At 42.0% G+C, this 345,002-nt stretch carries 316 protein-coding genes and 1 rRNA gene (1 of these 317 only partly in view); 164 read left to right on the forward strand and 153 right to left on the reverse strand.

Annotated elements, in window-relative coordinates; all coding sequences use genetic code 11:
* On the reverse strand, positions 1 to 369 hold the 5' portion of the coding sequence (locus tag ACFQ1M_RS07340; protein ID WP_386406123.1) for a TMEM175 family protein. The gene continues 246 nt to the left of window position 1, outside the view; 369 of the gene's 615 nt are visible here — the first part of the coding sequence; it begins with the start codon at positions 367 to 369; its stop codon lies off the left edge, out of view.
* A gap of 144 nt (positions 370 to 513) precedes the next feature.
* On the opposite strand from ACFQ1M_RS07340, the gene ACFQ1M_RS07345 reads away from it, so the two are divergent.
* The 8 genes from ACFQ1M_RS07345 (at position 514) to ACFQ1M_RS07380 (ending at position 8,508) form a co-directional block, all read left to right on the forward strand.
* The gene (locus ACFQ1M_RS07345) at positions 514 to 1,020 is read left to right on the forward strand and encodes a hypothetical protein (RefSeq protein ID WP_386406126.1); all 507 of its coding nucleotides are present in this window, start codon (positions 514 to 516) and stop codon (positions 1,018 to 1,020) included.
* A gap of 12 nt (positions 1,021 to 1,032) precedes the next feature.
* Entirely contained in the window at positions 1,033 to 1,407 is a 375-nt protein-coding gene (locus ACFQ1M_RS07350; RefSeq protein ID WP_386406129.1) for a GerW family sporulation protein, read from the forward strand.
* Positions 1,408 to 1,549: 142 nt separating this feature from the next.
* Positions 1,550 to 2,005, forward strand: a complete 456-nt coding sequence (locus ACFQ1M_RS07355) for a GNAT family N-acetyltransferase (RefSeq protein WP_386406131.1) — start codon at positions 1,550 to 1,552, stop codon at positions 2,003 to 2,005.
* A 160-nt stretch (positions 2,006 to 2,165) separates the two neighbouring features.
* A complete protein-coding gene (locus ACFQ1M_RS07360) occupies positions 2,166 to 4,010 on the forward strand; it encodes a hypothetical protein (RefSeq protein WP_386406134.1) in 1,845 nt (614 codons plus the stop codon).
* 72 nt (positions 4,011 to 4,082) lie between these two features.
* On the forward strand, positions 4,083 to 4,709 hold the full coding sequence (locus ACFQ1M_RS07365; protein ID WP_386406137.1) for an ATP-binding cassette domain-containing protein: 627 nt from the start codon (positions 4,083 to 4,085) through the stop codon (positions 4,707 to 4,709).
* Entirely contained in the window at positions 4,706 to 5,893 is a 1,188-nt protein-coding gene (locus ACFQ1M_RS07370; protein WP_386406140.1) for an ABC transporter permease, read from the forward strand. The genes ACFQ1M_RS07365 and ACFQ1M_RS07370 overlap by 4 nt, the downstream gene beginning before the upstream one ends.
* A 72-nt stretch (positions 5,894 to 5,965) precedes the next feature.
* Complete coding sequence (locus ACFQ1M_RS07375) at positions 5,966 to 7,741, forward strand: ABC transporter ATP-binding protein (protein ID WP_386406143.1); 1,776 nt, start codon at positions 5,966 to 5,968, stop codon at positions 7,739 to 7,741.
* A 41-nt stretch (positions 7,742 to 7,782) separates the two neighbouring features.
* The gene (locus ACFQ1M_RS07380) at positions 7,783 to 8,508 is read left to right on the forward strand and encodes a hypothetical protein (protein ID WP_386406150.1); all 726 of its coding nucleotides are present in this window, start codon (positions 7,783 to 7,785) and stop codon (positions 8,506 to 8,508) included.
* A 68-nt stretch (positions 8,509 to 8,576) separates the two neighbouring features.
* Here ACFQ1M_RS07380 and ACFQ1M_RS07385 read toward each other — a convergent pair whose 3' ends face one another.
* Both ACFQ1M_RS07385 and ACFQ1M_RS07390 read right to left on the reverse strand, forming a co-directional pair.
* A complete protein-coding gene (locus tag ACFQ1M_RS07385) occupies positions 8,577 to 8,960 on the reverse strand; it encodes a DUF779 domain-containing protein (protein ID WP_386406153.1) in 384 nt (127 codons plus the stop codon).
* Positions 8,941 to 10,464 carry an aldehyde dehydrogenase family protein gene (locus ACFQ1M_RS07390; protein ID WP_386406157.1) on the reverse strand — a complete coding sequence of 508 codons (1,524 nt, stop codon included), beginning with the start codon at positions 10,462 to 10,464 and terminating at the stop codon, positions 8,941 to 8,943. Before ACFQ1M_RS07390 ends, ACFQ1M_RS07385 begins: the two co-directional genes overlap by 20 nt.
* Positions 10,465 to 10,766: 302 nt before the next feature.
* Between ACFQ1M_RS07390 and ACFQ1M_RS07395 the strand changes: the two genes are divergently transcribed.
* From ACFQ1M_RS07395 to ACFQ1M_RS07410, 4 genes are all read left to right on the forward strand, one after another.
* Positions 10,767 to 11,132, forward strand: a complete 366-nt coding sequence (locus ACFQ1M_RS07395; protein WP_386406161.1) for a cupin domain-containing protein — start codon at positions 10,767 to 10,769, stop codon at positions 11,130 to 11,132.
* A gap of 2 nt (positions 11,133 to 11,134) precedes the next feature.
* The gene (locus ACFQ1M_RS07400; RefSeq protein WP_386406164.1) at positions 11,135 to 11,899 is read left to right on the forward strand and encodes an SDR family oxidoreductase; all 765 of its coding nucleotides are present in this window, start codon (positions 11,135 to 11,137) and stop codon (positions 11,897 to 11,899) included.
* 120 nt (positions 11,900 to 12,019) lie between these two features.
* Positions 12,020 to 12,940 carry an EamA family transporter gene (locus ACFQ1M_RS07405; RefSeq protein ID WP_386406167.1) on the forward strand — a complete coding sequence of 307 codons (921 nt, stop codon included), beginning with the start codon at positions 12,020 to 12,022 and terminating at the stop codon, positions 12,938 to 12,940.
* Between the two features lie 97 nt (positions 12,941 to 13,037).
* Positions 13,038 to 13,247, forward strand: coding sequence for a dodecin (locus tag ACFQ1M_RS07410; protein WP_386406170.1), 210 nt, complete (start codon positions 13,038 to 13,040; stop codon positions 13,245 to 13,247).
* Between the two features lie 106 nt (positions 13,248 to 13,353).
* Here the strand turns inward: ACFQ1M_RS07410 and ACFQ1M_RS07415 are convergent, their stop codons facing one another.
* From ACFQ1M_RS07415 to ACFQ1M_RS07425, 3 genes are read right to left on the reverse strand one after another with little or no spacing between them, the layout of a single operon-like run.
* The gene (locus ACFQ1M_RS07415; protein ID WP_386406173.1) at positions 13,354 to 13,527 is read right to left on the reverse strand and encodes a hypothetical protein; all 174 of its coding nucleotides are present in this window, start codon (positions 13,525 to 13,527) and stop codon (positions 13,354 to 13,356) included.
* Positions 13,528 to 13,580: 53 nt separating this feature from the next.
* A complete protein-coding gene (locus ACFQ1M_RS07420) occupies positions 13,581 to 14,480 on the reverse strand; it encodes a mechanosensitive ion channel family protein (protein WP_386406176.1) in 900 nt (299 codons plus the stop codon).
* Positions 14,481 to 14,519: 39 nt separating this feature from the next.
* Complete coding sequence (locus ACFQ1M_RS07425) at positions 14,520 to 15,023, reverse strand: Dps family protein (protein ID WP_386406179.1); 504 nt, start codon at positions 15,021 to 15,023, stop codon at positions 14,520 to 14,522.
* 602 nt (positions 15,024 to 15,625) lie between these two features.
* Here ACFQ1M_RS07425 and ACFQ1M_RS07430 point away from each other — a divergent pair.
* Positions 15,626 to 15,910, forward strand: a complete 285-nt coding sequence (locus ACFQ1M_RS07430) for a hypothetical protein (protein WP_386406182.1) — start codon at positions 15,626 to 15,628, stop codon at positions 15,908 to 15,910.
* Positions 15,911 to 16,008: 98 nt separating this feature from the next.
* Here the strand turns inward: ACFQ1M_RS07430 and ACFQ1M_RS07435 are convergent, their stop codons facing one another.
* From ACFQ1M_RS07435 to ACFQ1M_RS07445, 3 genes are all read right to left on the reverse strand, one after another.
* Positions 16,009 to 16,491, reverse strand: coding sequence for a Dps family protein (locus tag ACFQ1M_RS07435; protein ID WP_386406185.1), 483 nt, complete (start codon positions 16,489 to 16,491; stop codon positions 16,009 to 16,011).
* 53 nt (positions 16,492 to 16,544) lie between these two features.
* Positions 16,545 to 17,408, reverse strand: coding sequence for a sigma-70 family RNA polymerase sigma factor (locus tag ACFQ1M_RS07440; protein ID WP_386406188.1), 864 nt, complete (start codon positions 17,406 to 17,408; stop codon positions 16,545 to 16,547).
* Positions 17,409 to 17,776: 368 nt separating this feature from the next.
* Entirely contained in the window at positions 17,777 to 17,968 is a 192-nt protein-coding gene (locus ACFQ1M_RS07445) for a hypothetical protein (RefSeq protein ID WP_386406191.1), read from the reverse strand.
* 120 nt (positions 17,969 to 18,088) lie between these two features.
* Here ACFQ1M_RS07445 and ACFQ1M_RS07450 point away from each other — a divergent pair, with 120 nt between their 5' ends.
* The gene (locus ACFQ1M_RS07450; protein WP_386406194.1) at positions 18,089 to 18,517 is read left to right on the forward strand and encodes a pyridoxamine 5'-phosphate oxidase family protein; all 429 of its coding nucleotides are present in this window, start codon (positions 18,089 to 18,091) and stop codon (positions 18,515 to 18,517) included.
* A gap of 3 nt (positions 18,518 to 18,520) precedes the next feature.
* On the opposite strand, the gene ACFQ1M_RS07455 is transcribed toward ACFQ1M_RS07450, so the two are convergent.
* Both ACFQ1M_RS07455 and corA read right to left on the reverse strand, forming a co-directional pair.
* On the reverse strand, positions 18,521 to 19,309 hold the full coding sequence (locus ACFQ1M_RS07455) for a patatin-like phospholipase family protein (protein WP_386406197.1): 789 nt from the start codon (positions 19,307 to 19,309) through the stop codon (positions 18,521 to 18,523).
* 7 nt (positions 19,310 to 19,316) lie between these two features.
* A complete protein-coding gene (corA, locus tag ACFQ1M_RS07460) occupies positions 19,317 to 20,408 on the reverse strand; it encodes a magnesium/cobalt transporter CorA (protein WP_386406200.1) in 1,092 nt (363 codons plus the stop codon).
* A 189-nt stretch (positions 20,409 to 20,597) separates the two neighbouring features.
* On the opposite strand from corA, the gene ACFQ1M_RS07465 reads away from it, so the two are divergent.
* The 10 genes from ACFQ1M_RS07465 to ACFQ1M_RS07510 all read left to right on the forward strand — a co-directional run bounded on the left by ACFQ1M_RS07465 (position 20,598) and on the right by ACFQ1M_RS07510 (position 27,706).
* Entirely contained in the window at positions 20,598 to 21,074 is a 477-nt protein-coding gene (locus ACFQ1M_RS07465; RefSeq protein WP_386406202.1) for a hypothetical protein, read from the forward strand.
* 522 nt (positions 21,075 to 21,596) lie between these two features.
* Complete coding sequence (locus ACFQ1M_RS07470) at positions 21,597 to 23,051, forward strand: arginine decarboxylase (RefSeq protein WP_386406205.1); 1,455 nt, start codon at positions 21,597 to 21,599, stop codon at positions 23,049 to 23,051.
* 19 nt (positions 23,052 to 23,070) lie between these two features.
* The gene (speB, locus tag ACFQ1M_RS07475; protein ID WP_386406208.1) at positions 23,071 to 24,012 is read left to right on the forward strand and encodes an agmatinase; all 942 of its coding nucleotides are present in this window, start codon (positions 23,071 to 23,073) and stop codon (positions 24,010 to 24,012) included.
* Positions 24,002 to 24,976, forward strand: a complete 975-nt coding sequence (locus ACFQ1M_RS07480; RefSeq protein ID WP_386406211.1) for a deoxyhypusine synthase family protein — start codon at positions 24,002 to 24,004, stop codon at positions 24,974 to 24,976. The genes speB and ACFQ1M_RS07480 overlap by 11 nt, the downstream gene beginning before the upstream one ends.
* 3 nt (positions 24,977 to 24,979) lie before the next feature.
* Positions 24,980 to 25,318, forward strand: coding sequence for a hypothetical protein (locus ACFQ1M_RS07485; RefSeq protein ID WP_386406214.1), 339 nt, complete (start codon positions 24,980 to 24,982; stop codon positions 25,316 to 25,318).
* A gap of 52 nt (positions 25,319 to 25,370) precedes the next feature.
* Positions 25,371 to 25,679, forward strand: coding sequence for a hypothetical protein (locus ACFQ1M_RS07490; protein WP_386406217.1), 309 nt, complete (start codon positions 25,371 to 25,373; stop codon positions 25,677 to 25,679).
* Between the two features lie 47 nt (positions 25,680 to 25,726).
* The gene (locus ACFQ1M_RS07495; RefSeq protein ID WP_386406220.1) at positions 25,727 to 26,143 is read left to right on the forward strand and encodes an NUDIX hydrolase; all 417 of its coding nucleotides are present in this window, start codon (positions 25,727 to 25,729) and stop codon (positions 26,141 to 26,143) included.
* An 11-nt stretch (positions 26,144 to 26,154) separates the two neighbouring features.
* A complete protein-coding gene (locus tag ACFQ1M_RS07500) occupies positions 26,155 to 26,568 on the forward strand; it encodes a VOC family protein (RefSeq protein WP_386406223.1) in 414 nt (137 codons plus the stop codon).
* 231 nt (positions 26,569 to 26,799) lie between these two features.
* Positions 26,800 to 27,192, forward strand: coding sequence for a hypothetical protein (locus ACFQ1M_RS07505; RefSeq protein ID WP_386406226.1), 393 nt, complete (start codon positions 26,800 to 26,802; stop codon positions 27,190 to 27,192).
* A 151-nt stretch (positions 27,193 to 27,343) separates the two neighbouring features.
* Positions 27,344 to 27,706: a DoxX family protein gene (locus ACFQ1M_RS07510; RefSeq protein ID WP_386406229.1), complete on the forward strand. Its 363-nt coding sequence runs from the start codon at positions 27,344 to 27,346 to the stop codon at positions 27,704 to 27,706.
* On the opposite strand, the gene ACFQ1M_RS07515 is transcribed toward ACFQ1M_RS07510, so the two are convergent.
* The gene (locus tag ACFQ1M_RS07515; RefSeq protein ID WP_386406232.1) at positions 27,703 to 28,068 is read right to left on the reverse strand and encodes a DoxX family protein; all 366 of its coding nucleotides are present in this window, start codon (positions 28,066 to 28,068) and stop codon (positions 27,703 to 27,705) included. The genes ACFQ1M_RS07510 and ACFQ1M_RS07515 overlap by 4 nt on opposite strands.
* A 298-nt stretch (positions 28,069 to 28,366) precedes the next feature.
* Between ACFQ1M_RS07515 and ACFQ1M_RS07520 the strand changes: the two genes are divergently transcribed.
* From ACFQ1M_RS07520 to ACFQ1M_RS07540, 5 genes are all read left to right on the forward strand, one after another.
* Positions 28,367 to 28,792: an ABA4-like family protein gene (locus ACFQ1M_RS07520; protein ID WP_386406235.1), complete on the forward strand. Its 426-nt coding sequence runs from the start codon at positions 28,367 to 28,369 to the stop codon at positions 28,790 to 28,792.
* Entirely contained in the window at positions 28,789 to 29,589 is an 801-nt protein-coding gene (locus ACFQ1M_RS07525) for a hypothetical protein (protein WP_386406238.1), read from the forward strand. The genes ACFQ1M_RS07520 and ACFQ1M_RS07525 overlap by 4 nt, the downstream gene beginning before the upstream one ends.
* Before the next feature lie 10 nt (positions 29,590 to 29,599).
* Positions 29,600 to 30,682, forward strand: a complete 1,083-nt coding sequence (locus ACFQ1M_RS07530; protein ID WP_386406241.1) for a sensor histidine kinase — start codon at positions 29,600 to 29,602, stop codon at positions 30,680 to 30,682.
* Positions 30,663 to 31,415 (forward strand): LytR/AlgR family response regulator transcription factor, encoded by a 753-nt coding sequence (locus ACFQ1M_RS07535; RefSeq protein ID WP_386406244.1) that lies wholly within the window; start codon positions 30,663 to 30,665, stop codon positions 31,413 to 31,415. The genes ACFQ1M_RS07530 and ACFQ1M_RS07535 overlap by 20 nt, the downstream gene beginning before the upstream one ends.
* Before the next feature lie 196 nt (positions 31,416 to 31,611).
* Complete coding sequence (locus ACFQ1M_RS07540; RefSeq protein WP_386406247.1) at positions 31,612 to 32,433, forward strand: universal stress protein; 822 nt, start codon at positions 31,612 to 31,614, stop codon at positions 32,431 to 32,433.
* An 89-nt stretch (positions 32,434 to 32,522) separates the two neighbouring features.
* On the opposite strand, the gene ACFQ1M_RS07545 is transcribed toward ACFQ1M_RS07540, so the two are convergent.
* Together ACFQ1M_RS07545 and ACFQ1M_RS07550 are read right to left on the reverse strand one after the other, a co-directional pair.
* Positions 32,523 to 34,703 (reverse strand): M3 family metallopeptidase, encoded by a 2,181-nt coding sequence (locus ACFQ1M_RS07545; RefSeq protein WP_386406250.1) that lies wholly within the window; start codon positions 34,701 to 34,703, stop codon positions 32,523 to 32,525.
* A gap of 126 nt (positions 34,704 to 34,829) precedes the next feature.
* The gene (locus ACFQ1M_RS07550; protein ID WP_386406253.1) at positions 34,830 to 35,279 is read right to left on the reverse strand and encodes a hypothetical protein; all 450 of its coding nucleotides are present in this window, start codon (positions 35,277 to 35,279) and stop codon (positions 34,830 to 34,832) included.
* Positions 35,280 to 35,407: 128 nt separating this feature from the next.
* On the opposite strand from ACFQ1M_RS07550, the gene ACFQ1M_RS07555 reads away from it, so the two are divergent.
* Together ACFQ1M_RS07555 and ACFQ1M_RS07560 are read left to right on the forward strand one after the other, a co-directional pair.
* Entirely contained in the window at positions 35,408 to 37,291 is a 1,884-nt protein-coding gene (locus tag ACFQ1M_RS07555) for a CocE/NonD family hydrolase (RefSeq protein ID WP_386406256.1), read from the forward strand.
* A gap of 218 nt (positions 37,292 to 37,509) precedes the next feature.
* Complete coding sequence (locus ACFQ1M_RS07560; RefSeq protein ID WP_386406258.1) at positions 37,510 to 39,606, forward strand: elongation factor G; 2,097 nt, start codon at positions 37,510 to 37,512, stop codon at positions 39,604 to 39,606.
* A gap of 50 nt (positions 39,607 to 39,656) precedes the next feature.
* Here the strand turns inward: ACFQ1M_RS07560 and ACFQ1M_RS07565 are convergent, their stop codons facing one another.
* Positions 39,657 to 40,964, reverse strand: coding sequence for an MFS transporter (locus tag ACFQ1M_RS07565; protein WP_386406261.1), 1,308 nt, complete (start codon positions 40,962 to 40,964; stop codon positions 39,657 to 39,659).
* Positions 40,965 to 41,198: 234 nt separating this feature from the next.
* Between ACFQ1M_RS07565 and ACFQ1M_RS07570 the strand changes: the two genes are divergently transcribed.
* From ACFQ1M_RS07570 to ACFQ1M_RS07590, 5 genes are all read left to right on the forward strand, one after another.
* Positions 41,199 to 41,870: a flavodoxin reductase gene (locus ACFQ1M_RS07570; protein WP_386406264.1), complete on the forward strand. Its 672-nt coding sequence runs from the start codon at positions 41,199 to 41,201 to the stop codon at positions 41,868 to 41,870.
* A 22-nt stretch (positions 41,871 to 41,892) separates the two neighbouring features.
* Complete coding sequence (locus ACFQ1M_RS07575) at positions 41,893 to 42,237, forward strand: DUF3140 domain-containing protein (RefSeq protein ID WP_386406267.1); 345 nt, start codon at positions 41,893 to 41,895, stop codon at positions 42,235 to 42,237.
* Positions 42,238 to 42,268: 31 nt separating this feature from the next.
* Positions 42,269 to 43,372 carry an NAD(P)-dependent alcohol dehydrogenase gene (locus ACFQ1M_RS07580; RefSeq protein ID WP_386406270.1) on the forward strand — a complete coding sequence of 368 codons (1,104 nt, stop codon included), beginning with the start codon at positions 42,269 to 42,271 and terminating at the stop codon, positions 43,370 to 43,372.
* A gap of 110 nt (positions 43,373 to 43,482) precedes the next feature.
* Positions 43,483 to 44,241 carry a protein-L-isoaspartate(D-aspartate) O-methyltransferase gene (locus ACFQ1M_RS07585; protein ID WP_386406273.1) on the forward strand — a complete coding sequence of 253 codons (759 nt, stop codon included), beginning with the start codon at positions 43,483 to 43,485 and terminating at the stop codon, positions 44,239 to 44,241.
* Between the two features lie 18 nt (positions 44,242 to 44,259).
* Positions 44,260 to 45,243 carry an ROK family protein gene (locus tag ACFQ1M_RS07590; RefSeq protein ID WP_386406276.1) on the forward strand — a complete coding sequence of 328 codons (984 nt, stop codon included), beginning with the start codon at positions 44,260 to 44,262 and terminating at the stop codon, positions 45,241 to 45,243.
* 153 nt (positions 45,244 to 45,396) lie between these two features.
* Here ACFQ1M_RS07590 and ACFQ1M_RS07595 read toward each other — a convergent pair whose 3' ends face one another.
* Positions 45,397 to 46,116, reverse strand: coding sequence for an arylesterase (locus ACFQ1M_RS07595; protein ID WP_386406279.1), 720 nt, complete (start codon positions 46,114 to 46,116; stop codon positions 45,397 to 45,399).
* A 50-nt stretch (positions 46,117 to 46,166) separates the two neighbouring features.
* On the opposite strand from ACFQ1M_RS07595, the gene ACFQ1M_RS07600 reads away from it, so the two are divergent.
* The 4 genes from ACFQ1M_RS07600 to ACFQ1M_RS07615 all read left to right on the forward strand — a co-directional run bounded on the left by ACFQ1M_RS07600 (position 46,167) and on the right by ACFQ1M_RS07615 (position 51,435).
* Positions 46,167 to 46,856 (forward strand): ABC transporter ATP-binding protein, encoded by a 690-nt coding sequence (locus ACFQ1M_RS07600; protein ID WP_386406282.1) that lies wholly within the window; start codon positions 46,167 to 46,169, stop codon positions 46,854 to 46,856.
* A 47-nt stretch (positions 46,857 to 46,903) separates the two neighbouring features.
* Positions 46,904 to 49,399 (forward strand): ABC transporter permease, encoded by a 2,496-nt coding sequence (locus ACFQ1M_RS07605; protein ID WP_386407084.1) that lies wholly within the window; start codon positions 46,904 to 46,906, stop codon positions 49,397 to 49,399.
* 268 nt (positions 49,400 to 49,667) lie between these two features.
* Positions 49,668 to 50,060, forward strand: a complete 393-nt coding sequence (locus tag ACFQ1M_RS07610; protein WP_386406285.1) for a nuclear transport factor 2 family protein — start codon at positions 49,668 to 49,670, stop codon at positions 50,058 to 50,060.
* Between the two features lie 94 nt (positions 50,061 to 50,154).
* Positions 50,155 to 51,435, forward strand: coding sequence for a protoporphyrinogen/coproporphyrinogen oxidase (locus ACFQ1M_RS07615; protein WP_386406288.1), 1,281 nt, complete (start codon positions 50,155 to 50,157; stop codon positions 51,433 to 51,435).
* Between the two features lie 55 nt (positions 51,436 to 51,490).
* On the opposite strand, the gene ACFQ1M_RS07620 is transcribed toward ACFQ1M_RS07615, so the two are convergent.
* Complete coding sequence (locus tag ACFQ1M_RS07620; RefSeq protein WP_386406291.1) at positions 51,491 to 55,111, reverse strand: G8 domain-containing protein; 3,621 nt, start codon at positions 55,109 to 55,111, stop codon at positions 51,491 to 51,493.
* Between the two features lie 154 nt (positions 55,112 to 55,265).
* On the opposite strand from ACFQ1M_RS07620, the gene ACFQ1M_RS07625 reads away from it, so the two are divergent.
* The 3 genes from ACFQ1M_RS07625 (at position 55,266) to ACFQ1M_RS07635 (ending at position 58,895) form a co-directional block, all read left to right on the forward strand.
* Entirely contained in the window at positions 55,266 to 55,397 is a 132-nt protein-coding gene (locus ACFQ1M_RS07625; RefSeq protein ID WP_386406294.1) for a hypothetical protein, read from the forward strand.
* 237 nt (positions 55,398 to 55,634) lie between these two features.
* Complete coding sequence (locus ACFQ1M_RS07630) at positions 55,635 to 58,550, forward strand: hypothetical protein (protein ID WP_386406297.1); 2,916 nt, start codon at positions 55,635 to 55,637, stop codon at positions 58,548 to 58,550.
* Between the two features lie 153 nt (positions 58,551 to 58,703).
* The gene (locus ACFQ1M_RS07635; RefSeq protein WP_386406300.1) at positions 58,704 to 58,895 is read left to right on the forward strand and encodes a cold-shock protein; all 192 of its coding nucleotides are present in this window, start codon (positions 58,704 to 58,706) and stop codon (positions 58,893 to 58,895) included.
* A 130-nt stretch (positions 58,896 to 59,025) separates the two neighbouring features.
* Here ACFQ1M_RS07635 and ACFQ1M_RS07640 read toward each other — a convergent pair whose 3' ends face one another.
* Positions 59,026 to 61,578: a LytTR family transcriptional regulator DNA-binding domain-containing protein gene (locus tag ACFQ1M_RS07640; RefSeq protein ID WP_386406303.1), complete on the reverse strand. Its 2,553-nt coding sequence runs from the start codon at positions 61,576 to 61,578 to the stop codon at positions 59,026 to 59,028.
* A 270-nt stretch (positions 61,579 to 61,848) separates the two neighbouring features.
* Here ACFQ1M_RS07640 and ACFQ1M_RS07645 point away from each other — a divergent pair, with 270 nt between their 5' ends.
* From ACFQ1M_RS07645 to ACFQ1M_RS07655, 3 genes are all read left to right on the forward strand, one after another.
* On the forward strand, positions 61,849 to 63,249 hold the full coding sequence (locus ACFQ1M_RS07645) for a cadherin repeat domain-containing protein (protein WP_386406306.1): 1,401 nt from the start codon (positions 61,849 to 61,851) through the stop codon (positions 63,247 to 63,249).
* Positions 63,250 to 63,312: 63 nt separating this feature from the next.
* A complete protein-coding gene (locus ACFQ1M_RS07650; RefSeq protein ID WP_386406309.1) occupies positions 63,313 to 63,537 on the forward strand; it encodes a hypothetical protein in 225 nt (74 codons plus the stop codon).
* 31 nt (positions 63,538 to 63,568) lie between these two features.
* Complete coding sequence (locus ACFQ1M_RS07655; protein WP_386406312.1) at positions 63,569 to 63,955, forward strand: hypothetical protein; 387 nt, start codon at positions 63,569 to 63,571, stop codon at positions 63,953 to 63,955.
* Positions 63,956 to 64,072: 117 nt separating this feature from the next.
* Here the strand turns inward: ACFQ1M_RS07655 and ACFQ1M_RS07660 are convergent, their stop codons facing one another.
* Positions 64,073 to 65,293, reverse strand: a complete 1,221-nt coding sequence (locus tag ACFQ1M_RS07660; RefSeq protein ID WP_386406315.1) for a multiheme c-type cytochrome — start codon at positions 65,291 to 65,293, stop codon at positions 64,073 to 64,075.
* A 508-nt stretch (positions 65,294 to 65,801) separates the two neighbouring features.
* Between ACFQ1M_RS07660 and ACFQ1M_RS07665 the strand changes: the two genes are divergently transcribed.
* The 4 genes from ACFQ1M_RS07665 (at position 65,802) to ACFQ1M_RS07680 (ending at position 70,152) form a co-directional block, all read left to right on the forward strand.
* Positions 65,802 to 66,755, forward strand: coding sequence for a glycoside hydrolase family 16 protein (locus ACFQ1M_RS07665; protein ID WP_386406318.1), 954 nt, complete (start codon positions 65,802 to 65,804; stop codon positions 66,753 to 66,755).
* Between the two features lie 332 nt (positions 66,756 to 67,087).
* Positions 67,088 to 67,747, forward strand: a complete 660-nt coding sequence (locus ACFQ1M_RS07670) for a response regulator (RefSeq protein ID WP_386406321.1) — start codon at positions 67,088 to 67,090, stop codon at positions 67,745 to 67,747.
* Between the two features lie 46 nt (positions 67,748 to 67,793).
* Positions 67,794 to 69,665: a tetratricopeptide repeat-containing sensor histidine kinase gene (locus tag ACFQ1M_RS07675; RefSeq protein WP_386406324.1), complete on the forward strand. Its 1,872-nt coding sequence runs from the start codon at positions 67,794 to 67,796 to the stop codon at positions 69,663 to 69,665.
* Between the two features lie 142 nt (positions 69,666 to 69,807).
* A complete protein-coding gene (locus ACFQ1M_RS07680; protein ID WP_386406327.1) occupies positions 69,808 to 70,152 on the forward strand; it encodes a hypothetical protein in 345 nt (114 codons plus the stop codon).
* A 171-nt stretch (positions 70,153 to 70,323) separates the two neighbouring features.
* Here the strand turns inward: ACFQ1M_RS07680 and ACFQ1M_RS07685 are convergent, their stop codons facing one another.
* Positions 70,324 to 71,241, reverse strand: a complete 918-nt coding sequence (locus ACFQ1M_RS07685) for a LamG-like jellyroll fold domain-containing protein (RefSeq protein ID WP_386406330.1) — start codon at positions 71,239 to 71,241, stop codon at positions 70,324 to 70,326.
* 137 nt (positions 71,242 to 71,378) lie between these two features.
* Here ACFQ1M_RS07685 and ACFQ1M_RS07690 point away from each other — a divergent pair, with 137 nt between their 5' ends.
* From ACFQ1M_RS07690 to ACFQ1M_RS07710, 5 genes are all read left to right on the forward strand, one after another.
* Positions 71,379 to 72,827, forward strand: coding sequence for an amidase (locus ACFQ1M_RS07690; RefSeq protein WP_386406333.1), 1,449 nt, complete (start codon positions 71,379 to 71,381; stop codon positions 72,825 to 72,827).
* Positions 72,828 to 73,293: 466 nt separating this feature from the next.
* A complete protein-coding gene (locus tag ACFQ1M_RS07695; RefSeq protein WP_386406336.1) occupies positions 73,294 to 74,061 on the forward strand; it encodes a 5'-methylthioadenosine/S-adenosylhomocysteine nucleosidase family protein in 768 nt (255 codons plus the stop codon).
* A 15-nt stretch (positions 74,062 to 74,076) separates the two neighbouring features.
* Complete coding sequence (locus ACFQ1M_RS07700; RefSeq protein WP_386406339.1) at positions 74,077 to 75,450, forward strand: hypothetical protein; 1,374 nt, start codon at positions 74,077 to 74,079, stop codon at positions 75,448 to 75,450.
* A gap of 3 nt (positions 75,451 to 75,453) precedes the next feature.
* On the forward strand, positions 75,454 to 77,343 hold the full coding sequence (locus ACFQ1M_RS07705; protein WP_386406342.1) for an SNF2-related protein: 1,890 nt from the start codon (positions 75,454 to 75,456) through the stop codon (positions 77,341 to 77,343).
* On the forward strand, positions 77,340 to 78,257 hold the full coding sequence (locus tag ACFQ1M_RS07710) for a DNA adenine methylase (RefSeq protein ID WP_386406345.1): 918 nt from the start codon (positions 77,340 to 77,342) through the stop codon (positions 78,255 to 78,257). Before ACFQ1M_RS07705 ends, ACFQ1M_RS07710 begins: the two co-directional genes overlap by 4 nt.
* A 225-nt stretch (positions 78,258 to 78,482) precedes the next feature.
* On the opposite strand, the gene ACFQ1M_RS07715 is transcribed toward ACFQ1M_RS07710, so the two are convergent.
* The 7 genes from ACFQ1M_RS07715 to ACFQ1M_RS07745 all read right to left on the reverse strand — a co-directional run bounded on the left by ACFQ1M_RS07715 (position 78,483) and on the right by ACFQ1M_RS07745 (position 83,851).
* On the reverse strand, positions 78,483 to 78,908 hold the full coding sequence (locus ACFQ1M_RS07715) for a hypothetical protein (protein WP_386406348.1): 426 nt from the start codon (positions 78,906 to 78,908) through the stop codon (positions 78,483 to 78,485).
* Positions 78,909 to 78,916: 8 nt separating this feature from the next.
* A complete protein-coding gene (locus ACFQ1M_RS07720) occupies positions 78,917 to 79,351 on the reverse strand; it encodes a hypothetical protein (protein ID WP_386406351.1) in 435 nt (144 codons plus the stop codon).
* 88 nt (positions 79,352 to 79,439) lie between these two features.
* Positions 79,440 to 79,580 carry a hypothetical protein gene (locus ACFQ1M_RS07725; RefSeq protein ID WP_386406354.1) on the reverse strand — a complete coding sequence of 47 codons (141 nt, stop codon included), beginning with the start codon at positions 79,578 to 79,580 and terminating at the stop codon, positions 79,440 to 79,442.
* Positions 79,570 to 81,798 carry a tetratricopeptide repeat-containing hybrid sensor histidine kinase/response regulator gene (locus ACFQ1M_RS07730; RefSeq protein ID WP_386406357.1) on the reverse strand — a complete coding sequence of 743 codons (2,229 nt, stop codon included), beginning with the start codon at positions 81,796 to 81,798 and terminating at the stop codon, positions 79,570 to 79,572. The genes ACFQ1M_RS07725 and ACFQ1M_RS07730 overlap by 11 nt, the downstream gene beginning before the upstream one ends.
* Before the next feature lie 104 nt (positions 81,799 to 81,902).
* The gene (locus tag ACFQ1M_RS07735) at positions 81,903 to 82,472 is read right to left on the reverse strand and encodes a DUF4251 domain-containing protein (protein WP_386406360.1); all 570 of its coding nucleotides are present in this window, start codon (positions 82,470 to 82,472) and stop codon (positions 81,903 to 81,905) included.
* A gap of 168 nt (positions 82,473 to 82,640) precedes the next feature.
* Positions 82,641 to 83,336 carry an OmpA family protein gene (locus ACFQ1M_RS07740; protein WP_386406363.1) on the reverse strand — a complete coding sequence of 232 codons (696 nt, stop codon included), beginning with the start codon at positions 83,334 to 83,336 and terminating at the stop codon, positions 82,641 to 82,643.
* A 32-nt stretch (positions 83,337 to 83,368) separates the two neighbouring features.
* On the reverse strand, positions 83,369 to 83,851 hold the full coding sequence (locus ACFQ1M_RS07745; protein ID WP_386406366.1) for a lipocalin-like domain-containing protein: 483 nt from the start codon (positions 83,849 to 83,851) through the stop codon (positions 83,369 to 83,371).
* Positions 83,852 to 83,999: 148 nt separating this feature from the next.
* On the opposite strand from ACFQ1M_RS07745, the gene ACFQ1M_RS07750 reads away from it, so the two are divergent.
* The gene (locus ACFQ1M_RS07750) at positions 84,000 to 85,256 is read left to right on the forward strand and encodes a mechanosensitive ion channel family protein (protein WP_386406369.1); all 1,257 of its coding nucleotides are present in this window, start codon (positions 84,000 to 84,002) and stop codon (positions 85,254 to 85,256) included.
* Between the two features lies 1 nt (position 85,257).
* Here the strand turns inward: ACFQ1M_RS07750 and ACFQ1M_RS07755 are convergent, their stop codons facing one another.
* The 3 genes from ACFQ1M_RS07755 to ACFQ1M_RS07765 all read right to left on the reverse strand — a co-directional run bounded on the left by ACFQ1M_RS07755 (position 85,258) and on the right by ACFQ1M_RS07765 (position 88,369).
* Entirely contained in the window at positions 85,258 to 86,928 is a 1,671-nt protein-coding gene (locus ACFQ1M_RS07755) for a tetratricopeptide repeat protein (RefSeq protein WP_386406372.1), read from the reverse strand.
* Positions 86,929 to 87,034: 106 nt separating this feature from the next.
* Positions 87,035 to 87,880, reverse strand: coding sequence for a dienelactone hydrolase family protein (locus ACFQ1M_RS07760; protein ID WP_386406375.1), 846 nt, complete (start codon positions 87,878 to 87,880; stop codon positions 87,035 to 87,037).
* Positions 87,881 to 87,943: 63 nt separating this feature from the next.
* A complete protein-coding gene (locus ACFQ1M_RS07765; RefSeq protein WP_386406378.1) occupies positions 87,944 to 88,369 on the reverse strand; it encodes a TerB family tellurite resistance protein in 426 nt (141 codons plus the stop codon).
* 140 nt (positions 88,370 to 88,509) lie between these two features.
* On the opposite strand from ACFQ1M_RS07765, the gene ACFQ1M_RS07770 reads away from it, so the two are divergent.
* Positions 88,510 to 88,695 carry a hypothetical protein gene (locus ACFQ1M_RS07770; protein ID WP_386406381.1) on the forward strand — a complete coding sequence of 62 codons (186 nt, stop codon included), beginning with the start codon at positions 88,510 to 88,512 and terminating at the stop codon, positions 88,693 to 88,695.
* A 23-nt stretch (positions 88,696 to 88,718) separates the two neighbouring features.
* Here the strand turns inward: ACFQ1M_RS07770 and ACFQ1M_RS07775 are convergent, their stop codons facing one another.
* The 3 genes from ACFQ1M_RS07775 to ACFQ1M_RS07785 form a co-directional block, all read right to left on the reverse strand.
* Entirely contained in the window at positions 88,719 to 88,859 is a 141-nt protein-coding gene (locus ACFQ1M_RS07775) for a nuclear transport factor 2 family protein (RefSeq protein ID WP_386406384.1), read from the reverse strand.
* 71 nt (positions 88,860 to 88,930) lie between these two features.
* Complete coding sequence (locus ACFQ1M_RS07780) at positions 88,931 to 89,797, reverse strand: acyl-CoA thioesterase (protein ID WP_386406387.1); 867 nt, start codon at positions 89,795 to 89,797, stop codon at positions 88,931 to 88,933.
* 136 nt (positions 89,798 to 89,933) lie between these two features.
* Positions 89,934 to 92,042: a M48 family metallopeptidase gene (locus ACFQ1M_RS07785; protein WP_386406390.1), complete on the reverse strand. Its 2,109-nt coding sequence runs from the start codon at positions 92,040 to 92,042 to the stop codon at positions 89,934 to 89,936.
* Positions 92,043 to 92,168: 126 nt separating this feature from the next.
* Between ACFQ1M_RS07785 and ACFQ1M_RS07790 the strand changes: the two genes are divergently transcribed.
* Genes ACFQ1M_RS07790 through ACFQ1M_RS07800 form a run of 3 tightly spaced genes read left to right on the forward strand, consistent with a single transcriptional unit; the run spans position 92,169 to position 95,936 of the window.
* Positions 92,169 to 93,740 carry a glycoside hydrolase family 32 protein gene (locus tag ACFQ1M_RS07790; protein ID WP_386406393.1) on the forward strand — a complete coding sequence of 524 codons (1,572 nt, stop codon included), beginning with the start codon at positions 92,169 to 92,171 and terminating at the stop codon, positions 93,738 to 93,740.
* Positions 93,733 to 95,043, forward strand: coding sequence for a sugar porter family MFS transporter (locus ACFQ1M_RS07795; protein WP_386406396.1), 1,311 nt, complete (start codon positions 93,733 to 93,735; stop codon positions 95,041 to 95,043). Before ACFQ1M_RS07790 ends, ACFQ1M_RS07795 begins: the two co-directional genes overlap by 8 nt.
* Positions 95,040 to 95,936, forward strand: a complete 897-nt coding sequence (locus ACFQ1M_RS07800) for a carbohydrate kinase family protein (RefSeq protein ID WP_386406399.1) — start codon at positions 95,040 to 95,042, stop codon at positions 95,934 to 95,936. Before ACFQ1M_RS07795 ends, ACFQ1M_RS07800 begins: the two co-directional genes overlap by 4 nt.
* 1 nt (position 95,937) lies before the next feature.
* On the opposite strand, the gene ACFQ1M_RS07805 is transcribed toward ACFQ1M_RS07800, so the two are convergent.
* Positions 95,938 to 96,252: a hypothetical protein gene (locus tag ACFQ1M_RS07805; RefSeq protein ID WP_386406402.1), complete on the reverse strand. Its 315-nt coding sequence runs from the start codon at positions 96,250 to 96,252 to the stop codon at positions 95,938 to 95,940.
* 189 nt (positions 96,253 to 96,441) lie between these two features.
* On the opposite strand from ACFQ1M_RS07805, the gene ACFQ1M_RS07810 reads away from it, so the two are divergent.
* Positions 96,442 to 97,020, forward strand: a complete 579-nt coding sequence (locus ACFQ1M_RS07810) for a YceI family protein (RefSeq protein ID WP_386406405.1) — start codon at positions 96,442 to 96,444, stop codon at positions 97,018 to 97,020.
* A gap of 5 nt (positions 97,021 to 97,025) precedes the next feature.
* On the opposite strand, the gene ACFQ1M_RS07815 is transcribed toward ACFQ1M_RS07810, so the two are convergent.
* From ACFQ1M_RS07815 to ACFQ1M_RS07845, 7 genes are all read right to left on the reverse strand, one after another.
* Positions 97,026 to 97,277, reverse strand: a complete 252-nt coding sequence (locus ACFQ1M_RS07815) for an acyl carrier protein (protein ID WP_386406408.1) — start codon at positions 97,275 to 97,277, stop codon at positions 97,026 to 97,028.
* A gap of 1 nt (position 97,278) precedes the next feature.
* Complete coding sequence (locus ACFQ1M_RS07820) at positions 97,279 to 98,550, reverse strand: beta-ketoacyl-[acyl-carrier-protein] synthase family protein (protein ID WP_386406411.1); 1,272 nt, start codon at positions 98,548 to 98,550, stop codon at positions 97,279 to 97,281.
* Positions 98,551 to 98,566: 16 nt separating this feature from the next.
* Positions 98,567 to 99,004 (reverse strand): 3-hydroxyacyl-ACP dehydratase FabZ family protein, encoded by a 438-nt coding sequence (locus tag ACFQ1M_RS07825; RefSeq protein WP_386406414.1) that lies wholly within the window; start codon positions 99,002 to 99,004, stop codon positions 98,567 to 98,569.
* A gap of 190 nt (positions 99,005 to 99,194) precedes the next feature.
* Entirely contained in the window at positions 99,195 to 99,980 is a 786-nt protein-coding gene (locus tag ACFQ1M_RS07830) for an enoyl-ACP reductase FabI (protein WP_386406417.1), read from the reverse strand.
* 54 nt (positions 99,981 to 100,034) lie between these two features.
* Positions 100,035 to 101,087: a type III polyketide synthase gene (locus tag ACFQ1M_RS07835; protein ID WP_386406420.1), complete on the reverse strand. Its 1,053-nt coding sequence runs from the start codon at positions 101,085 to 101,087 to the stop codon at positions 100,035 to 100,037.
* Positions 101,088 to 101,124: 37 nt separating this feature from the next.
* Positions 101,125 to 101,820 (reverse strand): methyltransferase domain-containing protein, encoded by a 696-nt coding sequence (locus tag ACFQ1M_RS07840; protein WP_386406423.1) that lies wholly within the window; start codon positions 101,818 to 101,820, stop codon positions 101,125 to 101,127.
* Positions 101,820 to 102,941, reverse strand: a complete 1,122-nt coding sequence (locus tag ACFQ1M_RS07845) for an NAD(P)/FAD-dependent oxidoreductase (protein ID WP_386406426.1) — start codon at positions 102,939 to 102,941, stop codon at positions 101,820 to 101,822. The genes ACFQ1M_RS07840 and ACFQ1M_RS07845 overlap by 1 nt, the downstream gene beginning before the upstream one ends.
* 105 nt (positions 102,942 to 103,046) lie before the next feature.
* On the opposite strand from ACFQ1M_RS07845, the gene ACFQ1M_RS07850 reads away from it, so the two are divergent.
* The 5 genes from ACFQ1M_RS07850 to ACFQ1M_RS07870 all read left to right on the forward strand — a co-directional run bounded on the left by ACFQ1M_RS07850 (position 103,047) and on the right by ACFQ1M_RS07870 (position 107,573).
* A complete protein-coding gene (locus tag ACFQ1M_RS07850; protein WP_386406428.1) occupies positions 103,047 to 103,604 on the forward strand; it encodes an ExbD/TolR family protein in 558 nt (185 codons plus the stop codon).
* Between the two features lie 342 nt (positions 103,605 to 103,946).
* Positions 103,947 to 105,236, forward strand: coding sequence for a hypothetical protein (locus ACFQ1M_RS07855; protein WP_386406431.1), 1,290 nt, complete (start codon positions 103,947 to 103,949; stop codon positions 105,234 to 105,236).
* A 3-nt stretch (positions 105,237 to 105,239) separates the two neighbouring features.
* Complete coding sequence (locus tag ACFQ1M_RS07860; RefSeq protein ID WP_386406434.1) at positions 105,240 to 105,884, forward strand: hypothetical protein; 645 nt, start codon at positions 105,240 to 105,242, stop codon at positions 105,882 to 105,884.
* A gap of 47 nt (positions 105,885 to 105,931) precedes the next feature.
* Positions 105,932 to 106,192 (forward strand): hypothetical protein, encoded by a 261-nt coding sequence (locus ACFQ1M_RS07865; RefSeq protein ID WP_386406437.1) that lies wholly within the window; start codon positions 105,932 to 105,934, stop codon positions 106,190 to 106,192.
* A gap of 469 nt (positions 106,193 to 106,661) precedes the next feature.
* On the forward strand, positions 106,662 to 107,573 hold the full coding sequence (locus ACFQ1M_RS07870; protein WP_386406440.1) for a lipase family protein: 912 nt from the start codon (positions 106,662 to 106,664) through the stop codon (positions 107,571 to 107,573).
* Between the two features lies 1 nt (position 107,574).
* On the opposite strand, the gene ACFQ1M_RS07875 is transcribed toward ACFQ1M_RS07870, so the two are convergent.
* On the reverse strand, positions 107,575 to 109,581 hold the full coding sequence (locus tag ACFQ1M_RS07875; RefSeq protein ID WP_386406443.1) for an alpha-ketoacid dehydrogenase subunit alpha/beta: 2,007 nt from the start codon (positions 109,579 to 109,581) through the stop codon (positions 107,575 to 107,577).
* 169 nt (positions 109,582 to 109,750) lie between these two features.
* Here ACFQ1M_RS07875 and ACFQ1M_RS07880 point away from each other — a divergent pair, with 169 nt between their 5' ends.
* From ACFQ1M_RS07880 to ACFQ1M_RS07910, 7 genes are all read left to right on the forward strand, one after another.
* Entirely contained in the window at positions 109,751 to 110,701 is a 951-nt protein-coding gene (locus ACFQ1M_RS07880; protein ID WP_386406446.1) for an isopenicillin N synthase family dioxygenase, read from the forward strand.
* Positions 110,702 to 110,709: 8 nt separating this feature from the next.
* Complete coding sequence (locus ACFQ1M_RS07885; RefSeq protein ID WP_386406448.1) at positions 110,710 to 111,984, forward strand: hypothetical protein; 1,275 nt, start codon at positions 110,710 to 110,712, stop codon at positions 111,982 to 111,984.
* Positions 111,985 to 111,986: 2 nt separating this feature from the next.
* Positions 111,987 to 112,313: a translation initiation factor gene (locus ACFQ1M_RS07890; RefSeq protein WP_386406451.1), complete on the forward strand. Its 327-nt coding sequence runs from the start codon at positions 111,987 to 111,989 to the stop codon at positions 112,311 to 112,313.
* Positions 112,313 to 113,248 (forward strand): DUF1835 domain-containing protein, encoded by a 936-nt coding sequence (locus tag ACFQ1M_RS07895; protein ID WP_386406454.1) that lies wholly within the window; start codon positions 112,313 to 112,315, stop codon positions 113,246 to 113,248. The genes ACFQ1M_RS07890 and ACFQ1M_RS07895 overlap by 1 nt, the downstream gene beginning before the upstream one ends.
* Positions 113,245 to 114,120, forward strand: coding sequence for a nucleoside phosphorylase (locus ACFQ1M_RS07900; protein ID WP_386406457.1), 876 nt, complete (start codon positions 113,245 to 113,247; stop codon positions 114,118 to 114,120). The genes ACFQ1M_RS07895 and ACFQ1M_RS07900 overlap by 4 nt, the downstream gene beginning before the upstream one ends.
* Before the next feature lie 32 nt (positions 114,121 to 114,152).
* Positions 114,153 to 115,007 (forward strand): substrate-binding domain-containing protein, encoded by an 855-nt coding sequence (locus ACFQ1M_RS07905; protein WP_386406460.1) that lies wholly within the window; start codon positions 114,153 to 114,155, stop codon positions 115,005 to 115,007.
* A 446-nt stretch (positions 115,008 to 115,453) separates the two neighbouring features.
* Positions 115,454 to 115,636 (forward strand): hypothetical protein, encoded by a 183-nt coding sequence (locus ACFQ1M_RS07910; RefSeq protein WP_386406463.1) that lies wholly within the window; start codon positions 115,454 to 115,456, stop codon positions 115,634 to 115,636.
* Positions 115,637 to 115,661: 25 nt separating this feature from the next.
* Here ACFQ1M_RS07910 and ung read toward each other — a convergent pair whose 3' ends face one another.
* On the reverse strand, positions 115,662 to 116,327 hold the full coding sequence (ung, locus tag ACFQ1M_RS07915; protein WP_386406466.1) for a uracil-DNA glycosylase: 666 nt from the start codon (positions 116,325 to 116,327) through the stop codon (positions 115,662 to 115,664).
* A gap of 47 nt (positions 116,328 to 116,374) precedes the next feature.
* Between ung and ACFQ1M_RS07920 the strand changes: the two genes are divergently transcribed.
* The 5 genes from ACFQ1M_RS07920 (at position 116,375) to ACFQ1M_RS07940 (ending at position 120,593) form a co-directional block, all read left to right on the forward strand.
* Positions 116,375 to 118,543 carry an endonuclease MutS2 gene (locus ACFQ1M_RS07920; protein WP_386406469.1) on the forward strand — a complete coding sequence of 723 codons (2,169 nt, stop codon included), beginning with the start codon at positions 116,375 to 116,377 and terminating at the stop codon, positions 118,541 to 118,543.
* A 61-nt stretch (positions 118,544 to 118,604) separates the two neighbouring features.
* Entirely contained in the window at positions 118,605 to 119,018 is a 414-nt protein-coding gene (locus ACFQ1M_RS07925) for a thiol-disulfide oxidoreductase DCC family protein (RefSeq protein WP_386406472.1), read from the forward strand.
* A 108-nt stretch (positions 119,019 to 119,126) separates the two neighbouring features.
* A complete protein-coding gene (locus ACFQ1M_RS07930; RefSeq protein WP_386406475.1) occupies positions 119,127 to 119,372 on the forward strand; it encodes a hypothetical protein in 246 nt (81 codons plus the stop codon).
* Between the two features lie 100 nt (positions 119,373 to 119,472).
* Positions 119,473 to 120,105 (forward strand): hypothetical protein, encoded by a 633-nt coding sequence (locus ACFQ1M_RS07935; protein WP_386406478.1) that lies wholly within the window; start codon positions 119,473 to 119,475, stop codon positions 120,103 to 120,105.
* Positions 120,102 to 120,593 (forward strand): hypothetical protein, encoded by a 492-nt coding sequence (locus ACFQ1M_RS07940; protein WP_386406481.1) that lies wholly within the window; start codon positions 120,102 to 120,104, stop codon positions 120,591 to 120,593. The genes ACFQ1M_RS07935 and ACFQ1M_RS07940 overlap by 4 nt, the downstream gene beginning before the upstream one ends.
* A gap of 48 nt (positions 120,594 to 120,641) precedes the next feature.
* Here ACFQ1M_RS07940 and ACFQ1M_RS07945 read toward each other — a convergent pair whose 3' ends face one another.
* The 14 genes from ACFQ1M_RS07945 to ACFQ1M_RS08010 form a co-directional block, all read right to left on the reverse strand.
* Positions 120,642 to 121,013 (reverse strand): VOC family protein, encoded by a 372-nt coding sequence (locus ACFQ1M_RS07945; RefSeq protein WP_386406484.1) that lies wholly within the window; start codon positions 121,011 to 121,013, stop codon positions 120,642 to 120,644.
* A 51-nt stretch (positions 121,014 to 121,064) separates the two neighbouring features.
* Positions 121,065 to 121,862 carry a YybH family protein gene (locus ACFQ1M_RS07950; RefSeq protein ID WP_386406487.1) on the reverse strand — a complete coding sequence of 266 codons (798 nt, stop codon included), beginning with the start codon at positions 121,860 to 121,862 and terminating at the stop codon, positions 121,065 to 121,067.
* Positions 121,863 to 121,983: 121 nt separating this feature from the next.
* Positions 121,984 to 122,532, reverse strand: coding sequence for a hypothetical protein (locus tag ACFQ1M_RS07955; protein ID WP_386406490.1), 549 nt, complete (start codon positions 122,530 to 122,532; stop codon positions 121,984 to 121,986).
* A gap of 139 nt (positions 122,533 to 122,671) precedes the next feature.
* Positions 122,672 to 123,487: a prohibitin family protein gene (locus ACFQ1M_RS07960; RefSeq protein ID WP_386406493.1), complete on the reverse strand. Its 816-nt coding sequence runs from the start codon at positions 123,485 to 123,487 to the stop codon at positions 122,672 to 122,674.
* A 34-nt stretch (positions 123,488 to 123,521) separates the two neighbouring features.
* Entirely contained in the window at positions 123,522 to 125,555 is a 2,034-nt protein-coding gene (locus tag ACFQ1M_RS07965; protein ID WP_386406496.1) for a vWA domain-containing protein, read from the reverse strand.
* Between the two features lie 144 nt (positions 125,556 to 125,699).
* The gene (gene fabG / locus ACFQ1M_RS07970) at positions 125,700 to 126,446 is read right to left on the reverse strand and encodes a 3-oxoacyl-[acyl-carrier-protein] reductase (protein ID WP_386406499.1); all 747 of its coding nucleotides are present in this window, start codon (positions 126,444 to 126,446) and stop codon (positions 125,700 to 125,702) included.
* Between the two features lie 131 nt (positions 126,447 to 126,577).
* Positions 126,578 to 127,450 carry a succinate--CoA ligase subunit alpha gene (gene sucD / locus ACFQ1M_RS07975; RefSeq protein ID WP_386406502.1) on the reverse strand — a complete coding sequence of 291 codons (873 nt, stop codon included), beginning with the start codon at positions 127,448 to 127,450 and terminating at the stop codon, positions 126,578 to 126,580.
* A gap of 109 nt (positions 127,451 to 127,559) precedes the next feature.
* Positions 127,560 to 127,967: a nuclear transport factor 2 family protein gene (locus tag ACFQ1M_RS07980; protein WP_386406505.1), complete on the reverse strand. Its 408-nt coding sequence runs from the start codon at positions 127,965 to 127,967 to the stop codon at positions 127,560 to 127,562.
* A complete protein-coding gene (locus ACFQ1M_RS07985) occupies positions 127,960 to 128,901 on the reverse strand; it encodes a UDP-3-O-(3-hydroxymyristoyl)glucosamine N-acyltransferase (RefSeq protein ID WP_386406508.1) in 942 nt (313 codons plus the stop codon). Before ACFQ1M_RS07985 ends, ACFQ1M_RS07980 begins: the two co-directional genes overlap by 8 nt.
* Before the next feature lie 86 nt (positions 128,902 to 128,987).
* Entirely contained in the window at positions 128,988 to 129,554 is a 567-nt protein-coding gene (efp, locus tag ACFQ1M_RS07990; protein ID WP_386406511.1) for an elongation factor P, read from the reverse strand.
* A 27-nt stretch (positions 129,555 to 129,581) separates the two neighbouring features.
* Positions 129,582 to 130,367 carry an acyl-ACP--UDP-N-acetylglucosamine O-acyltransferase gene (gene lpxA, locus ACFQ1M_RS07995; protein WP_386406514.1) on the reverse strand — a complete coding sequence of 262 codons (786 nt, stop codon included), beginning with the start codon at positions 130,365 to 130,367 and terminating at the stop codon, positions 129,582 to 129,584.
* A gap of 3 nt (positions 130,368 to 130,370) precedes the next feature.
* Positions 130,371 to 131,774 carry a bifunctional UDP-3-O-[3-hydroxymyristoyl] N-acetylglucosamine deacetylase/3-hydroxyacyl-ACP dehydratase gene (locus tag ACFQ1M_RS08000; protein WP_386406517.1) on the reverse strand — a complete coding sequence of 468 codons (1,404 nt, stop codon included), beginning with the start codon at positions 131,772 to 131,774 and terminating at the stop codon, positions 130,371 to 130,373.
* Positions 131,767 to 132,795 (reverse strand): UDP-3-O-(3-hydroxymyristoyl)glucosamine N-acyltransferase, encoded by a 1,029-nt coding sequence (lpxD, locus tag ACFQ1M_RS08005; RefSeq protein WP_386406520.1) that lies wholly within the window; start codon positions 132,793 to 132,795, stop codon positions 131,767 to 131,769. The genes ACFQ1M_RS08000 and lpxD overlap by 8 nt, the downstream gene beginning before the upstream one ends.
* 24 nt (positions 132,796 to 132,819) lie before the next feature.
* Complete coding sequence (locus ACFQ1M_RS08010; protein WP_386406523.1) at positions 132,820 to 134,049, reverse strand: HD domain-containing protein; 1,230 nt, start codon at positions 134,047 to 134,049, stop codon at positions 132,820 to 132,822.
* 38 nt (positions 134,050 to 134,087) lie between these two features.
* Here ACFQ1M_RS08010 and porX point away from each other — a divergent pair, with 38 nt between their 5' ends.
* The 6 genes from porX to ACFQ1M_RS08040 all read left to right on the forward strand — a co-directional run bounded on the left by porX (position 134,088) and on the right by ACFQ1M_RS08040 (position 139,433).
* Positions 134,088 to 135,629 carry a T9SS response regulator signal transducer PorX gene (gene porX, locus ACFQ1M_RS08015; protein ID WP_386406526.1) on the forward strand — a complete coding sequence of 514 codons (1,542 nt, stop codon included), beginning with the start codon at positions 134,088 to 134,090 and terminating at the stop codon, positions 135,627 to 135,629.
* Positions 135,630 to 135,722: 93 nt separating this feature from the next.
* Positions 135,723 to 136,133 (forward strand): tRNA (adenosine(37)-N6)-threonylcarbamoyltransferase complex ATPase subunit type 1 TsaE, encoded by a 411-nt coding sequence (gene tsaE, locus ACFQ1M_RS08020; RefSeq protein ID WP_386406529.1) that lies wholly within the window; start codon positions 135,723 to 135,725, stop codon positions 136,131 to 136,133.
* A gap of 281 nt (positions 136,134 to 136,414) precedes the next feature.
* On the forward strand, positions 136,415 to 136,927 hold the full coding sequence (locus ACFQ1M_RS08025) for a hypothetical protein (RefSeq protein ID WP_386406532.1): 513 nt from the start codon (positions 136,415 to 136,417) through the stop codon (positions 136,925 to 136,927).
* A 329-nt stretch (positions 136,928 to 137,256) separates the two neighbouring features.
* Entirely contained in the window at positions 137,257 to 137,766 is a 510-nt protein-coding gene (locus ACFQ1M_RS08030) for a hypothetical protein (RefSeq protein ID WP_386406535.1), read from the forward strand.
* Between the two features lie 57 nt (positions 137,767 to 137,823).
* The gene (locus tag ACFQ1M_RS08035) at positions 137,824 to 139,026 is read left to right on the forward strand and encodes an alanine dehydrogenase (protein ID WP_386406538.1); all 1,203 of its coding nucleotides are present in this window, start codon (positions 137,824 to 137,826) and stop codon (positions 139,024 to 139,026) included.
* Positions 139,027 to 139,058: 32 nt separating this feature from the next.
* Positions 139,059 to 139,433: a hypothetical protein gene (locus ACFQ1M_RS08040; RefSeq protein ID WP_386406541.1), complete on the forward strand. Its 375-nt coding sequence runs from the start codon at positions 139,059 to 139,061 to the stop codon at positions 139,431 to 139,433.
* Positions 139,434 to 139,479: 46 nt separating this feature from the next.
* Here the strand turns inward: ACFQ1M_RS08040 and ACFQ1M_RS08045 are convergent, their stop codons facing one another.
* Both ACFQ1M_RS08045 and ACFQ1M_RS08050 read right to left on the reverse strand, forming a co-directional pair.
* Positions 139,480 to 142,332: a M16 family metallopeptidase gene (locus tag ACFQ1M_RS08045; protein WP_386406544.1), complete on the reverse strand. Its 2,853-nt coding sequence runs from the start codon at positions 142,330 to 142,332 to the stop codon at positions 139,480 to 139,482.
* Positions 142,333 to 142,412: 80 nt separating this feature from the next.
* Positions 142,413 to 143,579 carry a proline dehydrogenase family protein gene (locus ACFQ1M_RS08050; protein ID WP_386406547.1) on the reverse strand — a complete coding sequence of 389 codons (1,167 nt, stop codon included), beginning with the start codon at positions 143,577 to 143,579 and terminating at the stop codon, positions 142,413 to 142,415.
* A 154-nt stretch (positions 143,580 to 143,733) separates the two neighbouring features.
* Here ACFQ1M_RS08050 and aroB point away from each other — a divergent pair, with 154 nt between their 5' ends.
* Both aroB and ACFQ1M_RS08060 read left to right on the forward strand, forming a co-directional pair.
* Positions 143,734 to 144,801, forward strand: coding sequence for a 3-dehydroquinate synthase (gene aroB, locus ACFQ1M_RS08055; protein WP_386406550.1), 1,068 nt, complete (start codon positions 143,734 to 143,736; stop codon positions 144,799 to 144,801).
* Between the two features lie 141 nt (positions 144,802 to 144,942).
* Entirely contained in the window at positions 144,943 to 145,227 is a 285-nt protein-coding gene (locus ACFQ1M_RS08060; protein WP_386406553.1) for a hypothetical protein, read from the forward strand.
* Positions 145,228 to 145,255: 28 nt separating this feature from the next.
* Here the strand turns inward: ACFQ1M_RS08060 and ACFQ1M_RS08065 are convergent, their stop codons facing one another.
* The 5 genes from ACFQ1M_RS08065 to ACFQ1M_RS08085 all read right to left on the reverse strand — a co-directional run bounded on the left by ACFQ1M_RS08065 (position 145,256) and on the right by ACFQ1M_RS08085 (position 150,572).
* Positions 145,256 to 145,771, reverse strand: coding sequence for a DinB family protein (locus tag ACFQ1M_RS08065; RefSeq protein WP_386406556.1), 516 nt, complete (start codon positions 145,769 to 145,771; stop codon positions 145,256 to 145,258).
* Complete coding sequence (locus ACFQ1M_RS08070) at positions 145,768 to 146,199, reverse strand: hypothetical protein (protein WP_386406559.1); 432 nt, start codon at positions 146,197 to 146,199, stop codon at positions 145,768 to 145,770. The genes ACFQ1M_RS08065 and ACFQ1M_RS08070 overlap by 4 nt, the downstream gene beginning before the upstream one ends.
* Before the next feature lie 10 nt (positions 146,200 to 146,209).
* Entirely contained in the window at positions 146,210 to 148,795 is a 2,586-nt protein-coding gene (locus ACFQ1M_RS08075; protein ID WP_386406562.1) for a phosphoenolpyruvate carboxylase, read from the reverse strand.
* Positions 148,796 to 148,886: 91 nt separating this feature from the next.
* Positions 148,887 to 149,366, reverse strand: a complete 480-nt coding sequence (locus ACFQ1M_RS08080) for an Lrp/AsnC family transcriptional regulator (protein ID WP_386407087.1) — start codon at positions 149,364 to 149,366, stop codon at positions 148,887 to 148,889.
* A gap of 66 nt (positions 149,367 to 149,432) precedes the next feature.
* Positions 149,433 to 150,572, reverse strand: coding sequence for a M14 family metallopeptidase (locus ACFQ1M_RS08085; RefSeq protein WP_386406565.1), 1,140 nt, complete (start codon positions 150,570 to 150,572; stop codon positions 149,433 to 149,435).
* Between the two features lie 310 nt (positions 150,573 to 150,882).
* On the opposite strand from ACFQ1M_RS08085, the gene ACFQ1M_RS08090 reads away from it, so the two are divergent.
* From ACFQ1M_RS08090 to ACFQ1M_RS08100, 3 genes are read left to right on the forward strand one after another with little or no spacing between them, the layout of a single operon-like run.
* Complete coding sequence (locus ACFQ1M_RS08090) at positions 150,883 to 151,347, forward strand: helix-turn-helix domain-containing protein (protein WP_386406568.1); 465 nt, start codon at positions 150,883 to 150,885, stop codon at positions 151,345 to 151,347.
* Positions 151,348 to 151,383: 36 nt separating this feature from the next.
* The gene (locus ACFQ1M_RS08095; RefSeq protein WP_386406571.1) at positions 151,384 to 151,761 is read left to right on the forward strand and encodes a DNA topoisomerase IV; all 378 of its coding nucleotides are present in this window, start codon (positions 151,384 to 151,386) and stop codon (positions 151,759 to 151,761) included.
* 2 nt (positions 151,762 to 151,763) lie between these two features.
* Positions 151,764 to 152,558, forward strand: coding sequence for a TerC family protein (locus ACFQ1M_RS08100; RefSeq protein WP_386406574.1), 795 nt, complete (start codon positions 151,764 to 151,766; stop codon positions 152,556 to 152,558).
* 45 nt (positions 152,559 to 152,603) lie between these two features.
* On the opposite strand, the gene ACFQ1M_RS08105 is transcribed toward ACFQ1M_RS08100, so the two are convergent.
* From ACFQ1M_RS08105 to ACFQ1M_RS08120, 4 genes are all read right to left on the reverse strand, one after another.
* The gene (locus ACFQ1M_RS08105) at positions 152,604 to 152,933 is read right to left on the reverse strand and encodes a hypothetical protein (RefSeq protein ID WP_386406577.1); all 330 of its coding nucleotides are present in this window, start codon (positions 152,931 to 152,933) and stop codon (positions 152,604 to 152,606) included.
* A gap of 22 nt (positions 152,934 to 152,955) precedes the next feature.
* The gene (locus ACFQ1M_RS08110; protein WP_386406580.1) at positions 152,956 to 155,589 is read right to left on the reverse strand and encodes a DNA gyrase/topoisomerase IV subunit A; all 2,634 of its coding nucleotides are present in this window, start codon (positions 155,587 to 155,589) and stop codon (positions 152,956 to 152,958) included.
* Positions 155,576 to 155,980: a hypothetical protein gene (locus ACFQ1M_RS08115; protein WP_386406583.1), complete on the reverse strand. Its 405-nt coding sequence runs from the start codon at positions 155,978 to 155,980 to the stop codon at positions 155,576 to 155,578. The genes ACFQ1M_RS08110 and ACFQ1M_RS08115 overlap by 14 nt, the downstream gene beginning before the upstream one ends.
* A 113-nt stretch (positions 155,981 to 156,093) precedes the next feature.
* Complete coding sequence (locus tag ACFQ1M_RS08120) at positions 156,094 to 157,950, reverse strand: DNA topoisomerase IV subunit B (protein WP_386406586.1); 1,857 nt, start codon at positions 157,948 to 157,950, stop codon at positions 156,094 to 156,096.
* Between the two features lie 318 nt (positions 157,951 to 158,268).
* On the opposite strand from ACFQ1M_RS08120, the gene ACFQ1M_RS08125 reads away from it, so the two are divergent.
* Entirely contained in the window at positions 158,269 to 159,123 is an 855-nt protein-coding gene (locus ACFQ1M_RS08125; RefSeq protein WP_386406589.1) for a hypothetical protein, read from the forward strand.
* Between the two features lie 188 nt (positions 159,124 to 159,311).
* Here the strand turns inward: ACFQ1M_RS08125 and ACFQ1M_RS08130 are convergent, their stop codons facing one another.
* Complete coding sequence (locus tag ACFQ1M_RS08130; RefSeq protein ID WP_386406592.1) at positions 159,312 to 160,226, reverse strand: DMT family transporter; 915 nt, start codon at positions 160,224 to 160,226, stop codon at positions 159,312 to 159,314.
* 96 nt (positions 160,227 to 160,322) lie between these two features.
* On the reverse strand, positions 160,323 to 161,414 hold the full coding sequence (gene ychF, locus ACFQ1M_RS08135) for a redox-regulated ATPase YchF (protein ID WP_386406595.1): 1,092 nt from the start codon (positions 161,412 to 161,414) through the stop codon (positions 160,323 to 160,325).
* A gap of 156 nt (positions 161,415 to 161,570) precedes the next feature.
* On the opposite strand from ychF, the gene ACFQ1M_RS08140 reads away from it, so the two are divergent.
* Positions 161,571 to 163,052, forward strand: coding sequence for a carboxypeptidase-like regulatory domain-containing protein (locus ACFQ1M_RS08140; protein ID WP_386406598.1), 1,482 nt, complete (start codon positions 161,571 to 161,573; stop codon positions 163,050 to 163,052).
* A gap of 73 nt (positions 163,053 to 163,125) precedes the next feature.
* Here the strand turns inward: ACFQ1M_RS08140 and ACFQ1M_RS08145 are convergent, their stop codons facing one another.
* Entirely contained in the window at positions 163,126 to 163,479 is a 354-nt protein-coding gene (locus ACFQ1M_RS08145; protein ID WP_386406601.1) for a 4Fe-4S dicluster domain-containing protein, read from the reverse strand.
* Positions 163,480 to 163,547: 68 nt separating this feature from the next.
* On the opposite strand from ACFQ1M_RS08145, the gene ACFQ1M_RS08150 reads away from it, so the two are divergent.
* From ACFQ1M_RS08150 to ACFQ1M_RS08170, 5 genes are all read left to right on the forward strand, one after another.
* Positions 163,548 to 164,609, forward strand: a complete 1,062-nt coding sequence (locus tag ACFQ1M_RS08150) for an acyl-CoA reductase (protein ID WP_386406604.1) — start codon at positions 163,548 to 163,550, stop codon at positions 164,607 to 164,609.
* 94 nt (positions 164,610 to 164,703) lie between these two features.
* On the forward strand, positions 164,704 to 165,768 hold the full coding sequence (serC, locus tag ACFQ1M_RS08155; protein ID WP_386406607.1) for a 3-phosphoserine/phosphohydroxythreonine transaminase: 1,065 nt from the start codon (positions 164,704 to 164,706) through the stop codon (positions 165,766 to 165,768).
* Between the two features lie 64 nt (positions 165,769 to 165,832).
* Positions 165,833 to 166,783 carry a D-2-hydroxyacid dehydrogenase gene (locus tag ACFQ1M_RS08160; protein WP_386406610.1) on the forward strand — a complete coding sequence of 317 codons (951 nt, stop codon included), beginning with the start codon at positions 165,833 to 165,835 and terminating at the stop codon, positions 166,781 to 166,783.
* A 203-nt stretch (positions 166,784 to 166,986) separates the two neighbouring features.
* The gene (locus ACFQ1M_RS08165; RefSeq protein WP_386406613.1) at positions 166,987 to 168,384 is read left to right on the forward strand and encodes a M16 family metallopeptidase; all 1,398 of its coding nucleotides are present in this window, start codon (positions 166,987 to 166,989) and stop codon (positions 168,382 to 168,384) included.
* Complete coding sequence (locus tag ACFQ1M_RS08170; protein WP_386406616.1) at positions 168,381 to 169,778, forward strand: M16 family metallopeptidase; 1,398 nt, start codon at positions 168,381 to 168,383, stop codon at positions 169,776 to 169,778. The genes ACFQ1M_RS08165 and ACFQ1M_RS08170 overlap by 4 nt, the downstream gene beginning before the upstream one ends.
* Positions 169,779 to 169,902: 124 nt before the next feature.
* Here ACFQ1M_RS08170 and ACFQ1M_RS08175 read toward each other — a convergent pair whose 3' ends face one another.
* The 4 genes from ACFQ1M_RS08175 to ACFQ1M_RS08190 form a co-directional block, all read right to left on the reverse strand.
* Positions 169,903 to 172,320, reverse strand: a complete 2,418-nt coding sequence (locus tag ACFQ1M_RS08175; RefSeq protein ID WP_386406619.1) for a tail fiber domain-containing protein — start codon at positions 172,318 to 172,320, stop codon at positions 169,903 to 169,905.
* Positions 172,321 to 172,461: 141 nt separating this feature from the next.
* On the reverse strand, positions 172,462 to 173,205 hold the full coding sequence (bla, locus tag ACFQ1M_RS08180) for a subclass B1 metallo-beta-lactamase (protein WP_386406622.1): 744 nt from the start codon (positions 173,203 to 173,205) through the stop codon (positions 172,462 to 172,464).
* Positions 173,206 to 173,303: 98 nt separating this feature from the next.
* Positions 173,304 to 174,998: an energy-dependent translational throttle protein EttA gene (gene ettA, locus ACFQ1M_RS08185; protein WP_386406625.1), complete on the reverse strand. Its 1,695-nt coding sequence runs from the start codon at positions 174,996 to 174,998 to the stop codon at positions 173,304 to 173,306.
* A 54-nt stretch (positions 174,999 to 175,052) separates the two neighbouring features.
* Complete coding sequence (locus tag ACFQ1M_RS08190) at positions 175,053 to 175,229, reverse strand: CAL67264 family membrane protein (RefSeq protein WP_386406628.1); 177 nt, start codon at positions 175,227 to 175,229, stop codon at positions 175,053 to 175,055.
* Between the two features lie 237 nt (positions 175,230 to 175,466).
* On the opposite strand from ACFQ1M_RS08190, the gene ACFQ1M_RS08195 reads away from it, so the two are divergent.
* The 4 genes from ACFQ1M_RS08195 (at position 175,467) to ACFQ1M_RS08210 (ending at position 179,660) form a co-directional block, all read left to right on the forward strand.
* Positions 175,467 to 177,110, forward strand: coding sequence for an acyl-CoA carboxylase subunit beta (locus ACFQ1M_RS08195; protein ID WP_386406631.1), 1,644 nt, complete (start codon positions 175,467 to 175,469; stop codon positions 177,108 to 177,110).
* Between the two features lie 287 nt (positions 177,111 to 177,397).
* A complete protein-coding gene (locus ACFQ1M_RS08200; protein ID WP_386406633.1) occupies positions 177,398 to 178,147 on the forward strand; it encodes a hypothetical protein in 750 nt (249 codons plus the stop codon).
* 17 nt (positions 178,148 to 178,164) lie between these two features.
* Positions 178,165 to 178,713, forward strand: coding sequence for an SdpA family antimicrobial peptide system protein (locus ACFQ1M_RS08205; RefSeq protein WP_386406636.1), 549 nt, complete (start codon positions 178,165 to 178,167; stop codon positions 178,711 to 178,713).
* Positions 178,710 to 179,660: a sporulation-delaying protein SdpB family protein gene (locus ACFQ1M_RS08210; RefSeq protein ID WP_386406639.1), complete on the forward strand. Its 951-nt coding sequence runs from the start codon at positions 178,710 to 178,712 to the stop codon at positions 179,658 to 179,660. Before ACFQ1M_RS08205 ends, ACFQ1M_RS08210 begins: the two co-directional genes overlap by 4 nt.
* Positions 179,661 to 179,738: 78 nt before the next feature.
* On the opposite strand, the gene ACFQ1M_RS08215 is transcribed toward ACFQ1M_RS08210, so the two are convergent.
* Both ACFQ1M_RS08215 and ACFQ1M_RS08220 read right to left on the reverse strand, forming a co-directional pair.
* Positions 179,739 to 181,433, reverse strand: a complete 1,695-nt coding sequence (locus tag ACFQ1M_RS08215) for a YfaP family protein (RefSeq protein WP_386406642.1) — start codon at positions 181,431 to 181,433, stop codon at positions 179,739 to 179,741.
* 229 nt (positions 181,434 to 181,662) lie between these two features.
* Positions 181,663 to 182,994 carry a M24 family metallopeptidase gene (locus ACFQ1M_RS08220; protein ID WP_386406645.1) on the reverse strand — a complete coding sequence of 444 codons (1,332 nt, stop codon included), beginning with the start codon at positions 182,992 to 182,994 and terminating at the stop codon, positions 181,663 to 181,665.
* A gap of 150 nt (positions 182,995 to 183,144) precedes the next feature.
* Here ACFQ1M_RS08220 and ACFQ1M_RS08225 point away from each other — a divergent pair, with 150 nt between their 5' ends.
* Positions 183,145 to 183,567 (forward strand): DoxX family protein, encoded by a 423-nt coding sequence (locus ACFQ1M_RS08225; protein ID WP_386406648.1) that lies wholly within the window; start codon positions 183,145 to 183,147, stop codon positions 183,565 to 183,567.
* Positions 183,568 to 183,660: 93 nt separating this feature from the next.
* Here ACFQ1M_RS08225 and ACFQ1M_RS08230 read toward each other — a convergent pair whose 3' ends face one another.
* The 4 genes from ACFQ1M_RS08230 to ACFQ1M_RS08245 form a co-directional block, all read right to left on the reverse strand.
* A complete protein-coding gene (locus tag ACFQ1M_RS08230; RefSeq protein ID WP_386406651.1) occupies positions 183,661 to 185,781 on the reverse strand; it encodes a YfbK domain-containing protein in 2,121 nt (706 codons plus the stop codon).
* 12 nt (positions 185,782 to 185,793) lie between these two features.
* Positions 185,794 to 186,324 carry a TonB-dependent receptor gene (locus ACFQ1M_RS08235; protein ID WP_386406654.1) on the reverse strand — a complete coding sequence of 177 codons (531 nt, stop codon included), beginning with the start codon at positions 186,322 to 186,324 and terminating at the stop codon, positions 185,794 to 185,796.
* A gap of 273 nt (positions 186,325 to 186,597) precedes the next feature.
* Positions 186,598 to 186,810: a hypothetical protein gene (locus ACFQ1M_RS08240; RefSeq protein ID WP_386406657.1), complete on the reverse strand. Its 213-nt coding sequence runs from the start codon at positions 186,808 to 186,810 to the stop codon at positions 186,598 to 186,600.
* A 117-nt stretch (positions 186,811 to 186,927) separates the two neighbouring features.
* Positions 186,928 to 188,625 carry a helix-turn-helix domain-containing protein gene (locus tag ACFQ1M_RS08245; protein WP_386406660.1) on the reverse strand — a complete coding sequence of 566 codons (1,698 nt, stop codon included), beginning with the start codon at positions 188,623 to 188,625 and terminating at the stop codon, positions 186,928 to 186,930.
* A 219-nt stretch (positions 188,626 to 188,844) separates the two neighbouring features.
* Between ACFQ1M_RS08245 and ACFQ1M_RS08250 the strand changes: the two genes are divergently transcribed.
* Genes ACFQ1M_RS08250 through ACFQ1M_RS08275 form a run of 6 tightly spaced genes read left to right on the forward strand, consistent with a single transcriptional unit; the run spans position 188,845 to position 195,356 of the window.
* The gene (locus tag ACFQ1M_RS08250) at positions 188,845 to 190,758 is read left to right on the forward strand and encodes a DUF294 nucleotidyltransferase-like domain-containing protein (RefSeq protein ID WP_386406663.1); all 1,914 of its coding nucleotides are present in this window, start codon (positions 188,845 to 188,847) and stop codon (positions 190,756 to 190,758) included.
* A 1-nt stretch (position 190,759) separates the two neighbouring features.
* Positions 190,760 to 191,431 carry a 3'-5' exonuclease gene (locus tag ACFQ1M_RS08255; protein ID WP_386406666.1) on the forward strand — a complete coding sequence of 224 codons (672 nt, stop codon included), beginning with the start codon at positions 190,760 to 190,762 and terminating at the stop codon, positions 191,429 to 191,431.
* A 56-nt stretch (positions 191,432 to 191,487) separates the two neighbouring features.
* Complete coding sequence (locus tag ACFQ1M_RS08260; RefSeq protein ID WP_386406669.1) at positions 191,488 to 191,973, forward strand: acetyl-CoA carboxylase biotin carboxyl carrier protein subunit; 486 nt, start codon at positions 191,488 to 191,490, stop codon at positions 191,971 to 191,973.
* Between the two features lie 8 nt (positions 191,974 to 191,981).
* The gene (accC, locus tag ACFQ1M_RS08265; protein ID WP_386406672.1) at positions 191,982 to 193,424 is read left to right on the forward strand and encodes an acetyl-CoA carboxylase biotin carboxylase subunit; all 1,443 of its coding nucleotides are present in this window, start codon (positions 191,982 to 191,984) and stop codon (positions 193,422 to 193,424) included.
* A gap of 4 nt (positions 193,425 to 193,428) precedes the next feature.
* Entirely contained in the window at positions 193,429 to 194,970 is a 1,542-nt protein-coding gene (locus tag ACFQ1M_RS08270) for an acyl-CoA carboxylase subunit beta (RefSeq protein ID WP_386406675.1), read from the forward strand.
* 26 nt (positions 194,971 to 194,996) lie between these two features.
* A complete protein-coding gene (locus tag ACFQ1M_RS08275) occupies positions 194,997 to 195,356 on the forward strand; it encodes a hypothetical protein (protein WP_386406678.1) in 360 nt (119 codons plus the stop codon).
* Positions 195,357 to 195,392: 36 nt separating this feature from the next.
* Here ACFQ1M_RS08275 and ACFQ1M_RS08280 read toward each other — a convergent pair whose 3' ends face one another.
* The 12 genes from ACFQ1M_RS08280 to ACFQ1M_RS08335 form a co-directional block, all read right to left on the reverse strand.
* Entirely contained in the window at positions 195,393 to 195,650 is a 258-nt protein-coding gene (locus tag ACFQ1M_RS08280) for a hypothetical protein (RefSeq protein WP_386406681.1), read from the reverse strand.
* A 296-nt stretch (positions 195,651 to 195,946) separates the two neighbouring features.
* Positions 195,947 to 197,641, reverse strand: a complete 1,695-nt coding sequence (locus ACFQ1M_RS08285; protein WP_386406684.1) for a helix-turn-helix transcriptional regulator — start codon at positions 197,639 to 197,641, stop codon at positions 195,947 to 195,949.
* A 128-nt stretch (positions 197,642 to 197,769) separates the two neighbouring features.
* Positions 197,770 to 199,677, reverse strand: a complete 1,908-nt coding sequence (acs, locus tag ACFQ1M_RS08290) for an acetate--CoA ligase (RefSeq protein ID WP_386406686.1) — start codon at positions 199,675 to 199,677, stop codon at positions 197,770 to 197,772.
* A gap of 322 nt (positions 199,678 to 199,999) precedes the next feature.
* Positions 200,000 to 200,362: a response regulator transcription factor gene (locus ACFQ1M_RS08295; protein WP_386406689.1), complete on the reverse strand. Its 363-nt coding sequence runs from the start codon at positions 200,360 to 200,362 to the stop codon at positions 200,000 to 200,002.
* The gene (locus ACFQ1M_RS08300; protein ID WP_386406691.1) at positions 200,359 to 203,052 is read right to left on the reverse strand and encodes an ATP-binding protein; all 2,694 of its coding nucleotides are present in this window, start codon (positions 203,050 to 203,052) and stop codon (positions 200,359 to 200,361) included. The genes ACFQ1M_RS08295 and ACFQ1M_RS08300 overlap by 4 nt, the downstream gene beginning before the upstream one ends.
* Positions 203,045 to 203,239 carry a hypothetical protein gene (locus ACFQ1M_RS08305; protein WP_386406693.1) on the reverse strand — a complete coding sequence of 65 codons (195 nt, stop codon included), beginning with the start codon at positions 203,237 to 203,239 and terminating at the stop codon, positions 203,045 to 203,047. Before ACFQ1M_RS08305 ends, ACFQ1M_RS08300 begins: the two co-directional genes overlap by 8 nt.
* 88 nt (positions 203,240 to 203,327) lie before the next feature.
* On the reverse strand, positions 203,328 to 205,103 hold the full coding sequence (locus tag ACFQ1M_RS08310) for a sodium:solute symporter family protein (protein ID WP_386406695.1): 1,776 nt from the start codon (positions 205,101 to 205,103) through the stop codon (positions 203,328 to 203,330).
* Positions 205,104 to 205,133: 30 nt separating this feature from the next.
* A complete protein-coding gene (locus ACFQ1M_RS08315; RefSeq protein WP_386406698.1) occupies positions 205,134 to 205,391 on the reverse strand; it encodes a DUF4212 domain-containing protein in 258 nt (85 codons plus the stop codon).
* Positions 205,392 to 205,403: 12 nt separating this feature from the next.
* Positions 205,404 to 206,642 (reverse strand): hypothetical protein, encoded by a 1,239-nt coding sequence (locus ACFQ1M_RS08320; protein WP_386406701.1) that lies wholly within the window; start codon positions 206,640 to 206,642, stop codon positions 205,404 to 205,406.
* A 115-nt stretch (positions 206,643 to 206,757) separates the two neighbouring features.
* Positions 206,758 to 207,177, reverse strand: a complete 420-nt coding sequence (locus ACFQ1M_RS08325; RefSeq protein ID WP_386406703.1) for an IS1/IS1595 family N-terminal zinc-binding domain-containing protein — start codon at positions 207,175 to 207,177, stop codon at positions 206,758 to 206,760.
* A gap of 122 nt (positions 207,178 to 207,299) precedes the next feature.
* Positions 207,300 to 208,250 carry a phosphoribosylaminoimidazolesuccinocarboxamide synthase gene (locus ACFQ1M_RS08330; protein WP_386406705.1) on the reverse strand — a complete coding sequence of 317 codons (951 nt, stop codon included), beginning with the start codon at positions 208,248 to 208,250 and terminating at the stop codon, positions 207,300 to 207,302.
* 69 nt (positions 208,251 to 208,319) lie between these two features.
* Complete coding sequence (locus tag ACFQ1M_RS08335) at positions 208,320 to 209,273, reverse strand: PhoH family protein (protein WP_386406707.1); 954 nt, start codon at positions 209,271 to 209,273, stop codon at positions 208,320 to 208,322.
* 116 nt (positions 209,274 to 209,389) lie between these two features.
* On the opposite strand from ACFQ1M_RS08335, the gene ACFQ1M_RS08340 reads away from it, so the two are divergent.
* The 4 genes from ACFQ1M_RS08340 (at position 209,390) to dnaN (ending at position 214,339) form a co-directional block, all read left to right on the forward strand.
* A complete protein-coding gene (locus tag ACFQ1M_RS08340; protein WP_386406709.1) occupies positions 209,390 to 210,223 on the forward strand; it encodes an SAM hydrolase/SAM-dependent halogenase family protein in 834 nt (277 codons plus the stop codon).
* A 15-nt stretch (positions 210,224 to 210,238) separates the two neighbouring features.
* The gene (locus tag ACFQ1M_RS08345; RefSeq protein WP_386406711.1) at positions 210,239 to 210,535 is read left to right on the forward strand and encodes a putative quinol monooxygenase; all 297 of its coding nucleotides are present in this window, start codon (positions 210,239 to 210,241) and stop codon (positions 210,533 to 210,535) included.
* A gap of 166 nt (positions 210,536 to 210,701) precedes the next feature.
* Complete coding sequence (gene gldG / locus ACFQ1M_RS08350; protein ID WP_386406714.1) at positions 210,702 to 213,086, forward strand: gliding motility-associated ABC transporter substrate-binding protein GldG; 2,385 nt, start codon at positions 210,702 to 210,704, stop codon at positions 213,084 to 213,086.
* A 134-nt stretch (positions 213,087 to 213,220) separates the two neighbouring features.
* Positions 213,221 to 214,339: a DNA polymerase III subunit beta gene (gene dnaN / locus ACFQ1M_RS08355; RefSeq protein WP_386406716.1), complete on the forward strand. Its 1,119-nt coding sequence runs from the start codon at positions 213,221 to 213,223 to the stop codon at positions 214,337 to 214,339.
* A gap of 83 nt (positions 214,340 to 214,422) precedes the next feature.
* On the opposite strand, the gene ACFQ1M_RS08360 is transcribed toward dnaN, so the two are convergent.
* Positions 214,423 to 214,761, reverse strand: coding sequence for a DUF4870 domain-containing protein (locus ACFQ1M_RS08360; RefSeq protein ID WP_386406719.1), 339 nt, complete (start codon positions 214,759 to 214,761; stop codon positions 214,423 to 214,425).
* A gap of 221 nt (positions 214,762 to 214,982) precedes the next feature.
* On the opposite strand from ACFQ1M_RS08360, the gene mnmE reads away from it, so the two are divergent.
* The gene (gene mnmE, locus ACFQ1M_RS08365) at positions 214,983 to 216,464 is read left to right on the forward strand and encodes a tRNA uridine-5-carboxymethylaminomethyl(34) synthesis GTPase MnmE (RefSeq protein ID WP_386406722.1); all 1,482 of its coding nucleotides are present in this window, start codon (positions 214,983 to 214,985) and stop codon (positions 216,462 to 216,464) included.
* A 237-nt stretch (positions 216,465 to 216,701) separates the two neighbouring features.
* Here the strand turns inward: mnmE and ACFQ1M_RS08370 are convergent, their stop codons facing one another.
* A complete protein-coding gene (locus tag ACFQ1M_RS08370; protein WP_386406724.1) occupies positions 216,702 to 217,304 on the reverse strand; it encodes an REP-associated tyrosine transposase in 603 nt (200 codons plus the stop codon).
* Between the two features lie 139 nt (positions 217,305 to 217,443).
* Between ACFQ1M_RS08370 and ACFQ1M_RS08375 the strand changes: the two genes are divergently transcribed.
* Complete coding sequence (locus ACFQ1M_RS08375) at positions 217,444 to 217,611, forward strand: hypothetical protein (RefSeq protein WP_386406727.1); 168 nt, start codon at positions 217,444 to 217,446, stop codon at positions 217,609 to 217,611.
* A 49-nt stretch (positions 217,612 to 217,660) separates the two neighbouring features.
* Here ACFQ1M_RS08375 and ACFQ1M_RS08380 read toward each other — a convergent pair whose 3' ends face one another.
* The 3 genes from ACFQ1M_RS08380 to ACFQ1M_RS08390 are packed head-to-tail and all read right to left on the reverse strand — an operon-like array spanning position 217,661 to position 226,332.
* Positions 217,661 to 218,410, reverse strand: coding sequence for a hypothetical protein (locus ACFQ1M_RS08380; protein WP_386406729.1), 750 nt, complete (start codon positions 218,408 to 218,410; stop codon positions 217,661 to 217,663).
* Positions 218,400 to 222,992 (reverse strand): DUF6443 domain-containing protein, encoded by a 4,593-nt coding sequence (locus ACFQ1M_RS08385; RefSeq protein ID WP_386406732.1) that lies wholly within the window; start codon positions 222,990 to 222,992, stop codon positions 218,400 to 218,402. Before ACFQ1M_RS08385 ends, ACFQ1M_RS08380 begins: the two co-directional genes overlap by 11 nt.
* A gap of 7 nt (positions 222,993 to 222,999) precedes the next feature.
* Complete coding sequence (locus tag ACFQ1M_RS08390; RefSeq protein ID WP_386406735.1) at positions 223,000 to 226,332, reverse strand: RHS repeat domain-containing protein; 3,333 nt, start codon at positions 226,330 to 226,332, stop codon at positions 223,000 to 223,002.
* Positions 226,333 to 227,118: 786 nt separating this feature from the next.
* Here ACFQ1M_RS08390 and ACFQ1M_RS08395 point away from each other — a divergent pair.
* Genes ACFQ1M_RS08395 through ACFQ1M_RS08420 form a run of 6 tightly spaced genes read left to right on the forward strand, consistent with a single transcriptional unit; the run spans position 227,119 to position 233,339 of the window.
* Positions 227,119 to 227,535 (forward strand): prepilin-type N-terminal cleavage/methylation domain-containing protein, encoded by a 417-nt coding sequence (locus ACFQ1M_RS08395; RefSeq protein WP_386406738.1) that lies wholly within the window; start codon positions 227,119 to 227,121, stop codon positions 227,533 to 227,535.
* Positions 227,532 to 228,014: a hypothetical protein gene (locus tag ACFQ1M_RS08400; protein WP_386406741.1), complete on the forward strand. Its 483-nt coding sequence runs from the start codon at positions 227,532 to 227,534 to the stop codon at positions 228,012 to 228,014. Before ACFQ1M_RS08395 ends, ACFQ1M_RS08400 begins: the two co-directional genes overlap by 4 nt.
* A gap of 5 nt (positions 228,015 to 228,019) precedes the next feature.
* Positions 228,020 to 229,432 (forward strand): GspE/PulE family protein, encoded by a 1,413-nt coding sequence (locus tag ACFQ1M_RS08405; protein WP_386406743.1) that lies wholly within the window; start codon positions 228,020 to 228,022, stop codon positions 229,430 to 229,432.
* Between the two features lie 4 nt (positions 229,433 to 229,436).
* Positions 229,437 to 231,623, forward strand: a complete 2,187-nt coding sequence (locus tag ACFQ1M_RS08410) for a type II secretion system protein GspD (protein ID WP_386406746.1) — start codon at positions 229,437 to 229,439, stop codon at positions 231,621 to 231,623.
* The gene (locus ACFQ1M_RS08415; RefSeq protein WP_386406749.1) at positions 231,623 to 232,828 is read left to right on the forward strand and encodes a hypothetical protein; all 1,206 of its coding nucleotides are present in this window, start codon (positions 231,623 to 231,625) and stop codon (positions 232,826 to 232,828) included. Before ACFQ1M_RS08410 ends, ACFQ1M_RS08415 begins: the two co-directional genes overlap by 1 nt.
* On the forward strand, positions 232,821 to 233,339 hold the full coding sequence (locus ACFQ1M_RS08420; protein WP_386406752.1) for a hypothetical protein: 519 nt from the start codon (positions 232,821 to 232,823) through the stop codon (positions 233,337 to 233,339). The genes ACFQ1M_RS08415 and ACFQ1M_RS08420 overlap by 8 nt, the downstream gene beginning before the upstream one ends.
* 198 nt (positions 233,340 to 233,537) lie before the next feature.
* On the opposite strand, the gene ACFQ1M_RS08425 is transcribed toward ACFQ1M_RS08420, so the two are convergent.
* From ACFQ1M_RS08425 to rimK, 9 genes are all read right to left on the reverse strand, one after another.
* A complete protein-coding gene (locus ACFQ1M_RS08425) occupies positions 233,538 to 234,674 on the reverse strand; it encodes a type II secretion system F family protein (protein ID WP_386406755.1) in 1,137 nt (378 codons plus the stop codon).
* Entirely contained in the window at positions 234,674 to 235,138 is a 465-nt protein-coding gene (locus tag ACFQ1M_RS08430) for a PulJ/GspJ family protein (RefSeq protein WP_386406758.1), read from the reverse strand. The genes ACFQ1M_RS08425 and ACFQ1M_RS08430 overlap by 1 nt, the downstream gene beginning before the upstream one ends.
* Complete coding sequence (locus ACFQ1M_RS08435; RefSeq protein ID WP_386406761.1) at positions 235,125 to 235,463, reverse strand: hypothetical protein; 339 nt, start codon at positions 235,461 to 235,463, stop codon at positions 235,125 to 235,127. Before ACFQ1M_RS08435 ends, ACFQ1M_RS08430 begins: the two co-directional genes overlap by 14 nt.
* The gene (locus ACFQ1M_RS08440; protein ID WP_386406764.1) at positions 235,451 to 236,695 is read right to left on the reverse strand and encodes a hypothetical protein; all 1,245 of its coding nucleotides are present in this window, start codon (positions 236,693 to 236,695) and stop codon (positions 235,451 to 235,453) included. The genes ACFQ1M_RS08435 and ACFQ1M_RS08440 overlap by 13 nt, the downstream gene beginning before the upstream one ends.
* Positions 236,695 to 237,162 (reverse strand): hypothetical protein, encoded by a 468-nt coding sequence (locus ACFQ1M_RS08445; RefSeq protein ID WP_386406767.1) that lies wholly within the window; start codon positions 237,160 to 237,162, stop codon positions 236,695 to 236,697. Before ACFQ1M_RS08445 ends, ACFQ1M_RS08440 begins: the two co-directional genes overlap by 1 nt.
* Position 237,163: 1 nt before the next feature.
* Positions 237,164 to 237,520 carry a hypothetical protein gene (locus tag ACFQ1M_RS08450; RefSeq protein ID WP_386406770.1) on the reverse strand — a complete coding sequence of 119 codons (357 nt, stop codon included), beginning with the start codon at positions 237,518 to 237,520 and terminating at the stop codon, positions 237,164 to 237,166.
* Position 237,521: 1 nt separating this feature from the next.
* Positions 237,522 to 238,250, reverse strand: coding sequence for a hypothetical protein (locus ACFQ1M_RS08455; protein WP_386406774.1), 729 nt, complete (start codon positions 238,248 to 238,250; stop codon positions 237,522 to 237,524).
* Positions 238,251 to 238,619: 369 nt separating this feature from the next.
* Positions 238,620 to 239,594 (reverse strand): succinylglutamate desuccinylase/aspartoacylase family protein, encoded by a 975-nt coding sequence (locus ACFQ1M_RS08460; protein WP_386406777.1) that lies wholly within the window; start codon positions 239,592 to 239,594, stop codon positions 238,620 to 238,622.
* Positions 239,587 to 240,459, reverse strand: a complete 873-nt coding sequence (gene rimK / locus ACFQ1M_RS08465; RefSeq protein ID WP_386406780.1) for a 30S ribosomal protein S6--L-glutamate ligase — start codon at positions 240,457 to 240,459, stop codon at positions 239,587 to 239,589. The genes ACFQ1M_RS08460 and rimK overlap by 8 nt, the downstream gene beginning before the upstream one ends.
* Positions 240,460 to 240,814: 355 nt before the next feature.
* Here rimK and ACFQ1M_RS08470 point away from each other — a divergent pair, with 355 nt between their 5' ends.
* The 6 genes from ACFQ1M_RS08470 to ACFQ1M_RS08495 all read left to right on the forward strand — a co-directional run bounded on the left by ACFQ1M_RS08470 (position 240,815) and on the right by ACFQ1M_RS08495 (position 256,089).
* Entirely contained in the window at positions 240,815 to 241,672 is an 858-nt protein-coding gene (locus tag ACFQ1M_RS08470) for a glycoside hydrolase family 16 protein (RefSeq protein ID WP_386406783.1), read from the forward strand.
* Positions 241,673 to 242,276: 604 nt separating this feature from the next.
* A complete protein-coding gene (locus ACFQ1M_RS08475) occupies positions 242,277 to 245,660 on the forward strand; it encodes a cellulase family glycosylhydrolase (RefSeq protein WP_386406786.1) in 3,384 nt (1,127 codons plus the stop codon).
* A gap of 194 nt (positions 245,661 to 245,854) precedes the next feature.
* Positions 245,855 to 247,735, forward strand: coding sequence for a polysaccharide lyase (locus tag ACFQ1M_RS08480; RefSeq protein ID WP_386406789.1), 1,881 nt, complete (start codon positions 245,855 to 245,857; stop codon positions 247,733 to 247,735).
* A gap of 24 nt (positions 247,736 to 247,759) precedes the next feature.
* Entirely contained in the window at positions 247,760 to 251,827 is a 4,068-nt protein-coding gene (locus tag ACFQ1M_RS08485) for an Ig-like domain-containing protein (RefSeq protein ID WP_386406792.1), read from the forward strand.
* A gap of 72 nt (positions 251,828 to 251,899) precedes the next feature.
* Positions 251,900 to 254,008, forward strand: coding sequence for an Ig-like domain-containing protein (locus tag ACFQ1M_RS08490; RefSeq protein WP_386406795.1), 2,109 nt, complete (start codon positions 251,900 to 251,902; stop codon positions 254,006 to 254,008).
* A gap of 218 nt (positions 254,009 to 254,226) precedes the next feature.
* Positions 254,227 to 256,089: an FG-GAP-like repeat-containing protein gene (locus ACFQ1M_RS08495; RefSeq protein ID WP_386406798.1), complete on the forward strand. Its 1,863-nt coding sequence runs from the start codon at positions 254,227 to 254,229 to the stop codon at positions 256,087 to 256,089.
* Between the two features lie 31 nt (positions 256,090 to 256,120).
* On the opposite strand, the gene ACFQ1M_RS08500 is transcribed toward ACFQ1M_RS08495, so the two are convergent.
* The 15 genes from ACFQ1M_RS08500 to ACFQ1M_RS08570 all read right to left on the reverse strand — a co-directional run bounded on the left by ACFQ1M_RS08500 (position 256,121) and on the right by ACFQ1M_RS08570 (position 271,435).
* On the reverse strand, positions 256,121 to 256,579 hold the full coding sequence (locus ACFQ1M_RS08500) for a COG2426 family protein (RefSeq protein ID WP_386406801.1): 459 nt from the start codon (positions 256,577 to 256,579) through the stop codon (positions 256,121 to 256,123).
* Positions 256,580 to 256,779: 200 nt separating this feature from the next.
* The gene (locus ACFQ1M_RS08505) at positions 256,780 to 257,868 is read right to left on the reverse strand and encodes an AMP-binding protein (protein WP_386406804.1); all 1,089 of its coding nucleotides are present in this window, start codon (positions 257,866 to 257,868) and stop codon (positions 256,780 to 256,782) included.
* 105 nt (positions 257,869 to 257,973) lie between these two features.
* A complete protein-coding gene (locus ACFQ1M_RS08510; protein WP_386406807.1) occupies positions 257,974 to 258,927 on the reverse strand; it encodes a CPBP family intramembrane glutamic endopeptidase in 954 nt (317 codons plus the stop codon).
* Between the two features lie 4 nt (positions 258,928 to 258,931).
* Complete coding sequence (gene menC / locus ACFQ1M_RS08515) at positions 258,932 to 259,969, reverse strand: o-succinylbenzoate synthase (RefSeq protein ID WP_386406810.1); 1,038 nt, start codon at positions 259,967 to 259,969, stop codon at positions 258,932 to 258,934.
* Between the two features lie 58 nt (positions 259,970 to 260,027).
* The gene (locus ACFQ1M_RS08520; RefSeq protein ID WP_386406813.1) at positions 260,028 to 260,705 is read right to left on the reverse strand and encodes a metal-dependent hydrolase; all 678 of its coding nucleotides are present in this window, start codon (positions 260,703 to 260,705) and stop codon (positions 260,028 to 260,030) included.
* Between the two features lie 103 nt (positions 260,706 to 260,808).
* The gene (locus tag ACFQ1M_RS08525; protein ID WP_386406816.1) at positions 260,809 to 262,740 is read right to left on the reverse strand and encodes a sensor histidine kinase; all 1,932 of its coding nucleotides are present in this window, start codon (positions 262,738 to 262,740) and stop codon (positions 260,809 to 260,811) included.
* 430 nt (positions 262,741 to 263,170) lie between these two features.
* On the reverse strand, positions 263,171 to 263,908 hold the full coding sequence (locus ACFQ1M_RS08530) for a LytR/AlgR family response regulator transcription factor (RefSeq protein WP_386406819.1): 738 nt from the start codon (positions 263,906 to 263,908) through the stop codon (positions 263,171 to 263,173).
* A gap of 32 nt (positions 263,909 to 263,940) precedes the next feature.
* Positions 263,941 to 264,849 carry a 1,4-dihydroxy-2-naphthoate octaprenyltransferase gene (gene menA / locus ACFQ1M_RS08535; RefSeq protein WP_386406822.1) on the reverse strand — a complete coding sequence of 303 codons (909 nt, stop codon included), beginning with the start codon at positions 264,847 to 264,849 and terminating at the stop codon, positions 263,941 to 263,943.
* Positions 264,850 to 264,952: 103 nt separating this feature from the next.
* The gene (locus tag ACFQ1M_RS08540) at positions 264,953 to 265,666 is read right to left on the reverse strand and encodes an SPOR domain-containing protein (RefSeq protein ID WP_386406825.1); all 714 of its coding nucleotides are present in this window, start codon (positions 265,664 to 265,666) and stop codon (positions 264,953 to 264,955) included.
* 45 nt (positions 265,667 to 265,711) lie between these two features.
* Positions 265,712 to 266,551 carry a 1,4-dihydroxy-2-naphthoyl-CoA synthase gene (locus ACFQ1M_RS08545; protein ID WP_386406828.1) on the reverse strand — a complete coding sequence of 280 codons (840 nt, stop codon included), beginning with the start codon at positions 266,549 to 266,551 and terminating at the stop codon, positions 265,712 to 265,714.
* Between the two features lie 81 nt (positions 266,552 to 266,632).
* Positions 266,633 to 267,469 (reverse strand): CvfB family protein, encoded by an 837-nt coding sequence (locus ACFQ1M_RS08550; protein ID WP_386406831.1) that lies wholly within the window; start codon positions 267,467 to 267,469, stop codon positions 266,633 to 266,635.
* Between the two features lie 158 nt (positions 267,470 to 267,627).
* Positions 267,628 to 267,969 (reverse strand): DUF2853 family protein, encoded by a 342-nt coding sequence (locus ACFQ1M_RS08555; RefSeq protein WP_386406834.1) that lies wholly within the window; start codon positions 267,967 to 267,969, stop codon positions 267,628 to 267,630.
* Positions 267,970 to 268,056: 87 nt separating this feature from the next.
* Complete coding sequence (menD, locus tag ACFQ1M_RS08560) at positions 268,057 to 269,841, reverse strand: 2-succinyl-5-enolpyruvyl-6-hydroxy-3-cyclohexene-1-carboxylate synthase (protein ID WP_386406837.1); 1,785 nt, start codon at positions 269,839 to 269,841, stop codon at positions 268,057 to 268,059.
* A 59-nt stretch (positions 269,842 to 269,900) separates the two neighbouring features.
* Entirely contained in the window at positions 269,901 to 271,097 is a 1,197-nt protein-coding gene (locus tag ACFQ1M_RS08565; RefSeq protein WP_386406840.1) for a chorismate-binding protein, read from the reverse strand.
* Positions 271,013 to 271,435: a PaaI family thioesterase gene (locus ACFQ1M_RS08570; RefSeq protein WP_386406843.1), complete on the reverse strand. Its 423-nt coding sequence runs from the start codon at positions 271,433 to 271,435 to the stop codon at positions 271,013 to 271,015. Before ACFQ1M_RS08570 ends, ACFQ1M_RS08565 begins: the two co-directional genes overlap by 85 nt.
* An 84-nt stretch (positions 271,436 to 271,519) precedes the next feature.
* On the opposite strand from ACFQ1M_RS08570, the gene ACFQ1M_RS08575 reads away from it, so the two are divergent.
* Genes ACFQ1M_RS08575 through ACFQ1M_RS08590 form a run of 4 tightly spaced genes read left to right on the forward strand, consistent with a single transcriptional unit; the run spans position 271,520 to position 274,159 of the window.
* The gene (locus ACFQ1M_RS08575; RefSeq protein WP_386406846.1) at positions 271,520 to 272,101 is read left to right on the forward strand and encodes a TetR/AcrR family transcriptional regulator; all 582 of its coding nucleotides are present in this window, start codon (positions 271,520 to 271,522) and stop codon (positions 272,099 to 272,101) included.
* A complete protein-coding gene (locus tag ACFQ1M_RS08580) occupies positions 272,082 to 272,927 on the forward strand; it encodes an alpha/beta hydrolase family protein (RefSeq protein ID WP_386406848.1) in 846 nt (281 codons plus the stop codon). Before ACFQ1M_RS08575 ends, ACFQ1M_RS08580 begins: the two co-directional genes overlap by 20 nt.
* A gap of 8 nt (positions 272,928 to 272,935) precedes the next feature.
* Positions 272,936 to 273,577, forward strand: a complete 642-nt coding sequence (locus tag ACFQ1M_RS08585; RefSeq protein ID WP_386406851.1) for an alpha/beta hydrolase — start codon at positions 272,936 to 272,938, stop codon at positions 273,575 to 273,577.
* Between the two features lie 12 nt (positions 273,578 to 273,589).
* Positions 273,590 to 274,159: a GNAT family N-acetyltransferase gene (locus tag ACFQ1M_RS08590; RefSeq protein WP_386406854.1), complete on the forward strand. Its 570-nt coding sequence runs from the start codon at positions 273,590 to 273,592 to the stop codon at positions 274,157 to 274,159.
* 75 nt (positions 274,160 to 274,234) lie between these two features.
* Here the strand turns inward: ACFQ1M_RS08590 and ACFQ1M_RS08595 are convergent, their stop codons facing one another.
* The gene (locus tag ACFQ1M_RS08595; RefSeq protein ID WP_386406857.1) at positions 274,235 to 275,071 is read right to left on the reverse strand and encodes a M57 family metalloprotease; all 837 of its coding nucleotides are present in this window, start codon (positions 275,069 to 275,071) and stop codon (positions 274,235 to 274,237) included.
* A 331-nt stretch (positions 275,072 to 275,402) separates the two neighbouring features.
* Here ACFQ1M_RS08595 and ACFQ1M_RS08600 point away from each other — a divergent pair, with 331 nt between their 5' ends.
* The gene (locus ACFQ1M_RS08600) at positions 275,403 to 278,255 is read left to right on the forward strand and encodes a S8 family serine peptidase (protein WP_386406860.1); all 2,853 of its coding nucleotides are present in this window, start codon (positions 275,403 to 275,405) and stop codon (positions 278,253 to 278,255) included.
* Here ACFQ1M_RS08600 and ACFQ1M_RS08605 read toward each other — a convergent pair.
* The 8 genes from ACFQ1M_RS08605 to ACFQ1M_RS08640 all read right to left on the reverse strand — a co-directional run bounded on the left by ACFQ1M_RS08605 (position 278,248) and on the right by ACFQ1M_RS08640 (position 284,923).
* Positions 278,248 to 278,523 (reverse strand): ATP-dependent Clp protease adaptor ClpS, encoded by a 276-nt coding sequence (locus ACFQ1M_RS08605; RefSeq protein WP_386406863.1) that lies wholly within the window; start codon positions 278,521 to 278,523, stop codon positions 278,248 to 278,250. The genes ACFQ1M_RS08600 and ACFQ1M_RS08605 overlap by 8 nt on opposite strands.
* 18 nt (positions 278,524 to 278,541) lie before the next feature.
* Positions 278,542 to 279,375, reverse strand: coding sequence for a 50S ribosomal protein L11 methyltransferase (gene prmA / locus ACFQ1M_RS08610; RefSeq protein WP_386406866.1), 834 nt, complete (start codon positions 279,373 to 279,375; stop codon positions 278,542 to 278,544).
* 4 nt (positions 279,376 to 279,379) lie between these two features.
* Positions 279,380 to 280,129: a triose-phosphate isomerase gene (gene tpiA, locus ACFQ1M_RS08615; RefSeq protein ID WP_386406869.1), complete on the reverse strand. Its 750-nt coding sequence runs from the start codon at positions 280,127 to 280,129 to the stop codon at positions 279,380 to 279,382.
* A gap of 48 nt (positions 280,130 to 280,177) precedes the next feature.
* A complete protein-coding gene (locus ACFQ1M_RS08620; RefSeq protein WP_386406872.1) occupies positions 280,178 to 281,845 on the reverse strand; it encodes a formate--tetrahydrofolate ligase in 1,668 nt (555 codons plus the stop codon).
* A 50-nt stretch (positions 281,846 to 281,895) separates the two neighbouring features.
* A complete protein-coding gene (locus tag ACFQ1M_RS08625) occupies positions 281,896 to 282,966 on the reverse strand; it encodes an ABC transporter permease (RefSeq protein ID WP_386406875.1) in 1,071 nt (356 codons plus the stop codon).
* An 11-nt stretch (positions 282,967 to 282,977) separates the two neighbouring features.
* Positions 282,978 to 284,072 carry a BT_3928 family protein gene (locus tag ACFQ1M_RS08630; protein ID WP_386406878.1) on the reverse strand — a complete coding sequence of 365 codons (1,095 nt, stop codon included), beginning with the start codon at positions 284,070 to 284,072 and terminating at the stop codon, positions 282,978 to 282,980.
* A 76-nt stretch (positions 284,073 to 284,148) separates the two neighbouring features.
* Complete coding sequence (locus ACFQ1M_RS08635) at positions 284,149 to 284,691, reverse strand: DUF1599 domain-containing protein (protein ID WP_386406881.1); 543 nt, start codon at positions 284,689 to 284,691, stop codon at positions 284,149 to 284,151.
* A 94-nt stretch (positions 284,692 to 284,785) separates the two neighbouring features.
* Positions 284,786 to 284,923, reverse strand: a complete 138-nt coding sequence (locus ACFQ1M_RS08640; RefSeq protein ID WP_386406883.1) for a hypothetical protein — start codon at positions 284,921 to 284,923, stop codon at positions 284,786 to 284,788.
* Positions 284,924 to 285,237: 314 nt separating this feature from the next.
* On the opposite strand from ACFQ1M_RS08640, the gene folP reads away from it, so the two are divergent.
* The 4 genes from folP to smpB all read left to right on the forward strand — a co-directional run bounded on the left by folP (position 285,238) and on the right by smpB (position 287,934).
* Positions 285,238 to 286,062: a dihydropteroate synthase gene (folP, locus tag ACFQ1M_RS08645; RefSeq protein ID WP_386406886.1), complete on the forward strand. Its 825-nt coding sequence runs from the start codon at positions 285,238 to 285,240 to the stop codon at positions 286,060 to 286,062.
* A 23-nt stretch (positions 286,063 to 286,085) separates the two neighbouring features.
* On the forward strand, positions 286,086 to 287,009 hold the full coding sequence (miaA, locus tag ACFQ1M_RS08650; RefSeq protein ID WP_386406889.1) for a tRNA (adenosine(37)-N6)-dimethylallyltransferase MiaA: 924 nt from the start codon (positions 286,086 to 286,088) through the stop codon (positions 287,007 to 287,009).
* Positions 287,010 to 287,016: 7 nt separating this feature from the next.
* On the forward strand, positions 287,017 to 287,403 hold the full coding sequence (locus tag ACFQ1M_RS08655; protein WP_386406892.1) for an acyl-CoA thioesterase: 387 nt from the start codon (positions 287,017 to 287,019) through the stop codon (positions 287,401 to 287,403).
* Between the two features lie 72 nt (positions 287,404 to 287,475).
* Entirely contained in the window at positions 287,476 to 287,934 is a 459-nt protein-coding gene (gene smpB, locus ACFQ1M_RS08660) for an SsrA-binding protein SmpB (RefSeq protein ID WP_386406895.1), read from the forward strand.
* A 4-nt stretch (positions 287,935 to 287,938) separates the two neighbouring features.
* Here the strand turns inward: smpB and ACFQ1M_RS08665 are convergent, their stop codons facing one another.
* Together ACFQ1M_RS08665 and ACFQ1M_RS08670 are read right to left on the reverse strand one after the other, a co-directional pair.
* Positions 287,939 to 289,225, reverse strand: a complete 1,287-nt coding sequence (locus ACFQ1M_RS08665) for a T9SS type A sorting domain-containing protein (protein ID WP_386406898.1) — start codon at positions 289,223 to 289,225, stop codon at positions 287,939 to 287,941.
* A gap of 14 nt (positions 289,226 to 289,239) precedes the next feature.
* On the reverse strand, positions 289,240 to 289,881 hold the full coding sequence (locus ACFQ1M_RS08670) for a protein-L-isoaspartate(D-aspartate) O-methyltransferase (protein ID WP_386406901.1): 642 nt from the start codon (positions 289,879 to 289,881) through the stop codon (positions 289,240 to 289,242).
* A gap of 103 nt (positions 289,882 to 289,984) precedes the next feature.
* Here ACFQ1M_RS08670 and ACFQ1M_RS08675 point away from each other — a divergent pair, with 103 nt between their 5' ends.
* The 5 genes from ACFQ1M_RS08675 to ACFQ1M_RS08695 all read left to right on the forward strand — a co-directional run bounded on the left by ACFQ1M_RS08675 (position 289,985) and on the right by ACFQ1M_RS08695 (position 295,130).
* The gene (locus ACFQ1M_RS08675; RefSeq protein ID WP_386406904.1) at positions 289,985 to 290,761 is read left to right on the forward strand and encodes a TIGR02757 family protein; all 777 of its coding nucleotides are present in this window, start codon (positions 289,985 to 289,987) and stop codon (positions 290,759 to 290,761) included.
* Between the two features lie 128 nt (positions 290,762 to 290,889).
* Positions 290,890 to 292,818 (forward strand): BatA domain-containing protein, encoded by a 1,929-nt coding sequence (locus ACFQ1M_RS08680; RefSeq protein WP_386406907.1) that lies wholly within the window; start codon positions 290,890 to 290,892, stop codon positions 292,816 to 292,818.
* Positions 292,815 to 294,065 (forward strand): dihydroorotase, encoded by a 1,251-nt coding sequence (locus ACFQ1M_RS08685; RefSeq protein ID WP_386406910.1) that lies wholly within the window; start codon positions 292,815 to 292,817, stop codon positions 294,063 to 294,065. Before ACFQ1M_RS08680 ends, ACFQ1M_RS08685 begins: the two co-directional genes overlap by 4 nt.
* A gap of 8 nt (positions 294,066 to 294,073) precedes the next feature.
* Positions 294,074 to 294,397, forward strand: coding sequence for a hypothetical protein (locus ACFQ1M_RS08690; RefSeq protein ID WP_386406913.1), 324 nt, complete (start codon positions 294,074 to 294,076; stop codon positions 294,395 to 294,397).
* A 79-nt stretch (positions 294,398 to 294,476) separates the two neighbouring features.
* Positions 294,477 to 295,130, forward strand: a complete 654-nt coding sequence (locus ACFQ1M_RS08695; RefSeq protein WP_386406916.1) for an alpha/beta hydrolase — start codon at positions 294,477 to 294,479, stop codon at positions 295,128 to 295,130.
* Positions 295,131 to 295,279: 149 nt separating this feature from the next.
* Here the strand turns inward: ACFQ1M_RS08695 and ACFQ1M_RS08700 are convergent, their stop codons facing one another.
* Together ACFQ1M_RS08700 and ACFQ1M_RS08705 are read right to left on the reverse strand one after the other, a co-directional pair.
* On the reverse strand, positions 295,280 to 295,774 hold the full coding sequence (locus tag ACFQ1M_RS08700) for a hydrolase (RefSeq protein WP_386406919.1): 495 nt from the start codon (positions 295,772 to 295,774) through the stop codon (positions 295,280 to 295,282).
* Positions 295,775 to 295,869: 95 nt separating this feature from the next.
* Positions 295,870 to 296,634, reverse strand: coding sequence for an MBL fold metallo-hydrolase (locus ACFQ1M_RS08705; protein ID WP_386406922.1), 765 nt, complete (start codon positions 296,632 to 296,634; stop codon positions 295,870 to 295,872).
* 158 nt (positions 296,635 to 296,792) lie between these two features.
* Between ACFQ1M_RS08705 and ACFQ1M_RS08710 the strand changes: the two genes are divergently transcribed.
* Positions 296,793 to 298,244: a TonB-dependent receptor gene (locus ACFQ1M_RS08710; RefSeq protein WP_386406925.1), complete on the forward strand. Its 1,452-nt coding sequence runs from the start codon at positions 296,793 to 296,795 to the stop codon at positions 298,242 to 298,244.
* Positions 298,245 to 298,340: 96 nt separating this feature from the next.
* Here ACFQ1M_RS08710 and bcp read toward each other — a convergent pair whose 3' ends face one another.
* Entirely contained in the window at positions 298,341 to 298,793 is a 453-nt protein-coding gene (gene bcp, locus ACFQ1M_RS08715; protein WP_386406928.1) for a thioredoxin-dependent thiol peroxidase, read from the reverse strand.
* 54 nt (positions 298,794 to 298,847) lie between these two features.
* Between bcp and ACFQ1M_RS08720 the strand changes: the two genes are divergently transcribed.
* Positions 298,848 to 299,516, forward strand: coding sequence for an endonuclease III domain-containing protein (locus ACFQ1M_RS08720; protein WP_386406931.1), 669 nt, complete (start codon positions 298,848 to 298,850; stop codon positions 299,514 to 299,516).
* A gap of 344 nt (positions 299,517 to 299,860) precedes the next feature.
* On the opposite strand, the gene ACFQ1M_RS08725 is transcribed toward ACFQ1M_RS08720, so the two are convergent.
* The gene (locus ACFQ1M_RS08725; protein ID WP_386406934.1) at positions 299,861 to 300,439 is read right to left on the reverse strand and encodes an RNA polymerase sigma factor; all 579 of its coding nucleotides are present in this window, start codon (positions 300,437 to 300,439) and stop codon (positions 299,861 to 299,863) included.
* Between the two features lie 231 nt (positions 300,440 to 300,670).
* On the opposite strand from ACFQ1M_RS08725, the gene uvrA reads away from it, so the two are divergent.
* Complete coding sequence (gene uvrA, locus ACFQ1M_RS08730) at positions 300,671 to 303,451, forward strand: excinuclease ABC subunit UvrA (protein ID WP_386407089.1); 2,781 nt, start codon at positions 300,671 to 300,673, stop codon at positions 303,449 to 303,451.
* On the opposite strand, the gene ACFQ1M_RS08735 is transcribed toward uvrA, so the two are convergent.
* Complete coding sequence (locus ACFQ1M_RS08735; protein WP_386406938.1) at positions 303,448 to 304,515, reverse strand: DUF3667 domain-containing protein; 1,068 nt, start codon at positions 304,513 to 304,515, stop codon at positions 303,448 to 303,450. The two genes, uvrA and ACFQ1M_RS08735, sit on opposite strands and share 4 nt — an antisense overlap.
* A 225-nt stretch (positions 304,516 to 304,740) precedes the next feature.
* Between ACFQ1M_RS08735 and ACFQ1M_RS08740 the strand changes: the two genes are divergently transcribed.
* Both ACFQ1M_RS08740 and ACFQ1M_RS08745 read left to right on the forward strand, forming a co-directional pair.
* Positions 304,741 to 305,406, forward strand: a complete 666-nt coding sequence (locus ACFQ1M_RS08740) for a hypothetical protein (protein ID WP_386406941.1) — start codon at positions 304,741 to 304,743, stop codon at positions 305,404 to 305,406.
* A 341-nt stretch (positions 305,407 to 305,747) separates the two neighbouring features.
* Entirely contained in the window at positions 305,748 to 306,944 is a 1,197-nt protein-coding gene (locus tag ACFQ1M_RS08745; RefSeq protein WP_386406944.1) for a hypothetical protein, read from the forward strand.
* Between the two features lie 187 nt (positions 306,945 to 307,131).
* Here the strand turns inward: ACFQ1M_RS08745 and ACFQ1M_RS08750 are convergent, their stop codons facing one another.
* From ACFQ1M_RS08750 to dapF, 5 genes are all read right to left on the reverse strand, one after another.
* Positions 307,132 to 307,794, reverse strand: a complete 663-nt coding sequence (locus ACFQ1M_RS08750) for a hypothetical protein (protein ID WP_386406947.1) — start codon at positions 307,792 to 307,794, stop codon at positions 307,132 to 307,134.
* A gap of 110 nt (positions 307,795 to 307,904) precedes the next feature.
* Positions 307,905 to 308,858, reverse strand: coding sequence for a DUF2279 domain-containing protein (locus ACFQ1M_RS08755; RefSeq protein WP_386406950.1), 954 nt, complete (start codon positions 308,856 to 308,858; stop codon positions 307,905 to 307,907).
* Complete coding sequence (mltG, locus tag ACFQ1M_RS08760; RefSeq protein ID WP_386406953.1) at positions 308,815 to 309,858, reverse strand: endolytic transglycosylase MltG; 1,044 nt, start codon at positions 309,856 to 309,858, stop codon at positions 308,815 to 308,817. The genes ACFQ1M_RS08755 and mltG overlap by 44 nt, the downstream gene beginning before the upstream one ends.
* A gap of 14 nt (positions 309,859 to 309,872) precedes the next feature.
* Positions 309,873 to 310,391, reverse strand: a complete 519-nt coding sequence (locus ACFQ1M_RS08765) for a GNAT family N-acetyltransferase (protein ID WP_386406956.1) — start codon at positions 310,389 to 310,391, stop codon at positions 309,873 to 309,875.
* Entirely contained in the window at positions 310,379 to 311,164 is a 786-nt protein-coding gene (gene dapF / locus ACFQ1M_RS08770) for a diaminopimelate epimerase (RefSeq protein ID WP_386406959.1), read from the reverse strand. Before dapF ends, ACFQ1M_RS08765 begins: the two co-directional genes overlap by 13 nt.
* A gap of 143 nt (positions 311,165 to 311,307) precedes the next feature.
* Here dapF and ACFQ1M_RS08775 point away from each other — a divergent pair, with 143 nt between their 5' ends.
* The 4 genes from ACFQ1M_RS08775 (at position 311,308) to ACFQ1M_RS08790 (ending at position 315,526) form a co-directional block, all read left to right on the forward strand.
* The gene (locus ACFQ1M_RS08775; RefSeq protein WP_386406963.1) at positions 311,308 to 312,717 is read left to right on the forward strand and encodes a S1C family serine protease; all 1,410 of its coding nucleotides are present in this window, start codon (positions 311,308 to 311,310) and stop codon (positions 312,715 to 312,717) included.
* Positions 312,718 to 312,858: 141 nt separating this feature from the next.
* Positions 312,859 to 314,307 carry a glyceraldehyde-3-phosphate dehydrogenase gene (locus ACFQ1M_RS08780; RefSeq protein WP_386406966.1) on the forward strand — a complete coding sequence of 483 codons (1,449 nt, stop codon included), beginning with the start codon at positions 312,859 to 312,861 and terminating at the stop codon, positions 314,305 to 314,307.
* A 133-nt stretch (positions 314,308 to 314,440) separates the two neighbouring features.
* Positions 314,441 to 315,052, forward strand: coding sequence for a tRNA (guanine-N1)-methyltransferase (locus tag ACFQ1M_RS08785; RefSeq protein ID WP_386406969.1), 612 nt, complete (start codon positions 314,441 to 314,443; stop codon positions 315,050 to 315,052).
* A gap of 240 nt (positions 315,053 to 315,292) precedes the next feature.
* Positions 315,293 to 315,526: a hypothetical protein gene (locus ACFQ1M_RS08790; protein WP_386406971.1), complete on the forward strand. Its 234-nt coding sequence runs from the start codon at positions 315,293 to 315,295 to the stop codon at positions 315,524 to 315,526.
* A 25-nt stretch (positions 315,527 to 315,551) separates the two neighbouring features.
* On the opposite strand, the gene wecB is transcribed toward ACFQ1M_RS08790, so the two are convergent.
* The 4 genes from wecB to ACFQ1M_RS08810 are packed head-to-tail and all read right to left on the reverse strand — an operon-like array spanning position 315,552 to position 320,678.
* Complete coding sequence (gene wecB, locus ACFQ1M_RS08795; protein ID WP_386406974.1) at positions 315,552 to 316,634, reverse strand: non-hydrolyzing UDP-N-acetylglucosamine 2-epimerase; 1,083 nt, start codon at positions 316,632 to 316,634, stop codon at positions 315,552 to 315,554.
* On the reverse strand, positions 316,631 to 317,935 hold the full coding sequence (locus ACFQ1M_RS08800) for a glycosyltransferase (RefSeq protein WP_386406977.1): 1,305 nt from the start codon (positions 317,933 to 317,935) through the stop codon (positions 316,631 to 316,633). Before ACFQ1M_RS08800 ends, wecB begins: the two co-directional genes overlap by 4 nt.
* Positions 317,935 to 320,397, reverse strand: a complete 2,463-nt coding sequence (locus ACFQ1M_RS08805) for a YfhO family protein (protein WP_386406980.1) — start codon at positions 320,395 to 320,397, stop codon at positions 317,935 to 317,937. Before ACFQ1M_RS08805 ends, ACFQ1M_RS08800 begins: the two co-directional genes overlap by 1 nt.
* Before the next feature lie 17 nt (positions 320,398 to 320,414).
* Positions 320,415 to 320,678, reverse strand: a complete 264-nt coding sequence (locus tag ACFQ1M_RS08810; RefSeq protein ID WP_386406983.1) for a DUF4834 domain-containing protein — start codon at positions 320,676 to 320,678, stop codon at positions 320,415 to 320,417.
* 104 nt (positions 320,679 to 320,782) lie between these two features.
* Here ACFQ1M_RS08810 and ACFQ1M_RS08815 point away from each other — a divergent pair, with 104 nt between their 5' ends.
* The 6 genes from ACFQ1M_RS08815 to ACFQ1M_RS08840 all read left to right on the forward strand — a co-directional run bounded on the left by ACFQ1M_RS08815 (position 320,783) and on the right by ACFQ1M_RS08840 (position 325,352).
* Positions 320,783 to 321,910: a transporter gene (locus tag ACFQ1M_RS08815; protein WP_386406986.1), complete on the forward strand. Its 1,128-nt coding sequence runs from the start codon at positions 320,783 to 320,785 to the stop codon at positions 321,908 to 321,910.
* Between the two features lie 25 nt (positions 321,911 to 321,935).
* The gene (locus tag ACFQ1M_RS08820; protein WP_386406989.1) at positions 321,936 to 323,054 is read left to right on the forward strand and encodes a GNAT family N-acetyltransferase; all 1,119 of its coding nucleotides are present in this window, start codon (positions 321,936 to 321,938) and stop codon (positions 323,052 to 323,054) included.
* Between the two features lie 127 nt (positions 323,055 to 323,181).
* Positions 323,182 to 323,625, forward strand: coding sequence for a GNAT family N-acetyltransferase (locus ACFQ1M_RS08825; RefSeq protein ID WP_386406991.1), 444 nt, complete (start codon positions 323,182 to 323,184; stop codon positions 323,623 to 323,625).
* 17 nt (positions 323,626 to 323,642) lie between these two features.
* Complete coding sequence (locus ACFQ1M_RS08830) at positions 323,643 to 324,137, forward strand: tetratricopeptide repeat protein (protein WP_386406994.1); 495 nt, start codon at positions 323,643 to 323,645, stop codon at positions 324,135 to 324,137.
* 168 nt (positions 324,138 to 324,305) lie between these two features.
* On the forward strand, positions 324,306 to 324,983 hold the full coding sequence (gene trmD, locus ACFQ1M_RS08835; RefSeq protein ID WP_386406997.1) for a tRNA (guanosine(37)-N1)-methyltransferase TrmD: 678 nt from the start codon (positions 324,306 to 324,308) through the stop codon (positions 324,981 to 324,983).
* A gap of 33 nt (positions 324,984 to 325,016) precedes the next feature.
* Complete coding sequence (locus ACFQ1M_RS08840; RefSeq protein ID WP_386407000.1) at positions 325,017 to 325,352, forward strand: hypothetical protein; 336 nt, start codon at positions 325,017 to 325,019, stop codon at positions 325,350 to 325,352.
* A gap of 20 nt (positions 325,353 to 325,372) precedes the next feature.
* Here ACFQ1M_RS08840 and ACFQ1M_RS08845 read toward each other — a convergent pair whose 3' ends face one another.
* A complete protein-coding gene (locus tag ACFQ1M_RS08845; RefSeq protein WP_386407003.1) occupies positions 325,373 to 325,750 on the reverse strand; it encodes a hypothetical protein in 378 nt (125 codons plus the stop codon).
* 196 nt (positions 325,751 to 325,946) lie between these two features.
* On the opposite strand from ACFQ1M_RS08845, the gene rplS reads away from it, so the two are divergent.
* Positions 325,947 to 326,297: a 50S ribosomal protein L19 gene (gene rplS / locus ACFQ1M_RS08850; protein WP_386407005.1), complete on the forward strand. Its 351-nt coding sequence runs from the start codon at positions 325,947 to 325,949 to the stop codon at positions 326,295 to 326,297.
* A 1,063-nt stretch (positions 326,298 to 327,360) separates the two neighbouring features.
* Positions 327,361 to 329,589: an NADP-dependent isocitrate dehydrogenase gene (locus ACFQ1M_RS08855; protein ID WP_386407008.1), complete on the forward strand. Its 2,229-nt coding sequence runs from the start codon at positions 327,361 to 327,363 to the stop codon at positions 329,587 to 329,589.
* Between the two features lie 201 nt (positions 329,590 to 329,790).
* Here ACFQ1M_RS08855 and ACFQ1M_RS08860 read toward each other — a convergent pair whose 3' ends face one another.
* Positions 329,791 to 330,189, reverse strand: coding sequence for a TerB family tellurite resistance protein (locus ACFQ1M_RS08860; RefSeq protein ID WP_386407011.1), 399 nt, complete (start codon positions 330,187 to 330,189; stop codon positions 329,791 to 329,793).
* A gap of 623 nt (positions 330,190 to 330,812) precedes the next feature.
* On the opposite strand from ACFQ1M_RS08860, the gene ACFQ1M_RS08865 reads away from it, so the two are divergent.
* The 4 genes from ACFQ1M_RS08865 (at position 330,813) to ACFQ1M_RS08880 (ending at position 338,634) form a co-directional block, all read left to right on the forward strand.
* The gene (locus tag ACFQ1M_RS08865; RefSeq protein ID WP_386407014.1) at positions 330,813 to 333,791 is read left to right on the forward strand and encodes a DNA polymerase III subunit alpha; all 2,979 of its coding nucleotides are present in this window, start codon (positions 330,813 to 330,815) and stop codon (positions 333,789 to 333,791) included.
* Complete coding sequence (dinB, locus tag ACFQ1M_RS08870; RefSeq protein ID WP_386407017.1) at positions 333,788 to 335,005, forward strand: DNA polymerase IV; 1,218 nt, start codon at positions 333,788 to 333,790, stop codon at positions 335,003 to 335,005. The genes ACFQ1M_RS08865 and dinB overlap by 4 nt, the downstream gene beginning before the upstream one ends.
* A gap of 436 nt (positions 335,006 to 335,441) precedes the next feature.
* Positions 335,442 to 337,817 (forward strand): TonB-dependent receptor, encoded by a 2,376-nt coding sequence (locus ACFQ1M_RS08875; protein ID WP_386407020.1) that lies wholly within the window; start codon positions 335,442 to 335,444, stop codon positions 337,815 to 337,817.
* Between the two features lie 4 nt (positions 337,818 to 337,821).
* On the forward strand, positions 337,822 to 338,634 hold the full coding sequence (locus tag ACFQ1M_RS08880) for a DUF4249 family protein (protein WP_386407023.1): 813 nt from the start codon (positions 337,822 to 337,824) through the stop codon (positions 338,632 to 338,634).
* Positions 338,635 to 338,641: 7 nt separating this feature from the next.
* Here the strand turns inward: ACFQ1M_RS08880 and ACFQ1M_RS08885 are convergent, their stop codons facing one another.
* Positions 338,642 to 339,775 (reverse strand): glycerate kinase, encoded by a 1,134-nt coding sequence (locus ACFQ1M_RS08885; protein WP_386407026.1) that lies wholly within the window; start codon positions 339,773 to 339,775, stop codon positions 338,642 to 338,644.
* A gap of 135 nt (positions 339,776 to 339,910) precedes the next feature.
* On the opposite strand from ACFQ1M_RS08885, the gene murQ reads away from it, so the two are divergent.
* Together murQ and ACFQ1M_RS08895 are read left to right on the forward strand one after the other, a co-directional pair.
* Complete coding sequence (gene murQ / locus ACFQ1M_RS08890) at positions 339,911 to 340,723, forward strand: N-acetylmuramic acid 6-phosphate etherase (protein WP_386407029.1); 813 nt, start codon at positions 339,911 to 339,913, stop codon at positions 340,721 to 340,723.
* Positions 340,720 to 340,962 (forward strand): DUF6095 family protein, encoded by a 243-nt coding sequence (locus tag ACFQ1M_RS08895; protein ID WP_386407032.1) that lies wholly within the window; start codon positions 340,720 to 340,722, stop codon positions 340,960 to 340,962. The genes murQ and ACFQ1M_RS08895 overlap by 4 nt, the downstream gene beginning before the upstream one ends.
* A gap of 3 nt (positions 340,963 to 340,965) precedes the next feature.
* Here the strand turns inward: ACFQ1M_RS08895 and ACFQ1M_RS08900 are convergent, their stop codons facing one another.
* The gene (locus ACFQ1M_RS08900; protein WP_386407035.1) at positions 340,966 to 341,466 is read right to left on the reverse strand and encodes a hypothetical protein; all 501 of its coding nucleotides are present in this window, start codon (positions 341,464 to 341,466) and stop codon (positions 340,966 to 340,968) included.
* Between the two features lie 118 nt (positions 341,467 to 341,584).
* Between ACFQ1M_RS08900 and ACFQ1M_RS08905 the strand changes: the two genes are divergently transcribed.
* Positions 341,585 to 342,574 carry a glycosyltransferase family 2 protein gene (locus ACFQ1M_RS08905; protein ID WP_386407038.1) on the forward strand — a complete coding sequence of 330 codons (990 nt, stop codon included), beginning with the start codon at positions 341,585 to 341,587 and terminating at the stop codon, positions 342,572 to 342,574.
* Positions 342,534 to 343,415, forward strand: coding sequence for a lysylphosphatidylglycerol synthase transmembrane domain-containing protein (locus ACFQ1M_RS08910; protein ID WP_386407041.1), 882 nt, complete (start codon positions 342,534 to 342,536; stop codon positions 343,413 to 343,415). The genes ACFQ1M_RS08905 and ACFQ1M_RS08910 overlap by 41 nt, the downstream gene beginning before the upstream one ends.
* Positions 343,416 to 343,431: 16 nt before the next feature.
* Here ACFQ1M_RS08910 and ACFQ1M_RS08915 read toward each other — a convergent pair whose 3' ends face one another.
* Positions 343,432 to 344,769, reverse strand: coding sequence for an amidohydrolase family protein (locus tag ACFQ1M_RS08915; protein WP_386407044.1), 1,338 nt, complete (start codon positions 344,767 to 344,769; stop codon positions 343,432 to 343,434).
* Between the two features lie 130 nt (positions 344,770 to 344,899).
* Positions 344,900 to 345,002, reverse strand: a 5S ribosomal RNA gene (rrf, locus tag ACFQ1M_RS08920); the annotation flags it as partial.

Genomic DNA, 345,002 nt, shown 5'->3' on the forward strand with positions numbered 1-345,002 from the left:
AAGATTTAGACTATAAAATACAAAAGGACCAGTATGAACAAAGCCACCGGAATAGAATGCAGTAGAAAAAGGCAACAAAACTACAAAAAGTAACAAGAGGATATTCAGCCAAAGTAATTTTGAAGGAATAGAGGATACGTATTTCATAAGCCTTAAGTGAGCAATCCAATAGAGTGCTATGACGAAGAAACTAACTAGGAATCCTACGAAGTTTGGGATAAGATTTGACAGTACGCTCCAAGTGCCATCGGTTTTTACTTGCCGGGCGCTAGGGATAGCAATTTCAAGCACAAGTAGAGTCATGGCTATAGAAAAGACGGCGTCGCTAAAGTTAATGACCCGGCTTTTGTCGTACTCAAAATTTTTCATAGATCCAGTTTTCTTCAAATATAAAAATAATATTATCCGTGTTTTTTAATGCTCGCCGTCCTTCAATGCAAATAATCTTTGTACAACTGACCAAAATCATTTCAGGTTCGGCATCGATCCAGTTACTTTGCAAAAAATACAAAGGTGCTTTTAGCCGTGGTTATCATCCTGGTTCTGCTGTTGGCAATCTATCTACTACTTGCCCCTATAGTTCTTTATATCGATACCGCTTCAAGCCAGTATTATATTCAACTCAAAGGACTGCTAAAAGCCAGCGTTGAAGCGCATGAAGAAGAGGTTTTGAGAATACATCTCAAAGTTGTCGTTTTTCACTTCTATCTCTACCCGTTAAAAAAGATCTGGAAGCCAAAGAAGGAGAAAAAGAATGGTGAGAAGAAACGCATCAGAGCAACAAGAAGACGTATGAGTCCTCGGACGATACTTCGACTTTTGCGGTCTTTTAAAGTAAAAGAGTTCATGCTGGATGTAGACACAGGTAATTGCATTACAAATTCAAAACTCTACCCGCTTTTTGCTTTTCTAAATTTCTATGCTGGTGGTTTCAATGTCAATTACGCAGGACGAAATCTATTGACCCTGCGCTTGCAGAATAGGTCGATAGCTATTATTAGATCATTTATTAATCATTAAAAGAACAATATTATGGAATTACACTTTGAAGAATTACTAGAAAAGATCACAGATTTTATCAAATCTGAGGCAAAGACAGAGACCGTTGTGGGTGAAAAGTTTCTACTTGGGGAATTCGAATGCGTTCCTGTGATCAAAGTAGGAATGGGATTTGGCTCTGGCGGTGGAGAAGGTGCTGACGTTAAAAGACCTGCCCGTAAAGGACAAGGTATGGGAGCTGGTGCCGGTATCGGTATCGAACCCATTGGTTTCTTAGTGACCAAGGAAGATAATATTTCGTTCCTCGAAGCTGGGAAGACACATGGATTGGCGGCAGCCTTCGAAAAAGTACCTGACCTTATCGAAAAGATCATCGATAAGAGAAATCGCGAAGAAGTAACGGCTTAGACATTCGAAGTTGCTTAAGGATCTGCCCTGCTATTTTTAGCAGGGCTTTTTTGATGCTGAGAATTGGCCGTAGTCGTTAATTTAAAAGCCAAATCGTTAAATTTATCATAGATTTCAGTTTTGTAGGTCAAAAATTTCCTAAATGATTCACATAGAGAAAACCAATTTTAAGAATGAAGACTTCAAGGCTTTAGTGGCTCAACTCGATGCAGATCTTGCCAAAAGAGATGGGGAGGAGCACAATTTTTATCACCAATTCAATGGGATAGAGGAATTAAAACACACCATCGTTTTATATGATAAGAAAAGAGCGGTAGGTTGTGGGGCTATCAAAGAATTTCGTTCAGATACCGTTGAAATAAAGCGGATGTATACGATTCCTGGGAGCAGAGGTAAAGGCTTTGCTACCCAAATTCTTAATGCATTGGAAGATTGGGCAAGTGCATTGGGTTATTCGATCTGTGTTTTAGAAACAGGCAAGCGTCAGCCAGAAGCCATTGCGCTCTATAAAAAGAATGGATATCAGATAATCCCCAATTATGAGCCATATACGCAGATGGAGAATAGTGTCTGTTTTGAGAAGCGGCTACGCAAATGATCCGACAGCATCTTCCGATCCTTATTCTTCCTTTTCTCAAACTACATGAGACTGTTTTATTTTGAAGCGCTCTAAGCGCACTATATCATTAATGAAGAGGAGAAGACAAGTGGTTTAATTTCACTAACTTAGATAACAATAACCAACCAATCTCCTCATTATGAAAGCAACCACCTTGTTGTGCACGTTCCTTCTGCTATTTGGATGTAGTCCAAATGAAAAAGAAAAGCAAAAGGAAGAATCCCAAGAAACGACCCTCGACCTTTCAGCATATAATCTTGTAAGTCCTAACACCATTATCGTCTATGACAAACTCAACTTTGGTAATGGTTATAATAGTGCCACTGGTACCGAATATTTTGGGGTGATGAATTTTGATGGGGCGATAAAATCTGCAGAGATCATGGCCAATGCCCGTGGCAATAGCGGAATCGTTACCATGCAAATCCTAGAGACCAAGGAGTCGCTAAAAAAGGCACTCGGAATCACGGCTAAAGTAGATCTGGATTTTAAGATATTTGGGGTGACCTCCGAGAACTCACTGAAGGCAAAGATGTATCGGGAGACCGAGTTCAACGACTTTCAACAAAATGCCGTCTTAAAAGCGCAATACTCCAATGAACCTTTGGTGATGATCGGTCCATCGGTAAAGGAAGATTTGATCGAGTTGGCCACAAGAGACCCTGAGACCTTTATGCGGACCTGCGGTGATATGTTTGTGAGTAGGATTTATACCGGCGGTGAAATGCATGCATTGTTCAGTTTGCACAGCAGAAATTCGAACGAAAAGAAGCAGAACGAACTCTTCTTTGAAAGTGTGAACACCTATCTAGGGAACAAATTATCGGCCAGTGTTGATGTGAAGCAGCTAGAAGAAAAACAAAAGAACACAAAGAACATTAATACCACCGTTATTACCGAAGGAGGAGGAAAAACCCCCACAACAGCTAAGCTCGAGGATTTCATTACCTATGCCAACGAATTCAAAGAACAGGTCAGTGCCGATAACAGGGCGGTTATTCTCTACGTAGAATTATCACCTTACGAATCGATAGCAGGATTTCCAAAGATCAACTTCAACGAAATACGAGTCAAGCAACGTTCTTATTTGGATCTGGCGACCTCAATGTACGATGATTTGGAAGCGTCGATAGACAATGCGGAATTCGTTCAAAAATATCCCGAGGTCTTTGAGGAGCACGATTTGAAACTTGCAGATAGTGTACGTTCATTCTTTCCAATAAAGCAAGCAGAGTTGGCAAGTCTTATCCTTCGCTGCCAGACCGATTTTTCATTATGTGATCAAGAAAATCTTGAGCCCTTCTCTTTGGTAGAACTCTTTGGTCCCGATGTAGAATTACCAGAATGGCCAGGAGAGCAAAAACCACTTCCTGTAGACCCAGATGGGTTTGTACAGGTCACAGACAATACTATGGACGGTCGTATACTCTCTATAGATGGTGATCTGGAGATCAAGCGTAACACCAAGACCAAGGCCTTTTGCAATTCCCCCAAATATGAGAGGCAAGTACAAATGTATGGACGCGAAAAGGTAAAAGAAGCCGGATGGTTCACCGATGCAGAATATCAGAATATCTATGCGGTCTACGAATACCCTTATTATTGGGTGCGATATAGAGACGTTAGCACCAATAAAATTATCAAAGAATTTGCTTGGTCTGGGAATCCACAGGAAACAGAAAAGAATGTGGTCATTGAAATCGAATTGAGACCGGGCGTACACTATCTGGTAGATGCAGCCAGAAGGCCTATTGGAACAAAGCGAGAAAAAAAATTGAAGTTCGATCGTACGCCCAGATATCCGATTGTAAGAGCTTGCCAAGGCGGAGAGCCGCCAATTGCAGTTGTCTCGCCTCTGGATGCCGAGCCCATTCCGCACAGAGTTGAAAAACGTGGACCATTGACCGCTACAATTCCTGAGGCTGATATTAAAACACCTGATGTAATTTTAAAAGATGGCGAATACTTTTATGATTTTGATTAGTGCTATTTGAATATTGATGGCGTTGCTCGAATCGTTCGATTCGAGCTATATTTGTAGAAAAGCTTTCATTTAATGATTCAAACGAAAGATCTACGATTTGCCTATCCAAATGGTCCAATTTTCAATTTTCCGGATATTACGCTAGCTAAAGATGAGGACTTGCTTATTCTAGGTCCCTCGGGAATTGGGAAGACCACCTTACTGCATCTTTTAGGGCTGTTGTTGGCACCTTTAGGTGGAAATATTGCTCACGATAGCACCGACCTAATTTCGCTCTCTGAAAAGGAAAAAGACCTATATAGAGGTCAAAACATCGGAATAATTTTTCAAAAGCCACGCTTTATCAATTCGCTGAACCTTATCGAAAATATTAAGGCAAAACTTTTTTTTGCTAAAGAAAAAGTAGCGGACGAAGCCATTGAGCAGGTCTTAGAGGAATTGCAAATAATCGAATTAAAGCACAAGAACGTGCAAAAGCTTAGCGAAGGACAAAAACAGCGATTGTCCATTGCCATTGCTATCATCAATAAGCCTATACTCATCTTGGCCGATGAACCAACCGCCAATTTGGATGATCATAACTGTGAAAAAGTGATTCAGCTTTTGAAAGAGACCGCGAGAAAAGCCCAGGCCAACCTCGTACTTATCACGCACGATCAACGGGTAAAACCCATGTTCGACAAAACCTTAGAGCTATGAATCTACTCAAGTTGAGTTACAAATATATGGTCGCTAAACCGCTCAATGCCTTCTTAAGTCTCCTCTTAGTGGGACTGAGCATTGCACTGATCTCGGTCGCCTTCCATTTGGAAAAGGCATTCTCTGAAAAGATACAAAAGAATACAAGCGGCATAGACATGGTCATAGGAGCAAAGGGTAGCCCGTTGCAATTGATTCTTTCTTCAGTATTGCATGTAGATGCCCCAACAGGGAATATCAATTATAAGAGAGCGGCCCAAGCAACCAAAAATCCACATGTAGAAAAGGCCATTCCTATCTCTTATGGTGATAATTACAATGGGTATCGTATCGTTGGAAGTACGCAAGCATTCCCAGAAATCTATGATGCAAAGATCGCCTCAGGAAGATCCTTTGAAAAATCTATGGAAGTCGTGTTTGGTTCGGAAGTGGCAGCAAAATTAGGGATATCGACAGGAGATGAGATAGTAAGTGGCCATGGATTGCTCGAAGAAGCGATTGAAGACCATGAAGACAGCCGTCTAAAAGTGGTTGGGATCTATGCGCCGACGAATACTATTCTGGATAATCTTATCACAACACCTTTAGAGACCGTTTGGGAAATTCACCAACATCACGAAGCGAATCTCGAAGATACTGAGCGCGAGGTCACAGCACTTTTGGTCAAATTCAGAAACCCGATCGCAATGGTCCAGCTACCCAGACAGATCAATGCCAACACAAAGATGCAAGCCGCGTTGACCAACTATGAGCTGGATAGACTCTTTAGCTTTACCGGAGTAGGAATTAAGGTGATCACAATGATCGCCTATGCAATTCTGCTATTCTCGGTCTTCAGTATTTTTATCAACCTCTATCGCTTGGTGAGAGATCGCCGATACGAACTGGCCTTGATGCGTACTTACGGAGCCAGTAATTGGCAGTTGGCCTTTGTCGTCTTCCTAGAAGGGTTTATCCTCTTGGTTATCGGATATGTTCTTGGGCTTTGTTTAAGTCGTTTAGGGCTTTATATTTTCTCCAATTACCTTGAGAACGAATTCAAGTATACTATTACCCAACTATCTTTTATAATCGAAGAGGCCTATGTTTTTTTGATAATTCTCCTTCTTTTGATCTCAGCAACTGTGCTGGCAACCATTCCCGTTTTCAGACTTGATGTCTCCGCAATTTTGTCGGAAGAATAATAATATGTTAAGAATGCCCAATGGGCATTATGTATATTGAAGTAAGTATAATTTGACTCAAAAATTGACCGAATGCCTAAAATAAAATTACCAGAACATCCCAAAGAATCAAAATCTAGGGGAAAAGTGACCATGGCGAAGGCCTTCAAGACCATCATCTGGCCCAGAAGGAACCTTATTTTCATAGGATTGATTCTTATCGTTATCAGTAGGCTGGCAAGTCTTGTGTTGCCTTGGAAAAGTAAAGCTTTGTTAGACGAGGTGATCCCGAGCAGGGATTTTATGGCCCTGAGGAACTTGTTGATGCTGGTAGGTGTTGCATTGTTGGTTCAAGCAATTACCTCCTTTTTACTCACCCGTATTCTTAGTGTACAGGCGCAATATTTGATATCGGAGTTCCGAGCGCAGGTACAGAAGAAAGTATTGTCATTACCGATCAGTTTCTTCGACAATACGAAATCGGGCGCTTTGGTCTCTCGAATTATGACCGATGTAGAGGGCGTTCGTAATTTGATCGGAACAGGATTGGTGCAGTTGGTAGGTGGCACGATCACCGCTGTGATCTCATTGGTACTTTTGATCAATATCAATGCCTGGATGACCTTATTTGTATTTATACCAGTCTCTATCTTTGGCATTGTCGCGCTCAAGGCATTTAAATATATACGTCCCATCTTTAGAAATAGAGGAAAGATCAATGCCGAAGTTACAGGGCGTCTTACCGAAACACTTGCAGGCGTAAGGGTCATAAAGGGATTCAATGCCGAGGCTCAGGAGAACGCCACCTTTGAAGAAGGTGTTCATCGTTTGTTCCAAAATGTGAAAAAGAGCCTTACGGCCACCGCCTTGATGACCAGCTCTTCGACCTTTTTATTAGGATTGGCCTCTTTGGGTATCATGGGCATCGGGGGCTATTATATGATGAATGACGAAATGTCCACGGGTGATTTTCTTTCCTTCACCTTGCTGCTTGGCTTTATGATTGCCCCTATTGTGCAAATGAGCAATATTGGAAGTCAGCTCACCGATGCACTCGCGGGCTTGGACCGTACCGAGGAATTGATGAATATGACTCCCGAGGAGGAACTAATGGATCGAAAAATAATACTGAACGGTATAAAAGGAGATCTTGCCTTCGAGAATATCTCGTTTTCCTATGAGGAAGGTAAACAGGTGCTACATAACATCAATTTTAAGGCTGAGGCTGGAAATGTGATCGCATTGGTGGGAAGTTCAGGTTCTGGAAAATCGACCATCGCGGGTCTATCGGCCTCTTTTCTAAATCCTGTAGAAGGGAAGGTGTATATCGATGGTATCGATCTTTCTACGGTAAAGTTGAGTAGTTATAGAAAACATTTGGGCGTTGTATTACAAGATGAGTTTCTGTTTGAAGGAACCATACGGGAGAATATTCTATTTCCAAGACCTGATGCTACCGAGGAACAACTGCTAGAAGCCGTAAAAGCGGGTTATGTCAATGAGTTCACCGACCGTTTTGAAGATGGTTTGGACACCTTGATCGGAGAGCGTGGCGTAAAACTTTCTGGCGGACAGCGACAACGCATAGCGATTGCTCGTGCTATTTTGGCGGATCCCAAGATCATTATTTTGGATGAGGCCACTTCGAACTTGGATACCGAAAGCGAAGCATTGATCCAAAAAAGTTTGGCCGAGTTGGTGAAAGATAGGACAACCATTGTCATCGCTCACCGTTTAAGTACCATAAAAAAAGCAAATAAGATATTGGTCATAGAGGCTGGGACGATTGCCGAAGAGGGTACCCACGACCAATTGATCGCCAAGGAAGGTCGGTATTATGACCTTTATACCTATCAGGCAAAGATTTAAGTATATTTGGGCCTTGTCAACATTTTTTCACAGCAGCATTCATGAAAATTTTTAGAAGACTTCGCCAAAAATGGATCAAAACTGATTTTAAAAAATACTTCCTCTATGCCATTGGCGAGATCGTTCTAGTAGTCATTGGCATCTTGATCGCTTTAGGAATCAATAATCGACAAGAAGACAAACGCCTTCAAAAGTATCATAGAGATACTGCAGCACAGGTCTTGGTGCAAGTTAAGGAAGACCTTGAGCTGATCAAGGACTTTAGAGAGAACGACATTTATGAGTTAGAGCACAATTTTTTGCGCTATTTTGATAGAGCGCACGACACCTTGCGAACAAGCCCGGAAAAAGTCGTCTCCTTGATGTTTTCAATCGCTAACTTGGAAGTCAGCGACCGGGCTACGGTGCTTATAGACAATGCCGATCTCCGTAATTCAGAATATGAAAACATCCTTATCGATATAGCGCAGACCTATAAGAAACACTTAAAACCGCTCTATGGTATGGATGAGATCTTGTTGCTCACCATCGGCGAAAACTTAGAATATCTTAGAAACCAAGTCCCTTGGTTCGAAGACTTGATGATCGATCTTCGATGTAATTATGATTGTCAGGTGTTTATTAAGACCGATCAAAGTTACCGAAATCGCATGGCCAATATGCGATTTACATATATTCATGGTTATGGAGGTATTGTAGAAAATTTTTATGACAATCTTAAAGCACGTGAGAAAGAACTCTCTGCATTTTTACATCAAAAAAACTAGGCGCCTCCTTGAGAAGCCCCTAGTTTCAATGACTGAAGAAAATGATCGTCCGTATCAGATCAAGGCGGTCATATGAGTTCTTTTAAATCCCTTTGCTCTATTTCGGTAAAGAGCCTCGATTTGGTAACAAATCGTAATCCCATTGGAATTTCCAATGAAAAACTGGCACCTCTTCCTTTGGTGACATCGATCGTGAGATGCGTATGCTTCCAATACTCATACTGGTCGCTGCTCATATAAAAGTCACAGTCGTGAATGGTTCCCAAATGCACATCCGTTTCGTTGATCAGCAGTTCGCCCTCGGGCAAACACATTGGCGAAGAGCCGTCGCAACACCCCCCGCTTTGATGAAACATGAGCGGGCCATGTGTGGACCTCAATTCATCAACGACCCGCTTTGCATCTTCTGTTATTGTTACACGTGCTACCATCTTAGAAGAATCCCATTGCATTCTTATCGTGCGATATCAACATGTTCTTGGTCTGGCGATAGTGGTTCAGCATCATTTTATGATTTTCTCTACCGATACCTGATTTTTTGTAGCCTCCAAAGGGTGCATGGGCGGGATAGAGGTGATAACAATTCACCCATACACGACCCGCTTCTACCATTCTTGATACCTGATATGCTTGGTGCGTATCTCGCGTCCAAACACCAGCTCCAAGACCGTACAATGTATCATTGGCGATCGCTATGGCATCCGCTTCATCCTTGAAGGTCGTGACACAAACTACCGGTCCAAATATCTCTTCTTGGAAAACTCGCATCTTATTGTTGCCTTTCAAAATGGTTGGTTCGATATAATATCCTCCTTCCAACCCTTCGTTGTAAGCGGCTTTTCCTCCTGCAAGCACTTCACAGCCTTCTTCTTTTCCAATATCCAAGTAGTTAAGGATCTTTTCATATTGATCATTAGAGGCCTGGGCTCCCATCATCGTTTCTGGATCCAATGGGTGGCCGAGCTTTATGGCCTTGGTACGTTCGATGACACGTTCAATGAATTTGTCATAAATGCTTTCTTGAATGAGCATCCTAGAAGGACAGGTGCAGACCTCTCCTTGGTTTAAGGCATACATTACCGCACCCTCTACACATTTATCCAAGAAAGCATCATCTCTATCCATAATACTTTCAAAGAAGATGTTGGGCGATTTTCCACCTAATTCTAAAGTGACGGGAGTAATGTTCTTTGATGCGTATTGCATGATCAATTGTCCAGTCGTAGTCTCTCCGGTGAATGCTACTTTACTGATGCGTGGACTGGAAGCCAATGGCTTACCCGCTTCAATTCCGAAGCCGTTTACCACGTTCAGCACACCGTCTGGTAGAATTCCTTCGATGAGTTCCATGAGGATCATGATTCCCACAGGTGTCTGCTCAGCAGGTTTTAATACCACACAGTTTCCTGCTGCAAGCGCCGGCGCCACCTTCCATGCGGCCATTAACAATGGGAAATTCCATGGAATGATCTGTCCGACAACCCCTAGAGGTTCTTTGATATTCATAGAGATCGTAAATTCATCGAGCTCGCTAACGCTTCCTTCCTCAGCTCTGATGACCCCAGCGAAATATCTGAAGTGATCGATGGCAAGGGGTAGGTCGGCCGCCGTGGTCTCTCGGATGGCTTTACCATTGTCCCAAGTTTCGGCACGGGCCAACGCTTCGAGGTTTTGTTCCATCACATCAGCGATCTTCAATAACATATTGCTGCGGGTGGTTGCCGAAGAGGTATTCCATGACGGAGCTGCCTTCCATGCTGCATCGATCGCAAGTTCGATATCTTCTGCTGTAGAGCGGGCGATCTTGGTAAAGCTGGTTCCATCTACTGGAGAGATATTGTCAAAGTATTGGCCCTTTGTTGGAGCTACCCATTTTCCTCCGATATAGTTTTCATATTGACTCTTAAATTGGGGGCGTTTGTAGGTCTTCTGCCCTGTAGTTTTTACGTTACCCATAATAAATAGTTTTTTGGTTATTGATTAATTACTAAAAGAAATTGGTGTCTAGTCTAGCTAGTTGGAGAGCACTCCCGAAAAATGCAATTCAGAAGATCATCGTATTCTTCTTGAAAAGCAAAAAGATGGACTGTCACATCTTTTAAAAGATACGATTTTTTAGCCTGAAAATCAAGTAAATAACATGATGACATCCAAAAATTATATGCATTTTTGAGGAGACCGACGTTTCGATGGACTGTGGACGGTACGTATTCGATTTGGTATGGATATTTCCTATATTTAAGGTTCAAAATATACGCATGATAAAAAAAGTGAATTGGGACGAGGTTCCCACCGAACAAGTGACTCCAAAGATGCAACGCAAGCTCGTTTATGGCGATAAGGTGATGGTGGCCAAAATGAGGTTCAAAGATGGTTTTTTGGTTCCTTTACATAGCCATGTCAACGAACAAGTAACACAGGTATTGTCTGGCACCATTCGATTCTGGTTTGGTGAGAACAAAGAGAAAGTGGTGGATCTGCACGCTGGTGACGTGGTGGTGATTCCAGCGAATCTCCCTCACGAGGCATTGATGATCGGAGACGTTGAGGAGATAGACACTTGGTCTCCTATTCGCGAAGATTGGTTGGATGGCACTGATGATTATCTGAGAAGTAACGATTAACGATGGATTTAGGATTAAAAGGAAAAGTTGCTTTTGTGGCAGCCTCTAGTCAAGGTTTAGGAAAAAGTGTGGCCGTGGAGTTGGCTAGGGAAGGAGCAAGCGTGATTATTTGTGGTAGAAACCAACGGCTGCTGGATGAGACCAAGCTTGAGATCGCCGTATTGAATGACGGCAAGGTGATTGCTATCAATGGCGACCTAACTTCCGCGAATGACCGCGAACGCATAGTAGAAGAAACACTGTCACATTTTAAGAAGGTCGATATTCTTGTGACCAATACGGGTGGTCCACCAGCTGGGAAGTTCGAAGAATTAAGTCAGGAAGACTGGGATGATACGTACGAACTGTTATTGGCCAGCACCGTTTCTTTGGTCAGAAGTTTTTTGCCAGGGATGAGATCGCAATCTTGGGGAAGGATCATTTCGATCACCTCTCAAGCTGTGAAACAACCAGTGGAGAATTTGATCTTGTCAAACTCGGTTAGAGCGTCGGTAGTGGGTTTGATGAAAACATTGGCCAGCGAGCTCGGACCTTATAATATCACCGTGAATAATGTGATGCCAGGATACACAGAAACCAATCGATTGAAGAAATTGATACAGGCTGATCCATCTGTTGCCAATGCTGTAGATGAAATACCTCTAAAACGCTTTGGGAAACCTGAGGAGTTTGCCGCTGCCGTCACTTTCCTGGCCAGCGAGCGGGCAAGTTATATCACCGGCACTTCTCTGGCGGTCGATGGTGGTTGGGTGAAGAGTATTTTATAGCTAATGCTATTCTCACGGACCAACTGTAAAGTTTTAATTGCAAACGTCACAAACAACATTCGTCATTTTCTTTATGCTATCTTTACTCGTCATTAGCATTTCCATCATATAAAAGAACCGATGCCAAAATCTTCGAATACGGTATTCATCATCCTTGCTTTTATTGCCATTTACGTCATTTTGGGGTCAACCTATCTTCTGAATAAGATCGCGGTGACCGAACTGCCTCCTTTTATGCTGGCTGGTATCCGATTTGTGGTTGCAGGGATTGTTATTTTTGGAATCTGCAAAATAATGAGCATCACTATCATCATAAGTTCTCGACAGCTTTTGAATACGATTTTTGCTGGTTTTTTGTTCCTGACCTTAGGAAATGGGTTGGCAGTTTGGGCGCTTCAATATATCGACAGTGGATTTGCAGCTCTAGAGATTTCTGCTCAACCACTCATTGTATTATTGCTGATGCGCCTCTTACAGGGTAAAAAAATACAAGCGATGTCGGTAGTAGGTGTGATTCTCGGAGCGATTGGCATCTATCTGCTGGTGAGTCAAAAACAATTGATCACTAAAGAGGGTTCGATCATGGGCATGTTGATGATCTTTGTATGCATGTTGAGTTGGGGATATGGTAGCCTCTTTGTTGGAAAGGCCGACCTTCCAAGTAACTACTTTGTAAATACAGCTTACCAGATGGTTTTTGGTGGGGCCATGATGCTCTTGCTAAGCCCGATGCTAGGAGAACAATGGAGTTCTCCAATTGTATGGAGTACTACAACGCTATGGGCGATGCTTTTATTGATCGTCTTTGGAAGCATCGTTGCCTTCACATCATTTAATTACTTGCTAAAGACGGTCTCGCCTGAAAAAGTAGCGACTTCCACTTATGTGAATCCAATAATAGCGCTGTTGTTGGGATGGTATTTTTTGAATGAAGAAATTACCTTACAGTCCGTGATTGCTGCGATCGTCCTACTTACAGGAGTATATTTTATCAACACTAAAAAGAAATGGGTCGCTCGACCGAGATATAGAAACCGATAATTATCTGATTTTTAAATTAATAGATAATTTATTTTTAAGAGACGAGAGGATTATTCCGTAACTTTATAAGGATTCAAAACATTTAAAACCAATTATTATGAGTGATCATGTTTATAAGTCCATTGAGATTACGGGCACGTCCCAGGAGAGTTTTGGACATGCTGTAGAGAATGCTGTTGCCAGAGCATCTAAGACCATTGATAATCTGCGGTGGTTTCAGGTTATCGACACAAGAGGATCTATCGAAGACGGTAAAATAAATCGATGGCAGGTTACCGCAAAACTCGGCTTTACCATGAAAGAATGACCGACGATAATTGATAGGAGGGAAGAAGATATTACACCATTGAAAATGCCCATGCAAATTTGTGCATGGGCATTTTCCACTAACTTAATTAGCTAGTAATAAATTCTTATTGCAGTTGCTCTTCTTGAAATTGTCTCCATGAAAAGTATGCTGTTGTTAGCACTCCGATAATCACCAGATATTGCAATACAGAATTTACAGATGGTTGCAGAATGTCTGCAAGTGTTATAAACCCTAATATTGCCGTGGCAATGAGCGCCCGTCGAATATTAGTTGTCATTATGTTATATTTTAAAATTAATAAATGTATTGAAGTAAGATCACTTCATCATATTAGTTATACACCAGCTCTTCTTTGTTGGCCTTCATCATAGCAAGTGGTGTTTCAAATTGTAAGGTTCGAATTGGGAAAGGTATATTGATATCAGCCTTGTCAAAAGCTTTCTTAATTTCAACAATAGCTTTACTTTTGGCCTTGATTCTGTCCAAACCACTTTGTCCTTCGATCCAAAATCGAGTGATAAAGTTGATTGAACTATCTCCAAATTCCGTATAGAAAAAGTCAATTTCCTTTCCAATTTTCTCTTGATCGAAATTCTCAGCAATCGTTTTTGTGGTCAATTCTTGAACGTTGTCCAAATCTGAGTCATAACCTACTCCGCATTCGATCACTACCCGCATTTGCGTGGTGAGTGAATAATTCTTGAATGGATTTTCAAGAATGGTCTTATTTGGAATCACTACGACATTGTTATCTGCCTCTTTTAGTACGAAATAATTTAAATTGATATCGGTCACCTCTCCAGCAAAGCCATTGGTCTCTATCCAGTTCCCCAATTGTATATTTTTCCGAAAGGATAATACGATACCAGAGATGGTGTTTGATAGCGTTCCTTGAAGCGCTAATCCTATGACGAGTCCAGAGATACCAGCACCTGTTAAAAGTCCAGTAAGCGTCTTTCCTAAGTTGAGTGCTCCGAGCGCCAAGAATAGGCCGGCTAGTACCACTATTACCGAAGCTGCTCTTGCTATCAACTTTGTAACCGATGTTTGTTTAATTCGCTTATATGTCAGTTTGAGCGTAATGTTATAAACCAGTTTAGATAGCAGGAAAGCTGATATAAGTACTGTTAGCGCTATGGCTAAGTTTGGAATATTTTCTATGAATAGCCCCCACCAAGCTTCCAATTTGCTTGTGATGGTCTCGGCGGGTGCTTCTAATTGTAGTTGCATGTGCTAATTTTAAGTTAATAATGTTAGTTACGTCCTATATTAGGATTTTACCATGGTGCTATTCAATTGTTGTGTAGTTTCCTTGGTCCATGCATTTAACATCCAACTAGCTTTCTCCATCTCTCTAATGTAGGCTCCTAACATATCGATGGTTCCTTCATCTCCAATCTCATTGGCACGGTCGATAATTACCTTCATTTGTGCCAGTAAAATACGATGGTCATTGATGATCGAGGTTACCATTTCTGTATCTGTTTTTAAAGGACTTTCCTCTTTTATGTCTGAGATCTCTAGATAATCACTATATCTACTTACTGGGTGATATTGCAAGGTTAAAATCCGTTCTGCAATTTCGTCGATTTTTACACGAGCATCATTGTAGAGTTCCTCAAATTGATCATGGAGGTCAAAAAAGTTTTTACCCAATATGTTCCAATGGAAATTTCTCAACTTTTGATAGTATAAGTGGTAATCAGCCAATAAGGTGTTGAGTCCTGTTACAACAGGTAATAATTGTTTGTCATTCATGTTCAAATAATTCATGATTGTTAGTTTTTAAAGATTAATATTTTGATTTTTAGCAACGCTTAAGCTGAAAAGGGAGGACCCCTAAGAGAACTCAAAAAGTAAAAAAGCCGCTGCTTTCGATAGTAATTCTGAATAATTACACTAGTAATATAAGGCTGAGAAGGCTTTTGTCAAGGCCTTTAACGAGGTTTAACCCTATTTAAGAAGTTTTAACATAATAAGTGTTAAAATTGTAAGGGTTTTGTTAACATATTTATGAAGGTGAACACACTAATTTTTCGCTGGAAGCCTTTATTTTTCCACATGTCTGTGCAAAAGCAGTCACAAAAAGATACTGTATAATGCAATCTTAAAAAAGTAAGAAATTAGTTTAACTACCTGAGTAGATCATAATATAGGACACTTATCAGAATAATATAGATGCCAAATAGTATTCTTCTGTGTTCAACAATAAAATATTCAAATTTCCTTAGCGTAATTTTTGTAAACATATATTCCCGATGTTATAGTTATCGAGAACATTTACGTAAACATGTTGATAAGGGTTTCCTTTTTATTTGAATCTTTTAGAACCATGGGCTACTTTTCTTCGTAGATATGCGTAGAGCGATGAATCTATGGAAGATACTTTATTGAAACATTTTGAAAGTGAGGCTGAAAGGATTTTTAGAAATCATTCGGACAAATACGGGCGATATGCAAAAGAATTACCATTACCTCTGAAAATGAAACAGTCCGATGATTTTTTTATAGCTACCATGAATAAAATAAGAAGGTTATCGCTCTTCTATCTGGAAAATACCACTGGAAACCAAAAAGAGGTTGCCGATTCACTAAGTAGTATAGTGATGTCTTACAACAACAAATGTCTTGAAATGAAGAGATCGATCACGGCCGCTTAATCCAAATCGCTCAAACGTAATGATGATCAGTAACACAAAACACTACTAGTAGAACGCTAATTAATTTCGAAGATTTAAATCAGGCTGACTTCGCTATATCATTTTACAAAGGAAGTGAACATCCAGTTTCTTTTCTCCAAGTCTCTAATCATATCCATCATGATCTCTTCGGTTGCCATGTCTCCTGCCTCTAGTGCGAAGTTGGCCACATTAAGGAGTGAATCATGGATAATACCGAAGTCTTTCAGCACCTCTTTGACCATTTGTAAGGAACTCAATTCCCCATCAACCTCACCCACCTCAGCCAAGGCCATAAACTGTTTCAGCGTATAACGCGGCTTAATTCCAAAAACTCGTATCCGTTCTGCAAGAATATCAATATTCTCTTTTACCTTATCATATTCAACTTCGAACTGCTGATGCAGCTCAAAGAAATCTGCTCCTTCTACATTCCAATGGAAGTTTCGCAACTTGTGATAATGCACGATATAGTTGGCCATAAGTTTATTGATCGCCACGACGATCTCGGCAGTCTCTAAATACGTAAATCCAAGTTTCTTATAGTTTTTTTGCGTTCTCATGTTTCTTCATTTTAAAATGTCCTCACCTCAGTATTGTTTTCGAAAGAAGATATCTAACCCAGATACTGTTTCAATGGCTCACTTCTAGAAGAATGTCGCAAACGTTTCACCGCTCGTTCCTTGATCTGTCTCACACGCTCGCGTGTTAAATTAACGGTCTCACCAATTTCTGAAAGGCTCATTGGTTGTGGTGTGGCTATTCCAAAGTATAGCCTTACAATACTTGCCTCTTTATCATCTAATTTGTTAAGCGCCCTATTCACATCTGTCTTTAAAGAATCTTGCATCAATGAACTATCCGGTCTGGGCGAATCGCCATGGTCGAGAACGCTGTACAACGTGGATGTTTCACCTTCTTTTAGAGGTGCATCGGTAGAAACATGTCTCCGAGAGTTCTTAAGAGATAATTTAACATCTCTGGTGGTCATGTCCAGTTCCTTTGCGATTTCTTCCTCACTTGGTGGTCGTTGTTTGCTTTGTTCCAGAAAAGAATACGCCTTATTGATCTTGCTTATGCTATTGATCTTGTTCAATGGCAATCGTACCATCCGCGAATTGTTTGCCAGCGCTTGAAGTATGGATTGTCGAATCCACCAAACGGCATAGGAGATGAACTTAAAACCTCTGGTCTCGTCAAATCGTTTCGCAGCTTTTACCAGACCGATGTTACCCTCATTGATCAAATCAGAAAGCTTCATGCCTTGATTTTGATATTGTTTTGCAACAGAAACCACAAAACGCAAATTAGCATTGACCAGTTTATTCAAAGCAGTATGGCTTCCATCGCGTATTTGTTGCGCCAATTCCACTTCCTCATCTGCGGTGATCATTGGGATCTTAGTAATATCCTGAAAATACTTATCCAAGGATTTGGACTCTCTGTTGGTGATCTGACTTGTAATTTTAAGTTGTCTCATACGTTTTTTTTGTTATGGTTATAATAAAGGTGATACACAGGACCTTGCTATTTTTAGCAAGCGTGATTTATTTATAAAGGCATTAAAATTTAATTATAACTGCTACTTTGGCTAGAAATAAGATGAAGCCGCAGCCATTTTTGGGACTTAAATCTTGACTTCTACATAAAAACCTGATAGCTCAGGTAGTGGGAGGTATGCATCTGCTGGTTTGGCTTCTAAAAATTAAGTATTCAAAACTAAAGATGTGATTAGTACTTTCTTTGAACATAGAAGGTTTGATGTATTTTGTTAATTAATTTTGAAGTGTACCTTAGAACTTATCTCATAGGGTAAAAGCGAATAGATGCAAAAGTGATTTATTGAATCTATTTCGAAATCACACAGTCTTTACAATCTTTCGTCGCACCGTAGTAGGTTTCCCGATACTTGTACAATGTTCTAATGGGAATACCAACGAGGTTTTTAGTAATGTAAGTGACATTGGTAGTGAGCATCCCCATTCTCTTACTATATCGTTTTTCCGTTTTTGTTTTTCTTTTGATTGAAATAAGTTTCATGGCAGATATTGTTTCTTGTTATATGTTAACAACTTTTTTCCTTTATCCAAGAAAATAACGTTAATGTATTGTTAAACAGCCTTGATGGTTACCACATATCATTTTGTAACTTTATAGAATATGGAACAGTCAGAATTGCATAAGGGATTCATAAAAAGTACCATCCAGAAGGTAGAAATGGCTTTGCTGGTCACGAAACTAACACATCATCCGCCATGCACAGCACTATTGAAGACACAGCAGGTGGGAGATGATGGTATCATCTGGTTCTTATGTCAAAAACAAGGTCAAGAGACTCAAAATTTGAGAATCTCAAATAAAGCGATGTTGGTCTATAACGAACCTAGCAAGGAGCTTTTTTTAAATCTTTTTGGTATTTGTTCGATTGAAGACGATGAAGAAGTACTTAACGTTATTTTTGAAGCGAACCATCCATTTGACCAAGAAAATAATCTCGTAGCGCTTCGCTTCAAAACCCTGCTTGCAACAACTTGGGATTTCATCGAACAAAAGTCCGTAACCATTTTCGAGGATGGTTTTATAGGCTAAAGTTTACAGGTCTATGGTCATGCTATTTGCACAATCGTATCCAATATCAAATAGTTTCTTTGCGTTGGATGTATCGAGAATATCATATTCGCAGAGATCCAATGGCTGAATAAAGAGATCACATTCTTTCTTATTTTTTCGGGTATTGGACTTGTCGTTTAATTGAAAGGTGCGAATGGCCACATCTATTAGATTGCTAAAGCTTTCTACCTCTTGGACAGGACTAATATCCACTCCGATAACTTTTTTGCAATTATCTCTTAAAGGTTGCACTGGCAAATTGTCAAAGAGGCCTCCATCTACATACGTATACTCGCCGATGGTCACAGGGGAGAATAGTACAGGAATAGAGGCGGAGGCCATCACGGCGGTTATCAAAGAACCAGAATTGTGATATTCGACCTTTCCAACGTTTAAGTTAGAGAGCGTTACCCAAAACGGAATTTCTAGATCATCGAAACTGTCGCTGGGCAAGTGTTCGGAAAGGAATCCTTCCAGCTTATCGAAATTGAGCAGCCCCATTTTTGGAATTTGGAAAGAGGTGAAGTCGAGAAGGTCATAGTCTTGCATCAGTTGCATCACCTCTTTTGGCGCTTTCCCCGATGCGATCATGCAGCCTACGATAGCTCCTGCACTCACACCAGAGACAGCTTCTACTTGAATGTTGGCCTCTTTCAAAGCCTGCAATACTCCAAGATGTGCAAAACCACGGGTGCCGCCACCTCCAAGCGCTACGCCTATGTCATAAGGTCTGGATTCAAAAGATTTCGATATTTTTTTGATGAGATCCATATGATTGCTATGAGAGCCACTTTTTCTTTTTGAAATAGAATAGCAGGGCGATAAAAATACTAAGCATAATACCCCACAATACATAATAACCGTATTTGTACTGTAACTCGGGCATATGCTCAAAATTCATTCCGTAGATACCCGCGATAAACGTAAGGGGTATAAAGATGGTGGCGATAATGGTAAGCACTTTCATAATGCTGTTCATCTTATTGCTTATAGTGGTCATGTACATGTCCATAAGCCCCCAGATCATTTCGCGATAGACGTCGATGTTCTCGTTGATGTGTACCACATGGTCCTGAAGGTCTCTCAAATAGTCCCGTGTCTTCTCATAGATCAGATTGCTTTCGGACTTCACCAATCGCCCGATGACCTCTCTCGATGGTAGTATGTTTCTTCGCACCCTCAGAATGTCGTGTTTTAGGGTTTGGATGTCTCTCGTGATGGTTTCTTGTACATTTTCGGTGAACAGGTCATCTTCCAGTTGCTCTACCCGTTCTCCGATGGTATCTACGATCACAAAGTAATTATCTACGATGGCATCCATCAAAGCGAATGCCAAGTAGTCCGAATCCACATTGCGCAGGCGACTTTTTTCATCTTTCAAACGTAACCGTACAGTATCGAAGAGGTCATCTTCAGATTCTTGAAAGGTGATCACATAATCCTCTCCCAAAACAATAGAGATGTGCTCTACCACAAAATCACCATTCGCATCAAAGTAAAGCATTTTGAGCACCACGAAGAGATAGGATTCATATTCATCGATCTTAGGTCGTTGTTCGGTGTTAACAATGTCTTCTAAGATCAAAGGATGAAGATTATAGTGTTTTCCAATGGCCATGATCTCATTTGCGTGGCCAAGACCGTTCACATTGATCCATGTGATGCGGTCGTTCCCCTTAAACTCAAAGATCTTTTGTATTTCATCGGTATGAAATAAGTTATATTCCGTCTTGGTATAATCATGAACCTCGAGTTTCGTCTCTTTAAATTCCTTCTCTCCAACATAGACCACCGCTCCAGGTGCCTGTCCTAAATGCTTGGAGCTCCTTTTCTTTCTCTTGGGTCTTTTAGGGTGTTTTTTATTGCTCATGAAATATCATTTTAGGCAACGCCTAGTATAGGTAATTCAAACCCTAAAGTACATACTAATTTCTCAATATAAAAAAGCTGCCAAAGTGATAACGAAAATTTTAGGAGAGGGAGGTAGGAGTTTTACCTTTTCGATTGTTCTATATAAAAGAATGACTTTAAATTTAATCATTAATCAAAACCATAAATTATGAAAACTCTGCTTTTTAGAATGCTGCTAGTTGTTTTATCTATTTCATTGATGTCCTCTACCTGTTCCTCCGATGATGATGACATCATCGATAATAGCCAGGAGATCGCCGCCGTAAAAAATACTGCTGAAGACGGTACTTGGCGTATTACAAGTTTTGTTGATTCTGGTCAAGATGAAACTAACGATTTCAATGACTATAATTTCACGTTTGCTTCAGACGGTACGCTTACGGCGACCAATGGAAGCAATACCGTTACTGGTACTTGGTCGGTCACCGATGATAGTAACAGCAGTAGCAGCAGTAGTAGTGATGATATCGACTTCAATATTGCATTTCCAGTACCTGCCACCAGTGTTTTTGAAGATTTGAATGACGACTGGGACATTGTCAGTTATAGTGCCGCTAAAATTAGCCTTATCGATATCAGTGGTGGAAATGGAGGAACAGATACTTTGGTGTTTGAAAAGAATTAGCGACCAGCCAAAGTATATTCACACCCTTTTTGCTATCCAGATCCTTAAGCGGCAACAGCGGTTTGTCAGTTAGTTAATTTGTTTGTGGAAAGCTTGTCCTTAAATCTTTCTTAGGGACAAGCTTCTTTATCGTTCCTGTCCTGTGCGCTCCTATGTCATATGCCTTTTAAACAGTTGATTTGGGTCAATGTAAATTTTTTCAAAAAAAACGCTTTCAAATTCGCTTTTTATTTACATTTGTTTTGATAATGCGTCACATTAAGTTACGCATTGCCTATACCGATGAAAACTTTTTTCATATTCGGGCTTAGGAGGATAAAGAGGTCTACTCCAAAAGCTGCCCTAGGGATTGGGAACCGAATTCAAAGGCTGACCTCTGAAACCTTTACCATTTTCCGTTTTTTAAGACGAATACCTTTCGTGCCCTACACCGTGTTCATTTTCCGTATTTGATATTGAATTGATGTTCGTTGCAACTCGCAACATATTTCATATTCATAAAAACTTTTTCAAATACGCATAATGAAAACTAAATACATCGATTTGATCGAGCAGACCTTCGATTTTCCACAAGAAGAGTTCAAGCTCGAAAACAACCAGTTATATTTTCACGGCATCGACCTTATGAAGTTGATCGCCCAATATGGAGCACCCTTAAAATTTACCTATTTGCCTAAGATCTCTGATAATATCAATCGGGCAAAGGATTGGTTTGCGCAGGCGATGACAGAAAATAATTATCAGGGCAACTATCATTATTGTTATTGTACAAAAAGCTCCCATTTTAGCCATGTGCTAAATGAAGCGCTAAAGAATGACATACATATCGAGACCTCTTCCGCTTTTGATATCGACATTGTTGAAAGACTCAAGGAAGCAGGAAAAATAAAAGATGATACCTATGTGGTCTGCAATGGTTTCAAAAGAGATCAGTATATTCAAAATATAGCACGACTTATCAACAAGGGGCATCAAAATTGTATACCGATCATCGATAACTACGAAGAGTTGTCACTATTAAGTAGTACTATTGAAGGCAACTTTGAAGTAGGCATTCGTATTGCTTCTGAAGAGGAGCCTAAGTTTGAGTTCTACACCTCACGATTGGGTATCGGATACAAAAATATCGTTCCATTCTACAATAATCAGCTTAAGGATCATCCCAGAGCGAAGCTTAAGATGTTGCATTTCTTTATCAATACGGGAATTCGCGATACGGCTTACTATTGGAACGAATTATTGAAGTGCATGAAGGTGTATATCAACCTCAAGAAAATATGCCCTTCATTGGATAGCTTAAATATCGGTGGTGGCTTTCCGATCAAGAATTCCTTGGCCTTCGACTATGATTATAGTTATATGGTGAGAGAGATCATCAATCAGATACAGCAAGCATGTGACGAGGCAGGAGTCGCTGTGCCACATATCTTTACCGAATTTGGCAGCTATACGGTTGGCGAAAGTGGCGGAGCGATCTACGAGGTATTATATCAGAAACAGCAGAATGACCGTGAAAAATGGAACATGATCAACTCTTCATTTATCACGACCATGCCAGATACGTGGGCGATAAACAAGCGCTTTATCATGCTTGCGCTCAATCGCTGGAATGAGGAATACGAACGTGTGCTTTTGGGCGGACTCACTTGTGATAGTGATGATTATTACAACTCTGAGCAACATATGAATGCCATCTATCTGCCAAAATATAAAAAGGAAAAACCGCTATACATTGGATTTTTCAATACAGGGGCGTACCAAGAAACGATAGGTGGTTTTGGCGGACTTCAGCATTGCTTGATCCCACAGCCCAAACATGTGCTCATCGACAGGGATGAGGAAGGGAAATTGACAACGAGCTTGTTTGCACCGCAACAGACGTCAGATCAATTGCTTGGAATTCTTGGATATGAAACGACTGAGAAAAGAGCATCCGAAACCACTATTAATATGGTGCCGGTCGATTCTCAAATCTAAATTAGTTAAGTAGTAACAAATGAAAACGACAAGAACATTTGCGGGAATACCTGAGGTCAATTCGAAAAACGAGACCGCCAAAGTAGTGTTGATCCCGGTACCTTTCGACGGGACAAGTACTTGGGGTAAAGGTGCTGACAAAGGCCCGGAAGCCTTTCTGGATGCCTCCGAACAACTAGAATTATATGACATCGAAACAGATAGCGAAGTATATAAGCAAGGTATCTATCTGGCGGACGCTATCACCGAAAATGAGCGGCCTGAAGATATGGTGGCTGCGGTTCATGCTATTTCGAAAAGTTACATCAAGCGTAAAAAATTTGTAACCATGGTAGGGGGAGAGCATTCTATCTCTATCGGTGCAATAAGAGCATTCAACGAATGTTTTGAAGACTTGACCGTGCTTCAGATCGATGCTCATGCCGACCTCAGAAAAGAGTATGAAGGCTCGCAATTCAATCATGCCTGTGCACTATACGAGGCCAATCAGCAGACCAATTTGGTGCAGATCGGCATTCGTAGTATGGACTCCTCGGAGAAAAGTGTGATGAATATGGAACAGGTCTTTTTTGCTCACGAGATGGTCAATGATGACTTTTGGATGGACGCTGCCATCGATCTAATGACCGATAACGTATATATTACATTCGATCTTGATGCCTTTGACCCATCCATTCTTCCTTCGACGGGAACTCCAGAGCCTGGAGGACTCTTTTGGTATGAAACACTCGAATTTTTGAAAAAGGTGTTCGAGGAAAAGAATGTGGTGGGTTTTGATATAGTTGAGTTATGCCCGAATCCAAATGAAAAGGCATCGGATTTCATCGCAGCCAAACTCTATTACAAGATGCTTTCCTATAAGTTTGAACAACAGGATATGGTGACCGAGGATGATGGCGCCTTCGAAATAGATGAAGTGAAAAGAAACAAATTAGAATTTGACGAATACGATGAGCAATAGAGGAGCAATATCCAACTTTCTTGAAAAATATTATCTGCATTTCAATGCGGCGACGCTGGTAGATGCGGCAAAGGCCTATGAAGCACAATTAGAGAAAGATGCCAAGATGTTGGTTTCTCTGGCTGGTGCCATGAGTACCGCAGAACTAGGTAAAATATTTTCCGAGATGATACGAAAGGAGAAAGTGCATATCGTTTCATGCACAGGCGCCAATTTGGAGGAAGATGTGATGAATCTGGTTGCACATAGCCATTATGTGAGGATTCCAAATTATAGAGATCTGACCCCTACAGAGGAATTCGAACTTTTAGAAAAGGGCCTCAACCGAGTTACCGATACATGTATCCCCGAAGAAGAAGCGTTCAGGAGACTGCAAAAACATATTTTCAAGCTATGGAAAGATGCCGAAAGACAGGGGAAACGTTATTTCCCGCACGAATATATGTATCAGCTATTGCTATCCGGTGTGTTGGAGGAATATTACGAGATCGATATCAAGGACTCTTGGATGTATGCTGCGGCCAAGGCAAATCTTCCGATGGTGGTCCCAGGATGGGAAGACAGTACACTTGGTAATATCTTTGCAAGTTATGTGATGAAAGGAGAACTGCAAGCCAGCACGGTTAAGTCGGGTATCGAATATATGGCATACTTGGCTGATTGGTACACTTGGAATTCAGACAAGGGTGTCGGCTTTTTTCAGATAGGAGGTGGCATTGCCGGTGATTTCCCTATCTGCGCGGTTCCCATGCTCTATCAGGACCTAGAAGAAGAGAATACCCCATTTTGGAGCTATTTCTGCCAGATAAGTGATTCTACGACTAGCTATGGCTCTTATTCTGGTGCCGTTCCAAATGAAAAGATCACTTGGGGTAAATTGGATATAGACACTCCGAAGTTTGTAATAGAATCAGATGCTACCATCGTAGCACCATTAATATTTGCGTATATATTGAAGATGTAAAAAATGAAAAAAAAGATAGATCAGAATAAAAAACGTGTGATCATAGATTTTAAGAAGCTCAACAAGGAATTGTTAGATCTTCTGGTGGAAAAGTTTCCTGAAGGATATGATGATGATGATATTATCACATTCAGAAATGCAAGCAATGAGATTCTTGAGTGCGTCGAGGTCGAAACTGATACGACCCGTTATCTGGTAAAGGTAAGTAAACGTCTCGTTCAGGTAATGGAAGATCACGACGACGATAATGATGATGACGATGACAATATCGACGATGGTGAAGATAATTTCAACAATGAGGAAATTGATGATGAGGCCAACGAAGAGGAAAATTTCGATTGAAGTTAAGACCAGCCCAGAAAAAGTATCAACCATATCAAATCTTTAATCTATAATGAAAACACTATTGATCACGCTGTTAATGTTCAACCTGGCGATAGCTCCAGGTGAGGGACAAGAGACCGTTACAGTCCTACTTAGTTTTGATGGATATGAAGAAGGTGTCTACTATTTCACTGATGAAGATGAGAATTCATATGAGTTTGAAGAGATAGAATCGAAAGCTTCTGCAAGATTTGATCTTACCGATGAGAAGTACAAGGGAAAGATATTCAAGGTAACCTATAAAGTGATGACAGAGATCGATGAACTAGAGGAAGAGTACGATTCCTATGTCATAGTCGACCTAAAACTTGCAGAATAGTATATTTGATTGGGCGGATCTCAAACAACGACCTGCCCATTACAAGAATGAAAGCCCTAAAGAACATAGAGAAGTCGCGCCTATTGCTTGTGGATGGCCAGAAACTATTGGTATTAGAAAAGTTGACCAACAAAAAGCGCTACACGCTTCCCGGCGGTATTAAGAAGAAACATGAATCGCATTTAGCGGGTCTTATCAGGGAAACCTATGAAGAGATAGGAATTTTACTAGATAAGAGTGCCTTTAGATATATTGCCACGGAAAGAGTTAAAAAAAAGAATCTTATAAAACGGAAACACTACTTTGTGGCCAATGCCACTCTCGGTGTCCCAAAGTTGATGGAGCCGCAAAAATTTAAAGCGATCCTTTGGCTACCGTGGTATGAGGTCGTAAAATTCATGGATGCTTCAGACCGCGCAGCCGTTACCTTTTATTTTGAAGAACAAAAACGTATTGCTACTTAAAAACGACTATTATGAAAGCTCAATTTCATCTCGCGCTTCCGTGTACAGACGTTAACCAAACCAGTGATTTCTACACCGATCATCTTGGTGCTAAGCTTGGAAGAAAAAGCGAAAAATGGGTGGATGTCAATTTATTCGGCAACCAACTCACCTTTACAGAAGCCGGTAATTTTTCTTTTGACTTTAAGAATTATCGCTTGGGCGATCAGGTCTTGCCTTCTTTCCATTTTGGCGTAATCGTAGAAGTTGACCTCTGGGGTAAACTATATGCCAAACTCTTTCAGGCAGAATTAGAGGTGACTACTGAAGCAGTATTCATGCAGGACAAAGTGGGAGAACACCTTTCCTTTTTTGTAAAGGACCCCAATGGCTATATGATAGAATTTAAAAGTTTTAAAGACGAGGCGGCCGTTTTCAAAGTATAAGGTAAGCGGAGCAGCTACTGTTAAAAAACTGGACAATTCCATCAAGATCAAGTATTGAAAAAATGCGATATTTAGATTCCTATAGTTGGAGTTAGAATGATGAAGAAAGCAGGCGTCTTGGGTATGAACTTAAAGAAGTATTCGACATTGTACGCCCAAAAGGTCGCACATGAAGATCCATTGAATATAATCAAATGATCACCCATCTAGGATGATCAGTGTAAGGAAAAGATGATACCTGAATCGCTCAGAAATATTGAATTTTATAAGCATTTTGCCTCTTTGCTATATGCGATCGCTAATGCAGATAGAACGATAGAAGTCATTGAAAAGCGTAAGATCGTAGAAATAGTAAAGGATATCGCAACAGACACGTTGGGGAGCTTAAACAGCGAGGATATCATCTATGAGACCTTGCGAGCGTTGATAAAGCAGCAATGCTCCTCAGAGCGGGCATTTACGACTTTTAGTGAATTCTACTACTCAAATAAAAAAGAGTTCACTACCGAGCTTAAAGCAACGCTTTTATCGACTTGTGACAAAATCGTGCATGCGTTCTCCGGCCGCAATAAATCCGAATTAATAGTGTACACAAAGCTCGTATTGTTATTCAAAGATGCATGATGTTTTAAAAGTTATAGAATGCTAATGAAAAAGAGTTCCCATTAGGGCATAAGTGACACCTGCATATCGCCTCTAGAATAAACTAAATTGGGTTCGTTCTTCTACACAATTTTTTTGTTAACTTAAGGGGATATTAAAAAACGTAAACAACATGAATTATTTTATCATCGTACTACAATGTATCGTTGCTTTAAGTATTTTAAATGTCTGGCTTGTCCAGCCAAAGAAAGCGACCCGCTGGCGTGGCGGAAATGCTACAACGATCATTGAAGAATTTAAGGTGTATGGCCTTCCTGTATGGATGTGTTATTTGGTAGGCACTTTAAAAGTACTTCTTGCATTGGGGCTTATTGCCGCCATTTGGTATCCAGAATTAAAACAACCTTCCAGTTTGGGATTGGCGGCCTTGTTATTGGGTTCCATCACGATGCATTTTAAAATAAGTGACCCGTTGATAAAGTCGTTTCCTGCGGCACTCTTCATGACGATGTGCTTATTGATCGCCTTTCTCTAGCGAATAACTTCCAGTTGCCATAGGGCATAATAGCGATAACTTAGATAGATACAGAGGATAGCAAATATCAACGCTGGCAACGATCGTAGAAAGCTATCCTTGATCTTTAATCGCACGCTATACCCAGCAAGCATAAGCAAGAAAAGTCCGCATGAAGAAAAGAAAGCGAGGAAAGGACTTCCCCAAACACCGATCAAAATACCTGTGGCTCCTATCAATTGAAGACTTCCCGTCAATACTCTTTGTTTTGCGAGTCCATATCGTATAAACTCTGATTTCATATAATGAGTGGTCAAACAAGAGATTCCAAAATAGATGAATGATACCGCTGTGAAAATGCTTATGATACTCAGAAAATCCATTTGCTAGGTAATTATTAGTGAATCTCATCTTCAACGATTCCAATGCTTCATGGGAAAGCAGCCTGAAGTTTTGACGAAATTACGACCCCAAAACGTACTTAACAAATGATATATGTAGATATCAGCAGGGCATGGATGATATTTCATGCAAACCAGGTCGACCAAAGGTATAACGGTCGAGATATCATTGGTCACAATTCGATCGATTATAAAGATGATTCAACAGAAAGTAGTTTCAATTGCTCACATACCGCTACATCTTTGACCCTAAGTTTCATAAAACATTTCAAAAGAACAGATGATGACACCAACCGAAGTTTTTTCCTTAACAAACATGATGGCGCTGCCCATGTGGATCTTAATGATCTTCTTACCTCAATGGAAATTGACCCGATTTTTGATCGATTTTAAGGTCGTTCCGTTAATACTGGCCATCGTCTATGCCATTTATATTGGTCTGTCTATCCAGTCAGGTGGCGCCATGGATTTTGGCAGCTTGGATGCTGTGATGTCCCTATTCACAAAAGAACAGGCCGTCTTAGCTGGATGGGTACATTATTTGGCCTTTGATTTACTTGTGGGCATGTGGATGTTGGACCAAAACAAAACACTTAAGATCCATCCGATTTTAATGGCTCCATGCTTAGTGGGAACCTTTATGCTGGGCCCCATTGGTTTTTTGATATTCATGATCATAAGAGGGATCAAAAAACAACAGCCATGAAGCACATAAAGCACGTTTTTAGTACGGTACGTTTAGAAAGCCCAATCCTCTATTGGATTGCCATGGCACATTTTATCACTGCAATCTTATGTATTCCTGCATTTTTTTTAGATGATAGGATGCTGATGGGCCTTAACGTATGGGTGAAACCTTTTAAATTCTTGATTTCAGGAGGCATTTATATTCTGTCCTTAGGATACCTGATCACCTATTATCCATTTTCAACGATCAAAAAACATATTATTCGAAATATCGTTTCTTGGACGCTGCTTTTCGAGATTAGCATCATTTTCTATCAGGCTGCGCGTGGCGTGCAATCGCATTATAATATATCATCAGCATTTGATGGAATGCTCTTTGCGGCCATGGGAATATTGATTGCCATCAATGTATTGGTGATGGTGTTTTTCATCATTGAGACCATTCGATTAAGACTGCATACTTCGATGCCCATACAAATCGCCATTTTACTCGGATGGATAATTATCGTAGGCGGAAGTTGGGTAGGAGGACAGATGATAGGACAAATGGCACATAATGTCGGCGTTGCCGATGGAGGCGCCGGACTGCCATTGGTTAATTGGAGTACCGTAGCGGGCGACCTGCGTATTGCACATTTTTTCGGATTGCATGGCTTGCAAATAATTCCGTTATTCGCATTAGGGCTTACGAGAAAATGGAAATCGCCCATACGAAACCAGCTGTTCGTAGTGCTTCTCTTTGGACTGTTGTATGCGTCGTGGATAGCTTTTACCTTTTATCAAGCCAAACAGGGCATGCCATTAATCAAATTATGATCTCGACTCAATGCTTTTCAATAAGAAAAAACGCATACAGTATTTAGGTTTTGACGACAAGTGGTTTATACTCATCGGTATAATCGTTCTAAGCTTTGTGACCGACTTCCTTTTTAATAATTCGTTCGCCCGTTACCCTTTTCAATATGCGGTCATCAATTGGAGCGTCTCGTTATTTTTTACCCTCTGTAATTGGTTTGTCATTAGGTCGATCATCATTCTCTTACGCAAGAGATATCCTGGCCTTGAGAACGATGTGAAAAGGACGTTGTTATTGCTGTTGTCGATTATCTGCACGGTTATATCAATCGATTTTTTGGGAAACAATCTGTTGTCGTATATTTTCGACAAGAATTATAAGCCTTTAAGCTCATCTCAGGTATTGTTGCCAGTCATCATTATTAGTACAATGACAATGGCCATCTATGAAGCTATTTACTATAACATACGACTAAAAAAATCGATCAGAGAGGAAGAACAGGCAAAACAAGCTATTGTACAAGCACAATTGGATGCATTGCGAAATCAGGCCCAACCTCATTTTCTTTTTAATACCTTAAATACACTTCGTGATATCATTGACCAAAACTCCAAAGAAGAAGCAAAAGAGTTTGTAAACAAAATTTCGGATGTCTATCGCTTCATTTTAGAGTCTGGCAGTGTTGATCTCATTTCTTTACGCAACGAGTTAAGATTCGCACGCGCTTATATCCATATACAGTCTGAACGGTTTGGAGACAACTTGAAATTACATTGGAGCATCCCGGAGTCATCAATGGAGAGGATGATAGTGCCAATGAGTTTACAACTCTTACTGGAAAATGCCATCAAGCACAATATCATTTCAAAAGCTAATCCTTTGATCATTGGGGTTTCGGTAGCCGACGACCATTTGATCGTTACCAACGACATACGGCCAAAATCAACGATCACGTCCTCTACAAAACTCGGATTGCAGAATATCGAAAGACGTTATGCGCTGATCGCTGACAGCGCGATTAAAATAGCGAATGATGGAGAACGATTTGTAGTATCCTTACCTTTATTAAAAACAAATCAACAAAAGAAAGCCTATGCAGGTACTGATCATTGAAGATGAGCCACGAGCGGCCAATCAATTACAAAGTATGCTGAAGGCCACTGGTTTTGAGTATCAATTGTTGGGAATTATAGATACGGTCGAAGATACCGTTCAGTGGATTCAGCATCACCCTTCTCCAGAATTGATATTCATGGATATCCAACTTGCTGATGGTCTCAGTTTTGAAGTATTTCAAAAAGTTGAGGTGCAAGCTCCCATCATTTTCACCACAGCCTTCGATCAATATGCCATTCAGGCATTTAAGGTAAACAGTGTAGATTATCTTTTAAAGCCCATCCAAAAAGAAGACCTGCGTGTCGCATTGAATAAATTCTCAAAAACGAAGGGTTTGAGAACTGTTGAACCCGCCATACTTAAAGAACTTCTCAATAGCATGCGAATGACCAATAGGCGTGAGGGAATTTTGGTGAAAGAGGGCAATAGTTTTGTGCAGATCAGGCTCTCAGACATGTTATATGCTTATTCCGAAGATAGCATCACTTTTGGCGTTACGAAAGAGAAAAGATATATGATCAATGAGACCATCGATCAATTGTTCAATTCCCTCGACAAGGAACGATTCTACCGAATTAATCGCGGGCAGATCATCGCGAAAAACGCCATCAAGAGGATCGCACCCTATTATAACCATCGCGTCAAATTGACCATAGGCAGCCCAAGAGACCAAGAATTTATAGTAAGTCGAGATAGGACAAGCGATTTTAAGCAATGGATGAATCGTTAACGAACTGAAATTCTTGTGAATACAATTTTGATGAGAATGATTTTGATGTTCTTAATAAAACGTTAAACGAACAATTTTTTAGGCAAATTATGCTATTTTAGAAATCGTTCACTAACAGCCGTACATTTTTTTTACAATATTGGAGTCTAGAATATGCTGCTGTTTTAGTGATGACCAACCAAAAAACAAGAAAGCTATGAATGCCCAAAAGAATGCCTACCGATTATTAGTGCTGACCGATCTCTCCGAAGCTTCAGAAAGGGCATTGAGAAATGCGGCTCAGTTGGCTAAAGTGATAAATGGCTCAGTCGAAGCCCTGCATGTCATTTCTATTGCCTTGGTGGTCGACCAGGAAAATCAGGTCATGGCCATGCGAAAGCTTCACAAGAAATATCGTAAAACCAAAGCAATGGTTCGCGAAATGGTGGAGAAGATTGCGAAAACCGAAGATGTTTCGATAAGCACGAAGATCGATTACGGAAATGTCAAGGATATTATGCTCGATTACATCAAAACGGCGGAACCTGACATTGTTGTTCTTGGACGACGCAAATCCAAAGTGGTCGATTTTATCGGTGATGGTATTACCAGTTATATCATTGATAATTGTCAATCCAACATTTTGATCAGTGGTGATACCCAGCAATTCCACTCATTTTCCGAACTTTCATTAGGAGTCTACGGCAAAGAGATTGCAGCTGAAGGCTTTGAGATCATCGATCATCTGCACCAGAAAACGAACCAACCTATGCGCTTTTTTAGCATTGGTGAAAAAGAGGAGGCAACGAAGGGAACTGAACAAGAATCGAATAATGCTCAGGATCGAGTGTCGTATGTATTCGTTAAAGGAGCTAACGCCTTAGAAGGGCTTGCCAATTATGTGAAGCATAGCGATACAAGACTCTTTTGTATTCCTCGTTTATCCAAAAGTAAAAGTATTTGGCGTAAGAAAGAAGCTGTTAATGTAAACACCATGGTGCGGCTCCTAGATATTCCCGTGCTTATTGTGAACAACTAAAATTTGAAAAGATCAATGCACTTTTTTAAAATAAAAAGCGAGCGTTCAATGACGCTCGCTTTTGTATTTTCTACCTATTTCCGATACGTTTAGCTTTTCGGTACTGGAAACCCACGATCTCGCATCAAAGCTTCGATACTGGCGTCACGGCCTCTAAATTTTCTATAGGCTTCAGCTGGGTCCATAGAATTTCTTGGCGAAAAGAGATATTGCACCAACCTATCTGCGACTTCTTTGTCATAAAATCCACCCGGTGCCTCTTTGAACGCCTCCGCAGCATCACTGGTTAACACGTCTGCCCACATATAGCCATAATAGGCCGTGGCGTATCCTTCTCCAGAAAAGACATGTCCAAAATGTGGCGTCCTGTGTCGCATCGGTAATTCTTTTGGCATCTTTAGTTCCGCTAAGGTCTCGCGCTCAAATTTGTCCACATCGATGTTGGTTGGGTCGGCCAAATGCAATTTCATATCCATAAGAGCTGAGGCCAAATATTCGGTGGTACCAAATCCTTGATTGAAGGTTGCTGCGTTCTTAATCTTGTCGACCAATGCTTTTGGCATAGGTTTTCCAGTTTCGTGATGTACCAAATAGTTGTTGATCACTTCATCGGTGGACAACCAACGCTCCAATAATTGTGATTGAAACTCGGTATAGTCGCGGACACCGCCGTTTAATGTGGGATATTTCACATTTGAAGAGAAAAAGTGCAATGCATGGCCAAATTCATGGAAAAAGGTGGTGGCATCATCCCAAGAAACAAGCAAGGGCTCGCCAGGAGCTGGTTTCACAAAGTTGGAGTTGTTAGAGGCCAACACGGTTTCTTTCCCATCAAAGGTGGTGTGACTTCTATAGGTCGTCGCCCACGCACCAGAGCGCTTACCTTGTCGCGCATAGGGATCCAAATACCACAACCCAATATGTTCGCCAGAATCCTTGTCGGTCACTTCCCAGACCTTTACATCTTCGTGAAATACTGGAACACTTCCTTCAGGCACTGGCTTAAAATCATAATTGAACAAACGACCTGCTACATAGAACATCGCCTCCTGTAGTTTATCCAATTGCAAATATTGTTTCACTTCATCACTGTCTAAGTCATATTTAGCCTGTCGCACTTTTTCGGCATAATAGCGGTAGTCCCACGGCTCGATAGTAATATTTGCACCTTCTTTATCGGCGATGGCCTGCATATCTGCCACTTCTTCCGCTACGCGTGCGATTGCGGCCGGCCAAACGGCTTCCATCAATTGCATCGCATTCTCGGGTGTTTTGGCCATTCTATCTTGCAAGCGCCACTCGGCATAATTCTTATGGCCTAGTAATTCCACACGTTCGCGACGCAACTTTAGAATTTCGGCTATAAGGTCATTATTGTCAAACTCATCGCCATTGTCGCCGCGAGCATAGTAATTGGTCCATACTTTTTTCCGCAATTCGCGCTCGTCCGAATAGGTCAAAAAAGGATCCATGGACGAACGTGTATTGGTCACCGCATATTTCCCTTCATGTCCCTTGTCTGCAGCGATCTTTGCAGCTGACTTAATATACCCATCAGACAGGCCACTTAGCTGATCTTTGGTCAAATAGGTAACGTAATTCTCCTCGTCATGTAGTACATTGTTAGAGAACTTGGTGTACAAAGTTGAAAGTTCCTTGTTTATTTCTGCGTAGCGCTTTTTCTTTCCTTCATCTAAATTGGCGCCGTTCATGGCAAAACGATCATAGGTCAATTCCAAGACGCGCTGCTGATCCGCAGGATGCGGATGTACTTGCGAAGAATCATATAATGCCTTTATACGCTTGAAGAGCTTTTCATTTTGTAGAATGGTAGATTCATACTCAGATAATTTAGGAGCTAATGCTGTCTGTATCTCCCTGAATTCGGGCGATGACATATTGGATCGTAGAATCCCATAGTAGGCAAATACCCGATCCAACTCGGCGCCAGAGCGTTCCAAAGCTACAATGGTATTCTCGAATGTTGGACTTTCTGCACTGTTCGCAATGGCTTCAATTTCGTCAAGACTCATCTCCATACCCGTCTCCACGGCCTCTTTAATGTCTTCGACCTTCATTTTATCAAATGCTGGAACTCCGCCGTAAGGCCCAGTCCATTCTTTCAATAGGATATTATCGGTCATTAATTCAGTGGATTTTTCATTGGAACTTTCTGATGAGGCAGTGGCTGCATCGTTTTTGCAACTAGAAGCGACAGCCACAAGTAAAGCGGCCAGTGCTACCCTATTTAATTTTATTGAAATTCGCATAAAATTTTTGTTGATTTAGTTTATAGTTTTAGTAGCCGAAAGGTATAAAATAATCCCGTTAAGCATTTGTTAAAATACTATGCACATCAATCCTAAAACCACGTTATAAGATAGATCGGCACAGAGCTATTTCTTTAACTCAGACCCCTTCAACTCGAGAAAAACAGCAATCGCCTCTTTTTGTTCCACCGTGATAGAAGGTCTATCCTTTATACGACCAGCCATTCCTTCAAGATTTTCTTTGGTTAGGGAAATATGCCATCTTGGTCCTTGGTCCAAATCAAAGAAAGCGATCGCCGCGGGCTTATGAGTATTGAGTGAACTCAAGTGACAACTGCCACAAGGCTTTTCCAAGGCCAGTCTCGTAATCTCTGAAACTTTTTCAAAGGAATGCGTATCAGAAAAATTAGGATTTCTCTCTTTTTCTGAAGATTCCGTTGTGACCTCTACTAAAGAGGAGGTAGGATTGGAATCTCCCGCGCATCCTCGTCCCAAGAAGGCGAGAAGTACAAAAGAACCAAAAAGAAGTATTTTATTGCGATGAAACACGGTCATGGTCTTCTTAAGGTACGACATTCTCTCTTAAACATTTATTAATTAACATTCTAGGAACGAGATACAGCTAGACTACTAAGAAACAATCGATTTGTTTAACGCGATTTTTAAGTAACTTTAGGGCACTAACTATATAATTTTTTCCAATTATGAAGCTTTTTCGCTTTATCGCTGCCATTATCTTCTTATTCAATTCACAACTATTTTTTGCACAAGAGAATGATACTATTTTCGAGGAACTCGAGAAAATCGCCATCATCGACCAAAAAATAATGATGCCTATGCGCGATGGAGTGCGCCTCGCCACCGATATTTATCGACCTAAGAACGATAAAAAAGTACCGATCATCTTTTCGCGTACTCCATATAATTTCAACTCATGGGGTGATGGCGAACGCAGAACCCGGACCGCCCAACGTGCTTACGAGGCGGTAAAAAGGGGATATGCCTACGTGGTACAGAATGAACGTGGGCGCTACTATTCGGAAGGGGAATGGGATATTCTGGGCGTACCGCTGACAGATGGCTATGATGCCTTTTCATGGATGAAGAGACAACCCTGGTCCAATGGAAAGATCGGAACTTATGGCTGCTCATCGACCGCCGAATGGCAAATGGCCGTAGCCGCCTTGGACCACCCCGCACATACCGCTATGGTTCCACAAGGATATGGAGCAGGAGTAGGTCGTGTAGGGAATATTATGGAACAAGGGAATTGGTATAGAGGAGGAGTAGAGCAGTTGCTTTTCTTCTCTTGGTTGTATGGGGTGGAACATGATAAATTCAAACCTAGGATACCAGCAGGTGCGTCTCAAGAAGACCTTATCCGGATTTCTAGGTTCTATGATCTGGCACCGGAGAATCCCCCCGTGGACATGGCCGAAGCACTAAAGCATTTGCCTATTCAGGATATACTGAAAAATATCAATGGCAAGCAAGAGATCTTTGATAAGATGGTGCGACGCAAACCGAATCATCCAGATTGGTTCACTGGCGGCCTCTATCACGATACTATGGAGATCGGAGTTCCTAGCTTTTGGTTTGCCTCTTGGTATGATGTATCTATTACGCCAAATCTAAAATTGTTCAATCACATTAGAAATAATGCAAAAGATGCGATGATTCGCGAAAATCAATACTTGGTCATTGCTCCTACCTTGCATTGTAGATACACACGTGCAACTGAAAACACCATTGTTGGTGAGCGAAGTGTGGGTGATGCACGGCTAAATTATGATGAGCAGATCTATGCCTGGTGGGACCTCTGGCTGAAGGGTGAAAATAACAATTTTAAACAAAAGACCCCTCGTGTCCAATATTATACCATGGGCAGCAACAGGTGGCAATCTGCAGACCAATGGCCTCCTGAAAAGACCAAGATGACCACCTATTTTCTGAATAGCAACGGAAACGCCAACAGTGTATACGGAGATGGAGAGCTCAGAACAACAAAGCCTTCAAAAGATAACCCAGATCGCTTTACATACGACCCGATGAATCCAGTGACCTCGTGGGGGGGAAATGTCTGTTGCACCGGCAATGCCGTAAAAGGTGGCGCGTACGATCAACAGGCGATGGAAACCAGAAATGATATTTTGGTGTACACTACCGATGTACTCAAAGAAGGGGTCGAGGTGACAGGTTTTATCGAATCGACACTTTATGTATCGTCAGATGTGAAGGACACCGATTTCACTATGAAGTTGATCGATGTATATCCCGATGGGACTGCGTACAATTTGGATGAGACCATACAACGTGCGCGATACAGAGAGGGCTATGAGAAAGAAGTCTTTATGAATGAGGGCGAGGTATATAAAATTGACTTGACACCGATGGCTACAAGCAACTATTTTAAAAAAGGACATCGTATCAGAATAGAGGTCTCTAGCAGTAATTTTCCACGTTTTGCTAGAAATTTAAATACTGGAGGAAATAATTATGATGAGTCCGTGGCGATAATAGCGCATAACAAAATCCATCATTCAAGAAAATATCCGTCTCAAATTCGATTGCCAATACGCAAAAAATAAGTAAATTATCGTGCCGATGTAAGTGCCTTTCTAATGCCCAATTTGGCTCTAGACACCTGGTCATAAGCCCCATTGCTTGCATTGCAATTATTCGTAAATGATGCGCTTAAAATATTCAATTATCAAAATTGAAATAATGACGCAAACCTAACAAAAGTCATTTATTCTGTTGTTAGCGATCTATAGTTTTAGGGGTTTAAACTCAATGACCAAAAATTATGAAAGTATATGATGACAAGCACATAAAGAATGTCGCTTTTGTTGGGGCTCATGGTGCTGGCAAGACCACCTTGGCCGAAACCATGCTCTTCGAAGCTGGGTTGATAAATAGACGCGGTACTGTAGAGAATAAGAATACGGTTTCCGATCATCACGAAATAGAACAAGAACGGGAAACATCCATTTTTGCCACACCTTTACATACCGAATGGCGTAATTATAAGATCAATATCCTCGATACTCCGGGGCTCGATGACTTTATTGGTGAGATCATTTCATCAATACGGGTAGCGGACACGATCGTAACGGTTCTCAATGCCCAACATGGATTTGAGATCGGGACAGAGATCATTTGGAATTATATCGACCGCTATAACAAACCTACGCTCTTTGTGGTCAATCAGATAGACCATTTGAATGCCGATTTTGAAGGCAGTTTCAAGAGTATTAAGGATTTTGTGGGTAATAATGCCATTAAAATTCAATACCCGATCAAATTAGATGGTGCGCAGGCCATTATCGACGTCTTAAAAATGAAATGTTATAAATTCTCTCCTGAAGGTGGCAAACCTGAAAAGCTACCCATACCAGACGATCAAAAGGAGTTGGCTGATAAATTGCACAACGAATTGGTTGAAAAGGCGGCTGAAAATGACGATTCATTGTTAGAACTATTCTTTGAAAAAGGAACCCTTAACGAAGATGAAATGCGACAAGGTATCAAGGCGGGAATGCTTAGACATGAACTTTTCCCAGTCTTTTGTGTATCGGCCCTGAAGGACATGGGAAGCGGCAGATTAATGGGATTCATTGACAATGTAGCTCCCGCTGCTGCGGATCTTCCACCTGAGCAAAGTACAGACGGAACAGAAGTGATTCGAAAAAAAGAAGCCCCCAAAGCATTGTTTGTTTTCAAAACGCTTTATCAGCCAAGTTTGGGACAGATCACCTTCTTTAAAGTGAAATCTGGTGAAGTTACGGTGAATGACAAACTTGTCAATTCTAGAAATGGAGAGACCGAAGTACTACACCAGCTATTCATCATGGATGGGAAAAAGAGAGAACCCGTCCAAAAATTAACTGCTGGCGACATAGGCGCAACACTAAAGTTAAAACATACCGAGACCAACGACACCTTGCATTCCGAAGGGCATCCAATAGCTATAAGACCGATTCAATATCCCGCAACACGGACTAGAAGGGCCATCCATGCCGCCAATCAAAGTGAAGAAGAAAAGCTAAGTGAGGCGCTTAAAAAGATCCATAGCCAGGATCCGACGGTAACCGTAGAATTTTCGAAAGAATTGAAACAACTCATTCTTGGATGTCAAGGTGAATTGCATTTAGCCATCATCGATTGGCTACTGAAAAATGTCTATGGTATTGATGCCATCATGGAAAAACCTAAAATTGCCTACAGAGAGACGATCCAACGATCTTCGACAGCCAATTATCGGCATAAGAAGCAATCGGGTGGTGCAGGCCAATTTGCCCAAGTTCAACTTAAAATAGAACCTTGGTATGAAGGGATCGAAGAACCTCAGGGCTTCAATATTCGCGGTAAAGAAGAGATCGATCTAGAATGGGGAGGTAAATTGGTATTCTATAATTGTATTGTTGGTGGGGTCATCGATGCGCGCTATCTTCCTTCGATAAAAAAGGGCATATTAGAAGTCATGGAATCAGGACCGCTTACAAGATCCTATGTCAGGGACGTTCGGGTGATGGTATATGATGGTAAGATGCACCCGGTAGATTCTAATGACATATCCTTTAAAATAGCAGGGGCACATGCGTTTAAAGAAGCGTTCTTAAATGCCAAGCCAAAACTGTTGGAACCAGTACAAGAGCTGACCATCAAAGTTCCAGAAGAATTGGTAGGGAATGTCATGACAGATCTACAATCTCGTAGGTCGAACATCATCGGAATTGATAGTATTGATAATTATCAAACGCTAAAATGTATCACACCTACAGCAGAATTGTACGGATACGCTACCGATCTAAGGTCACTAACACGTGGTAGGGCCACTTTCAAAGCCGTTTTTTCATCTTTTCAGCCAGTGCCTCATAATGTACAAGAAGCATTAGTTTAAAAATGTAAAAACAGTCAGAGAAAGAGCAAGTGATCAAGAGACGAGTCGATCTATTCAACATCGGGCAATCGATAACTTCTATAGGCGCCTAAAAGGCCAAAGAGCGATAGCACCAGAATAATACCTTCCATCGAAATTAGTGATGCTAGTGCACTGATACCTCCGGTGATCAAGAGAATTGCTCCTATCAAAGTATTGCTTACAGCAACATAATCTGTTCGTTTGTTTCCGCTGGCCATGTCTACCACATAGGTCTTTCTGCCTAAACGGACGCCGCTGTGCGCGATCCCAAGGATGAAGTAAGCTACTGGATATAGCCAGTAAGAATCACGTAAGCTCGGCACGAACATCACAACGACAAAAACAGTGATCCCTAAGAACGCGGTGATCGCTGCGGCCACAGCCATAACATTTTTACTGGATCTGTCAGCAAATTTTCCCCAGAAGGGAGCGCTCAATACAGATGCGAGACCGTTGGCGATGATGAACAATCCAAGGATATAAGCCTGTTTGCCCATCTGATTTTGAGCCAGAAGTACGTAGAAAGGAGCTGTTAAGGCAGAACAGAGCAGCAATGACCGAGCGATGATAAACTTTCGGAAGTGAGCATCAGACTTAACAATACCCATTCTATCCATCGCTTCCTTCCAGCCATTTCTACCTCCAGAAGTTTCTCCAGGGAATTCCTTGATCTGTGCATAGATGATCGCCGAGATGATCCATAAGCTACTAGCGAAGAAGATCGTATAGGCATAGAACTCAATTCCTACATCTTTTTTTGACTGATATATCATAAACAAACCAGCTGCAAGCACCAAAACTCCAGAAACAGCCACGGTATAGCCCTTGAGCTTTCCACGGCGCGTTTTTGGGATGGTTTTTCCCAACACATCTTTGGATGCTACCGAGCAAAGCCCTCTTGATAGACTAAAACTGATCAAGAATATGATGATCAACCACCCAGCCAAACTTCCATCGGTATACAGTGTCGTAAAACCAATCGCTGCAATTGATGCACTTTGTAGCATCGCGCCGATCACATATACCCATTTACGTTTCTCCTTGGTACGAATGTAGCTAGCAATGATGATCTGAGGCAACATGGAACCAGATTCTCTTATTGGTACGATAAAACTGATCAAATAGACAGGAGCATTTACCAAACTCATGATCCAAGCCAATACCGTCTTGGGATTACTCAAGGTATCCCCAAGCTTGGTCACTGTATTGCTCAACAGCAATGAAAAGTAATTCTTCGGGGCCCACTGGCAAGCATCATCGTCGATGTCCTTGCACACTCTGGCATCTTCTTCATTGTTGAGCTTATCGTAAAGTGTTTCTGCGAAATTTATTTTCATATGATCTTTAGAATAAATCAGATTTACCTCTTTTCAGCGGCATCGTTACCTCAATCAAACAATCGGTGTTTTTTATTTTATGAGTTAAAGATAGCGAAGATAGAGTTCATGCAAGGCACATCAGTTCGCTATCTTTATAGATGAATCCAGTGGCGTCTGTATAACGATCATTGACGTAATTGTCATTGGATTGAATATTCAAACACAAAAATTAATCATCATAATTTATAACCGATGGAACATCAAATACTTGTTAAAAAAATTGAATGGGTCACCCATGATGTAGTTCGTCTGCTTACGGATAAACCCAAAGAATATAATTTTATTCCCGGACAAGCCACCGAGCTGGCGATAGACAAAGACGGGCTGCGCGAGCAAAAACGACCTTTTACATTTACCAGTCTTCCAGAGAATTCCGAACTCGAATTTACCATCAAGATCTATGAATCGCATAAGGGCGTCACCGATAAGATCCAACATCTGAGGGTTGGTGACAAACTTATCATTGGAGATGCTTGGGGTGCCATTCAATACAAGGGCCCTGGAACCTTTATCGCAGGTGGAGCAGGTATCACTCCCTTCATTGCCATTCTCAAGGACCTAAACCGAAAGAACATGCTCAATGGAAATCGCCTATTCTTTGGCAACAAGACCGAAAAAGATATCATCTATAAGTCGAATCTAGAGACATGGTTGGGAGATGCCTTTTATAATATCCTTTCGGAGGAGGAAAAAGAGGAGTACGCCCAAGGACAGATCGATAAAGAATACCTCAAAAAGCATAACCTAGATGCTTCAAGTCCTGTGTACCTCTGCGGCCCACCGCCAATGATGGATGCTTTGATACCCGCACTATATGCCTTGGGAATTTCTGAGAGTCATTTGATCAAAGAAGGTTTTGAATAAATCACTAATACCAACAAAATTTATGGACATTAAGAAAGATGAAGTCTACGATGAATTCTATGATCTTGTCAATATGACCCCAAGCGAGCTTGAAGACTGGCTAGAAACCGACAAATCCAAGAGTGTTGGGTCTGATTCGGGAGACGGGGAGTCGGTTGGCCACAAGAGTGGACGAAAGATCGTCGATATCAAGAATACAAAAAAAGCGGACCTCACAGAATCACAGTTAGAACATATGAACAAAGTGGTCGGTTACATCAAACGTCATAAAGCGCAAACACCAGATTCTAATATCAAGGAATCCAATTGGCGCTACAGTTTAAAGAACTGGGGGCACGATCCTTGCAAGCAAATGGATTGTAATTGAATATTAACTTCAAAAAATATATAGAATCACAATGAAAACAAAGGTCGCTATAGTAAAAGAAAAAGAAAAAGAATTTGAAATACAAGAAGTAGAGATTGATGAGCCAAAAGCGCATGAAGTTTTGGTCAAAGTGGTTGCCACAGGGCTTTGCCATACCGATCTTTCAGTAAAAGATGGCATTCTTCCTACTAACTACCCTGTGGTATTGGGTCATGAAGGTGCTGGTATTGTCGAAAAGGTGGGAAGCCATGTAAAAGACTTGGCAAAAGGCGATCATGTGGTCTTATCTTATGGATCGTGTGGCCATTGTCGGCCCTGCATGGAAGGTGACACCACCTATTGCGTAGCATTGGAAGCGCTTAATTTTATGAACAAGCGCCAAGCTTCAGACGATAATATATTCCAAGGAAATGATAAAAAATTGAACGGTGCATTCTTCCAGCAATCATCCTTTGGTACCTATGCGCTAGCGCACGAGCGCAATACCGTAAAAGTGACAAAGGATGTGGATCTTAAACTTCTGGGGCCCTTGGGGTGCGGAATTCAAACCGGAGCAGGAACCGTTATGAACACCTTGAATCCGAGAGCAGGGACTAGCATCGCAATATTCGGTGTGGGTTCTGTCGGACTTTCGGCCATCATGGCGGCAAAGAATGCGGGTTGTGCGGAGATCATTGCGGTAGATATCAATTCCGACCGCTTGCAATTGGCAAAAAAGTTAGGAGCAATACACATTATCAATAGCGAAGAAAAAGATGCGCCAGATATGATCGAGGAAATTACTACCTTGGGCGTGGACTATGCAGTAGAAGCTACTGGGGTAAAAGCGGTAGCCGAAATGGCCTTCCGCACACTTGCAAATCGAGGAACGCTTGCTGTAGTAGGCGCCCCAAAAGGTGGAACAGAGTATGCCTTTGATGCGAACGAATTGATCAATACAGGAAAAAAGGTGGTAGGCGTTGTAGAAGGAGATAGTATCGTTAAGGTTTTTATTCCTCGATTGATAACTCTTTATCAGCAAGGACGTTTCCCATTTGATGAATTGGTAGAATACTATGCTTTTGAAGACATTAACAAAGCAGTTACGGATATGGAAGATGGAAAGGTCATCAAGCCAATTCTGGAGATGTCGTAAAATGATCGTTCATATTTCGAAGAATTTGATCTAACAGTCCTAGGGTTTATACAATCCTTGATGGTAACGCAACAATGCTTGCAATCGATGCTCTTTAGAAAAACCATCTGATGAGATATTTACCATTCAAAGCATCGTTTGTAGCTATCATTTCTGTCATATCATATATCATGAAAAGGCTCGTTGTAATCATATCTTTTATCAGTTTTATCATGGGCTGTGCCCAAGATGACTACCTCGCTAAACGACAACAGATGGTGGAAACGCAGCTTACTTCAAGAGACATCAATGATGCTGCAACATTAAGGGCGATGAGAACGGTTCCGAGGCATCTTTTCGTGCCAGAACATGCAAGACCTCTTGCTTACAACGATTACGCGCTTTCTATAGGTCATGGTCAGACCATCTCCCAACCTTATATCGTGGCCTATATGACGCAAATGCTCAATTTAAAACCCACTGATATCGTATTGGAGATCGGCACGGGTTCGGGATATCAGGCCGCTGTATTGGCCAAGATCGTCGATTCGGTATATACCATCGAAATTGTCAAGGAGCTTACACTTTCTGCAAAAGACCTTCTTTCTAAACTGGGATATGTTAACGTCAATGTAAAACATGGCGATGGGTATCATGGCTGGCCTAGCAGGGCGCCTTTTGATGCGATCATGGTCACTGCGGGAGCCGACTCGATTCCCCAACCTTTGATCGATCAATTAAAAGTAGGAGGGCGGATGATCATTCCAGTAAGTTCTGACGACGGTGGCAGTCGGTTGGTGTTGGTGAAAAAACGAAAAAACAACCTTGTTACTAGAGAATTATTACGGGTTCGTTTCGTACCTTTTACCAGAGAAAAAGAAAAGAACTAACCGCAAGACCGTTAAAACATGAGCATTTTAAAGCTTGCCGTCGGCATTGACATTGGTGGCACCAAAACAAAGGTTGGCCTAGTGAATGAACAAGGCGAAAGTCTAGTAAGGACCTTTTTCCGGACAAAAGAATATCCAGATATCGATGATTTTATAGCCCGAATCATCGAAGCCATTGGCGAGCTAAAGATACAACTTGGTCAAGAATCCAAATTGATAGGTATCGGTATTGGCGCCCCCAACGCTTCTAGCAAAAAAGGCACTATAGAGAATGCGGCCAATTTGCTTTGGAAGGGGAGTGTGCCGCTGGTGGAAAAACTAAGAGCACAAATCGACCTCCCAATAAAGATCATGAACGATGCGAGCGCCGCCGCCTTGGGAGAAATGCTGTTTGGAAATGCCAAAGGGATGAAAGACTTTTTGGTCATCACGCTGGGCACAGGTTTGGGGTCTGGGATCGTGGCCAATGGCCAACTCATCGAAGGACATCTCGGTTTTGCCGGAGAATTGGGCCATTTTGATCTGACCGTCGGTGATGGCAGATTTACGGGCTTGGGCGTAGCTGGAGGATTGGAGGCCTACGTTTCCGCTACCGGACTAAAACGCACCATCATGTATCTGTTAAGTAAATACATGGATGACAGTGTATTCAGAAACATCGCTTACAACGACCTTCACGGCGAAGACATCACAGCCGCAGCCGAGAATGGTGACCCCATTGCTATCAAAGCCTTTGAATATACCGGACGGATCCTTGGGTATGCGCTTGCTAACTTTGCGGTGTTCACACAGCCCGAAGCCATCTTTTTATTGGGCGGGTTGACGGGAAGCGGTAAATGGCTGTTCGAGCCAGCCAACAAGTATATGGAAAAACATCTATTGGAGATCTACCGCGGTAAGATAAAACTGATGCGCTCTGGAATGCATGGTAAGAATGCTGCGATCGCTGGTGCGGCTTCGCTGATATGGGTTGATCAGAAAGCACATGATGATCGTGAATAATAAACTTATCCAAATCATCATTGAGGTCCTGAGGCCTCATAGAAAAGTAATCTTTTTTAATAGAAATTCTCTTCAGACAGATTGCTTCAAGGCTTCCAGCTGTTCGTAATGACCAATGGGATAAGTTTCGTAGGGTTAAAGATCATTCGTGAATTACTTTATCACCTCTTCTAAAACATCCCATACATTATCAGCAACAATCTTCTGCCCTTCGGCCGTGGGATGGATACCATCGGCCTGATTGAGTGCTGCCACCCCGCCAACATCTTCTAAGAGAAAGGGAATAAGTTTCAAATTATTTTTTTCGGCAAGTTCGGGAAATATACTTTTAAACTCTTTGGTATATTCTGGCCCCATATTTGGAGGAAGCTGCATCCCGGCCAAGATGATGGTGGTCTTAGGATTTTTCTCTCGTACCGCATCGATGATCGCCTGTAAGTTCTGTCGTGTCTCGCCCAAAGGAATTCCCCTTAATCCATCGTTGGCACCTAATTCTAACAAAAAGACGTCAACTTCTTGATTGAGTACCCAATCGATACGGCTTCTGCCACCAGCGGTGGTTTCTCCGCTTAATCCCGAATTGATGACCGTGTAGTTCAATCCTAAAGAATCGATCCTCGACTGGAGTATGGCAGGATAGGCTTCGTTGATGTCGTCCAACCCATATCCGGCGGTCAAACTATCACCAAAACACAGCATGATCTTTGTGTCAGTATCCTCATTGGCAGTACTTTTCTTTTCGGTATTTTCTTTGGTCTCAATCGCTTCTTTTTTAGAGGTGGTTTCCCCACAAGAAAGCAATAAAGGCAAGATCAAAAAATAACAAAACTTTAAGGAAATCCGTCTGTAGCAACTGAATAAATCTGAAATCATTTGCTTATTTTTCATTTTTCGCATTTCCTTTTAAATTAATTGAAGACAACATGTCAAAGATATTAAAGATCCATGAGTTGGAGAAAACTTACAGCAGCGGTTCTAAAAAGCTAACTGTCTTACACGATATCTCATTTGAAGTGGAAAAAGGAGCCACCTTTTCTATCGTTGGTCCTTCTGGAAGCGGTAAGACCACCTTACTTGGACTTTGCGCAGGATTGGATGATCCAGACGCTGGTGTCGTAGAACTCTGCGGTCAAAACTTACAAGTGCTAGATGAGGACCAACGGGCGCAATTGCGAAATAAGGAGGTAGGCTTCATCTTTCAGGATTTTCAGTTACTACCAACCTTGACCGCCTTAGAAAATGTCATCGTACCTCTGGAATTACAAGGAGCGAAAGATGCGACCAAGATAGGCACAGAGCTGTTGAAGAAGGTCGGACTGGCAGATCGTTTTCACCATTATCCCTCACAACTTTCAGGTGGGGAACAACAACGCGTTGCCTTGGCCAGGGCCTTTTCAAATACACCTTCTATCTTGTTTGCCGATGAGCCCACTGGCAACTTGGATGAGGAGACCGGTGAAAAAGTGATACAGCTCTTGTTTGAATTAAACAAGGAGGCGGGTACCACTTTGGTGATCATCACTCACGATCTAGAGCTTGCCAATAGAACACAGCAGATCCTCAGATTAAAAGGCGGAAAGATCATGTCTAACGAGCCAACACTGTCGCATTGAACATAGATACATCAAATTCAAAGGTCAGCAGCCTGTGGCTGTTTAAAATGACATGGCGTGATGGCAAAGCTAGCATTTCCCGACTATTGCTGTTTATGGCATCGATCATTATTGGTATTGCAGCAGTAGTTTCGATTCAGTTATTCAGTAAGAACTTAGAACAGAATATCGAACGTCAATCAAAAGCACTGACCGGTGCTGATTTTATCATTGACAGCCGACAGCTTCCCAATGAAAGGGTGCAAGGCATTATCGATTCGTTAGGAGCAGACGCCTTTGAGGTAAATTTTTCGTCCATGGCGGCCTTCCCAAAAAATGGCGGCACTAAGCTCGTACAAGTACGAGGCATGGAAGGAGACTTCCCATTTTATGGAACACTGGAAACCGAACCTGCTTCTGCCGCTACCACCTATCAACGAGAAGGAAGTGCTTTGGTAGATGCTACTTTGATGTTACAATACGATATACAAGCGGGAGACTCCATCAAGTTGGGATTGCTAACGCTACCCATTGCTGGTGCGATCAATTCGATTCCAGGTTCTTCAGCAATTTCCACTTCGGTGGCACCGACCGTACTTCTTCCTTTCCGATTTATCGAGCAGACCCAACTTTTACAGCTAGGGAGCAGAAAAGAATACCAATACTTCTTCGTAGCCTCGCCTGATATGGACCTCGATCAACTCGACAAAACATTGGATCCTATCTTGGATGCCGAGAATGCAGACCTTGACACGCACAACAGTACCAGCCGACGCATAGGGCGTAGTTATGAAAATCTTGGTAAATTTTTGAACCTCGCGGCTTTTATTGCGTTATTACTTGGCTGTATAGGAATTGCCAGCTCCGTTCATATTTATATCAAGGAGAAATTGGCTGATGTAGCAGTTTTAAAATGTTTGGGCGCTTCTAGAAGGCAGACCTTCATGATCTATCTTATACAAATTGCGGCCATGGGTCTTTTTGGAGGGATTTTGGGAACCATGATTGGAATTGGACTACAGCAAGTATTTCCACTCCTCTTACAAGAATTTCTCCCTTTTGAGATTGAGATAGCCGTTTCGCCTCAACCCATCATCATGGGGTTGTTATTAGGTGTTTTGATGTCGGTGCTATTTGCATTGCTGCCCTTGCTCGGTACTTGGTATGTATCACCTCTGGAAGTACTGAGGGTTTCGGAAGAAAGCCCGGTAAAGTCCAAGAAAGCACGGTCTTTTACCTTTACAGCCATCCTGCTCTTTATCTTCTTATTTTCCTTTTGGATCTTAAAGGATTTACTATTTGCCTTGGCCTTTGTCCTCGGAATTGTAATCACCTTTGCCATACTGGCTGGTGTTTCAGCGCTTTTTATAAAAGGAATACGAAAGTATTTCCCAGCATCATGGGGATTTACGGCGCGCACTAGTTTGTTGAATCTCTTTCGTCCGAACAATCAGACCATGGTGCTCATTCTAGCTATAGGTTTAGGGACCTTTCTGATCAGTACTTTATATTTCACCAAGGATATTCTGCTGGCAAAGACCGCTTTGAAGAATGGCGCTAACGATGCCAATATGATTCTATTGGATGTGCAGCCAGAGCAGCAGGAGGCCGTAGCAGCTAGCATCACACCCACGGGTCTTGATGTCATAGATAATCTTTCGATCGTCACCATGCGGGTACATAGCATCAATGGACAATTGGCCAATGAGATTCGCAAAGATACCAGCTCTACAATCAATGAATGGGTATTGAATCATGAGTTTCGAACCACCTTCCGCGATTCGCTGATCGCTTCCGAAGAAATTTTAGAGGGAAATTGGGTGAAGGAGATCACGCCTGGAGAACCAGTGAAGATCTCTATCTCGGAAAATCTTGCTGAAAATGCCAAGCTAAAGGTAGGTGACACCCTTGTTTTTAACGTGCAAGGTGTGTTGATGGAAACCACTATTGGAAGCATCAGAAAAGTAGATTGGGCACGTATGCAAATGAATTTTATGGTCGTTTTTCCAAAAGGTGTATTGGAAAAGGCACCCCAATTTCATGTACTAACCACCTACGCTCCGGATGATTCCAGTTCAGCGGCCTTGCAACGCGATCTTATACGTAAATTCCCCAATGTCACGGTCATTGACCTGCGACAGATCTATACGGTCATCGAAGACATTCTGGATAAGATCTCTTGGGTCGTGAATTTTATGGCCTTTTTCAGCATCATCACTGGACTTATCGTGCTTATCGGATCGGTGCGCACCAGCAAATACCAACGAATCAGAGAAAGTGTTTTGCTACGTACGTTAGGAGCCAAGAGCAAGCAAATCCTTCGTATCACCGCACTTGAATATTTATTTTTAGGCATCCTGGGAAGTTTGGCTGGGATCCTATTATCACTGGTCAGTAGTCAATTATTGGCAACCTTGCTCTTCAAGGAGCCATTTGTGCCTTCTGTAATTCCATTCCTTCTGTTTTTGCCTGGAATTATCATTTTGGTCATGGCCATTGGGTTGAGCAATATCAAAAGTGTCCTGCAAAGTCCGCCTTTGGAAGTATTGAGAAAAGTAGGGTAGTACGCTTTAGTTGGTGATGAATATGAGTATAATATAATTGTCATCGCGAGATACTCTGAGAAAGGATGGACCATGCGATTTGTCTGCTGCTAACTCAAGATGCAACGGATTGCTTCGCTCCAGTGAATTCCGCTCGCAATGACCTACGATCAGCTTATTCAGAATTCTCAATCAGTTACTGACTTTCCTCATTTCACAGTTCGATTTTCAGTTGTTTATTTGATAAGGTCCCTTTGACATGCGGTACACAATAGAAAAATACAGTATCATGGAAACAACACATCCAAACATCGAAGTATTACAGAAATTTGACCCTACCAATATTGCTTCGGCGGTTAATATTTTGGCTGAAGATGCAATTTTCCATTACATCAACCCAAACCTACCACATCTAGAAGGCGATTATGTGGGCCTAAAAGGTTTTCAGACGTTCTTCAAAACGATTGGTGCTATTTCTAAGGGTACTTTTAAAGTCAATCCAATAACCGCATATCCTATAGGTGAGGAATTGGTCGTTGTACATAGCAGAAACGACATCGTCTTGGAGGACAAGCAAATGGAGGTCGATGTGGTCGTCGTATGGCGCATTGTCGATGGTAAGATTCGTGAGGTTTGGGATATTCCATCTACTCATCATGTGAATATTCGGCCTGTTGTTTGATTTTTATATTGATGAGATGAAAGCAAAGAGAAGATATAATTTTTTGCTTTACGTGTGCTTCTTTTAGACTTTACTTTTATCGTATTTTTATCATATGAAAAAGGAAGACTACAAGATACACATCATTGGTGCTGGAATAAGTGGCCTTGTCGCTGCGATTGAATTAGAAAAGGCTGGCTTTAGACCCATAATTATAGAGGCTACCGGTGAGGTGGGAGGACGTGTTAAGACCGACCAAGTAAAAGGTTATCAGTTGGATCATGGTTTTCAAGTATTGTTGGATGCATACCCAAAGGCGAAGCAATATCTTGATCTCGAGTTGCTTGCGTTGCAACAGCTTCGTCCAGGTGCTTTGATCTTTAAGAATGGAAGGTCGCAACAGATCGGTGACCCCCTTAGAGATCCTTCTTTTTTGTGGAGCACATTGACATCGAACGTAGGGTCGCTAGCCGATAAATGGAAGATATTCAAACTCAACATCGCACTGAAGAAAAAGTCGTTAGAAAGTATCTTTGAAGAACCCGAAAAGACCACGCTACACTATTTGAAAGACTTTGGATTCAGTGATCGTATCATCACAAATTTTTTCAAGCCCTTTTTTACTGGAATTTTTTTAGAGCCAGACCTGCAAACTTCGAGCAGGATGTTCTGTTTTGTATATAAAATGTTCGGTGAGGGTCATGCCACCTTGCCAAAAGCCGGTATTGGCGCTGTTGCACATCAACTTTCTAAGAAATTAAGTAATACCACATTTAGATTCAATACAAAAGTGAAAGCTGTGACAAGCAACGCCCTTACCCTTGACGATGGGACCGAACTAGAAAGCAACGCCACGATCATTGCGACAGATCCCTCATCGATGATATCCAATTTACGAAATCAGGAAATTTCTTGGAAGTCATGTGATACGTTGTATTTTGAAGTACCAAAACGTACAATAACCACACCATTGATCGGATTGGTAGCCGATAAAGAGGCCTTGATCAACAATATCTTTTATCATGATAGTATTGAAACCTTACAGCAAGGTGACAATGCACTGCTCTCAGTAACGGTAGTAAAATCGCATCAGCTAAATGAAACCGATCTGATACGACGTGTGCAAGATGATCTAAAGGATTTTTGTGGCATTGCGCACACTGTCTTTTTAAAACATTATTTTATCCCTCAGGCACTTCCTGATATCGATGCGTTGCGATATGATCTTTCACCAACAGAGAGCCTATTGAACGAACGCATCTTTCTCGCGGGAGATCAATTGCTCAATGGCTCTCTCAATGCTGCCATGTCTTCGGGAGAGGCAGCTGCAAAAGGATTACTTCATATGCTAGAAGGCGGTGTCGATCCAGAACATCTGGTAAGTGACTCGCTTTAAGTGGCAGGTTTAAATCGCTATTGTCAATTAAAATATGACATAATTATTTTTGTACCTACTTTCTAACTAGTATCTTTTTGGTGAATTGCATCGTGTCTGTGGAAATTTTCACAAAATATAAACCAGTCGATAGCGAAGATAGGGGTAAGGTGGTAATACCATTACCTACACTCTTTTCGTACACTTTCATTCCTTTAGTGTTGTATATGCTAATCACAGCAGATGGCAACTCTTTACTCAAGCTAACATACAAAGCTTCTTTTGCAGGATTTGGATAAAGAATGATCTGTTTTTCTATCGCTGTCTGTGTGCCTATAATATCAAGCGTCGCTGAGACATTGATTTCCATGATCTTTTCGGATGAAATACCGCTATTATCAGTAGCGATGGCTTTCAAAATATGCGTCCCAGAAGTCAAGTTCATCAATGGTAAATCTTCATTGTTAGCATTTGTAGTACCCCATTCGTAAGGCGCTGCGTTTTCTTGACGCACCAGCGCATCATCAAAGTACAATTGCACGTTTGCGATGCCGTTATCGACAGCTGTTGCATTATTGCCAATAGCCTCTACAACCACGCCCAGATCGTCACCTTCCACTAATTGATTGCTTAATGGACTAATGAAGTTAACTATGGGTGATGGGTCGCAATTTTCATCTAAAACCACATCTGGCCCATGGATATAGTCGATCCAGGTATGAACATTGGCAGTCGGATCAGGCGGAAAATCGAGACGTATCTTTCGTATGGTTTTATCCATCCAGTCCAAATTATTGTTCATGTCAAAGACAAGCTCTTCAAATACATTGGGCTGCTGCGGAGTCACTGTAACCGAGCGCGCGGCAGCGAAGTTAGGTTGATCGGTGGTCGTCCAAAACAACTGAAAAGAACCCACTGCCTGGGATCGAATACGCACTTTTAATTGTGGCACCTCTGATCCTTTAAAATTTAAGGCTCCTCGAACAATATATGGGTCACTCGAGTTATCTGCTCGAGTCAACCAAAAGGTCTCACTACTTGTGTTGCTCGCAATGATATTGAATCGCTCAAATGATTCGTCCGACCGATTGAACTCAAAGTTAAGGTCTCCTGCATCGTTGGGCATTCTACAATTCTGTACTTCTTCGGTATCGGAAAGTCCATCACCATCGGAGTCATCCAAGGCGGTTAATTCGTCACATGGGGGCGTCACAGGGGTGAATGCGCCCATACCGTCCCATCGCAGGTCCAAAGTAGATCTTGAATTGCCATTGGCGCGCATTTTGATATATACATCGCCATTACCATCAATAAAATAGGAATTGCTAGTTGCGGTTTCGACTGCACTGATCGAATTTAATTGGGTCAAATTATTTCCAGTTACTCTAAAATTAGCGAGCTTGCCCAAACCTTTATAGGAAGTCATAACCAGATCACCTTCTTCGCCACGATCCATGATAATGTGAATATGTCTACCAGAAGGCGGCTGTGTCAAATAATAATTATAGGTGAATCCTTGGTTGACGATCACCCCATACTTGTAGGTTTGGTTATCATCACCAACATCCCACAGGCAAACTTCGGGCGTATTTGGTTTGGTCCTGGTGACGACTAGAGGGGCAGCGTCATCCATCAACTTATGAAGCCAGATGGTCGCAAAGAAATAATCGGATCTTGCTGCGTTGACCCAAGAACTGTGTTTGTACTCATGTCCGTCCGTATTAAATGGGACGTCGCGTACCAAGGTGGTATTTGCTTTCCCTAGCAAGCCACCATCATAATCCTTGAAGAATTGATTTAATTTTTTGGGACGGGTATTGGGCGGAATGTTAACAAAACGAAACGGGAAAGGTGCTGCAAACCCTTTGGTCGATCCTCTAAAAGATGGATTCACGTTGGGTGTAGCTCCGCCACCTACAATCTGTTTGATCATATTTGAATTTGGTCGGTCCCAACCTTCAAAATGACAATCGATATGTCGGCCAGGGCCATCATAGAATCGGAAGAATTCGCGTTCCCCTTCAAAGACACCTAGATCGGTATCCACATTAAAAAGACTGTTCTGAATGGTTAAATTGGCCGCGAGCATGGTCACCGTTTTGTTGTCGCTAAAGGCACCATCTAAAAATACCACCTTAGATGAATCGCCGCCGTTCCCAAGGCCGCAGTAGATCGCCTGGTCATTGGCGTAGAACAATCCGTTGGTAATATACTGTTCGGTCTGAATGTCCCAACCCGCATTTGTTCTGATCGAGTGATCATCATTAAGCTGGTCGAACACATCAAAACCAGTCATGCAGCTGTGTGCAACGAAATTTTGAAAAAGTCCTAAGGGTTCCTTCCAGGGGATGATATTCTCAAAATATGGCATATTTCCCGATGGCGATAAGGGTCCATTGGTAGGAAATGCAAACCAAAAACCAGTGCCTTCTGTTCCTGCAGCAACATTATTTTCGAAATAGTTGTTCGGGTTGGTGATCCAAAAGGATGCCGGTGTTCTATTCTGTGGTTGGTTCATCTCATTGTCTGAGGGTGTTAGCTCTTCCCCTTGCTGCGGACGTCTCGTGACAAATACGACGCTGTTCTTAACCGTATTATAGCGTTCTCCACCATCTTCAAAGAAGATCCCGTGTCCAATGTGATCGTATGCAAAAACACCGTCTAAGGTAATATAGTCGGTCCCATGTATGGTCACTGCTCTATTGAATGATCTATGAATACTGCTATTTTTTAAATAGCTGCCCTGCGCAGCATCTTCATTGAGATGCCAGTGAAAAGGATATCTGCCCAATTTGGCCTTTTGCCCCATCTTGTAGAGCTCGACATTTTCGGCGTGAACAACAGAACCTTTCATAAACATCATATGTCCGCCAAATCCAGCTTCCTCCATGGCCGTATTCATTTGCCCTTGAATTTTGATGGAGTGGGAGAGGATCCCAACTTCAGCGGCGATATTTACCTCCCAGGTCTTACCATCCGTTGGTCGTGTGTACGACTTGGAGCCTCCGATATGCCTGTATTGTAATGGTGTGGCAAGGGTGAGTGTTCTTCCGTCCATACTGATGTTTGTTATCTGTACTTCATCCACATCTTCCCAAGCCTTGGTCTGGGATGTAGCAAGTCCGGTAGAGGTGATGGCTATTTTATCTCCAACTTCCCAGTTAACGGGTTCTTTTAATATGATCTGGGTAGCGTCTTTCTCGGCAGTGGTAGCCAAATTGGTCCAGCTTTCTTTCCTTTTACCGTGTAATTCTAGACGCCCACCATCCATTACCATGATTGCCTTTGAGTGTACGCCGGTATTGGGAATCAATTCGGAAGGATCGGTTCCTAACAAAGTAATGGTGCCACCATCAGAACTGATGTAGGGGTCAGCAGCAGTCCCTATCTCTAAGCTGCCGCTTGGTCCCATCACCATGACCCATTTTGTCTCGAGGTGAAATCCGGCATTCTGTTCTTGTCCTTTGAGTGCCTGCAGTTTTCCCATGACCCTAACACTGTTGGCAGTACAAATGTTGCGAAGTGTGATGGTGGTCCCATTGGTGATCATCACGTCATCGTTTGCTGTTGGAAGTTGATTATTTGGCCAAGTACTTGGCTCATCCCAGTCGCCCGACTGAACAGGACTGATCTGCGCGATATTGACACAAGTGATGAGAAATGCGATGATGAACGGGACGAGTGATGTAGTTTTCATAGCAATAGTGTGGTTTCGATCGGTTATACTACATTCAAATACGAAGAAACGCCTTAAAGCGGACTTTTTAAAACTTTAGATGCGAAAGAATTAACAAAAGCGATATAAATATTTATAATTTTATCACGTAGCATTTGTGTCTCATACATTGTAAATGAAGGAATTCATGTGCATCAACTATGGGAATCGCATCTCCAATGAGGACTCTCATATTTTTGAGATCCTTGATGGTCTTCGATTTAAAATTACCACATTATTCCTTAACTCTTTCCCCGCCACTGGATGAACAAAGACCCAATATTAATGGACAAATGATCTGGCTTATTCATTCAATCAACCAGAACCACTTCTTTTTAAAAGTTTATTCTTAAAAGTGAATTCCCAAAAGTGAACAGCATGCTCTTTCAATAAAAATTCTTAGAATCGCGATTATTTTTGGGATGTCCACCCGTTGTCCACATCGATGATTTGGTGTAAATCGTTGGTCGCTATAGTTTTGAAGCATACCACAAAACACACCAATATGAGATCTTCCTTATTTCGTCACCGTTTAAAATTATCATGGTCTATTTCCCTTTTCCTATTGTCTTCTAATGCCTTTTCCAACTCATTCACAGCCACACCATATAGTGATTCGATAGAGGAGACCGTGCGCCTCAAACTCAATGAACTTATCGGGAATAAGAATTATAGCTTTCAATCCTTAAAAGTGAATTCTGAAAAGAACGGTCTCACAGGTGTTGGCACCTTCTTTAAAAAACCGGGTGTCGGATTCACCGCTTCCTACGATAGTTTATCTAAGAAGACCTTCTTTGAATTGCGACTTCCTGATAATTCCAAGGTTGGCATTGGCAATAGAGATGCTTCTGACCTTATGGGAAAATCGTTAAAAGATTTGATTCCTAAAACCTTGCGGTCCAGTTTGTCCTTGAGGGTTTTCAACTTTAAATTCGATAAAGAAGACAAAAAGATTTCCGAGGTGAATCTGACTTTTGAGTCTTTGAAGGATTTGAAACTTTTAGATTTCAATGCGTTCCGGTTGAAAGGAATAAAGACCATCCTTACCATCGAACATCCGCAGGACAGCCAAAAGAAACGTACCTCCGGTATTTTGGAAGGGACGACAGGCATAGCAGGGAAGAATGTGTTATTTACTGCAAAACTTAAAAGCAACTCGGATGCTCTAGAATATATAGGGAAGGTAGAGGATGTTGATTTCTCTGGTACGCTCACCTCACTTTTGGGAGACTGGAAACTAGGAGGTTTTTCATTACCACAAAAACTATTCGACATCAAACTGGCTTCTACCGAATTGTCCATTATTCCAGCAAAAAAGTCGATAGGCCTCAGTTCGGTATCAACATTTGGAGTGATCAGCGGACATATTGCCAAGAAGGCAAAACCCAAGAAGGGCGAGAAAGATCATAGTTATCTCTTTATGATCGAGCCTCATAAGGATGCCAAACTCTCTAAGATCAGTGAACATCTCAAACTTCTGGATAACATTGACCTATCGAAACAGGTATTGGTACTATCTTCAGAGAAGAAGAGCAAATCTGAAAAGGATAAGACACCATTTAAGGATAAAATTAGCTCTGGAGTAAAAAAAGGCCTCAATATGATGGCGAGCATCGATCTTACCAAGATAAAGCTGGATCATCTTATCGGTGTCAAAGATATGATCGTCAGTGCACCCATCACTTCCAAGTTAGATAATGTGGTCTTAGAGGGGGATATCAACACCAATATCCAGATCGGCCCCAATGCCACCTTATCGAACGCGGTCTTTAGACTAACGCCCTCGCCAAAGGATTTTTCGGTATCAATATTGGGTGAAATGCATACCAATATATCTGGAGACAAGCTGTTGTTTAGAGGAGGTGTTGAGTTGGTACTTACCGATCAGACCATGAATTTTATGGCCATGATGGAAGGGCAATGGAACGATCCGCTGGGTGCTCGTGGCTTGGCTGTTAAGGATCTAGGCATACAAATGGGTGCTAGCTTTACGACCACCCCCATACCACTACCAAATGTGGCCCTGACCGGACAAGTGTTCATTGGAGATTTTGCAGGTGCCGCCTCCGTTTCTTTCGATTCGCGAAATCCTTCAAAGAATATGCTCGCATTGCAATACAACAAGATCGAACTATTGGACTTGGTAAATCTGGTGACCAGCCCAAGCATCAGGCGAAATATCAGCCCGCAACTTCAAAAAACGCTACGCGGCTTTTATTCGGAAAATGTGGTGATCGAATCTGTTCCTGCACCGATGCAGGTACTGGAAACTTATTACGAACCCGGTTTTAGAATGCAAGGGACTATTGCCATTGTTGGCGTGAAAGGGGAGGCAGGATTTGACATGGACTATGACAATGGAATGACTGCACACGGTTCGGTCGATCCCATAAAACTTGCCATATTTGAACTAAAGGGCGCCAATGGAAAGCCTAAACCTGGATTCTCTTTAAGCATAGAGCGTAATAAAAGACCAGTGGTTGCGCTCAATGGTGGGGTAAAACTTCTGGGGGTTGAAGCGGCCACGGATGTTCATTTGGTGGACAACGGCTATAATTTTATGGTCAATGGGAAGGTATTCAATCTCTTCCAAGGAGCCATTGCGGCAAGGGGACAGGATCTTTCAAAAGCGGTTGACATGCAATTGAATGTCACCATGCAAAATGATTTCCGCAACTTTATAGAGAATCAACTGAAGAACTATGTCACCAACGCCACCTCAGAATCGATCAAAAAGCTGCAGAAGGCGCAAAGCAATGTAAAAAAAGCGCAACAGACGGTAGATTCTTGGTCGGCGAATGTAGAGCAGATACGGCAACTGGTCATCAAGGATCAGGCGAAGGATCGCGCAAAAATACAAAAGGCGAGAGATGCGGTAAATGCGGCGCAGCGTAAGGTAGATGGCCTAAATAATACATTGCGAAAACTAGAGCGCGAGAAAGCTGGTTATAAAAAGCACCAATTGGTGAAATTATCAGCAGTAAATACCAAGATCGCCTCGACGAAGACAGCCAGATTCACCGCCACCAAGACCTTGAACGGTGCCAAACATGTATTGAATGGATTGACGAAATTGAACATAGACCCAGAAAAAGATGGCAGATTGATCTCTGCACGCGCTAGTCATAGATCGGCGCAATTGACGCTTGAAGGCACTCAGAAAACTATGGATGGGCTGATCTGGTCGCTGGGTAAAACTGGGAAGGCCGCAAAATTCATCGTAGAAAAGGGGTCGGATGCCGTCGTAAACATTAGAAGAGCCTCATTTGCGGGAGCTTTGGGCAAAGTGCATGGTGCCAAAGTAGATTTGGATATAGAATTGGATTGGATGAACAAACGAGAGACGCTTAGAATGAAGTTCGATTTCTATAACACGGCCGAATCCATTGCTGGTATGGGAAAATCGTTGCTGGAGAAATAGGGCAGGTCTAGGTCGAGAACAGGCGATCGATTTCGGACACCTAACGACCATATTTAGTAATAAATTGAAAATAAGTGGATTAATATGTTGGATATCCAAATAATGGCATCATCTTTGCACTTTGAAAATTATTATAAATTTAATTACATTACAATGAGTAAAGGAACAGTAAAATTCTTCAATGATGCTAAAGGATTTGGATTTATCACTGAAGAAGGTGCCAGTAAGGACCACTTTGTACACTTTTCTGGGTTGATCGACGAAATTCGCGAAGGCGACGAAGTTGAATTCGATCTTAAAGAAGGCAACAAAGGATTAAACGCAGTGAACGTAAAAGTTATCTAATACATATACTTCTAAGTTTAATGAAAAGCCCGTCAAGATGACGGGCTTTTTTGTTGCTTGATTTTGAGTGTTCGTCAATCCCAAACCGATCAATGACCGCAGTTGAAACGGATGAAGCTGTTAAGAAGTATTAAAATTGAATTTTTTCCAATTCGTTTAAATAAGTTTCACCAACCGGGATTTTATGATCTTTTATTACTACCCAATTACGTCCTTTACTCGATACTTGGTCTAGTCGAACGATATAGGAGCGATGCACTCGAAGGTATTCTAGACTATCGGGAGTGCTACTGATAAAATCGCCTATTTTGCATCGTATGGTGAATGTTTTTTTTGGTGTAACTATGTCTAAATAGTTACCTTGAGAATGAACGAATAAAATCTCGTGTGTCGGAATTTTAAAATCTTCACCATTAGCTCTGAACTTATAATACCGTTCTTTACGTTTAAGGCGTTTTATAGCTAGCCGTAAAAGCTCTCTTATAATATCCTTGTTATAGGAGAGAACACGAATCCTAAAAAATAAATAAACAAGTCCACAAAAAAGAACAGCGGTCAACAAATAAAACCACCATCTTTTCCAAAAGGGTTGAAGAATTTTAAAACTATATAAGCTTAAAAGGTCATTTTTTTCATCGTTGACCAAAGCTTTAACCTCGAAGGTATACATTCCAGGAGAAAGCGAAGGGAAACTAATAAGACGATTAGATGTTTTTGTCCACGATGTATCTATTTCTTTCAGTCTGTAGCGATATTCTATTTTATCTACATTACGATGCGAAATTGCTTCAACTTCAAAATCTATTGAGTTCTGATCATGGTTTAGTTTAACGTTGTTTACATTAGTTTTGGCTTTATTTACCAAGACACTTTTAATACTAAGAGATAAGACATTCAGGGTATCTTTTCTATCGATCAAGCCCTTATCAAAGAAGCACAACCCACGTTTTGTTGCGACCCAAATGGTATCATTTATAATTTCTACGTCATTGATATCGTTACTTAACAGACCATCAGACTTGGTAATAGTATTTACGGTAAATGTGTCGTCGGACCTAAATTCAATTCTGTTTAGACCGTTATTGGTACAAGCCCAAATGGTAGAGTCATTTTCAATATGGACTTCGTTTACTGAGTTATGAGTTAGACCATTGGTTTTATCAATACCATAAATGCTGTCACCATAAACAATGACACCATGGTCTTGAGATGCCATGTACACTTTGTTTTTTGTCTTATTTACATCAATATCATACAGTCTTGATTTAAGAAGAGGCGAGGGTTGATAGGGTTTTATTTCATTGTCTCTTTTACGATATAAGCCTGAAGGTGTAGCAATCAATATTTCGTTATTAAACATACAAATGTCCTCAGTTCTAACACCTGTATCATAAAATCCTATGGTATCATTTTCGATTATTGTAAAGACTGTTGACTTTACGGTAACTAGTGGATTTAAAACATTTTCAGGCAGCTTTCTGCCACCTTCTATGATAATAGGAGTTTGCTTTTTTGTTAGATTTTTAATAATAAAATCACTCGACGCGTAAACTTCCGATCTTTCGGAATTAAACTCGACCTGTGCTGGACGATCATTTTTACCTTTATAAAGTAATTTTGTTTCAAGATTTTTAATTCTAGTAATATCCCCGTTGTAGTATCCTGCAAAAAGTTGGTTTTTATCATCCTTTACTAAGGAATTAATATTTTCATTGGTAAAAACTTGTATTGCTGGATTCTTAATTCTAAAAACACCATCATCAAGCGTTGTAAACCAATAACTCCCTTCTGCATCAATTAAAAAACTACTCACAGATTTGTTTGGTAAAAAGGTGTTAACAATATTTCCGGAAATATCCCGAAACTCCGCACCTTGACTGTAATAACCGACCCAAAATAGCGTATCATTAATACGTTGAATTCCTGTAGGGTATTGCTCTGTATCGTAATAGGTGACGTTTTTAGATGCAGTAAATGTTGCCAATTTATTATTAATAAATACAATTGAGGTGTCATTAAGAAACTCTACAGAGATGCGCGATGTATTAGGGTGTTCTGTAGGTATAGCCAAAAGGCTATCATCTGAGTCATAATTATAAAAAAGGGAGCCAAATGCCTTATTTTGCTTTAATATCCCGAGTTTAATATGTGACTTGCGTTCCACATAGGGTAAATCCGGCTCAAAGTATTTATTATAATGCTTGTTAACTTTTCCTTGGTTTGATATCTCAACAAAGCCCTGAATACTATAGCCTCCTAAGGTTAAGTTGCTTTTATCATCCGCAAAAATTGATTTAATAATCGTTTTCGGACTGATACTTTGTCTCAATTCATCATTAAACTGATATAATTTAAATCCGTCAAATACCTCATTAAAATAGAATAAGGTTTTACTGTGAAGTTCAAAACAAAAAATACGTCCATCTCCTTGTGGAAAAAAATCCAAAATGGTATTTCCAGGCAAACCATCTTTTGATGTAAAATTTTTAAACTCATATCCATTAAATCGTGATAAACCTCTATCAGTAGCAAACCAAATGTGACCTAGTTTGTCTTGATAGACATCAAATACTTCAGAGCTTGGTAAACCATCATCTACATCAAAATGTTCGTAAATATAGGACTGGGAAATTCCCGTAAGAGGCGCAAAAATAAATGTAAAAAAAAGTAAAGCTGATTTCAATATAAAAAGATTTAAACAAATGTAATATTAATCAAAATATGACGAATCTAAGCTGATTGGTGTTCGTCACTATTTCAAAGTGTTTTGTCACAATGCTATTATCCATAGGCTTTTCAAGGCTGTCAATAACGCTTTTTGAAACTGGTTCTTATTAAAAATGACTTCATCACTTTTTAGCGTAGGTTTCATCACAAATTGATTTTTTCTTGTCGAAGATAGAAGGGTTCCATAATATTTTGCCTGCTTAAAATCTAATAAACATATTTTGACATGAAAAAAACTCTCAAATTTACAAACCTATTCATGTTAGCACTTTCGCTAATAATTTTTAGCTGTAGCGATGATGACAGTGTAGAAATCACGCTTGAAGACTTGACCGTTACCATTGACGAAAATCCTATTAGCGGTCAAATCATAGGAACTATTGAGGTCATGGGGACATCTAGTCCGGACTTTAGCATTTCTAGCCAAACACCAAACGGAGCCTTAGCTATTGATAATAGTTCTGGTGAACTAACTGTTGCAGACGCTGCATTATTCGATTTTGAAACAAATCCTGTAATAACTGCAACAGTTTCTGCTGTTGGAGCCGCAAATTCGGCAACCGTAACTATTAATCTTACCAATGTAGAGGTCACTGTACAGGATTTAACTGTTACCATCGATGAAAATCCAACAACTGGTCAAGTACTAGGTTTGGTACAATCTAGTGGAGGAGTTGATTCAAATTTTAGTGTTGTATCTCAAACTCCTTTTGGCGCCCTAAGTATAGATATGACCACAGGCGAGTTAACTGTTGCCGATGCCGCCTTATTCGATTTTGAAACAAACCCAATAATAACAGCATCAATTTCTGACAGTGAGTCGGCAAATCCAGCAACCGTAACTATTAATCTTACAAATATTAATGAAGTCGTATTTCAAACTTTTGATGAAAGCATAGACGAGAATCCTACAAATGGTCAAGTTATTGGTACCGTGCAAAGTAACGCCACTGGTAACCCCAATTATAGTATTGTATCGCAAACTCCAGCTGGTGCTATTGCCATAGACCCTAATACTGGCGTAGTTACTGTTGCTGATGCATCTTTATTTGATTATGAAATAAATCAAGGTGTAGATGCTGTAATATCAGCTGATGATGCAGACGACTCATCTGATTTTGAAATACAAATTGATAATGTTAATGAAATAGGGGATTTCAATCATGGGGGTATAATATTCTGGATAGATCCTACGAGCAATAATAGTGAAGGTTTAGTTATCTCTCTTTATAATCAAGCAGGAGGTGTTCCTTGGGGTTGCCTAGGAGTTACAACAGGAGCAACAGGAACCGCAATAGGAACTGGCGAAACAAATACAAATGCTATTATGAATTCAACATGTGCTTCAGGAAGTGCTGCGGAAATTGCCTATAATTTAAATGAAAACGGATTTGATGATTGGTTTTTGCCAAGTATGGACGAATGGAATGAGTTTTACTCAAACTTATCTATACTTGGTAATGCCATATTAGCAAATGGAGGAGATGTTATTTCAAATTCCTATTGGAGTTCAACTGAAGTTGATAGTAATAATGCGATTTGGTATAATGTAACTCAAAGTGTTAGTCTCCCAAAAGATAATACAATATTGGGTGTAAGAGCCGTACGAGCTTGGACCGATTTTTAAACACCAAAAAAGAGCTGCTTATGAATTACAATTCGTGAGTGGCTCTTTTACAACCAAGTTGTGATGGAGAACATTGGGTCAAAACTACGAAAAGGCGGTCTTCTACTTGCTGCTATGGGAATAATATCATTTGTTCTCTCTATTTTCAATTATAATCTACGGTTGCTGGCCTGGATAGATAATTGGGGAAATACCACGGGCTGGATAATTCGTATTGTTTTGATCATTGGAGGTGGTGCTCTTTTCATTCTTTTCGGTAGAGAAGAGGAGAAAGAAGATGAGGCCTAAAAAACGATAAAATTCTTGTAAAATGATGACTATGGAAAATTTGATCGAAGTAAGGAATGACTATAACACGCTAGATAAGTTACACAGCCGACTTAAAAAAGAGACCAACTATGAATGTTCTAAGACCTACGATTCTTGGGAATTAAGAACAGACCCTAACGGACATATGTCACAATGCCTAGTTCTTAAGAAAAGCGGCATGCATGCGGTCAAGGCTTATTTTATAGATGAGCACACCCTTAAAATAAACTATATCATACCCAACAAAGTATTACATGCTTACTTTGGTAAAAGTGTAAAGGCCAGGCGAGATATTATTGAAATAATTACAGGGGCAATCAAACAAGCGATACTGTCAGACTCGCAGAAAAAAGCTTTTGAGGAATTAGAGAATACTATTCGAAAAGCATCATCTTAAAAGCGATCTATGACCGTATTTCCGTCTAAATAGCATTTGATCATTTGGACCAAAATGTATGATGAAACGTTTTCGGACAGTATTGATGGCAATGTTCCTTTTTGGATGTGGAGCCGTCTATGGAAGTTCATTGCCATAGATTCCAATTTTGTGCGTTCTTACTTTAATTGAATCCGAATGGTCGTTTGAATTTAGCCCATTAAAAGTTATGGCAGATGTAGTTAAAAGCGGCATGTGACAGCTAATACAATCAAGTTTCTCTTGATGCTCCAAAGAAAATGAATGATTGCCAGCATCTTGATGACACCCTATGCATTTCTGAGAAAATGTTGCTGATTGCTGTCTTTCATTTTTATGCGGATCGTGACAAGTGGTACAGTTCAAACTTTCAGATCTTTTAAAACACTTGCTCATGGTAAGCAAGCCATATTGGTTTCCATGAACATCCAGTTTGGTCGTATCTATCGGCATATAATTAGGTATTCTAAAACTATCAAGCTTATCACCGGTCTTAAACGTGAATGGCATTTTTAAGGGTCTTCCCAAACCTGAATGACAGCGTGCGCAGGCATCTAGCTGCTGTTGTCGTGTCAGTGTTTTAATGTCCAAGATATGCTGTGCCATTTTTAATTCGGGATCATTGATATGAGCATTTACATGCTTTAAGGACGGTCCATGACAACTTTCACAATCCACACCGAATATCATTTCTTTCTTTACAAACATATTGCTGTTAAAATCGGTCGGTAAATGATTTCTGGCAAAGGTCGTATGGCATTCTAGACAATTAGGAATTACCGCGCGATCAAAGTGGATGCGATCATTTGAATAACCTGGGCTATGAATCCATTTGTTGCTTTTATTTAAATAGGAGACCGGTAATTGGTACAATCTATTGTCGTTCCAATAAAGAAAGGTTTGCCCTTTGGTCCCCGAACCAATGATAATATCAAAGGGTTCTTTCCTAACAAATCTCTCATCCTTAAAAGCAGCCTGATAAAGCTGGTCCTCATCTATCATCTTAAAAACGATATGCTCATTCAACTTTAAGATGTTATGTACTTTGAAATCACCAACAACGTTGTCATCACTTACCAACTGGGAAGTGTTGTAATGTGGTGTTTTTAAGTGTTCATTGTAGATGTTCTCATGGCAGGCTATACACCTTTGCGAACCCGCATATTTAGAACCATCATAGGCTGTAGCGACAGGCGCTATGGAAATCATGGTATCTTTAACACCCGAATTACATCTTACAAAGAATAGCAAAAAGAACAATGACCCAAAGAATAATATACTGAAGGACCTTCTCGAACAATTATGCATTCTAAAGAACATTCGTTTTAGTATTGTTTATGTTTCCGCTGAAGATAGATCTGTTGACATATCGAATTAAGATGCATAACGTTTTTCCTTGATTAAAAATCGATGATAGAGGGTACAAATTAATAAAAATAAGCTGGTGCCAACAGCGGTATCCGTGGTTTTACTCATAATAATGTATCACTATGATCACATGCTGGTGTGGCGTCTGTACAAACGGTAACGGTAAATGGGCAATGATAACTACAGTAATCCTTATTCAATACCAAATAATATATACAGCAATGAAAATCTACAAACTTCAATCTTAAGATCTGGCACTTTCCATTTTGTGAATGTCTGTTTATCAATAATTTGTATATTTATACTGCCTTACAATAACAACTGATTCCTTTCGGCTGTAATAATAATAATCTAATTCACTTCTTACACTTTTGACTGTGATAGCATTTGATATGTTCTGTAAACGTATCGAGTACTGTGACATTTTAATTCAAGTAACCAACCTTAAATTATTATTATTATGAAAAGATTATCTTTTATTGCGGTTGCACTTTGTTTCACATTTGCATCCTGCGAAAGCGAACTAACGGAACCGTTAGATGAAAAGAACATCACCATTGAAACACTTTCAGAAGAAATACCCGAGCCTGATATATCGGAGCCCGAGGTCGTAGCTGTACATGAGCGTTCTGCTAGGGTAGGTCCTTGGAGCGATATCATATCAGAAAATTTCAGCTCCAATTCTAATATAGACGATAATTGGATACGGACACATGGACGATATGATTACAATTCCGATCTGTGCTACTACGTACGATGGAGTCCTAGGCTGGAGACCTTGGACGGTAGACAATGCCTGCGATTGGCGGCATGGAAAAACGGTAACACCTATCGATCCGGCCATGTGAAATCTAGAAAGAAATTCTATCCAAGGAGAAATGAAGACATCTGGGTGGGAGCAAGCATAAAGCTATTGGCGAAAGATGGCGCTGGTTATAAGGGATTCAACGACACCTATGGCGCATGGCCCGCATTTTGGACGGTGAACGAAGACCCGGGAGTTTGGCCTACACAAGGGGAGATCGATATGATGGAAGGATACTCGTTTGGTGGAAGTGCTCGTTTTGCCAGGAATTTGTTCTATGGTACGCAAACAGGGAACAATCTATTGGATAATCGATTGGAAAGACGATATGAGGTCTCCGAAGGATGGCATACCTATTCGATGCTTTGGCGTAACAGAAATGGTGCCGTGGATTGCCACATATACCTAGATGGTCAATGGCTCGGTGTCTATTGGAGCGGCAGTGACAACGATTTGAATATGGAAGCCTTTAAAGATCATAACCTTATTCTCAACCTCAATATCGGGGATAAACACGGTATCTTCAACAACTCCCAGATCAATATATTCTCAACGATGAATATGTATGTCGATTGGGTAAGTGTGCGAAGAAGAGATAACAATTTGTAGATACGCCTACAAACTTCTATTTTTTTTGCTAACGAAGTTAAACTCCATAAAGGTTCTTAGAGCTTTTATGGGGTTTTTTATTCAAAGTATAGGAGGGAAGCACAACTTGCCTTTGCAAACTATGGGTGCCAGAATGACTACGATAGGCAGGCGAGGAGCAACACCAAGCCTACGGTAGGAAGGCGTTCCAAAATGACCTATTCACAAATTAACATCTTGCTTCCCAATATGTTAAAGTCTTTTTTTCTTTAAATTTTACGGCTAATTGTTTATATTAACAGTACCAATAACACCAGGATTCGCAATTAAAGTTTCCTAATGCCTCATTGAAAATGACCAATACAAAGCCAATTGACATCCTTGTCATTGATGACCACACCATGTTTGCAGATGGACTACGGTCTATTTTAAATTCCCATGACAATATAGGAACCCTAAAGAATGTTACCAGCGCCGAAGAAGGCTATGAACTGATCACCTCAGACTCATTTGCCTTGGTGATCACGGACATTGGCTTGCCAAAAATGAACGGGATCGAGTTGATCAAAAAGGTCAAAGCACGCAACATACAGGTTCCGTTTTTGGTATTAAGCATGCATATTGGGCGAGAATTGGTAAAAGAAATCCTACATGTAGAAGCGGAAGGATATTTGTTGAAAAAAGCTGGCAAAGCCGAGTTGCTAAAGGCAGTAGATCAGATCGTCAATGGTGGTGTGTACTATGGGAATGAGATCTCCTCGATCATGGTGGATCTTATCAACGACAAAAAACCGAATAAACTTAGGACCAATGTGGAATTGACGGCCAGAGAGCGAGAAATTCTGCAGCTGATCTGTCGCGAACTATCCAGTAAACAAATCGCCAATGAACTGAATATAGGAATTTGTACGGTAGAGACGCACCGCAGGAGTATGTTTCAAAAGACCAATTCGAAAAGTGTGATCGGACTTGTTCGTTATGCGGTAGAGAACAATCTCGCCATTTGGACATGATCAGGTAAGTATTCATTCAATAGCATTCTTGTCTAAAACAACACCGATGAAGTTAATATATCTTGCCCCTGTTTTTCTGTTGATAACTTCTGTTTCCTTTTCGCAGGTGTCCAATGATGAACTGACGAAGCTAAAACATACTGCCGATTCCCTATATGATTCCCAGGCCAGTTATCATTTATCGCTAAAGGTGTTCTTACAAATGGATTCTTTACTTAAAGATGACCGAAGTTCGGATCTCGCCTTTTACACCCGATCCAGAATTGCTAAAAATTACAATGCGGTCGATAATGCCGAAAGATCGATTGCCTATAGCATAGACAATGTATCGCGTTCCAAACAGGAAGGAAATTGGTATTACCAGACAGATGCCTTGCTAAATTTGGTTGTCAGCCATACGCTAAAGCGTGAGTTCGATACCGCCTTGGAATATTATGAGCAAGCTGAGAAAATCATTAGCGAAAATAATTCTCTCAGGCTAGAGATGGACGCGAAAAATGCATTGGCCTTTTTAAACATCGTCAATGGGGACACGGACGAAGCCATAGAAAATTATCAAAAAGCGCTAGAACTCGCCACCAAATTGAACGCCCACCGCCTTAAGAATAAGATCTATGGGAATTTGAGTTTCTGCTATATGCAAAAAAAGGAATACCAAAAGGCGATCGCCATAGGCAAGAGCGCCTTGGAGGAAAGTAGGAAGAATGGCTTTAACCCAAAATACGCTATCCCTAGCAATATAGGGGCAAACTATCAACTTCTTAAAGAATACGATTCTGCCTTGCATTATTTCAAAATGTCCAGCCAGCTGGCTCGCATTTCGGGAGTGAAACTTCATATCGCCACCGCAGATTACGATATCGGGTCCTTTTATGCTGATAGGAAGAACTACAGACAGGCCATTACCTACTATTGGAGAAGCTACCAACTTTCTGACAGCATTAAAAGTTACCCAGCGATAGCACGAGCCAGTGAACAGTTATCAAAGTCCTATGAGCAACTGGGAGATCATCGAAACGCCTTGAAATTTTTAAAGAGACATCAGGTGATCAAAGACTCGTTGGCGGAAAGATCCAAGAAAAAGAAGTTGGAAGAATTTCAAACAAAGTATGAGACCAAAGAAAAGGAAGAGCAAATATTGATCCTCGATAGGGAGAACACCTTAAAGGCGGCGGTGATCAAACAAAAGGAATATCAGAGAAATATCTTGTGGGTCATATTTATAAGCATCATGCTACTTTTGAGCTTTGGGATGTGGGCCTGGCAACGAATGAACAAGAAAAAGCTATTGTCCAAACAAGAGAACCTGCGCTATAAGAGCATTATCGAAACAGAGCAAAGAGAACGCAAGCGGATCGCGCAAGATCTCCACGATAGCCTAGGGCAGACGATCTCTGCGATCAGGATGCAGGCGACGTTATTGCCAATATCCAAGGAACAGTCAGCACCGCATGAGAAATTGATAAAGCAAGTGGATCATGCCTATGACGAACTGCGAAATATTTCCCATAATATCATGCCCGATACCCTGATCAAACTCGGGTTGGTTCCCGCAATCCGGGAATTGATCACAGAATTGACCGTAGCGAATGTGCTCACCATAGAATTACAAGCAGAGGAACCCGCTCGTGCGTTAAGTGAGGATCAGAGTGTGAACTTGTACAGGATCGTTCAAGAGCTGCTCTCAAATACGATCAAACACGCCCAGGCGACCTTGGTGAATGTGATATTAGAAAACAAGAACAAACATCTCGCCCTACGCATTACCGACAACGGGAAAGGTATGGATGTAAAGAGGGTGGACCAGTCTAGAGGCATGGGGTGGAAGAACATCGTATCGAGAGTGATGTTGATCTCTGCTACGATGGACGTGAAATCAAGACCCGGTCTTGGCACCACGGTCTCCATTCTTCTCTAACGCTCATCTCATGGTAAACCATGAGGCACAATCATCATTTACCATGATTGAAAGGGAGGTTAAATTATGATATCTTGTATCAATGGCGGAAACCGAAAAGCCAATAACCAATAGAGTAGGTCAATACCAAATAACTATGCTTATGAAAACATCCGAAATCAAATTGTTTTGCCTTAGTATTCTTACGGTCCTTTTGAGTACCGCCAGTATTAACGCGAACGACCATGAACAGGTAGCGCAGCCCGAATCTTTGGACATGATCGCTGAGAAAGTGCCGCTAACCGCAGAGAACATCTTCCATCTAGATGTAGAAGTATATGACAATCTAGATGCTAAGACATTTACCGCAGCCCTCATGACCTTTTCTTGTTATCGATGGGTGTGGAAACGCGTATGGATATGGGATGGATGGCGTCCAAGACGTGTTTGGAAATGGGTCAGAGTACCTTGTGCAGAGGGCCCTGGGACCACCATTCCACCTCACTAGGATAACAATGTAGACGAAAAATCCCTTATATATTGCTGATTCATTCGTTTACAAACTAGTTGAAAATAGTAGGGAGCGCCGTTTTATTGAAATGGCACTCCTTGAATTTTTTAATAGGATCATTCCTAAGCCAGAAAAATGAGGTTTCTGCACAGACCTTTGTCTATGGTCTCATTTCTGTATGTCTAAAACAGTATGCACCCCATTTTCTAACTCATACAGCGTGGCGATCTCGCTATCGGTCAAATTTCTATTGAAAATAGCCAAATCGTCCATAAGTCCGATATATCCCAGTCCCAAATAAATATTGGATTTGGCAAGTTCCCAAGTAAAAGGTGTATCGATATTGGCACGAGTCCCCTTGAGCTTACCATTCATATACAGCGACGCCTGTCCCTTATTCGTATTAAGATCAGAAAAGTTGATCAGAATATGGGTCCATTGACCACTGCCAAAAGGCGGATTTTTCACACCGGTAAGACGCTCGTTAAAAATGGGATTCTCATTATCAGGGCCTTCTGGGTTTGGGTTCCATACATCGCGATCGCCAATAACTCCCAATCGAAAATCGCGAGGGTTCTCTTTGGTGAAATCAACCCAAATGGCTGCATCGTTATAGCTTACATCGGTAATTTGAATAGGATCGCAATAGCCCGGTTCTAAGTCCGTAGCAGGATCCAAGCTTAACCAAAATGAAATTGCGCCACTCCAATTTTCTTTGCTATAGGCGATGTTTTTTTCGCTGGGATAATAGATATTTCCAGTGCTACGTTCGGTAAAGACCAATCCATGGCCATATTTTCCCTTTCCCGCTTGTCGGCTGATATCCAGTTTGTGCAATCCAACCTTTGCAGAATCGATCGCTTTTCTATTGGGTACGGTATACATCTGTGCATCACCTAAGGCAAAATCTGCATCGATGCCCTTATCAAAAGAAGCATAAAAGGTGAGCGCTTCTTTTAAATTGGTTTTGTTGGCATCCATAACCGTTGTTTCTTTGGGTTTTTCCTGCTGTTTACAAGAATATAGGGCAAGAGCGAAAATGGCCAGGATACCTACCGAAGTGCTTCTAATTGCTGTATTGAACATGAGGTAACGGGATATTGGTGACACCCATAAAAATACGAATTAAAAGTCAGACATTGAGCTTCTTGCGGCTCTCAGATGACATCTATCATAGGATTTTGATGCCTCCTTCTAGATATTTGGTGGACGTAAAGACCTAAATGATGTCAAGTGGTTTTATATACAAATCGGCCATAGAGCTTGCTGGACTTATCCGCTCTGGAGAGGCGAGTTCTACGGAAATAGTCCAAGCGCACATCACTCAGATCAAGCAACACAACCCTTCATTAAATGCCGTCATTATCCTGCTGGAAGACGAGGCCTTGCTCGAGGCGAAGGCTTGTGATGCTGAAGCAAAACAAGGACAATTTAGAGGCCCACTTCATGGGGTACCCATGACCATCAAAGAGCAATTTTGGTTAAAGGGCACTAGATCGACTTTAAATAGTCGTCGTTTAAAGGATTGGACCGCCCCAGAAGATGCCTTGGTCGTCACCCGTTTAAAAGAGGCAGGAGCCATCATTCTAGGCAAGACCAATATATCGAAGGAAATGATGGACTACCAAATTGATGGGGACATTTATCCTACTTGCTACAACCCATACAATAAAGCCTATTCTCCGGGAGGCAGCTCAGGGGGATCGGCCGTAGCACTGGCTGTTGGAATGACTCCTATTGAATTGGGAGGTGATATGGGCGGATCGGTGCGTATTCCTCCAAACTTTTGTGGGGTCTATGGTTTGAAGACCACAGAGAATACCATCCCAACGTATGGACTGGTCCCTAAACCAAAAAATACCAAAGGGTATCTATATGATATGGCCGTCATAGGACCGATGGCGAGAACACCAGAAGACCTGGAATTGGTATGGAATATTATGAAAGGCCCCGATAAGGGAGATCGAAGAATTACTCCAATTCATTGGAAAAAGCCTACACAAAGACAAATGAGCGATTTAAAAATTGCATGGGTCAATGGTTGGAAAGATCATACGACCAGTAGGCAAACTCAAAAAGTGATCAAAGACTTCATTCAATTGATCAGCAGTCAGGGCGGACAGACTGAACAACTTGCCCCAAAAGAAGGGCTGCACCATCAAACGCTTGAATTACATAACAGGCTGAGTATGATGATGATCATGCAGGACCTTCCATGGTTGGTGAAACCCCTTATGGTACAAGGATTGAAGAAGGGATTTTTGAAAGGTGAGGAGCACATTCATTGGAAGTTCAAAGACAGCTTTACCGATTATTCGCAACAGCTAGGGCAACGCCTACAAATCATTAAAGAATGGGAAACTTATTTTGAGGAATTCGATCTGTTGGTGTGCCCGTCTGGATTTGGACCTGCCTACAGACGCTGTAAGATCGGCACGCCTATTACCTACGATGGCACCACACTTAAATATATCGATTATGTATATCCCTACAATGCCTGCTTCAATGCGACCGGGCACCCGGCGATAGCAATACCCTTAGGTCTAGATAAAGAAGGATTACCGATTGGCGTGCAAGTGGTGGGACCGTACTGGAGCGAACCGGAGCTCTTGCATTTTGCGAAGTTGATCTCAAAGCATACCAAAGGGTTTATAAGACCCAAAGGCTATTGAACGATAGGCACGACTCATGGCGGCTGTTAATTTCCATATAAAAACTGATTGTACTTAAAGGCCAATTGTAGTTTAATAGCAATTTAAAACATCCAAAATTTAGAACCATTTTTACGGGAAAACCGTAAGGTAGAGTGGGGGAGATTGGGTAAATTACCGCTGTTTTTACAAAGCAATTTGGCTTTTGAGTTTACAAGTTTCATATAAGTGAATGCCAACTAAACAAGGAGGGACTTTCTTCGAGATCGAGGATTGGAGTAGAGGTTACCGATTGAAAATAAGTATATTATTTACTTCATCAAAATTAATAAGATTGGGTGAGATTTTCCATGGAATGGATTTGTCTAGCTAGCATCTTTACAATAAAAGATTTTTTCAAATTAAATTTGGTGTTAAAACTCTATTTTTGAATTATTTAGAAATGAAAATGCTTATATCATAATAAAACCTTTGAGGAAGAATAATTATGCCAGAAAGCTTAGGCGAACAAGAAGTAAATACTCTAACTGCCGTAATTATTACGGCCATCCCGATAGAATTCAATAGTGTCTGCGAACATTTAAGGGATATAAAAGAAGTAACATCTCCAAAAGATGGTGTTTACGACGTTGGATATTTCGATGGAGATGAAAAAATCTGGAAAGTTGGGGTCGCGGAAGTTGGAGCTGGGAATACTCAATGTTGCATTGAAACTGAAAGAGCCATAGACTTTTTCAAACCTAATGTGGTACTTTTTGTAGGCATAGCGGGAGGTTTTAAGGATGATATAACATTTGGAGATATTGTAGTAGCAGAGAGAGCGTATGGCTATGAGATGGGAAAGATTAAAGATGGTACGTTACTTACGAGACCGGATTCCGGAAAATCATCCTATGCTATGCTGCAAAGGGCAAAAGCAGTTGCGCGAAAGGATAACTGGAAAAGTAGGATAATCGGGAATGAAGATGGTACAATAAACCCTAATGCAATAGTTAAACCTATCGCTGCTGGTGAGAAAGTTGTTGCTGACTCTCGTTCAGATTTAGCAATTATGCTAAAAAAGCATTATAACGATACTGCTGCAATTGAAATGGAGGGATATGGCTTTTATAAAGCTATAGAGGTTAATGAAGGAGTCCTAGGGCTTATAGTTCGAGGAATTTCTGATATGCTCGATAATAAGGAAGATCATTTTCACGAATTGGCATCAAGAAATGCAAGTGCATTCGCTTTCGAGGTATTATCTAAGATTTAATAAATATAAAATGTTATGAACACATTCGATTATAATAAACCGAGACCGATTGTAGAATCATTGGTTAAGGAAATAAACGACAACAAAGAGGAAATTTCAGGAATGAAAAGAAGTATTTTCTTCCGTGATGATAAAAGAAAGGGTAAAGAGAGACAGGTTTATAGAATTCCCACAATTTATTTAAACTTTAGAAAAGACAATGGCCGAATAGCTTCCGATATCTTGTCATACGAAAATCAAAATGGTGAATTGATTGAGGCAACGGCGTTTGGTCAAGAGATTATTCGTCAATTTCTAATAAAGAAAGATAAGGAGGCTACGAATCAATTGAAAAGAACCATAATTGATAGGGGGCAAGATGAGCCAGCTGTAATCACTTGTGATGGCTTTCTAATAAATGGAAATAGAAGAAAGATGGCATTGGAAATGCTATCATCTGAGTTTCCTTCAGAGGCAAAATACAAAAACCTAGAAGTAGTAATTTTGCCCTGCAAGAAAAAGGATAGCGGTGATGAGACACCTCCTACTCACTATGAAATTGAGCAAATTGAAAGTGCATATCAATTTCATAATCAAGGAAAGTCCGAGTATACCAACTTTGATAAAGCAATTTCAATTAGAAGGAAATTGAATAACGGAATGTCAATTGAAGAGCAGCTTTCGTATGATGCAACATTCAATATGCTTACTCCTGCCGAAAAGAGAAAACAAATTAATCAAATAGAACAAGATTTTCTAAAGCCTTTAGAATGTATTGATAGGTATTTGGACAGGCTTGGCAGAACACAAATGTACAACACTATTGCGACTGCCAAAGGCTCTCAAAAAGGTCAATGGCAGGCATTTATAGATTATCATAAAAGTATAGATAGGTATATCCGTGATCCAAAAAAACTTCATAAACTAAATATTACAAAAAATGAACGCTCTACAGTTGAAGATATAGCGTTTAAATTAATCCGAGCACGAAAAATTGACGGAGTCGATAAAAAATCTCACGAAATTATGAGAATGATTCCTAAGTTATTGAACAACGAACAATCGAAAGCTGAGCTTTTTAAATTGAAAGAAATCAAACTGAAAGGATATGCGGAAACTACAAGTGATGTTAAAGATGCTGAGATAAAAGATTTACAATGGTATAATGAAAACAGAGAAAATATAATACATAGAGTTCGCGAGTCTAAGAATATACTTGATGGTGTAAAGGAGAGTGAAACCCCAATAACTTTATTAAAAGCCGCATTGGGCAAACTCAATCATGAGAATATGAATTTAAAGGCCATTGAGTCAGAAAATTTAAAGTCAACGCTAAAGATTACAGAAAGTATAATTAAAAAGGCTGATGAGATTAAAAAAGAACTTTACGGTATTATAAAAAAGAAATAAAATTTGCTGAATATTAGATTCAATAATGGCGCAATTATCGTGGACAACATTGAGGGTCTGACAGGAATCCAATGTGGTGGATTAGAATTGTCTGGGTTTGTTCGTTCTAATAATACCGAATATGTTCTTAAAACTCAAAATTTGGATTCAGAGTTAAGCGATTTAATTGACTATTTGAAATACGAAAATTTAAGATTTTGTCTGGATGAGTATCTTACAACGATTCAAGACAATAGCAATTATCTACAGCAACAATTCGAGGAGTTGAAAGTCGAAGCGCTAAATTTTAAAAATGGTAACTTTGAAGCAGAGGAGTATAGGGTATTTCAAAAAGGTATTTCAAACTTGATATCAAGACCTCTAAAGAATCATCAGGAAAAAGCTGCATATCATTTATATAAAATTAAGAATGGGGCGAACTTTTCGGTTCCAGGAAGTGGAAAAACATCTGTTGTTCTAAGTGTTTATGAGAAGCTAAGAAGCGAGGGGCTAGTAAATACTTTATTTGTGGTTGGACCCTTAGCAAGTTTTGGACCTTGGAAGAATGAATTTGAAATTGTTTTAGGACGAAAAGCAAATTTAAAAGTTTTAGCTGGTGGATCTCAAAGCGAAAGGAGATTGAACTATTACGATAGCAAGGAAACCAAAGCCGAAATCTATTTAACATCGTTTCAAACTTTATTGTTCGATTCTGAACAAGTAAGTCACTTATTTAAGAATGAAGGAATAGATATTTTCTTTGTTATAGATGAAGCGCACTATATCAAAAGAATTGATGGACAATGGGCGCAAGCAGTTCTAGGGCTTAGCTCTTTGTCAAAGATTCGTTGTATTCTTACTGGCACGCCTATTCCAAAAAGTTATACTGACATTTTCAATTTAATTGACTTTCTGTGGCCTAATAGTATGGCAATTGATGAAGCTTCAAGAATTAGAATAAAAAGTTTGGAGAATGCGAATGATATACATAGAGCTGCAGAATTGGTGAAGGAAAAAATCAATCCGCTTTTTTATAGAGTCAGAAAAAAAGAATTGGGGTTAAGAGAACAAATTTTTTTAGAGCCGGAAAAAGTAAAAATGAGACACTTTGAAAAGTTAATTTACAAGGCTATAGAAAATAGGATTGAAGATTATTCCAAAAAGGATTACGCCGCGAACATTAAATATGTGTCAAAGTTATATAAGGGTAGAATGATTAGATTAAGACAAGCAGTTTCTAATGTAGCCTTAATGTCCAATCCGCTAGAAAATTATAATGAGGACTTATTGTATGACAGATCCGATCTTAAAAAAATCATTGAAAACTATCATCAACTGGAGACACCAGGTAAAATATTCGCGCTGTTGGATTTAGTGAAACAAATTCGAACTAAGGGCCGGAAAGTTGTTATTTGGTCGAATTTCATTGGAACTCTAGAATTGATTAAATCACATCTTTCACAAAACGGTTTTAATTCAGAAATTATTTTTGGAGGCACTCCAATTGAGAAAGAGTATCAATCGCTTGAAAACTCTAGGGAGAAAATCAGGAATAGATTTGTAGATTCAAATAGTGGTTTAGATATATTAATTGCCAATCCAGCCGCATGTGCAGAGTCAATATCTTTACATACGACTTGTAAAGACGCAATCTACTATGATTTATCCTATAATTGTGCTCAATATCTTCAAACTCTTGATAGAATACATAGAGTAGGTGGTTCTGAAAAGGAACCATCCTATTATCATTTTTTACAATATGAAGACTCAATAGATGTAGATATAATTAGCAATTTAAATTTAAAAGCTGAAAAGATGTTTGAAATAATAGAAGAAGATTTCACCATTTATTCTTTGGACATGTACGACGATGGAGAAAGTGACTTTGATGCTTATACAAGACTTTATAAATGATTGAAGAAGAAAACAAAAAATACAAAAAAATATCACCGCCCTTTGGCTATTTTGGCTCGAAGAATAAACTGGCTATTGAGTTGTGCAAAAACCTTCCGCCGCATAATTGCTGGATAGAGGCTTTTTGTGGATCTTCAGCAGTAACATTGGCCAAACCTCCAGCTCCAATAGAAATAATTAATGACATTGATAGCGAAATAGTGAATCTCTTTAGGCAATTAAGAAACAATTCAAATATGCTATGCGAACAAATCGAACTAACTCCATATTCTGAAGAGGAATTGTTTAATGCAAGGAATAAAGTTGATGGTTTGAATGATGTGGAAAGAGCTAGACAATTTTTAATCAAATCCATGATGGCCATTAATGGTGCATTTGGAGATCGCAAAGGCGGTTTTTCTTATTCTGATTCATATTCTAGAAATAATAAAGAAGCAAGGGTTAACCGATGGAATAATTTACCTGACAGATTAAAAAAGGTGGTTTCTAGATTGAGAGACGTTAGAATCGAAAACAAAGATGCAAAAAAGTTAATTGAAAGATTCATTGATAGACCGGCCACACTAATCTATTTGGACCCTCCATATTTAGCAGAGCGAGTGAATGGTTATGAGATTGAGGCGAATGACTGTTATTTTCATTTGGACTTACTTAACCTCATTTGCAATTCAAAATCTATGATTTTTATTAGTGGCTATAGAAACGAGCTCTACAACGATTTACTCACTAAAGACAAAGGTTGGTCGGTAAAGGAAATAGAAACTACAACACAAGGATCCAATGGTAGTGCGAAAAAGAGAATTGAGGTAATCTGGATGAATGAGCACTTTACCGAAGCGTTAAAATCTGGCAGAATACCAATAGAGTTAGATGAAAAGGAAATTATTAATAAGAAATTGAATCCGAAGCGTTGAGCACTTAAGCCTGATAAAATTTAATTCATCAATGATACCAGCAAGATAAAGCGTAAATCACTTCCAACAATTTGTTATAATTGAACCATAATTTACATTATGTAAAATAGAATATTCTAAAACTCCCACTATTCGTTCACGATTGTATCCAGATGTATCATCCGCAGGATGATCACATCTGAATAGTATGTAACATAGAATATTTTGAAAGTTATGCCCTAACCATCATTCCATGATCCTATGTACCACCACATAGGTGCCGACTCTGCCCTGAGAACGATCCTCCTTTTCACAAATATCCCAATCGCCATCGCGATATTCAATCTCTATACGTACTGCTTTGATCAAACCATCTTTATCCCTAATGTGGTGTTCTAGCTGTTTCCTGCTCACAGCGCTCTCACAAAATTTTATATAATAATCCTGAATCGACCGGCGAACATACATCTCTTTAAACTGATCGTCCGTTACATGCTTTCGTATCGCGCTTTTATAGACTATTGGTGCCGATATGATCACCGTTCTACTTCCCGACGACATGTCTTCTGTTTTATTCTTTATCACTGTATTTCTCGTATTGACACAAGACATTAAGAATAAAGCCATATTCATGGTAAAGTATATATTATATGCTCTTGTTGTTCTCATCATTTACACCTTTATCGACAGATCGCTCTGCCTTTTTTCTGAATACTGATATCACTGGAAATAAACAACCCCCCATTTCGATCGGTATACAACGGAACAAATTTTGGGACGCCGTTCATGGGTTTATACGAGATACCGTTCACCCCGCCTTGACTGGTGATCTGCCAAGTGCCGTATTCTCTCCAATTAGAACGTTGTTCGTTACCCAGTACCGTTTCCTTAACACTACGCCCGTAAAGTCCATAATAGCCATTGGGACAATAATGAACTTCCAAGAAATAATAGGTGCCATAGACGACTTCACCTTGCCTGTAGGTGATCAACAATTGTTGGTTGTTAAAATATTGCTCTAATTTCTTTATTGAGGGATTTACTTGCGCCTGTAGTTGTGTGATGCTGACAAATCCAATAAAAAGAACAAGGGAAACGATCAGTTGCTTTTTCATGGGTACGGTTTTAATAACATGCATATTAGCAAGAACCTTAGCATGACGCTATAGGCAAAAACCGCAATTCTTAGGGTGATAACCCTATTTACCGCAGACGATAGGAGTTTCCATTGTAGAGCATATCGCTTCCCTCCTTCTTATTGAACGTCTCTGGTGCGTTACCGCTTGCCATGGCGACATCTTTATGATCAGATCCCACCAACGCTTCTACCAGCCTATGAGGCACCCGTATACTTGTTGATCAACAGATCCAATTGACTCTTACTAATTGGTTTGTTAAACACGTCTATCATACCGACCTTCACACAATCCTCACGGATCTTGGTCACATCGGTCGCCGTCAGTCCAATGACACTTATTTCTGAACAATAGGATTTGATTCGCTTGGTCGCCTCAAAACCATTCATCACCGGCATATTTAGATCCATCAACACCAGATCGAACGCTTCTGCCTTAACAACCTCATAAGCCTTCAATCCATTCTCTGCAATCCTACAATCGTATCCTATGAGCTTTATGAGATTGCTCGTCACCATCTGACTCATCTTATTGTCTTCGACAACGAGTATCTTCTTCAAGGCAGCTCTTTTCTTTATCTTCTTGTTGGTATCGGTCACAGGTGCTTCTCCTTTTGGCAACGTCAATGTGAACCAGAAGGTCGACCCTTTGCCTACGACACTTTCCAACTGAATATGGCTGTCCATCAATTCTAAAAGATGCTTTACCATGGGAAGCCCCAAACCAGCACCATCATAGATATTTTGCTCTTCCTTCGCTTGGTTGAAATCATCAAATACAAGTGCTAGATTGTCTTCCAAAATACCTTCGCCAGTATCGCGTACTTTAAAAGTGACCTTGTCTTCGGTTTCTAACGCCTCTGCTAATTCCACAGCAACCGTCACCGTCCCATCCTTGGTGAACTTAATGGCGTTTTCAACGAGATTGATCAAGATTTCTGAAAGCCGGACCCTGTCAAACTCATAATACTTTGAAACGGCTTTGTCTATGATCACATCGAGCTTATTGTTTCGCTCCTTCGCCTGAAACTCAAAGGCATGTATGATATTTTCTATGACAGCATGCAAATCGTTATTGGTGATGTTCAGTTGAATATTTTGATATTCGATCTGGCGAATGTTGAGGACCGTTTCTACAAGTTTTATAAGGTGTTGCCCAGAAAATTTTAAGGCATCGATGGATTGTCGATGTTTTGCAATGAGCGCACTGTCCTCTTCTAAGATCGACGTGATGCCCATAACGCCATACAAGGGTGTTCGTATCTCATGACTCACCCGCGAAATAAAATTCGACTTAAGCTTCGTAAGCCGCTCCGCATTGTTTTTCTCGATCTCCAATTTTTCATTAAGTAGTTTTAGCTCATAATTGGATTGCCGTTTTTTATAGCTATAGAACATCGACCCAAGAAGAACGAGCAACATGGCGATACTGATCGTAGTGAACATGATCGTTTTGGACTTCGACTTAGATAGCGCTGCCAGCATCCCTTTTTCTTTTTCAGAAGCTGATAATTCTCTTCTATACTGGTCAATTTCAAATTGCGATTTGATCGTTTCCAACTGATTGTTTTTTTCGATATCATAAACGATCGATTTATACGCTACCAGCTTTTCTAGATTATCAATGGTCAAACGTTCATTGCCCTGCTCCTTGTAGATCTCGTGTAGGTTCTTGTAAACTTCAAGCAGATCGATAGGCAAATGATGCTCCTCTCCTATCTCTTGCGCCTTCCGAAAATACGCGATCGCTTGTTGATTCTCATTCAGTTGTCGATGATACAGACCATGCAGGTATTCCATATTCATATGATATACCGGAACATAATTCCCATATTTAGGGATGGCATCTGCATAAAATCTATACGCCTTTCTTACTTTTTCCAAATAAGGCGCTGCTTCTTTCGGCCTATTGTTTTCCAAATACATATTGGCCAGATTCAACAAACTAACAAGTATGGCAATGGGCTGATTGGCCTCTAGGCAATACGCATAGGAGCGTTTCAAAAAATCGATCCCTTTATCGGGGTCTTTGTGATATTCGTAGTGGACATAAGACAATCCGTTCGTCGCGGAGATCAAAATATCGATATCATTTAATTCCTCACCGATGGTCAAGGCCTTCGCGAAATAGATCTCGGCATTATTGTTTTCGTTGATAGCTTGGTATACATTGCCCAAGGAGTTATAGGCCTGTGCTTGGATCGAACGGTCCTCCAGCTTTTGTGCCATCTGCACCGCTCTTGTCGAATAGTCCAAAGCACTGGTGTAATCCGTTGTTTGAATATGATCGCTAGTAAGGTATATGAGTTGCATGATGCTGTCTCTAGCACGGGAAGCGTCCTGCGTATCTTGGGCATATATTCCAAAACCAACACCAAAGAATAGTAGGTATTGAAGTATTCTCTTTAGATAAATGAATAGCGGCATACCGCATAAATCTAGTCATTTCCTACAACTTTTCAAATCGCTATCCTCTTACGTACAAATGATTAGTGAATTTTAATGGTGTTTCGTGAGGCACGGTTTACGCATTATTCATTGATTTTCTTATCCTCGTCTTCTGCTAAGGCCACTAGTTTACCCATATATCGGATATTATCACGATGTGAAGAAAATATGACGAGCTCGGCATTGCCATTCGCAAATGCAACGATGGTGACATCGTAGTTTTCCGTGGTCAAATTGGTGTCTTCGGCATTAAAGGTAATAACGACCCTTTTCTTTTTCTCATTCACAACGATCTCATAATCCTCTGGGGCCGTTTTAAAATTAATGCCCCCATCGGTATTCACACCATAGGCCCTACCCGCAAGGCGTTGCTCTCCAAAATACGGCAGGTCCGCCGCAACCTCTTCACCATTGTAATTTAAAAAGTTATTCTGCCCTTGCACATTGATCCTGGCAGCACTGTTGCCAGTATATGGTAGCATAATGGCGTTCACCACTTGGGTAGTCGCATAGGAGTTAAATGGTAGTACCGCATTGACCTCAAGCTCATAGGATCCACTGTTTATCAGCGCCACAACCTCATTGAATGATGCGTTGTCTTCCATCTTAGTACTGCTTGCTGTTGTCTTGCAACCCATGAATAATGCAGCCATAGCCGCTATTACCAACAATGATACTGACCGGTATAATACTTTTCTTTTCATCATACCTTCAAGATACCATATAAAACAAAGAAAATCAACAACATTAACAATCCATTAAAAAAAGCCACCCCTGTATGATTTGGATGGCCTTTTAAATGATGGGGCACAATTGGACGATTATCCTTTTGTTTTATTCAGCGCCTCCTTTTTCAGGGCCTCATTGGCGATAATTCCCAATTCTACGCGCCGATTCTTGGCCCTACCGCTCACCGTAGAATTATCGTATTTGGGTTGTCCTTCACCATACCAGGCGATGGTAAATCGCGAACGGTCAACTCCCTTGGAAGCGAGATAATTGACGACGGACTGCGCCCTGCGCTGCGATAGGTCTAAATTATAGGTGTCGTCGCCGGTATTGTCGGTATGGCCTTCAACGATGATATTGGTCTTAGGGTAATCCTTAAAGATTCCGGCCATTTTATCCAAGGTTTCAGATGAGGAACTGTTGACATTCGCTTTATTCGTAGCAAAATACACGCCGCTGGACTCGTCAAAGGTCACATTGATACCTTCCCCAACGCGTTTTACCTCCGCTCCTGGCAATTCTTCTTCGATTCGCTCGGCTTGCCGGTCCATACGATCCCCGATATAGGCGCCTGCAGCTCCACCAACGACACCGCCAATGATCGCTCCCAAGACAGAATTGTCCTTGTCACCAACATTGTTTCCGATGACACCTCCAATTACAGCACCACCGGCAGCACCGATGACCGCGCCTTTTTGCTTGTTGTTGGCATTTTTAACGGCCTTGCAACTGATCAGCAAGGATACTCCCAATAAGATGATCGCAAAATTTCGATATGCTAATTTCATTTGTTCTATTTTAAAAGTTATTTGATAAACGCTTAACTATTGGTTCGCTTAAATGTGTAGCTGATCTTCAAAGGATTTCCACCTACCATCACCGAATGATCTAGTACCATCGTTTCCGAATTTAAAGAGCTGATATTTAAAAGGTATCCCCCACTGCTGACGTCTTTTTTACGCTCATCCGTCAACTTGAATTGCAGTTGGGCCTTCCCTTCCTCCTTCTCGTTCACCGACCAACGGATATAGCGAATGCCACTCGCGCAATTGTTCTTGCTGCTGATGGTGTAGGTGCCAGTGCTATTGTTATTTCGGAAAAACCAATCACTTCCAACGAAACACTTGGCATCCGCGTCATTAAATAACACGGTCTCATAACGCCCGGGTTGGTCATAAGAGATATCGGTCAATGTCCAAGATCCGTTGACCGTTTGCCTTACCTCACGGGCGAACTTAGGTACAGAGCAGGACGCCGCTACCATTGAAAAGATTGCCAAATAAATTAGATGTACTTTTCTCATAAAATTCCTATTTGATTATATCCTTCCTATATACGACTTAGGATAAAGCCTTGGTTCTTTCAGGAAGTTGATAGAATGATGCGAATTCAAACGGATATCATTTCTTCTTGTTCAGGTTTATCTTAATTTCGCATAAAATAAAATGACCATGAAAGCCGGCTTAAAACATTTGTTATACGATTACCTGATCGAGATTGGAATGATGGAAAACACGGCCCGCTATGTGAATATGCTGGCCTTGTTCTTTGCAATGATCGTGCTGATATGGATCGTCGATCTTATCATGTGGAAATTGCTTAGAATCGTTTCCTCCAATATCGCTGCGAGATCCAAGACCGACTTTGATGACTTTCTGGTTGCCAACAAGACGCCGCGCTACATGGCCCATATTTTTCCATTGCTCTTGGCTTTGGAACTTATCCCCATCGTCTTCAACGACTTTCAATATGCCGAGAATGTCGCCGCAAAGGTGATCAACATCATGGGTGTCATCCTCACCTTGCGTATTGTGCGCAGTATACTGAATACATTTAGGGATTACTTTAAAACCTTGCCTCGGTTCAAGGATAAACCGATTGACAGCTATATTCAGGTCTTTATGATCTTTGCCTGGGTCATAGGTGCCATGACAGCCTTTGCGATCATTACGGGCGCCTCTGTTTGGAAGTTCGTCACTGCGCTGGGAGCGGCCTCTGCGGTATTGCTGCTCATCTTTAAAGATACCATCTTAGGTTTTGTGGCGAGTATTCAGGTATCTATCAACGATATGGTGCGTATTGGAGATTGGATCACCTTTAAAAAATACGGTGCTGATGGTGACGTGATGGAGATCAATTTGGCGACTGTCAAGGTTCGTAATTTCGATAAGACCATTACCACCATCCCAACCTATGCCCTTATCTCCGATTCTTTTCAAAATTGGCGCGGAATGGAAGAATCTGGAGGACGCCGTATCAAACGTTCCTTGATCATTAAAATGGATAGCATCAAATATCTCACTGATGAAGAGGTCGAACAGCTAAAAAAGATACAACTGATCGGTGCCTATCTCAAGGGGCGGCAAAAAAAGATCCAAACATACAATACGGAAAAGCAGATCGATAAAACCCTAGCGATCAATGGTAGGAATCTTACCAATATTGGTGTTTTTCGAAAGTATGTGGAGACCTATACCCAACAGCATACGGCCATCAACAAAGAGATGACGATCATGGCGCGTCAATTACAACCAAGTCCTCAAGGTATTCCTATAGAGATATATGCTTTTTCTAGTGACAAACGCTGGCAAAACTATGAGTATATCATGGCCGATATTTTTGACCACCTTTTGGCGGCTGTCCCTTTCTTTGGTTTAGAACTTTTTGAGTTGCCAACCAGTATCAGCCTGAAACAGGCGTCAAATTGACCTATTGCCCTTGCTGAGCGATCTTCTGCAGCATTTCCTTAGCATTTTTGCCCACACCATCGGGATCCATTTGCAGGGCCTTGTTGTAATATTCCTTGGCCTTTTCGATATTATTCGCCTTCCAATGGACTTCTGCCAAGCTATCCCATACATTGGCAGAATCGGGAAACAAGGAGGCATTCATCTGAAAGACATACATGGCTCCGTCCATCTGACCAGTACCCATCATCCTATAAGCAGCCTTATTGAACTCGCCTTCGAAATCAAAGAACTTGTATTGTGGGTCCTTGACCATTCTTGTGGCTTCAGAGGCAACCTCTTCCATCTTTCCAGCCATGAATAAATTGGTCAAATGCCGCATAGGGTCAGTGATGAAATTATCATCGGCAAAATTCAGTGCGGCCGCCAAGACAGGGTCTTCATTGTTTCGGTATTCATCAAAACTCATGTCCACAGCCAAATGCGGAGCTGTCCAATCGGCATTTTCCCATTGCGGTTTGTCTTGCCACCATGCAAAGGATAAATATACCTGCAACTTACTTTTGGGCAATGTCACTTTTCTGTTGTCTCCGTAAAAGTTGATATTCTCAGCAGAGGGTTCTCCTACGAAAATAGCGTTGGTATAATTGTCTAATTCGTTGATCAGATTTTGGCAAGCCGAAAAGGTCCTTCGGCCAATGATCACAAACAATTTCCCTACTTGGTTGATCTTCTCGGTCGCAATGATGCCAGTGATCACAGGTTTGTTCTTGTAATTGTTACCTCCGCCATTGAGGCGAACATCGATGATCAGTTTTTCCACCTCGTTCTTGTCAATAAAATCGAACACCTTCGCATAAAAACTTGGAATGTCTTCGGATGGATCGTCCTGGATCTGACTGTGACGCACATAGACCGCCTTATGCTCGGGTAGATATTCATAGTAGTAGATCCTTTCCAAATGCTTCAGATAAAATGGCACATCGGTCATATCGCGAGCACTCAGCCAAGTATCATCTTGTTTTATCACCCCATATTCTCGTGGCACTTGTCCTGCTAGAATTGGTTTGAACTTCTTTTTGAAGGTATTTCCGTTTTTTTCTAATGTCAAGGTAATGTCATCTTTTAAATTCTCGGTGACACCTTGGGCATGCAATACCTCAGGTATGGTCGAATATCCGATGCCATAAGCATTAAAGAACTGCGAATTCTCCGCTGGAATTACTGGGTAAACGGCTTTCAACACCTCGGCTATTGGCTTCCCTTCCACCGCGATGACCTTTGCTCCAAGCGTTTCTTTATAATCTTTATGAACACCCTCTATGTACAATCCATCATTGAATTGGTAGATATTCATCGGCAACTGATGGTATTTTATCGGCGCATCTCTGAATCCAACCGTGGTATGTCCGTACTTGAATGAAGAGATGATACGCGTAAACCCGACCTGTATTTCATGTGGCTGCATCGTAGGAATGGCGGCATATAGCTTCTCAACTTCGGCATCAAATTCCTCGGGAGTGGTCTTTTTGAACAGAAATGGATAATCGGTATGTATCGTCTTTTGCAAATAGCGAAGATCTTGCTGCCAGTCGGCTTGCGATATATCATCTTGAGCAATGACCGCGTAACAGAGCATGCCGAAGATTGCAATAAAAAGGTTACGTATAATTAGGAGAAAATCAGTTTTCATAAAGATTGGTTTTGATTGATTGATAAAGTACGTTGTACTTTAAAGGAGTTAAAAAGATCATGTTTGTTACACTTCTGATCAAATATCACATTCAAAAAACGAGAAATTATTTTAAAAATGTCTCCGCCAAAAGATCTTTTAGTTCCTGCCAGGATTTCTCATCCGCCACCTTATCGTATTCCAACGGGAGGCCAAACTTTTTACCATTGGCATCCGCTTCCTTGCTGGTAAATGAATGCTTCACCCCTGGATATGAAATATACTCATAGCTCGCATTGATACTGTCCATCGCAGCTTTAAAGGCGGTGACCGAAGCCGGGTCTATAAATGAGTCGTCTGCACCATTGCAGACCAACACCTTTGCCTTTAGGTCCTCGTTTGGTGGCACTGGCAATTGTACGCCACTGTGGAAAGCTGCCACCGCATCAAGGTCAGCACCTGTATTTGCCATGGTGAGGACAACGCTCCCACCAAAGCAATAACCAATAGCGGCTAAATGTTCAGCATTTACGGTCTTGTGTTGTTTTAGAAGCTCCATCGCCGCGTTGAAGCGCGCTTTGGCCGCTGGAAGATTGCTCATAACGCTCATGGCGAATTTACCCGCATCATCAGGGTGATCGGCCTGTTTGCCATCGCCATACATGTCCACTGCGATTGCCGTATACCCAAGTTCTGCCAACATATCAGCACGCTGACGGACGTAGTCGTTATGTCCCCACCACTCATGTACAACGATAACTCCGGGACGTTTGCCGTCGAGGTTCTTGTCGTAGGCGATATAGCCTCTCATTTCGGTGGAATCGGTCGCGTAGCGTACTTCTTCACCTTCGACCTTTATTGGAAGGTCTTCTTGTGCCATTTTCTCTTTGGGTCCTTCTTCGGGTTTTTGCTTGCAAGCAACCGTAGCGACAAGCGCCAATAAAATGAAGAGTAGCGATCTGAAGGTTCTCATAATGATGGGTTTTTGGTTCTCTTAAAGATAGCCAAAATTAAAAAACTCAAATCGCTTTGTCTGCTAGCTTTTCTCCAAGAAACAACTGTATTCCTCAAAATCGATATCCCCTTCGAACAGACGGATCGACCGATTGATGATGTCCTTTGCCTTAGACTCCGTAAAACCTAGGCCAATAGCATATTGGAAAAGGAGTTTTTTCTCGGAAGACTCGATCTTGTGGTCGGTATAGACAATCCTGAAGAAATCGAAAATACGCTTCAGCCGTTCATGCAATTCATTTTGCGCGGTTACGGGATAACCTTCTGGGTGCTCAAAAACTTCCTCATATTCAGAGGAGGTGATATTCAATTTTTCCGCCAAGCGCTTTATATGGGCTTCTTCTTCTTTATTGATGGAACCATCGATATTGGCGAGATTGACAATGGTCGCAAAATGTGCCAAATTGTTTCGATGTTCACTAGATTCAAATAGGTCGATAATGGACATAATGATGAATTTTTGAGGTTATTGACGCATTCAATTTGTATCTTTCATAAAGATATCTCATCTGTCGCTCCTAAATAATGACCTAAATCATTTTTTGTTCTTGTCTACTAAAGCAATTTTGTTTTTAAAATGACCAACCGATGAATACAACTACCAAAACCAAAAACTCTTCCTCCAATGCCGTCTACGGACTTGGTTTTATTGGAGCTGCCATTTATTACATCTCTACAGCGACCAGCTTCTGGATGGGTGTCTTAGGATTCTTAAAGGCCATCGTCTGGCCTGCCTTTATCGTTTATGAGGCATTGACATACTTGAATGCTTAGCAGCACAAGCGTGAGAAGAATGGCTATTTTTGCGCTCGATAAAAACTCTTATTCACGATAAACCAACGACCTTCTGTCTTTTGAAGCGTCATAAAATCGTGAAAGATCTTTTCGGCGTCTTCAATTTTTAGTCTTGTAACTGCAGTACTGCCTTCGATGACCATGCTTACAACTTTTAAAGGAATCCTAAAAAGGCCTGAAACGCCAAACACCTGAACGTTCAACTCAAAAACTTCTAAACGCTCTTGGGTCGCATCAATCCTTCTTGCGCTACAGAGGCGATCAACTTACCATCGCGCGTAAAGATATTGCCCCTGGCAAAGCCTCTGGCGCCATAGGTGCTTGGCGAATCCATGGAGAATAGCATCCAATCATTAAAGTCAAAGTCTCTATAATACCACATCGAATGGTCTAAACTTGCCATCTGCGTATTGCCAAAATGCGCGCGACTCGCATGCGGGTTCATGGCGGCCGATAGAATGTTGTAATCTGAAATATAGGTGAGCACCTGCTGCTTGGTGGCCAGATCGAGTTTGGAGGCATCTCCTTTCAATCGAAACCAGACATCTTCTTTTGGCGGCAGGTCCTTTCGATCCATCGGATTGGGCAGTTGTACTGGCTTAAAATCGATAGGGCGTTCTATGGACAAGAAGGTTTTCATGGCCTCGGGTAAGAAGGCACCGTATTGATTCACCACATCTGTCCAGCTTAGCAATTCTTCTGGCTGTTTTAGATCGGTTGGCATCGAAACTTGATGTGAGTGCCCCTCTTCTACCCTATGAAACGATGCCGCTAAGATAAAGATCGTGGTCTCTCCCTGTTTTGCAGTGACACGTCTAGTGGAGAAACTCCCCCCATCGCGGATAATACCAACATCAAAGGTGATGGGAAGTTCTAGATCTCCTGCCTCTAAAAAGTAGGCGTGCATCGAATGTAGGATCCGTTTGTTTCGAATGGTCCGATAGGCGGCATTCAGGGCTTGCGATAGCACTTGTCCGCCAAAAACGTTGGGACTACCAATGGATTTGCTAACACCATTGAATTGGTGTTCATTAAGTTCCTCAAGGATCAACACATTAAGAAGGTCGTCAACTGTTTTCATGCCTATGGTTGTTTCCTTTCAAAGATAAGCGGGTAAATTGAATTGCCTCGCCTACAGATGTAACTAAATTTTAAATCGCCTAAAAGCCATGCTTGAAGATCGATATGCAAAAAAAAAAATCAGCACCTAAATCAAATTAGTTGACCACAACCGATTCTTTCTTAAGGTCCTCTAAAGGTCGGATCAAAAACGATATCAATTTAAATATGAGTCGATTATAGTTGTTAATAAGTATATCGACATTGGCGGTCAAGGTCTGAAACTCACCATTGTTGAACGACTTTGAGTTTACTTTCTTCAATTCGTTATTGCCAAGCATGTCCAATAGTTCATCCAGCGTTTCAATGTTGGGCAAGGGTGTGAAAAGCATTTCCTTGTTTCCATCCCGTAAAGATCTAACATGATCGACCAGTCCATTTACTGTCATTGTCAGTCCCTTGATATCACTGTCTGTAACGTCCCCTTTCTCTGCTAATCGTGTAAAATGGCTGTGCACGGCATTATTCTTTCCCACAATGCTTTTAAGATCTTTTTGAAAATGGTCTAGCATCTTTATCCGTATGATCTGTACCTTTCGGTTTTCCACGTCCAAGGCCGCCAAACTCAATCGTAACATTTCTCGGTCCCAATCCGCAAAAGGCGCATGCAGTAGATCGTCGCGATCCTTGACCATGCATTCTACAGCATCATTCAGGTTTTTTTTCTTGTATTTGGTTCCTTTGTATTCAAACTCCTTTATTTTTTTGGCTCCATTGGAGATCAAAGCTAATTCTTGATACTTTTCATTGATCTCTTTGATGGGCTGCATCAATTTGGGCAATTCTTCTCGAACCAATGTTTCAAAACGATCACGTATCTCATCGGGTGAAATATCTTCTCCATTAGGCTGTATTTCTGAAAGCTCTGGCAAATTCAAATAGCGCTCATTAAAACTCCCCATATATTCTTCTCCGAAAACCTGCTCTGTGCTCTTTTCTTGAGCGATGAAAGCAGTCATTTTTTTTGTGTCAGGGATATATTCTGCTGGCTTTAGTTGCATGAAGTTCAAGTACAATTTTTGAGTGATCTCTTCTTGTATCTTTTCAGGTTCTTCAAATAATATCCATGGAGACGTCTCATCAACCGTTCCCGAAACATATGGTCGTTTTGCATTTTCTTCACGATCTTTGTTGGCCGGGTGGCTCGCATACATGTCCAAGGACGAATACGTTTCCTCCTCCTTGAATACAACGGGCACCCCGTCCTCGTCAGATTCGCGAGCATCAATTTCTTTCTGCATTGCCTCCTGTTGCTGCTCTAGCATGGTCTTTTGGTGTAAAAAAAGATTACCAGAATATATCTTTTGTGAAGCTGCAGTCCCCGTATAGGACAAAGTCGCATCCCAACTGCTAAATGCCTTCTCTAGCTTCCATAATGCATTGATTATCGCATCGCTACCACTAACGCTCACCGCCACCTTATCTGCGTGAAATTCCATCTCTCGCGATAGTGATGAATGCAGTAGATTGATCATCTTATATATCAAGAACATCAATTGGCGTACCAACCAGATAAAAGGAGTAATGATCCAAGCAATAAATGAGATACGAATATCGATCCCTCTCCACATGGCTAGAATATCGTCCCATTTGTCACGCTCGAAGATCATGTCGTGAATGATTTGATTGGCCATATAGACATAGCTGCCCACTTGCATACTAGATTGTGAGAAATGACCAAACTCGTGCGCCATTACCGCTTTGAATTCCGTTAGATTCAATCCGTTCACCAAACCTAGACCTATGAGCAAATTCTTCTTTTGTGGAAAAAATAGGCTCAGTAAGGTGCTGTTGAAGAACACACAGGCGTTCACATCATGATTGACCAAGATCTTATTGGGTATAGGCCCATTGGTATCCTTTGCAATTCTGTGAATGAACGCGTATAATTTAGGATGATTCTTTGCAGTGATCTCAACGGAGACTTTGTCTTGAAACTTATTGAATTTGAACAAGAACTTCAAAGTGAACAACACCAACATGAGTCCGCCCACGGCCCCGGCAAGTTCCCAGAGGGTTCCATCATTCATAAAGCTGTTGAACATATAATATGTGAAGTACGAAAAGCCGAAAAGCATCCCAAAATAACATAGATAGAAAAGTAGGATACCAAGGATGGCAAGGACTACCTTGCTCTTATACGAACGATGAACTTCGGTTAAATTCTCAGGGACAGCCGAGGGGTTCTCGGGATAACTATACAGCATAGATGTAAAATTTGCGGCTTGAAAAATATGTCAAATTATAAGAATTCGCAAACAAGATTTCGTTCTGCCCTATTGCTGATGCATTCTTTATCCTTAACTTAGAGCAGCTAAGCACTTTACTGATCTATGAAACGCGTTTTCCTATACCCACTGGTTTTATTATTACTTCTGAACTGTAAGAAAGAGCAAAAGGAAGATCGTCCTGAAGCCCAAATCCAAAAAATTGATTCGCCGGCCAGTATGAATGAAAAGTATCGGCCTCAATTTCATTTTACTCCAAAAGAAAAATGGATGAATGATCCCAACGGATTGGTGTATCACAACGGGATCTATCACCTTTTTTATCAACACTACCCAGAAGATATTGTGTGGGGGCCTATGCATTGGGGGCACGCTACAAGCATGGATTTGATCCACTGGAAACACCAACCTATCGCCTTATATCCAGACAAACATGGACTCATATTCTCGGGAAGCGCTGTTGTGGATAAAAAGAATACTGCTGGATTTGGCAAAAACGGGAAGACACCTTTGGTGGCCATTTTTACCTACCATTCGATGGAAGGTGAAAAAGCAGGTCGTGATGATTTTCAAACGCAAGGTATCGCCTATAGCCTCGACGATGGGCAAACATGGACCAAATATAAAGGGAATCCAGTAATTGGGAATCCAACAGGCATTCGCGATTTTAGAGACCCCAAGGTGTTCTGGCATCGAGCATCCAGACAATGGATAATGATACTGGTCGCAGGGGATCATGCAAAGTTCTACTCCTCTCCTAACCTTAAGGATTGGACGCATCTTAGTGATTTTGGCAAGGATAAAGGCGCACATGGCGGAGTATGGGAATGCCCTGATCTTTTTAAAATGAAGGTACAAGATAGTGAAGAGGAAAAGTGGGTGCTGCTCATAAGCATCAACCCTGGTGCTCCCAATGGCGGGTCGGGGACCCAATATTTTGTGGGCGACTTTGATGGCATCACATTTACCACCGATCAAAAAGAAACCAAATGGATCGACCGCGGAATGGACAACTATGCCGGTATTACTTATAATAATGCGCCCTACGATCGACGGGTCTTTATCGGCTGGATGAGCAATTGGAACTATGCAAGGGATACACCAACCAAGGTCTGGCGGTCGGCAATGACCATGCCAAGGGATCTGCGCCTTGTCAAAGAACAAGATGTCTATTTTCTAAAGAGCCAACCTATTCGTGAATTGGGTTCATATATAGGCGAGACCTTATTTAGGACAGATATCGTGGTCGATAGTAAAAAATCCTTCAGCAAAGATTTTGATGACCTGAATCGAACAGCGATCTCATTCGACACCAACCTATCCAAAGACCTTAAATTGACCTTCTCCAACAAACAAGGCGATTCTCTGGTCATAGGAGTGGATACCGAGCAGCAACAATTATTTCTCGATCGTAGTGCTTCAGGTATAGTGAATTTTGAAAAAAGTTTTGCCGAAAGGCCTCAAGTGATCCCAATTGATGTCTCGGATAAAGACGTGCCATTCGAGCTGTATTTGGATCGCTCTTCGATCGAGTTATTTGTGGAAAAAGGAAAATATGTGCTTACGGCTCAGGTATTTCCAAACGTTCCTTACACCAACATCAGTATTTCTGCTGACAAGAAGGCCGAGCTTTCCACATTTACAGTGCAACCTATAAGATCTAGCTGGGATGAATAGAAAACTACTCGCATGGTCATTGATAGCGGCGATGGCTGGATTTTTATTCGGTTTTGATACCGTTGTGATATCTGGCGCTGACAAAAAATTACAAGCATTATGGGAGTCTTCTGATGCTTTTCATGGAATCGTAGTTATGGGAACCGCCCTATTTGGAACCCTATTTGGAGCGATATTTGGAGGTTACCCCAGTAATCATCTAGGTCGAAAGAATACCTTGATCCTCATCGGAGTGCTTTATGTCTTCTCGGCCATTGGGTCTGCCCTAGCCAACGATCCCTATATTTTTGCCCTTTTCAGATTTATCGGTGGTTTGGGCGTTGGCGCTTCTACCATCGCAGCACCAGCCTATGTTTCGGAGATCGCTCCTGCAAAGGACCGTGGACGATTGGTGGCCTTATATCAATTTAACATTGTGGCAGGGATCCTGATCGCTTTTATCTCCAACTACCTGCTAAGCGATATAGGTGAAAATGCGTGGCGTTGGATGCTGGGTGTTGAGGCCGTTCCCGCAGCGATCTATACCTTACTGGCCTTTACCATACCAAAAAGCCCTCGGTGGTTGGTCACCAAAGGTCATAGAGCTTCAGCACAAGCAATTATGCAACGAATTGATCCAAACATGGATTTTGAATCACTCATTGAGGAGATGAAGAATACCGACGAGGCTAACAAGGAGAACATTTTCTTAAAAAAATACCGAAAACCTTTACTTCTTGCCTTCTTTATTGCCTTTTTTAATCAGTTTTCAGGTATCAATGCTTTTCTATATTATGCTCCGCGAATCTTTGAGGAGGCAGGTCTGGCAGAAAGCACCGCCTTGCTAAGTAGTATTGGTATTGGTCTTACCAATCTCATATTTACACTTCTGGGGGTCTTTTTGATCGATAGACTAGGCAGAAAGCAGTTGATGTATATCGGCTCTGTCGGTTATATTCTTTCCTTGACTCTGGTCGCCATGGCCTTTTTTCTAGGCTGGTCTGGAATTATGGTGCCCATATTCCTCTTCATCTTTATCGCGGCCCACGCCATTGGACAAGGTGCCGTGATATGGGTATTTATCGCCGAAATATTTCCAAACCAGCTGCGTTCCTCGGGTCAGGCTTTTGGGAGTGCCACCCACTGGTTACTCGCTTGGCTGATCCCTTCCTCAGTACCTCTCTTGTTCGGGTGGGTAGGCGCAGGAGTCGTTTTTATCTTTTTTGCTTTGATGATGGTATGGCAGCTCCTATGGGTACGATTTAAGATGCCAGAGACCAAAGGGATACCGTTGGAGGAACTAAGCGAAAAATTATTGAAATGAGCACTCCCGAACCACTTATTATTTGCTTTGGCGATATCCTTTGGGATATATTTCCCGAGTATAAAAAAGTGGGAGGTGCACCGCTGAATGTTGCGCTGAAACTTCATTCTTATGGGGCAAACACCTATCTGATCAGTGCCGTCGGAAACGATGCGCTAGGAAATGACCTTCTCGATCACCTTCACCAAAGAGGATTGCAAACACAGTTGGTACAAAGAACTAAAAAAAATCCTACCGGAAGTGTACTGGTCACTATTGACGATGATGGAAATGCGCAATATGATATAAAAAAACCTGCAGCTTGGGATAGCATCCAGTTTTCAAAAACGCTGGAGGAAGTGGTTAAGGAATCCGACGCTTTTACGTTCGTCAGTCTGGCTTTTAGAAGCAAAACATCAAAAGAGACACTCGACCGACTGCTTAAATCGGCATCGTACAAGGTTTTTGATGTAAATCTAAGAGCTCCGCATTATAACTTGGACGAGGTTATATCCTATCTACAATTGGCTGATCTTATCAAATTGAACGATGAAGAATTGACGGTCATTTGTAGGCATCGCTCCTTTACCTCGACCGATATCGAAGAACAAACTCACTTTATTGCCCAAGCTACACGGACCACCAATGTTTGTGTCACTCTTGGCGCTAAAGGCTCGCTTCTACTCAATGGGAATCAGCTCTATAGACACCAAGGCTATAAAGTCACGGTAAAAGACACTGTAGGCGCTGGAGATTCTTTTCTGGCAAGCCTGATATACAAATTATTGACCCATACGGATGCGGAAGAGGCATTGGACTACGCCTCGGCAGTGGGCGCTTTGGTCGCCTCTAAGGAAGGCGCCAATCCTATCATTACCGAAAATGATATTGCCAAAATACGGAGTGGTGAATGACCTAAGTTCTGCCGCCTCTAAGATTTGCGCGATATCGCTGTATGCGCTTTCTAAAGGCTATGATGCTATGCATGTGACTTTTTAAATGGCCAAGCCCTTGCTCCTTATGGTCTCGAAGAGATCTGATCAATTCATCATTACGCCGTCTTAAAAGCTCTACATGACGTCGATAGGTCTGCAAGCGCCTAAACAATCGATGCGTAGTTGGCTCATAATTGTGCGAGTGCAAAGCTCTTCTAATGGAATGTAGCTCCTTATCTATCTTCTCTAGACTAACAAGATACTTCTCTTCATTATCTATCCGCAATGTTTCCATGGCTATTGGTTTTTGGAGGTTGTCTTTTATATTGAAAAGCACTTTAAGTTACTGATTATTGGAAAGTTAACAAAATATATTTCTGGAAAGCTCCTTTTTTAACACGGAAATGTTAAAAAGGAATTTGGCAAAGGTGGTCCAACGAGAGCGTCATTTCGTATATTTGGCATGATACAACCGCAGCAATCGATGAAACTACTACATGTCTTTATTTTACTGGCCTTAATTACCGGCACGAGCATTCAAGGACAACGCATTGAGGTCGTCACTGAGAATGCAGAGGCTGCTTTTACCTTCGTTGCAAAAGAAGTTGAAGGCACCATTGGCGAGATCAAAGCTACCATCGTGTTGGATGACACTGATCTTGAAAATGCGTCTTTTAGCGGCACGGCAAATATAGGAACGATCAACACCTCCAATTTTCTCAGAGACAAGCATTTGATGTGGAAGAAGTACTTTTATAAAAAGATGTTCCCCGAAGTGTCATTTAAAAGCACCGCTGTTGAGAAATTGGATGATGACATGTATGCCATTATGGGAATGATGACGTTACGAGGAAGGTCTCGGGAAGTTCGCATGGAATTTACCATTAAGGAAAAAGAACTCCGCGGGTTCTCCAGCATCAATATCGCAGATTTTGGGGTCAACGTTATGAAGCAAGATAAAGACAACCGTGTCGACATCAAGTTTACATTTCCTTTAGAAAAACCGATTGGCGCGGCACAAGAAAAGCTTCCTGAAGCGGAATCCGACGAGGAAGGGCAATAGGCCCATCAATTCTCTAGACGCTGATCGATAACGCGTATGGCCCCGTCTACAGTGGTCATTTCTTCGATAGAGGCATCATCTATCTCAATATCAAAGGCATCCTCTACGTCTAACACAATATCCACTAAATTGGCAGAATTGATATTCAGTTCTTTGGTTAGATCGCTCTCAGGTCTTATATCAGCTGTTGTAACCCCCTCAGGCAAATATATCTTAATAATATTCTCTAGTTTGGCGTAAATTTCTTCTTTGGTCATATCAATTTTTAAAGCTCTTAAAAATAATACATCCGTTGACATCTCCAAAGCCAAAACTCGCTTTTGCAACATATTCCAGTTTTTTTTCAATGACGCTCCGAACGATCCTTTCTTCGGCAATGAGATCTGTGATCTCTGGATGTATATCCTCACAATTGATATTTGGAAATAAAAAACCATGGTGGAGTTGCAATACGCTGGCGACACATTCGATACTTCCCGAAGCGGCCAACGCATGACCAACCATAGATTTTAAGGAGTTGACATACGGAAAATCATCTCCGCTTCTTTCGAGGGCCATTGCCCAATTCTCAATTTCTGTTGGGTCTTTGCTGGTGGCCGTGAGGTGTCCGTTGATCGCATCGATCTGCCTTGCATGTACCTTTGCATCCTTTAAGGCTTCTCTTATACAACGCTGTACGGCGATACTATTGGGTGCCGTCATACTTCCGCCATTGGTTTGACCGCCACTATTTACATGACCTCCGGCAATTTCAGCATAGATGGTTGCTTTGCGTTCTATTGCACTCTCTAACGATTCTATGACCATCGCTCCTGCTCCACTGCCCGGCACAAAACCGCTAGCGCTAGCGCTCATTGGTCGAGAACCCTCCTCGGGTGCGTTGTTATGTTTATAGGTACACACCTTCATAGCATCAAATCCACCCCATAAATAGGGACTTGCGTCGCTACAGCTTCCTACAAGCATTCGCTTTGCCTTTCCCGCTAGAATACGCTCATATCCCAGAAGGATGCTTTCGGTACCAGTGATACAGGCTGAAGAATTGGTGCTCACTTGGTTGCCAAGGCTGAGCATACCCCCTAAATAGGCACTGACACCACTGGCCATGGTCTGCTGTACGGTGGTGCTACCTAATCGTCGTACTTTGCCTTCGTCGAGTTTATAGATCGCTTCACGAAATTTGTCCACGCCAGATGTACCTGTTCCAAAAAGGCACCCACTATCCCAATCTGCATCATCAGTATCTAGAGGTAACCCGGCGTTCTTCCAAGCATCTATACCTGCAATAATGCCATAGAGAATACCATTGCTGTTGAAACCTTTCAATTGAAGCGGTGTAAAATAGGAGGCGACCTTTTCTTCAGAAAGTACTGGTTGCCCAGCGATCTGGCAAGAAAAACCTAAGCGTTCCATCTCAGGAACGAAGCGTATTCCAGAAATCCCATTTCTTATGGCCAGAGCGAAATTATCGATTCCAACCCCGTTTGGAGATACAACTCCCAATCCTGTAATAACTACACGTTCTTTCAATCTACAACTATGATTTTCACAATTTAATTACCCCCGAAATCACTCCGCGGCACACTTCCTCGCCTGCTTCATTGCTCATGCTTACTTTACATTTCAGCTTGCCAAATCTAAAATATTGCTTATTTGAGATGACCGTCACTTTTTCATTGGGAAATACCGGTTTCAAGAATTGTACATTGGTCTCTGTCATGGCTATTTTAGAATCTTTGGTCAGGAGGTCTCCCAAAATATAAATACCCAAGCATACTACGCCTATCTGGGCCATGATCTCTGTCAATATCACCCCAGGTGTCACAGGATATCCTACAAAATGGCCTTGGAAGAATTCATGGTCCTCCGTCAATGTATAAAAACCTATGACGCCATCCTCATTGATCTCCACCAATTTCTCCACAAACAAAAAAGGCTTGGTGTAGGGAAGTTTTTTAAAGATGTTGCTATAGTCTTCCGCCATTATTTAAAAAATTGATTATTATTCGACCATCTTAGATTTTCAATCCTTTACGTCAGCAAAAAATGATATGTCGCCTTATTATTTTGTTTCATCTCCAACATTTTAGGACTCGCGAAGACGTATTTTGATATGTCTCTCATTATTCCACATTCAACATTCAGCATTCAACATACATAATTATAATCGGTATCTACCGAATATGTTCTCCTCCATCCACAGGGATCACAGTACCGTTGATCCAGGCGGCCTCTTTCTTGCATAACAAATAAACCGCATTCGCCACATCTTCAGGCATTGTAAGGCGTTTATTAGGATTTCTTTTCAAACTTTGAGCGATCAATAGTTCACTGCCAGGAATGAGGCGTAGTGATGACGTATCGGTCACTCCTGCCTGTATGCAATTTGCCTTGATACCAAAAGGAGCATATTCTAGTGCAATACTACGTGTAATGGCTTCGAGCGTGGCCTTTGCTGCCGACACAGCCGCGTAGTTCTCTATTGCACGATGACTGCCTTCGCTTGTGAACGCGATTACCCGAGCATCGGCAGCAAATAAGGCTGCTAGATGCAGCTCCTTCACCCAATCGAACAAACTAGCTCCCATGGCATCGATGGTGAGCATAAAGTCATCATGTTTCAACACCTGCGCATCTTTAGACACCATTGGCTTTAAGTTGCCCTTCGCAATGCTGTGTAGCAAGCCGTGAAGTTTGCCTTTGCCAAGGTTTTTCTTCAAACTTAAAACGACCTCATCCCGTTTTTCTGGCTTTGTAGCATCAACATTAAAGTGATGCAATTCTACCCCTGCCTTTTCGATCTCCTCAAAATTCTTCTCCACCTCTGGCATATCCGATCGACGGGTACGATGCACGATAATGATATTCATACCATGCTGAGCCAGTTTTTTTGCGGTAGCCATTCCTAGGCCAGAACTTCCTCCCAAGACCACCACATATTTTTCTTCAAATTCTTTCATGTTTTTTAAGGCGATCTTTATTCAACATTTATTTAAAGCATTTCTTCAATAAGGCTAAAACTCCAATAGCACTCGTTGTGCCGAAAATCCAGGCCCAAAACTCAGCATCAGGCCCTTTTCGCCTTTTTTTGGAGACGCCTCCATAAAACGTTCCAAAACATAAAGTACCGTGGCGCTGCTCATATTTCCATACAATCGCAATACCTCTTTGGTATGGTCGATGTTCTTTCCCAAGGCACCAAAAAGGTTCTCCACAGTTTCAACGATCTTCCTTCCACCTGGATGAAAGATCAAATGGTCGATATCGTTGATGCTCAGGTCTTGTTTCTCTAAAAATGGATGAATGATCTCTGGGAAGTGCCTAGCGATCTCCTCTGGAACTTCGACATCCAGGACCATCTGCAATCCACTGTTCTTTAGATCAAATCCCATCATGTGTGTTGCATCGTAAAAATGATACATTTCTTCCGCCAAGATGCTTGGTCCGTCATCTTTTTCATGGGAAGATAACAAGACAGTGGCCGCACCATCACCAAATATAGCAGCGCTGACCACGTTGACCATACTATAATCTTCGTGCTGGAAGGTCGCCGTGGGCGATTCCACTGCGATCACCGCAGCCCTTTTCCCGGGATTGGCCTTCAAAAAATTATTCGCGTAGATGATGCCAGACACTCCGGCGGCACATCCCATTTCGGTTACCGGTAGTCTCACCACATCTTGTCGCAGCTTTAGCTCATTGATCAAAAAAGCATCCAATGAAGGGATCATAATGCCCGTACAACTAACGGTAATGATAAAATCGATGTCCGAAGGATTCCATTGCGCCTTGTCCAGTGCTTCTTCTAAGGATCGCCGTGCCAAAACGGTCATCTCCCGTTTATACATGGCATTCTTTTCTTCGAATGAGGTCTTGTTAAAAACCTCTTCCGGACCCATGATCGAGTATCGCCGATCGACTGCCGCATTGGCAAATATCTTTTTTACCTTCCTTTTGAAGCGGTCCTCATGACCATTAAGCCAAAGGTCCAAAAAAGGGATGATCTCTTCGGTGGTTCTTGTATATTTTGGTAACTGTTTCGCTACTGATACGATCTTTGTCGGCATGTATTGAGTTAAAATAGATTATTTTTCTTTCAGCGGTCTATGTTCTAATGATCCATTGCCATCTAAAGGCCCACCGCCATCGTATTCGATAATCCGGCAAATCCAACACTTTGGAATAGTTTTCTAGATCTTCGCGCTTGAACCCTCTTAAGATAGAGGTCAACCCATCTTCCCGAGGCATATGACCTATTCTAAAAATACTGCAAATTCCTTGAAAAAGACGATATGCGAGTTTACTTCTTTGCAAGTCATTGATAACGATGCCGATACGAGCTTTCGACTTTATTGTTTTAAGGAGTTTAACGATCTGCTCGTCGCTAAAATGATGTAAGGTAAGCGTCAATAACGCAATGTCGTAGTCTAGATCTTCAAAGGGAGTCGAGAACACATCCATCGTTTTATACTGAATGGTATTTTTTTTAGAATTGTTTAGTGCACATTCTATCGTGAATGGATTTGCATCAATTCCGATCAGCTTAAAGTTCGGGTTATACTTTGATAACTTTTTCAAAACACTACCATCGCCACAACCAATATCTACAATAGTTACGGGCGAGTCAATAGGGAAATCTTCAAGTAATACTTTAACTCCATTGGTAGTCACGGTGTAACCGCCTAAGAACTGATTGATCCGTGTGATTTTCTGTAAAGCATCTTCCAATTCTTTACCTTGAATACTAAAATCATCCATGATCTCGTCTTCATTACTTCTATATGTTGTGTCTATGGCCATTAAGTAAGTATTGGATTTCCATGTGTTCTTTTGATGATACCTTGCAACGCCTTCGGGAACCAGGTCAGTCCTGTTTGAATTGGACTCGCTATGCGTTCACTTCTGAACAATTTTGCCAAGAGATTCCCTGCTTTGATACGACTAGAAAATTCCTTGTTCCAAGATAGTTGATACTGTCGTTCCATGACAGCGCGAGAAATCTTCTGCTCTAAGTGCTCACTTACGATCGCCGCACATATTTTAGCGCTATGGATGGCCATGGCCATACCGTTGCCGCATAGTGGATTAATGAGTCCGGCGGTGTCACCTATCATCAGCAAGTGATTCTCTACGGCTGGTTTTCTTTCAAAGCAGACCTGACTGATCGTCAACGGTCGCTCCCATATCATAGTTGCGTCATTAAAGAACGCCTTTAATTCTGGATTTCTAGAAAGATGCTCCCGTTGAAATGCTTCAATGTCTTCAAAAGCTTTGAATGTACCATAATTGGCCAAATAGCAAACATTTACGGCATCCGTCTCTACTTTGGAGAGCCCGCAGTATCCGCCTTCAAAATTATGAAGCGCCACAAGGTCCTCCTGAAAATCCCCACTATAATGTGCTTTTACTGCAAGCCAAGGAGATTTCTTCTGTATAAACCTACGATCGAGTTGTTTGTCCAAATTAGAGCGTTTGCCATAAGCACCAACGGCGATGGCCGTCTGCAGCTCACCTTGTTTCATTTTGACCACAAAGCTGTCGGATTGAAAAATGACCTCCTCCACCTTATCAAAAATGAATGTCACGCCTAGCTTCAATGCCCTTTTGTAAAGCAACTCATCAAAGAGGTAACGGCTAATCCCAAAACCTCCTAATGGCAGGTCTACATTGAGCATTTTTCCAGAACTAGCGGAAAAGCGAAACTTGTCGATCTGCTTGGCTCCGGCCGCCAATGGGTCTATTCCTAGGTAATTGAGAAATGGCAAGACCTCGTTGGAGACATATTCTCCACAGACTCTGTGTCGCGGATAGGTATCCTTTTCAATCACCACAGGATGATGGCCTTTCAAGGCTAGATCAACGGCTAGCGTTAATCCTGCTAGTCCACCTCCCAAGATGACGATCTCTGCTTTCTTTTCCACTGGATGAAATTACGAATTATCAAATTCAATTGGATCAAGACTTCATAAATCCTTTGGCACTGATCTTGATGTTTATGAAAACATTAACATTAAAACCATCATATTATGAGAAATTCTAGAAGAGAGTCGCCAGCTGTTCATGCGGGCTCCATGGCAGACATTGCCTTTTTGTTGCTTATTTTCTTTTTGGTCACGACCACTATTGAAAATGACAAAGGGATTCCGCGTAAGCTCCCTAGACCGTGTTTGACCATGGATTGTGTGGAAAAGGCCAAAGAGCGTGATGTATTTCGCATTGAAATTGACGCAAACAACGCCTTATTGGTAGAAAACAAATTATTACGATTGTCTGAACTTAGGGCTGCGGCAACAGCCTTTTTGGACAATGATCTTGATGGCACTTGTAGCTATTGCGAAGGAGAAAGGTCGCCAACTGCGTCGGGGCATCCATCAAAGGCGATTATTTCTGTAAGAAACGACCGGGAGATCTCTTATGACTTTTACATCGCCGTACAAAATGAGCTGGTCGGCGCCTATTTTGACCTCAGGAAGCGATACGCCAAGACCATCTTTAAAAAAGAGCTAAGTGAGCTTAACGCCGAAGAGCTTAAAGAAGCACGCCAAGCCTATCCGATGCTGATCTCAGAGGCGGAGGTAGAATGAACAATATGCCCCTTCTTTGGTAAGGAAACCGAAGAAGGGATGATTTTATTGAAATATGGATTGCCAATTATATCAATGATCGCTTTGTGATAAGACTATTTGATACAAGAAAAAACTTACCTCTATAATCAATTGAGGGGATATAAACAATCACCAAAAAGGTGATTGTTTTTTACTGTTATTTTACATTGTTTTGTAGTTAATAACTGAACTAACCAAAATTATGAAAGTTTTTACTATTAGAGCGATTACCATAATAATCACTACTGCACTAATTTTTTCATGTCAAAAGGAGCAGGTAGAGCAACCTGAACCAAAGGCAAAAGTGTAAAGTCCTACATTTTGCTTAAAGAACTTAACAATAGGCTATCTAACATGGAGGGTAAAAATGCCCGAGGGATAGCCGACATCCTTAGTCAAGTCAGAACGGAGCGCGAAGGTAGCTTCATAGCGTCCATCGACAGCGAAGAGGCCGTAGTCTATACCTACGAGAACATAATCACATATACGCTTGATGTGACTGCCAGCATAGATGAGGGGGCATCCTTTTCAAACATGATCATACAGGAGCGTGAAGGCGAGACCTATGCCCATGTCGTGCATTACTCGCCTTCCGAGGAGCATGGCATCGAGGCCAAGTTCTACCATACCAATGGTGAGGTCGTCAACGAGGGTGCATCCGAGACGTCAAAATGGGTGACGACCTGCACCTACGGACTATCCCCAATATGGGAATGTGCCGCAGGGAACCCCCACCCGCCCAGCACCTGTACCTATGGCGGAAGCCATGTGATCGGCTACGACTTCGTTCTACAAGGATGTGAGACGTCTTGGGAACCCGAGTTTGGAGGCGGCGGTGGCGGAGGCGGTTCCGACGGGTCTAACATAGGAAACCCAACCAACGGCAGCCCCGTTGGCGGCGGTGGCGGAGGAGGCGGCGGTCTGCCAAACCTGCCTACGGATTTGGACTGTCCACGAAACGCCAATGACGGAACCGACCCAACCAACCCCTGCCCGCTCAACAACAATCTAAACTTCCTTTCAAACACCATGACAGCGGAGCAGTTAGTGACGATGCTCAATGCGGAGATCGAAGGCGCCGACCCTTTCTTTGTTCTGGAGGGCGACGGCAACCTCCCTCCAAGCAATGCGCAGACGCCACAGGAATTGATCGACCTTGTATTAAGCATGCAGGGTGTGAGAGAGGCTACGGGGGAAACCATTGACGCTACCTACGACGGTATTTCGTTATTGCAGCAAACCGTTGTAAGGGACCATCATTTTGACCTTTTTGATAATGGTCTATTGCAAGACACAAAGATCAGGGTATCTGTAAAGTCGATCCTGCAAGACCCCGTGACCGAATACCAACTTGTAGATTGGCACTCGCAATTGACCAGCAATGAATGGATTGCAACATGGGAACCCGTACCTTTGACCAACCTCTACCCCGATGATCAGTATGACTACATGATATTGCAGATAGATGGGACAGCGTATCAAGGGTTAGGCTATCAAGGGCTTGGCTTAGGATGGAACCACTATGTAAGGATAAAGGCTCGCATCAATGTCAATACTGGAGACATGGGCAGCGGCTCAGAAATAGAGGTCAGCTTATACCCAATAGATTAGATTATGAAAAATAGGATAGTAACATTCATCGTCGTTTTAGGACTTACACTGCTCGCAGCGGCATGCCACAGCAAACTGTGGGGTTCACTTTATCCAAAGGAAGTTTTTAGACATTTTGATGGCCAAGAACTAGAGGACTTTCAGATGCATTACATGCCATACGACAGCCTAGTTGCCCTCACGCAAATGGAAGGTGGGAAGGCGCTACAGCAGTATGTGCCGGACACGGAGCAGCAATACCTGGACCGCATCAGCATGGAGTTCGACATATTGCGCAAGCAATGGAAGGGCTATGGCCTAGATATGCGAGAAACCTCCGAGTGGACGGGTGGCGCCACGGTTTACTTCTTGCCAGACTCCTTGGAACTTGACATTGTCAAATACTCTTTCTGGAAAGGCCGCAGGGAGTACTATGGCGAGATGGTTGTGCTTACCTCAAACCACAAGGAATCGTTGATGGTTACCATGAGTCCGCTTGGCGATAGGCGTCCCACGCACAAGGCGTCCAAGGCAGAGACGGAGGTCATCGGCTTTACCGTAGGCAGGATCCCAACCAAGGAGGAGCGGCAGAAGCAACTGGAGGAACACTTACGTAAGAAGAAGGAAAAAGAGAAGGGTAAAGAGAAAGAAAAGGAAGAAAACAAATGAGATCTTATTCGTGAACTCTTTGCAATAATTATTTAAAATCAAAGCTGATGCTTATAACTATGATTGCTGTTTCCTTAAAAACACTAATGATCACACTTATAAGTGTATTGCAAAAAAAAACAGAAAAAATCGTCAACCCCGATGGAAGTTATTATTACAGAACGACCGATTCCAATTATTTAGCAGACGCATGGGGCAATATTATTTTATCTTTTGGAATAATTGCCTTTATGCTACTTGGTCTTTGGATGCTCTATAAAGTATGCTATATACTCCACAAAGTTTCAAAAAAGGTAAAGGAATGGTAATTCTTTAATAAGAACTTGATCTCGTCAAGCTCCTCGAATAGGAACAATAAGCTCAGTGAGGAAGAATTTATAAAAGAACTCAAGGCCTGTCCTATGATCATTTCGGAGGCTGTCAGAAAAGAATTAAATAGTGTCACTGCGATTCGTCTTTGATGGAGAGGCAATCGTCTATCTTTTCGTAAGCGTTCAACAGATTTCTTCCCCTCGAAGTCTAGGGTCGGAATGACGACTTTCCAGACAGCATCTTAGAAATTAAATATCACAGAAAATAATTCTTTCACAAATCTATTGGTGATTGTACTTCCATGGTCATCAAATTGAATAATTTATTCTGCATTAAAGTATTTAACATTCAATGTCTTATTGCCCATGATATTTTTAAGCAGAAAATCCAACGAATATGTAATCAGGTATTTCTACGTTGAGACAGCTCCAATACTATCGCTACTTTTGAAGAAATGAAAAAAGTATGAAACCAACCGATATCGATGCCTGTAAATTATTATGCGCATCAGCAGCGGCCTATGCGATACCAGAGAGTGCAACGACCCACACAGTGAGCGCAGGCGATTTCAAATGTGCCATCAAAGACGACCCAAAATCCTGCGATCAATTTAGGAATATAGGCTTTGTAGATGACATTCACATCGTAAATGTTGGCATTGAAGGCTGTTTAGTGGGGAAAACGACTGCCGAGGTCGTTGTTGCCTTTAGAGGGACCATTCCGAATTCATGGTTGGATTGGTTTGAGGATGCCATGGCCGAACCGACCACCAATGTCAACCTTCCTGGAAAAGTACACTCGGGATTTCTCTTTGCCTTGATGACCATCGCGGATCAAATCAAGATAGCAATCGATACATTAGACCCCACTCATGCATTGCCACTTTACATCACCGGACATAGCAAAGGAGGCGGAATGGCACCGATCGCAGCGATGTATTTTAAAAGTGTCTACAATATAACGGCTACCAATGTCATCACCTTTGCCGGCCCAAAACCAGGCGACACCACTTTTTTTAAGAGCTATAATACTGCTTTTCCAGACGCTCTGAGATACGAGAATTATCTCGATATCGTCCCCTTGTTACCGCCATCGGATTCATTTATCGCACTGCTAGAGGAATTACCCTTACCTGCCACGATAAAAAATCTTCTGGATAAGGCAAAGACATGGGATTATGAAAGCGTAGGCCGCTTGGTATATATCAACAACAAAGGAGAGATCGCCGATGTCCCTACCCCTACACCTATTCGCGTAGCGGCTATCATCGAAAAGATGGTCACTTTAAATTTCACAGCCATCGAAGATGCGCATCATGCCTCCTGTGGGTTCCGATATATGCACGGCACCTGTCAGGGAAGTGTTTGTGGCATCTAAGCTAATAACGAAGAAGCGCTATCAGTTCTGCCGCAAAGACCTGTTTGGCGAGATATTGGTCCTCCAGCTGTTTGGCAAAGGGAATCGGCGTTTCTAAACTACCCACTCGCTTTACAGGAGCGTCCAAATATTCAAAACAGTTTTCCATGATCATTGCTGAAATATCGCTTGCAATGCCGCCAAAGACCGAGTCTTCTTGAAGGATGATACATTTGCCGGTCTTTTTTACCGAGGCATAGATGGCTTCAGTATCTATAGGCTGAAGTGTCCTAAGGTCGAGAAGATCTGCCGAAAGGTCGGTTTGATCTTTAAGCACATCCAACGCCCAATGCACGCCTTGTCCATATGAAACGATCGTCACATCATTCCCTTCTTTCAATAGTGAAGCTTTACCAAATGGAAGTGTGTAATAATCTTTTGGTACATCTTGATAAATACTTCGGTAAAGTGCTTTATGCTCGAAGAACAATATTGGATTAGGGTCATTGATCGCGGTTGCCAATAAACCCTTGGCATCGTATGGGAATGCCGGGTAAACAACCTTAAGCCCCGGTGTTTTGGTAAACCACGCCTCGTTGGTCTGACTGTGAAAAGGTCCGGCGCCGACGCCTGCACCGCAAGGCATCCGAATGACCACATCTGCCTTTTGTGCCCATCGGTAGTGCGATTTGGCCAAGTAATTAACTATTGGGTTGAAACCACTAGATACAAAATCCGCAAATTGCATTTCCATAACGGCTTTCATCCCGTTGATGGATAGGCCCATGGCCGCAGAGACGATAGCCGATTCACAAATAGGGGTGTTTCGAACGCGTTCCTTGCCAAATTGATCTACAAAACCTTCAGTGATCTTAAAGACGCCGCCGTATTCTGCAATATCCTGCCCCATGATCACCAGATTTTCATGTCGCTCCATGGACTGTCTCAATCCATTGGAAATGGCATCGACCAATCGTATGTTCTCTATTTCGGTTCCGGGCTGGAAATCCTCAAATTCATAGTCGGCGTAAACATCGCTAAGTTCCAGATGTTTGTTCGGTATGATTTCATCTTCATTAAAAGCCGTATTCAAATGTTCATTGATCTCATGGGCGATCGCTGTCTTAATTTCCACTTCCATCGCTTCGGTAAGCAGTCCCTCATCTTTAAGGTACGATTGAAAGTTCATCACAGGATCTTTCTTTGCCCAAGCATCCATCAATTCTTGCGGAACATATTTGGTGCCACTAGCCTCCTCGTGGCCTCGCATCCTAAATGTCTTGAACTCGAGCAACACTGGCCGTGGTCGCTTTCTAACATTCTTTGCGATCTTTGAGACCTTATTATATACTTCAAGAATATTATTACCATCGATAATATGCGATTCCATCCCGTACCCTATGGCGCGCTCGGCCAGATCCTTACAGCGATATTGTTCTTCGGTCGGCGTAGAAAGGCCATAGCCGTTGTTTTCGATACAAAAAAGGACTGGAAGATCCCAAACCGCGGCTACATTCAGGGCCTCGTGAAAATCTCCCTCGCTGGTACCGCCTTCACCCGTGAAAACAGCACAAACTTTGTTGTTATCTTTAAGTTTATTGGCAAGCGCAATTCCATCCGCAACCCCCAATTGTGGTCCAAGATGGGAGATCATCCCAACAATTTTATATTCTTGTGTTCCAAAATGAAAACTTCGGTCTCTTCCTTTAGTGAAACCACTAGCCTTGCCTTGCCATTGCGCAAACAAACGATTTAAGGGGATTTCTCTAGAAGTGAATACTCCTAGATTACGATGCATTGGTAGTATGTATTCACTCTTCTTCAGGGCCCTTGTAACACCCACGGCGATTGCCTCTTGTCCGATACCACTGAACCATTTAGATATCTTGCCCTGTCGCAATAAGATGAGCATCTTCTCCTCGATCATACGAGGTTTTAGCATATCTCGATAAAGCCCTAATAACTCATCTTTTTGAAGATCTTTAGGGTCATATTCAATATTTTGCAAAGTAGAAGTAGGATTTTGCATATGATAAAATTACATTCTTCCAATGTAAATGTATAACATTTGGTCAGCTCCTTGTTAGATTTTTGAGAATTGTTGATAACTACGACCCAAACAAAGCTTATTTTTTCGCTAAATTTGTCTTGACGCAGGCTAGCAGCGTTTACAGTTATTAACAATCAAATGATGACCAATGAACAGAATACCAAGTGTTGACCTAAGAGACTTCCTCTCTGAGGATCCGGCAAGAAAGCAAAAATTCATAGACGAAATAGGTAAAGCTTATGAAGAGATTGGCTTTGTAGCCTTAAAAGGGCACTTTTTGGACGAGCAGCTTGTTAAGGACCTCTATGATGAAATAAAGAAATTCTTTGACCTTCCACTTGATGTAAAATCAAAATATGAAATAGAAGGTATCGGTGGGCAACGAGGGTATACCTCGTTTGGAAAAGAACATGCCAAAGGAAAGAAAGAAGGCGACCTGAAGGAGTTTTGGCATTTTGGACAGTATGTACAGGACGACCCAAAACTCGCGGAGGAATATCCAGACAATGTGATGGTCGAAGAGCTTCCAAAATTCAATGAGGTTGGGAAAAAGACCTTTCAAATGCTAGAAAAGACGGCAAAGTATGTTCTTCGTGCTTTGGCACTGCATTTGGGACTAGAAGAAACCTATTTTGATCAATATATCAAAAATGGCAACTCTATCTTGCGTCCTATCCACTACCCGCCTATCACTTCCGAGCCAAAGAATGCCGTGCGAGCTGCAGCCCATGGTGACATCAATTTGATCACCTTGTTGATGGGAGCTCATGGAAAAGGGCTACAGGTACAGAACCACAATGGCGAATGGGTCGATGCTATTGCGGAACCGGACGAATTGATGATCAATGTGGGTGATATGCTTTCCAGACATACCAACAACAAATTAAAGTCGACCATTCACCAAGTGGTAAATCCACCTAAAGAATTCTGGGGAACCTCACGATACTCGATACCTTTCTTCATGCATCCAGTCAGTGAGATGAAATTGGATGTGTTGGAAAGCTGTATCGATGACGAGCATCCCAAGCAATTTGAGGATATCACAGCTGGTGAATTTTTACATGAGCGCTTGGTAGACCTAGGTCTTATCAAGAAGTAACTTTCTTAATGGATGCCTTTTTCAAATGGTACGGCTATGCGTTGCTGTCCATACTCTTTACCATAGTGATGCTAGGAAGCTTGAGATTTCAAGACAGAATAGCGCTTAATGATGGTAAGGGATATGATGGACAGTATTATTATGATGTGGCAGAGCAATTACAAGAAGGGACTACCATACGTACCGAGAGCCCTCAAATTTATCGCTTAGGGACCCCGTTTTTGGCATCATTATTACCTTTTCCCATTCTCGATAGCTTTTTATACGTAAATATGCTGGCATCTTTCATTGGATGCCTCTTGCTGTATTATTGGTTAAGCCTCTTCTTTAAAGACAGAGGGACGGCATTCATCTTTGTGGCGTTCTTTATGCTGCACTGGCTGGTATATCCAAGACTTATAGGGTATTACCCTGCCACTTGCGACCCAGTAGCTTTCGTTTTTATCATGTTGCTGCTCATACTTTTGAGGAAATTACATAAAAAACCAAATGCTAAACATTATGTGCTGTTTGGTATACTTGCGGCCCTCGGCGTCTTTGTCCGAGAGTTTATACTATTATTTTGTCTTGCCATCCCCTTTTTAGGAAATCCTATAGATGTAAAAAAGCCATTCTTTATCAACTTCAAAAAGGTGTTTAAAAAGCTACCGTGGTTTGCGTTCGCTTTGACCTTGGCAACAGGTGCTTTTATTGCCACACATGCCTTGGTCGATGATAGTGGTTTAAAGTACACCTTTGGGTTAGCTATCTACAGGACATTCATAGGAAAGACCATCTTCTTGTTAACTACTGCGATATTCCTAACCTATGGAGTTTCTTGGGTGTTTCTCTTATTTTTCTGGAAAGACACTAAAAAATTCTATTTGAAGTATCACTACCTTTTAGCTTTGGCCGTGTTGGGCATTGCCATCTGCTGGTTTGGAGGAGGTGATACCGAACGTTTTTTCATTTGGTTCTTCCCCGTTTTTATGCTTCCGCTTGGACGTATTTATGAGAAACACGCAAAGCAGTTGCTGCATCCACTGATCATCATCCCGGTGCTATTGACAGCGGTCCTAACGCTTCGGCTATTCTGGCCTATTGCACAACCTCTAGGTAAAGTAGACTTTCAATGGCCATTCTTTCAGTCGTTCAACAATAATTTTGAAGATCATTTTTCTTGGCACAGTGACAAAAGAATTAGTACCTTACTATTTGCTGAGTACTTTGCACTAAGTCTCTATTTATTCTTTATGATCCGACTCATCAACCATTATAACAACAGCAAACGAAAAGGCATTTAATTATGGACCTCCAAGACCAATTGAAAAATTTATTTCCAGAGCATGTTCCTGCAGACGAGCCAAATGAGGCTCCCAAAGATGATATTTGGATGCAAGAGACGCCTATCATTTGCAAATATGAAAAGCGTAAAGGAAAACCAGTCACCATTTTAGAAGGCTATACTGGTGCTGATGCCGATTTTAAGAAGCTGGCAAAAGAGTTAAAGACAAAACTAAGTGTCGGTGGTAGTTTTAAGAACGATCAAATCATCATTCAAGGAGATTATAGAGATGCTATAATGGCAATGCTAAAAGAAAAGGGGTTCAATGTAAAACGAGTTGGAGGCTAATGGAAAGAATACTACATATTACCAATGGCGATAGTCTTTCCGAGTATCTCAAAGACCTGAAGATCGAAGGGCATGTACTCACTTGGCGGGAAATGCTCTGCGAGGGGCCTACTGATTTTGAAATAGGAAGCGAGTATTTTATAAAGAAGCGCATCGACTTTTTAAAGGAGTACTACGATATTCCAATAGCGTTCTACCAACAAAAATTCGTCGAGGAACTAAAGAGCATAGAAGATATCAACAATTTTGAATCTGTTATCCTATGGTTCGAATATGACCTTTTCTGTCATATAAATATGATCGCTGCCATCAGTTGGTTGAAACAGCAAAACGCGAAGCGTCCAGTTTATTTGGTCTGCAGTGGCCGTGTACATGGTGAAGATGGATTAAAAGGGCTCACAGAATTGACCAAGGCACAATTGATGGAACACTACGCGAATAAGATAGCGCTAAAGAATGACGATCTCTTGTTGGCTGTTGATCTTTGGCGATTATATAACAGCCAAAATCATACTACCTTCAAGAAATATGTCACGCAACCCTCTTCCTTTCCTTATTTGTCCAGTTGTCTTAGCGCCCATTTGAAACGGTTTCCCTCAAACCATAACGGACTTGGCCTGTTAGAGGTTCATATCTTAAACTTGATCGACAAAGAGGTCATTAGGTCTAAAAGGCAATTGCTTGGCTACACCCTACACCGACAAGGTTACTATGGTTTGGGTGACCTTCAAATTGAAAAGATCATTAAAAAATTAACGCCTTTTTACACACACGAAGACGACCGCATCGTTTTGAATTTGAAAGGACAGCTGGCTTTGAAAAAAGAGGCAGATTTTTATGATGATATGAAAGATGGAACCATTTTTGGGCAGGCGAAAAAATACGCCGCTAAATACGACATCATTACCAGAAACCTAATAACTGTTCAATTATGAGAATTGCAGAGTCTGAACTTATCGTCAACCCAGATGGTAGTATTTACCATCTAAACCTGCTGCCGAGCGACATTGCGGATACCGTGATATTCGTTGGAGATCCGGGGCGGGTTTCGATGGTCTCCAAGTACTTCGACACCATAGAAGTGAAGAAAGAAAAAAGGGAATTTGTTACGCACACAGGAGTTTTTAATGGAAAAAGACTCTCCGTCATCTCTACAGGAATAGGTCCGGATAACATTGATATTGCGATGAATGAACTGGATGCGCTGGTAAATATCGACCTGCACAAGCGGGAAGTGAAAAAAGAGCATACCGCGCTTAATATCATAAGGATAGGAACCTCTGGTGGAACGATAGAGGCATTGGGCGTGGACAGCTTTTTACTTAGTGAATACGCCATCGGCTTTGATGGCCTATTGCACTACTATCAGAGCGAACATGTGCAAGAGAAGGCCATGCAAGAAGCTTTCATTGAACATACCGATTGGTATAAAGAACATGCGACACCCTACGTCGTCAAATATGACAAAAAATTGGGCGATAAATTGATCTCAGAAAAAGTTCATCTAGGGTTTACAGGAACCAATATCGGGTTTTATGGCCCGCAAGGAAGAACACTGCGAATACCTGTCCAAGATGAAGGATTTCATGAAAAACTCGCTTCTTTTGAATACCAAGGCAAGAGGATCACCAATTTGGAAATGGAAACTTCTACTATATATGGCATGGCGGCGCTTCTTGGACATAGCGCCTGTTCCATGAACTGTATCATCGCTAATCGAGCTTCAGGGACCTTCTCCGAAGATTATCAGAAATCGGTAGACAAGCTTATCAAATACACGTTAGAACGGCTGACCTCATGGTTATAGCCATCATTAGGTTATCTTAAATCGTATTTTGAATGAAGAACGTTAGACTTATCGGTGTGCCCGAACACTTTAACCTTCCATGGCATATGGCCATTGAAGAAGGTGCTTTTGAAGACCGAGGAATCGATCTGCAATGGACCGATGTGCCAGAAGGAACCGGTAGAATGTGTAAAATGCTTAGGGAGGATGAAGCGGATATGGCCATCATTCTTACCGAGGGCATCATCAAAGACATCACCGCTGGGAATCCTTCGAAGATCGTGCAGACCTATGTGCAATCTCCACTACTGTGGGGAATTCATGTAGCTGGTGACTCCTCCTATAAGACGATCGATGACTTAAAGGGGAGCAAGGCCGCCATCAGCAGATACGGTAGCGGAAGTCACTTAATGGCATATGTCCATGCACAAAGTATGGGCTGGGACACTTCACAACTGCGGTTTGAGCTGATCAACAATTTGGAAGGAGCTGTAAAGGCATTGACCAATAGGGAAGCAGATTATTTTATGTGGGAACATTTTACCTCCAAACCCTTGGTAGATAAGGGAATTTTCCGCAACATAAGTGACTTTCCTACCCCATGGCCTTGTTTTGTGATTGCTGCCAGGAATGATATGATTCAGGAAAATTCTGGAATCATCAAACATATCTTGGAAGTGATCAACACCTATACCACGGATTTCAAATCGATTCCGAGTATCGACCGCACTTTGGCCAATAGGTACGAACAACAGCTCGAGGACATTCAGCATTGGTTGAGTAAAACCCGCTGGTCGCAGCGGCTTATCGACAGGGATACGGTGCAAAGCATACAGAATCAGCTAATTGCACTCGCGATCATCGATAAAAAAGTGCCGTACAACGATTTGGTGGCTAAACTCGATTGAAAAATCACGTTTCAGCCATCACCAGACTATCTTCGCTTAGGTAACACTTTTAAATGAGTATTCAATTGAAAAAGAGTTGCTTGACCAGTTGATAAACCTTAATAATCGTTTATAATGTCTTATCTGGCGTTTTTGTGTGCGGTAGCGGTTTTTTTAGTGTCGCTCATATTTTTTTTGATCTTATCTGAATATTTCAAATCGAATTTCAGATAGCACTGTCATACCCAAAATGATTCTAAAGGGCGCATTGGGTAAGCTACCTCTATACTTTTTTAAATCTTTATTACTAAGCGACTTGAAGTGAAGAAAATTCTTCCAAGATTCACGACTGCTCACCATTTGAGGGGAGCAGTTGCATCGTTTAACGTTTAAAGGGTGTCGTTCATCTGAAAGATTATGTTTTGTTGAAGTGGTTATCTACATTTATTTCAAATCAATAACCTTTAATGAGACAGCTATCCTTAATTTTCGTTTTGGCGGGAATAGCAGTTTCTTTTGCATCTTGTGCCTCTAATTGTATGGGGAAGGGAGTTAACAAATACTGTGAACTCGAACAAAGACAAGAAGTGATCACTGTTTCCGCCGAGGACGTAGCATGTAATGAAGATGAAGTAATTACAGTACGTTGAACTTAACTTATGGTGCCCCAAATATTTACCATTTTATCCCTTCAGTCCCATTAGTTTCTAGCAGGTTATTACATTTACTAAAGTGTTTATTCCCAAACCAGAGTCCGCGATTTGCACTTAAGGGCGATGGATGCCCCGATGTGAGTACATGATGTTTGCTTCGATCTATTTTCGCACCTTTCTTTTTAGCATATCCTCCCCACAGTAAAAAAACAACACCTTCTTTTTTATCAGATATGCATTTGATCACCGCATCGGTAAAGACTTCCCACCCCTTCTTCTGGTGGCTTCCTGCTGCGTGCGCCCTTACCGTTAAAGTGGCATTCAACAAAAGTACACCTTGGTCTGCCCAACGTGTTAGGTCACCGCTTTTTGGGTATGGAATGCCAAGGTCCGTCTTTATTTCTTTAAAGATATTGACCAAAGAAGGTGGATGCGGAATACCATCTCTAACAGAAAAACAAAGTCCATTGGCCTGCTTTGGCCCATGGTATGGATCCTGCCCTAGGATCACCACTTTCACCTCCTCGAAAGGACAATGATCAAAGGCAGAGAAGATCTCCTTTCCAGGAGGATAGCATGTTTTGTTCGCATATTCCTGTTTTACAAACGAAGCTAGGGCTTCAAAATAGGGCTTCTCAAACTCTTCTTTTAACTTATCTTTCCAGCTGGGATGAATATTGACGTTCATTAAAATTTGGTACTTTTGTTTCCGCTATCAAAAATAGCAAAATAGCAATGAAGAAGATCGCTCAAAAGACATTAGAAGACTTAGAGTTCGCAGAAGTGCTCAATCAAGTGCTTTCACATGCGAATACTTCGCTGGGAAAGGAGAAGATACAAGCTATCATTCCTTTCTCTGAGCGCGCCTCTTTGCTGTTCGAATTGAATTTGGTCAACGAATATCTATCTTCTTTTGACAATGAAAATCGGATTCCCAACCACGGTTTTGAAACGATCGAAAAGGAAATTCATCTGCTCGGTGTGGAAAACAGCTTTTTAGAAATAGACGGATTCAAGAAAATCGCTTCAATTTCTGACACGGCCAATATCTTGATCCGTTTCCTAAAAAAGTTCCAAGAGTATTATCCCAGCATAAATGAAAGGGCGTCCAATGTTGAGGTGACCAATGATATCATCACGCAGATCAATGCTGTCATCGATCGCTTCGGAGAGGTCAAGGACGATGCTTCGGATGAACTTCGACGTATTCGAAGACAGATGAATCAGGTGCGAGGAAAGATCGGTCAAAGTTTTGGGAGTGCGCTAAGCAGATACCATAACGCCGGATACCTGGACGAGATCAGAGAAACGGTCATCGACAATCGCAGGGTCCTAGCCGTAACTGCCATGCATCGCCGAAAAGTAAAAGGTGCCATCATGGGCAATTCAAAGACTGGCAGCATTGTCTATATTGAGCCAGAAGTCACCTTGCAATATTCGAGAGAACTAAGCAATCTCGAATATGAAGAAAAGGAAGAGGTTACACGGATCTTAAAGACGTTGACCGACTTTTTACGACCATTTACCCCTTTGCTCATCGATTATCAAGAGTTATTGAGCGATATCGATGTGGTGGCAGCAAAAGCAAAATATGCTCAAGAGCTGAATGCCATACTACCAGAAATAACCGAAGAGCGTATCTTTTTTATCAGAGATGCCTATCATCCACTCCTCTATCTCAAGAATGACAGAGAAGGAAAGAAGACCTTTCCACAGACCATCAGTCTGGACAACGAAAATAGGATCATTGTGATCTCTGGGCCAAATGCCGGCGGTAAAAGTATTACCCTGAAGACGATAGGATTACTTCAACTGATGGTACAAAGCGGTATGCTGATCCCTGTTCACGAACGCAGCAAGGTCTGTTTATTTGAACGTATCTTGACCGATATAGGAGATAATCAAAGCATAGAAAATCATCTGAGCACCTATAGCTATCGCCTTAAGAATATGAATCAATTCTTGAAGAAGTGCGATGAGAAAACGCTTTTCCTGATCGATGAATTTGGAACTGGTAGCGACCCAGAATTAGGTGGTGCGCTGGCCGAAGCTTTCTTAGAAGTGTTCTATGAACGTGAAGCCTTTGGAGTGATCACCACACACTATGCGAATTTAAAATTGCTCGCAAATGAGTTGCCGCATATGGCCAACGCCAATATGCAATTCGACAATCGCACGCTAGAGCCTGTGTTCAAATTGGTCTTGGGGGAAGCAGGAAGCTCCTTCACCTTTGAGGTGGCACAAAAAAATGGGATTCCCTATAGCCTGATCAACAAGGCAAAGAAAAAGATAGAGCGAGGAAAAGTCCGTTTTGATGCGACGATCGCCAAGCTTCAAAAGCAGCGCAGTCAGATGGAAAAGACCTCCAGGTCTTTAAAAGATGAAGAGGTGCGAGCCCGCGAGGAAGGTGAGAAAATGGAAGCACTCAATGCCAGATTGAAATCCAAGCTTCAGAATTACCAAGAGTTGTTCGATCACCATCAGCGTATGATCTATCTAGGAAACAAGATCAATAGCATTGCCGAAAAATACTTTTACGATAAAAAGAAGCGCCCATTGATCTCCGAATTCTTACGCATCATCGAAACAGAGAATTCGAAGCGAAAGAAAGCTACCGCCAAAGAGCGGAAAGAGGAAAAACAGAAGAAAGCTGAGGTAGTAAAAGAGGTGGCGGAAGAGATCAAGGAAGTGCGTAAAGAAAAGGTAGAAAAGAAAAAGAAAGAAAAATTGCAGCCACCAAAGCCCAGGCCGGTCCTAAAAGTGGGAGACCGAGTACGCCTGTTGGATGGGAAGTCTGTGGGGAGCATTGATAGTATTGAAAAGAACAAGGCTGTTGTTAATTATGGTATCTTTACGACCAATGTTTCGTTAGAGCAACTGGAATTGGTGGAGGCGAAAAGATAGCCCTCACCCTACCCCTCTTCATATAGGAGATGGGCGTTTTTATTATTTGAACTTTAGAATCATGGAACTGCCAAAAGATAAAAAGATCATCTTCTTCGACGGTGTTTGCAACTTATGCAACGGCGCGGTCCAGTATGTGATCGAACGCGACAAGAAGGATGTTTTTAGGTATGCCTCACTGCAAAGTGATGTCGGGCAGCGCTTTTTAAAGGAACGCAATCTCAATGCAGAAGAATTCGACTCCATCATCCTATACGAGCCTGGAAAGCAATTTCTGCATAAATCCAAAGCAGCCTTTGCTATCATCAAAGAATTTGGAGGTCTTTGGCCACTATTTCGCATCTTTCGTTTCCTCCCTACCTCATTCAATGACTTCTTTTATGATATTGTTGCCAAGAATCGCTACCGATGGTTTGGAAAACAGGAAAGCTGTTGGATCCCGACTCCAGAATTAAAGGCGAAGTTTTTGGGATAACTAGATCAGAAGGTCTATTTACCCTGCACAGGTAAGCGGTGACTCATTCTCAATTCCTTTTTATGGATGACTTGTTTAGGTTTGAATAAACTTTAAACCACCAACGTCATGAGATTCTTACTACTCTTTGTGCTACTCAATTCCTATCATGTTTTTGGAAACGATAAAAAGCAAGCCTCAACTATTGAACAGGTCACGGTCTACCGTTCGGGAGCAGCGATCACCCGCATAGCCAACGTTCGGCTAAAAGAATGTGTCCTAAGCTGGAAGATGACCTTAGAATCCAAAAAAAATTATAGCAAGCAGTTCTCGTATAGAGTGAAATTCCCAAAAGGAAAAAAGATCAACCTTTAAACCTCTGATCTACAGGCGATAGTTTTTTACTGTCGCCTGTTCTTTAATTGACCTAAAACCAATATCTTAGTGTTTTAACAATCAAAACAACCACATATTGATGTTTACACCTTTCGAAGCATATTTTGGTCATGTGGAAAAACTTGGCGGAAATGGATGGCTGCGTGTTCGATTTGATGATGGTCTCGTTTGGCCTATCCCAGAATTTCTACGCGTAAAGGTCAACAAGACCGGGGACCGTGAAAGTTTTCAAGTATTGGAAGGTCGAATGGCAGGAAAAACGGCCACCGTGAAGAAGAAAGGCTGGGAATGGACTTCTTGGGATTGGGACCGGTCGTATTTTGAACAATCCGTTCATCTTGGCAAAGGTTGCCCACATACTGGAAGTGCTTCCGTTACCTTTTATCGGCTTACCGAACGACTCGAAGTTACCGGTCTTGGTACTTTCAATGCCATTACAGACACACGCAATCCTACACCACTTGGAAGTTTTGATCTGGAGATACCGTATGAGCCACATCCAGGAGGTGGTTATTATACAAGCGATTCCAAATATGCCAAAACATGGTTTCGGGTAGGCCACTCGGGAGATCGTTTTCTTCATCCTGGGCGTATATCTGCTGGGTGCATCACCGTAACGGACACTAGACAATGGGATAAGATCTATCAACATCTCATTGTGTCTAGAAAAGACGACCAAAGTATAGGAACTGTAAAAGTAGTTGACCGATGAGAACCATTCTTGCCTTCATCATCCTTTCCACATGGCTCTTTGCATGCAAAGAGCAACCCGAATATGTTAAAGAACCATGTACAGGTTACAAAGAGATCGACCATACGGCTACGTTGAGGATAAATGATACCCTTCCATCATTCTCCGGAGTTACGGATACCGATCGGCGCTTTAGCCTTTCGGCATTATCTCGGAAACATTTCTTTCTGTTTCTGAAGAAGAACATTAAAGAACAAAAGCCCGTGCACATAGGACTTCTTAATGAAGATGTATCCATCAATGACCTTGGCGATACGGCCGCAAATAAAGATGTGGACCTATTGATCGAGAACGACCTGAAAATTGCGGAGCTTTTTGGTCTTGGAACTAAAGACAACGGTGCGTTAAAACACAACACTCTTATTATTACCGATAAAAATAAGATCATCAAAAAGATACTGATAGATATCTGTGAGGATGAACTCAAAGACATCATGGCAGCATTATAGTGATCTATCGAATTTTCTGCTCTATTAAATCAGTTCGGCCTTTTTTTACTATATGTGCTGGTCGATCAGAATGGCATTACCATCAGGGTCCATAACTACAAGACTTGCTGGTCCTTTGGTAGTTTCATCGGCTTCAGATGTTAACTTGACCCCTTTTTGTTTTAGAGCGCGCTGTATATCTCGCACATCATCAAAGTCATCAAGCGTATTTGCATTTGCGTCCCACCCGGGATTGAAGGTAAGAATGTTATTTTCGAACATGCCTTGGAAAAGTCCGATAAGGGCATCCTGATTTTTCATGATCAGATAATTGCGTTCTAGATCCCCCGCAAACACCTTAAACCCGAGGGTCTCATAGAATTCTTTGGAGGTGTTGATATCTTTTACGCTTAGACTTATTGAAAATGCTCCTAATTTCATTTTTTATTATCGTTAGTTATTATGCAGTGTATTGTTGTTTGTCCCCTTTGATCAAATGTTGGAATCTACTAGGATTCGCCATATTCCTTGTTCGTCCCTTTGCCAAACTAGCATATATTTCCCATTGTAGGTCCCCTTACATTGCCCGATCTCATAGGCCAAATTTTCATTTACCATTTGTACGGTTATCGGGTGCAGTGTGAGTTGATAATTGGGGTCATTCATGTACTGATATTCCTGCGTGATAGATTCATGACCAATGATCACTGGCTTGTGACTGAAATAGACGGCATTCTCACTGTACAATTCACTTACCAAGCGCGCTGCATCGTGCAAATTACAAAGCACTACCCACCTGGCCCTGCGCTTGTCGATCTCAATGCTGTAGTTTTGACCTTTATCGACCTTGGCTATAAATTCGAACTCCCTGATATTGTCCGAAGATCTATTCCAGATAAGTAAATGACTATAGGTAGCATTTGCAGTAATGAACCCGCCGATCTCATAGTCAAATCTGTGACGATCATCCGCCTTCACCTTTTTGATGGTATAAATGGAATCTACCGCGAAGGGCTTCTTCTTTAGCAAGGCAATGATCGCATCAGTTCCCGCGGCCACAGTTCCAGAAGCATCAACTTTGATAGAGGTGTCCCCATAGATATGCTGTAAGGAATCATGAAAATTCGTATTCATCCAACACTTCCACTTTTCATTCGAATTCACAATATTGGATACATCTTTAAGACATTCCTCTCCTTTTGAAACTGCTGTTTTCTGCATTTTTCCTTCAGACTTGCAACCAGCAACCATGCAAAGGACAAGCATCAATGGAATAAACAGCTTTTTCATGATGTGCTATTTTAATTTCTAGGAATGATGGCATTATTCACATTTACAATGCGGAATTGAACAAAATTAAAGATACTAATTTTTTTGGGCGCTATGACCATAGGTCAAACAAGGCAATGGGTTATATAATTCGTATTCCATAAAATTGATCGGCAAGAATTAAAATCGAGCTCGATATCATTACAAAAATTGTCGTGGCCAATTGAAATTTCCAATGGAGCTTGTACTTTTTAGAAACGCCGTACACCAAAAGAAACAGGAGCGCAATCACGAGGATGGGGATGGTAAAAGTTCCCAATTCAAAAAATGTACTTATACGACCTTCGTCATTGTGTTTGATGAAATTCATAAAGCCAGCCATTAGGCGCATGTAAAACGGGATAAAGAGCAGCGGATATAGGTATTTGTTCCAGTTATTCGCTCTAAGTATGTAATAAACGATGAATGCTTGAATGATAGTGACCAAGGGGCCTGCAGCCGCAATGTACATATCGTGGATGCCAATCGGATCTTGACCTTCCATCCTAGACACCGAGTTGATCCGCATTATCGACTCATAACCGAGCAATTCGCTCACAAGCCAATGCGCAAACTCGTGAAGCAGCCAAGTAACGATCACAGCCATCATAACGGCAAGGATGTATTTGAAGGTGATGCTTTGATTGACCATACTTTACTAAACTACAACTTAAAAGGCTATTAAGTATCGTAAAGACGCATTTTTACATTGGAGGAAGGCCCAATTTCTTTTTGCAAAAAAGAAGCCCAAGGTAGTTCACCTTGGGCTTTTCATCCTATATTTTTAAATCCTATTGGTTTCCTAAAATGATTGGAAGTCCCCCATCGCCCCCACCAACAACGATCACCTTGCTGTTTGGTGATTTTGAAAGCTCTAGCGTAGCTTGTATTCCTTTTTCCTGAAGGATCTTCTCTGATAGCGATGCATTTAAGATACGGTTGGCCGCAGCCTTCCCTTCTGCATCGATCCTTTGACGCTCGGCCTCTTGCTTGGCCTTCTCTAAACGGAATTCATATTCCAATGCCTCCTGCTCCTGTTTTAGCTTCCGCTCAATGGCATCCTTGATAGTGGCAGGCAGTGTTACGTCACGCACCAAAACCTGATTTAATTGAACGTACTGGTCATCGAGGATCTTTTTGGTTTCAATAAAGATCTCCTCTTGAATGGCATCACGTTTAGTTGAGTACAATTGCTCAGGCGTATAGCGCCCAACCACGCTACGTGCTGCGGATCGAAATGCTGGTTTTATGACACGTTCTTCATAGTCCTCCCCTTTTTCTTGGTGTAATTTGCCCAAGTTTTCAGCTTGTGGCTGATACCAGGCAGTTGCATCTAGCGCAATTTCGAGGCCGTTAGACGAAAGTACTCGCATCGGCTCTGAAAGTTGTTGCTGTCTAACTTCGTATATGTAGATCTTGTTCCAAGGAAAGACAAAGTGAAAGCCTTCGCCTTTGGCCGGTTCATCTGTTACAACCCCATCTCCAAAACGCTCGTAAAGTACGCCTGCTTCACCAGATTCTATTGTTACGGCCGATTTACTGATCAATATAATTCCTACTATGACTATAAAAAGGATAGGTAATCCGATCTTGGGTAATTTGTCCATTTTGTAATTGTTATTAAGTTATATTTCTGTGTTATTAAATAAGTCCATTGTATTTCCTCAAAAACCACTCTGACGCCAAGCTTAAAGCAATAATCGCCAGCAGCCATTTCCAATCTATTAAAGGTACGACATTTTCAGTTCGTTTTTGAATCGGTGTATACCGCTGGTCAGTGAGCAGATCGTTGATCATCTGATCCTTCTGATAGGCGAAATAGTAATTTCCCGAAGTATTAGTAGCAAGTTGTTGCAGTTTTGTTACATCGGCATTTAAAAACTGTTTTTCCACATCGAATGCCAATATTGAAAAACTTCCCGAACGCGATAATTCTTCACCGACCACCTGAACCGTAAAATCATAATCCCCAGCCGGCATACTACTCAAGTCCGCTTGATAATAGTTGTTCCTTAACAACATGGGAACCACTTGCGTCTGCTGTGTTGCCTTACTCTTCATGACAATACGCAGTGTTCCTCTATTGTCAAAGATATAATTGCGATCAAAGTACTGTGCACTCACCTTCACTTCTGCATTGCCATAATAAAAGGATTCATAGGAAATATCTAGGCGCTGCTTTCGCTTGTTGGAAGCAAGATATTGAGTTATCTTTCCCAGGAAAGCATCAAAACTCTCAAAGCTTCGTGTATCTAAAAAGGTTTGCGCACGCCAGCGCCAAAGATCCTCTCCCAACAGCAAGGCGTATTTTTGTTCGTCTTTTTGGAAGGTTGTAAGCAATGGTTTCTGCGTTTCCACACTACCGATCTTTTTATATAGGAGCACATCAAACGGAATAGAGAATTTTATATCACCAAAAGAAGATCTCAACGGTGGAAAACCATCAAAGCCGATGTCTTCAGTGATGAAACTATTGTAATTGATATTCCAAATGGGCTGAACGTCTTCCACCTGTCCAGTAAGGTCGTGTGTAAAACCAAGTTCCGCGCGATTCAATAGATTCCAGCTGGTTTTAGTTCCTGCGATGATCAAGGCATTCTTCTTTTCTTTGTCCAATGCCGTGAAGAACGACGAAAAACTGAAATCTGGTTGAAAGACGACCAGTAATTGGTATTGGTTGATGTCTGCCAATGCCTTTGAAGGAGACACTATGGTGACCGAACGTTGTTTGTTGGATTCCAGCGATTTTTTCAACGCTCCTATATCTGGATGCTTCATCGAGGAAACGATGGCGATGTTGGTCTTTTCATCAATGACCTCGATAGCGAAATACTTGCTGTTGTTCTCCTTGTTTTGTTCTTCAGGAAGTGGGGTGATGGATGCTTGAAGGGTTTGGACACCCACCCTAGTTGCCGGGAGTTCGATTTGAATTACCTCTGAGGTCTTCTCCTTGGAAAAACTCACATTCTTGCGATACAAGACAGTATTCCCCGCACTGAGTCTAAATTGTGAATTAACGGCCTCCTGACCCTGATAAGTGACGATCGCCTCGATAGGAAATTTGTTATTGAGATAGGCATACTTGTTGACGTTCAGTTGCTGCAATCTCAGATCTGAATAGACGAGCGTGTCGCCTAGGATCACTGGAAAGACCTCATTGGGAAAAGTGGTGGATGTATACTGGTAATTTCTCCCGAAGGTTTGATTTCCATCGGTGATGAGCACTATTGGTGCTGTCTTATCTTTATAGACCTCTTCAAGTGAAGAAAGGGCTTTGGCTATATTCGTCTGCTTTTCGTCGAACGAAAGCGTATCTGAGGCATTCAATTCTGTCCCAAATGTATAACGGTCGATCTGAAAGCGATCTTGTAGTTCATCGTGGGTGTTGATATCCGACAACAATTGTTGGACATTCTCGGATTGTCCTAATGCTGCGATAGACGAAGAGTTGTCGACTGCGAGCACCAGTTTTGGCTTTTCAACATCATAGGATACCTGCTTGAATTGCGGATTGATGAGCAATAGAAGCACCCCAAAGAAAGTCACAAAACGCAAGAAGCCGAAAAGCACATTTCTTTTGGCACTCCCCTTCCCTTTAATGAAATAATGAAAGAAAGCTGCGAGCAACGCAGCTATTCCGGCAAGAATAATATATAAAATGGTCGTTGTCAGCATCTATTGAATTATCCTTCGAAGTTATATATTAATTCTCATTTGAGAAACCTTGATAGGATATGTTTAACAAGAAAATGAATAGCCTATAAACAAAAGAGCCTCGAGCGAACCCAAGGCAATATTTCTTTCCTCGTCAAATCTAATTTAAGTAAGCATTCCCCCATCCACATTCAGGGTCTGTCCGGTAACATAGTCTGAAAGATCGGATGCCAAGAACACACAGGCATTGGCCACATCTTCAGGTCTCCCACCGCGCTTTAAAGGAATGGCATCTCTCCAACCTTGTACAACATCCTCTGGTAGTTTGCCTGTCATTTCGGTCTCTATGAATCCAGGCGCGATGACATTGCTGCGAATATTTCTGGATCCCAATTCCAGAGCCACAGATTTAGAAAATCCTATGATCCCTGCTTTGGAGGCCGCATAGTTGGTCTGTCCGGCATTTCCCTTGACACCGACCACCGAGCTCATATTGATGATCGACCCCTTGCGTTGTTTCAGCATGGTCCGCTGTACCGCCTTCGTCATGTTAAAGACCGATTTGAGATTCACCTCGATAACGGTATCAAAATCCTCCTCAGAGATACGCATCAAAAGATTGTCTTTCGTTATTCCTGCATTATTGACCAGTACATCGATACTTCCAAATTCTTTGAGTACTTCAGCAGCCAGATCCTGTGCTTGCTGAAAATCTGCCGCATTGCTCTGATAGCCCTTCGCCTTCACGCCCATGGCATTCAATTCTTTTTCCAATTCGCTGGCAGCCTCTACCGAGGAGCTGTATGTGAATGCAACATTGGCTCCATGCTTTGCAAAAACTTCTGCTATTCCTTTACCAATTCCGCGACTGGCGCCTGTGATGATGGCCGTTTTACCTTCTAATAACTTCATGGTTGTTATGTGTAGTTAGTTTGTATAAAATGCAATTCAAATATAAGCGTTTTCCTTTGGGTAACGTAGCGCCTTGAACAGAAAAAGCCTCACTAAAATTAGCGAGGCCTTCTATTTTATCTCGATTAAGTTTATCCTAAAACTTCTGCGACTTTCTTGCCGATCTCTGCTGGAGAATCTACGACATGGATCCCGCATTCCTTCATAATAGCCTTCTTGGCCTGGGCAGTATCATCACTTCCACCAACAATGGCACCAGCGTGTCCCATCGTACGTCCGGCAGGTGCCGTTTCCCCTGCGATAAAACCGATCACAGGCTTCTTACTTCCGCTTTGTTTGTACCATTTTGCCGCATCACCTTCGAGCTGCCCGCCGATCTCTCCGATCATCACAACTGCCTCGGTTTCGGGGTCATTGATCAATAACTCTACCGCTTCCTTGGTAGTGGTACCGATAATGGGGTCACCACCAATTCCGATGGCGGTCGTTATACCTAGACCCTGCTTTACCACTTGGTCAGCAGCTTCGTAGGTCAATGTTCCCGATTTAGAGACGATGCCCACATTGCCCTTTTTGAAGACAAATCCTGGCATGATACCAACCTTAGCTTCTCCTGGTGTGATGACACCCGGACAGTTAGGACCGATCAAACGCGCCCCTTTGTCTTTGATATAATTGTTAGCCTTTACCATATCCGCAACAGGGATTCCCTCCGTGATGGCAATGATGACTTTGATGCCTGCATCCGCAGCTTCCATAATGGCATCTGCGGCAAACGCGGGAGGGACAAAAATAATCGTTGTATCCGCACCAACTTTTTCAACCGCTTCTTCAACGGTATTGAAAACCGGTTTTCCAAGGTGCTCCTGCCCTCCTTTTCCTGGAGTGACGCCTCCTACAACATTGGTCCCGTATTCGATCATTTGACCGGCATGGAACGTACCTTCACTACCGGTGAAACCTTGTACGATTATCTTAGAATCCTTATTGACTAAAACGCTCATCTATTCTTTGATTTTTGAATTTGGCTACGCAAAAATAGGGTAATGCAAAGGAAAAATAAAGGCTTTTTGAAACTTTATTGCTCCTGCATTCAGCATAGTATAGGAAGCCTTATTTTTTCCGATAGGAAGCGAGGTTCACCGGGTCGGCATCCGCAAGCTGACTAAGTTCATACCCGCGATAGAGCTTTCCGTCCTTTACTTCCCAAATGGTCATAAAATGTGCCAATGGCATTTCTTCATCAGGATTCTCTATGGTTCTTACATGATAGGTATATCTAACACAGACCTTGTCGTCTTCTCTTATCACATGGCTAATATCTGCTCTTAATGAGCGATAGGTATTCTTTAGATTTGATACTAGATTCACAAATCCATCAAAGTCCAATTTGATAAAACCATCACTACTACTCCAATGAAGTTCCACCTCAGGATGCAAAAACGACTTCATCACCTCCTCGTTCTTATAGGCATCGGAGTTGTAAAAATCTCTTACCAGTTTTTTAATTGATTTACTCATTTTTCTTTTTCAATTTTTCTATGATGCCGGGCAACTGTCTCAAAGCGGCCAATTCTTTATAGATCACCCTAAATTCTTGGGCAGGACTGCCAAAATAGCGTTTATTGCCATCCAAGGATTTGCTCACACCCGATTGTGCAGATATGACAGATTTGGCACCTATGGTCGCTCCGCTCGTTATCCCAACCTGTCCCCAAAGCGTTACTTCGTCCTCGATGATCGCACAGCCGGCAATTCCGGTCTGTGAGGCGATCAAGCATTTCTTTCCAATAACGGTATCGTGACCTACATGGACCTGGTTATCGATCTTGGTGCCTTCTTTTATGGTCGTGTCTCCCGTGACTCCTCTGTCGATCGTACATAAAGCACCGAGATCCACATGGTCCTCAATTACCACTCTTCCGCCAGATTTGAGTTTGTCGAATCCCTCGGGGCGATTTTTGTAATAAAAGGCATCGGCTCCCAATACGGTACCCGCATGAATGGTCACATTGTTTCCGATGACCGTGTCATCATAGATGCTCACGTTCGAGTGAATAACGCAATGATCTCCTATGACCACATTGTTTCCAATGAAAGCACCAGGCTGAATAACGGTATGCGCTCCAATAGTCGCACTGGAAGAGATCAATGCGTCGGATCTTTCAAAAGGTTTAAAGTATTCTGTTAGTTTGTTGAAATCCCTGAATGGATCGTCACTTATCAACAGGGCTTTCCCTTCTGGGCAATCGACTTGTTTGTTGATCAATACAATGGTGGCAGCCGATTGTAAGGCCTTCTCATAATATTTTGGATGGTCAACAAAAACGATATCTCCTGGGGAAACCACATGGATCTCATTCATGCCCAATACAGGGAAATCGTCTTTTCCAACGAATTCGGCATCGATAATGGTAGCGATCTGTTTTAATGTATGTGGTTGTGGAAAACGCATAGGCGAACAAACTTATAAAAAAAAATCCCGAATCTCCTGAAAAATGGCTCAGTCAATTCGGAATTTATGAAATTTTGAATTGTTTATTATTCTTTGACCCTTTCTTGATAGGTTCCCTTCTCGGTCTCTATCTTGATCTTATCTCCTTCATTGATGAATAAAGGAACATTGACGCGAGCCCCCGTCTCAACCGTTGCGGGCTTGGTGGCGTTGGTCGCGGTATTTCCTTTAACTCCCGGTTCTGTGTGCGTGACTTCGAGAATTACGCTTTGCGGCATCTCAACAGAAAGCGGTGCATTATCCTCGGTATTGATGATCACCGTGACGATCTCACCTTCTTTCATAAGGTCTGGCGCATCTAAGGCGTCCTTTTGAAGCGCTATCTGGGAGTAATCCTCTGTATGCATAAAATGATAGGTCTCTCCTTCGTTGTACAAGAACTGAAACTTATGCGTTTCTACACGAACGTCATCTATTTTATGACCTGCGGAAAAAGTGTTATCGATAACTTTTCCTGAGGTTACGCTCTTTAGCTTTGTACGAACAAAAGCAGGTCCCTTGCCTGGCTTTACATGCAAGAATTCGATGATCTTATAGATGTCATGATTGTATTTGATACAAAGTCCTTTTCTTATATCTGAGGTTGATGCCATGGTATTGCTATTATGATAAGTTTTGATTTATGAATTTGAGAAGTACCCTTTCATGATACCTCGTTGGGAATCCTTGATGAACTGAAGAATTTCATCCCTTTCTGATGTTGCTTCCATCTCGGCCTCAATGATCTCTGCTGCCTGAGAGTTGTTATAGTTCTTTTGATAAAGGATCCTATAGATGTTTTGTATTTCGCGTATCTTATCGGTCGAATAGCCTCTTCTTCGTAATCCTACGGAATTGATTCCCACGTACGAAAGTGGTTCACGTGCTGCCTTTACATATGGCGGCACATCTTTTCGCACCAAAGACCCTCCAGTTACAAAGGCGTGATTTCCAACCGAACAAAACTGATGCACGGCGGTCATACCTGCCAAAATAACGTAATCACCCACGTTGATATGACCCGCCAGGGTACTATTATTAGAGAAGATACAATTGTCACCAACGATACAGTCATGGGCAATATGACAATAGGCCATGATCAGACAATTATTGCCGATCTTCGTCTTCATTCGATCTGCGGTACCCTTGTTGATGGTCACGCATTCCCTGATGGTCACATTATCCCCTATTTCGGCTGTGGTTTCCTCTCCCTTATATTTTAGGTCTTGCGGAGGTGCAGAGATTACCGCACCTGGAAATATATTGCAATTCTTACCGATACGCGCTCCTTCCATTATGGTCACATTAGAGCCGATCCACGTTCCTTCACCAATGACCACATTATTGTGAATAGTGGTGAAGGGCTCTATTACCACGTTCTTCGCGATCTTAGCGCCTGGATGCACATATGCTAATGGTTGATTCATATTTTAGTCTTTCTTTTTTAAGATTTGAGCCATCAATTCGGCCTCGGTCACTAATTTCCCATTGGCATAGGCATATCCCTGCATATGGCAAATACCTCTTCTTATCGGTGAAAGTAATTCGAGCTTAAAGATCAACGTGTCACCGGGATGCACCATTTGCTTGAACTTCACCTTATCTATTTTCATGAAGAAAGTAAGATAGTTTTCAGGATCTGGCACGGTACTAAGCACTAATATACCACCCGTCTGAGCCATCGCTTCGACTTGAAGCACCCCTGGCATTACAGGAGCGCCTGGGAAGTGTCCTGCAAAAAAGGGTTCGTTCATGGTTACGTTCTTCACTCCGACCACGTGCTTGTCCGAAAGTTCCAAGATCTTATCTACCAATAAGAACGGTGGCCTGTGCGGCAGCATATTCATGATCTTGGTGACATCCATCAAAGGTTCTTTGTGCAAATCGTACGAAGGCACTTTATTTCGTTTCTCTATCTTGATGATCTTTGAGAGCTTCTTTGCAAATTGTGTGTTTACAAAATGCCCTGGTTTATTTGCAATCACTTTCCCTCTGATGCGTGTGCCAGTAAGCGCCAAGTCACCTACGACGTCTAGAAGCTTATGCCTGGCGGCCTCATTGGGATAATGCAGTGTCAAGTTATCTAATATACCGTTCGGTTTTACAGCGATGGAATCCTTTTTGAAGGCGACTTTCAGTTTTTCCATGGTGTCAGTAGACAGTTCCTTGTCTACATAGACGATCGCATTATTTAGGTCGCCACCCTTTATGAGCCCATGCTCTAAGAGCATTTCTAACTCGTGCAAGAAACTAAAAGTTCTAGCATCGGCGATCTCGTTCTTAAATTCTGAAAGATTTTTTAAGGTTGCGTTTTGGGTACCAAGCACCTTGGTGCCAAAATCTACCATCGTCGTAACCTGATAGGTCTCTGCAGGTATAACAGTGATCTCACTCCCCGTTTCTTCATCGGTATAAGAAATAACATCTCTAACGATGTATTCTTCCCTATCAGCTTCTTGATCAACAATCCCCGCTTTTTCTAGCGCTTCGACAAAATACTTCGCAGAACCATCCATGATCGGTGGTTCGGAAGCATCAAGTTCGATAAGTACGTTATCGATCTCCAAGCCGACCAAAGCCGCCAAAACGTGCTCTGATGTCTGTATCTTCACACCCTTCTTTTCTAAGTTGGTTCCCCTTTGGGTGTTGGTGACATAATTGGCATCTGCCTCGATCACTGGATTGCCTTCCAGATCTACTCTCATAAATGCATAACCGTGATTTACATCGGCTGGTTTGAATGTCATGGTCACATCTTTCCCCGTATGTAGCCCAACTCCTTTGAGGGTCACTTCTTTTGCAATGGTACGTTGCTTAGAAACCAAGTTACTCATTGTCTTTTATCTTTTTCTCTAATTGATGAATTGAATTAGCCAATTTAGGCAAGTTCTTAAAATGTACGTAAGACTTATTGTAATCACCATAATTAAGCGCTGGTGAACCTTGTAACACTTCGTTGTCCTTAATATTTCTACCAATACCAGATTGTGCTTGAATTTTTACATTATCGCCGATGGTTATATGTCCAACGATGCCCACCTGGCCGCCGATCATGCAGTTTTTCCCAATTTTAGTGGAGCCTGCGACCCCAGTCTGTGCGGCAATTACAGTATTCTCTCCAATCTCCACATTATGTGCGATCTGAATTTGATTGTCCAACTTTACACCTCTGCGTATAACAGTAGAGCCTAGAGTTGCACGGTCGATGGTAGTACCAGCACCAATGTCCACATGATCCTCTAAGATCACATTGCCGGTTTGTGGAACCTTTTGAAATTCGCCTTTCTCGTTAGGAGCAAACCCAAAGCCATCGGCACCGACCACGGCACCACTATGGATGACACAATCGTGTCCGATGATACTTTCTGAATAGATCTTTGCCCCTGCAAAGACAATGACATTGTCGGAAATAACAACATTATCTCCAATATAGACATTGGGGTATATCTTCACATTGGCCCCAATTTTCACATTTTCACCGATATAGGAAAAGGCACCTACGTAAATATTTTCGCCATAGACGGCAGACTCTGAGATAAAAACTGGCTGTTCAACACCTGTCTTATTCAACTTTACCTGATTGTAATATTCCAATAGTTTCGAAAACGACTTATAGGCATCTTCCACCTTTATCAAGGTCGTTTGTATGTCCTGTTCAGCCTCGAAGGTTTTATTTACGATGGTAATGGAAGCTTCGGTAGAATATATGAAAGAAGTATATTTTGGATTGGCTAAAAAGGTCAAAGAGCCTTTTGTACCCTCTTCGATCTTTGATAGTTTAGAGACCTCAACATCAGGATTTCCTACAACTTCGCCTTCTAAAATACCGGCTATTTGGTTTGCTGTGAACTTCATTTTGGCAAAAGTATAAAAAATGTGTTAAAGTTTTTCTTTTGGGGAACACATATAATATTTCGTCACCCTTTTAGAAAGTGCCTTCAGATTCAACTCGTCTGACGCTTTGACCACGTCGACCACTTTCCCCGTTTTCTTTAAAATACTAATTCTCTGTTTATCATTATCGTAAGCGGTATTGGAAACTTCTCCAGTAAACACGAAATAAGCGGCCTCGTCCAATGAGATGTTATATCGATCTACAAGCTTGGCCATTTCAAGCGTCACGTTTTCTTGTGATACCGGTTTGTTCTTCATCTTTATCTTCAGCAAGTCGCGATTCACGATCATTTTACAGAGATTGGAAAGAACAAAATCCTCATGATGCTGCCATTCTTTCATTGCAGAGACGATATCAACGTCATCCAGACTGCCAAAGAGTTCGAGAATGTTATCATCGAAGTCTTCAAGCGATATCTGGTTATATAAAAAGAACGACAGTGCCTTACTACAGGACAAGTTCACTTTTCTACTCACTAATTCTTTAGCGCGCTTTAGAACACGGATCAATAACATTTCTGCGACGATACTCGTTTTATGAAGATATACCTGCCAGTACATCAATCTGCGTGCTACGAGAAACTTTTCTATAGAATAAATTCCCTTTTCTTCAACGACCAACTCGTCATTGACCACATTGAGCATGGTGATCAATCGCTCTGAGTTGATATTGCCTTCTGCCACTCCTGTATAGAAACTATCTCTCTTTAGATAATCAGTTCTGTCCATATCCAGTTGGCCAGAGATCAGCTGACTCATAAAATTCCGATGGTAATTACCTTTAAAAATATCGATCGCCAATGTTAATTTCCCGTTAAACTCTTTATTCAAAACTTCCATAAAAAGCAAGGAGATCTCCTCGTGATGAACCCCATCTACGATACTGTTTTCCATGGCATGGGAGAAGGGGCCGTGACCGATATCGTGCAATAAAATAGCTATTTGAAGCGCCTCTTTTTCAGCTTCAGAAATTATAACTCCCTTAAAATTAAGGACATCTACGGCCTTCCCCATCAAATGCATGCAACCCAAAGCATGGTGAAAACGCGTATGATGTGCTCCTGGATAGACAAGATAGGAAAGTCCCATCTGAGATATTCTGCGAAGCCGCTGAAAATATTTATGTTCGATCAGATCAAAGATCAAGGCATTAGGAATTGTAATAAAGCCATAAATCGGATCGTTCAATATTTTTAGTTTGTTTCTTTTATTCAAGCTGAAAGCGTTAATTTTATTCACGCAAAGATAACCATATGGATGACATTAGAGTACTTTGGGTCGATGACGAGATCGACCTGCTTAAACCACATATAATTTTTCTTGAGAAAAAAAATTACAATGTTTCTACTTGCCAGAGCGGAACCGAGGCCATCGAGCTGCTAGAGGATGAGAATTTTGATATCGTCTTTCTCGATGAGAATATGCCAGGACTGACCGGGCTGGAAACGCTGAACGAGATCAAAGCTAAAAATGCTACCTTACCGGTGGTGATGATCACCAAAAGTGAGGAAGAATACATCATGGAGGAGGCCATCGGATCTAAAATTGCAGATTATCTCATAAAACCGGTCAACCCGAATCAGATATTACTGAGTCTAAAGAAGAATCTGGACCATTCGAGGCTGGTGTCCGAAAAGACCACCTCGAGTTACCAACAAGAATTTAGAAAGATCGCTATGGACATGGCCATGGTGAACTCTATCGAGGACTGGGTAGAACTTTATCAAAAACTGATCTATTGGGAAATAGAGCTAGAGAATATCGAAGATAGCGGGATGTTCGAGATCCTAGAATCTCAAAAGGTCGAGGCGAATAGTCAATTTGGTAAATTCATCGACAAGAATTATCCCAATTGGTTTGACGACGATGCCCCAGTAATGTCGCATACCCTATTTAGAAGGATGATCATGCCAGAAATAGAGAACCAGCCTACCCTTTTGATCGTAATAGACAATCTGAGATACGATCAATGGAAAGCGTTTGAACCAATATTGTCCAATCATTACAAAAAACAGAAAGAGGAAAGTTATATAAGCATTCTACCGACGGCCACACAATATGCGCGTAATGCCATTTTCTCTGGGTTGATGCCAGCCGATATGGAAAGATTGCATCCCAACCTATGGAAGAATGATAATGATGAAGGAGGAAAGAATATGTTCGAGGCCGAATTTTTGGACGCACAGTTCAAAAGATTGGGACTTCAATTGAAGTGGGAATACCATAAGATCTCTAGTTTGCGCGCAGGAAAGAAACTTGCTGAAAACTTCAGGTCACAAAAAGACAATGACCTGACCGTTCTAGTTTATAATTTTGTGGACATGATCTCGCACTCCAAAACAGACATGGAGGTCATTAAAGAACTAGCGAGCACTGATAAGGCATATCGCTCCTTAACACAAAGCTGGTTCAAGAACAGTCCACTGCTAGACATCATTCAACAGGCGCAACAATTAGGTTTTAAGTTGATCATCACCACCGACCATGGCACCATCAATGTAAAGAACCCTTCGAAGGTGATCGGCGATCGTGAAACCAGTTTAAATCTTAGATATAAGACAGGACGAAGCCTCACCTACGAGGAAAAGGATGTCCTAGCAGCCAGGGATCCGAAAAGCATTCACCTTCCTACGATAAATGTTAGTAGCTCGTATATTTTTGCAAAGGGCGATCTATTCTTCGCCTATCCTAACAATTACAATCACTACGTGAATTACTACAGGAACACCTACCAACATGGCGGTGTCTCCATGGAAGAGATGATCATTCCGTTCGTGGTACTTAGCCCAAAATAGTTTTCTTTTTTAGATAGTATTTGCAATTAATCTCAGCATGTGATGTCGGGTTTTTTTGATTGTGACTTATTTTTGCACAATAATTAATTGCAAATGGAGTTTACGTATCAATTGAGCGACATAGAATCGGTTGCAGACAAGGTCTTAGAAAATATTGAGCATAAGGTTGTCACACTTGAGGGCGCGATGGGTGCGGGTAAAACCACTTTGATAAAGTCGATCGCGAAGAGGCTTGGAGTCAGTACTCCGATCTCTAGCCCAACCTTTTCACTAGTGAATGAGCACGAGAGCGATAATGGAGACCTTTACCATTTTGACTTTTATAGGATCGAAGATGAAATTGAAGCGTATGACATTGGTGTTGAAGAGTATTTTTATTCGGATAACTGGTGTTTTATAGAATGGCCAGAACGCATTCGCAATCTAGTGCCAGAGGCGCATTCAACAGTAAAAATTGAGGTCTTAGAAAATGACTTCAGGAAACTGAAGATCTTAAATAATTGATAAAAAGGAAGTTACTATCGAAAAAAAGGATTAATTTTATCCTTTCTTCACTTATGTCTATATTTACTTAGACTTGCCCACAGAGCAAACTAACAAATATACAATTAAAGTATTCATTTTTAACAAGTTATTTTGTGCTAGGTTTGTAGCATAATTATCTCAAACCTATTAACCTTATAACCCTAGTAAAATGAAGACAAGAAAGTATTTATCATTAGTAGCAGTAGCGATCTTTGGAGCAACTTTATTAGTATCGTGTAACCAAGATAGCACCACAGAGGATGAAAATCTTTACGAAACAGACCCAATCGAAATCGGAGTCGACAAAAATATCAAGATCAAGCAACCTACTCACGGGTAGTCTCATTGCGATCATTCTAGTAATAACACCTTACATATTTTATTCATACGAGGGTCTTCCACACGAGGCAGTGTGGGAGACTCCGTTCTTTACCTACGAAAGTAAATTTCAAGGAGATGTCAATGTCTCGGTATGGATATATTTAGGGAAGTTCGTACCGTTGTTGCTTTTGACCATCTGGTTCTTTACCTGTAGACATTGGTGGTACCATGCCATATTGGTCCCGTTGTTCATGTATGCCTTCCAATTATTTACGGCGATCAATGATGACATCAAGAAATACGACGAGGTAGAGTTCTATTGGCTCATCCCAATAATGATGATCATTGTGCCAATCGTCTATTGGATCCGTATCCGACTTTTTGAGAAATATGTGTTGGGCATCGATCTCGAAAAAATTGAGAAGGAGCTTGAGGAAAAAGGCGAGTTATGATAAGCTTTGACTTCTGCTGCTCAAAGATCAATTATCATAAATAATTGATAAAAAGGTAGTTACATTTTAAAAAAAGAATTATTTTTATCCTTTCTTCACTTATGGCTATATTTACTTAGACTTGCCCACAGAGCAAACTAACAAATATACAATTAAAGTATTCATTTTTAACAAGTTATTTTTGGCTAGGTTTGTAGCATAATTATCTCAAACCTATTAACCTTATAACCCTAGTAAAATGAAGACAAGAAAGTATTTATCATTAGTAGCAGTAGCGATGTTTGGAGCAACTTTATTAGTATCATGTAACCAGGACAGCACTACAGAGGATGAAAATCTTTACGAAACGGACCCAATCGAAATCGGAGTCGACAAATCAAAAATGGTTAAGCCTTCTAACGGGTAGTATTGTTGCCGCTTTAGTGGCGATTACTCCGTTTATATTTTATTTATACGAAGGGGTTCCCGATGCAAAAATCTGGGAAACCCCTTTTTTTACGTACGACAGTTCCTATTATGGGAGTGCCTATATGGCATTTTGGAACATCATGTCAAAATTTGTACCCCTTTTAATTTGCAGTCTTTGGTTTACCACTTGCAGGCACTGGTGGTACCATGTGATCCTTATTCCAATCAGCATGTACTCCTTCCAGCTATTTGGCGCATTAAACGATGACATCAAATATGTTGACGAAGTTGAAATTTATTACATTATTCCAATTATGATGGTAATTATACCTCTTGTTTATTGGATACGGATAAAATTATTTGACAAGTACATTCTTGGGATTGATTTGGAAAAAATGGAAAAAGAACTTAAAGAAAAAGGAGAGTTATAAAACGCTTCATCTTTAAAGTTTAAAGTAGTTTTTGTAATTTGGCTAAAACTACCGTGCATGTCTAAACAACCGCTATCGCCCTTTACCAAGCAGCAATTACTTCCTCAAGAAGAGACCTTAGAGATCCTGAGAAAAAAGGGTGAACTCTTCATCGGTATCCCAAAAGAAACCTCCTATCAAGAGAAACGCGTATGCCTGACTCCAGACGCAGTTGCCGCCATTGTGGCGCATGGACATCGGGTGCTCATAGAATCCAAAGCGGGCAAAGGGGCCAATTTTTCGGATAAGGATTACAGCGAAGCGGGTGCGGAGATCACCAACGACACTAAAAAAGTATTCTCCTGCCCGATGATCTTAAAGGTAGAGCCACCATCAATGCAAGAGATCGAACTGATCAACCCACAGACCATCCTAATTTCGGCCATACAGCTTAAAACCCAATCAAAAAAATACTTCGAAGCCATTGCGAGCAAAAGGATCACTGCGCTCGGCTTCGAATTTATTCGTGATGAGGATGGTACCTATCCCGCCGTAAGAACGCTAAGCGAGATCGCTGGAACAGCCTCCGTGCTTATCGCTGCCGAACTCATGGCCAAATCGGGGGATGGCAATGGTCTTATGCTTGGCAACATTAGCGGTGTCCCTCCAACGGAAGTGGTCATCCTAGGTGCTGGGACCGTTGGTGAATATGCAGCAAGAGGTGCTATCGGTTTGGGAGCTAATGTGAAGGTCTTTGACAACTCTATCACTAAATTAAGAACGATCCAAACCCATTTGGGAAGACCCATTTATACTTCCACCATTCAGCCAAAGAACCTGTTAAAGGCACTAAAGCGATGCGATGTGGTCATCGGTGCGGTACGAGGCAAAAACCGATCTCCTATTTTGGTCACCGAGACCATGGTAGAACATATGAAATCTGGCGCCGTCATCATCGATGTAAGCATCGACATGGGTGGATGTTTTGAGACGAGCGAAGTTACCACACACGACCACCCAACCTTTATAAAACATAATGTGATACACTATTGTGTGCCAAATATTCCTGCTAGATATTCGAGAACGGCATCGGTCTCCTTGAGTAACATCTTCACCCCTTACCTCTTGAAGATCGCTGAGGATGGTGGTTTAGAGAATTCATTGCGTTTTGATCGCGGCCTTAAAAGTGGGCTTTACTTTTATCATGGTATCTTGACCAACAAATCGGTCGCCGACTGGTTTGATCTTTCTTATAGCGATATCAACCTATTGATCTTTTAGAATTCTTATTTTTGCATCCTTAATTGGCATTTATGAGTTTTTTACGAAGATTAGGGTTCTATCTAGGTGGTTTCTCAATAGGATTGATTTTACTGGCCTTCTTTCTCAGCGGGAAAGAAACCTCGTGCAGCTATGGCCCAAATGCCAGAGTTCTGAAGAATATCGGCCTCAAAGAACATCACTATGCCAAAGAGGTAAGTGCGCTCTTCGAAACAAATAAGATCGACACGATTGACATCTCCACTATTTTAAAAAATGGTGATGTCGATTTTTCCAGAAGCGACACTCAATTGGATTCTTGCAAGGTCTATTTGATCGAGGGACATATCAAAGAAGCTCCCGTAGAGGTCAAAGTCACCAATTGCGATAGCATCGCCACTTTTCATAGTATTAGCTTTCTAAAATAAAATGGCCCGAGAATTTTGGCGAGCTACACAAATTTCCTGATCATTCTTATAATTGAACAGCCCCAAGGCTATTCCCGTAGATGTCCAGTTCTATGGCCTCCCCTTTTCCAAACTTATTTACCATATCAAGTTGTGTCGCTTTGTCACCAACAACAAGGTAGAACATTTCATCTTCATTCAAATACCTAGCGATCACCTTTTTGAAATCCTCCAAAGACATCTCTACCAATTCTTTTTGATCGACCTCAAGATAGTTCAGCGGTTTCGAGTAGCTACTTATTTGATTTAGAATATCCAGTTTCTGCCCAAGTGATTCATAGGCCCTGGTGCTTGCCTTGAGTATTTTCTCTTTTGTCGTTTCAACATCAGCTTCCGAGAAGGTTTTGCCATAATTTCCTACTAGGTCTTCAATAATTTGCAAAGATGGAAGCGTCGCATTAGCCCGCACGCTGGTTCTTACGAGAAAGGGCGCAATCTCTTTGCTCGTCCTTATTCTAGAGCCTGCACCGTACGTATATCCCTTTTCTATTCGCAAGGTCTGAAACAGGCGGCCACTTGATCCTCCTCCAAGGATCTCATTGGCAAATCGTAGGTTGTTAGCATTCGCATCCGTTGCAGATAAAGCCAACTTACCAGCATATATGACCGATTGCTTTGCTCCAGGAACGTCGATGAAGAATATTTTTCCTGCGTGCGATTCCCTCGGCAATTGAAAAGACGGCAACTCGACCGCCTTCGGCTTCCATTTTTCAGATAAGCCACTCAACGCCTTCTCTACCCTGTCTTTTTTGACGAAACCAGCAACATGAAATGAGGCTAGCGAAGGTGAAATATAGCCTGAGTAATAATTTTTAAGGTCCTCCAAACTAATGCTTGAAACCGTTTCCAAGGTGCCAGAGGTTGGAAGGCTAAAAATATGATCATCGCCATAGATAAGCTTATCAAATGCTAGGGATGCAATGGCCGAAGGGTTGGCCTCCCTTCCCTTCAATCTGGTTTGAAGCGCTTTCTTAAGGCGTTCAAATTCTTGTTTATCCCAACGCGGTTGCAAAAGGATCTCTTCGACCAAGGCAAGGGTTGCTTCGAAATTCTTCGCTAAGCAATTACCGGCGATGACGATATTTTCTCTGCCGCTGAACATGTTAATATTAGCACCCAACAGACCGATCGCTTCTTCCAGTTCTGCCGGGGTCCTATTCGCAGTTCCCTCCATCATAAGATCGGTCATCAAATTTGCGACTCCAGACTTTTCCATGGTATCCAATTGATGCCCTCCCTGAATAGTGATATTAAAATTGACCAAGGGCACTTCATCACTAAAGATGCCATAGAGCTCCATTCCGTTGGGAAGACTGCTTGTCCATATTTCGGGGGCTTTGAACAATGGCAAATCTCCAAAATCAGGTTCCGAACGATCGATCTTTGTCTTTGTCTTTTCATAGACCGCTTCTTCACCTTGAGAGACTTCCTCGCTGGCGACATCCGCTACGATCTTTTCTTGCCAGACCGCTGCCTCGGATGCATCGGTCACTGCAAGACCGACCTGCCCTTTGGGTACAACACTGGTCATCACGAAGTGTTTTCCCTTTATATATTGATCAAACACACGCATCACATCTTCTTTAGTGACAGCATTCGTTAGCTGTGCCGCCTTAGTGATGTAGCTTGGGTCGCCGGCATATTCATTATCCTGAGCTAATTGAAACGCTTTGTTTAGAATGGTACTTACCCCATTGTAGAGGTCAGTCTCTAACTCGGCCTTGATACGCTTCAGCTCATTATCTGAAAAACGGTTGGTTTCAAATTGCTTTAACGCTTCATCTAGGGCGACCTTTACCGAATCCAGATCGCTCGATGCATTGGCCCTGACGCGGATAACGAACTCTCCTGCGAGCTCGCTACTCCTATTATAACTGCTTGCATTTGGTGCTAATTTCTTTTCTTCTACAATTGTTTTGTAAATCGGTGATCTTTTACTTCCACTTAATAACTCACCTAGAATATTCAATGCATACTCATCTTTATGATAGGATTCAACAGTAGGAAATACTAATCGTAGTTCGGGTAGCTTGGCGAAATTATCTTCGAAATAAAGCGACTTTGTCTCGGTCAATGCCACAGGCTGCGGAGATAGGCGTGATACTTCGGGGCCTTTTCTTATTTCTCCAAACCACTTCTTTACAGATTCTTTGGTCTCGGCGATATCGATATCTCCTGCAATGACCAATGTGGCATTGCCTGCACCGTAAAATTGCTCGTAAAACTCCTTTACGTCTTCGAGCGTAGCAGCTTGAAGATCTGGCAATGAACCGATCACCGTCCAATTATAGGGATGTCCCTCTGGATATAGGTGTTTTCTGATGATCTCATTGGTATATCCATAGGGTGCATTATCTACACGCTGTCGTTTCTCGTTTTTTACCACTTGTTTTTCTCTTTCTAACGCCTCCTCAGTGACGGTATTGATCATATATCCCAAACGATCGGAATCTATCCACATGATCTTTTCAAATGCATCTTTGGGAACGACCTCGTAGTAGATGGTGCCATCGCTCCAGGTGCCACCATTTCTACTTCCACCCCACTCTGGAATCACTTTTCTATTGGCACCTCGAGGTACATTTTCCGAGTCATTGAATGACATGTGCTCAAAGAAATGGGCGAAGCCCGTCCTTCCAGGCTTTTCGCGATTGGACCCTACATGGATCACTGTGGCCACGGCCACGATCGGGTCCGAACTATCTTTATGCAAAACCACCTCTAGCCCATTGTCTAGCGTGAATTTTTCATAATCTATCGCAAAGGTGTTTCCTTGTTCTGTTTTCTTTTCTGAAGAACACGAAAGAAAACAAATCCCTAGCATAATGCATGCTAAGAAAGTGAATGGCGGCTTTCTCATTGTTGATCGGTTGGTGATTAATATCATTTGAAGATACTCAGAAGCTAAAGAAAACCGCTTACAATAAGTGTTAAAAACTGTTAGATCCCACGTCGTTCCTTTTCCTTTTTTAGAAGGTCCAATTCTCTGGTAGTTTGTCCAGCGACCGAGGTGTTCTCTTGAGCTCTTCGTATTAAATAGGGCATCACATCCTTGACAGGACCAAATGGAATCAACTTTACACTATTGTAGCCTTCCGCAGCTAAATTGAAGGTGAGATGGTCGCTCATTCCCAAGAGTTGGCCAAACCAAATGCGATGATCGTTGTTTGCAATACCCAAATCGCGCATGAGCTCCATTGCTAGATAGTTACTTGCTTCATTATGCGAACCAACAAATAATGAGAAAACGTCGAGGTCATTCATTATATAGGCCATCACCTTGTTAAAGTTCTCATCGGTTGCTTGTTTACTTGCGCAGATAGGGTTCTGATATCCTTTCTCCTTGGCACGCTCTGCCTCTTTTTCCATATAGGCGCCACGCACGATCTTCAAACCGACTTTAAAACCATCGGTTTTCGCTTTTTCGTGCAATTTTTTTACATAATCCATACGATCCCATCGGTAGCATTGCACTGTATTGAAGATATAGGCTTTTTCTTCGTTGTAACGTCGCATCATCTTCTCTACCAACTCATCTGCTGCATCTTGCATCCAACTCTCTTCACCATCGATCAGCAAATACACCTCACAGGCTGCTGCGCGCTGGCAAATGGCGTCGATGCGGTTTTCAATGCGCTGCCATTCCTGTTGTTCCTTATCGGATAGATCTCCTTGCTCGGTAACCTTTTGCCAGAGGGCAAATCTTCCTAAAGCTGTGGGTTTCAGTACAGCAAAGGAGATCGCATCTTTGTTCTTTGCAAATTCGATCAGGGAGATCTTCTTTTGCATAGCGGCATCGAATTGTGACTCCTCTTCTTTTCCTTCTACAGAATAATCCAAAATAGCGCTTACGCCATAGTCATACATCCTGTCTACCAATTGAAGGCAGTCGTCCTCGGTAGTACCACCACAGAAATGGTCGAATACTGTAGCACGTATCAATCCTTCTACTGGCAGATGTGCCTTCAGCGCGAAGTTGGTTACCGCTGTACCAATGCGAACCAAAGGTTCGTTCGCAATCATCTTGAACAAAAAATAGGCTCTTTCTAATTCAGAATCTTTTTTGAGCGCAAAGGCTTTTTCGGTATTGTCAAAAATTCTATCCATTAATTGCTGATTTCGCAATGCAAATATAGTTGAAGGGCATTTATTTTTTTACCGAAAAAGGTGTTAATTTGCTCTCGAAATCAACAAGGCGGTTGTTTCTTTTATTTCATTCCTGAAAGTAGTCCCGACTGCCCTATTAACGACAACACTTTAGATGACCTCGATACGATCCAATGATTACTTCGTTCACTTTAATGAGCATAGTTATGAAGCACTGAACAAGCACTTGGCCGCTAGCAATTATTCTAAGGTGTTCATTTTGGTGGATAGTAATACGCACGAGCTTTGCTTGCCCACTTTCTTGTCGTATGTTACTACCACTTTCGAAATTGAGATCATAGAGATCGAAGCAGGCGAGCACTTCAAGAACATCGAAACTTGCGTGGGGGTGTGGAACGCCATGTCCGAATTGGATGGCGACCGAAAGGCATTGATGATCAATGTTGGTGGAGGTGTCGTTACCGACCTTGGAGGTTTTGTGGCCTCTACCTTTAAGAGAGGAATCGATTATATCAATGTGCCCACGACCTTACTCTCTATGGTAGATGCCTCGGTTGGAGGAAAAACAGGCATCGACCTTGGAACTTTGAAAAACCAGATCGGCGTGATCAACACTCCTAAAATGGTGATGATCGACACCAATTATCTCGCCACATTGCCACAGAATGAAATGAGAAGCGGTTTGGCTGAAATGTTGAAACACGGATTGATCTACGATGAGGCCTATTGGAAAAAAATGATCGACCTTGCTTCAATAACGACAGATGACCTAGACAGCCTGATCCATGAATCGGTGATGATCAAAAATCATGTGGTAACGGTAGACCCCACTGAACAGGGGTTAAGGAAGACGTTGAATTATGGACATACGCTGGGTCATGCCATCGAATCCTACTTTTTATCAAATGATGATAAGACCGATCTGTTACATGGCGAAGCCATCGCCATCGGTATGGTCTTGGCAACCTATATCTCGCACAAGCAGGAAGGCTTTCCGAAGGACAAACTAGACGAGATAAAGAACGTGATCAAGGGGCTATACGAGCCGGTTAGTTTCACAGCAAAGGACATCCAAGAGATCATCGAACTTTTGAAGTACGATAAGAAGAACTCGCATGGCAATATCAACTTTGTGTTACTTTCGGATATAGGTAAGACATTAATTGACAAAAAAGTATCTAACAATCTTATTTTGAGCGCTTTCGAGTATTATTCGAAATAATTTGGAACACATAAACTTATATCATTTTAAAATTAATCGTAATTTTATAAGGACGGGAATTCTTTTTAATACACCGACCTTTACGAAAGAGCTTTTTTTTCGAAGACTATTTAGAAATCACTAACCCTAAGAACTATTTCTATGCTTCGTAAGATCGTTGACCACAGAAAATTAACCCCTGAGATACTACAGCTACTCATGGAGAAGTATCCAGATGGATATGGGGATAATGACATTATTACCTTTGAGGACCATCACAACCACGTCATTGAGGCTGTAGAGGTCAAGACAGATGATACGGTCTATCTTGTAAAGATCCACAGCAAGCTACATTACACGATGACCAATTTCGATCAGGATACACCTATCGAGGTCATCAATGCCGATGAAAATGCTGGCATGGTAACCATCGATGATGACGAATAGAAGAACTTGCCTGTGTCCTCTGTCCTTTCTAGAGATACCTTTCCTGTATCACTTTTTGATGGTGCCTTTGATGACCAGAGATCACAAAACCCAAGGCCCTTACCGACATTTGCGTTTTATTCGCCGTTCCAATGGCGAGCAACATTTCATCGGTAAAATTTTCAAAAAGATGAATGCCCGCATTCCTAACGGCCGTATATTCCTCAATCAAACTGTGCTTGTCTCGATGCTGGGCATCGGAGGTCGCAACATAGTTGTCTTGCTCAAATCCTGGGATATCCGTCCTATCCTTTCTTGAAAAACGCAGGGCGCGATACTGAAAGACCCGTTCGGCATCGATAAGGTGCAATACTAATTGCGCAATGGTCCATTTTCCCTCGGCATAGGCATATTGCCATTTATCTTCAGGTATGGCCTCTAAAAAATTGACGAATTCGTCTCTTCCTTTCTTTAAGGCGGTTACCAAGTCCGTCTCACCCAGCGCCTCAATATATGGCGCGTAGTACGGATGGTACTCAGACGATTGTAGTTGTGATGTTTTCATAATCGAATAAAAAAATCAAAGATTCTTTCTAATATTGAACTCTTCTGTCTCGGGCCTTGATCATTGACATCCGAAATCCAAAAACCGCAGACATTACAAATAACATTGCTATCATAAATCACTCTTCCTGAAGAATATTGATCCAATCCTGCAATCTGACTTCCTTTTGAAGAACTATTATTTAGAACTTCGACCCTATCTCGTCTCAATTTGGAAGAACCACATCTAGGACAAGAATGCGTATCATCTTTCTTTTTTTTTTCTGTCAACAGGCGTTCAAGATATTCGATATTCATACCTCTTTTTTGAAACAGATAATTTTCGATTACCTCTTGAGTGGGCTTCGTATAAGACTTACTTTTATACTTATAGAAATAAGCAAGCTCTCTATGATCCAAGGAATTAAGGAAGTCGATTGTTTTGCTCATATTATATTTGTTATGCCGAATTCCTACTGGCATTGATATTTCCAAAGAGCGATCGGGTGACCATCTTCTCATAGATCTCCATCCTCTTTTTATCCGCACCTTTTTCTTTACTCATGTCTTGTACCTTTTTCAAGGCAAATTGCTGAATGGTCAATAACGGCAACACAATGCGCTCGCGCATTTGTATGGATGCCTTTGCCGCTAATTGATTCTCCATCAATTGCGAATAGCCAGTCAACTTGAGCAATAACTTCTTTGTCAGTTGATATTCTTCGTAGATCAACTTCCAGAAATCACCAAACTCCTCATCTTCTTGCATATAGGCCGTGAGCTTGAAAAACGATTTGGTGAGGCTCATCATACTGTTTTCCAATAGCGTTCTAAAGAACTTGGAATTTTCATAGAGCGACTTCACCTTATAGAACTCTCCCTTTTCTTCAAATGCCTTCAAAGCGGTGCCTACGCCATAAAAACCAGGAACGTTCTGCTTCAATTGGCTCCAGCTTCCTACGAAGGGGATGGCACGTAAGTCCGAAAAGTTCAAGGTGTCACTTTTCCCTCGTTTGGCGGGACGGCTACCGATGTTGGTCTTGGCGTAGTATTTAAGCGTACTCATGCGCTCTAGATATGGCAAGAATTTTGGGTGATTTTTAAAATCTACATAGGTCTGATAACTGATATTGGCCAATTGCTGCATGGTCTCTTTGTCCTCTCCGACAAACGCCTCTTTGGAATCATTGAATACCTCATTGGCAATACCCGAACTTAGTAATTGCTCCAAGTTATACTGGCATGACTCGGGCGTACCAAAATTAGAACTTATCGTTTGGCCTTGAACAGTTAGCTGAATTTCTTCATGTTCTACGGTACTTCCCAAGGAAGCATAGAACTTATGGGTCTTACCACCACCTCTAGCTGGTGGTCCTCCTCTACCATCGAAGAAAACGACGGTGACGTCATATTTTCTAGAAACCTCTGTCAAGGCCTCTTTCGCTTTAAAAATACTCCAGTTGGCCATCAAATATCCACCATCTTTAGTACCATCGGAAAATCCAAGCATGATCGTTTGCTTATTTCCCCTGCTTTTTAGGTGTGCAGCATAGGCTGGATTGGTATAAAGCTCCTCCATCACTTGGTGTGCTACCTGCAAATCGGGCACTGTCTCAAATAAAGGAACGATATCCGCTGTTGGTTGCTCCCAATCACATAGATGCAACATCGCGAAAACTTCCATTACATTCAGCACACTGCCATTATTACTAATGATGTAGCGATTGCATCCTCGTTCTCCATTGGTCTGCTGAATACTTTTCATCGCATGGATAGAGCCCAAGGTCGACTTGGCCATTTCGTCTTCCAAATCGTTGTACGCAATACTGCCCTTTACATTTTGAAGTACCGCTATCTGTTCTGCTTCTGAGCGTTGCTCATAGTCATCAGGGAAGATCCCAAGCTTTTGCTTTCGAGTTTCGGCTACCAGACTAAGCATTACCTTGTGGTGAATGCGTGAATCTTGGCGAATGTCTAAAGCTGCAAAGTGAAAGCCGAAGAGCTTTACCTTGTTGATCAGATCATCTACCTCGCTTAAGAATAAGGATTGATGTTTCTCTATAAGGGTTTCCTTGATCTGCTGCAGCTGTTTTTCAAATTCGTCGAGGTGAATTTGTTTTTTTGGTTTGGATAAGAAAGTATTCTCATATAGTTTGAGCTCTAGGTCCGCTATCGGTCCTTCTACCCCTTCAAAGGTCAAGCGTCTTTTGAGTTTTCGCACGTCGCGATAATAATTCTTTAAGGCGGTGCTTCGCAGGCGTGCAGCAGTCTTTAAAGTAATATCAGTGGTCACAAACGGATTTCCATCCCTGTCACCACCGGGCCAAAAACCTAAATTGATGATCTCATTCGCCGGTTGCCCTCCATCAAATATGTTTTGCTGTATATAATTGTATATCTTACTTACGGAATGATAAAATACATTTTCCAAGTACCACACAAGATTCACAGCTTCATCGAAAGGTGTGGGTTTTTGCTTCTTAAAGAATGGTGTTTTTCCCAACTGCGCCAATAGTTTTCTTATGGTTACGAGATCATCCCGCTCTATTGCCAAGGCGAGATCGGTAATGATACCTAGGACGGTTCCTGGATAAAATTGTGTGGGGTGTGCCGTTAGTACTGGCCGTACGTTGAAATGCTCTAAGTACTCCTTCAATTCTTGGGTCTTCCCTTTATCTTCAGCCTCTTCTTTGACGCTACGCAGCGTACCACGACCGTCCATATTGTTCACAATGCTAAAGGAAGCGTCTTCGATCGCATCAAATAGTACCACCTGTCTTTCTATATATTGTATAAACCTGAACAGCAAGTTCATGATCTCCTCTTCCGTTGCATCGTCGCTGTAGCGTTTAAAGAATGCCTCTATAATTTCTGTCGGGTTCAAATTGTTGCGATAGCCACGCTCACATTCTTCGCTGAACAATGGCAACAACACCCCCGTATTGGTGATCTCGTCGAATGGCAGGGTGATGAAGATAGAGTTGTATATCTGGTATTTGGCAAGCACATGTTGCTTGAAACGTTCAATTCTTGGTTTTCGTAGCATATTGGTCAATTAATTTTCGGCAATGAAATTACTAAAAAAACCCGCTAACAAATCCTTGCTAGCGGGTTTTTATAAGGATTTGTTATAAATATTACAATTCGTTAAAAATAGAGTGCATTAAACGTTTTTTATCGTTGATGCTTTCTTCGAGGGAGATCATCGTTTCCGTCCTGGAGACTCCTTCAATATCATCGATCATAAAGATGATATCTTTAGCGTGCTTGGTATCTTTTGCCCTCACTTTACAGAAAATATTGAACTTTCCTGTTGTGATATGCGCTACCGTTACATAGGGAATTTCATTGATACGCTCGAGCACAAACTTCGTTTGATGCGTCTTCTCTAAGAAGATCCCTACATATGCAATAAAGGAATATCCTAATTTTACATAATCTAGCGTTAATGAAGAACCTCTGATGATTCCTGCTTCTTCCATCTTTTTCACTCTCACATGCACGGTCCCAGCTGATATCAAAAGTTTTTTAGCAATATCTGTAAATGGAACACGAGTGTTGTCGATCAACATATCTAATATTTGATGATCGATCTCGTCTAGCTTGAATTTGGCCATATTTTTTACTCTCATAATTTTATGAATAATGCAAAGAAAAGTAAAAAAAACCAATAATTCTCTATCCTATTGGCTAATTTTTATTAACCAATCGTTAACTTCATTAAAATTCTTTAAAAGATTTAACGCACTTTTATTAACCGAAAACGTTTGCGAAAGCTCTTTTTTGTAAGATAATTCTGAATAATTAAAGGTTTTGTGCGCCTTCAAATTTTTTAAGTTTCCGATTTTCAAACATATAGGGTCGAATGTTATTTTATTGTTATCTAGCACTTCTTTGAACTGGAATATGACATCGAGCCGCTTTTTTTTGATAGGATATCCTTTAATAAGAAGGTCGTTGAAGGTCTTCTGATTCTCGGGTATATCAAAGTATGATCGATAGTGTTTACCATCGACATCATTGAAGGCAATATAGGTTACAGCACTCACCAACGATTGAAATATATACTTTCTGGTCTCCTCCCGGGAATAATCCTCCGGGAAATGCCCCGATTCAAATAGAATGGTGGGGACACCCCGTGATTGGAACTTATCGCCAACACAATTTATATTGAAGGTATCATCGTAACGGCCTATTTGCCCCGGAATAAGTCCTTGTAAGAGCGAATTCATATGTGCCACCACTTCCATGCTGCGCTTTCTTTCATCATCCACTGTTCTTTTCGCGTCCATCGCAGGCGCCAAGAAAGACACTGTTGCGGGAAGGTCACTATCCCCTACACCAAAGATGGTCCGCTGATCATGTAGGTTAAAGCAAAATTCTGGATGCACTTGCTCAAAAACACTTCTCAACACTTTAGATTCTGGTTGAGAAAGCATAGAAGCATCCCTGTTCAGATCCACCTCGTTAGCATTGACTCGTGTGTAGTCTGTAGCGCCATCGGGGTTGAGTATTGGAATTACATATAATGTACAATTAGAAAGAAGTTCGCGTATCGAATCATCATCTCGCTGAAGATACTTGAACATGTCGAGCAATGCCTTGGTCGTGGTACTTTCATTGCCATGCATCTGCGACCACATTAGAATTGATTTTGACCCAGTTCCTATGGTCACCATGTGAATCGGGTTCTTGCGAACGGAACTACCTACACGTTCTACCTTAAAGACAGGCGGTAATTTTTCCAATATCGGCTCCACCATCTTATGCGTGACATATCTATGAGTTACACTTGTTTCTTTATAGTAAGGAAAGGCTTCCATGTGAGTAATGTTAAAAAACAATGTTGACAAAAGTAAACAATCCGTAATTTACAATTGTAAAGTAGCAATTGTGACATGTGTAAACAATCTTGCTTTCTAATTTAAATAACTATTTGTTGATAATTTATTCTTGTAACCACAGTTAGTGAGCTAATTTAATAATGATGTTTAAATATTTGTATTTCAGTAGTTTATATATATTACTTAAAGTAAAAGTTTAATTATGTAGTACCACTTATTATGGGGAAATGCGGGCTTTGGTCAAAAATAGTTACAAATGTGATCTGTATTCTGGTTACATTTGTATACGATGTTAAACAATGAAGATTTCATAGATAGGCTCCGCAAGATCTTAGATTATTACGCCTTAAGCGCCTCCTCTTTTGCAGACACCATTGGGGTGCAGCGCTCTAGTATTTCGCATATCTTATCTGGAAGAAATAAACCTAGTTTGGATTTTGTGATGAAGATCCTCTCCTCTTTTGAGGAGGTCGATCTCTATTGGTTACTCAATGGTCAGGGTACTTTTCCTAAAGCATCTGTTTCGGGTGCAAATATAATCTCGGATGAAAAACCGAAGACCGACGATCTTTTTACAGCCTCAGAGGTTGTCCCACAAGAAATTGTAGCTAAGGAAAAAAAAGCGGAACATCTTTCAAATACTGCGATGGTGGAAGAGCAACCTCCGAATGTGTTTCCCAAAAAAGATGGGGCTGGTATTGAAAAAATAGTGGTCTTTTATAAAGATGGGTCTTTTAAGGTTTATGAAAACTAAATTTTTTGGTAATTTGCGCTGTCATAAAACAACTTCATGAGACACGCATATCTGGCCATTGTTTTTCTAGTTTCTTTAAACTCCTGTTACGAGAGAGAACGAAATTGCGCAGATTTTAAAAATGGGTCCTTCCAATTTGAATCTTCTATTGGGGGAGAGACCGTTACCACCACCTTTGTGCGCAACGATACACTAGAAATAGATTACTATCAAGGAAAGGCCGATAGTGCAAGTATTCGATGGATCAACGATTGTGAATATATCGTGAAGAAGATAAACCCAAAAACGATGTCGGAACGAAAGGCGATTCACATGAAGATCCTATACACCAAAGGTGATTCCTATACCTTTGAATATTCGATCGTTGGCGACGATAAGAACAAACAGCGTGGGACCGCCACAAAAATGAACTAGCTATGCTTGAACTTTTAACCACTCCCGAGGCACTAGGTGCGTTAGTAACTCTTACTTTTCTTGAGATCGTTCTTGGAATCGACAATATAATTTTTATTGCGATCGCAGCCGACAAGCTTCCGGTAAAACTTAGAAAACGTGCAACCAATATTGGCCTCATCTTGGCCATGGCCATGCGTATCATCCTTCTATTTGGTATCAGCTATCTGATCGCCATGCAAAAGCCATGGTTCAGTATCGAGCTTAGCTGGTTCGATGCACACGTTACTGGTCAAAGTCTTATCCTAATCGTTGGGGGACTCTTCCTCTTATACAAGAGTACTAAAGAAATTCATGAAAAGGTCGAAGACCGCGGGCACGACGCTCGTGAAGTGCGAGAACATCGAAGCAGTTCGCTAAGTAAGGCAATTGTACAGATCACCTTGATCAATATTGTATTCTCTTTCGATTCGATTCTTACCGCTGTTGGGATGACCAATGGTCTAGAAGGAGCCTTGACCATTATGATCATTGCGGTGGTATTATCGGTGATCATCATGATGGTCTTTGCCACGCCTGTTGGGACTTTTGTGAACAAACATCCTTCAATCCAGGTTCTGGGGCTTTCCTTCTTGATCCTTATCGGTTTCATGCTGATCGCCGAAGGTGCGCACCTGTCGCATGCGGTCATTTTTGAGCAATCGATCGGATCCGTGCCAAAGGGATACCTTTATTTTGCCATTACATTCTCATTATTCGTGGAGTTCTTGAATATGAAGATGCGGAAGAATAAAGTGGCGCCTGTGGAAAGTGAATGAAGATATTAACGAAAAAAGAGGGCTCAACAGCCCTCTTTTTTCTTTCTAAATTTCGTTCTTTCCGATATCATCGATCTCATCGACCACCAAGTTGCTTTCCTTCTGCCATCGACGTTTTAGAAAAACATATAATCCCCAAGAGCTCCCTATTCCAAACGGAATCAATAGTATCCCTAAAAGCCTTTCATTCATTGTATCCAAGGTTTCAGGAGCAACTAGCCCTAAAATAACTCCCAGGGTCAAACCAAATAATGCCAGTCCCCCATAATAAGATAGCACTCCTATTATGGCAAATCCCCATTTGCTCTTATCGTATTTTTCTGCTAACCGGTAAAAATATCGCCCGATAAAGTATATTAAAAGAATTCCTAACATCTATTTCAAAAGTTTTAAGCGATCACAATTCCATCGATACCTGTCCATCACCTTTGTCGTCCTTGTCGTCCTTGTCGTCCCCCGCTACATTTTCTTCATCGATGACCTCTATCGATTCTACCGGGACCTCCTCTGGTTCTTCATAAGGTAGCGGCTCTAATTGAATCACGTCTTTGAGCTTGTCGGTGGTCAGCTGATTGCCCAATGCTTTGATGCCTTTCACGGCAATAAAGTCCTCTAGATCCACTTGCTGGTTGGGTTTTTGTTCCTTTCCGCGTTGTTTGGCAAACACCAACTCAACCATTGGTCGCCAATCGGTGGATACCAGTTCTAATTGCGATTTTGGATGTTCGGTGATCACCACCTCTTCCTTGCTTGGACTTTCTACCAGAAAACGCTTTACGTAATAGCGCTCTTTTTCACCATCGAAATAAATGACCGAAATAGGCTTGTTGGGCTTCCATTTCTCTAAGATGATCATATCATCGCTAAAGTGTTTGGTCAATTCTGGCAGAATCGTCCTTACCAGCCCTTTTTGATCTACGATCAAGAGGCGATCACCTCCTTTGAATTCGCCCAAAAGTTCTCCACGGCCATCAACATTGAGACGCTGCACGGTGTCATCGAACCAAATTTTGCGTGGTTTGAGTGTAGACACCCCTTTCTCTTTCAGTTCGATGCGTTTCACGGAGTATTTTGTGACAATATTTCCTTTCACCCCGCGTCCTTTGATGGCGAGATCCGCAAAGTCTAAGTCCCACTTCAGCTTTTTTATACTTCCGGCCTGACGCAGATGTATTGTGATCACCTCTGCCTCTCCATTGGGATTGGCTGTGAAATAAGTGATCTCGGAGCCCTTCTTTCCTTGGGTAAGATCATAATCCTTGTCGCGTGTGACACCGGTTACATTAAAACGCTTGATATAGGAGGCGCCACCCTTACCATCTTTGTAGATCATATTATAAACGGTACGCTTATCTTTTTTCTTAAACACGGCAACATGGATGATGTTCTTTCCAACAAAGGTCTTGCTATCAACTTTCGTCACCATCATCTTCCCTTCCTTGGTGAACACGATAATATCATCGATATCGGCACAATCGGTCACATATTCGTCCCGCCTTAGTGAGGTACCCACAAATCCTTCTTCACGGTTTACATAGAGTTTGGTGTTCCTGATGACCACCTTTTTGGCATCCACATCGTCAAAGACCCTGATCTCTGTCTTGCGTTCACGGCCCTTGCCATATTTCTTCTTCAACTCTGTGAAGTAATCGACGGCATATTCAATAAGATGCTCCAAATGATGCTTCACTTGAGCAATATTATCTTCTAAGGCATCTATTTTCTGTTGTGCCTTGTCGATATCAAACTTTGAGATCCTTTTGATTCGTATTTCCGTCAATCTTACAATATCCTCCTCTACGACCGGTCTTTTTAAATGTTTGATATGCGGCTGTAGACCTTTATCGATAGCTGCGATGACGCCTTCCCAAGTTTCTTCCTCTTCAATGTTCCTATAGATACGATTTTCGATGAAGATACGCTCTAGAGAAGCAAAGTGCCATTGTTCTTCTAGCTCGTCTAACTGAATCTCCAGCTCACCCTTTAGGAGTTCTAAAGTATTATCTGTAGAACGACGCAATATTTCAGAAACACCGATAAAATTAGGTTTGTTGTCTTCGATAATACAACCTAGCGGCGAGATGGAGGTTTCGCAGGAAGTAAACGCGTACAAGGCATCGATGGTCTTGTCTGGGGAGATCCCATTGGGCAAATGCACCAGAATTTCTACTTCGGCAGCGGTGTTATCCTCAATTTTCTTGATCTTTATCTTGCCCTTGTCATTCGCCTTAAGAATAGAGTCTATAAGGCTTGACGTGTTTGTACCGAACGGTATTTGAGTGATCGTCAAGGTCGTCTTGTCTAGCTGGGATATCTTTGCGCGTACACGTACTTTGCCACCTCGCAACCCATCATTATAATTGGATACATCCATAATTCCCTGCGTGGGAAAATCGGGATATAGTGTAAACTTTTTCCCTTTTAGATGTTTGATCGATGCATCGATAAGCTCTATAAAATTGTGCGGTAGTATTTTGGTAGAGAGTCCAACGGCGATCCCTTCTGCACCTTGGGCCAGTAACAACGGGAACTTTACGGGCAGATTGACCGGCTCTTTCTTTCTTCCATCATAACTGAGTTGCCATTCAGTGATCTTTGGACTATAAACAACATCCAAGGCAAACTTGGACAAACGCGCTTCGATATACCTTGATGCGGCCGCACCGTCGCCAGTAAGGATGTTCCCCCAGTTTCCTTGGGTATCTATCAAAAGGTCCTTCTGTCCTATTTGTACCATGGCGTCTGCGATACTGGCATCACCATGAGGATGGTATTGCATGGTGTGACCAACGACATTGGCCACTTTATTATAGCGTCCGTCATCCAATTCCTTTAGTGCGTGCATTATTCTTCGCTGCACCGGTTTGAAACCATCTTCTATGGCAGGCACCGCTCGTTCGAGGATCACGTATGATGCATAATCCAAGAACCAATCCTTATACATCCCAGTAACTTTGGTAATCGTGTCCTGCGACGCCTGCTCTTCATTTAAGTGCTCTTCTTCTGACGAAAACTCGTTAGGATCTTGCATTAAGGGCTTTTTTGTTATTTCTTATTACTTTATTCAATGAACTCTTTAAAGCTTTTATCTTTTTCTTATTTAAAAAGGTAATGTTAAATCTTAGGCGTTTCACCCTATGGTTTTTGGTTTTCACGTATACGTTCAAAGTGCGATATATGACATAGTCGTTGATCTTATAATGAGACAGTTTCACTTTGGGAAATTCTGCTCTATTCTCCCTGTAATTGATAAAATTGGAGATGAACATACCTCTATTGATAAAATTAAGCACATCGCCGTCACTGTCATATTCAAAGTACTTCACGTTTTTGTAAACGAACCAGGAGAACAATACCAAAAATAGCGTTGGCATAATAAATACCAAGGCCATTCCTTTGTTATGGTCCTTTAATATTTTCATTCCAAAGAAACTCAGGCCAATCCCGAGGAAAAGTAGGAAATAGATAACGGGCATTTTCTTTTTTAGCGCTGAATTACTAAAATGCATAGGTCATGGTTAGTTACTGGTCGATATCATAGGTCTTCGACCACATCGAGCTCTACTTTGAGGTTGTTGATTATAAATTCTTGTCTGTCTGGTGTGTTCTTACCCATATAAAACTTCAATAATTCTTCAATGGACATCGCCTTATCCAGCATCACGGGGTCCAATCGTATATCATCACCGATAAAATGCTTGAACTCATCTGGTGAGATCTCCCCAAGTCCTTTAAATCGAGTGATCTCTGGATTCCCTTTGAGTTTTTTTATGGCCGCGACACGTTCTTCCTCACTATAACAATAAATGGTCTCTTTTTTGTTCCGAACCCTAAACAATGGAGTTTGTAAAATATAAAGATGTCCCTCTTTGATCAATTCTGGAAAGAATTGCAAGAAAAAAGTGATGAGCAGCAAACGGATGTGCATACCATCAACATCGGCATCTGTCGCGATAACAATATTGTTGTAACGCAAGTCCTCCATGGACTCTTCGATATTTAACGCAGCCTGAAGCAAGTTGAACTCTTCGTTCTCATAGACGATCTTCTTAGACATTCCGTAAGAGTTCAAGGGTTTTCCTCTAAGACTAAAGACCGCTTGGGTGTTGACATCCCGCGATTTGGTGATAGAACCACTTGCCGAATCTCCTTCTGTGATAAAGAGCGTGGACTCTAGACGTCTGTCCTTTTTCAAATCTCCCAAATGCACACGACAGTCTCTCAATTTTTTGTTATGTAAACTTGCCTTTTTCGCGCGCTCTTTGGCCAACTTCCTTATTCCTGAAAGCTCTTTGCGCTCCCGCTCGGCCTGCAAGATCTTGCGCTGTATCTTCTCTGCGGTCCCAGGGTTCTTATGCAGAAAATTATCGAGTTGAGTTCCTACAAAGTCATTGATATAGGTACGAACCGTAGGTAGTCCTCCTCCCATTTCGGTGCTACCAAGCTTTGTTTTCGTCTGAGACTCGAATACAGGCTCCATGACCTTTATAGAGACGGCTCCTATGATAGACTTTCGAATGTCGGAAGCATCGTAATTCTTCCCGAAGAAATCACGGATTGTTTTTACAATGGATTCTCTAAATGCTGCGAGATGCGTTCCTCCTTGTGTAGTATTCTGACCGTTTACGAAAGAATGATATTCTTCGCTATACTGAGTTTTGCTATGGGTCAATGCCACTTCGATATCTTCCCCTCTTAGGTGAATGATCGGATATAGCATGTCTGCAGCGTTCGTCGAATCTTCAAGAAGGTCTTTGAGTCCATTCTCAGAAAAATACTTCTCCCCATTGAAGACAATGGTAAGTCCAGGGTTGAGGTACACATAATTCTTAATGAGTTTGATGATGTACTCATTTCTGAATTTATAGTGCTTAAAGATGCCCTCATCTGGAATGAAGGACACTTTTGTGCCGCGTCTTTTCGATGACTCCTGCTCCTTCTCCTCATTGATCAAGGTACCCATCTCGAATTCGGCCGCCTTGGACTTCCCTTCTCTAGTCGACTCCACTCTAAAAAAAGTCGAAAGTGCATTCACCGCCTTGGTACCGACCCCATTGAGTCCAACCGATTTCTTAAACGCCCTAGAGTCGTATTTACCGCCGGTATTCATCTTAGAAACCACGTCGACAACCTTGCCCAAAGGAATGCCTCGGCCGTAGTCTCTAACATTTACCTTGTTGCCTTGAATGGATATTTCGATGGTCTTACCAGCCCCCATTACGAATTCGTCGATACAGTTGTCCAATACCTCCTTCACAAGGATGTAGATCCCGTCATCGGGAGAAGAGCCGTCACCAAGCTTTCCAATATACATTCCTGGACGCATACGGATATGCTCTTTCCAATCTAATGAACGTATGTTATCTTCGGTATACTGGGTATTCTGGGCCATAAATCAAGCTCTTTTGGTGCTGGGTTGCTAATATAACGTTTCAGCTTAAAAAATGAAATAGGTAAAATACAAAGAAATTAACAACACTATAAACAAATAACTGCATCTACGGAAATGATTGCGACCACGTTAATATATTAAAATCCCTGTCGGAAATGAGCATTTGATCATGCTCTATTGTTTTCTGCCCGACTGGTATTTCGAGGTGAAATAATCAAAATTATGATGATCATGACTAAATACATAATATGGATTACTGCCATACCATTCGAGACAAGCCAAACGTTAAATATGGAATTTGACTAAAACATTTGCAGAATGTTAGAAAAAAACATAATTTTAATAAAACTATTTGATTTTCAATACAATATGCGATTAAAAATAATTATTCTGAAAAGAATAGTGTCTTCCTCTGCTTTATGCCTGACATTCATAATACTATTATCTTGTTCGAATATCGAAGAGGAGGCTTTGGGCGATGATGATATCACTCAGAAGCGAATCGAATCGACCCTTATGCAGATGAAGTCACTTGGAGATGCTCAAGGCAAAATCGTAAAGTTCAACATGGAGCATCTGTACGAAAATAGTTATCAGAAACATTTTGAAGTCGTAGCGAACTCCAAGAAAGTGCTGGACTTTGCCGCAGGTGGTGACAGTAGTCATAGCAGACGTGAGGACAATTATACAGTAATTTGTTTCTGGGGTAATGGAGACAGCACTGTGACCGAGTGTGGTGATGACGTGGGATGTGCTGGAGCCGCCACATGGGCATGTATCCAGGATGGAGGGTGCGCAAAGGTGTGCAACGGACGTATCTCCTACGTACCAAAAACGATTTTGGCAGAGGTCACTGTCGGAGTATCTGCCATTGAGCCAATTGTTAAACAAGCTATGGCCATTGGAGAAGCGAACGATCAAGCAATAAGTTTCACCATTGCACGTCACAAAGAACAATACTGGCTCAAAGAGATTCATCAAATCGATTCAAAATCGGGACGCCCGGCTACTTTCCAATTGGATTGTTATGGCGGCGATGGCGAATTATTATGGCAGGAATGGTATAACGACACGCACTCTTTAAGCGAAGGCATCCTCTACTGTACCGACCTAGATGGCGGCTGCGCAGAAGTTTGCGAATACTATGCCCGATACTTCCCTCCATCAAAATAGGATTTTTGCATTAACAACAACGCGAGAAATAATTTTGTTTCGAATAGTGGTTGGCATATTGCTATGTTCTTCCATTACTTTCAAAAATAATAAAAATTTGAGGTTTGCTACAGGACCAATAATTTTCAGGTCTACATCTTAAGCAATGTCTACACCAATAAAGCCTTTAGTGATAAACTAGACCACCCTCACTTTATTTTACTTGTTCTGTTGCGAGAGACGAGTAAGATGCCTATGATAACCACCATCGCTCCAATCAATTGCAAAACAGTCAGCTGCTCATTCAAAAAAATAGACGCAAAAATGATGGTTGAAATAGGCCCTATCCCTGCAACAATGGCAAAATTAGAAGCATTGATCATTTTTATGGACGCCGAGACCAAGAATGACGGTATCACAGTCGCAAAAACAGCGATCAAAAGACCTAAAAGATAGACTTCCCAAGAATATTGAAAAATATCAACGTTGGCGGTAAGCGCATAATGTACAAAAACACACAGACAGGATACGATCATTGCATAGGCCGTAAAGCGCATCACTCCAAATTTGGGGATCATCCATCCGCTGCCTACCAAATAAGATGCGTAGGTTATGGCGCTGAGCAACACGAAGACCCCGCCCAAATAAGTATCTCTTCCAGAGATGGCCACCTCTTCCCAAAAGGTAATGACAACACCGAGATATGTGATGGCGATCGCCAGCGCTTGTGCTTTGCTAATTGGGATTTTAAGGAACAATCGGTTCATCAATAATACCAAGGTTGGATATACAAACAAAATGATTCGCTCCAGACTCGCCTTGATATAGCTCAGGCCAACGAAATCGAAATAACTCGCTAAATAGTAGCCCACAAAACCAAAGAAAAATACCCATAGATAATCTTTAATTTGGATCGAATGCCTTTCAAAAGAACCTTTGGGCGTGTAGATAATGGCAATCACTAGATAAAAAGGAAAGGAAAAAGCCATTCGCAATAGAAGAATGCCTATGGCATCGATCTCATATGCATAGGCCAGCTTTACCATTACTGCCTTTGACGAAAACATCACAATGCCAAGAATGCCAAGGAAAAACCCAAAGGTCAAATTGCTGATCGATCTCATATCGTAAAAATAGCCTTAGGTATATCCTTCATAGGCTAGACACATTTCAAATTACGATGATCAAAAGGGAAAGAATAACATTGAAGTGCGTGAACATCATACATTGAATCGAAAGTGCATCACATCGCCATCTTTAACGATATATTCTTTGCCTTCCACTCTCATTTTTCCAGCTTCTTTTACTTTCGCTTCGCTACCATATGAAACATAGTCCTCATATCCGATGACCTCTGCGCGGATAAACCCTTTCTCAAAGTCGGTATGGATCACGCCCGCAGCTTGCGGAGCCGTTGCACCGACTTTCACCGTCCATGCACGGACTTCCTTTTCGCCGGCCGTAAAATATGTTTGGAGGTTTAAAAGCTTGTAAGCAGCTCTGATCAGTCTGGAAACCCCAGCCTCTTCCAAGCCTAGATCCTCCAAGAACAATTGTCGCTCCTCGTAATCTTCAAGCTCTGCAATATCTGCTTCAGTGGCCACGGCAAGCGTGATGATCTCTGCGTTTTCATTTTTTACAGCTTCCTTTACTTTTTCAACATAGGCATTGCCATCCTTAGCGGAAGCTTCATCTACATTGCAAACGTATAGGATCGGTTTTGAAGTGAGCAACTGAAAATCTTTCATAAGATCGGCTTCATCTTCCGAAACCTCTACAGCACGTGCAGAGATGCCACTTTCAAGGGCAGTTTTGAACTTGTTAAGAGTTTCCTGCTCCTTCTTTGCATCCTTGTCGCCCGTCTTGGCTGCGCGATTCACTTTTTCTAATCGCTTCTCTACCGTTTCTAGGTCTTTGAGCTGCAACTCGATGTCAATGGTCTCCTTGTCCCTGATCGGATCAACGCTTCCATCTACATGGACGATATTCTCATTGTCAAAACAGCGCAACACATGGATGATGGCGTTACACTCTCTAATATTACCAAGAAACTGATTCCCTAGGCCCTCGCCCTTGCTAGCTCCACGAACAAGCCCCGCGATATCTACTATCTCTACGGTCGCTGGAAGTACGCGCTGCGGATTGACCAATTCTTCTAATTTCTCCAGCCGCTCATCAGGAACGTTCACCACCCCCAAGTTTGGCTCTATCGTACAAAATGGAAAGTTGGCGCTCTGCGCCTTTGCATTGGACAAACAATTGAACAAAGTCGATTTTCCCACGTTTGGTAATCCTACTATTCCAGCTTTCATACTATTGACAATTTGAGCGACAACCTCTTTGGGTTGTAGTTTTGCGAGTGCAAATGTAAGTATTTAGTTAAGTTCAGAAAATGAAATACAACCTAAAGTTATGGTCGTTTGTAACATTTCGCTGTCCGCATCGTCTTCATCTCAAATAACCATTTTATGAAATCGTTAATTTCAAGCCTCCTTTTCTTTGTATGTATAGTTTCGGCATCTGCTCAAAGTTTTACAGCGAAGGTTGTGGACGCCAATTTGAAAACGCCAATTCCTTATGCCACCATTCAGATAGGCCCAACCAACGGGGTGATCTCCAATGAAGAAGGCAATTTCACCATCAACACCACCGCAGAAGTAAAACGAGTGACCATATCTTGTTTAGGATATTCAACGCTAGAGGTATCATTGCAGGACATTGCCCAAAATAATCATACCGTACCTCTCTATGAGTCTGTGAATGAATTAGATGAGGTCGTTTTGAGCAACACCTTACCCAATGCATATGATATCATTTCTAAGGTACGTTCTAATTGGAACGCAAATTATAAGCAAGACCTGATTGACCATAAGATCTTCTACAGAGAGACCGGTCGGGTCGATTTCAAAAAATTGGACATGCGAATCTCAAAAGCGAGCAATTTTAAGAAGGCCCAACTCGCTATAGCAAATTCAGACCTAGATGCTTTGGCAAGCGATATTATCAATGGAGACATCGTTCATTTTACAGATTTCGCCGGTCAATATATGATTCGTGATAAGGATAGCTCAAAGTTGGGAGTAGGTAGGGCGACCGAGTTGATCGATAAGAAAAAAGACTTTTCCCTAGAACGTGTAGAACAACGCGCAAAGAATATCGTGCTGAAATACTTGGATTCAAGTATGACCTACAAGCTGAAAACAGGCCTTTTTAAAATCGAGGACTCCTTATCTTTAGGCAAAGAAATGGCCAAAGAGGCAGAGAGGAAGAATGAGTTCCGAATCACAGACTTAAAGAATCGCACACGATCTGCGGTTAATTATACCCGGTTAGAGGAACAATCCTTCTTTGGAAAACTACTCGACCCAGAGTTTTATGAATACGAACTGTCTGGCACTACTTACTTCAATGGTGACCTCATATACGTCATTTCCTTTCAACCCGACCGAGCGAAATCGAAATTTGAAGGCAAACTCTATATCGATGCAAACGATTATGCTGTTTTAAAAGGAGATTATTCCTACTCCAAGGGGAAACGAGGGCAAAAGTTCAATCTGAAATTATTACTTGGGATCAAATATATCGAGAATGTCAACCGTGGAATGATCCTTTTTAAGAAGGAGGAATCCGGACATTACACGCCTCAATATATACGACACACCGAAGGGGAGTACTTTTATATAAACAGACCTTTTAAATTTATTGAAAATAGCAGCGAAAAGAAAAACGTGGCCTTCAATTTTAAAATAGAAGGTAATTCGCTAAGCAAGAACGAAATTTTGTTCGTCAACAGTCAGCCTATCAACGAAATCACGTTTAACAAGTACCAAGAAAGAGAAACCGTCCCCTATCAACAGCTCACAAAATACGAGACTGGCATTTGGGAGAACAGCCATGTCTTAGCTCCAGATGAAGAAATGAGGACCTTTGATGCCAGAGACAACCAGTGAAGCTATAAAAAAACTATCGGAGATAGATGTATGCTTTTTCTCGGAGATCAATGCAGACCAATAAAACTTTCCACTAGTCCTCGGGATGCATAAAACTTTGCTTTTGAAGTAAGAACTCTTCGGTCTCTACAACGTCCTCATCGGGCACACAACAGTCTACAGGACAAACTGCCGCGCATTGTGGTTCCTCATGGAAACCCTTACACTCGGTGCACTTATCAGGAACAATGTAATAGATCTCATCCGAAACAGGTTCTTGGGCTTCATCTGCATTTACTGCTTTTCCACCAGGCAACACAACCTCACCCGTTAAAGAGGTACCATCGCTATAACGCCAATCATCCGCGCCCTCATATATCGCCGTGTTTGGGCATTCGGGCTCACAAGCACCACAATTGATGCATTCGTCTGTTATAATTATTGCCATTTTTCTTTTTCAGTTTATGTAACTTTGCACAGCAAAAATAAAGCCTAAAGGCTGCATAAACAAATTTGATGAACACATTAGAGGACAGAATTGTTGCATTCACAAAATTGGGAGATTTTTTAGGTCAATTTAACAATCGGTCTATTGAAAAGAATGATGAGGTTGCACATAATGCTCTGTTTTTTGATGGTTTTCGGCATCAAATCGAATTAGCCGGACAGCATAATGGTTGGTTCACCAAGGAAAATGTACTTTTTGCATGCCAAAGTTGGTCGCAAGCCTTGTCCGAGCAACATCTAAAACAATGGACCGATGCCTATAGCTTTAACGGCACTAGCAACAAAAAAGTGGCCATTGTCATGGCAGGCAATATTCCCTTGGTGGGATTCCATGATTTTATAAGCGTTTTGATGAGCGGCCATTCGGTCTTGGTCAAATTGTCTTCGAATGACAAACACTTGTTGCCCTATCTAGCAAAATATTTACAATCTGTAGCGCCATATTTTGAAGGACGTATTACGTTCACTGAGGAGAAATTAGAGGGTTTTGATGCCGTCATTGCCACTGGTAGCGATAATACCGCTCGGTATTTTGACTATTATTTTGGAGGCTACCCCAATATCATTCGAAAAAACAGAAACTCAATCGCAGTCTTAACGGGTGAAGAATCGAAAGAAGAGTTGGAGGCGCTCGGCGAAGATGTGTTTCGCTACTTCGGACTCGGTTGTCGCAATGTCTCCAAGATCTTCGTCCCTCACGATTATGACTTTAATGCCTTCTTTGGCGGTATGTATCCGAAACGGGATATCATAAATAATGCTAAGTACGCCAATAATTACGACTACAATAAGGCGGTCTATTTGATGAGTCTTTTCGAGTTTCAGGAGAACGGTTTTCTCATGTTAAAGGAAGACATCAGCTATGCCTCTCCCATTGCCTCTATCTTCTATGAGCACTATGATTCTCAGGATGCGCTCAAAAAAAAAATTGATCGGGATATCGATCATATTCAATGTATTGTGGCCAATGGTTTCTTGGAGCATGAGGTGAAATTTGGGGAAACCCAATCCCCAAAACTTTGGGATTATGCCGATGGTGTGGATACGATTAAATTCTTAACAAATTTATAGGTGAATAATTATCAATTTGATAACAGTAATTATTGCGGAAATCCTCAAATTTGTAGCTTAATTTTTTTGATACGTTTTTCAAACAACACAACCGATGAAAAAACACAATTTTAGCGCTGGCCCATGCATCTTACCCGAGAACGTTTTTAAGAAAGCTTCCGAGGCCATTATCAACTTCAATGACCTTGACCTTTCACTCTTAGAGATCTCCCATAGAAGTAAGGATTTTGTCGAAGTGATGGACAGGGCCACTTCCCTAGCCATAGAATTGCTTGGGCTACAAGGAAAAGGCTACAAGGCGTTGTTTTTGCAAGGCGGCGCTAGTCTGCAATTCTTGATGGTCGCTTACAATCTCTTAAATAAGAAAGCTGCCTATCTTAATACCGGGACTTGGAGTTCCAAAGCAATTAAGGAAGCTAAACCCTTTGGTGAACTTATAGAAGTAGCTTCTTCAAAAGACGCCAATTTCAATTATATTCCCAAAGGCTATGAGATCCCTAGCGATGCCGACTATTTTCATACCACGAGCAACAACACGATTTTCGGGACTTCCATAAAGAGTTTTCCAGAAACTGCAGTACCCATGGTATGCGATATGAGTTCTGATATCTTTTCTCGTCAAATGGATTTTTCAAAATTCGATCTCATATACGCCGGTGCACAAAAGAATATGGGACCTGCCGGGGCGACCTTGGTGGTGATCAAAGAGGATATTCTTGGGAACGTTGAAAGACAGATACCATCCATGCTAGATTATAAGATCCATATCGATAAGGAAAGTATGTTCAATACCCCTCCTGTATTCGCCGTTTATGTTTCTATGCTCACACTAGAATGGTTAAAGGATCTAGGGGGCATTTCGGCCATCGAAAAGATCAATGAGCAGAAAGCCGCACTTATCTATGATGAGATCGATCGTAATCCACTATTTAAAGGATTTGCTGCTGTTGAAGATCGTAGCTTTATGAATGCGACCTTCAATCTTGTAGATGATGCTCATGCCAGTACTTTTGACACCATGTGGAAAGAAGCTCGTATCAATGGCTTGAATGGACATAGAAGTGTTGGTGGATACCGTGCCTCTATGTACAATGCAATGCCAATAGCTAGTGTGCAGGCATTGGTCGATGTAATGCAAGAATTAGAGCGGAAGGCATAATTAATAAAAGATATCAAAGCAATAAATAGATTCCTGCCTGCGCAGGAATGACAAGGAAAAGTTTATGAAAGTATTAGCAAATGATGGCGTTTCTCAAAGCGGGATAGACGCATTAGAACAAGCAGGATTTGAAGTGCTGACCACAACGGTGGCTCAAGATCAATTGATAGATTACATCAATGAAAATAGCATTTCGGTGCTTCTGGTACGCTCTGCAACCAAGGTACGCAAGGACATCATCGATAACTGCCCTAGCCTTAAGGTCATTGGCCGTGGCGGTGTTGGCATGGACAATATTGATGTGGCTTATGCCCGCGAAAAAGGATTACATGTGATCAACACCCCTGCTGCATCCTCAAGTTCCGTGGCAGAATTAGTATTTGCCCACCTTTTTGGTGGTGTTCGTTTTTTGCACGACGCCAACAGAAACATGCCATTGGAGGGTGACAGCAAATTCAAAGCATTGAAGAAAGCGTACGCTGGAGGGATCGAACTTAGAGGGAAAACTCTTGGGGTCATCGGTTTTGGACGTATTGGACAAGCTACGGCAAAGGTCGCGCTAGGAGTTGGTATGAAAGTTGTTGCTAGCGATCCGTTCGTTGAGGAAGCGACGATCTCTTTGGACTTTTATGATGGGCAAAAAGTTGATTTTAGCATTAAGACCATCGGCTTTGATGAGGTGTTGGCACAGGCAGACTTTATCACCTTACATGTTCCTGCGCAAAAGGATTATGTGATTGGTAAAGCACAGTTTGAGAAGATGAAAAATGGTGTTGGTATCGTAAACGCAGCGCGTGGCGGTGTCATTGATGAGGTGGCCCTTGTTGCGGCTCTAGATAGCGGAAAGGTCGCTTTTGCAGGTTTGGACGTCTTTGAGAAGGAACCAACCCCAGAAGTGCAACTGTTGATGCAGCCAAAATTATCGTTAACTCCACATATAGGCGCAGCTACAGGGGAAGCTCAAGATAGGATAGGCACAGAATTAGCAGAACAGATTATTTCGATCTTGAAATAGTACCGACAGATAATAATTTAGATTCTACATAGGCGGGCTGTTGCGAACAGCTCGCCTTTTTTAGTATCTTTATATGAAATTGTTGCCAACCATCAACTACATTATCAAATTAAACACTATTCTAGTAACAGTTCATTGTCATTCGTTTATGGGAAGTATCCCAGGAATGCGCATAAATTAATTGTTAACCAATCTTTTTTTAAATGAAAGTTATTCTAAAAACTCTTTGCCTCTGCAGTTTGGCCTTATTCGTTATTAGTTGCGGTCAAGACAAGAAACCCGAGGAAACGCAAGAGACCTCACAATTTAAAGTGCCTGTAGAATATTACAAATTGGACAACGGTCTCAAAGTGATTTTGTCTAAGGATGAGACGGCACCCACCACTGTGATTGCTGTTTATTACAACATTGGTTTCAGGATCGAACCCAGAGATCGGACTGGATTTGCCCACCTATTTGAACATATGATGTTTCAAGGGTCTCAGAATCTTGGAAAGATGGAGTTTATTCAATTGGTCCAAAAAAATGGTGGCATCCTCAATGGGTCCACTCGTTTTGATTTTACCAATTATTTTGAAGTTGTACCCTCGCACAAATTGGAAACCATGCTTTGGGCAGAGGCCGATCGCATGCGTGGACTGGCAATCACCCAAGAGAATCTAACAAATCAACAAGGAGTCGTAAAGAACGAGGTGAAAGTAAACGTATTAAATCAGCCTTATGGTGGCTTTCCATGGTTGGATATGCCGCAATACGCCAACACCAATTGGTACAATGCACACAATTTCTATGGCGATCTCGAGGATCTGGACGCTGCCAATTTGGAAGATGTTGCCAACTTCTTTAAGACCTATTACGCACCTAACAATGCAGCGCTCTCTGTCGTAGGTGATTTTGATACCGCAGCGACCAAAGCGATGATCCAAAAGTATTTTGGTGATATCCCTGCATCCGAATTGCCTGAAAAACCAGATATCTCCGAACCAAGACAAGAAGAAGAGAAGCGCTTCGTAAAAGACGATAAGCTGGCCAACAAACCGGCAACCGCCATCGCCTATCACATGCCCGAACGCAATACTCCTGAATATTATGCTATGGGCTTGCTTGATCAGATTCTCGTACAAGGCGAAAACGCACTGCTGGTCCAAAAACTCGAAAAAGAGAAAGGCTACACCTCAAGTGTCAGTGGGGGCATCAACTATCTAGGTAATATGTTCAATTATAATGGTCCTATGCAATGGATGTTCAATCTTACCTATGACAACGAAACATCTGAGGCTGATGTCATCACCGCTGTGGATGAAGTCATTTCAAAGATCGAAGCAGGAGTTACCCAAGAGATGCTGGACAACGCTATTGTAAAGATGCGTTCGCAGCTTTATGACGATCTCGGTGGCTTCTTTGGACTTGGAAGGGCCGATCTTTTGTGTAGTTTTGCCCTCTTTGATGATAATCCGGATAGAATCAATACCATTGAAGACGAGTTTAGAAAAGTAACTCCAGAATTGGTGAACAAAACGATCAAGGAATATCTGAGACCTACCAATAGAACCATTTTGACCGTGAATCCCTTAGCAAAACAAGAAAACCCGCAATCATGAAGAAGTTAGCATATATATTCATAACATTTTTAATCGTTTCTTTTTCCTCAAGAGCGCAAGAAAAGGAAGTACCCCCCAAAGGTAGCGAACCAAAGGGTTTTACCCTTCCTGAGAAAGAAGTGGTGACATTGGACAATGGTCTCAATTTGGTGATGGTGCCTTATGGTGCCATTCCTAAAGCCACCATTACCATCATGGTGAAGGCTGGAAACATTCATGAGAAGGAAGACGAGACATGGCTACCAGATCTTTTGGCCGACCTGATGAAGGAAGGCAGTACAAGCATGGATGCCGAGGAAATTGCAAATCGCATGGCGGGCATGGGAGGAGATCTCAATGTTTCGGTAGGACCGCATAACACCAACTTGAATAGTTCGGTTCTCTACGAGTTCGCACCTGATGCTATAGGTATCATGGCCGATGTATTGATGAATCCATCCTTTCCTGAAAGCGAATTAGAGCGTTTGAAGAACGACATGAAGCGTAACATTAACTTGCAGCTGAGCAGACCTCAATCGCAGGCAAGAAAAGACTTTTTTGCCAAAATTTATCCGGATCATCCATATGGCAATCTTTTTTCTACCGAGGAGATCGTTGATGGATTTACTGTTGATGCGATCAAGAAATTCTATGATGAAAACTATGGTGCGAAAAGAACAACGGTCTATGTTGCAGGAAAGTTTGATAGAAAGTCAGTTGAAAAGGCAGTGAGAGATGCCTTCGCTGCTTGGAGAGAAGGTCCAGAAGACAACTATCCAACCGCCAAGGCTGTAGCTTCGGGTGACCTTGCTATTATCGATAGAGCCGGTGCGCCACAATCGACCATTATGTACGGTTTGCCTGTTGTTGACCCTTCCGATAAAGATTATATCCCCTTGATGGTTACCAACTCGATTTTGGGAGGTAGCTTCGGTTCTAGGATCACGAGCAATATTCGTGAAGACAAGGGATACACCTATTCTCCTAGAAGCCGCGTAGAAACGAACTATAAGTCAGGGGTTTGGTATGAATTTGCCGACGTTACTACCGCTTACACAGGAGCTTCTTTGGAAGAAATAAAGAAGGAGATCGTCCGACTTCAAAATGAACCACCGAGTAAGGAAGAACTTGAAGGAATTCAGAACTATGAGGCAGGCGTATTTGTTTTGAGAAATTCCACTCCTGGCGGAATCATCGGTCAACTATCCTTTTTAGAGATCCATGACCTGCCAGAGAGCGATCTACAGAATCGCGTGCAGCGAATCTATGAGGTCACTCCCGAAATGGTTCAGGAAATGACTCAGAAATACATCACCCCAGACCATATGACCTTAGTGGTCGTAGGGGACAAAAAGGTGATTGAAAAGCAGATCGAGGATTTTCAGAAGCAAGTAAAAAGTCCGAATGTAGAGTAAGGGCCACAAAATCATAAGAATAACAAACCCTGCCTATTTCGTTGCAAAACGCTTTAGGCAGGGTTTTGTATAGTAACTATTTTCAACTATTATATAAATACCTCTATTAGGAGGGCAACATTTTCTATTTATCTTTTTCCAAAGAGCTTGTCTCCTCCAAATTTAGCTGGGACATAATGATCTCTAATTTCATGTTGATACCATCTAGTTCTTCTTTCATCGCTGAAACTTTATCTTTCTCAGATAACAGCTCCGTTCTACTCTTTTCAAGCTGAGCTTTCAATTCTTTGATCGCCTCAAGCAATATAGGTGTCAAACCTGCGTAATTAACGCTCAATATGCCTTGCTCATCGGTTTGAACCAATTCGGGGTATTCTTTCTGTATCTCTTGCGCTATCACCCCAATTTGAATGGCCTCACCTCTTTTTTCAATATCTTTCCATTGATAGCTAACACCATTTAGGTTTCCAAGTTTTTCCAAACTATTCTTCAATGGTTTGATGTTTTTCTTTAAGCGTTTATCTGAATTTTGTGTCAAGGTGCCCGCCAAGGTTGCATCACCACTTCTCAGAACGACAAACGCATCGCTTCGAGAACTAGCAAACAAGCCATTGCCGATAACAAAAAGTCTGCTGGTTGGGCCTGAAGTGGTCCCATCTACTCCTGTGGTCGTATTATATTGTCCCACCGTAAATTGATTGTTGCCTTCCGAAATCGTATTTTCGCCGAATGCTGTTGCATTTACTCCGTTTGCAGCAGCTCCATTACCCATGCTAAATGAATTGAAGCCGGTGGCTGAGCCTCCAACTCCCGCAGCAAAGGCGTTGTCTCCGGAAACCAGCGTACCACTACCAAAGGCTGCGGAAAAGATACCAGTCGCACTGGTATTAGAACCAAAAGCGACAGTGGCCTCATTAGAAGCCACAGTGTTTTTTCCAAAGGAAGCACTGCTCTCGCCTGAAGCCTCTGTGTTGAATCCTGTTGAAAAAGAACGAGCACCACTCGCTGTGGTCACCACACCAAAAGCGGTAGAAGTGGCACCTGTAGCATTGGTCTGAAATCCAAATGCAGATGTATATTGTGCGCTTGCCTCAGTTTGATATCCTGTGGCAAAAGAGGTAAAGCCACTAGCCAAAACATCATAACCAGTGGCAAAAGAATCATCACCTAGATTGGTGTTATCCCAACTGGTGGTTTCGGCATGTCCAGCCCTGAATGCACCTTTGGTCTTATTAAAGAAAAACCGATTGTCATCATCGCTCGTAGATGAATTATCATCCAATTGGGAACTTCCAAAAACAAAATTGTCATCGAAGTCTCCTCCACTTACAATATTGTTGTTGATGGTAAAAATGGTGTTTCCAATGGTTGTTCTTGGCACCCATGAGGTTGTGCCATCGCCATTGGAAATAAGCACATTAGTGTCGTTACCCCTATCTGCAGGCAATGAGTATCCTGTATTATCATTAAAAAAATCCAAAGTGAGCATCCCATTGATCTCCGTATTTCCATTCTTAAGGATCACCAAGGCATCACTTTCCGAATTCAGGGCTGTAGTACCATTACCGATCACGAAAAGTCTGTCGGTAGGAACGATAGTATTAGGATCACCGAAGGATAGTGTATTTCTAATGCCCATAGAAACTTGTCCATAGGATTCTGCCGTGGTGGCCCATCCGAGTGAGGTGGCGCCAAAACCTTCAGCACTGGTCTCATAGCCCATCGCCACGGATGCCGTTCCTGAAGCTTTTGAAAGATAATTGGTGGCCTGGGCATATAATCCGCTTGCTGTCGTGCTACGCCCCAATGCCACCGCATTGGTATTGTTCGCCACTGTTAACTGACCTGCGGAGAAAGAAGCCTCGCCACTCGCAACGACACCATCACCAAGAGCTACAGAGTTGTTACCCAATGTGTTCTCGTTCCAAATATAGATATCACTAATTCCTGACTGCCCTACCCTGAAGGCCCCTTTAGACTTGTCGAAAAACATACGTCTTGTATCGGCAAAGGTAGCAGGGTCATCATCTAATTGCGTGCTTCCAAACACGAAGTCGTCTGTTGCAGTATTTCCAGGAACATTGGAGGTCACCCCATTTTCTGTAGTGAAGGCAGCTTCTACGAAATTTTCGTCACTTATAGCTCCAGCGCTCCCAGCATGAAGTGCATAGGGAACACTGACCAATTGGCTGTTCCCAACCAAGACATAGCTGCTACCGCCAGTGACATCGATCGCCACTCTTAGCCAATGGCTGTTATCTCCCCAAGCTATAGTGGAAAAATCGTCCGTTGTGGTCCCCGACCCGATCTGAAAACTGAAGACACCATTTGCATCGGTCACCACATCATGGATCTCGGTATAAACAGGAACGCCCGTGGAACTGCCAGGCAATATGGCCACTTGAACTCCAATGTTTTGCTCAGACAAGACGTTGCCATCATTATCAATGGCGGCCGCCTGGTAATTGATCAGATTCGGTGCTTGTGCAATAACAAAGCCAGAGAGGCTTAAAAAGATTAGGAAAAGAAGATTTTTCATCATGCAGTGTTAAAAGTTTTCCTAACAAAGCTACTTCTCTCACCAATGGCGTCCTACATAAACTTTGTGAACGCAAAAAAACTTTGTAAGCGTTAAATAGTACTAAGATCCTTAAATCGAACTTAGTACTGCATTCAAGATTTTCTAATCCACATTGAGGAACTTTTCTTCTGTGTAGTCTAGCAATTCTACTCCCCCAGCTTTCCCATGACCCGGAACCACATGTTCAACATCCGGGAAAGCGACTTTTATCCTTGAAACCGTTTCTGACCAGGCTTCGACATTGGCATCGCCCAGATAGCCTTTTCCCGCGCCCATGGCCTTAATGAGACAACCTCCAAAAAGCACCTTTTCGCTTGGAATATAGGCGACGATATTGTCGCTGGTGTGACCTTCACCGAAATATTGTAGAATTACCGTCTGATTCCCTATGGAAATTTCTCTGATATCATCGAAACCAACTTTAGGTATTTCCAAGCTGTCCCTTTTGGCCAATTCAATGGTGAGATTATTTGCAACAGAAAGCACGTCTCTTCTGTGAAATGCCTTTAATCCACCGAGGCAATCATCATGGAAATGAGTAGGTACTACAGCTTCTACTTTACAATCTAACTGCTTCTCTATCCATTCTATCAATTCATTGGAAACGTCATCTGTGATTGGCGTATCTAATATTATGGCCTCGCCACTACGGGCATAGACCAACCCATTGCAAGCTACTTTTCCGTAATCTTGAGTCTCCAAATAGGAAATATGGATAAAAGTATTTGGGGTAAGTTGTTGGATATTTAGAGTCGTTGAATGATAGGTTTTAGGTGATGGGTGTTGGTCTTTACAAGAAATAAAAGTTGTGGTAATAACCAGTGCTAAAAATAATCTGTATTTCACTTTTTAAAAATTTTAGTTTGCCTATACCTACTAAAATTAACCAAAAATCCCCCACATTGCTGCAAGGGATCTTCTATTTCAGATTTCGTATTTCGAGACTAACCTCGTATCAACTTCTTGTACTTGATACGTTTTGGCATTATATCGCCGCCTAGACGATTCTTTTTGTTCTCCTCGTAATCCGAGAAGCTTCCTTCAAAGAAATATACCTGACTATCGCCTTCAAAGGCGAGGATATGCGTACAGATCCTGTCCAAGAACCAACGATCGTGACTGATCACCACGGCGCAGCCCGCAAAGTTCTCCAAGCCTTCTTCCAATGCACGGAGGGTATTTACATCCAAGTCGTTCGTAGGCTCATCCAGTAGCAGCACATTCCCTTCTTCCTTTAAGGTCATGGCCAAATGCAAGCGGTTGCGTTCTCCACCCGACAAGGTAGATACCTTTTTGTTCTGCTCGCTTCCAGAGAAGTTGAAGCGTGACAGATAGGCGCGAGAATTCACCTGCTTCCCTCCCATCATCACCAACTCTTGTCCGTCCGAAAAATTCTCCCATATCGACTTCTCAGGATCGATATTACTATGCGACTGATCCACGTAGGCGATCTTTGCGGTATCGCCCACCGCAAAAGTTCCTTTGTCTGGGGTCTCTTCTCCCATGATCATCTTAAAGATGGTAGTCTTACCAGCACCGTTGGGTCCAATAATTCCAACGATACCAGCTTGTGGAAGATTAAAATTGAGATCTTCGTATAACAATTTATCTCCAAAGGCCTTACTTACGCCGTTTGCCTCGATTACATTGGTTCCCAGACGAGGGCCATTTGGAATATAGATCTCCAATTTCTCTTCGATCTTTTTCTGATCTTGATTCAGTAGTTTATCATAATTGTTCAAACGCGCTTTTTGCTTGGCTTGTCTTCCCTTCGGGGCCATACGTACCCATTCGAGCTCTCGCTCCAAGGTTTTCTGTCGTTTTGAGGCAGCTTTTTGCTCTTGCGCCAGTCGCTTGGATTTCTGGTCTAACCATGAAGAGTAATTCCCTTTCCATGGAATGCCTTCTCCTCTATCCAATTCTAGGATCCATCCTGCTACATTGTCCAAAAAATAGCGATCGTGCGTTACGGCAATCACTGTACCTTTATATTGCGCCAAGTGATGCTCTAACCAATGCACCGACTCTGCATCCAAATGGTTGGTAGGTTCATCGAGAAGCAGTACATCGGGCTGTTGCAATAACAAACGGCACAACGCTACACGTCGACGTTCTCCACCAGAAAGCACTGAGATCTTCTTATCGCTTTCAGGTGTGCGAAGCGCATCCATCGCAATCTCTAGTTTTGTGTCTAACTCCCATGCTCCACTGGCATCGATCTTATCTTGAAGTACGGCTTGCTTGTCCATAAGTTGCTGCATCTTATCAGCATCCTCATAGATCTCTGGAAGCCCAAACATATCATTGATCTTATTGTATTCGTCTAAAACGGCTACGGTATCGGCCACCCCTTCCTTTACAACTTCGAGGACAGTCTTATTTGGATCTAACTGTGGTTCTTGCTCTAAATATCCGACGGTATATCCTGGGGCAAACACGACATCACCCTGATAGTTCTTCTCTACCCCAGCGATAATGCGCAATAAGGTAGACTTACCTGAACCATTTAGTCCTAATATTCCTATTTTGGCTCCATAAAAGAAACTTAGATAAATATCTTTCAGCACCTGTTTATTGGTACTTTGATAGGTCTTGCTGACCTTATTCATCGAGAAGATGACCTTCTTATCGTCTGACATGTGTTGGTTTGAAGTTAACGTTAATGGTTTATTGTTTTATTTTTCAAAAAGGAACTACACCCGTCCTTTTAGGGCATTGAAAACCCAAGCGATGGCGAAGAATCCAATACCGACAGCACCGAAGCCATAGCCGGCAACATCGTCATATCTAAAGGCGCCAAGTCCTATTAATGCGACACCTACAAAAATCATAATAAAAGTGGCCCATGCCAGCACTGTGTTCTTGTTCATTCCCATGTTGAAAGCAATTTTTTAAGTTGGGGATTTTTTATTAACTAATATCGGGCTGCAAATATCGTATTTTTTGTCAAATTGGCTTCCCGACCGATGGTGATTAAAATTACAAAAAATAAAGTAGGGTAACGCATTAATTTTCAGCATCAATAAGAAAGCTGAAACATTTCTTTTCTTTCGGTAGAGCGATTTTACAACGTTTTAGTAACTTCGCAGGAGTCAAAAATACAGCTCATGGACCTTAACTTCAACAAGAACGAAGACCACAACAAACTACTTGTTTCAGACTTGCGTCGAAAATTCGCCAAAGTAAAACTTGGTGGTGGCCAAAAGCGCATCGACAAGCTTCATGCACAGGGTAAAATGACCGCTCGAGAGCGTATCGATTATTTATTGGACGCCAAAAGGCCGTCCATAGAAATTGGTGTATTTGCAGGTGAAGGCATGTATGAAGAACACGGTGGTTGCCCTTCTGCAGGAGTAGTTGTAAAAATTGGTTATGTGAAGGGAAAGCAGTGCATTGTTGTAGCCAATGATGCTACGGTAAAGGCTGGGGCCTGGTTTCCGATCACCGGAAAGAAGAACTTAAGAGCACAAGAGATCGCCATCGAAAATCGTCTACCGATCATCTATCTGGTGGATAGTGCTGGGGTGTATCTCCCAATGCAAGATGAGATATTTCCAGACAAGGAACATTTTGGCAGGATCTTCAGGAACAATGCCGTGATGAGCAGTATGGGAATTACCCAAATCGCTGCTGTGATGGGTAGCTGTGTCGCTGGTGGCGCCTACCTGCCTATTATGAGTGACGAGGCTTTGATCGTAGACAAGACCGGTAGTATCTTTCTCGCAGGAAGCTATCTTGTAAAAGCGGCTATCGGAGAAGAAATCGACAATGAGACGCTCGGTGGCGCAACCACCCATTGTGAAGTAAGTGGGGTTACCGACTATAAGGCCAAGGATGACAAAGATGCGCTAGACACCATTAAAAATATTGTTGACAAGATCGGGGATTTTGATAAGGCTGGTTATCATCGATCCGAAGCTATTAAGCCTAAAGAGAATCCCCAGGACATTTATGGTATTTTGCCCAAGGCTCGAAATGAGCAATATGACATGATGGAGATCATTAGGCGTTTGGTGGATGATTCTGCCTTTGACGAATACAAAGCAGGCTATGGGCAAACCTTGATCACGGGATACGCTCGTATCGACGGTTGGGCTGTTGGTATCGTGGCCAATCAGCGAAAAATTGTCAAAACCACCAAAGCAAAGACCAAACCAAGCCAGATGCAATTTGGGGGTGTGATCTACAGCGATTCTGCGGATAAAGCAACACGGTTTATAGCCAACTGCAACCAAAAGAAGATCCCATTGGTCTTCCTGCAAGATGTCACTGGCTTTATGGTAGGAAGCAAGAGTGAGCATGGAGGCATCATCAAAGATGGTGCTAAAATGGTGAATGCAGTGAGCAATTCGGTCGTACCAAAATTTACAGTGATCATCGGTAATAGTTATGGTGCTGGCAACTACGCCATGTGCGGAAAGGCTTATGACCCAAGATTGATATTTGCTTGGCCCAGTGCGGAATTGGCGGTGATGGGTGGGTCGCAGGCGGCCAAAGTATTACTTCAGATAGAGACGGCTTCTTTAAAGAAGAGAGGTGAGACCATCACTCCAGAAAAGGAAAAGGAATTATTTGATAGCATCAAATCGAGATACGACGCACAAGTGTCACCCTACTATGCGGCGGCGCGTCTTTGGACAGACGCCATTATCGACCCCTTGGATACCCGAAAATGGATCTCCATCGGGATTGAAGCAGCCAACCACGCTCCTATTGAAAAACCTTTTAATTTGGGGGTGATACAGACATAGTCTTCAAGGTCTCGTAATTATCGTTATATGCGAATCAAGTATTTCGTGAACTATGTTTCACATGCTTATAGAACGTGGACCTCTTCGATCACCTCCGTATAAATAGCCGGTCTTATTCTTCTAGCGGCCATTATTCTATATGGACGTATTTATAAATCTAGCGTTGGATTTATAAATACAACCTATCAACAATTTGAATGTCAACTTCTTACACCTAGATTTACTCTAAATGGCGGAAACCGAAAAGCCATTAATAGAGTAGGTAAATCCAATTAACTATTTAACTTATGAAAATCTTTAAAAATTTTCTGTTGCTTGCTGCATGCGGAGCACTTCTGCTTTTCAGTTGTAGTAAAGACGAACAAGGAGTCAATTTCGATTCCAATGCTTTGGATGAACTCTCTGGAAAAGAGATTTTTAAAAGCGTTTTGTTTGCTGATGGTGTTTTGACAAGTAAAATTCCCGTACTGGCTAACAATTTTGATTTTGAGTCTTATTTCGACGATGATGAATTGCAATTGTATAGAGAATTACAAGATGAAGTTCTCGGCTCTATCGATAGTCAATACCCAGAATACTTCGCGAGCTTCAAGCGAACCATGAGGTCTAACAACTTTGAGCTTATCAGACAGGCCATTACAGAGGCATCGACGATCGTAGTGAAAGCCTCGATGCAACTTCATGAAGCCGATTACGAAAAAGGCCAAGAGTTAACCAATTCTCTACTCGAAGACCAAGCGTTGAAAGGTCTAAAAATTGATGCAGAGGGTCGCAAAATTATGGACCTTAGAGCTGGGAATCTCAGACAATCCTTTTTAAACGACAATAATGCCTTTGTATTGAATGTTGTCGTGCTTATCAATGTCGCTACAGCAGTAAACGTGGTCAACGTTGCCGTAGCTGTGAATGCTGTAGCGGCAGTCGATACTGTGGTGGTCGTTACACGCGAGGAAGAAGAGCCACCAGAGGATCAACAACGAGATAGCAATAGTCTTATCTTGGATGAAATTTCCGCATCGATAATCGCAATGAATTAACTTAAGGACCTTGGCTTATGAATGTAAAATGGTTTTTTATCGGCACTTTGGGATTGACAATTTCACTGATCGCTTACACCTTAATAATCTTTATTAAAGGGAACCCCATATCGTTGCGATACAATATGGGCAACAAGATGAAGGTAAAGACATTTGTAAGCCAAGGTTTTAGTTTCTTCACTAAGGACCCTAAAACGGAGGTCTATAGGATATACAGCAAACAAAATGGATATGTCGAAGCGATCCCGCAAAGTAATTTTAGCGCGGGCAATTATTTTGGGGCAAGTAGAAAAAGAAGATTGGTAGAGGCTAAGCTAGAGATCATCTTTGGCATGCTGGATTCGACTGATTATGTGCAGCCAAAAATTGCATTGAATGAATTTCTATCATCTAGAGACTCTTTACCAACGATCGTCGTAGAGATGCAGCACGATTTCCTTTGCGAGGAATATTACATCGTTAAAAGCAAACCCGAACCATGGCCACTGTTTTCGAGAAAGGTCGAAAGTTATTACCCATACCAGATCTGCAAGTTAGTCTTTAAATGTCCTTGGCCCTCATTATGAAAGCAATCGAAAAAATCACCTCCAAGAATCAGTTCACGAACCTTTACGGTTTTACCAGAAGCCTATTGGCGTTGGGCACATTGATTACCTTGGCCTTCAACCACCCCAGACTCCTTTTCTTTTATGGTTTGAATTTTGAAACGAGGTACATCAATGAAAGCTCGCTCACGTTCTTTAGCCTTTTCCCAGATGAATACTTGATACTTGCCAAAGTAATTGCAATTATAGCCCTATTGATAGTCATAATAGGAATCTACCCTAGATATTTTGGGATTGTCCATTGGTACATAACCTTCAGCTTTTTGAAGGACTGCCCGGTGGTCGACGGAGGGGATCAAATCGCTTCAATTCTCACCCTATTATTGATCCCATTGACCTTATTGGACGCAAGAAAAAATCATTGGAATGATCCATCTAAGAAAAATGACAGTCCTTACAAGCAAATTATTGCGCATTTCATGTTTTTCCTCATACAATTACAGGTGTCGTTTATATATTTTGACGCGGCGGTCTCTAAACTTAGTGTGAAAGAATGGATGAATGGGACGGCGGTATACTATTGGTTTACAAGCCCGACATTTGGAGTACATCCATGGTTAGAGCCATTGGTCTTTCCTTTGTTAAGAAATCCCATTTCCTTGACCATGATCACCTGGGGTGCCATTTTTCTGGAACTTTTGTTGGCTGCCGCCCTTTTCATGAATTATGGTCGGCGAAAGTATCTTTTGTTTGCGGGTATTGCTTTTCATTTCCTGATCATACTAGTTCATGGTCTCCCAAGCTTCTTTTGCAGCATGACTGCTTGCCTCATATTATATCTATTGCCTTCTGATCACCGATTTAATATGGAGAAGATCAAAAGTTTAAGAATAACATTATCTAAAGCAATTAAAAAGAATATCCTGTCATTACCTAAACGGGTCAGTTCGGGCAAATTGGTCAGATAGCTATAATGCTGTCTATTGAGGAAATATTTGCAGCGCGCGGCTGAAACAATTACTTTAAAACCAATGAATCTGTAAATATCATAAGAACCTTAATTGCCCCGTGGCATTGATCTTTGCCAATTTTTGACTAAGGTTCTTTGCTGCAAGGCGATATACCTTTATCTTCTCTTCGCCACTTTTGCTATCTCGTATCGTAAGTTTAAAATAGGTTGGAAACAAGGTCTCATTTCCTTTATACGAGAGATTGATTTCCCAACTGTCTGTTAGTTGATCGATAAAAAACCGTTCAGACGAGTATCCGTAGACCTTTTCATTATTGATACGCTCGGCATTTTCAGAAATGGTATGATTCCATGTATGAAAGTATCCGTCTTGGTTAACAAAATGCAGATCAAATTGGGCATCTTGGTTATTCCATTCAACAAGGATCTCTATATCATTGGTTTCCTGATCTTCATAGACAAAGGTATATGCTTCATCTTCATTGCTAAGCTTCAACGCGGATAAATTGCGCTCGTACTTTAAAAGTTGTTTGAGTGTTGCATTCTGCTCAATGTTGTGCATCTTGAAAATGATCCCGTTATACAAGTTCTCTGAAAGCTTAAGATTGTTCAATCTCGCTTCTGCTTTAGCCAGATCACGCACACTTTGAATCGTAGGCGCCATGGTCGCTATATTCTTATAAATATCTTTGGACGCTTCAAAATAGCCGATCTCATCCAGTTTATAGGCCATTGCCCTTAATGCTTCCACATTATCGGGGAATGTATTAGCTATCCCATTCAAAATTGCTAGTGGCTTAAAGTCATCGGGGAAATTTTTACTGAAATGATCAAAGCTAGTGATGTAGAAATCCAGTAAGTGGCCATAGGTCTTTCGTTGATTTTCGTATTCGAGATAAGCACGTTCAAAATTACCAGTCATCTTATTATATTCCGAGATGTACTTTGGAGACCCTGTTTGTACGGTTTCAAATGCTACCGTAGGTTGGTCAAACTTTTCCTTATCTGTGATCTTGGCCTTGAGACCACTATCGGGGTCGACATAATTCTTAGTATTTATAATGATCACCCCTCCTGCTCCAAGGGTACCATACGGATTCAACTGAGTAAGGTTCTTTAGAAGTACCAGCTTCTCTATGAGCTGAACATCTATCCATGTGGGGATATCCCTGACGACCAAGCCATCGATATCCCATGCGACAGGAATCACAGCGTTTCTTAGCGCCCCAAATGATGTAGGGCGACGCAGCACTACCCGCGCGCTGCCACCATTACCCAAAACTCTAACACCTGGCATACTTTGAACAAGGGCTATAATATCGGGAGGGAATCTTCGGATCTCATTCTGAGTAAGCACGTCGCTGGGGGCAATGCCAGAGACCCTCCTTTTTCCAAAGGCACCAAATATTTTCTTCTTCTCCCTGGCCTTTTGCTTTTCCGAGCTGCGCTTTTTTTGCTTCGACAGTACCACTTCATCCAAATACACTTCGTCATCAACCAGCACGATCTCTAAAGGTCTTATGAACTGCGTTACCTTAAAAGTGAAATTTTTCTTTCCAACATAGGAAACTCGAATCCGCTGGCCCTGAGTTGCATTTATAGAAAATTGTCCATCTTTATCGGTAATGGTCGTAGAATTATCGTTCAGATTATATATACTGGCATTCACAATAGGTCCATTGAGCCCTTTTACTATTCCTGTGATTTGTTGTTGGCAGTATGTTATGCCATAATTGATGAGTACAATTGATGCTAGTAACTTTAACTTCATACCCTAAAAGATTAAAATAGCTTTTTACTGGCCTTACCAAACAAATAAATATATAAACATCTGGTAACCATATAAATATACTAATACGTCATCATACTTTTTTATCTTTTAGATCAACTTTACCATTTACAGCGTGCTCATCTAAATTTATCATGGAATATAAATCAGTGCAAAATGCTGAAGCATCTTTTAGTAAGGCCAGGTCTGTAACTCGTACGAAGTTTGAGGTCTACTTTGTTATATGCTGACCATCTTCAGAGATGAGTAAAAGTTTCGTTTGCCGTCCATTGACATATCTATGGCCCATATCGTCATAAAAACCAGCTTCTTCGAGCATTACCCTGATCTCTTTTTTCCATTCTTTGAGAAATACCTTGGTGTTAAGTTCTATTGCATATACGGTATTAGGGTATAATGGATAGTCCCCGTTCACCGGAACGCCTCCTTGTGAATCCCACATACCAATGGTGGGTCCCGCACTGTGTCCGTATAATCCAAGAGGGTGCGTATAAATTTGCGGTTTAAGGCCTTCTCCTTTCGCTTCACTCAACGATTTGAGCAAAATTTCATTCCCCGTTCTCCCTGTTTTAAAATTACGCGTCAATATATCCTGCAGTCGATTACCTTCCTTGAGCGCGTCTTTTAAAAATGCTGGCGCTTCTTGCTCACCAGACTTTAGTACATAGGCCAATTCTTGGCAATCGGTATTTAATCTCAAGTAAGTGATGCCAAAATCGCAATGAAGCAGATCGCCCGGCCGTATCACATCTAACTTTGGCTTATTATCAAAAGCATATAGGTCACTATTTTCCGCTCTTTGCACATCCACTGTAGGATGAAACCAGGTCTCTAAACCCAAGGACCTTACCTTATCGCGCATCCACCAGACCACATCTTCGGTCGTAGTGACGCCTGGTGTGATCACATTTGCTGAAAAGGCTTCTTCTATGATTTGATGAGTAATATGCACCAAATGACTATAAATGGCCATCTCACGTTCCGTCCTAGTTTCTATCCATCCAATGGCCAACTTCTCGGCAGAGACGACCCTTTTTTGGAATTTCTTGGGAAGTCTTGTCATGAATGCATCATGGTCGGTCTTCACTATCCCGTCGGCAATCCCAAAATGATCAGAATAGTTAAGACCGATCTTTTTTGGATTTTTTCCTATGATCAGGTCAATGAGTGCCTGCCATTGATCGGGCTGTTTTTCCTTGTTCCAAACAGATTTGATATTCTTGCCAATATCATAACGGGCGATGGCTAATTTTTCAATGGTGCTCTTTGATCTATCTCGGAAGAAGACCAAAATGGTTCTTCGCCTAGCATTTAACCAGGTGGCTGGCAGCATCGTCCTCAATACAGGGTCCTCGTTGTATTCTCTAGAGATCACGATCCACATGTCGATATCCGCTCGGTCCATCAATGTTGGCAGAAGGTCATTGAAGCGTTCTTCTAATATCTCATCTACGATCTTGGCTCGTTCTCTTTCGGGCAGTATGTGTTGCGAATAACTATAGATCGATAAAATTGAAAACAGGAAAAGTATGGTCTTTTTCATCAAAACGAAGTTGGATAATTAGTCATTATAAAGAAACTAAATATTATTCGGAGTTCCTTCTTTACAGGCGATATATTTGAATTTCTTGCTAAAAATCAGTATCTTAAAGTCCCTGTTATAGGAACCAAAACCATTAAAAAACAACCAATTATGGGAACTGTAAAAACCTTGAACAAATGGGCCAACGCACATACCTATATTCCTCTGGATATCATACGTATAGCCCTTGGTGTCTTTTTATTCATCAAAGGGACAGCCTTTGTGACCAATATCCAATCTTTGGTAGAACTGGTGCAACCACTGAAAGGATGGGGCGGCACTATGTTATTGATGCATTATATCGCACCAGCACATATGGTCGGTGGAGTAATGATCGCTTTTGGATTACTTACACGCTGGTCAACACTCTCACAGATACCCATACTTGTAGGAGCGGTGATGATCAACTTCGTAGGCGAAATGCAAACCGGTAATTTTATCACTTCGATCATTGTTTTGATGTTACTCGTCTTCTTTACAGTTTATGGGTCTGGCAAGCATTCTGCGGATTATTATTTTAAGATGCAACAATAAAAAGAAAAGTTGTCAAAAGAAAGAGCGCCCTTAGGCGCTCTTTTGCTTCTAAAAAGAAGCATCATCAAACTAACCAACCATTACCCTTCGTATCTATTCGATAGTCTTGATAAGTCGAATGAATTCTGCCCGGTACCCTTTTCGGTCTTTACCTCTACCCGACTTGGCCAAGGCTATGATGTCATTGAGTGTAGCGCCGTTATCGTATTTCGATTTACGCAATCGCATTCCTAATAAAGCCACGGCCGAAGCAAACTTGAAATCTGAAGATATCGATGCTATTTCATCTTTTTGAACATGAACCATTTCGATACTTTTGGTACCATCTGGTTTCTTGTATCTAAACTTCACTGTAAAGAGTTCATCGGAATTTGCATCATTTTGAATCGCTTGGGTGTATTTCAATTCATCAACCGATTTCAGGTATTCTGAAGATACCCCTGCTGGAATCACCTCATATAAAGCAGTCACCTTGTGCCCGCTTCCCAACTCGCCTGCATCTTTGGTGTCATCCTTGAAATCCTCGTCCGCCAATAATCGATTCTCATAGCCGATCAATCGATATGCCTGTACCTTTGTAGGATTGAATTCTACTTGAATTTTCACATCTTTGGCAATAGTATATAATGTTCCACCAAACTCAGCACCAAACACCTTTTGCGCCTCTAGCATAGTATCTATATAAGCATGATTCCCGTTGCCTTTGTCCGCAAGTGTCTCTAATTTCGAATCCTTGTAATTTCCCATTCCAAAACCCAAAACCGATAGAAACACACCACTTTCGCGTTTTTCTTCAATCAGCTCTTCCATGGCCTTATCGCTGGAAGCCCCGACGTTAAAATCCCCATCTGTAGCTAAAATGACGCGATTATTACCCCACTTCTTGAAATTCTTTTCTGCCAATCTATAAGCTAGCTTTATCCCGGCACCACCAGCTGTTGAACCACCTGCTTCGAGATTGTTAAGTGCAGCAAGTATTTCTTCTTTCTTATCACCCGATGTTGGTTTCAATACTACTCCTGCCGCTCCTGCATAGACAACGATGGACACTTTGTCCTCTGCCCGCAATTGATTTACAAGCAGTCGGAATGCTGACTTTAGCAATGGCAGTTTATTCGCTGCGCTCATCGAACCAGATACGTCTATTAAAAACGTTAGGTTCGTTGAAGGAATGGCCTTTGATTCATACTCTTTTCCTTGTAATCCTATTCGAACCAGTTTGGTGTCTTGATTCCAAGGTGTGATACCAACTTCTGTATTAATCGAAAAGGGATGTTCATCTGTGGGTTGCGGATAGGAATAGTCAAAATAATTGATCATTTCTTCGATCTTTACAGCGTCTGGAAAAATTTGCTGGCCATTATTGATCATTCGTCGTATGTTGCTATACGAGGCTTTATCAACATCGATAGAAAAAGTAGATAGCGGTGACAATGAAACTCGCTCAAAATCGTTCTCATTGATCTGTGAATAGGATTCATCATTTTCAATTCGATAATTACCTGCTCTTGTCGTTATTACAATGCAACCGTGTTTTGCGATCTTTCCAAATCTGGATCTGGCGTCAGCACCTTTATAGACATTCATTTTTTCAATTTCATTGGGGTCTATACCAGCCACAATACCATTATACAATTTTTGAATGGGCACCCCATCCACGATATACAACGGCTCTTTCCCTGGTTTTATAGCATGTTGTCCTCTAATCAGTACATTGGTTCCACTACCAGTCACACCATTATTGTTGCTTATTGACACTCCAGATACTTTACCTTTCAACTGATTTGCCAGTGTAGAATGATAGGCCTTTTGTTCTTGCCTTTTGAGCTGTGCTTTAGAAGGTTTGTGATTTCTTGCGACATAATATCCCGAAACTGCTCTGCTTCTACTTACGCCATAACCGACGACCACCACCTCGTCCAATTCACTTGATGACTGCATAGAAACGTTGATGACATTAGCTACCCCAATGGTGACTTCCTGACTATCATAACCAACATAGGCGAATACCAATATTTCTCCGAAATTTGCCGTGATCGAATAATTACCATCAAAGTCGGTTGTCGTCCCATTACTGGTACCTTTGACAATGACAGTGGCTCCAGGAAGTGGATGGCCGGAATCGTCCGAAACTGTTCCTGTAATGTTTTTCTGTTGGGCAACGGCGATCGTTCCGATCATCGTTGCGATTAAAATTGAAACAAAATTTTTCATAATGGTCAGTGTTTAATTTTTATTTCCTAAAAAATACGTTAGCGCAGCATTGTTGGGTGCTACCGTGATGCTTTCAATATCTGTGGGATTCAAGGAATTGAGCACGGAAAGGTCATAACGCACACCGTCGATGAGTAAAATGGTGTCAACTGAATTTCGCATAGAAATGACTGGCCTTCCAACAGGCAATGGCTGATCGGCAATTCGAATGCTGGGAACTTTGGCTCGTAACGCATTATAAATGTCTTGTTGCGTCACCAAATTGAATTCTTGAGAACTTATTTGATACGTAGTGAAAGGTAATTTGGCGGCCCAAGATATAGTTGGGCAACAAAGAGTAACGGTAGTTACCGGACAATGACTGTTATTTACCTGAACGAGTTGTCCATCTGTCGTAACCAAATTGACTCCAGGAGTCAACGCTTTCGGTTTATCGACTATAAATACTTTAAGCGGTGCTGTTCTTGTTTTGACCTTTTGATCTTGCCCAAATGCGCTTCCTGCCAAGAGGCATAGTATCAATAGAGAAGTAAGTCTTTTCATAGTCGGTGATTTTAAAGTATATCACGAAACTATGATACCCGTAGAAGCTATAAAACAATGAATGAGTGAACGATGCCCAGATGGCTGTCTAAAGTTACTTTTGAGTGAGGGAGTTATTATGTGGAAATAGAATCTTTAGTATAGTGATAACTAGAATAGCAGGCATTCCAATCGATGAACTCGACATGTTCCTGCTTGTTACTTTAATGCTGTTTTTACTATAAAAGAAGCACCCTTATGGCACTTAGATGATCTGTTTAACACAAATCTTTCTTACTCTTGGGTCAACTGATACGTTAGTCTAGTCCCAGTGCCTATGGTTTCTTGTGAATTACAATTCTTATCATTCACAGATCCCGTGCAGTATTCCGAATCTTGGGCTATTGTCTGAATATCACCACCCCTGATAGCAGTGGTGTCAGTTATTTTAGCGATGCGCATTTTCTTTAGACTGAGTGTGGTCTTTTTTCTTTTAGGTGATTGCATAGTGTGGAGTTATTGATTGGTCTAACTCAAATATAGCCTCTTTGACCAAAACCTCATAATATGATAAGGTGATATTTATAAATTCAACGTACTAAAAGATACATAAAAAACTGTATATCAAAATGATAGCTCTTTTTTCTTCTGAGCCAACTGTTTTAAGAAATAAGACGGATAGAGCCCAGTTTTTTTATAGAAGGCCAACCTAAAGGATTGTGCATTATTGAATCCTGCTTCCTTGGCGATAGCATCTATAGTATACGACTGTAAGGTCTTATCGTTAGCAAGACGATCTACGATTATGTCAATTCGGAGATTGTTGAAATAATTGGAAAAGTTGACTTTTTTGAAAACATTGATCACTTTGGATAGATAAGCACTATTGGTGCCAAATTCTTTTGCCAACGAATTGAGTGTATAATTCTCTGTGATCTTTTCAGATCGCTCAAAAGCTTCCAACTTCTCTAGGATGATATTGATCTGGTCTTCTGATAGGCCTATTTTCTTTGAGCGCTCCTTATCGGTCCTATCAGGAGTAAGAGATTTATTCGGTTTTGCCTTTTGGGCGAGCATTAACTTGTCAAATCTTTTTTGGTACTTTCTTGACCTTATTACAAAAAAGATGACCATGAATAGGAGAATACCGACTGCCAGATAGAGAAAGAGCATGTTCTTTTTGCTTTTGTTCAATAGGCGTTCTTTCTCGGCTAGCAAATTTGGGGTGTCATACTCCTTGGTAATATTGCTTCCAAGGTTTTGAAATTCCTCGACAATGGCCTCGTTCACAGATATCAATTTATCTATGGTCAGAAGCTTTTTTTCGTCATCTTCGGTTATCGTATAATATGTTAATAGCTTTTCGCTGGCGACCTGCATTTTTATGATCAATTCCTCTGGTGATTCTGCATACATTGAGTCCACCTTTTTGAGATAATGGATGGCCTCCAGATAATTATGTCTACCTGCGTAGACATCGCTTATTGTCAAGTAACAGCCTGCAAGCGATTTCTTGTTGTACTGCAGCATCAATGATGCCTTTTTCAAACTGTCGACCACCTCAATATCATACTCCTTATTTAGAACCTTGGTGTCCCCGTACACCAGCAAAAAATGATGGTATAAATAGGTGTTGTTACTCTTCTGACTTTCGACGATCCCTTTTCTGCATATGATGATCGCGGAGTCTAATTTCATATTGCGATTATAAGCATCGGTCAAGGCATATAAGGACTTCAGATATTGATCGTTATAGGCGATCTTATAAGATTCAATATCAAAGAACTTAAGATTTTCTCTAAAGATATTGAGAGTCTCTTCATTTTTACCATTGGTGACATTCTTAAGCAACCCTATATAATGCCTAACGACCATTTGCTGATAATCGTTGTCATTTTCCTTGGCGATAACATCTGCTCTTTTCAAGGACTCAAACGCCTCATTGTATTTGGACATGTAATAATATTGAATGCCCTTTTGCAAATGTCCAATCCCCAGATAGTCCTGATCCTGTAACTCTTTGGTAACTTGCAAAAGACTATCGATATAAGTGATCGCCAAAGGCGTGCGAGTGTGAAGTTGTGATAATATCAAGTAGGCCTCTGCAGTTTTAGTGATATCGCCCTTTGCTCTAGCTGCGCTGAGATAAGACCGCGCTTCACTCCTCTTCAGCGAATCAGAATCCAAACTCCGCAGATATTCTGTAAATGACTGATGGTCCGAATGGTATAGCGAAGTCTTAGTGCTATCTTGTGCAAAAAGAACGCTGCAAAAAATAATATTAAAAATAAGAATGATGTAATTGTTGTATTTATCACTCAAAATTCAATCGTTTATTATCCACAAAAGATACAAGATTCTGACCAATTTTATTATGCATTGTTGCTTTTCAACGGAAAATTGGCCCTTTGCAAGAATACTAGAAGAATATCTGGACTGTAAGGTGATTTTTTTGAAAACAATTTCGATTAAACCTGAAAGCTTCAAAAGAACATGATAAAACTCATATTCTATAAAGGGCGAAGTGAATAAATTCGTGCTATGAAAAATACCATTGCCGAACGCATTTATGACTTTTTAAAGGACTTTCCACCGTTCAGTTTACTCGCTACCGAAAAGTTGTTGGAAATTGCAAAAAATGTGGTTGTAATTCATCTTGTCAAAGATGAGTACATCTTTAGGCAGGGAGAGAATATCCACGATTGTTTCTATGTCGTGCAGGAAGGTGCGCTGGGTATTTTTAGCGAAGAAAATGGTATTTTGATTGATGAATGTGACGAAGGTGATATTTTTGGTTTGCGTGCACTTATACGGAAGGATAATTATATTCTAAGCGCCAAGGCCATTGAAGAAAGTATTCTCTACAGTATTTCATCCGATCTGCTCGAGAGTGTCATTCATTCCAATACAGCCGCCAACAAATTTCTAATTTCCAGTTTCGTTACAAACAGTAGAAATCCATATTCAAAAAATGACGATTCTCCCCTATTCATGCATTCACAGGTGCCAAATCGGTTTGAGCATCATTTTACAGGGGTTAGATCTGCAGAGTATTCGAAGGATCCTGTCACTTGTAATTTATCGGCCAAAATTAGTGAGGCTGCTAAAGTTATGGCCAACAAAAAAGTTGGTTCTATAGTAATCACCAAAAACAAGCTGCCCTTTGGAATAATCACTGATAAGGATTTCCGAACAAAAATCGCTACCGGTAAGTTTGGTATCGATGATTCAGTAAAAAAAATAATGTCCAGCCCCGTCATTACTTACAAGGAAGACATTTCTATCGCAGAGGCGCAAATTGGCATGCTTAAGAATGGTATCACCCATTTATGCATCACCAAGGATGGCACTCCAAATTCAGAATTGGTGGGAATTCTTTCAGAACATGATATCGTTGTCGCTCAAGGCAATAATCCTTCTGTTCTTATCAAAGAAGTAAAACGGGCAACGACGGCAGACAATCTCAGATTCATCCGAGAAAAGGCACAGCAGCTCCTTAAAGGCTATTTAGAGCAACAAGTACCAATTCAGTTTGTCACCAACGTTATTTCCTCTATAAACGATGCCATAACAAAACGAGTCATAGAGATTTCCTTGGCAGAAATGGATGCGCGCCCTCCTGTCAAATTTGGTTGGATGGCTTTAGGGAGCCAAGGACGAGGCGAACAATTACTATTGACAGATCAAGACAATGCACTGGTGTTTGATGATGTTGCCGAAGCACAGTACGAAAAGACAAAGCGTTATTTTCTGGACCTATCGGAAGCGGTGACCACAAAATTGAATACAGTCGGATTTGAATACTGCCCAGCGTTGATGATGGCCAGCAATCCAGAATGGTGCTTATCCGTCTCGCAATGGAAGGCCCAATTTGATAATTGGATCACCAAACCAGACGAGGATAAGATCATGTTGTGCACCATTTTTTTCGATTATAATTTGGTATACGGAGATAGCACATTAGTAGAGGAGATCTCCGAAAGTATCTACGAATCCATCGAACGGTATGAGATCTTTATGAATTTCCTAGGGCGTAATGCCTTGAAAAATCCACCACCGCTTAGCTTCTTTAGACAGTTTCTTGTAGAATCTAGTGGAGAGCATAAAGATCAATTCGATATCAAAGCCCGAGCCATCATGCCTTTGGTGGACGCAGCAAGATTGCTTTCCCTGTTCAACAGATTCAAGAACAACAATGGGACCATTTCCCGTTTTGAAAAGCTGATTCAAGTAGAACCACAAAACAGTGACCTTTATCTATCTTGCATCGATGCTTTTGAAGCACTGCTTCGATTTAGGACCATTCAAGGCCTAAAGAATAAAGATTCGGGAAGATTTGTAGACCTCAAGTTGTTGAGTAAGGCAGACCGGTTGGAGCTGAGAAGTTGCTTCAAACCTATTAAGGATGTACAAGAATTGATAAGCGTTCGTTTCCAGTTATCTCAAATACTCTGATATGCTGAAGCTATTTAAAAATAACAAAGTGTTTCCCGAATATTGGAATGAGTATCTTGACCATTTCGACCAGAAGAAAAACCATAACTTGCAAAACACGCGCTTTGTTGTTTTTGACACGGAGACCACTGGATTGAACACCTCTCTAGACAGAATATTATCAATAGGAGCTGTGGCCGTCTCCGGCTTTCAGATTGACGTCTCCGACAGTATTGAACTGTATGTGCGACAAGATGTCTACAATCGAGGAACCGTTTCCGTCCATGGTATACGAAAGGATGGACATGACTTTAAATTAGAAGAGGAACAAGCCATTATCGAATTTCTCAAATATGTCAAAGATGCTATATTAGTGGCCCATCATGCCTCTTTTGATGTTGCGATGATCAATATTGCCTTGCGGCGCCTAGGACTGCCAAAACTAAAGAACAAAGTACTTGATACGGATGACCTATTTAAGAAGACCAAATTTTCTACGGATAAAGAGAAACGCTACTCGCTCGATGTTTTGATGAAGCAGTTCGATGTAAAAGCACATGACAGGCATACGGCTGCGGGCGATGCCTATATTACAGCTTTGGTCTTTTTAAAAATCCTTGCTTCCCTTAGAATGATACGACCAATAACGCTAAAAGACCTTTTCTTTAGATCAAAAAGAATTGGTTTGCTGTAGCGATCTATTAACCCATAAATGGCTATTTTTATAGAACAAAAAACACCGATACACTAATGACCAACACATTCAAAGCCAATGTCAATAACAATATGGATTTTGACATTACAAAAGAAGACGTTTTGAAGATCGATGCTGTCAAAACGAGCGACTCCAAATATCATATATTAAATGAAGGAAAACCATACAATACAGAAGTCGTCCATGTCAACTTTGGAAAGAAGGAATACACTATAAAGGTCAACAACAGTACCTATGCGGTAAGAATCTCTGACGGCTTAGACCTCTTCATCAAAGAAATGGGATTCTCACTCGGTGCTTCCAAGCATGTCAATCAAATTAAAGCACCAATGCCTGGTCTTCTGCTAGACGTTCACATTAAGGAGGGACAAGAAGTGAAGGAAGATGACCCCCTTGTCATTTTAGAGGCCATGAAAATGGAAAATATCATTCTTTCACCTCGTGATGGTATCATTAAATCCATATCCGCCTCAAAAGGAGATACCGTGGACAAGGGCCAGTTATTGTTAGAATTTCAATAAATACACATATGAAAAAAATATTGGTTGCCAACAGAGGCGAGATCGCCATCCGAGTGATGAAGACCGCCCAAAAGATGGGAATTAAAACAGTGGCAGTCTATTCGACAGTCGATAGAAATGCACCTCACGTAAAATTTGCCGATGAAGCGGTATGCATTGGCGAGCCTCCCTCCAATCAGTCCTATTTGGTGGGTTCTAAGATCATCGAGGTCGCAAAAGATCTCAATGTAGATGCTATACATCCCGGCTATGGTTTCTTAAGTGAAAACGCTGATTTTGCAGAGCAGGTCGAAAAAAACAACATTATTTTTATCGGACCAAAATCAAAGGCCATCAGGGTAATGGGGAGCAAGCTAGCCGCCAAAGAGACGGTCGCCAGCTATAACATTCCGATGGTTCCTGGTATCGATGAAGCGATCACCGATGTGGAAAAAGCAAAGAAGATCGCAAAAGAGATAGGATACCCTGTGCTCATCAAAGCTTCTGCCGGTGGTGGAGGAAAGGGAATGCGCATCGTAGAACAAGAGAAGGACCTGAAATCTCAAATGGAGCGAGCGATCAGTGAAGCCACATCGGCCTTTGGTGATGGATCGGTCTTTATAGAAAAATATGTCACATCGCCACGTCACATCGAAATTCAAGTAATGGCAGACAGCCACGGCAACGTTTTACATTTTTTTGAACGCGAATGCAGCATACAACGAAGACACCAGAAAGTAGTGGAAGAAGCACCATCTTCGGTACTTTCACCAGAATTACGTGAAAAGATGGGGCAAGCGGCGATCAATGTGGCCAAGTCGTGTGATTACCTTGGCGCTGGTACCGTCGAATTTCTCCTCGATGCCGATCATAATTTTTACTTCTTAGAAATGAACACTCGCTTACAAGTCGAACATCCAGTTACCGAATTGATCAGTGGCGTGGATCTGGTAGAATTACAGATCAGAGTGGCACGAGGCGAGGCTCTTCAAATAAAACAAGACGACTTAAAGATCAAAGGGCATGCCTTGGAGCTTCGCGTCTATGCCGAAGATTCGTTGAATGACTTTTTACCTAGTGTAGGTCGCCTGGATACCTATGATTTGCCTGTTGGAGAAGGTATTCGAGTGGACAACGGATTTGAAGAAGGCATGGATGTGCCCATCTACTATGATCCCATGCTTTCAAAATTGATCACCTACGGAAAAGACCGAGACGAAGCTATACAATTGATGCTCTATGCGATCGACAACTATATTGTTGAAGGTGTGGAGACAACGCTTCCCTTCGGACGATTCGTTTGTGAGCATGAAGCCTTTAGGTCTGGAAATTTCGATACCCATTTCGTGAAAAAATATTATTCACCAGAATCGTTGAAGAAAAAGACCGAGGAAGAGGCGCGTATTGCGGCCATGGTCGCCTTGAAACGTTATTTTGAAGATCAAGAGATTGTTAGACTTCCAACCAATTAAGAATATGGATTCAAAGATAAAGACCTTAGAAGAAAAAGTTGCACTTGCCCATTTGGGAGGCGGAGAGCAACGAATTGAAAAACAACATCAAAAGAAAAAACTCACCGCCCGAGAGCGCATCGCTTATCTCTTGGATGAAGGTTCTTTTGAGGAAACCGGAGTCCTTGTCACTCATAGGACCACCGATTTTGGGATGGAAAAAGAGATCTATTACGGAGACGGTGTCGTCACCGGCTATGGAACGATCGATGGACGACTGGTCTATGTGTTCGCCCAAGACTTCACGGTGTTCGGAGGCGCTTTGTCAGAAACACATGCAGAGAAGATCTGTAAAGTAATGGACCTTGCAATGAAGGTCGGCGCCCCCATCATTGGACTTAACGATTCTGGTGGTGCACGTATCCAAGAAGGTGTGAGATCACTTGGCGGTTATGCCGATATCTTCTATCGCAACGTGATGGCCTCTGGTGTCATCCCACAATTATCAGCCATTATGGGACCTTGTGCTGGTGGAGCGGTGTATTCTCCTGCAATGACCGATTTTACATTGATGGTAGAGAATACCAGCTATATGTTTGTTACAGGACCCAATGTGGTAAAGACGGTTACCAACGAGGAGGTGACGGCGGAAGAATTAGGTGGTGCAACTACCCATGCCATGAAATCGGGTGTAGCACACGTAACCTCGGCCAACGACATCGCCTGTTTGGAAGATGTCAAGAAATTGTTGAGTTATCTACCACAGAGCAATAAAGAACAACCGAAGCATCTGCCGTATGAACTGAACGACGAGATACGTGATTCTCTTAGCAACATCGTCCCAGACGACCCTAGCAAACCTTATGATATGCACGAGGTCATCGATGGTATCATCGATGAAGATTCCTTTTATGAGATCCATAAGGATTATGCCGAAAATATCATTGTAGGTTTTGCACGTCTCGGTGGAAGAAGTGTAGGTGTCATTGCCAACCAACCGATGTTTCTGGCTGGAGTTTTGGGCGTGAAAAGCTCCAAAAAGGCTGCTCGCTTTACCCGATTCTGCGACTGCTTCAATATTCCATTGTTGGTACTGGTAGATGTTCCTGGCTTTTTACCTGGTACCGATCAAGAATGGAACGGGATTATCGTCCACGGAGCCAAGTTGTTATACGCATTAAGCGAGGCCACGGTACCCAGAGTCACCGTCATCACCCGAAAGGCCTATGGTGGCGCATATGACGTAATGAATTCAAAACACATTGGTGCCGATATGAATTTTGCCTGGCCTACTGCAGAGATCGCTGTAATGGGTGCCAAAGGCGCCAGTGAGATCATTTTCAGACGGGAGATCAAAGCTTCCGATGACCCAACAGCCAAACTTGCCGAAAAGGAATCCGAATATGCCGACAAATTTGCCAATCCGTATCGTGCGGCACAGCGTGGATTCATAGATGAAGTAATACTTCCTAAAAATACGAGACGTAAACTTTTGAAGGCATTTGCCATGCTTGAAACTAAAGAAGCAAAGCTTCCAGAAAAGAAACACGGAAATATTCCGTTATAATGTAAGAAACCCCAAATCTTACCATTATGAATCGTAGAACTTTATCTAAATATGCTATTTATAGCATCGCCGTCTTGAGCGCAGCTTTGATCAATGGCCTGGTAATCGATTACGTGAGAAGACATATCGATCAAAAAGGATATCTTTTGGTATTGATAGATATGCTGATCGTTGTGCTCATTTTTGCACCAACCTTTGCCTTGGTGGCCAAGTACACCAAAAAACTTTCCAGGGTATATATCTATTCGTCCAATAAACTTTCATCAACGAAGAATGGAAGATTTGTAGGCTTTGCTATTGCACTTATAGCCTTGTTCGTTCTCTATGCGTTGCTACGTCACAATATAGACGTGCTGGACAGACTGAAAACGATGATCAGCTCATAGATCAAAGGAACACCAATATTACGACTTGTTTAGCCATTAATTCGTCCCTAGCTCATCGGACCTGGTATCATCGTTCTTACCTAGAGTGATATAATCGGAATATTCCTTTTGGAAGAATTCATTTTTCTCTTTCAACGAATGATGGAAATCATTGAGAAATCCTAATTTTTCTCTCAATATCATATTTTCATTGGTCAATCGTTCTATTTCAAGCCTCATTGTCGCTAGCTGGTCTTCATGCACTTCGCTGGTGCTGTAATTTTTGAAAAGCTTAAATAGAAAATTCATGGTCATATGGGGCTATTGGCCATTGATTACTCAACATCGATAAAAGTATTTCCTTTTCCTTGTCGCAACTACAATTAAAAACCTCCAATTGTCGAAGGGGGAAATTGGAGGTGATTTAAAGTCAGCGTATGAAACAGATGTTCAATTCGCCATGATGAAATAGGGTTGGGGAATTACTTTTGTTTCTGAAGCTAATATATTTCAGTTTCCTTAAATATGACAAGAATTAATATGGACAATTGATGGACAAAAGAACTAAGATTCTTTCGAAATTCTAGTATTTAAGGACTCGGAACGATTTTTTAAAACTCCTTTAAAAACATGTTGAGATCTACCTCCTTGGAAAGACCGAGCTTTTTTCTTAATCGGAAACGGCTCTTATAGACGGATTGTGGACTCACATTCTGAAGCATGGCGATCTCAGGATTATCGATGTTAAGTCTAATAAGTGAACAGAGTCGTACTTCAGAGCGAGTAAGCTGTGGGAAATGCGCCCTTAACTTTTCATAGAATTCGTTGCTTAATTTTTCTACCCTATCCTTAAAATCGATAGTCCTATCCTCCACTTTGATCTTACGAGCTACGTCTTTCTCCAAAAGTTGTAGCTGTTTTCCTTTAGTACGTCCTTTACTGCCCTTGATCACAGAAATCTTTTCCAATATCTCTTTGGCCCACTCTTGATTTTGAGAGATGTTCAAGGCAAAGTCGGCAAGGTCTCGTTTTTTAAGCTCCATTTCGGAAGCCAATAATTGGTTTTTCAGCGAGGCTGTGCGTGCCTTTTCTTCAATCAAGGCGTTCTCCGTACGAACTGCCAACAGCCTTTGCCTATTTTTAGCATAGATCAAATAAAGCCCTACAACAAGGAGAAGGCAAAAGAGCAGAACAAAGCTCAATCGCTGTTCTGCACGGTCTATTTCGCTCAATCGAATCTTCTTTTCTTTTTCTAAAGAATTTTGGGTTCTTTCCAACGCTATCTTTCTAAAGAGCGTCTGATCTCCTAAGATATTCGCTTGGTCCAGTGCAGACAGACTATCCTTCATTCTTATGAGCCTATCAGAACAAATTCCCGCCTGTGTCAAGGCACCAACACCCCTGTAATAGTCACCTTGTGTTTTAATGAGCAGCAGCCGCGTCTTAATGCTATCATCATAGGGAGGGGCATTCTTAAAATACCGTTCTACTTCTTTGATCAGTTCAATGGCTTTTGTAAAATGATTCAATTTCATTTCTACATCGGCCAATTGCAGTCCAGCCCTAAACCAACGTTCATAGTCTTTAGTGCCGTTTTGGATATTCTTCCCATAAAATTCATAATTGATAGTAAAAAGTTTTTTTGCTTCCTCATACCTTTTTTCAGTCATATGAACCAATGCAATATTGTCATAGATGCTCCACTGCAAGGCGAACTTTTCTCTAGCTGAATTTGGAAATTCATACATTTTGTTGAAGTAGTATAACGCGGAATCATTATTCTTTAAATTGTCGTAAAAATGTATTCCGAAATTGTTGAGACTCCCTAGAGTATGAGCCGTTTTCGAATTTGGGAGCTTTTGGTTATGGGCGATGATCGCTCTATATGTGGCGGTAGCGCTATCATACTTTCTTAGGGCTATCTGACCAATGGCAATGTAAGAGGACAGGTGGATATACTTATCTGTATAATTTAATTTCTTGGCGTAGATAGCAGCACTTTTGGCATTGTATACCCATTCATCGAGGAACTGTCTAGCTAAGAACCATCGTAAATATTTCGAGTGAAAATCAAATTTTAATGTATCATTGGAAGCTTCTTCAATCAATTCGGTTCCTTGGTAATAGATTTCCATAGCCCGTACTGTGGACTTCTCCGGGTCACTTGAAAGAGAGGAGAACTCTTTGAGCAGCGACTCCAATTTTTTGTCGGCCTCATTGTTTTGGAGTTCAATCTGCGCCCATGATGATTGCACAAAAAGAAGGGCAATGAATAGGGACATTATGGGGGTCAATGTTTTGGTCATTCAATATTCATAAGTAAGTAAACCATCACAAAAATATGAAATTGAATATTGACAACCACAGAATCCCAGATTCGAAAAGCCCTTGAGCCATGGGAGCGAGTTCCCATCTTTTAATCTTATTTCAAAGCTTACAACGCCTCCTCCATGATCTTCTCTACCACTTCCGGATTCAATAAGGTTGAAGTGTCCCCTAGATTGGACGTGTCCTTAGAGGCGATCTTTCTTAAGATTCTTCGCATGATCTTCCCACTACGCGTTTTAGGAAGTCCTGGCACAAATTGTATCTTATCTAACTTAGCAATGGGTCCAATACGATCGGTTATCTGTTGATTGACTTCCTTACCAAGGTTATCACGATCACGAGATTCTCCTGTTTCTTTTAGTATGATAAAACCATACAAGGCATTTCCTTTGATATCGTGCGGAAAACCAACAATGGCAGATTCTGCTACTGCGGGATGCTCGTTGATCGCATCTTCGATTGGTGCCGTACCTAGGTTATGTCCAGAAACGATGATCACATCGTCTACCCTACCCGTAATTCGATAATAGCCAACCTCGTCTCGCAAGGCGCCATCTCCTGTAAAATAGTGATTAGGATAAGCCGAGAAATAGGTATCCTTATAACGCTGATGATCCCCCCAGATGGTACGCGCCATCGATGGCCATGGAAATTTTATACACAAACGACCGTCTACTTGATTTCCAGTGATCTCTTTGCCGTCCTCGTCCATCAGGGCGGGCTGCACACCAGGCATTGGCAAGGTTGCGTAAGTGGGTTTGGTAGGCGTGGCAAAAGGGATCGGTGAAATGAGTATACCACCGGTCTCGGTCTGCCACCAAGTGTCGACAATGGGGGATTTTTTGGCTCCCACATGATCGTTGTACCAATGCCAGGCCTCTTCGTTGATAGGCTCTCCCACCGTGCCGAGTACCTTAAGACTCGAAAGGTCGTGATTGGTGACATAATCTAAATTCTCCTTTGCCAAGGCTCTGATCGCCGTTGGTGCCGTATAGAATTGTGTGATCTTGTGTTTCTGAACGATGTCCCAAAAGCGGCCAAAGTCTGGATAGGATGGCACGCCTTCAAACATTACGGTAGTAGCGCCATTGGCCAATGGTCCGTAAACGATATAGGAATGTCCCGTGATCCAACCGATATCGGCTGTGCACCAATAGATATCATCCTCTCTATACTGAAAGACGTTTTTAAAGGTATAAGCCGTGTATACCATATAGCCGGCCGTGGTATGCATCATCCCTTTTGGCCGTCCTGTCGATCCCGAAGTGTAAAGAATGAACAGCGGGTCTTCAGCATCCATGATCTCTGGGTCACAGTCTTGATAGGCATTGTCTAGCAACGGCTGCAACCATTGGTCTCGGCCTTCTTTCATGTTGATTTCGACATTGATCCGTTTTACTACCAACACAGTTTCTACACACGGGCAGTGTTCCAGTGCATCATCCACGATACCTTTTAGATCGATCGTCTTGGCCCCACGATACGAACCGTCGGAGGTGATGACCATCTTTGCTTCGCAATCATTGATGCGGGTTGCCAAGGCGGTTGAAGAAAATCCTGCAAAGACGACCGAATGAATCGCTCCGATGCGGGCACAGGCCAAAACCGAAATAGCGAGTTCTGGAATCATTGGGAGATAAATGCAAACTCTATCACCCTTTTTTACGCCCTTCTCCTTTAATACATTGGCGAATTTACAAACACGCTCGTACAATTGCCTGTAGGTAATATGCTGCGTTTCTTCCTTCGGATCGTTCGGTTCGAATAAGATGGCGGTCTTGTTGCCACGTATATGCAAATGTCTGTCGATACAGTTCTCGGTGATGTTCAGTTTGGCGCCTTCAAACCATTTTATCGATGGTTTTTCAAAGTCCCAATCAAGCACCTTGTCCCAGCGCTTGCGCCATAAGAAGTGCTCTTCTGCTATCTCTTCCCAAAAACTCTGTGGGTTACGTACCGATTTTCTATAGACTTGATAATATTCTTCAAGATTCTTAATATGATAATTGCTCATTGTAGTTGGTTTTTATTGTTTGTTATTAATAGTTAATTACTTTGATCAACGTTAAACTCTTTTTTTGGACTTGAACAGCCCAAACCAGTTGGGATTAAGTACTTTCAACTTAATGAAAACCCAGATGATCACTACAAAACATAAACCCATCACAATGGAGTTCAAAGGGCTTATCGGTGTTTCGCTTTCATACTTGAAGCGAAGGTATAAGGAAGCTAAAGCGTAAATACTTATAAGAATATCGGACGCTAAGGGGTTTAATCGAAATCTCATCTTTCCTAACTTAAATTGAACAATAATTATTTATACACAAGACCCGTGATCAATTGAGGAGCTCCTCGATCTCCGAAACTAACTTCTTTACCGAAAATGGCTTTGTGAGATACTTATCAGCTCCTAGTTGCATTCCTTTTTCTATATCAGCTGCTTTGTTCTTTGCTGACAGGAAGACAACTTTGGTATTCCTTAAGGATGCATCATCCTTTATCTGCCTTAAAGTTTCATAACCGTCCACATCAGGCATCATTATATCCAACAGGATAAGGTCTGGCAAATTTTCCTTTGCGATCTGCATGGCCTCTCCTCCATCTCTTGCGATATACACTTCAAAATTCTTTTTCTTAAAGGTATATTCAAGAGACATTACAATGTTTGGTTCATCGTCAACAATTAAAATCTTCTTCATGTTTTTGTATGTGGTATGGTGAACACAAATCGCGCTCCCTTTTTATATTTTTTATCAACCCAGATCTTGCCTTTATGACTTTCGATGATCTTTTTACTAATGGACAATCCCAATCCGCTACCTAGGGGTTTCTTAATGTTTTGATGCTTGGCCTGATAGAATTTGTCAAAGACGAACTTGATGTCTTCCTTCGGTATTCCTTTACCGTTGTCTTCTATCGACACTTGTATCTTGTCTTTCTTTTTTTGAGCGTTCACTTTAATTGGGCCATCCTCTGGTTCGGTGAACTTGATCGCGTTGCTGAGCAAATTTGTGAGTACTTGGAGCATGCGGTCTTCATCATATTGCGCGTTGATCTCTTGGCCGTTTTGAAATTCTACGCATACTCCTTTCTTGGAAGCGATCTGCGAAACCCCTCTGATGGCTTTCTCAATGGTCACTTCAATTTGATTGTTACCTATTGCCAATTCTTCTCTTCCGTTGGAAAGTTTTTCAAGGTCCAAGATATTATGAATCAAGGTGACCAACCGATCAGAATCACGAGCAATATTGGTGAGAAACTTGTTCTTTAGATCTTCGGGCATCTCGTCGTCTTCGACCAATACCTCCGATGCCGCTTTAATTGATGTTATGGGTGTTTTTAATTCATGAGCAACGGTATCTAGGAACTCATCTTTTATACGGTCTTGCTCTAACAATTCTTCGTTGGCGTCTTTTAATTGGTCTGCCAGTTGTGTAAGCTCTTGCGACTTTTCTTTTAATGCCTTATTCGTTGCAATGGTCTCTTTGGATTCTTCTAAGATCTTCAAGACTTCGACAAGGCTCACAGGTTGCTCTTTTGCTACACTTGCAATAAGGATTCTGGCAGAGGCGCTGCCGATACTTCCCGTTAAGAGCTTTTCAGAAAAATTGACCAATCGTGCATCTGCCCGTTCTTCGGAATCGGATATGTTGTATTTAAGGTTGAAGATCCGCAATGCGCGTTCTGTTCTTTCCTTGCCCAAAAAACGTTTTAGCATATCTCTGATATCCGTGACGTAGGCTTCTCCCTTCCACACAAAAGCACCCTCTTGTAAATTGCTATAATTGCTGCTATTCACAAACATTTCGGCATAATTACGTTCTCTATAGTTTCCCTTGGAAAGCAACGAAAAGGTCAAAAAACTAAAAATATTGAAGAGCATGCTCCAAAAGAACGCGTGTGCTTCTTGCCCCAGAAAATCCAAACCAAAGAGCTGATAAGGTCTTAGCAGGTCTACACCGAACAATCCTTTATCAATAAAAGAAGTGTTCCCCGTTAAAACGGTGACGATCAATGGACTGATCAGGGTGTAAATGACCACTAGCATTCCAGTGACCATCCCTATTTTGGCTGCTTTTGCGGAACCGCGATTCCAGAAAAGACCGATAAAAAATGATGGTGCCAATTGTGTTATTACTACAAAAGAAATAAGCCCAATAGAATATAAGGAAAGCTCGTAGGAGAAGTTGACATAAAAAAGATAGGCCAGAATGATGAGCGAGAAGATCGAGATTCTCCGAATGTTCTTAATATAATTTGAATTCTTTTCGGGATCCCCTTTGATGAACTTAGCTAAGAACCCATAAGGAATCACCAAGTTGTTGCTCACCATGGTAGACAATGCCAATGTAGAAACTACGACCATAGAAATGACGGCAGAGAATCCACCGAAAAACACCAACATCGCCAAAAAGATATTGTCTTGCTGAAGTGGGAGCAATAACGTAAAGTAGTCGTTATTCACTTCAGTAGGTAGCCTCAATTTTCCGGCCCATGCAATGAAGATCACAAAAATATTGAACAGGAGCAGGTACAATGGAAAAAGCCAAATGGCCTTTTTTAAATATCGCTCGCGGTCATTCTCTACGACTGCAACATGAAATTGTCTCGGTAAAAGAAATATGGCAAAGAAAGATAGGGCAATGGTAAAAAGCCAGTTAAACCCGAACTCTAAGCCATTGTAGGAAGTAATACGTTCAAAGTCGCTTAAATTAGATGCCTTTTGGTATACGTCGATAGTGCCATCAAACAAATAGTAGGTAACATAGATTCCAATGACAAGAAAAAAGGCAAGCTTTAAAATGGACTCAAAGGCCACCGTAGTCATGATTCCCTTTCTCCGTTGGGAGGCATCTGTAGCCTGGGTACCAAAAAATGCAACAAAAATGGCCAATAGCACAGCTATGTAGAAGGTAGAGTCATCCAGCACAGAGGTGGAGGCATAACTGGTTTCGTCGGTAATGATCTCAAAAGTCTCGGAGATTGCCTTTAGCTGTAGAGATATATAGGGAACGATACCAAACACGCAGATGATCGTGACCAAGGCTCCAAGAGACCGATTGTTCCCATAACGAAGTGAAATAAAATCTGCAATACTAGAGATCTTGTGCTGTTTAGAAATGCGGATGATCTTCCTCATGAGAACGACCCATAAGGGCATTGCTATCACAGGGCCAAGATAAATAGCTAGAAAGTTGATTCCGGTTCGGGACGCGATTCCCACACTTCCATAATACGTCCATGCAGAACAATAAACTGCCAACGAAAGCACATAGATGTATGGGTTGTTCACCCATTTGCTCTTTGAATTGCGCTCAGCCCAAAAAGCTATTCCGAATAAACATCCCAAATAGATAATAATCACCCCTATGAGAAGATAGTTATTCATAATGCCTCTTTAGGATGAGGAATGAAACTAGGATGGCAACTGCCCAAAGTAGAAAAATAAAAAAATAGATGCTTGGAAACCCAAAGAAGCTGGCTTCTTGGTCAAATATCATCACGAGAGGGACATTCAATAGAAATAGCAAGGTCAATGATAGGACCACTAACTTTTGTTCATGCCTCTTTTTCATTTTTCAAGATTTTGGTTGGACTCTTAAAGTTAGAAAAAAAACGGTGTTGGCCATAGTGCGCAACACCGTTTATCTAACTAACGTTTTATCAATGTGAGGAAGCATCCCCTGCTCCGCTTGGGATCCTGATATGTTCAACGATCTCCTGAACATCTTCTGGTGGTGCAGCTGTTAATCTGGAAACGACAACAGAAACTACCACATTTACGATCATGGCGATCGTTCCGAAGCCTTCGGGCGATGTGCCAAACCACCACTCGCTTGCCGGACGAGCATCCATAACACCTATCAATCCTGTCTTATAACGGATCATATAGAACAGCATCAAAGTAATTCCGACGATCATCCCAGTGACGGCTCCTTGCCTATTCATTCGCTTGTCGAATATTCCTAGAATGATGGCAGGGAAGAACGAGGCCGCTGCGAGCCCAAAGGCCAGCGCCACGACCGCCGCCACAAATCCCGGCGGATAAATTCCGAAGAGACCAGCGATAATGATAGCAACAAGAATACTAATACGTGCTGCCCAAAGTTCTCCTTTTTCAGAAATATTCGGTTTGATCTGCTTTTTTATCAAATCGTGTGATATCGACGTTGAGATCACCAAAAGAAGTCCTGCGGCTGTAGAGAGAGCTGCTGCAAGTCCACCTGCGGCAACTAGTGCAATTACCCAGTTTGGTAAATTGGCAATTTCAGGATTGGCGAGTACCATGATATCACGATCAACATATAATTCATTCTTGCCATCATTGGCATTAGAGATCATTCGTTCTCCATGAGTTCCTCTTTCGGCCATGTAAACCGGTTTCTTACCATCCAAGGCACTTCCAGCTACATACTGAATCTTTCCATCGTTGTTCTTATCGGACCATGCGATAAGACCAGTATTTTCCCAATTCTTAAACCATTCTGGTACATCGGTATACGGCGTTTCACTTACTGTTTCGATGAGATTTGTTCTTGCGAATACTGCGATTGCAGGTGCGGTGGTATAAAGTATTGCAATGAATAACAATGCCAGGCCTGCAGATTTACGGGCGTCCTTTACTTTAGGGACCGTAAAGAAACGTACAATAACGTGAGGCAGCCCTGCCGTACCTACCATTAGTGCCAAGGTTATCGCAAAAACATCCCAGGTCGATTTGGTGCCATCGGTATATTCATTGAATCCGAGTTGTGTATGTAAGGTATCTAGCTTATCTAAAAGGAAAGCCCCTCCTTCCACTTTGCCACCCATTCCAATCTGAGGAATTGGGTTTCCTGTCATCTGCATCGAAATAAAGAATGCGGGCACCATAAAGGCGAAGATCAATACACAATATTGAGCAACCTGGGTGTATGTGATACCCTTCATTCCGCCTAAAAAGGCAAAAACGAGTACTACGGACATGCCAATGATCACTCCGATGTTGATATCCACCTGCAAAAATTGTGAGAATACAATTCCTACTCCCCTCATTTGACCAGCCACATAGGTGAATGACACGATCAATGCACAAATAACCGCAACGGTTCTTGCTGTATTGGAATAATATCTATCTCCTATAAAATCGGGGACGGTGAATTTTCCAAACTTTCTTAGATACGGTGCCAACAGCAACGCTAGAAGTACATAACCTCCTGTCCAGCCCATTAGGAATACCGAACCATCATATCCCATGAAGGAGATCAACCCCGCCATCGAGATAAAGGAGGCTGCACTCATCCAGTCTGCTGCTGTAGCCATTCCGTTAGCTAATGGAGAAACCCCACCACCAGCTACATAAAACTCTTTTGTAGAACCTGCTCTTGCCCATATTGCTATTCCGAAATAGAGGGCAAAAGTAATCCCAACTAAAATCCATGTCCATGCTTGAACGCTCATAATACTATTATTTTTGGTTAGTAATTAGGATTACTCGTCGTAACCATATTTTTTATCTAGTTTGTTCATCAACCTCACGTATACAAAAATGAGTATCACAAAAGTGTAGATAGAACCTTGTTGGGCAAACCAAAATCCAAGTTTGAATCCGCCGAGTCGAATGGTGTTCAAGGCGTCCTTGAACAATATTCCTGCTCCGTAGGAAACCACAAACCAAATAGCCAATAAAATGATCAGGTATTTAAGGTTCTCTTTCCAATAAGCTACCGCTCTCTCTCTGTCAGTCATAGTTTTAGGTTTTTATAGATATACCATTGCTTGCAACGTTATTACACTTACGGCATCATTGTCGCCGTACTTTAGATTACTATATTCTAAGGATAGCTTAGAATGATGTCCTGTGAAGAAGGCGTTGGCCCCTATTCCGAATCTATTGGCGTTATTGTCTATAGCATCGATAGATCGGTTGCTAAAAGACAAATACGGTTGAAAACGTGTTTTCTCCTTATCACCAGGTATAAGATATCCTACATGGGTATAGATCATATTTCCAGTTTCGTAGGTGGTTCCGAGCGTATAATCTCTTCCATAGTCATTGTTTTGAAAGGTGGCGTACGCTGTAATGGCTGAACCGTCATCTCCAATGGGAGCATCGTAAAAGGCATCAATGGCAAAGATCGACACATCTTCTCCAGACAATTCGCCCACGCCGTCAGCAACGACAGAACCACTTGGATGCAAGAAGAAACCAGCACCTACATTAAATACTTTCTTACTCCCGAGGTAGGACCCGACTTTATAGGGAAGGAAATTGGACTCTTGGTCTAAGAAATTATAGTCAAAGTATCCCGCAAAGGTCTTACCAGCATCTTTAGATCCTAGCAATCTCCGTCCTGCATAGACGGCTGGTCCAGCGGGAGTTGGAACTGCGGCCTCTTGAAGGTTGTCAGCAACGGCTTCGTTAATCGATACACGATATTGAAACTTACCAAATTTCCCTTTAAAATATACTCCGATATGACGTGCAAACTGATCTGAAAGACCGATGGTAGCCCAAGACTGTCGGTTATTGTCTAAGGTCATCATGTTCAAGGTGCTCTGGTTGTTCAAACGGGAGATCCCATTCCAATAATGGAGACCAGCCCCAATGGCATGGTCGCTGCTCAAGGCATATTCGCCCCAAAAGTCATGGAAGAACAATTGTGATGAATCTCCCTTACCCACTGGACTAATGTTTTCGCCATTGAGGCTATTAAGACCAAAATGCGTAAGGATCATGAATTTTTTGTTGAGCTGTGCAAAGGTAAGAATCCGAGCTCTTCGAATACTCAGATTGGTCTTGCTCACGTCGTCGGGAGCATTGTCGTTGTATTCTGCCCAGAACTGACCCCATGAGATGATCCTAAAATATTTAGTGCCATCTTCGTTCAATTTCACTTTAAAACCTCCCGTATATTCGGTACTGCCTTGTGCAAATAAGGTTGGTGAAAGTGAAAACAATAAGGCTATTAGAAAAGCCTTATTAAGCGATGTTTTCATAAAATAAAGTTTTGGTTAGTAATGCGTTAATGAATAGTATGGTGTGCAATACGAACTTCCAACTTTAATAAACGAAACAAAAAATTAGTATATATAAGTGTTAATTTTATATATATCACTTGCGAAAGCGTTCCCATTTAATGAGCATGAACTTATCTCCAAGTTCGGTGACCAGCATTCCTGCGCCATGCAGATTATGAGGTTGGCCGAAGAAGGTGTTCAACTCCGAGAAACTAAGTATTTTATAGGTAGGATGGTAGGAAGTGTTATAAGGTCTTTTAATATTGTATTTCTTCACCCAGTTCATCACGGACACGTGCGACACTCCGAGAATCCTTTCGATCTCTCGGTATGTAAGCCCCTCTAAATAGAGCTGCAATGCTTTGTTCACATAGTATTCGTCAATTCTTTTCCCGAGTTTGTTCACTGTAAAATAGTAGTTACAGTCCTTACACTTGAATCGCTGCCTTTCACTTACAATGCCAGCTTTGATAAATCTCGGCGAACTACAATTTGGACAGGCTTCTGGCTTCATATATATTTATTTTGCATAAATATATTAATTTAGCGAATATTTATCAAAATTTAAAGATGAAGGTCCTGTTAAAACAAAAAGCCTCATACTTGAGGCTCCATTCATAATCTTCAAGTATTGGCCTATTTAGTGAGATACGCTTTCACGTTCGCTTCAATCCTAGCTTCAATATTCGAAAGGTCTGCTTTAATAAATCGCTCGCCCGTGATATTCTCATACAGCTCGATATATCGTTCGGAGACCGTTTCGATATATTCATCACTCATATCAGGAACTTTTTGTCCATCCAATCCTTGAAAGCCGTTGCTAATTAACCATTGACGTACAAATTCTTTGGAAAGCTGCTTCTGCGGCGCTCCTTCTTCTTGCCGCTCTTGATAGCCTTCAACATAAAAATAGCGTGAAGAGTCTGGGGTATGGATCTCATCGATCAGCACGATCTTTCCATCCTTTGTCTTTCCGAATTCGTATTTGGTATCCACCAAGATCAGTCCGCGTGCTGCTGCGATCTCCGTCCCACGCTGAAACAACTTTCGCGTATAGTCTTCGAGAATGACATAATCTTCTTCAGAGACGATGCCTTTCTTTAAAATATCTTCTCTCGAAATATCTTCATCATGATCCCCTTTTTCTGCTTTGGTCGCTGGTGTAATGATGGGCTCTGGAAATTTGTCATTCTCTTTCATGCCTTCTGGCATTGGAACACCACAGATGGTGCGCTTACCAGCTTTGTATTCTCTCGCTGCGTGGCCAGATAGATAACCTCTGATCACCATCTCAACTTTAAAAGGCTCACACAAAAGACCAACGGCGACATTAGGATCTGGAGTGTCGATCAGCCAATTGGGTACAATGTCTTCGGTGGCCCTCATCATTTTGGTGGCGATCTGATTGAGGATCTGCCCCTTATAAGGAATACCCTTGGGCATGACCACATCAAATGCCGAAAGACGATCACTAGCGATCATCACCAAAAGTTCGTCATTGATATTGTATACTTCACGTACTTTTCCTTTATAGACGGACTTTTGCCCTGGAAAATTAAAGTTGGTGTCGGTAATGGTATCGCTCATTGTTCTGTTATGCTGCGTTGGTGTTGACAACTTTAAGGATAGTTTTTGAGACCCTTTTGTAGTAAATGATCAGTTGGTATGTTCAGTTTGTTTGTAGGCTTCAATAACTTGCTTCACTAACTTATGACGTATCACGTCCTTGTCATCTAAATAGATGATTCCGATACCTTTTACATCCTTTAAAATCAACAGCGCTTCTTTCAATCCTGAAATGACTCTACGTGGAAGGTCAATCTGCCCAGGGTCTCCTGTGATCATAAACTTGGCGCTTCGGCCCATACGTGTTAGAAACATTTTCATCTGCGCATGCGTTGTATTTTGCGCTTCATCCAAAATAACGAAGGCATTGTCTAAGGTACGGCCGCGCATAAAGGCCATTGGTGCTATCTGTATGACCCCATCTTCGATATACTTCACTAATTTTTCTGCAGGGATCATGTCTCGCAATGCATCATATAAAGGTTGCATATAAGGATCCAGTTTCTCTTTGAGGTCGCCAGGCAAAAAACCAAGGTTCTCCCCTGCTTCTACCGCAGGGCGTGTAAGAATGATACGTTTTACCTGTTTCTCCTTTAGCGCCTTTACCGCCAAGGCTACTCCGGTGTAGGTCTTTCCAGTACCGGCGGGACCAATGGCAAAGACCATATCGTTCTTTTGCATCAGATCCACCAATCGCTGTTGATTTGGTGTTTGTGGTTTAATGATCTTCCCACCTACACCATGTACCAGGGTGTCCGCCTTTATCGACTGTGGCTCATAGTCTTGCTGTCCATTGCTGGTAAGGATGCGCTCGATGGTATCTTCATCGAGTTTGTTAAATTTCCCGAAGTGCATAACCAGCATGTCTATACGCTTTTCAAACTCTTCTAAGATAGCTTCTTCACCAAAGGCCTTGATCTTGTTCCCTCTTGCAACGATCTTCAATTTAGGGAAATAGGTCTTCAGTACTGTGATGTTATTATTTTGCTGCCCAAAGAATTCCCTTGGGTTCACTTCGTTAAGCTCGATGACAATTTCGTTCAAAAGCGGAATATTAATAGTTAGTAGATACTTTTGTTTTATTAGTTTTGTTTAAAACAAACATAACCAATTCCAGTGCGCAAATCGTACTTTAAATTTAATAAAATATCAACAATTCTTTGACGCCGATCATTACTTTAACGACAGACTTTGGAGAGAAAGACCACTTTATTGGCGCGGTCAAGGGAGCGATCTATAATGAGTTGTCTGATGTGAGGATCGTTGATATCTCACATGGCATAAGTCCTTTTAATGTGATCGAAGCAGCTTATATCATCAAAAATGCATATAACAGCTTTCCAAAAGGCAGCATTCACATTATAGGAATTGATTCTGAACTAACCCCCGAGAATAAGCACATTGCGCTTTTACTGGATGAACACTACTTTATTTGTGCGGATAATGGCGTAATGAGCCTGATCACTTCGGAGTTGGTAGCTGAAAAACAAGTGGTCATCAACATACACGATCGAATGGAAAGCGATTTTACGGACACAGACATCTTTGTGCAGGTTGCGGCGCATGTCGCCAGAGGAGGAACGTTGGAGGTCATCGGTAAACCCATCAAAGAGATACGTCAACTTACTGGTTTTAAACCTGTGGTCAATACCGAAGGAGACCAGATCATTGGCAGCGTTATCTATATTGACAATTATGGCAATGTGGTCACCAATATTACAAAAAGGATCTTTGAGGAAGTAGGAAAAGGTCGTGCCTATGAGATTTCGGCGCGCAATTATAAGTTTAGGGCCATCTATGACCGCTATAGCGATGCCATTAACTTTGACATAGAAAGACATAGACGTGAAGAGGACGGTAAAAAGCTGGCCATCTTTAATTCTGGAGATTTTATCGAATTGGCTATTTATAAGAGTAATCCCTTGACTGTGGGTGGAGCGAGTAGCTTATTTGGTTTGCGCTTTAGGGATTCTGTAACGATCAACTTTCTTTAATTTTAAATTGACAAGATGTTCATAAGAATCGTGAAAATGAGCTTTCATCCTGATAAGATCGAGGAATTCCTCGATAATTTTCATCAGAATAAAAAGGCCATACGAAATTTTGAAGGCTGTCGTTTTTTAGAATTATATAGAGGAAAGACTGACGATAACATCTTTTTTACCTATAGTTATTGGGAGAATGAAAAAGCACTGGAAAACTATCGACAATCTGGTCTTTTTAAGAACGTTTGGGCAAAGACCAAGGTCTTGTTCAATGACAAACCAGAAGCTTGGAGCGTGGATAAGGTGACGAGTCTTGATTAATTATGAATGATGAATTTTGGATTGTGGATGATAAATTACGAAGGTTGAAGGGATCAAGTTTTATCATCTTTAATGAGAAACCCACAACTGACAACCGACAACTGACAACCGAAAACCGAAAACTGAAAACCGACAACTGAAAACTGAAAACTGAAAACTAAACAACGTGCTAGCAATTATAAAACGAGAAATAAGTACCTTTTTCGCATCATCGATCGGTTATTTGGTGATTGCCATCTTCTTGGTGCTCAACGGCCTTTTCCTATGGGTGTTTGAAAGCAATTTCAACATTTTGGATTACGGTTTTGCCGACCTCATGGTATTTTTCTCGCTAACCCCTTGGGTCTTGATCTTTTTGATACCCGCAGTTTGTATGCGCAGCTTTTCAGATGAAAAGAAGCAAGGCACCTTAGAGCTGCTGCTCACCAAACCGTTGTCGCTATGGCAAATTGTGCTCGGGAAGTACTTTGGCGCCGTGCTATTGATCTTATTGGCCCTTATCCCAACCTTTCTCTATGTCTATACTATTTGGCAATTGGGAAACCCAGCAGGCAATTTGGACATCGGTAGTGTGCTTGGCTCCTATTTTGGTTTGCTTTTTCTAATTGCAAGTTACACGGCGATCGGAATTTTTGCCTCTACCCTATCCGAGAATCAAATCGTGGCCCTGATCATCGCCATCTTTCTGTCCTTTTTATGCTATTACGGTTTCGAGGGCATCGCTGATTTCGGTTTTTTAAAGGACAACTCCCTTTTGATAGAAAATCTAGGGATGAAAGCCCATTTCGATAGTATGGGACGTGGCGTCATCGATACCAGAGACGTCTTGTATTTTCTTGTGGTGAGCTTGCTGTTTTTGTTGTTGACAAAACTGCGTCTTGAGAGCAAGTCAATTTTAAAACCAATCGGTATATTTATTGCCGCGGCCACGGTGACCATTTTAGTCGGAAACCAACTATATCAGCGCTTCGACCTCACACAAGATCAACGATATACGCTTTCAAAAGCTGCAAAAAACACCGTTGCGAATGCGGATGAAGCTATCATTGTAGATGTGCTGCTTGGCGGTAGTCTTCCTGCAGAATTTAAACGATTGCAGGTAGAGACACGACAGATGCTTGAAGAATTCGCATCGGAGAACGACAATATCATCTTTGACTTTGTGGATCCTTTAGAAGGTGAAGAGAACCCGAATAGGATCGTCAACGATCTTCAGCGATTGGGCTTGACTCCCGCCCAAGCCACCATCTCAGAAAACAACAAAGTATCACAAGAGATCGTTTTTCCGTGGGCCATTGCCAATATGGGTGAACGTTCGGTACGGATCCCATTGTTGAAGAACGAGCTCGGAGCCACTTCCGAACAACGTGTCAGCAACTCCATTCAGCAATTGGAATATGCCTTTGCAGACGGCTTTGCCAAATTGACCAACACCGATCGGAAAAAGGTGGCCATCCTCAAGGGTCATGGCGAATTGGATGATCGTTTTATAGCCGACTATGCGTCTACGCTCAATGAATATTACGATCTCGCACCTTTTGATATGAAGGCATTGAGTGACGACCATCCAAAGACCTTAGAAAATCTCAAGCGATTCGACCTGTTCATTTCTGCGAAACCACTGCAATCGTTTTCTGAAGAAGAGGTATATATCTTAGATCAATATATGATGAATGGCGGTAAGGCAATGTGGCTGGTCGATATGGTAAACATTGAAATGGACAGCCTCTATAATCCTACCGGAAAAGGGGTCGCGTTCTTACGAGATCTCAATCTAGGGAATATGTTCTTCAAGTATGGTGCAAGGGTGAATCCAGAATTGGTGAAGGACCTTTATAATGCTCCAATCGTTTTAGCTGCAGGCGAAGGCAACAATGCACAATTCAATCCGTTACCGTGGCCATATCATCCGCTCACGGTGGTAAAGAACACGCATCCCATCGTTAACAATACCGGAACGGTGAAGTTCACCTTTGCCAATACCATCGACACCGTAATGGCAGCGACCAAAAAGACCATCCTCCTCTCCTCTTCGCCACTATCTAAAACATTGGGGATTCCATCACAGATATCTTTAGAGGAAGCCACCAAATCGTTAGAGCCACAGAGTTTCAATGAACAAAATCTTCCATTGGCAGTACTTTTGGAGGGCACTTTCACTTCAGCATATAAAAACAGGGTGAAACCTTTAAAGATATCGGATGACAAGCAAGAAAGCAGCGATACCAAGATGATCCTTATCGCCGATGGTGATGTGATAAAGAATCAACTCGACCGCAATGGCAGGCCATTACAATTAGGGTTCGATAAATGGACTGGAAATACCTATGGGAACAAGGAATTCTTGCTGAATTGTGCCAATTATCTGTTGGATGACACCGGACTTATAAACATCAGATCCAAAGAAATTGCCATCGCCTTTCTAGACAAAGAAAAAGTGGCTGATGAGCGTAACTACTGGCAGGCCTTTAATATTGGGCTTCCACTATTCATCTTGGGACTTTTTGGAGTCGTGTTCAACTGGATCAGGAAACGACGATATACGCGTTAATTATGTTGATAAGTTTCTTTCCTTAAACCTTTCAATTGAAATATATTTGTATGGCAAATGGTCCTAAGGCCATTTTGTCCAATTTTTCATAGTAAAAATCCCTGTTTTCAGGAACCAAATAATAAAGTGTTTGTATGAAGTTCATCGTTTCGAGTTCTTACTTATTAAAACAACTACAAGTTTTGGGTGGCGTTATAAATAACAACAACACCCTTCCTATATTAGATAATTTCCTCTTTGAATTGAACGGCAACGCCCTAACGGTTTCGGCTTCAGATCTGGAAACGACCATGTCCTCCAAGATGGAAGTGGAATCTGAGAGTGAAGGAAATGTGGCCGTCCCTGCGAGATTGTTGTTAGATACATTAAAAACCTTTCCAGAGCAACCGTTGACCTTCGTCGTAGAAGACAACAACACCATAGAGATCAGTTCAAACCATGGTAAATACGCCTTGGCATATGCCGATGGGGCAGAGTTTCCAAAAGCAGTAGAATTGGCGGATCCTAGCACAACGACCATACTTGGCGATATTCTTGCCACAGCAATAAGCAAGACTATATTTGCCAGTGGGAATGATGACCTAAGACCTGTGATGAGCGGTGTCTTCTTTCAATTTTCTCCAGAGAATTTGACCTTCGTGGCCACCGATGCTCACAAATTGGTGAAATATCAACGTAGTGACGTGCAGGCGGCACAGACAGCAGAATTTATTATGCCCAAGAAGCCTTTGACGCTTTTGAAGGGTATTTTGGCTGGAAGTGAGAGCGAGGTCACCGTAGAATATAATGAGAGCAATGCCAAGTTCAGTTTTGACAATACCGAATTGGTATGTCGCTTGATCGATGGTAAATATCCCAATTATGAAGCGGTCATTCCTAAGGAGAATCCGAATAAGTTAAGTATCGACAGAATGCAATTTTTGAATTCTGTTCGCCGTGTGAGTATCTTCAGTAATAAGACCACCCATCAGATCCGTCTGAAAATGGCAGGTTCAGAATTAAATATCTCAGCGGAAGATATCGACTATAGTAACAAGGCAGAGGAACGTTTGACCTGCGATTATCAGGGAGATGATATGCAGATAGGTTTCAATTCCCGTTTCTTAACTGAAATGCTTAACAATCTGGACGCCGGTGAAGTTTCACTGGAAATGAGTTTGCCTAACAGAGCGGGCATCTTAACGCCAATCGATGGATTGGACGAAGGAGAGCAGATCACTATGTTAGTGATGCCAGTGATGCTCAATAACTAAGAAATTATTTTTTAAGTGTGAGGTGCCCAATGGGCATTGTATATATGAAATCCCGCTATATCAGCGGGATTTTATTTTGAATGCTATAAAATCGGTATGCTCAACGGATAGTAAGGATCTCGCCCATTGTTGGCCCTGATCGCATTTACGATCGGTAAAACAAATGAGGCTATCCCGAGCAAAACAAGTCCGACGATACCTAGACCTAGTACTAGGATCAGCGGTATGCATACGATCGTGTAAATGAAAAGACTGATCTGAAAATTGAGGATAGCGCGTCCATGCTCGTCCATCTTATAGATCTCGTTTCGCTTTACGACCCAAAGGATCAAGGGTACAACAAAACCTCCGATAACTGTGACAAACTCCAATAGCTGACTTAAATGTGTAAACATTAACAATGTTCGATCTTCTGATTGCATGATTGATGAATTTTAGTTGGTGATACTTATACGTTGTATTATCATTGATTTTGTTACAAGTCATCGTCAGAGGTTTATTATTTTTGCAGTTGTGTAGGAAGACGCCTGCCTGCCGCAGGAAGGGGTGACGGGTGACGGGTGACGGAAGACCGATGACGGAAGTCGGAAGATTAAACAAATTTTATTTTGAAGTATCAACTAATAACGAACTGATCACGGATATGCTAACACAAGATACCATAGTTGCATTGGCCACGCCTTCGGGTGCAGGAGCTATTGCCGTGATCAGAGTATCAGGCAAGGATGCGATCGGCATTGCCTCTTCCGTATTCCGGTCCGTACATGAGAAAGAACTCAGTGAACAAAAGACGCACACCATTCATTTGGGTCATATTGTCGACGAAACAAAGACCTACGACCAAGTATTGGTATCCATCTTTAAGAATCCCCATTCGTATACTGGCGAGGACGTCGTTGAAATTTCCTGTCATGGATCACCCTACATTCAACAGCAGATCATTCAGCTTTTTCTTCGGAAAGGATGTCGTATGGCAAATGCGGGGGAGTTTACGCTACGAGCATTCCTGAACGGGAAGCTGGATCTGAGTCAGGCTGAAGCCGTTGCCGACCTGATAGCCAGTGACAATGAGGCGAGTCATCAGATCGCCATGCAGCAGATGCGAGGCGGTTTTTCTAATGAGATACAAAAACTTCGCGAAGAGCTGATGAATTTTGCGTCACTCATAGAATTGGAATTGGATTTCTCAGAGGAAGATGTGGAATTTGCAGATCGAACCCAATTCAAGGAGCTTTTAGACCGGATTGAGAATGTATTGAAGCGACTTATCGACTCCTTTGCTGTTGGAAATGTCATAAAAAATGGTATCCCAGTAGCGATCGTTGGGGAACCCAATGTAGGGAAATCTACCTTGTTGAATGCGTTACTCAATGAAGAACGTGCCATTGTAAGCGATATCGCAGGAACGACCCGGGATACCATCGAGGATGAGATCGCTATCGGTGGTATTGGTTTCCGGTTTATCGATACTGCGGGAATACGTGATACCAAAGATGTGGTGGAAAGTATTGGCATTCAAAAGACCTTTGAGAAGATCGAGCAGGCGCAGGTAGTTGTTTATCTAGTTGACAGTTCGGAGTTAAAAATGGAATCCCCCTCTGTCCCGACTCGGGACATCCCTGCCTTGCCGGCAGGCAGGTCCCCCGAAAGGGGAGAATTATCTCTGATTCTTATGGAAATTCAGAAAATAAAAAATAAATATCCGCAGAAACCCTTGATCGTAGTTGCCAATAAGGTCGATCAACTGTCAAAAGAGAAGCTACAAAAGCTCGAAAAGAACCTTTTAGTCATTTTGAACGCTAGTGAGAAATCTGACCATCTTTTACTCTCTGCCAAAACCGGCCAGGGCGTGGACAAACTGCAAGAACACTTATTAAGTTTGGTCAACACTGGCGCCCTTCGGAACAATGAGACCATCGTGACCAATACCCGACACTATGATGCTTTGCTCAAGGCATTGGAAGAGGTCCGAAAAGTACAGGAAGGTTTGGCCATGGGCATTTCGGGCGATCTGTTGGCCATTGATATCCGACAAGCATTATACCATTTTGGGGAGATCACTGGGGAGATCACCAGCGATGACCTGTTAGGGAATATCTTTGCGAATTTCTGTATTGGCAAGTAAGTGAAGCAGTAAATCTATGATTTACATTGCTGAACTTACCCCAAATTCATTTTGGGGTCTTCTGGTCGTGAATTGCGACCTCTGCTCTGCGAAGTTTGCAACTTCGAAGCTTCAACTGCCCTACGATATTTTTTTGAATTGCCTTACTAAATAGGGTCTTCGTTTCTCGTGATATGGAAAATTGCATCGCCTTGGTTGACTACCAGCTCTGCGAAGTTTGCAACTTCACAGCCTTTCTTACCAAATGATGCTTTTCCAAAACTTATCATTGCCATGTACATCGATAACAGGATTGTCTGCCTTGGTAATATCAACCAGACCTTCATCATTCACATAATTGGAGGCACTTGAGTACAAATAGTGTGACGCCTTGCTAACGATACCAGTTCTAACTGGATTCAAATGAATGTAATCCAATTTGGACCAAAGGAACTTTTCTGTGACGATTTCCTCGGGATGATTGCCATATCTCCAAAGCTGAAACTCCTTATTGCGTTGGTGGGTCTTAGTGGCCTGTCTGAAAAGCTTTAACATCCACTCCCGCCTACTTTCGGGACCTTCCTTTATTTGAGATAGTATCCTTTTCGTAGTATGCTTTTTAAGATCTCTTATCAAGCCCGAAAGGTCACCATCCTCACTTTGCATGATCAGATGAATGTGGTTGCTCATGATCACATAGCCAAACAAGACCATTCCCTTATGGTCGATACAATAGTTGAGACTATCTAGGACAATGTCTTTGTAAACCTTTCTAGAAAAAACATCGATCCAGCCCACTACAGTAAACGTTACGAAGTGTGGTCTCGATTGATCTCTGATCTTGTAGCCATCGGTTTGCATAGCTACAAGATAGGAAAATTGTAATCTTATTTATGTAGCGCTGAGCGAAGTTTAAAACTTCGCTCTCTTACGCTAACTTTATCGTACTACGAAGTCACAGACTTCGCAGAGCGGGTTAGCAGAACTTTTAGATACTACTGTGGCTTATTTGGTTGGAGAAGCTGATACCAACGAGCTTTTTAAAAATGCAGATATGTTGCGTAGATTAAAAGATATTAGCGAACTGCCCGAACAGGATAGGGAAGCGATTCTTTATAATATTGATGCCTTACTTCGTGATGCCAAAACTCGTTTGGCTTATAAATAACAAAACCACCTCGTTAAAGGTGGCTCTATTACTTAATACAATATTATCTCTATCTTAAAAATTCAACATTATTCCATACTAACTTTTGCTTATTTACAATCTTAACATAATCATTTTCAAGCCTTTTATAGCTTAAATAACCATAATTCAGTTTAGGAATATTAATATTAAAAGAATTTGTGTTGGCATTATTAACTTTATATGGCATTGTATACACTTCTCTTAATTCAAGATTACTTAAAGATATATCTGATTGAACATAAACAATAACCTCAATCGAATTAATTTTCAAATCATTGTCTTTTTTAGCGATTGCTATCTTATTTTTATCAAACTTTCTCAAAGCAATTGCATTATCAAAATTGTTGTTATTTGAAGATATCGCTAATTGATATAATAACTTACTGGTTTTTCTATTATCATTTTTACTAAATTTCTCAATTGGATTATCTATAAAAACATACAATGAATCTTTAGATTTTTTAACTTCTTTTTCGATTACGTCGACATTTAAATAAGATGTACTAATCTCTTCTGGTGTAGTTAATTCTATATATCCTTCTTTATTTATTTTCCAATTTCCATAAGCAATAGTATCACAACAATCATAGCTTGGTAAGTGTTCTTGCTTATACTCATTTATATATAAAAATGATTTCTGATTTAATATGAGTTTTATATCATTATCGTCTGTCTTGCTGTAAGTGCCTTCCAAATCTCCTGACAAATACTTGTAAGAACTACAAGATATTATCAAAAAACTTAAAACTAACAGAATATATCTTTTTTTAATTTCCATTTTTCTCTCTTTTTTTCTTGTTTTTCTTATTGATTTTAAGTTGCTTAATTTGATTGCTGTACTTCCTATATAACGCTTTATATATAGGCTTTTTGCTATCATCTACCAATTGAGCTAAAAATTTCAAATCTATACCACTCATATCACTCACAGAACCAGGTAAAGAAGATGGGCTATAGCCATATTGTGCTTTATAGCCAGCAATTTCATCCAAGTAGCCATTTGCAGATAGTGCAGGTTTTAAGAAGTTCTTTGAATTAAATTGTAAACCGCTTGCTGAACTTAAAGATAAAGCAGTATGTTTTATTTCGTGAATATGAAGTGCATCTGTAGAACCTTGAATATTAATAACTCCATCACTTCCTTTTTTTACGTGATTTCTTTCATTGCTATTACTCACTAAATCATAAGTATTATTTTGGTCAGCCCCTAAAGCATCAATATCTTTTATGCTTCCATCTAAACTTTTGTCTCGTGTATCAATGTCTGCTATTCTACCTTGCAACCTTGCTTGTTTTTTAGCACTAATTCCTTTTTGTCCCAACTTGCCCTGTAATTTCGCTTTTGTTTTTGCAAGTGATGCCTTTCTGTCATTTATTTTATCTTTTAATTTTTGAGCTTCCGCTGGGTCTTTCCATATCATTCCATTTGGGTCAACAAATTTAATAGGGTTGTTTTTTGTGAAATTATAAGGAGATAGTTCATATGTTACTTCCGATAAAGGGTCTGTATTCATCCACCTTCCCAAAGAAGCATCGTAATTTCTTGCTCCGAAGTCGTGCCAATTTAGACCGAGTTCTTCGTTTTCTTCTTTCCCATTAAAAGTATAATTCTGTGCTGGATTAGTTGAAGTCACGACATTATTGTATCCTTTATGACGTAACCCAAAGGGATAGTAGTTGTTCTCCTCTCTTATTTGGATGACACCCGTTTCGTTGTCACCTGCAAAGCTGAGCCGCACGTTCCCAAGGTGGTCCTTGTACTGGTAGACGTACTTCCTATCTACCAGAATACGGTCTCCATCCCTTGTCACCACATACCCCGGCTCCATATAGCCTTCTGGTGTAGAGAAGAACCGTAGCTCCCCATTGACATAGTTATATGCCCCGGCATAGTCCGTCACTGTCACAGAACTCCCCTCGCTGACGACCTTTTTTAGCTTCGTCCCCGCGGCATCGTAAATGTACGAAATGCTTCCCACATTCGTACCGTTGTTTATTGTAACGCTTGTCGGCAGGTTCAGGTGATTGTAGGTGATGTCGGTGATGCCCTTGTTCCGGTCGATGACCATGTTGCCATTCTCGTCATAGGCATAGTCGTTGTCAGGCTCAGTGTTTCGGTCCGCATCGGAGGTGTTCCCGTCATTGAAGCCCATCGCCACGCCCGCGGTGTCATCCATGGAGTGCAGCTGGTTGCCATCGTAGTGGTAGATGAGCTGGTCCATCTGCCCGAAGGTAGTGGCCTGCTGGTCGGTATGCCCAAAGCGGCTCAGGCTCAGGATGTTCCCGTTCCTGTCATAGCCGATGCCAGAGAGGTCGTAGCGACCGTCGTTGGAGGCATTGTCATGGTCCACGTAGTGTCCACTGGTGATACGGTTCAGCGCATCGTAGCCATAGCCGTAGGAGCGCTTGGTGCCGTCATTGGCCGTCCTCCAGCTGGTCTGGCTGATGTTGCCATTGTAGAGGGCATCGATGTTGGCCATGGTGGGTAAATCATAGTCGATATTGAACCCGAAGAGGTCATCACCTAAGCTCTCCACGTCATTGATGCCCTTCAGCCACCCACGGATGTTGTAGCTATAGTCCACCTGCTGCAATGGTGCCAAGACACTGTTCCCCACCTGCTTGCTTTCCAACTGCCCCAGGACATCATACTGGTTGCTCGCGATCAGTTCCTCCGGGCCACCGTTCACTCTTTGTAGGTGCATAAGTGACCTTCCCATATGGTCATAGGTGAAATTGTCCTCGGTGACGACGGTCTCGTTGGCATCCCTATCATGTTCATTGCGGGTCTGCAGTACCTTGCCCACGAAGTCCAACTTGGTGGACATCTTGTCGGTGGTGTTCAGATGTGCGTTATGGGACTCTGAATATATCGGTCTGGACCTTTGGTCGTACAGGGTGTAGCTGGTCACCCAATCGGTCGTCCCCAATACCCGGACCCTGCTCCCGGTCGCCAGCCCCTTCACATTGCCTGCATATGGCTGTCCCATCAACGTGTTGACCACCTGAAGGTCAGTGATGCTCGCACCATGGCTGTAAAAGGAGGAGTCCCCCACCAGCTCGCCGTTGTAGAAGGTCAGGGAACTATGGAAAATGTCCCCGTTCTTTATATAGTTGATGGTACCCCCCAGACGCTCCACCTTGAAGTGGTCACCTTGCACATAAGTGCCCTTTTGGCCCAGTGAGACCCCCTCCTCATAGATGTAGACATTCCCATTGCCATGGAGATAGATGGCATGGTCAATGGTGGCATAGCTGTCGTCCTCGGCCGAGTTGACCCCTGAGAGCCCTATCATGAGCGATCTGTCCCCTGTGCCAGCCGTGAACTCCATATGGCCGTCACCTTCTATCTTTGCGGTCGTCAGGAACCCAGAGTTCCAACCATTGCTCCAGACCCTAGATACACTATTCCCGCTTTCTTGGAGAAAATTGTGTACGTAGGACAATTCATTGGAGGCCTCTATGTTGGGAAGGACGGAATCGTACCATACATAGTCGTCATAGTAGTTGATGGTGTGCAGCTCGGCGATACTGGTCGGGAATGCCACATTCCCCCAGTAAATGGATGTGCCATCGAGTGTCATAGCCGCGGTTGACCTTCCCTCAAATAGCTGGGTCTGGGCATCGACGCTGTCCTGCACTGCCAATCTCCTTGCCCGTGCATCGGGCAGCTGTGGATTCGGGTCATCGTACATCCCTGTATAGGCCACCCTGCCGAAGGCATCGTACTTGGTGAACAGCCATTGGCCCGATGCCCTCAGGTTGGCGTCCTGTGTGAGCACTGGGCGGTCCAGCCTGTCATAGACGATGTACTCCCAGCCCTTGCCGGGCAGCTTCTTCTCTACCAGTCGGTTGCGATGGTCATAGCGGTACTGGTAGCAGAGCTTCTCCAGGATGTCCGTGGTGATGGTGACATTCTCGCTGGCCAGTGGTGGCAATACGAAGGTGAGGTTGCCGAAGCGGTCGTAGACGTATTGGGTGTCGTGCGCAAGGCCTGCGTCGTAGGTTCTCTTGAGCACTACGTGGCCCTGCTTGTCCTTGAACTCCTCGGTGGTATGGTCGTTCGGGTATGTCTGGCCCGGCTGCCAGTTCTCGTCCCTGGTGACGTTCTTGTAGAGCTCCCCCTTTGCGTAGTGGTCATCCTCCATGAGTGTTGGAAGCTGGGTATCACCATTGGTGAAGTCCACCTCGAAAAGTCTCACCTCTAGGCTGTCGTTGGCATGGTAGCCGAACTTGATGGTGTGGTCGGTGTCGGCAATGGCGTCCACCGCCCATGCCGCTCCCGGTGCCCCCTGTTCTAAGGGACGGTTCAATGGCGAGGCCTCGAATCGGGTCTCGCTATAGGGGTTCGGAGCGCTCGCATCGAGGTCACTCCCGTAATTGTCCAAGTAGTAGGCCTCAAGCTCGGCAAGGGGGTCCACATAGATGTCACCCGCCTGCGTTCCCGAGGTGGCATACGGAAGATACTCCCTGGTCTGCCTCCCGAACTGGTCATATACCATATGGGTGACGATATCCTTGGCGGCAGACTCCTCCACCAATTGCGCAATGGGCAGCAGATTGTCCCCAAGGTGCTCCAAGATGGGATTGTACAAGTACTGTCTCGCATTAACATCGGTACAACCATACATGAAGCTTCGCATGCGACTCTGAGTGGTGGTGGGACCCCACTTGAAGTCGGCCCTTCCTATCACCTTGTTCCCCTCTTGGTCATATACTCCAGAAACACCAGAGTTCCCTCCCGTATAACTGTGCGGATGGATCACCCCGACCATCAGATACCAGGTATCTGCCTGTGGGAGCATGCCTTGGAAGAAGAAGGGATTGCTGACGGGTGTTCCATCAAGCTTGTGCACGTTCTGCGTACCATGGTATGTCGTCCCGTTATTGACATCACCCGTTCGCTTCACCCACACGCTGTAGCGGTAGCCTAGCTCCTTGTCGACAAAGAAGTAATCGGTCTCCCAGCCACCATCGGAATTGCTCTCAACGTCATTTCCTCCTCTCCAGACCAACTGCACCTCCCCGTTGTGGATGGTGTCATAGACCCTGGTGTTCTCACTCTCGGAGCCATACCTGTTGAAGAAGGAGGTGGAACCACTTCCAAGACTCCAATCGCTCTTCCAGTCCAGGAGGTTGATTGCATGGATGCGACCTGCGGCCCTTACCGCCACGGTCTGCTTGCCACGGCCGAGGCCGTCGAAGTAGCCGACCTGCTCTATCCTGTCATCGGCGGTCACCGCCCCGTCCGGGGTCGCTACCTGATAGGTGGTCGTCTTTACATAGTTCTCTGTGGGTGTCTGTGCCATCGCCATCGATGACATCAATAGTGTTGCAAGTGTATATAGTGATCTTCTCATGTGCTTCCTAGTTCTGTGGTTGTGCATAGTGGTACTCGTTCTTGCTCAAAAGGTTGCCCTCGGCGTCCCTGACGTGCTTCAGCCGCTGGAACTCGTCGTACTCATAGTACATGGTGTAGCCTCTGGGGTCGGTCATGCTGGTGACACCGACCAGTGGGTCGTAGGTGTAGGTGCTGACCATGGCATCGGGGAAGTTGTCCCTGAGGGCCTGCAGTGCATTCCGAAAGGCTTGCTCGGTTGGCTGGTCGACGTCGGCATCCGAGGCCAGTTTTACCGTATCGATCGCCGAAAGCTGGGCCGTCGTCATCGTATCGTAGCTGGCATGCTCGAGCTTGGCGATGGGATATTGCTCGTTGTAACCCCAGACATAGCTGATCCGTGTGCCGTCCTTGAGACTCACCTCCAAGGGATTGCTGCTGGAGTCGTATTTATGATAGGTGAGACGGGCCTGCAAGTTGTCATTGCCCTTCGCCATGCTGATGGTGTCCGGTAGGACAATGCCATTACCCCAGTCCTTGTATCGGGTATGCTGGGTGGATAGCTCCTCTTCGGTATTGTCGGGCAGCACCCTTGTCATCTTCACCTCGATTGGCGTGGCGTGGCGATGCTGGGAAATCAATGCCTGTTCCGCCGCCGTCGGACTGATAAGGTCCTCTGGATAGGTAGTTACACGCTTCAGTGTATTGCCTTCGCTGTCTGAGGTCTCGGTGCGGGTTGCAAAGTAGTGCGTGGGATAGGAGTCATAAAAGGTCCCGCTGGAAACGCTAACCGTATCTATGCTCGCACCCTCATAGTAGTAAGAATCGGTTGTGTTCCTTATGGAAAACATAGAGCTACTGTAGTTCTTGTATTTTCTGTAAAACATGAATGCTCCCATTTTGGCAACTATAACATTCTCAGAAGAAACAAGGTCTGAGCCGTAGTCGAATGCATATTCTATTCTTTCCTCATTGAGGAGTCTAAAGGTTGATGCAGGTTCCATGCTGTAATTGGCCTTCTTTAGTAGAAGACCTCTTCGATGGCCGAGATCATGATGGGGCGCACTTGGTATCTCTTCTGAATTACTCGGATTTGGGACAGGGTCACAACCACTATTACAAGCTACCGTGGCAAAATAATTGATCGCATCACCACCGATTCCCTGAGCGACCCAACTAAATGTATATTCCGTCTTTCCGGTCTGCATACTGTCGAAAGACTCGGTTACATTGGCATAGCCGACATTGAACCCTGACTCGTTGTCCAATGGCCTTATCGGATTTGAGTAAACATAGGTCGCAGTCCTTTTGCTACTATCAGCACAGAGTGGAGCATTGAAATTGATATAGACAGGTGGATGAAGTGCCTGTCCGCTTGAATGACCACTATCCGCAAAGAGCCCATACTCATATATCTTCTTCAACAATAGAGTATCATTCATATCCCTCTGAGTGATCGACTTGACTCGCAATCCACCATATTGAGCGTTCGGTGAACTCGGGTCAAGAAGTTTGCGACCTAGCAAGGTAATCTTCACGTCTACCTTGTTACCATAGTTGGCGCTATAGTTCTCAATGACGATGTTGTAGTTGCCATTATCGAAATGCAAGGATCCCGTAGAATTCGTAACTCTGGTACCATCAATCCTGACCTGTGGACAATCAAATCCATTGGTGCCGCAAACAGGTATCTCTTCGCCCAAGTGGTTATACATTTTCAGATCATAGTCAATGATACCGCTTACAGGAAAGTTGTAGTTCGTTGGGTCATCGGTATCGATGGTAAAGGGAATAGTAATCACATTACTGGGGTCGTTGAAGGTTTGTTGTGTCACAATGACCTGTTGTGAATATCGTGTCGCGGCGAAATAATCATTGTTATCGTAAACCGTATTGGACTCCATTTCATACTCCGTGGAACCAGCGGTCGGATATATGACCTTCTTTAGGCTACATGCCTTGGCATAGTTCTCATCAACCTTTCTGTCTGCTCCTATGTTTTGTACAAAGCCCGCCCAAAAAGTACCGTTTGCAACAATCAATGGTTGATACTCCACCGTGGGTATTAACGAGGCATTCGCATGTCTTCCATTATAATAGCCCCAGAAATCTCTCGCATATGAGAATCTGTCAGGTAAAATATTATCCGTGTAATATTCAAAAGCGGTCTTCTTTTCGTTGATGCTTCCTAAGTTTTCGATGATATGCTCTAGATAGAGTCGTTTCTGGCGTTGATCAAGATTTCCGTAGGTAAGGCCACTGTTGTTAGTCGATTGGAAATAGCCATGGGTCAGGTCGAAGGTCTTTATGATGGTGCCATTCGGGTCCTTGATAGATATATTCGTCAATGCCTTGTCATTGAGCAGGTCCAGTCTGTCCTGTCCGTAAAAGAATTCCATAGTTGCGGTATTTCCAATGATCTTGCTGATCCTCCTCACCTTGGAAGTGGACTCCATGAAAGTATAGGTATGGGTCGGATAGCTTGTGCACCCTTGATTGTTATAGGTAGGTAGTATTTTATGCTGACTCCCGAGACTCACATAACTTATCGTGCTCTCAGGTTCATACTCTATATATACTTGATTTCCCAGATGATCATCCATCTCCAGCAGATGCCAAGAATTAACATAATTGGTTAGGTATGGTGACGGGTCTGGAAAGCTAAAGGCCGGTGTTCCACTGATGGATGCATAGACTTTTGACGATGACCTCTCATATGCCTCTCGGGTCTCATCCTGTGACTGTCCTAGATAGAAGGTGACTCCTACCGGGCTTGTGATCACCCATTGTTTAATGGAGTTATTGGCGTCCTTCACATAGGCGATGTTGGCTGTGTTGTTGGCTGGTACCGTGTAGATTTGCCCCCCTTGGTCAAAATAGAATTTGCCACTAGTACCATCAGGCAGGCTGAAGTGATATATATCGGACTCTAGGTCCAGTTGTTGATCATTTACATCCAAAAGTCGATCATATAGGTCTGGGCTAGAGTAAAGCGTTGCAATCGAAGTCGAGGTGTTGATGTAGCCATTGGGAGAATCATCTGGAATACCCCTGACCATTCTCGTGACACTGCCGCCACCATTCAACTTCCAACCAAGACCAACGCGAGTGGCCATTTCATCCACTCTGATGCCTCCTGAGTGATATGCGAGGGATATCGGGACTGAAATGGATCCCTCTTCAAGTCCGAATATAGGAATTGATATTTGAGGGACCCCTGTAAAATAAGACACAGGTATATTATTAAATTTACCAAGTGTCGCAGCTTCTGGACTTGTCGGTGCTATTTGTGGGAGTTCGACGGCTTCCTGTCCGAACATGGCAGGGCCTACTAGCATTAATAGTAAAAGGAGTATTCTCATCTATCTATGATTGTTGATTGTTTGATTTGCTTTCTCTGTTAGCTCGTTAAAAGGATGCTGGAAGACCGACGGCATAGGCTTTGAGCCTAGACTCTTATCGATCTTGGGCTTTTTCTGTGTGTGGCAAAACTTTCTTAGGGCGACGTTCTTCAATTTTTTTTGGTATTCCATATATTGTTAAAGCCTTTCGAACAAAAACAATTTTGGCTGGATACTATCCGTTATTGATGGCTAAATGCCGTAGATCATATGTGCACAAATGAATATAAAATGGACTTAATCCGATTACGGTTTTCCCGTACTCTCGACCAAATGCCATCTTATTCGATGAAGTGAACTCTACATCCCCTCAAATGGTGAGAAGGGTCAAAAATAGTAGGAAAAATCATTGAAACACCGTTAAGTCGCTCTTTACTAGTTTGATAATTCAATTGATATTTACATTTTTCGGTTTTTCTTCGGACAAATTGCTTTTTCTCATTCTATAGAGCAAATCAATGCATAATAACAATCTCCTGCAACAAGTTGTGCTGACCATTTATAAATGACGACCTATCATTCAAGCAATAATTTCAGGTTATTTATCACTCAGAATTGATTTTTAAAAATTGAAATCTATATTTGCGACATTGATATATTTGGAAAAAAGAGAATCTATAGCATAAAATCATCCTAGATTCTTCAAAATAAAAACAGTTAATATCATAATAACGCACAGCTGAAAACGCTTCGAGCGTATATAAATATTTCAACCGTTCTCTATTTTTGAGAACCAAGCCTTTCACTATGAAAAAGACGAATAGAAGGAATAATAAGGTAAAGGCATTCAACCTTCAAGAGATGCTTATCGTTCTGGCCATCATAGGAATCCTATTATTGATCGCCATGCCCAGCCTGATGCCTTTGATCACCAAGGCAAAGAGCACCGAGGCGCAACTGCAATTGAAGGCCATCTATAATATGCAGACCACCCATCGCTATATGTATTCGAAGTACAGCATGGATTTCTATGAGATCGATTATGAAGCTCCAAAAACAGTAAAGGATAACGGGCAGGCCAACTATCGCTATGAGATCATCGAAGCGACCAACAATAGTTTTAAGGCACGTGCGGAAGCAGTGACCGACTTTGATGGAGATGGCATCTACAACGTATGGGAAATTGATCAAAATGGTAACCCAAAACAAATAGTAAAGGATTGATCATCGCATTGAAAATAGCACTCTTGGGCTGTTTGGCCCTGATCACCCTTCAAGATCTGAAAGAGCGGATGGTCCATTGGTTCTTGTTTCCCATCGCTGCTGCTTTCTTTGGTTTGTTGCACTTCCTTGAGGTAGGTAAAGTGCAGTTTCTTCTGAATCTGGGCATGAACTTGTTATTGGTCATTATAATAGTTACAATTTTGTGGTACTATGCCAAACTTAGGATGAAAAAAAACTTTAGTGACACTTTTGGATTGGGAGACGTGCTAATGTTCATTGCATTGGGATTCTCGTTTGCGACAATATCCTTTATAACTTTCTTTGTGTTCGCTATCTTCTTCGCTTTGATAGTTCATCTTGTCCTAAAAAACAGTATGAAGCAGCCAACGGTCCCGTTGGCAGGTTATGTGGCCCTCTTCTTTTCGTTCGTACTAATTGGTGTTTGGACGGGAATCACCAACAATCCCTACCTGATCTGAACCGAATGAAGCAGGAACAATTCCATATCCCGGTAGAGCTGCAACAGCTCATAAGTGCAGATGAGGCCTATCACTATCGCATCGTCCCTCTGGGTCAATCAAATGGGACCTTGTCTTTGGCGACCGATGCTCAAAACATAGCTAAGCTAAAGGGCGAACTGACCATTCTCTTAAATAGAACCATCGAACTTTCGGAGGTCTCGGAAGAGCATCTTGAAAAATACCTGGCCACCAATTATAGAAAGAAAGCGAAATCTGAATCCGAGAACTTAGGATACTCCAATGACTTTCTAGAGAAGATCCTACTCACGGCGAAGGAAATCGGAAGCAGTGACATCCATTTTGAGCCTTACGAAACGAAGTGTCGGGTGCGCTTTCGCTTGGACGGGAAGCTAAAGGAACAATATATCATCCCAATTGAAGAGTATCCCGTAATTGCCAATAGGATCAAGATCAAAGCGCAATTGGATATATCGGAAAAGCGGTTGCCACAGGATGGAAGGATCACCATCAGTGACGGATTTGACGAATTTGACATCCGCGTCTCCTCACTTCCAACACTCCATGGCGAAAAGATCGTGTTACGTATCCTGAGCAGGGATGCCAATCATATCAATTTGGACTCCTTAGGCTTTACCGATATCGAACTAAAGCGATACATTGAAGCGACAAAGAATCCCAACGGTATCATCCTTATTTCTGGACCTACCGGTTCTGGAAAGACCACAACATTGTATGCCACTTTGAAGCTGTTGAATGATAGCAAGACCAACATCCTGACCATCGAAGATCCCATCGAATACACCTTGGAAGGAATCAATCAGGTACAGCTTAGGGAAAATATTGGGCTTGACTTTCCATCGGCACTGCGTACTTTTTTGCGACAAGACCCCGATGTGATCATGGTGGGTGAGATAAGAGATGCCAAAACGGCCAATATGGCCATCAGAGCCGCCTTGACCGGTCACTTGGTACTTTCTACCATCCATACGAATTCCGCCTGGGCCACCATATCTAGATTGGTAGATATGGGGATTCCATCATTCCTTATCGCGAGTACGCTGAATGTCAGTGTTGCACAACGTTTGGTACGTAAACTCTGTGATCACTGTAAAAAAGAAGAAAAAGTTTCAACGGAGCTGCTTCCCGAGGGATTTGAAATTCCAAATAACTTCAAGACACATCATATCCCTGTGGGTTGTCAACATTGCTACCATACAGGATATCATGGGAGAAAGGCGATCTATGAGATCATTCCGATCACTAACGGTTTGGTTCACCATATAAAGAACAATGCATTGGAGATAGATCATTATTTAGAAGAGAATAAGATACGCACACTGAAAGACAATGCCATACAACTTTTGATCGAAGGAACGACTTCGATCGAAGAGGTCTATGCACTATTAACGAAATGAGAATATGAAGAGAGGATTATTAATTATAGTACTGTTATTGCAAATTGGTTTACTGACCGCTCAGGATAACGGAAGGATCTTGAAGATTCAAAATAAATTAGAGGTATTATCGGTTGATAATGCTGGACTTACCGAAAAGCTGAACATCAATATCCAAGATGCAACGCTCACCAACTTCTTGATCGCCATCTCTAAGGTGCATAAGGTGAATATGAATGTGGCCCCAGAATTACAGAGCATCAACATTGTGAACAACTTCTCGAATGTCACGGTATCTGACCTATTGCTCTTCCTTTGTAAAGAATATGCACTAGATATCGATTTTATTGGGAATATCCTTTCAATAAAGAAACATGAGGCCCCTATTGAAGAACCAAAGGAAAAGGAGATCATAGCCAACTATAATTCTACGTCCGATATGATCACGCTGGACCTGAAAAATGACCTTCTGGGTAGAACGTTCAGGAAGATCATGGATAGCACTGGCAAGAATTTGCTCTTCTCTTCTGGAATGGAAAATGAGCGCCTCACCATCTATCTAAAGGACGTTCCCTTTGACAAGGCCATGGAAAATATGGCACTTTCCAATAATTTGATCTATTCGAAATCCAGGGATGGTTTCTATCTCTTTGAGAAGGAAGTGGGAGTTGGTCAGAATTCTGCTTCTGCCACTGCGACGAACAATGGCCAAAGACCTACTAGAAGAAGGAGTTCTAACTTCTTCTTTAAAGTACTCGATACCGAAGAAAAACTTCTGGAAGTAGATTTTGTCAATACGCCCATCGAAAGCATCATCAACGATATTGGAAACGACTTGAATATCAATATATTTACTGCCACACCACTTTCCAATACCGGCACTGCCACTTTTAAGGCCAAAAAAGTGACTTTCGACGAATTGCTTGAGAAACTCTTTGAGAATAGCCAGATCGCTGGAGGTATTGATACTGGGAATAATTCTTCAACCGGTCAGAGAACGACGAATTCGAATGGGAGTCGTTTTACCTTTAAAAAGGAAAATAATGTCTACTACTTCGGAACCTTGGACCAACTTACGGTCAAAGAGGTGATGATCATCCCAATGATGCACCGCTCCATCGAGATCCTACAAGATCCCTCTGGAGGTACGAGCAGAAGTGTTGGCCGTAATCTAAGTAGCAGCTATAGCGGAAGCGATTTTGGGTCTACTTTTGGGACGAGTTCCAATTTTGGGAATCAACAAGGTTTTGGCAACCAACAAAACCCCAATAGGTTCAGCAATACTTCAACTAGTTTGAACGCACAAAGGAACATAGCGAATAGTGATAACGCCTCCTCAATTTTGGACATCGTTCCCGAAGAATTGAAGCGCGGGCTTCAGATCTCCACCGACTTTGAACAAAATACCTTTGTAGTGAATGGACCTAGCCAACAAGTAAAGCGCTTCGAGGCATTTGTAAAAAGAATAGACAAACCAGTGCCTGTTGTGCTTATCGAAGTGATGATCTTGGAGATCAGTCGCAGCGCCACTGTTGAAACCGGGATCAGTTGGGGTATCGGAGATGATGCGGTGAAGACAAAGGGAGGATTGTTTCCAACTACCGATTTTACCTTGGGCGCAGAGACCGTAAATAAAGTACTTGGCGGAATCGATGGTTTTGACTCCTTTAAGGTGGTCCCAGAGTTCTTTGCTCAGATAAAGGCGATGGAGGCCAATGGCAATCTAAAGATACGTTCAACTCCAAAATTGGCTACCCTAAATGGGCATCGGGCAACCTTCTCCAATGGTTCCACAACCTATTTTAGAATCACTCAAAGCTTTACCACTGGGGTACAAAACCCAATCATAAGTGAAAGTGTGAATTATGTCCCCATCGATGCGGAACTTGGGTTAAGCATTAAACCATTGGTCTCTGGTGATGGCAAGGTGACACTCGATATCTTCGTCATTCAATCTGATTTTAACAACGATCGCATCGATGATGAAGCTCCTCCGGGAATCGACTCGCGAGAGTTTAGCTCGATCATTAGCGTTGACGACCAAGACATGGTGGTGTTAGGTGGTCTGGAAGAAAAGGTGAAGAACGATTCAGGTACGGGAGTGCCATTGCTGGCAAGGATTCCAGTGATCAAATGGTTGTTCAGCAGCCGTAAGAGAGAGGATTCGAGAAAGAAACTCACAGTACTCATCAAACCGACCGTCATCAACTAATGTTAGACTCGTTTAAGACATACCTTCAATTCGGCCCTTCTTTTTGCGGCGTAGAACATACTTCTGTCTCGGAGGAGGGTGAGACGAATGTTTTGTTGCTAAACAAGAAAAAAGATGCTTTTGAGGTCGAAAGGGAATTCACGGTCACTTCTCTGCGGTCATTGAAGGAAGAACTTCCAAAAGGACAGCATATCTCTTTAGTGATCAACAACCAACAGGTATTGTCCAAACGGGTGGATGGTAACTCCTATGACCCTTTGAAAATTATTCATAAGGCCTTTCCGAACATCAATTTGAGGGATTTCTATTATGAGATTTCCCGTTTAGGTGGTGATCACCTCGTATCCATTTGTCGTAAGGAATACATAGATAGCCTTATCCATAAATATCAAAAAGAAGGATTCTATGTGTTGAGTTTTTCATTAGGACTTCACAGCTTTCAAACCATTGCCTCCTATATCAATGTCGCAGATGTAGCCGTCTCGAATTATAAGCTAAGTATTGAAGATGATAGTATAATTGATTTTGAGCCACAAAGTCTGTTGGATGACACCATCTATGATCTTGGTGGCATCAAACTTTATGGTAGATCCTTACTTTCCTTTGCTGCAGTGATCAAAAATTATTCAGATGGAAGTGCTACTGCTACAAATAATGAACAGCAAATTGCTACACTAAAAGAATCATTTTTCCAAAATCGTCTGTTCTCGCTACTCTTGAAAGGGGGGCTCGGGTTTTTGTTTGTCGTTCTGTTGATCAATTTTTTCATCTTTGGTCATTATAATGAAAAGGTGAATGAACTTACTCAGAGTTCTCAGGTAAGTGAAGTCCAAAAGGAGAAACTCTTAAAATTAAATGAAAAAGTTCAAGCAAAGCAACGTCTCGCCGAAGATATCTTAGCTTCAACCTCTTCTAAGAGTTCATTCTATTTGGACGAGATCGCCAGCATTTTACCATCAAGTATGGTCTTGGATGAGATCAACTATCAACCTTTGTCCAAACGTATCAAAGAAGGGCAGAAGATCACATTCCAAACTAACGAAATAATAGTCTCTGGAAAACTAAAAGACAATGAAGCGTATACCGAATGGTTCGAACAGTTGGAGCAAAAACCATGGGTAAATGCAATGGCAATACAAAGCTATGGTACATCCTCAGGGAATACGATCACCTTCACAATTTTGATCAGCATTGGCGATGAGTAGCAGAAACAAAAATATCATACTTGTCATAGGGTTGCTCTTTCTAGCCTTCCTGGGATATAGGTTTGCCATCTCGAAGACGGTGGCTGCTCGTTCCACCTATAAAAAATTGAGTAGACAGGCCATTCTATTTGAGAATCTGCCAAAACAATTTTCGGTTCTAAAACAAAAGGAACGCTACTACGATTCTTTGTTGGCTGCCTATCAGATAAAAGGAAATTCCATTCAGAGCAATTTGCTTAAAACGGTCAACACCTATGCCGACGAGCATCGATTAAAGGTCATCGCCTTTAAGGAGCCACATATCCTAGAACGAGAGAATGCAACTTTAAGTACGTATTCATTCTCGCTGGAAGGAGATTTCTCGAGCATCTTAAGGCTTATCCATCAACTAGAGCGGCGTACCAGGTATGGAGAATTGGTGAATGTCCATTTTGAAAAGAAGAAGAACTATAGAACCAGGAAGTTTTATCTTCAGGCCCACATCTTATTGCAGGTAGTTCGACAGAAATAGGGTTATACAAGTACATTCAAATCACTATCGAAGTATATATTTATGTGGTTTCAAGATACCTGCCCGCCAACAGATGGGGAATTTTCTTGCAATGATCAGTCGGATTGACAATCTAGGAGTGAAAAATATGGTTCTCGATACAATCCCGAAGATTCGGGATCACTCGAACTGACATTTTTTTATAGCATTAAACCTTTTTCATCCAAGTACATTGCTCAATTGGAACATGGGCAAATACATGGCGATCAGGATGACACCCACCACGATTCCAACAAATAGAATGATCATTGGTTCCATGATAGTAGATAGCATTTTTGAACGTTGTTGCACTTCGGTATTGTACTGCTCGTTGAGGCGTTGAAAGATAAACTCGGTCTGATTGGTCTCCTCGGCAACTCGCACCAAGGTGACCATCTTATTGTCAAAGACAGGATCATTAGCCAAACTTTCCGAAAGTTTTTTTCCCTTTAGGATCTGCCGCTCTACTTTTTCCAATGCACTTCTTAAAGGATAGAAATTGATCATCTTCTGCACTAGTTGTATACTATTTACCACAGGTACTTTGGAAGAAGTGAGTAAAGAAACGGCCTGCGTGAACTGCGCCAAGTAGACGGTCTTTGCAAACTTTCCAATGATCGGTGTCTTATAGATCAGATTGTCCACAGCTCTTTGATACCAAACTTTCTTCGTAAATAATTGTCGCAATAATAGTAATGCTATAATCCCAACTAGTAGTATCCACCCATAGCTCGAAGTTGTCTCAGAAAGGGAAACAATGAATCTGGTGATCGGTGGTAAATCTACATTATTCTGCTTGAAAATATCCTGAAACATGGGAACCACATATCGCAACATAAAGGCCACTACTAAAAGCGCCGTAGAAAAAATAATGATGGGATAGGTCAACGCACTGATCAAGTTCCTCCGTTGTTCGTTCTTTCTGGCAAAGAAACTCCCCAATTCTTTGGTCACTTGTACCAATGTGCCGGTTTCCTCTCCGATCTTTAGTGAAAAATGTTCATAATCCGTAAATTCCTTTTTGGTCTTTACGGACTCAGAAAAGGGCTGTCCAGCAACGATATCCTCCAAAATATTGGCAAATAACACTTTTTGCTGTTGTTTCTTTTGGGATTCCATGATCAAGCCGAGACCTTCCTTTAAGTTGACTCCTGCCTTTAATAGCACACTCAACTCCGTATAGAGATCTTCCTTTTTTCTATCTGAAAATGACTTGCCAAACAAGGTGATCTCCTTTTTCAAAAGGTCATTGATCCTGTCTTCACTTTTGGCCGTTCGCTTCTGCGTGGTTTTTATGTTATCTAATTGAAATCCCATTAGTTCATATAATGTGAAGCACTATTGCTCTTAAAGATAAACAATTCCTTTTGCTGAAATTCATTGGAAGTTCTAAGGCGTATCGCATCCATAGGCCCATTCGTCACCACTCGACCATCAAAAAGAAACTCCTTGTCTACGATGCTGATATTAAAGGTGTCCAATTCTCTTACCACATATTTGGCATCGAACACGTATGTTATCGTTTCAATAGGATTCTTTAAGATCAGTAATTCCTGCTTGTTGTCAAAGGAGGCGACTTGATAGCTACTGAGATCCAACCACAATCGTTGTTCTAGCTTTTCCAATTCTGCATTCACTCCTAAATTGGTCTGAATGGCAAAGAACTGTCGCTGTACCAATGTCAAAACTGAAAAAGCCAAACCTACGACAATAGCCGTGATGACAAGGACCACCATCATTTCATTGAGTGTAAAGGCTGGTATTTTACTACTTTTTTGCATCCAATCTTTTTCTAATCAGTTTTTTTTGAGTTTCTACTTGGGTAGCCTCAAATTCAATATACTTCACATTCTTCTCATCAAATTTTGTGATGTTGATGTTCCATTGATTCAAACTTTCCGTATACGGAAGCTCTAATTCTCCAGTTTGATGCAGATATTCCAACTCATTCAATCGATATTCTAAATGTCGCGTGTCATTCTTAATGGCATTGCTGAAGAGGTTGTTCATGATCAAACTCACTACCAGGAAGACGACCATGATCAATACGGTGGCTACCATGGTCTCCATGAGCGTCGCTGCTTTTATCTTCTTCAGTATAACCATTGTGCCACCGCCTTTTTGCTATTCTCAAATAAAAGTCCGGCATACTCTTCTGGGAGTGCTGGTTCTAAGATCTTCCCATTATAGATATGATTTTGATATACAGATCCGGATTGCTTTGCGATGAATCCAGCAGTATAGACGCTGCCTTCTACGGTTCCAAGAAGTTCTAAATTTTGATTGCAATGAATCTCGCCTTTAACCTTTGCATTTATCTTTAGAACGACCTGCGGTTCATAATTTCGAGTTTTGGGCTGACCCTCGTAAATAATGACTCCCTCAACACGACTTCTCTCCTGTAATACTATTTGGTTTATTTCAGTAGGTTGATCGGCTTGAATGTTCTGTGATATTCTTTCTTTGACCACCAAAGCGGAGGGATAGCGTAATTGTGAATCCTTTCCGATTTCAATATTCTTCGTAGCAATGGCCTGAAAACGACCAACGACGTTGTTTTTTACCTCAATTTTAGGAGCCATAAGGATGACATCGGTAAGCTTCGCTTCGGGATGTACGGTGATTTTTGAATTGGAAATGACGATTATGTTTCCCGTCAAGTTCGCATCGAACAAATTGATGGGTGCGGCCTGATATATATATGTTGTTTCTTTCAGGAAGGAATTTTTGAGCTGCATACTTTGCTCAAAAGGAATAGCGCTATTCAGTTGCGCGCCAGAATCGGTGATTACCGGCAATATTGAGGGAAGCTCTTCACTACTTTCTCTTGTATTGCCATAAATGAGCCGACTGCCATAGTACGAATTTCCAGAAATATTTCCCGAACGGACACCGCGTTTCGGTAAATATGCACCCCCTTCTACTCTAGTTTGCCCTACCAAAATGAGCGCCCTATTCTCATCCTTTAAAAACAACGCAGGACGTTTCATCTCCCAGCCTCCGACCATCGCGACCTTCTCAAAAGTGTATTGCTTGATAGTCGATTTAGAACTTACAATCTTAAAAGCACCCCATTGTTTCTGGCTGACGATGAGATGTTTATAGTCTTCTTCGAATATCGGTAACGAAATGGAATCATTGATCTCATGGTTCAAGCTATATTGAATACCAGTGTCGGCATTTCTTATGGTCTCAAGGAATAAATCCGAACGAACACTCAAGGTGCGATGAATGTGAATGAGCATTATAAATGCTCCCAGTATCAATGACACTACGACCCCGACAAATACCGAAAACTGAAGTGCGCCTGCTCGTATCTTTGCTCTAGGCCAGCTCATTATTCTTGAAGGGCAAAGGTTTTCTTTTCTTTTTTGAATAAAATGGTAACCACTTTAGCGTTTCCTTGAAGTAGTTTCATATCGGCGACAACTTCATTCTTCCGAATGAGGTGTTGCTGCCCCTGGATTTGTATCAGGAATACTTTTTCGGTCTTAGTAGCACCTGAGACAAAACCTTTATATGTCACCATTGGCCAGCTGACTTGCTCCGAAGGCATTGTAGGTATATTCTTTTTTATGGTGTGTTGTTGTTTTTGGAAATTTCCTAAAAAGGGATCTCGATAGTCAGCCGTTATACCAAAGGTATCTAAGGGTTTTAATTCCTTCGGTCTGAAGTCTGCCGTAAAATCTTGTTGTGCGATTGAAGGTGAATCTGGATTCAAAGCATCAAAGAACTTATATCCAACAGTCCCCCAAATACCGAGGACGATCACCAATAGGATATATGTCTTTGTTTTGCCTTTCATGCTATTGGACGATCAGATTTCTTGTGTTATATTCAGTTTGGTATGCGCTATTCAATGCTCTTATACGCCATTGGTAATCTCCAGATTCCAGTTCCTTCTGAAATTGATTGTTCATGGTGGTCGTATCCACAACAATTTCTGTGGCCTGTTCAAAAGTAGGAATCGCAATTTGCAACTGATAGGTCTCGGCGCCAGACATCGTTTCCCAAGAAAAACTTACGGTGGTGTCATCGATAGTGCTATTGTCTGCCGGGGCCAGTATGACAACCGTCTCAGCGGTGATGTCCTCTACACCAACGACATCTTCGCATGCAAATAGTAGCGTAAATCCTAATAAGAGTGAAGTATATTTTTTCATATCAAAACTTTAGAAAGTTATCTACATCCACGGCTTTTGTAGCCTCTCTGAATGTATTATTAGGACAATGGTCACCTTCCTTTACAATATCGAAAATTGACGGTTGATTGCGCTTGCCCTTTCCCCAACAAAAATACGAGAGACCGTGAGCGAATACCGTTGCTTTATCAAAACCTATCAAAGCAGATTCGGCGTTGCCATTCATCAGCTTTATCCCATAACGCTTATCACCAAGGCCAACTAAGAATACCGTTTTGGCATTATCGATTGCTTCTAAATCTGCCGATTTGAGTGCGACAGATAGCGAAGTGACCAAACGCGCATCTTTTTGACGTTCTAAATATTTCCTTACCTCGTCGTTATATAATTGCGAAAGTTCGTCCATCAACAGCACCTTGTCCATCAACTGTAATTTCACAAAAGATGGTTTTTGCTTTATGGAATCAGCGAAATTCACTTTTTGTTTATTATTCGGTGAATTTTTGGAATACGCCTTAAAAGAGCTATTATCAAAGGGTACCAATTTCACCGAAATACGTATCTCCTTTTTCAATTCTGGCAAGGCAGTGGTTTGAAAGTTCGAATGCAATAAGTTGGTCTCTTGTAGGCCGATCATTCCGAGCGACAGCTGTGAGTTTGATTTTCTTTGAACTTGGCTGTCGACGGATACTGTGCGGCAAGCTGTAAATATAATTCCCGTTATTGCAATGTATAGAATGTGCTTCATCATGCTACTCATTTCCTAAGAAGGTAAAGATATGGTTTGAATGGGAAATATGCTAAGGGTTTTTACGAATGAGGAGAAACTCTGTAAATAATCTAAGTTTGGAAAAATTAGTACAATTAGAAGCAGATCCGTCTGCCAACTCCCTTTCATTTTCCCATTCGTTTGTACCTCAATCGTTAGAAAGCACTATAAGCACTCTATTTCTTATTTCTGCATCGGCAAGTAAGTGAAGCAGTAAATCTATGATTTACATTGCTGAACTTACCCCAAATTCATTTTGGGGTCTTCTGGTCGTGAATTGCGACCTCTGCTCTGCGAAGTTTGCAACTTCGAAGCTTCAACTGCCCTACGATATTTTTTTGAATTGCCTTACTAAATAGGGTCTTCGTTTCTCGTTATATGGAAAATTGCATCGCCTTGGTTGACTATCGGGGATTGGTTGATACAAATGATGTGTCCAGAATATAATGACTTTATAGTACGCTCAAAATAGCCGAAAGGGTCGGAGATACTACCCAGAACATCGCCTTTCTTCACTTTGGCTCCCAATTCCACAAAGGGATGAAACATCCCAGAATACTTTGCCCGAACCCAACTGGACTGTTTAACGATTATCGGTTTTCTAGGTCGTTCACTTATGGATTTGAGCTCTTTGTTAAAATCTCGAATACCCAGATGTTGCATCACACGCAATGCTCCTAAGACGCCTATTTCGGTTACTTTTTCGTCAAGATATAAAGATTTACCCCCTTCAAAGAGCAATGCTTTTTTACCTAGCTTATGCAGGGCTTGTCTAAAAGATCGATCGCGGTGTCCACTTTGAATAACAAACTGTGGATTGAAGACCTTCGCAAGTCTCAAACTCTCCTCATCTTCATTTATTCGGATCTGAGGCGCATTGAAACGGCTATCGCCACCAGTATGAAAATCTATGCAGTAATCGACCAAGGGAACGATCTCTTTCATGATGTGATAGGCAAATCTACTCGCCAAAGAACCGCGAGAACTTCCCGGAAATACTCGGTTCAGGTCACGCCCGTCAGGAAATTTTCTACTTTGATTGAGAAAACCAAATACATTGACCACTGGAATGCAAATGACCATACCACATTCTGGCTTGTTGTATTTTTTGGAGATCAGCTGACGCACGATCTCAATACCATTCATTTCATTACCATGAATGCCTGCAGTGATCAATAAGGTGGGACCTTCCTTTTTTGCCCTTTCTACAATGATCGGTACCTGAATTTTAGTTCTTGTGTGTAATTTGGCGATGTCCAGATTGAGTTGAACTCCCCTCCCATTTGAAATGGCATGCCCTAGGATTTCGATCTTCTTATTATGCATGTCGCTCCACGTACTTGATAATTTGAGTGGCAATATCTTTTCCTGTCGCTACCTCGATACCTTCGAGTCCTGGTGAAGAATTGACCTCCAAGATCAATGGCCCTCTTTCCGATTGTAATATGTCCACGCCAGCGACTCCTAAGCCCATGACCCGTGCTGCCTTGATCGCCGCATTCTCCTCGTCGTCGCTTAGCTCAATGATGTTGGCAGAACCTCCTCGGTGCAGATTGGATCTGAACTCCCCTTCTTTTCCTTGCCGTTTCATAGCGCCGACGACTACGCCGTCAACAACGAATGCTCGAATATCGGCACCCTTGGCCTCTTTTATAAATTCTTGAACGATGACCCGGGCTTGCAACCCATTGAAGGCCTCTAGAATGGACTCTGCCGAGTTTCTATTTTCAGCCAATACGACACCAAGTCCCTGCGTACCTTCGAGCAGCTTAATCACCACAGGAGATCCTCCCGCCTTATCTATAATGGCTCCCACATTTCTAGAATAGTTGCTAAAAACCGTTTTTGGCAGTCCTAATCCGGCTCTAGAAAGAATTTGGAGGCTCCTTAATTTATCGCGCGAACGCATCAGTGCCTGCGACTCAACAGCGGTAAACACCTTCATCATCTCAAATTGTCGAACCACAGCGGTGCCATAAAATGTGATAGAGGACCCTATTCGCGGAATAACACCATCAACCCCAGTGATCTCTTCTCCCTTGTAGATAAGTCCAGGTTTTTTTCGTTCAATGACCAGATCGCATTTAGAGTGGTCGATGATCATTATTTGGTGTCCTTTTTTGGTTCCAGCCTCTACAAGACGCTTGGTGGAATATAGGTTTGGATTTTGTGAAAGAATGACTATTTTCATTTATGCAATTTTGTAAACAGAGCACTTCAAATTGATCAAAGATCAAGTCTGTTTAGCACTCAAAATTAATAATAAGGTTATCCCCTAAGATACATCAATATTCTGGTCTTGCTATGGCTGAAATCAAATTCGCGTAAGGTTTGAGTCAATAAAATATGCTAGCCGCATATTTTCAATGATGCCGTTGGGTAGAGCAGATTCGCGTTGGCTGTGATAAATATTTCCTAGCATCACCCACATATTTCCAAAATGCATCATCTGTGCCGAATTTGCATCATGCCTAATATTTTTTTAATGAGGTCATATTGCCAAAGACCCTAATTTTATTGATACTAACCTAAAAGAGTAATATTCTATGATCCAAAAAACAATGTATCTGCTTGGTGTCTTTGTGCTTTCTTCTTGTTCAAAGACAACTTCCAACAGCACTGACAGCAACCAAGGTCCGCAAAGCCCTGAAGCAACCGCAGAATGGCAGCTCATCTTTGAAGAGAATTTTGATGACCCTAGTTTGGCCAATTGGAATCCTTGGAATGCCGGAGCCTTTAACAATGAAATTCAATTATATCGGTCAGCGCAGCTTTCAACTGACAATGGTATCTTGACAATAGCGGCAGAACGAATGGCAATCGAAGGTCCTACGAATCCTTTCGACAATACCCCGAAAGACTTCGAATACGTCTCTGGCCGTATCGAAAGCAAATCGCTGTATGGCCCATCTAACGTCGCCGGGCACAGGAGTTATCGCTTTACGGCACGAATAAAACTACCCAAAGGGAACGGTATGTGGCCAGCATTTTGGTCTTATGGAAATGAGTGGCCTACCAATGGTGAGATCGATATTCTAGAAGCAAGAGGAAATAGACCTATGGAGTTTCAGTCAAATATCTTTTACGGCACTCAGCCTGGTGTTCCTTTGACCATGGATGCCGTTACAGCTAAATTGCATGAGATGAATGTTGATCTTACTGAAGACTACCATGAATATGAGGCCATATGGACCGAGAATCAGCTGCGTATCATCTTTGACAATGAAATTATCCATACATATCACGCCAATCCACAAAATTATATTAGGGCGCTCTTTGGAAAGAAGCATCGTATCGTTCTAAACGTAGCAGTAGGAGGTGTCTTTTTCAATAATACTAACACTAATGACTTTGCGGATGATGCGACCATGCAAATAGATTGGGTTCGGGTTTATAGGCAATGACTCGAACCCATTGAACTGCATTGTGAAGACACAACATCCCATACCCGTAAAAATTGATATATCATTGTAGAATTACAACATTCATTTTTGTCACTATTTACAATTAGAATGTTAATAATTTATTGATCATATAATATAAGCGCCTTTAAAATTAGGATATAATATTTTTTTAACTAAAAAAGTATCAAATTATTATTCTTATAAGTATTTGATAATCAGTATTTTGTATTTATTTACCCCTGTTTTCGTACTTGAGTGATATCCTTATTATCTATCTTCGAATTTATTAGACTAGCACCTCTTACTTACTTGCAAAAATATTGATTCACAACGCCTTACGTGAATGCAAACCAAATTTAACCGTATGGGATAACTACGACTTAGAAACTCCACTTATTTAAGACGTGAAAGAGCCGATCTTATATCGAAAGCTTAGACGTTGATCTTCACTTCTATAAAGAAGAAACTTACAAAAAATGAAATACAAAACATCGTTTTGTATGGATCACTTCGTATGTACAAAGTAACTGATCATTTTATTTGACGGTGACTTTAGTATATACGCAACTTAAACCGATTAACTATAACCAAACACTAAATCATTATGAAAACCTTTGGGTATTTTCTAAAAAAACGAACCCTTGGGCATCTCTTTGCCCTATTGTTCCTATCATCGCAAATCGTTGCACAGACGCCTGTAGAAAAACATGGAAGACTACGTGTAAATGGCAATAAAGTGGTAAATAAGGACAATGTACCAACCAGCTTGGCCGGTAACAGTCTCTTCTGGAGCAATGCTGGAGATACTTCTGATTTCTATAATAGCCAAACTGTTGCGCACTTAGCTTCCGATTGGAACAGTTCGATCATAAGAGTCGCTATGGGCGTCAAAGAATCCTGGGATGGAGGAACTGGCTACATCGATAGCCCAAATTTTCAAAAGACGAAGATCAGAAAGGTGATCGACGCTGCCATCGACCAAGGGATCTATGTCATCATCGACTGGCATACCCACGAAGCAGAACTATACCAAGATGAAGCCGTGGCCTTCTTTACCGAGATGGCCGAATTGTATGGCAGCTATGATAACGTCATTTACGAAGTATACAATGAACCAATTGGTCAGTCGTGGTCCCAAGTAAAATCATATGCCAATGCTGTTATAGCAGGTATTAGATCTAAAGACCCGGATAATTTGGTGATCGTTGGTTCGCCTACCTGGTCGCAAGATGTAGATGTCGCTTCTAACAGCCCCTTAAGTGATTCTAATACTGCCTATACTTTACATTTTTATGCTGGAACGCACAGAGATGGTTTACGCAACAAAGCCACGACCGCCATGAACAATGGCATTGCACTTTTCGTAACCGAGTGGGGCTCAGTGAACGCAAGCGGAAATGGGTCTTCGGATGTTGCCGAAACGAATACATGGATGGACTTCTTAAGAGACAATGACATCAGCCATGTTAACTGGGCCATTAGTGATAAAAACGAAGGGGCCTCTTCGGTAAGTAGTGGTGCTGGTGTAAGTGGCTTACAAAGCAATCAATTGACGAGTACAGGGAACCTGATCAAAGGCATCATTGAAAATTGGTCAGAATCTAGTACTGACCCTGGTCCGAGCGGCACCATCAACTGTAATACGGTGGACTGTATCTTGGATGCGATGCGAACTGCAAGTCCCGGAGATGAGATCATCGTAGCTTCAGGTACCTATACCGCACCGGATAAAGTGGTTGTTGGTGGTAAGGCCGCCCGCTTTTACTCTGATAAAAATGGAACCTCGTCAAATCCGATCACCATCAGAGCGGCCAATCCCTCTAGCCCACCCATCTTAAAAGGTCCAAGCGGCATTTATGACGGTTATGTGATGCGAATTCTTGGCGACCACTGGATCATCAAGAACTTAATTATGGAAGAAGGGTCTAAAGGACTCGTTTTTGACAACGCCAACAACGGGCTTATTGAGAATGTGACCGTAAGAAAGATCGGAGAAGAGGGCATTCACCTTAGAGATGGTTCTAGCAATAACTTGGTCAAGAATTGTAAGGTTCGAGACACAGGTATCAAAAAACCTGGTTTTGGGGAAGGTCTTTACGTAGGTTCAGATAAGAGTCAACATGATACCTATAATCGCGACTGTTTCGATAATACCTTCGATGGCTGCATCATTGGTCCTAATGTAGCGGCCGAAGGTGCCGATATCAAAGAAGGTAGTAGAAATACCATTATCCGAAACTGTACTTTTTCAGCTCAAGGAATCACCGGAGAAAATAGTGCAGATGCCTTTATCGATCTTAAGGGTGCTTATGGTTTCGTATATAACAACACCTTCAATCTTGACGGTTCTAACGTGATCAATGCTGGTGTGGATTTCCTAGATCGCGGAACTGGATATAATACTGGTTATAGAAATGCCATCTTCAACAACACCTTTAATCTAGGAAGTCGTGGTGGCGAGATACAAACAGCTCGTAAAAAGCAGGGAAGTCCTAGTGAGATCCACGTTTGGGACAATACAAGAAGTCCGAACACACCAGATTTTCCGATAAGTGACGGCACGCTGGGTTTTGTCACCCAATCCTGTCCAAGCTGGAACATCGTTCCATGTGGCGGTGGTGGAAACCAGGATCCAACGGTAAATATCACAAATCCTTCTAATGGTGCCACCTTTACGGCAGGTGCTAACATTACTATCAGAGCCAATGCTTCGGATAGTGATGGTTCTGTGACCAAAGTTGAATTCTTTAGGAATGGAAGCAAGGTCGGTGAAGATTCCTCATCTCCTTATCAATATACCTTGAACAATGTGCCTGCTGGCGCTTACACATATACTGCAAGAGCAACCGACAATGATGGAGCGAGTACTACGAGTGCTGGTGTTAGTGTTACTGTTGAAACAGCTACCAGTGGTTGTTCGGGAACTGGTGTTTCGATAGCGTCACGTATTCAAGCTGAAGATTTCTGTAATATGAATGGTATTCAGACACAAGGAACTTCAGATACTGGCGGCGGACTCAATGTTGGTTGGATACATACTGGAGATTATATGGATTACAGACTCAATATTCCCGAGACTGCAACTTATGAGGTATCTTATCGCGTTGCCAGTCTCTACAGCAGCGGGGAAGTCGATTTTAGAGTTGGTAGCAGTTCTAAGGGTAAAAAGGCCATTCCAAATACCGGAGGATGGCAAAATTGGACGACCATTACCACTGAAGTCGATCTCAACGCCGGGAATCAGACCGTTCGACTTTATGCCTCTGGACCACGATGGAATATTAATTGGTTTACTTTATCGAAAGTTGACGATAGTGGCCCAGTGGATCCCGTGGCCTGCGGTTTTGGAGCACCAACTTCTCAGAGTTTAGCCGCATTTGATGCCGCTTCCTTCAGCAATGTACATGTTCTAGGTTCGGGAGGTCCTGCTCTTGGCAACTTCAAGCGTTTTAGAATCAATTGGGACCCTACATACAACGGCTTATATCAATTTGCGATCAATACTAACAATGGCGTTCCAGATTATTATATAGATCTAAGGCCTTCTATGAGCTACAGCTTTAATACATCACAACCCGAAATGACACTCAGCGGTTCTGGATTGCCAGGTCTCGACGGAAGTTATTGGGTGACCAAGCACAATAATAATTTTGTCATGGTTGCAAAGAGTGGTGGCTATACGCTGTATTTCAGCAATTCGGGTACTCCACCAAATTGTTCTACGAGTCGTTCCTCTGTAGCTAGCAACAATATCGTTAGTGCGTTCCCTAATCCTATTGGAGGTGACGGAAATCTTACAATTTCTAATTCTACCGCCCGAGGAGGTATGAGCTTAGAGGTGGTGAGCATGCAAGGTGTAACCCTCTTTAGTCAGCAGTTTAGATCAACGACAGCAACAATAGATCTTTCTTTCTTAAAACCAGGAATATATACCGTTCTCGTAAGAGGCGAAGGTTTTTCAGAAACGAAGTTAATATCTAAGAAATAGTCATGATCAACTACCCATGAATTTGACTTGATTGATAGCTTTAGCTGCCTGCATCATTTGCGGGCAGCTATCACCTATCTAGTTTTCGGTTAATGAAGAAACAGATCAAGACACCTTCTAAAAACGATATTGCCCACCAACTAGATTCAACCCTTGTAGATTCGTTCATTAGTAATTAACCAAACCAATTAACCATGAAAACTTCTATTTTGAAGGCCGTCTTTGTCGGCTTATTACTCTATGCATTCACAAATGTACGGGCACAAAATTGCAACAGCATGCACTTGGTGCTCAGCGAGAATTTTAACAACCATTCCGGAAATGTCCAATATACGATAGCCAAAGCAAATCAGGATTTTGATGGTATTCAAGCGCGAACCGCAAGCGAGATTCGAGGTTTAGATGGAAATGGAAAAACTTGGCCTCACAAAACACGCATAATCAACAAAGAACTGCGTGCAGAATATCTGGCGAATTCTGCCAGCGGTAGGAAAGGTGGATTTCTTTTTGACAAATCTTTTGAGGATGCCGAAGAGGCTGTTTTAGAATATCGAGTGAAATTCGATAAAGATTTTGTCTGGGCTGCAGGAGGAAAGCTTCCGGGGCTAGGTGGTTCTTCTAAAACGAATCCGGGCGCCATCCCATCGGGCTGCACCCCAAATCAGGATAATCGAAAAAGTGGGTTTTCTTGTAGATTGATGTGGCGAACCAACAGAGCACATACTGCAAAACCAAAGTTGGTGGTCTACACCTATTTCCCCGATAACCTTAGCGGCTGTGGTGAGGATATTGACATTATTAGAGACATCAAAAAAGATCAATGGTATACCATTAGGCAATACATCAAATTGAACAGCCCTGGAAACAGAAATGGCATATTAAAAATGTGGGTGGATGGCAATCTGCTCGTGGACAAAAGCGATGTGCTGTATCGTTTATCTGGAAAGGGAAATGTGAAGATCAACTCTCTGATCATGAACACCTATCGCGGCGGCGGCGCAACTGACCCTGTGTGGTGGTCTCCTACCAAAGACTATACGTATTTCGATGACTTTAAGGTATGGGTAAATTGCCATGCCATCGGTTCTGGAAATTCGACTCCTTCGGTATCGTTTAACAACCCATCGGGCAATCTGACGGTACAACAAGGCTATGATCTCACTGTGACCGCACTGGCCTCGGATTCTGACGGATCGATCAGCAATCTAAAGTTGTATGTCGATAATAATTTGGTGCGACAAGAGAATTACGCACCGTACGAATGGGGGCACGACGGTTCTCCAAATCCTCAAGAGGTCAATGGGCTTTCGATAGGCACCCATACGTTTAGGGTGGTCGCAACCGACAATGACGGCGCAACGGCACAAGATACTTTCCAATTAACCGTGCAAGGGTCAGATAATGGAGGAGGTAACTCTTGTGACTTTGACACTCCCGCGTCATCAGGCATTCCTAGAATGGATAATATATCCTATTCCGAGGTACACGTTTTAGGACAAGGCGGTCCAGCCTTATCTAATTTTAAAAAGTTCTCTATCAATTGGAATCCTACCTATAACGGTTTGTACAAATTTGCCTTCAACACCAACAACGGTTCTCCAAATTGGTATGTCGATTTCTCAGACACTATGGACTTCCAACTGAAAAATACGAATCCAGAGATCACACTAAATAATACCGGCTTCAACGGATTGGATGGTTCCTATTGGGTCGCAAGAGATGGTGCCAACTTCGTCTGGGTCTCAAAAGACCGTGATTTCAGTTTGTATTTCAGTAATTCTTCGGCCGCTCCAAATTGTTCTGGTAGAACCAGTATCATTAGCGCTAATGATGATTCTCATTTGATCATTTATCCTAACCCTGTGAAGGATGTATTACTTGTATCAGGCCTATCTTCAACAATTTCTGAAATGCACATCTATGACCTGCGAGGAAAGGAAGTGCTACAAACAAAGAGGAATGCTACACAATCCAAAGAAAGCATCGATGTTCAAGGTTTAGAGGCAGGATTATATTTTATCAACATCATCACTACCGAAAACAACATTCTCAAATCAAAATTTATCAAAGAATAATTTAACCAATGACAGCCACTTATTATGAAAGCACAAAACAAACCACCGACGGTGACCTTGTTCGTCACGCTCCTATTTTCAGTCTGCCATCTCTTTGCAAATACCATCGAAGGATTAAGGGTAATAGATGAACTTGAAAATACAGATACCTATAATGATCCACCAACAGTCTCAATTACGAGCCCATCAGATAACGGCACCTATGCTGCAGGCCAGGATCTATCCGTAATGATCAATGCGAATGATAGTGATGGTAATATCACCAAACATCAGGTATATGTCAATGGTGATCTAGTAGATACCGATGGAAGCAACTATACCGATCACCCGCTACCTAATTTGAGTACAGGCGACTACACCATTAGAGTGGTTGTGACCGACAATGAAGGTAGCACAGGGCAAGACACCATATCGTTCTCTGTAACCTCTGGAAACGGCGGTGGGGATAATAATTGTGATATCTATGAAGAAAAGGACGGACTGGTTGTTATAGAAGGTGAAAATCTCTCAGCCCCAGGAAACTGGAATAAAAAGAATAGCATCTCTGGTTTTACAGGAGGCGGCTATTTGGAATGGACGGGACCAGATCATTTTAACGATCCTGGGAATGGGGTGATCACCACCAAGATCAGAATTAATTCTCCAGGAACCTACAGCTTTCAATGGAGATCAAAGGTGGGCGAAGGCGACAATCCTACCGAAGCAAACGACACCTGGTTGAAGTTTTCTGATGCCGATGATTTTTATGCACAAAAAGGAAGTGAGCGTATCTATCCAAAAGGGTCTGGGAAAACTCCAAATCCCGAAGGGGCAGGCGGCCAGGGTTATTTTAAAGTGTACTCCACGGGAACCACCAATTGGACCTGGGTCACCAAAACGAGTGATAATGATCCACACGATATCTTCGTGACGTTTAACAATCCTGGAATCTATACCATGCTGATATCGGGCCGTTCTAAACATCATATCCTAGACCGAATCACGCTGAATAAATCTAGTGTAAATGTCACTAACTTATCTCTGGAAGAGACCAAATGCGAGGAGGATGGCGGCAATAATGGCAGTGCTGGTCTTAGCGGAGAATTAAAAAAATGGCATAAGATCACTTTGACCTTTGACGGACCTAACACCTCCGAAACGGCCAATGACAACCCATTTTTGAACTATCGCTTGAATGTGACATTTACCCATCAAAGCGGTGCTCCATCCTACAAGATCCCTGGATACTATGCGGCAGATGGAAATGCTGCACAAACTTCTGCCAGCAGCGGTAATAAATGGCGCGTTCATTTTGCACCAGATAAAACTGGTGCATGGAATTACAAGGTTTCCTTTAGAAAAGGTACGAACGTCGCCGTAAATGATAACAACAATGCGGGTACCGTCGCAGGCTTTATGGATGGCGAAATGGGATCTTTCAGTATCGGAGCCTCAGATAAATCAGGCAGAGACTTCAGAGGAAAAGGCCGTTTGCAATATGTCGATGAACATTACTTACGTTTTGCAGAGACAGGCGATTATATGATAAAGCAAGGTCCAGATTCTCCCGAGAATCTCTTTGCCTACAATGATTTCGACAATACTCCGAACGCCGGCAACAGAAGAAAGACCTATCAACCGCATGTTGGCGATTGGAACTCAGGAGATCCGACTTGGAAAAATGGCAAAGGGAAAGGCCTTATCGGAGCTGTGAATTATATCGCAAGTGAAGGCTTGAATTCCATGTCTTTCTTAACCATGAACATCAATGGAGATGATAAAAATGTATATCCATATATTGCTTCCGATCAGCGCACTCGAATGGATGTATCTAAACTGGCGCAATGGGCCATTGTTGTAGAGCATATGCAGCAAAATGGCATCTTTTCACATTTCAAACTTCAAGAAACCGAAAATGAGACTCTTCTGGATAACGGGAATACGGGCACACAACGCAAACTATATTATCGCGAACTCATCGCTAGATTTGGTCATAATCTTGCACTTAATTGGAACTTAGGCGAAGAGAATGGTGGCGGACCGCAATCCTCCAATCAATCCGCTGCACAAGAAAGAGCAATGGCACAATATCTCTTTGACAATGACCCGTATCACCACCATATCGTTATCCATAATTATCCTAATGATTTTCCTGATGATTTAACGGGTGATCAATCAAAACTTACAGGGTTTTCACTGCAAACCAATAAAACAGATTTTAGCAATGTCTTCTCCAAGGTTAAAGAAGGAATCGATAAATCTAGAAATGCTGGTAGAAAATGGGCAATAGCCTGTGACGAACCTGGTGATGCGAGAAAAGCATTGCGCCCTGATAACGATGCTGGCAATTCCCATACAGACGGTAGAAAAAATGCGTTGTGGGGAACCCTCCTTGCCGGAGGATGGGGCAGCGAATGGTACTTTGGCTACGAACATGCCCATTCCGATCTTTCTCTACAAGATTTTAGAAGTCGCGACGAATGGTGGGACTATTGTCGTTACGCCATACGATTTTTTGATATCACCGACCTTCCATTGACACAAATGAGAAACAACAACGGACTATCATCCAATGCCAACGATTATTGCTATGCAAAACAAGGGGAGGTCTATGTGGTATATTTAAAGAATGGAGGAAACACCAATCTCAACTTAAATGGACAAAGTGGACAATATACGGTGAAATGGTATGACCCTCGTAATGGAGGAGATCTAAAGAATGGTTCGGTAACGACCGTCAATGGAGGTGGAAATCGATCGTTGGGAACGGCACCGAACAATGCAGGACAAGATTGGGTGATATTAGTGACCAAAAAGAGTTCTGGTGGTGGCAATGCCGCCCCTACCCTTTCATTTGCAGATCCTGCCGGAAATACCACAGTACAAGAGGGATATACCAGCTTCGAGGTGACGGTCAATGCCAATGACAGTGACGGCTCTGTGAGCAATGTGAAATTGTTCGTCGATGGAACGCTGGTCCGACAAGAGAATATTGTACCCTACGAATGGGGAATAGGAAACAATGCCAACGAACTGCTTGGACTTTCCGTTGGAAACCATACCATAAAGGCCGAAGCCACCGATGACGACGGTGCCACATCCGAAGCTACCTTCGTGCTCACCGTGGAGAGCGAGGTCTCCCCATCCGCTCCCGTGGTATCGTTCACGGCTCCCTCGGGGAATCTATCCGTGCAAGAAGGCTATGATCTGGAGGTCGTGGCAAACGTGACCGATGCCGATGGGACGATCAGCAATGTGAAACTGTTCATCGGCAATACGCTGGTAAGACAGGAGAACTTTGCGCCTTACGAATGGGGTCACGACGGTTCGCCAAACCCAGCAGAGGTGAATGGTCTTTCCGAAGGCACCTATACCTTCAAGGCCGTGGCCACCGACAATGATGGCAACACGGGCGAGAACTCCTTCGTACTGACGGTGAATGGCCAGAACAACGGGGGAGGCAATGACTGTGCATTTGGAGCGCCGACCGCTGAAGGACTGTCCTCTATCGATGCCACCTATGAGGACGTGCACGTCTTGGGTGGCAATGGCCCAAATTTCAACAACTTCAGAAAGTTCTCCATCAATTGGGATGCTGCCAACAATGGCCTGCACACCTTTGCATTCAATACCGATAACGGACAACCGGCATGGTACAACAATTATAGCGATTCGATGCAATTCCAGTTGAAGAATGCGAATCCCGAAGTGACCTTGAGCAATACCGCCTTTCCCGGGCTCGACGGGTCCTACTGGGCCGCCAGGGATGGCGACAACTTTGTGCTCGTGTCCAAAAATGGTGGTTTTACCATATACTTTAGCAATAGTCCCACTGCACCTAATTGTGCCTCTGGTCGGGTATCCAACTCGTTTACCCATCCTGTAAGCGTCTATCCAAACCCAGCAAAAGACATTTTGAAGATTTCAGATATTTCATCTCTCTCCAAAATTATCATTTATGATCAACATGGCAAGGAGGCCATCAACAAGGAAATAGATGAAAAAGATCTGGCCGATGTCCAAGTGGATGTTCACGCGCTTCAGCCTGGGATATATTTTATGAAAATATTGGCAGACGATACCGTTTATGAGGCCAAATTCATCAAGGAGTAAAGAACGCGGAATTCAATTAATAAAGATGAATGGAAACAATAATTATAAGTCTAACCTTAATAAATGACCAATATGAAAATCAACAAACTAACAGTAACCTGCATGATCATATTCTTTTTTACGGCGATATATGCAGAAGCGCAAGTTTTATGGTACGGAGATCCCGACAAGAGCATCAACGATGTCTTTAGACGATTCGATGGCGGGAACCCTGGAGACAATTGCAATAACCCGACCAGTACGCCTTCCTCAGCCACAACGGTCAATGATTCCGAATACGGTAAGGTATGGAGAATCCATAAGCCAAAAGGACGAAAAAGAGGCGAATTTGCAAGAACCAGTTACATCCCTAGTGATGGACAGACCCTTTATTATGGATGGCGGTGGAAGATCACTTCCAGTCCCTCGGTAAGTGGGGGAATCGCTGTCTGGCAATGGAAAACAGATGCAAAAAATCAGAATAACACACAGAACTATCCGCTAAATATGGGATATGGAAATGGGGTATTGACCCTTAGTGCATGGGGGCCCTATTATCCCACATGGAATTCGTATAATGGATCCATAAGCGATCGTAAAACCACTTTGTGGAGTAAAGCTATTCCTGAAGGAACATGGGTAAGCTTTGTCCTTAAAATAAGGCTATCACGCGATGAGGATATTGGCTATGTAGAGCTTTGGTACAATGGAGTGAAACAAACTTTGAGCAATTCCGATTTTAAAAACTACAAAGCCAAAATATCTTCTGATGGAAAAAGGGCATATCACAAAACCATGGATGGTGCAGAAATGTATCCCAAATGGGGGGCATATAATTCGAATGCGTGCAATTATAACACCTATACGTATTATGATGAAATGAGAATAGCAACAACCTTAGAGGCCGCAACTCCTTCATCGACCTCTTCATCCAATAACGCTCCAACTGTTTCCATCACCAGTCCTAATAAAAGCACCTATTTGAAAGGGGAAAGCGTTTCAGTGAACATTAACGCCAATGATAGTGACGGGAGCATTGTAAAACACGAAGTGTACATCAACAATACACTGGTGGATACAGATGGTAATACCTACACGCCATATATTATTCAAAATATGGCTGTGGGAAATTATAATGTAAAGGTGACGGTTACGGATAACGATGGTGCTAAGAAAAGCGCGACTAAATCATTTCAAGTAGTGGAAGAAAATGTTGACAATCCTCCTAATGTTTCCTTTAGCCAGCCTTCATCCAGCAACCTTACGCTGCAAGAAGGCTATGACCTCGAGGTAGTGGCAAATGCAACGGATACAGACGGAACGATAAGCAACGTTAAATTGTTCATCAATAATATACTGGTGCGGCAAGAGAACTACGCCCCGTATGAATGGGGTCACGACACCTCTCCAAATCCAGCAGAGTTAAATGGTCTTTCCGCAGGTACTTATACCTTCAAGGTCGTGGCGACCGACAATGGTGGAAATACCGGTCAGGATACCTTTACCCTTACGGTTTCGGGAAACGGCGGTGGAAGTAATAATTGTTCTTTCGGAACTCCTGTTGGCAGCGGTATCCCTACCATGGACAATGTCTCCTACTCCAATGTTCATATCTTGGGTAGCGGAGGGCCCAGCCTTGGTAACTTTAGAAAGTTTACTATCAATTGGGACCCCACTTATAATGGACTTTATAAGTTTGCATTCAACACCAACAACGGTTCACCTGGTTGGTATGTGAACTTTAGTGACACGATGAGCTACCAATTACAAAATGCCAGTCCAGAGATAACACTTAACAATACGGGCTTTAACGGTTTGGACGGTTCCTATTGGGTCGCTAGAGATACGAACAACTTTGTGTTGGTCTCCAAAGACAGAGACTTTACCCTGTATTTCAGCAATAGCAATACACCACCAACCTGCAACCAGGCTAAAAAGGATATTTCTACCAACGAGTTGAAAAGAATTATCGCATATCCCAATCCCACCACCGGTATATTTTATCTGGACGTACTGCCTAAATCTGTCCGTGGCTTTCAAATATTCGATAGGGATGGTAGATTGGTCCAGCAGGGAGTCGTAGAACCGCATACAGCAAAGGTTCCTATTGACCTAAAGGAATTGTCCGAGGGTATTTACTTTGTACATGTTCTTACGACGCATAGCAATGAGAAAGCAAAAATTAAAATAATAAAGGAATGATTCGCTAATGAAGCGAAAGCCTTCGCGCGTTTTCTGAACATCATTTCTATTATAAAACACTTCATAGGAAGCATCGGTAGGTAATGTAGCCATACTATCGATGCTTCTTTATTTCTGCTTTTCCTGTGAATTAGGACCTGAGTTTTTAATAATTAGACGGTTGATTTATAACACATAATCACTATTTTTATAATACTTTCAACCAACTGACCATTTTTATGAAAAAAATTACCTTTCTCTCCTTTCTTCTCCCCTATCTGTTAATGAGTCAAAATTTTGAAGAGGTCGCTATTGCGGCTGGTATCTCTCATGTATATGATCCTACTGGAACCATGGGTGGTGGAGCTACTTTCTTTGACTTTGACAATGACGGATGGGAGGATCTTTATGTCACTGGTGGTAACACTATGGATACATTATATCGAAACAATCAAGATGGTACTTTTACCGATGTTACCACATCGGCAGGTCTCACATCGACCCAAGACTTCTATACTGTCGGTGTCATAGCAGGAGATATTGATAACGACGGAGACCAAGACATTTTTATCAATACTTGGGGATTTTTCGGAAGTGAGCTTCAAAGAAATCTATTCTTTATCAACAATGGGGATGGCACTTTTTCTGAAAAAGGATTGGAAGCTGGTTTTATCAAAACTTCGTTCTCTATGACCGCCACCTTTATCGATTATAATTTGGATGGTTTTTTGGATGTCTATATCGGCAACTACGTTGAGAACCCAATGGATACCTATGATAATGAAGGAAACATCAATGGTTTTGCGCACGATTGCTTTCCTAATCTCATGTATAAGAATAATGGAGATGGTACCTTTACAGAAGTCTCGAGATTGTTAGGATTGGAGGATGTAGGATGTGCTTTGGCGGTTATGGCCACGGACTTTGACCAAGATGGTGATATGGATCTATACATTGCCAATGATTTTGGTGAATTTATAGTGCCCAACGCCATGTATAGAAATGATCATCCTGCAGAAACCTTTACAAACGTTTCTAGCAGCTGCGGGATGGATGTTGGGATCTACGGTATGGGAATCAGCAGTGCAGATCTAGATAAAGATGGAGATTTCGATTATTACGTCACCAATCTAGGTAGAAATGTGCTCCTAGAAAATGATGGAAATCAAAACTTTACCGATATCGCCACACAAGCTGGTGTAGAAAACACCTATGCTTTGGATGCCCCAGGGAATCTATTCACCACGGGATGGGGAACAGCGTTTTGCGATGTCAATAACGATTCTTGGCCCGACCTGCTGGTTTCTAACGGTACTGTACCTGCAGCGGCTTTCATTGCGACCGGCGATATCGACCCAAACAAATTATACATCAATAATACCGATAACACCTTTACCGATGCTAGCCAAAGTTGGGGAGTAGATACCCAAGAAACCTGTAGAGGAATGAGCTATTCAGATTATGATAGGGATGGAGATATCGATTTTTTTGCTGTTTCGCTTAATCCTTTTCCAACTTCTAGATCCGTGCTATACCGAAATTCACTCAATCCCTCCTCGGCCATGAACGCAAACCATTGGCTTCAAATAGCACTTGAGGGGACAACAGTGAATAGAGATGCAGTCGGAGCACGAGTCAAGGTAAGCTTGAACAATGGCGACATACTCATTCAAGAAATACATGGTGGGGGAAGTCATGCCGGACAACATTCTAGGATACTGCATTTTGGGATAGGCACACATAACGTTGATAAGGTCGAAGTGATTTGGCCGGGAGGAACAGTTGAAGATTTTGGGGCGTTCAGCACTGGCCAAAGAGTATCGTTGAAAGAAGGCGATTCGGTATTGTCCACGGCATCTATCGGCGAACATTCCATTCGTATTTTTCCAAATCCAAGTAATGAGGGTGTTATCTATATCAAAGGAAACACCATTTTTAAATCACTAGAAGTCTATGATATATTGGGGAATACTATAGATCGCTTCCTCTTGAAAAAAGATCCTGTAGAACAACTCGATCTTGGAGGGCTCCCTTCTGGCCTCTATTTCTTGAGTTTTACAGGAGATGGCCTTAGAAATACACAGAAAGTGGTCATTAACTAAAGTCGTTCGCAATCCCTTATAGAAAAGAATTTTAAGCTACACCGTTGATCGTTAGCAGCGAGGTTGCCCAGACGATGAGCGAAGAAAAGAATATACCGATAGCGTTTGCATAGAATGCCTTGCTTCTCTCAATGTTGAACAAATAGGTCGCAATGCTTCCAGCATAGACTCCCGTCCCAGGAAGAGGAATCATCACGAAGAGTATCAATCCCCAAAAACCGTATTTCTGGATTTTGGTACCAGATCCTGTTTTTGCTCGTCTTGCTACCCAGATCGCGGATTTTTTATAGGGATACCATTTTAATAGATACCCATTTATCCTATCCAAAAAGAACATCATTATCGGAAAGACCAATACGTTGGCCAAGAAGCCTAGTACGAAGACCCAATAGATGTTCACGCCATTGAACATCCCATAAGGAATACCTACCTTGGCTTCACCAAAGGGTGATAGACTCCATAATATTGTAACGATAATTTCTTTTAGCACTATTTCGTTCTAAGGATTGCAAATCTAATACAGAAATTTGTTTGCAGCGTTATTTTTAACAAGGACTTGGCATAAGATGTTGTGAATCACTCGAGTTTGTAGGTGAAAATAACTTGACCCATGGAAAACAGTCGAATATCGCTATATGATAAAGGCAAATAACAATGGTGAAAACATTTTGACACCTGAATAGCAATACTTTAAGCCATCACAGCCTTCAAGGTAGCCTTGCGTCGTATCTTACCATTGACGGTCTCTTCGAACTTTTCTTTGAAAAGAATCTCTTTAGGAGTTTCGTAGTCGTCCAAGGTTTCCAAGGTTTTGATCTTCTCAAGAAGTTTATCAATGTCTTTTTCTTTTCCTTCGATCACCAGCACCAAACGTTCTCCTAATTCTTCGTCCTTAGTACCGCAAACAAAGAAACGCTCGTGAATAATTGCTTGTAACTTATTTTCTATCTGCTCTGGAAAAAGTTTGTAGGCACCACTATTGACCACATTGTCTATTCTTCCCAACCACTCAAAAGAGGTGTCCGAGTATATCTTTACAAGATCATTAGTGATGATCCGATCAGCTCCGCGGTCTTTAGCGTCGATCACCAGGCATCCTCGATCATCTGAAGAGATCTCTACATTGGGCAGCGTTTTAAAGGTGTTCTTCTCTCCATCTTCCAACTCGAAGTGATTCAATCGTCGAGCTGCGACATGAGTGATGGTTTCGGTCATACCATAGGTCTCGAATACTTCGGTATCGACATCTTGCAACGCGGTCTTTAGATCATTGGAAACCGCTGCTCCACCAACGATCATTTTTTTAATACAGTTGATGCGGTCAAGGGAATTTCGAAGTTGTATAGGAACCATTGCGCAGAAGTCGTATTTCCTTTCTATCGCTTCCAGCGGATTTGAGGTTGGCGCTATCATATCGATCTCAAGTCCAAGGATCATAGCCCGCACCCACATCATCTTCCCTGCGATAAAGTTAGATGGCAGGCAATGCAACGCGCTATCACCTACCGAGACCTGAAAAAAATCACCTGTTGCGATCGCCGAATGAACCATGTGCTGCTTCTTAAGCCTTACCAATTTGGGTTTGCCCGTCGAACCCGAGGTATTTACGGAAATATAATCGTAATCATTGAGCCAATCGATCAAGAAATCCCCAACCGACCTTTCATAAGGATGCCCCTCCTTGATCAAGCTATAAGCTACTTCTTTTAGATCTTCGCGATCGAAATAGTGACCATTGAAACGGAATTTTAAATGGATGTTCTTATAGGTTGGTGTCATTTCTTAAGAAATATTAGTTAGCAGCACGCTGTTTTTACAAAAATAGGCAGAAAACTGATGTTTACCAGTTAATAGGTATCAAATAGACGATTCATCGATTCATGATCAATTACCCAACTCTTCCATTTCGGCAGCATGGCTGGTATCCACCACCTCGCCAAAAAGTCGTTCTTTCCAGTTGGTCCATTTATATTTTTTTGCAAACACAAATAATAGAATAGGATAGACGACCAATACTGGTATCAAAATGTCAAAGCCGGCGGCAGGATCTGAAAGGTCCTTGAAAATAGAATGCGTTTGGAAAGCGGTCCAGTCTGCTGTGACCAGCAAGGCGGAGATCAAATTATTGGCTGCGTGAAACCCAAGTGCCAATTCCAGTCCGTCATCCATCAGCGTTAAAATCCCTAAAAAAAGTCCGGTACCAATATAATAGACCATCGCAATGTCGCCGATCTTTTCTACTTCTGGATTGAAATAATGAAGGCCTCCGAAGATCACGGAAGTCATCAAAAGTGGAAACCACCTGTTCTTGGCCAATGTTCCAAAACCTTGCATCAAATACCCTCTAAAGAGATACTCCTCAAAACTGGTCTGCAGTGGAACAAAGATCACCGCTATCACTACCAAGATCAGAAATGGCACCAGTTTAAAATTCAGCAGATAGTTTTCGGGGGAGACGTAGTAATCGACCAAGGTGATGATAAGGGTCAAGGCTCCCCAAAGTCCAAAGGCGAACCACACGCGTTTCCAGTCGATCTTGGGTCTAGCGGTTGTAATAGACTTTCTGTTCTGGCCATGTACCGCTTTGAGCAAAAGGAATAAGGCCCCTAATGCAGCGGCAAACGGCAATAACAACAAGAACAAGTTAAGGTTAGGTTCTAATACAGAAAATAAGGCCGATTGATCGGTGCCTTGTGCCAAAATATCTGGACCCTCCTTAAAGATCAGGGCTACCATAAAAGGTACCTGCGCCAAGGTATGGATCAAAATGATCAATAAGGAAACGACTATATATCTCCAAAATTCGTGTCTGAATTTAAATGCTTGTGCTATAAACATATTATCAAATTAAATTAATGTTCCAATCAAGGTTTCGATTATATTTTAACGTACCGCGGGCCACTTCCAAAGGCGAGCTGATATTATTGGTGAACAATCCACCGGTCCCCAATCCCTGAGGCATATTATTCTTTAAAGTATAGGTCCATTGCGCGATGGCATTGAGACCTATATTGCTTTCCAAAGCCGAGGTGACCCACCAACCGATACCATTTTCTTCAGCCAAGTGTATCCATTCTTCCGAACCCGCATAGCCTCCGATCAAGCTTGGTTTTAGAATGATGTACTGCGGTCTTATCGTTTGTAGCATTTCTTGCTTTTCCGTTACACCAAATATCCCGATCAATTCTTCATCCAATGCAATAGGAATGGGCGTCTGCTGGCATAGCCTGGCCATTTCGGAATAGTTTCCTTGTTTTATGGGTTGCTCTATAGAATGAATGTGCAACTCGGCCAATCTTTTTAGTTTGTCCAGTGCTTCATCAAAGCCAAAGGCACCATTGGCGTCCACTCGGATTTCGATATCCTTTGATGAAAATTCTTCCCGTATCGATTTCAATAATTTGATTTCAGCATCAAAATCAATAGCCCCTATCTTCATTTTTATACAATTGAAGCCATCATGGATCTTCTGGCGGATCTGTTCCTTCATAAACATCTCATCACCCATCCAAACCAGTCCGTTAATAGGGATCTGGGCAACTCCCTTTGTAAATTCTGAAGGGAACAACAGAAATGGATCCTCACTCTTCAAGGACATCAACGCCTGTTCGAGACCAAATTGAATACTCGGAAATTCTCTTAGCTCGTGTCTTAATAAAAACGGATCCTGCATAATATGGTCACAGGTCCATTGCAGTCGTTCCTTATAATCTGAACGGTCATCTATGCTTAGACCTCGCAATACACCGCACTCCCCTATTCCGATCTTTCCCTTTTCTCTAAGCACTATGAACCAAGTTTCCTTTTGGGTAAGTATCCCGCGAGAGGTTCCGCTTGGTCGTTTAAAGTGAAGGACATACTTCTGGTAGCTTGCTTTCATAGGTAAGCCCGCTTGTAAGTTAGAAGACGCATATGATCAATGTTGATTCTTGTCAAATTCAAAGTTCGATGGTTTCCCCAATTTCTAGAAGCATTAGATCCAGACCAGCATCATAGAATGCTTTCTTTGCCGCATCGTGATCGATCTCAATATAACCGAAGGTATCAAAATGATAGCCTAGAACCTTATCGCAAGCTACGAAGTTGGCAGCATGAATGGCATCGGAGATTCCCATGGTAAAATTGTCGCCAATTGGTAAGACGGCAAGATCCAATTTGGTTTGCAAAGGAATAAGCTTCATATCTTGGGTAAGTGCGGTATCGCCAGCTATGTAAATATTCTTGCGCTCTCCTTCGATCACAAAGCCACCTGGCTGTCCGCCATAGCTACCATCGGGAAACGAGGAGGTATGAATAGCGTTCACATATTTCACTTTTCCAAAGGCAAATTCCCAGCTTCCTCCATGGTTCATAGGATGCACATTGAATCCCTTGGCCTCGTAATGCGAGGCGATCTCATAGTTGGAAATGATCGTCGCCCCTGTTCGCTTTGCGATAGATTCGGCATCAAGAATATGGTCTTGATGCGCGTGAGTAAGCAATATGAAATCCGCGGCTAATTCGTCGATATTGACATTGGATGCCTTTTGGTTTCCAGAGATGAAAGGGTCCACAATTACATCATGACCACCGATCACTAGACCTAGACATGCATGACCGTAGAATGTTATTTTCATTTGGTTCTAGTTTTGCTGAAGAGGCGATGCTACAGCAGGACCAACAAATCCTAGGTGCGGTCATTCTGTTAGACATGCTCTTGGTTGATTTAACTCGTTAAAGTTAACTAAATTCGAACCAAAATCGGGAGCCTTTCCCTGTATTTTCATAGTTGAGATTGGACTTGAGCTGATTGGCCAGTCGCTTCATTAGACGAAGGCCAATAGAAGATTTGTTCTTCTGTTCGATATCCTCGGAGATACCCACGCCATTGTCTGAATAGTCGAAATGATAGCCTTGTCCATTTTTTTGAAGATGAATTCGTATTTCGGGGGTGTTAATGCCTTCGAAGGCATATTTGTAAGAGTTTGAGACCAACTCGTTAAGGATCAACCCTAATGGGATAGCGGCGTCTACATCCAGTTCTACATTGTCTGCCTCTACCAATACTTTGACATCCTCCTTATCCAATTTGAAGACCGAACTGATACTGTTTACCAAAGAATCGATATACCCACTCATTTCGATGACAGAAAGGCCTTCGGTCTGATATAATTTTTGATGGATCAGGGCCATGGCCTTCACCCTGTTCTTTCCTTCTTGCAGGGCTGCCAGCGCCTCTTTGTTCTTGGTGTTCTTTGACTGAATGTTAAGCAAACTGGACACCATTTGGAGGTTGTTCTTCACCCTATGGTGAATCTCCTTCAATAAGGAGTCCTTTTCTATCAAAGCAGCTTCGATGATCTTCTTTTGATGCTCGATAAGTTGCTGGCTTTTTAGTTTTTTCACGTAGGCGTATGCCACAGCACCCAATCCAAGTAAGGAAAGGAATAGGATGACCATTCCGTAGTTTAGTTTTCGGTCGCGTTCCTTGATATCGTTCTGATACTTTAGGTTGGCCAACTCTTGTTTCTGTGCTTTGCTCTTTTCATTGTCTAGATCAGACTCGACCAAATATCCCATAAGTTCACGATAGCGTTTCTCTTCGAATATCGAATCTTTGGTCTTTATGTATTTGATGTAATGAAAAGAGGCGGAATCAGAAATACCTTTGGACAAATAATAATCGGCCATGAGGCGATCGAACTCAAAATTGGGAATACTGTATGCTTGGATACTGTCTAGATAAGACTTTGCCCTATCTAGATTTCGAAGTTTGATGTGACAGCGGGCGAGTTCTTTCCAGCTTACAAGTACATTGTCAATATTCAATCCGTTGTAGTAATTCTGGCTCGTCTTCACATCAAATTCAAGAAGGGGAACCGCCTCCTCGTAGCGTCCTTCTTTCATACGGGCTTCACCAATATTTCCTTTGATGAGTCCTTTAAGAAAGACCACTTCATCATAATCTGGCGCCGTCTCATCATTTTGGGTAAAGTAAAGATCCACATGAGTCAATGCGCGATTGAATTGATAAACGGCATTATAGATGAGTTTCTCACGGGTCATAAAAACTCCGATGTCATTGTAAAATTTGGCGCGGGCATGATGGTCGTCGTCCTTTATCTTATCCTTATACCTTAACATGTAGTCCGTTCTCGCCCGTTTGTGCTGTCCTAAGCTAGAATATATGTCGTAAAGGTAGATATCTTCCCCAAAGAGTTTCTTCTTCTGATTACGTATCCCCAATTGTTTTTCGAACAAACTTAACTCAGCATATCCTTTGTCTAACACCTCCAATATCATCGAAAGCTGAAATTTGTTGAGTCCAATTCTTTCATCGTACACCTCAGAGGCTAAGATCACACATTGATCAAAACTGTTCTGGTCTAGGTAAATTTGACTCAAGATCGCTTTATAAAGAAGTATGCCACGTTTGTCCTCCTTGGTTTTTGCCGCACTTAAATAGCCAGAAATTGCGCTCATCCAAACATCTGGTGCCGTGTCCTTGTAGCGATCGGTATTCTCAAAGAAGTAAACAAAGCGCTGTTCATCATCTTTCAGTTCATGAAACACTTTTAGGGCACTATCGTCCTTCCCATTGTCCGCAAATGTGGTTACAACGCAGGCGAATAGCATTAGAATGATCGAGGTCAAATTTTTAAAGCTGTTCATGCTGTTTTATCTAAGGCAATAATCGAGTGAATTTACTAAATATTATTCAACTAAGGATATGATTGACTCCATTTAACTTGTTGTCGTTTCGCCATGAATTACTGAGAATGATACATATGCCGTTTGTCTGCTAAATGTAACACTTGGTCGGCGAAAAAACCAAATGAATGTTGCAAATACCTGAAATTTAGTGGTAACAAAGTCGATACATAGGTTTTGAAGGGATTTAAAACAAAAAAAAGGCTCCAAGTAGGTAGGAGCCTTTTCAATAACTAAAGTGTATGCTTTTTAGATTTGGGGACTAAAATCATTAACACTTAATAACCAATAACCAAGGCTAATTACGGTACATTTGATGTTTTAAAAAATTAAATGTTGTCAACCGTACCAAAAATGTGGTAAGGATGGAGAAAAACGTAAGGAACGGTAGCTATTGGTTTAACGAGGAAAGGATAAAATCCCGAAACTCCTTTGAAATAGGGATCAATTCGTCTTTGATCACCACATCCTTGCTATTAAGTGCCTGAATATGGTCGATGTTGATGATATACGACTTGTGAACCCTAAAGAACTTGTTGTCCGGAAGTTTTGATATATAGTCTTTAAGCGAAGACCGCACCAGAAACTTCTTATCTACAGTATTTATCTCTAAATAGACATTGTCTGCTTTGATAAATTGAATGTCTGTAAAATAAACCCTATGGAATAGATTTTGCTTCTTGATGAAGATGGAATCATTCAATAACGAACTGGTGGAAGTTTCTTCTCCTTCTTCTTCTTTAGCTGCTGAAGGTGTGAAATTTGAAAGTGTGATCTCTATGGCAGTAAACAGGTCTCCTTGTTCAAAAGGTTTTACCACATAGTTATTAGGGCTTACCAGTTTTGCCTTTTCCACGGTGGCCTTATCGGAGTTTGAAGTGACAAATATGAAAGGAATATCATAATTTGATCTAATATATCTTCCGACGTCGATTCCAGTTTTCTCCGTTGCAAGCATGACGTCCAACAACGCCAGGTCTACCTGGTTTGATGCCAATGCCTCTATCGCTGCCTCGTAACTAATTACATTGTCTACAACTTCATACCCGATATCTTCGAGCATTTCTTGCATGTCGTCTGCAATTATCACGTTATCTTCTACAATAAGAATCTTTACTTTACCAGTCACAGAAATAGGATTTAAGGGTAATAACCACGAAACTACGAAAAAATATTAAAAATCACGGACAATAATAGCGTTATGAAAAATGTGGATAGTGCGACCACCTTTAATTCACCATCCAATTTGCTCAGGATTCTGTTTGCTCCAACTCTCTTCAAATGGAAGATCAAGGGAACAAAGGCCAAAAGTACAAGGAAGGATTTCCATCCATTTCCGACGAGATATAGAAATATTGACAAGCACAGAAAAGCTACAAGGATGAGCGCATAATGATACTTTTTTGCTCGAGCAGCGCCCATTTTAACTACCAATGTATTTTTACCTGCCCTTTTGTCCCCTTCCATATCTCTCATATTGTTCAAATTGAGAACAGCTACACTGAGCAATCCAACCGCCGACGCTAAAAGCACCAATTCCCAAAAAAAGACTTTCGCATATAAAAAATATGTTCCCAAAACACTGAGCAAACCAAAAAAAAGGAATACGAACACATCTCCCAGACCATTATAGCCATAGGCCGTGTCGCCGACAGTGTATTTGATCGCTGCTATGATCGATGCAATTCCTAGAACAATAAACAAAAGAGAGAATAGCAAATAGTTGGTCCCAAAAGAAACATAAATGAGAACGAGGGCAGATAAGAGCGTAAGTAATACCGTAACGACCATAGCAGTACGCATCTGCACTGCCGAGATGGCCCCACTTTGCAATGCTCTGACCGGGCCAATGCGTTCTTCATTGTCAGTACCCTTTACTCCATCTCCATAGTCGTTCGCAAAATTTGATAACACCTGAAAACCAATGGTCGTAAGCAAGGCGAGTATGAATATCGTACTATCAAAATATCCTTGTGAGGCAGCTACACCAGATGCAGCGATGATTCCCGAGATCGATAAAGGTAGTGTTCTTAGTCTAGCAGCAGATAGCCAAGCTTTGACGTTGGGCATAACGACTTTTTTTTTGCAAAAATAGGGCTATTCTTTATGACAGGAAACAAAAAACTCTAGATGCATTATCTAGAGTTTTCATTTCATTATATGCTATTCGCTCTTACCAAGCTTCTTCGATCTTCAATCGTTTTCCATTTTGGTAGGAGGCGATAAAAGCGTCCTTAAATCCAATTCCTACAAGTTCTCTCCTAAACTTTCTGGCTTCTGCCAATGTCTCGAAGCTACCAAAGGAGTATTTATAGAATTCGTCTTCGTAGTATTCCTTATAGTTCTTAAAAGAATCGGAATACATAGAAACCATCTTTTTGTCAAAAGCACCTACCTGTACAGCATAAAACTTCTTACCAGACAATGATGCCTTTTTACTTGTGGTTTCTTTGGTATTTGAAACGTCGTTTGAAGCTAACAAGGCGTTATCGCCATTAACTCCATCCTTTTGGTCGTCACCCGTCTCGCCGGCTTCTGAATCATCCATGGTGTCGCCAGATACTCCAGACATTCCAGCAGCATCGTACGCCTCTGCTTTGTCCCGCCATTCATTTAGATCATCAACATTGACGATCTCCAAGCCATTTTCGGCTAACATGTCGTCTTTGATAAAAGCATTGGGCTTTGCTAAATAGGTTCCAATACATCCTGCGAGAAACAGGAATAGGACTGCAGATACACCGATGAAGATGTTCCGTTGGTTTTCTACCTTCTCATTGCGTTTGTCAACTTCTTGCAAGTCGGCAAAGGCTTTTTCTAGGTCTTGATCCTTCTTTTCGATCTGGCTGTGCAAAGCGACCAGATCATGTTCTTCAATATGTGGCATAATTTAGGGCAATTATGATTGTTTGGGGCAATATATGAATTTTTCTTAAGGAATCCACTTCTTTTCAAAATTAGGCTTTCGCTTTTCTAGAAAGGCGTTCCTCCCCTCTTTGGCCTCATCCGTCATATAAGCAAGCCTGGTCGCTTCACCTGCGAACACCTGTTGCCCTACCATCCCATCATCTGTAAGATTCATGGCAAATTTGAGCATTTTGATCGATGTAGGTGATTTTGCGAGGATCTCTTGTGCCCACTCATAAGCAGTCTCTTCTAGCTGATCGTGCGGTACGACCGCATTGACCATCCCCATTTCGAAAGCCTCTTGTGCAGAATAGTTTCTGCCTAGAAAGAATATCTCTCTTGCCTTTTTCTGACCTACCATTTTTGCCAAGTATGCAGAGCCGTATCCTCCGTCAAAACTAGTCACATCAGCATCTGTTTGTTTAAAGATGGCATGCTCTTTACTGGCCAGTGTAAGATCACAAACTACATGAAGACTGTGACCACCGCCAACAGCCCAGCCCGGTACTACCGCGATGACCACCTTGGTCATGAATCTGATAAGCCGTTGTACTTCTAAGATGTTCAATCGGTGCATACCATCTTCTCCAACATAACCTTGATGCCCACGCGCTTTCTGGTCGCCGCCGCTGCAAAATGAATATACCCCATCTTTAGGCGAGGGCCCCTCACCAGTAAGTAACACCACACCAATAGAGGTGTCCTCCTGTGCGTCGTAAAAAGCCTGATAGAGTTCGCTCGTGGTCTTTGGCCTAAATGCATTTCGCACCTCAGGTCTATTGAATGCGATCCGTGCAACGCCGTTATGTTTCTTGTATGTGATGTCCTCGAATTCTCTGGCGGTCTGCCAATCTATTTTACTCATATTTCAAAATTTAAAGGATAAAAATAAGGTATCGATGTGATTGTTGAAAATAAGCAATGCCATCACTTTCTGGTCTTGAGCCTAAGAAGATCTTAGATAGACGCCATCCTCCTTGATCTCTATGAGCTTTTGTTTGTATAGGCTGCCAACGGCCTTTTTGAAACTCTTTTTGCTCATCTGAAGTTGCGATTTGATAGCTTCAGGGTCACTTTTGTCGTGAAGCGGCAAATACCCCTTGTGCTTCTCTAGCGCGGCAAGGACCCTTTGAGCGGCCGGTTCGATATTTCGATAGCCAGGTCGTTCTAGAACAACGTCGATCTTATGGTCGTCACGGATCTTCTTGATAAAACCCTTAAGTCGCTCACCGAGTCGTACCTCTCTAAAAAGTTCATCCTCATAGATCAAGCCCTTATGCTTTTGGTTGATGATGACTTCTACACCTAGATCGGTGTACCTGGATATCATAAGATCTACCTCTTCAAATGGTGCTACCGTAAGCTCCTCGTTGCTAATGAATCGGTTGGTCTTGCTTGATGCTACCAAGCGGTCGGTTTCCTCATCGAGATACATATACACCAGATACCATTTCCCCTCTTCCATCTTTCGTGCTTGTTCTTTAAAAGGCACAAAAAGATCCTTTTCCAAGCCCCAATCCAAGAAAGCGCCATAATCATTAACGGTGGTGACTCGCAACAAGGCGAATTCATCGAGTTTTATCTTTGGCTCCAGCGTAGTGGTAACGGGGCGCTCGTGGCTATCGAGATATGCGAAGACCCTAAGGTCATCACCGACCTCGAAGGTCTTGGGTTTGTATTTGTTGGGCAGTAATATCTCATTGCCATCTTCATCTCCTAAGAAAATTCCAGGCGGCGTATCTCGCAATATTTTTAGCGTGTGATGAACACCCAGTTGTATCATAATTCAAATTTGATGCAAAGATACTGTTTATCTTTCTTCTTTCAAGATACCTATAACGCTTTGATCGAATCACTTTTTACGTGATCAAAAGACACAAAAAACCATAAAAAAAACCGGACATTTAAACGTCCGGTCCTCTTTGATACATAGCGTCTCTTTTATTTATATACAGACTCTTTCTTAAAATGTTTGGTGAGCAAATAGTAGATGACAGCTCTATATTTGTTTCTATTAGAGCGTCCGTATTGATCGATAACCGCATTGATGGCATCCATTAATTGTGGACCATCCTTAAGACCTAATTTCTTAATAAGAAAATTGTTCTTCACGGTGTCCAATTCAGATTGGTCCCCACCAGATACCGTTGCCGCGTCTTTGTTATAAATAGAAGGCCCGCAACCAATGGTAACTTTAGTCAAAAGGTCCATGTCTGGAGTTACTCCACATTTTTCTTTTAAATCAGCAGCGTACTTTGTGATAAGTTCGTCTCTTTTGCTCATGATTATAGATTTATTAGTTAATGATTAATTAATGATAAGCACTACTCAAATTTAGTTGTAAGTTTTACCATACAAACAGGATCCTGTCTAAACTTGTTCGTTTTCGATTAAATGTTCGAAATAACCGATTAACGTACTGTCGTTGATGGTTCTGGGTGTAAAAACCTCTAAGAGCTTTGGACGTTGCGACGATTCAAAAAAAGTACGCAAGCTTTCAGATAGCCCTGATGCCGATTTAACATCCTGATATTCAAAATTATACATTTTAGCTAAATTTTCAGCATTTAAAGTGTGTACAGTTTCAAAATAGCTATCAAAATTATCTGAATCCTTATCCCCTGGAAGAATTCTAAAGATACCTCCACCTTGGTTATTGATTAGGATGATCCTAAAATCGTTTCGGATATACCCATTCCAAAGGGCATTGCTATCATAGAAAAAACTTAAGTCTCCTGTTACCAGAAGCGTAGGTGACTTTAACGTTAAAGCACTACCTATCGCTGTAGAGGTACTCCCATCGATACCACTTGTCCCACGATTACAAAAGTGCGCTATTGTTGGATTTTGATCAAATAATTGCACATATCGTATGGTTGAACTATTGGACAACTGCAAAGTCATATCATCTGGAATCGACGACAACAACTCTTTAAAGACGACAAGATCAGAGAATGGAATATTTTTCAAATATTCATCATGACATTTATTTCTGCGCGATTTCACCTGTTGCCAGAACGATTTATAATCACTTTCTATCGCAGAAGTACGATCAAGAAACGCCCCGAAGAAATGATTTGGAGAAGTCAAAAAATGTTTCTCTAAGCAGAAGAATGTATCGTATGCCTTTTTCTCATCGATATGCCAATGGTGTTTTGGCTGAAATTTTCGCAAGAATGCCTTTATCTTCTTAGAGACCACCATGCCGCCAAATGTCAATAGAATCTCAGGTCTTAGTTGTTCGAAGGCCGTTTCAGGCGCCTTTAACTTTTCCATGGGCGCGATGATCTTATCGATAGTTGGAAAGAACTCCCGATGATGTAAGTTTGAGGTAGATTCGGTAAGGACGATCACAGAGTCATCCTCTGCCAGCCGCTCAATGAACTTCTGTTCTATAGTATTTGGACCAAGCACCCCCACTAGAATCATCTTTCGTTTCGCTGCATTCCATTTTTTGATAAAAGGGTCGAGCATATTACTTTGAAACTTTGGCGCTGAGGCCGACAATGACACATTCTTGGGAAAAACAGAAGGTGCATCCAACGTTTCGTAAAGCGGTTCCTCAAATGGTATATTTAAATGCACTGGACCACTTTGCGCAATGGCACTATTCAATACCGTGTTAATGGCATGCTCATTTCTTTCTTGGATCTGTGCCTGAAGCTCATCTATACGTTTCGCATCGATGAACTTTGGTAGCTGATGTTTTTCTTTTGAAAGGACCTCCAATGTGGCATGGTTGATGTCTTGTTCCAAGTTTTTGGCTTGGATGATATGTCTGTTAAAAACATCATCTTGTCTTATGGTCTGACCATCACCAATATCTATTCGGTGTTTTGGCCTGTCTGCAGACAATACGATCAAAGGGATATCACTATAAAAAGCTTCCGACACTGCTGGATAGTAGTTGAGCAAGGCCGAACCCGAAGTACAGACAACCGCTGCCGGCTTCTTCGTCTGTTGGGCGATACCCAAAGCAAAAAAGGCTGCGCAACGCTCATCGACAATGCTATAACAGCTGAAAAAAGGATCTTCGGTAAAACCGATCGTCAACGGCGCATTCCGACTACCAGGAGAAATAACGATATGTTCAATCCCCTTGGTCTTACATAATGCAATGACCGTTTGGGCTAAGTGAATCTTGGGATATTTCATGCTGTGTGTAAAATTACAAAATATCCAAGCGTTGGATTTTCAAAAAAATTGAACATCGGCTACAGTACCTTTAACATCGTTTGAGATTTATTCACAGTTTCTATCCATTCGTCGGTAGCAGTCGAATCTTTGGTGATACCGCCACCTACAAAAATATGCGCGGTATCTCCTTCCAACTTCATACAGCGCAAATTCACGTATAAAGAGCTGCTTTGCTTTGGCGTTCTATACGCTCTCTGCTCCACATTTCGCTTGCTGCGATATCGTTGGATGTGCTCTTTCAAATTAAGCTCGCCCAAATAGCCCGTGTAGAATTCCCTGTCATACCCTTCGTGCTCAAGAATAAAGTCTTGGGCCATGGCAAGCGGTAGTCCGCAAACAGCCGGCGTAGGATGTAATTCAGATAGCATCTGGCTAAGCGTAATAGCTACAGGTAGCAGTCCTTGAATATCGGTTTTCAAATGCAATAAATTTCCCGCTTGATGTGTATGGACCTCAGAAACCTCCAATGAAGAAATACCCAGTTTTTTTAGTGCCGACACTATGGTACGCGTTACGATCTGCTGCTCCTCTAATTCCTTTTCTCCCCAGTCTATATCTACACTCCCCTGAAACTTTTGGGTAGCTGCCAAGGCCATCGTTTTGAACCTCTTGCGTTCTACCGTTAGCAGGACCTCGGGAGTCGCTCCTGTCCAAAGGCCGATCTTTGGGTGAAACCACAGATAACAGAACGCAGAAGGATAGCTCGCCAAGAGCTTCCGATAGATCTCAATGGGGTCAGGGTCATTGAGGCCAACACTTTGTTTCCTAGACAGAACGACCTTTTCCAATGCGCTATTCTTGATGGCATCAATACCTTTTTGAACAAGCGATTCATGGTGTTCTTTTGATGCCAAAGATGCTCGTGGATGGGAAGTCTCGGACGCGGTCACCTCTGGTAAATATAATTCGCATTCGATCTTGTCCGCAAACGGAATTAAGATCGCGTTCCTATTTTGAAGGAATGGAGCAAAGATGAATCCGCTTTCAGTAGAATTCGAAACCAAATTGATCTTGTCATCCGCTTGAAAATAGGCCACCACCCTTTCCTCGTCTGGTTTTCGGTAAACAACGAAGGGTAACGCATCGGACAAATGCTTGCGGATACGCTCAAAAAAAAGCTGCTCGGTCATCATTTTATCTTCGGGAGTGCGATGGTGGTAAGTTTTATGACAGAAACGAGCTGCTCGTTCTGATCGGTGATATTTATACTCCATAGCTGAGTGGTCCTCCCTTTATGCAAGAATTTTGCTTTGGCATAGACATAGCCCTCACTAATGCTTTTGACGTGATTCGCGGCGATCTCGATTCCACGAATGTAGAAATTCTGACTATCCAAGAAAATGAACGATGCACAACTCCCAACACTCTCGGCCAAAGCTACCGATGCGCCACCGTGTAAGACGCCATCAGGCTGGTGAACCTTTGAGGTAACAGGCATTCGTGCTGTGAGATAATCATCCCCGACATCCACAAATTGAATGTCGAGCGTCTCCATCAGTGTGTTTTTACATAAAGCATTCGCTTTTGCCAAGATCGCTTCTTTGTCAGCCATGGTATTCTAATTGATGCCATAAAAATAACGATTCTATAAATGAAAATTTCCTATATTTGATTAATTTAACGAACGTTCAATAAAATGCCAAAAATAAAAACATCAAAGCAAGAGGTATTGAATACGGTAATTCCTGTTTTTCGGCGAAAGGGAATTGCCAACAGCAGCATGAGCGAATTGGCCAGCGAATGTGGCATTCAAAAATCGCATTTTTATTATTATTTTGAAAGTAAGGATGCGCTTGTTAAAGCAGTTTTACAAGAGGTGAATAGCTATTTCGGCTACCATTTAGAAAAGATCTCCAAGGACCCAAAGCTTTCATCAGAGGAAATATATTCGCGAATCGAATCGCTTTTTGAAAAGGTCTTTCTGTCTGATGCCAAAGGATGTCTCATGGCCAACACTGCGCTAGAGATGTCGCATACCGATCCTGAATACATCTCGGAAGTGAAACTATTTTTTACAACCTTCATCAACGGTATGACGACCATGCTCCAAAACAGATATCGCTTGCCCACAGCGAAAGATCTCGCTATTCAAATAGTTCAAGATTTAGAAGGCGGTATTATTTTGATGCAGGTTTTTAAAGACCCTCAGTATCTTCAAAATGCACTAGCGAGGTTCAAAGTAATATTACTCGGTCAAGATGAAGCACATCTCAGTTAAAACCACCAAGAGCCGTTCAATAACGGCAACATACTTTGAACCGAATCATTCGAATGGTAAAACGGTGATCATCGCTGGCGGCGTTGGATTGCCGCAACGATTCTTTTTCAATTTTGCCAGTTTTTTGGCCGAAAAGGGCTGCAACGCCTATACTTTCGACTATAGGGACATCGCACTTTCTAAAACCATGAAGATCTCGAAGTCTGACAGCAATTACAAGGATTGGGCACAAGACTTCAAATCGGTCACACTCTTTGCAAAAGAATCGCATCCCAACGATACACTATTACATGTCGGGCATAGCTTTGGGGGAAATAGTCTTGGCCTAAGCGATGCATACCAACATTTTGAGTGTTCTTTGATGATCGGTTCGCAATACGGGTATTATAGGAACTTCCCGCTGAATATGCAGCTTGCCATACTTGCAGGTTTTGGCATTGTAGCACCCTTGTCGAGTTATACACTAGGCTATTTTCCAGCCAAACAGCTAGGTTTGGGAGAACCACTTCCGAAACAGATCGCGTTGGATTGGGGTACGCTCTTGTTACATAAACGCTCAATGCTCGCCATTGCAGACAAATATGAGGAAAACCATTATCACAACATTGAGAATTCCATGTTACTGATAAGTTTGGACGACGACAATTTTGCACCTAAAAAAAGTGTGGATGCCCTTGCCGACAAGGCTTTTAAAAATGCTCCTGTAGAGCGTATTCATATTTTGCCAAGCGATTATGGGTTACGGCAGATCGGACATAACGATTTTTTCCGAAAGAAAAATAAGGAGCACCTTTGGCACATCGCAACAGATTGGTTTCAACTTTAATTATGAAAATGAGCAATAACAAACAGGTCAGCTATCGCACCACCAATTCCTATTCTACGCTGAATTCTCTCATGGAGAGTACCCAGAATGTTTGGATAGCTTGTCATGGGCTAGGATACTTGAGCAAATATTTTATCAATTATTTCAAGGGTCTTGATGCAGCATCGAATTATATCATCGCACCGCAGGCGCCTTCTAAATATTATCAGAATAACGAATTTAGGCATGTTGGCGCCAGCTGGCTTACCAAAGAGGATACCCGGCAAGAGATTGAAAATGTGCTGAATTATTTGGATGCGGTGTTCGCCAACGAAAATATCCCGAAAAACAAAAGACTTATTCTCCTAGGGTATTCGCAAGGTGTAAGTATTATAACTCGCTGGCTGGCAAGTCGAAAGTTGCATTGCGACAAGCTCATCTTACATTCTGGTGGAATCCCAAAAGAACTAGAGACTGATGATTTCGAATTTTTGCGCGGTCAAACGCAGACCTATCTTGTGTATGGAAACGAGGATCAATATCTGAATGAAGAACGTGTCGCCTACGAGTGTGCCCGTGCCAATGAACTGTTCGGTAGTGAACTCCATATCCTTCCCTTTGAAGGAAAACACGAAGTGAACACCAAAATCTTAACCTCATTAGTTCAATGAAACGTTTTACCTATGACGACACTAGAAAATGATATCGTACTGCTAAAACCGCTGACGCCCGAGCATTTCGACGTATTGCTACCTATATCGAAGCAGCTCGACGTCTATAGATACAGCCCATCGGATATCTCTACAGACAAAAAGCTGAAAGTCTATTTACAAGCCGCTATCGATTTAAGAAGTGAAGGTCGGGCAATTCCCTTTCTGGTCCATGACAAGAGAACCTCAGAGGTTGCCGGGTGTACCCGCTTTGGTCATATCGACCATAAAAACAAGGTCATTCATATCGGCTGGACTTGGATAGCGCCTAAATTTCAAGGGACCGGCTTAAACACCAACATGAAGTTTCTCATGCTGTATTATGCTTTTGAGGAGTTAATGATGGAAAAGGTCGAGTTCCGGATAGACGAACGTAACACTCGTTCTCGCAAAGCAGTAGAAAAGTTGGGTGCCAAGCTCGAGGGTGTTTTGCGCAAGAGTGTTGTAGTAAAAGACGGTTTTAGGCGCAATACCTGCTGTTATGGAATGCTCAGGGAAGAATGGCCTAGGATAAAACAAAAGCTAATGTATCAGATAGCATAAAAAGCACGGCCAATGACCGTGCTTCTTTACTTATGCATGCTATAATGTTAGTTAGAACTAGTTATAGTCTTGTTATTAATAAAGGAATCGTAACGCCGTTACGTCGTTACCATTGAATTCTCCATCCACTCCACTGTTAAAGCAAGCCAACATTAAAGAAGTAGAATCGTATCCAGTAGGTGTTCCAGGAATATGAACAGCACCAACTCCGGCGGTACCTTCGTTAGTGTTTTGTCCACAGCTTTGTCTGCTGAACCAATCTGTATGACGGAAACCGATCGAGTGTCCGATCTCATGACAGATAACGTGCTCGTTCACATTGTTGCTAAATCCATCTAGACCATAAACTTGGATAAACTTGTTAGGTCTTCCTCCAGATGGGAAACCAGCAGAACCTCCGGAACCACCAGCATTAGGGTTTTGATATACTACAATGTCCTTATCTTGATAGTTCGTACCAAAAGTAAGGGTCATGCTAATGTCTAGATTTAATCTATTATAATTATTTACTGCCCATTGTAGGCCAGTTCTGTTCTTGGAAGAAAGTCCAAATCCACCACCACCGGTATAACCGATAACCGTGATATTTCCATCTGCCACTAAATTATTTGTTCGGTATTGCTCACTCGTAATACCACCGTAAAGATCCATACTTTCAATGAAGTCGGCGGAAAGGGCAATATCTCCTTCTATGACATAACGCTTCTCTGAAGTTCCATCAGGAAATACGAAATCTTCGTAGGTTACGTCATTTGGATTGAAGGCAAGTGCTGCGATCTTGTCAAGGACCTGCTGAGGTATCTCTGCAGTGACCTCTTGATCTACAACTGAATCATTCTCTTTTTCACAAGCAGTAAAAATTGCTCCCATGCCTAATACAGCTAGAAGAGCAAGTTTTTGAAGGTTTTTCATTTTTAATAGTTTTTGGTTAATGTAAATTGCTATAGCACACAATCGTAAAGCCTAAAATTAACATAAATTTAAAATTTCTTTAGCATAATGGTTAAAATATCACAAAAAAATTGATTTTTTTCATTAAAAATCACAAATAAATGATAATATGACAAAGGGGTGATACCTTATAATCCCTTGTATATCGTGCCCTGATCGATGAATTACACTATTCATAAAGAAAATATCAAGGGAATGATTTTCTTTTTATTAAAATAACATTCGATTAAAAAAAGTGTAAAGTTTTTTGTTTTTTTGTATCAACATTACAATGACCATAACCCCTTTTAACATGATTCCAGCTATTCGGTATTTGCTATTCATCTGGTTGACCTTTATCATATCTACGTTTGGTTTTGGTCAAAATGTCGTAACCGAAAAATATTCGCACATGTTGGCTGGTGAGGAATTGGTTGAAAGGAATACGAAAGAGGAGGCTTATGGTGTTTTTTTGATCGAATCCCCTCTCGAGAAATTGAGGGCCGCTTCTCATTCGTTTGACATTCTTAGAGTATTGGATAAGAGCCATGCGATCGTTCGCTTTGAAGGCCAACGAATTCCTTCAACGATTTTTAGAGCTTGGCCTGTAAATCATGAATGGAAACTTCAGGACAGACTGTACCAAAAACACCCTGAAGATAGAGAAGTTTTCGTGATTCATACTTCAAACATCGAAAAACTAAAGACGCAACTACGTCTTAATAGTATTGCCATATTGAAGTCCACCCATCGTTCAGTTTTCGCAGTTTCGTCAATCGCAACCATCAGAAAGCATCTACTTGGCTTTGATTTTGTAACATATATTGGACAAGAGTCCCTAAAGGCAACGCAAGAAAGCACGGTGACCGATCTAGACCTAAGTGTGAATGCCATCAGCACCGTACAACGACTGTTCCCTGCTTTAAAAGGTGGGGGCAGGACTGTCGGCGTAAAGGATAACCAATTTATCGCCGAAGATATCGACCTGATCCAAAAGGCGGTGAATTCGACCATCGCATCACCCACGATAGATAATCATGCTACGGATATGTCCACGATCATTGCCGGCCTTGGTAATTCTTCCATCATCGGGAAAGGAGTGGCACAAGATGCCATACTTTTTATGTCGGATTTTAACAATTTATTGCCCGATTCGCAGCAGTTGTTAGAGGATGCTCAAGTGTCCATTCAAAATCACTCTTATGGAACACAGATAGAAAACTTCTATGGTGCTCTCGCCGCCTCCTACGATCAGCAGATCTATGACAATCCATCAATGCTCCATGTCTTTTCCAGTGGAAATGAAGGTGTAACTGTTCCTGAGGATGGTATCTATGCAAATCTAGGCATGTATGCCAACCTTACGGGAAACTTTAAAATGGCCAAGAACATCCTAACGGTCGGTGCCATAGATAGAGAAAAGAATAGCGTTTCCTTTTCTTCAAAAGGACCAGCCTTTGATGGTCGAATAAAACCAGAAATAGTAGCTTACAGCAATGTTGGAACTTCTAACACTGCCGCCTTGGTCACAGGAACCTCGGTGCTCCTAGAGCAGGCATATGAGAATATTGAAACCACCTCACCTACGAGTGCTATGCTCAAGGCTGTTTTGATCAATGGGGCGGATGACATTGGCGATCGAGGGCCTGATTTTGAAACTGGATTTGGAAATTTGAATGCAAAGAACAGTATGAATATTGTCACTGGTAGCCAATATTGGGAAGATAATGTTCAGCAAAATGAGACGAAGACTTTAGAGCTTGTAATTCCAGTCAATGCAAAAAATCTTAAGGTAACGCTTGTATGGACGGATTTGGCTGCACAGCCGAATGACAATGTCGCCCTGGTGAATGATCTGGACCTTATAGTCACAGATCCCGCGAATACCAATTGGTTGCCTTGGACTTTGAATACTGAAGCTAGCACCGAGAGTATCACTGCGCCGGCAACAAGAAATGCTGACCACATAAACAATATCGAACAGGTAACCATAACTGACCTTAGCGCTGGAATTTATACCGTAGAAGTCAATGGTTTTAGCATTGCCACTGATAATCAACCATTTGCGCTGGCATACTCTTGGGAAACGGCGAACGTCTTTGATTGGAACTTTCCCAGGGCGAACGACAATTATCCTTATGATGGGGAATCTATCGGTTATCTTAGATGGCAACAGACCTATCCTGAGAATACATTTGGTGCGCTTTCTGTAAGTTTTGACAATGGAACAACTTGGGAAGAGATCGATGCTACCGCTGATCTTGCGGCAGGTTTTTATCAATGGGAACAGCCAGAAAATATCAATACCAACGCCAGGCTAAGAATGCAGATCAATGGTAATGATCATTTTTCCGAAAATTTTACTGTTTCTACAGCGATCAACCCAAGAGTAAGCTTGGATTGTGAGGAAGCCATAGAGTTGAGATGGAACAAAAAAGAAGGGGCTACTTCGTATAATATTTACAATCTGCAAGGCCGTGAAATGGCCTTGGTACAGCAAGTGACGGACACGACCTACGCCTTTGATAAAGACCAATATCTCCTACCCTACTTTTCGGTACAAGCAAGATTGGATCCTGGAAATGCCGGAGTACGGGGTAAAACGATCAACTATGAATCCTTCGGAGGAAACTGTTATTTCAATTCGGTATTCGCAGATATAACCGAAGATGGCACTGCCATACAGGTCTTCACCGATATTGGAAGCCTGTATCAGGTAGCGCAAGTTGAGGTCGTTAGAATAGACAGCGCCAATAACAGAACCGTCATTGAAACACTTACAAATTTAGATACGATCACTCCTGAAATTTTTGATGAGCAGCCAAAGGCAGGACAAAACAAATATCAATTGGTATTGACGACCATAAATGGAGAAGAATATCGCTCTGATGTTGTGGATGCCTTCTTTTTCGATGACCAAGAGCCCTTTTTGATATTTCCAAACCCAGTGTCTTCGTCAGGCGGAATTAACGTGTATTCGGGCAACGAAGGGGACAATCAGCTGTTCTTTGATCTTTATAGTTTTGATGGGAGAAAAGTACTCACCAAGAAATTAAGCTCGGACCGAGCCTTCATCTCAATGAATGGTTTAGACGCTGGCGTTTATATTTACAACATTACCTCTTCGGACGGAAGAAAGATGTCCAAAAAGTTGGTGATCAAATGATCTCGGCACTAAGACCAGCTTCTAGCAACATGCTACAACGCGGTTCCAGGTCATCATAGGAACCGGTCTTCACGGTACATTTACCCTTATAGTGAACGATGATAGAACATTGCTCGGCTTGTTCTGCGGTATGGTCGCAGGCATAGATCAGTGTTTCGATGACATGATCAAAAGTATTGACATCGTCGTTGTAAAGGACGATCTCATTCTCTTTCAGGGTCTCCTCTTTTAGGAGAACATCTTCTAAAACTTTTTCTTTGATACTCATATCCCTAAAATTGTAATACTAATTTACGTATTTTACTGCAACCCAGTGATTCCGTTCTAAATTTTCCACAAAATGCAATGAGAATTTAGCACATTCCTCGCTGATCACCGAAAGGTCCTCCTTATAGAATCCGCTAAGATATAATTCGCCACCCTCATTAAGGCACTTTGCATAACTAGCGAGATCGTTTAAGAGGATGTTCCTATTGATATTGGCGATGATCACGTCATACTTCCTACTGTTGAGCAAGCTGGCATCACCTTCATATGCCTGGATATGCTTACAATGATTACGATCTATATTTTCTAACGTATTAAGATAGCACCAATTGTCGATATCGATAGCATCCAGCTTGGTCGCTCCTTTCATTTCGGCCAAAATAGCTAGCACGCCGGTTCCACATCCCATATCTAACACGGACTTTCCTTCAAAATCGTTTTTCAGGATGTGTTGGATCATCATATGTGTCGTTTCGTGATGGCCAGTTCCAAATGACATCTTTGGTTCGATGACAATGTCATATTTCACATCGGTCTTGGGATGAAAAGGTGCTCTCACCGCACAGACCCCATCAACCTCTATAGGTTGAAAGTTCTTTTCCCATTCTTCATTCCAATTCACCTGCGCGATCTCTTCGACTTCGTGGGTGACGACAAATTCTTCAGAATAAAGTATCTGAACGTTTTTCAAAATGCCCTCATGCCAATCATCCTTTTGGATATAGGCAACCACGCCCTTGTCATTTTCGACAAAGCTTTCGAAACCAGCAAAACCAAGTTCGGCAATCAAAATTTCGACACCTGGCTTTGCCGGATGAACTTTAAAGTCGTATGCTATATAAACATTGGACATCGATCTATATCGCTTTGATGATGGCGGTAAAATCTTCAGCCTTTAGCGATGCTCCGCCGATCAATCCCCCATCAACATCCGGTTTTGAAAAGATCTCTTGTGCATTGGCAGGCTTTACACTTCCACCATATAATATAGAAACATTTGATGCGACCTGCTCTCCATATTTAGAGGTGATGGTCTTACGGATAAACTCATGCATCTCTTGTGCCTGTTCTGGAGAAGCGGTCTCTCCTGTACCGATGGCCCAGACAGGCTCATAGGCCAATACGATATAGTCCCATGCGTCTGCCGCTAGATGGAACAAGGCATTCTTCAATTGACTTTCAACTACCTTGAAATGATTCTCGGATCTGCGATCCTCCAATTCCTCACCAAAGCAAAAGACAATACGCATTTCATTTTGAAGTGCCGCATCGACCTTTTTCGCAAGCAACTCATCGGTCTCACCAAAATAGGCTCTTCGCTCCGAATGCCCAAGGATCACAGTTTCTACACCGACGCTTTTCAGCATGTCGGCAGAAATTTCTCCTGTGAATGCTCCGCTTTCAGCAAAATGCATATTCTGAGCGATCACTTCGATCTTGGAAGTTCGCATTGCCTCGAATGCTGGAAACAGATTTACAAAGGTAGGTGCGACCATCACCTCGGCCTCGGTTGCTGGCAAATGTTTTTTTAGTGCGGATAATAAAACTTGTGTTTGAGACAGGTTGTTGTTCATTTTCCAATTTCCTGCAACGATTTTCTTTCTCATGTCGATATTGTTAGTTCTGATATATTATTAGTTCAAATTAAGTTAAGATCAAAATAGCCCTTCGATATTGCCATCAGCATCTATGGTAATGTTATCGGAAGCAGGATTGGCCGGCAGACCTGGCATACGCAGAATATTTCCTGCGATGGGAACAATGAAACCAGCTCCTGCAGCGATCTCAAACTCACGGATGTGAATATCAAAATTCTCCGGTCGCCCCAATCGCTTTTCATCGTCGCTCAAGCTCTTCTGTGTTTTTGCCATACAAATAGGCATATCAGCATATCCTAATGACTCAAAACGTTTTAATTGCCGAATGGCGAGATTAGAAAGAATGACATTTTCGGCACCATAGATCGTACGGCAAACCTTTTCCATCTTAGTTCTTACCGAATCCTCGAGCGCATAGGTCGGCTTAAAGATGGATTCACAGCTTTCGGCCGCCATGGCAACTTTCTCTGCGAGATCCACACAGCCCTTACCCCCATCTGCCCAACCATAGCTTAATGCAACAGGAACTTCTAAGGATTCACAATGTTTGAAGAGTAGCTGTTTTTCCTTGTCCGTATCGCTACTAAAGGCATTTATGGATACCACAATTGGCAGCCCAAAACTGCGTAAACTATGAATGTGCCGTTCCAAGTTTGGAAGTCCCTTTTCTAGCGCTGCCGTATCCTCATCGGTCAATTCTGCAAGTGGTTTTCCCCCATGATATTTCAAAGCCCGTATCGTTGCAACCAAAACAATAGCTTTTGGGGAAAGGCCTGCTTGTCTGCATTTTATATTCATGAACTTCTCAGCACCAAGATCTGCCCCAAAACCAGCCTCGGTCACTACATAATCAGCAAGACTTAGCCCCATTTTCGTAGCGAGTATTGAGTTGGTTCCTTGAGCGATATTGGCGAAGGGGCCGCCGTGAATAATCGCTGGATTGCCTTCTAGGGTTTGTACCAAATTGGGTTTTATGGCATCTTTCAAAAGCACCGCCATAGCGCCTTGTGCCTTAAGGTCCCTAGCATAGACAGGCTTCCCTTCCCAAGTGTCCCCAACATAGATATTACCACATTTTTCTTGAAGGTCCTCGAAGTTATTGCTCAAACATAAGATCGCCATGATCTCCGAGGCCGCAGTGATATTAAAACCTGTCTCCCTTGGTATTCCGCCAGATTTACCTCCGAGCGCTGCAACGATATTTCTTAGACCTCGGTCGTTCATATCCATACAGCGTTTCCATATAACGGTTCTAGGGTCGATACCTAAATTCTTCGACTTGCTTTGAATATTGTTATCGATGAGTGCTGCGAGCAGATTATTGGCCTTCTCGATCGCATGGAAGTCTCCCGTAAAGTGTAGATTGATGTCCTCCATAGGGATCACTTGACTCCATCCACCACCAGCGGCACCACCCTTGATTCCAAAGACTGGGCCCAGACTTGGTTCGCGCAACACCACCACCGTTCTTTTATCGATCAAATTCAAAGCGTCGCTTAATCCGATCGAAGTGGTCGTCTTCCCTTCACCAGCCGGTGTTGGAGTGATGGCCGTGACAAGAATCAACTTATTTTTCCTAAGTTGATCCTCGTCGATCAAACTTAGAGGTAATTTGGCCTTGTTGCTACCATAATACTCCAGCTGGTCCTCGCTGATGTTAAGACCTGAGGCCACTTCTTTAATGTGTTTGGCGGTGACACTTTGCGCTATCTTAATGTCGGTCATTGTATATAGATTGGTCGGTTATCTTCCTGTCTATGGAAAAATAGTTCATATCAGACCCTTACTTTAGGATCCAGCCATCCATAGATGATGTCTACAAAAATATTGATTAAAATAAACACGGTGGCAATCACAAGTACTGCTCCCATGATGATCGGTAGATCCAATGTATTTAAGGCATCGACAATCTCTTTCCCAAGCCCATTCCAGCCAAAGATATATTCTACGAATACGGCTCCTGCAAGCATACTGGCAAACCAACCCGAGATGGCAGTGACCACAGGGTTGAGCGCATTTTTTACTGCATGGCTTTTGATCACTTGAAACTCTGTAAGTCCCTTTGCTCTAGCTGTTCTTATATAATCCTGATTCATTACTTCTAACAAGGAGTTTCGCATCAATTGAATGACCACGGCCAGCGGTCTAATTCCTAGTACCACAGCTGGGAGAATCAAGTTTTTCCATTTTATGGCAATATACTCACCAAAATCGTCCACCTCATAGAGGCTTCCTGTCATATTCAGATTGGTAAATTTGTGAAGTATGAAGCCAAATAACCATGCGAAGATGATGGCACTAAAAAATGATGGCACGCTCATGCCTAGCGTGCTTATCACTTGAATAGCCTTATCTAACCAACTGTCTTTCATCAGTGCTGAGATGATTCCAAAAAAGAGCCCGACGATCATCGCAATGATGATCGCCGATACCGCTAAGATTACCGTATTTGGAAAAGTCTCTGCAATAACCTGAGAGACAAGCTTCCCATTCTTTTGAAAGGAGGCCCTTAAGTAAGGTAATTTTAGCACAACTTCCTTATCTCCTATTGAGAACAAATGAGAGGCGGAGTATTTTCCTTTTTCTAAGAAGGTATAATTTTCTGGGTCCTTTGAATGAAAGGATATAGGAGAAAGATCATTCAAATAATAGAGATACTGCGTTGCGACGGGTTGATCAAAACCATACTTTTTCTGAATCTTTGCCAACAGCACAGGATCCTGTTTTTCATCCATCATCATCTCTGCCGGGTCACCTAGCACAGAAAATAATAGGAATATTACCGTTATCACCCCAAAAAGAGTGAGTAATGCGTAAAAGGTCTTATTTAGAATATAGTTGAGCAAAGGGTATGTGGTTATAGGTTAAGGTCATCGGCATCATTGAAATGAAGCTTTTGGATCACCGTTCCTTTATTCAATTTTAAAATCCCAGGATTTGACCGTACGATGGTCTTCAAGGCTGTCTCGTCACAGGTATAAAATTCAAAGTTAAGATCGAACTCCTTTTTATATAATTCGGCATCAGCTTGGATACTTGCCGTAAGCCCTATCACCTTATACCCTTTTTTAAGTGCCCGCTCTGTAATAGGCTGAATCAGTTCCCAACCTTCAGCGGAAGAGCTTGATACATTGTACGCGATGATCATAACTAGCTTTTCGGCCCCTAGAAATTCTTGCGTAAAATCCTCTCCGTCCTTTTCAATAGTAAAATCATGGATCGGTGGTTGATACCCTTCTGCGATCTGCTCGGTTTCGACATCGACAAATTCTCCGTCCACTGATGGATAATCCCCATTGGTCGTGATGATCTTTTCTTCGCCGTTTACCTTAAACTTCCATCGATACTCGAAGACGGCCTTTGGAGCACCCTCTGGAACACTCATTCCTTCAGTAATATTGGCGCCTACTTTATAGGGTCGGAAGTCTAGAGAAGGTAAATGATGTAACACATGATACCCAAACCATCCACATAAGACGGTCACCATAATGGTGATCACGGTATTGATCTTTTCTGATGTAATGGGTTTGATGGACTCTTGATAAAAAAACAGTATCAATATGAACACCAACAATATGATATCTTTGATAAAGGACTGCCAAGGCGTCAACGGGATGGCATCACCAAAGCAGCCACAATCTGTGACCTTGTTAAAATAGGCGGAATAAAAAGTTAAGAATGTAAAGAACACGATCATTAAGAGTAGGCTCCAAACGGTAAACTTCACCCGAAAACCTATGAGTAAGGTTACGCCCAACACGACCTCAAAGATCACCAAAAAGATGGCCAGTGGAAGCGCATACGGTATGAGGAACTCCAAATTCAATACGTCGGGTGCAAAGTAATCTATGAGCTTGTAACTGAACCCCAAGGGGTCATTCAGTTTTACAAAGCCACTAAAGATGAATAATACACCGACTAATATTCTAGAAATATTTACAAGTATTTTCATAGTATATTTTTAAAATTTCAAGTTCCAAATCCCAACATAAGGGTTTAGAATTCACCTCATGAATCATTTGATCCCTTTAAGTGTTCTCACCTAATAGTATCAATGCAAAGACAGCATAATTGACCATATCCTGATAATTGGCATCCAAGCCTTCACTCACAATGGTCTTGCCTTTGTTATCTTCGATCTGCTTTACTCTCAATAGTTTTTGAAGAATCAGATCCGTCAATGAGCTTATGCGCATTTCTCGCCAAGCTTCACCATAATCGTGATTCTTGTCCTCCATTAATTGCTTGGTAACAGCGACATGCTTATCATAAAGTTCGGTTGCTTCACTAGCGGAGAGATCAGGTTGCTCCGCGATGCCCTTTTCAAGTTGGATCAAGGCCATGATCGAATAGTTGATAATACCAATAAATTCCGAAGCTTCGCCTTCGTCTACCTTTCGTTCTTTATTCTCTTGTAGCGAACGAATGCGCTGTGCCTTGATGAATATTTGATCGGTAAGTGATGGAAGTCTAAGGATTCGCCAGGCGCTTCCGTAGTCTTTCATCTTATTGTTGAACAGTTCGCGACAATGTTCAATGACCTTGTCGTACTGCTTTGAAGTGTCTTGCATTTGTGGAATTCTATTTTGCGTAAATTTCGGTGAATTTGTCGAATAAAAAAAACCTCGGATTCCCTAGTTTTATATTCGATTGATTGGATGATCTTTAGAATGGTCGCAATACATAACCACCAGAACCATCAAAATTATTGGTGACTTCAACACAGACCGATATTGCCGCAGAAACTGGCGAGATGTAATTACGCCCATAAGGCTCAAGTGCATCCAGAAGGGTTGAAAGCATGATACCCCTTGATGCGTGTAATTACCACCTCTATCAATAGTCTGTACCATCAACCCTTTGACCCCTGACGCCCAATCCACACTTTCCAAGGTCCCAATAACGACTGTGCCTTGAGCGACCACACTGGGAATAGACCAATTCAGCAAACAAATGGCTAGCAGCCAATGGCGAATAAGACTTCAGGAAAGAACACACACAGCGTGACCTTGTCGGGGTTGTTGAAGTTTATTTCTTGGGTGGCGCCGACATAAAAAACTATTGGATTGCGTACAATGATGGCCGTAATTAATTGTTATTTTTACCAAAAAAAGCGAATGACCATCAACTGTAACGGAATTCTTATAGACCTGACCTCACCAAAGATCATGGGAATTCTAAACATTACCCCAGACAGCTTTTATGATGGTGGAAAATATATCAAGGATCGGGAGATACTTCTGCAGGTAGAAGAAATGCTTCGAGAGGGAGCGACCTTTATCGATATTGGTGCTTATAGTTCTCGACCTGGGGCCGAACATGTCTGTGAAGAAGAAGAGATAAACAGAATCCTTCCGGCAGTAACGAGTGTTCTAGAGCGTTTCCCCGAAGCCTTGCTCTCCATAGACACCTTCAGATCGAAAGTTGCCAAAGAATGTATCGAGGCAGGTGCGGCCATCGTGAATGATATCTCTGCTGGGAATATGGACACGGATATGTTTCAAACGGTGGCGGATCTAAAAGCACCTTACGTAATGATGCACATGAAGGGAACACCTCAAACCATGCAAAAAGATCCCACCTATGATGATATTTCCAAAGAGATGATGCATTACTTTTCAAAAAAGATCAATGAGGCAAAATCACTTGGCATCAAGGATATCATCATTGATCCAGGTTTTGGTTTTGGAAAGACCATTGAACATAATTACGAAGTATTATCAAAATTAGCCTTATTCAAAAATTTAGAGATGCCAATCTTGGTTGGGGTTTCTAGAAAATCGATGATCTACAAGATCTTGAATTCATCACCATCCGAAGCGCTCAACGGAACAACTGTTGTAAATACCATAGCCTTGACCAAAGGAGCCAACATCCTAAGGGTTCACGACGTAAAAGAAGCGATGGAATGTATCAAACTTGCTGAAATGTTAAATCCCTAACTTCAAACCACCAACTATCTTTTGTGAACACAAGGGCATCAAATAAAACATTGATATCGGTGGTGGGGCCAACAGCCATTGGAAAAACTGCACTTGGTATTGCGCTGGCCAAAAATTATGGCACCGATATCGTCTCATGTGACTCACGTCAGTTTTTTAAAGAGATGAGTATCGGGACGGCCGTTCCTACCAAAGAAGAATTGGCCGCTGTGAAGCATCATTTTATTCAACATATCTCGGTTGATAACGCCTATTCCGTGGGTGATTTTGAACGTGATGCCATCACCAAACTCAACGAGCTATTCGAGGTCAATCATATTGTGGTCATGGTCGGTGGTAGCGGATTATATGTAGATGCCGTAACCAAAGGGCTGGATGATTTTCCAGATGTCAACCCAGAAATCAGAGCTCAACTAAAAAAAGATCATGAGCATGAAGGAATTGGCAGCCTTCAAAAAAGATTGCAAGTACTGGATCCTGAATACTTCAATAGCGTAGATATCAACAATCCTCATCGCCTTATCAGAGCGCTGGAAATATGCATAGGCACCAAAAGATCATATTCGAGTTTTCTAAGAAAGAAAAAAACCGACCGAAACTTTGATGTCATTACCATTGGTCTAACGGCAGAGCGTTCCATTATCTACGATCGTATCCATAGACGCGTCGACTTGATGATGGAAGCTGGACTTATGGAGGAAGCCAAAGCGTTGTATCCAAAACGAGAATTGAATGCACTGCAAACCGTTGGATATAAAGAATTGTTCACCTATTTTGATGAAGAGTGGACCTTAGACCTTGCCGTTTCAGAAATAAAAAAGAATACCCGGCGCTTTGCCAAGCGACAGTTGACTTGGTTTAAACGCAATGAGGACACGATCTGGTTTGAATATCAAACTCCGGTCAGCGAGATCATTTCTACATTGAATGATGTAATTAAAACTTGACGGTAGCATGCCAAAACAATTTGAACAAGAACTGATTGTAGAAAAAGAATCGATAGATGACCTTCAACATGTGAACAATGTGCAGTATCTTCAATGGGTACAGGACATTGCTAAAGCACATTGGGAAAGTGCCGCCACCAAAGAGATGCTCGAAAAATATGTCTGGGTGGTGCTCAATCATTATATTGAATACAAAGGACAGGCATTCTTAGATGATGAATTAACGATAAAGACCTTTGTAGAAAAATCTAGCGGTGTTACCTCTACTCGTATAGTCGAAATTTTTAAAGATGGCGCCCTCATTACTAAAGCAACTACTAATTGGTGCTTACTAGATGCTTCGACCAAACGACCGACGAGAATCACCGAAGAATTGATCGAGATCTTCGCTTGATCTTTGGACCTCGTTACTTTGATTTTAAATCATCGGCCTAGAACTTGCTTTTTTCCTTAACTTTGCCAGCCGATGCAAAAAAACATCAACATACAAAACAAAAAGGCGCGCTTTGAGTATGAGATCTTGGACAGATACACCGCTGGTATTGTTCTAACAGGTACCGAGATCAAATCCATACGCCAAAGCAAGGCTTCTATTGCCGAAAGTTTCTGCGAATTCAATGATCGCGGTGAACTATTTGTGATCAATATGTATATCGAGGAATACTCTCACGCCACGCACTTTAATCACAAACCACGCAGTGAACGCAAGTTGCTTTTAAACAAAAAGGAACTCCGAAAATTGAGGAAGGACGTACAGAATGTCGGCCTTACCATTATTCCCCTGCGCTTATACATTTCCAATAAAGGATATGCAAAGTTGGACATTGCGCTTTGTAAAGGTAAAAAGGTACACGACAAGCGAAATACTATCAAGGATAGAGATAGCAAGCGTCAATTGGATCGAATAAAGAAGGCCTATAAATAAAGAGCTATCTTTTGATCAACTTTTTTATGGTAAGTTGGTTGTCTACATTCGTAATGCGAATGAGATATACTCCGCGAGACCAATCTCTTGTGTCGATAGTTGTTTCTGAAATATCCTTTTGCTGAAAAACTTTCTTTCCAAGAATGTCAAAAACTTCAATAGCGGCATCTGATTTCAGCTTGACTACTAAGTCATTTTCAAAAGGATTCGGTGATAGTTGAATGGTTTCCTCATCAAAATCTTCAACATCAAGAATAGCTCCACAATTTGGGTTTATATTCGGCGCGGTCATCAATGTTCCATTCGTCACATACCATCGCTCCCAAGAACCGCCAACCCCAGTTTCCCAATCATTTAGATCCAAGTAATTGACCCCCATATTTGTGCCTGGCACTTTATATACCTGCAATGCCTCTCCAGATCGATTCCAATCCAATGACTGTCCACTGGTGCATCTTTCAGGGCCAAAAGTTGTAACACAATTGGCAAAAATAAAATAGGCGAAATCCTGCTCTATGGGATGGTCGCCAAATACGTATGCTTTTCCATCATTATCAATGCACACCGCTGTATATTCTTCACTTGCGATGCCAAATGGGTGCATGCCCTGATCTGTAGCCATCCGGGCCATAAAACTAACTTGCCTTCCCCTTCGGTCCGGATTATCGTAATGCGTATCGGTAATCACATTTTGTAAATACGGAATAGCAAGAAAATCGTTGTTTCCAAGCGAAACATTTGTATGATAGGGGTTACCGAGTGCCATTACAGAAGTGACAGTTCCATTTGCTGCATCAAAATAGTGATTCCCTAAGATCGCCATTCCGGCACTTGTTCCACCAATCACCCCTTGCTTTACATTAATGAAATTATTCAACGCAGCCTCCATGGCGTTGTCCTTAAAAAAGGAAACATAGTTGAACTGGTCGCCGCCTGCAAACCAAATAGCTTCCGCATTTGCTACCTGCTGCAATACATAGCTATTGGTAGCCCCTGCCTGTGAAGTGATCACAAGTGTTTCAACAGAATTCACCGTTACGCCTAACTCCGAGAAGAAGTAGTTGTTATACCCATCCGACCCAGAAGATCGCAATACAACGATATCTCCATTCGGTGCCTTGTTTAGAAACCAACGCATTGCGTCGTCACTCTCCGTAGCTCCTCCCATAAGTACTGTGCCAAAAGAGGTCGGGGTATTAACGTCTGAAACGTCTCCTGTAAAATAACTTGTGTAGCCTTGGGGATAGCAGGAAGTGCCAATCAGCAAAAATAGTGGTAGTAGTGATCTCATAATTTGGTCATTGGTCAATTCTTATTCTTTAGCATGGGAACAAATCGGAAGCTTCCCAACTCGTGCTTTTCAAATTCCTTTTCCGAAGTTCTTATAAAAAGCGTCATTGTCTGTGATACATTTCCGACGGGAATGACCAATCGGCCTCCTATCTTTAATTGGGATAACAAAGGTATAGGAACATAGGGGGCCCCGGCGGTAGCGATAATCCCATCGAATGGTGATTCATCCGGTAACCCTTTATAACCGTCACCAAAGATGAACTTTTTGGGCTTATATCCCAATTTTGGTAAAAATCGTTGTGCCTTTTTGAATAATTCCTGCTGACGCTCGATAGTATATACTTGTGCCCCAAGTTCTATTAGGACAGCCGTTTGATAGCCACTGCCCGTTCCTATTTCGAGGATCTTATCACCTTTCTTAATTTGTAGTAGTTCTGTTTGAAAAGCAACGGTATACGGTTGTGAAATGGTCTGGTCAGCACCTATCGGGAATGCTTTGTCTTGATACGCATGACTGTCAAAACCGCTATCCATAAAAAGGTGCCGGGGAATTTTGCCAATTGCCGCTAAGACGGCTTTATCCTTAATTCCTTTACTGGCGACGGTTTCCACCAATTTTTTTCGCATGCCTTGATGTCTGTGGGTATCTTTCAAAAGGTTGTTGGGTTTGGGTCTTCAAAATTACGGAAACCTTTTTGTCTTCAAAAGAGAAATATCTCAATACCTTTACGGTTTTATTGACAATGAATGGATAAAGGTGAATAAGAAACTTTCCAAAAATGCGCTCAAGGAGTTTTTAGATGAAAAGGTAGTGACCTATAATCACCCAAGATTCATAGAGAGCGATCCCATACAAATCCCGCATCGTTTCAGTCTGAAGGAGGATATTGAAATCGCTGGCTTTTTAACAGCTACCATTGCTTGGGGAAATCGAAAGAGCATCATTAACAACGCCGAAAGAATGATGCTGCTCTTGGGTGACTCTCCCTTTGATTTCGTGATGAATCACGAAGAGCATCAGCTAGAAAAGTTGCAGGATTTTGTTCACCGAACCTTTAACGGTGTCGACTTTTCATTTTTTATAACGAGCCTTCGGAACATTTACAAGAATCATGGTGGTCTGGAGTCACTCTTCACCATCAACGCTACTAGTGATTCTTTGCAGCTTAGCATCTCAAAATTCAAAGAGGTCTTCTTCGAGATCGAGCACCCTCTTCGAACAAAGAAACACATTTCTGACCCGCTGAAAGGTTCATCTGCCAAGCGCATCAATATGTTCTTAAGATGGATGGTACGTCAAGACAAGGCAGGTGTGGATTTTGGCATCTGGAAAGAATTATCATCCGGTCAACTTTCGTGCCCGTTGGACGTGCACTCAGGAAATGTTGCCAGAAAATTGGGGCTTTTAGAACGGAATCAAAATGATGCCAAAGCATTACAAGAATTAGACCAAAATCTGAGACAGCTCGACCCTTTGGACCCCGTAAAATACGACTATGCCTTGTTTGGCCTAGGAGTTTTTGAAAAATGGTAGTCATAATTGAACGTATCATCTGTTGACCAAAGCTTACAGATATGTTTGATAGGTCTTAATTTTTTCTAAATCCTCATTTAGGTTTGCGACAAAAAAGTATCTTTACGAGGTAAATCGTAACAACACGCATGCAATTTAAATATCCAGAAATTCTTTGGGCACTTCTCTTACTTCTCATCCCCATTCTGGTTCATTTGTTTCAGCTTAGAAGGTTTCAAAAGGTTCCCTTCACCAATGTAAAGTTTTTAAGGGCGGTCACTATTCAAACGCGCAAGAGTTCCCAGATAAAGAAATGGTTGGTACTATTTACGCGAATGCTGGCCATCACGGCATTGGTCATCGCTTTTGCACAGCCCTATCTCGCCGATCGAGATCTAGCCACTTCCAAAAAAGAAACGGTCATCTATCTCGATAATAGTTTTAGCATGCAAGCCAAAGAAAAAGGCAGCTCCATCTTAGAAGGTGCGATTCAAGATCTCATCGAAAGTGTTCCAGAAGACGCACGTTTTACGCTATTTACAAATGATAAGACCTATCTGGGAACCTCGATAGCAGCCATTAGAAATGACCTGCTGCAATTGCCCTTTTCGCCTACCCAATTATCTTTAGATGCTGTTTTGTTTAAAGGCAACACTTTTTTTTCAGATGATGCAACGGATAAAGACCTCATCGTCATTTCCGATTTTCAACAAAAAGATGAGACCCTCCAACTTTCGTCCGAGACCAGCACCCGGTTAAGATGGGTACAGCTAGCGCCACAAAATAGGAGCAACATCAGTATCGATAGTGCGTATGTATCAAGAAATGACGCCGTTAATCTCGAACTTACCGTGACATTATCATCACAAGAGAGTAACGAAGCTACATTGCCTATTTCATTATACGACAACGAGAGATTGATAGCGAAGACAGCAGTTAGTTTCGAAAATGAAAATAGCGCCAGCACTATCTTCACGCTTCCAGCTGGAAAAGCGATCAACGGTCATCTCGAGATCGACGACAATGCACTGGTATTTGACAATCACCTCTTCTTCAATATCAATGCGCCCGAAAAGATCAATGTGCTCGCCATCAACCAAGACAATGATGACTTCTTGAAGCGAATCTTCACCGACGATGAATTCGAACTTGAGGCAGTGGCGCTCGACCAATTGGACTATGCCCTGATCTCTACCCAGAACCTTATCGTGCTCAATGAACTGACAACCGTCCCTACTTCCCTGGCATCTGCCTTAAAAGCCTTTACCGCAAACGGCGGTTGGGTCTCCATAATTCCTGCTAAGGAAATCGACCTTAGAGGATATAACGATTTTTTGAAAAACCATGGTCTAGGTACTTTTGGGCCTCGCAATGACAGCGATAAGCGCATCACCACCATTGCTTTTGACCATCCATTGTTCCAAGGCGTCTTTGAGAGCAACGTTCGTAATTTTCAATATCCAAAAGTGCAATCCAGTTTGGAATCGTCAATGATCAGTGGCCGTAAGATCCTTTCTTTCGAAGATGATCGTCCTTTATTGGTTCAAAACGGAAATTATTACCTTTTCACCGCTTCCATAAATAAGGAGAACTCCAATTTTAAGAACTCTCCATTGATCGTTCCTACGATGTACAATATGGGCAGAAAGAGTCTCCAGCTGTCAAAATTGTACTATACCATCGGCGCCAATAATGTCTTCGATATCCGAAGCGATCTGCAAGAGGACCAAATTTTGTCCATTGAAACTCGTGGGAGTTCCTTTATTCCTCTGCAACAAAATCTAAATAACAAAACACGCATTACCACTACAGAGTTGCCGCGAGAAGCGGGTATCTTTGATGTAAAGAACAAACAAACAGTATTACAGCAGATCAGTTTTAATTATGATCGCGATGAAAGCAAACTGGTCTATCATGATATTGCAGGGCTGTTTGGACAAGAAGTGGCAAATTCTGTAGCCACCATGTTCGATACCTTAAAAAGCGAAAGTCGCGTTAACGAGCTTTGGAAATGGTTTGTTATTTTTGCATTGCTAAGTCTAGTGATAGAAATGCTCATCTTAAAATTCTTTAAATGACCATCCTCTTAAAATCTGCCACCATCGTCGATTCGCAAAGCGAATTCCATCAGCAAACCAAAGACATCTTAATTGAGAATGGCAAGATCAGTAAAATTGATAAGAGCATCAAAGCCGCTAACGCCCATGTCATCTCGTTCGAAAATCTACATGTTTCACAAGGATGGTTTGATAGCAGCGTCAATTTTGGCGAGCCAGGCTATGAAGAGCGAGAGACCATAGACCATGGTTTGGAGGTCGCGGCAAAAAGCGGATTTACAGCGATCGCGGTCAATCCCAACACCAATCCCATTCCAGATACCAACGCAGATATCACCTTCTTGAAGAGCAAAGCCAATAGGTATCTTACCTCTCTATTTCCAATAGGTGCGCTTACCGTTAACAGTGATGGTGTGGATCTGGCGGAACTATTTGATATGAAAAACGCCGGAGCGATCGCCTTTGGAGATTATCAACGTGCGATACGCAATCCGAATTTGCTGAAGATCGCTTTGCAGTATGCCCAAAATTTTGATGGCATCGTACTTTCTTTTCCTCAAGAGGATCATATCAAGGGGAAAGGAGTCGTCAATGAGGATGTGACCAGTACGCAGATAGGATTAAAGGGAATCCCTGCGCTGGCGGAAGCATTACAAATAGCGAGAGATATATTTATCTTAGAATATACTGGAGGCAAATTACATATTCCGACCATTTCTACTGAAAGGTCGGTGAAATTGATCAAAGAAGCGAAAAAAAAGGGACTGGATGTCAGTTGCAGTGTCGCCATTCACCATCTTGTGCTCAACGATGAAGTACTCACAGGATTTGACACTCGATACAAAGTACTTCCTCCTTTGCGAACACCAAGAGACATCAAGGCACTTATCAAAGGACTTGATGACGGGACCATCGATATGGTGACCTCTGATCATCATCCAATAGACATTGAACATAAGAAAGTTGAGTTTGACCATGCCATGTATGGAACCATCGGTTTGGAGACCGCCTTTGGTGCGCTGAACCATATATTTTCAACAGAAAAGACCATTTCCTTGCTCACTGCTGGAAAATCTCGGTTTGGATTGACCAATCATAGCATTGAGGTAGGGAATAAAGCAGACATCAGTCTTTTTGACCCTTCCAGAAAATATACTTTTCGAAAGGAGGATATTCTTTCTACTTCTAAGAACAGCGCCTTTCTAGGAGTTGAACTCAAGGGAAAAGCCTACGGTGCTATCGCTAAAAATACCATTACAACCCAATAATAACAACCATGGAAAACGTAACCGCAAGAGAAGGGCGCACCATCGCCACCATCGCTTATCTCACATTTATCGGTACGATCATCGCCTTTTTGATGAATCGCGAAAAGCGTAACTCCTTTGCGCTATTTCATATACGACAAATGTTTGGGCTTATCATCTTATTATTTATCTCCAATACCATTTACTCATTCAATCAGTGGCTGGGCGAGGCCTTATGGGTCATAAGTTTCGCTTTTTGGGCCATAGGCCTGTATGGAGCCATCACCATGAAAGAATTAAAGGTACCCTTTCTTGGTGGAAAGTTTCAAGAATGGTTTAGGTTTATAGATTAAAACATTGTTACAATATGTACGTTAGAAGACGACTCACTTCTGCCGGTCCAATATATTAATTCCTAAGTAACCACCTAGCATGCAGCCAAAAGATTTATCCCTTCACCATATCATCAAAGCGCCCCAAGGTATCACCGAAAAATGCCCAGTGCTGATCATGTTCCATGGCTACGGAAGTAACGAAGATGACCTTTTTTCCTTTGCTTCTGAATTACCTGAAGAACTTTTTATCATCTCGGCTAGAGCTCCTCACGATCTAATGCCTTATGGTCATGCTTGGTATGCGATCCATTTCGATGCCGTTGATGGAAAATGGAGTGACAACGAGCAAGCCATAGCATCGAGAGACCTGATCGCAACTTTTATCGATGAGGTGATTGAGAATTACCCAGTGAAGAAGGACCATGTGACGCTACTAGGGTTTAGTCAAGGTACGATCCTAAGTTATGCCGTGGCCCTCACCTATCCTAAGAAAGTAAAGAACGTCGTAGCGCTTAGCGGTTATGTGAATGAGGACATTTTGGGCAGTACCGACAACAATTACGAGCATCTGGCATTTTATTGTTCTCATGGAAGCGTGGATCAAGTGATTCCAGTAGCTTGGGCTAGACGAACTCCCGATTTTATGAAACGACTGAATATCAATTATGTCTATGAAGAGTTTCCGGTAGGTCATGGCGTGGCACCACAAAACTTCTATTCATTTAAGAAGTGGTTGGAAGAGCGTTTATAATCAGTCAACAACCCAGCAATAGTGCTTGCCTAGGGGCACTTCTTTGGTCTAAGGTTTAAAATTCTTTAGCCTAGAGTTTAAACCCTGGGTGAAGTCCAGTGAAAAGGAAGTAAATCATATATCCGATACTCTTGCGATTGCCCAACCATTTACATGTCTGGATAAATAAGCGATTCTACCGTTTCAAAATCTACAGAACCATCATCATTCAAGAAGTATTTCACCAAGATCTGCCCCCAGGTTTTTCCATCGGTAAAATCGGCAACGATCCACCGATGATTGATGATCTTGTAAGAATTGACAATATATGGCTTGCCGTTCATCATATCATAAGGCACCAGCGGATTAGAGGTTGCTACACCGTTGGTCTCGATCAATTTATCACCCACATATGGGATAACCTTCTCGTAGCCAAATTCAGCAAAATATTCGAGCCCTAAATCGTCATTGGCAAGCGTAAAATTGGCCAGTTCGGCGTTGGCCTTGCTCAGTGTTTTGAGCGAATCCTTATACTTCTCAACATTCTCGGTCATCTTTTTGATCTTGGCATCAGCCGCAACCGCATAATTCTTTGCACTTGTAAACTGCCATAATGCGATTAAGGCAGCACAAATAAAAAGGTACATAAAGATTCTGCTTTTCATCTATTTATTTTTAATGTTCTTTTAAGGAATTGAATTCCATTTGCCAATACCCAATGATGGCGCATTTCAACCATTGAAATTTTGAACTTCTTTACCTACAATTCGATCTTTAGGTTATCGTAAGCCAAAAATACATTTTCTGGAAGGGATTCTTCAACCTCGGCATGAAAACCTAACATATGACTGATATGGGTGAAATATGCTCTCTTTGGTCCCACTCTTTTTACGAAGGTTATCGCCTCTTCCAAGTTGAAATGAGAATGATGGGCATCGATACGCAGTGCATTGACCACCAATACATCCACTCCCGTGAGCTTATCCACTTCATCTGGCTCGATGGACTTAACATCGGTGAGGTAGGCGAAATCATCAAAACGATATCCGAAGACCTGCAATCGATTGTGCATCGCGTTGATTGGCACCACATTCAAATTCCCTAGTTTCAAAGTCTCATTGTTCTTTACCACATGCTGTTTTACCGATGGCGCACCTGGATATTTACCTTCTGTTAGGAAAATGTAGTCGAAACGTCTTTCCAAGGCCTTCAGCACGCGTTCGTGTGCATAGACAGGGATGTCACCTTGTCTAAAAAAGAAAGGACGGATATCGTCTAGGCCAGCCGTGTGATCAGCATGCTCGTGTGTAAAGAGAATACCATCGATACGTTTCACATCATTGGACAACATCTGCTGTCTAAAGTCGGGACCGCAATCGATAATATAGCAATGATCATCCCATTCGACCATTACCGAAACTCGCAAGCGTTTATCTCGCGAATCATCACTGAGACAAACAGGATGCTCGCTACCGATGATCGGAATACCCTGTGAGGTACCTGTACCTAAAAATGTTATTTTCATCTGTTTTATGGTCAATCTCATGCATAAATGTGCATTTCGTCGATTATCCTCGCATTCATGGGATGAGATTAAAATTTAATTCAAATTTATAATTAAATTGAATAGCCCAAATTAACGAATCTTATTAACTTTGTTCATACTCAAAAAAATAGAATGCTATGTCAGTAATTCTTAAAGGCGACAAGCAGTTTGAAAATATACCTTCGATAGAAGCTAAGGCGCTTAGAATAAATCTCAATGAACATATCTACGGCACATTTGCCGAAATCGGTGCAGGCCAGGAAGTTGCAAGGCACTTTTTTCGTGCAGGAGGAGCCTCAGGAACGATCGCAAAGACCATGAGTGCCTATGACAAGGACTTTAGTGACGCCATCTATGGCATTGAGAATGACCGTCGTTATGTGACCGAGGCCAGGTTGAAGAAGATGCTTACCCACGAGATGAACCTTATCGAGCAACGAATCGATAGGGAAAAGCATCCGGATAAGATGTTCTTTACCTATGCAAATACGGTTGCTACGATCGATTTTGCCAAGAAATACAAAGGTCATGGTTGGATGGGCATCAAGTACCAGTTGGATCCCGAAGAGGGATACAACGAAATTATCATACACATCCGATTTCAGCAGACCGAAGCACGCCTACAGCAAGAAACCCTAGGAAAAATGGGGGTCAATCTCATCTATGGCGCTTTTTATAAGTATAACAACGCAAAAAAACTATTACGATACCTTTATGATCATATCGATCATGATGTCATCGAGATCGATACGATCAATTTTTCTGGACCTGCATTCAAAGATGTAGACAACAGATTGATGAGTCTGCAATTGGTGAAGAACGGCATGACCGAAGCGGTGATGTTCGGTCCCGATGGAAACAATATACTGCCAGCCAGGATCCTTTATAAGAAGAACATCCTCACCCTTCGCGGTAGTTTCAGACCGGTGACCAAGGTGAATATGGATATGTATGAGAAATCCTATGAGAACTTTATTCGAGAGAGCAAGGTCGAAGAAGAAAATACAGTAGTGATCTTCGAGATCACCTTGTCGAACCTCAAAGCCGAAGGAGAGATCGATGAGCAGGACTTTATGGACCGTGCCGAATTATTGTGTTCTTTAGGACAAACGGTGATGATCTCTAATTTTCGGGAATATTACAAACTTGTAGAATATTTCTCCAATTATACCAAAGAGCGTATGGCATTGACCATGGGCGTCAACAATCTTGTGGATATTTTCGATGAGAAATATTACCGCCACCTCAGTGGAGGCATCTTAGAGGCCTTCGGTAAGTTATTCTTTAAAGACCTTAAAGTATATCTATACCCTATGATGAATGCGGAAACTGGGCAATTGGTTACTAGCAACACCTTGAAGGTTCATCCTCGAATGAAGGAGCTATATAAGTTCTTCAAATACAATGGTAAAGTGGTGGATATCTTCGATTATGATCCAGATATCCTCCAGATCTTCAGCCGACGAGTATTGGGCATGATCGCCAATGGTGAAGAAGGCTGGGAAGAGATGTTACCCGAAGGTGTATCCGAATTGATCAAGAAGAAAAGCCTCTTTGGCTATACGGCCAAAGAGGCTGTGGAGAAATGATCACTTGCCTTTCATCCATGAAGGTTAACAAAAAAAGAAAGCCACGAATACGATATTGATCGCTATTCGTGGCTTTTATCCGTGATTACCCGAATGCTAACTCAATATTTGCGCTGCATGGTCTTTGGTCTTAACCTTATCGATCACCCGTTCCACCGTTCCATTCCCATCGACTAAAAACGTCATTCTGTGGATGCCGTCATATTCACGTCCCATAAACTTTTTCGGTCCCCATACCCCAAAGGCGTTGATCACCGTATGGTCTTCATCCGCTAACAAGGGAAAAGGAAACTCGAATTTGTCTCTGAAATTTTTCTGTTTCCGCTCACTGTCGGCACTCACCCCCAAAAGTTCGTAGCCTTTCGCTTGCAGCTCGCTATAGTGGTCTCTGAGATTACAGGCCTCGGCCGTACAACCAGGGGTATTCGCCTTTGGATAAAAGAATACGATCAACTTTTTTCCAGAATAGTCTGAAAGTTTCACGATGTTCCCATCTTGATCGGTTGTTGAGAAATTAGGTACCTTATCACCTACATTTAATGTTTTCATAGCAATTTTTTGTTTGAATTTTGTTGCGTAATTTTAGCATAAATTTAGACAAAAATGACCAAAGCCGAAAAGGTTCAATTCGTTATTGATACACTTGAAGAATTATATCCCAAGATTCCTATTCCCTTAGAGCACAAAGATCCATACACACTGCTTATTGCCGTCTTACTTTCTGCCCAGAGCACCGATGTAAAGGTCAATCAAATAACGCCACTGCTATTTGAACGTGCAGATAATCCGTATGCAATGATCAAACTCTCGCAAGAAGAGATCAGAGAGATCATTAAGCCCGTGGGATTATCACCGATGAAATCGAAGGGTATTTATGAACTCTCGCATATTCTTATAGACAAACATCAAGGAGAAGTACCTGCGAGTTTTGAGGATTTGGAAGCCTTACCGGCTGTAGGACATAAAACCGCAAGTGTCGTTATGTCACAGGCCTTTGGAATTCCAGCTTTTCCAGTAGATACCCACATTCACAGGCTTATGTATCGCTGGGGGCTTTCCAATGGAAAGAATGTGGTGCAGACCGAAAAAGATGCCAAGAGGTTATTCCCGAAGGAAAAATGGAACAATCTGCATCTGCAGATCATTTGGTATGGACGGGAATACAGCCCCGCGAGAGGTTGGGATCTGGATAAGGATATCATTACAAGGACCATCGGACGAAAGCCAGTGATCAAGGAGTATCATAAGAAAACCAAACGAAAAGCCAGATGAAGCTTGAGATAATAGGCGAACATCAAAAGAGTTGAAAAGATTGAGTATCGGTTGAAAGGTGAAACGTTGTTGACTTTTAAGAACGGTATCTTTACAACAAAAAAAAGACCCGCATCAACTGCGGGTCTTTTTCAAAGCTTAGTTCAAAAGTGACTCAAATTGAAGTCGCTTGTAATTAATAACACTTAAAGCTTTCGAATAATCGAACAAGAACTTCAACGTTTCTTGCTTCGGTTGCAAATCATTCATTTCAGAAAGTTGCTCAGAGTAAATTTTTTCCATATTGGTTAATTGATTAATAATACTTATCAATAACCTAACGCAGTAAAATTTACTTTATTGCATCAATCTGTCAAAACTATATTATGCTTCTCGATCAATTTTCTCATATTGATGAGCGCGTAGCGCATTCTACCAAGCGCTGTATTTATACTTACCCCTGTTATCTCTGAGATTTCCTTAAAGCTCATATCGCGATACATACGCATCTCTAATACCATCTTCTGATCCTCTGGCAACTCCTCGATCAATTTCCGAACGTCATTTTCTACCTGACTTTTGATCAATTGCTTTTCAGCATTCAAATTACCATCACTAAGAACAGAAAAAATACTGAAATCGCCATTTTCCTCGAACTTGGGCATGCGGTTGTTCTTTCTAAAATAGTCGATGACCAGATTGTGTGCGATACGCATTACCCAAGGCAGAAACTTCCCTTCCTCATTATAGTTTCCACGTTTTAGAGTCCTTATGACCTTGATGAAGGTATCTTGAAAAATGTCTTCGGCGACATCCCTATCCAAAACCTTCGAATAGATGAAGCTGTAAACACGTTGCTTATGGCGATAGACCAAATGCTCTAACGCAATTTCTTTACCGTTGATATAATCGTGAACTAATTGAGAATCCTGAAGATTATCCATAACATTACTTTTAGGTTAAACTACCTCGGGGCTGGTAAATTAATCGTTTGTTTTAAAAAGTAATAGTATGTATACGCGTTCTCTTTTTATTATTAGTATTTGGCCAAATATAATCAAAAACATTTCAAAAAAACAAATGTGCAATAAACTTTTTTCCTAAAACGATCGTTACACTTCGCTTCATCGCTACCTTTTAAAGCCGTATATTTGAGGTTTATTTTTACTAAGAATATGCAGGATATCTCCACATTAGATCCTAAGAAGAATATATTGATAAAGGGTGCAAAGCTGCACAATCTCAAGAACATAGATGTTGCCATACCCCGTAACAAACTAGTAGTGATCACTGGACTTTCTGGTTCTGGAAAATCCAGTCTGGCCTTCGACACCCTCTACGCAGAGGGTCAACGAAGGTATGTTGAAAGTTTGTCCTCATATGCCAGACAGTTTTTAGGAAGGCTCAATAAACCAAAGGTCGACTATATCAAAGGAATTGCGCCAGCGATCGCCATCGAGCAAAAGGTGAATTCTACCAACCCACGCTCGACGGTCGGTACTACGACCGAGATCTACGATTATCTCAAGTTATTGTATGCACGCATTGGCAGGACCTATTCTCCGATCTCTGGCGAAGAAGTAAAAAAACACACCGTATCGGACGTTATCGACTTTGTAAAGACCATTGATGAGCGGAGTAAGCTATTACTGCTCTCCCCTGTTCATATCCCCGAAGAGCGTAGCTCCTTGCAATCCATTAAGATCTTAGCTCAACAAGGATATGCGCGTATCAAATACAAGGGAGATATTCTACGCATCGACGAAATTGATGAAGAGATCGACCATGATTTTTACCTAGTGGTCGATAGAGTTGTGGTGGCGCAGGATGAAGATTTTTATAACCGGCTTGCAGATGCGGTCAACACGGCCTTCTTCGAAGGAAAAGGAGCATGTATCATCGAAGAATTAGCAACAAATAAGGTCACACCTTTTAGTAGTTTATTCGAGCTCGATGGTATGCAATTCTTGGAGCCCAATGTTCACTTGTTTAGTTTTAATAACCCGTACGGCGCTTGTCCCAAATGTGAAGGTTATGGCGATGTCATCGGTATCGACGAGGATCTGGTCATTCCAAACACAGGTCTATCGGTGTATGAAAATGCGATCTTCCCATGGCGTGGCGAGAGTATGAGTTGGTATCGAGATCAACTGGTCAATAATGCGTATAAATTCGACTTCCCTATTCATAAGCCTTTTTTTGAGTTAACAGAGGATCAGAAAAGATTGATATGGGAAGGAAACGAATACTTTGAGGGGCTGAATTATTTCTTCAGCATGCTTGAAGAAAAAAGCTATAAGATCCAAAATCGGGTGATGCTATCGCGATATCGTGGAAAGACCAAGTGTGACGTATGTAAAGGAAAACGACTGCGTCCGGAAGCCAACCACGTAAAGATCCACAATAGGACATTGACCGAATTGGTAGAAATGCCCTTACGCAATTTAGCCATATTCTTCAAAGATCTGCAACTTGATAAATACGACGAAAAGATAGCAGCACGGCTCTTAAAAGAGATCAATAATCGGTTGTCTTTCCTGTCCAATGTTGGTCTGGACTATCTTACCCTAAATAGAAAGTCCAACACCCTATCTGGTGGAGAATCCCAACGTATCAATTTGGCCACATCTCTGGGCAGTAGCTTGGTGGGATCCATGTATATCTTGGATGAACCAAGTATAGGCCTGCATCCCAAGGACACAGAAAAATTGGTGACCGTTTTAGAATCGCTGCGAAATCTGGGCAATACCGTTATTGTGGTTGAACACGATGAGGACATTATGAAAGCGGCCGATGAGATCATCGATATTGGACCAGAGGCCGGCACGCACGGAGGCCAGGTGGTAGCAGTAGGTAACTTTGAACAGATCACAAACAATGGTAGTACCCTTACAGCCAACTACCTTAATGGCACTATGGAGATAGAGGTGCCCACAAAACGCAGGACATCTAAGAACTATATCGATGTTATTGGCGCACGCGAAAACAATCTCAAAAATATCGACGTGCGTTTTCCTTTAAATATGCTCACAGTCATCACTGGGGTCTCCGGAAGCGGGAAAAGCACCTTGGTAAAAAAGATCCTATATCCATCAATCTTAAAAGAAACTGGTGGCTACGGTGAAAAATCTGGACAGTTCACAAAAATTGAAGGAAAATATGATAGTGTCAAAAATGTCGAATTCGTAGACCAAAACCCCATCGGACGCTCCTCACGCTCCAATCCGGTCACTTATATAAAGGCGTATGACGATATTAGAAGTTTGTTCGCTTCTCAGAAGCTGTCTAAGATCCGCAATTATCAAGCAAAACACTTCTCCTTCAATGTAGATGGTGGACGCTGCGAAACTTGCAAAGGCGAAGGTGAGGTGACCATAGAGATGCAGTTTATGGCAGATGTGCACCTAGAGTGCGAGACCTGCGGTGGAAAACGTTTTAAGAAGGACGTGCTAGAGGTAAAATACAATGACAAGAACATCGATGATATATTGAACATGACCATCGATGACGCTATTGAATTCTTTAAGACCAATGATGCCAAGAAGATCGCAAACAAGTTACAACCATTGCAAGATGTGGGACTCGGGTATGTGACGTTGGGACAGTCCTCCTCTACCCTTTCGGGTGGTGAGGCACAGCGGATCAAACTCGCCACATTCCTGGGAAAAGGAAACACCAAGGAGAAAGCACTCTTTATCTTCGACGAACCGACTACCGGCTTGCACTTTCACGATATTAAGAAACTTCTAAAGTCTTTTGACGCCTTGATCGAAAAGGGACACTCGATCATCGTCGTGGAGCACAATTTGGAACTGATCAAATGCGCTGACCATGTCATCGATCTAGGTCCCGAAGGTGGAGAAAATGGCGGGACCTTGGTCGCCGCTGGCACGCCAGAAGAAATTGTGAAAAATAAAGCTTCGTTTACTGGCAAATATCTTTCTGAAAAGATCTAATACAACACAAACGAAATAAAGATCATCGCTGTAACCGATAATGGCAATACGAACATCAAATAGATAAAGGTCACCATACTGGCCTTGATCCATGTTAAAAAATAGTTCTGTTTGTAAAAATACCTCATACTTAGCCACAGGTAAATGAAGGTAGAAAGAATGATGAGCACCTGTATCCAACCTGGCATATCGAATAGCAGATTGCACAATACCAAGAACGAGAGTGTGACAAACATGAAGGTGAAATAGTAAAAACTAAACACCATATGGTGTGCAAAACGTCCACGCCTCAAATAAAATATCTTAAGGATCATAGCAAACACCGGCAACAGAAAGAACATGGCAATGGGAATAGTGTCATAGAACGCCTTTAACACCCCTCCAGCCTTTTGCTCATAGAGCTTCAATATCTGTCCAGCAAACATGCGCGCGAAGGCACTGCTGTCATCCTCAAGACCAATGACTCTTAATTTATCTTCCTTACTTCCGCCAGCGGCGATCACCGAGTCTAGCTTTTCCCTGTTAAAATTGAACATGATGTTTGGTCCGTTCTTACCCTTTTTTGCTTCCAACTTCATCACCGAATCCAAGATCTTCAGTTCTTTGTCGCTCATGCCGATAAATTTCTGATTCTGTTTCAATGCTTGTGAAGCCCTTTCCATAGCAATAGAATCTGCAGCCCTTACTTTGATCGAGTCCAACACTTCCACGTTGTTATCAAAACCCTTTCGCAAGACGTTATCCAATTTCTGATTTTGTTTTCGGGTCACGATCGAAAACAGGAAGAAAAAGACCACTGAAATAAAAAGATAAAACTGAGCTGGGTGCAAATAGGCCTTCCGCTTGCCATCTACAAAGCGACGGGCCAAAATGCCGGGCTTGAACATTAGCGGGACAAAACTCTTAAAGAAGCGTGCATCAACAGAGAAATAGTTGCTGATCGTATTACTGAATAAAACCCCCATCGTAAGATCCTCTTTGGTCTTTTGTCCGCAGTTGGGGCAGTATCCAAAATTATCTTTTAGTGGAAATTCGCAATTGATGCAATTGTCGAGATCGGTCATACGAGGTTGGTTTCCTCAAAAATAATAAATGTATTCAAATACCATTAGGGCTTCCTACTTTGAAAGATCCATCAGTTATTCACAATCTTGAAAAGATAATTTTAATTATTTGAATATCAGATAATTATATGTGAATGTATTTTTTTGGCACGCTGTTTGGTCTACATTAGGCAAATAGCGAAAGCCGAAAAGCTAGAGAGTAGGCATAACCCAAATTATTTCATTATGAAAAAGATTTCACTTTTAATGACAGCTATGTTACTTGTTGTAACGGCTGCACAGGCAAGCGAAAAGATCAGCAACACCGATCTTACTTTGGATGGGTTAACATTCCGCTATTATGCGCAACCGATTCAGTTTGTAGAGCGAGGAGTTACCTTCTATGTATTTCCTAACGGAGAGTTCGACTTTAACACGCACGCTACAACATACCGACGAGGCAGACGAGGCGGCATCAATACCACCTACGGCGCACCTGGAGTACGAAGAGGTTTTAGAAGTCCGAGATTCGGTGTTCGAATAGAACACGATAATTTCGGCCGCATACGAAGAATTGGTAACACTTTTATCAATTATACAAGACACGGAATGGTAAAAAGAATTGGTACCGTATATGTGCAATATAATAGAAGAGGATTGGTGAGACAGGTCGGAGGAATGCACATCAGATATAACCGTTGGGGCAAGATCATCGGTATTAACGGAAGCGTGAAGTTCAATGCCGGATGCGGATTCTGTGGAGCTACCAGCTGTAACATCGACCATTTTGGAAATGGACATGACCATGATTTCGGAGACGATCATTATGACGACGATGATTATGGAGATGATGACGACCTGTATTACTATAAGAGTAAGAAGCAGAAGGCTCAAGAGTTGGATATTGATTAGTGAATATCATAATATATAGAAGCTCAATTTGATTGAGTTGAGCAAAAGTTTTTGGTTGGTTAGTTTGTTTAGTCCCGCGTGAAATTCTCTATGGATCGCGGGGCTTTTTTTATAGAATATATTCTACGGATCGCTTCTACCGATGTCTCGGCATCGGAGCAACGATCTCTTGGCAAGTTCAGGTCCCATTTTACCTTCAACCTTCAACCCAACACCCAACACCTAAAATCCAGCACCCAATACCCAGCACCCATCACCTATAAGCCTTCATTTTTAGACCGTTTCTAATTTTTGGCATGATGCTTGGTATTATATCATTGAAAACATTAAAATCCTGAGTTATGAAACAGTTAGTCACACTTTTTACAGTACTTCTTTTAGGAGGAGTATCAGTAAATGCCGAAACAACCAGCAGTGAAGCCACAACGATGTCGCGATATTACAACAATGGTGATTCTTTTATTTTTGATGAAGGCGGTGTCACTTTCTCGGTATATCCAGATGGTGAATTCGATTTTTATGTCAACCCCAGATCCAATGTGAACGCCAATGTGAATTTCGGCAATGTGAACATCAGTTTCAATTCGGGTTACGATTACAATGCTTTTGTACAATATGACGATTATGGAGCGGTGATCCAGGTAGAGAATGTACCTGTCTATTATGACTGGTATGGCCGTGTGAGTCAGATAGGTGATGTGTTTATCAACTACCGCAACAGAAGAGTAGCACGTGTTGGAGGACTCTACGTTCATTATAACAATTTTGGTCGCTTTAGCCACTGTACAGGATTTATCAACGTGTATAACAGATATTATGTATATCGTCCTTTTCACAGGTTCTTTGTACGCCCAGCTGCCGCCTTTTGCTTTGTAAATTATAATAGACCTTATCGTAGATTTTACACTCCGGTTCGTTATACTTATTATAGACCTTATCAAAATAACTTCAGAAGATCGTACGCACGAGTTGGAAACACGTATCGATATGCCGAAAATCGCGGTAGAAGAAACGTTTATAGAAATGACAGCCGTGTACAACGCAGAACGGAGGTTACCAGAAACAATGGAAGAAGAGGCGAAGTTGCACGTAACACCAATAGTAGACGACGAGATAATGCTACAGTGAGAAACGAGCGTAGGACAAGAAATAATGGAGAGGTTCGCAACAATAGAAGAACTGTAGAACGTTCAAGAGGTAACAACACTGTAAATCGAAATAATAGAACTGTTGAACGCAAACGAAATACGACAACACGTACACAACGCACTCCTAACAGGACCGTAGAACGAAAGCGAACGACGACGACACGCACGCAACAGGCTCCTAAGAGAACGGTAGAGCGAAAGAAGACCGTAACAAGAACGCCTTCTAAGACGCGGACCAATCGTGTGACGCAGCGTAGCTCGCAAAAAAGGAACAGCAGCGTCCAGCGTCAGCGCACACAGCGTAAGCCTGCGGTGACCAATAGAAATAGTTCAACAAGAAAGAATACATCCACTTCTCGCAGCAGTAACAGCAGAAGAGGAAAGATTTAAGGAGAAGATCCCTTTAAAGAAATCTTGCCTACCGCAAGGGTAGGTTGAGGTTGGTTGGTTAGTTGAAAGTTCCCTGCTATCATTAGTGGGGAACTTTTTTTGGTCTTCAAACCAATGGAACTAAGGACGAAACAGATAAAAAAAACCCTCGCGCTTTGCGAGGGTTTATCAATTCTAAAAAAATAATCTACGTAATACGTGCCTTTCTATTTGGCGTGATGTATGAAAGGTCATACCCTCCAAACTTCTTCATGTAGCTCTTGATCGAAGTGCCGTATCCATCGTTGAAGCCAATTCTACCCCAACTTTGAAGAAAACGTCGCACATGTCCTGGTCCAGCTAAATGCGCTGCGGCCAAAATACCAGATTCAGTGATTAAGACTCCTTTCATGCGCTTACCAACATAACGTTTGATGTCTTTACGCAACACCCACTTGTTTCGTTCAGTGTTAGCAATAAAGGCTTTCTCCTGCAATGAAGGTGTGTCTAAGAAGAGCTCAACGTTATGAACGCCGATCAATGCTAAAGTACCTTTGCCAAATTGGTACTTGCCCATATAGCCAAAATCGTTAACGGCGAAATAGTCGCCACTCGATTCTCTAAAGCCCAGAGCTTCTTTAAACCCAACAAAATCCTTCTCTAAATAGGGAAGATAAAGTGGTTTTTGAACAGCCTCTTCTTGTCTTCGAATCTCGTCAGCCGTAAGGACAGTTGCCTCTTGGCTTTCGATAACTACATAATTTAAAGGAACGTTTTGGTTATTGTCGGCTTTTTTTGTCGAAGTAAAGCCTAAACTTACGAATGCAATAATTGCAAATAAAATTAAACACTTGACAGTGCTTCTTACCATAAAAATTGCTTTCTCTAAGCCTTACAAATTGTGCCCCAATTAAGCTTAGAATTTCGGCCTGCAAATTTACCATTTTTTTTTAAATTTCACAATATGATCGTTCAAGTGCATTAAAAGTGGAATGAATGGAATTTAAAATCACCATTTGTGGTGATTTCCAAGGCTGGTGCAGGGACCTTTATGAAGTTGATCGTCTTAAACAAAGATCGTAGGAATTTCGACCTGGTTTCTATCTTTGTCAAGTCGATATCCAAACTTAGATAAAACTGTCGATATGGATCTGAACTTCCTGGAAATAAGCGCCGTTGGTCTTCTATGGTTCCTGCGAGCATTCCTTCGCCACCATAACCGAAGGCAACATTGAGCCACCTGGGAAATCTGCTCTCCTCTTTTAAAAAAGAATGAACATTTGCACTAAGCCAATAAGTTTGTCCGTTATAGTCTTTCAACACCTCTTGAAGGTAGTTCTCCCCTAGCTTATTAGGTCGTAGCGCCGCATATTCGCTACGCGAAAAAGAAAACTTAAGACGAATCCGCTGTTCATTCCAAAGCAATTCCTGTCCGATATAGAGTCCGGTGCCGAGGCCATTCGCTGCTACATCGCCCAAAGACGCTCCCCACTCTGCAGAAAATCCGTCCATCACCTCCACAGCCGTTAAAAAGGCAAAGCCCAGGGTGCCGCCATACAGCAGCTGATCGCTCTTTGAGACCCCCGCCCAACGCAGGGTGTTGGCACCAACCTCCCCAACATAATAGGCGGTAAAAATATGGCCCGCCTTATCCATTTGTAACCACTCGTCATTATCATTGATGAATTGAAATGAAGAACGTGGGAAATCGGCATACCACAAACGGTCTAGACCAACCAAAGCAGCTGTTGCCAACGAAGCTTCCGAGATCGCTACAAAGTTCCTTCTGGGCTTATGCAAACTATCCGCCGCCTTGAAAAATGGAGGTGGGGTCAACTGAGCGAATGTGGATGCACTACAAAGCAGTATTAGCCATGTCCAGTTACGCATCCTATCTAAAGATCCTTTGCTTGTCGATCCAGCGTTTGTATTCAATACGATTCCTGTTGTGTTGCGCTAAGGTCTTCGCAAATTTGTGATATCCAAAATTCGTTACATCCGCCACGAAATAGAGATAATCATGCTTTTCTGCATCAAGCACAGCTTCTATAGCGGAGATATCTGGCATGGTGATCGGGCCTGGTGGTACACCCGCGTATTTATAGGTATTATAAGGGGAATCTAACTCTAGGTCTTTGTACAGTACTCGCTTTACGACGGTATCGAAGTTTCCAGTGTGTTTCTTTAAGGCATAGATCACAGTAGGGTCTGCTTGCAGGCGGATGCCCTTTTTGATTCTATTGAGATAGACCCCTGCAACCCTTGGTCGCTCATCAGCCTTCACCGTCTCTTTCTGAACTACTGCCGCCAAGGAAATGATCTCCTCTTCTGTAAGGCCATAGGAAGAAGCTTTCGCTTTCCGACTATCATTCCAAAAACGTTGGTACTCTTCCAACATCCTGTCTCTAAACCCTTCCGCCGAAATATTCCAAAACACTTCATAGCTATTGGGCAAATACATCGCAAGTGCATTATCCTTGGTAAAGCCATTTTTCTTGAGAAACGTACTATCACTAAAGGCCCTCATCAAGGAAACACTATCAGCTTCTATTTGCTGCGCGATCCTTCCTGCAAGACCGTTGAGGCGCTCTTGATTGTTGAAGGATATCCGTATCGGAACGTTATTTACTCGTAATGTATTCACTATATCATTGTTGGTCATTCCTTTCTTTATGATATAGTGTCCCGCCTTTACATTGCTGGCATATCCTTTCTTCTCCGCTGTGGTGACAAAATCGTCCGCATTTTTCAACAAAGGAGCAAGTATTTCCCGAACATCGCCTATACCGGCACCTGTAGGTATATAAATATTAGCCTTCTCATTGTTGAAAGCTGTGTTTGGAGAAAAGAAGACATCATAAAAATGATACACAAACCAACCACCCGCGAGACAGCCGGCCAATACGATGATGGTTAAAATTCTTTTGATATACATAAGATTTAAGTAGGTTATTTTATTTTTTGAAAGAGCAATTGGTCCTTGAAACTTCCGTTTTGATACAGCCAATCGCGTCTCACACCAGCCTGCTCAAAGCCCAAGGAAGTAAATAATTTGATACTGGCCAAATTATCTTCGGCAATATTGGCGTACAGCTGATGTAGGTCGAAATTGGAAAAAGCGTAATCACAGAGTAGCCGGAGTGCCTCGGCCCCATAACCCTTTTGGCGTTCCTTGGCTTCAGCAATGATGATAGCGACCCCCGCCCTTTTATGGATGGCATCAAAATCGAAAAGATCGATAAATCCCAGTTGCTCATCACCTTTACAAATGGTCAACCGTAATTGTTTAGCTTCATAGATGCTTCGATGCGCATTCTCTAAATATTGCTTCAAAACGAATTTGGAATAGGGCGTTCTGGTATCTCCCAGCTCCCAGATACTTTCGTCATTTTCCAGGCGATATAAAAAATCTAAGTCTGTAGGCTCCAAAGCCCTCAAATAGACCTGTGTGCCGATCAAAGTTCCCATGATAATGTGCCTTTAAATACCTGTTTTGCCGGTCCTTTTAAAAATATATTCTTGTACCCGAGACCATTTTTTTCAAAAGAGACCCTTAATCTACCGCCTTGGGTCTCTAGATTGACTTCGTTCTTGGTCGTCTTCCCCAAATGATGCATGGCCAAGGCAACAGCAGTGACCCCAGTCCCGCATGATAAGGTCTCTGCCTCGACGCCGCGTTCATACGTTCGTACGGCAAAGGCATCATCCGAAAGCTGTTTTACAAAATTTACATTACTTCCATCTTCATGATAAGGCGCTCCGTATCGTATGGCAGCACCAACCGCTTGAATGTCCAGGGTCTGTAATGCTTCCTCCATCTGCACATGGTGTGGCGACCCGGTATCGAGGAATACATATGTGCGGTGTTCCTCGATAGTAGGTACATCGATCATTTGCAAAAGCACCTCTTCACCTTCAATTTTTGCAAAATGTACGCCGTCGGTCGCGATAAAAGTAGCCTCATGCTCTATCACTCCCAAAAAGTTGGCAAATGCCACCAAACATCGTCCACCATTACCACACATACTACTTTCATTACCATCGGCATTATAATAGACCATCTTAAAATCTGTCATATTATCATTCTGAAGAAGTATCAATCCGTCAGCACCAATGCCAAATCGTCTGTCACAGAGTCTGGCTATCAATTTGGTATCGTTTTTGGAAAAGGTTTCTTCGCGATCATCGATAAGAACAAAATCGTTGCCTGTACCTTGATATTTATAAAATAAAAGCTGCATTACAGTTAAGAAAACGTGAAAAGCAAAGGTACAAATATTTTTAGCGTATCGCCGCTGTTAAAAACTGGTTAAAGTTGATCACAGCGAATAATAAAGAACCTAATTTAGTGTTGAACAAGTATGTTAAAAAACCTGAAATGACTATGAAGAAAATTGCTAGTTTACTTTTTGTTTCCATCTTAGGAGGTGCTTTGACGTTAGGCGCCTATAAGGTATTTATTGAAAAACCTCAAACCGTTGTACAGTCTGAGGACCTGCAACCAACCATGATCCCCACCAACTATCCCATAAGCACCAACGCTCCCATCAATGGAGTTTCTGATCTTGATTTTACCGCAGCTGCAGAGAAGACGGTCAATGCTGTTGTACACGTCAAAAATACAAAGATCACTTCGGGATCGAATAGTATCTTCGATCTGTTCTACGGGAATTCTGGGAGAGGGAGAACGCAGATAGGAACGGGATCTGGGGTCATCATCTCGCAAGATGGATATATTGTTACAAACAATCATGTGATCGATGGCTCTACAGAAATTCAAGTGAAATTGAATAACAACAAGGTCTATGATGCCAAATTGGTAGGTGCTGACCCAAATACGGATATTGCCTTGTTGAAAATCGAAGCCGAAGACCCACTTACCTATATCGCTTTTGGAGATTCGGATACCACAAAGATCGGTGAATGGGTCTTGGCTGTAGGAAATCCGTTCAATTTGACTTCTACGGTCACTGCTGGCATCATCAGTGCCAAGGCTAGAGACTTGAACGAGGCAGATGGGAAAAATCAAGCCTTTATTCAAACCGATGCGGCGGTCAATCCTGGAAACAGCGGCGGCGCCCTTGTAAATACTCGTGGTGAGCTTGTAGGTATCAATACCGCCATCACCTCTCAAACCGGTTCGTATGTGGGCTATTCTTTTGCCGTGCCCAGTAATATTGCCAAGAAGGTCGTTGAGGATATTTTAGAATTTGGTAACGTACAGAAAGGGCTTTTAGGAATCTATCAGGCTAACCTGTATTCGGAATTCGCTGAACAAAATGGGCTGCGAGAAATAGAAGGAGTCTATATTGGCGGTATCGTCGAAGACTCTGGTGCAGAAGATGCAGGCCTTAAAGAAGGGGACGTGATCAAAAGATTGGACAACCTAAAGATCAAGAAATTCTCGGATTTGGCAGGCTATATCGAGGCCAAGCGTCCAAATGATGTCGTGGAAGTGACGTTTGAACGAAACGGGAAAACGCTGACGCGCGAGGTGACGCTTAAGAAGAATCAACGAATGACCATTCAGGAATTAGGGCTTGAGGTCAAAAATCCAAGCACCAAAGAACGTAAGGTCTTTAAGAAACAAAAAGGTGTCATCATCACAAGATCGGTGAGCCCGTACATGAGCAACTATGATCTTGAAGGCAAATTGTTGGTCGAGATCAATGGTGAAGAAGTTATCACCATTGAAGATGTAAGAGCCATTTTACAAAATGCAGACCCTCGTGAGAATACAGTCGTAGTGATCATCGACGAAAACGGTGAGCGAGAGCGGCTTATTTTTAGATAATTCACAAAAAAAATATAGTAAAGACCTCTGAAATTCAGGGGTCTTTATTTTTTTACCTTTTTCTTTACGAAAACGTTTGAAATTAATACTTTTGCGCCAAATTTTTAATCCTCGTATTAATGAGGAAAAGAAACAAAAGCAATGAGCAACACAAAAACCTACGAGAAAGAACTCGCTTTTCAGGCAGATCGCCGAAGAGCTACGGTAGAATTCATTAAAGTGGTCAGCGATCTTTGGTATGATAAGTCCATCGAATTGGTCCTCTTTAGAAATCAACTGATCGACCGCAATGTAAGCGAGATCCTTAACCTGCATGAATATGCCGGTGCATTCGTGCAAAAGCCCATCTCGATCTTCGACAGTGTAGAGATAGCCCAAGCAATCAATTTGCTCAACTTCCCTCCTGCCAAGTTGGACATTGGAAAACTTACTTACGAATATCATCTCGAAGAAAACAAATACAACAATGCCACCTCTTTTGTTGCAGACAAGCTAAGGGATGCCCAAAACTCGGATGAGATCACTCCAAAGGATGTTGTTTTATATGGCTTTGGACGCATTGGACGCTTGCTGGCAAGAGAATTGATGACACGCACCGGGACTGGAAGTCAGCTAAGGCTGAGAGCGATCGTAACCCGTGGGAAGGTGGATGCCTCTGTATTGGAAAAGCGTGCTTCCTTACTTAGAAACGATTCAGTACATGGAGATTTTAACGGGACGGTGACCATAGACGAGGTCAATAGCGCACTTCTGATCAATGGAACGACGGTCCATGTGATCGCTGCCGATACCCCTGAAGAGATCGACTATACCGAGTACAACATCAACGACGCCCTGATCATCGACAATACTGGGGCGTTTAGAGATGAAGAAGCGTTGAGTAGGCATCTAAAAGCGAAGGGTGCAGACAAAGTATTGCTAACAGCACCAGGAAAAGGAGTTCCCAACATCGTGCATGGTGTCAATCATAACAATTATGATCCGGACACTATAGACATATTCTCTGCTGCTTCTTGTACAACCAACGCCATTACGCCCGTTCTTAAGGCTGTCGAAGATAGTCTTGGGATCGTACACGGACATCTAGAGACCATCCATGCCTACACCAACGACCAGAACCTGGTTGATAATATGCATAAAAAATATCGAAGAGGAAGGGCTGCTGCGCTCAATATGGTGATCACCGAGACCGGAGCAGGAAAAGCCGTAAGCAAAGCACTTCCGTCACTTGAAGGAAAACTTACCTCCAATGCGATTCGCGTACCTGTGCCTAATGGCTCTTTGGCCATTCTGAAATTAGAAGTGGAGAAAGCCACATCCGTGGATGGCTTCAACACCATCATGAAAAAATATGCGCTTGAAGGCAATCTGGTAGAACAGATCAAATATGAGATCAGCGACGAACTGGTATCTTCAGACATTGTTGGCTCACCCGCACCCTCTATTTACGATAGTAAAGCCACCATTGTTAGAGAGGACGGAAAGGGATTGGTACTTTATATTTGGTACGACAATGAATACGGCTATAGCCATCAGGTGATCAGGTTGGCAAAATATATTTCTAAAGTGAGAAGATACACGTACTACTAAAATATTGATTACTAATTATTTAAACCTCGCCTACGGCGGGGTTTAAATTTTCTATTGAATTTCTGACAAAAATTATCTTCATTTGACACAATAAATAGATGAAAGTATCGTTAGTTTCCCAAACCCAATGACCATGAAATTGAGAAATACATTTTATTCTTTAGTAGCTTTATTCACAATACAATTTAGCTTTGCGCAAAGTACTCCAGCCCAAAACCTTTCCTTAGATTCTGGAACCATCGATGATCAATTCGAGTTTGTCATCAAAAAATCCTCAAATTGGCAAGAATTTGAAGTCATAAAGAAAACTTGGATGGCGCAATTGCGAAGTCATGTGAATGACACCTTAGCAAAAAACAAATTGCAATTTCTAGCTGCCCAAAAAACGATAAGTGAGCAACAAAGTCAAATCTCATCCTTAAAATCCTCTTTAGAGGATACACAATCCAATCTCTCTTCCGTTACTGCCGAACGTGATAATATATCCTTCTTTGGTCTTGCCACTTCCAAGGGTGTATACAAGAGTATCATGTGGGGAATTGTTGCCGGGTTGTTCGCGCTATTCTTATTCTTTGTCTTCAAGTTTAAGAATAGTAACGTCATTACGCAGGAAGCCAAGCAAAACCTCGCAGAGTTGGAAGAAGAATATGAGATCCACCGTCGTACGGCCTTAGAAAGGGAACAAAAAGTAAGACGTCAGCTTCAAGATGAGATCAATAAGAATAAGGCGCTTTCTAAAACCTGATTTTTTTAAATCATATTTTATTTATTATCAGAAGGTTACATTTTATAGTTGACCTTTTTAGGAAAACTTTGCTCTAAAAGCATAAATTTTTCTTAAATTTAATTACATAATATGTTCTTGGAACATAGACTACCCCCATTATAGAGCATGGACTTCGAGCCGCCTTCAATCTTTCCGTAGCAACTAATATGACAGTGGCCCGTTATGTCTGCATACATTAACGTTGGTAAAATAGTAGCTATGAAGAACTATTACACTTACAGATTTAATGTCGATGGGGAGATCATTACCTATGGCATTACGACCGATCTAAAAACAGAAGAAAAGAATCTACGACTTAAAAATGCCTCGCTGGTCTTTGCGGAGAACAGTTTTATCCCCTATGAGAATGGCCGAATTGAGCAAATTGGATGTATTACCTCTTTGGCAATGGCCAAAAAATGGCTAAGAAAGAAATCGCCTATCGCCCCATGATCCAAAGTGGTTCGTAAACTTTATTCTAGGAATCTACCATTTTTACAATGGCCTCATAGATACGCTGACCGACATGGGTCCCAAAAATGGGTTCGTCAAAATCTTTGTTTCCGGCCCATTCGTTTACTGCTGAAAATATCTCAGTCGCTTTTGGCCTCACGAGTTTTGCGAAATTGCGATCGACCAACTCTATCCACTCCGTCTCGTCGCGCAAGACCAGTGCATTCTTTTTGCAAAAGAAAGCCTCCTTCTGTAATCCACCGCTATCTGTGATGACCAATACACATTTGTTCAGCAATTGTAACATGTCGAAGTATCCGACAGGATCGATGAGCTTTACATTGGTCGCTATCTTTTGATCTTTGAGTCGCTGCGCTGTTCGGGGGTGCAAGGGCAATATCACCTTGAGCGATTCATGCACTAGATCCAACCCTTTGAACAGTTCTCGCAACCTATTCGGGTCATCCGTATTTTCTTGCCTATGAATCGTTGCTAGCACAAAGGCGTCATTTTCAAGACCTAATTTGGAGATAATAGCTGACTTCTCTTCAGCCATTTTGCTATAATGAATGACGGCGTCCTTCATGATGTCGCCGGTGAGCATCACTTCAGACTCAAAATCATCAAATCCTTCGGCTTTCAAATTCTCGATGGCGGTTGTGGTTGGACAACAGAGCAAATCGGATATTCGGTCTGTGAGAATCCTATTCACCTCCTCAGGCATTCGCATATTGAAAGATCGAAGTCCTGCTTCCACATGTACGACCTTGATGTGTAGCTTCTTCGCTGCTAGCGCTCCTGCCAAGGTGCTGTTGGTATCGCCATAAACGATCACCATTGCTGGCTTTTCAACTAGCAGCACCTCCTCAATCTTCTCTAGCATCTGCCCTGTCATCGCTCCGTGACCAAGCTCATTGATGTCCAAATTATACTTTGGTCTTGGGATCTGCATCTCTTCAAAAAAAACAGCACTCATGTTGGTATCGAAATGCTGCCCCGTGTGGACGATCACCTCCTCTAGCAGACCCTGCTTTCTGATGATCCTGCTAAGCACCGCAGCTTTTACAAACTGAGGTCTTGCTCCGATAATCGTAACTATTTTCTTCATTCGGTCATGTCATTTAGAAGCTTTGCCAGCTGACGTGTTCCTTCCTTTCTACTATATTTATCTGCCTCTGAAGCGTTTCCCACTAATTTTCCTGACTCATAAGTTGAAAACAGCTGTAAAATATGCGCTTTCAATGATATAGCATCCTTAAAATCGAAGATAGTTCCCGCACCACTTTCATCGAGAATCGCCGCAAGATCACCATCGGTTGGGCCAATGGCCAATATAGGTCTTCCAGATGCGATGTACTCGAACACTTTCCCGGTTACGATTCCTTTGGCACTAGGGACATTATTTACCAACAACAACAACAACTGTGATCGCTGCTGGAATTTCTGCGCCTCCGAGTGTGCTACATACCCAACGAGTTGTAAATGGTCTTTTAGTCCAAATGACTTGATGCTCTCGCTCACCTTTTCGCTCACTTTACCAATGAGTCTGATGATGATTTTTTTGGCAAAAGAAACATTTTGTTGGGTCAATTCGCCTAAAACCTGCCATAGCATCTCCGGGTTTCTATCTTCGTTGAGCGAACCGATATACGCAATGCTAAACTCCTTATCCAATGTGTTCTCGTAAGTAGCGAGTTTCGGAAGATCATGACCGTTAAGAATTACCGAAACATGATCGGTGTGTGCTAGGAACTCCTGTCTCATAGTATTCCCAACCACCACAACTTGGTCTGCGTTTTTCAAAACACGCTGTTCTAGTTGGTGATGCTTGGCCAATGACCCTTTGGAAAAAGGTAATTTATGAAAAAAATCGATGTTCGTCCATGGGTCTCTAAAGTCCGCTAACCAAGGAATATCATGGTGTTCTTGTAATTTTAAAGCGATCAAATGCATGCTATGGGGTGGACCTGTGGACACGATCACATCGACAGGTTGTTCCTTTAAATATTTGGAAAGGAATTTTACCGATGGGGAGACCCAAGATCTTCTAGGGTCTGGAATAAACCAATTGGCGCGTATCCAATATTTGATCTTTCCGAAGACCGAACGACTCGAGGCGTCATCAATAAATCCGGCATTTGTACTATCTTGGCCCTTCTTAGAAAAAAAATTGGCCAATTTATAAGGCTCCCAAATAGGTCTTTTAACTATTTTGATGTCTTTAGGGATCTCCTCTAACAAGGAAGCATCTTTGATATCAAAATCAGGATTTTCTGGAGTGTAGATGATCGGCTCCCAGCCAAAATCTCTCAAATACTTTACAAATTTAAGCCAGCGCTGTACGCCCGAGCCTCCACTTGGTGGCCAGTAGTAGGTAATGATCAATACTTTTTTTCGTGTATCCGCCACTAACTGCCCGATTCTATGTTTTCTTCCGTGTTTTTGGTGCGTTTTCTATTCCAGATAAATCCCCCCAGTAGCAACAAGAACGCAAGTCCGTAACTCGCCAAGGTGATCGTCGTGCCTTTTTTAATGACCTCTGGTTCAAACCTAAATTCGATGGTATGATTCCCTGAAGGAACTGGAAGTGCCCTGAGCACGTAGTTCGCCATGTAATGCGGAACTTTTACCCCGTCGATATAGGCGTTCCAACCGTCTTCGTAATAGATCTCCGAAAATACCGCAAACCCGTCTGTTTTTCTGCTACTTTTAAAGGTCTGATGGTCGGACCGATGATTTTCAAGGATGATCACATCGGTTGAATCGTTGGTAAACGTTCTCTTAGCTACCAGATTGGCGAAGTCCTCCTCCATCACCGCATTTTGTCGAAGGTTCACATCCTTTAATGCCAAGATGGCCTCATTGGGTCCCTGCACCACTTTTAGCGTATCGATGAACCATGCATTACCAAAGGCATAAGGATTTGTAAGTGCTACCTCATTGCCATTTTCTCCTTGTCGAATAATATACTTGGCATTCAACATATTCAATACCTGAATATTATTTTGAGAGATATGGAACTCGTAAAGGTCTTGAAATCTTCTCAACTTGGCCGCATGATATCCCAAAACCGCATTGTGAAAATAGGAGGTTCGAGAGCTTCCCAAACCACCGGAAGGCTCATAAACACGATAATGTCCTTTATCTTTTAATATCTCCCTATCCGCTTGCGTCATCTTAAATGGTTGCTCGTACTTACGTTCGGAAACGAAACTGTCGGCATTGACGTAGCGCTTTCCGACTCCGACCAGGTCGACGACTAACAACACTCCCAGGGCGACCAATACGGGCGTTTTCTTCAACCTTTGCAGTGTGAACAACCACAAGGCTGCAGCGGTAAAGCCAACAAACAGTAAAGACCGCATGGCGTCTTTGAATAAAATCAGCTCTCTATCGGCGATCAAATTATCCATAAAACCAGGGCCATAGATCTGGCCAAAGACATTGGCATAATAATCATCGTTGACGCCGGTATAATCGAAACTCCCCTTCAACAGTATAAAGGCAACCGCAATACCACCGGTGATGATCAAACTCCACTTTAACGAACGTTGTCGTTGGACTGCTGTTGTTTCTTCTGCAAAGAACTTACGCAATCCTAGAATGGCCAAAATAGGCACTACCAATTCTACGATGACCTGAGCCGAAGATACTGCCCTGAATTTATCATAGAGCGGAAAATGGTCGATCATGAAGTTGGTGAGCAAGGAAAAATTCTTCCCATAAGACAAAAGCAACATAAAGATCCCTCCAATCAACAAAGACCATTTTAATTTCCCTTTCACCAAGAAGAGGGCCATGACGAAGAGGAAGATCACCACAGCTCCCAAGTACGCAGGAGCGGCTACAATAGGTTGATTTCCCCAATACATTGGCAAACGTTCTACGATGTCTGCGGCCTGAGACGGTCTAGCGCCAATACTTAAAAGGTATTCATAACTGTTGGAATTCTTTCCCAAGCGTTCTCCATTGGAACCACCCATCAATCTAGGTATAAATAGGTCGAAAGATTCTAAGATGCCATAACTATAATCGGTGATATAGTCCTTGGAGAGCGCGCTTGCAGCCTCCTTCGAGGAACCATCAGGATTTATTGTCAATTCGTTCTTTCCCCTGATGCTTTCTTTCACATACTCTTGGGTTGCCATGATAGGTGTTGCATTCATGCCAATGGAAAGAATGACCGCCACCAGTAGGACACTGACCGAGGTGAAAAAATGTTTTAATTCGCCATCCTTATAAGCATGATATAAGAAGACCCCTCCGATAGCAAGAACCAAAAAGAACAGATAATAGGTCATTTGATAATGATTGGCACTGATCTCCAGACCCATAAATAGTGTAGTGAGCGCAAACCCCAAGAGGTATTTTCTTTGAAATACCAGAAATATACCAGAGAGAATGAACGGCATATAGCCTATGGCATTTGCTTTAGAATTGTGACCTACCCCAAGAATGATGATCATGTAGGTAGAAAGGCCAAAGGCCAACGCACCCAAAAATGCCAGTTTATAATCGATTTTCAAAACCAGCAGCAACACATAAAAACCGATGAAATATAGAAACACCGCACTCGCAGGTGCTGGGATCACTCGCAAGGAGCTATTGATGTCTCGTAGATAATTATGAGGATATAATGCGCTGACCTGATAGGCAGGCATGCCACCAAAGAGATTATCTGCCCAATACGGTTCTTCCCCATGCTCCTCTCGAAACTCCACTACGGATCTCGAGGCTCCCTTAAATTGAGTGATGTCGCTTTGTTCAAGCTTCTTTCCTTGAAGAACAGGATGAAAATAGGCAATGGCTATGATTACAAAAGAAAGTACCACCAAGAGATGTGGCACCCATTTCTTTATACTGAATTTCATTATTTGTCGTTTAAAAGTCAGTCAATTTCTTCAAATTCTATGTATTCACCAACAGATGGATTACTTTTTTTTGAAGAAGCGGTCCTTTTGTCGACTGTCACCTCTCCTTCTTTTGAGGAAGTATGATGCTGATATTGTTGAAACTGTGAAGTAAACTTTTTCTCTACCCTTCTAAATAGATAACGCAAGATATAGGGTGAGAGTAATCTTAAAAGATAAGAAACCACCAATATGATAAGAATAACATTGAGAACCCCAATAAGAGATGCTGTTTGTGTCATGAAACGCTTTTTAACAAAAATACAATTCTCAATTTTCAATTAAGTCGCAAACCATCTTAAAATAATAATAAATTCTACTATATTTGGTCCAAACCTAGATGCCTATGACAGCTGCCATACGCTACTTTTTTTACACAGCCCTATTTCTAAGCCTTCACCCTGTTTTTTCTCAATATACAGAGTTCATCAATTCTAATCGCCCAGGAGAATCCTTTGGCGCTTATAGTGTAGGGAAAAACGTACTTCAATTTGAGGTAGGCAATCGCGTGGAATTCATGAAACATGAAAGCTACAACGATTCGAAAGTAGTTGCCTATGGAATAGATTTTGTGGTGAGATATGGCTTTTGGCGCGAAGAGTTCGAGGTCATATGGGAAGCCGACTTTCAGATCGATCAATTGACCAATCGGGTAAGCTTTCCGACCAGACAAGATATGAGGTCGGGGTTCGTGAAAAACACCATCGGAGCTAAATATCTCTTGTTTGACCCTTATAAGCAAGAGCCTAAGGAACGTGAGCCAGATCTTCGCAGCTGGAAGGCCAACAACAAATTTCGATGGAGTGATCTCTTACCCGCCGTATCAGTATATGCAGGATTTAACCTAGCGGTAAGCAGAGACACCTACCCCTACAATGATTTTTTTAGTGATATTACAATCCTTGGTATCAACAGTGATCTTAAAGAGCCGATCTTAAGCCCGAAGATCGCGGTGGGAGCGCAGAGCCATTTTCTTCCAACTTGGGTGGCAGTGGCAAATATCAGTTATAACAGAATAGGCACTGAGTTTCCCGAACTTGGATTTGTACTGACCGCGACCAAGAATCTAAATCCCAGATGGTCTGTATATAGCGAGATCCAAGGAGTGAGCAGTGATGTGTATGCTGATATGCTGATAAGAGCTGGTGGTGCCTATATGCTGAATAAGAATTTACATGCAGAGGCATCCATTGGAGGTAATTTGAAAAGCACTCCTTCCCGTACTTTTGTTAATTTTGGCGCCTCGTATAGATTGGACTATCACGAAGATGAAAAAGCCGATTTTGCCAAGTATAAGAAGCGTCTAGAAAGGAAAAAAGCCAAAGACAAGAAAAAAGCCAAGGATAAAACGAGACGTGATCGTAAAAAAGAGCTGAAAAAGAAACGAAAAGACAAGAAGAAGGCAAAGAAGGAAGAAGATTCCGAAGAGAATGAGGAGAATGATGATGACGAACAGGATGAAGAAAATAAATAAATAAAACCTATACAACACGGACTGAATGATCGAGGTAAGGGAAGCCAAAAGTAAAAAGGAATTACTCCAGTTTGTAAAATTTCCATTTGTCCTGTATAAGGATTGCAAGCAATGGGTTCCTCCGATAATCAAAGAGGAGTTGGAAAGTATGGACCCAGCATCCAATCCTGTCTTTAGGAATGCTGAGGCAACATATTTTCTGGCCTATAAAGACAATGAGGTCGTCGGTCGGATCGCAGCCATTATCAACTGGGTGGAGGTCAATGAACAGCAAAAGAGAAAGGTGCGATTTGGCTGGTTCGATACTATAGATGATATCGAAGTTACGAGGGCGCTCCTCGCCAAGGTAACCGATGTAGGAAAGCGTAAGAACCTAGACTTTATAGAAGGTCCTGTTGGATTTTCTAATTTGGATAAGGCTGGATTGCTTATCGAAGGTTTTGATGAGCTAAACACCATGGTCACTTGGTACAATTATCCTTATTATAAAGAACACTTTGAAGAGCTTGGCTTTGAAAAATCTGCTGAATGGGTAGAGTATAAGATTCAAATCCCCGAAAAATCACCAGAAAAAGTAAAAAAATTCTCGGACATTATAATGAAACGTTACAAGCTGAAACTCATCAACTTCAAAACCTCGAAGGAGATCATTCCCTATGTGGACGAAATGTTCGATTTACTGAATAAGACCTACAATAATCTTCAAACATTTGTTCCCATTCAACAATATCAGATAGATCATTACAAAGAAAAGTACATCCGTTACATTCATCCAGACTTTATCAAATGTATTGCCGATGAGAGCGGAAAGCTCATAGCCTTTGCCATAACGATGCCCTCCTTTTCAAAAGCCTTGAAAAAGATGAAAGGCAAGTTGTTTCCATTTGGCTTCGTTCATATCCTTAAAGCACAACGCAAAAATGACACTGCCTCCTTCTATTTGATCGGGATAGATCCTGAGTATCAAAATAAGGGCGTTACAGCGATCATCTTCCAAAAAATGAACCAGACTTTCAACGAGTTTGGCATTAAAAAGGTTGAGACCAATCCAGAACTTGAGGAAAACAAGGCCATTCAACAACTTTGGAAGAATTACGACCATCGCTTACACAAACGCAGAAGGACTTTTAAAAAGGCATTATAGTAACTCACTTCCTTATAGCAATTAGAAAAATTGTTTTAGCATTTGCTGCTATTGAAAAAACAATGATCTTCAAGATGCCCGATGCCTTCTTGTTTTAAGATATGCACAATAATAGTATCTTTAATACATGAAAATTCTATTTGCCGCTGAAGAACATCTAGATGCCTTGATTCCATTATTCGATGGATACCGGGTCTTTTACAAGCAGAAGAGCGACCCCGAAGGTGCCAAAAGATTTTTGAGGGAGCGATTGGCCCTGAAGGAAGCGACCATTTTACTGGCACTCAAAGATGATGAGACCCCGATCGGTTTCATTCAGCTTTTTCCTATTTTTTCTTCTGTGACCATGGAGCGCATGTATCTCCTCAATGATCTTTTTGTCGCAAAAGAAGAACGATGCAAAGGAGTTGGGCAGGCCTTGCTCAATGCTGCCAAGGAACTGTGTGTCAAAAAAAATTATAAAGGACTGGCCTTACAAACTGAAGTAGATAATCCAGCTCAAAAATTATATGAATACTTAGGATGGGTAAGGGATCCTGACCTTCACTATTTTTGGAAAGCACGATATTAAATAATATTCAAACAACTATGGACCATCTAACAAAACTCGAAGAACTCCTTAACCAAGCTAACATGGATATCAGGGATGGCTACTATGACAAGGCTTCCGACAATCTGGAAAAGATCATTGACATGGACCCAAATTTTGGAAAGGCCTATAATCACATGGGGTATCTCTACGAGGCCAAATTCAAAGACTATGAAAAAGGCGAAACCCTTTATAAGTTATGTCTAGAGAAAAGCCCCCTCTACCCTAGCGTCTATTACAACTATGCGGTGCTGTTGTCCACTCTAGGAAAATATGAGGAACTCGAAGAGCTATTGGAAAAGGCACTTGATATCCCTGGCATCATCAAGTCTACGATATTTAACGAATATGGCATTATGCGTGAACAACAAGGAAAATTGGATGACGCCATCGATTACTACAAGAAATGCGGGTTGAATACCTTAGACAAAAATGTGCTTAGCCGGGCCAAGGAATCTATTGAGCGTTGCAAGCTGAAGAAAGAATTAATGTAGAATACTTACGATCACATGTACAGAATCTTCCCATCTTTACAGTATTAAAGTTGAAAGTTGGAGGTTAAAGATTTGAAATTTGAGAGTTGAACGAAGCATTAGGCTCTATCGAAAGTGTGACTAGGAAAATTTGGCATCTTAACTAACGACTAAACTTCCGAATATTATATGCGCATAGATATCATCACCGTAGTTCCAGACCTTTTAAGAAGCCCATTTGAAGCGTCAATACTAAAGAGAGCTATCGAGGCCAAATTAGTTGAAGTTCATATTCACAATCTCAGAGACTATAGCACTAATAATTACAAGCAAATTGATGATTACCAATTTGGTGGAGGTGCCGGAATGGTAATGATGGTAGAGCCTATCGACAAATGTATCACTGAACTTAAGGGCCAAAGAGACTACGATGAGATCATTTATATGACCCCAGATGGGAAGACTTTTGATCAAGGAATCGCCAACGAGTTATCGCTAAAAGAAAACCTGATCATCCTCTGCGGACACTATAAAGGTGTGGACCAACGCGTACGTGATCATTTTATTACTAGAGAGATCTCCATTGGAGACTTTGTACTCTCGGGAGGAGAGCTGGGCGCCGCAGTGCTTTGCGATGCTGTCATAAGGCTCATACCAGGTGTGCTGGGGAACGAGACCTCGGCGCTGACGGATTCTTTTCAAGATGGCCTTTTGGCACCCCCTATTTATACACGTCCGTCCGAATATAAAGGATGGAAAGTTCCAGATGTCCTGCTTTCTGGACATACTGCGAAAATCGAGGCGTGGCGAGAAGAGCAAGCGTATGAGCGAACAAAAAAATTGCGGCCAGACCTTCTGGAAGACTAACTAATTTAAACACTAACCCAATAAATATAGACCATGAGTAGTCACGAAATCTTATTCTCTATACAATCAATATTGTATTTCATCTTAATGCTTGCCATATTGATATTCTCCATCATTCTTTTGGCAAAAAAGAAAGGTATCGCGGGCATTCTCATGACCGTCGGTAGTGCTTTGAACATCATTATTGGTGCTTTCCGAAGGCTAGAACCTTTGCTATTTACAAGTGAGTATAGCGGAGCAAGTGCCGAAAACTATATGATGCGACAAGCATTGATCGGCATAGCAGACCTATTCTTTTATGCCATATTCGTGGTGGGACTTATCATTCTCATTTTAGAGAACATCAAACCGAAGCATACCACTTCGTAATCTAAAATAGCTGAGAGAAGTTATACCACCACTGGTCCTTCGTTACGCTTTCCGATGATCTCTACAAACCAGTAGATCAGTTGTCCTATTCCAGAGGCAAAGACAAATAGAAGTATCCATACCAATAATAGGTTATGTTCTTTTAAGTTTGGATTTTTCACTGCATGTACGATGTAAAAGACCAAACTACCTAATGAAATGAATACCATTAAAAAGATCATGACGATAAAAAATGCTAGTCCGCCAAAAAATTCCATAGGAGGACCATCTGCATTCTCCAATTGCTCAATATTCGAAAATGTGGCCAAAAAGAAAACAAAATAGGCAATGACCATCAAAAAAAGACCTATGAATGGTGCGAGGGCAAAAAAACCTTGCCAAAATCTACTGTTTAACATAATTATAAAGGTTAGATGTTTAAATACTGAATGATAATCGTTCGCATATAGGTATCGAGAATGTAAAAAAGGTTACACAAAATTTAAAAAAATCGTTTCAGTTTGGAATAAATGATTAATTTTGCAGCCACATTGGTCCAACCTCTGGCGAGAATCGCGAACGTTGTGCTGAGATAACTTTTTTAAATCCTATAAAATGGAAGCGTTAGTAAAATTTGTACAGGACGAATTTGTAGCAAAAAAAGATTTTCCCGAGTTCTCCGCAGGTGACACGATCACTGTTTATTACGAGATCAAGGAAGGAAACAAGACAAGAACACAGTTCTTTAGAGGTGTGGTCATTCAACGAAGAGGCACGGGTAGCACAGAGACCTTCACCATTCGTAAAATGAGTGGTACTGTAGGTGTAGAGCGTATCTTCCCTATTAACATGCCGGCATTGCAAAAGATCGAAGTCAACAAGAGAGGTAAAGTTCGTAGAGCACGTATCTACTACTTTAGAGGTCTTACCGGTAAAAAAGCACGTATCAAAGAGAAAAGAGCATAGGTATTTACCGAACGAAATTGCAGAGCCCTATCCTGATGATTATCGAGATAGGGTTTTCTTATGAACAATTGTTAATAAACTAGGTGGAAAACTTGTTGATTATTAAGGGGTTGAAAAATTTTGAATTCCCGATTCTTATCCTAAATTTGAAGAAGAATTAACAACCTAATTAAGCAATTGATTAAGGAGTGAATTCGAAAAGAGAACGTTCTTTTATATAGTTGTTCTGTTATGTTGAAATGAATTGCGATCTTGCGTCAGTAAGATTCTCCAAGTTCAACAGTGAGGCGACGAACATATTGTTTCGGCAATATATCAGCGCCACATACTTTTGGATTTAAAAGTGCTATCATTTTTAGTGAAGAAAGTTGGGGGACAACTGGGAAGCATCACTGTCTTGTCTGAATTTCGATTTAGAAAAACAAAATGTTTCCCATGGAAATGGTGCAACTTGAATCGAAAAGAATGCAACTTGCTTGCAAATTGTATTCCGCGCTCAACATCGCGTTGAGCTAGGTCACGCCAAACCATTTCTAAGAAAGCCATATCAAAACAAGCAATTGTAGTGATATGGCTTTTGTTTTTTATCTAGACCTCGCTTTCCATAGGGGATTGAATAAACGAAAAAGCCTCAAGAATTGCTCTAGAACAAGTTGGACTCTACAGAAACAGATCAAAGAGAACTATTAGATTCATTCCGATTATAGCAAACCAGGGTCATAGCAAATGAATAGAATATTACAATGAAGAACACCAGGCCAAAAAGCGCGGTGTTTTTTTGTTTTTGAACCCTATTTCACCAAGACAAAAACCTATTAATGTTGTATATTTGCGCGATTTCGCAGAAAAAAATCCACTCGGTGATCGCGATTTAAACCTGACCGTCTGTCCTCCGTACGAGACTTCGGAAGGCGGGCCCTCAGATAAATTGCTCCATGGCTCCTATCCTTTTATGCAGCCACCTTGACGGATAAAGGCCTCGAAATCAAATTATTTTTTCTAATAAATACGCCTCGGGCTTGCCCAAAGGTAGTTTACTAATTAAAAGATCAAAATAAATAACATGGCAAACAGTCCTAAAATTCTTTATACCAAAACCGACGAAGCCCCGATGTTGGCCACCCATTCTTGGCTACCAATAGTTCAAGCATTTACCAGATCTTCTGGCATTAACTTGGAAACAAGAGACATCTCTTTGGCTGGACGTATCTTGGCCAACTTTCCAAGTTATCTAGATGAAGGACAAAAGGTTGCAGATGCATTGGCCGAATTGGGAGCAATGGCAAAGAAACCAGAAGCCAATATCATCAAATTACCCAATATCAGTGCGTCCATTCCTCAGTTAAAGGCAGCAATAAAAGAATTACAAGGAAAAGGGTTTGCTATTCCCAATTACCCTGAAGAGCCCAAGAACAACGAAGAGAAAGAAATAAAGGCTGTTTACGATAAGATCAAAGGAAGTGCTGTTAATCCGGTGCTTCGTGAAGGGAACTCTGACCGAAGAGCTCCGAAGGCCGTAAAGAACTTTGCTAAAAAGAACCCGCACAGTATGGGTCCTTGGACCGCTGATTCTAAATCGCATGTGGCCACCATGGATAAAGGAGATTTTCGTTCCAATGAAAAATCTGTAACCATCGAAAATGCAGGTTCCTTAAAGATCCAACACATAGCTAAAGATGGTAGCATTACCGTTCTTAAGCCCGATGTTCCTGTCCTTAAAGGAGAAGTGATCGATGCGAGCTATATGAGTAAAAGTGCATTGGTACAATTTATAGATGAACAAGTAAAAGACGCAAAAGCGAATGATGTTCTGTTCTCGCTTCATATGAAAGCAACCATGATGAAGGTCTCCGACCCGATCATCTTTGGACATGCTGTAGAGATCTTCTTTAAGAACGTCTTTGAAAAGCACGGTGCAGTTTTGGAAGATTTAGGTGTTGAGGTCGATAACGGATTTAGCAACTTGCTTTCAAAAATTCAAGAATTACCCGAATCCAAGCGCAAGGAGATCGAAGCCGACATCGAAGCGGCATATAAAAATGGACCTGCCCTCGCTATGGTGAACTCAGACAAAGGTATTACCAACCTTCATGTTCCCAGTGATATCATCATCGATGCGTCGATGCCAGCGATGATTCGTAATTCGGGTCAAATGTGGGATGCAAATGGAAATACCAAAGATACCAAGGCCGTCATCCCCGATAGCAGTTATGCCGATCTATACCAAGCTACCATCGAATTTTGTAAAGAACATGGAGCTTTTGACCCCACTACGATGGGAACCGTTCCCAATGTCGGACTGATGGCACAAAAAGCCGAAGAGTATGGGTCGCACGACAAGACCTTTGAAATTGCAACAGATGGCAAGGTACAGATCGTCGATGCTTCAGGAAAGGTACTCATTGAACATACTGTGGAAGCTGGTGATATCTGGAGAAGTTGCCAAACCAAGGACCTACCGATTCAAGATTGGGTGAAATTGGCAGTGACACGAGCCAGAGCTACAGAAACTCCTGCGGTATTCTGGTTAGACGAGCATCGCGCACACGACGCAGAACTGATCAAAAAAGTGAAGGCCTATCTCCCAAATCACGATACAAGCGGATTGGATATCCATATCATGTCTGTTAAAGATGCTACGGATTATACTTTAGACCGCATCAAAGAAGGAAAAGACACCATTTCGGTGACTGGAAACGTGTTGAGAGATTACCTAACCGACCTCTTCCCTATTTTGGAAGTGGGCACCAGTGCCAAAATGCTTTCTATCGTACCCCTGATGAACGGAGGTGGTCTTTTTGAAACAGGCGCCGGAGGTTCTGCACCAAAGCACGTGCAACAATTTGTAGAGGAAGGACATTTGCGTTGGGATTCTTTAGGAGAGTTCTTGGCTTTGGCTGCTTCCTTAGAGCATTTTGGAGATTTTCATGATAACGCCAAAGCAAAGGTGTTGGCTGAAACCTTAGATGATGCAGTAGAAAAGTTGCTGGACAACAACAAAGGTCCGAGACGTAAGGTTGGACAACTAGACACCAGAGGAAGTCATTTCTACATGGCCAAATATTGGGCCGAGATGCTCGCCGAGCAAAACAACGATGCTGCCCTTAAAGCAACCTTTACCGATGTGGCAAAATCACTGACGGCCAATGAGACAAAGATCACGACTGAATTGAGTGAGGCGCAAGGAAGTCCGCAAGATATCGGTGGTTATTACGAACCTGATGAGGATATGACCTTTGCGGCAATGCGTCCAAGTAAGACACTCAACGATATTATAGACGAGATTGCTTAAATAGCAAGTTGTCTTTTTACATATGATATAAGACCCCAAGCCTGATGCTTGGGGTTTTTTATTTGGCCTTCCTAATTCGTAAAAAAAATTCTACTTTTCTAGGTTTAAAACCCTAGGCCATGATGAGAATGGAGTTTACCTTCAACTTTTCAACTTTTCAACTTTCAACCCTAAACTTTAAACTCTAAACTTTTAACTACCCTAATTATGCTGTGTCTTAAAGATCTTTATCAACACATCTGGCGGAACGACCTTATTCGGATAATCGTCCATCACCTTCAGTACCGTGGTCACCGCTTCCTGACTTAGTCCCATGCGAAGGCCGAAGTTTTTTACTTTCACCAGTTCGAGCGCATCGGTATCTCGATCCACATTCATCATCAATACCAATCGATGAAAATGTAAGATACGGTTGGCCTCTGGTTGAATAGGCACAGGTTTTTGAGGAACATCGTATAACAGCTTCAGATCGGTCTCGGAAATCCCCATCTGATTGGCGACAACCACTAGAAAGCTGTGCTCAATATCTTTGACGCCGTCGGAGACACGTGCCAAGGCGATAAGATCAGACAGCAGACTCAATTTGGAAGGTTTATCCATAGTGTGCTTGAAAATTTTTTGCTAAAGATATTATAATAAGGATAAATGTAGGCGAAGGGTATATTTTTTTGATAACGTCCTAACTTCCCCGCCTGACCGGACGGGCAGGGAGTGAATTCGATAGCGCAACGCGATGGAGAATTAGTATCGAGAAGTACTCGATACCCATCTGCTCCTTTACTATACAACCAGTTCTCGATACACCTCCCTTTGGTCGGCACTCGAACCGACATTTGGGATTCTACTGTCACTTCGAGTGAATTCGATGGAGCAACGCGATGGAGAATTAGTATCGAGAAGTACTCGCTACCTATCTGTTCCTTTACTATACAACCAGTTCTCGATACATTTTTGCTTCGCAAAAACACTCGAACTGACAACTGTCAACTCCAAACTACGAACCAGCAACTCGCAACCTTCAGCCAGTTCTCGATACACCTCCCGTTGGTCGGCACCCGAACCTGCCTGCGGTAGGCAGGCCGACAAATCACAAATCTCAAAATCCAACATTCAACTTCATACTGACAACTGACAACTGACGACTGAAAACTGACAAACTGCAACTACTGAAATTCCACAAGCCAAATCACCTCACCAAAAACCGCCGCAGCTACTTTTGTAGTATGTATCTCAACTCCCTCACCTATTACAGTCTTCGGTATGGCACCTTGAAGCCCAAACGCCTATTAAAACTGGCGCAGCAACATGGCATTACAGCATTTGCACTTACCGATATCAACAATACTTCGGCTTGCTTAGACATCGTGCGCATGGCGCCAAAATATGGGATACGTCCGGTGTTGGGCGTCGATTTTAGAAATGGCGCTCAGCAACAATTTATCATGCTGGCGAAAAACAATAAAGGCTTTCAGCAAGTCAATAGCTACCTTTCTAGCTTTTTACATGATAGTACTTTAGAAATTCCTTCCCGTGCCAAAAAGCTTCCAGATACCATAGTGATCTATCCGTTTAATGGTTTTAAAGGAACAGAACTACAGTCTCACGAGTATTTGGGAGTGCGAATCGGCGACCTTAACCGACTCAAGTTTTCCAAATGGAACGAACGTAAAGAAAAGCTGGTGATACTCCACACCATCCTCTACGAGACCAAACGCGATTTCAACACCCATCGCCTGCTTCGAGCCATCGATAACAATATGCTGCTCAGCAAACTGCCAAAGTCTGAAGAAGGCAGCGAAGCAGATCAGCTTATAGCGCCAAAGGCCTTGGAAGCCGCCTTTGCTGATTTTCCGGCCTTGATCGAAAACAGCAAACGACTACTCGCGTCCTGTACTATCGACTTTGATTTCTCTAAAGAAACACCCAATAACCAAAAGGCCTATACTAGGAATGAAGCCTTGGATTATCGCTTGTTGGAAAAACTCACCTACGACGGACTCGCCTATCGCTTCCCCGATCCAGATGAGGCCATCCATTCAAGGATCAAAAAAGAATTGAACATCATCAAAGAAAAAGGCTTTGTCTCTTATTTTCTGATCAATTGGAAGATCCTCAAATACGCTCGAAGCAAAGGCTATTTTTATGTGGGACGTGGTAGCGGCGCCAACAGTGTCATTGCTTACCTCTTGCGAATCACCGATGTGGATCCGATAGAACTCGATCTCTATTTTGAGCGTTTTATCAACCTATATCGCAAAAACCCACCCGACTTTGATATCGATTTCTCTTGGGCCGACCGTGATGATATCACGCAATTTATATTTAAACGCTTTCGAAATACGGCCTTGATCACCGTATACAACACTTTTAAGTACAAAGCATCGGTGCGAGAGTTGGGAAAGGTCTTTGGTCTGCCCAAATCGGAGATCGATCGGCTGTCACGTGGCGATTATACCTTATCGGCCTTGGACGCGCTTTCGCAATTGGTAGTAAAGTATGCTACCTATATTCAAGGGTATCCCAACTATTTGGGTATCCATGCTGGAGGTATCTTAATATCTGAACGTCCAATACATTACTACACCGCCACCTTTATGCCACCCAAAGGTTTTGCTACCACCCAATTTGATATGGTCGTGGCCGAAGATATCGGGCTCTATAAATTCGACATTCTTAGTCAGCGGGGCTTGGGGAAGATCAAGGATGCGGTGGAAGTGGTGAAGTACAACCATCCCCAATTACCACCCATCGACATTCACGATATCAAACGCTTTAAAGAAGACGAGCGCATCAAAGACCTGCTTCGCAATGCCAAGGCCATCGGTTGCTTTTATGTAGAATCGCCCGCCATGCGAATGCTGCTCAAAAAACTACAGGTCGATAATTATCTCGGCTTGGTCGCTGCCAGTTCGGTGATTCGTCCAGGTGTAGCCAATTCGGGGATGATGCGCGAATATATTCTTCGCTATCGCTATCCCGACCGCCGAAAGGAGGCACATCCGGTCTTAGTGGATATCATGCCCGAGACCTATGGGGTGATGGTCTATCAGGAAGATGTGATCAAGGTAGCCCACTTTTTTGGCGGACTTACCCTTGGCGAGGCCGATATGCTGCGCCGTGGGATGTCGGGCAAATTCCGGTCACGAGAAGAGTTTTTAAAAGTAAAATCCAAATTTTTCAGCAATTGCGCCAAAGATGGGAAGCCCCAAGATATGACCAAAGAAATATGGCGGCAGATCGAAAGCTTTGCAGGTTATGCCTTTGCCAAAGGGCACTCGGCTTCCTACGCTGTTGAGAGTTACCAAAGTTTATTTTTGAAGGCCTATTTCCCGTTGGAATATATGGTGGCAACCATCAATAATGGCGGTGGTTTTTATCGAACCGAACTCTATGTACACGAAGCGCGTATGCATGGAGGTAACATCCTACCGCCATGTGTCAACCAAAGCTATGGACTAACGGTGATTTACAAAAAGGATATCTATCTCGGACTGGGGCTGTTGCATTCGCTAGAATCGAAAACCATTCAGCGTATTCTCAAGGAACGAGAGGCAAAGGGTGTTTTCAATTCCTTGGACAACTTTATAGAGCGCGTTCCCATCTCCATCGAACAGCTAATGATCTTGATCAAGGTGAATGCCTTCCGATTTACACAACGCAATAAACGCGAATTGCTTTGGGAAGCACATATGAAAGTAAATAAGGTCACCTTTGAAGAGTTTCGCCCTACCCTATTTAAAGCAGAAAAAAAAGACTACCAATTGCCAAACCTACCCAACACCCTACAAGAGGACGCCTTTGATCAGATAGAACTCTTGGGCTTTCCATTGACCAATCCCTTTAGTTTATTGTTAGAGCCTTCAAATAGCACTCTAAAAGCGAGGGACCTACATCATTATACTGGAAAATGGGTGTTGATCGATGGTTATCTGGTCACCACAAAAAAGACGAGTACCAACAAGGGCAAACAGATGTTCTTTGGCACGTTCTTGGATCAGGATGGTGACTTTATCGATACAGTGCACTTCCCTCCCATCGCTGCCAAATTTCCCTTTCGGGGGAAGGGGATCTACCGCATCCAAGGAAAGGTATTGGAAGAGTTTGACTGCATCAATATCGAAGTCTCCAAAATGGAACGCTTACCGATCATCGAAGACCCCCGCTATGCAGATAATACCAACAAAAAGAAAATTATAGTATGAGTTTAGATCGATCGATCGTACATATGGACCTCGACACCTTCTTTGTCTCTTGTGAGCGCTTGCTAGACAGCAAACTGATCGGAAAACCTGTATTGATCGGCGGCACTAGCGATCGCGGGGTCGTTGCCAGTTGCAGCTATGAGGCACGAAACTTTGGCATCCATTCGGCCATGCCCATGCGAATGGCCAGACAACTGTGCCCGGAAGCGATCATTGTAAGAGGCAATTCGGGAATCTATACCAAGTTCTCTGATATGGTCACCGAAGTGATCAAGGAAAGTGTACCGCTCTATGAAAAGACCTCTATCGACGAGTTCTATATCGATCTCACTGGAATGGACAAGTTCTTTGGATGTCACCAACTGGCCAGCGAAGTACGCCAACGCATCATCAAAGAAACAGGCTTGCCCATTTCCTTCGGACTTTCAGTAAACAAAACAGTATCGAAGATCGCTACGGGCGAGGCCAAGCCTAACAATCAGATTCGCATTCTGCAAGGTACTGAGAAACCTTTCCTCTCTCCGCTATCGGTACGCAAGATTCCTATGGTGGGTGACAAGACTTTCCGTTCGCTCTGTGATCTAGGAATTCACCGTATTGGTGTCATCCAGCAAATGCCAATGGAAATGCTGGTGAAGGTCTTTGGGAAAAATGGGCAAAGCATCTGGAAGAAAGCCAACGGCATTGATAACAGTCCGGTGGTCCAGTACCATGAACGTAAATCGATCTCCACCGAGCGTACCTTTGACAGAGATACGACCGATGTACGAAAATTGGAATCGATCATCACGGCCATGGCCGAGAATCTGGCCTATCAGTTGCGACGTGGCAACAAGCTTACGGCCTGTATCACCTTTAAGATCCGTTATTCGGACTTCCAGACCTATACCATGCAAAAACGTATCCCATATAGTTCTTCGGACCATCGCATCATTCCTATTGTGATGGAATTGTATAAGAAATTATATCAACGAAGAATGCTGGTGCGTTTGGTAGGCGTACGCTTTAGCCATCTGGTCGAAGGCGGGCAGCAGATCAATCTATTTGAGGATTCTGATCGGGTGCTAAATCTGTATCAGGCGATGGACAAGATGCGCGAGCGCTATGGGGATCGTGCGGTGATGCGTGCTGCAGGTATGGAAGCCAAGAGCATTAGTCGCTGGAATCCGTTTACAGGCGCACCGCCGCCACTATTGGCGAATCGGAGGAGGTGATGGTGAATGAGGAATAGTGAATAGTGAATAGTGAATAGTGAATAGTGAATAGTGAATAGTGAATAGTGAATAGTGAATAGTGAATAGTGAATAGTGAAAAAATAATGGTTCGATGATTCTATGCAAAAAATGGTAAAATCTGAGAAATTCCTAGGGACTTAAACCTAAAGGTCACTTCCCTGCCTGTCCGTATGCGGGGAGCAGATTTTGAGAACGTAGTGAACAAAATTTGTATCGAGAAGTACTCACAAATTAAAAAGGCGTTATGACCACCCATCAGTTCTCGATACATCGCACCAAGGTGCGCCACTCGAACTGACAACTAAAAACATTGATCGATTCATATATTTCAAAACACTAAAATTCTGTTAATCCTTTCATGTCATTATAGGCAACCATCTGCTTTTGTAGTACTTTTAATTCAAAATTGCTTTGAATGATCGACCACCGTAGATTTGTGACACTTGCGCTATTGCTTATTTCTTTTCAAACTTTCGCTCAAGAAAAATTTACCCTTAGCGGTACCATCACCGAAGCGGCCAGTAACGAATCGCTTATAGGCGTCACCATTTTGATCCCAGAATTGAATACAGGGACCACCTCTAACGAATACGGCTTCTATTCTATCACCATTCCTCAAGGCACCTATGAGGTCGTATATAGCTATATCGGATTTAAAGATATCCGCAAAACGATCACCTTGGACCAGAATACCAAAGAAAATGTGGCGCTGCAACCACAGGCCGAAGAATTAGAGGAAGTGGTAGTCACAGATGATATAGAAAAAGTAAGCATCCGCAAACCAGAGATGAGCGTCAATAAGCTCTCTATTAAGACCATCAAACAAATCCCAGTAGTTTTGGGAGAAGTGGATGTGATCAAGTCCATATTATTGCTTCCTGGTGTCACCAATGCCGGCGAAGGCGCATCGGGATTCAATGTCCGTGGCGGTGCCGCAGACCAAAATCTCATCCTACTCGACGAAGCGACCATCTTTAATTCTTCTCATTTGTTCGGCTTCTTTTCGGTTTTCAATCCAGATGCTATAAAAGACATAAAACTTTATAAAGGAGGGATTCCAGCTCGCTACGGCGGACGGGTTTCTTCGGTATTGGATATTTTTCAAAAAGATGGAAACAGCAAAGCCTTTAAGATGAACGGCGGCATTGGTGCTGTATCCAGTCGATTGCTGGCTGAAGGCCCCATCGTTAAGGATCGTGGGTCGTTCTTAGTAGGTGGAAGGGCTTCCTACGCACATCTTTTCTTGAAGCTGGCGGATAATCCTAATCTCGCTTACTTTTACGATCTGAATACCAAACTCACCTACAAGCTAGACGATAAGAATAGCTTGTACCTTTCGGGCTACTTTGGTAGAGACGTCTTTAGCGTGGACGAAAGCTTCATCAATACCTATGGAAATGCCGTCGGCAACCTTCGTTGGAATCATCTTTTCTCGGATAAGCTCTTTTCCAATCTTTCCTTGATCTATAGTGATTACTTCTATGGCCTGGAATTGGACTTTGTTGGGTTTGAATGGAATTCGGGGATTACCAACTTCAATCTGAAGTATGACCTAAAGCATTATATCACCGATAATTTTCAGCTGAATTACGGTTTGAATAATATCTATTATAAGTTCAATCCCGGAGAAATTACGCCAAACAGAGCTGATTCAGGAATCAATCCAGATAAGCTGATAGACAAATATGCGAATGAAGCGGCTGTGTACGTCGATGCCGAACATCGTATCAATGATCGCTTATCATTACAGTACGGTTTGCGTTTTAGCCATTTTACCCGCTTAGGCCAGGATGAGTTGAATGTCTATGCCAATAACAATCCATTGAACTATGATCAATCGCTTGGCATTTATCAAAAGGCTGACCCCATCGGTACGGAAAGCTTTTCTCGAGGCGATGTACTCGAGACCTTTTCTAACTTCGAACCTCGTTTTGCGCTGGCTTATACCTTAAATGAAAATACTTCAGTAAAAGCGAGCTATAACAGACTCAGTCAGTATTTGCATTTACTTTCTAACACCAATGCGCCTACCCCTCTTGATGTTTGGACACCCAGCGGTCCTTTTGTTAAACCACAGATCTTGGATCAATATGCCATAGGGTATTTCAAGAATTTTAAGGATAATGCCTATTCGCTAGAGACCGAAGCATTTTTTAAGACCGTTCAGAATCGAATCGACTATATCGATGGTGCCGACTTGATCGCCAATGACGCCATAGAACAGGTAATTTTGAATGGAGAGGCCCGAGCTTACGGCTTAGAACTTTTATTGAGAAAGAATGAAGGTCGTTTTAAAGGTTGGCTCGCATATACGATTTCTAGGTCGGAACAGCGAACTCCTGGCCGCACACCCAACGAACCTGGCATAAACAATGGCGAGTGGTACAAAACTCCCTTTGACAAGACCCATGATCTTTCCATAAGCGGAAATTATTTGCTAAATAATAAATGGACCTTCAGCTCTAACTTCTTGTTTCAAACAGGGCAGCCGGCCAATTACCCGATTGCACAGTACCAGTTTCAGGGAGTGGTCGTTCCCGATTTTGGTCCAAGGAATACAGAGCGACTTCCCGCCTATCACCGTTTGGATGTTTCTGCCACCTACACACCAAAACCTGAAAAAGCAAGAGGATGGCAAAGTGAATGGGTTTTTGGGATCTACAACATATACAGCAGACGGAATGCCGCTTCCATCACCTTTCGGGAAAATGAGGATACCGGGCGCAACGAGGCTGTTCGCTTTTCCATTTTTGGTATTGTGCCATCCGTGACCTATAATTTTAAATTTTAGCGTGATGAAGAAACTTGTATATATAATACTATTTGGACTCCTTCTCTCAGCCTGTGAAGATGTGATCGATGTGGACGTTTCAAATTCCGAACCGCGTCTGGTGATCGATGCCTTGTTAGTGAGACCGCTCAATGACAATGGTTTTCTTAACTCAAATTACAATATCAAACTTTCGCTCTCCTCGCCTTTCTTTGCTGAGGAAATTCCACCTGCGACCGGCGCAACGGTCTTTATCACCGCCGAAGATGGTACGGAGTATGCATATCAAGACGATGATAACGACGGGGATTATAATCCGGTGAATCCTTTTTCGCTAGAATTTGATATCGATTATACACTGACTGTGATTTATGACGGAGAAACATATACAGCTACCGAAAGGTTAATGCCTACCGTACCCATCGACAATCTGGAACAAGGTGATGGGGTACTTTTTGGAGGTGACGAAACAGAAGTAAAGGTCACCTTTACAGACGAAGCTACAAGAAACGATTACTACCTATTTGATCTTGGTTTTGACCTTTTTCTTCCAAGCGAAGATGAATTTTATAATGGTAGTGAGTTTACCTTCTCTTACTTCTATGAAGATATGTTAGAAGGAGAGGAAGTGAATATTCGCATTTTGGGAATTACTGAACAGTTCTATAATTACATGAACATCCTATTGGTGCAAGCGGATCAAGATGGCGGCGGACCGTTTCAGAGTCCAGCGGCTACTGTTCGAGGTAATATTGCAAATAATACAGATTCGGATAACTTCCCGTTAGGCTATTTTAGTATTTCTGAAGTTGATGATGCATCGATCACCATCCAGTAGTTGAATCTTAGCTACCCAAAAGATTCCGAACCAATTGTTCTGCCTTTTTAGCCACTAATGATTCGGCATGATCAAAACTATACTGGGCTGACTTGGTCGGGTCATACAATTCTTCTGCAGCCGTAAGACCTAAGGTTTGCAAGGTCTCATTTTCTAAACCTAATTTTCCGCAAATCGCTAAAACGGGAATTGCAGAAGCCTTAGCAATAGCAACCACGCCACCTATAAGTTTCCCATAGGCCGTTTGGTCATCGATCCTTCCTTCACCCGTAATAATGGCATCGATATTTTGGGTATTTAATAGTTTTTGAACATTCTTCAATTCAAATATGAAATCAACCCCTCCGATGAATCTGGCATCGAGAAATGCCCTAAGTCCATAACCAGTACCACCTGCAGCTCCAGCTCCAGGTGTATCGGCATAGTCATGACCCAGCTGTTCTTTTACAACCGTACTGATATTCCTCAATCCTTTGTCTAACAATTTGATATCACTATCCGATGCTCCTTTTTGTTTTGCATAGGTAAACGCGGCGCCCTTTGTACCATAGAACGGATTTTGCACATCATTGATCGCATAGAACTGAACATCCTTAAATATAGGTTCTTTGGGCGAAATGATTTTTTCAACAGCATTCAAATTAGCCCCTCTGGGAAATAGTGCATTTCCATCGCCATCTAAGAATCGATAACCCAAGGCATGGGCAATTCCAATAGCTGCATCATTGGTGGCGCTTCCACCGAGACCGATAAAGATCCTCTTTGCTCCTAGTGAAATCGCATGGAGAATTTGCAGTCCCGTCCCAAAGGTCGAGGTTTGCATCACATTTAGTTCTTCCTGTTTCAGCAGCGCCACCCCCGAAGCTTTTGCCAATTCTATATACGCCGTGGATGTTTGTTTGGAGAATAGATATTCGGCCTTAATGGATTTCCCTAACGGATCACGAGTATTCAATGAAATGGTTTCCACCTCCAATGTAGATGAGATCGCTTCCAAAAAACCATCTCCACCGTCGGAGGCGATCACCTCGAACGTTCTTATCGAGTTGTCTACCTGGGCGATCCCTTTTTTAATAGCGTTGATCACCGCTATGGCAGAAAGAGAACCTTTGAATTTGTCGGGGATGATGAGAATGTTCATCTTGTGGTTGGATTATGGGATATTCAGAAATGCTTGGGCCGAATCTGAGATCAAAATGTTTGTTTTAGGTTGGGTCGTGATCGTTAAATATAAACTTTTAAATCCTTATTTTTGAGTTTCAAAACCTACAAACATTTGAATTTCACAAAAACTACAGAGTCCGACTCCATATATAACAATCTTGAAAAGATGAGTGTCAATGAGCTATTGACCAACATCAATAATGAAGATAAGTCCGTTCCACAAGCTGTTGAAAAAAGCATCCCTGAAATTGAGACCCTAGTAGCGGAAATTGTGGCCAAACTCAAAGATGATGGGCGACTTTTTTATATTGGAGCAGGGACCAGTGGACGATTGGGAATTGTAGATGCTTCAGAATGTCCTCCGACCTTTGGAGTTCCTCATGATCTGGTCATCGGATTGATCGCCGGAGGTGATGTAGCGATAAGAAAAGCTGTTGAGTTTGCCGAGGATTCCGCAGAGCAAGGCTGGAAAGACCTGAAGGAGTATCATGTCACCGATCAGGATGTCGTGGTGGGCATCGCCGCCTCAGGGACTACACCGTATGTTATTGGTGCCTTAGAAAAATGCAATGAGCATGGTATTATTACAGGATGTATCACCTGCAATGAGGGAAGCCCATTGGCTTTAACAGCACAATTTCCGATTGTGGTCGTGGTTGGGCCTGAATTTGTCACAGGAAGTTCTAGGATGAAAGCCGGTACGGCACAAAAGCTAGTGCTTAACATGATCTCAACTACCACCATGATTCAATTGGGACGAGTTAAGGGCAACAAAATGGTAGATATGCAACTCAGCAACAACAAACTCGTCGAAAGAGGAATAAAGATGATCATGCAAGAGATAGGGGTCGAAAGGACGATCGCTAAAAAACTACTGGAAGAATATAAAAGTGTTAGAGCCGCCATTGATAATTATACCAAATGAATCAAAGACATACAGATAAGGAATTATTGGTGAAGGGATTGAAACGAATGGCATTGACCTTGATTTTGATGTTCATTGGTCCGGTGGTGGTTCATTCTAGCTTCGAAAATCAAGACAAGCCCTTATACTACCCTGTCCTTATCATTGGTATCACCATTTGCATTACCGCAATAGTAATGGGCTTCAAAGGCATCAAAATCATCATGGATGCCGTCTTTGGTAAAAAAATAAAGCGGTGAGAACTAGTTGGATGTGAATCCAACGGGTGTGGTCGGGTTATATCCAAAGCTTTGGTCGTCGAAAGCAATGTTCAATGCATCCAGAATATAATTGATGATAGCGTAATGGTGAATGGTATGGCTATTTGCCTGTGCCAGCAACGCACCTAATGTATAATTCACGGTCATCTTTCCTTGGCCCAGATCGTCGACAACAGCAAGGCGCTTGTCGGCTTCATATTCGATATTTTCCAAGGATTTTAAAATCCTTTCAACATTGGAGATCGCATAAGCACAATCTTCTTGCACGCGAAGATCTCTCTTCCTGGCTGTAAGATCAATCAATTCGTTAGGTAGACCATGTATTATACAGTCATAAAAGTCTAGAATATGTCTTATATGAGAGCCGACACAAGAATAATAAGGAGATACCGAAGCATCACATAGTTGTTCATCCTTTAAATGCTGCAGCAAATCTTTGGATTTGGACAAAGTGGAGATGGTGGCGGCAAGAATCTGGTTCATTTAGACTTGTTTAATCAAATATAACAATTAAAAATATATCCTTCTTAGTCCTCTATCACTTGAAATCTTACAGCTAGTCCACAAAAAATTGCGATATTTGACCAAACAAAACTCTTCTATGTCAAAGAATGCTCAAGACTACGGTTTCCTCTCTATCATCATACCAGTATTTAATGAGGAGGATAATGTAGGATTGCTGGCGGAAGCCGTTGATAATGCCTTAAAGGGATTCGAATACGAGATCATTTATATCGATGATTGCTCTACAGATGATACCCGAAAAAATATCAAAGCACTAAAAAATCCTCGAGTAAAGTTGGTCGAGTTGAAAAAGAACTACGGGCAGAGCATGGCGTTGGCTGCGGGCATCGATGTTGCTAAGGGAGATTTTGTGATCACCATGGATGGGGATCTGCAAAACGATCCAACCGATATTCCCATGATGCTTCAAAAAGCAGTGGAAGAGGATTGGGACGTGGTGACTGGAATCCGACAAAAGCGGAAGGATAACTTTATCCGAACCATCCCGTCTAAGATCGCGAACTTCATCATAAGACGTGCTACCAACCTAGATCTTAAGGATCAAGGCTGCGCGTTAAAGATCTTTAACAAAGAAACCGCGAAAGGATTGAATTTGTATGGCGAGATGCATCGCTTTATCAATTTGGTATCCTTCCTAGACGGCGCAAGAATTACACAAGTACCTGTAAAGCACCATGCAAGACGTTATGGTGTTTCCAAATATGGACTAGGAAGAACATTTAAGGTGGTCAATGACCTGCTGCTTATTCTATTCCAAAGAAAATATCTTCAAAAACCGATCTATCTTTTTGGTAATATAGGTCTCGTTATCTTCGCATTAGGGATGTTGATCAACGTTTATCTTCTTGTCTTAAAGATCCTTGGCTACGAAATAGGCGGTCGACCACTTTTGATACTTGGAGTCATCCTTGTCGTTGTAGGAATTCAATTCTTTACCATGGGAATCGTTACCGATCTACTGATGCGTACCTATTTTGAATCACAACGTAAACGTCCATACAAAATCCGAAAAATCACCACCACCAGTGAGTCCAAAACTGAAGAAGTCATTAACCACGCTGGTTAAGATAGGGGTTAGTATTTTACTGCTCTACTTGGTATTTACTAACATTGATTCTAAAAAGCTCTGGCAAGCATATAAGACTTCAAATCTCGTTTATATTGGTTTGGCCTTGGTTTTATTTGTTCTATCACAAGTCGTCTCTTCCTTTAGGTTGAACTATCTGCTGCATAGCGAGAAGATGTTTCTGGCACATCGTAGCAATATAAAACTATATCTTTTGGGGATGTTCTATAATTTCTTTATTCCTGGCGGAATTGGTGGCGATGCATATAAGGTCTATCTGTTGAATAAAAATTTTGGATGGAAAACAAAGAGCTTGGTCAAGACCTTGTTCCTCGACCGAGCGATAGGTCTTGGCGCACTGCTAGCCATTGCTGTGTTGGCGCTCTATGAAATTCCATTTTTTGAAGGTAAGGTGATATGGTTAATTCTTGCCTTCGCAATTATCTCCATCCTTGGCTATTATATTTTAAAACTCATTTTCAAAAAAGGTGATATCTACTGGAAGACCTATGGCTATTCGTTATGTATACAGGGGTTGCAAATAGCATCGGTCATTGCTATCATCAAGGCACTTGGAATCGATCATGATCTTTTGCAATTCGTTTTGATCTTTTTGATATCTTCTGCCCTCTCCGTACTATCCTTTGCTGGTATCGGCGTAAGAGAGTTCATTTTCAAATATGCTGCAGAATATGTCGCTATAGACACCGAGATCTCGGTAGTGATCGCATTATGGTTTTCGATCATCACTGCCGTCGTATCACTTTTTGGAATTTATTACCTTTTCAATACCTTAGTGCCATCCCTCCAATCAAGATCATTAGAAGAAATCAAAGATTGAAATAAAGATATGGTCCCTATTTATAGCGTTTTCCTTTTTTAATGACGATATCTACATCTTGAAGCAACGATATGTAGCGCAAGACATCACCTTTCACGGCAATGATATCAGCTTGCTTTCCAGGTGTGACCGTTCCAACCCTATCCGCCACACCCATCCAGAGCGCTGGCCAATAGGTAGCCGAACGTATAGCATACATGGGGTCTATTCCAAATTCGTTGACCCATACATCTAGTTCGTGCCAAGTAGATTGACTATGGAATTTCATCGGAATACCGCTATCTGTACCTATGAGTAAAACAACACCAGCATCCAACAGCTGGTGGATCTTGGTTTTTAAGGTTGGCTTTCGTGAAGGTGTAAGCTGAAAGTAAGGAAGGCGGTCGGGATGCTTTATGCTGTTTTTGATATCCGTTATAACACTATCTGGTAAACCCAAATGCCAAGAATTATTGTCCAATTGCTCTGGATTATCCCTCACATATTCATAATTATATAAGCCCTCTACCGTAGGACACCAGAATAACGGTCCCTTATTCATTTGAGCGGTACGTTCCTTGATCATTTCAATGACATCATCCGGATATCTCGGCGCGGATGATAGTCCGGTATGTTCAAAACAATCCACGCCTACCTTTAATCCTCTTCGAATTTCTTCGGGTCGATGTCCATGAGCAACTACTTTCAAATTGTTATGATGGGCTTCATCCACGACAGCCTTCAATTCTTCCATGGTCATTTGATCCTGATCTACCAACTTTATACAATCGACGCCGGCCTTTGCTAATTTTCTTACTTTTCGCTTGCCGTCTTCAGGGCTATCCACTCCCCATCGAAATGCTTCCGTTCCAGGATATGGCTTATGTTGGATAAATGGCCCTGATATGTATAAGGTAGCACCATCGATTCTTCCTTGATCTATTCGGTCTCGTACAGAAATAATATCATTCAAAGGAGCCCCTAGATCTCTGGCACTGGTCACACCTGCCAGTAACAGCTGCTTGGCAGAAGATGGCATAATAACATCTCTGAATAATGGTGGGTATTTTTTATCCCAGTATGAATAATCGGCATGGCCGTTGATCATCGTATGAACGTGCATATCCCATAATCCAGGCAGTACAGTCATTCCTTCTGTGGAAATAATTTCAGCATCTTCAGGTATTGGAATATTACCGATAGAACCAACTTCTTTGATAGTTTCGCCTTCAATGATGACCACACTGTTTTTTAAGGGAGTTGAACCATATCCATCGATAAGTGTTCCTCCTACAAACGCTTTTACTTTTGTTGTTTGTGACCAGCTGACAATCGCCGAAAAAAGAAGGGAGATGGTTATAATATATTTAAACACGATTTCAGTTGATTGGTTTTTTATAAAGATACTAAAAACCGATCCTCTTAATGGAAGTAATTATATAAGGAAGATTGAAACACTAAAAAATAAAAAAGCACCTACCATTTTCATGACAGATGCTTCTCAAAGAAGGCGGCGACCTACTCTCCCACCATGTAGGCAGTACCATCGGCGCTGGCGGGCTTAACTGCCCTGTTCGGGATGGGAAGGGGTGAGCCCCGCCGCCATCG

This window comes from Sungkyunkwania multivorans (assembly GCF_042675645.1).
Lineage (GTDB): Bacteria > Bacteroidota > Bacteroidia > Flavobacteriales > Flavobacteriaceae > Sungkyunkwania > Sungkyunkwania multivorans.

Coding starts and splice junctions, on each gene's coding strand:
- ACFQ1M_RS07575 (WP_386406267.1), top strand. CDS start 41,893: ATGGACATTAAGAAAGATGAAGTCTACGATGAATTCTATGATCTTGTC.
- ACFQ1M_RS08105 (WP_386406577.1), bottom strand. CDS start 152,933: ATGTTAGGAATTCTTTTAATATACTTTATCGGGCGATATTTTTACCGG.
- ACFQ1M_RS07710 (WP_386406345.1), top strand. CDS start 77,340: ATGATTGAAGAAGAAAACAAAAAATACAAAAAAATATCACCGCCCTTT.
- ACFQ1M_RS07905 (WP_386406460.1), top strand. CDS start 114,153: ATGAAGAACGTTAGACTTATCGGTGTGCCCGAACACTTTAACCTTCCA.
- ACFQ1M_RS08165 (WP_386406613.1), top strand. CDS start 166,987: ATGAAAGTTATTCTAAAAACTCTTTGCCTCTGCAGTTTGGCCTTATTC.
- ACFQ1M_RS08680 (WP_386406907.1), top strand. CDS start 290,890: ATGCAATTTAAATATCCAGAAATTCTTTGGGCACTTCTCTTACTTCTC.
- ACFQ1M_RS08050 (WP_386406547.1), bottom strand. CDS start 143,579: ATGGATAGAATTTTTGACAATACCGAAAAAGCCTTTGCGCTCAAAAAA.
- fabG (WP_386406499.1), bottom strand. CDS start 126,446: ATGAAGTTATTAGAAGGTAAAACGGCCATCATCACAGGCGCCAGTCGC.
- ACFQ1M_RS08085 (WP_386406565.1), bottom strand. CDS start 150,572: ATGGAAGCCTTTCCTTACTATAAAGAAACAAGTGTAACTCATAGATAT.
- ACFQ1M_RS08025 (WP_386406532.1), top strand. CDS start 136,415: ATGAAAATCTTTACGAAACAGACCCAATCGAAATCGGAGTCGACAAAA.
- ACFQ1M_RS08430 (WP_386406758.1), bottom strand. CDS start 235,138: ATGCAAAAAAGTAGTAAAATACCAGCCTTTACACTCAATGAAATGATG.
- ACFQ1M_RS08090 (WP_386406568.1), top strand. CDS start 150,883: ATGTTAAACAATGAAGATTTCATAGATAGGCTCCGCAAGATCTTAGAT.
- ACFQ1M_RS07925 (WP_386406472.1), top strand. CDS start 118,605: ATGGAACTGCCAAAAGATAAAAAGATCATCTTCTTCGACGGTGTTTGC.
- ACFQ1M_RS07490 (WP_386406217.1), top strand. CDS start 25,371: ATGAAAACACTATTGATCACGCTGTTAATGTTCAACCTGGCGATAGCT.
- ACFQ1M_RS08480 (WP_386406789.1), top strand. CDS start 245,855: ATGAAAACTTCTATTTTGAAGGCCGTCTTTGTCGGCTTATTACTCTAT.
- ACFQ1M_RS08160 (WP_386406610.1), top strand. CDS start 165,833: ATGAAAGTATTAGCAAATGATGGCGTTTCTCAAAGCGGGATAGACGCA.
- ACFQ1M_RS07670 (WP_386406321.1), top strand. CDS start 67,088: ATGACCAATACAAAGCCAATTGACATCCTTGTCATTGATGACCACACC.
- ACFQ1M_RS08275 (WP_386406678.1), top strand. CDS start 194,997: ATGAATCGTAGAACTTTATCTAAATATGCTATTTATAGCATCGCCGTC.
- ACFQ1M_RS08200 (WP_386406633.1), top strand. CDS start 177,398: ATGAAAATCTTTAAAAATTTTCTGTTGCTTGCTGCATGCGGAGCACTT.
- ACFQ1M_RS08510 (WP_386406807.1), bottom strand. CDS start 258,927: ATGTTTATAGCACAAGCATTTAAATTCAGACACGAATTTTGGAGATAT.
- corA (WP_386406200.1), bottom strand. CDS start 20,408: ATGAGCAATAAAAAACACCCTAAAAGACCCAAGAGAAAGAAAAGGAGC.
- ACFQ1M_RS08405 (WP_386406743.1), top strand. CDS start 228,020: ATGAAGCAGGAACAATTCCATATCCCGGTAGAGCTGCAACAGCTCATA.
- ACFQ1M_RS07600 (WP_386406282.1), top strand. CDS start 46,167: ATGTCAAAGATATTAAAGATCCATGAGTTGGAGAAAACTTACAGCAGC.
- prmA (WP_386406866.1), bottom strand. CDS start 279,375: ATGTCCAATGTTTATATAGCATACGACTTTAAAGTTCATCCGGCAAAG.
- ACFQ1M_RS08520 (WP_386406813.1), bottom strand. CDS start 260,705: ATGAAAATAACATTCTACGGTCATGCATGTCTAGGTCTAGTGATCGGT.
- ACFQ1M_RS07420 (WP_386406176.1), bottom strand. CDS start 14,480: ATGCAACTACAATTAGAAGCACCCGCCGAGACCATCACAAGCAAATTG.
- trmD (WP_386406997.1), top strand. CDS start 324,306: ATGCGCATAGATATCATCACCGTAGTTCCAGACCTTTTAAGAAGCCCA.
- ACFQ1M_RS08840 (WP_386407000.1), top strand. CDS start 325,017: ATGAGTAGTCACGAAATCTTATTCTCTATACAATCAATATTGTATTTC.
- ACFQ1M_RS08810 (WP_386406983.1), bottom strand. CDS start 320,678: ATGACACAAACAGCATCTCTTATTGGGGTTCTCAATGTTATTCTTATC.
- ACFQ1M_RS08070 (WP_386406559.1), bottom strand. CDS start 146,199: ATGAGCAAAACAATCGACTTCCTTAATTCCTTGGATCATAGAGAGCTT.
- ACFQ1M_RS08540 (WP_386406825.1), bottom strand. CDS start 265,666: ATGCCACATATTGAAGAACATGATCTGGTCGCTTTGCACAGCCAGATC.
- ACFQ1M_RS08285 (WP_386406684.1), bottom strand. CDS start 197,641: ATGACCAAAACATTGACCCCCATAATGTCCCTATTCATTGCCCTTCTT.
- ACFQ1M_RS07760 (WP_386406375.1), bottom strand. CDS start 87,880: ATGAGAACCTTCAGATCGCTACTCTTCATTTTATTGGCGCTTGTCGCT.
- ACFQ1M_RS08145 (WP_386406601.1), bottom strand. CDS start 163,479: ATGGCAATAATTATAACAGACGAATGCATCAATTGTGGTGCTTGTGAG.
- ACFQ1M_RS08640 (WP_386406883.1), bottom strand. CDS start 284,923: ATGCTTTCAACCCTTCTGGATGCACTTGAGCCTTATGGGCGTAATTAC.
- ACFQ1M_RS08700 (WP_386406919.1), bottom strand. CDS start 295,774: ATGAAAAGCAGAATCTTTATGTACCTTTTTATTTGTGCTGCCTTAATC.
- ACFQ1M_RS07585 (WP_386406273.1), top strand. CDS start 43,483: ATGAGATATTTACCATTCAAAGCATCGTTTGTAGCTATCATTTCTGTC.
- ACFQ1M_RS07965 (WP_386406496.1), bottom strand. CDS start 125,555: ATGCTGACAACGACCATTTTATATATTATTCTTGCCGGAATAGCTGCG.
- ACFQ1M_RS07800 (WP_386406399.1), top strand. CDS start 95,040: ATGAGCACTCCCGAACCACTTATTATTTGCTTTGGCGATATCCTTTGG.
- accC (WP_386406672.1), top strand. CDS start 191,982: ATGAAAAAAATATTGGTTGCCAACAGAGGCGAGATCGCCATCCGAGTG.
- ACFQ1M_RS07595 (WP_386406279.1), bottom strand. CDS start 46,116: ATGATTTCAGATTTATTCAGTTGCTACAGACGGATTTCCTTAAAGTTT.
- rplS (WP_386407005.1), top strand. CDS start 325,947: ATGGAAGCGTTAGTAAAATTTGTACAGGACGAATTTGTAGCAAAAAAA.
- ACFQ1M_RS08865 (WP_386407014.1), top strand. CDS start 330,813: ATGTATCTCAACTCCCTCACCTATTACAGTCTTCGGTATGGCACCTTG.
- ACFQ1M_RS07385 (WP_386406153.1), bottom strand. CDS start 8,960: ATGCAATGGGATTCTTCTAAGATGGTAGCACGTGTAACAATAACAGAA.
- ACFQ1M_RS08195 (WP_386406631.1), top strand. CDS start 175,467: ATGGACCTTAACTTCAACAAGAACGAAGACCACAACAAACTACTTGTT.
- ACFQ1M_RS08860 (WP_386407011.1), bottom strand. CDS start 330,189: ATGGATAAACCTTCCAAATTGAGTCTGCTGTCTGATCTTATCGCCTTG.
- ACFQ1M_RS08295 (WP_386406689.1), bottom strand. CDS start 200,362: ATGAAGAAGATTTTAATTGTTGACGATGAACCAAACATTGTAATGTCT.
- efp (WP_386406511.1), bottom strand. CDS start 129,554: ATGGCATCAACCTCAGATATAAGAAAAGGACTTTGTATCAAATACAAT.
- ACFQ1M_RS07565 (WP_386406261.1), bottom strand. CDS start 40,964: ATGAAAATAAATTTCGCAGAAACACTTTACGATAAGCTCAACAATGAA.
- ACFQ1M_RS08460 (WP_386406777.1), bottom strand. CDS start 239,594: ATGCATAATAAGAAGATCGAAATCCTAGGGCATGCCATTTCAAATGGG.
- ACFQ1M_RS08095 (WP_386406571.1), top strand. CDS start 151,384: ATGAGACACGCATATCTGGCCATTGTTTTTCTAGTTTCTTTAAACTCC.
- ACFQ1M_RS08765 (WP_386406956.1), bottom strand. CDS start 310,391: ATGGGAACTTTGATCGGCACACAGGTCTATTTGAGGGCTTTGGAGCCT.
- ACFQ1M_RS07505 (WP_386406226.1), top strand. CDS start 26,800: ATGATACCTGAATCGCTCAGAAATATTGAATTTTATAAGCATTTTGCC.
- ACFQ1M_RS08590 (WP_386406854.1), top strand. CDS start 273,590: ATGACGACACTAGAAAATGATATCGTACTGCTAAAACCGCTGACGCCC.
- ACFQ1M_RS08575 (WP_386406846.1), top strand. CDS start 271,520: ATGCCAAAAATAAAAACATCAAAGCAAGAGGTATTGAATACGGTAATT.
- ACFQ1M_RS07480 (WP_386406211.1), top strand. CDS start 24,002: ATGAGCAATAGAGGAGCAATATCCAACTTTCTTGAAAAATATTATCTG.
- speB (WP_386406208.1), top strand. CDS start 23,071: ATGAAAACGACAAGAACATTTGCGGGAATACCTGAGGTCAATTCGAAA.
- smpB (WP_386406895.1), top strand. CDS start 287,476: ATGCAAAAAAACATCAACATACAAAACAAAAAGGCGCGCTTTGAGTAT.
- ACFQ1M_RS08495 (WP_386406798.1), top strand. CDS start 254,227: ATGAAAAAAATTACCTTTCTCTCCTTTCTTCTCCCCTATCTGTTAATG.
- ACFQ1M_RS08785 (WP_386406969.1), top strand. CDS start 314,441: ATGAAATTGAGAAATACATTTTATTCTTTAGTAGCTTTATTCACAATA.
- ACFQ1M_RS07560 (WP_386406258.1), top strand. CDS start 37,510: ATGAAAGTATATGATGACAAGCACATAAAGAATGTCGCTTTTGTTGGG.
- ACFQ1M_RS08100 (WP_386406574.1), top strand. CDS start 151,764: ATGCTTGAACTTTTAACCACTCCCGAGGCACTAGGTGCGTTAGTAACT.
- ACFQ1M_RS08880 (WP_386407023.1), top strand. CDS start 337,822: ATGAAGAAACTTGTATATATAATACTATTTGGACTCCTTCTCTCAGCC.
- menA (WP_386406822.1), bottom strand. CDS start 264,849: ATGCCCAACGTCAAAGCTTGGCTATCTGCTGCTAGACTAAGAACACTA.
- tsaE (WP_386406529.1), top strand. CDS start 135,723: ATGGAGTTTACGTATCAATTGAGCGACATAGAATCGGTTGCAGACAAG.
- folP (WP_386406886.1), top strand. CDS start 285,238: ATGACCATCAACTGTAACGGAATTCTTATAGACCTGACCTCACCAAAG.
- ACFQ1M_RS08565 (WP_386406840.1), bottom strand. CDS start 271,097: ATGGAGTATAAATATCACCGATCAGAACGAGCAGCTCGTTTCTGTCAT.
- ACFQ1M_RS08130 (WP_386406592.1), bottom strand. CDS start 160,226: ATGAGATCGATCAGCAATTTGACCTTTGGGTTTTTCCTTGGCATTCTT.
- ACFQ1M_RS07550 (WP_386406253.1), bottom strand. CDS start 35,279: ATGTCGTACCTTAAGAAGACCATGACCGTGTTTCATCGCAATAAAATA.
- ACFQ1M_RS08435 (WP_386406761.1), bottom strand. CDS start 235,463: ATGGTTATACTGAAGAAGATAAAAGCAGCGACGCTCATGGAGACCATG.
- ACFQ1M_RS08240 (WP_386406657.1), bottom strand. CDS start 186,810: ATGCAATCACCTAAAAGAAAAAAGACCACACTCAGTCTAAAGAAAATG.
- ACFQ1M_RS07720 (WP_386406351.1), bottom strand. CDS start 79,351: ATGAAAAAGCAACTGATCGTTTCCCTTGTTCTTTTTATTGGATTTGTC.
- ACFQ1M_RS07630 (WP_386406297.1), top strand. CDS start 55,635: ATGAGATCTTCCTTATTTCGTCACCGTTTAAAATTATCATGGTCTATT.
- serC (WP_386406607.1), top strand. CDS start 164,704: ATGAAAAAACACAATTTTAGCGCTGGCCCATGCATCTTACCCGAGAAC.
- ACFQ1M_RS07930 (WP_386406475.1), top strand. CDS start 119,127: ATGAGATTCTTACTACTCTTTGTGCTACTCAATTCCTATCATGTTTTT.
- acs (WP_386406686.1), bottom strand. CDS start 199,677: ATGAGCAATTATCATATTAAGAATCTTGAAGAATATTATCAAGTCTAT.
- ACFQ1M_RS07520 (WP_386406235.1), top strand. CDS start 28,367: ATGATGACACCAACCGAAGTTTTTTCCTTAACAAACATGATGGCGCTG.
- ACFQ1M_RS08065 (WP_386406556.1), bottom strand. CDS start 145,771: ATGAAAACATCACAACTACAATCGTCTGAGTACCATCCGTACTACGCG.
- ACFQ1M_RS07870 (WP_386406440.1), top strand. CDS start 106,662: ATGAAACCAACCGATATCGATGCCTGTAAATTATTATGCGCATCAGCA.
- ACFQ1M_RS07695 (WP_386406336.1), top strand. CDS start 73,294: ATGCCAGAAAGCTTAGGCGAACAAGAAGTAAATACTCTAACTGCCGTA.
- ettA (WP_386406625.1), bottom strand. CDS start 174,998: ATGTCAGACGATAAGAAGGTCATCTTCTCGATGAATAAGGTCAGCAAG.
- ACFQ1M_RS08905 (WP_386407038.1), top strand. CDS start 341,585: ATGTCAAAGAATGCTCAAGACTACGGTTTCCTCTCTATCATCATACCA.
- ACFQ1M_RS07635 (WP_386406300.1), top strand. CDS start 58,704: ATGAGTAAAGGAACAGTAAAATTCTTCAATGATGCTAAAGGATTTGGA.
- ung (WP_386406466.1), bottom strand. CDS start 116,327: ATGAACGTCAATATTCATCCCAGCTGGAAAGATAAGTTAAAAGAAGAG.
- sucD (WP_386406502.1), bottom strand. CDS start 127,450: ATGAGCGTTTTAGTCAATAAGGATTCTAAGATAATCGTACAAGGTTTC.
- ACFQ1M_RS08820 (WP_386406989.1), top strand. CDS start 321,936: ATGATCGAGGTAAGGGAAGCCAAAAGTAAAAAGGAATTACTCCAGTTT.
- ACFQ1M_RS07350 (WP_386406129.1), top strand. CDS start 1,033: ATGGAATTACACTTTGAAGAATTACTAGAAAAGATCACAGATTTTATC.
- ACFQ1M_RS07410 (WP_386406170.1), top strand. CDS start 13,038: ATGAGTGATCATGTTTATAAGTCCATTGAGATTACGGGCACGTCCCAG.
- ACFQ1M_RS07555 (WP_386406256.1), top strand. CDS start 35,408: ATGAAGCTTTTTCGCTTTATCGCTGCCATTATCTTCTTATTCAATTCA.
- ACFQ1M_RS08330 (WP_386406705.1), bottom strand. CDS start 208,250: ATGAGCGATACCATTACCGACACCAACTTTAATTTTCCAGGGCAAAAG.
- ACFQ1M_RS07380 (WP_386406150.1), top strand. CDS start 7,783: ATGAAAATTTTTAGAAGACTTCGCCAAAAATGGATCAAAACTGATTTT.
- ACFQ1M_RS07540 (WP_386406247.1), top strand. CDS start 31,612: ATGAATGCCCAAAAGAATGCCTACCGATTATTAGTGCTGACCGATCTC.
- ACFQ1M_RS07365 (WP_386406137.1), top strand. CDS start 4,083: ATGATTCAAACGAAAGATCTACGATTTGCCTATCCAAATGGTCCAATT.
- ACFQ1M_RS08725 (WP_386406934.1), bottom strand. CDS start 300,439: ATGGATAATCTTCAGGATTCTCAATTAGTTCACGATTATATCAACGGT.
- ACFQ1M_RS08310 (WP_386406695.1), bottom strand. CDS start 205,103: ATGAGCGTTCAAGCATGGACATGGATTTTAGTTGGGATTACTTTTGCC.
- dinB (WP_386407017.1), top strand. CDS start 333,788: ATGAGTTTAGATCGATCGATCGTACATATGGACCTCGACACCTTCTTT.
- ACFQ1M_RS07440 (WP_386406188.1), bottom strand. CDS start 17,408: ATGAGACAACTTAAAATTACAAGTCAGATCACCAACAGAGAGTCCAAA.
- menC (WP_386406810.1), bottom strand. CDS start 259,969: ATGAAAGCAAGCTACCAGAAGTATGTCCTTCACTTTAAACGACCAAGC.
- ACFQ1M_RS07545 (WP_386406250.1), bottom strand. CDS start 34,703: ATGCGAATTTCAATAAAATTAAATAGGGTAGCACTGGCCGCTTTACTT.
- ACFQ1M_RS07665 (WP_386406318.1), top strand. CDS start 65,802: ATGAAAAGATTATCTTTTATTGCGGTTGCACTTTGTTTCACATTTGCA.
- ACFQ1M_RS08830 (WP_386406994.1), top strand. CDS start 323,643: ATGGACCATCTAACAAAACTCGAAGAACTCCTTAACCAAGCTAACATG.
- ACFQ1M_RS08170 (WP_386406616.1), top strand. CDS start 168,381: ATGAAGAAGTTAGCATATATATTCATAACATTTTTAATCGTTTCTTTT.
- ACFQ1M_RS08045 (WP_386406544.1), bottom strand. CDS start 142,332: ATGAGAAAGCCGCCATTCACTTTCTTAGCATGCATTATGCTAGGGATT.
- ACFQ1M_RS07675 (WP_386406324.1), top strand. CDS start 67,794: ATGAAGTTAATATATCTTGCCCCTGTTTTTCTGTTGATAACTTCTGTT.
- ACFQ1M_RS08805 (WP_386406980.1), bottom strand. CDS start 320,397: ATGAAATTCAGTATAAAGAAATGGGTGCCACATCTCTTGGTGGTACTT.
- ACFQ1M_RS07950 (WP_386406487.1), bottom strand. CDS start 121,862: ATGAAAAAGCTGTTTATTCCATTGATGCTTGTCCTTTGCATGGTTGCT.
- ACFQ1M_RS07500 (WP_386406223.1), top strand. CDS start 26,155: ATGAAAGCTCAATTTCATCTCGCGCTTCCGTGTACAGACGTTAACCAA.
- aroB (WP_386406550.1), top strand. CDS start 143,734: ATGACCTCGATACGATCCAATGATTACTTCGTTCACTTTAATGAGCAT.
- ACFQ1M_RS08845 (WP_386407003.1), bottom strand. CDS start 325,750: ATGTTAAACAGTAGATTTTGGCAAGGTTTTTTTGCCCTCGCACCATTC.
- ACFQ1M_RS08080 (WP_386407087.1), bottom strand. CDS start 149,366: ATGGCCAAATTCAAGCTAGACGAGATCGATCATCAAATATTAGATATG.
- ACFQ1M_RS08280 (WP_386406681.1), bottom strand. CDS start 195,650: ATGACCATGAATTTTCTATTTAAGCTTTTCAAAAATTACAGCACCAGC.
- mltG (WP_386406953.1), bottom strand. CDS start 309,858: ATGTATATCAAAAGAATTTTAACCATCATCGTATTGGCCGGCTGTCTC.
- ACFQ1M_RS08215 (WP_386406642.1), bottom strand. CDS start 181,433: ATGAAGTTAAAGTTACTAGCATCAATTGTACTCATCAATTATGGCATA.
- ACFQ1M_RS08900 (WP_386407035.1), bottom strand. CDS start 341,466: ATGAACCAGATTCTTGCCGCCACCATCTCCACTTTGTCCAAATCCAAA.
- ACFQ1M_RS07825 (WP_386406414.1), bottom strand. CDS start 99,004: ATGGCGGAAGACTATAGCAACATCTTTAAAAAACTTCCCTACACCAAG.
- ACFQ1M_RS08895 (WP_386407032.1), top strand. CDS start 340,720: ATGAATCAAAGACATACAGATAAGGAATTATTGGTGAAGGGATTGAAA.
- ACFQ1M_RS08605 (WP_386406863.1), bottom strand. CDS start 278,523: ATGAGTATCAAAGAAAAAGTTTTAGAAGATGTTCTCCTAAAAGAGGAG.
- ACFQ1M_RS08790 (WP_386406971.1), top strand. CDS start 315,293: ATGAAGAACTATTACACTTACAGATTTAATGTCGATGGGGAGATCATT.
- ACFQ1M_RS07530 (WP_386406241.1), top strand. CDS start 29,600: ATGCTTTTCAATAAGAAAAAACGCATACAGTATTTAGGTTTTGACGAC.
- ACFQ1M_RS07985 (WP_386406508.1), bottom strand. CDS start 128,901: ATGCGTTTTCCACAACCACATACATTAAAACAGATCGCTACCATTATC.
- ACFQ1M_RS08720 (WP_386406931.1), top strand. CDS start 298,848: ATGACCAAAGCCGAAAAGGTTCAATTCGTTATTGATACACTTGAAGAA.
- ACFQ1M_RS07655 (WP_386406312.1), top strand. CDS start 63,569: ATGGAAAATTTGATCGAAGTAAGGAATGACTATAACACGCTAGATAAG.
- ACFQ1M_RS07535 (WP_386406244.1), top strand. CDS start 30,663: ATGCAGGTACTGATCATTGAAGATGAGCCACGAGCGGCCAATCAATTA.
- ACFQ1M_RS08360 (WP_386406719.1), bottom strand. CDS start 214,761: ATGCAATCAGAAGATCGAACATTGTTAATGTTTACACATTTAAGTCAG.
- ACFQ1M_RS07455 (WP_386406197.1), bottom strand. CDS start 19,309: ATGGATCTCATCAAAAAAATATCGAAATCTTTTGAATCCAGACCTTAT.
- ACFQ1M_RS07895 (WP_386406454.1), top strand. CDS start 112,313: ATGGAAAGAATACTACATATTACCAATGGCGATAGTCTTTCCGAGTAT.
- ACFQ1M_RS08550 (WP_386406831.1), bottom strand. CDS start 267,469: ATGATACAACTGGGTGTTCATCACACGCTAAAAATATTGCGAGATACG.
- ACFQ1M_RS08655 (WP_386406892.1), top strand. CDS start 287,017: ATGCCAAAACAATTTGAACAAGAACTGATTGTAGAAAAAGAATCGATA.
- ACFQ1M_RS08580 (WP_386406848.1), top strand. CDS start 272,082: ATGAAGCACATCTCAGTTAAAACCACCAAGAGCCGTTCAATAACGGCA.
- ACFQ1M_RS07570 (WP_386406264.1), top strand. CDS start 41,199: ATGGAACATCAAATACTTGTTAAAAAAATTGAATGGGTCACCCATGAT.
- ACFQ1M_RS08475 (WP_386406786.1), top strand. CDS start 242,277: ATGAAAACCTTTGGGTATTTTCTAAAAAAACGAACCCTTGGGCATCTC.
- ACFQ1M_RS08270 (WP_386406675.1), top strand. CDS start 193,429: ATGGATTCAAAGATAAAGACCTTAGAAGAAAAAGTTGCACTTGCCCAT.
- ACFQ1M_RS07405 (WP_386406167.1), top strand. CDS start 12,020: ATGCCAAAATCTTCGAATACGGTATTCATCATCCTTGCTTTTATTGCC.
- ACFQ1M_RS07840 (WP_386406423.1), bottom strand. CDS start 101,820: ATGGCCATAGACACAACATATAGAAGTAATGAAGACGAGATCATGGAT.
- ACFQ1M_RS07485 (WP_386406214.1), top strand. CDS start 24,980: ATGAAAAAAAAGATAGATCAGAATAAAAAACGTGTGATCATAGATTTT.
- ACFQ1M_RS08255 (WP_386406666.1), top strand. CDS start 190,760: ATGCTGAAGCTATTTAAAAATAACAAAGTGTTTCCCGAATATTGGAAT.
- ACFQ1M_RS08630 (WP_386406878.1), bottom strand. CDS start 284,072: ATGAAAATACTTGTAAATATTTCTAGAATATTAGTCGGTGTATTATTC.
- ACFQ1M_RS07955 (WP_386406490.1), bottom strand. CDS start 122,532: ATGGTCAATCAAAGCATCACCTTCAAATACATCCTTGCCGTTATGATG.
- ACFQ1M_RS08545 (WP_386406828.1), bottom strand. CDS start 266,551: ATGAGTAAAATAGATTGGCAGACCGCCAGAGAATTCGAGGACATCACA.
- tpiA (WP_386406869.1), bottom strand. CDS start 280,129: ATGAGAAAGAAAATCGTTGCAGGAAATTGGAAAATGAACAACAACCTG.
- ACFQ1M_RS07370 (WP_386406140.1), top strand. CDS start 4,706: ATGAATCTACTCAAGTTGAGTTACAAATATATGGTCGCTAAACCGCTC.
- ACFQ1M_RS08385 (WP_386406732.1), bottom strand. CDS start 222,992: ATGAGAAGATCACTATATACACTTGCAACACTATTGATGTCATCGATG.
- ACFQ1M_RS08345 (WP_386406711.1), top strand. CDS start 210,239: ATGTTCATAAGAATCGTGAAAATGAGCTTTCATCCTGATAAGATCGAG.
- ACFQ1M_RS08780 (WP_386406966.1), top strand. CDS start 312,859: ATGAGCAACACAAAAACCTACGAGAAAGAACTCGCTTTTCAGGCAGAT.
- ACFQ1M_RS08305 (WP_386406693.1), bottom strand. CDS start 203,239: ATGAAAAAGAGGCATGAACAAAAGTTAGTGGTCCTATCATTGACCTTG.
- dnaN (WP_386406716.1), top strand. CDS start 213,221: ATGAAGTTCATCGTTTCGAGTTCTTACTTATTAAAACAACTACAAGTT.
- ACFQ1M_RS07865 (WP_386406437.1), top strand. CDS start 105,932: ATGCTTATAACTATGATTGCTGTTTCCTTAAAAACACTAATGATCACA.
- ACFQ1M_RS08635 (WP_386406881.1), bottom strand. CDS start 284,691: ATGCAAGACACTTCAAAGCAGTACGACAAGGTCATTGAACATTGTCGC.
- ACFQ1M_RS08075 (WP_386406562.1), bottom strand. CDS start 148,795: ATGCTACGAAAACCAAGAATTGAACGTTTCAAGCAACATGTGCTTGCC.
- ACFQ1M_RS07900 (WP_386406457.1), top strand. CDS start 113,245: ATGAGAATTGCAGAGTCTGAACTTATCGTCAACCCAGATGGTAGTATT.
- ACFQ1M_RS08315 (WP_386406698.1), bottom strand. CDS start 205,391: ATGACTGACAGAGAGAGAGCGGTAGCTTATTGGAAAGAGAACCTTAAA.
- ACFQ1M_RS07730 (WP_386406357.1), bottom strand. CDS start 81,798: ATGCCGCTATTCATTTATCTAAAGAGAATACTTCAATACCTACTATTC.
- ACFQ1M_RS08250 (WP_386406663.1), top strand. CDS start 188,845: ATGAAAAATACCATTGCCGAACGCATTTATGACTTTTTAAAGGACTTT.
- ACFQ1M_RS07920 (WP_386406469.1), top strand. CDS start 116,375: ATGAAGAAGATCGCTCAAAAGACATTAGAAGACTTAGAGTTCGCAGAA.
- ACFQ1M_RS08325 (WP_386406703.1), bottom strand. CDS start 207,177: ATGAAGCCAGAAGCCTGTCCAAATTGTAGTTCGCCGAGATTTATCAAA.
- ACFQ1M_RS07850 (WP_386406428.1), top strand. CDS start 103,047: ATGAGAAATTCTAGAAGAGAGTCGCCAGCTGTTCATGCGGGCTCCATG.
- ACFQ1M_RS08035 (WP_386406538.1), top strand. CDS start 137,824: ATGTCTAAACAACCGCTATCGCCCTTTACCAAGCAGCAATTACTTCCT.
- ACFQ1M_RS08855 (WP_386407008.1), top strand. CDS start 327,361: ATGGCAAACAGTCCTAAAATTCTTTATACCAAAACCGACGAAGCCCCG.
- ACFQ1M_RS08420 (WP_386406752.1), top strand. CDS start 232,821: ATGAGTAGCAGAAACAAAAATATCATACTTGTCATAGGGTTGCTCTTT.
- ACFQ1M_RS08220 (WP_386406645.1), bottom strand. CDS start 182,994: ATGAAAAAGACCATACTTTTCCTGTTTTCAATTTTATCGATCTATAGT.
- ACFQ1M_RS08600 (WP_386406860.1), top strand. CDS start 275,403: ATGATTCCAGCTATTCGGTATTTGCTATTCATCTGGTTGACCTTTATC.
- ACFQ1M_RS07750 (WP_386406369.1), top strand. CDS start 84,000: ATGAAAGCCGGCTTAAAACATTTGTTATACGATTACCTGATCGAGATT.
- ACFQ1M_RS07715 (WP_386406348.1), bottom strand. CDS start 78,908: ATGATGAGAACAACAAGAGCATATAATATATACTTTACCATGAATATG.
- ACFQ1M_RS07860 (WP_386406434.1), top strand. CDS start 105,240: ATGAAAAATAGGATAGTAACATTCATCGTCGTTTTAGGACTTACACTG.
- ACFQ1M_RS07450 (WP_386406194.1), top strand. CDS start 18,089: ATGGAACAGTCAGAATTGCATAAGGGATTCATAAAAAGTACCATCCAG.
- ACFQ1M_RS08140 (WP_386406598.1), top strand. CDS start 161,571: ATGAAATCGTTAATTTCAAGCCTCCTTTTCTTTGTATGTATAGTTTCG.
- ACFQ1M_RS08555 (WP_386406834.1), bottom strand. CDS start 267,969: ATGAGCAAAAGAGACGAACTTATCACAAAGTACGCTGCTGATTTAAAA.
- ACFQ1M_RS07830 (WP_386406417.1), bottom strand. CDS start 99,980: ATGAAAGAATTTGAAGAAAAATATGTGGTGGTCTTGGGAGGAAGTTCT.
- ACFQ1M_RS07615 (WP_386406288.1), top strand. CDS start 50,155: ATGAAAAAGGAAGACTACAAGATACACATCATTGGTGCTGGAATAAGT.
- ACFQ1M_RS07815 (WP_386406408.1), bottom strand. CDS start 97,277: ATGACCAAAGAAGAAATTTACGCCAAACTAGAGAATATTATTAAGATA.
- ACFQ1M_RS07735 (WP_386406360.1), bottom strand. CDS start 82,472: ATGGCTGCATTATTCATGGGTTGCAAGACAACAGCAAGCAGTACTAAG.
- ACFQ1M_RS08740 (WP_386406941.1), top strand. CDS start 304,741: ATGAAAAAGATTTCACTTTTAATGACAGCTATGTTACTTGTTGTAACG.
- ACFQ1M_RS08300 (WP_386406691.1), bottom strand. CDS start 203,052: ATGAATAACTATCTTCTCATAGGGGTGATTATTATCTATTTGGGATGT.
- ACFQ1M_RS07940 (WP_386406481.1), top strand. CDS start 120,102: ATGAGAACCATTCTTGCCTTCATCATCCTTTCCACATGGCTCTTTGCA.
- ACFQ1M_RS07355 (WP_386406131.1), top strand. CDS start 1,550: ATGATTCACATAGAGAAAACCAATTTTAAGAATGAAGACTTCAAGGCT.
- ACFQ1M_RS07875 (WP_386406443.1), bottom strand. CDS start 109,581: ATGCAAAATCCTACTTCTACTTTGCAAAATATTGAATATGACCCTAAA.
- bcp (WP_386406928.1), bottom strand. CDS start 298,793: ATGAAAACATTAAATGTAGGTGATAAGGTACCTAATTTCTCAACAACC.
- mnmE (WP_386406722.1), top strand. CDS start 214,983: ATGCTAACACAAGATACCATAGTTGCATTGGCCACGCCTTCGGGTGCA.
- porX (WP_386406526.1), top strand. CDS start 134,088: ATGGATGACATTAGAGTACTTTGGGTCGATGACGAGATCGACCTGCTT.
- ACFQ1M_RS07495 (WP_386406220.1), top strand. CDS start 25,727: ATGAAAGCCCTAAAGAACATAGAGAAGTCGCGCCTATTGCTTGTGGAT.
- ACFQ1M_RS08690 (WP_386406913.1), top strand. CDS start 294,074: ATGGAAAACGTAACCGCAAGAGAAGGGCGCACCATCGCCACCATCGCT.
- ACFQ1M_RS08415 (WP_386406749.1), top strand. CDS start 231,623: ATGTTAGACTCGTTTAAGACATACCTTCAATTCGGCCCTTCTTTTTGC.
- ACFQ1M_RS07605 (WP_386407084.1), top strand. CDS start 46,904: ATGACATGGCGTGATGGCAAAGCTAGCATTTCCCGACTATTGCTGTTT.
- ACFQ1M_RS08235 (WP_386406654.1), bottom strand. CDS start 186,324: ATGAAAAGACTTACTTCTCTATTGATACTATGCCTCTTGGCAGGAAGC.
- ACFQ1M_RS08815 (WP_386406986.1), top strand. CDS start 320,783: ATGACAGCTGCCATACGCTACTTTTTTTACACAGCCCTATTTCTAAGC.
- ACFQ1M_RS08320 (WP_386406701.1), bottom strand. CDS start 206,642: ATGAAAACATCGCTTAATAAGGCTTTTCTAATAGCCTTATTGTTTTCA.
- ACFQ1M_RS07780 (WP_386406387.1), bottom strand. CDS start 89,797: ATGAAAACAGTTGACGACCTTCTTAATGTGTTGATCCTTGAGGAACTT.
- ACFQ1M_RS07980 (WP_386406505.1), bottom strand. CDS start 127,967: ATGAGTAAATCAATTAAAAAACTGGTAAGAGATTTTTACAACTCCGAT.
- ACFQ1M_RS08060 (WP_386406553.1), top strand. CDS start 144,943: ATGCTTCGTAAGATCGTTGACCACAGAAAATTAACCCCTGAGATACTA.
- ACFQ1M_RS08125 (WP_386406589.1), top strand. CDS start 158,269: ATGTTAGAAAAAAACATAATTTTAATAAAACTATTTGATTTTCAATAC.
- ACFQ1M_RS08030 (WP_386406535.1), top strand. CDS start 137,257: ATGAAAATCTTTACGAAACGGACCCAATCGAAATCGGAGTCGACAAAT.
- ACFQ1M_RS07515 (WP_386406232.1), bottom strand. CDS start 28,068: ATGGATTTTCTGAGTATCATAAGCATTTTCACAGCGGTATCATTCATC.
- ACFQ1M_RS08620 (WP_386406872.1), bottom strand. CDS start 281,845: ATGACCGACATTAAGATAGCGCAAAGTGTCACCGCCAAACACATTAAA.
- ACFQ1M_RS07690 (WP_386406333.1), top strand. CDS start 71,379: ATGATGTCAAGTGGTTTTATATACAAATCGGCCATAGAGCTTGCTGGA.
- ACFQ1M_RS07685 (WP_386406330.1), bottom strand. CDS start 71,241: ATGTTCAATACAGCAATTAGAAGCACTTCGGTAGGTATCCTGGCCATT.
- ACFQ1M_RS08885 (WP_386407026.1), bottom strand. CDS start 339,775: ATGAACATTCTCATCATCCCCGACAAATTCAAAGGTTCTCTTTCTGCC.
- ACFQ1M_RS08875 (WP_386407020.1), top strand. CDS start 335,442: ATGATCGACCACCGTAGATTTGTGACACTTGCGCTATTGCTTATTTCT.
- ACFQ1M_RS07465 (WP_386406202.1), top strand. CDS start 20,598: ATGAAAACTCTGCTTTTTAGAATGCTGCTAGTTGTTTTATCTATTTCA.
- ACFQ1M_RS08175 (WP_386406619.1), bottom strand. CDS start 172,320: ATGATGAAAAATCTTCTTTTCCTAATCTTTTTAAGCCTCTCTGGCTTT.
- ACFQ1M_RS08110 (WP_386406580.1), bottom strand. CDS start 155,589: ATGCAAGATCCTAACGAGTTTTCGTCAGAAGAAGAGCACTTAAATGAA.
- ACFQ1M_RS07390 (WP_386406157.1), bottom strand. CDS start 10,464: ATGGGTAACGTAAAAACTACAGGGCAGAAGACCTACAAACGCCCCCAA.
- ACFQ1M_RS07400 (WP_386406164.1), top strand. CDS start 11,135: ATGGATTTAGGATTAAAAGGAAAAGTTGCTTTTGTGGCAGCCTCTAGT.
- ACFQ1M_RS08685 (WP_386406910.1), top strand. CDS start 292,815: ATGACCATCCTCTTAAAATCTGCCACCATCGTCGATTCGCAAAGCGAA.
- ACFQ1M_RS08150 (WP_386406604.1), top strand. CDS start 163,548: ATGAACACATTAGAGGACAGAATTGTTGCATTCACAAAATTGGGAGAT.
- menD (WP_386406837.1), bottom strand. CDS start 269,841: ATGAAATATCCCAAGATTCACTTAGCCCAAACGGTCATTGCATTATGT.
- ACFQ1M_RS08585 (WP_386406851.1), top strand. CDS start 272,936: ATGAGCAATAACAAACAGGTCAGCTATCGCACCACCAATTCCTATTCT.
- ACFQ1M_RS08370 (WP_386406724.1), bottom strand. CDS start 217,304: ATGCAAACCGATGGCTACAAGATCAGAGATCAATCGAGACCACACTTC.
- ACFQ1M_RS07660 (WP_386406315.1), bottom strand. CDS start 65,293: ATGTTCTTTAGAATGCATAATTGTTCGAGAAGGTCCTTCAGTATATTA.
- ACFQ1M_RS07880 (WP_386406446.1), top strand. CDS start 109,751: ATGAACAGAATACCAAGTGTTGACCTAAGAGACTTCCTCTCTGAGGAT.
- ACFQ1M_RS07590 (WP_386406276.1), top strand. CDS start 44,260: ATGAGCATTTTAAAGCTTGCCGTCGGCATTGACATTGGTGGCACCAAA.
- ACFQ1M_RS07625 (WP_386406294.1), top strand. CDS start 55,266: ATGAAGGAATTCATGTGCATCAACTATGGGAATCGCATCTCCAATGAG.
- ACFQ1M_RS07960 (WP_386406493.1), bottom strand. CDS start 123,487: ATGGACAAATTACCCAAGATCGGATTACCTATCCTTTTTATAGTCATA.
- ACFQ1M_RS07445 (WP_386406191.1), bottom strand. CDS start 17,968: ATGAAACTTATTTCAATCAAAAGAAAAACAAAAACGGAAAAACGATAT.
- ACFQ1M_RS07525 (WP_386406238.1), top strand. CDS start 28,789: ATGAAGCACATAAAGCACGTTTTTAGTACGGTACGTTTAGAAAGCCCA.
- ACFQ1M_RS07910 (WP_386406463.1), top strand. CDS start 115,454: ATGAGACAGCTATCCTTAATTTTCGTTTTGGCGGGAATAGCAGTTTCT.
- ACFQ1M_RS07620 (WP_386406291.1), bottom strand. CDS start 55,111: ATGAAAACTACATCACTCGTCCCGTTCATCATCGCATTTCTCATCACT.
- ACFQ1M_RS07770 (WP_386406381.1), top strand. CDS start 88,510: ATGAATACAACTACCAAAACCAAAAACTCTTCCTCCAATGCCGTCTAC.
- ACFQ1M_RS08705 (WP_386406922.1), bottom strand. CDS start 296,634: ATGAAAATAACATTTTTAGGTACAGGTACCTCACAGGGTATTCCGATC.
- lpxD (WP_386406520.1), bottom strand. CDS start 132,795: ATGAAGTTCACAGCAAACCAAATAGCCGGTATTTTAGAAGGCGAAGTT.
- ACFQ1M_RS07805 (WP_386406402.1), bottom strand. CDS start 96,252: ATGGAAACATTGCGGATAGATAATGAAGAGAAGTATCTTGTTAGTCTA.
- dapF (WP_386406959.1), bottom strand. CDS start 311,164: ATGCAGCTTTTATTTTATAAATATCAAGGTACAGGCAACGATTTTGTT.
- ACFQ1M_RS08000 (WP_386406517.1), bottom strand. CDS start 131,774: ATGAGTAACTTGGTTTCTAAGCAACGTACCATTGCAAAAGAAGTGACC.
- ACFQ1M_RS07425 (WP_386406179.1), bottom strand. CDS start 15,023: ATGAATTATTTGAACATGAATGACAAACAATTATTACCTGTTGTAACA.
- ACFQ1M_RS08525 (WP_386406816.1), bottom strand. CDS start 262,740: ATGAACAGCTTTAAAAATTTGACCTCGATCATTCTAATGCTATTCGCC.
- ACFQ1M_RS08190 (WP_386406628.1), bottom strand. CDS start 175,229: ATGAACAAGAACACAGTGCTGGCATGGGCCACTTTTATTATGATTTTT.
- ACFQ1M_RS07680 (WP_386406327.1), top strand. CDS start 69,808: ATGAAAACATCCGAAATCAAATTGTTTTGCCTTAGTATTCTTACGGTC.
- ACFQ1M_RS08710 (WP_386406925.1), top strand. CDS start 296,793: ATGTCAGTAATTCTTAAAGGCGACAAGCAGTTTGAAAATATACCTTCG.
- ACFQ1M_RS08120 (WP_386406586.1), bottom strand. CDS start 157,950: ATGGCCCAGAATACCCAGTATACCGAAGATAACATACGTTCATTAGAT.
- rimK (WP_386406780.1), bottom strand. CDS start 240,459: ATGAAAATAGTCATTCTTTCACAAAATCCAAACCTATATTCCACCAAG.
- ACFQ1M_RS07935 (WP_386406478.1), top strand. CDS start 119,473: ATGTTTACACCTTTCGAAGCATATTTTGGTCATGTGGAAAAACTTGGC.
- ACFQ1M_RS08205 (WP_386406636.1), top strand. CDS start 178,165: ATGAATGTAAAATGGTTTTTTATCGGCACTTTGGGATTGACAATTTCA.
- ACFQ1M_RS08490 (WP_386406795.1), top strand. CDS start 251,900: ATGAAAATCAACAAACTAACAGTAACCTGCATGATCATATTCTTTTTT.
- ACFQ1M_RS07610 (WP_386406285.1), top strand. CDS start 49,668: ATGGAAACAACACATCCAAACATCGAAGTATTACAGAAATTTGACCCT.
- ACFQ1M_RS07740 (WP_386406363.1), bottom strand. CDS start 83,336: ATGAAATTAGCATATCGAAATTTTGCGATCATCTTATTGGGAGTATCC.
- ACFQ1M_RS08225 (WP_386406648.1), top strand. CDS start 183,145: ATGGGAACTGTAAAAACCTTGAACAAATGGGCCAACGCACATACCTAT.
- ACFQ1M_RS08410 (WP_386406746.1), top strand. CDS start 229,437: ATGAAGAGAGGATTATTAATTATAGTACTGTTATTGCAAATTGGTTTA.
- ACFQ1M_RS08455 (WP_386406774.1), bottom strand. CDS start 238,250: ATGATGAAGCACATTCTATACATTGCAATAACGGGAATTATATTTACA.
- ACFQ1M_RS08390 (WP_386406735.1), bottom strand. CDS start 226,332: ATGAGAATACTCCTTTTACTATTAATGCTAGTAGGCCCTGCCATGTTC.
- ACFQ1M_RS08230 (WP_386406651.1), bottom strand. CDS start 185,781: ATGAAAAATTTTGTTTCAATTTTAATCGCAACGATGATCGGAACGATC.
- ACFQ1M_RS08470 (WP_386406783.1), top strand. CDS start 240,815: ATGATCCAAAAAACAATGTATCTGCTTGGTGTCTTTGTGCTTTCTTCT.
- ACFQ1M_RS07765 (WP_386406378.1), bottom strand. CDS start 88,369: ATGTCCATTATCGACCTATTTGAATCTAGTGAACATCGAAACAATTTG.
- ACFQ1M_RS07890 (WP_386406451.1), top strand. CDS start 111,987: ATGGACCTCCAAGACCAATTGAAAAATTTATTTCCAGAGCATGTTCCT.
- ACFQ1M_RS08450 (WP_386406770.1), bottom strand. CDS start 237,520: ATGAAAAAATATACTTCACTCTTATTAGGATTTACGCTACTATTTGCA.
- ACFQ1M_RS08745 (WP_386406944.1), top strand. CDS start 305,748: ATGAAACAGTTAGTCACACTTTTTACAGTACTTCTTTTAGGAGGAGTA.
- ACFQ1M_RS07795 (WP_386406396.1), top strand. CDS start 93,733: ATGAATAGAAAACTACTCGCATGGTCATTGATAGCGGCGATGGCTGGA.
- ACFQ1M_RS07645 (WP_386406306.1), top strand. CDS start 61,849: ATGAAAAAAACTCTCAAATTTACAAACCTATTCATGTTAGCACTTTCG.
- ACFQ1M_RS07835 (WP_386406420.1), bottom strand. CDS start 101,087: ATGCCGACAAAGATCGTATCAGTAGCGAAACAGTTACCAAAATATACA.
- ACFQ1M_RS08040 (WP_386406541.1), top strand. CDS start 139,059: ATGAGTTTTTTACGAAGATTAGGGTTCTATCTAGGTGGTTTCTCAATA.
- ACFQ1M_RS08570 (WP_386406843.1), bottom strand. CDS start 271,435: ATGGCTGACAAAGAAGCGATCTTGGCAAAAGCGAATGCTTTATGTAAA.
- ACFQ1M_RS07945 (WP_386406484.1), bottom strand. CDS start 121,013: ATGAAATTAGGAGCATTTTCAATAAGTCTAAGCGTAAAAGATATCAAC.
- ACFQ1M_RS08595 (WP_386406857.1), bottom strand. CDS start 275,071: ATGAAAAACCTTCAAAAACTTGCTCTTCTAGCTGTATTAGGCATGGGA.
- uvrA (WP_386407089.1), top strand. CDS start 300,671: ATGCAGGATATCTCCACATTAGATCCTAAGAAGAATATATTGATAAAG.
- ACFQ1M_RS07700 (WP_386406339.1), top strand. CDS start 74,077: ATGAACACATTCGATTATAATAAACCGAGACCGATTGTAGAATCATTG.
- ACFQ1M_RS08440 (WP_386406764.1), bottom strand. CDS start 236,695: ATGAGCTGGCCTAGAGCAAAGATACGAGCAGGCGCACTTCAGTTTTCG.
- ACFQ1M_RS07785 (WP_386406390.1), bottom strand. CDS start 92,042: ATGCTGTATAGTTATCCCGAGAACCCCTCGGCTGTCCCTGAGAATTTA.
- ACFQ1M_RS07745 (WP_386406366.1), bottom strand. CDS start 83,851: ATGAGAAAAGTACATCTAATTTATTTGGCAATCTTTTCAATGGTAGCG.
- ACFQ1M_RS08735 (WP_386406938.1), bottom strand. CDS start 304,515: ATGACCGATCTCGACAATTGCATCAATTGCGAATTTCCACTAAAAGAT.
- ACFQ1M_RS08665 (WP_386406898.1), bottom strand. CDS start 289,225: ATGAGATCACTACTACCACTATTTTTGCTGATTGGCACTTCCTGCTAT.
- ACFQ1M_RS08425 (WP_386406755.1), bottom strand. CDS start 234,674: ATGGGATTTCAATTAGATAACATAAAAACCACGCAGAAGCGAACGGCC.
- lpxA (WP_386406514.1), bottom strand. CDS start 130,367: ATGAATCAACCATTAGCATATGTGCATCCAGGCGCTAAGATCGCGAAG.
- ACFQ1M_RS07510 (WP_386406229.1), top strand. CDS start 27,344: ATGAATTATTTTATCATCGTACTACAATGTATCGTTGCTTTAAGTATT.
- ACFQ1M_RS07650 (WP_386406309.1), top strand. CDS start 63,313: ATGGAGAACATTGGGTCAAAACTACGAAAAGGCGGTCTTCTACTTGCT.
- ACFQ1M_RS07810 (WP_386406405.1), top strand. CDS start 96,442: ATGAAACTACTACATGTCTTTATTTTACTGGCCTTAATTACCGGCACG.
- ACFQ1M_RS07470 (WP_386406205.1), top strand. CDS start 21,597: ATGAAAACTAAATACATCGATTTGATCGAGCAGACCTTCGATTTTCCA.
- ACFQ1M_RS08750 (WP_386406947.1), bottom strand. CDS start 307,794: ATGGTAAGAAGCACTGTCAAGTGTTTAATTTTATTTGCAATTATTGCA.
- ACFQ1M_RS08210 (WP_386406639.1), top strand. CDS start 178,710: ATGAAAGCAATCGAAAAAATCACCTCCAAGAATCAGTTCACGAACCTT.
- ACFQ1M_RS08395 (WP_386406738.1), top strand. CDS start 227,119: ATGAAAAAGACGAATAGAAGGAATAATAAGGTAAAGGCATTCAACCTT.
- ychF (WP_386406595.1), bottom strand. CDS start 161,414: ATGAAAGCTGGAATAGTAGGATTACCAAACGTGGGAAAATCGACTTTG.
- ACFQ1M_RS07375 (WP_386406143.1), top strand. CDS start 5,966: ATGCCTAAAATAAAATTACCAGAACATCCCAAAGAATCAAAATCTAGG.
- ACFQ1M_RS08260 (WP_386406669.1), top strand. CDS start 191,488: ATGACCAACACATTCAAAGCCAATGTCAATAACAATATGGATTTTGAC.
- wecB (WP_386406974.1), bottom strand. CDS start 316,634: ATGAAGAAAATAGTTACGATTATCGGAGCAAGACCTCAGTTTGTAAAA.
- ACFQ1M_RS07790 (WP_386406393.1), top strand. CDS start 92,169: ATGAAACGCGTTTTCCTATACCCACTGGTTTTATTATTACTTCTGAAC.
- ACFQ1M_RS07395 (WP_386406161.1), top strand. CDS start 10,767: ATGATAAAAAAAGTGAATTGGGACGAGGTTCCCACCGAACAAGTGACT.
- ACFQ1M_RS07755 (WP_386406372.1), bottom strand. CDS start 86,928: ATGAAAACTGATTTTCTCCTAATTATACGTAACCTTTTTATTGCAATC.
- ACFQ1M_RS08115 (WP_386406583.1), bottom strand. CDS start 155,980: ATGAAAATATTAAAGGACCATAACAAAGGAATGGCCTTGGTATTTATT.
- ACFQ1M_RS08775 (WP_386406963.1), top strand. CDS start 311,308: ATGAAGAAAATTGCTAGTTTACTTTTTGTTTCCATCTTAGGAGGTGCT.
- ACFQ1M_RS07415 (WP_386406173.1), bottom strand. CDS start 13,527: ATGACAACTAATATTCGACGGGCGCTCATTGCCACGGCAATATTAGGG.
- ACFQ1M_RS08505 (WP_386406804.1), bottom strand. CDS start 257,868: ATGACACCAACCTATAAGAACATCCATTTAAAATTCCGTTTCAATGGT.
- ACFQ1M_RS07435 (WP_386406185.1), bottom strand. CDS start 16,491: ATGAGAACGCAAAAAAACTATAAGAAACTTGGATTTACGTATTTAGAG.
- ACFQ1M_RS07580 (WP_386406270.1), top strand. CDS start 42,269: ATGAAAACAAAGGTCGCTATAGTAAAAGAAAAAGAAAAAGAATTTGAA.
- ACFQ1M_RS07885 (WP_386406448.1), top strand. CDS start 110,710: ATGGATGCCTTTTTCAAATGGTACGGCTATGCGTTGCTGTCCATACTC.
- ACFQ1M_RS07775 (WP_386406384.1), bottom strand. CDS start 88,859: ATGGTCATCGAAGGCAGTACTGCAGTTACAAGACTAAAAATTGAAGAC.
- ACFQ1M_RS07360 (WP_386406134.1), top strand. CDS start 2,166: ATGAAAGCAACCACCTTGTTGTGCACGTTCCTTCTGCTATTTGGATGT.
- ACFQ1M_RS08445 (WP_386406767.1), bottom strand. CDS start 237,162: ATGAAAGGCAAAACAAAGACATATATCCTATTGGTGATCGTCCTCGGT.
- ACFQ1M_RS07430 (WP_386406182.1), top strand. CDS start 15,626: ATGGAAGATACTTTATTGAAACATTTTGAAAGTGAGGCTGAAAGGATT.
- ACFQ1M_RS08485 (WP_386406792.1), top strand. CDS start 247,760: ATGAAAGCACAAAACAAACCACCGACGGTGACCTTGTTCGTCACGCTC.
- ACFQ1M_RS08825 (WP_386406991.1), top strand. CDS start 323,182: ATGAAAATTCTATTTGCCGCTGAAGAACATCTAGATGCCTTGATTCCA.
- ACFQ1M_RS08380 (WP_386406729.1), bottom strand. CDS start 218,410: ATGGAAATTAAAAAAAGATATATTCTGTTAGTTTTAAGTTTTTTGATA.
- ACFQ1M_RS08695 (WP_386406916.1), top strand. CDS start 294,477: ATGCAGCCAAAAGATTTATCCCTTCACCATATCATCAAAGCGCCCCAA.